This is a genomic window from Micromonospora sp. NPDC047527, from assembly GCF_040643015.1.
Classification (GTDB): domain Bacteria; phylum Actinomycetota; class Actinomycetes; order Mycobacteriales; family Micromonosporaceae; genus Micromonospora.
Window position 1 is genome coordinate 248,177 of record NZ_JBEYTK010000003.1, and the last position, 385,435, is coordinate 633,611.

Annotated in this window: 341 protein-coding genes, 3 pseudogenes and 2 riboswitches (1 of these 346 only partly in view); of the genes and pseudogenes, 182 read left to right on the forward strand and 162 right to left on the reverse strand. The window is 71.7% G+C overall.

Annotated elements, in window-relative coordinates; genetic code table 11:
- The 12 genes in view from ABZ808_RS14195 to ABZ808_RS14250 are tightly spaced (at most 14 nt apart) and all read left to right on the forward strand, a layout consistent with a single transcriptional unit that may run on beyond the window.
- Positions 1-633 carry the 3' portion of an ABC transporter permease gene (locus ABZ808_RS14195; RefSeq protein WP_357005444.1) on the forward strand. It extends 378 nt beyond the left edge of the window, so 633 of the gene's 1,011 nt are visible here — the last part of the coding sequence; its start codon lies beyond the left edge, outside the window; it ends in the stop codon at positions 631-633.
- Entirely contained in the window at positions 633-1,520 is an 888-nt protein-coding gene (locus tag ABZ808_RS14200) for an ABC transporter permease (protein ID WP_357005446.1), read from the forward strand. The genes ABZ808_RS14195 and ABZ808_RS14200 overlap by 1 nt, the downstream gene beginning before the upstream one ends.
- 2 nt (positions 1,521-1,522) lie before the next feature.
- Entirely contained in the window at positions 1,523-3,559 is a 2,037-nt protein-coding gene (locus tag ABZ808_RS14205; RefSeq protein WP_357006770.1) for a dipeptide ABC transporter ATP-binding protein, read from the forward strand.
- Complete coding sequence (locus ABZ808_RS14210; protein WP_357005449.1) at positions 3,556-5,607, forward strand: hydantoinase/oxoprolinase family protein; 2,052 nt, start codon at positions 3,556-3,558, stop codon at positions 5,605-5,607. The genes ABZ808_RS14205 and ABZ808_RS14210 overlap by 4 nt, the downstream gene beginning before the upstream one ends.
- Positions 5,604-7,292, forward strand: coding sequence for a hydantoinase B/oxoprolinase family protein (locus ABZ808_RS14215; RefSeq protein WP_357005452.1), 1,689 nt, complete (start codon positions 5,604-5,606; stop codon positions 7,290-7,292). The genes ABZ808_RS14210 and ABZ808_RS14215 overlap by 4 nt, the downstream gene beginning before the upstream one ends.
- Positions 7,285-8,955 (forward strand): hydantoinase B/oxoprolinase family protein, encoded by a 1,671-nt coding sequence (locus tag ABZ808_RS14220; RefSeq protein ID WP_357005455.1) that lies wholly within the window; start codon positions 7,285-7,287, stop codon positions 8,953-8,955. Before ABZ808_RS14215 ends, ABZ808_RS14220 begins: the two co-directional genes overlap by 8 nt.
- Positions 8,952-10,217 (forward strand): amidohydrolase family protein, encoded by a 1,266-nt coding sequence (locus ABZ808_RS14225; RefSeq protein ID WP_357005457.1) that lies wholly within the window; start codon positions 8,952-8,954, stop codon positions 10,215-10,217. The genes ABZ808_RS14220 and ABZ808_RS14225 overlap by 4 nt, the downstream gene beginning before the upstream one ends.
- On the forward strand, positions 10,214-10,627 hold the full coding sequence (locus ABZ808_RS14230; RefSeq protein WP_357005459.1) for a nuclear transport factor 2 family protein: 414 nt from the start codon (positions 10,214-10,216) through the stop codon (positions 10,625-10,627). The genes ABZ808_RS14225 and ABZ808_RS14230 overlap by 4 nt, the downstream gene beginning before the upstream one ends.
- The gene (locus tag ABZ808_RS14235; RefSeq protein ID WP_357005461.1) at positions 10,624-11,628 is read left to right on the forward strand and encodes an NADPH:quinone oxidoreductase family protein; all 1,005 of its coding nucleotides are present in this window, start codon (positions 10,624-10,626) and stop codon (positions 11,626-11,628) included. Before ABZ808_RS14230 ends, ABZ808_RS14235 begins: the two co-directional genes overlap by 4 nt.
- A complete protein-coding gene (locus ABZ808_RS14240; RefSeq protein WP_357005463.1) occupies positions 11,625-11,954 on the forward strand; it encodes a TIGR04076 family protein in 330 nt (109 codons plus the stop codon). Before ABZ808_RS14235 ends, ABZ808_RS14240 begins: the two co-directional genes overlap by 4 nt.
- The gene (locus ABZ808_RS14245) at positions 11,954-12,952 is read left to right on the forward strand and encodes an LLM class flavin-dependent oxidoreductase (RefSeq protein ID WP_357005465.1); all 999 of its coding nucleotides are present in this window, start codon (positions 11,954-11,956) and stop codon (positions 12,950-12,952) included. Before ABZ808_RS14240 ends, ABZ808_RS14245 begins: the two co-directional genes overlap by 1 nt.
- A gap of 14 nt (positions 12,953-12,966) precedes the next feature.
- The gene (locus ABZ808_RS14250; RefSeq protein ID WP_357005468.1) at positions 12,967-14,061 is read left to right on the forward strand and encodes an alpha/beta hydrolase; all 1,095 of its coding nucleotides are present in this window, start codon (positions 12,967-12,969) and stop codon (positions 14,059-14,061) included.
- Between the two features lie 88 nt (positions 14,062-14,149).
- Here ABZ808_RS14250 and ABZ808_RS14255 read toward each other — a convergent pair whose 3' ends face one another.
- Together ABZ808_RS14255 and ABZ808_RS14260 are read right to left on the reverse strand one after the other, a co-directional pair.
- Complete coding sequence (locus ABZ808_RS14255) at positions 14,150-14,785, reverse strand: XRE family transcriptional regulator (RefSeq protein ID WP_357006773.1); 636 nt, start codon at positions 14,783-14,785, stop codon at positions 14,150-14,152.
- A gap of 234 nt (positions 14,786-15,019) precedes the next feature.
- Positions 15,020-17,053, reverse strand: a complete 2,034-nt coding sequence (locus ABZ808_RS14260) for a nuclear transport factor 2 family protein (RefSeq protein WP_357005471.1) — start codon at positions 17,051-17,053, stop codon at positions 15,020-15,022.
- Positions 17,054-17,579: 526 nt separating this feature from the next.
- On the opposite strand from ABZ808_RS14260, the gene ABZ808_RS14265 reads away from it, so the two are divergent.
- Positions 17,580-17,972 carry a nuclear transport factor 2 family protein gene (locus ABZ808_RS14265; protein ID WP_357005474.1) on the forward strand — a complete coding sequence of 131 codons (393 nt, stop codon included), beginning with the start codon at positions 17,580-17,582 and terminating at the stop codon, positions 17,970-17,972.
- Between the two features lie 103 nt (positions 17,973-18,075).
- Here the strand turns inward: ABZ808_RS14265 and ABZ808_RS14270 are convergent, their stop codons facing one another.
- Positions 18,076-18,405, reverse strand: coding sequence for a TraR/DksA C4-type zinc finger protein (locus ABZ808_RS14270; protein WP_357005477.1), 330 nt, complete (start codon positions 18,403-18,405; stop codon positions 18,076-18,078).
- A gap of 1,137 nt (positions 18,406-19,542) precedes the next feature.
- Here ABZ808_RS14270 and ABZ808_RS14275 point away from each other — a divergent pair.
- Positions 19,543-21,081 (forward strand): non-reducing end alpha-L-arabinofuranosidase family hydrolase, encoded by a 1,539-nt coding sequence (locus tag ABZ808_RS14275; RefSeq protein ID WP_357005480.1) that lies wholly within the window; start codon positions 19,543-19,545, stop codon positions 21,079-21,081.
- 55 nt (positions 21,082-21,136) lie between these two features.
- Here the strand turns inward: ABZ808_RS14275 and ABZ808_RS14280 are convergent, their stop codons facing one another.
- From ABZ808_RS14280 to ABZ808_RS14330, 11 genes are read right to left on the reverse strand one after another with little or no spacing between them, the layout of a single operon-like run.
- Entirely contained in the window at positions 21,137-21,886 is a 750-nt protein-coding gene (locus tag ABZ808_RS14280; RefSeq protein WP_357005483.1) for an enoyl-CoA hydratase, read from the reverse strand.
- Entirely contained in the window at positions 21,883-23,997 is a 2,115-nt protein-coding gene (locus ABZ808_RS14285) for an acyl-CoA dehydrogenase family protein (protein WP_357005486.1), read from the reverse strand. Before ABZ808_RS14285 ends, ABZ808_RS14280 begins: the two co-directional genes overlap by 4 nt.
- Positions 23,994-24,722 (reverse strand): co-chaperone HscB, encoded by a 729-nt coding sequence (locus tag ABZ808_RS14290; RefSeq protein WP_357005490.1) that lies wholly within the window; start codon positions 24,720-24,722, stop codon positions 23,994-23,996. Before ABZ808_RS14290 ends, ABZ808_RS14285 begins: the two co-directional genes overlap by 4 nt.
- Positions 24,719-25,522, reverse strand: coding sequence for a CoA-transferase (locus ABZ808_RS14295; protein WP_357005493.1), 804 nt, complete (start codon positions 25,520-25,522; stop codon positions 24,719-24,721). Before ABZ808_RS14295 ends, ABZ808_RS14290 begins: the two co-directional genes overlap by 4 nt.
- The gene (locus tag ABZ808_RS14300) at positions 25,519-26,334 is read right to left on the reverse strand and encodes an SDR family oxidoreductase (RefSeq protein WP_357005496.1); all 816 of its coding nucleotides are present in this window, start codon (positions 26,332-26,334) and stop codon (positions 25,519-25,521) included. The genes ABZ808_RS14295 and ABZ808_RS14300 overlap by 4 nt, the downstream gene beginning before the upstream one ends.
- On the reverse strand, positions 26,331-27,740 hold the full coding sequence (locus ABZ808_RS14305; RefSeq protein ID WP_357005499.1) for a 3-hydroxyacyl-CoA dehydrogenase NAD-binding domain-containing protein: 1,410 nt from the start codon (positions 27,738-27,740) through the stop codon (positions 26,331-26,333). Before ABZ808_RS14305 ends, ABZ808_RS14300 begins: the two co-directional genes overlap by 4 nt.
- Complete coding sequence (locus ABZ808_RS14310; protein WP_357005502.1) at positions 27,737-28,903, reverse strand: thiolase family protein; 1,167 nt, start codon at positions 28,901-28,903, stop codon at positions 27,737-27,739. Before ABZ808_RS14310 ends, ABZ808_RS14305 begins: the two co-directional genes overlap by 4 nt.
- 12 nt (positions 28,904-28,915) lie before the next feature.
- Positions 28,916-30,238 carry an AMP-binding protein gene (locus tag ABZ808_RS14315; protein WP_357005505.1) on the reverse strand — a complete coding sequence of 441 codons (1,323 nt, stop codon included), beginning with the start codon at positions 30,236-30,238 and terminating at the stop codon, positions 28,916-28,918.
- Positions 30,235-30,876 carry a TetR/AcrR family transcriptional regulator gene (locus ABZ808_RS14320; protein ID WP_357005508.1) on the reverse strand — a complete coding sequence of 214 codons (642 nt, stop codon included), beginning with the start codon at positions 30,874-30,876 and terminating at the stop codon, positions 30,235-30,237. The genes ABZ808_RS14315 and ABZ808_RS14320 overlap by 4 nt, the downstream gene beginning before the upstream one ends.
- A complete protein-coding gene (locus ABZ808_RS14325) occupies positions 30,876-31,706 on the reverse strand; it encodes a cyclase family protein (protein WP_357005511.1) in 831 nt (276 codons plus the stop codon). Before ABZ808_RS14325 ends, ABZ808_RS14320 begins: the two co-directional genes overlap by 1 nt.
- Positions 31,703-32,857 (reverse strand): acyl-CoA dehydrogenase family protein, encoded by a 1,155-nt coding sequence (locus ABZ808_RS14330; RefSeq protein WP_357005513.1) that lies wholly within the window; start codon positions 32,855-32,857, stop codon positions 31,703-31,705. The genes ABZ808_RS14325 and ABZ808_RS14330 overlap by 4 nt, the downstream gene beginning before the upstream one ends.
- Positions 32,858-33,141: 284 nt before the next feature.
- On the opposite strand from ABZ808_RS14330, the gene ABZ808_RS14335 reads away from it, so the two are divergent.
- Positions 33,142-33,909: an enoyl-CoA hydratase-related protein gene (locus ABZ808_RS14335; RefSeq protein WP_357005516.1), complete on the forward strand. Its 768-nt coding sequence runs from the start codon at positions 33,142-33,144 to the stop codon at positions 33,907-33,909.
- 9 nt (positions 33,910-33,918) lie between these two features.
- Positions 33,919-34,548: an enoyl-CoA hydratase-related protein gene (locus ABZ808_RS14340; protein ID WP_357005518.1), complete on the forward strand. Its 630-nt coding sequence runs from the start codon at positions 33,919-33,921 to the stop codon at positions 34,546-34,548.
- Positions 34,549-34,619: 71 nt separating this feature from the next.
- Here ABZ808_RS14340 and ABZ808_RS14345 read toward each other — a convergent pair whose 3' ends face one another.
- From ABZ808_RS14345 to ABZ808_RS14370, 6 genes are read right to left on the reverse strand one after another with little or no spacing between them, the layout of a single operon-like run.
- Complete coding sequence (locus ABZ808_RS14345; RefSeq protein ID WP_357005521.1) at positions 34,620-35,039, reverse strand: heme-binding protein; 420 nt, start codon at positions 35,037-35,039, stop codon at positions 34,620-34,622.
- A gap of 34 nt (positions 35,040-35,073) precedes the next feature.
- Positions 35,074-36,279, reverse strand: coding sequence for a CaiB/BaiF CoA-transferase family protein (locus tag ABZ808_RS14350; RefSeq protein WP_357005523.1), 1,206 nt, complete (start codon positions 36,277-36,279; stop codon positions 35,074-35,076).
- A 45-nt stretch (positions 36,280-36,324) separates the two neighbouring features.
- The gene (locus tag ABZ808_RS14355; protein ID WP_357005526.1) at positions 36,325-37,344 is read right to left on the reverse strand and encodes an ABC transporter permease; all 1,020 of its coding nucleotides are present in this window, start codon (positions 37,342-37,344) and stop codon (positions 36,325-36,327) included.
- A complete protein-coding gene (locus ABZ808_RS14360; protein ID WP_357005528.1) occupies positions 37,341-38,288 on the reverse strand; it encodes an ABC transporter permease in 948 nt (315 codons plus the stop codon). Before ABZ808_RS14360 ends, ABZ808_RS14355 begins: the two co-directional genes overlap by 4 nt.
- Positions 38,289-38,327: 39 nt before the next feature.
- Positions 38,328-39,437 (reverse strand): substrate-binding domain-containing protein, encoded by a 1,110-nt coding sequence (locus tag ABZ808_RS14365; protein WP_357005531.1) that lies wholly within the window; start codon positions 39,435-39,437, stop codon positions 38,328-38,330.
- Positions 39,438-39,473: 36 nt separating this feature from the next.
- On the reverse strand, positions 39,474-40,217 hold the full coding sequence (locus ABZ808_RS14370; RefSeq protein ID WP_357005533.1) for an ATP-binding cassette domain-containing protein: 744 nt from the start codon (positions 40,215-40,217) through the stop codon (positions 39,474-39,476).
- Positions 40,218-40,694: 477 nt separating this feature from the next.
- Here ABZ808_RS14370 and ABZ808_RS14375 point away from each other — a divergent pair, with 477 nt between their 5' ends.
- From ABZ808_RS14375 to ABZ808_RS14430, 12 genes are all read left to right on the forward strand, one after another.
- Entirely contained in the window at positions 40,695-41,804 is a 1,110-nt protein-coding gene (locus ABZ808_RS14375) for an amidohydrolase family protein (protein WP_357005537.1), read from the forward strand.
- A complete protein-coding gene (locus ABZ808_RS14380; RefSeq protein ID WP_357005539.1) occupies positions 41,801-42,184 on the forward strand; it encodes a hypothetical protein in 384 nt (127 codons plus the stop codon). The genes ABZ808_RS14375 and ABZ808_RS14380 overlap by 4 nt, the downstream gene beginning before the upstream one ends.
- 323 nt (positions 42,185-42,507) lie before the next feature.
- Positions 42,508-43,713: a substrate-binding domain-containing protein gene (locus tag ABZ808_RS14385; RefSeq protein ID WP_357005541.1), complete on the forward strand. Its 1,206-nt coding sequence runs from the start codon at positions 42,508-42,510 to the stop codon at positions 43,711-43,713.
- Complete coding sequence (locus ABZ808_RS14390; protein WP_357005543.1) at positions 43,710-44,489, forward strand: ATP-binding cassette domain-containing protein; 780 nt, start codon at positions 43,710-43,712, stop codon at positions 44,487-44,489. The genes ABZ808_RS14385 and ABZ808_RS14390 overlap by 4 nt, the downstream gene beginning before the upstream one ends.
- A complete protein-coding gene (locus ABZ808_RS14395; protein ID WP_357005546.1) occupies positions 44,486-45,589 on the forward strand; it encodes an ABC transporter permease in 1,104 nt (367 codons plus the stop codon). The genes ABZ808_RS14390 and ABZ808_RS14395 overlap by 4 nt, the downstream gene beginning before the upstream one ends.
- The gene (locus tag ABZ808_RS14400; RefSeq protein WP_357005549.1) at positions 45,586-46,626 is read left to right on the forward strand and encodes an amidohydrolase family protein; all 1,041 of its coding nucleotides are present in this window, start codon (positions 45,586-45,588) and stop codon (positions 46,624-46,626) included. The genes ABZ808_RS14395 and ABZ808_RS14400 overlap by 4 nt, the downstream gene beginning before the upstream one ends.
- On the forward strand, positions 46,616-46,936 hold the full coding sequence (locus tag ABZ808_RS14405; RefSeq protein ID WP_357005551.1) for a NifU family protein: 321 nt from the start codon (positions 46,616-46,618) through the stop codon (positions 46,934-46,936). The genes ABZ808_RS14400 and ABZ808_RS14405 overlap by 11 nt, the downstream gene beginning before the upstream one ends.
- 10 nt (positions 46,937-46,946) lie before the next feature.
- Positions 46,947-47,378 carry a heme-binding protein gene (locus tag ABZ808_RS14410; RefSeq protein ID WP_357005553.1) on the forward strand — a complete coding sequence of 144 codons (432 nt, stop codon included), beginning with the start codon at positions 46,947-46,949 and terminating at the stop codon, positions 47,376-47,378.
- Positions 47,375-48,259, forward strand: a complete 885-nt coding sequence (locus ABZ808_RS14415; protein ID WP_357005555.1) for a hydroxymethylglutaryl-CoA lyase — start codon at positions 47,375-47,377, stop codon at positions 48,257-48,259. The genes ABZ808_RS14410 and ABZ808_RS14415 overlap by 4 nt, the downstream gene beginning before the upstream one ends.
- Positions 48,256-49,410, forward strand: coding sequence for a CoA transferase (locus ABZ808_RS14420; protein ID WP_357005557.1), 1,155 nt, complete (start codon positions 48,256-48,258; stop codon positions 49,408-49,410). Before ABZ808_RS14415 ends, ABZ808_RS14420 begins: the two co-directional genes overlap by 4 nt.
- A gap of 28 nt (positions 49,411-49,438) precedes the next feature.
- Positions 49,439-50,188: an SDR family oxidoreductase gene (locus ABZ808_RS14425; RefSeq protein WP_357005560.1), complete on the forward strand. Its 750-nt coding sequence runs from the start codon at positions 49,439-49,441 to the stop codon at positions 50,186-50,188.
- A gap of 29 nt (positions 50,189-50,217) precedes the next feature.
- Positions 50,218-50,853, forward strand: coding sequence for a GntR family transcriptional regulator (locus tag ABZ808_RS14430; RefSeq protein ID WP_357005563.1), 636 nt, complete (start codon positions 50,218-50,220; stop codon positions 50,851-50,853).
- Between the two features lie 77 nt (positions 50,854-50,930).
- Here the strand turns inward: ABZ808_RS14430 and ABZ808_RS14435 are convergent, their stop codons facing one another.
- Positions 50,931-51,644, reverse strand: a complete 714-nt coding sequence (locus tag ABZ808_RS14435; RefSeq protein WP_357005565.1) for a hypothetical protein — start codon at positions 51,642-51,644, stop codon at positions 50,931-50,933.
- Between the two features lie 95 nt (positions 51,645-51,739).
- Entirely contained in the window at positions 51,740-52,615 is an 876-nt protein-coding gene (locus ABZ808_RS14440; RefSeq protein ID WP_357005567.1) for an alpha/beta hydrolase, read from the reverse strand.
- Between the two features lie 155 nt (positions 52,616-52,770).
- Here ABZ808_RS14440 and argG point away from each other — a divergent pair, with 155 nt between their 5' ends.
- From argG to ABZ808_RS14460, 4 genes are all read left to right on the forward strand, one after another.
- A complete protein-coding gene (argG, locus tag ABZ808_RS14445; protein WP_357005570.1) occupies positions 52,771-54,222 on the forward strand; it encodes an argininosuccinate synthase in 1,452 nt (483 codons plus the stop codon).
- 367 nt (positions 54,223-54,589) lie between these two features.
- Positions 54,590-56,155: a polysaccharide lyase family 1 protein gene (locus ABZ808_RS14450; protein WP_357005573.1), complete on the forward strand. Its 1,566-nt coding sequence runs from the start codon at positions 54,590-54,592 to the stop codon at positions 56,153-56,155.
- 178 nt (positions 56,156-56,333) lie between these two features.
- Complete coding sequence (locus ABZ808_RS14455; protein ID WP_357005576.1) at positions 56,334-56,741, forward strand: YciI family protein; 408 nt, start codon at positions 56,334-56,336, stop codon at positions 56,739-56,741.
- 7 nt (positions 56,742-56,748) lie between these two features.
- A complete protein-coding gene (locus ABZ808_RS14460; RefSeq protein ID WP_357005578.1) occupies positions 56,749-57,888 on the forward strand; it encodes a DUF6596 domain-containing protein in 1,140 nt (379 codons plus the stop codon).
- Positions 57,889-57,906: 18 nt separating this feature from the next.
- Here ABZ808_RS14460 and ABZ808_RS14465 read toward each other — a convergent pair whose 3' ends face one another.
- Positions 57,907-58,818, reverse strand: a complete 912-nt coding sequence (locus ABZ808_RS14465; protein WP_357005580.1) for a CDP-diacylglycerol diphosphatase — start codon at positions 58,816-58,818, stop codon at positions 57,907-57,909.
- Between the two features lie 152 nt (positions 58,819-58,970).
- On the opposite strand from ABZ808_RS14465, the gene ABZ808_RS14470 reads away from it, so the two are divergent.
- Positions 58,971-59,951: a DUF2804 domain-containing protein gene (locus ABZ808_RS14470; protein WP_357005582.1), complete on the forward strand. Its 981-nt coding sequence runs from the start codon at positions 58,971-58,973 to the stop codon at positions 59,949-59,951.
- A 50-nt stretch (positions 59,952-60,001) separates the two neighbouring features.
- Here the strand turns inward: ABZ808_RS14470 and ABZ808_RS14475 are convergent, their stop codons facing one another.
- Positions 60,002-60,451, reverse strand: a complete 450-nt coding sequence (locus ABZ808_RS14475) for a hypothetical protein (RefSeq protein ID WP_357005584.1) — start codon at positions 60,449-60,451, stop codon at positions 60,002-60,004.
- 212 nt (positions 60,452-60,663) lie between these two features.
- Between ABZ808_RS14475 and ABZ808_RS14480 the strand changes: the two genes are divergently transcribed.
- Positions 60,664-61,677, forward strand: a complete 1,014-nt coding sequence (locus tag ABZ808_RS14480; RefSeq protein ID WP_357005587.1) for a LacI family DNA-binding transcriptional regulator — start codon at positions 60,664-60,666, stop codon at positions 61,675-61,677.
- A gap of 53 nt (positions 61,678-61,730) precedes the next feature.
- Here the strand turns inward: ABZ808_RS14480 and ABZ808_RS14485 are convergent, their stop codons facing one another.
- From ABZ808_RS14485 to ABZ808_RS14500, 4 genes are all read right to left on the reverse strand, one after another.
- Positions 61,731-63,443, reverse strand: coding sequence for a trehalase family glycosidase (locus tag ABZ808_RS14485; protein WP_357005589.1), 1,713 nt, complete (start codon positions 63,441-63,443; stop codon positions 61,731-61,733).
- A gap of 32 nt (positions 63,444-63,475) precedes the next feature.
- On the reverse strand, positions 63,476-64,300 hold the full coding sequence (locus tag ABZ808_RS14490) for a carbohydrate ABC transporter permease (protein WP_357005591.1): 825 nt from the start codon (positions 64,298-64,300) through the stop codon (positions 63,476-63,478).
- Positions 64,297-65,136, reverse strand: coding sequence for a sugar ABC transporter permease (locus tag ABZ808_RS14495; protein WP_357005593.1), 840 nt, complete (start codon positions 65,134-65,136; stop codon positions 64,297-64,299). The genes ABZ808_RS14490 and ABZ808_RS14495 overlap by 4 nt, the downstream gene beginning before the upstream one ends.
- 150 nt (positions 65,137-65,286) lie before the next feature.
- Positions 65,287-66,525 (reverse strand): extracellular solute-binding protein, encoded by a 1,239-nt coding sequence (locus ABZ808_RS14500; RefSeq protein ID WP_357005595.1) that lies wholly within the window; start codon positions 66,523-66,525, stop codon positions 65,287-65,289.
- A gap of 299 nt (positions 66,526-66,824) precedes the next feature.
- Here ABZ808_RS14500 and ABZ808_RS14505 point away from each other — a divergent pair, with 299 nt between their 5' ends.
- A complete protein-coding gene (locus ABZ808_RS14505; RefSeq protein ID WP_357005597.1) occupies positions 66,825-68,660 on the forward strand; it encodes an RICIN domain-containing protein in 1,836 nt (611 codons plus the stop codon).
- A gap of 89 nt (positions 68,661-68,749) precedes the next feature.
- A complete protein-coding gene (locus ABZ808_RS14510; RefSeq protein WP_357005599.1) occupies positions 68,750-70,300 on the forward strand; it encodes an arabinofuranosidase catalytic domain-containing protein in 1,551 nt (516 codons plus the stop codon).
- Positions 70,301-70,357: 57 nt separating this feature from the next.
- On the opposite strand, the gene ABZ808_RS14515 is transcribed toward ABZ808_RS14510, so the two are convergent.
- A complete protein-coding gene (locus tag ABZ808_RS14515; RefSeq protein WP_357005602.1) occupies positions 70,358-70,966 on the reverse strand; it encodes a TetR family transcriptional regulator in 609 nt (202 codons plus the stop codon).
- 107 nt (positions 70,967-71,073) lie between these two features.
- Between ABZ808_RS14515 and ABZ808_RS14520 the strand changes: the two genes are divergently transcribed.
- The 3 genes from ABZ808_RS14520 to rox all read left to right on the forward strand — a co-directional run bounded on the left by ABZ808_RS14520 (position 71,074) and on the right by rox (position 75,481).
- Positions 71,074-71,541 carry a MarR family winged helix-turn-helix transcriptional regulator gene (locus ABZ808_RS14520; RefSeq protein WP_357005605.1) on the forward strand — a complete coding sequence of 156 codons (468 nt, stop codon included), beginning with the start codon at positions 71,074-71,076 and terminating at the stop codon, positions 71,539-71,541.
- Positions 71,538-73,181 (forward strand): MDR family MFS transporter, encoded by a 1,644-nt coding sequence (locus ABZ808_RS14525; RefSeq protein ID WP_357005608.1) that lies wholly within the window; start codon positions 71,538-71,540, stop codon positions 73,179-73,181. The genes ABZ808_RS14520 and ABZ808_RS14525 overlap by 4 nt, the downstream gene beginning before the upstream one ends.
- Positions 73,182-74,053: 872 nt before the next feature.
- On the forward strand, positions 74,054-75,481 hold the full coding sequence (gene rox, locus ABZ808_RS14530) for a rifampin monooxygenase (protein WP_357005611.1): 1,428 nt from the start codon (positions 74,054-74,056) through the stop codon (positions 75,479-75,481).
- Positions 75,482-75,605: 124 nt separating this feature from the next.
- On the opposite strand, the gene ABZ808_RS14535 is transcribed toward rox, so the two are convergent.
- Entirely contained in the window at positions 75,606-76,175 is a 570-nt protein-coding gene (locus tag ABZ808_RS14535; RefSeq protein WP_357005615.1) for a hypothetical protein, read from the reverse strand.
- A 469-nt stretch (positions 76,176-76,644) separates the two neighbouring features.
- Here ABZ808_RS14535 and ABZ808_RS14540 point away from each other — a divergent pair, with 469 nt between their 5' ends.
- Positions 76,645-77,991 carry an endo-1,4-beta-xylanase gene (locus tag ABZ808_RS14540; protein WP_357005619.1) on the forward strand — a complete coding sequence of 449 codons (1,347 nt, stop codon included), beginning with the start codon at positions 76,645-76,647 and terminating at the stop codon, positions 77,989-77,991.
- A gap of 241 nt (positions 77,992-78,232) precedes the next feature.
- Here the strand turns inward: ABZ808_RS14540 and ABZ808_RS14545 are convergent, their stop codons facing one another.
- Positions 78,233-78,565, reverse strand: a complete 333-nt coding sequence (locus ABZ808_RS14545) for a putative quinol monooxygenase (RefSeq protein WP_357005622.1) — start codon at positions 78,563-78,565, stop codon at positions 78,233-78,235.
- Between the two features lie 197 nt (positions 78,566-78,762).
- On the opposite strand from ABZ808_RS14545, the gene ABZ808_RS14550 reads away from it, so the two are divergent.
- A complete protein-coding gene (locus ABZ808_RS14550) occupies positions 78,763-79,881 on the forward strand; it encodes a hypothetical protein (RefSeq protein ID WP_357005624.1) in 1,119 nt (372 codons plus the stop codon).
- 54 nt (positions 79,882-79,935) lie between these two features.
- On the opposite strand, the gene ABZ808_RS14555 is transcribed toward ABZ808_RS14550, so the two are convergent.
- On the reverse strand, positions 79,936-80,763 hold the full coding sequence (locus ABZ808_RS14555; RefSeq protein ID WP_357005627.1) for a PIG-L family deacetylase: 828 nt from the start codon (positions 80,761-80,763) through the stop codon (positions 79,936-79,938).
- A 106-nt stretch (positions 80,764-80,869) separates the two neighbouring features.
- Positions 80,870-80,965, reverse strand: a pseudogene (locus ABZ808_RS14560) (peptide chain release factor-like protein); the annotation flags it as partial.
- Positions 80,966-81,148: 183 nt separating this feature from the next.
- Between ABZ808_RS14560 and ABZ808_RS14565 the strand changes: the two are divergent.
- Positions 81,149-81,721, forward strand: coding sequence for an adenylate kinase (locus ABZ808_RS14565; protein WP_357005630.1), 573 nt, complete (start codon positions 81,149-81,151; stop codon positions 81,719-81,721).
- Here the strand turns inward: ABZ808_RS14565 and ABZ808_RS14570 are convergent.
- A complete protein-coding gene (locus ABZ808_RS14570; RefSeq protein ID WP_357005633.1) occupies positions 81,671-82,321 on the reverse strand; it encodes a methyltransferase domain-containing protein in 651 nt (216 codons plus the stop codon). The genes ABZ808_RS14565 and ABZ808_RS14570 overlap by 51 nt on opposite strands.
- Positions 82,322-82,502: 181 nt before the next feature.
- On the opposite strand from ABZ808_RS14570, the gene ABZ808_RS14575 reads away from it, so the two are divergent.
- On the forward strand, positions 82,503-83,258 hold the full coding sequence (locus ABZ808_RS14575) for an SDR family oxidoreductase (RefSeq protein WP_357005636.1): 756 nt from the start codon (positions 82,503-82,505) through the stop codon (positions 83,256-83,258).
- Between the two features lie 8 nt (positions 83,259-83,266).
- Here ABZ808_RS14575 and ABZ808_RS14580 read toward each other — a convergent pair whose 3' ends face one another.
- A complete protein-coding gene (locus tag ABZ808_RS14580) occupies positions 83,267-85,474 on the reverse strand; it encodes a hypothetical protein (RefSeq protein WP_357005639.1) in 2,208 nt (735 codons plus the stop codon).
- A 233-nt stretch (positions 85,475-85,707) separates the two neighbouring features.
- Here ABZ808_RS14580 and ABZ808_RS14585 point away from each other — a divergent pair, with 233 nt between their 5' ends.
- From ABZ808_RS14585 to ABZ808_RS14690, 22 genes are all read left to right on the forward strand, one after another.
- On the forward strand, positions 85,708-86,925 hold the full coding sequence (locus ABZ808_RS14585) for an FUSC family protein (protein WP_357005642.1): 1,218 nt from the start codon (positions 85,708-85,710) through the stop codon (positions 86,923-86,925).
- Positions 86,926-86,987: 62 nt separating this feature from the next.
- Complete coding sequence (locus ABZ808_RS14590) at positions 86,988-87,512, forward strand: hypothetical protein (protein ID WP_357005645.1); 525 nt, start codon at positions 86,988-86,990, stop codon at positions 87,510-87,512.
- Between the two features lie 74 nt (positions 87,513-87,586).
- Complete coding sequence (locus ABZ808_RS14595) at positions 87,587-88,429, forward strand: DUF4097 family beta strand repeat-containing protein (RefSeq protein WP_357005648.1); 843 nt, start codon at positions 87,587-87,589, stop codon at positions 88,427-88,429.
- A 33-nt stretch (positions 88,430-88,462) separates the two neighbouring features.
- The gene (locus ABZ808_RS14600) at positions 88,463-89,419 is read left to right on the forward strand and encodes an ATP-binding cassette domain-containing protein (protein WP_357005651.1); all 957 of its coding nucleotides are present in this window, start codon (positions 88,463-88,465) and stop codon (positions 89,417-89,419) included.
- Positions 89,416-90,204: an ABC transporter permease gene (locus tag ABZ808_RS14605; protein WP_357005654.1), complete on the forward strand. Its 789-nt coding sequence runs from the start codon at positions 89,416-89,418 to the stop codon at positions 90,202-90,204. Before ABZ808_RS14600 ends, ABZ808_RS14605 begins: the two co-directional genes overlap by 4 nt.
- A gap of 538 nt (positions 90,205-90,742) precedes the next feature.
- A complete protein-coding gene (gene araB / locus ABZ808_RS14610) occupies positions 90,743-92,449 on the forward strand; it encodes a ribulokinase (RefSeq protein WP_357005657.1) in 1,707 nt (568 codons plus the stop codon).
- Positions 92,446-93,138 (forward strand): L-ribulose-5-phosphate 4-epimerase, encoded by a 693-nt coding sequence (locus ABZ808_RS14615; RefSeq protein WP_357005660.1) that lies wholly within the window; start codon positions 92,446-92,448, stop codon positions 93,136-93,138. Before araB ends, ABZ808_RS14615 begins: the two co-directional genes overlap by 4 nt.
- Positions 93,139-93,274: 136 nt before the next feature.
- Complete coding sequence (locus ABZ808_RS14620) at positions 93,275-94,267, forward strand: ABC transporter substrate-binding protein (RefSeq protein WP_357006775.1); 993 nt, start codon at positions 93,275-93,277, stop codon at positions 94,265-94,267.
- Positions 94,268-94,459: 192 nt separating this feature from the next.
- Positions 94,460-96,001: a sugar ABC transporter ATP-binding protein gene (locus tag ABZ808_RS14625; protein WP_357005663.1), complete on the forward strand. Its 1,542-nt coding sequence runs from the start codon at positions 94,460-94,462 to the stop codon at positions 95,999-96,001.
- Positions 95,998-97,068 carry an ABC transporter permease gene (locus tag ABZ808_RS14630; RefSeq protein ID WP_357005666.1) on the forward strand — a complete coding sequence of 357 codons (1,071 nt, stop codon included), beginning with the start codon at positions 95,998-96,000 and terminating at the stop codon, positions 97,066-97,068. Before ABZ808_RS14625 ends, ABZ808_RS14630 begins: the two co-directional genes overlap by 4 nt.
- Positions 97,065-98,054, forward strand: a complete 990-nt coding sequence (yjfF, locus tag ABZ808_RS14635) for a galactofuranose ABC transporter, permease protein YjfF (protein WP_357005669.1) — start codon at positions 97,065-97,067, stop codon at positions 98,052-98,054. The genes ABZ808_RS14630 and yjfF overlap by 4 nt, the downstream gene beginning before the upstream one ends.
- Positions 98,055-98,080: 26 nt before the next feature.
- Positions 98,081-99,583: an L-arabinose isomerase gene (gene araA, locus ABZ808_RS14640; protein WP_357005673.1), complete on the forward strand. Its 1,503-nt coding sequence runs from the start codon at positions 98,081-98,083 to the stop codon at positions 99,581-99,583.
- 341 nt (positions 99,584-99,924) lie between these two features.
- Positions 99,925-102,051, forward strand: coding sequence for an RICIN domain-containing protein (locus ABZ808_RS14645; RefSeq protein ID WP_357005676.1), 2,127 nt, complete (start codon positions 99,925-99,927; stop codon positions 102,049-102,051).
- Between the two features lie 412 nt (positions 102,052-102,463).
- Complete coding sequence (locus ABZ808_RS14650; protein WP_357005679.1) at positions 102,464-103,453, forward strand: LacI family DNA-binding transcriptional regulator; 990 nt, start codon at positions 102,464-102,466, stop codon at positions 103,451-103,453.
- 260 nt (positions 103,454-103,713) lie between these two features.
- Complete coding sequence (gene chvE / locus ABZ808_RS14655; RefSeq protein ID WP_357005682.1) at positions 103,714-104,859, forward strand: multiple monosaccharide ABC transporter substrate-binding protein; 1,146 nt, start codon at positions 103,714-103,716, stop codon at positions 104,857-104,859.
- Positions 104,860-104,941: 82 nt separating this feature from the next.
- On the forward strand, positions 104,942-106,480 hold the full coding sequence (gene mmsA / locus ABZ808_RS14660; protein ID WP_357005685.1) for a multiple monosaccharide ABC transporter ATP-binding protein: 1,539 nt from the start codon (positions 104,942-104,944) through the stop codon (positions 106,478-106,480).
- The gene (mmsB, locus tag ABZ808_RS14665) at positions 106,477-107,727 is read left to right on the forward strand and encodes a multiple monosaccharide ABC transporter permease (RefSeq protein ID WP_357005690.1); all 1,251 of its coding nucleotides are present in this window, start codon (positions 106,477-106,479) and stop codon (positions 107,725-107,727) included. Before mmsA (ABZ808_RS14660) ends, mmsB (ABZ808_RS14665) begins: the two co-directional genes overlap by 4 nt.
- A gap of 163 nt (positions 107,728-107,890) precedes the next feature.
- Complete coding sequence (locus tag ABZ808_RS14670) at positions 107,891-109,003, forward strand: DUF3103 family protein (protein WP_357005693.1); 1,113 nt, start codon at positions 107,891-107,893, stop codon at positions 109,001-109,003.
- A 234-nt stretch (positions 109,004-109,237) separates the two neighbouring features.
- Complete coding sequence (locus tag ABZ808_RS14675; protein WP_357005696.1) at positions 109,238-110,407, forward strand: peptidoglycan DD-metalloendopeptidase family protein; 1,170 nt, start codon at positions 109,238-109,240, stop codon at positions 110,405-110,407.
- Between the two features lie 64 nt (positions 110,408-110,471).
- On the forward strand, positions 110,472-111,335 hold the full coding sequence (locus ABZ808_RS14680; RefSeq protein ID WP_357005699.1) for an N-acetylmuramoyl-L-alanine amidase: 864 nt from the start codon (positions 110,472-110,474) through the stop codon (positions 111,333-111,335).
- 104 nt (positions 111,336-111,439) lie between these two features.
- Positions 111,440-112,096, forward strand: a complete 657-nt coding sequence (locus tag ABZ808_RS14685; protein WP_357006777.1) for a M23 family metallopeptidase — start codon at positions 111,440-111,442, stop codon at positions 112,094-112,096.
- Positions 112,097-112,191: 95 nt separating this feature from the next.
- Positions 112,192-112,422 carry a DUF2188 domain-containing protein gene (locus tag ABZ808_RS14690; RefSeq protein ID WP_357005703.1) on the forward strand — a complete coding sequence of 77 codons (231 nt, stop codon included), beginning with the start codon at positions 112,192-112,194 and terminating at the stop codon, positions 112,420-112,422.
- Positions 112,423-112,464: 42 nt separating this feature from the next.
- Here the strand turns inward: ABZ808_RS14690 and ABZ808_RS14695 are convergent, their stop codons facing one another.
- Positions 112,465-113,487 (reverse strand): DUF4331 family protein, encoded by a 1,023-nt coding sequence (locus ABZ808_RS14695; RefSeq protein ID WP_357005706.1) that lies wholly within the window; start codon positions 113,485-113,487, stop codon positions 112,465-112,467.
- A 96-nt stretch (positions 113,488-113,583) separates the two neighbouring features.
- Positions 113,584-114,702, reverse strand: a complete 1,119-nt coding sequence (locus tag ABZ808_RS14700) for an ROK family transcriptional regulator (protein WP_357005710.1) — start codon at positions 114,700-114,702, stop codon at positions 113,584-113,586.
- A gap of 91 nt (positions 114,703-114,793) precedes the next feature.
- Between ABZ808_RS14700 and ABZ808_RS14705 the strand changes: the two genes are divergently transcribed.
- On the forward strand, positions 114,794-116,092 hold the full coding sequence (locus ABZ808_RS14705) for a DUF1479 domain-containing protein (protein ID WP_357005714.1): 1,299 nt from the start codon (positions 114,794-114,796) through the stop codon (positions 116,090-116,092).
- Between the two features lie 61 nt (positions 116,093-116,153).
- Here the strand turns inward: ABZ808_RS14705 and ABZ808_RS14710 are convergent, their stop codons facing one another.
- On the reverse strand, positions 116,154-117,413 hold the full coding sequence (locus ABZ808_RS14710; protein WP_357005717.1) for a family 16 glycosylhydrolase: 1,260 nt from the start codon (positions 117,411-117,413) through the stop codon (positions 116,154-116,156).
- Between the two features lie 298 nt (positions 117,414-117,711).
- Here ABZ808_RS14710 and ABZ808_RS14715 point away from each other — a divergent pair, with 298 nt between their 5' ends.
- Complete coding sequence (locus tag ABZ808_RS14715; RefSeq protein ID WP_357005720.1) at positions 117,712-118,110, forward strand: hypothetical protein; 399 nt, start codon at positions 117,712-117,714, stop codon at positions 118,108-118,110.
- Between the two features lie 37 nt (positions 118,111-118,147).
- Here the strand turns inward: ABZ808_RS14715 and ABZ808_RS14720 are convergent, their stop codons facing one another.
- Complete coding sequence (locus ABZ808_RS14720; protein WP_357005723.1) at positions 118,148-119,605, reverse strand: aminotransferase class V-fold PLP-dependent enzyme; 1,458 nt, start codon at positions 119,603-119,605, stop codon at positions 118,148-118,150.
- Entirely contained in the window at positions 119,595-121,298 is a 1,704-nt protein-coding gene (locus tag ABZ808_RS14725) for an ATP-binding cassette domain-containing protein (RefSeq protein ID WP_357005726.1), read from the reverse strand. Before ABZ808_RS14725 ends, ABZ808_RS14720 begins: the two co-directional genes overlap by 11 nt.
- A gap of 595 nt (positions 121,299-121,893) precedes the next feature.
- On the opposite strand from ABZ808_RS14725, the gene mmsA (ABZ808_RS14730) reads away from it, so the two are divergent.
- The 4 genes from mmsA (ABZ808_RS14730) (at position 121,894) to ABZ808_RS14745 (ending at position 127,262) form a co-directional block, all read left to right on the forward strand.
- Complete coding sequence (gene mmsA, locus ABZ808_RS14730; protein ID WP_357005729.1) at positions 121,894-123,441, forward strand: multiple monosaccharide ABC transporter ATP-binding protein; 1,548 nt, start codon at positions 121,894-121,896, stop codon at positions 123,439-123,441.
- The gene (gene mmsB / locus ABZ808_RS14735; protein ID WP_357005733.1) at positions 123,438-124,736 is read left to right on the forward strand and encodes a multiple monosaccharide ABC transporter permease; all 1,299 of its coding nucleotides are present in this window, start codon (positions 123,438-123,440) and stop codon (positions 124,734-124,736) included. The genes mmsA (ABZ808_RS14730) and mmsB (ABZ808_RS14735) overlap by 4 nt, the downstream gene beginning before the upstream one ends.
- A gap of 52 nt (positions 124,737-124,788) precedes the next feature.
- Positions 124,789-125,892, forward strand: coding sequence for a sugar-binding protein (locus ABZ808_RS14740; protein ID WP_357005736.1), 1,104 nt, complete (start codon positions 124,789-124,791; stop codon positions 125,890-125,892).
- A gap of 164 nt (positions 125,893-126,056) precedes the next feature.
- Positions 126,057-127,262, forward strand: coding sequence for an ROK family transcriptional regulator (locus ABZ808_RS14745; protein ID WP_357006779.1), 1,206 nt, complete (start codon positions 126,057-126,059; stop codon positions 127,260-127,262).
- A gap of 44 nt (positions 127,263-127,306) precedes the next feature.
- On the opposite strand, the gene ABZ808_RS14750 is transcribed toward ABZ808_RS14745, so the two are convergent.
- The 11 genes from ABZ808_RS14750 to ABZ808_RS14800 all read right to left on the reverse strand — a co-directional run bounded on the left by ABZ808_RS14750 (position 127,307) and on the right by ABZ808_RS14800 (position 139,740).
- Positions 127,307-127,690, reverse strand: coding sequence for a hypothetical protein (locus ABZ808_RS14750; RefSeq protein WP_357005739.1), 384 nt, complete (start codon positions 127,688-127,690; stop codon positions 127,307-127,309).
- A 166-nt stretch (positions 127,691-127,856) separates the two neighbouring features.
- Positions 127,857-129,467 carry a hypothetical protein gene (locus ABZ808_RS14755; RefSeq protein WP_357005743.1) on the reverse strand — a complete coding sequence of 537 codons (1,611 nt, stop codon included), beginning with the start codon at positions 129,465-129,467 and terminating at the stop codon, positions 127,857-127,859.
- Between the two features lie 183 nt (positions 129,468-129,650).
- On the reverse strand, positions 129,651-130,640 hold the full coding sequence (locus tag ABZ808_RS14760; protein WP_357005746.1) for a transporter: 990 nt from the start codon (positions 130,638-130,640) through the stop codon (positions 129,651-129,653).
- Positions 130,637-131,527, reverse strand: a complete 891-nt coding sequence (locus ABZ808_RS14765; RefSeq protein WP_357005749.1) for an ABC transporter ATP-binding protein — start codon at positions 131,525-131,527, stop codon at positions 130,637-130,639. Before ABZ808_RS14765 ends, ABZ808_RS14760 begins: the two co-directional genes overlap by 4 nt.
- Positions 131,528-131,545: 18 nt before the next feature.
- Positions 131,546-131,953, reverse strand: coding sequence for a GntR family transcriptional regulator (locus tag ABZ808_RS14770; RefSeq protein ID WP_357005752.1), 408 nt, complete (start codon positions 131,951-131,953; stop codon positions 131,546-131,548).
- A gap of 316 nt (positions 131,954-132,269) precedes the next feature.
- Positions 132,270-132,542 carry a hypothetical protein gene (locus ABZ808_RS14775; protein ID WP_357005755.1) on the reverse strand — a complete coding sequence of 91 codons (273 nt, stop codon included), beginning with the start codon at positions 132,540-132,542 and terminating at the stop codon, positions 132,270-132,272.
- 41 nt (positions 132,543-132,583) lie between these two features.
- Positions 132,584-135,346: a DUF5682 family protein gene (locus tag ABZ808_RS14780; protein WP_357005758.1), complete on the reverse strand. Its 2,763-nt coding sequence runs from the start codon at positions 135,344-135,346 to the stop codon at positions 132,584-132,586.
- Positions 135,343-136,455 carry an AAA family ATPase gene (locus ABZ808_RS14785; protein ID WP_145784416.1) on the reverse strand — a complete coding sequence of 371 codons (1,113 nt, stop codon included), beginning with the start codon at positions 136,453-136,455 and terminating at the stop codon, positions 135,343-135,345. The genes ABZ808_RS14780 and ABZ808_RS14785 overlap by 4 nt, the downstream gene beginning before the upstream one ends.
- A gap of 14 nt (positions 136,456-136,469) precedes the next feature.
- Entirely contained in the window at positions 136,470-137,885 is a 1,416-nt protein-coding gene (locus tag ABZ808_RS14790) for a VWA domain-containing protein (RefSeq protein WP_357005762.1), read from the reverse strand.
- A complete protein-coding gene (locus tag ABZ808_RS14795) occupies positions 137,882-139,273 on the reverse strand; it encodes a hypothetical protein (protein WP_357005765.1) in 1,392 nt (463 codons plus the stop codon). The genes ABZ808_RS14790 and ABZ808_RS14795 overlap by 4 nt, the downstream gene beginning before the upstream one ends.
- Positions 139,273-139,740, reverse strand: a complete 468-nt coding sequence (locus tag ABZ808_RS14800; protein WP_357006782.1) for a hypothetical protein — start codon at positions 139,738-139,740, stop codon at positions 139,273-139,275. The genes ABZ808_RS14795 and ABZ808_RS14800 overlap by 1 nt, the downstream gene beginning before the upstream one ends.
- A 326-nt stretch (positions 139,741-140,066) precedes the next feature.
- Between ABZ808_RS14800 and ABZ808_RS14805 the strand changes: the two genes are divergently transcribed.
- From ABZ808_RS14805 to ABZ808_RS14820, 4 genes are all read left to right on the forward strand, one after another.
- Positions 140,067-141,179 (forward strand): hypothetical protein, encoded by a 1,113-nt coding sequence (locus ABZ808_RS14805; protein ID WP_357005768.1) that lies wholly within the window; start codon positions 140,067-140,069, stop codon positions 141,177-141,179.
- A 119-nt stretch (positions 141,180-141,298) separates the two neighbouring features.
- Positions 141,299-142,348, forward strand: coding sequence for a nitronate monooxygenase (locus ABZ808_RS14810; RefSeq protein WP_357005771.1), 1,050 nt, complete (start codon positions 141,299-141,301; stop codon positions 142,346-142,348).
- 66 nt (positions 142,349-142,414) lie between these two features.
- Complete coding sequence (locus ABZ808_RS14815; protein ID WP_357005774.1) at positions 142,415-143,506, forward strand: SRPBCC domain-containing protein; 1,092 nt, start codon at positions 142,415-142,417, stop codon at positions 143,504-143,506.
- A 9-nt stretch (positions 143,507-143,515) separates the two neighbouring features.
- A complete protein-coding gene (locus tag ABZ808_RS14820; protein WP_357005778.1) occupies positions 143,516-144,154 on the forward strand; it encodes a hypothetical protein in 639 nt (212 codons plus the stop codon).
- A 63-nt stretch (positions 144,155-144,217) separates the two neighbouring features.
- On the opposite strand, the gene ABZ808_RS14825 is transcribed toward ABZ808_RS14820, so the two are convergent.
- On the reverse strand, positions 144,218-146,206 hold the full coding sequence (locus ABZ808_RS14825; protein WP_357005781.1) for a glycosyl hydrolase family 28-related protein: 1,989 nt from the start codon (positions 146,204-146,206) through the stop codon (positions 144,218-144,220).
- Between the two features lie 270 nt (positions 146,207-146,476).
- Between ABZ808_RS14825 and ABZ808_RS14830 the strand changes: the two genes are divergently transcribed.
- On the forward strand, positions 146,477-147,574 hold the full coding sequence (locus ABZ808_RS14830; RefSeq protein ID WP_357005785.1) for an NYN domain-containing protein: 1,098 nt from the start codon (positions 146,477-146,479) through the stop codon (positions 147,572-147,574).
- A gap of 175 nt (positions 147,575-147,749) precedes the next feature.
- Positions 147,750-147,971, forward strand: a complete 222-nt coding sequence (locus ABZ808_RS14835; RefSeq protein ID WP_030335934.1) for a hypothetical protein — start codon at positions 147,750-147,752, stop codon at positions 147,969-147,971.
- Positions 147,972-148,075: 104 nt separating this feature from the next.
- Here ABZ808_RS14835 and ABZ808_RS14840 read toward each other — a convergent pair whose 3' ends face one another.
- From ABZ808_RS14840 to ABZ808_RS14850, 3 genes are all read right to left on the reverse strand, one after another.
- Positions 148,076-149,137 (reverse strand): Gfo/Idh/MocA family oxidoreductase, encoded by a 1,062-nt coding sequence (locus ABZ808_RS14840; protein ID WP_357005788.1) that lies wholly within the window; start codon positions 149,135-149,137, stop codon positions 148,076-148,078.
- A 97-nt stretch (positions 149,138-149,234) separates the two neighbouring features.
- Positions 149,235-149,900 carry a response regulator transcription factor gene (locus ABZ808_RS14845; protein ID WP_357005791.1) on the reverse strand — a complete coding sequence of 222 codons (666 nt, stop codon included), beginning with the start codon at positions 149,898-149,900 and terminating at the stop codon, positions 149,235-149,237.
- On the reverse strand, positions 149,888-151,201 hold the full coding sequence (locus tag ABZ808_RS14850) for a histidine kinase (protein ID WP_357005794.1): 1,314 nt from the start codon (positions 151,199-151,201) through the stop codon (positions 149,888-149,890). The genes ABZ808_RS14845 and ABZ808_RS14850 overlap by 13 nt, the downstream gene beginning before the upstream one ends.
- 127 nt (positions 151,202-151,328) lie before the next feature.
- On the opposite strand from ABZ808_RS14850, the gene ABZ808_RS14855 reads away from it, so the two are divergent.
- From ABZ808_RS14855 to ABZ808_RS14865, 3 genes are all read left to right on the forward strand, one after another.
- Entirely contained in the window at positions 151,329-152,105 is a 777-nt protein-coding gene (locus tag ABZ808_RS14855; protein WP_357005797.1) for a TetR/AcrR family transcriptional regulator, read from the forward strand.
- Positions 152,106-152,225: 120 nt separating this feature from the next.
- Positions 152,226-153,425: a low temperature requirement protein A gene (locus ABZ808_RS14860; RefSeq protein ID WP_357005800.1), complete on the forward strand. Its 1,200-nt coding sequence runs from the start codon at positions 152,226-152,228 to the stop codon at positions 153,423-153,425.
- Positions 153,418-155,613, forward strand: coding sequence for a hypothetical protein (locus ABZ808_RS14865; RefSeq protein ID WP_357005804.1), 2,196 nt, complete (start codon positions 153,418-153,420; stop codon positions 155,611-155,613). Before ABZ808_RS14860 ends, ABZ808_RS14865 begins: the two co-directional genes overlap by 8 nt.
- Here the strand turns inward: ABZ808_RS14865 and ABZ808_RS14870 are convergent.
- From ABZ808_RS14870 to ABZ808_RS14880, 3 genes are all read right to left on the reverse strand, one after another.
- Complete coding sequence (locus tag ABZ808_RS14870; RefSeq protein ID WP_357005807.1) at positions 155,608-156,003, reverse strand: hypothetical protein; 396 nt, start codon at positions 156,001-156,003, stop codon at positions 155,608-155,610. The two genes, ABZ808_RS14865 and ABZ808_RS14870, sit on opposite strands and share 6 nt — an antisense overlap.
- Positions 156,000-156,449: a hypothetical protein gene (locus ABZ808_RS14875; protein WP_357005810.1), complete on the reverse strand. Its 450-nt coding sequence runs from the start codon at positions 156,447-156,449 to the stop codon at positions 156,000-156,002. The genes ABZ808_RS14870 and ABZ808_RS14875 overlap by 4 nt, the downstream gene beginning before the upstream one ends.
- Before the next feature lie 353 nt (positions 156,450-156,802).
- Positions 156,803-157,681: an alpha/beta hydrolase gene (locus tag ABZ808_RS14880; RefSeq protein WP_357005814.1), complete on the reverse strand. Its 879-nt coding sequence runs from the start codon at positions 157,679-157,681 to the stop codon at positions 156,803-156,805.
- A gap of 151 nt (positions 157,682-157,832) precedes the next feature.
- On the opposite strand from ABZ808_RS14880, the gene ABZ808_RS14885 reads away from it, so the two are divergent.
- The 3 genes from ABZ808_RS14885 (at position 157,833) to ABZ808_RS14895 (ending at position 164,370) form a co-directional block, all read left to right on the forward strand.
- Positions 157,833-161,219, forward strand: coding sequence for a BTAD domain-containing putative transcriptional regulator (locus tag ABZ808_RS14885; RefSeq protein ID WP_357005817.1), 3,387 nt, complete (start codon positions 157,833-157,835; stop codon positions 161,217-161,219).
- Positions 161,220-161,338: 119 nt separating this feature from the next.
- Positions 161,339-162,916, forward strand: coding sequence for a Na+/H+ antiporter (locus ABZ808_RS14890; protein ID WP_357005820.1), 1,578 nt, complete (start codon positions 161,339-161,341; stop codon positions 162,914-162,916).
- A 155-nt stretch (positions 162,917-163,071) separates the two neighbouring features.
- Positions 163,072-164,370, forward strand: a complete 1,299-nt coding sequence (locus ABZ808_RS14895) for a hypothetical protein (RefSeq protein WP_357005823.1) — start codon at positions 163,072-163,074, stop codon at positions 164,368-164,370.
- Positions 164,371-164,400: 30 nt separating this feature from the next.
- Here ABZ808_RS14895 and ABZ808_RS14900 read toward each other — a convergent pair whose 3' ends face one another.
- The 5 genes from ABZ808_RS14900 to ABZ808_RS14920 form a co-directional block, all read right to left on the reverse strand.
- The gene (locus ABZ808_RS14900; RefSeq protein WP_357006784.1) at positions 164,401-165,138 is read right to left on the reverse strand and encodes an amino acid ABC transporter ATP-binding protein; all 738 of its coding nucleotides are present in this window, start codon (positions 165,136-165,138) and stop codon (positions 164,401-164,403) included.
- Between the two features lie 2 nt (positions 165,139-165,140).
- Positions 165,141-165,917, reverse strand: coding sequence for an amino acid ABC transporter permease (locus tag ABZ808_RS14905; RefSeq protein ID WP_357005826.1), 777 nt, complete (start codon positions 165,915-165,917; stop codon positions 165,141-165,143).
- A 42-nt stretch (positions 165,918-165,959) separates the two neighbouring features.
- Complete coding sequence (locus ABZ808_RS14910) at positions 165,960-166,829, reverse strand: ABC transporter substrate-binding protein (RefSeq protein ID WP_357005829.1); 870 nt, start codon at positions 166,827-166,829, stop codon at positions 165,960-165,962.
- 103 nt (positions 166,830-166,932) lie between these two features.
- Entirely contained in the window at positions 166,933-167,073 is a 141-nt protein-coding gene (locus ABZ808_RS14915) for a hypothetical protein (protein ID WP_357005832.1), read from the reverse strand.
- A 34-nt stretch (positions 167,074-167,107) separates the two neighbouring features.
- Positions 167,108-167,219: riboswitch (SAM riboswitch) on the reverse strand.
- 72 nt (positions 167,220-167,291) lie between these two features.
- Positions 167,292-169,241 (reverse strand): amino acid transporter, encoded by a 1,950-nt coding sequence (locus tag ABZ808_RS14920; RefSeq protein ID WP_357005835.1) that lies wholly within the window; start codon positions 169,239-169,241, stop codon positions 167,292-167,294.
- Positions 169,242-169,470: 229 nt separating this feature from the next.
- Between ABZ808_RS14920 and corA the strand changes: the two genes are divergently transcribed.
- Positions 169,471-170,601 carry a magnesium/cobalt transporter CorA gene (gene corA / locus ABZ808_RS14925; protein ID WP_357005838.1) on the forward strand — a complete coding sequence of 377 codons (1,131 nt, stop codon included), beginning with the start codon at positions 169,471-169,473 and terminating at the stop codon, positions 170,599-170,601.
- A 15-nt stretch (positions 170,602-170,616) separates the two neighbouring features.
- Here the strand turns inward: corA and ABZ808_RS14930 are convergent, their stop codons facing one another.
- The gene (locus ABZ808_RS14930; RefSeq protein WP_357005842.1) at positions 170,617-170,802 is read right to left on the reverse strand and encodes a hypothetical protein; all 186 of its coding nucleotides are present in this window, start codon (positions 170,800-170,802) and stop codon (positions 170,617-170,619) included.
- Positions 170,803-171,102: 300 nt separating this feature from the next.
- Between ABZ808_RS14930 and ABZ808_RS14935 the strand changes: the two genes are divergently transcribed.
- Entirely contained in the window at positions 171,103-171,612 is a 510-nt protein-coding gene (locus ABZ808_RS14935; RefSeq protein WP_357005845.1) for a DUF664 domain-containing protein, read from the forward strand.
- Positions 171,613-171,621: 9 nt separating this feature from the next.
- On the opposite strand, the gene ABZ808_RS14940 is transcribed toward ABZ808_RS14935, so the two are convergent.
- Complete coding sequence (locus tag ABZ808_RS14940; protein WP_357005849.1) at positions 171,622-172,668, reverse strand: NAD(P)-dependent alcohol dehydrogenase; 1,047 nt, start codon at positions 172,666-172,668, stop codon at positions 171,622-171,624.
- A gap of 197 nt (positions 172,669-172,865) precedes the next feature.
- On the opposite strand from ABZ808_RS14940, the gene ABZ808_RS14945 reads away from it, so the two are divergent.
- Both ABZ808_RS14945 and ABZ808_RS14950 read left to right on the forward strand, forming a co-directional pair.
- The gene (locus tag ABZ808_RS14945; RefSeq protein ID WP_357005852.1) at positions 172,866-173,255 is read left to right on the forward strand and encodes an SCP2 sterol-binding domain-containing protein; all 390 of its coding nucleotides are present in this window, start codon (positions 172,866-172,868) and stop codon (positions 173,253-173,255) included.
- Positions 173,252-175,306, forward strand: coding sequence for a glycogen debranching N-terminal domain-containing protein (locus ABZ808_RS14950; RefSeq protein ID WP_357005855.1), 2,055 nt, complete (start codon positions 173,252-173,254; stop codon positions 175,304-175,306). Before ABZ808_RS14945 ends, ABZ808_RS14950 begins: the two co-directional genes overlap by 4 nt.
- A 45-nt stretch (positions 175,307-175,351) precedes the next feature.
- On the opposite strand, the gene ABZ808_RS14955 is transcribed toward ABZ808_RS14950, so the two are convergent.
- Positions 175,352-175,855, reverse strand: a complete 504-nt coding sequence (locus ABZ808_RS14955) for a DinB family protein (protein ID WP_357005858.1) — start codon at positions 175,853-175,855, stop codon at positions 175,352-175,354.
- Between the two features lie 116 nt (positions 175,856-175,971).
- On the opposite strand from ABZ808_RS14955, the pseudogene ABZ808_RS14960 reads away from it, so the two are divergent.
- Positions 175,972-176,894 (forward strand): annotated as a pseudogene (locus tag ABZ808_RS14960) (DUF72 domain-containing protein).
- 48 nt (positions 176,895-176,942) lie between these two features.
- Here ABZ808_RS14960 and ABZ808_RS14965 read toward each other — a convergent pair.
- Positions 176,943-177,314 (reverse strand): hypothetical protein, encoded by a 372-nt coding sequence (locus ABZ808_RS14965; protein WP_357005861.1) that lies wholly within the window; start codon positions 177,312-177,314, stop codon positions 176,943-176,945.
- 214 nt (positions 177,315-177,528) lie between these two features.
- Positions 177,529-178,167 (reverse strand): hypothetical protein, encoded by a 639-nt coding sequence (locus ABZ808_RS14970; RefSeq protein WP_357005864.1) that lies wholly within the window; start codon positions 178,165-178,167, stop codon positions 177,529-177,531.
- A 186-nt stretch (positions 178,168-178,353) separates the two neighbouring features.
- Here ABZ808_RS14970 and ABZ808_RS14975 point away from each other — a divergent pair, with 186 nt between their 5' ends.
- Positions 178,354-178,521: a hypothetical protein gene (locus ABZ808_RS14975; protein WP_357005867.1), complete on the forward strand. Its 168-nt coding sequence runs from the start codon at positions 178,354-178,356 to the stop codon at positions 178,519-178,521.
- A gap of 21 nt (positions 178,522-178,542) precedes the next feature.
- On the opposite strand, the gene ABZ808_RS14980 is transcribed toward ABZ808_RS14975, so the two are convergent.
- Positions 178,543-179,406 (reverse strand): alpha/beta fold hydrolase, encoded by an 864-nt coding sequence (locus ABZ808_RS14980; RefSeq protein WP_357005871.1) that lies wholly within the window; start codon positions 179,404-179,406, stop codon positions 178,543-178,545.
- Between the two features lie 109 nt (positions 179,407-179,515).
- Complete coding sequence (locus ABZ808_RS14985) at positions 179,516-180,775, reverse strand: hypothetical protein (protein ID WP_357005874.1); 1,260 nt, start codon at positions 180,773-180,775, stop codon at positions 179,516-179,518.
- 328 nt (positions 180,776-181,103) lie between these two features.
- Between ABZ808_RS14985 and ABZ808_RS14990 the strand changes: the two genes are divergently transcribed.
- A complete protein-coding gene (locus ABZ808_RS14990; protein WP_357005877.1) occupies positions 181,104-183,161 on the forward strand; it encodes a DNA topoisomerase IV subunit B in 2,058 nt (685 codons plus the stop codon).
- 22 nt (positions 183,162-183,183) lie between these two features.
- Positions 183,184-185,667: a DNA topoisomerase IV subunit A gene (locus ABZ808_RS14995; protein WP_357005880.1), complete on the forward strand. Its 2,484-nt coding sequence runs from the start codon at positions 183,184-183,186 to the stop codon at positions 185,665-185,667.
- Between the two features lie 74 nt (positions 185,668-185,741).
- On the opposite strand, the gene ABZ808_RS15000 is transcribed toward ABZ808_RS14995, so the two are convergent.
- The 7 genes from ABZ808_RS15000 to pseB form a co-directional block, all read right to left on the reverse strand.
- The gene (locus tag ABZ808_RS15000; protein WP_357005883.1) at positions 185,742-186,377 is read right to left on the reverse strand and encodes an alpha-ketoglutarate-dependent dioxygenase AlkB; all 636 of its coding nucleotides are present in this window, start codon (positions 186,375-186,377) and stop codon (positions 185,742-185,744) included.
- A 107-nt stretch (positions 186,378-186,484) separates the two neighbouring features.
- Positions 186,485-187,564: a spore coat protein gene (locus ABZ808_RS15005; RefSeq protein ID WP_357006788.1), complete on the reverse strand. Its 1,080-nt coding sequence runs from the start codon at positions 187,562-187,564 to the stop codon at positions 186,485-186,487.
- Positions 187,561-188,283, reverse strand: coding sequence for a glycosyltransferase family protein (locus ABZ808_RS15010; protein WP_357006790.1), 723 nt, complete (start codon positions 188,281-188,283; stop codon positions 187,561-187,563). The genes ABZ808_RS15005 and ABZ808_RS15010 overlap by 4 nt, the downstream gene beginning before the upstream one ends.
- Positions 188,284-188,444: 161 nt before the next feature.
- On the reverse strand, positions 188,445-190,244 hold the full coding sequence (locus tag ABZ808_RS15015; protein WP_357006792.1) for a class I SAM-dependent methyltransferase: 1,800 nt from the start codon (positions 190,242-190,244) through the stop codon (positions 188,445-188,447).
- A gap of 19 nt (positions 190,245-190,263) precedes the next feature.
- Positions 190,264-191,115, reverse strand: coding sequence for a hypothetical protein (locus ABZ808_RS15020; RefSeq protein WP_357005886.1), 852 nt, complete (start codon positions 191,113-191,115; stop codon positions 190,264-190,266).
- Positions 191,116-191,125: 10 nt separating this feature from the next.
- On the reverse strand, positions 191,126-192,274 hold the full coding sequence (locus tag ABZ808_RS15025) for an aminotransferase class I/II-fold pyridoxal phosphate-dependent enzyme (RefSeq protein WP_357006794.1): 1,149 nt from the start codon (positions 192,272-192,274) through the stop codon (positions 191,126-191,128).
- Between the two features lie 5 nt (positions 192,275-192,279).
- Positions 192,280-193,263: a UDP-N-acetylglucosamine 4,6-dehydratase (inverting) gene (gene pseB / locus ABZ808_RS15030; protein WP_357005889.1), complete on the reverse strand. Its 984-nt coding sequence runs from the start codon at positions 193,261-193,263 to the stop codon at positions 192,280-192,282.
- Positions 193,264-193,628: 365 nt separating this feature from the next.
- On the opposite strand from pseB, the gene ABZ808_RS15035 reads away from it, so the two are divergent.
- Positions 193,629-195,362 carry a hypothetical protein gene (locus ABZ808_RS15035; RefSeq protein ID WP_357005892.1) on the forward strand — a complete coding sequence of 578 codons (1,734 nt, stop codon included), beginning with the start codon at positions 193,629-193,631 and terminating at the stop codon, positions 195,360-195,362.
- 111 nt (positions 195,363-195,473) lie between these two features.
- Here the strand turns inward: ABZ808_RS15035 and ABZ808_RS15040 are convergent, their stop codons facing one another.
- A complete protein-coding gene (locus tag ABZ808_RS15040; protein WP_357005895.1) occupies positions 195,474-196,010 on the reverse strand; it encodes a GNAT family N-acetyltransferase in 537 nt (178 codons plus the stop codon).
- Between the two features lie 73 nt (positions 196,011-196,083).
- On the opposite strand from ABZ808_RS15040, the gene ABZ808_RS15045 reads away from it, so the two are divergent.
- The 4 genes from ABZ808_RS15045 to ABZ808_RS15060 all read left to right on the forward strand — a co-directional run bounded on the left by ABZ808_RS15045 (position 196,084) and on the right by ABZ808_RS15060 (position 199,117).
- A complete protein-coding gene (locus ABZ808_RS15045) occupies positions 196,084-196,335 on the forward strand; it encodes an acyl carrier protein (RefSeq protein ID WP_357005898.1) in 252 nt (83 codons plus the stop codon).
- On the forward strand, positions 196,332-197,678 hold the full coding sequence (locus ABZ808_RS15050; RefSeq protein ID WP_357005901.1) for an AMP-binding protein: 1,347 nt from the start codon (positions 196,332-196,334) through the stop codon (positions 197,676-197,678). Before ABZ808_RS15045 ends, ABZ808_RS15050 begins: the two co-directional genes overlap by 4 nt.
- A complete protein-coding gene (locus ABZ808_RS15055; protein WP_357005904.1) occupies positions 197,671-198,426 on the forward strand; it encodes an SDR family NAD(P)-dependent oxidoreductase in 756 nt (251 codons plus the stop codon). The genes ABZ808_RS15050 and ABZ808_RS15055 overlap by 8 nt, the downstream gene beginning before the upstream one ends.
- Positions 198,427-198,712: 286 nt before the next feature.
- Positions 198,713-199,117: a hypothetical protein gene (locus tag ABZ808_RS15060; protein ID WP_357005906.1), complete on the forward strand. Its 405-nt coding sequence runs from the start codon at positions 198,713-198,715 to the stop codon at positions 199,115-199,117.
- A gap of 67 nt (positions 199,118-199,184) precedes the next feature.
- Here the strand turns inward: ABZ808_RS15060 and pseI are convergent, their stop codons facing one another.
- Together pseI and ABZ808_RS15070 are read right to left on the reverse strand one after the other, a co-directional pair.
- The gene (gene pseI / locus ABZ808_RS15065; protein WP_357005909.1) at positions 199,185-200,237 is read right to left on the reverse strand and encodes a pseudaminic acid synthase; all 1,053 of its coding nucleotides are present in this window, start codon (positions 200,235-200,237) and stop codon (positions 199,185-199,187) included.
- A 424-nt stretch (positions 200,238-200,661) separates the two neighbouring features.
- A pseudogene (locus ABZ808_RS15070) lies at positions 200,662-201,675 on the reverse strand (glycosyltransferase); the annotation flags it as partial.
- 229 nt (positions 201,676-201,904) lie between these two features.
- On the opposite strand from ABZ808_RS15070, the gene ABZ808_RS15075 reads away from it, so the two are divergent.
- From ABZ808_RS15075 to ABZ808_RS15095, 5 genes are all read left to right on the forward strand, one after another.
- Positions 201,905-203,131, forward strand: coding sequence for an acyltransferase (locus ABZ808_RS15075; RefSeq protein WP_357005911.1), 1,227 nt, complete (start codon positions 201,905-201,907; stop codon positions 203,129-203,131).
- Positions 203,132-203,224: 93 nt separating this feature from the next.
- A complete protein-coding gene (locus ABZ808_RS15080) occupies positions 203,225-203,632 on the forward strand; it encodes a hypothetical protein (RefSeq protein ID WP_357005914.1) in 408 nt (135 codons plus the stop codon).
- A 153-nt stretch (positions 203,633-203,785) separates the two neighbouring features.
- Positions 203,786-204,547, forward strand: a complete 762-nt coding sequence (locus tag ABZ808_RS15085) for a hypothetical protein (RefSeq protein WP_357005917.1) — start codon at positions 203,786-203,788, stop codon at positions 204,545-204,547.
- A 286-nt stretch (positions 204,548-204,833) separates the two neighbouring features.
- A riboswitch (cyclic di-AMP (ydaO/yuaA leader) is annotated at positions 204,834-204,975 on the forward strand.
- A gap of 243 nt (positions 204,976-205,218) precedes the next feature.
- A complete protein-coding gene (locus ABZ808_RS15090) occupies positions 205,219-206,055 on the forward strand; it encodes a C39 family peptidase (RefSeq protein WP_357005920.1) in 837 nt (278 codons plus the stop codon).
- A gap of 124 nt (positions 206,056-206,179) precedes the next feature.
- Positions 206,180-206,926 carry an alpha/beta hydrolase gene (locus ABZ808_RS15095; RefSeq protein WP_357005923.1) on the forward strand — a complete coding sequence of 249 codons (747 nt, stop codon included), beginning with the start codon at positions 206,180-206,182 and terminating at the stop codon, positions 206,924-206,926.
- An 8-nt stretch (positions 206,927-206,934) separates the two neighbouring features.
- On the opposite strand, the gene ABZ808_RS15100 is transcribed toward ABZ808_RS15095, so the two are convergent.
- The 4 genes from ABZ808_RS15100 to ABZ808_RS15115 all read right to left on the reverse strand — a co-directional run bounded on the left by ABZ808_RS15100 (position 206,935) and on the right by ABZ808_RS15115 (position 212,034).
- On the reverse strand, positions 206,935-208,620 hold the full coding sequence (locus tag ABZ808_RS15100) for a CDP-glycerol glycerophosphotransferase family protein (protein ID WP_357005926.1): 1,686 nt from the start codon (positions 208,618-208,620) through the stop codon (positions 206,935-206,937).
- Positions 208,621-208,659: 39 nt separating this feature from the next.
- A complete protein-coding gene (locus tag ABZ808_RS15105; RefSeq protein ID WP_357005929.1) occupies positions 208,660-210,180 on the reverse strand; it encodes a bifunctional cytidylyltransferase/SDR family oxidoreductase in 1,521 nt (506 codons plus the stop codon).
- Between the two features lie 146 nt (positions 210,181-210,326).
- Positions 210,327-211,145, reverse strand: coding sequence for an ABC transporter ATP-binding protein (locus ABZ808_RS15110; protein ID WP_357005932.1), 819 nt, complete (start codon positions 211,143-211,145; stop codon positions 210,327-210,329).
- Positions 211,138-212,034 carry an ABC transporter permease gene (locus ABZ808_RS15115; protein WP_357005935.1) on the reverse strand — a complete coding sequence of 299 codons (897 nt, stop codon included), beginning with the start codon at positions 212,032-212,034 and terminating at the stop codon, positions 211,138-211,140. The genes ABZ808_RS15110 and ABZ808_RS15115 overlap by 8 nt, the downstream gene beginning before the upstream one ends.
- 178 nt (positions 212,035-212,212) lie before the next feature.
- On the opposite strand from ABZ808_RS15115, the gene ABZ808_RS15120 reads away from it, so the two are divergent.
- The 3 genes from ABZ808_RS15120 to ABZ808_RS15130 all read left to right on the forward strand — a co-directional run bounded on the left by ABZ808_RS15120 (position 212,213) and on the right by ABZ808_RS15130 (position 217,114).
- Entirely contained in the window at positions 212,213-212,851 is a 639-nt protein-coding gene (locus tag ABZ808_RS15120) for a TetR/AcrR family transcriptional regulator (RefSeq protein WP_357005939.1), read from the forward strand.
- A gap of 125 nt (positions 212,852-212,976) precedes the next feature.
- Entirely contained in the window at positions 212,977-215,076 is a 2,100-nt protein-coding gene (locus ABZ808_RS15125) for a DUF6077 domain-containing protein (RefSeq protein WP_357005941.1), read from the forward strand.
- Positions 215,077-215,350: 274 nt separating this feature from the next.
- The gene (locus ABZ808_RS15130) at positions 215,351-217,114 is read left to right on the forward strand and encodes a CDP-glycerol glycerophosphotransferase family protein (protein WP_357005943.1); all 1,764 of its coding nucleotides are present in this window, start codon (positions 215,351-215,353) and stop codon (positions 217,112-217,114) included.
- Positions 217,115-217,172: 58 nt separating this feature from the next.
- On the opposite strand, the gene ABZ808_RS15135 is transcribed toward ABZ808_RS15130, so the two are convergent.
- On the reverse strand, positions 217,173-217,511 hold the full coding sequence (locus ABZ808_RS15135) for a DUF952 domain-containing protein (protein WP_357005946.1): 339 nt from the start codon (positions 217,509-217,511) through the stop codon (positions 217,173-217,175).
- Between the two features lie 101 nt (positions 217,512-217,612).
- On the opposite strand from ABZ808_RS15135, the gene ABZ808_RS15140 reads away from it, so the two are divergent.
- The 3 genes from ABZ808_RS15140 to ABZ808_RS15150 all read left to right on the forward strand — a co-directional run bounded on the left by ABZ808_RS15140 (position 217,613) and on the right by ABZ808_RS15150 (position 220,113).
- Positions 217,613-217,924, forward strand: a complete 312-nt coding sequence (locus tag ABZ808_RS15140; protein ID WP_357005949.1) for a hypothetical protein — start codon at positions 217,613-217,615, stop codon at positions 217,922-217,924.
- 86 nt (positions 217,925-218,010) lie between these two features.
- Entirely contained in the window at positions 218,011-218,667 is a 657-nt protein-coding gene (locus ABZ808_RS15145) for a response regulator transcription factor (protein ID WP_357005952.1), read from the forward strand.
- A gap of 9 nt (positions 218,668-218,676) precedes the next feature.
- Positions 218,677-220,113 (forward strand): HAMP domain-containing sensor histidine kinase, encoded by a 1,437-nt coding sequence (locus tag ABZ808_RS15150; protein WP_357005955.1) that lies wholly within the window; start codon positions 218,677-218,679, stop codon positions 220,111-220,113.
- 10 nt (positions 220,114-220,123) lie between these two features.
- On the opposite strand, the gene ABZ808_RS15155 is transcribed toward ABZ808_RS15150, so the two are convergent.
- From ABZ808_RS15155 to ABZ808_RS15170, 4 genes are all read right to left on the reverse strand, one after another.
- A complete protein-coding gene (locus ABZ808_RS15155) occupies positions 220,124-221,020 on the reverse strand; it encodes a TAXI family TRAP transporter solute-binding subunit (RefSeq protein WP_357006796.1) in 897 nt (298 codons plus the stop codon).
- A 140-nt stretch (positions 221,021-221,160) separates the two neighbouring features.
- Positions 221,161-221,850: a hypothetical protein gene (locus ABZ808_RS15160; protein ID WP_357005958.1), complete on the reverse strand. Its 690-nt coding sequence runs from the start codon at positions 221,848-221,850 to the stop codon at positions 221,161-221,163.
- 106 nt (positions 221,851-221,956) lie between these two features.
- A complete protein-coding gene (yaaA, locus tag ABZ808_RS15165) occupies positions 221,957-222,754 on the reverse strand; it encodes a peroxide stress protein YaaA (RefSeq protein WP_357005961.1) in 798 nt (265 codons plus the stop codon).
- Between the two features lie 63 nt (positions 222,755-222,817).
- Positions 222,818-224,437, reverse strand: a complete 1,620-nt coding sequence (locus tag ABZ808_RS15170; RefSeq protein WP_357005963.1) for a hypothetical protein — start codon at positions 224,435-224,437, stop codon at positions 222,818-222,820.
- 40 nt (positions 224,438-224,477) lie between these two features.
- On the opposite strand from ABZ808_RS15170, the gene ABZ808_RS15175 reads away from it, so the two are divergent.
- Together ABZ808_RS15175 and ABZ808_RS15180 are read left to right on the forward strand one after the other, a co-directional pair.
- Positions 224,478-225,599 carry a phosphatase domain-containing protein gene (locus tag ABZ808_RS15175; protein WP_357005966.1) on the forward strand — a complete coding sequence of 374 codons (1,122 nt, stop codon included), beginning with the start codon at positions 224,478-224,480 and terminating at the stop codon, positions 225,597-225,599.
- Between the two features lie 65 nt (positions 225,600-225,664).
- Positions 225,665-226,009 carry a hypothetical protein gene (locus ABZ808_RS15180; RefSeq protein ID WP_357005968.1) on the forward strand — a complete coding sequence of 115 codons (345 nt, stop codon included), beginning with the start codon at positions 225,665-225,667 and terminating at the stop codon, positions 226,007-226,009.
- Positions 226,010-226,486: 477 nt separating this feature from the next.
- On the opposite strand, the gene glgB is transcribed toward ABZ808_RS15180, so the two are convergent.
- A complete protein-coding gene (gene glgB / locus ABZ808_RS15185; RefSeq protein WP_357005971.1) occupies positions 226,487-228,589 on the reverse strand; it encodes a 1,4-alpha-glucan branching protein GlgB in 2,103 nt (700 codons plus the stop codon).
- Entirely contained in the window at positions 228,577-230,742 is a 2,166-nt protein-coding gene (locus ABZ808_RS15190) for a maltotransferase domain-containing protein (protein WP_357005974.1), read from the reverse strand. Before ABZ808_RS15190 ends, glgB begins: the two co-directional genes overlap by 13 nt.
- 144 nt (positions 230,743-230,886) lie before the next feature.
- On the opposite strand from ABZ808_RS15190, the gene ABZ808_RS15195 reads away from it, so the two are divergent.
- The 4 genes from ABZ808_RS15195 (at position 230,887) to ABZ808_RS15210 (ending at position 233,277) form a co-directional block, all read left to right on the forward strand.
- Entirely contained in the window at positions 230,887-231,126 is a 240-nt protein-coding gene (locus ABZ808_RS15195) for an AbrB/MazE/SpoVT family DNA-binding domain-containing protein (RefSeq protein WP_357005977.1), read from the forward strand.
- Positions 231,116-231,571 carry a type II toxin-antitoxin system VapC family toxin gene (locus tag ABZ808_RS15200; protein ID WP_357005980.1) on the forward strand — a complete coding sequence of 152 codons (456 nt, stop codon included), beginning with the start codon at positions 231,116-231,118 and terminating at the stop codon, positions 231,569-231,571. The genes ABZ808_RS15195 and ABZ808_RS15200 overlap by 11 nt, the downstream gene beginning before the upstream one ends.
- A gap of 220 nt (positions 231,572-231,791) precedes the next feature.
- Positions 231,792-231,989: a hypothetical protein gene (locus ABZ808_RS15205; protein ID WP_357005983.1), complete on the forward strand. Its 198-nt coding sequence runs from the start codon at positions 231,792-231,794 to the stop codon at positions 231,987-231,989.
- Between the two features lie 31 nt (positions 231,990-232,020).
- Entirely contained in the window at positions 232,021-233,277 is a 1,257-nt protein-coding gene (locus ABZ808_RS15210; RefSeq protein WP_357005986.1) for a helix-turn-helix domain-containing protein, read from the forward strand.
- A gap of 13 nt (positions 233,278-233,290) precedes the next feature.
- Here the strand turns inward: ABZ808_RS15210 and ABZ808_RS15215 are convergent, their stop codons facing one another.
- Complete coding sequence (locus ABZ808_RS15215) at positions 233,291-234,541, reverse strand: DUF222 domain-containing protein (RefSeq protein ID WP_357005989.1); 1,251 nt, start codon at positions 234,539-234,541, stop codon at positions 233,291-233,293.
- Positions 234,542-234,715: 174 nt separating this feature from the next.
- On the opposite strand from ABZ808_RS15215, the gene ABZ808_RS15220 reads away from it, so the two are divergent.
- Positions 234,716-235,594 (forward strand): inositol-3-phosphate synthase, encoded by an 879-nt coding sequence (locus ABZ808_RS15220; RefSeq protein ID WP_357005992.1) that lies wholly within the window; start codon positions 234,716-234,718, stop codon positions 235,592-235,594.
- Positions 235,595-235,643: 49 nt separating this feature from the next.
- On the opposite strand, the gene glgA is transcribed toward ABZ808_RS15220, so the two are convergent.
- Positions 235,644-236,852, reverse strand: coding sequence for a glycogen synthase (gene glgA, locus ABZ808_RS15225; RefSeq protein ID WP_357005995.1), 1,209 nt, complete (start codon positions 236,850-236,852; stop codon positions 235,644-235,646).
- A gap of 72 nt (positions 236,853-236,924) precedes the next feature.
- On the opposite strand from glgA, the gene glgC reads away from it, so the two are divergent.
- Positions 236,925-238,157 carry a glucose-1-phosphate adenylyltransferase gene (gene glgC, locus ABZ808_RS15230; protein WP_357005998.1) on the forward strand — a complete coding sequence of 411 codons (1,233 nt, stop codon included), beginning with the start codon at positions 236,925-236,927 and terminating at the stop codon, positions 238,155-238,157.
- A gap of 31 nt (positions 238,158-238,188) precedes the next feature.
- Entirely contained in the window at positions 238,189-239,832 is a 1,644-nt protein-coding gene (pgm, locus tag ABZ808_RS15235) for a phosphoglucomutase (alpha-D-glucose-1,6-bisphosphate-dependent) (RefSeq protein ID WP_357006000.1), read from the forward strand.
- A 132-nt stretch (positions 239,833-239,964) separates the two neighbouring features.
- Here pgm and ABZ808_RS15240 read toward each other — a convergent pair whose 3' ends face one another.
- The gene (locus ABZ808_RS15240; protein ID WP_357006003.1) at positions 239,965-240,885 is read right to left on the reverse strand and encodes an NAD(+)/NADH kinase; all 921 of its coding nucleotides are present in this window, start codon (positions 240,883-240,885) and stop codon (positions 239,965-239,967) included.
- Positions 240,886-241,083: 198 nt separating this feature from the next.
- Here ABZ808_RS15240 and ABZ808_RS15245 point away from each other — a divergent pair, with 198 nt between their 5' ends.
- Positions 241,084-242,340 (forward strand): acyltransferase family protein, encoded by a 1,257-nt coding sequence (locus ABZ808_RS15245; protein WP_357006006.1) that lies wholly within the window; start codon positions 241,084-241,086, stop codon positions 242,338-242,340.
- 67 nt (positions 242,341-242,407) lie between these two features.
- On the opposite strand, the gene ABZ808_RS15250 is transcribed toward ABZ808_RS15245, so the two are convergent.
- Positions 242,408-245,515, reverse strand: a complete 3,108-nt coding sequence (locus ABZ808_RS15250; protein WP_357006010.1) for a M14 family zinc carboxypeptidase — start codon at positions 245,513-245,515, stop codon at positions 242,408-242,410.
- 240 nt (positions 245,516-245,755) lie between these two features.
- Between ABZ808_RS15250 and ABZ808_RS15255 the strand changes: the two genes are divergently transcribed.
- Positions 245,756-247,066, forward strand: coding sequence for a hypothetical protein (locus ABZ808_RS15255; protein ID WP_357006013.1), 1,311 nt, complete (start codon positions 245,756-245,758; stop codon positions 247,064-247,066).
- 21 nt (positions 247,067-247,087) lie between these two features.
- Here ABZ808_RS15255 and ABZ808_RS15260 read toward each other — a convergent pair whose 3' ends face one another.
- Together ABZ808_RS15260 and ABZ808_RS15265 are read right to left on the reverse strand one after the other, a co-directional pair.
- Positions 247,088-248,311 carry a hypothetical protein gene (locus tag ABZ808_RS15260; RefSeq protein WP_357006015.1) on the reverse strand — a complete coding sequence of 408 codons (1,224 nt, stop codon included), beginning with the start codon at positions 248,309-248,311 and terminating at the stop codon, positions 247,088-247,090.
- Between the two features lie 166 nt (positions 248,312-248,477).
- Entirely contained in the window at positions 248,478-249,749 is a 1,272-nt protein-coding gene (locus ABZ808_RS15265; protein ID WP_357006018.1) for a glycosyltransferase family 4 protein, read from the reverse strand.
- Positions 249,750-249,951: 202 nt separating this feature from the next.
- On the opposite strand from ABZ808_RS15265, the gene ABZ808_RS15270 reads away from it, so the two are divergent.
- The 4 genes from ABZ808_RS15270 to wecB all read left to right on the forward strand — a co-directional run bounded on the left by ABZ808_RS15270 (position 249,952) and on the right by wecB (position 254,892).
- Positions 249,952-251,352, forward strand: a complete 1,401-nt coding sequence (locus tag ABZ808_RS15270; RefSeq protein ID WP_357006021.1) for a hypothetical protein — start codon at positions 249,952-249,954, stop codon at positions 251,350-251,352.
- A gap of 198 nt (positions 251,353-251,550) precedes the next feature.
- Positions 251,551-252,591 carry a polysaccharide biosynthesis protein gene (locus ABZ808_RS15275; protein ID WP_357006024.1) on the forward strand — a complete coding sequence of 347 codons (1,041 nt, stop codon included), beginning with the start codon at positions 251,551-251,553 and terminating at the stop codon, positions 252,589-252,591.
- Positions 252,585-253,712, forward strand: a complete 1,128-nt coding sequence (locus tag ABZ808_RS15280) for an NAD-dependent epimerase/dehydratase family protein (protein ID WP_357006026.1) — start codon at positions 252,585-252,587, stop codon at positions 253,710-253,712. The genes ABZ808_RS15275 and ABZ808_RS15280 overlap by 7 nt, the downstream gene beginning before the upstream one ends.
- Positions 253,713-253,767: 55 nt before the next feature.
- A complete protein-coding gene (wecB, locus tag ABZ808_RS15285; RefSeq protein ID WP_357006029.1) occupies positions 253,768-254,892 on the forward strand; it encodes a UDP-N-acetylglucosamine 2-epimerase (non-hydrolyzing) in 1,125 nt (374 codons plus the stop codon).
- A gap of 214 nt (positions 254,893-255,106) precedes the next feature.
- Here the strand turns inward: wecB and ABZ808_RS15290 are convergent, their stop codons facing one another.
- The 7 genes from ABZ808_RS15290 to ABZ808_RS15320 all read right to left on the reverse strand — a co-directional run bounded on the left by ABZ808_RS15290 (position 255,107) and on the right by ABZ808_RS15320 (position 264,862).
- On the reverse strand, positions 255,107-256,996 hold the full coding sequence (locus ABZ808_RS15290; protein ID WP_357006032.1) for a nucleoside-diphosphate sugar epimerase/dehydratase: 1,890 nt from the start codon (positions 256,994-256,996) through the stop codon (positions 255,107-255,109).
- 131 nt (positions 256,997-257,127) lie between these two features.
- Positions 257,128-258,372 carry a glycosyltransferase family 4 protein gene (locus ABZ808_RS15295; protein WP_357006035.1) on the reverse strand — a complete coding sequence of 415 codons (1,245 nt, stop codon included), beginning with the start codon at positions 258,370-258,372 and terminating at the stop codon, positions 257,128-257,130.
- 110 nt (positions 258,373-258,482) lie between these two features.
- Positions 258,483-259,592 (reverse strand): NAD(P)-dependent oxidoreductase, encoded by a 1,110-nt coding sequence (locus ABZ808_RS15300; RefSeq protein WP_357006037.1) that lies wholly within the window; start codon positions 259,590-259,592, stop codon positions 258,483-258,485.
- The gene (locus ABZ808_RS15305) at positions 259,561-260,598 is read right to left on the reverse strand and encodes a glycosyltransferase family 4 protein (RefSeq protein ID WP_357006040.1); all 1,038 of its coding nucleotides are present in this window, start codon (positions 260,596-260,598) and stop codon (positions 259,561-259,563) included. The genes ABZ808_RS15300 and ABZ808_RS15305 overlap by 32 nt, the downstream gene beginning before the upstream one ends.
- 252 nt (positions 260,599-260,850) lie before the next feature.
- Positions 260,851-261,297: a hypothetical protein gene (locus tag ABZ808_RS15310; RefSeq protein WP_357006042.1), complete on the reverse strand. Its 447-nt coding sequence runs from the start codon at positions 261,295-261,297 to the stop codon at positions 260,851-260,853.
- A 23-nt stretch (positions 261,298-261,320) separates the two neighbouring features.
- Positions 261,321-262,205, reverse strand: coding sequence for an aminoglycoside phosphotransferase family protein (locus ABZ808_RS15315; protein WP_357006799.1), 885 nt, complete (start codon positions 262,203-262,205; stop codon positions 261,321-261,323).
- Between the two features lie 188 nt (positions 262,206-262,393).
- Positions 262,394-264,862: a Tex family protein gene (locus ABZ808_RS15320; protein WP_357006045.1), complete on the reverse strand. Its 2,469-nt coding sequence runs from the start codon at positions 264,860-264,862 to the stop codon at positions 262,394-262,396.
- Positions 264,863-265,072: 210 nt separating this feature from the next.
- Here ABZ808_RS15320 and dgt point away from each other — a divergent pair, with 210 nt between their 5' ends.
- Complete coding sequence (dgt, locus tag ABZ808_RS15325) at positions 265,073-266,584, forward strand: dGTP triphosphohydrolase (protein WP_357006047.1); 1,512 nt, start codon at positions 265,073-265,075, stop codon at positions 266,582-266,584.
- A 2-nt stretch (positions 266,585-266,586) separates the two neighbouring features.
- Here dgt and ABZ808_RS15330 read toward each other — a convergent pair whose 3' ends face one another.
- The 6 genes from ABZ808_RS15330 to ABZ808_RS15355 form a co-directional block, all read right to left on the reverse strand.
- Positions 266,587-267,723 carry an MBL fold metallo-hydrolase gene (locus ABZ808_RS15330; RefSeq protein WP_357006050.1) on the reverse strand — a complete coding sequence of 379 codons (1,137 nt, stop codon included), beginning with the start codon at positions 267,721-267,723 and terminating at the stop codon, positions 266,587-266,589.
- 111 nt (positions 267,724-267,834) lie between these two features.
- The gene (locus ABZ808_RS15335; RefSeq protein WP_357006052.1) at positions 267,835-268,842 is read right to left on the reverse strand and encodes a serine hydrolase; all 1,008 of its coding nucleotides are present in this window, start codon (positions 268,840-268,842) and stop codon (positions 267,835-267,837) included.
- Positions 268,843-268,990: 148 nt separating this feature from the next.
- Positions 268,991-270,175 (reverse strand): zinc-dependent alcohol dehydrogenase, encoded by a 1,185-nt coding sequence (locus ABZ808_RS15340; protein ID WP_357006055.1) that lies wholly within the window; start codon positions 270,173-270,175, stop codon positions 268,991-268,993.
- Between the two features lie 187 nt (positions 270,176-270,362).
- Positions 270,363-271,127, reverse strand: coding sequence for a succinate dehydrogenase/fumarate reductase iron-sulfur subunit (locus tag ABZ808_RS15345; protein WP_357006057.1), 765 nt, complete (start codon positions 271,125-271,127; stop codon positions 270,363-270,365).
- Positions 271,124-273,061, reverse strand: coding sequence for a fumarate reductase/succinate dehydrogenase flavoprotein subunit (locus ABZ808_RS15350; protein ID WP_357006060.1), 1,938 nt, complete (start codon positions 273,059-273,061; stop codon positions 271,124-271,126). The genes ABZ808_RS15345 and ABZ808_RS15350 overlap by 4 nt, the downstream gene beginning before the upstream one ends.
- A gap of 1 nt (position 273,062) precedes the next feature.
- On the reverse strand, positions 273,063-273,746 hold the full coding sequence (locus tag ABZ808_RS15355) for a succinate dehydrogenase cytochrome b subunit (RefSeq protein ID WP_357006063.1): 684 nt from the start codon (positions 273,744-273,746) through the stop codon (positions 273,063-273,065).
- A gap of 83 nt (positions 273,747-273,829) precedes the next feature.
- On the opposite strand from ABZ808_RS15355, the gene ABZ808_RS15360 reads away from it, so the two are divergent.
- On the forward strand, positions 273,830-274,759 hold the full coding sequence (locus tag ABZ808_RS15360) for a LysR family transcriptional regulator (RefSeq protein ID WP_357006065.1): 930 nt from the start codon (positions 273,830-273,832) through the stop codon (positions 274,757-274,759).
- A 6-nt stretch (positions 274,760-274,765) separates the two neighbouring features.
- Here ABZ808_RS15360 and hrpA read toward each other — a convergent pair whose 3' ends face one another.
- Positions 274,766-278,827, reverse strand: coding sequence for an ATP-dependent RNA helicase HrpA (gene hrpA / locus ABZ808_RS15365; RefSeq protein ID WP_357006068.1), 4,062 nt, complete (start codon positions 278,825-278,827; stop codon positions 274,766-274,768).
- Positions 278,828-278,964: 137 nt separating this feature from the next.
- Between hrpA and ABZ808_RS15370 the strand changes: the two genes are divergently transcribed.
- A complete protein-coding gene (locus ABZ808_RS15370) occupies positions 278,965-279,321 on the forward strand; it encodes a cytidine deaminase (RefSeq protein ID WP_357006071.1) in 357 nt (118 codons plus the stop codon).
- A gap of 33 nt (positions 279,322-279,354) precedes the next feature.
- On the opposite strand, the gene ABZ808_RS15375 is transcribed toward ABZ808_RS15370, so the two are convergent.
- A complete protein-coding gene (locus ABZ808_RS15375) occupies positions 279,355-279,714 on the reverse strand; it encodes a YciI family protein (RefSeq protein WP_357006073.1) in 360 nt (119 codons plus the stop codon).
- Between the two features lie 132 nt (positions 279,715-279,846).
- Here ABZ808_RS15375 and ABZ808_RS15380 point away from each other — a divergent pair, with 132 nt between their 5' ends.
- The 5 genes from ABZ808_RS15380 to ABZ808_RS15400 all read left to right on the forward strand — a co-directional run bounded on the left by ABZ808_RS15380 (position 279,847) and on the right by ABZ808_RS15400 (position 286,204).
- Positions 279,847-280,893 (forward strand): iron ABC transporter permease, encoded by a 1,047-nt coding sequence (locus ABZ808_RS15380; protein ID WP_357006076.1) that lies wholly within the window; start codon positions 279,847-279,849, stop codon positions 280,891-280,893.
- Positions 280,890-281,960: an iron ABC transporter permease gene (locus ABZ808_RS15385; RefSeq protein ID WP_357006079.1), complete on the forward strand. Its 1,071-nt coding sequence runs from the start codon at positions 280,890-280,892 to the stop codon at positions 281,958-281,960. The genes ABZ808_RS15380 and ABZ808_RS15385 overlap by 4 nt, the downstream gene beginning before the upstream one ends.
- 20 nt (positions 281,961-281,980) lie before the next feature.
- Entirely contained in the window at positions 281,981-282,898 is a 918-nt protein-coding gene (locus tag ABZ808_RS15390) for an ABC transporter ATP-binding protein (RefSeq protein WP_357006082.1), read from the forward strand.
- On the forward strand, positions 282,898-283,845 hold the full coding sequence (locus tag ABZ808_RS15395) for an iron-siderophore ABC transporter substrate-binding protein (RefSeq protein ID WP_357006084.1): 948 nt from the start codon (positions 282,898-282,900) through the stop codon (positions 283,843-283,845). Before ABZ808_RS15390 ends, ABZ808_RS15395 begins: the two co-directional genes overlap by 1 nt.
- Before the next feature lie 298 nt (positions 283,846-284,143).
- Positions 284,144-286,204 carry an acyltransferase family protein gene (locus tag ABZ808_RS15400; RefSeq protein ID WP_357006087.1) on the forward strand — a complete coding sequence of 687 codons (2,061 nt, stop codon included), beginning with the start codon at positions 284,144-284,146 and terminating at the stop codon, positions 286,202-286,204.
- A 195-nt stretch (positions 286,205-286,399) separates the two neighbouring features.
- Here the strand turns inward: ABZ808_RS15400 and ABZ808_RS15405 are convergent, their stop codons facing one another.
- On the reverse strand, positions 286,400-287,044 hold the full coding sequence (locus ABZ808_RS15405; RefSeq protein ID WP_357006090.1) for a hypothetical protein: 645 nt from the start codon (positions 287,042-287,044) through the stop codon (positions 286,400-286,402).
- Between the two features lie 273 nt (positions 287,045-287,317).
- Between ABZ808_RS15405 and ABZ808_RS15410 the strand changes: the two genes are divergently transcribed.
- Positions 287,318-288,313, forward strand: coding sequence for a LacI family DNA-binding transcriptional regulator (locus ABZ808_RS15410; protein WP_357006093.1), 996 nt, complete (start codon positions 287,318-287,320; stop codon positions 288,311-288,313).
- 15 nt (positions 288,314-288,328) lie between these two features.
- Here the strand turns inward: ABZ808_RS15410 and ABZ808_RS15415 are convergent, their stop codons facing one another.
- Entirely contained in the window at positions 288,329-288,895 is a 567-nt protein-coding gene (locus tag ABZ808_RS15415) for a TetR/AcrR family transcriptional regulator (protein WP_357006095.1), read from the reverse strand.
- Between the two features lie 110 nt (positions 288,896-289,005).
- On the opposite strand from ABZ808_RS15415, the gene ABZ808_RS15420 reads away from it, so the two are divergent.
- Complete coding sequence (locus ABZ808_RS15420) at positions 289,006-289,725, forward strand: MBL fold metallo-hydrolase (protein WP_357006098.1); 720 nt, start codon at positions 289,006-289,008, stop codon at positions 289,723-289,725.
- A gap of 10 nt (positions 289,726-289,735) precedes the next feature.
- Here ABZ808_RS15420 and ABZ808_RS15425 read toward each other — a convergent pair whose 3' ends face one another.
- Both ABZ808_RS15425 and trmB read right to left on the reverse strand, forming a co-directional pair.
- Entirely contained in the window at positions 289,736-292,249 is a 2,514-nt protein-coding gene (locus tag ABZ808_RS15425) for a DUF3516 domain-containing protein (protein WP_357006101.1), read from the reverse strand.
- A gap of 88 nt (positions 292,250-292,337) precedes the next feature.
- On the reverse strand, positions 292,338-292,958 hold the full coding sequence (gene trmB / locus ABZ808_RS15430) for a tRNA (guanosine(46)-N7)-methyltransferase TrmB (protein ID WP_357006802.1): 621 nt from the start codon (positions 292,956-292,958) through the stop codon (positions 292,338-292,340).
- Positions 292,959-293,166: 208 nt separating this feature from the next.
- Here trmB and ABZ808_RS15435 point away from each other — a divergent pair, with 208 nt between their 5' ends.
- Positions 293,167-293,922, forward strand: coding sequence for a hypothetical protein (locus ABZ808_RS15435; protein ID WP_357006805.1), 756 nt, complete (start codon positions 293,167-293,169; stop codon positions 293,920-293,922).
- A gap of 166 nt (positions 293,923-294,088) precedes the next feature.
- Positions 294,089-294,730, forward strand: coding sequence for a class F sortase (locus ABZ808_RS15440; RefSeq protein ID WP_357006808.1), 642 nt, complete (start codon positions 294,089-294,091; stop codon positions 294,728-294,730).
- Positions 294,731-294,871: 141 nt separating this feature from the next.
- Here the strand turns inward: ABZ808_RS15440 and ABZ808_RS15445 are convergent, their stop codons facing one another.
- The 3 genes from ABZ808_RS15445 to ABZ808_RS15455 are packed head-to-tail and all read right to left on the reverse strand — an operon-like array spanning position 294,872 to position 296,979.
- A complete protein-coding gene (locus ABZ808_RS15445; RefSeq protein ID WP_357006103.1) occupies positions 294,872-295,189 on the reverse strand; it encodes an antibiotic biosynthesis monooxygenase in 318 nt (105 codons plus the stop codon).
- Positions 295,190-295,223: 34 nt separating this feature from the next.
- A complete protein-coding gene (locus ABZ808_RS15450; protein ID WP_357006105.1) occupies positions 295,224-296,021 on the reverse strand; it encodes an exodeoxyribonuclease III in 798 nt (265 codons plus the stop codon).
- 37 nt (positions 296,022-296,058) lie between these two features.
- The gene (locus ABZ808_RS15455; RefSeq protein ID WP_357006107.1) at positions 296,059-296,979 is read right to left on the reverse strand and encodes a PAC2 family protein; all 921 of its coding nucleotides are present in this window, start codon (positions 296,977-296,979) and stop codon (positions 296,059-296,061) included.
- A 400-nt stretch (positions 296,980-297,379) separates the two neighbouring features.
- Here ABZ808_RS15455 and ABZ808_RS15460 point away from each other — a divergent pair, with 400 nt between their 5' ends.
- From ABZ808_RS15460 to ABZ808_RS15470, 3 genes are all read left to right on the forward strand, one after another.
- Positions 297,380-298,240 carry a peptidase M23 gene (locus ABZ808_RS15460; protein ID WP_357006110.1) on the forward strand — a complete coding sequence of 287 codons (861 nt, stop codon included), beginning with the start codon at positions 297,380-297,382 and terminating at the stop codon, positions 298,238-298,240.
- 106 nt (positions 298,241-298,346) lie between these two features.
- Positions 298,347-298,493, forward strand: a complete 147-nt coding sequence (locus tag ABZ808_RS15465; RefSeq protein WP_357006113.1) for a hypothetical protein — start codon at positions 298,347-298,349, stop codon at positions 298,491-298,493.
- Positions 298,494-298,539: 46 nt separating this feature from the next.
- Positions 298,540-299,295 carry an EcsC family protein gene (locus tag ABZ808_RS15470; RefSeq protein WP_357006116.1) on the forward strand — a complete coding sequence of 252 codons (756 nt, stop codon included), beginning with the start codon at positions 298,540-298,542 and terminating at the stop codon, positions 299,293-299,295.
- Positions 299,296-299,324: 29 nt separating this feature from the next.
- On the opposite strand, the gene ABZ808_RS15475 is transcribed toward ABZ808_RS15470, so the two are convergent.
- Both ABZ808_RS15475 and ABZ808_RS15480 read right to left on the reverse strand, forming a co-directional pair.
- Positions 299,325-300,176, reverse strand: a complete 852-nt coding sequence (locus tag ABZ808_RS15475) for a GDSL-type esterase/lipase family protein (protein WP_357006119.1) — start codon at positions 300,174-300,176, stop codon at positions 299,325-299,327.
- A 119-nt stretch (positions 300,177-300,295) separates the two neighbouring features.
- Positions 300,296-300,889 carry an antibiotic biosynthesis monooxygenase gene (locus ABZ808_RS15480; protein ID WP_357006122.1) on the reverse strand — a complete coding sequence of 198 codons (594 nt, stop codon included), beginning with the start codon at positions 300,887-300,889 and terminating at the stop codon, positions 300,296-300,298.
- Positions 300,890-301,044: 155 nt separating this feature from the next.
- Between ABZ808_RS15480 and ABZ808_RS15485 the strand changes: the two genes are divergently transcribed.
- From ABZ808_RS15485 to ABZ808_RS15505, 5 genes are read left to right on the forward strand one after another with little or no spacing between them, the layout of a single operon-like run.
- On the forward strand, positions 301,045-301,308 hold the full coding sequence (locus ABZ808_RS15485; RefSeq protein ID WP_357006125.1) for a DUF6343 family protein: 264 nt from the start codon (positions 301,045-301,047) through the stop codon (positions 301,306-301,308).
- A gap of 12 nt (positions 301,309-301,320) precedes the next feature.
- Entirely contained in the window at positions 301,321-302,736 is a 1,416-nt protein-coding gene (locus ABZ808_RS15490; RefSeq protein WP_357006128.1) for an NADP-dependent succinic semialdehyde dehydrogenase, read from the forward strand.
- A gap of 46 nt (positions 302,737-302,782) precedes the next feature.
- The gene (locus ABZ808_RS15495) at positions 302,783-303,748 is read left to right on the forward strand and encodes a TIGR03885 family FMN-dependent LLM class oxidoreductase (RefSeq protein WP_357006130.1); all 966 of its coding nucleotides are present in this window, start codon (positions 302,783-302,785) and stop codon (positions 303,746-303,748) included.
- A gap of 38 nt (positions 303,749-303,786) precedes the next feature.
- Complete coding sequence (locus tag ABZ808_RS15500) at positions 303,787-305,358, forward strand: Na+/H+ antiporter (protein ID WP_357006133.1); 1,572 nt, start codon at positions 303,787-303,789, stop codon at positions 305,356-305,358.
- Positions 305,355-305,612: a UBP-type zinc finger domain-containing protein gene (locus ABZ808_RS15505; protein WP_357006136.1), complete on the forward strand. Its 258-nt coding sequence runs from the start codon at positions 305,355-305,357 to the stop codon at positions 305,610-305,612. The genes ABZ808_RS15500 and ABZ808_RS15505 overlap by 4 nt, the downstream gene beginning before the upstream one ends.
- Before the next feature lie 68 nt (positions 305,613-305,680).
- On the opposite strand, the gene ABZ808_RS15510 is transcribed toward ABZ808_RS15505, so the two are convergent.
- The 5 genes from ABZ808_RS15510 to ABZ808_RS15530 all read right to left on the reverse strand — a co-directional run bounded on the left by ABZ808_RS15510 (position 305,681) and on the right by ABZ808_RS15530 (position 313,079).
- A complete protein-coding gene (locus ABZ808_RS15510; RefSeq protein ID WP_357006139.1) occupies positions 305,681-306,214 on the reverse strand; it encodes a GNAT family N-acetyltransferase in 534 nt (177 codons plus the stop codon).
- Positions 306,211-307,443 carry an MFS transporter gene (locus ABZ808_RS15515; RefSeq protein WP_357006142.1) on the reverse strand — a complete coding sequence of 411 codons (1,233 nt, stop codon included), beginning with the start codon at positions 307,441-307,443 and terminating at the stop codon, positions 306,211-306,213. Before ABZ808_RS15515 ends, ABZ808_RS15510 begins: the two co-directional genes overlap by 4 nt.
- 281 nt (positions 307,444-307,724) lie before the next feature.
- Entirely contained in the window at positions 307,725-308,975 is a 1,251-nt protein-coding gene (locus tag ABZ808_RS15520) for a DUF222 domain-containing protein (protein WP_357006145.1), read from the reverse strand.
- Between the two features lie 276 nt (positions 308,976-309,251).
- Positions 309,252-310,166: a hypothetical protein gene (locus ABZ808_RS15525; protein WP_357006147.1), complete on the reverse strand. Its 915-nt coding sequence runs from the start codon at positions 310,164-310,166 to the stop codon at positions 309,252-309,254.
- Positions 310,167-310,469: 303 nt separating this feature from the next.
- A complete protein-coding gene (locus tag ABZ808_RS15530) occupies positions 310,470-313,079 on the reverse strand; it encodes a glycoside hydrolase family 9 protein (protein WP_357006149.1) in 2,610 nt (869 codons plus the stop codon).
- A gap of 260 nt (positions 313,080-313,339) precedes the next feature.
- Here ABZ808_RS15530 and ABZ808_RS15535 point away from each other — a divergent pair, with 260 nt between their 5' ends.
- Positions 313,340-314,065 carry a protein phosphatase 2C domain-containing protein gene (locus tag ABZ808_RS15535; protein WP_357006151.1) on the forward strand — a complete coding sequence of 242 codons (726 nt, stop codon included), beginning with the start codon at positions 313,340-313,342 and terminating at the stop codon, positions 314,063-314,065.
- 7 nt (positions 314,066-314,072) lie between these two features.
- Here ABZ808_RS15535 and hrpB read toward each other — a convergent pair whose 3' ends face one another.
- Genes hrpB through ABZ808_RS15550 form a run of 3 tightly spaced genes read right to left on the reverse strand, consistent with a single transcriptional unit; the run spans position 314,073 to position 317,705 of the window.
- A complete protein-coding gene (gene hrpB / locus ABZ808_RS15540) occupies positions 314,073-316,610 on the reverse strand; it encodes an ATP-dependent helicase HrpB (RefSeq protein WP_357006153.1) in 2,538 nt (845 codons plus the stop codon).
- A gap of 28 nt (positions 316,611-316,638) precedes the next feature.
- Positions 316,639-316,839: a DUF397 domain-containing protein gene (locus ABZ808_RS15545; RefSeq protein WP_357006155.1), complete on the reverse strand. Its 201-nt coding sequence runs from the start codon at positions 316,837-316,839 to the stop codon at positions 316,639-316,641.
- A 41-nt stretch (positions 316,840-316,880) separates the two neighbouring features.
- Positions 316,881-317,705 (reverse strand): helix-turn-helix transcriptional regulator, encoded by an 825-nt coding sequence (locus ABZ808_RS15550; RefSeq protein ID WP_357006811.1) that lies wholly within the window; start codon positions 317,703-317,705, stop codon positions 316,881-316,883.
- 184 nt (positions 317,706-317,889) lie between these two features.
- Here ABZ808_RS15550 and ABZ808_RS15555 point away from each other — a divergent pair, with 184 nt between their 5' ends.
- From ABZ808_RS15555 to ABZ808_RS15565, 3 genes are all read left to right on the forward strand, one after another.
- Positions 317,890-318,516 (forward strand): GPP34 family phosphoprotein, encoded by a 627-nt coding sequence (locus tag ABZ808_RS15555; protein ID WP_357006157.1) that lies wholly within the window; start codon positions 317,890-317,892, stop codon positions 318,514-318,516.
- Positions 318,517-318,560: 44 nt separating this feature from the next.
- On the forward strand, positions 318,561-320,084 hold the full coding sequence (locus tag ABZ808_RS15560) for an APC family permease (RefSeq protein WP_357006159.1): 1,524 nt from the start codon (positions 318,561-318,563) through the stop codon (positions 320,082-320,084).
- A 114-nt stretch (positions 320,085-320,198) separates the two neighbouring features.
- Positions 320,199-320,789, forward strand: coding sequence for a GNAT family N-acetyltransferase (locus ABZ808_RS15565; RefSeq protein ID WP_357006161.1), 591 nt, complete (start codon positions 320,199-320,201; stop codon positions 320,787-320,789).
- Positions 320,790-320,926: 137 nt separating this feature from the next.
- Here ABZ808_RS15565 and ABZ808_RS15570 read toward each other — a convergent pair whose 3' ends face one another.
- Positions 320,927-321,760 (reverse strand): SigB/SigF/SigG family RNA polymerase sigma factor, encoded by an 834-nt coding sequence (locus ABZ808_RS15570; protein WP_357006164.1) that lies wholly within the window; start codon positions 321,758-321,760, stop codon positions 320,927-320,929.
- 379 nt (positions 321,761-322,139) lie between these two features.
- Here ABZ808_RS15570 and ABZ808_RS15575 point away from each other — a divergent pair, with 379 nt between their 5' ends.
- Positions 322,140-322,892 (forward strand): hypothetical protein, encoded by a 753-nt coding sequence (locus ABZ808_RS15575; protein WP_357006167.1) that lies wholly within the window; start codon positions 322,140-322,142, stop codon positions 322,890-322,892.
- Here the strand turns inward: ABZ808_RS15575 and ABZ808_RS15580 are convergent.
- On the reverse strand, positions 322,841-324,430 hold the full coding sequence (locus tag ABZ808_RS15580; protein WP_357006170.1) for a phospholipase D-like domain-containing protein: 1,590 nt from the start codon (positions 324,428-324,430) through the stop codon (positions 322,841-322,843). The two genes, ABZ808_RS15575 and ABZ808_RS15580, sit on opposite strands and share 52 nt — an antisense overlap.
- Positions 324,431-324,558: 128 nt before the next feature.
- Here ABZ808_RS15580 and ABZ808_RS15585 point away from each other — a divergent pair, with 128 nt between their 5' ends.
- Complete coding sequence (locus ABZ808_RS15585) at positions 324,559-324,687, forward strand: hypothetical protein (protein ID WP_280116081.1); 129 nt, start codon at positions 324,559-324,561, stop codon at positions 324,685-324,687.
- Between the two features lie 54 nt (positions 324,688-324,741).
- On the opposite strand, the gene ABZ808_RS15590 is transcribed toward ABZ808_RS15585, so the two are convergent.
- Together ABZ808_RS15590 and ABZ808_RS15595 are read right to left on the reverse strand one after the other, a co-directional pair.
- Positions 324,742-325,728 carry a pirin family protein gene (locus ABZ808_RS15590; protein ID WP_357006172.1) on the reverse strand — a complete coding sequence of 329 codons (987 nt, stop codon included), beginning with the start codon at positions 325,726-325,728 and terminating at the stop codon, positions 324,742-324,744.
- Entirely contained in the window at positions 325,709-326,221 is a 513-nt protein-coding gene (locus ABZ808_RS15595; protein WP_357006174.1) for a MarR family transcriptional regulator, read from the reverse strand. The genes ABZ808_RS15590 and ABZ808_RS15595 overlap by 20 nt, the downstream gene beginning before the upstream one ends.
- A 158-nt stretch (positions 326,222-326,379) precedes the next feature.
- Between ABZ808_RS15595 and ABZ808_RS15600 the strand changes: the two genes are divergently transcribed.
- Positions 326,380-326,913, forward strand: coding sequence for a GNAT family protein (locus ABZ808_RS15600; RefSeq protein ID WP_357006176.1), 534 nt, complete (start codon positions 326,380-326,382; stop codon positions 326,911-326,913).
- Between the two features lie 10 nt (positions 326,914-326,923).
- On the opposite strand, the gene ABZ808_RS15605 is transcribed toward ABZ808_RS15600, so the two are convergent.
- The gene (locus ABZ808_RS15605) at positions 326,924-327,412 is read right to left on the reverse strand and encodes an FBP domain-containing protein (RefSeq protein WP_357006179.1); all 489 of its coding nucleotides are present in this window, start codon (positions 327,410-327,412) and stop codon (positions 326,924-326,926) included.
- Between the two features lie 60 nt (positions 327,413-327,472).
- Here ABZ808_RS15605 and ABZ808_RS15610 point away from each other — a divergent pair, with 60 nt between their 5' ends.
- Both ABZ808_RS15610 and ABZ808_RS15615 read left to right on the forward strand, forming a co-directional pair.
- Entirely contained in the window at positions 327,473-328,045 is a 573-nt protein-coding gene (locus tag ABZ808_RS15610; RefSeq protein ID WP_357006181.1) for a WHG domain-containing protein, read from the forward strand.
- Between the two features lie 10 nt (positions 328,046-328,055).
- Positions 328,056-328,643, forward strand: coding sequence for a DUF1684 domain-containing protein (locus tag ABZ808_RS15615; protein ID WP_357006182.1), 588 nt, complete (start codon positions 328,056-328,058; stop codon positions 328,641-328,643).
- Positions 328,644-328,691: 48 nt separating this feature from the next.
- Here the strand turns inward: ABZ808_RS15615 and ABZ808_RS15620 are convergent, their stop codons facing one another.
- Entirely contained in the window at positions 328,692-329,282 is a 591-nt protein-coding gene (locus ABZ808_RS15620) for a general stress protein (protein WP_357006184.1), read from the reverse strand.
- A gap of 119 nt (positions 329,283-329,401) precedes the next feature.
- Here ABZ808_RS15620 and ABZ808_RS15625 point away from each other — a divergent pair, with 119 nt between their 5' ends.
- From ABZ808_RS15625 to ABZ808_RS15635, 3 genes are all read left to right on the forward strand, one after another.
- Positions 329,402-331,231: a glycoside hydrolase family 15 protein gene (locus ABZ808_RS15625; protein ID WP_357006186.1), complete on the forward strand. Its 1,830-nt coding sequence runs from the start codon at positions 329,402-329,404 to the stop codon at positions 331,229-331,231.
- Between the two features lie 46 nt (positions 331,232-331,277).
- On the forward strand, positions 331,278-331,781 hold the full coding sequence (locus ABZ808_RS15630; RefSeq protein ID WP_357006188.1) for a metallophosphoesterase: 504 nt from the start codon (positions 331,278-331,280) through the stop codon (positions 331,779-331,781).
- A 71-nt stretch (positions 331,782-331,852) separates the two neighbouring features.
- Entirely contained in the window at positions 331,853-332,791 is a 939-nt protein-coding gene (locus ABZ808_RS15635) for an FAD-dependent oxidoreductase (RefSeq protein ID WP_357006813.1), read from the forward strand.
- 10 nt (positions 332,792-332,801) lie between these two features.
- Here ABZ808_RS15635 and ABZ808_RS15640 read toward each other — a convergent pair whose 3' ends face one another.
- From ABZ808_RS15640 to ABZ808_RS15650, 3 genes are all read right to left on the reverse strand, one after another.
- A complete protein-coding gene (locus ABZ808_RS15640) occupies positions 332,802-334,103 on the reverse strand; it encodes a cation:proton antiporter (RefSeq protein ID WP_357006190.1) in 1,302 nt (433 codons plus the stop codon).
- A 101-nt stretch (positions 334,104-334,204) separates the two neighbouring features.
- Positions 334,205-334,882, reverse strand: a complete 678-nt coding sequence (locus tag ABZ808_RS15645; RefSeq protein ID WP_357006193.1) for an HAD family hydrolase — start codon at positions 334,880-334,882, stop codon at positions 334,205-334,207.
- Positions 334,883-334,946: 64 nt separating this feature from the next.
- A complete protein-coding gene (locus ABZ808_RS15650) occupies positions 334,947-337,085 on the reverse strand; it encodes a SpoIIE family protein phosphatase (RefSeq protein ID WP_357006195.1) in 2,139 nt (712 codons plus the stop codon).
- Between the two features lie 198 nt (positions 337,086-337,283).
- On the opposite strand from ABZ808_RS15650, the gene ABZ808_RS15655 reads away from it, so the two are divergent.
- Positions 337,284-338,147, forward strand: a complete 864-nt coding sequence (locus tag ABZ808_RS15655) for a hypothetical protein (RefSeq protein WP_357006198.1) — start codon at positions 337,284-337,286, stop codon at positions 338,145-338,147.
- Positions 338,148-338,235: 88 nt separating this feature from the next.
- Here the strand turns inward: ABZ808_RS15655 and ABZ808_RS15660 are convergent, their stop codons facing one another.
- Positions 338,236-338,589: a DUF6401 family natural product biosynthesis protein gene (locus tag ABZ808_RS15660; protein WP_357006199.1), complete on the reverse strand. Its 354-nt coding sequence runs from the start codon at positions 338,587-338,589 to the stop codon at positions 338,236-338,238.
- A gap of 157 nt (positions 338,590-338,746) precedes the next feature.
- Between ABZ808_RS15660 and ABZ808_RS15665 the strand changes: the two genes are divergently transcribed.
- Positions 338,747-339,196 (forward strand): hypothetical protein, encoded by a 450-nt coding sequence (locus ABZ808_RS15665; RefSeq protein WP_357006201.1) that lies wholly within the window; start codon positions 338,747-338,749, stop codon positions 339,194-339,196.
- Here ABZ808_RS15665 and ABZ808_RS15670 read toward each other — a convergent pair.
- Positions 339,193-339,405 (reverse strand): hypothetical protein, encoded by a 213-nt coding sequence (locus tag ABZ808_RS15670; protein WP_357006203.1) that lies wholly within the window; start codon positions 339,403-339,405, stop codon positions 339,193-339,195. The two genes, ABZ808_RS15665 and ABZ808_RS15670, sit on opposite strands and share 4 nt — an antisense overlap.
- A 158-nt stretch (positions 339,406-339,563) precedes the next feature.
- Here ABZ808_RS15670 and ABZ808_RS15675 point away from each other — a divergent pair, with 158 nt between their 5' ends.
- Positions 339,564-340,883: an MFS transporter gene (locus ABZ808_RS15675; protein ID WP_357006205.1), complete on the forward strand. Its 1,320-nt coding sequence runs from the start codon at positions 339,564-339,566 to the stop codon at positions 340,881-340,883.
- Here the strand turns inward: ABZ808_RS15675 and ABZ808_RS15680 are convergent.
- The 4 genes from ABZ808_RS15680 to ABZ808_RS15695 form a co-directional block, all read right to left on the reverse strand.
- Positions 340,838-341,095 (reverse strand): hypothetical protein, encoded by a 258-nt coding sequence (locus ABZ808_RS15680; RefSeq protein ID WP_357006207.1) that lies wholly within the window; start codon positions 341,093-341,095, stop codon positions 340,838-340,840. The genes ABZ808_RS15675 and ABZ808_RS15680 overlap by 46 nt on opposite strands.
- A gap of 108 nt (positions 341,096-341,203) precedes the next feature.
- Entirely contained in the window at positions 341,204-341,665 is a 462-nt protein-coding gene (locus ABZ808_RS15685; RefSeq protein ID WP_357006210.1) for an SRPBCC family protein, read from the reverse strand.
- Between the two features lie 54 nt (positions 341,666-341,719).
- On the reverse strand, positions 341,720-342,136 hold the full coding sequence (locus ABZ808_RS15690) for a DUF2795 domain-containing protein (RefSeq protein WP_357006213.1): 417 nt from the start codon (positions 342,134-342,136) through the stop codon (positions 341,720-341,722).
- Positions 342,137-342,238: 102 nt separating this feature from the next.
- Positions 342,239-343,219 (reverse strand): YihY/virulence factor BrkB family protein, encoded by a 981-nt coding sequence (locus ABZ808_RS15695; RefSeq protein ID WP_357006216.1) that lies wholly within the window; start codon positions 343,217-343,219, stop codon positions 342,239-342,241.
- A gap of 178 nt (positions 343,220-343,397) precedes the next feature.
- On the opposite strand from ABZ808_RS15695, the gene ABZ808_RS15700 reads away from it, so the two are divergent.
- The gene (locus ABZ808_RS15700) at positions 343,398-343,799 is read left to right on the forward strand and encodes a ChaB family protein (RefSeq protein ID WP_357006219.1); all 402 of its coding nucleotides are present in this window, start codon (positions 343,398-343,400) and stop codon (positions 343,797-343,799) included.
- Positions 343,800-343,860: 61 nt separating this feature from the next.
- On the opposite strand, the gene ABZ808_RS15705 is transcribed toward ABZ808_RS15700, so the two are convergent.
- Positions 343,861-345,294, reverse strand: a complete 1,434-nt coding sequence (locus ABZ808_RS15705) for an aldehyde dehydrogenase family protein (protein ID WP_357006222.1) — start codon at positions 345,292-345,294, stop codon at positions 343,861-343,863.
- Positions 345,295-345,366: 72 nt separating this feature from the next.
- On the opposite strand from ABZ808_RS15705, the gene ABZ808_RS15710 reads away from it, so the two are divergent.
- A complete protein-coding gene (locus ABZ808_RS15710) occupies positions 345,367-346,974 on the forward strand; it encodes an NAD(P)/FAD-dependent oxidoreductase (RefSeq protein ID WP_357006225.1) in 1,608 nt (535 codons plus the stop codon).
- Positions 346,975-347,011: 37 nt separating this feature from the next.
- Here ABZ808_RS15710 and ABZ808_RS15715 read toward each other — a convergent pair whose 3' ends face one another.
- Both ABZ808_RS15715 and ABZ808_RS15720 read right to left on the reverse strand, forming a co-directional pair.
- On the reverse strand, positions 347,012-347,779 hold the full coding sequence (locus tag ABZ808_RS15715) for a polyprenol monophosphomannose synthase (RefSeq protein ID WP_357006228.1): 768 nt from the start codon (positions 347,777-347,779) through the stop codon (positions 347,012-347,014).
- Positions 347,780-347,920: 141 nt separating this feature from the next.
- Positions 347,921-348,367, reverse strand: coding sequence for an SRPBCC family protein (locus tag ABZ808_RS15720; protein WP_357006231.1), 447 nt, complete (start codon positions 348,365-348,367; stop codon positions 347,921-347,923).
- Between the two features lie 268 nt (positions 348,368-348,635).
- Between ABZ808_RS15720 and ABZ808_RS15725 the strand changes: the two genes are divergently transcribed.
- Genes ABZ808_RS15725 through ABZ808_RS15760 form a run of 8 tightly spaced genes read left to right on the forward strand, consistent with a single transcriptional unit; the run spans position 348,636 to position 357,236 of the window.
- On the forward strand, positions 348,636-350,192 hold the full coding sequence (locus ABZ808_RS15725) for an HAD-IIIA family hydrolase (protein WP_357006234.1): 1,557 nt from the start codon (positions 348,636-348,638) through the stop codon (positions 350,190-350,192).
- Positions 350,189-351,163: a glycosyltransferase gene (locus ABZ808_RS15730; protein ID WP_357006237.1), complete on the forward strand. Its 975-nt coding sequence runs from the start codon at positions 350,189-350,191 to the stop codon at positions 351,161-351,163. Before ABZ808_RS15725 ends, ABZ808_RS15730 begins: the two co-directional genes overlap by 4 nt.
- Positions 351,148-352,365 (forward strand): glycosyltransferase, encoded by a 1,218-nt coding sequence (locus ABZ808_RS15735; protein WP_357006240.1) that lies wholly within the window; start codon positions 351,148-351,150, stop codon positions 352,363-352,365. Before ABZ808_RS15730 ends, ABZ808_RS15735 begins: the two co-directional genes overlap by 16 nt.
- A complete protein-coding gene (locus tag ABZ808_RS15740; protein ID WP_357006815.1) occupies positions 352,362-353,072 on the forward strand; it encodes an SIS domain-containing protein in 711 nt (236 codons plus the stop codon). Before ABZ808_RS15735 ends, ABZ808_RS15740 begins: the two co-directional genes overlap by 4 nt.
- Positions 353,073-353,088: 16 nt before the next feature.
- Positions 353,089-354,621, forward strand: coding sequence for a PfkB family carbohydrate kinase (locus ABZ808_RS15745; protein WP_357006243.1), 1,533 nt, complete (start codon positions 353,089-353,091; stop codon positions 354,619-354,621).
- A complete protein-coding gene (locus ABZ808_RS15750; protein ID WP_357006245.1) occupies positions 354,618-355,319 on the forward strand; it encodes an SDR family oxidoreductase in 702 nt (233 codons plus the stop codon). The genes ABZ808_RS15745 and ABZ808_RS15750 overlap by 4 nt, the downstream gene beginning before the upstream one ends.
- Positions 355,316-356,269, forward strand: a complete 954-nt coding sequence (locus ABZ808_RS15755) for a glycosyltransferase family 9 protein (protein ID WP_357006248.1) — start codon at positions 355,316-355,318, stop codon at positions 356,267-356,269. The genes ABZ808_RS15750 and ABZ808_RS15755 overlap by 4 nt, the downstream gene beginning before the upstream one ends.
- The gene (locus tag ABZ808_RS15760) at positions 356,253-357,236 is read left to right on the forward strand and encodes a DNA topoisomerase IB (RefSeq protein ID WP_357006251.1); all 984 of its coding nucleotides are present in this window, start codon (positions 356,253-356,255) and stop codon (positions 357,234-357,236) included. The genes ABZ808_RS15755 and ABZ808_RS15760 overlap by 17 nt, the downstream gene beginning before the upstream one ends.
- A 67-nt stretch (positions 357,237-357,303) precedes the next feature.
- Here the strand turns inward: ABZ808_RS15760 and ABZ808_RS15765 are convergent, their stop codons facing one another.
- Together ABZ808_RS15765 and ABZ808_RS15770 are read right to left on the reverse strand one after the other, a co-directional pair.
- Positions 357,304-358,338 (reverse strand): helix-turn-helix domain-containing protein, encoded by a 1,035-nt coding sequence (locus ABZ808_RS15765; protein ID WP_357006254.1) that lies wholly within the window; start codon positions 358,336-358,338, stop codon positions 357,304-357,306.
- Positions 358,339-358,347: 9 nt separating this feature from the next.
- A complete protein-coding gene (locus ABZ808_RS15770; protein ID WP_357006257.1) occupies positions 358,348-359,109 on the reverse strand; it encodes a TetR/AcrR family transcriptional regulator in 762 nt (253 codons plus the stop codon).
- An 80-nt stretch (positions 359,110-359,189) separates the two neighbouring features.
- Here ABZ808_RS15770 and ABZ808_RS15775 point away from each other — a divergent pair, with 80 nt between their 5' ends.
- Complete coding sequence (locus ABZ808_RS15775) at positions 359,190-360,779, forward strand: MFS transporter (RefSeq protein WP_357006260.1); 1,590 nt, start codon at positions 359,190-359,192, stop codon at positions 360,777-360,779.
- On the opposite strand, the gene ABZ808_RS15780 is transcribed toward ABZ808_RS15775, so the two are convergent.
- From ABZ808_RS15780 to ABZ808_RS15795, 4 genes are all read right to left on the reverse strand, one after another.
- Positions 360,769-361,272, reverse strand: a complete 504-nt coding sequence (locus ABZ808_RS15780) for a hypothetical protein (RefSeq protein ID WP_357006263.1) — start codon at positions 361,270-361,272, stop codon at positions 360,769-360,771. The two genes, ABZ808_RS15775 and ABZ808_RS15780, sit on opposite strands and share 11 nt — an antisense overlap.
- Positions 361,273-361,326: 54 nt before the next feature.
- On the reverse strand, positions 361,327-362,958 hold the full coding sequence (locus ABZ808_RS15785; RefSeq protein WP_357006265.1) for a RecQ family ATP-dependent DNA helicase: 1,632 nt from the start codon (positions 362,956-362,958) through the stop codon (positions 361,327-361,329).
- 73 nt (positions 362,959-363,031) lie between these two features.
- Complete coding sequence (locus ABZ808_RS15790) at positions 363,032-363,982, reverse strand: TIGR03557 family F420-dependent LLM class oxidoreductase (RefSeq protein WP_357006268.1); 951 nt, start codon at positions 363,980-363,982, stop codon at positions 363,032-363,034.
- A gap of 90 nt (positions 363,983-364,072) precedes the next feature.
- Positions 364,073-364,198, reverse strand: coding sequence for a hypothetical protein (locus ABZ808_RS15795; RefSeq protein ID WP_357006270.1), 126 nt, complete (start codon positions 364,196-364,198; stop codon positions 364,073-364,075).
- A 216-nt stretch (positions 364,199-364,414) separates the two neighbouring features.
- On the opposite strand from ABZ808_RS15795, the gene ABZ808_RS15800 reads away from it, so the two are divergent.
- Positions 364,415-365,908 (forward strand): glycoside hydrolase family 3 N-terminal domain-containing protein, encoded by a 1,494-nt coding sequence (locus ABZ808_RS15800; protein ID WP_357006273.1) that lies wholly within the window; start codon positions 364,415-364,417, stop codon positions 365,906-365,908.
- Positions 365,909-365,956: 48 nt separating this feature from the next.
- Here the strand turns inward: ABZ808_RS15800 and ABZ808_RS15805 are convergent, their stop codons facing one another.
- Both ABZ808_RS15805 and ABZ808_RS15810 read right to left on the reverse strand, forming a co-directional pair.
- Positions 365,957-366,244 carry a GNAT family N-acetyltransferase gene (locus ABZ808_RS15805; RefSeq protein ID WP_357006275.1) on the reverse strand — a complete coding sequence of 96 codons (288 nt, stop codon included), beginning with the start codon at positions 366,242-366,244 and terminating at the stop codon, positions 365,957-365,959.
- A complete protein-coding gene (locus ABZ808_RS15810) occupies positions 366,241-367,470 on the reverse strand; it encodes a cysteine desulfurase-like protein (protein ID WP_357006277.1) in 1,230 nt (409 codons plus the stop codon). Before ABZ808_RS15810 ends, ABZ808_RS15805 begins: the two co-directional genes overlap by 4 nt.
- An 83-nt stretch (positions 367,471-367,553) precedes the next feature.
- Between ABZ808_RS15810 and ABZ808_RS15815 the strand changes: the two genes are divergently transcribed.
- The 7 genes from ABZ808_RS15815 (at position 367,554) to ABZ808_RS15845 (ending at position 372,059) form a co-directional block, all read left to right on the forward strand.
- On the forward strand, positions 367,554-367,919 hold the full coding sequence (locus ABZ808_RS15815; RefSeq protein ID WP_357006279.1) for a hypothetical protein: 366 nt from the start codon (positions 367,554-367,556) through the stop codon (positions 367,917-367,919).
- Between the two features lie 60 nt (positions 367,920-367,979).
- Positions 367,980-368,801 (forward strand): DUF1206 domain-containing protein, encoded by an 822-nt coding sequence (locus tag ABZ808_RS15820; RefSeq protein WP_357006281.1) that lies wholly within the window; start codon positions 367,980-367,982, stop codon positions 368,799-368,801.
- 83 nt (positions 368,802-368,884) lie between these two features.
- A complete protein-coding gene (locus ABZ808_RS15825) occupies positions 368,885-370,078 on the forward strand; it encodes a mechanosensitive ion channel family protein (protein WP_357006283.1) in 1,194 nt (397 codons plus the stop codon).
- A gap of 380 nt (positions 370,079-370,458) precedes the next feature.
- Entirely contained in the window at positions 370,459-370,893 is a 435-nt protein-coding gene (locus ABZ808_RS15830; RefSeq protein WP_357006286.1) for a phage holin family protein, read from the forward strand.
- Entirely contained in the window at positions 370,890-371,264 is a 375-nt protein-coding gene (locus ABZ808_RS15835; protein WP_357006288.1) for a DUF3618 domain-containing protein, read from the forward strand. The genes ABZ808_RS15830 and ABZ808_RS15835 overlap by 4 nt, the downstream gene beginning before the upstream one ends.
- Positions 371,261-371,533, forward strand: coding sequence for a DUF4235 domain-containing protein (locus ABZ808_RS15840; protein WP_357006291.1), 273 nt, complete (start codon positions 371,261-371,263; stop codon positions 371,531-371,533). The genes ABZ808_RS15835 and ABZ808_RS15840 overlap by 4 nt, the downstream gene beginning before the upstream one ends.
- A gap of 322 nt (positions 371,534-371,855) precedes the next feature.
- Positions 371,856-372,059, forward strand: a complete 204-nt coding sequence (locus ABZ808_RS15845) for a cold-shock protein (RefSeq protein WP_011905669.1) — start codon at positions 371,856-371,858, stop codon at positions 372,057-372,059.
- A gap of 174 nt (positions 372,060-372,233) precedes the next feature.
- Here the strand turns inward: ABZ808_RS15845 and ABZ808_RS15850 are convergent, their stop codons facing one another.
- Both ABZ808_RS15850 and ABZ808_RS15855 read right to left on the reverse strand, forming a co-directional pair.
- The gene (locus ABZ808_RS15850) at positions 372,234-372,425 is read right to left on the reverse strand and encodes a hypothetical protein (RefSeq protein WP_357006293.1); all 192 of its coding nucleotides are present in this window, start codon (positions 372,423-372,425) and stop codon (positions 372,234-372,236) included.
- Positions 372,426-372,519: 94 nt separating this feature from the next.
- Positions 372,520-373,503: an aldo/keto reductase gene (locus tag ABZ808_RS15855; protein ID WP_357006296.1), complete on the reverse strand. Its 984-nt coding sequence runs from the start codon at positions 373,501-373,503 to the stop codon at positions 372,520-372,522.
- Between the two features lie 83 nt (positions 373,504-373,586).
- Between ABZ808_RS15855 and ABZ808_RS15860 the strand changes: the two genes are divergently transcribed.
- A complete protein-coding gene (locus ABZ808_RS15860) occupies positions 373,587-374,381 on the forward strand; it encodes a trans-aconitate 2-methyltransferase (RefSeq protein ID WP_357006298.1) in 795 nt (264 codons plus the stop codon).
- A complete protein-coding gene (locus ABZ808_RS15865) occupies positions 374,378-375,400 on the forward strand; it encodes an adenosine deaminase (RefSeq protein ID WP_357006302.1) in 1,023 nt (340 codons plus the stop codon). Before ABZ808_RS15860 ends, ABZ808_RS15865 begins: the two co-directional genes overlap by 4 nt.
- Positions 375,401-375,651: 251 nt before the next feature.
- Here the strand turns inward: ABZ808_RS15865 and ABZ808_RS15870 are convergent, their stop codons facing one another.
- Entirely contained in the window at positions 375,652-377,055 is a 1,404-nt protein-coding gene (locus ABZ808_RS15870; RefSeq protein WP_357006304.1) for a HAMP domain-containing sensor histidine kinase, read from the reverse strand.
- 29 nt (positions 377,056-377,084) lie between these two features.
- Positions 377,085-377,774 carry a response regulator transcription factor gene (locus ABZ808_RS15875; protein ID WP_357006306.1) on the reverse strand — a complete coding sequence of 230 codons (690 nt, stop codon included), beginning with the start codon at positions 377,772-377,774 and terminating at the stop codon, positions 377,085-377,087.
- Positions 377,775-377,847: 73 nt separating this feature from the next.
- On the opposite strand from ABZ808_RS15875, the gene ABZ808_RS15880 reads away from it, so the two are divergent.
- A complete protein-coding gene (locus ABZ808_RS15880) occupies positions 377,848-378,768 on the forward strand; it encodes an ADP-ribosylglycohydrolase family protein (RefSeq protein ID WP_357006309.1) in 921 nt (306 codons plus the stop codon).
- A 142-nt stretch (positions 378,769-378,910) separates the two neighbouring features.
- On the opposite strand, the gene ABZ808_RS15885 is transcribed toward ABZ808_RS15880, so the two are convergent.
- Positions 378,911-379,924 (reverse strand): DUF1775 domain-containing protein, encoded by a 1,014-nt coding sequence (locus ABZ808_RS15885; RefSeq protein WP_357006311.1) that lies wholly within the window; start codon positions 379,922-379,924, stop codon positions 378,911-378,913.
- A 187-nt stretch (positions 379,925-380,111) separates the two neighbouring features.
- Between ABZ808_RS15885 and thrS the strand changes: the two genes are divergently transcribed.
- Complete coding sequence (thrS, locus tag ABZ808_RS15890; protein ID WP_357006314.1) at positions 380,112-382,121, forward strand: threonine--tRNA ligase; 2,010 nt, start codon at positions 380,112-380,114, stop codon at positions 382,119-382,121.
- A 134-nt stretch (positions 382,122-382,255) separates the two neighbouring features.
- Here thrS and ABZ808_RS15895 read toward each other — a convergent pair whose 3' ends face one another.
- Complete coding sequence (locus ABZ808_RS15895; RefSeq protein WP_357006317.1) at positions 382,256-382,996, reverse strand: D-Ala-D-Ala carboxypeptidase family metallohydrolase; 741 nt, start codon at positions 382,994-382,996, stop codon at positions 382,256-382,258.
- Between the two features lie 166 nt (positions 382,997-383,162).
- On the opposite strand from ABZ808_RS15895, the gene ABZ808_RS15900 reads away from it, so the two are divergent.
- On the forward strand, positions 383,163-383,675 hold the full coding sequence (locus tag ABZ808_RS15900) for an HIT domain-containing protein (RefSeq protein ID WP_357006817.1): 513 nt from the start codon (positions 383,163-383,165) through the stop codon (positions 383,673-383,675).
- A gap of 60 nt (positions 383,676-383,735) precedes the next feature.
- Here the strand turns inward: ABZ808_RS15900 and ABZ808_RS15905 are convergent, their stop codons facing one another.
- Positions 383,736-384,218 (reverse strand): hypothetical protein, encoded by a 483-nt coding sequence (locus tag ABZ808_RS15905; protein WP_357006320.1) that lies wholly within the window; start codon positions 384,216-384,218, stop codon positions 383,736-383,738.
- 98 nt (positions 384,219-384,316) lie between these two features.
- Between ABZ808_RS15905 and ABZ808_RS15910 the strand changes: the two genes are divergently transcribed.
- Positions 384,317-385,375, forward strand: a complete 1,059-nt coding sequence (locus ABZ808_RS15910; RefSeq protein ID WP_357006322.1) for an aldo/keto reductase — start codon at positions 384,317-384,319, stop codon at positions 385,373-385,375.
- Positions 385,376-385,435 lie beyond the last annotated feature (60 nt).

Genomic DNA, 385,435 nt, shown 5'->3' on the forward strand with positions numbered 1-385,435 from the left:
AACCGGCTCGGCGACCACAGCGTCCGGGTGTTCGCCCTGGTCGGCAACTCCGTCCCCGAGTTCTGGCTCGGCCTGATGCTGGTGCTGGTCGGCTACAGCATCCTCGGCTGGTTCCCGGCGCCGAACGGGCGCGTCGATCCGGACACGAACCTGACCCCACTCACCGGCGCCGATCTCCTCGACGCCGCGCTCACCGCCAACGGGCCGGCCTTCGCCTCCGCCGCGGCGTACCTCGTGCTGCCGGTGCTGACCCTGGTCGTCGGCGTGGTCGCGCCGCTGCTGCGCAGCGTCCGGGCCTCCGCGTTGGAGGTGCTGCACTCCGAGTCGTACGCCGCGGCGCAGGCACACGGCCTGCGCGGCCGGACCCTGCACTACGGCTACCTGATGCGGGCGACGCTGGTCCGACTGCCGTCGCTGGCCGCGTTGGTCTTCGGCACCGCTATCGGCTCCACCGTGCTCGTTGAGTACGTGTACTCGTGGCAGGGCTTCGGCCAGTGGGCCCTGCGCGGCCTGCTCTACCGGGACTACCCCGTGGTGCAGGCGTCGGTGCTGGTCATCGCGTTGTGCTACGTGCTGGTGTTCCTCATCGCCGACGTGGTCCACGCGATCCTCGACCCGAGAGTGAGGCTCTGATGGCCGAGCTGCGCACCGCCGTCACCGGCGACTCCGCGACGGCACCGGTGGTCATCGCCGGCGGTGACCGGGACAGTCGTTTCGCCCGACGCCTGATCATCGCCGGCGCGACCATCCTCTCGGTGATCGCGGTGGTGGCGCTGCTCGCGCCGCTGCTGAGCCCATGGGGCGAGACCGAGATCGACCCGGCGAACACGCTTGTCGGCCCAGGCGGCAACCACCTCCTGGGCACCGACGGCAACGGCATGGACATCTGGAGCCGGATGCTCTACGCCGCCCGGCTCGACCTGGGCATCGCCCTGGCAGCGGTCGCGCTCGCCGTGGTGGTCGGCACCCTGCTCGGCCTGGTCGCCGGATACTTCGGCGGCTGGCTCGACGACGTGCTGATGCGGGTGGTCGACATCTTCCAGTCGTTCCCCACGTTCATCCTGGCGCTCGCGGTGGCCGCCCTGCTCGGCAACGGCACGATCAACCTCATCATCACGATCGCGGCGGTGAACGCTCCGGCGTACGCCCGGTTGGTCCGCGCCGAGGTGCGGTCGCTGCGTGAACTGCCGTTCGTGGACGCCGCGATCACCTCCGGGGCGTCGTCGGTGGGTGTCCTGTGGCGGCACCTGCTGCCCAACAGCCTCACCCCGGTGCGGGTGATCGCGCCGTTGAACTGTGGCTGGGCGATGCTCACCCTGGCCGGGCTCTCCTTCCTCGGCCTGGGCGTGAGCATCCCCGACGCGGAGTGGGGAGCCATGATCAGCCTGGGTGCCGCAGACGTGGTCGGTGGACGGTGGTGGACCTCGGTCCCGCCCGGCCTCGCCCTGCTCGCCTGCGTCCTCGGGTTCAGCCTGCTCGGCGAAGGCCTGCAGGACCGCGCTAACGCGAAGCGGCGGTGACCATGCTGTCTATCGAGAACCTTTCCGTGCTCATCCGCCGGCCCGGCCGGCAGGTGGCCGCGCTCAGCGACGTGACCTTCGCCGTGCGACCCGGCGAGGTCGTCGGCCTGGTCGGGGAGAGCGGCGGTGGCAAGAGCATGGTGGCTCGCGCCATCGTCGGGTTGCTCCCCGGCGGCTCGCACGCCACCGGCCGGGTGCTCTTCGACGACTCGGACGTGCTGCGCATGGACGACGAGGCGCTGGCCGCCCACCGTGGGCGCGGGGTGGCGATTTGCTTCCAGAACCCGCGCGGGGCGCTCAGCCCCACCCGCACCGTCGGCAAGCAGCTCGTCGACCGGCTCTCGACCCACCAGGAGATGTCCGGCGCCCGGGCCCGGGAGGCGGCGCGTGAGCTGTTCGAGGCGGTCGGCATCCGCAGCCCGCAGCGGCGGCTCGACGCGTACGCCCACGAACTGTCCGGCGGTATGGCCCAGCGAGTGATGATCTCACTGGCCACGGGGTGCGCCCCCGACCTGCTGATCGCCGACGAGCCGACCACCGGCCTCGACGTGACGCTGACCCGGGAGATCCTGCGACAGTTCCGGCACGCCGCCGACACCGACGGCCGGGGGGTGCTGCTGATCTCCCACGACCTCGCCTCCATCGCGGAGGTCTGCGACCGGGTGGTGGTGCTCTACGCCGGAACGGTCGTGGAGAGCGGCCCGGCCGAGCAGGTGCTGCGGGAGCCCGCGCACCCGTACACCCGGGCGCTGCTGCGCTCGGTGCCGGACGTCGGCGGCCGGCCGGTCGTCGCCACCCCCGGCGCCATGCCCCTGCTGACCCAGGCGCCGCACAACTGCCCGTTCGTCACCCGCTGCGCGCACGCCGACGACACCTGCGCGGCGCGGCGGCCGACCACCGAGCCCGTCGCGGCCGGTGCCGGTGACTGGTCGCTGGCCTGCTTCCACCCGCAGACCCGGCCGCTCGACGCCGACGGGTCGTCGACCTCGCCCGCGCCGGCGGGAGCGGGCGCGGACCCGGCCGAGCCGGGCCAGAAGCCCGCCATCCTGGAGATCGACGACGCGCACGTGGTCTATCGCAGCCGCTTCGGCTCCGGCGGCCATCACGCGCTGCGTGGCGTCACGCTGCGGCTCGGGCCGGGCGAGACGCTGGGCGTGGTGGGCGAGAGCGGCTGCGGCAAGAGCACGCTGGCCAGGCTCGTCATGGGTCTGGTCGCGCCCACGTCCGGCACGGTCACCGTCGCCGGGCAGAGCCTGGTCAAGCAACCGGGCCCGCGCCGCCCCCGTGGGCAGGCGCTGCGGCGCGCACGTACCCGTGTCCAGCTCGTGTTCCAGGACCCGATCGGTTCGCTGAGCCCGCGCCGCACCGTCGGCGACTCCATCGCCGAGCCGTTGCGGGCCGCGGGCCTGTCCCCGGCGGAACGCACCGCACGCGTGGCCGCGGTGCTGGACCGGATGGAGCTGGACCGCTCGATTCTCCAGCGGTACCCGCACGAGCTGTCCGGCGGTCAGGCCCAGCGCATCGGCATCGCCCGCGCCCTGGTGGGTGAGCCGGACCTGATCGTCTTCGACGAACCGACCTCGGCCCTGGACGTCACCGTGCAGGCGCAGATCCTCGCGGTGATCGCTGACGTCGCCGCCGACGCGGACCGCGCCTCGGTGTTCATCTCCCACGACCTGGCGACCGTGCGCGGCTTCGCCGACCGCGTCGTGGTGCTCTACCTCGGCCGGGTCGTCGAGGAGGGCCCGGTGGACGTCGTCTTCGACAACCCCCGGCACCCCTACACCCGCGCGCTGCTGGGCAGCGCACCCCGTCTCGGCGGGACGACCGGATCCGACGGCGAGGCCGTTGAACTGGTCAAGGACCTCGAAGAAGCCGACGCCGCTACCGGGTGCCCACTCGCCGCCCGGTGCCCGTTCGTCACCGACCGGTGCCGAGCGGAGCAGCAGGAGCTTCAGTCGTACGGCGAGAGCCGGGCCGCCTGCTGGCGGGTTCCCGAGCTCCCCGCCCTCATCGGAAGGCAGGCTGTCACGCCATGACCCGTCGCCCCATCCGGCTCGCTGTCGACATCGGCGGCACCTTCGTGGATGCCATGGAACTCGACACGCGCACCAACCGGGTCCGCTTCCGTAAGGCGGCGACGACTCCGGCCCGACCCGCGGACGGCGTGCTCGCCGCGATCAACGCGCTCGGTACCGACCTGTCCGAGGTGGAGTTGTTCATCCACGGCACCACCCTCGGGCTCAACGCGGTGCTGGAGCGTCGGGGTGGACGCACCGGCATCATCACCAACGAGGGCTTCCGGGACATCTTCCTGATCGGTCGCGGCAACGTGCCGTCCGACCACATGTACGACTTCCAGTACCAGCGGCCGGAGAGCCTCGTGCAGCGCCGCTTCACCGCTGGCGTGCGGGGCCGGCTCGACTACCGGGGCCGGGTCGTGGAGGAGCTGGACCCGGAGAGCGTCCGGGCTGCCGCCCGCACGCTCGTGGTGGACCAGCAGGTCACCTCGATCGCCATCTGCTTCCTGCACTCGTTCCTCGACCCGAGCCACGAGCGGGAGGCCGCGCGCCTGATCCACGAGGAGTTCCCCGACGTCAGCCTGTCGCTGTCGACGGACATCGTGCGCGAGTACCGCGAGTACGAGCGGACCAGCACCACGGTGCTGGAGGCGTACATCCGGCCGATCTTCGAGCGGTACGTGGACGAGCTGGAGGCCGGGCTGGCCGAACGCGGCTTCGACGGACGCTTCCTGATCATGCGCTCCGGCGGCGGCTCGATGACCAGCGCGGTCGCCAAGACGGCGCCCACCCACACCGTGCTCTCCGGCCCGGCCGGCGGCATCGTCGGCGCGGCCTACATCGCCTCCGAGCTGGGCCGCGACAACGTGCTCACGTTCGACATCGGCGGCACCTCGCTGGACGCCTGCGTGATCGAGCGCGGCAACCCGGTGGCCGCGTACGAGGCGCAGCTGGAGCACTTCCCGCTGCTCATCCCGACGTACGACATCCGCACCATCGGCGCCGGCGGCGGCTCGATCGCCTGGCTGGACCACGGTCTGCTCAAGGTCGGCCCGCAGAGCGCGGGCGCCGACCCGGGACCGGTCTGCTACGGCCGGGGCGGCACGAAGCCGACGGTCACCGACGCCGCGGTGGTGCTCGGCTACATGGACCCGGACCGCTTCCTCGCCGGCACCATGGGGCTGCGTGACGCGGAGGCCCGCGCGGCCATCGCCGAGCAGCTCGCCGAGCCGCTCGGCCTGACCGTGGAGAGCGCGGCGGCCGGCGTGTTCGACGTGCTGCTGGCCCGCACCGTCGGGGCGGTCCGGCAGATCACCGTCGAGCGGGGTCACGACCCGCGGCAGTTCGCGCTGCTCGCGTTCGGTGGCGCCGGGCCGCTGCTGGCCCCGCTGCTGGCGCGGGAGATGGGCATCGGCGAGGTGATCGTGCCGTTCGCGCCGTCCGGTTTCTCCGCATGGGGCATGCTGTCGGCCGACATCGTCAACGACTTCAGCCGTACCGTGATGGCCACCCTGGACGACGCGGACCTGGGCGAGCTGGACGAGCTGTTCAAGGCGGTCGAGGCCGAGGCTGTCGCGTCGCTGGTGGCGCAGGGCGTGCCGGCCGGCGAGGCGGTGCTGGAGCGGCAGTTCGAGCTGCGCTACCTCGGCCAGGAGCACAGCCTGATGGTCACCGTCGGGCGCGAGCTGGACCGCGACGCGATCCGCGCCGCGTTCGACGAGACGCACCGCGGCCGGTACGGCCACACCATGGGCAACCCGTTGCAGATCCTCAACCTGCGGGTGCGCGGCATCGGCCGCACCGACCGGCCCGAGCTGGAGACCCTGCCCCGCGGCGACGGCGACCCGTCGCAGGCGCTGCTGAACCACCGGGACGCCTACGACTTCGGACAGCAAGCGGTCGTGCCGTTCGCGGTGTACGACCGGGCCCGCCTGGAGCCGGGCGACACCTTCGACGGTCCGGCGCTGATCGACGAGGGCACCTCCACCACGGTGGTGCCCAGCGGTCAGCGGGTCACCGTCGACGACCACGGATACCTGCTCGTCACACTGGAGGAAGCCGCATGAGCACGCTGGACGGAGCCCAGGTCGAGGTTGTCCGCAGCTATCTGTTGTCGGCGGCCGAGGAGATGCGGGCCACGCTGATCCGTACCTCCTTCAACCCGGTCATCTACGAGGTGCACGACTTCGGCATGTCGATGTACGACGCCGACCTGCGGCTGGTCGCCGAGGCGACCGGGTTGACGTTCTTCCTCGGCGCCAACGACTTCTCGCTGCGCAAGGGCGTGGAGTACGTCGGCCGGGAGAACCTGCACCGGGGTGACGTGGTGCTGCTCAACTACCCGTACTGGAACGCGGCGCACGCGTACGACGCGACGCTGTTCGCTCCGGTGTTCCGGCCGGACCCGGCCGACGTCGACGCCGACGGCGACCTCGTCGGGTTCCTCTGCGTCCGCGCCCACTGGATGGATCTGGGCGCCAAGGATCCGGGCTACGTGCTCGACTCGACCGACATGCACCAGGAAGGTGTCATCTTCCCCGGCACCAAGGTGGTCTCCCGGGGCAAGCCGGTGCACGAGGTCCACGAGCTGATCCGATTCAACTCGCGGATGCCCGACGCGGTGCTCGGCGACCTGCACGCGCAGATCGCCGCGCTGCGCACCGGTGAGCGCCGGATGCTGGAGATCATCGAGAAGTTCGGCCGGACCACTGTGGACCAGGCGATCGACCGGATCATCGCCGACGGCGAGGCCCGCGCCCGCGCCGCGCTGGCGACCCTGCCGCAGGGCACCTGGACCGCCGAGGACTGGGTGGACGACGACGGCATCAGCGACGAGCCGGTCAAGATGCGCGCCACCGTCACCATCGCCGACGGGAAGTTCATCGTGGACTTCGCCGGCTCGGCCCCCGCCACCCGTGGTCCGATCAACATGCCGTTCGGCGCGACCGAGGCGATCTGCAAGGTCGTCCTGAAGGCGTTGACGTCGCGGGACGAGCCGTCGAACGCCGGCACCGTGGCACCGCTGGAGGTGCGGGCCGAGCCGGGCACCCTGTTCCACGCCGTCTACCCGCAGCCCACGTTCACGCTGTGGACCGGCATCGTCGCGGTGGAGTTGATCCTGAAGGCGCTGGCGCAGGGCATGCCGGACCGGCTGGCGGCCTCCAGTGGTGGTGACGTGCCGGGGTTCATGATGGTCGGCCTGCACCCGGACACCGGCCAGATGTTCGCGGTCAGCAACAACGACCTGGTGGGCTGGGGCGGCACCGCGCAGCACGACGGGATGGACGCCGCCACCCACGTCTCCGGCAGCACCGGACGGGGCACCCCGATCGAGGTGATGGAGGCCAAGACCGGCATGTTCTTCGAGCGCTGGGAGATCCGCGAGGACTCCGGTGGTGCGGGCCGGTTCCGTGGTGGTTGCGGCCTGCGGCGCGACATCCGGTTCGTGACGCCCGGTGAGTTCCTGATGGTGATCAAGAAGACGAAGAGCGCGCCGTGGGCGCTCGACGGCGGCTTGCAGCCGGAACCGAACCAGGTGGTGGTGTTCCCGGGCACCGACCGCGAGCACCGGGTGAGCACCAAGCGCACGGCCGTGGCGGTGGGGGACCGGGTGACGGTGCTTACCGCCGGTGGCGGTGGGCACGGCGACCCGCGCGGCCGCGACCCGGAGTCGGTGCGGCGGGACGTGGCAGAGGGCTACGTCTCCCGGGAGGCGGCCCGGGACGTCTACGGAGTGGACGTCGATGGGTAGGCCGACGGTCGACGGGGCGACCGTCGAGGTCGTCCGCAGTCACCTCGTCTCGGCCGCCGAGGAGATGCGGGCCGCGCTGGTCCGCACCGCGTTCAACCCGGTCATCTACGAGGTGTACGACTTCGGCATCTCCATCTACGACCGGGAGTTGCGGCTGGTCGCGGAGTCGACCGGGCTGTCCCGCTTCCTCGGTGCCAACGACTACTCGGTGCGCAAGGGCGTGGAGTACGTCGGCCGGGAGAACCTGCACCGCGGCGACGTGGTGCTGCTCAACTACCCGTACTGGAACGCGGCGCACACCTACGACGCGACGCTGTTCGCGCCGGTCATCCTGCCCGACAGCGACGAGTTGGTCGGCTTCCTGTGCATCCGCGCGCACTGGATGGACCTGGGCGCCAAGGACCCGGGCTACGTGCTCGACTCCACGGACATGCACCAGGAGGGGATCGTCTTCCCCGGCACGAAGGTGTACGCCCGTGGCGAGCCGGTGCACGAGATCCACGAGTTGATCCGCTTCAACTCGCGCATGCCGGACCTCGTCATCGGCGACCTCAACGCGCAGATCGCCGCGCTGCGTACCGGTGAGCGCCGGATGATCGAGCTGTTCCAGCAGTTCGGCCCGTCCGTGGTGGACGCGGTGATCGAGCGGGTGATCCAGGTGGCCGCCGATGATGCCCGCGCGGCGGTCGACGCGCTGCCGCAGGGTAGTTGGACCGCCGAGGACTGGCTCGACGACGACGGCGTCACCGACGACCCGATCCGGATGCGGGTCACCGTCACCGTCGCCGACGGTGAGTTCACTGTCGACTTCGCCGGCTCGTCCCCCGCCGTGCCCGGGCCGGTGAACCTGCCGCTGGGCGCCACCATCGCCACCTGCCGGGTCGCGTTCAAGGGCGTCACGACACCCGGGGAGCAGACCAACGCCGGGCACTTCGCGCCCCTTCGGGTACGCGCCGAGCCCGGGACGCTGTTCCACGCGCGCTACCCCGCCGCCACGTTCACCCAGTGGACCGGCACGGTCGCCCTGGAGCTGATCCTGAAGGCGCTGGCGCAGGGCATGCCGGACCGGTTGGCGGCCTCCAGCGGCGGTGACGTGCCCGGGTTCATGATGGTCGGCCAGCACCCGGACACCGGCCAGATGTTCGCGGTCAGCAACAACGACCCGGTCGGGTGGGGCGGGACGCCGCAGCACGACGGCATCGGACCGGCGAACCACCTCTGCCAGACCCAGGCGCGCAACACGCCCGTCGAGGTGCTGGAGGCGAAGACGGGGATGTTCTTCGAACGGGTGGAGATCCGGACGGACTCCGGTGGCGCGGGTCGGTTCCGGGGTGGTTGTGGGTTGCGGCGGGACATCCGTTTCGTGACGCCGGGTGAGTTCCTGACGGTGATCAAGAAGACGAAGAGCGCGCCGTGGGCGTTGGCCGGTGGAGTGCGGCCGGAACCGAACCAGGTGGTGGTTTTTCCTGGTACGGACCGCGAGCACCGGGTGAGCACACGGCGTACCGCGGTGGCAGTGGGAGATCGGGTGACGTTGTTGACCGCCGGTGGTGGTGGGCACGGTGACCCGGCTTCCCGGGATCCGGAGGCGGTTCGGCGGGACGTGGCCGAGGGCTACGTCTCCCCGCAGACCGCCCGAGACGTATATGGAGTGATCGCGTGAGTGCCGCCTATTCCCCCGAACCGTCGAGCGTGCTGCTCGGCAACTGCACCGTTCTGGACGCCCGCGTCGTGGACGGCATGGAGCCCATCGCCGACGCGGGTGTGTGGATCCGCGGCGACCGGATCGCCGCCGTCGGCCCGTACCCGGAGGTGGCTGCCGAGGCGCGGGCCGCCGGCCCGGTGACCAACGTGGACCTCGACGGGGCGTACCTGACCCCCGGACTGGCCAACATGCACACGCACTTCTCGCTGTCGCTGCCCGGCTCCGGAGGCGACAACGTCAAGGGCATGGGCCCGTACGACCTCGCCCACTACATGGCCAACGGGGCGCGGCGCACGCTGCACTCCGGCGTGACCACCGTGCGCTGCGTTGCGGAGAAGGACCACGCCGACTTCGCGTTGCGGCGGGCCATCAACGCCGGCCGCACGTCGGGTCCGCGCATCTACACCGCCGGTCGGGCACTGGTCTGCACCGGCGGACACGGCCACGAGAGCAACGACACCCTCGAGTGCGACGGCCCGGTCGGCTTCCGCCGGGGCGCACGCAGCCAGATCAAGGCCGGCGCGGACCTCATCAAGGTGATGATCTCGGGCGGCATCGCCGGTGAGCACGAGCGCATCAGCACGCCCCAGCTCTTCACCGACGAGATGACTGCGGTGATCGAGACCGCCCACGCGTGGGGCCGCAAGGTGACGGCGCACGCCGGTCCGGCCGACGTGATCGGCGCGGCGGTGGAGCTGGGACTGGACTGTGTGGAGCACGGCTACCAGCTCACCCCGGAGGTCGCGGCGCGGATGGCCGAGCGCGGCACCGCGCTCGTGCCGACGCTGCTGGTGACCCGGTGCAAGGAGTTCTTCGACGAGCTCGGCGTGCCGGAGTGGATGCAGTGCCGCTCGCTCGGCGCCGGCCCCCGGCACCTGGAGAGCTTCGACATGGCCGTCGCCGCCGGTGTGGAGGTGCTGCTCGGCAGCGACATGCCCCCGTTCTGGGAGTTCGAGGGAACCACCGCCTCGATCCGGGAGCTGGAGTACATGTCCGAGCGGATCGGGCCCGCGCGGGCGATCCACGCCGGCACCCTCGGGCCCATCCGGTGGCTTGGGGCGGAGTCCGACCTCGGCACGGTCGAGGCCGGCAAGCTGGCCGACCTGATCGCGATGAACGACGACCCGCTGGCCGACACCTCGGCGTTCCGGGACGTGCGGTGGGTGATGAAGGGCGGGCAGATCGCCCGCGACGACCAGAACCAGGAGGACGCGCGATGACGTTCGCGGAGGCAGGCGCGGCGGCGATCGCCGCCGGCATCGATGACATGTACGACGCTTTCCTCGCCGGGGACAAGGTGCGGTTCGACACGCACCTGCACGCCGAGGTGACCACCTGGGAGACCCACCTGCCCGGGCCGCTGCGCACCCGTGCCCAGTTGAACGACTACCGCGAGCAGCGGGACGCCGCGGGCCAACGGCCGCAGCTGGCGGTGCTCGCCGCGCGGGACAAGCGCATCGACGTCTGGGACGACTTCGGCGTCGCCCGGTACATGCTGGTCTCGCAGGTCGGGGCGGACGACGAGCAGGAGCTCACCCGGGTCACCGACGTGCTGCGCCGGATCGACGGCCGCTGGGTGATCGTGCACCACCACGCCGAGCTGGTACGGGATCCGGTGGGCGCGGCATGATCCGCCGGCTGGTCGCCGAGCGGACCGGTGAGCCGGCGGACGTGCTGTCGGTGGCCGAGCTGCCCGACGACCCGCCGCCCGGCCCCGCGCAGGTGCGGCTCGCCGTGCGTACGGTGGGCCTGAACTTCCTCGACGTCCTGCTGTGCCGGGGTGAGTACCCGGTGCGGCCGGACCCGCCGATGACGCCCGGGGTGGAGGCGGCCGGCCGGGTCGTCGCCGCGGGCGTCGGGGCCGAGCACCTGCTGGGCCAGGAGGTCCTGGCCTGCCCGACGTTGCCGCGTGGCGCGCTCGGCACGACCGTGACGGTGGACGCCGCCGTGGTCGTGCCGCGGCCGCCCACCATCGACCCGGTGACCGCGGCGGCGCTGCCCGTCACGTACCAGACCGCGTGGTTCGCGCTGGAGCGGGCCGGCCTCACGGCCGGGCAGACGGTGCTGGTGCACGCCGGCGCCGGCGGTGTCGGCATCGCCGCCATCCAGCTCGCCGTGGCCCGTGGGGCACGGGTGGTCGCCACCGCCGGCGGCCCGGCCAAGACGGCCGTCTGCCGTGCCCACGGCGCCGAGGTCGCCGTCGACTACACGACGGAGGACTTCGTGGCCGCCGTACGGGAGGTCACCGCCGGGCGGGGCGCGGACGTCATCGTGGATCCCGTGGGCGGCGACGTGTTCGCCCGATCCTGGGAGTGCCTCGCGTTCGAGGGCCGTCTCGTCGCGGTGGGAGCGGCCGGCGGCCCACCGCCACCGGTCGACCCGGTCCGGCTGATGGCGGCGAACGCGACCCTGGTCGGCCTCTCCTGGGGCTCCCGGTACCCGTGGCAGCGCGCGTCGGCGGTCGAGGCGGCGTACCAGGAGTTGTTCGACATGTGCGGGTCCGGCGCGGTCCGGCCGCCGGTCAGCCGGATCGTCTCGCTGGACGAGGCGCCGGCGGCGTTGACCGAACTGGCCGAACGACGGACCACCGGCAAGATCATCGTACGGATCGACGAGGGGGAGGGCCCGTGAGCGACAGCGCCGACGGCGACATGGAGATCTACGACCTGAAGGTGACCGTCGACCGGATCGAGGGCCGGTCGGTGTGCGGCATGGACGTGGGCGACTACTTCGAACTGACCAACAGCGCGCACCTGCGGCTGCCCGAGGGACAACACTTCTGCGTGTACGCGCTCGCGTCGGTGCTGCCCTTCCTCGCCGCGAAGCAGCGTGACCTGGCTGCGGGGGACTGGCTGGCCCAGGACTCCCACTTCATCTGCCCCGACCCCGAGGAGCGACTCGTCATGAAGGTGGAACGGACCTGCCGGCGCCGGATGAACTCGGCGGACCTGACCTGATGGCCGTCGAGATCGGACTCGGCCTGCAGAGCGACAAGCCGGCCGGCGCCTACGCCCGGCTGGCCCGCGCCGCCGAGTCACACGGCTTCGACGTGCTGACCGTCTTCGGTGACCTGATGTACCAGCCGCCGATCTTCCCGCTGCTGGAGATGGCGCAGGCGACCAGCCGGGTACGCCTCGGCGCGGCCTGCCTGAACCCGTACTCCATGGCACCGTACGAGATCGCCGGTCAGCTCGCCGCGCTGGACCTGGCCTCGCACGGCCGGGCGTACCTGGGGCTGGCCCGCGGGACCTGGCTGGGCGCGGTCGGGCTGCCGCAGCCGCGACCGTTGACCACGATCGAGGAGGCCGTCGAGGTCGTCTACCGCCTGTTGCGGGGCGACCGGAGCGGCTTCACCGGCCGGGTCTTCTCGCTGGCGCCCGACACCGCCCTGCGCTACGCCGTGCACCGGCCCGATCCGCCGCTGCTGCTCGGCGCGTGGGGTCCGCAGGGCGCGGCGGTCGCCGGCCGGATTGCCGACGAGATCAAGGTGGGCGGCAGCGCCAACCCCGACATGGTGGCGGTGATCCGCGAACGCGTTCGGGTCGGTACGGAGAAGGCCGGGCGCGACGTCTCCGACGTCGGCATCGTGCTGGGCGCCGTGACGGTGGTCGACACCGACGGCGAGGCGGCCCGGGCCAAGGCCCGCACCGAGGTGGCGATGTACCTGGCGGTCGTGGCGGAACTCGACCCGACGGTCGTGCTGCCCGACGACCTGGTGAAGCGGGTCGGCGACCTGGTCGACGCGGGCGAGGACGAGGCGGCGGGCCGGCTCATCCCGGACGACGTGCTCGACCGTTTCGCCTTCTCCGGCACCCCGGAGCAGGTCGCCGCGCAGGCCCAGGCGCTCATCGACGTCGGCGTCCGCCGGGTCGAGTTCGGCACCCCGCACGGCCTGACCGACGAGCGCGGCGTGGACCTGCTCGGTTCCGCCGTCCTGCCGCTGCTCCGCAGGTGAGAAAGGGGTCCGCCGTGGAGGTTGTCGTCGTGGTCGGCCCGGAGCTGGTGGCCGACAACGCGCTGCTGGCGTCGCTCACCGCCGCCACCTGCGCCGAACTCGGTGTCACAGGCCGGTTCGTCACCGCCACCTCGGCCGGTGAGATCCGGTCCCTGCTCGCTGCGGCGGACCCGCCGGCGGTGGTGTTGCCCGGCCCGACGCCCGAGGCACGTGCCCTCATCGGCGCCCGGCCGCAGCACGTGGTCTGGTACGACCCGACGGTCGAACCGCCGGTCCCCGGCGCGGTCCACCTGGCCGGCCGGGGACTGTGGGGCGTGGCGTGGGCCATTCGGCACGCCGTGCACCGCCTGCGCTCACCCGCCACGCGGATCGCCTACGGCCCGCACCCGGACCAGTGGGGTGACCTGCGGCTGCCGTCCTCCCCGCAGGCCGGTGCGGCGCCGGTCGCGGTGCTGCTGCACGGCGGGTTCTGGCGATCCGCCTGGGGTGCGGACCTGATGGACGCCGTCGCCGTCGACCTGGCCCGACGGGGGTACGCGTCCTGGAACCTGGAGTACCGGCGTCCGGACCGGCACGGTTGGGACGCCACCACGGGCGACGTGGCGGCCGGCGTCGCCGCGCTTCGGGACCTCGCCGGCGACCGACCGCTGGACGCGGAGCGGGTCGTGATCCTGGGTCACTCGGCCGGCGGGCAGCTCGCCCTGCGGGTCGCGGCGGACCTGGCGGCGGGGGAGCGCGCTCCCGTCTCCGTCGCACTGGCGGTGTCGCTGGCCGGGGTTCTCGACCTCACCGAGGGCGAGCGGCGCAACCTCGGCGACGGCGCCGTCGCCGAGGCCCTGGGCGGCTCGCCGATCACGGCCCTGCGGCGGTACGCCGAGAGCGACCCGATGCTCCGGCTGCCCGTGGGGGTGCCGGCCCTCCTCGTGCAGGGGACGGACGACAGCCTGGACCTCGTCGACACGAACCGGCGGTACGCCGTGGCGGCCCGCGACGCGGGGGACGACGTCCAGCACCTCGAACAGCCGGGGGACCACTTCGCGGTGATCGACCCGGACGCGGCCATCTGGCAGGCCACGATGAGCGCCGTGGACGGCCGCGTCGCTCGGTGACGCCTGCCCCTACTCGGGTGCTTCACGAAATTGTCCCTGTGTTCACGTGTGTGAACACAGGGACAATTTTCCGCCAGTGGGATTGGCGTCAGAACAGCCGGGGCGTGACGACCGAGACCACGGTCGTCACCGAGTCGGTGTCGTTGTACATCTGGTGCGGTACCGACGACCGCAGGTGCACGCTGTCCCCCGGGCGCAGCCGGTGCTCGACGCCCTCGACCTCGTAGAGCAACTCGCCGGAGATGACGTAGGCGAACTCCTCGCCGCTGTGGCCGTACGCGTTCTCCCGCCGCCCGCCGGGGGCGATGTGCACCATCATCGGCTCGAGCACCAGCTCCGGCCCCCGGTCGGAGAGCATGCGGTAGGTCTGCTGCCCGGAGACGTACTGCGTGGTCGCCGTCTCTGCCCTGGTGAGCGTGAAATGCCGGGGAAGCGTGGAGACGGTGCTGTCGGGGGAGCTGGTGCCGGAATCGAAGAAGTCCGCCACCGAGTGGTCGAGCGCCTTGGCGACGCTGCCGAGCGCGGTCAGGCCGATGGAGGAGATGCCGCGCTCGACCTGGGACAGGAAGCCGATCGACAGCCCGGCGCGCGAGGCGAGGCCGCGCAGGGTGAGCCCACGCTCCTTGCGGTACCGCCGTATGCGAGCGCCAACCACACCGGCCGGGGTGCTCTCCTCCGAAGGGCCACCAGGGCCGGCCTGCTCCGACGGCGGCTGACTGTTCATGGACCGCACGAGGACCTCCTGTCGAGGTGGCGGGAAGTCCGCCCGGATGTTCGATGGTATCGAACATCCCGACGGGCGCGCGAGGGGCGCACCCGAAACGCTCTTGTCAACCGCGCCGGCGGTGACTCCATTCCTGCCGGCGGTGCACCGACAGAAGCGCCCCTCCCGATCGGTTCGATCGGGAGGGGCGCCTCGTCAACGGCTCAGCGTGAGGGCTGCGCCGTCAGGGCCGAATCAGCCCACCTCCAAGCCGTCGACCTGGGGACCGGTCGGCGGCAACTGATAGCCGTGCCGCGTCATGCTCCAGTCCGGCCGCACCTCGCAGGGAGCACAGTCGTACCAGAAGTTGGCGGGCGTGCGACCGGTCACCGGGTTGCGGTAGTGGAACCACATCGGCACGATGTCCGGCCACTGGATGTACCCGGGGCTGCCGCCACGGAAGCCCCTGGACCGCTCGCCGAGCGCGCTGTGCAGGACGTCCGGCGGGAAGATGTTCACGAGGTTGCTCGGCGCCGGATCGGGCAGGCTCGGATCGCGCGGCACCGCGTCACCCCAGCCCCGGGCCCAGTTGGCCGACTGCCAGTAGAACTCGTCGATGTCCAGGCTCCAGATCCGCCAGATCCCGTCCTCAAGAACGAACTGGTCGTTGTACATCGCGCCGTTGATGTACCCGGCGTTGTTGGTCGACGCGTTCACGTGCATCAGCCGGGCCCGGACCGACGTCGAGCGACCGTCGTGCGACACGTCGATCACCGGCTGCGGTCGCCAGTGCAGCACGAGGAAGGACTTCGTCGTCGGCGGCGTGGTGTTGCCGTACGTCGCGACCACCGAGCCGAGGATGCGTTCGCGCGTGCCGTTCCAGCCGGCGAACGGCGACAGCTTGTGGCCCTCCACCGCGTGCACTGCCGCCATCTCCTGCCAACGGCTGTCGTCGATGTAGTAGCTGTACGCCGCCGAGACGTTCTCGGACCCGTCGTACGCGACCGAACGGCTCAGCCTCCGTTGCAGGTCGGCGAGATCGTGCTTGGGACCCTTCGGGCCGCCGGCTGCCTTGCCGGGCTTGGATGCCGGCGTGCGGCCGGCGACGTCGAGGAACTTCGGCGCCTTCACGGATGCGACCGGGCCGGTCCCGCCGTCGCCCCAACCCGTGCCGTAGGGCGCGGTGATCAGGGGCGTCAGGTGCATCTCCTTGAGCTTCCACAGCCCGCCCTGCTTGACGAAGCGGTTCGTGAAGACGGAGAACTGCCAGGAGGCGCCGCTCGCGTCGTTGAGCATGCCGACCTCGATGCCGCGCGTGGTCGCCTTGGTGCCGTTCTTGTCGACGTCGACGATCGTGTCGAAAAGTGGCCGGTCGTTGAGGATGCCCTGCGTCAGGCCCTCCGGGCCCATGCGCTCCATCGCCTGGCGTACGCCGTTGGCGTTGCGGAAGACACCCACACCGTCGATGGTGACCTTCGCGCCGTTGGCGAAGAGGTCGACCACGTCGGTCCACATCCGGCGGTCCACGTAGTAGCCGTACGAGTGCTGGAGATTGCGCACCGAGTCCTCGTCGTTGAGGGCGTCGATGCGGTCGGCCAGTTCCTTCGCGTTGAACCCGGCCTTGGGCGCCGTCCCGGTCGGCGCGGGGATCGGCACGCCGGCGACGTCGGGCGTGAAGTGGTAGGGGACCACCGGCACCGGCTGCCGGTTGATCGTCCGGAATCCGGTCGCGTAGTCGCCCTCGTAGAGCGGGTAGTAGCGCAGCAGCGAGATCTTCCACTCGCCCTTTTCGAGCACGTACTCGTTCTGGTAGATGCCGCCGTCGATGCGGGCCGCGCCGGCCCCGTCGCCCAGGAAGCGGATCCCGGACCACCGGCCCTTCGCGGTGCGACCGTCGGCCGAGAGGTTGACCAGTGGTTGGTCGATCACCGTGGTGTGGAGCGCACCCGGCGTGGCGCCGTTCATCGCCCCGGCCTCGGTGGCGAGCCATCCCTTGATGGCCTGGTGGCCCGTCACGACCTGGTTGCCCCAGTGCAGCGTGCCGTTCCCACTGAACAGCTTCGCCATGTCTGTCCAGCGCCCGAACTGGGCCAGGTGGGCGTAGGAGCGCTGCACGTCCTTGACCTCGCGCAGCGATTCGACCCGCTCGACGTCCCGCGCGAGCGAGTCGAGGCTCACCGGGGCGTTGCTGTTCGCTGATGCCTGCGGTGCCCGCACGGCGACGTTCACGCTGGCCGCCAGCAACAGCCCTGTCGCTGCTGCCGTCAGCCGCCTTGTCAGAGGTTTCATGGTCACATCCCTATCCGTGCTGCCGCGCGGAATCCCACGCGGTCGGGGTGGGGGGACATTTGGCATCGCCAATCCAGGACGGAGGGCGATGCCGTGAAACGTACGCGACATGTTCATGCAACGCAACGGACAAACCGGCTAGTGAACTTTATGCGTGGTGGATCGCCGCCGATCTGGCTGAGCTGGGCTGGTTTTCGTGCGTTTGCCCGAAGTGTGTAGGTAGACAATCGTCAGGTCGCGGGATGCCAGCTCCATCCCGAATTGCTATGCGAACATTCGGTTCGTTTTCCGCACTAGCCGAATGATGATCGCGGAAACTCGGCGGCGGAGAGGCACCTCGCCGGCCGGCAGCGTCGTCCGCGCGGATCGGGACGAGACCGCCGAGATCATGGCCGGATGGCCCGACCCGGATCCTCCGTTGTGGACTGAGGCCGCACGCTCGCGGTGCCGTCCACGAGCTGGGTCGGCCACAGCGCCACCGCTGTTTGGCCGGTGTCGCCGCCCGCCGAATGGCAAGGTTATGTCCATGAACAGGATGGACGTTGCCGAATGGATCGCGAGCTACGAGAGGGTGTGGCGGACGCCGGGTACGGACGCGTTGGTCACGCTCTTCACCGAGGATGCGCGCTACCAGCAGGGCCCGTACTGGACACCCGTCGTCGGCCTACCGGCGATCGCCCGGATGTGGGAAAAGCAGCGCCAAGGCCCCGACGAGGCGTTCCAGATGACCACGGAGATCGTCGCGGTCGACGGCGACACGGCGGTGTCGCGCCAGGAGGTCCGCTACGGCGACCCGGTCGACCAGGAGTACCGCGACCTGTGGGTCATGCGATTCGCCGACGACGGGCGATGCCGGTCGTTCGAGGAGTGGCCTTTCTGGCCGGGACAGCAGCCGGCCAACTCCCCGGACGGGTCGTGACCGAGGCCCTCGCCACGGTCACCTGACGGCATCACCATCGCTCAGCGGCCTCGCGCCGCGGGTGTGTGGCTGCCGTGCTGTGGCACGGCAGCCACTTCGGGCGTCACCCCTTGTGCTTCTCCTGGCACGGCACGCAGAAGCGAGCGTGCGGGAGAATCTCGAGCCGCTCTGGCGGGATGGACCTGTGGCACTTCTCGCAGGCGCCGTAGGTGCCGTCGGAGATCCGGCCCAGCGCGCCGGTGATGTGCTCGATGTTGCGGCGGGTGGCCGACAGCAGCGCGGCGTTGTGGTGGGCCTCGCTGGGGTCGCCGGTGTCCGCGCTGAGTTCGGTCAGTTCTCGCAGCCGCGCCGTCTGCGTGGCGAAGTCGTCGGCCAGGGACGATCGCAGATCAGCCAGCCAACTGCTGTCGACAGGACGATGGTCGATGCTCATGGTCTGCCCTTCGAAATGGTCCGGGTAAAGAAAAAAGGGCCGAAGCTTGGATAGCTTCGCCCTGGCGGTCGTTTTGGATGCAACGATTCCGCGGGAGGGCCTCGGCCGCTTCGCTTCGGGCTGGGCAGCCCCTGTGTGAGCGCGATGTGCGGCGCGCGGACAACCGGCACCCGCATCCACGCCATCCGGCGCGCCGCCGTCGTCACGCGGGCAGCGCCGAGTGCCGTCACCTCAGTGACGGTAGGCGTGCGCAACGTGACCAGCGGCATGCATCCACCATAGGTTGATGTCTGCGCTAAAGCCAGCGTCCCTGGGCGGACGGTCAGCGCAATGGCGCGACCCCGGCGCGCTGGTCGTCGACGGCGGGCGTCACGGTTGCCCTGTTCGGCGGCCAGTGCGAGGTGAGCGCCACCGTCGCCGGGATCTACCCATTCGCCCGACGTCGCCGATTCAGCGACGGCGGCACGGTCGTCCTCGTCCCCTGAGCGCGGCCCGATGGCCGGTCCTCGTGAGATCCGGTCACCCCGGCCCACCGCGGACCAGGGTGACCGGCGCTACCCGAAAGAACGTACGGTCGCGTCGACTCGTCAATTTCCGAGCCGATCTGAATGCCTTCTCAGTGGCTCATTCCCGCCATTCCTCCGGGGTCGCGCGAGGCGTTGAGCGCACAATGACCAAGCGCCCGCGACGGCCGGCAGGTGGACGGCGGGCGTTCCTGAACGGATCCGCCGGGCGGGCAGACCGGGGTGGGTCCGGATGATCAAGTGATGCGCGGGCGTCGATGTTAGCGCCAACCAGAGTCGTCTCCAGGCTGCCCAGCTCTGGCTCGCTCCGGTGAGGTCTGCGGGGGTCGGTGAGGGGCGGTCATCCCAGGGGGCGGCCGTCCGTCGTGGCCTGATGATTCCGGAACGTTACGACTTGACGAACGGCATGTTATCGCTCACAGTCGATGTCCAAGGACGACGATACCTCTGGCTTACCGGGCGAGCCTGCATCGTCGATCTCGATTCAGGCGTGCGCCAGGAACTGCAGACGTCTTGTAACCACTCATGTTCTCGACTCATGCGTCCGGCCACGCGTCGCGGTGCGCCCATCCTCGGGCAGACCGTTCGGCTCTTGGTCATGTGGAGGAGGATCATGTCTGCCTTTGGTAGGGCTCCATCGATCGCGCCACCGGCGCGGCGGCGCAGATGGTTGCCGCGCTTGCTCACCGCCGGCGTGGCGGCGGTTCTGGTCGGTGGTGCCGCGGCGGCGGTGGTGTCGTCACCCGCTGCTGCGGCGACGGTCGACACGAGCGCGTGGTACGTGTTGGTCAACCGCAACAGCGGCAAGGCCCTGGACGTGTACAACCTGGCGACGAATGACGGTGCGCGCATCACGCAGTGGGCGCGGAACAACGGCAACCAGCAGCAGTGGCAGTTCGTGGACTCCGGCGGTGGCTACTACCGGCTGAAGTCGCGGCTGTCCGGCAAGGTGCTGGATGTCTACAACTTCTCGACCGCCAACGGCGGCAGCATCGTGCAGTGGACCGACCTCAACGGGTCCAACCAGCAGTTCCGGCTGGCCGACTCGGACAGCGGCTACGTCCGCTTGATCAACCGCAACAGCAACAGGGTGGTGGAGGTGCAGGGCGCCTCGACCGCCGACGGTGGAAACATCGTGCAGTACGACGACTGGAACGGCGCCAACCAGCAGTGGCAGCTCGTCCGCGTCGATGGCGGGGGCAACCCCACCACGCCGCCGCCGACGACTCCGCCGCCGGGCGGCACCTGTAACCTTCCGTCGACGTACCGATGGTCGTCGACGGGTGTGTTGGCGAACCCGCGGTCGGGGTGGGCGTCGTTGAAGGACTTCACGGTCGCTCCGTACAACGGTCGGCAGTTGGTCTACGCCACCACGCACGATTTCGGGTCGAGTTGGGGTTCGATGAACTTCAGCCTTTTCACGAACTATTCGGAGATGGCGTCGGCGTCGCAGAACGCGATGTCGTCGGCGACGGTGGCGCCGTCGTTGTTCTACTTCGCGCCGCGCAACATCTGGGTGTTGGCGTATCAGTGGGGTCCGACGGCGTTCTCCTACCGGACCTCTACTGACCCGACGAACCCGAATGGTTGGTCGTCGGCGCAGCCGCTGTTCACCGGGAGCATCTCCGGCTCGGGCACGGGGCCGATCGATCAGGCGGTCATCGGTGACGGCACGAACATGTACCTGTTCTTCGCCGGGGACAACGGCAAGATCTATCGGGCGAGCATGCCGATTGGGAACTTCCCGGGCAGCTTCGGCAGCAATTACACGACGATCATGAGCGACTCGACGAACAACCTGTTCGAGGCCGTGCAGGTCTACAAGCTTCAGGGTCAGAGTCGGTATCTGATGATCGTCGAGGCGATCGGGTCGCAGGGCCGCTACTTCCGGTCGTTCACGGCCACCAGCCTGGGTGGGTCCTGGACCCCGCAGGCCGCGACGGAGAGCAACCCGTTCGCGGGTAAGGCCAACAGTGGCGCGACGTGGACCAACGACATCAGCCACGGCGAGTTGCTGCGCACCAACGCCGATCAGACGATGACGGTGGACCCGTGCAACCTGCAACTGCTCTACCAGGGGCGTTCGCCCAACTCGGGCGGCGACTACGGTCTGCTGCCCTACCGCCCCGGCCTGCTCACCCTGCAACGCTGAACGGGCGCGACGAAACGGGCGGGCTCGGTGCCACACCGAGCCCGCCCCCTCGTGGTCAGCGGCGGAACTTCGCGACCGCCTCCTGGATCGCCGGGCCGGTCGCCGAGGACGCCTGTGCCCACGCCTCGAACTCCAGGCTGGCCGCGAAGTCGGACCGGTCGGCGGTGCGTACCGACGTCTTGATGTCGCGGGCCAGCGCCGGGTCGAGCGCGGCCCAGCGCTCCGCGCGCTCGTGCGCGGCCGCGACCGGGTCGTCGGCGAGGGTCGCGGCGAGCCCGATCCGTACCGCCTCGGTGCCGTCCACGGCGCCGCCGTCGAGCAGCATCTGCAGGGCCCGTTCCGGGCCGAGTGCCCTGGTGAGGAACCAGGTGCAGCCGCCGCCGGGGTGCAGGCCGATCTTCGTGAACGACGCGACCAACTTCGCCTTCGGGCCGACGATGCGGGTGTCGCAGGCCATCGCCAGGTTCAGGCCGGCGCCGACCGCCGGCCCCTGCACCGCCGCGATGGTGGGGATCGGCAGCTCTCGGACCCGCAGGAAGCTGTCGTAGATGCGGTGCAGGTCGGCACGGATCTCCTGCACCGACCGGCCCGCCTCGCCGAACATGGCGGGCAGGTCGGCGCCGGAGCAGAACGCCGTCCCCGCACCGGTGATGACCAGCGTGCGAGCATGCCGATCGGCGGCCACCTCGGTCACCGCGTCGCGCAGCGCGTCACGCATCTCGGTGTCGATGGCGTTGCGCCGGTCCGGATCGTTCAGCGTGAGCGTCCAACGTCCGTCCGCGTTGTGCAGGTCAACCTTGCTCACGACGAAACCTCCTGAGTGGTGAGCCAGGACCAGACGCCCGCGCTGCCGAGCGGCACCAGCGCCGCCCCGAGCGTCTCGGCCCACGACTGTTGGGTGCCATTCTCGTCACGCCAGGACCAGAGTCGGCGGGTGGACAGGTGCAGCGGGTGCTCGCGGGTGACGCCCATGGCCCCGTGCAGTTGGTGCGCGCCCCGCGCCACGATCGTGGCGGCCCGGCCGGCGAGAACCCGGGCGGTGGCCACGTTCAGCGGGTCCGGGTCGGCGAGGGCTGCCGTCAGCGCGGTGCGGGCCAGCATGGTGTGTGACGTCATCTGCGCCAGGGTCTGCCCGACGGCCTGGAACGCCAGCAGCGGACGGCCGAACTGCTCCCGGGTCGTCACGTGCTGCCGGGTGTGCTCCACGGCCGCCTCCAGCGCGCCGACGAGCGCCGCCGCCGTCAGCAGCGCCGCCTCCGCGCGGACCGTCCGTGCCGGCGCCGCCCCGGTCAGTCGCATGTCGTCGGTGACCACCACGTCGAACTCGACATCGTCGCGGGGCTCGGCGGCCAGGTTCCGGCCGGGTGTGACGCGGACCCCGGGGTGGTCGGCGGGAACGGCGAACGCGTCGTCCTGCGCGTACACCACCAGGGTTCGTGCCTGGCTGGCCCACGACACTCGGGTCGCGGTTCCGCGCAGCCGGCCGCCGGCCAGGTCGAGCCCGGCGCCGACGACCACGGTGGCGACGCCATCCGGGAGGCCGCGACCGGCCGCGGCGAGCTGCCGTCCGGCCAGCGCGGTCTCGGCCAGGGGCAGGGAGACGGCGTTGCGTCCCAGGCCCTGCGCGAGCGCCGCCAGGTCGGTGAGCGTGCCACCCGAGCCGCCGGCCGCCTCCGGCACGGAGACGCCCGCCCAGCCCAGCTCGCGCACGGTCGACCAGAGCGCGGGCACGCCGTCCGGGTCACCACCGTGCCCGCCCAGCACGTCGTCGGCCAGCTCACGCAGGTCGTCACCGTCACGGCTCGCGGGCCGCGCGACGCTCTTGGCGATGATGGTGCGCAGCACCTCGGTGGTGCCGCCACGAATCGAGAAGCCGGGCGCGGCCAGCAGCCCCTGGGCGAGCAGCCCGGCCGGGCCGTCGCCGTCGGGGTCGGGCTCCGCGTCGAGGACCGTGCGGGCGATCTCGTTGACCTCCCGTTCGAACTCGGTGCCCAGGTCCTTGAGCACCGCGGCGGCGTGCACCGGAGCCTGCCCGGCGTCGAGGTCACCGGCGATGCGCCAGACCAGCCCGCGCAGCCCGGCCAGCCGGGCGAGCGCCTCGCCCAGTGCGACGTCCGCGCCCCGCCGGGTGGCGCAGGCGTCGATCGTGGCGGCCAGCAGCGGGTACGTGCTGAGCACCCGTTCCATCCCGCCGCGCTCGAAGGAGAGCTGCTCGGTGACCTGCTTCCAGCCGTTGCCGACCGTGCCCAGCACGTGGTCGCCGGGCACGTACACGTCGTCGAAGACGACCTCGTTGAAGTGGTGCTCGCCGCGCAGGTCGATGATCGGCCGGACGGTGACACCGGCCGCCGCCATGTCCACGATCAGCTCGCTCAGACCGTCGTGCTTACCGGCGTCGGTGTCGGTGCGGCACAACACGTACGCGTGCGTCGCGCGGTGCGCGTGGCTGGTCCAGATCTTGCCGCCGGTGAGCCGCCAGCCCTCGCCGTCCGGGCGGGCGGTGGTGCGTACCGAGGCGAGGTCGCTGCCGGATTCGGTCTCGCTCATGCCGAGGCAGAACGTCACCTCACCGCCGGCGATCCCCGGCAGGTACCGGCTGCGCAGCGCGGGCGAGCCGTACCGCAGGATGGCCGGGCCGATCTGCCGGTCCGCGATCCAGTGCGCGGCGACCGGGGCGCCGGCCCGCAGCAGCTCCTCGGTGACCACCAGCCGGTCCCGGTTCGAGCGGGCCTGCCCGCCATACTCGCGCGGCCAGGTGATGCCGATCCAGCCCCGGGCCGCCAGATCCCGGCTGAAGTCGGCGTCGTACGACCGCAGCCACGCGTCGCAGACGGCGCTGAACCGGCCGTCGTCGTGCCACGCCCGCACCAGCTCACGCACCTGCCGGCGCAGCTCACCCAGATCGTTGCCAGTCATCGGTTGTCCGTCTCCTTCGCCACTGAGTAGCCGCGCTCGGCGGCCCTGCGCAGCACATCGGTGGCCGCGGCGCGCTCGTCGGCGGTGACGGCCGTGCGGGTCACCGCGCCGTCCGTGGGCACGCCGAGCCCGGCCAGGTGGGCGCGGAACGCCGCGCCGTCCGCGGTGATCTCTTCGAGCCGGGGGTCGGCGCCGAGCCGGACGACGCCCCACCGGGTGTGCAGCCGGACCAGCGCGTCCGGTGCGGGCGCGGCGGTCACGTGCTCGACGGCCCGCACGATCCGGCGCAGGTCCCGCGCGCCGTGCAGCAGCACGAGTTCCCGCGCGACCGCCGCGATGTCGGCGGCCCCGCCGCCGCCCGGCAGTCGCACCGTGGGTCGCTCCCGTGGCCCCACGTAGGACGAGTTGATCCGGCCGCGCAGGTCGACGTTGCTGGCGTCGAGCACCACCCGGTCGAACCGGGGGCCCATCGCCAGCAGCACGTCCGCCGTGCTGCCCAGCCAGCCGAACCCGTTGGCGTACGCCGGGTAGTCGGTGGTGCTGGTCGGCACGTCCGCGCCGGGCAGGTGGACGCTGGCCCCCGCCTCGAAGACCTGGGTGAACGGTTCGCCGTCGAGCGCGTACGCGCACTGCCCGGCGAGCACCGGCCAGTGGAAGCCGGTGAACACCCAGCCGCCGCGTCGGAACTCGCGTGCCGCCCGGGCCAGGAAATCCACCGTCGTCACGGGGTGAACACCTCCTCGGTCAGCCACTGTCCGAAACCCTCCACCGTGGCCGACCGGCGTGAGTACCGCTCGTACGCCTCGACGTCGCGCGGGTAGCGGCCGGCCGCCCCGTCCGGGTGGACCGCGCCGGGTGACTCGACGAGCGCGTCGACGAGCAGGCCGGGGATGCTGATCCCGGCGGCGCGTACCGTCTCGGCGTCGGTGACCTGCTCGGCGACGAGCACGGTCCGCCGGGCCGCCTGGGCGGCGACGAGCACCTCGCCCAGCGGGCCGCGGAGCACCCCGTTGCCGTCCGAGTCGGCCAGGTCCACGTGCACGAACGCGACGTCCGGCCGCTCGGCGCGTACCACCCGGGCCGATCCGAACTCGGACTCCACGGCGGACAGCCGGCCACCGCTCCAGTCCTCGTCGAGGTAGCCGGTGCCCGGCACGTCCGGCACCGGCATGAACGGCACCCGCCAGGCGCCGGCCGTGAGGGCGGCGGTGAGCAGCCCGAGGCTCAGCTCGTGCAGCTCGACGGTGGTGTCACCGGCCTGCGCGGCGCGCCGGAAGTTCCAGGCCGGCGCCGGGCCGACCGGGCTCCAGCAGTGGCCATAGGTGGCCGAGCGCAACACGCCCGCGCCGAGCAACTGGTCCATCAGCAGCCCACCGGAGGCGATCACCGCGTGCACGTCGTGTGCCCGCTGACGGATCATCTCGTGGCCCACGCTGAACAGTTGCGCGCCGAAGTTGCCCAGGTAGACCCGCTGGCCGGGGCGGACGTACTCGGCCACGGCGGCGGCGAGGGTGCGGCCCTTCACCGGTACGCCTCCGGCAGCATGTGCAGGCCGGCGCCGAGGTGCGCGCCGCCGTCGATCTGGATGAGCTGGCCGGTCATCATGGCGGCGGCAGGGCTGGCCAGGAACGCCACCAGTTCGGCCACCTCGTCGGCGCGGGTGGGTCGGCGCAGCGGGGTGCCCCGGTCCACCAGGTTGTCCAGGACGTGCCGCGACCCCTCGTCGTCGAGCGCGGCGGTGAGGACCGTGCCCGGCCCGAGGCAGTTGAGCCGGATCCCGTCGACGGCCCACTCCAGAGCCAGGGTGCGGGTCAGCCCGAGCACCCCGGCGCGGGCCGCGATGGAATGCGCCATGCCCTGCCCGCCGCGCTCCACCCCGGACAGCGACAGGTTGACGACGCTGCCGCCGGCCCGCTTCAGGTACGGGTACGCGGCCCGGGTCAGGTGGAAGACGCTGGTCAGGTTGAGGTCGAGGACCGCCGCCCAGCCGCCCGCCGAGATCTGGGTCGCGGGCGCGAAGAACTGCCCTCCAGCGTTGTTCACCAGCAGGTCGATGCCCCGCCGCCCGCCCACCTCGGCGAGCGTGGCGGCGGCCCGGTCGTGGTCGCGGACGTCGCAGACGGCGTACTCGTAGTGGCCGTCGCCGGTGGCCAGCGCGGCGGTGCCGGCGAGCGTGTCGGCGTGCCGGCCGAGCCCGGTGACGCCGGCCCCCAACTCGACCAGGCGGACGGCGACCGCCCGGCCGATGCCGCTGCCGGCACCGGTGACGACCGCGTGGTGGCCGGCGAGGGCGCCCTCGCGCAGCACTGTCGCGTCGGCGGTTCGGGTCGCGGTCATCGGGTGGCCCTCGCCTCGCCGAGCGCGCGACGGCGCAGCATCTGCGCCGGCCGGTAGCGCGGGTCGCCGAACGCCCCGGTCATCGACAGCAGGGCCTGGTGCACCGCCACCGCGCCGGCCGAACCGAGGGTCTCGAACGGCCCGCGCGGGTGGTTCATCGCCAGCCGTAGCGCGACGTCGACGTCGTCGGCGGTCGCGGTGCCCTCCTCGACGACCGTGACCGCCTCGTTGACCATGCAGTAGGCGAGCCGGTCGACGATCAGGCCGGGCAGCGCCGGCACCCGGACCGAGGGCGCCTGGAGGTGGTCCAGCAACTCGTCGACGAACCCGGGTACGGCGACCCGGGCGGTGGTGTCCTCGACGACCTCCGCGAACGCGGCGCCGTCGGTGCGCTGGTGCAGCCGGACCCAACCGACGCCGTCGGGCAGCACCGGCAGCCAGCCGCCGTCGGAGCTGTCCAGCACCACGTTCCCCCGCTCCGCCAGCCGGCCCAGCTCGGCCACCAGCGCGGGGGTGGGCGCGCCGCAGCTGACCACCCGTACCGTCGATTCGCCGGCCGGTCCCGGCCGCCGCACCACGCGGGAGTTGGCGTCCCGGGGCGACTCGGTGGCGTAGTCGTAGAAGCCGCGCCCGGCGGCCTTGCCGGTCATGCCACCGCGGACCAGGCCACGGACCTGGGGGATGGGCCGGTAACGCGGGTCGCCGAACTCGCGCAGCGCGGTCTCCGAGGACGCCAGGTGGGTGTGCAGGCCAGTGAAGTCGAGCAGTTGCAGCGGCCCCATCGGGTGGCCGAGCCCGCCTCGGGCGGCCGCGTCCACCACGGCCGGCTCGACACCCTGCGCGGCGAGGAGTTGCGCCTCGTAGTACAGCGGCCGGCAGACCCGGTTGACGATGAAGTTCGGCGAGTCCCGGCAGAGCACGGCGGTCTTGCCCAGGGACTCCACCAGGGACATCGATCGCTTGACGGTGGCGTCGCTGGTGGCCGCGCCGACGATCACCTCGACCAGGCGCATCCTGGTGGGCGGGTTGAAGAAGTGCAGCCCGATCAGGCGCTCCGGCGCGCCGAACGCCCGGCCCATCTCGTTGACACTCAGCGACGAGGTGTTGGACGCGACGAGCAGGTCCGGTCCACCGGCGGCGGCGACGCGGGCGAGCAGGTCGCGCTTCGCGTCCATGTTCTCGACGATCGCCTCGATCAGCACGTCGGCGTCCACGAGCGCCGCCTCGACGTCGGAGGCGGCCGTGATGTCGCCGGTGCCGCCGTCGGCGCGGATCCGCTCCAGACCGGTGTGGCCCAACTCGGCGGTGGCGTCCACGACCCGTACGGTGTGGCCGGCCCCGGCGAGGACCTGCGCGATGCCCCGGCCCATCGGGCCGAGGCCGACGACGACGGCGACGGCGATCACCGGGTCACCCGCTCGATCACCGCGGCGATGCCCTGCCCGCCGCCGACGCAGAGGCTCGCCACGCCGTACCGGCCGTCGCGGCGGGCGAGTTCGTGCAGCAGCGAGACGACCAGCCGGGTGCCGCTCTGGCCGGTGGGGTGGCCGAGGGCGATCCCCCCGCCGTTGACGTTCACCCGCTCCTCGTCCAGGCCCAGCGCCCGTACGTTCTGCACGATCTGCGCCGCGAACGCCTCGTTGATCTCGAACAGGTCGACGTCGCCGACGGTCAGCCCGGCGCGCTTGAGGGCCAGCGGGATCGCCGCCGTGGGTCCGATGCCCATCATCGTGGGGTCCACGCCGACTGCCGCGAAGCCGACGATCCGGCCCAGCGGCGTCAGCCCGTGCCGCCGCACCGCGTCGCCGCTGGCCACCACGACCGCGGCGGCGCCGTCGGCCATCTGGCTGGCGTTGCCCGCCGTGACCGTGCCACCGTCGGTGAAGGACGGCGTGAGCCGGGCCAGCCGCTCCGGGGTGCTGTCGGCGCGGACCGTCTCGTCGCGCTCCAACTCCGCGAGCGCCACCACCTCGTCGGCCATCGTGCCGGACTCCCAGGCCCGGACCAGCCGCTGGTGGCTGCGCGCCGACCAGGCGTCCTGGTCGGCGCGGGAGATGCCGAACTCGCGGGCCACCTTCTCGGCGGTCTCGCCCATGTTCATCCCGCAGATCGGGTCGGTGCCGCCGTCGCGCCAACCGTCCTGCAACAGGATGTCGCCGCGCCGTACGCCCTCCCAGCGCAGGTGGTACGGGGCGATGTACGGCATCGTGCTCATGCTCTCCGCGGCCACCGTCAACGCCACGTCGGCCTCGCCGGTCAGCACCGACTGGTGGGCGAGTTGGATCGCCTTGAGCCCGGAGGCGCAGGCCATGTTGATGGTCTGCGCCGGCACGGGCACCGGAACGCCGGCTGCGAGCGAGATCTGCCGGCCCGGGTTGGGGCCGTTGCCCGCCTGGCGGCAGTTGGACACCACCGTCTCGTCCACCGCGTCCGCGGCGACACCGGCCCGCTCCAGCGCGGCGGCGCCGGCCAACCCGCCCAGCCGCACCACCCGCACGTCGCGCAGCGAACCGCCGTACCGGCCGTGCGGCGTACGCACGGCACCGACCAGAAATGCTTCCCTACCCATGGACGGAACCTCTCAGTCGGCGCGGACGACGCGCTTGCTCTTGTGGGTGCTGCGGGGCAGCGTCCCCTCCGGGACGGTCTCCACGACGGCGCGCACGGTCAGCGCGGCGCGGAGGGCGTGCGCCAGCTCCCCGGCGAGGTCCGGGCTGTCGCCGGTCACCTCGACGCGCACCTTGATGCCGGTGAGGTAGCCGGTCACCGGGTCGGTGACGTCGTCGTCCAGCACGATCAGGTATTCGCCAGCGGCGCCGGGGGTGCCGCGAACCACCTGCTCGACGGCGGACGGGAACAGGTTCACCCCGCGCACGACGAGCATGTCGTCCGCGCGGCCGACGACGCCGCCGGGCAGTCGGGCGAGGGTGCGCCCGCACGGGCACGCGGTGCTGTCCCGGACCACGATGTCGCCGGTCGCCCAACGGACCAGCGGGCTCGCCCGCTTGTCCAGGTGGGTGAGCACCAGCAGGCCGGGGGTGCCGTCGGGCACCGGTTCGTGCGTCTGCGGGTCGAGCACCTCTGCGTACGCGAAATCCTCTGCCAGATGGCCGCCGGCCTGCTCCTCGCACTCCCAGGCGATCGGCTGGAACTCCAGGCTGCCGTAGCCGTCGAAGCACTTCGCGCCCCAGCGCTGCTCGATGTACGCGCGGGTGGCCGGCACCCCGGCGCCCGGCTCGCCGCCGACCTGGATCCGTCGGACCGGCGAGTCGCACAGCGGGGTTCCGGCGCGCTCGGCGGTCTCGGCGAGGTGCAGCATGAACGACGGCGTGCCGCCGACGGCTGTCGTCCCGTACCGGAAGATCGTGTCGATCTGGCGCTGGGTGTCGCTGGAGCCGCCAGGCAGCAGCGTCACGCCGATCCGCTGGTAGCCCGCCGTCACGCCGAGCCCGCCGACGAACCACGCGAAGCTGAACAGGCACTGGTACACGTCGGTGTCCCGGACGCCCTGGCTGTACGCCGACCGGGCGTACAGGTCGGCCCAGCGGTCCAGGTCGTACGCGCTCCACAGCACCGGGGTGGGGCTGGACGTGGTGCCGGAGGAGAAGTGCACCCGGCGGCGGTCCGCGACGGGCGCCGCGACGGCGCTGCCCCACGGCGGGTTGGCGGCCAGGTCGGCCACGTAGTCGGCCTTGCCCACCAGCGGCAGACGGCGCAGGTCGGACAGCTCACGCACGTCGCCGGGGTGGAAGCCGAGGCTGTCCCACCTGGCCCGGTAGAAGTCGCTGTTCGCGTACACATAGGACAGTTGTGTCCGTAGCTGGGTGAGCTGGTACGCGGCGAGTCGCTCGCGGGGCCACGTCTCGGCCTCGTGCCAGTAGCGCTCTGAGAACGGCGTGGTCATCGCGGGCTCCTTCGCAGTCCGCCGAGGATGAAGTCGGCGTACTCGTCCGCGACGCGTTGGCGGGTGTTGTAGTCACCGCGTTGCGGGTCGTACCAGAGGCTGATCCAGTTGAGGGCGCCGAGCAGGGGCTTGGTGGCCAGCCGGCTGTCGACGTCGCGGAACACCCCGGCCTGCCGGCCCTCGTCGATGACGTCGGCGAAGAGCTGCTCGTAGCGGTCACGCATGGCGACCACGGTCTCCAGGGCCTGCTGCTGGGCGGGCGCCTCGCCGAGCCGGCGCATCTCGACGGCGCGCATGGCGACCCGCTGGAACGAGTTGCGGGTCATCATCAGCCCGGCGTGGTGGTGCGCCATCCGCCAGAGCCGGGTGGCGGGGTCCAGGCCGGTGTTGCCGGCGATGGGCTGCACCCCGTCGATCAGCTCCTGCATGCCGGTGGTGACGATGTCGAGGAAGACGTCAGCCTTGGCCCGGTAGTAGTGGTAGACGCGACCCTTGGTGGCACCCATCTCGCGGGCGATGTCGTCGATGGTGGTGGCGGTGTAGCCACCACGGGTGAAGGCGGTCGCCGCCGCCTCCAGGATGTCGCGCCGGCCGGGCGCCGGGGGCCGGGTGACCGGCTCGTTGTCGTCGGCGGTCATCAGGTGGGCTCCGACTCGGTGGCCTGCGGTGCGATGGCGAGGGGGCGGATCGGCGAGCCGGTGCCACCCCGGATCGACAGCGGGGTGGCGACGAAGAAGAAGTCCCAGACCCGCTCGACGGCCAGTGGCGCGAGGTTCATCGCCTCCATGATCAGCACGCCGTTGTCGACCAGCAGGTGGCAGTGCACCGCGAGGGCGGGGCTGGGCATGTGCTCGAACGCGATGGTGTCCGCCCCCGCCGCGACCACACCGTGGTCGGTGAGCCAGCGCGCCCCGCTGAGGTCGACGCCCGGTGCGCCGGTGTTGACGCCGAGGTAGGCGGCGTTGTCGGTCCACTTCTCGTCCCAGCCGGTACGCACCAGCACGACATCGCCGGGGCGGGGCCGGGGTCGGCTGGCGAACCAGCTCTCGAACAGGTCCGCCCCGACGGAGTCGGCGGGGGTCAGCGGCCGGTCGAGCGCGACTGTCGCGTCCACCAGGTGCCCCGGGGCCAACAGCGGCGGCAGTTCGTGCACGGACACGTCCCGCACGCCGTCGGCGTAGGACTGGTTGGCGGTGACGTCCACGCCGCCGTAGACCTTGCCGAGCCGGGAGACGTGCGCGAGGCCGTCGACGTGGGTGCCCACGTGCCCACCCGTGGTGATCATCTCGGCCGCCGCCGACACGCCGTCCGGATACATCACCTCGCCGTGCCGCTTGGTGAGGGTGAAGCTGTACGGCGGGTGGTTCGGGTGGTGCGGGATGCCGGTGTACATCTGCTGTGCCAGGTCGAACACCCGCGCGTCGGTGAACGACGGCCAGTCGACGGTCAGTCGCCAGGACGCGCTCACGCCGCCACCGACGCCTTGATCGCCCGGCCCAGCACCAGTCGCTGGATCTCGGAGGTGCCCTCGTAGATCTCCAGGATCCGCTGGTCCCGGTAGAGCCGCTCGGCGGGGCACGGCTTGCAGAAGCCGTCGCCGCCGAACACCTGCACCGCCGTGTCCACCGACCGGTGCGCGACCTCGCTGGCGTACAGCTTGGCCATCGCGCCGAGGGTGCTGACGTCGCCGCCCTCCTGGTGCACCCGGGCGGCCTCGAAGGTGATCATCCGGGCGGCGGTGATGCCGGTGGCCACGTCCGCCAGGGGGAACGAGATGCCCTGGTTGTCGATGATCGGCCGGCCGAAGGTCTCCCGCCGGGTCGCCTCCCGGGACGCGACGTCGAAGCCGGCCAGCGCGACACCGAGGGACTGCGCCGCGACGCTGATCCGCCCGGCGGAGAGGGTCTGCATGGCCAGCCGCATGCCACGGTTGAGGTCGCCCAGCAGATCGTTGTCCGGCACCCAGGTGTCCAGTTTGAGGTTGCTGGTGAGCGTCCCACGGATGCCCATCTTGTCCTCGTACCGGTCGATGGTGACGCCGTCGGCGTCCTTGTCCACCAGGAACGCGGTGATGCCTCGGGTGCCCGCCTGCGGGTCGGTCAGCGCGAAGACCACGTAGTACTGCGACGCGCCGCCGTTGCCGATGTAGATCTTCTCGCCGCGGATGCGCCAGCCCGCGCCCTCCCGCTCGGCCGTGGTGCGGATCCGGGCGGCGTCGCTGCCGGCGCCCTCCTCGGTCAGCGCGAAGCTGATCGCCGCGCCCTTCGCCAGCCCGCCCAGGTAGCGCTCGCGCTGCTCGGCCGTGCCGGCAAGCGTCAGCGGAGTGGCGCCGAGGGCGTACGCGGTGAGGATCGCACCGGTGGACGGGCAGGCCCTGGAGACCTCCTCGATGACCGCGCAGGTGGTCACGAACGAGGCGCCCTGCCCACCGTGCTCCTTGTCGACGAGAAGTCCGGCGAGGCCCTGCTCCACCAGCACCCGCACGCTCTCCCACGGGTAGCGCTGCTCGCGGTCGAGCTCCTCGACGAGCGGCACGAAGTCGCGTGCCGCCACGTCCCGGGCGAGGTCGCGCCAGTGGCGGCCCTCGTCGTCCAGGCGTGGCTCCCAGATCACGGACACGTGGTGCCTCCCAAGTCTGTCGTGCGGCCCCGGCCTGTCTCCGCGCCCCGAAACGCCGCGGTGCTCGACGGCCGCCACCGGTGCGGCGGTCTGCTCGGCTGGTCGTCCCGCTCCATACTGCCGAGTATGTCGAGATGCTAAACGGACTCCAGGCGATCATGTCAAGAGCATCCCAGATGCTCTTCACCCTTGTAGGGGCACGTCACGTGCGCAGATCATCGAATTCTTGACGACATACCGGCGAGTATGTTCTGCTGCTGGCCCAGATGACAGGGAGGTGATCCGTGGAGCCCGTCAGCTACACGGTGAGCGGCGTGGTCGCGGTCGCCACGATCGATCGGCCCGAGGCGCGCAACGCCCTCAGCACCGATGTCCTGCACGGCCTCGCCGCCGCGATGGACAAGGCAGAGGCCGACCCGCAGGTCCGCGCGCTGGTGCTGACCGGCGGCCCGCGACTGTTCGCCTCCGGCGCCGACATCCGCGAACTGCGCCGCACGTCGCCCGCCGACTACCTGCTCTCCGAACGACTGGAGTGCTGGAATCGGTTCGCCCGCTTCGGTAAACCGGCCGTCGCCGCGGTGGCCGGCTACGTCCTGGGCGGCGGATGCGAACTCGCCCTGACGTGTGACCTCATCGTCGCGGCCGACTCGGCCGTGCTCGGCCAGCCCGAGATCAATCTCGGCATCATCCCGGGCGCCGGCGGGACCCAACGCTGGGCCCGGGTTGCCGGCCGGTTCCGCGCCGCCGAGCTGGTCCTCGGCGGTGGCCTCGTGGACGCCTGGACCGCGCAGCGGATGGGCCTGGTCAACCAGGTCGTGCCGGCCGAACGGGTGGTCGAGGCCGGCATCGCGCTGGCCGGCTCGGTGGCCGCCCGCAGTCCGATCGCGACCCGGCTGGGCAAGCAGGCGCTGCGCGCGTCCGAGGAGATCGGCCTGACCGCCGGCCTGGCGCACGAGCGGTCGCTGCTGCTGACCCTGCTGTCCACCGACGACCACATCGAGGGCATCGACGCGTTCCTGGAGAAGCGTCCCGCCCACTTCACCGGCCGATAGGAGAGGCACGTGGTGCAGGTATACGAGGCCGGCGACCCCGGTGCCGGCGAACGACTCGGCCCGGCCGCCCGCGCCACCCTGGCCGACGCCCTCAAGCGGCACGCCCGCACGCCGGGGCAGCCGCTGCTGATCCGCGTCGAGGGCGATGCCTGGTGCCACGAACCCGACGACCTGACCCAGCCGGTGGTACGCGGGCAACTGCACGAACTCGTGCTGCGGGTGCACGCCGCGCCCGGGCCGGTCATCGTCCAGCTGGCCGGCGCCGTACGCGGCCTCGGGCTCGGCCTGGCGCTCGCCGCGGACCTGCGGGTCGCGGCGCCCACGGCGAGCTTCGCCGTCGGTTCGCCCGCCGCGTTCCTGGCCGGCGGCGTCGGGCAACTGCTCGCCGGCGTGGTGGGCACCGGGGTGCTGGCGCAGATGGCCTGGACCGGCGCCACACTGACCGCCGACGAGGCGCTGCACCGGGGCATGGTCGGGTCGGTGACGACCGACCCGCAGGCCGGTGCCGCGCTGGCCGCCCAGGTGGCCACGATCGGCGCCGGTACCGCGTCGGCACTCGCCCGCGCGCTGCGCGGCCGCGACCGGCCGGACCTGACCGCCGCGCTGGACTACGAGTCCTGGTTGGCCGGCGTCGAGTGATCCGGCACGAGGCCGGGGACCGGACGTCCCCGACCTCGTGCCGCAGCGTCCGGCGGCGCCGGACGCTGGGATCACGCCACCGCCTCCAGACCGGCGCGCGCGACCTCCATGTCCTGGCTGTAGTGCCCGCCGCTCACGCCGATGCCACCGATGACCGCGCCGTCCTCGGTGACCGGGAAGCCGCCGCCGAAGACGACCAGCCGGTCGATGCCGGCGGTCGCGCCCGTGGCCAGCGGACCGTCGTCCTTGATGAAGTCGTACCAGCCGTCGGTCGGCATGCCGAAGCCCGCCGCCGTGTACGCCTTGTCCTGCGCGACCTGCACCGACAGGAGCGCGGCGCCGTCCATCCGGGCGAACGCCTTCAGCACGCCGCTCTCGTCCACGACGGCGATGACACACGGAAGCCCGATCTGCTCCGCCTTGGCGATCGCGGCGCCGACGATCCGCTGGGCGGCGTCGACCGTGATCGAGTTCTTCTTGAAGTTGTTCATCAAGGTTCCTTTCTCTGGGAGGGGGTACGGGAAGTCAGACGACTCCGGCGGCACGCAGGCGAGAGATCGCCTCGCCGTCGAATCCGGCGATGTCGCGGAGCACCTCGTCGGTGTGCTGGCCGAGCTCGGGCCCGACGCCGCGCACCCCGCCGGGCGTCGCGGTCAGCTTCGGCACGACGTTCTGCATGGGGAACTCGCCGAAGTCGGGGTGGTCCAGGCGGACGATCGCTTCACGGGCGAGGTAGTGCGGGTCGGACAGCATCTCCTTCGCCGTGAAGATCCGGCCGGCGGGCACTCCGTTGGCGTGCAGCAACTCCAGCAGCTCGTCCGCGGTGAACCCGACGGTCCACGCCGCGATCAGCTCGTCAAGCTCGCGCTGGTGACGGCCGCGCTCGGTGTGGGTGGCGAAGCGCGGGTCGGTTGCCAGCTCTGGCTGGACCATGGCCTCGGCCAGCCGCCGGAACACGGTGTCCTGGTTGGCCGCGATCACCACCATGTCGCCGCCGGACGTGACGTACACGTTGCTGGGCGCGATGTTCGGCAGGATCGACCCGGTGCGTTCGCGGATGTAACCGCCGAGCGCGTACTCCGGCACCAGCGACTCCATCAGCGCGAGCACGGACTCGTAGATGGCGCTGTCGACGATCTGCCCCCGGCCGGTCGCCTCGGCGACCCGCAGCGCGCCCATCGCGCCGACCGCCGCGAAGGTGCCGGCGAGCGAGTCGCCGAGGCTGATGCCTACCCGGCTGGGCAGCGACTCGGGGTCGCCGGTGGTGTAGCGGATGCCGCCCATCGCCTCGCCGATGGACCCGTAGCCGGCCCGCCCGGCGTACGGCCCGGACTGGCCGTACGCCGACACGCGCACGATCACGAGCCGTGGGTTGATCTCCCACAGGACGTCCGGGCCGACACCCCACCGCTCCAGCGTTCCGGGCCGGAAGTTCTCGACGAAGACGTCGGAGTCGGCCACCAACCGGCGTAGCACCTCCTGCCCCTCGGGCACCCGGAGGTTGAGGGTGACCGAGCGCTTGTTGCGCCCGACCACCGGGAACCAGAGCGACTTGCCGTACGGGCGCTCGCGCCCCCACTCACGCATCGGGTCGCCCTTGCCCGGCTCCTCCAGTTTGATCACATCGGCGCCGAGGTCACCGAGGATCTGACCGCAGAACGGGCCAGCCAGCAACACCCCGGCTTCGATCACGCGTAAGCCGGACAGCGGACCGCGGGCATAGTCGTTCATGTCGTCCCTGTTCTCTCGTGGTTCGTCTCGTACGTGTGCGGTGACTCAAGCCGCCATGGCCCGCGGCTGCGCCTCGGGCTCGGGCTCGGGCTCCGGGGAGCGCCGCTCCATACGTTGGCGGATCCAACCGAGCGACACCGCGCCCAGCAGCGTGAGACCGAGCAGGATGTCGCCGAGTGGCAGCGGCATCCCGCGCAGCCGGAAGATGTTCAGCACGATGCTCAGCGAGAGCAGGCTCAGGAAGGCCGTCATCGGGCTTCCGTGCCCGCCACCGGCCAGCCGGAAGCCGGCAATCAGGAGCGCTCCGTAGACGTACAGCTCGGTTCCCTCGCCGAGGGTGATCGCCGAGGCGCCGGTGCGCATCACCTGGATGCAGCCGGCGACCGCCGCGGCCGTGCTGGTCAGCACGAACAGGCCGAGTTGGATCCGGGGTGCCCGGATGCCCGCCCGGGTGGCGACGACCTCGTCGCCGCCGGATGCGCGCAGGTGGTTACCCCAGCGGGACCGGCGCAGCATCGCGCTGCTGGCGAGCGCGAGCCCCAGCACGATCAGGATGGCTACCGGCAGCGGGCCGATGGTCGTCTTGAGCATGGTGCTGAGGTCCGGGGTGTACGCGGCCACCGAGCTGCCGTCGCTGAGCACCTTCGCCAGGCCGCGGGCGGCGACCAGCATGCCCAGCGTGGCGATCAGCGGCCAGACGCCGAAGATCAGCGCGAGGCTGCCGTTGGCCAGACCGGCCAGCAGGCCGACACCGAGGGCGGCCAGAACCCCGATCTGCCAGGATCCCGAGTTGGTGTAGACGGTGGCGTAGACGACCGCGCCGAGGCCCAGCACCGATCCCACACTCAGGTCGGCCACGCCACCGGTCATCGCCAGGCTCGCGGCGAGCAGGATGATCGCCGGGGCGAGCATGTCGCCGAGCATGCTGGAGACGTTGGCGCGGGACAGGAAATCGGGCGCGACGCTCACCGCGGTGACCACGGCGATCACGAACAGCAGCACGCTTGGGGTGGACGGACGCTTCAGCAGGAGAGCCCATCCGGCCTCCGGACGGGTGGTCCTCATCTCGCACTCCTCACGGAATTGACGGCGAGCGCGACGGCGAGCACGAGGCCCTCGATGACGGGCTGCCAACTGGAGGAGACCCCCCAGGTGACGATGGCGGTGGGAAGCGTGCTGAGCAGGAGCAGAGCGGCGAGGACGCCGACGAAGTTGCCCCGACCGCCGGTGAGCGCCATGCCGCCCAGCAACAGGATCGAGATCACCCGGAACTCGGTCCCCGGCGTCAGGGTGGACTGGACGATGTCGCCCTGGGAGGCGAGGACCAGACCGGCGACGCCGGCGATCAGGCCGCAGAACACGAGCGCTCCGGCCTGGATCCGGCCGGGTCGCAACCCGCGGACGAGGGCGGCCTGCTGGTTGCCGCCGACCGCGACGATGTGTCGGCCGAGGCGGGTCCGGTCGACGACGAACCAGGCGACGACGAGCAGCACGATCATGATCCAGAAGACCCGGGGTACGCCGAACACGTCGCCCGAGATGTGCTGGCGAAGGAAGCTGCTGCGCGGAATCGGCACGAACTCGATGAACAGCCGGGTGGTTCCGCTGACCAGGAACATCGTCCCGAGGGTGGCGACGATGGGGTGGATCTTCACCGTCACGATCAGGGTCGCGTTCAGCGCGCCGATCAGCGTGCCGAACACCAGGACCGCCGCCAGCACCACGACGAACGGCATGCCGTCGGTGAGCAGTTGGGCGGCGATCAGCGCCGCCGCGACCGCGGTCACGCCGACGGACAGGTCGAACTCGGCGCCGCTGAGCATGACCACGCTGACGCCGACGACCAGGATGCCGACGAACGCCATGTTGAAGGCGACGGCGATGACGGTCTGGTGGGACAGGAACGCCGACGATTTCAGGGCGGTGGCCAGCACCAGCGCCAGCCACAGGGCCGCCAGGGCGAGTGTGGAGCCGTGCCGGCGGAGCACGGAGAATCCCGTGCTCCGCACGACGGCTGCCTCCGGGGCAGTCACAGACATGTCAGTTGCTCACCCGTCGAGTCCGTACGTCTCGGTACCCGTCGGGCAGTACTGCTCGGCGGCGGACTTCTTCGGGGCGTCGTTCGCGTAGAGGGCGGTGATCCGGTCCTGCAACGGGGGGATGGACGACACGGCGTCCTTCGGGAACGCGCAGACCGGGTTGAACAGGGCCTTCGGGTCCTTCGGGGAGTCGACCACGGGGATCTTCTCGCCGGTGACCATCCGGTCGAGGATCGTGTAGATCTGCTTTGCGTAACCCTCGTACCAGAAGGCCGTCGATCCGCCGAGTCCGGGCGTGTCGACGCCGAACAACATGAGGTCCGCGCCGAGACCGTATCCGTACACGTCACCGGCACGGCTGAGCTGCTCGGCGGCGTTGATGGTGCCGATGATCATGTTGTCGTTGCCGCCGAGCGCGAGGATCTTCTTCGCGTTGGGCTTGGACACCAGGATGTCCCGCGCGACGCCCTGGGCGCCGTCCGGGGTGGTCGGCGAGTTGCGTCGGGTGATGGCGTCACCCAGGTTCGGGCACACCTCGTTGAGGCCCTTGAGGATGCCCTCGGTACGCAGCAGCGCCACGTCGCCCGACTCCTCGTTCTCCAGGAGGGTGACGAGGTCCGGCTTGCAGTCCCACTTCTCCTTCGCGTACGTCCCGCCGGCCCGGCCGGACAGCCGCCCGGACTCGACGTTGTTGATCCCGAAGAAGTGGGCGCCCGGGTGGGCGATGTCGATGGCGATGACCGGGACGCCGGCCTTGTTGAAGATGTCCATGATCTGCGGGCCGACCTTGCCGTCGCCCTGGAACTCGACGACGTGGGTGACACCGCGGGAGACCATGGTCTCCGCGTTCGCGACCGCTGTCGGACCGTCCCGGTCGTTGTTGAGGACGAGAATCTCCCATCCCCGCTTCTCGGCCTCCTTGCGCATGCCGACGTCGATGGCCTTGAGGACGGGGCTGGCCGGCTCCGCGAAGTTGGCGAAGCCGATCCGGACGTCCTTGGCTTCCAGGGCCTTGCCCTCGGTCGGGGTCGACGAGGTCGCCCCCTCGGTCGAACAGGCTGCCGCCGACATGCCCAGCGCGAGTACGAGCGCCGCGCCGGCGAAGGATCTCAATCTCACTCGTTGACCTTTCTCTGATGACGTTGTTCTCGGGTGTCAGGCCTGGGGGAGGGGCGCGGCGGACGCCGCCCCGGTGATCAGGGCGACGATGTCGCCGGATGTCGCGTCGGCGGTGGCGAGCTCGCCCACCGTGCGCCCCTGTCGCATGACCGTGACGCGGTCGGCGACCTTGAAGACGTGTTCGAGATTGTGGGAGATCATCAGCACGGCGATGTCCTGCTGCTTGAGCGCCGTGATGATCTCCAGGACGTGCTCCGACTCGGTGACGCCCAGCGCCGCGGTCGGCTCGTCGAGCATCACGATGTTGCGGCCCCACATGGTGGCGCGCGCGACGGCCAGGGCCTGGCGTTGTCCGCCCGACATCGACGACACGTGCGCGGACAGTGAGGGGAGCCGGGCCCCGATCCGGTCGATGGCCTTCTGTGTCTGCACCGCCATGGCGCGGCGGTCGACCAGACGCAGCAGCCGGGACACGGGGTCACGGCGCAGCGGCTCCCGGCCCAGAAAGACGTTCTCGGCCGCGCTCATTGAGTTGATGAGGGACAGGTCCTGGTAGACGGTCTCGATGCCGGCGTCGAGCGCGTCGGCCGGCCCCGCGAACCGGCGTGGCTCGCCGTCGATCAGGAGCTCGCCGGTGTCCGGCGTGACCACGCCGGCGAGGGTCTTCACCAGTGTGGACTTCCCGGCGCCGTTGTCGCCCATGAGCGCCATGACCTCGCCTCGACGCAGCGTCACCGACGCGTCGCGCAGGGCGCGGACGGCTCCGAAGCTGCGGGCCATGCTCCGCGCCTGCAGAACCGGTGTCGCGGAGGGGGACCGGACATCGTCCCGGCGGCGCTCTGCGCCCCCGGTGGGAGGGGCGGCTGCTGCCTGCTCTGTCATGGCGTGAGAGTCAAGCAATGTATGCAATGCCTGTCAAGGATTTGTGTCGGGCAGATGTCCACCAGATCTCTGACGACGCCCCAGCAGTGCGGCATTCGGCCAGCTAGAGGCCGTTCGAACCGGAATATACCGAGGTAGAGGGCTCCTCCCGGGGTGCCGGCTCCGCTGGCCGGCGGTGCACCAAGTTGTTCTTGACCGACGGGGGGTGCCCCCCTATGTTGTGTACATTCGCAACCCGGGTGGTGGCCCCGGTCACACGGTCCCGGCCGACGGGCACCAGCGCGACAGCGGCCGTGCCCACCCAACGCGCCGCCACCCGCACCCGTTCCCCAGCGGTCGAGGTGAGCTCGGGCTATCGACAAGAACGGAGGCGACATGATCAATGACAGGATCGTCGTGGACGGCGTCGTCCACGGGTACGACTTCCGCCCCGAGAACAGGGCGCCGCACTGCTCGCAGGCCGCGTACGACGGCATGGTGAACGCGCTCTACCGCATCGGCCACACGTCGGTCGAATCGCCGTCGCACAACTACCCCATGACCCGCGACGAGTTCACCGCCGGCTGGACGGCCGAGGAGCTCGCGGACATCGTGTTCGTGGAGAGCGCCGTCGACGTGATGGTCTACCACGGGGTCGAGATCGACGGATTCTTCGACGGCGGCGCCTCGCCCTACGAGCTCGGCCGCGAACTGAAGCGCAGGCACCCGGACCGGGTGCTGCTCTTCGCCCCGGTGGACCCGCTGCGCGGGCCCGCCGAACTCGACCTCATGCAGCAGCGCGCCGAAGAGGACGACATCGACGGGTTCAAGTTCTACCCGACCAACGGCGTGATCGATCCGGAGGTGAACTCCTCCAAGCTGATGCTCCTGGACGACCGTGAGCTGGCGTTTCCTTTCCTGCAGAAGGCGCTCGACCTCGGCGTCCACCACATCGGCGCGCACAAGGCGGTGCCGGCCGGCGCGGGCCCGCGGGTGCTGAACCACGTCGACGACGTGACCTGCGCGGCCATCGCCTTCCCGAGCCTGACGTTCGAGGTGGTGCACAGCGGCTGGGCGTTCCTGGAGGACTGCGCGCTGCAACTGCGGACGCACCCCAACATCTGGGCGACGATCGAGTCGGTGTCGAACATGGTCGTGCGCAAACCGCGCCGGTTCGCCGAGATCGTCGGCATGCTCATGATGCACGGCGGGACCGACCGGATCATGTTCGCGACGGGCGTGCCGTCCGCGCATCCGCAGCCGATCATCGACGCGCTGGTGAACTTCGAGATGCCCCGGGACCTGGTGGACGGCTGGGGGTTCCCGGAGTTCACGCCGGAGCTGCTCGGCAAGTTGCTGGGCGGCAACGCCCTGCGTCTGCACGGCCTCGACGAGGCCGAGGTGCGCTCGAAGGTGGCCGGGGACGAGCTGACCCGGCGCCGCGCGGAGTACGTCGCGCACGAGCCCCGGCCGTGGGCGCTGCACCGTGAGCGGCTGAGCGCATGAGCGTCGGCGACGGTGCCGTGGTCGGCCTGGAGCCGCGCCTGTTCGAGGCCTGCAACAAGGTCTACGACCCGTGCAGCCTCGGGGTCGGCCGGCGGCTGGGGATCGTCGACATGGGCCTGGTCCGGGGCGTCCGGGTGGAGCGGACCCCCGACGGCCGGTTGCGGGCGGCGGTGGATCTGATCACCACCGGGCCGTTCTGCATGTACACGCCGTTCTTCGAGCAGAGCGTGCGGCAGGAGATCGGCAAGCTGGTGCCCGAGGTCGACGAGGTCGAGGTCGAGTGGGGTGACAGCACCGACTGGTCCGAGGCGATGATGACCGACGAGGGCAAGGCGATCCTGCGTATCGGACGGCCCGCTGCGGTGACCGCGACCCGCTGACAGTCCCGGGCCGGCCCTCGGGGCGGGCCGGCCCGCCCCGTCTGGCGGCGGACCGATCCACGGTGCCGGACAGAGGCTAGGAAATACAATCCTTCCTCGCGGAGCCGCGTCGACTTCTGCGCCTCCGGGCGATATTGCCAGCTCGAACAGGGACTATGTTTCGGCAATGTGAACTATTGACTGTAGATGTTGATCGTGTTGGACTGCGATTGCATGCAACCTGAGGCACCGTTTCGCGCTGGACTCGGTCCCTTCACCCCCCCTATGCGCTGACTCATCAGATTCGTTCTTGGACGTCTGCGCCCCACTCAGGGAGTAGCACCGTGACAAACACCCCCAAAGCTTCCCGGTTCCGCACCATCTCCGTCGCGCTCGCCGCAGCGCTGGCGTTCACCACCGCCGCGTGCGGATCGGGTGACGACAGCGCGGCGTCCGGCACCCCCGCCGCCGTCAACGACGAGTACACCCAGATGGCCCGCAAGCTGATCGAGGCCGGCACTGGCGGCATGCTCTATTTCGAGGGCAAGGAAGCCGACATCACCCTCGACAAGATCAAGGTTTACGACGAGTGGTCCGGGCCGACAACGTCGGTCAAGCCGCCGGCGAACGGCAAGTTGAACATCATCGTCTGCAAGATCGGCACCTCCTGCGAGGAGGTCGGCAAGCGGGCCACCGCCATCGCCGAGAAGCTCGGCTGGAGCGCCGAGATCCTGGACGGGCAGGGCTCCCCGGAGGGTTACCAGAAGGCGCTCGCCACCGCGGCGGCCAACAAGCCCACCGCCGTCATCACCGTCGCGATCCCGGAGAACCAGGTCGCCGACGGCCTCGCCGAGCTGCAGAAGGCGAAGATCCCGGTGGTTGGCGTCTCGGCGGTGGCCGAGGGCGGCGCGGTCGGCTACGACGCGCACGTGTCCAGCCGGGAGACCTTCCAGGCGGTGCTCGAGGCGGCCAAGGCCGTCGCCGACTCCAACGGCACCGCGAAGGTCGTCTTCCTCTGGGACGTCGGCTACCCGCACCTGGTCGAGGCGCTGAACGCCAGCAAGCGCGTGCTCGCCGGGTGCACCGGCTGCCAGCTGCTGGAGGTGCGTGAGCGCACCCTGTCGCAGGCCGTGGACCCGATCGAGATGCAGAACATCACGACCTCGCTGATCCAGCGGCACGGCAAGGACCTGCAGTACATCCTCACTCCGTACGGCAACGGCGTGGAGTCCATCATCGCCGCCGTCAAGGCCGCCGGTCGGGACGACATCAAGGTGCTCTCCAAGAACGCCGAGCCCGAGCGGCTGGGCAGCGTTGCCGCGGGTGACCAGCTCGCCGACTTCGGCGCCATCCGCGGCTGGAACGCCTACGCCGCGATCGACCAGGTGGGCCGCCTGGCCGCCGGCCAGCCCGCGCTGCCCGACGCGGAGCAGGGCATCCCGGCGACGGTGTTCGACAAGAGCAACGCCCCCAAGGACGGCGCCGTCGACTGGAACAGCTACGTGAACTACGCCGAGCGCTACGAGAAGATGTGGAGCGAGGCCAAGTGAGCACCGCCTCACCGGTGCTCGAAGCGGTCGGCCTCGGCAAGTCCTACGGTCGGGTGCGGGCCGTCACCGATGTCTCCTTCGACGTACGCCCGGGCGAGATCCTGGGCGTCGTCGGGGACAACGGCGCTGGCAAGTCGACACTGATGAGCATGGTCAGCGGCGCGCTGGCCCCGGACTCCGGTCACCTGCGGGTGGCCGGCCGGGACCTGCTGCCGCACACCATCGGCAACGCCCGCTCCGCCGGCATCGAGATGATCTACCAGGATCTCGGGCTCTCCAACAATCTCAGCATCGTCGAGAACGTCTTCCTGGGCCGGGAGTGGACCGGCGGCGTACGCGGCATTCCGATTCTGCGCAAGAAGGCGATGCGGGTGCGTACCCGGGCGGTGCTCGAAGAGCTCGGCATCGACCTGCACGACATGAACGTGCTCGTGGAGGGCCTCTCCGGCGGGCAGCGGCAGATGGTCGCCATCGCCCGCGCGCTGGTCACCGAGAACGAGCCGCGCGTCATGGTGATGGACGAGCCCACCGCCGCGCTCGGCACCACGGAGTCGGCGGGCGTCAACGCCCTGATCGGCCGGCTTCGCGACCGGGGCTACGCCGTCATCGTGATCAGCCACCGGATCCCCGAGATCCTGTCGATGGCTGATCGGCTGTTGGTGATGAAGGGCGGCCGCAACGTCTACCACGGCACGACCGACGGGCTCGACGTCGAGCGGTGTGTGCAACTGATCGTCGCCGGCGAACTCGCGGCGGCGGGGGAGGTGACCCGATGAGCACATCCACCACCGCGCCCGCCCCGCCTGGCGGGCCCGGGCGGGCGGTCGTCCGGCAGAACGCCGACCGGTCCCGCGCCGGCGCCGGCGAGCGGATCGTCGGCGGGGTCAGCCGGTTCGGGCTCCTCGGCATGCTCGTCGGGGTGATCGCGGTGTTCTCCGTGCTCACCCCGGACACCTACTTCACCACCACCAACTTCCGGCTGATCCTGGTCAACCAGACGGTGACCGTGATCGTGGCGATGGCCGCCACGCTGCCGCTGCTGGCGCACTACCTCGACGCCTCGGTCGGTCCGATGCTGGGCCTGGCGCAGGGCATCAGCATCTGGCTGATCTCGGTGCACGGCGTACCCGTGTGGCTCGCGCTGCTGGCCGTGCTCGCTGTCGGCGTCGCGGTCGGGCTGCTCAACAGCCTGTTGGTGCTGAAGTTCGACATGAGTTCCATCATCGGCACGCTCGCGGTCGGCAGCCTGCTGATGGGCCTGCTCTACATGATCACCAGCGGCCGGGTGCTCTACCAGAACGTGCCGCCGGGATTCACCAGCATCGCCCGCGGCGACCTGGCCGGCATCCCGCTGCCCCTGATCTACCTCGTGGTCCTCGTGCTGGTGCTGGAGTTCATCGTCGTGTGGACGCCCTTCGGGCAGCGTCTGTACGCGATGGACGGCAACCTGCGCGGCGCCGCCCGAGCCGGCATCAATGTACGCAGTTACACCATCCGGGCGTTCGTCGGCGCCGCCGTGCTCTCCTCGCTCGCCGGTGTCCTGCTGGCGTCGCGGGTCGGCTCGGCACAGCCGACAGTCGGCGAGCAGTTCCTGCTGCCCGCGTTCGCCGCGGCCTTCCTCGGCGCCGCCGCGCTGCGTCCGGGCCGGGTCAACATCCTCGGCACCGTGATCGCCGCGTACTTCATCACCTTCACCATCGCCGGTCTGCAACACCTCGGTGCCGCGACCTGGATCGAGCGGGTCTTCAACGGCCTCGCCGTCATCGTCGGCGTCTCGGTCGCCGCGTGGTCCGTCCGCCGCCGCCGTCAACTCGCTGTCCGCCACGTCGAACGACTTGAGAACGACACCGAATCGAAGGGACGCACCACCTCATGAAGAACGACTTTTTCGTCTTCGACAACGCGGTCCACATGTACAAGCTCACCGACGAGAACATCGACTTCAACCACGGTGGCAAGAAGTCGACGAACGCGCTCGTCGAGTACGCCAAGAAGTACTCCGCGCCGGGCTACCCGTACGACGACATCTCCGGCCGGGAACTCTCCGTCGAGGACGCGTACCGGCTCCTGTTCGACGAGTCCGACACCGACCTGGCGATGGCCCAGACGGTGCCCAGCCACGGCGGCTGGAAGCTGGGCTTCTCGCCGGCCGAGAACAACTACAAGCTCAAGGAGGCGTACCCGGAACGGGTGCTGTTCTGCGGCGGCGTCGACCCGATCACCCATGGCCGCTACGGCGCGGTGACCGAGATGATCCGGCAGATCGAGGAGTGGGGCGCCACCAGCTTCAAGTTCTACCAGGCGCACTCCGGCGGGCTGTCCTGGAAGATCGACGACCGGCAGGTCGCCTACCCGCTGTGGGAGACCGCGCTGGAGCACGGTGTGACGAACGTGCAGTTCCACAAGGGGCTGGCGTTCAACACCCAGCACATCGCCGACCTGGCCCCGTTCGACCTGGAGCGCGCGGCACAGGACTTCCCCGAGATGAACTTCATCGTGCACCACCTCGGTGAGCCGTTCATCAACGAGACGATCAACATCGCCGCCCGGTACGAGAACATCCACCTCGCGCTGACCGCCTGGATCAACCAGTACCCGGTGGCGCCGCGGGCCGCCCTGCACGCCATCGGCAAGTGCCTGCTGCACGTCGGTCCGGACCGGCTGCTGTGGGGTTCGGAGGCGTTCGTCTGGCCGAAGGTGCAGGCGTACATCGACCTGTTCGCCGAGATGAGCATGCCCGAGGACCTCCAGGACGGCTACGGCTACCCGGAGATCACCGACGAGGTGAAGGCCAAGATCTTCGGCCTGAACTTCGCCCGGCTGCTCGGCGTCGACGTGGCGGCCAAGAAGAAGGAGTTGTACGGCAAGGGCGGCAAGAAGTCCAAGAAGAAGGACCGCAAGAATGGGCGCTAAGAAGACCACCCGCGCCGCCGACCGTGCCCTGGACGGCAAGGTGCGCCAGCTCGTCGAGGCGCACGGCGGCGGCATCACGGTGGACGTCGACTCCGCCGGCGACGCGCACGTCACCTTCCACGGCCGGTGCGCCGCCTGCCCGTCCGCGCCGGTGACCATGGGTTCGCTGGTACGCCCGACGCTCCTGAAGATCGACGGCGTCCGCTCGGTGTCCCGTAACGGCGCCGTCTCCCGGTTCGCCGAGGCCCGCATCGAGAAGATGTTCGGGCTGTCCGAATCCACCGAACCGCGCGCCGACGGCGCGATCTGAGGAGGTAGTCATGGCGAAGAACCCGTACGTGGTGAAAAAGCAGTCGATCTCCTCCCGCGCCGCGCGGGCGATGGTCGACGCCGCGGTGGCGAAGGCCGGCGAGATGGGCTTCGCGGTCACCGTCGCGGTGTGCGACGAGAGCGGGGTGCTCAAGGCGTACGAGCGGATGGACGGCGCACCCCTGGTCAGCGTCCAACTGGCCCAGGACAAGGCGCACACCGCGGTCGGATTCGGGCTCAGCAGCGACGGTTGGTTCGACTTCATCAAGGATGATGCCCCGCTCGCCATGGGCGCGCCGGCCGCCATCGACCGGTTGGTCACCTTCGGCGGCGGGTACCCGGTGAAGGTCGACGACGTGCTGGTCGGAGGCATCGGCGTCAGCGGCGGCCACTACACCCAGGACATGGAGGTCGCGCAGGCCGGCCTGAAGGCGCTGTCGTGAGCGTCGAGATCGTCGAGGTCGGGCCCCGGGACGGTCTGCAGAACCACCCGGCGACGCTACCGACCGCGCAGAAGGCCGAGCTGGTGCGCCGGGCCGTCGCGGCGGGCAGCCGGCGGGTCGAGGTGACAAGCTTCGTCAACCCCGCCAAGGTGCCCAAGCTCGCCGACGCCGACGAGTTGATGGCGCTGGTCCGCGACGAGCCGGCCCTGGTGCCGATCGGCCTGGTGATGAACGAGCGCGGCCTGAACCGGGCGGTCGCGGCGCGGGTCGCCGAGGTGAACTTCGTGGTCATCGCCAGCGACACCTTCTGCCGGCGCAACCAGGGCATGTCGTCGGCCGAGGCGGTCGCGGAGGTGCTGCGGCTGCTGCCCCGGGCCCGCGACCACGGGCTGCGAACGTCGGTCACGGTGGGGGCCACCTTCGGCTGCCCGTTCGAGGGGGAGGTCCCGCTGGACCGGGTGCTGCGCATCGTCGACGACCTCGAACCGGTGGCGGCGGACGAGGTGGCGCTGGCCGACACCATCGGGGTCGCCGTGCCGTCCGAGGTCGAGCGGGCGTTCACCGCCGTACGGGAGCGCACCGCGGCGAGCCTGCGCGGTCACTTCCACAACACCCGCAACCTGGGGCTCGCCAACGTGCTCGCCGCCGTCGCGGCCGGCGCGCGGGCGATCGACGCCAGCGTCGGTGGCATCGGCGGCTGCCCGTTCGCGCCGGCGGCGACCGGCAACGTGGCCACCGAGGACGTGGTGTACGCCCTGGAGCGCTCCGGACGGAGCACCGGCGTCTCGCTGGACGCGGCGATCGACAACGCCCAGTGGCTCAGCGGGGTGTTCGGGGAAGAGCTGCCGGGGATGCTGAGCCGGGCCGGCGGGTTCCCGTGACCGGGCCGCTGGCCGGGCTGCGGGTGCTGGACCTGACCAGCACCTTCTCCGGCCCGTTCTGCACCCTGACGCTGGCCGACCTCGGCGCTGAGGTGATCAAGGTGGAGCCGCCGGGCGGAGACATCGCCCGCCAGCTCGGCGCCTGCCGCACCCCGGGCATGGCGGCGGTGTTCCTCAACATGAACCGGGGCAAGAAGAGCGTCGTCCTGGACCTCAAGACGCCCGGTGACCGGGCGGCGTTCGACCGGCTGGTGCCGACCGCTGACGTGCTGGTGCACAACATGCGCCCCGGCGCCGCGGTTCGGTTGGCGGTGGCCTACGAGGACATCCGAGCGGTCCATCCGGCGATCGTCTACTGCGCCATCCCCGGCTACCGGAGCACCAGCCGGCACGCCGACCGGCCCGCCTACGACGACGTGATCCAGGGCGCGTCGGGCATCGCCCGGTTGCAGAGCGTCAACCAGGAACAGCCTGGGTACGTCACCACACCGCTCGCTGACAAGATCGCCGGGTTGACGGCGTCCACCGCCATCCTGGCCGCGCTGCGGCACCGGGACGCCACCGGCGAGGGGCAGCGGGTCGAGGTGCCGATGTTCGAGACGATGGTCGCCTTCGGGCTGCTCGAACAACTCGACGGCTGGACGTTCGACCCGCCGACCGGGCCACCGCTGTATCCGCGTACGGCCGCGCCGAACCGCCGCCCGTACGCCACCGCCGACGGCCACCTGTGCGTCCTCATCTACACCGAACGGCAGTGGCGGCGGTTCCTCACCCTGGTCGGGCAGGCGGACCTGCTGGACCACCCCGACTACGACACGGTCGGCAAGCGGATCACCAACGCCGACGGGCTCTACCGGGTCGTGGCCGAGGTGCTGCGCGAGCGTACGACCGCCGAGTGGTTGGTGGAGCTGGCGGCGATCGACGTGCCTTGCGCGCCACTGGCCGGGTACGAGGAGATCCTGCGGGACGAGGAACTGGCCGAGTCCGGCTTCGTGTCGATGGTCGAGCACCCGGTCGCCGGGCGGCTGCGCAGCATCGCCTCGCCGATCAGCATGTCGGCGTCGCCGTTGCCGCCGCCGGATGGGCGGCACGCACCCACGCTCGGCGAGCACAGCGACGAGGTGCTCGTCGACCCCGACGGCCCCCGATGACCGCAGCCAGCAGCAGGAGGAGGGCCAGATGAAGGGCAAGGTCGCCGTCGTCACCGGCGCCGGTTCGGGGATCGGGCTCGCCGTGGCCCGCCGGCTCGCCGCCGAGGGCGCCGAGGTGCTCTCCGCCGACCTGGACGTCTCGGCGTGCGCGGGTCCGGCGGTCGTCGCCGACCTGGGTGACGCGGCCGGCATCGCCGCCGTGGTGCAGGCGGTGACGAGCCGGTACGGCGGGGCCGACGTGCTGGTGAACAACGTGGCGATCGCCCCCTACCGGGACGCCTTCACCGACATCGACGACGCGGCATGGCAGCGCAGCTGGGACGTGAACGTGATGTCCTGCGTGCGCCTGTGCCGCGCGCTCATCCCGCTGATGGCCGACCGGGGCGGCGGCAGCGTCGTGAACGTCGGATCCGAGGCGGCCCGGCACCCGAAGCCGCACATGCTCGACTACGCGGTCAGCAAGGCGGCGCTGCTCAGCCTGGCGAAGGGCCTGGCCCAGGAGTACGGCCCCCGGGGCGTACGGGTGAACACCGTCGCACCCGGGCCGACGCGCACCGCCACCATGAACGCGTACCTGGCGTCGGTCGCCGACCGGCTGGGCATCGACGTCTCCACCGCCGCCGACCACGTGGTGCACGAACTGCGCAAGTTACCGCTCGGCCGGATGAACGAGCCGGAGGACGTCGCCGAGGTCGTGCTCTTCCTCGCCAGCGACCGCTCGCGGCAGGTGACCGGGTCGGAGTACGCAGTGAACGCCGGATCGACCGCGTCGATGTAGGTTCACCATCGGTGAACGGAGGGGGACGCATGGGCCGAGCCACTCAGTCCGCGTATGAGTCGATCAAAAACCGCATTCTCGGGGGGACGTACGAACCGGGCAAGAAGCTCTCCGAGGAGGATCTCGCCGCCGCGGTGGGCGTGAGTCGTACACCTGTGCGAGAGGCGCTGCGCAGGCTGCACGCCGAGGGTCTGGTGGACTGGGAGGCCAACCGGGGCGCGACAGTCCCGGCCTGGCGCAAGCAGGACCTGGAGGAGATCTTCGAGCTGCGGGCGCTGCTGGAGGGGTACGGGGCGGAGTTGGCCGCGGCGCGGATCACAGCGGACGAGATCGCCCGGCTGCGTGAGCTGTGCACCGAGATGGAGGGCTACGCGGCCAGCCAGCGAAGCGACCGGGCGGACCCGATCGCGGTGTGCAACGCGCAGTTCCACGAGATCATTCTGGGCGCTGGTCGGAACCGGCGGTTGAGCGCGCTGCTCGGCGCGGTCGTGCAGACGCCGCTGGTCAACCGGACGTTCCGCCGGTACAACGAGGCCGCGATGGCACGCAGCATGTCGCACCACCGGGAGTTGATCGACGCGCTGGAGGCGGGTGACCGGGCCTGGGCGGGTTCGGTGATGCGGGCGCACATCCTGGCCGCCCGCGCGACGCTCGGCAAGCCCTGACCGACCCCCACGTGACCGGTTCCGGCCGGGCCTCGACGCCGGTGCCGTGATCGGATCGGGCCGTCGAGGTGGCCGCGTCAGACCAGGAGGCGCTCCCGCAGCATCGCGCCGAGGTTGATGCCACCGACCGGGCGAGGGCCGGTCGGGTCGTGCACGGCGAGGGTGTTGTTGCGGCGCATCAGCTCACGGACCGGAGGTGGCAGCCGGGGTGGGTCGTCCACGGCGGTGAGGAGCTGCCCGGCGCTGGAGATCAGTCGATCGGCCAGGGTGGCGGCGTCGGTGTCCACCCGCACCCGGCCGTACTCCCAGCCGGCGGTGGTGAGGTCGAGGACCTCGAACATGCGGGTCAGGATGGGGTGCGGGTCGGTCACCCGGTCGAGCCGGGGCGCCTGACCGCCGACCACCGTGACGGCGGCGGCCACCTGCGCGTACGGGTGGAAGCCGGACGGCAGCGCGAACAGCGGCCAGCGCAGCGCCGGGCCGGCCTCCATCCACAGTGGCCGGTAGTTGCGGCGATTCACCACGAGCCGGCGGCCGGTTCGTCGGTGGATGTCGTGGGCCTGCGCCAGTAGGTCCGTGTGGGCCTCGTCGGCGACCTGACCCACGATCCGGGCCGCCACCACCAGGCCGTCATCGCCGTCGAGCATCCCGGTGATCGCCTCGACCTGCTCGGAGAACCGGACCCGGGTGTGGCCGCCGTACCGCTGCTGAGCGTCGCGCAGCAGCGCCTGCTGCCGCTCCGGATCGAGTTGGACCCGCCCGCCGCCCAGCAACCGCCGGAGCCACCGCATTGCGCCTCATTTCAGCAGAGCCCTTTCGGACCGCCATGGTAGTGCGTCGACTGTCCCTTCTGTCGTGTCGGGGTGGCCAAGCGAGGCCGGGTCGCTCAGCCGCCGTCCAGGACGTCGCGCAGCCGTGCCGCGAACTCCTCGGGCTTGCCCGCGTAGCCGAACTCGCCACCGAGGAAGCCCCCGTGGTGGCTCGGGAACACCACGGCCTCCTGGCCGAGCAACGCCGCGGTGCCCAGGGCCGTACGCGCGGTGTACGTCCCCGTCGACTCCTCGCCGACCGCGATCACGATCCGGGTCGGCGCCGCGGTGAGCGCGCTGGCGTCGGGGCGGTAGTCGGTGATCGCCCACGAGTTCTGTGACAGCAGCGGATCGTCGCGGCTGCCGTCGTCGTCGGTCGGCAGGCCGAACATCGCCGGGTCGGGCGTGGGCTGGGCGAAGTAGGCATCGGTGAACTCGCCCTGCCAGGACGTCATCGCGATGAAGGCGGCCATGCCCGCGCCGTTGCCCCCTGCCTGGTACGCCTCGTAGAAGGCGGCCCGGGCGCGCTCGGCGGCGGTGGCGTCGGGGAGCACGGAGTTGATCGGCGGCTCGTGCGCCACCAGCGTGACGACGTCACCGGGGTGGGTGGCGACCAGTTCGAGTGCGGTCACCGCGCCGCCGCTGCTGGCGAACACGTCGACCGGGCCGGCGTCGAGCGCCTCGATCAGCAGGTGCAGGTCGGCCGCCTGCCGCTGCGGCGTGTGGTCGGAGCGGCCGTCGGTGCGGATGCTGCGGCCCAGCCCGCGCGGGTCGTAGGTGACCACCGTGCGGTCGGTGAAGTGCGGGGCGAGCGCTCCGAAGCCCTCCGCCGTCATCGGCTGGCCGATCATGAGCAGCGCGGGGCGCCCGTCGGCCGGGGGTAGCGGACCGCGGACGTCGTAGACCAGGTCGACGCCGGTTGTCGCGAGGGTGTGCGCCTGCGGCTCTGTCATTCGGTGAGACTACGGCCGGTGGGGTCGGATCGGGGTGCGCGAACCGCACCCGGGACGGTCGGGTCCTGGGCGAGTGACCGTGGCGACCGGCGAAAACTCGTGGCGTCGACCACTTCTCTATGCATGACCATGCGGCATGGTGCATACTCTTCCTCGTGTCCAAGGTTCTCACCTCCCTGCCCATCGGTGAACGTGTCGGCATCGCCTTCTCCGGCGGCCTCGACACCTCGGTGGCCGTCGCGTGGATGCGCGACAAGGGCGCCGTCCCCTGCGCCTACACCGCCGACATCGGCCAGTACGACGAGCCCGACATCGACTCGGTGCCCGGTCGCGCGCTCAGCTACGGCGCCGAGGTGGCCCGGCTGGTCGACTGCCGTGCCGCCCTGGTCGAGGAGGGCCTGGCCGCGTTGACCTGCGGCGCCTTCCACATCCGTTCGGGCGGGCGGGCGTACTTCAACACGACCCCGCTGGGTCGGGCCGTGACCGGGACCCTGCTGGTGCGGGCGATGATCTCCGACGACGTCCAGATCTGGGGCGACGGCTCGACGTTCAAGGGCAACGACATCGAGCGGTTCTACCGGTACGGCCTGCTGGCCAACCCGCAGCTGCGCATCTACAAGCCGTGGCTGGACACCGACTTCGTCACCGAGTTGGGTGGGCGCAAGGAGATGTCGGAGTGGCTGCTGGAGCGCGGCCTGCCATACCGGGACAGCACCGAGAAGGCGTACTCCACCGACGCGAACATCTGGGGCGCCACGCACGAGGCGAAGACCCTTGAGCACCTGAACACCGGCATCGAGACGGTCGACCCGATCATGGGAGTCCGGTTCTGGGACCCGTCGGTGGAGATCCCGACCGAGGATGTCTCGATCGGCTTCGACCAGGGTCGCCCGGTGACGATCAACGGCAAGGAGTTCGGCAGCCCCGTCGACCTGGTGCTGGAGGCCAACGCCATCGGCGGTCGGCACGGCCTGGGCATGTCGGACCAGATCGAGAACCGGATCATCGAGGCCAAGAGCCGCGGCATCTACGAGGCGCCCGGCATGGCGCTGCTGCACGCCGCGTACGAGCGGCTGGTCAACGCCATCCACAACGAGGACACGCTGGCCAACTACCACAGCGAGGGCCGCCGCCTCGGCCGGCTGATGTACGAGGGGCGCTGGCTGGACCCGCAGGCGCTGATGCTGCGCGAGTCGTTGCAGCGCTGGGTCGGCGCGGCGGTCACCGGCGAGGTGACGTTGCGGCTGCGCCGGGGCGAGGACTACTCGATCCTGGACACCACCGGCCCGGCGTTCAGCTACCACCCCGACAAGCTGTCGATGGAGCGTACCGAGGACTCGGCGTTCGGTCCGTCGGACCGGATCGGTCAGCTCACCATGCGCAACCTGGACATCGCCGATTCGCGGGCGAAGCTGGAGCAGTACGCGACGCTCGGCATCGTCGGCGGCGGGACTTCGCAGCGGATGGTCGGCGCCGCACAGGCCGCGTCGACCGGGTTGATCGGCGCGATGCCGGAGGGCGGCGCGGAAGCCATCGCCTCCCGGGGTGTCTCGTCCGCTGACGACGAGGCGCTCGACCGCGCCGCGATGGAGTTCGGCGTCGACTGACCGCCGCCCTCGAATGTCACCCGACGGCCCGCCACGCAGCACGCGTGGCGGGCCGTCGCCGTCGGTGCGGCCGACCGCCTGCGGACACTGCAACAAACCTGCAAGCGCCAGCCCTTGCCTCTAGGGAAACCGCTTTCCTACGATTGCCTCACATCGATGTTTCGTTCGTGGGTCGGGCAGACACACATCGACCATCGCCACTTGCTCTATGCCGTTTCGCGCGACGGCTTCCTCTTTTCTGGGCGATGGCAATCCGACGAGCTGATCGTCGACGATTCCGGACGGTCGGCAGTTCCCCGTGCCGCAAAACGCGGCCGCGACGGCTGCCGCACACGGGCAAAGCCAAACCGATACGAAGTGAGGCGAGATGAGACGACCAGTCGCACTGCGACTTCAGGCAGTGCTGGCCACGGCGGCCGTGGGGATCGCGATCGGGGTGAGCCTGCCGACCCCGCAGGCTTCGGCGGCGGTCGGCAGCGCCACCGGCTACGCCACCCAGAACGGCGGAACCACCGGCGGCGCGGGCGGGCAGACGGTCCGCGCGACCACGGGGACCGCGATCCACGCGGCGCTCTGTGGGCGGGCCAGTAGCAGCACCCCGATCACCATCGAGGTCACCGGGACCATCAACCACGGCAACACCAGCAAGGTGTCGGGTTCGAGCTGCAACACCGCGGCGGGCGTGATCGAGCTCAAGCAGATCAGCAACGTCACCATCATCGGGGTCGGCAGCGCCGTCTTCGACCAGCTCGGCATCCACATCCGCGACTCCAGCAACATCATCATCCAGAACGTGACAGTCCGGAACGTCAAGAAGTCGGGCTCGCCCACCTCCAACGGCGGCGACGCCATCGGCATGGAGAGCACGGTCCGCAACGTCTGGGTCGATCACGTCACCCTGGAGGCGTCCGGCGGGGAGTCGGAGGGGTACGACGGCCTGTTCGACATGAAGGACAACACCCAGTACGTGACCCTGTCCTACAGCATCCTGCGCAACTCCGGTCGCGGCGGCCTGGTCGGGTCGAGCGAGAGCGACCTCTCGAACGGCTTCATCACGTACCACCACAACCTGTACGAGAACATCGACTCCCGTACGCCGCTGCTCCGCGGTGGCACCGCCCACATCTACAACAACCACTACGTGAGCCTGCGCGAGTCCGGCATCAACTCCCGGGCCGGAGCCAAGGCCAAGGTGGACAACAACTACTTCCAGAACTCCAAGGACGTGCTGGGTACGTTCTACACCAACGAGCGCGGCTACTGGCAGGTCAGCGGCAACACCTTCGACAACGTGACCTGGTCCAGCGCCGGCAGCGAGAACTACCCCGCCGGCCCCAACCCGACGTCCAACACCACCGTCAGCATCCCGTACTCGTACAGCCTCGACGGGGCGAGCTGCGTGCCGAACATCGTCCGTCAGACGGTGGGCGCCAACACGGGGCTCAAGGTGTCGAACGGTAGCTGCTCGCCGCAGACCCCGTCGCCCACGACGCCCGCGCCGACCACGCCCGCGCCGACCACGCCGGCTCCCACCACGCCGCCGCCGACCACGCCGCCGCCCTCCGGCGGGACGAACCTCAGCCTCGGCGCCGGTGCCGACGGGTCCAGCAAGGCCAGCGGCACCAGCTACGGCAACGTGCGCGACGGCAGCCTCAGCACCTACTGGTCTCCGGCCGGATCGACCGGCACGATCTCGATCAAGTGGGGTTCCGCCACCCGGGTGTCCCGCGTGGTCATCCGCGAGCCGTCCGGCACCTCGGGCTCCATCGGGTCCTGGCAGCTCATCAACAACGACACCGGCGCCGTCCTGGCCTCCGGCAGCGGGGCGGGTTCGATCACCTTCTCCGCGACCACAATGAGCAAGATCAACTTCAAGATCAACAGCTCCAGCGGTACGCCGCGAGTCGGCGAGTTCGAGACGTACGCCAGCTAGCAGCCGGCGACGGGCGGGGGCGGCAGGGTCCTGCCGTTCCCGCCCGCCCGCGTCACGGCGGGTGTCGCCGCTGCGGGATCCAATTTTCTCGGACGCTGATGTCGAGAACCCGGGACTGGTTCCGTCCCTGGGGTGAGCGCGACCAAAATGGGTCGGATCAGCTTCGAGGAGAGACACGATGGCCAAGTACCTGCTGCTCAAGCACTACCGTGGTGCCCCGGCCGCGGTCAACGACGTCCCCATGGACAAGTGGACCCCGGAGGAGATCTCGGCGCACATGCAGTACATGAACGACTTCGCGACCCGGCTCGAAGGCACCGGCGAGTTCGTCGACGGGCAGGCGCTCGCCCCCGAGGGCACGTTCGTCCGGTACGACGGCGAGGGCCGCCCGCCGGTCACCGACGGCCCGTTCGCCGAGACCAAGGACCTCATCGCCGGCTGGATGGTGATCGACGTCGACAGCTACGAGCGCGCCGTCGAACTGGCCGGGGAACTGTCCGCCGCCCCAGGGGCCGGCGGGAAGCCGATCCACGAGTGGCTCGAGTTGCGTCCGTTCCTGACCGCGTCGCCCACCATCACGGATTGAGCCCGAGGTGAACGAGGTTCTGCTCCGGAGCCTCCTGCCGAGCGTGCTCGCGATCCTCGTCCGCCGCGGAGCTGACTTCGCGGCGGCCGAGGACGCCGTGCAGGACGCGTTGGTGGAGGCGGTTCGCGTCTGGCCGGCCGACCCGCCGCGGGACCCGAAGGGTTGGCTGGTCACCGTGGCCTGGCGCCGGTTCCTCGACGCGACCCGGTCGGACGCCGCCCGCCGTCGGCGTGAGGACCTCGTCGACGAGGAACCGGCGCCCGGCCCCGCGCCGGCGGTCGACGACACGCTCCAGCTCTACTTCCTGTGCGCCCACCCGTCGCTGACGCCGTCGTCGGCGGTCGCGCTCACGCTGCGCGCCGTCGGCGGGCTGACCACCCGCCAGATCGCGCAGGCCTACCTGGTCCCCGAGGCGACCATGGCGCAGCGGATCAGCCGGGCCAAGCGCACCGTCTCGGGGGTGCGGTTCGACCAGCCCGGCGACGTCGCCACCGTGCTGCGCGTGCTCTACCTGGTCTTCAACGAGGGCTACTCGGGCGACGTCGACCTCGCCGCCGAGGCCATCCGGCTCACCCGGCAGCTCGCGGCCGTGATCGACCATCCGGAGGTGGCGGGACTGCTCGCCCTGATGCTGCTGCACCACGCCCGGCGCGGCGCCCGCACCACGCCCGACGGCAGTCTGGTGCCGCTCGCCGAGCAGGACCGCCACCGGTGGGACACCGTCTCGATCGCCGAGGGCGTCGAGATCCTGCAGGCGGCCCTCGCCCGCGACCGGCTCGGCGAGTTCCAGGCCCAGGCCGCCATCGCGGCCCTGCACGCCGACGCGCCCAACGCCGAGGAGACCGACTGGGTGCAGATCGTCGAGTGGTACGACGAGCTCGTGCGGTTGACCGACAGCCCGGTCGTCCGGCTCAACCGCGCGGTGGCCATCGGCCAGGCCGACGGGCCGCGCGCCGGCCTGGCGGCGCTCGCGGCGCTGGACGACACGCTGCCCCGCCACCGGGCGGTGGAGGCCTACCTGCGTGAACGCGACGGCGACCTGGCGACGGCGGCGCGGTTGTACGCCGACGCGGCCCGGGCGGCGCCCAACCTCGCCGAGCGCAACCACCTGACGCGGCAGGCCGCCCGGCTCAACGCCCGCCGTTGACGCCCACGCCGATCCGGGTCAGGCGTAGGCGAGCAGGAAGTCCACCGTGCCCGTGCCGCCGGGTTGGCCTGCCGGGACGCTCAGACCGGGCTCGCTGTTCAGGACGTAGAACCCGCTGTTGCCGACCAGGCGAGGTGTCACGGCCATCATCTGCGCCGCCATTGTCGCTCCGGTCGGTCGCACCACGCTGTCGCGCAGGAGCGTGAAGAGGTTCTGGTTCAGGTTCGCGACGTGCAGCACGCGGTACGAGCGGGGCGCCGGGGCGCCGGTGCTCGTCAGGCCCCAGACCGGAATGATCTGGTTGCGCCACCTCGACGGGTTGTTGGTGATCATGCTGTCGTGGTTGTTCAGTTGCGTCTGGATGCCGGAGTGGATTCCGGCCAGATGGATGTGGAGCTGGTCCTGCTGACGGATCATCGGATCCGCCGAGTTGATCCCCAGTCCGACGTGCGGGTACACCACGTGTCCCGGCTGGCCCGGTTGAGCGTTGACCCACGCGTCCAGCCAGTAGTTCGGTGCGCTGGCGGTGGCGATGAAGGGGCACTCGATCCCGCTGACCCGACAGGTGGGGACGAGGAGGAAGTCGTGGTTCGAGCCTGACCCGCCATTGAGGACGACATAGGTGGAGGTCGTCTGTAGGCACTGGGGAAACGGCGGTCCGGTCTTCGTGCCCGCGCAGACCTGCACCCGGTCCCACAGGTCGTACCTGCCTCCGGTGTCGCTCGGGTAGCCGCACAGGCTCGACGGCGTCGGGCAGGGCGAGGCGCCAGGGCCACCGGGGGAGGGTGCGGGGGGTTCGGCGGGCTGCCCTCCGTCGGCCAGCGCCCCACCTGCTCCCATCAGGCCCAGAAGGCCCGTGGCGCCGGAGGTCCCGGAGAGTCTGACGAACTGACGCCGGTGGATCTTCCCGCTGGTCGCGCTGTCGCCCATCATCACCCTCCGCGGCTCTGATTCGCCCGCACCGGCCCCATACGGACAGGATCAGGTCGAGACTAGGGCGAACCGGGCAAGACCTGCGGCAACGCCCGACCGGGTCGCCTGATCGGGGCGCCCGAGGGGTGGCGACAGTTATCCTCCCCACCGTGACCCACGAACGTGAGCTGACCTCACCTGTCGATCTGTGCCAGCCGGACGGGCGGCTCAACCCGGCGGCGGTCGGCTGGTCCCGGCGTCCCCTGCACACCGCGAACCTGCGCGGCTGGGGCCGGACCAAGCGGTGGGAATACTGGGGCATCGTCACGCCACGACACATCGTCGGGCTGGTCGTCTCGTCGCTCGACTACGCCGGTGTGCACAGCATCTACGTGTTCGATCGGGAGAGCGGCGCCGAGACGAAGGCCGACGTGGTGGTGCCGCTGGCGCGCGGCGCGGTGCTGCCGCCGCGCAGCGGTGCGGGCGAGGCTCGGGCGCGGGGCCGTGGCCTGGACATCCGGATCGCCCAGCGCCCGGACGGCACCGCCATCTCGGCGAACGCCCCGGGAGTACGGCTGGAGGTGCGGGTGCCGTTGCCGGCCGGGCACGAGTCGCTCGCAGTGGTCGTGCCGTGGAGCCCGACGCGGTTCCAGTACACGGTCAAGGACATCGGCCGCCCCGTTCTCGGCACGCTGGAGTTGCACGGCCAGACGTACGAGATCGGTGGGCCGGACGCCTTCGCCGTGCTGGACCACGGTCGCGGCAGGTGGCCGTACTCGATCACGTGGAACTGGGCCGCCGGCGCGGCGCCGGGGCGGGCGATCCAGCTCGGCGGTCGGTGGACCGACGGCACCGGGGTCACCGAGAACGGCCTGTTCGTCGAGGGCCGGTTGCACAAGATCGGCGACGAGGTGCGCTGGACCTACGACCGGTCGGACTGGCTTCGCCCGTGGCGGATCAGCGGCGACCGGGTCGAGGCCGAGTTCCGGCCCTTCCACGAGAAGGTGGCCCGCACCAACCTCGGTGTCGTCGCGAACGAGACGCACCAGTGCTTCGGGCACTTCTCCGGGTGGGCGAAGACCGACGACGGGACGAAGGTGAGCCTCGACGGGCTCGTCGGCTGGGCCGAGGAGGCGCGCAACCGCTGGTAGGCCGGGGACAGCCGGTCGCCGACCCCGGCGCCGCGGCACCTGACCCGCGCTCAGGAGAGCGCAGCCCGCACCAGCTCGACGACCTTCTTCTCCACGGCGGGGCTCCAGGCCTGCAGCGCGTACGCCACGGGCCACATATCGCCGTCGTCGAGGTTGGCCGTGTCCTGGAAGCCCAGGGTCGAGTACCGGTAGTTGAACTTGCCGGCGTCCTGGAAGAAGACAACGATCTTGCCGTCGGCGTTGGTGTACGCGGGCATCCCGTACCAGGTCTTCGGTGACAGCTCGGGGGCGGCGGCGGTGACCGCCACGTGTACGCGTTCGGCCAGCGCGCGATCCTGCGGCTCCATCTGCGCGATCCGGTCCAGGACGGCCTGCAGCCCGTCGGCCTTCTTGGCGCCCTTCCGGCCCTCGGCGCGCATCTCGGCGGCGCGCTCCTTCATCGCGGCGAGCTCCTCCGGGCTGAAGCCGTCGGACACGGTGGTCGAGGTCTTCGCGGACATTCTCGGTCTCCCTTGTTCACGGCTCGGCGTGCGCCGGCCACCTGCGAAAAGGCTAGGGCCGGAGACAGCCGGCGTGCTTCTTGATTCCTGATCGAATGCGCCGGCTGGCGCGTTGTCGCTGATTCCGGGTCGAGATTCGAGACGGTTATGCTCGCGTCGGCGAGGCATGGCGCGTTCCCCGCTTCGGGGCAGGTTTCGATTCGAGGGCGTGTATGAACATCGGGGAGATCGCCCGCCGGGCGGGGGTGTCCCGCAGCACCGTGTCGTACGTGCTGAGCGGGAAGCGGGCAGTGTCCGAGGCCACCCGGCAGCGGATCCAGGCGGTCATTGACGAGCTGGACTACCGGCCGAACGCCAGCGCCCGCGCGCTGAAGGAAGGCCGTACCCGCACCCTCGGGCTGGTGATCCCTCCCGCGAGCCAGCGGTTGACCGACATGCAGTTGGGCTTCGTCGCCAGCGTCGTCGAGGCGGCGGCTCGCCATGACCTCGATGTGCTGCTGTCCCCATCCGGTGGCGACCATGACCGGTCGTTCGAGCGGATCGTCACCGGGCGTCGGGTGGACGGTGTGGTGCTGATGGAGATCCGGTTGGAGGACGACCGGGTGACCCGACTGACGAAGGCCGGTCTGCCGTTCGTCACGATCGGGCGGACCGCCGAGCCGCACGGCATGAGCTGGATCGACATCGACTACGCGGGGCTGATTGGCCGGTGCGTGCACCACCTGGCCGATCTGGGGCACCGACAGGTTGCTCTCGTCAACCGCTCCGCCGAGTTGGTGGCCGCGGGTTACGGCCCCAGCCATCGAGCGCTGGCTGGTTTCCGGGCGGCGGCGGCGGAGCGGGGCCTGACCGGCGTGGAGGTCTGCTGCGGCGACGACACGGTCTCCGGCGAGGCGTGCGTGGAACAGCTGCTCGCGACACATCCGGACGTCACGGCGGTGGCGACCATCAACGAGGCCGCGCTACCCGGGATGCAGCGTGCGCTGACCGGCGCCGGCCTGTCCGTGCCGGGCGACTTCTCCGTCACCGGCGTTGCCGCCCAGCACTGGGCGGAGGATTTCCGCCCACCGTTGACCGCCGCGGATGTGCCGATGGTCGACATGGGCGCCGAGGCGGTCTCGCTGCTGTTGGAGATCATCGCCGAGCCCGGGTCCGTGCCCCGCCACCGGCTGTACAGCCCGCCCATCTCGTTGCGCTCCAGCACCGGTCCAGTCCGGACCCGCTGACCCGGCCGAGGCTGGACCTCGGCGGCAGGCCGGGCTCGCGCGGTCGGTGCGGGCTACCCGCCCGTGGCTCGCCGCTCCTCCTGGGCGGCGGCGAGGATGAGGTAGCTGCTGGCGGTCCAGGTGTATGCGCGGTCCCGGAGCCCGTCGCCGGTCTCGGCGTCGAAGTTCTCCGCGAACCCGGACTTCTCACACAGTGCGAGGAAGCGACGGCTGATGTCGTCGGCGATCCCGGGATGCCCGGCGCGTCGCAGACCGTCCTCGATGAGCACCGTGGAGGGCGCCCAGATCGGGCCACGCCAATAGCCGTCGGCGAGGTAGTGGGCCGAGCCCGTCGGCTCGGTAGCCAGGCCGTGCTTGGTCAGGTGACTGTCGATGCCCCGAGCCAGTGCGGTGGCGACTGGGGCGGGCAGGTCCGCGCCGAGTGCGACGGGCATCAGGTCGAGCAGGCTGCGGCTCGCCCGGCGGTGCCCGGTGGCGGGGCTGCGGGCGGTGAAACGCTCGCCGTCCCACAGGTCCCGGAGCATGGCGCCGTAGATCCGGTCGGCTTCCCGAGACCACCGGTCGGCGGGCTCGCCCAGCTCGGCGGCGAGGTCGGCCACGCAGCGAAGCTGCGAGACCAGGAACGCGGCGAGGTCGGCCGTCTGGAGGACCCGGTCGTCGTCGAAGGTGGTCGCGTTGTCCCAGCCGCTGTCGTTGCCGTGTTGGTAGTGGGGCAGATCGTGGCCGGGGGCTCGGCGCGCGTCGAGCCAGAAACCGGTCCAGCGGGCCATCCGGTCGTAGGTCTGCGCCAGCGCCGCCCGGTCGGGCGGTTGGGGAAGACGTCGGCGCAGGTGCCGTAGTGCCCAGCCGTGAATGGGTGGCTTGACGTAGTTGTGCAGGACCTCGGAGTGAGCGATCGAGTCCGGTAGGGCACCGGCCTCGTCCTGGTGGTCGAAGGGCAGCTGGAACTGGTGCCAGGCCAGCTCCGGCTCGCCGGACGCCAGTGCTATCGCGTTGAAGCAGTGGTCCCAGCTCCACACCTTGTCCATCCAGTGCTTGGACATCAGGACGGCCGGTCGGGTGACGAAGCCCGCTGGGGCGACGGTGGCCGACCACAGCACGTAGGCGGCCAGTTCGGCGGCTGGGGTGTCCGCGGTACGCCAGGGTGCGACCGCGTCGACGAACGCGGCGAACTCGCTGCTCCGGTCGCGGCACAGCTCGTCGAAGGTGCGGGATCCGGTGTACGGCCGGCGGGCGGTGGCGTACTCCTCGATCGCGATTTCCCAGGTCTGGTCATCGGGTAGGTCGAGGAACCGGTCGGCGGTCCCGAGCGCCTGCACGCCCTCGGCCTGCCCAAGAGCACCGGAGAGCACCGTGATCCGATAGCGGCGCCCGGTCTCGTACGAGGTGAACACGTGTGACCCGTCGAGCGGGTCGAGGTAGAGGTAGGTGCCGCTGAACGGGGTGAGGGTGTGCGCCGCCGCGGCTATCCGCAGGCCGAGCCGCCGACCCCGGACTCGCAGGGTGTCCGGCCCGTCGTAGACCGCCTCGATCCGGTCGTCGCCGCTCCGCCAGGTCAGCAGCGCCGGTGCGGCGACGACTGTGGTGCCGGCGACCGCGGGTGCGAGGCGCAGCACCGGGTGCAGCCCGGTCTGGTGCGAGACCAGGTGCAGGTCCTCGGTGTACGTCTGCTCGGCCACCACCGGGGAGATGTTGAACCAGGATCCTCGGTAACTGAACGGAATGTCCTGGATGGGGAACTCCGGACCGGACGGGGCGACGGTCATGGGTGACGGGTGCCTTTCTGTGGTGCAGGTGGTCAGTCCTTGACGGCGCCGGAGGTCACGCCCATCGAGACGTACCGCTGGGCCAGGACCAACAGCACGGCGGCCGGGATGGAGGCGACGACAGCGGTGGCCATGATGGCGTTCCACTGCTGGTTGTTGTTGCCGATGTAGTGGTAGATGCCCAAGGTGATGGGCTGTTGGTCGCCGCCGCCCGCGAGGGTCGAGGCGAAGATGAAGTCCGACCAGGACCACAGGAACGCGAACAGGGACACGGTGACGATCGAGTTGCGGCTGACCGGCAGCACGACCGACCAGAAGGTCCGCAGCCGTCCAGCGCCGTCGACCACGGCGGCCTGGAGCAGCTCGTCGGGAATTCCGGACATGAAGGCCGTGAAGATCAGTACGCCGAACGGCACCGCCAGGGTCGAATCGGCCAGGATCAGGCCCGGCAACGTGTTCAGGACACCGAGATTGAGATAGATGGCGTAGAAGCCCATCGCCATGATGATTCCGGGAATCATCTGCGCGATCAGCAGCACGAAGCTCAGTGCCGGGCCGCCGGGCGGCCGGAGTTTCGCCAGCGCGTACCCGGCGGGGGCGGCCAGCGCCACGGTCAGCGCCACCGTGCCGAGACCGACCAGGAAGCTGGTGCCCAGGTACGGCAGTTGCTGGTCGAGCACCGCCCGGTAGCCGTCGAGCGTGCCACCGGTCGGAACCAGGTGCGGGGGACTGGCCCGCATGTCCTGGTCCCGGGTGAACGACACGTTGATCATCCAGTAGACGGGGAAGAGCATCAGCCCGGTCAGCACCAGGCCGACGGCGGTCTTCCACCAGGCGCGCGGCGTCGAAGGGGTCATCGGAGGTTCTGCCTCCGCTCGATCCGGATGTAGACGAGCCCGGCGATCAGGGCCATCACGATGAGCAGGTTGCCGACGGCCGCTCCCGGGCCGAACTCGGGCAGCAGGTTGCCGAAGCCGAGCCGGTACGCCCAGGTGGCGAGCGTGGCCGAGGAGCCGGTCGGGCCACCCTTCGTCATGATCCAGATGATGTCGAAGACCTTCAGCGTGTAGATCAACCCCAGCAGCAGCGTGATCGCCGAGACGGGGCGCAGCAGCGGGAAGGTGATCGACCAGAATCGCTGCCATCCGGTCGCGCCGTCGAGCGCGGACGCCTCGTACATCTCGACCGGGATCGCCTGCAGGCCGCTGTACAGCACCACCAGGTTGAACGGGATGCCGATCCAGACGTTCGCGATGATCACCGAGGTGAGCGACCAGCCCGGCGAGGTCAGCCAGTTGACCTGGTCGATCCCGACGACGCCGAGCGCCGCGTTGACCAGCCCCGAGTCGCTGTTGAGCAGCCACGACCAGGTCGACGCCGAGACGATCAGCGGCAGCAGCCACGGCACGAGGATCAACGCCCGCAGCGTGCGCGACAGCGGGAAGTGCTGGTGGAAGAAGAGTGCCAGGGCCATGCCGATGGTGAACTGGAAGGCGAGCGACGCGGCGGTGAAGACCAGGGTGTGCGCCAGCGTCGGCCCGAAGGCCGGGTCGGTCAGGACCGTCCGGTAGTTGTCCAGACCGGCGAAGGGCGCACCGCCCTGCACGAACGAGCGAACGGTGTACTCCCGCAGGCTCAGCTCGACATTGCGATAGAGCGGGTAGGCGTAGAAGGCCACCAGGTAGACGGTCACGGGTGCCAGGAAGCACCACGCCGGCCATCGGCTGGGCCGGCGGGCGCGGGACGGGGGAGGCCCGGGTGGGGCGGTCGGCGCCGCCCCACCCTGGTCTCGTACGGCGGTGGAGGTCCTCGTCGTGGAGGGCATGGTGTCGGTTCGGTTCGCTTACCGGGTCGCGGCTGCGGCCTGCGCGGCGGTCAGCGCCTCGCGCGGCGACTTCCCGCCGCTGAGGGCCGCCTGCACCGCGGTCCACAGGGCCTCGGAGATCTTCGGGTACTTCGTGCCGAGGTTGTCACCGGTGCGGCCCTTGGCTGCCCGGACCGCCTCGACCCAGACCTTGAGCTTGGGGTCGGCAGCCGCCTGTCGGTCCTGCACGGCGGCGACGGGTGCGACGTAGGACAGCGTGGTGTCGGTGGTGAGCAGATTGTCAGCACTGGTCAGGCAGGCGACGAGTTTCTGCGACTCGTCGTACCGGCCGGTGTTCTTCTGCACCGGGATGGAGACGAACTCACCGCCGGTGGGTGCCGGCGCCGGGCCGCCCGCGCTTGCCGGGATCGCGATGGTGCCGTACGAGAAGCCGAGTTTCTCCGCGTTGGCCAGCTGCCAGGTGCCGTTCTCGGCGAACGCGTAGTCGCCGGTGGCGAACTCCTGCCAACTCGTGGTCTGGGTGTTGTTGATGACCGAGTTCGGGGCGTGGCCCTGCTTGAGCCAGTCCGTCCAGAGCGTCAGCGCGGACACCGCTTGTGGTGAGTCCAGACTGGTCAGTTGGGCTCCCGACCCCCAGAACCACGGCAGGAACTGGAAGCTGCCCTCCTCGGTGCCGATCGCGGAGAAGGTGATGCCCTTCTTGCCCGCGGCCTTGACCGTGGTCAGCGCCGCGGTCAGTGCTGTCCAGTCCGTGATCGTGGCCGGGTCGACGCCAGCGGCGGTCAGCAGATCCTTGTTGTAGTAGAGCGCGAGGGTGTTCGCGCCGATCGGCACCCCGTACGTCTTGCCTCCGCTCTGCCCAGCGCCGAGCAGGTTCGTCGCCATGGCCGAGACGTCGAGCTTGTTGTCGTCGGTGGTGGTGAGCGCGCCCGCCTCGGCCAGGGTGGAGATGACCGGGTTGTCCACGATCAGCACGTCCGGCGAGTTGCCCTGCTGAGCGGCGAGCAGTGCCTTGTTGGTCAGGTCGGTGGTGTCGTAGCCGGTCCGCTCGACCGTCACTCCCGCGGCGGTGCCGCACTTCTTGAGCAGCGCAACCCATTCGGAGTCGTCGGCGAACTGCGGATACGGGTCCCAGACGAGGTAGGCGCCGCCGTCGCTGGGGCCGTCGGCGGGCGAGGAGCAGGCACTGCCTGCCACTGCGGCGAGCGCTATCACGGCGACGGCGGCCAGGCGCCGCCGACGGCTGAGTCCTGTCATGTGTTGCCTCGCTTCACATCGATCGTCAGGTGGGATGTGCGGGGTGACCGTCGCGGGCCGGACGTAACCCGACCATGAGGCGAATCGATTCGACGAATCGGTTCGCACGAAGATAGGTCCGCCCGCGTGCAGCGGTCAAGAGGTGCTCGACGGCAGTGCGGGTGGCGCTGGGAAACGCAGACTTCATCGCGCTGTCACCTCATTGACATGGATAAGTTTCCGGTCCTACGATCCGTGCGAATCGATTCGCAAGCGCAGCCTCCGGAGAGCGTCCCCCGCGCCCCACCAAGGAGCCGCCCGTGAAAACCCCGTCCCGCGGCAGGTCAGGACGAGCCCGTGCGCTCGTCGCCCGACTCGTGGTCGGCCTGCTCGCCGCCACCGCCGCCGTAACCGTCGCCGCGTCTCCGGCCCAGGCCGCCGACGAGTCGATCAGTGTCAACTTCTCCTCGACCAGCGGCACGCCGACCTACCGCGCGTCCGGCTGGATCTACGGCATGACCGAGAACGCCAGCGGCCCGCCCGACCACTTCTACCGCGACGTCAAGTTCCAGTACATACGCGCCGGCGGCGCGCAGCTCGCGGGGAGTGGCTGGGTCGGCGGAACCTACGACCGACGATGGAACTCCACCCTCGCCCAGGCACGTCGCACCGCCGCCCTCGGCGGGAAGTTCATCCTGCTGCCGCACGACCTGTGGGGCGCCGACGGCGCCGGCATCTCCCGCTTCCCCGGCGACAACGGCAACTGGACCGACTACGACAACTTCCTGACCCGCCTCATCAACGACGTCCGGGCGGCCGGGCTGTCCGTGCAGTGGGACATCTGGAACGAACCCAACATCACCATCTTCTGGAACCGCCCGATCTCCCAGTACCTCGAACTGTGGCGCCGCACCTACCAGCGCATCCGGGCTGAGTTTCCCAACCAGCTCATCGTCGGGCCGAGCTGCGCCTGCGTACCGTCGACCACGCACACCTTCTGGAACCAGTACCTGGACTTCGTCCGCTCGACCAACACCGTGCCGGACATCATCAGCTGGCACTCGCTGCCAGGTGACCCGGTCGCCAACGTCGCCGCCGCCAACGCCACCCTCGACCCGCGCGGCATCGCCCACCCCCGGCCGTACCAGATCAACGAGTACGGCGCGCCCGAGGAGCAGAACCCGGCCGACGGCGCCTGGTACATCGCCCGCCTGGAGCGGGCCCGCGCGGACGGCCTGCGGGCGAACTGGGCCGGCGGCGGCAACCTGCACAACGACCTCGGCAACCTGTTGGTCCGCAACTCGGCCGGCCAGCACCAGCCCAAGGGCGAGTGGTGGGCCTACCGCTACTACGCCTCCCAGACCGGGCAGATCGCCTCGGTGACCGCCAGCCAGTCGTACGACGCGTTCGCCACCACGGCGACCGGCACGGCGAAGGTCCTGATCGGTGGCGGTCGTACCACCGGAAACCTGACCGTCAACCTGCAACGACTGGACACGACCAGCGGCATCGTGCAGAACAACCAGGTCCGTGTCCTCACCCAACGCATCCCGCACAACAACGGCGGCGCCGTGCAGGGGCCGGTCACGGTCTCGAACAGCGTGGTCGGGGTGTCCAACAACAACGCCACCGTGACCCTGCCGTACACCAACCAGACCGACACCTACACCGTCACCCTGCTGCCCCCCTCGGACGGCGGCTTCCAGTCGGTGGCGGTGGCCCAGCACTCCCAGCAGTGCCTGGAGAACCCCGGCCCGGGCACCGCCGAGGGCAACGTCCAGCAGCAGTACTACTGCGAGGGCGGCGACCAGCAGCTCTGGAACTTTCGCCCGGTCGCTGGCGTGGCCAACACGTACACGGTGGTCAACCAGCAGAGCGGCAAGTGCCTCGACGTCAGCGGTGTGTCCACCGCGGACGGCGCGACCGTGCACCAGTGGACCTGCCTGAACGGCCTCAACCAGCAGTTCACCCTCCGCAGGGTGACCTACGGGGGCAACGACTCGCACGACTACCAACTCGTCGCCCGGCACAGCGGCAAGTGTGTCGATGTCAGCACGGTCTCCACAGCGGCCCGGGCGCCGGTTCACCAGTGGACCTGCAATCCGACCGGTCAGGGCAGCCCGTTGAACCAGACGTGGCGGATCTGGGGGCGGTAGGCGATGCCTGACCCGCAGCCCACACCACCACCGCCCGAGGCGGCGCGTCGCCACGCCCGCGCGCTTCGACGACTCCGAGGAGACACTTCGTGAAAACCCCGTCCGGTAGTGGGCCAGGACAGGTCCGTGATCTCATCCACAGGGGTCGGCGCCGACGTCTGACCGCGCTGGCTGGCGCACTGGTCGGCGTCCTCGTCGGGCTCGGCGCGGCCCCCGGCACCCTCCCCGCGACCGCCGTGGCAGCGCCCGTGGCGGCCGCCATCGAGCCGGGGCAGAGCGCCCCGATCGTCGGCACTCCCTCCGGTCGCTGCCTCGACGTCCCCAACTCCAGCACCGCCAACGGCACCCAGACGCAACTCTGGGACTGCCAGGGCGGCGTCAACCAGACCTGGACCTGGACATCGAGCAGACAACTCATGGTGTACGGCAACAAGTGCCTGGACGCCTCCGGCCGGGGCACCGCCAACGGCACAGCGGCGATCATCTGGGACTGCAACGGCCAGGCCAACCAGCAGTGGAACGTCAACACCAACGGCACCATCACCGGCATGCAGTCCGGGCTGTGTCTCGACGCCAGCGGGTACGGCACCACGAACGGCACGAAGATCCACCTGTGGGCGTGCCACGGCGGTGCCAACCAACAGTGGACCTCGCCGACCACCCCACCGCCGACCGGCACCCGCCCGTGCGACATCTACGCCTCCGGCGGCACCCCGTGCGTGGCGGCCCACAGCACGACCCGGGCGCTCTACGCGGCGTACGCCGGCAACCTTTACCAGGTCCGGCGCTCGTCGGACAACACGACCCGCAACATCGGGCTGTCGAGCGCGGGCGGCACCGCCAACGCGGCGACGCAGGATTCGTTCTGCGCCGGCACGACCTGCGTCGTGACGGTCGTGTTCGATCAGTCCGGGCGAGGAAACGACCTCTGGTACCAGGGGTCGAGCGTGGTCCCGGGCTCACCGCAGAGCAGGCCGGCGGTGGCGACGTCGGAGTCCCTGACCGTCGGTGGGGCCAAGGCATATTCGCTCTACATCAACCCCGGGAACAGCTACTGGCGGGACGGGCACCTGACCGGGGTGCCCACCGGGGCCGCTCCCGAGGGCATGTACATGGTGACCAGCGGCACCCACGTCAACAACGGCTGCTGCTTCGACTACGGCAACAGTGAGACGACGAGGAAGGCCGACGCCGCCGGGGCGATGGACGCCATCAACTTCGGCACCCAGTGTTGGTTCGGCGGCTGCTCCGGCAGCGGACCCTGGGTCCAGGCGGACCTCGAATGGGGTCTCTTCCCGGGTGGCAGCAGCTCCTGGAACCCGAACCAGCGTGCCTTCACCAGCAAGTTCGTCACGGCGACGTTGAAGAACAACGGCACCACGCGCTTTGCCATCAAGGGCAGCAACGCCCAGTCCGGCAGTCTCTTCACGCTCTGGGACGGCGCACTCCCGCCGGGATACAGCCCGATGAAGAAGCAGGGCGCGATCATCCTGGGCAGTGGCGGGGACTGCTGCAAACCCGACGGCGGCGCGAACCTGAGCGCCGGCACCTTCTACGAGGGGGCCATGGTCGCGGGCTATCCGTCCGACGCGATCGAGAACGCGGTGCAGGCCAACGTGGTGACGGCTGGCTACCGCTGACCCGGCAGCGCGCCCGACGGCCAGCACCGCACAGCGGTGGTGGCCGGCGTGGCGTGGTCAGTCGCCGTCGGTGCTCCGATGACCGCGGGGAGCGGCCTCGGCGAGCGCGGCCCGGATGGTCTCCAGCAGGTCGTCGTCCGGGTGGTCGATCCAGTGCTGGGTGGCGACGCGCAGGATCGCCAGGAAGGTCGCGGACAACAGGCGGGCGCGTAGTGCCACCGCAGGGCCGGTGAGCCGTGGTACGAGTTCCCCAGCCAGCTCGCGCTCGATCGCCGTGTACGCCGCGACCTGGTGTGCGGCCAGGCCGGGGTGCCCGCGCAGCTGCCGGCGTCGGGTCAGCCAGGAGAGGTCGTCACCGCCGAACGCCTCGGACGTGAAGTGCTCGGCCGCCCGGCTCAACGCCGTCCACGGCGGCTCGTCGACCGGCCGCTCGTGGACCAGTTCCAACAGCCGGCGCAGGCGCACGGTGTCGCCGTGGAAGAGCGCCTCTTCCTTGTTGGAGAAGTAGTTGGAGAACGTCCGCCGGGAGACGTTCGCCGCGTCGGCGATCGCCTCGACGGTCACGCCGTCGAGGCCATGGTCGGCGGCGAGGCGCAGCGCGGCCTCGTGCAGAGCGAGGCGGGTGGCCGCCTTCTTGCGCTCCCGTAGCCCGGTGATCTCGTGCATCGGCCCCAGCGTAGCGGGGTGATGCGCTTCTCAGTGAGCAAACTTGCCTAGTGGGCAAGATCGGTAGATGCTTGCGTGAGGCAACCAACTGGGTGTGAGGGGCAGGCGTGGACAGCACCGCTGGTGAACTCGGCCTCCGGCTGTACGACCTGGTGCGGACTGTCCGGCTGCTGAAGCAGCGCCGGGCGGATGAACGGCAGGCCGTCGCGCCGGGCCTGCTCGGCCTGCTCATGCAGATCGACCAGTCCTCCAGCGGCTGCCAAGCCCGTGAGCTGGCACGTCGTACCCGGCTCGACCCGTCCACCGTCAGTCGCTCGGTCGCGGCGCTCGTCGCGGACGGCCTGGTCGAGCGGCGGCCCGATCCGGCCGACAAGCGGGCGAGCCTCCTGGTGATCACCTCCGCCGGCCGGGCCGCCCTGGCCGAGAGCTTCGGCTGGTACGGCGGGGTGCTCGACCGGGCGCTGGCCGACTGGACTCCCGACGAGGTGAATGCCCTGAGCGGCGCCCTCGACCGGTTCGCCCGCGATATCGAGGTTGCCCTCGGAAACCACGACAACCTGGAGGCCGCGCCATGAGCGCACCCACCACCATGACCAGCGCTGAGCCGATGACCCATCGGCGGACGCTGGAAGCGCTCAGTGGCCTGCTGCTGGTGCTGTTCGTCGCGATGCTGAGCAGCACGGTCGTCTCCACCGCGCTCCCGAAGATCATCGGAGCGTTGAACGGCTCGCAGACCCAGTACACCTGGGTGGTCACCGCCACCCTGCTCACCGCGACCGCGACCACCCCGATCTGGGGCAAGCTGGCCGACCTGTTCAGCAAGAAGCTCCTCATCCAGGTCGCCATCGTGGTCTTCCTGGTGGGCTCGGTCATCGCCGGGTTCTCGCAGACTGCCGGCCAGTTGATCGCCGCCCGCGCGTTCCAGGGCATCGGGGTGGGTGGCCTGCAGGCCCTCGTCCAGGTGGCGATCGCCGCGATGATCCCGCCGCGCGAGCGGGGCCGCTACAACGGTTATCTCGGTGGCGTCATGGCCGTCGCGACGGTCGGCGGCCCGCTGCTCGGCGGCCTCATCGTCGACACGTCATGGCTCGGCTGGCGCTGGTGCTTCTTCGTCGGCGTCCCGGTCGCCGCCATCGCGCTGGTCCTGCTCCAGGCCACCCTCAACCTGCCGACCACGCGGCGCGAGAACGTCAAGATCGATTACCTGGGCGCCGGTCTGATCGCCGCCGGCGTCAGCGTGCTGCTGATCTGGATCTCCTTCGTCGACGGCTCGTTCGCCTGGGTCTCCTGGCAGACCGCGGCCATGGTGGGCGGGGCGATCATCCTGCTCGCCCTGGCGGTCTGGGTCGAGTCGCGGGCCGCCGAGCCGGTCGTACCACTCGACATCGTGCGCCAGCACACCACCGCGCTGGCCATTCTCGGCAGCCTCGCGGTCGGCATGGCCATGTTCGGCGGTGCCGTCTTCCTCGGCCAGTACTTCCAGATCGGCCGTGGCTACAGCCCGACCGAGGCCGGCCTGCTCACCATCCCGATGATGGCCGGGGTGCTCCTGTCCTCGATCGTCGCCGGACGGCTGATCACCACGAGCGGAAAGATCAAGCCGTACATCGTCGCCGGCTCGATCATCCTCGTCGCCGGGTTCGCACTGCTCGGCACGATCGACCACGAGACGTCGCTCGTCGTGGTCGGCGTCGCGATGTTCATCGTCGGCACCGGTGTCGGTATGACCATGCAGAACCTCGTCCTCGCTGTGCAGAACACGGTCTCGCTCAAGGACATCGGCGCGGCGAGTTCCAGCGTTGCGTTCTTCCGGTCGCTCGGCGGCACCATCGGCGTGTCGGTGCTCGGCGCCGTCCTCGCCCGCCGCGTCAGCGACCAGATCACCCACGACCTCACCGCCGCCGGTATCCCCGCCTCCGGCAGCTCCGACGGCAGCAGCAACCTCAACATCACCGCCCTGCCCGACGGGGTGCAGGACATCGTCCGGGCCGCGTACGGCGACGCCACCGGGCACATCTTCCTCATCTCCGCCGCCATCGCGGTCGTCGGCGTCATCGCCGCGCTCCTGCTCCGGCCGGTCACCCTGCGGACCAGCCTGGACCTACCGGACACCGCCACGACGACGGCCGTGGCCGCCGACGCGATCGACGGTGCTCCCGCGTTCGACCAGACCTCAGTGGACGATGCGCCGAAGGAGACGACTCACCGGCGCTGACGCCGGACCCGCATGACCCGGGGCCGCCACCGTCTTCCAACGGTGGTGGCCCCAGTGCTGTCCGACGACCGCCCAACTGGGTGCCCGAAACGGGTCGGCATCGCCTGACGGGGTGCCTGACCGGGTTGGCGGCGTCCGATCGCGTCTAACCGGGTCGTCCACCGCCCAACCACGGTGCCTGGCTGGCCGTCCTGACTGCCGGCTGTCCCACCTGGACCTGGCGGGCTGTGTCTGAGCGGCCATCCTCCCAACATTCGGTCATTGCCTCCCGCCTGTCAGGACAGCAGCAATGATCGACTCGATATCGCCGATACGGGGGTGTCCTGATAGCGGGATACCCCGACATCGCCGATCTCGTGTTGATCTCGGCCCGACGGGGCCCCACTGCCCGCCGGAGCCCCCCGGCGCGGTGCCGCGTCAGTTGCCGCGCGGGCACCGTGCCGCCTTTGGCACCGTGCCGCCTTTGGCGCCGTGCCGCAGCCGGCGCCGCGTCAGCGGTGTCGCTGCTCGGGTCCGGCACCCTTCGGCCATGCCACTGCTTGGGTCCGTCACCCTTCGGTGGTGCCACTGCGTGGGTCCGCCGGCCCGGCGGTGTCAGCGCGTGGGCCTGTCGGCCGCCGACGATGCTGACGCCGTAGCGATGGGAAGGGCGGGAGGCGGCCGGGGGCGCGTGGCCAAATCCGGACGCAGAAGGCAAGAGGCGCACTCCCTGCCACTCTCAACATATACCGCACCGGGGGTCTTGCCGCAAGACCCGGGTCGTGCCGCAGAATCTCCCAGCCGAGGCCAGAGCCTGCGCAAACGAGAGGTCCGCGGGTGCGGATCGCGCTGCACCGCTGGCGTGGCGACATCCGTGGCGAATGGGGGCTTTCATGATTGACGTGATCATTGCCGGCGGGGGACCGACCGGCCTGATGCTGGCGAGCGAGTTGCGGCTGCACGGCGTGCACACGCTCGTGCTGGAGAGGGACACGGAACCGACCAGGTACGTCCGCGCGCTCGGCCTGCACGCGCGCAGCATCGAGGTGTTGGACCAGCGCGGACTGCTGGGGCGGTTCCTCGCGCTCGGCCAGCAGTACCCGGTCGGTGGTTTCTTCGCCGCCATCACCAAGCCGTCGCCGGGCGGGCTGGACACCGCCCACCCGTACGTCCTCGGCATCCCACAGCCCACCACCGGTCGCCTGTTGGCCGAGCACGCGATCGAACTCGGCGTCGAGGTGCGGCGCGGCTGCGAGCTGGTCGGGCTGGACCAGGACGAGCGTGGGGTGACCGTAGAGCTGGCCGACGGCGCGCGGTTGCGCTCGCGCTACCTGGTCGGCTGCGACGGGGGCCGCAGCACGGTACGCAAGCTGCTCGGTGTCGGCTTTCCCGGTGAACCCAGCAGGGTCGAGACACTGCTCGGTGAGATGGAGGTGGGGGTGCCGCCGGAGACGGTTGCCGCCGTGGTGGCCGAAGTCCGCAAGACCCAGCTCCGGTTCGGTGTCGGGCCCTTCGGCGAAGGGGTGTACCGCGTTGTCGTACCGGCTGAGGGGTTGGCTGTGGACCGTTCGGCCCCGCCGACCCTGGATGAGGTGAAGCGGCAGCTGCGGGCGGTCGCCGGCACCGATTTTGGCGTGCACTCGCCGCGCTGGCTGTCCCGCTTCGGCGACGGTACCCGGCTGGCCGAGCGGTACCGGACGGGCCGGGTGCTGCTGGCCGGCGACGCGGCGCACATCCACCCGCCGACCGGCGGGCAGGGCCTGAACCTCGGCATCCAGGACGCGTTCAACCTCGGCTGGAAACTGGCCGCCGAGATCAACGGCTGGGCGCCGGAGGGGCTGCTGGACAGCTACCACGCCGAACGGCACCCGGTCGCCGCCGACGTCCTGGACAACACCCGCGCGCAGATGGAGTTGCTGTCGACCGAGCCGGGTGCTCGGGCGGTGCGTCGACTGCTGTCGGAGCTGATGGACTTCGAGGACGTGAACCGGTACCTGATCGAGAAGGTCACCGCGATCGGGGTCCGCTACGACTTCGGCGCGGGGCATGACCTGCTCGGCCGGCACCTGCGGGATGTACGACTGAAGAGGGGGCGGCTCTACGAGCTGATGCACGGCGGCCGGGGGCTGTTGCTGGACCAGACCGGCCGGCTCTCGGTTGCGGGGTGGGCGGATCGGGTCGACCACGTCGTCGAGGTCAGCGACGAGTTGGACGCGCCCGCCGTGCTGCTGCGGCCGGACGGCCACGTGGCATGGGTGGGTGATGATCAGCAGGAGCTGCTGGACCAGACGCGCCGCTGGTTCGGGGCGGCCGTCGACTGACGCCGCGGCCGCCGCCGAAGGGCCCGCCCGCGCGACCGCCGTCGCGAGGCCCGCACGCGCGACCGCTCTCGATAGCCCGCACGCGCGACCGCCCCGACCAGCCGCGGCACTGCGGGACGTGATGTCAGCGCGCCGCGAGGCCGTATTCGCGGTCGGTGAACAGGTCCACGTCCCGCGGCCCCAGCTTGGCGACCTGTCGGGCGTGCAGGGCGAGCTGCCGGCGTGCCTCGCCAAGGCGGCGGCTGGCGATCGTCATCTCGTCGGACGGCTCGAACGGTTCCGTGCCGCTGCACTGCATGGCGGCGGCCATCACCCCGTTGTACGCGGTCATGAGCCCGTTGGTCAGGGCGATGCCGTCCTGGTCGCCGTGGGTCCAGATCTGCGACCAGGCCGTCTCCACAGTGGTCATGTCCCGGGCCAGCCAGTCGTGCAGCACCATCGGCCCCAGCGGCTTGTGCCCCGCGAACAACTCGTTGCCCGCCTCCGGCAGGCTGGAGCGCCAGTACCTGGTCTGCCGCAGCGCCTCGGCCTTGTGGGCGAGGCGCAGCGCGCCGGACAGGATCAGGATGTAGGCCCGCTGGAGGTCAGCCCGCTCCCGGCGCCGTCGCCTCAGCCGGCTCTGCAGTAGGACCACGAACAGCGATGCGAAGGCGGTGATCGCGGAGCCGAGCAGAGCAGCCAGGGTTGAGTTCACGCCGACATGATGCCTGCCAACCTTTGGCGCCGATTCGGGGGCTCTCCCGATCAGTCGGCAGGGTCGGACGCTCGACGCGTGCTCGGGTCCGCCACGGGCCGTCCCAACGGCGGGAGCGGGGTCGGGCGGTCCGGGTGAAGGCCGTAGCGGGTGAACGGTCGCCGGCCAGCGGCTACCAGCGACTTGACGTACGGCATGTTATCGCTCACAGTCGATGTCGAGGACAGCAGCATCTGTGGCTCACCGGGCGAGCCCGCTGACCGAACCTCGTGATCGGACGTCCCCCCAGGGCATGCGGACGTCGCATCAGGACCCTGTCATCAGCCGCCGGCGACGCGCGGCGGACGCCGCGCGCCCGTCGGGCGCCTCCGGATGACCGGCTCGGACGTCACGGCGGCCCACCCCCGGAACCGACGGCGGAAGCAACCTCGGGCGCCACCACCGCTGCAACCACCGAGAAGGAATCGACATGAGACTCAAGAGAGCCCTGCGGGCGACGGTGACCCTCGCCGGCGCCGGCGTACTCACCGCGGCCATGATGGTGTCCCTGGCCCCGACCGCCAGCGCCGGGACGACCCTGCGCGCGTCGGCGGCCGAGAAGGGCCGTTACTTCGGCGCCGCGGTCGCGACGGGCAAGCTTTCCACCAGCACGTACGTCAACGTCCTCAACCGCGAGTTCAACAGCGTCGTCGCCGAGAACGAGATGAAGTGGGACGCCACCGAGCCCCAGCAGGGGCGGTTCAGTTACACCGGCGGCGATCGTCTGGTCAGCCACGCGCAGGCCAACGGCATGAGCGTGCGCGGCCATGCGCTGCTGTGGCACGCTCAGCAGCCGAGCTGGGCGCAGGGCATGTCCGGCAGCGCACTACGGAACGCCGCGATCAACCACGTCACCCAGGTAGCCACCCACTTCCGGGGCAAGATCTACGCCTGGGACGTGGTGAACGAGGCGTTCGCCGACGGTGGCAGCGGCGGCCGGCGGGACTCGAACCTGCAGCGCACCGGCAACGACTGGATCGAGGCGGCGTTCCGGGCCGCGCGGGCGGCCGACCCGGGCGCGAAGCTCTGCTACAACGACTACAACACCGACGGGATCAACGCGAAGTCGACCGGCATCTACAACATGGTGCGGGACTTCAAGTCCCGTGGTGTGCCGATCGACTGCGTCGGTTTCCAGTCCCACCTGGGCACCACGCTGGCCGGGGACTACCAGGCCAACCTGCAACGCTTCGCCGACCTCGGCGTCGACGTGCAGATCACCGAGCTGGACGTCATGACCGGCGGCAACCAGGCCAACATCTACGGCGCGGTCACCCGCGCCTGCCTGGCCGTCTCGCGCTGCACCGGCATCACCGTGTGGGGAGTGCGGGACTGCGACTCGTGGCGCGGGTCCGACAACGCGCTGCTGTTCGACTGCAACGGCAACAAGAAGTCCGCGTTCGACGCCGTGCTCAACGCCCTCAACAGCGGCACGCCCATCCCGACGACCCCTCCGCCGAACCCGACGACTCCTCCGCCCGGTCAGGTCGGCTGTTCGGCGTCGGTGTCGGTGAACTCGTGGACCGGCGGGTTCGTGGCGACGGTGAAGGTGACGGCTGGCTCGGCCGGCACGCGCGGGTGGAATGTCAATCTGACGCTGCCGAGTGGCGCGAGTGTGACGAACACGTGGTCGGCCACGGCCAGTGGCAGCTCCGGGTCGGTGCGGTTCACGAACGTGAGCTACAACGGTCAGCTCGCTCCCGGTCAGGTGACCGAGTTCGGTTTCCAGGGCAACGGCAGCGCGACGGGCCTGACCCCCATCTGCGCCGCCAGCTGACCACCTGAGCGAACTGCACCAAGGGAGACTGCCGGCACGCTGAACCGGCGCCCGTCGTGGGCGTCGGTTCGGCGTACCCCCGTCGCGGCGGCGGGCGGCACTGAACCACGGTGGCCCGGCCCGGGGACGAACCCGGGCCGGGCCACGCGGCAGCGGCCGCGTGCGGGCCCCGTCGCGTCGGACGGGAACCCGCGTACCCATCGGCTTCGTTAGCGCTAACACCCCCGAGACCTACGGGCGGTCAGCGGCCCTCGGGAACGGCCATCTCCCCGAGCAGCGACCAGTCCTGCTGCGGCACGGTGGTGTTGACGATGCGCGGCGTCTCGGCCAGGTGCGGCGGCAGGTCCTTCTGCGCCGCACGGAAGTGGGCCGACTGCACGTGCGCGCCGCCGGCCTCGTCGTCACGGAACGCCTCGACCAGGACGTACTCGGTCGGGTCGTCGAGGCTGCGGGACCAGTCGAACCACAGGCAGCCGGGCTCGGCGCGGGTCGCCTCGGTGAACGAGGCGGCGATCTGGGGCCACTGGTCGGCGTGCTCCGGCAGCACCCGGAACTTGGCGGTAATGAAGATCATGGCACCAGGCTACGCAGCGCACGGCACGTTGGCAGTGGCTCGGCGCACCCTGACCTGATCACGACCGGGACATTTTTCGATGACGGATCGTGCCGCCCGGTTGATAGGCGGAGCCGCCCACGTTTAGTTGTGCTGGGCGCACATGCGCCCGGAACGGGGGCCGTGCGGTGCAATCTCCAACAGGGAAAGAAGATCCGGTGCGATCCCGGCCGGAGCGGGGGCGACCGGCAGCCGCGGTCGGCGCGGTGATCGTCGTGTTGGTGGCGGCCGGTGTGGTGGCGTGGGGAGTCGCCACGCGGCGGGATGAGCCCGCGTCCACCGCCGGTGCGGTGGTCGAGCAGGTGCTCACCACGTTGCCACTGCAGCTACAACCCCCAGCGACGGCGGTGGACCTGCCGACCGACCGGGGCGTTGGGACGGGGGCACTGATCTATCACCCCAAGACCGACCCGGGGGACCTCGATCCGACCGGCAAGAACTTCGAGCAGCACGACATCTACCTGGTGACCGTGTCGGGTGAGCAGTTCCGCATCGGGCGTACGCCCCCGAACGTCGGACCGCTGAACCTGTCGCTGTCGCCCGACGGGCGCTGGCTGGCCACCAAGCGGGACGGTCGCTGGCGGGTACGGGACCTCTCGGGGACAACCGAGCACGAGGTCATGATCGGGTACGAGCTGAGCGTGTGGTCCACGGACGCCCGGTCGGTGCTCCTGGTCAAGCCGGACGAGGACAGCCGGGACTACGCGGCCATGGCCCTACCGGACGGCGAGGTGCGACCGCTCGGTGTGCGAACCTCCGGCGTCGCCTGGGAGGTGGCCTTCATCGACGGCAGAGAGCTTGCGGTCTACGAATGGCAGATGCTGGGTGGCACGTCCGCGTCGTCGGAGCTGACCATCAAGCTCACGGATGTCGTCACCCTCGTGACCCGAACGCTGACGTTGGGCGGGCAGACGCCGTCGGGCAGGGTGCCGGATGTGCCAGTCTTCGGGTGGCACGCCGGTGGGAGCCCAACGGCCATCTGGGCGCAGGTCAACCTCTCCGATCCACGCTCCACCGGCACCTCGACCGGCCTGCAACAGGCGCTGCTGGGCGTCGACGTGACGACCGGTGCGGCCACCACCAGGATCGAGATGACGACTATCGCTGGGCAGACCGCGGAGTGGTTTCTGGGCGTGGTGGCCGAGGGCGTCGTCCTGCAACGCACGACGACAACCAATACCGAGTTGGTCGTCGTCGACCCGCACAACGGCACCCGACGTGTCGTGACGACGTTTCCGGGGCTCGTGGATCCGCTGGTCCCCGGTGCGCAAGCCTGACCGCGGCCATGACGCCGGCAAAGAGCGCCGACCGGCCGGCAAAGAGCGGCGACGTCAGCGTAGGCCGGCGAAGAGGTCGTCCTCGGGCACCGGCGCGTTCGTGGTGTCCCGCACGCGGACGAACGTCTCGACGCCCATCAGTTCGGTGAACTTCTCCCGGCCCAGTTGCAGGAAGAAGATGTTCTCGGTCTGACTGGCGTGCGCCGCCAACGCGTCGAACTTCTGGTCGCCGTACGCCTTCGTGTCCACCCAGGTGGTGATCTCGTCGTCGGGCAGGCCGAGGGCCGGCTCGGGCGACGACGGGTCCGGGTCGGCCCACTCGATGCCCAGCTCCTTCATGATCCGGCCGAAGTCCTCGAACGCGCTGCGGGGCACCGTGGTCCAGTACACCTTCGCGGGAACGTCGGTCTGCGCGACGGCCGCCATCGTGATGCGGTGGGCCTGGATGTGGTCCGGGTGGCCGTAGAAGCCGTTCTCGTCGTAGGTGACGATGACGTCCGGCCGGTACCGGCGGATCAGCTCGGCCAGCCGGTCCGCCGCCTTCGCCACCGGCGTGGACCAGAACGAGCCGGGCTGGTCGTTGGTCGGCCAGCCCATCATCCCCGAGTCGCCATAGCCGAGGGTCTCCAGATGGGTGACCTTCAACGCCGCGCAGCTCGCCTCCAACTCGGCCTGGCGCATCGCCACGACGGCTGCCGGGTCGTGACCCGGGTCGCCGGGCTTCACCCCGCCGGGCCCGTCACCGCACCGCCCGTCGGTGCAGGTCACGAGGACCGTCGAGATTCCCTCGGCCGCGTAGCGGGCCAGGACGCCGCCGGTGCTCGTCGCCTCGTCGTCGGGGTGGGCGTGCACCGCCATCAGGGTCAGGGATCGCTCAGCCATGCCACCACCCTACGGCGGTCGACGTCGGAGAACGGAACATCGGTCACCGTTCGGTGCGGACCGGGTCGCCCCGCACCAAATCGTCGTGGATGCGCCACAGGCCACGCCGGGCGGCTTCACCCTCTAGGCGGCGCAGCAACCGGGCCAGCGCCCAGGCGCACTCCTGCGGGCCACGCCCGCTGGACAGCAGCAGAGTCCCCAGGGGAGTGGTGCTCAGACAACGACGCTCACTTCTCGCTGAGAACGCAAGGGACGGACGGCAGTACGGCACCGGTCGGCCTCATGCGGCCCGGTGCGTCAGGTGGTGTCCGTCAGTACGTCATGGGGTGCACTCTCGCCGAACCCGTCGTGGGCGGCAACCGACTTTCGCGCGTACGCTGCCGCGATGAGCGCACCACGGCGCATCCTGGTCTACGGGGTGTACGGCGCCGGCAAGACCACACTGTCGCAGCAGTTGGCCGCACGCCTCGGGTTGCCGTGGTATCCGGTGGACGACCAGCTCTGGCTGCCGGGCTGGGTCGAGGTGCCGGTCGCGCAGCAGCGCAGCCGGATCGAGGAGATCTGCCGCCGGGACACGTGGATCATCGACGGGGCGTACCACGGCTGGCGGGACGTACCCCTGGCCCGTGCCGACCTGGTGGTGGGCCTGGACTACCCGCGGTGGTGCTCGTTCTGGCGATTGCTGCGTCGCACCCTGCGCCGGCTCGTGACGCGCGAGGAGATCTGCAACGGCAATCGGGAATCGCTGGGCAGCGTGCTGTCCCGGGACTCGATCCTGCTCTGGCATGTCGGCGCGTTCGGCCGGGCGCGGCGGCGGATGCGGGCCTGGCAGAGCGATCCGACCGCACCACCGGTGCTGCTGTTCCAGAGCCCGGCGGCCCTGGACGCCTGGCTGGCTGGCCTGCCCTCAGCGCCGGCCCGGCTCCGGTCTGATCGCCCGGCCGAGGACGCAAGGTGAGGACGGGCTGGAACTGGTGGCCGGGAACCGGAAGCGGCGCAGCTCCTCGATGACGAATCCGCCGGCCGTGATGGCGGCGGTGGTGTCGCGGCCGGTGTGGCAGCCGCCGCACAGTTTCGGCCACACCGTCGCGTCGACCAGCCGCTGGATCCGGCGCAGACGACCGGGGTCCTCGGCGGCGACGTGTTCGAAGAAGCGCAGCTGACCGCCGGGGCGCAGCACGCGGTGGATCTCGGCGAGCGCGTTGCCCTGATCGGGCACGGTGCACAGCACCAACGCGGCCACGGCCGCGTCGAACTCGCCGTCCCCGGCGGGCAACGCCTCGGCCAGGCCGTCGACGACCGTGACCGGCACCGGCGCGGTCGCCGCCGCCCGCACGGCGGCGGCCCGCAGCCGTCGTTCCGGCTCGACCGCGACCACCTCGGTCACGGCCGGCGGGTAGTGGCCGAACATGCGGCCGTTGCCGGCGCCGACCTCGATCACCCGGCCGGACAGGCCGGCGACCACGTCGCGGCGGAACTCGTCGAGGCCGGCGCGGTCCATGGCCACGCTGAGCCGCTCGTAGACCCGGGCGAACACCGGGTGGGACACCGCGGCCACGTCGACCTCCAGATGCGGATGGGGTTCCTGCTGCCAGTTGTCCGCAGGTTAGCCAGGCGCGACGGGCGGCGGCAATCACGACGCCTGATGTCCCCGCCTCGGGATCCACGGGTACGTAGGCTGGAAACGACCCGTTACGTGCCGTCTTGACCGATAGCGGAAGACAGGAAGTGGTTCGATCATGAAGATCGTCGTCATCGGTGGCAGTGGCCTCATCGGCTCCAAGCTCGTCCGAATTCTCGGTGAGCAGGGCCACGAGGCGGTGGCGGCGTCACCGAAGACCGGGGTGAACACGCTGACCGGCGAGGGGGTGGCCGACGTGCTCGCCGGTGCGGAAGTCGTCGTCGACACCTCGAACTCTCCGTCGTTCGAGGACGCGGCCGTGCTGGAGTTCTTCGAGACGTCCACCCGGACCCTGCTCGCCGCCGCGACAGCCGCCGGAGTGCGGCACTACGTGGCGCTCTCGATCGTGGGCAGCGACCGGCTTCCGAACAGCGGGTACATGCGAGCGAAGGTCGCCCAGGAGCGGCTCATCGCCGGGTCTGGAGTGCCGTACTCGCTGGTGCACGCCACGCAGTTCTTCGAGTTCGTCCAGGGCATCGTCGACGCCGCGACGGACGGCGACACCGTACGCCTGGCGCCGGTGCTGATCCAGCCGATGGCGGCCGACGACGTCGCGGCCGAGGTGGCGGCGGTCGTGGTCGGCGCGCCGACGAGCGGCATCGTCGAGATCGCCGGCCCGGAGCAGTTCCGCCTCGACGAACTGGGTCGGTCCGTGCTCACTGTCCGAAAGGACCCCCGCTCGGTGGTGACCGACCCCGGTGCGCGGTACTTCGGCACCACCTTGGACGAGCGCTCGCTCGTTCCCGCCGATGGCGCCCGCATCGCCGGCACGCGCCTTGACGCTTGGCGCGCCCGGACCTCGAATGCCGCTTGATCCATTCGTCACGGCGGCGGCCCGCCGAGGCGGCGCGCCAACTCCCGCACCGCGTCGGTGAACCCCTCGTCGGATTCGCAGGGCCAGTGTCCCTGAATGGGCGGGGGGACGCTGTCGCCCGGCGGGGTCACCACGTCGATGGGGTCCCGCTGTCGGCGATCAACGGTGGCCGCCGGGTCGCTGTCGTGCTCTGCTGATCGGTGGTCGGGGAAGATCCGACCACCGATCGCGTCGGTGTCGCGCCACAGGTTGACCCACCGCCAGCCGACCCGGCCGCCGATCTCGCGCAGCACCTCGTCGTCGACGTACGCGGGGAACAGCCGCGCGTAGAGCCGCCGCAGCGGTGACCCGTGCGTGAGCAGCGCGACCCGGGCGCCGATCCGTGGTGGCAACTGGAGCACTGTCGCGGCGAGCAGGACCGAGCCGTGGCTGTGCCCGGTGAGCAGCACCCGGTCGCCGCGTTCGACCAGGTAGGTGATTCGTCGGGTCAACTCCGGCACGGCGCGTTCGGCGTAGCAGGGCGGCGCGAACGGGTGGGCGGCTCGGGGCCAGAACGTGCCGAGGTCCCAGATGACGCCGACGTGCCGCCGAAACGGAAGGGTCCGGTACGCGAAGATCCCGCCGAGGAGCAGCGCGAGGATGATCGCCGCGATCGCCCAACTGCCGAACGCGATGGCGAAGGTGATCACGTCGGCGGGCACCCCCGAGGTCTGCTCGACGGCGTCGCCGGGAGTCAGCCCCAGCAGGCCGATGGTGGTGGTGGTCGAGCCGATGCCGGCGAGGCAGGCGAAGACGACGGCCAACAGCATCAGCTTCTCGGTGAACCGAGCCTTGGCTATCGCGTCGCGTACCTGTCGCAGCCGTGGCCGCGCCTCTTCCGGCGGGTCCGGGTAGTCGCGTGCGACGATCGCCGCCGCAGCGCGGTATCGGCCGGGGCGGGAGAACACGACGATGAGACCGGCGGCGACGGCTGTGACCAGCACGGTGCGGAAAAACCCGAAGATCGCCCAGGTGTACGCCGCGGGCGGGCCGGCGGCGATGCCCTCCCCGGTCGGCACGTCGCGGTCCAGGAAGTCCGCCACCCGGTAGACCAGCTCGGCGGAGTACGCCACCGCCGCGCTGGTCGCGGTGGCCATGATGGCCACCGCTCCCAGCCCGAACAGCGGACTGCCGCCGCGCTGACGGTCCCGGTGCCAGAGCAGGACCACGCCCAGAGTGGCCAGCAGTGTCGTCTCGGTGATGCACACCCCGGCCAGCATCGCGTCGTAGCCGGGCAGGTGGTGCCCCTCCTGCCACGAGTCGGGGCTGGTCAGCACGTGGGCCACGACCAGGAGGGTCAGGATGACGCTGGTCGTCCGCAGTGTGCGGGTGATCGTGTCGAGCCGTGGGTTCGTCGGGGCTCGGTCGATCAGCGGGGGAGTGCACAGCAGGACCACACAGGCGGTCAGGACCGTGCCGGTAACGACCATCAGCGCGAGCGTGGCGGCTGAGGCGCCGTTCGTGACGCGGGCGGCGAGCAGGACGAGGCTCACCGTCGCGAACGCCGCCGCGACGTGCACGGAGCGGAGTCGCCCCACCAGCGGTTCGGCGTCCCACTTGCCGACCGCGCTGAGCCGATGCCCGCCCAGCTCCTCGTCGGGTGCCCGGAACGCCTCGAACGACCTTCCGGGCCGGTTGCTGAGCCGCCAGACCAGGGCGATCGCGGCGGCCGGGAGCAGCGCGAGCGCGGCCAGCCGCACCCCGGTCCGCTGCCCGCTCAGCCAGGACAGCCAGCTCCGCCCGGCCAGGCAGCGGGGTGACGTCAGGCATTTCCAGGCGATCAGGTCCAGGGCGACGCCCGCGACGGCCAGCACGTACAGCACGGTGAGCGTCAGTGCCAGCACCCGGCACAGGGACTTGACCACCGCCTCCGACTCCGGGTTCGCGGGGCGCATCCAGATCGCCACGTTGGCCAGCATGAACGGCAGCAGGAACACCAGCCCGAGGGTCCGGGCCACGGTCCCGGTGGGCAGGTCACCCCAGCGGTACGCCTCCAGCGTCACGCCTCGTACGGCGTCGGGTGCCGGCCCTGATGGACGAATCCGGAAGAAGCCCCCGCTGCGGTCACCGGCGACCTGCGCTGTCTGCCGCAGGCCCAGCAACTGGTCGGCGCTCGCGCCGGAGACGCCGTGCACCCGCAGTTCGACGATGTCGCCGGCGGTGTCGGGCGCGCTCAACCGTGCTGATCCATCCGTCATCGCCCCCCGAGGCTCCCGGCAGCCCAGCCAGCGATCCTGCCGGGGACGGCCCCGCCACCGGTGTGGCAGACCCGCGTCTACCCCGCTCGGGCGGACCCAATCGTGTCGACGCCGCCCCGCCGCGCGGATTCCAGCGCGTTCCCGCCGGAGGTCGTCGCGCCCGTCACGCGGCTGCGCAGGGTTGAGCCGGACAGTCCCGGGTAGCCGCCGTCATGGTGGCTGCCGGTCGGCGCGGTAGGGGCGGGGGTGCTGCCGCCCGCGCCGACGACACCGCGCACACCGGCCCGTCGGCGACCGTCGTCCGGCTCCGGAACCGAGCGGTGGCGACGCTGGGCGACCGTCTGCGTCGGGTACACGCCATCGGTGTTCTGGCCCTGCAGGCCGGGCTCGCCGCGGCGCTGGCCTGGCTGCTGGCGCACGAGGTCCTGCACGTCGCCCAGCCGGTGTTCGCGCCGATCTCGGCCGTCTCGACCCTCGCCGCGTCGGTCGGCCAACGCCTGCGCCGCACCGTGGAGCTGATCATCGGTGTCACTGTGGGGGTGTCGGTCGGTGATCTGCTTCTGGCCGTGATCGGCACCGGGTGGTGGCAACTCGCGCTGATCGTCGCGCTGGCGATCCTCGTCGTGTTGTTCCTCACCGCCAGCGCGGCGGTGGTGCTCCAGGCCGGCGCGACGGCGGTGCTCATCGCCACGCTCAGTCCCTCCGTGGGCCATCTGGAGATCCCCCGCTTCGTGGGCGCGCTCGTCGGGGGAGGGGTGGCGCTCCTGGTCACCGCCGTGCTGCTGCCCCTGAACCCGCTACGGGTGCTCAACCGGGCCGCCCGGCCGGCGTTGGACCTGCTCAGCACGCAACTCGACGCCACCGCGGGCGCATTGGCCGAGGGCGACGCCGGGCCTGCCCGGACTGCCCTGACGGAGCTGCGGCAGAACAAGGACGAGCTGCGGGCGTTCATCGAGGCGACCCAGGGCGCCCGGGAGGCCAGCACCCTGTCGCCGGTCCACTGGCGCGAGCGGCACGGGCCGGTGGCCCGGTACGCGCAGGCGGCCGAGCCGATCGACCGGGCGATGCGCAACACCGGAACGCTGATCCGCCGGGCGGTGAGCCTGATCGAGGACGGTGAGCCCGTACCGAAACCGATGCCGGAGGCGGTCGCCGACCTGGCTGAGGCGGTCCGGCTGCTCCAGCGGCAGTTCGCCGTCGGTCACGAACCCCGGCAGGCGCGGGAGCAGGCGCTGCGGGCGGTCGGCCGGGCCGGCCACGCCTATCGGGAGGGGGTCGGTTTCTCCGGTGCCGTGGTGGTGGCGCAGGTCCGGACGACCGTCAGCGATCTGCTGGTGGCCACCGGGCTGACCCAGGACGTCGCGAACCGGCTGGTCAGACGCGCGTTCGGGGAGTTGGGCCGCTCCGCCGACACCAACCCGGATGGATGATCTGGCATCACGGTGAGCCGCAGGTGTTGCATCCTGAGCCAAAGTGGTGCCATGATGGCGTCATGGATTTGAGGCCGTACGTCGAGAACCTGCGCAACGAGTTCGCCGTCGCCGCCGAGGGGGTCGACCCGGACGGCCGGGTGCTGGCCGAGCGGCTCTTCACCCAGTTGGAGGCGGCGACCCACCTCGCGTTGCTTGAGGCGCTGTCCGACGCGGCCGACGAGATCACCCGCGAACTCGCCCCGGGGTCGGTGCACGTCCGACTGCGCGGGCGTGAACCCGACTTCGTGGTGACACCGGCCAACCCGCCGACGGGTGGCGCGGCCGAGCAGACCGAGCCGCCCGCGCTGCCGGCGCCGGTGCTGCCGCCGGACGGCGACGACGGTGGCACCTCGCGGATCAACCTCCGCCTCCCCGACCACCTGAAGACCAGCGTCGAAGAGGCCGCCGGCCGTGCCGGGCTGTCGGTCAACGCCTGGCTGGTGCGGGCGGTCGCCGGTGCCGTCGGGGCAGGCGACGCGGACCGTCGCCCCGCCCGCCGACCGGAGCCGCGCTCCGGTCAGCACTTCACCGGCTGGGCGCGCTGACCCGCCCCGTCCTCTTTCCTTCCCACCCCACTCACCAGCGGCAACGCCCGCTGGCGTCCTTTCGGGAGACCGCCATGCCTGTTTTCGCCACACCAGAACCCATTTCCGTCCGGGTCGAACTGCCCGTCGGGGACGCGTGGATCTCCGCGTCCGACCGCACCGACACGGTGGTGCAGGTGCGGCCCCGCGACCCGTCGAGCAAGGCCGACGTGAGCGTCGCGAATCAGACCACCGTCGAGTACGCCGCCGGTCAGCTGACGATCAGGGTGCCGAAGAGTTGGCGCCGCTACGGCTTCGGCCCCGGCCCGTCGGTCGACGTCCTGATCGAGGTGCCGACCGGTTCGCGGGTGCACGCCGAGGCGTCGTGGGCGGCCCTGCGCTGTGAGGGTCGGCTCGGCGAGTGCCACGTCAAGACCGGCGGCGCGATCCGACTCGACGAGACCGGGCCGCTGGACGTCGACACCAGCCACGGTGAGGTCACCGTGACGCGCGTCGCCGGCCCCGCCCGGGTGAAGGCCTCCTCCGGCAAGGTGCGCCTCGGCGAGGTCGACGGCACCGCCGAGATCAAGAACTCCTCCGGCGACTGCTGGATCGGCCGGAGCGGCGGGGACGTCCGAATCAACACCGCCCACGGCGACATCACCGTCGACGAGTCGACGGCCTCGGTGACGGCGCGCACCGCGTACGGCAACGTTCGGCTGGGCGAGGTCGTCCGAGGGTCGGTGGAGCTACAGACCTCGTTCGGGGCCATCGAGGTCGGCGTCCGGCGCGGGACCGCCGCCTGGCTCGATGTCGGCTCCCGCCACGGTCGGGTCCACAACGCGCTGTCCACCACCGACGGGCCTGCGGAGACCGACGACACCGTCGAGATCCGGGCGAACACGTCCTACGGCGACATCATGATCCGCCGCGCCTGACCGCCGACGACTCCGCCAACGAATCGAGGAGACATGACCCTCCCCACCCGGCACGCGATCGTCGCGACCGGCCTGCGCAAGTCCTACGGCGACAAGGTGGTGCTCGACGGCATCGACCTAAAGATCCCCGAAGGCACCATCTTCGCGTTGCTCGGTCCCAACGGGGCCGGCAAGACCACCACCGTGCAGATCCTGTCCACCCTGATCAGCGCCGACGGGGGTCAGGCCCGCATCGGGGGGCACGACCTGACCCGGGAGCCGGACGCGGTCCGCGCGTTGATCGGCGTCACCGGTCAGTTCTCCGCCGTCGACAACCTGCTGACCGGGCGGGAGAATCTGCGCCTCATGGCCGACCTGTGCCACCTGGACCGGGCAACCGGCCGGCGGCGCATCGCTGACCTGCTCGACCAGTTCGACCTGGTCGAGGCGGCGGACAAGCCGGTGGCGACGTACTCGGGGGGCATGCGCCGACGGCTCGACCTGGCGATGACCCTGGTCGGTGACCCCCGTGTCATCTTCCTCGACGAGCCGACGACCGGCCTCGACCCGCGTAGCCGTCGCGCCATGTGGCAGATCATCCGCGACCTCGTCGCCGGTGGCGTCACCATCCTGCTCACCACGCAGTACCTGGAGGAGGCCGACCAACTCGCCGACCGCGTCGCGTTCCTCGACCACGGCCGGTTGATCGCCGAGGGCACCCCGCACGCGCTCAAACGGCTCATCCCCGGTGGGCACGTCGTGCTGCAGTTCGCCGACCAGGACGGGCTCGACTCGGCGGCCCGTACGTTCGCGGAGGCGACCCGGGACGACGCGGCGCTCACCCTGCACGTTCCGAGCGACGGCGGCGTCGGGTCGTTGCGCTCCCTGCTCGACCAGCTCGACCGTGCGTCGATCAGCGTGGCCGGCCTCGCCGTGCACACCCCCGATCTCGACGACGTCTTCCTCACCCTCACCGGCAGGACCGACCAGGAAGGGGCCATGGCGCGATGAGCACCCTCACCCTCGCCGTCCGCGACTCCAGCACGATGCTGCGGCGCAGCGTGCTCCACATGCGGCGCTACCCGTCGCTGACGCTCATGCTCGTCGGCATCCCCGTCATCCTTCTGCTGCTCTTCGTCTACGTCTTCGGCGGCACCCTCGGCGCCGGCCTCGGGCCCTCGGGTGGCCGCGCCGAGTACGCCAACTACGTCACACCGGGCATCCTGCTCATCACGGTGGCGAGTGCGGCGCAGGGCACCGCCATCTCGGTCGCCATGGACATGACCGAGGGCATCATCGCCCGGTTCCGCACCATGGCGATCTTCCGGCCGTCGGTCCTCACCGCCCACGTCCTGGGCAGCCTGATCCAGACGTTGCTCGGCCTCGCGGCGGTCATCGGTGTGGCGCTGCTCGTCGGGTTCCGGCCCACCGCCACCGCGATCGAGTGGGTCGCCGTGATCGGCGTCCTCGCCATGATCACAATCGCGGTCACCTGGCTGTCGGTCGCCCTCGGCCTGGTCACCAGGAGCGTCGAGACGGCCAGCAACCTGCCGATGCCGCTGGTGCTGCTGCCCTTCCTCGGCAGCGGCTTCGTCCCCACCGACTCGATGCCGACCCCGGTGCGGTGGTTTGCCGACCATCAGCCCTTCACCCCCGTCATGGAGACCCTCCGCGGCCTGTTCTTCGGCACCGGTATCGGCAGCAACGCGATCGAGGCGGTCGCCTGGTGCGTGACAGCCACCGTGCTGTGCTTCTTCTGGGCCCGGGCGCTGTACAACCGCAATCCGAGCGCGTGACCCGACCCGCGCTCGACGCGCGGTGACGGACAGTCCGAGTGCGAGGTGAACGACGGCCCGGCCCCGGTGGGGCCGGGCCGTCGGCGAAACGTCGAATGTTATCGATAACACCGCGTCGTCGTCGGACTCGGTGCGACGGCTGTTCGCTCACCCGCCTGCCCGAGCCTGGGCGGTGGCGCCCATCGACCGGTCCGTGGGATTCGATCACGGTGCTGAGTCGTCCGACGATGTTATCGCTGCCATCGTTGCCGGTCGGTACGCCGTGGTGCGGGCAAGCTCCACTGCGCGGTCGGGTGCGATGGCCGTCATGTCGCCGCTGCCTGCCGAGGAGGCCCGGTAGTTCGGTCGAGCCTCCCGACGACGCCTCCCGCCGGACCCTCTCGGGATGCGGTCGGAATAGTTCGTTTCACCCCGGTCTGACGATCGGCGCGCCCGAGCGGGTGCGCCTCCGCGTTCCGTTACGGAGCTGTTGCGGCCAGATGTCTTGACGAGGTTGGATGTGAGCGTTAACACTATCCCCGTCAAAGCGGAGGTGGACATGAATCGTGTGGACGGAGCTGCCGAAAGCTACGTCGTCGGCGTCGACTACGGCACGCTCTCCGGGCGGGCTCTCGTGGTCCGGGTCGGTGATGGTGCCGAGCTGGGGACCGCAGTCCACGAGTACCGCGACGGGGTGATCAGCGCTGCGCTTCCCGGCGGCCGGTCGCTCCCGCCGGACTGGGCGCTGCAGAACCCGCAGGACTACCGCGACGTGCTGCGCTACGCCGTCCCGGAGGCGGTGTCCGCCGCGGGGGTGGACCCGGCCGCGGTGATCGGCATCGGCATCGACTTCACCGCCTGCACCGTGCTGCCGACCAGCGCCGACGGCACGCCCCTCTGCGAGGACCCCGAGCTGCGCGACAGGCCACACTCCTGGGTCAAGCTGTGGAAGCACCACGCCGCGCAGCCACACGCCGACCGGATCAACGCGCTGGCCCACGAGCGGGCCGAACCATGGATCGGGCGGTACGGCGGCAAGATCTCCGCCGAGTGGCAGTTCGCCAAGGGTCTGCAGATCCTGGAGGAGGACCCCGAGGTCTACCGCCGGGCGGAACGCTTCATCGAGGCCGCCGACTGGATCGTCTGGCAGCTCTGCGGCACCGAGACCCGCAACGTCTGCACGGCCGGCTACAAGGGCATCCTCCAGGACGGCCAGTACCCCGCCGAGAGCTTCCTGACCGCGCTCAACCCCGACTTCGGCGACTTCGTGGCCAAGCTGGACGGTCCGCTGCTGCCCCTCGGCGCCCGGGCCGGCACGCTCACCGCCGACGCGGCCGCGCTGACCGGCCTGCCGGAGGGGATCGCGGTGGCCGCTGGCAACGTCGACGCGCACGTCACCGCGGCGTCGGCGCAGGCCGTGGAGCCCGGTCGGCTCGTCGCGATCATGGGCACCTCGACCTGTCACGTGGTCAACGGCGCGCAGCTCGCCGAGGTGGCCGGGATGTGCGGTGTGGTGGACGGCGGCATCAGCCCCGGCGCATGGGGTTACGAGGCCGGGCAGAGCGGTGTCGGCGACATCTTCGGCTGGTTCGTCGAGCACGCCGCCCCGGCCGGCCTCGCCTCGCACGAGCACCTCACCGAGCTGGCCGCCAGCCAACCGGTCGGCGCGCACGGCCTGATCGCGCTGGACTGGTGGAACGGCAACCGCTCGCTGCTGGTAAACCACGACCTCAGCGGGATGGTCGTCGGGATGACCCTGGCCACCCGGCCGCAGGACATCTACCGGGCGTTGCTGGAGTCCACCGCCTACGGCACCCGCATGATCATCGAGGCGTTCGTCGAGGCCGGGGTGGCGGTGAACGACCTGGTGATCGCCGGCGGTCTCACCTCCAACGAGCTGCTGATGCAGATCTACGCCGACGTGACGAGGCGGCCACTGAACATCATCGCCTCCGCGCAAGGCCCGGCACTCGGGTCGGCGATCCACGCTGCCGTCGCCGCCGGGGCGTACCCGTCGGTGCGCGAGGCATCGCAGGCGATGGGTCGGGTGCACGAGGCCGTCTACCGCCCGGATCCCGACCGGGCCCGCGCCTACGACGCCCTCTACGCCGAGTACCGGGCGCTGCACGACCACTTCGGCCGTGGCGGCAACGACGTCATGCTCCGCCTGCGGGCGATCCGCAACGCGGCGGTGGGCACCGTCGCGGCCCCGGCCGAGACCACCCTCGACAGCACGCCCGAGACCACGCTGGAGGTCGTCGCATGACCGCCGAGGTGACCCGACAGATCCACGAGCTGCGCGAGACGGTCGCCCGTCTGCACTCCGAGCTCACGCGGTACCAGTTGGTTGCCTGGACGGCCGGCAACATCTCCGCCCGCGTCCCGGGGCGCGACCTCATGGTGATCAAGCCGAGCGGGATCGGCTACGACGATCTCACGGCCGACACCATGGTGGTCTGCGACCTCGACGGCGTCCTCGTCGAGGGCGACCTCGCCCCGTCCAGCGACACCGCCGCCCACGCCTACGTCTACCGGGCCATGCCCGAGGTGGGCGGGGTGGTGCACACCCACAGCTCGTACGCCACCGCCTGGGCGGCCCGTGGCGAGGCCATCCCCTGCCACCTCACCGCGCAGGCCGACGAGTTCGGCGGGGAGATTCCGGTGGGTCCGTTCGCGCTGATCGGCGGCGACGACATCGGCAAGGGCATCGTCACCACCCTCGCCGGGCACCGCTCGCCCGCGGTGCTGATGCGCAACCACGGCGTCTTCACGATCGGCCGGGACGCCCGCGCGGCGGTCAAGGCCGCGGTCATGTGTGAGGACGTCGCGCGTACCGCGCACCTGGCCCGCGCGCTCGGTCAGCCCCTCCCGATCGCACAGGCTGACATCGATGCCCTGTATCACCGCTACCAGAACGTCTACGGTCAACAACCAGTCGCACCGGCGGGCTCCTGACCCTCCAGAGTGGAGCCGGAACCCGCCGGTCTGCACCACGACGCACCAGCACGCACCACCCGCGTAGGCCGCCTCGGCACCTCGGCGGTTGACGTGGTCAACCACCACACCCAGCCAAGGAGAACTGATGAGAAAGATGCGAACGCAGTCCGCTCCGTGGCGCGCTGTCGCGGTCCTCGCCAGCGTGCTACTCGTCGGCGGCGTGGCGGCCTGCGGCAACAGCGACACCGGCGGCGGGTCCACGGACGACGGCAAGATCACCATGGGCTTCTCCCAGGTCGGCGCGGAGAGCGGGTGGCGTACCGCGAACACCACCTCGATCAAGGACGCGGCGGCCGCCGCGGGCATCGAGCTGAAGTTCGACGACGCGCAGCAGAAGCAGGAAAACCAGATCAAGGCGATCCGCAACTACATCCAGCAGAAGGTCGACGTGATCGCCTTCTCGCCGGTGGTGGAGTCGGGTTGGGACACCGTCCTCAAGGAGGCCAAGGACGCCGGCATCCCGGTCATCCTGACCGACCGCTCGGTCGACTCGGCCGACAAGACCCTGTACAAGACGTTCCTCGGCTCGGACTTCGTCAAGGAGGGCCGGCTCGCCGGTGAGTGGCTGGTCGAGCAGAAGAAGGCCGCCTCGGGCCCGGTGAACATCGTCGAGTTGCAGGGTACGACCGGCGCCGCCCCGGCCAACGACCGCAAGAAGGGCTTCGCCGAGGCGATCGCCGCCAACCCCAACCTGAAGGTCATCGCGTCGCAGTCCGGGGACTTCACCCGGGCAGGTGGCAAGCAGGTCATGGAGCAGTTCCTCAAGGCCAACCCGAAGATCGACGTGCTGTTCGCGCACAACGACGACATGGGTCTGGGCGCGCTCGAGGCGATCACCGCGGCCGGCAAGGTGCCCGGCAAGGACATCACCATCATCACGGTCGACGCGGTGAAGGACGGCATGCAGGCTCTCGCCGACGGGAAGTTCAACTTCATCGCGGAGTGCAGCCCGCTGCTCGGCCCGCAGCTGATGGACCTGGCCAAGAAGGTCCACGCGGGCGAGGAGGTGCCGCCTCGGATCGAGACCGAGGAGACCACCTTCACGACGGAGCAGGCCAAGGAGGCCCTGCCCAACCGCAAGTACTGATCGACGCCGGGGGGTCGCCGCGCTCGCGTGGCGGCCCCGCCGCGTCGCCCCCAACCCCCAACGGACTGGGCATGGCCCGCGACAACCCCGTGACCCGCCCGCCCGAGCCACCCCGCGAGGGTGGCCCGGGCGGGATCGGCGGGAGCGTGACGGCCCTTCCGCGTCGACAACCCCCAGAAGAGGTCTGATGGGATGACGGATAGCCGTCCGGTCGTGACGATGGCCGGGATCAGCAAGTCCTTCCCCGGGGTGCGCGCACTCCACGACGTCAACTTCCGGCTCTTCCCCGGCGAGGTGCACGCCCTGATGGGCGAGAACGGCGCCGGCAAGTCCACCCTGATCAAGGTGCTGACCGGTGTCTACGACACCGACGCGGGCGCGATCACCCTCGACGGTGAGCCGGTGTCCTTCAGCGGGCCGATGCAGGCGACGGCCGCCGGGGTGAGCACCGTCTACCAGGAGGTCAACCTCTGCACCAACCTCTCGGTGGCGGAGAACATCTTCATCGGACGCGAGCCCCGGCTCCTCGGCGCCGTCCGCTGGGGTGAGGTGCGCCGCCGCGCCCGCGCGCTGCTGACCCGCCTCGACCTCGACCTCGACGTCAGCGCGCCGCTCGGCTCGTACTCCCTCGCGATCCAGCAGATGGTCGCCATCGCCCGCGCCATCGACATCAAGGCCCGGGTGCTGATCCTGGACGAGCCGACGTCCAGCCTCGACGCGGGCGAGGTGGCGCAACTGTTCCGCATCATGCGGCAACTGCGCGACGAGGGCATCGCGATCCTGTTCGTCACCCACTTCCTCGACCAGGTCTACGAGATCGCCGACCGCATCACCGTGCTGCGCAACGGCGGGCTCGTCGGCGAGTACCCGACCACCGAGCTGCCCCAGCTCAGCCTCGTCGAAAAGATGATCGGCAAGGAGCTCGACGTCCTGGAGGGCATCGAGGAGCACTCCCGACGGGACCTGGCCGCCCTGGAGGAGGGCACCCCCATGGTGGCGGTGTCGAACTTCGGCAGGGCGGGCGCGGTCGAGCCGTTCAGCCTCACCATCCACGCCGGCGAGGTGGTGGGCCTGGCCGGCCTGCTGGGCTCCGGGCGTACCGAGGTGGCGCGGTTGCTGTTCGGGGCCGACCGGGCCGACGGTGGCCAGGTCGCGGTCGACGGCACGTCGAGCAGCCTGCGTACCCCCGCACAGGCCATCGACCACGGCGTCGGCTTCTGCTCGGAGAACCGCCGCGCGGAGGGCATCGTCGCCGACCTGTCGGTCCGCGAGAACATCATCCTCGCCATGCAGGCCGCCCGGGGCTGGCTGCGGCCCATCCCGCGCCGTCGCCAGGACGAGCTGGTCGACAAGTACGTCAAGGCTCTCAACATCCGCCCGGCGGACCCGGAGGTGCCGGTCCGCAACCTCTCGGGCGGCAACCAGCAGAAAGTGCTCCTGGCCCGGTGGCTGATCACCGAGCCACGACTGTTGATCCTCGACGAGCCGACCCGGGGCATCGACATCGGCGCGAAGACCGAGATCCAGAAGCTCGTGACGCAGTTGTCCGACGGCGGCATGGCGGTGCTGTTCATCTCCGCCGAGCTGGAGGAGGTGCTGCGCCTCAGCCACAAGGTGGCCGTGATGCGGGACCGGCAGATGGTCGCGCAGCTCGCCAACGACGAGAGCCTCGACGCCGACCGCGTCATGCAGACCATCGCGAGTGGATCCCAGCGGGAGGAGGCAGACCGATGAACGACACCATGGGCCGCTACCGGGCGATGATCGGTCACCGGCTGTTCTGGCCCGCCGCCGTGCTGGTCGTCATGCTCGCCGCGAACACGATCTACCGGCCCGGGTTCCTGTCCATCGAGCTCAAGGACGGGCACCTGTACGGCACGCCGATCGACATCCTGCGACTGAGCGCACCGCTGATCCTCGTCGCGCTGGGCATGACCCTGGTCATCTCGACCGGCGGCATCGACCTGTCGGTCGGCTCGGTCTGCGCGATCAGTGGCGCGATCGCCTGCATGTACATCAGCAAGCAGCCCGACCAGAACAGCCTGACCGTGGTGCTGACCGCCCTCGCGATGGCGATGGGGGTCTCGCTGGTGCTCGGCGCCTGGAACGGGGTGCTGGTGGCGGTGATCGGTATTCAGCCGATCATCGCCACGCTGATCCTGATGGTGGCCGGTCGGGGCCTCGCCCAGCTGGTCACCGAGGGCCAGATCATCACCATCAACTCCGAGCCGTACCGGGCGATCGGCCTGGGGCACGTGCTGACGCTGCCGCTGGCCATCTTCATCGCCCTGGCGGCGGCCCTGCTCGTCGCCGCGTTTACCCGCCGCACCGCGCTCGGCATGATCATCGAGTCGGTGGGCGGCAACGCCGTGGCGAGTCGGCTCGCCGGCATCCGGTCCGGCCGGGTCATCTTCCTCGCGTACGTGCTCAGCGCGGGCTGTGCCGCGATCGCCGGCTTCATGATGACGGCCAACGTCTCCAGCGCCGACGGCAACGCCGCCGGCCTCTGGGTGGAGCTGGACGCCATTCTCGCGGTGGTCATCGGCGGCACATCCCTCGCGGGCGGCCGGTTCTTCCTCAGCGGCACGATCCTCGGCGCGCTGATCATCCAGACCCTGACCACCACGGTGTACGCCATGAACATCTCCCCGCAGACCTCGCTGCTGTTCAAGGCGGTCGTCGTCATCGCCGTCTGCCTCGTCCAGGCGCCGGCCTTCCGAGCCCGGTTCAGCCGCCGCAGAAGAAACGCGCCGCCGCCCAGCCCCATCGCCGACAAGCCGAAGGAGCAGGTGCCGGCATGACCACTGGATCGCTCACCACTGGTCGTCCCCGGTTCCGGCTGCCGAGGCGGCAGATACCGGTCCTGGCGACGCTCGCCCTCCTCCTGGTCATGTACGGCATCGGGGTGTCGCAGTACACGGCGTTCTCCAACGTGCAGGTCATCTTCAACGTCTTCATCGACAACGGCTTCCTGCTCGTCGTCGCGGTGGGGATGACGTTCGTGATCCTCACCGGCGGTATCGACCTGTCGGTCGGGTCGGTCGTCGCCATGACGGCGATGGTGTCGGCCTGGCTGCTCCAGGAGGGCCTGCCGGCTGCGCTGGTGCTCGTCATCGCCCTGCTCATCGGCCCGACGCTCGGCCTGCTGATGGGCTGCGCCATCCACTTCTTCGAGATCCAGCCGTTCATCGTGACGCTCGCCGGGATGTTCTTCGCCCGGGGCATGTGCACGTTCATCTCCGGCTCGTCCATCCCGATCACCGACGGGTTCTGGACCAGGATGTCGCAGGAGCGGATCGGCGACCCACGGGGCAACTTCGTGTCGATCAGCGTGCTGATCGCCTTCGTCGTGGTCGCCGTCGCCGCGTACACGCTGGCCTACACCCGCTTGGGGCGCAACGTGTACGCCATCGGCGGAAACCCGCAGTCGGCGCTGCTGATGGGCCTGCCGGTGGGGCGTACCCGGATCGCGGTCTACACGATCAGCGGCCTGTGCTCCGCGATCGGCGGGATCCTGCTGTCCTTCTACACGCTCTCCGGCGCGCCGCTGATCGCCGTCGGGATGGAGTTGGACGTCATCGCCGCCGTCGTGATCGGGGGCACCGTGCTCACCGGTGGCGCGGGATACGTCTTCGGCACGGTGCTCGGCGTGCTGGTCCTGGGCGTGATCCAGACCCTCATCACCTTCGACGGGAGCCTCAACTCCTGGTGGACCAAGATCGTGATTGGCGGTCTGCTCTTCGCGTTCATCCTCCTACAGCGCCTCATCGGAATCCGTTACAAGTGACCGCCCCTCTCGCGGAAGGCAACCCCATGGCACCACACACCGAACCCGAGATCTGGTTCCTCACCGGCAGCCAAGGCATGTACGGCGAGGAGACGCTCCGGCAGGTGGCCGAGCAGTCCCGCCAGATCGCGGCCGCGCTCGACGACTCGCCGCAGATTCCCGCCCGCGTGGTCTGGAAGCCCGTCCTGACCAACAGCGGCGAGATCCTGCGGGTCTGCCGGGACGCCGCCGCCCAGGGCGCCATCGGGGTCGTCGCGTGGATGCACACGTTCTCTCCGGCGAAGATGTGGATCGCCGGTCTGGACGCGCTGCAGACGCCGCTGCTGCACCTGCACACCCAGGCCAACGTCGTGTTGCCGTGGAACGACATCGACATGGACTTCATGAACCTGAACCAGGCCGCGCACGGCGACCGCGAGTTCGGGTACATCCAGACCCGGCTCGGTGTGGCCCGCAAGACCGTCGCCGGGCACGTCAGCGACCCGCGGGTGGCCGCCCGGGTCGGCGCGTGGGCCCGCGCGGCGCTCGGCTGGTCGGCGATGCGGTCGCTGCGCCTGGCCCGCTTCGGTGACAACATGCGCGACGTCGCGGTGACCGAGGGCGACAAGGTCGAGGCGGAGTTGCGCTTCGGGGTGTCGGTCAACACCTACGGCGTCAACGACCTGGTCCAGGTGGTCGGCGAGGTCACCGACGCGCAGGTGGACGACCTCGTGAAGGAGTACGAGGACACCTACCGTGTCGTTCCGGCGCTGGTCTCCGGGGGTGAGCGGCACGACTCCCTGCGGTACGCCGCCCGCCTGGAACTCGGCATGCGCGCCTTCCTTGACGCAGGCGGTTTCCGGGCCTTCACCACGAACTTCGAGGACCTCGGCGGTCTGCGTCAGCTGCCCGGCATCGCCGTGCAGCGGCTGATGGCCGACGGCTACGGCTTCGGCGGCGAGGGCGACTGGAAGACCTCCGTCCTGGTCCACACCCTCAAGTCGATGTCGGTGGGCGTGGACGGCGGCACGTCGTTCATGGAGGACTACACCTACGACCTCACCCCGGGTGAGGAGCTGGTGCTCGGCGCCCACATGCTGGAGGTCTGCCCGACCATCGCGTCCGGCGTACCCAATGTGGAGATCCACCCGCTGAGCATCGGCGGCCGGGAGGATCCGGTCCGTCTCGTCTTCGACGCCGCGCCCGGCCCGGCCGTGGTGCTGGGGCTTGCCGACATGGGGGAGCGTTTCCGGCTGGTGGCCAACACGATCGACGTCGTGACGCCGCCCCAGCCGCTGCGCCGGCTGCCGGTGGCGCGGGCCGTCTGGCGTCCGCAACCCGACCTGCCCGGCTCGGCCGAGGCGTGGATCACCGCGGGCGCTCCCCACCACACCGTGCTGTCCCAGGCCGTCGGCGTGGAGGAGTTGCACGACCTGGCCGAGATGAGCCGCACCGAACTCGTCGTCATCGACGCGGACACGAAGCCTCGCCGCTTCGCCGACGAGATCCGGTGGAACCAGGCCTACTACCGGTTGGCCCGCGGCTTCTGACCCCTCGCGCCGCGCGCCCCGGACGGGTGGCCCGCCCCTGCCTGCGACTGCCGGCCGGGGACGGGCCACCCGTTTGCGTGGGTGCCCAGCACGACCAGGAGCCGGTTGTGTTACGTCTTGACTAAGAGCGTGTTATCGCTCACAGTCTATAACCAAGATAATCAATGTCTGCGGCTGGCCCGGCCGCGATCGCGTCCACCCCCGCCTCGACGAAATGCTGTCGTGGCGGCGCGGGAGCGATGTTAGCGATCACATTGGTCGGGCCGTGGCCAGTACGGTGCCCCGCCCGGTGCCGCGGATGCCGGTCCAGGCCGCTCGGTTCGCGTCATCGAAGGAGGATCATGGTTGCCATCGGTCGGGTTCCCTGGGCTGCGCCACCAGCGCGGCGGCGTGGGTGGTTGCGGCGGCTCACCGCCGTCGCGGCGGCGGTGCTGGTGGGCGGCGCGCTGACGGCGGTGGCCGCGTCATCCGCGTCGGCGGCGACGGTGGACACCAACGCCTGGTACGTGTTGGTGAACCGCAACAGTGGCAAGGCGCTGGACGTGTACAACCAGGCGACGAACGACGGCGCGCGGATCACCCAGTGGGCGCGCAACGACGGCGCCTGGCAGCAGTGGCAGTTCGTCGACTCCGGCGGCGGCTACTACCGGCTGAAGTCGCGGCACTCGGGCAAGGTGCTCGACGTCTACAACTTCTCCACCGCGAACGGCGCGGCGGTGGTGCAGTGGGCCGACGGCAACGGGGTGAACCAGCAGTTCCGACTGGCGGACTCCGCCGGAGGCTACGTACGGCTGATCAACCGCAACAGCAACAAGGCGGTCGAGGTGCAGAACGCCTCCACCGCCGATGGCGGCAACATCGTGCAGTACGACGACTGGGGCGGCAACAACCAGCAGTGGCAGCTCGTCCAGGTCGGGGGCGGAGGCAACCCCACCACGCCGCCGCCGACGACTCCGCCGCCGACGGGCGGCACGTACACGAACCCGGCCATCTGGCAGGACTTCGCCGACGTCGACATCATCCGGGTGGACAACGCCTACTACCTGTCGGCGTCCACCATGCACTACTCGCCGGGCGCTCCCGTCCTGCGCTCGTACGACCTGGTCAACTGGGAGTTCGCCGGGCACTCGGTGCCACGCCTGGAGTTCGGGTCGAAGTACGACATGAGTGGCGGTAACGCGTACGTCGACGGGATCTGGGCGTCGACGCTGAACTACCGGCCGAGCAACCGCACCTACTACTGGGCCGGGTGCATCGACTTCGCGCAGACCCACATCTACACCGCGTCCGCCGTCGACGGCACCTGGAGCAAGCACACCACCATCCCCAACTGCTACTACGACGCCGGCATGCTGGTCGACGACAACGACACCATGTACGTGGCGTACGGCAACGGCACCATCAGCGTCGCCCAGCTGTCCGCTGACGGGAAATCCCAGGTCCGCGCCCAGCAGGTGTACCAGACACCGTCGAGCATCGGCACGCTCGAGGGTGCCCGCTTCTACAAGCGCAACGGCGCCTACTACATCTGGCTCACCCGCCCGGCCAACGGCCAGTACGTGCTGAAGTCCACCAACGGCCCGTTCGGCCCGTACGAGCAGCGGCAGGTGCTGCTCAACCTGCCAGGCCCGATCTCCGGCGGCGGCGTGCCGCACCAGGGTGGACTGGTGCAGACCCAGAACGGCGACTGGTACTATATGTCGTTCGTCGACGCGTACCCCGGTGGTCGGATGCCGGCCCTGGCGCCGATCACCTGGACCGGCGACGGTTGGCCCGTCCTGCAGACGGTCAACGGCGCCTGGGGCAGTTCGTACCCGAGGCCGAACCTGCCCGCGGCGCCCCGGGCGGTGAAGCCGCTCACCGGCACCGACACGTTCGCCGGCACCACCCTCGGCCCGCAGTGGGAGTGGAACCACAACCCGGACACCAGCAGGTATTCGGTCAACAACGGGCTACGCCTGCAGACCGCCACCGTGACCGGAGACCTGTACGCCGCGCGCAACACGCTGACGCACCGCATCCAGGGCCCCACCTCCACCGCCACCATCGAGCTGGACTACTCCACGATGCGCGACGGTGATCGCACGGGCCTGGCGGTGCTGCGGAACTCGTCGGCCTGGATCGGTGTCCGGCGGGACAACGGCTCCACCCGTCTGGTCATGCAGAACGGCCTCACGATGGACGGCAACTGGAACACCACCAGCACCGGCAGCGAGGTGGCGAGCACCGCCGTCTCCGGTGGCCGGATCTGGTTGCGCGCCAACGCCGACATCAGACCGGGGTCCGGCCGGCAGGCCCGTTTCTCCTACAGCACGGACGGGGTCACCTTCACCTCGTTCGGCAACGCCCTGACCCTCGCCAACAACTGGCAGTTCTTCATGGGCTACCGGTTCGCCATCTTCAACCACGCCACCCAGGCGCTCGGGGGTGCGGTCACGGTGCGCCGGTTCGATCTGACGACTCCGTGACACCTGTCACAGAGTTGTCGGCTTGAGCGGTGGCGCGGACGACGGGTCCGAATCTCGGATGGGGAAGCCCGCGCCACTGTTCACGCCCGTCGCCGCCCTGCTCCGCGCCCGTTCCGGGAGCGTGGAGCAGGGCGGCGTCGCTGTCCCGGTCCGGACCGTTCGGCGGTGTGGGTGTGGGTGGCGGCAGGGCCGGGCCGCCGACCTGCCACCCGTCGTGTCGTTCCCCCGTAGCCGTGCCCTTTCCGGGCCGCTGGCTGGCGTAGACTGTCGGCGATCCAGCGCTGGTCACCTGGGATTCAGCACCGGCGTGGTGACTGAGCGAGGGGGATCGGGCCGGGCCGCTCCAGTCGACGTCGACGGGCTGCGGGCCGGATGAGGCGGGGGGAGTGAAATGGCCGTCCACGGTCCCGCGATGACTGATGTCGCTCGTCTCGCCGGTGTCTCCCACCAGACGGTGTCGCGGGTGCTCAACGGGCACCCCAACGTTCGTGAGCAGACCCGGTTGCGGGTGCGGGCCGCGATCGCCGAGCTGGGCTACCGCCCGAACGGCGCGGCGCGCGCCCTTGTGACCGGCCGATCGCAGGTGATCGGCGTGGTCGCACAGAACACCACCCTCTACGGCCCCGCCTCGCTGCTGGCCGCGCTGGAGCAGACCGCCGCGGAAGAGGGCTTCGCGGTCAGCGTGGGCAGCGTGCGCGACCTCGACCACCGGTCGATCTCGGCCGCGGTGGAGCGGCACCTGGCGCACCGGGTCGCCGGCATCGTCGTCATCGCGCCGGTCGAGTCGGCCGGCGAGGCGTTGGAACGGCTGCCCAAGGACGTCCCGCTGGTCACCGTCGACGGCGATCCGCATCGGCCGATGCCGCTGGTGACGGTCGATCAGGTGGCTGGCGCCCGGGCCGCGACCCAGCACCTCCTCGACGCCGGACACCGCACCGTCTGGCACGTGTCGGGGCCGTCCGACTGGTTCGACGGCGCCGGTCGCATCGAGGGCTGGCGGGAGGCTCTGCTGGCCGCCGGGGTGAGCCCGCCGCCGCTGATGCCGGGGGACTGGTCGGCGGCATCGGGTTACCGGTGCGGGCAGATGCTGGCGCGGATGCCGGAGGTCACCGCCATCTTCACGGCCAACGACCATCTCGCGCTGGGCGTGCTGCGGGCGTTGCACGAGTTCGGCCGGCGGGTGCCGGCCGAGATCAGCGTGGTGGGCTTCGACGACGTGCCGGAGGCCGCGTACTTCATTCCGCCGCTGACCACCGTCCGGCCCGATTTCGACGCGGTGGCGCGGGCGAGTCTGCAGATGCTGTTGACCCAGATCGAGTCGGGCAGCGGCGGGGCGCTGCGGCAGACCATCGCCCCGACCCTGGTCGCCCGCGACAGCGTCGCCCCACCGCCTTCCCGCTGACGATCGGGTCGCGCTGACAGCCGACCACGATCACTGTCGGTAGTGGCCGCCGTCCTGCCATGGAGCGCACGCGTGGACGCCGTCGATCCACTGTGGATGGTGATATCCCAGGCCGCGCGGCTGGGCAGCCTCTCGTTACGAGACCGTGACACCGGTATTTCAGATCAAGTGTTGACGTGCCTTATGTGAGCGCTAACACTACCCCAAAGTGACACGTGCGCCCGCGGCGGTCGGCGGGGAAATCCGGAGAGGAGAGGCCCGTGAGCAGGAAATTCCTGGTTGCTCTGGGTAGCGCGATGCTGGCGCTGAGTTTGACGGCATGCAGTGGTGGGGGTGCCGGCAGCGGCGGAGACACCAGTGACAAGAAGCCCGGTGACCTGACCATCGGCGTTTCGATGCCGACCCAGACCTCCGAGCGGTGGATCGCCGACGGCAATGCCGTGAAGCAGAAGCTGGAGGCCAAGGGCTACAAGGTCGACCTCCAGTACGCGGGCGACGACATCCCCACCCAGTCGCAGCAGGTCGACCAGATGATCACCCAGGGCGCGGACGTCCTGGTCATCGCGGCGATCGACGGAACAGCGCTCAGCGGCCAGCTACAGGCCGCCGCCGACGCGAAGATCCCGGTCATCTCGTACGACCGGCTCATCCGCGGCAGCAAGAACGTCGACTTCTACGTGAGCTTCGACAACTACAAGGTCGGCGTCGCCCAGGCCACCGGGCTGCTCGTCGGTCTCGGCCTGCAGAACCAGGACGGCTCGAAGGGCACGGCGACTGGCCCGTTCAACATCGAACTGTTCGCGGGTTCGCTCGACGACAACAACACCCAGTACTTCTTCGGCGGGGCCATGGACACGCTGAAGCCGTTCATCGACGCCGGTACGCTGAAGGTGAAGTCGCGCCAGACCACCATCGAGCAGGTGGCGATCCTGCGGTGGCAGCAGGAGACCGCGCAGAAGCGGATGGAGGACCTGCTCACCTCCAGCTACAACGACGGCTCGCGGGTCGACGGCGTGCTGTCGCCGTACGACGGCATCTCCCGGGGCATCATCACCGCCCTGCAGAACGCCGGCTACAGCGGTACCGGCGCGAAGAAGCTCCCGGCGGTGACCGGCCAGGACGCGGAGATCGCCTCGATCAAGCTGATCAACGACGGCGTGCAGACCTGCACCGTCTTCAAGGACACCCGTCTGCTGGCCGACCAGGCCGTCAACGCCGCCGAGGCCTTCCTGCAGGACAAGCAGCCGCAGGCCAACGACACCCAGACGTACAACAACGGTGTCAAGGTCGTCCCGGCGTACCTGCTGCCGTTCGTGACGGTCTACAAGGACAACATCAAGACCGCGCTGATCGACTCCGGGTACTGGACGGCGGAAGAGGTCGCCGCCGGTCAGGCCAAGAAGTAAGCCGTCGGTCGGGCTCGGCGGTCACCCCGCCGAGCCCGACGTCGTGGCGGACCACGTCCGGACCTGACAGAGGACAGTGACCATGGACGACACCATCCTCGAGATGCGTCGCATCACGAAGACCTTCCCCGGCGTGACCGCTCTGGAGGACGTCACCCTCGCGGTGCGCCGGGGGGAGATCCACGCCATCTGTGGCGAGAACGGCGCCGGCAAATCCACCCTGATGAAGGTGCTGTCCGGCGTGCACCCATCCGGCTCGTACGACGGCGAGATCCTCTTCGACGGCAAGCCGATGCATTTCCGGGGCATCCGGGACAGCGAGGCCAACGGCATCGTCATCATCCACCAGGAACTCGCCCTGGTGCCGCACCTGTCGATCGCCGAGAACCTCTTCCTCGGCAACGAGCGTCGGGGTCGGAGCGGCCTCATCGACTGGAACCGGGCCAACGCCGAGGCCGCGGAGTTGCTGGCGTCCGTCGGGCTGCACGAGAACCCCGTCACCCCGGTCATCCAGCTCGGTGTGGGCAAGCAGCAGTTGGTGGAGATCGCCAAGGCGCTGTCCAAGAAGGTGCGCCTGCTCATCCTGGACGAGCCGACCGCCGCCCTCAACGACGTCGACTCGGCACACCTGCTCGGGCTGCTCCGGCAGCTCAAGGAGCGGGGGATCACCTGCATCATGATCTCCCACAAGCTCAACGAGATCACCACGATCGCCGACTCGACCACCGTCATCCGTGACGGGCGCGCCGTGGAGACCCTCGACATGGGCGCCGACGACGTGAACCAGCAACGCATCATCCGAGGCATGGTCGGGCGTGACCTGGACAGCTTCTACCCCGACCGCGAGTCGTCGCCCGGCGAGGAGGTGCTGCGGATCGAGGACTGGACCGTGCGGCACCCGACCCAGGAGCGGATGGTCGTCGAGGGCGTGGGCCTGTCCGTACGCGCCGGTGAGGTCGTCGGCATCGCGGGGCTGATGGGCGCCGGCCGGACCGAGCTGGCGATGAGCGTGTTCGGCCGGTCGTACGGCCGCGACATCAGCGGTCGGCTGTTCATGCACGGGCGGGAGGTCAACGCCCGTACCGTCGCCGAGGCCATCGACAACGGCATCGCGTACGTCACCGAGGACCGCAAGCGGTACGGCCTCAACCTCATCGACGACGTCCGCCGCAACGTCTCCGCCGCCGCCCTGTCTCGCCTGGCCCGACTGGGCTGGGTGAACGGCAACGAGGAGATCAAGGTCGCCGAGACGAGCCGGCGGGACATGAACATCAAGGCGCCCAGCGTCATGGCGGTGGTCGGCAAGCTCTCCGGCGGCAACCAGCAGAAGGTCGTGCTGTCGAAGTGGCTCTTCACCGACCCGGACGTGCTGATCCTCGACGAGCCGACGCGCGGGATCGACGTCGGGGCCAAGTTCGAGATCTACACGATCATCAACCGGCTGGTGGCCGACGGCAAGGCGGTGATCATCATCTCCTCCGAACTGCCGGAGCTGCTCGGGATGTGCGACCGCATCTACACCCTCGCCGCCGGCCGGATAACCGGTGACACGCCGGTGGGCGAGGCGACCCAGGAGAGCCTCATGGAGCTGATGACAAAGGACAAGGAGCTCGTCGGATGACCAGCATCAAGACCCCTTCGACGGAGCGCCCGACGCCCCCGGACACCGCGCCCGCCGCCGCCCTGCACACCGGGACGAGCGACCTGCGGGCTCTGCTGTTGAACAACCTGCGGCAGAGCGGGATCTACGTGGCCCTGGTCGTCATCGTCGCGCTCTTCGCGATCCTGACCGACGGGGTGTCGCTCAGCCCCGGGAACATCACCAACATCGTCCTTCAGTACTCGTACATCCTGGTCCTGGCGATCGGGATGGTCATCCTGATCATCGGCGGGCACATCGACCTGTCGGTGGGGTCGGTGGTCGCGCTGACCGGTGCGGTCTCCGCCGTCCTGGTCATCCAGCAGGGCTACCCGTGGTGGGTCGGTATCCTGGCCGCCCTCGCCGTCGGCGTCGCGGTCGGTGCCTGGCACGGCTTCTGGGTCGCGTACGTCGGCATCCCGGCGTTCATCGTGACCCTGGCCGGAATGCTGCTGTTCCGTGGCCTCACCCTGCGGGTGCTCGACAACATCTCGCTGTCGCCGTTCCCGGCCGAGTACCAGCGCGTCGCCGCGGGCTTCCTCAACGGACTTCTCGGCGGTGAGGGCTTCGACGCCTTCACGCTGCTCATCGGCGCCATCGCCGTCGCCGGGTACGCGGTGAGTGGCTTCCGCGCCCGTGTGGCGCGGATCCGCTACCAGCAGCCGGTCGAGTCGTTCCCGCTGTTCGTCGCCCGGGTCGTCGCCGTGGGCGCGGTCATCATGTACTTCGCCTGGCAGTTGGCGCACGCCCGCGGCCTGCCGATCGTGCTGATCATCCTGGCGGTCCTCGTGCTGGTCTACGGCCTGCTCACCCGGCGTACCGTCTTCGGTCGCCAGGTCTACGCGATCGGCGGCAACCTGTCGGCGGCGGCGTTGTCCGGGGTGAAGGTCCGTACGGTCAACTTCTGGATGTTCGTGAACATGGGCTTCCTGGCGGCGGTGGCCGGTGTCATCTACTCGTCGCGGTCCAACGGCGCGCAGCCGGCCGCCGGCAACATGTTCGAGCTGGACGCGATCGCTGCGGCGTTCATCGGGGGTGCGGCGGTCACCGGCGGGGTGGGCACCGTCGTGGGCGCGATGGTCGGCGGCCTGATCATGGCGGTGATGAGCAACGGCATGCAGCTGATGGGCGTCGACCAGTCGACGCAGTCGGTGGTCAAGGGGCTCGTCCTGCTCGTGGCGGTCGCCTTCGACGTCTACAACAAGCGCCGGGCCGGCGCGGCCCGCTGACGCCACGACGGTACGGATGTCCCCTGCGCACCTCCGGGTGGCAGGGGACACGCGTGTCGGCCGGAATGCTTGTCATTGACCAACACCGATGAATGGGTGCGATCATCTGGGCACGCCCGCGTCGCCGGTCACGAGCTGGCGTCGCGACTGGAGAGGAGCCCTCATGCATCCCCGTTCGTTCCGGCTCAGCGCGTTGTCGCTCACGCTGGCGGCAACCACCCTGATCGCCTCGACCCCCGCCCACGCCCGTCCGGTCGACTCGACCTCGGCCGAGGTCGCCTCGTCCGGCAGCGGCCCGGTCTTCTCGGCCACCGACCGGCTCGCCCGCGAGGTGGCTGGCGCGCTCGCCGATCCGGCCACCCGCGCCCGGGCGCTCGCGGCCGTGACCGCCGGACCGGTGGACCCGCTGGCCGCCCGGCTGGGCTCCCGGGTCGACCGCGCCACCCGGGCCGCCAACGAGGCGGTGCTGACGGCGAAGGGACTGTCGGCTTCCACCGGCTCCGTGCTGCATCTCCGACTCGGGCACCCGGACATGGCGGTCGGGTCGACGCGTACCGCGCTTCCCCTCGTGGCGGCGGCCCCGACCGATGACGCGCTGACCAGCGTCACCGCGTACGACCCTGCCGGTAATCGGGTCCTGCTGGATCCGGTTCGGCTGCCCAGCCGCCCGGTGCTCGTGGTCGAGGTCGATGTGACCAGGGCGATGGAGCAGGGCCTGGCGCAGGTGCGGCAGGAGTTGACCGAGCGAGGACTGAGCGGCGTCCGGTCCGCCAGGACGACGCAGGCCGGCTACTGGGCCACCAAGGTCAACGCCATCCGGCTCAGCAACGACCAGGAGACCTGGATCAAGGGCAACGCGGAGATCTTCAACGTGGTGGCGGGGTTCGGGCACGACGGACAGCCGACGGTCAACGTGGTGGAGATGCCCTACCTGGACAACGACGGCACGGTCTACTACCCCAACCAGCTGCTGGTCCATTTCAACACCTACAAGTACAACCTGGCCGACGTGGTGATGTGGGAGGACGACGGCGACACCAACTACCGGGACCTGGCCACGGCCCTGATCACCGCGTTGCTGGCGATCGTGGACTACGGCACCTACACCCCGCTGGTCACCGCGATCATCAACGCGATGCCGGCCAGTTGGTGGACCGACGACCCGGACTACGTCGACTCGTGGTACACGCTCAGCACCGGCAGTTCGGGCCGACTCAACGGCGCGGCCGCCAACGGCTGGATGGACGTCACCCCGTACTGGGTCCAACAGCTCTGAACGGGCGCCGAAACGACGGCCACCTGACGGCGGATGTGCGAAATCCCGGGACGAAGAAAACCTTCGATGAGTACGTTGACTTCGACGGATTGCTACACAACAATCAGCGTCAATATTTACCACTCTCTTTTTTTGTGCGGCAACGCCCTGCTCAGCCTCGCCGGTACCCCCACCCGCCAGCGGCCGCAGGCTCCCCATCGCACCGGCCTCAACCGCATCGAAAGTGAGGTCACGATGAAAGTCGATCGACGGTGGGCCGGCGGCGCAGCCGCAGCCCTGCTCACGGTGACGAGCCTGCTCTGGGCGGCGCCCAGCGTCGCCGCGCCGACCGCCACCGCCCCCGCGCTCACCGACGCGGTGACCGCCAAACTCCTCGGCACCGCCAGGACGGCCGCCGCCGGCGCGCAACCGGACACCCGGATCACCGTCAGCCGCAGCAGCGGCCGGTGGGCGTTCGGCACCGCCGTCGCCGTCGCACCCCGACAGGAGGACGCCCACCCGACCGGGTCGGTCTTCATCGCCCGCGCCGACCGCGCCGGATGGCGGATCGCCTTTGACGGCGAAGCTGCCTTCGCCGAACTGGCCGCCGAGTCACCCCTGGTGAGCGGCGCGGAGAGAAGCGTACTCACCACCACACCGACCCCGATGTACGCGGGCGGGGACTACCGCACCGGAATGGCCCTGCCGTACGGGGTGGGCCAGACGTGGACGCTCACCAGCGGCCCGCACGGCTGGGGCGGCACCGAGTCGCCGTACAGCTCGATCGACCTGGCCGGCGGCGACCAGGTGGTCCGCGCGACCCGGGCCGGCGCGGCGTACACGATGTGTCGGGGATGGATCCGGGTCATCCACGACCGGGGCTACTCGACCGACTACTACCACCTGTGGAACAGCATCTCGGTCAACGGCGCCAGCGTCGGCCAGGGGGCCGTCCTGGGCAACACCGGCACCGATGTCACCTGCGGTGGGGCCGCCTACGGCCGGCACGTCCACTTCGGGCTCCGCCAGAACAGCGCGTACGTGCCGATCGCCGGACACGACATCGGCAAATGGGTGCTGGCCAACGGCTCCGCCGCCTACCAGGGCGGGGCGCGGCACGGATCGGCCTTCGCCGGTGTCGGCGGCGGCCTCTACAACTACGGCGCGCTCGGCTTCAACCAGGGCGTGGTCGACGCGAACGGCGGTGGAGTGCTCACCCGCCGCGCCGGCCCGGGGACCGGCTACGGCTCGCTCGGCTCGGTGGCCGACGGCGCCACGGTCACCATCTCCTGCTCCGCCAACGGCACCTCCCACACCGGGCGGTACGGCACCACGGCGCTCTGGAACCGGTTGAGCGACGGCAGTTGGGTGTCCGACGCCTACCTGTCGACGGGTGTGAACGGTCCGGTCAACGGCTGGTGCTGACGAGTTCGACCGCCGAGGTTGGCGGCCCACCGGCCGCCAACCTCAGACACCGCGAGGAGTGCCCATGCCCGTTCGACCCTCCTACCGACGTCGCCTCCTGCTCGCCCTGACCACCGCCCTGACCGGAGTCGTCGCGGTCGCGGCACCGGCCGGCGCCGACCCCGCGGGGGTCGGCACCCTCAGCACCGACTACGGGCCGGCCGCGTGGGCGCCGGCCAGCACCAGCAACTACACCGTGGCCAGCCGACCGGCCAGCCACTCGGTGACCCGCGTCGTCATCCACACGGCGCAGGGCTCGTACGCCGGCACCATCGGCTGGTTCCAGAACCCGGCGGCGCAGGCCAGCGCGCACTACACCTTCCGGTCCTCCGACGGGGCGGTCACCCAGTCGGTGCGGGAGAAGGACATCGCCTGGCACGCCGGCAACTGGACCTACAACACCCAGTCGATCGGCATCGAGCACGAGGGGTACGTCGACAACGCCGCCTGGCTCACCGACGCGATGTACCGCGCGTCCGCCGCGCTCACCCGCAGCCTCGCCACCAGGTACGGCATCCCGAAGAATCGGGCGCACATCATCGGGCACAACGAGGTACCCGGTGCCACCCACACCGACCCGGGCCCGAACTGGAACTGGACCTACTACCTGCAACTGGTGAACGGGATCACCGGCATCGGCTCCGGCATGGTGAGCACCAGCGCGAGCACCCTCAACGTGCGCTCCGGCCCCGGCGCCAGTTTTCCGGTCGTCGGCTCGGTCGCCGACGGCACCACCGTCGCCGTCTACTGCCAGGCCGTCGGCAGCACCGTGACCGGCCCGTACGGCACGACCTCCGTCTGGAACCGGATCGGCACCAACCGCTACGTCTCCGACGCGTACGTGCTGACCGGGTACGACGGATACATCCCGAACGTGCCGCGCTGCTGACGGCACGGCCCGACGCCAGCTCACCGCCTTCCGGAGCGGTGAGCTGGCGTCGGGCAACCGGGCGAACCGGGACGCCCGGATCCCACGCGTTGCCGGCGTCTGGAATGCTCGGGCCGGTGACGACCGGCCGCCCCAGCAGAGCCCGCTCCCACCGCCGCCCCCGCAGCCGGATCATCGGCCTCCTCGTCGCGCTCGTCGCTCTGGCGGTCGTCGTCGGTGTGGCCCTGGTCGTCGTGCCGCTGCTGCGGCCGGCCGGCCCACGCCCGCTCTTCCAGATGCCTGTCGCCTGCGGCGAGACGTGGCAGCTCAGCACCTATCCCGGCCATGACGACTACGACGTCGACCTGTTCCCGACCGAGGGTGAGACGTGGGGGAGGCCGGTGCTCGCGTCGTACGCCGGCACCGTCACCGTGGCGGGCGTCAACGGGTCGGTGGGCGGACGCAACCCGGAGAACCCAGAGGGCCCGCGCGGTCGCGGCGGCGGTTACTGGGTGAAGATCGACCACGGCGGCAAGTGGGAGACGCAGTACCTGCACCTGCTCGAACCACCGTCGGTCCGGGTCGGTCAGCGGGTCGCCCAGGGCGAGCAGATCGGTCGGCTCGGCAGCACCGGCAACTCCGGTGCCCCGCACCTGCACTACGAGCAGCGTCGCGGCTGGGAGAAGGTCGAGACCCACTTCGACGGCGAGCCGTCGGGCATCACCACCGACGAACGCGAGCAGATCCTCAAGCGGGCGAGCAACAACTGCCCGCCCGCGTGACGCGACCGTCTGCTGAGGACGACCCCTCACGTTTGCCCGGCGCGGCTCGGGGCACTGTGTCCGGCAGACAGTTCAGACGTGGAGAGGAGCCGATCGTGGCCAAGGGTGACGTCGACACGTACCACGAGGACGGGCAGTGGAAGAACCGCCCGGAGGGCAACGAGCGAGCCAGCAGTACGCACGAGGACAAGGCCGACGCGCAGGCACAGGGTCGCGAGATGGCGGCCGACAGTGGCGTCGAGCACGTGATCAAGAAGCAGGACGGCACGATCGGGGAGAAGAACACCTACCCGCGCAGCCGCGACCCGCGGGAGATCCCGGGCTGACCGGGCCCCGCCTCCCGCGACAGACCTCCTCGGCGGGGCCGATCAGGCCGGCACCACGTACGGGAACGTGTCGGCCCGCGCGCCTAAGGTCACGTCCGAGGTGAGGCCGGAGGTCGTGGCGGTGTTCAGCACCAGGGAGAACATCACCTCGGGCGCGTTGTCGGCCATGGCGCGGCCGTTGCGGGCGGCGAAGCCGTAGTTGGCCGTCGTCCCGACCTTGTACGACAGCAGGTCGGGGTAGAGCTGCCGGGCCACGCTCCAGCCGTACGACTGTGGATCCGGCGCGGTGCCGTTCGCCGCCACGACCCCCGCCACCGCCGACGCGATCTCCTCGCCGTCCTCCTGGAGATCCTGACCGGGATGCCGCGCGTTGGCCGGGTCGGAGAAGTCGGTGTCGGTGGGCCAGAAGATCGGCCACATCATCGGGTGGCCGGCGCGGTTGATCTGACGCCACCCGCCCGCGTCGGTGGCCAGCAGCGTGCGGCACCAGACGCCGATCTCGGTGCCGTCGCGCAGCAGCGGCTCGTCCTGGGACACCTCAAGAACGATCGACTCGACGGTGGTGCCGGCGAAGCTGTTCGTGGCCTTGTCGGCCCGCCACGCCGAACGGTCCAGCTTCGCGCGGTTCTTGAACGCGGCGTTGACGGTCGCGAGCTGGCCGAGGTCGATGTAGAACGGGTCGGTGATCCGTCCGGCCCAGACCCGGACGTTGCCTCCGCCGCACACCTCGCCGGTGCGGCCCTGGGCGACGGGAGTGCCCATCGCGCTGTCGTCGCGGGCATCGGACCCGGTCAGCTCGTACACCTGGAGGGTCTGCCTGCTGTCGCCGTCCAGCTCACCGAAGGCGAACCGGTAGGCCAGCTCCTCGGTCTCCGCGCTGTTGAAGTGAATCTTGAACTCGTAGCGCGCCTCGGCGTGGAAGCCGCGTTTGATGTCGGCCTTCGTCACCGAGCTGTTGACGTCCATGACGAAGACCGTGGCGCGGTCGCCGTTGAAGACGTACAGGTCGTCGATGTAGAGCTGGCCGCCCTGGGCGGCGAGGGGGGTGTCGAGGTGGTGCGACATGGACTCACTCCTGGCGACGCCGAATCGGGATAATCCGAACATAACCGCGATTCGTCGCTTACTCCCGGCATCGGCGGAAAGCCGTCCTCGTCGGTGTCAGGTCGTCCGCTGGGCGATGACGGCCGCGCGGAGACGGTCGAGGGCTTCCGCGCGGGCGCCGGTCAGCGACGGTTCGTCCGTGAGCCGCGCCGGGCGTACCTCGACGTGCCGGGGCATCCGGTCGAAGGCCGTGGTGATGGCGTCGAGGATCACCGGATGGGCGCCCCAGGAGCCGCCGATCAGCACCAGTCGGGGATCGGCGAGCGCGACGATGGCGGCCAGCACACCGCTCACGGCGTGCCCCAACGCGGCGCTGCCGGCCGCCGGGAGGCGGTGGACCCGCTCGACGTCGATGGCCGTCGTGCCGGCGTGGCGGAGGTCCAGGTCGGCGAACACGTCGATGAGCCGGGTTGCCTGGCCGTCGGGGCCGGTGGTCAGCAGGTGCGCGATCTCGCCGGCGACGCCGGTGTGGCCCCGGCGGACCGCGCCGTCGCTGACGACCGCGCACCCCAGCCCTTCGCCGAGGAAGACGTAGGCGAAGTCGCGCAGGCCGGCCGGGTCGAGGTCGCGTTCGGCCTGCGCCGCCCAGTTGACGTCGTTGTCGACGATGACCGGGCCGGCGACGTGTGGCGTCAGCTCGGCGACCGGGTCGAGGTCGCCGAGCAGGAACGGCGCGTCGGGTAGCCGGACCAGCCGGCCGGTGCCGCGATGCACCGGGTCGGCGGCGCTGACGACCGCCAGCCGGGTGGTTCCCCCGCCGCCCTCCTGGACCTGTGTCGCGGCGGAGCGCAGTGCGGCGGCCACCCGCTCGGCGCGAGCCGGCCGGCTGATGTCGTGCCGGGTCCGTCCGACGACGTCGCCGTGGGCGTCGACCCGCTCGACCACCACCCCGTCGGGGGCGATGCTGATGGACAGGGCGGTGCCGGCGGTGTCGGCGAGGGCGTAGTACGAGCCGACGCGGCCCATGCCCCGCCCGCCGGGGGTCCGTTCCCCGGTGTCGACGACCAGCCCGGCCTCGGTCAGCCGGCGCACGCTCTCACCGACCGTGGGCTTGGAGAGGCCGCTGCGGGCCGCCAGGTCGGCGCGGGTCAGCCGCCGTTCCCGCATCAGCTCGCGCAGCACGTGCTCGTCGGTCAGCGAGCGGAGCAACTCCAGTGAGGGCTTGACGGTGGTCACGTCACGATTCTAGGCAGGAGTCTTGCCTAGAAGGGGTGGGCGCGCCTAGTGTCTTTTCCAAGAAGGAGCCCTTACTAGAAGGAGTCGCGCCATGAACGCCCAGCCCGACCTGGCCGTCGCCCCGCTCCCGTCCCTGCCGCACTGGGAGTCGACCCCGGACGACCTCCCGTCCGCCATCCGCGAGATCAAGGCGGCGCTACGGGCCCGGATCGAGGCCTCCGGCCGGACGGTCGAGGAGGTGTTCGCGGTCGTCGAGCGGCGCGTCCGGGCGCGGGTCGAGGAGATCGCCGCCGCCCGGGACCGCGGCGAGACGATCTGGCCGGTCATCGAGTACGCGGACATCGCCGCCGGCACCGTGCCGGCGGAGGCGGTGGCGAAGCTCCGTCAGCGAGGTTGCCTCGTCGTACGCGGACACTTCGACCGCCAGCAGGCCCTGGACTGGGACCGCGACATCGTCGACTACGTGGACTCGAACAGGTTCTTCGAGGAATACCGAGGCCCCGGCGACGACTTCTTCGGCAGCGTGGGGTCGAAGCCCGAGATCTACCCGATCTACTGGTCGGCCGCCCAGATGCAGGCTCGGCAGAGCGACCGGATGGCCCGGGTGCAGGCGTTCCTCAACAGTCAGTGGAAGCACGAGTCCGACGGTGTGCGCTGGTTCGACCCCGACCGTGACTCGCTCTACCCGGACCGGATCCGCCGCCGGCCGCCGGGCGCCGAGTCCAACGGGCTGGGCACCCACCTCGACCCCGGCACCCTGGACCTGTGGATGACCGAGGCGTACCAGAGGGCCTTCCGGCACCTCTTCGACGGAACGGTCGAGCGGTACGACCCCTGGGACGCCGCCCACCGCACCGCCGGCCCGCAGTACCCCGGCAGCACCATGTGCTCGGCCTTCCGCACGTTCCAGGGCTGGACCGCCCTGTCCGACATGGACCACGACCAGGGGGTGCTGCACACCGTCCCGATTCCGGAGGCGATGGCCTACCTGATGCTCCGGCCGCTGCTGGCCGACGTGCCCGCGGACGAGATGTGCGGCGTCACGGTCAACCAGGTCTTCCCGGTCAGCGAGCGGTGGCACCCGCTGCTGGTGGAGGCCCTCAGCGGCATTCCCGACGTTCGGGCGGGCGACTCCGTCTGGTGGCACTGCGACATGATCCACAGCGTCGCACCGGTGCGGGACCAGCAGGGGTGGGGCAACGTCATGTACATCCCCGCGGCGCCGTGGTGCCCGCGCAACGAGCGGTACTCGGCGGCCGTCCGCGAGGCCTTCCGGACCGGGTCCAGCCCGACCGACTTCCCGGCCGAGCACTACGAGCGCAGTTGGTCCAACCGATTCCAGGCCGACGACCTGAACTCCACCGGTCGGCGCGGCCTGGGTCTGGACTGACTGTCGGCAGCGGGCCGCCCGACAACGGTGTCGGGCGGCCCGCAGGCCGTCGGTGCCGTGCTCAGATGCGGGACCACTTCTGGTTGGACGCGCCGATGCAGTCCCACAGGTGCAGCTTGCCGCCGTTGTTGGGGTTGGCCTCCCGGACGTCCACGCAGCGGTTGGCGCTGATGTTGACCAGGTCGCCCGCGCCGTTGAGGGTGAAGCGCTGGGCGGGATTGCCGTTGCAGGTGACCAGGTTGACCTCGGTGCCGTTGGCGGTGCCGGCCCAGGCGGGGTCCATGCACTTGCCCATCGCGCGGATGGTCCCGTCCGAGGCGAAGGTCCAGGCCTGCGCGGCGGTGGTGTTGCAGTCCCAGATCTGCAGCTTGGCGCCGTCGACCGGGTTGGCGCTGGGGATGTCGATGCAGCGGCCGCTCTGTGCGCCGCGGATCCGGCTGGTGCCGGGAGTCGGGTTGCCGCCACCGTCGGAGGTGTAGCTGGACACCCGGACGTAGTCGACGAGCATCTGCTGCGGGAACTGCGTGGAGCCGTCCGGGTAGCCGGGCCAGTTACCGCCGACCGCCACGTTGAGGATCATGAAGAACGGGTGGTCGAACACCCAGCGGTTGCCGCCGAGGCGAGCGGGGTCGACCCGGTGGTACTGCACGCCGTCGAGATACCAGGTGATCACGTTCGGCTCCCAGTCCACCCGGTAGGTGTGGAAGCCGTCGGCGAGCGGGCTGCCGACCGTGCGGCTGCCGGTGATGCCGCCGCCACCGGAGTAACCGGGGCCGTGCACGGTGCCGTAGACGGTGTTGGGCTCCCGGCCGATGTTCTCCATGATGTCGATCTCGCCGGCGTCGGGCCACCCGCCGCCGGTGCCGAGCATCCAGAACGCCGGCCAGATGCCCTGGCCGCGCGGAATCTTGATGCGGGCCTCGAACCGGCCGTACGTCTGCGTGAAGGTGGCCGCGCTCAGCAGCCGCGCCGAGGTGTACTCGCAGCGCCCGTAGTGGCACTGGTAGTTGGCCGGGTTGTCCCGGCGGGCGGTGATGACCAGGTTGCCCTGACCATCGTGGACGGCGTTGCTGGTGCTGTTGGTGTAGTACTGCCGCTCGTTGTTGCCCCAGCCGCCGCCGCCGATGTCGAAGCGCCACTTGTTCTGGTCGACGGGCGTGCCGGCCGAGGCGTTGAACTCGTCCTGCCAGGTGATCGGGCCGATGGCGGCCTCGGCTTTGTCGTTGTGCCCGGGTAGGACGAGGGCGGCGGCGGTGGCGATGAGCGCGACCGCCGCGAGGACGAGGGGTCGCAGGCGGGTGGTGGGACGGGCTGTGAACACGGGAGGCTCCTCAGCGGGAGGGGGGTGGCGGAGGCTTCGCGCCGGATCATGCGGAGAGCGCTCTCTTTTTTGAAGAGTGTCGATATGGCGGCTTTCTGTCAAGAGTGTTTCCAATTCGAGGATGTGGTGAACACCGATGGTTACAAGGCGCGAAACGCGCCTTACTCCGATAGAGGGCGAATCGACTCTTCCTATTGCCGTGGGCCGTCCATGGGGGACAGGATGACGAAGGCTCGCTCGAAACCTCCCCGTAACGTGCGAGCTGCTGGTCTCTGTCACAAGGAAGTGGGAGTCAGTCATGAGCGACGCGTCGACGGCGCTGGGTGTGCGCCTCTACCCGGATCTGGTCGAGCGGGGTGGCCTGGCCCCCGCGCTCATCGAGACCGCCACCCGGCACCAACTCGACCTCGGCCGGGTGACCGCCCCCGAGCAGGGCCGCGCCCGGTTCACCTGCGCCGAGGTGCACTCCGACCAGGGCGTTGTCTGCGTCGGGCTCGGCTCCCAGGCCCGATACTTCATGGTCGACCTTCGGGTCGATGGTCAGGTCCAGGCCCGGGGCGACGCCATGGATCTGCTCCAGGTGGCCCAGATGGCCGCGGCCTGGCGCGCCGGGTTGACGCTCGCCGAGCTCACCACCCGGTTCGCGTTCATGGAGGAGATGAAGCACCGCACCGCGCCGGTCGTCCAGGTCGGCTAGCCGGACCAGGCCCCTGCCGTCCGGGCCGCGGCACTTGTCAACAGCGCAGCCGGGGCGGCAGCGGCGATCCGGTCGTGGCGTCCCGGTCCAGGTAGGTCGACTCGGCGAACGCGAGGAAGCGTTGCGCGTCGCTCGCGTTCGACACCAGGCCGAAGGACACGCGCACCGCGCCCCCGGTCGGCAGCCGCAGCGCGTCGAGGTACTGGTCGATCGAGTCGACCCGGGCGAGCAGCCGTCGCCGCAGCGAACCCTGGTTGATCGCGAACGCCTCCTCGCCCGCGCCCGGATTGCAGAAGCAGCCGGTACGCAGCAGGAACCCGGCCGCCGCGGCCTCCCGCGCGACGAGCCGCTCGTCGACCAGGGTGCCGTCCGGGTGACGGAAGTTGAACGTCACGGTGCCGCCCCGGCCCTCGCCCGTCACCGGCCCGTAAACCTGCGCCAGCGGCTGGCCGCTGCGGTGCCGCAGCGTGGTCAACCGGGCCAGCAGCCACTCGGTGAGCAGCCCGACCCGGGTGTGCACGAGGTCCACGCCGATCGAGTCGAGCCAGCGCAGCCCGAACTCCACGTCGGGGATGCTCAGGAAGTTGAGCGTGCCGTCCTCGAACGCCGACTCGTCGTCCATCGGGCGGTGCCAGTCGCCCTGCACGCTTACCGCGCGGATCGTGCCACCGGAGAACCACGGCCGGCGCAGCCGGGCCAGCGCGTCCCGGCGGGCCAGCAGCGCGCCGACACCCGTCGGGTAGCCGAAGAGCTTGTACCAGCTCAGGCAGACGAACTCGGGCCGTACGACGCTCAGGTCCAGCCGGTTCGTCGGCGCGAACGCGGCGGCGTCGAGCAGCACGTCGTAGCCGTGCCGGTGGGCCAGCTCCACCCAGCTCAGTGGATGCTGCACCCCGGAGAAGTTGCTCTGCGCCGGGTAGGCGAAGAGCCCGCGACGGGCGGGTCGGCCCCACCGTCCGGGCCGGCTCTCCCGGCCCGCGGTCAGCACACGGACCAGGTCCGACTCGGCCACCCGCAGGTCCGGGCCGGCCAGCGGCACGTAACGCACCGGCGCGCGGGCCGCCCGGGCGTACTCGCGGATGCCGTTGACCGAGTTGTGGTTGTCCCAGGTCAGCGCGAACGGCGCCGTCCGGCCGAAGTCGTACGCCTCGCCGACCAGCCGGCACGCGCCGCTGGCGTTCGGGGTGAAGACGACCGCGTACTCGGACGGGTCCGCGCGGAAGAAGTCGAGCACCGCGCGACGGGCGGAGTCCACACTCGCGCCGGACGCCTCCGAGGTGGGGTTCTCCGAGTGTGGGTTGCCGTACAGGCCGGCGAGCAGCCGGTCGTGGTGGGCGCGCACCTGCGCCTGCGCGGCGACCCCGGCCCCGGTGTAGTCGAGGTAGACCTGACCCGCCTGGTCGAGGTGCCGGTAGTCGCTGGCGCGCAGGTCGTCGATGCGGGTGGTGTCGGCGTACCCCGGCATGGTCGTCGGTGTGGTGTGCTCAGGACGCACGGCGGGCCTCCCGCCACACCAGGACCACCCAGGTCGCCGCGAGAAAGAGCGCCACGAACCCGCCGAGCACCAGCCAGTTCACCCACACCGGCTGGGCGAAGCTGTCGCCGTACGTCGCGAGCAGGGGCGGGCCGAGCGGTGAACCGCCGTCGCGCCAGAGCCGCTCCACCCCGGCGGTGTGCCCCAGGCCCTCGAACGCCCACCGGTTCGACATCGCGTAGCTGAGCCACTGGCCGCCGACCGCCATGGCCGGCACCGGCAGGATCGCGCCGACGAACAGCACCTGCGGGAAGCAGAGCATCGGCAGCATCAGCGTCGCCTGGGCGGCGTCGGAGGCGGCCGCCGAGCAGAGCAGGCCGAGGGCGAGCGCCGCCGCCGAGGAGAGCAGCAACGTCGCGTACAGGGCGGCGAAGTCGCCGCCGCCGACCGGCGGCAGCCGGTCGATGCCGCGCAGCACCCCGAGCAGGGCCAGGTCCACCAGGGCCAGCAGCGGCAGCAGCACCGCGACCTTCGCCAACAGGTACGGGCCGAGTCGGACCCCGGCCAACCGCTCCCGGCGCAGGATCGGCAGCTCGGTGCAGATCTGGAGCAGGCCGTAGGTCAGCCCGAAGAAGAAACCGCCGAACGCGATCCAGAACAGGATCATCACGGTGACGGTCGGGCTGGGCCGCGCAGGGTCGAACGCGCCGGGGCGGAACAGCAGCGCGAACATGCCGAGCACCATCAGTGGCGAGCCGAGCAGGATGGCCAGGGTCAGCCGGTTACGGGCGACGATCTCCGCGTTGCGCGCCGTGAGGACGGCCCACTGCCGCAGTCGGCCGACCCGCCCGCGCCGCGCCCCGGCACTGCCCTGGTCGGCTGTGCCGGACGGTGGGTGGGGCGTACCGGCGGGCGGGTCGGCAGCGCGGTGCGCGGTGAAGCGGTCGGGCCACACGGCCGGGTCCGTCTCCTCGTCGAGGCGCAGGTGCACCTCCGCGAGGGAGCGCAGGCCGAAGAAGTCCCGGGCGCCGGCGGGCGTGCCGGCGTACGCCAACCGGCCCTGGCGGGTCAGCACGACCACCCGGTCGCAGCGGTCCACGTCGGTGACCTGGTGGGTGGTGAGCACCACCGTGGTCCCCGCGTCGGCGAGGGCGCGCAGCACCCGCAGCAGCTCCACGGCGATCGCCGGATCCAACCCGGAGGTGGGCTCGTCCAGGAAGAACACGCCGGGCCGGGTGAGCAGCTCGACGGCGATGCTGGCGCGTTTGCGCTCACCGCCGCTGAGCCGACCCACCGGCACGTCGGCCCGCTCGTCGAGTCGCAGCGCGGCGAGCACCTCGGCGACCCGGCGGGCCACGTCGGCCGGCGTGGCCTCCGGCGGGAGACGCAGCCGGGCGGCGTGGCGCAGGGTGCGTTCCAGCGGTAGCTCGCGGTGGATGATGTCGTCCTGCGGCACAAAGCCGACCGTGCCGTCGGCCGGGCCGCCGTCGTACGCCACGGAACCCGCCGCCGGTCGTCGCACCCCGGCCAACGTCTCGAGCAGGGTGGTCTTGCCGGCGCCGCTGACGCCGATGATCGCGACCACCTCGCCCGGCGCGACGGTCAGCGAGATGTCGTCCAGGACGCGGCGGCCACCTCGGACGGTCTGTCCCAGACGGGTGGCCACGATGCCGCCGCCGGTACGTGGGGGTGACGCGGTCTGCTCGGTCGTCATGTCGAAGGCTCGATCCGGTCGGTGACGTGGTCCGCCAAGACATCGTGACGCACCGATGCAATGCTGCACCCGAGCTGACCCGGCTCGTGCGGGTCGGGCGTACGGCCACGATCGACGCGTCGAGGGACACCGGGGTACATCGAACCCATCGACGCTGGCCGCGATGAGGCCGTGTGGCGTCGGCCACCAGCCGGGTTTGTCGCATCGACGGTCCTGGTCGTGGAGGCCTTGGCGCGTACCGCCGACCGGCGGGTAGGGTGCGCGAGATTGTCCACCCGCGCATGGCCGCCCCACACGCGGCGGTCCGCCGGTCCTGCCTGGTGAGAGCTTCGAGGGCAGCGGCCGGGGTCGATCGGGGCGAGATCGCCAGGTCGACGGGGGTGCGCGGAGCGGCCCTCAGGTGGGCGAGGGGCTGCGGGGACGGCTGGGACGTGTGAACACTGCGCCACGTCTATATTGCCGGATTGTTACATTTTCAACAGGCTCTCGCCTTGCAGATCGGCCGTCCGCCGCAATACGTTGCCGTCAACAACAAAACCAAGTGAAGGTCCAACCTTCCGGAGGCAACGATGACGTTGGCGAGGTGGTACGAGCGATGAGCGACGTGCCCATCCTCCTTGAGATGCGTGCCATCACCAAGGAGTTCCCCGGAGTCAAGGCCCTCTCCGACGTCAACCTCGTGGTTCGCGCCGGCGAGATCCATGCCATCTGCGGCGAGAACGGCGCGGGCAAGTCCACGCTGATGAAGGTGCTCAGCGGGGTCTACCCGCACGGCACCTATGACGGCAAGATCATCTACCAGGGGTCGGAGAGCAGGTTCTCCGACATCCGGTCGAGTGAGAACGCCGGCATCGTGATCATCCACCAGGAGCTCGCGCTCATTCCGGACATGTCGATCGCCGAGAACATCTTCCTCGGCAACGAACCGCGCAAGCGGGGCGCGATCGACTGGAAGGCCGCGAACCGGATGGCGCTGGACCTGATGGCCCGGGTCGGCCTGCAGGAGAACCCGGACACCCTGATCAAGGACATCGGGGTCGGCAAGCAGCAGCTGGTGGAGATCGCCAAGGCGTTCGCCAAGGACGTCAAGCTGCTCATCCTGGACGAGCCGACGGCCGCGCTGAACGAGGCCGACTCCCGGCACCTGCTGGACCTGCTGCGCGGCTTCCGCTCGCGCGGCATCACCTCGATCATGATCTCGCACAAGCTGAACGAGATCGAGGCGATCGCCGACCAGATCACGATCCTGCGCGACGGCCGGACGGTCGAGACGCTGGACGTCAAGGCCGACGGGGTCGACGAGGACCGGATCGTGCGGGGCATGGTCGGCCGCGAGCTGAGCAGCCGGTTCCCGGACCACACTCCGAAGATCGGTGAGGTCTTCTTCGAGGTCCGCGACTGGAACGTGCGGCACCCGATCTCCGCCGACCGGCAGGTCTGCAAGAACGAGAGCTTCGTGGTGCGCCGCGGCGAGATCGTCGGCTTCGCCGGCCTGATGGGCGCGGGCCGCACCGAGCTGGCGATGAGCGTGTTCGGCCGCTCGTACGGGGTGTACGAGTCGGGCACGATCATCAAGGACGGCAAGGAGATCGTCCTGAAGTCCGTGGCGGACGCGATCGACAACGGTCTCGCGTACGTCAGTGAGGACCGCAAGGCGATCGGCCTCAACCTGCTCGACGACATCAAGTCGTCGACGGTGGCCGCCAAGCTGTCCAAGATCTCCCACCACGGGGTCCTGAACCAGGTGGAGGAGTACCAGGCGGCCGAGGCGTACCGCAAGGAGTTGCGGACGAAGGCGCCGACGGTCGACGAGAGCGTCTCCAAGCTCTCCGGCGGCAACCAGCAGAAGGTGGTGCTGGCGAAGTGGATGTTCACGGATCCGGACCTGCTGATCCTCGACGAGCCGACGCGCGGTATCGACGTGGGTGCCAAGTACGAGATCTACGGCATCATCCAGCGGCTCGCCGACGAGGGGAAGGGCGTCGTCGTCATCTCCTCGGAGCTGCCTGAGCTGATCGGGCTCTGCGACCGCATCTACACCGTGTTCGAAGGCGCCATCACGGGCGAGATCGCCCGGGCCGACGCCACCCCGGAAAACCTCATGAAGCAGATGACCTCGACGAAGAAGATGGCCACACGATGAGCCGATTGAAGGACCTTCAGAAGAACCTGTTCGGAGGAACCACCTCCAACGCTCGCCAGTTCGGCATGATCTTCACCCTGGTGGCGATCGTCGTCCTGTTCCAGATCCTGACCGATGGCCTGACCCTGCGATCGGACAACCTGATCGCGCTGTTCCAGCAGAATTCGTACATTCTGATCCTGGCCATCGGCATGCTCATGGTGATCGTCGCCGGGCACATCGACCTCTCGGTCGGCTCCGTCGCCGCCTTCGCGGGCATCCTGGTGGCCAAGTCGATGGCCGACTGGTCGCTGCCCTGGCCCGTGGCCATCCTCTTCGGCCTCGGAATCGGTGCCCTCATCGGCGCCTGGCAGGGCTTCTGGGTGGCCTACATCGGGGTGCCGGCGTTCATCGTCACCCTGGCGGGCATGCTGCTCTTCCGCGGCGGCAACCAGTTCATCGGTAACGCGAACACCATCCCGGTGCCGGAGGGCTTCCGGGAGATCGGCTCCGGCTTCCTGCCCGAGTTCGGGCCGAACACCGGCTACAACAACGCCACCCTGCTGCTCGGCCTGGCCGCGGCGGTGGCCGTGGTGTGGCGCGAACTCCAGGCGCGCAAGACCCGCCGCGCCATGGACGCCGACCCGGCGCCGATGTGGGTCTCGATCCTGCGGATGGCCGTCATGGTCGGGGTGATCGCCTTCGCGGCGCTGCGCTTCGCCAGCGGTCGTGTCGGCACCAGCTTCCCGATCTCCGGCATCATCCTGGTCGCGCTGGTCCTGGCGTACTCCTTCTACACCCGCAACACGGCCGGCGGCCGGCACATCTACGCGGTGGGCGGCAACTCCCGGGCGGCCGAGCTGTCCGGCGTGAAGCTCAAGCGGGTCAACTTCTTCGTCATGATGAACATGTCCGTCCTGGCCGCGCTGGCCGGCATGATCTTCGTGGCCCGTTCGGCGGCCTCCGGTCCGCAGGACGGCAACGGCTGGGAACTGGACGCGATCGCCGCGGTCTTCATCGGCGGCGCGGCCGTCTCCGGCGGTATCGGCACCATCAGCGGGTCGATCGTTGGTGGTCTCGTCATGGCCGTGCTCAACAACGGCCTGCAACTCATGGGCGTCGGTACCGACCGCGTCCAGATCATCAAGGGGCTGGTCCTGCTGCTGGCCGTCGCGATCGACGTCTACAACAAGAGCCAGGGTCGTTTCTCGATCATCGGAAGTCTGATGCGGCCATTCCGTCGCGAGGACTCCGGACCACCCGCCTCACCGCCGGACGCGGAGCGCGAGCCCGCCAAGGCAGCGGTGTCCGGCTGACGGCCACCGACCTCTCCACCCGTCTCCACCTTTCAGAAAGGCAAGACCTGCCATGCGTAAATTCTTCGGCACGTCGGTGGTTGCCATCAGCGCCGCCGCCATGCTGGCCCTCGCCGGCTGCGGCTCCGGCCGTACCGAGGAGTCCGGCGGCTCCAACGGAGACGCCAAGGGCTTCGCGGCGAACTCGCTGATCGGCGTGGCCCTGCCGGCCAAGACCTCGGAGAACTGGGTCCTCGCCGGTGACCTCTTCAGCAACGGTCTGAAGGAGGCCGGTTTCCAGGCTGACGTGCAGTACGCCGGCGCGTCGACCACGGTCGCCGACCAGCAGGCCCAGATCACCGCCATGACCACCAAGGGCGCCAAGGTCATCGTCATCGGCGCGACCGACGCCGCGCAGCTGTCGACCCAGGTCGCGGCCGCCCACGCCGCCGGCGTGAAGGTCATCGCGTACGACCGGCTCATCACCAACACGCCGGACCTCGACTACTACGTCGCGTTCGACAACTTCAAGGTCGGCCAGCTCCAGGGCCAGGCCCTGCTTGAGGGCATGAAGGCCAAGAAGCCGAACGGCCCGTACAACATCGAGCTGTTCTCCGGCTCGCCGGACGACAACAACGCCGGTGTCTTCTTCAACGGCGCGATGGACGTGCTCAAGCCGGAGATCGACAAGGGCAACGTGGTCGTCGCCTCGAAGCAGACCGACGTGAAGCAGACCGCCATCCAGGGCTGGAAGGCCGAGGGTGCGCAGGCCCGCATGGACCAGCTGCTCACCTCGACCTACGGCAACAAGGAGCTGGACGGCGTCCTCTCCCCGAACGACACCCTGGCCCGCGCGATCCTGACCTCGGTCAAGGGTGCCGGCAAGCCGACCCCGGTCGTCACCGGTCAGGACTCCGAGGTTGAGTCGGTCAAGTCGATCGTCGCTGGCGAGCAGTACATGACGATCAACAAGGACACGCGGAACCTGGTCAAGGAGACCATCAACATGGTCAAGGCTCTCCAGACCGGCGAGAAGCCGCAGGTGAACGACACCAGCTCCTACAACAACGGCAGCAAGGTCGTCGAGACGTTCCTGCTTCCGCCGGTCGCCGTCACCAAGGCCAACGCGGCCGAGGCGTACGCCAACGACCCGAAGCTCGCTCCGCTCACCAAGTAATCACGCACAGCAGGTAACGCCGATGGGTCCCGGATCTCCTGTTCCGGGACCCATCGTCGTTTGATCGTCCCGTGCCACCCGGCACCAACCCGGAAGGAGGTCTGACCGTGGACACGCCCGTACGGTCCAGGCCTTCCGGGGCCGGCAACAACCCCGATTCCCCGCTGCCCTCGATCCCCGGCGTAAGCCAGGAGGAGATCCGGCGGCAGAACCTCGGCGCCGTGCTGCGCTACGTCCACCTGAACGGACCGACGTCGCGCGCCGCGCTGACCAGACGACTCGGCCTCAACCGCAGCACCATCGGCGCGCTCGCGGCCGACCTGACCGCCAGCGGCCTGGTCACCGAGGAGGCACCGACCACCGCCCGCCGCGCCGGCCGTCCCTCACTGGTGGTGAGCCCTCGCTCCGACCGGGTCTACGCCAACGCGCTGAGCATCGAGGCGGAGCGGTTGCGGGCCGCCCGGGTCGGCCTCGGCGGGCGCATCCTCGACCTGCGGGAGGCGCCCCGGCCCGGTGGCATGTCGGCGGTCGACGCCGTCCGCCCCCTGGCTGACCTGGTCCGCGACATGGAACGCGCCGTCGCCCCCGACGCGCTGCTGGTCGGCGGCGCGGTAGCGGTCACCGACACCACCCGCGATCCGGACGGCAGGATCCGGATCGCCAGCGCCAATGAGAGTCTGGGCACCGCCCTTGAGGCCGAGTTCCCCGCCGGCCCGGGTTTCGTGGCCGGCGATTTGGCCGACATCGCCGCCCTGGCCGAGCACGTCCGCGGCGTGGCCGCCGGCGTCGACGACCTCATCTACCTGCACGGCGACGTGGGCATCAGCGCCGGCATCATCGTCGCCGGCCGGCTGCTGATGGGCCACCACGGCCACAGCGGCAAGGTCGGCCACATGGTGGTCAACCCGAACGGTCTGCCCTGCGGCTGTGGCTCGCGCGGCTGTTGGGAGACCGAGATCGGCGAGGCCGCCCTGCTGCGCCACGCCGGCCGGGATCCCGGTGACCGCGCCGCGGTGGCCGAGGTGCTGCGTGCGGCGGCCGACGGCGACCCGAGGGCCCGGGAGGCCGTCGAGCGGGTCGCCGACTGGCTCGGCTTCGGCGTGGGCAACCTGGTCAACGTGGTCAACCCGGACGCCGTGGTGTTCGGTGGCTCGCTGCGCGACATCTTCACCGCCGGCGCGGACATCGTTCGGCGACGGCTGGACACCATGCCGCTGCCGGTCTCCCGCGAGCACCTGCGGCTCCAGCCGGCGGCCCTGGACGAGAACGCGGTCCTGATCGGCGCCGCCGAGTTGGCCTTCGACAAGCTGCTGGCCGACCCGCTCAACGTCGGCGTCGCCGGCCCGGCGGGATCCGCCGACTCGGCGTAGGGACCCGATCGGCGCTGCGGCGTCAGCCCCGCGCACGGCCCGGCCTACGTCGTGGCGTTTGTGTTGTCCTCGGGCTGCCGGTGCGCGGGGCGGGGCAACTCCTGCACCACGCTGGTGCCGCTGCCCGGTCGGGACTCCCAGGACCAGGTCTCGTGCAGCTCCAGGCGGCCGTCGGCCAGCACGGTCACCTCCGAGACGCAGTGCCCCGAGGACGTCTGTCCCTCGGCGTTGAGTTGGACGTAGCGGAAGTCCAGCCGGTCGCCCTCGCGGGTGCCGACGAGGTAGCCGCGAAGGATGGACCCCCCGGCGTACTCGGCCCACACCTCGCCGGCCCGCTCGTGGTACGTGAAGACCGTCTCCGTGCCCACCTCGCCGGCCACCGCATCCGTCACGGCGGCGAAACGCCGACCGTCCAACGAGATCGTCATGCCGCCGAAATTACTCGATCAACACTACCCGTGGTTGGCCGTGGCCTGGCCGATCGCGCTGGTCGCCGTGTTCCTCCGACTCTCGGTCGCCCGCTACCGGCGGCCGGCCGGCTGAGCAGCCGGCGGGTGCGCCCCCGGTGGGCCCGGCCACCGGGGGCGCGGTCGGTCAGCCCTCGGGACGCAACACCCGCGACGCGGCGGCGGCGTTGTCGGCGGCGGCCTGGCTGCGCTGCGCCCCGGTGACACAGACGTCGTCGCCGATGAACGCGTCGCGCCACACGTAGCCGGCGATACAGGTGTGCGGGCCGTACGGGCCGCTGACCCAGCGGCTCGCTGCGGCCGCGTTGTCGGCGAGCACCTGGGTACGCGTCGCCCCCGTCACGCAGACGTAGTCGGACTGGTCGCCGTCGCGCCAGAAGTACCCGTTGACGCAGGTGTTCGGGCCGGACACCAGCCGGGCCGGGTTGCGCCGCGACGCGGCGGCGGCGTTGTCGGCGGCGGCCTGGCTGCGCTGGGTGCCGGTGACGCAGACGTCGTCCCCGGCGTACGCCTCGCGCCACACGTAGCCGGAGACGCAGGTGTGCGGGCCGTACGGGCCGTTCACCCAGCGGCTCGCCGCCGAGGCGTTGTCCGCCCACACCTGGCTACGGGTGGCACCGGTGACGCAGACCCGGTCACCGGAGCGGGCCTCGCGCCACACGTACCCCTGCAGGCAGCGGTTGACCACGTCGGTGGTCACGGTCACCGTGGCGGTGTTGCCGGAGATCCCGTTCACCCCGATCTGCACGCCGTTGGCGTTGAGCGACTGGGCCGGCCCGCCACCCGCGCCGGTGCGCAGCAGGGTGGGGGTGCCGTCGCGGACCTCGTGCAGCAGCACGGTGTCGGCGGGAATGCCGGCGCTCCAACCGGTCTTCCGGCGGAACTCGACGGTGTAGTAGTGGAAGGGGTCAGCCGGGTCGAACGGGACGCGGATCAACTGTTGGCCGGCCGCGGTGGGCACCTCCAGCGGCGCCATGGTGAAGGTGCGCGAGCCGACCCCGTCGGCGGCCATGGTGAAGACCCGGTTCCTGGGCAGCCAGCCCAACTCGTCGCGGTTCGGTCCGTTGAGCCCGACGGCGCTGGTGCCGTAGTTCGCGGTGTTGAACGCGAAGATGTGCATGGCGCTCATCTGGTCCCACGGGTCGTCGTACTCGCCCGGCTGGGACCAGGGCGCGTTCTGGTAGGTGGTGTCGTTGGAGAACGAGTGCCCGAGGCCGTAGCCGTGCAGCATCTCGTGCGCGGCGAAGCCGACGTTCCAGGCGCCCGGGTCGAGCAGCACCCGACCGCCGGACGCACCCGAATCCACCCAGTCGTTGAGCATGACCGCGATCCGGTTGCCGGCCGGCACCGAGTAGCCGGCGGTCGCCGCGGTGTCCACGCAGCGCTGGATCCGGGTCCACCGGGTGACCGACTGGAACTGCGCCAGCGTGTACGGCATGGTGTACCAGCCCCGGACGACCGACCCGGCCAGCGACACCCGCCCGCCGGACTGGTCGGCCAGGTAGTCCGCCACCCCGCCGGTGCCGATCCCGGCGGCGGTGAGGAAGTTGGCGAAGTGCGACGGCGTTTGCGGCTCGGCCGGCTTGTCGCTGAACTTGCACAGCAGCACCGACCAGGCGGTGGCGTTGCGGATCGGACTGGCGGCGGCCGGGGCGGCCGGTAGCGCCACCGCGCCGGCCATGGCGCACGCGAGCGCCACGGCCGACGCGGCGACCCGACTGAGGATTCTGGACTTCACGCGTGCGCTCCGATCCCTGCGGCCCACCGGACGCGGGCTCTATGGTCCACATCGGAGCACTGATCGAGATCGGACAGACGCCTTCAGTCGCGTTGGCGACCGGCTGGAATCCGACTCCGCCGCCCGGCCGACTGACGGGTGCTCGCCGAGGCCCCCGCACCCCGACGAGCAGCCGTCGTCCGGCTACGCGATGCGGCGGATCCAGCGCACAGCGACGTAGAGCAGGAGCAGGGCAAGGGCGACGAAGATGCCCGTCTCGATGCCCTGGAACAGCCAGAACCGGTCCGCCGGCTGGTACAGCTGCCAGTTGTACGCGCCCGGTTCGAGGCCCAGCTCGGCACCGCAGGCCCGACCGTCCGGCCCTTTGCCGCCGGGCGGGCACTGGATCCGGGTGTCCTCCGCGATCATCGTGCCGTCGGGGTTCCGGACGCCCTGGGTGAGGATCCAGTCCCCCCGGCTGATCTCCGGGGTCCCGTCTCCCTCGATCGGGAAGGTCTGGGTGCGGGCGGGCTGGTAGTGCGGTCGGGCCAGGACCGCCACGGCTGCCCGTACGCCGATGAACCCCGCGAGGGTGACGCCCATGGCGGGCAGCATCCGCTTCCACACGGTGCCGGCGAAGATGCCGAGCGCCACGGCGAAGAGGGTGTATCCGATCGGGACGATGCCCTGCAGGTCGAACACGATCATGCCGAGTCGGCCCTCGTGCGCCGCCTGGGTGAGCGGCTCGACCCACCACGACATGCCCAGCCCGTAGCCGATCGCGAGGATCAGCACGGCGGCGCCGACCAGCCCGAACTTCACCAGCGCCCAGCGGGTGCGGCCGACGCCCTGGGTCCAGACGAACCGGTGCGTGCCCTGCTCCACCTCGCGTGCGACGAGCGGGGCGCCCCAGAACAGGCCGACCAGCACCGGCAGGGTGAGGAGCAGCACGGCCACCAGGTTGAGGCTGCCGTACCGGTTGGTGAAGCGCCGGAAGCCCGCATCGCAGGTCTCCCGGGTCGCCTCCGCCACGTTGGTGCCGGCGAGTTGACGTACGCAGTCCGTCAGCCCGAGGTCGGCGAAACTGTGCCGCATCGACAGGCCGATCGGCACCATCAGCGCGGCGAGTGCCGCGAACCCGAGCAGGGTGTAGAAAGCCTGCTTGCGGTGTTGCCGCCAGGTCAACCAGATCATGCCGGCACTCCCCACTCGCTGTGGCTGGTCTGGGTGGCGCCGTCGGCCAGGTGGGCCAGGACGACGTCCTCCAGGCTGACCTCGCGCACCGTCCAGGCGGGATCGGTGATCGGGCCGTCGGCGCGGACCACCAACGTGGACTGGCGGTCGGTGTGGCTGGCCCGGACGATGGCGGCGACGCCCCCGATCGGGCCGCCATCGTGCCGTGGGCCGACCAGTTGGCGGTGCTCGGCCACCAGGTCGTCGACACCGCCGGCGAGCTGCACCTGGGCGGCGTTGAGCACGATCAGGTAGTCGCAGACGCGTTCCAAATCGGCCAGCAGGTGCGAGGAGAGCAGAACGGTGGTCCCGGCGTCTGCCACGCTGCCCATCAGCGACTGGAGGAACTCCCGCCGGGCCAGTGGGTCGAGGCTGGCCACCGGCTCGTCGAGCAACAGCAGCCGAGGCTGCTTGGCCAGCGCCAGGGCGAGGGCCACCTGGGCTCGCTGCCCGCCGGAGAGTTTCCCGACCGGCCGGTCGGGCGGTATCCCGAGCTGCGCCAGCCGGGTACGGGCCAGTGCGGCGTCCCACCGTCGGTTCAGCTTGCCGCCGGCCGTGACCAGTTCGGCGGCGGTGAAGTCCCGGTACAACGGGGTGTCCTGGGCGACGAACCCGATGTCCGCCAGCCCCTCCGTGTCGCCGTACGGCGACCGGCCGAACACCCGCACCGCGCCCGCGTCGGGCTTGAGCAGCCCGACCGCCAGGTGCAGCAGGGTGCTCTTGCCGGCGCCGTTGGGCCCGACCAGCGCGGCGATCCGGCCGGCTGGCAGGTGCAGCGAGCAGTCCCGCAACGCCCACGTGCCGCCGTACCGCTTGCCCAGCCGGTCGGCCTCCAAGACCATGTCCATCTCTGTCCTCTCGTTCCGCTATGCGGGTTCCTTCTGCGGGGCGTCGTCGGCGAGGGTGGCGCGCAGGGTGGTCTCCACCAGGGCGATGACGTCCTCGGCCGTGAGGCCGGCGGCCTGCGCCCGGTCCAGCCAGGCGACCAGGTCGTCGCGTAGCTCGGCCTGGTTGGGCAGGGAGGCGCCGGCCAGGGTGCGCTGGACGAACGTGCCCACTCCGGGTCGGCCGCCGACCAGACCCTCGATCTCCAACTCCCGGTACGCCTTGAGCACCGTGTTCGGGTTGATCGCCAGGGACTGTGCGACGTCCCGCACCTTCGGCAGCTGATCTCCCGGCGACAGCAGGCCGACCCGCAGCGCCTGTTTCACCTGCTGCACGAGCTGCATGTAGGTGTTCACCTTCGACCGGCTGTCCAGCACGAACTCGATCACTCGAGATGATCCTCTCTGTTGTCCTACGACAGTAGGACTAATAGACAGCCTCGGACGATGATGCGCCGCTGTCAAGGGCATCGCGGCGAGTCGCCGCCAATCCGACCTGATCCGGTGTGGCACGTGGCTGCGGCGGCGGCCGGGTCGGCGCGAACAGCCTGGGCTGGCCGGGGTCGCCGGCTGAGCCGGCAGCCTCGGTGCGGACGTCAGAAAAGAAGCGTGATGCCTGTGAGTCACCATTGATGACTCACAGGCATCACGTCGTATGGGGATGGTGTCGGGCCGAGCCCGCGTCGACGGCCAGGGTGGGCCGGGGTCAGGTCCGGCGGCCCTCGTCGCGGGTGGGGATCTCCTGGCGCTGTTCGAGGGCGTCCGCCGGGTTGGCGTCGGCCGGAAGCGTCGTGACCTCCTCAAGCGTGCCCGCCGGCAGGCCGCCCTGCTCGGCGAGATCCGCCTCGGACGCCTCCGGGTCGACATCGCCCGACACCCGGTCCGGTGGCCCGTAGTCGACGGCGTTTTGCCGCTGTTCAAGCGCATCCGCCTCCGGAGGAGGAAACGTCGCGCCCTGTTCATCCCGGTACGTGCTCATCAGAGCCTCCTGTGCCCGGCGGTTGTCGACATGCCGCCGGGCTACTGCCTACCCGCCGCCATCGCAGGCACGCCTGGAGATCGCACCGCGAGACCCCCACGCGCACGGACGTTCAGGAGCGCGGCCACGGCCTCCGTGGTCTCCGGGTGGGCGGCCAGCAGCACGCCCACCCGCCGCTGCGGCGCGGCGACCGTGACCGCACCCGTGGGGGCCGACGGCGCCAGCCACGGCGGCACCCAGGAATCCAGCTCGGGCAGCGCCCCCGGGAAGGTCCGCCCCGCCTCGCGGACCAGCAACGGGACCAGCTCCGGCCCCTGGGCCCGCAGTGTCGTGATCAAAGTGGGCAGCCAGGGCAACAGCACCGGGTCGGGCAGCCGGGCGAAGGCGGTGGACATCGTCTCGACGACGAACGGCGCCAACCCGGGCACCGGCTCCAGCGCGTGCACGAGCCCGGCAAGGTACTGCGGGAACGCGGGCACCACGAGCGGATTGGCCAGCAACTCCGCGCACCGGGCCCGCAGCTCGGCCAGCGGCAGCAGACCGAGTTGGTGTCGACCCGCCCAGAGCAGGGCGACCTTCGCCGGCGCCGTCGGGTGTGACTGCGCGACGGCCAACTCCAACTGGTGCCGGTCGCAGCCCAGTGACAGGGCCAGACCCTCCATGGAGAACAGGAAGCCGAGCATCGCGGCGACCTGCCGGACCTCCGTCTCCTCCGCCGTGACGGCGGTCGGCAGCAGGGTGCAGTAGTGCGCGTACCCGGTGGTCACGAACGCCTCGCACCAGGACGGCAGGATCGGCGCGGTGGCCCGGTAGTGCGCCAACAATCGGCGGATACGACGCAGCACGTCCGGGGCGTCGTCGACGGTGCGCTCGGCGGCGAGCAGGTCCACCGCCCGCGCCCCCAACTCGTCGACCAGTCGCGGGCTGTCGAGCAGTCGGATGGCGTCCTCGACGGCGGCGAGCGCACCGGAGGCGGTGGCGCCGGAGCCGCGTACCGCCCGGCGTAGTCGCTGCTCCAGGACCTGCTCGACGGTCACCCCTTCGTAGCCCAGCTCGATCAACGCACGCTGGTTGCGGCCGAGCGCCAGGTCCCAGCTCTCCTGGATCGAGCGGTGCCCGAGCCGGCGCTCACCCATGATCGGGCGTACCGCGTCCGGTGGCAGCAGGTGCCGAAGGATCCACAGCAGGTCCGAGCAGGGGGCCAGCTCCGGATGGCCGGCCAGATCCAGCAGCGCCCGCTGGATGGGCCGTTTCTCCAGCGCCAGGCCGAGCGGCTGGAGCCGGTCGAGGACGTCGCGGGCCAGGGGCGGAAGAGCGTCGTACCCGACCTGACCGATCCGGTCGCCGCCCAACAGGATCTCGCAGAGCCGCCGCACGTCCCGCCGGCCGGGCACCACGTCCTTCTCGATACAGGTGACCGCCGCGTCGGCGAAGTCGTACGCGGTGGGTCGGGCCCGATTGCGCAGACCGGCCAGCAGGACCGAGGTCTCGAAGACGGCGATCGCGTCGGCGGTGCTGGCCAGGTACCCGTTGCGGCGGGCCAGCCGGACGATGTCGACGCACCAACCGCGCAGCTCCGCCTCGTCGAGGCCGTCCAGGTCGGGGGGTGCGGAGAGGAAACCGGTGAGGACGTCGCTGACCGGGCCGACCACGGGGGAGGGCGCCGTCGTGGCGCGGCCCCGCCGGCCCCGGGCCGCCGCAGCGCGTTGACCCTCCAGCCGGTACGGGGACAGCCGGTGACGGCTCACCGCCTTCGTCCACGTCGCCGCCGCGATGGACACCGAGCCGGGCGCCAGGCCGAACTGCGCCTCGATCGCGGAGTGGCTGGACGGGATCAGCCCGTACCGCCATCGGGTGTCGGTGCGCGGGGTGATGTCGAAATCGGCGGCGACAGAGCCCAACCCGAACTGCTCGACCCGGCTGGCGGCGTGGAACGCGCCGCAGACGTAGAGGCATTCGGAGGGATCGACGCCGGAGGTGGCCAGGTGCTGACGCATCCGCGTCCACATGTACCGCTCGCGGTCCTCGTCCCGGTCCAGTCGGTCCGTGCCGGCCGGACGCAGCCGCCGGAACAGGCTGCCGATCAGCACCATCACCTGTCGGTACGTGTCGTAGTCAGCGTCGGCCAGCGGACGTTCGACGTACTGGTCCCACCACTCCGACCAGTGCCGCACCTTGCCGTGGTGCAGCAGGTACGCCTCCAGCTCCGCGAAGCGGGGCCGCAGGTCACCGATCTCCACCCCGACGGCGTCGCCGTGCAGCCCGGACTCGTCACCCGTGTCGACGGCCGGCCCGGTGCTCGCGGCGGCCGGATCCTCGCGCGGCGACCACTGGAAGACGTGGTCGGTGGAGCGGTCCACCAGCACCAGCTCCACGCCCGGGGTCTCCAGCGCGTACGCGATGGCCTGGTATTCCGCCGACGCCTCGGTGACCGGCGCGACGACGCTGAGCGGGCCCCAGTCGGCGGGGAAGCCGGACAGCTCCGACGCGAACGCCTGCACCGCGACCGGCAGACGGCAGTTGCGCAGCTCCCCGAGCAGTGGCTGGAGATCCTCGCACAGCTCCAGGTAGATCACCCGGGGCTGCTTGGCCCGCAGTCGGCGCACCATGGCCAGCGCGGAGGCCGGTGAGTGATGGCAGACCGGGAAGATCTCCAACCGCTCGCCGAGCGCCCGGTCGACGTCGTCGACGATGCCCGCGAGGATCGCACCGAGCGCGTCGGGGGAACCCGCGAACGCGGAGGCCGCGTCGGTGAGCTGCGCACGCAGCGCGCCGAACGGGCCGACGACGGTGGGTGCGGTCACGACAGGGACGCGATCGCCTGGCGACCGCCGTCGAGGAAGCCCGCCCACCCGTCGTCGTCCTTCCGCGCCCGCGGCTCCACCACGCCGTGCAGGTACTTGTTGAGGATCGCCAGGTCCTCCGGGCTGCGCCGGGCCAGCGAGCCGACCAGCGACCCGGCGATCGTCGCCGCCCGCAGCGTGCGGTCGCCGAAGAACTGGCTGTGCAGGATGGCGTCCTCCAGTACGCCGATCTGCTCGGCGGTGGACAGCGCCGACTCCAACTTCTCGTCGTCGCTGGTCGCGGCGGCGGCACCGGCCCGCAGGTCGGCGAAGCTCTGCAACAGGATGTCGAGCAGCGTGGGTGGCACGTCCAGCTCGATGCGGTGCCGGCGCAGCAGCTCCTCGGTGCGGAAGCGGACGATCTCGGCCTCGCTGCGCTTGTTGGTCACCACCGGGATCCGGACGAAGTTGAACCGCCGCTTGAGCGCCGAGGAGAGGTCGTTGACGCCCCGGTCGCGGCTGTTCGCGGTCGCGATGATCGAGAAGCCGGGCTGGGCGAAGACGATGTTGTCGTGGTCCAGCTCGGGGATGGCGACGTACTTCTCGGACAGGATCGAGATCAACGCGTCCTGCACATCGCTTGTGGAACGGGTCAGCTCCTCGAAGCGACCGACCACGCCCTGCTCCATCGCCGTCATGATCGGCGACGGGATCATCGACTCCCGGGACTGCCCCTTGGCGATCACCATGGACACGTTCCACGAGTATTTGATGTGGTCTTCGGTGGTGCCGGCGGTGCCCTGCACGACCAGCGTCGAGTTGCGGCAGATCGCGGCGGCCAGCAACTCGGCCAACCAGCTCTTGCCGGTGCCAGGGTCACCGATCAGCAGCAGGCCGCGGTCCGACGCGAGGGTGACGATGGCCCGCTCGACGAAACTGCGGTCGCCGAACCACTTCTGCGGGATCTCCCGGGACAGGCCGTCGGCCCGCTCCGAGCCCAGGATGAACAGACGGACCATGCGTGGGCTCAGTCGCCAGGAGAACGGCTTCGGGCCGGTGTCGACCGACTCGAGAAAATCAAGCTCGTCGGCGTACGTGACCTCGGCGGGGGCGCGCAGCATCTCGGACATGAGGGGTGGGTCTCCTAGGTGAGGAAGTTCTTCAGCTCGACGACGAGTTTGCGGATGTGCCCGGAGATGACCGGGGTGCCCAGATCCTTGAAGCGCTGACGGAACCAGGGGTTGACGCTCTGCTGGCCGGAGCTGCTGACCGAGCCGACCGGGATGACCCGTACGCCGGAGCGGTGCACCGCGGCGAGGCCGTCGAAGAGCGGCTGGGACCGGTTGAACTCGTAGAAATCCGAGATCCACACCAGCACGGTGTTCTTCGGCTCGACGATCTTCGGCCGGGCCAGCGCCAGCGCCACCGGCCCGTCGTTGCCGCCACCCAGCTGGGTACGGAGCAGCACCTCGAACGGATCGTGCACCCAGGGCGTGAGGTCCAGTGCCTGGGTGTCGTACGCGATCAGGTGTACGTCGACCTTCGGCAGCCCGGCGAAGATCGACGCGAGGATCGTGCAGTTGACCATCGAGTCGACCATGGAGCCGGACTGGTCGACAACGACGATGAGCCGGGCCGGCGTGGTGCGTCGGGCGGTCTGTCGGTAGTAGAGCCGGTCGACGTAGAGGCGCTCGTCCTCAGGACTCCAGTTGGTCAGGTTCTGCCAGATGGTCCGGTCGAGGTCCAGGTTGCGGAACACCCGCTTGGGCGGCACCGACCGGTCCAGTACGCCCGCGCTGGTCTGCTGCACCTGCGTGCGCAGCACCTCGGCCACCTCGTCGACGAAGCGCCGGATCAACGCCTTCGCGTTGGCCAGCGCCACCCCGGAGAGGTTGGCCTTGTCCCGCAGCAACTGCTCGATCAGTGACATGCTCGGCGTCAACGCCTTGGCCAGCGCCGGGTCGGCCAGCACCTCCCGCAGGTGCATCCGCCGGACCAGGTCACCCTCCAGGCCCGCGAGGGTCGCACCCAGCCCGCTGCCCTGGCGGCGCAGGTCGCCGGGCTCGCCCCCGAGGGCCTGCTCGAACCAGCCGGCGTCCGACTGCCAGCGGGCCAGCTGGGTGGCGCTGACCGGACCGGAGCCGGTGGCGAACACGTTGAGCAGCACCTTCGACACGAGCGCGGCCCGACGGACCTCGGCCTCGCCCGGCCGGTAGGTCGCGTCGCCCCCAGGACCGTCGTCACCGGGGCCGTCGCCCCCAGGACCATCGGCGCCAGGACCGTCGTCACCGGAACCGTCTGCACCGGGCTTCTCGTCGTCGGAGGTGAGCAGCCCGCGCAGCTCCGCCGCGAGGGCCGGGAAGCGCTGCACGATGGTGTCCACCGAGACCGCCGGGTCCAACAGGGCGGCGGGCAGCCCGAGGTCGTCGACCACGGCGACGCTCGCCGACTCCAGGCTGGGCTGTTCGTCGCGGTCGAAGAGGCGCGACAGCAGTCTCCAGTAGAGGACCTGACGGCGGTTGGCGTCGGCGGACCCGCCGGTGGGGATCGGCTCGGTCATCGGCGCAGCAACCGTCCCGCGCGCTCGCGCAGCACGGCCACGGCATCGCCTGCCCGGGCCTCCTCTTTGGCGATCTTCGGATCGGTGACGCCGCACGCCCAGTCGCCGTTGTGCGCCTGCACCACCCGCCGCTTCACCGTGGCGCGCACCGCCAACGGCTGGAGCTGCCACCGGCCGTCGTCCCAGCGCAGCAGACCCAGACAGGCTGACGCGGAGGCGACCAGCTCTGCCGTGAGGGGACCGGCGGCCGGCAACCGGTTGACGGCCAGTGTGACCCGTTCGCCGTCCACCTCGACGGCGAGCGCCCCGTCCTCGTCGCGGAGCGGGGTGCCCTCGACGAGGACGGGCTCGCCGATGGCGGTCGGGTGTCGATCCAGTGGGGCAGTCGCCGCCGCGACAGCCGCGGGCAGCAGCACGCGGGCCGTGGCGAACGGATCCGCCGGCTCGTCGAGTCGGACCCGATCGTCGGCCCAGCCCAGGTCGCCGCCGTGCAGCGGCAGGTCGGTGACGGTCACTGCCCGCTGCTCGGCCAGCGCCGTGAGCAGCACCGGGTGCGCCGACAGCAACCGCCAGACTGCCGGACCCACGATGGTGTCCACCTTCGCGGCGGCGACCGCCGTGCGGACCAGCCGCGGCTGCCCGCCCCCCGCCGGCTCCAGAACGGCGTGCAGTTGCACCTGCACGGCCGTGTCGTGAATGTGCAGGTCAACCCCGAGCGGCAGCAGTCGCCCGGAGACCTGTGGTGCCTCGTCGGTGGGCTGCCTGCCCTCGGTGAGCAGCACGCCCCGGGCCCAGAGATCGGCCCAGCGCCGGGCCGGCACCTGCGCCATGGTGGCGATCGGCACGCAGGCCCGCAGCTCGGCGGCGAGACCGTCGAGCAGCACCGCGAGCCGACGTAGCGCCGGCACGGCCAGGGTGGCCTCGACCACCGAGGCGGCGGACGACAGCAGCTCGTGGTCGACACCCCGCCAGCCGGCGACCGCCACTTCGTGCCACCACGCCCGCGCGCCCGCGACGGCGGGCAGCGCCTCGGCGGGCCGGACGGCCGGAGCCGTCCACGGTGACCGTGCCCGGGACAGCGCCGTGTCGAACTGCCCGAGCAGAGCGTCGTGCGCCGCGCCGAGCAGCGCCGAGCGTGCCCCGGCGAGCGCGCTGAGGTGCTCCGGGGTGACCGACCCGGCGGTGACCGCGCCGACCGCGGCGGCGACCGGGTCGGCCAGCGGCGTGCCGACCAACGCGTCGGCGAACGCGGCCAGTGCTGCCGCGCCCCGCTCGCCGACCCGGCCGAAGCCGTTGGTGAGGGCGTCGTCGAAGCCGGCGATCACGTCGAGCGCGTCGGTCAACCCGTCCGGGACCTCACCTAGCTGGGCGAGGTGGGTGCCGCGCATCAGCGGGTCGCCCCGGTGCCCGGGAACCACTGCAGCTCGGGCAGCGCGACAGTGCTGCCCGGCAGCTCCAGGTACGACAGGTGACGCAGGAAGCGACTGAACACCATCGCCGCCGAGGCCGGCTCGGGCTGGCCGTCGAGTCGGGCCAGCAGGTCCGCGCCGTCGGCCACCCCGTCGCCGATGTCGACCCGCAGGTAGCGGGCGACCCGGTCGGCGCCGTACTGGAGGAGCGCCTCGTCGGTGAGCGCGTGCAGGTGCTTGCACGGTGCGCCGCGCAGGCCGCCGCAGGGTCGGTTGTTGTTGGTGCTGCACTGGTAGGCGTGGGTGCCGGCGGAGACCGACGAGACGTAGACCCGCTCGATGTCCGACCCGCTGGAGACAACGCCCTGCAACCGCCCGTCCGCCAACTCGACGAACGGCACCTTGGCCAGTTTGCGGGGCCGCGCCGGCGGCACCACCGCCAGCACGCTGCGCCGCCGCCAGTCGGCTCCGTCGGCGTCCGTCACGTCACGCCCTCCCATCGACAAACCCAGGGTGATGCGCACGCCCGCCGGGGGGTCGGCGGCGCTGCGATGACACGATCATGGACTACGGCTACGACAAGATCGCGGCCCGTCGTGCCCACCAGGGGAGGTGTCCGTCCCGTGCGGGGCCACTCGCAGATCCACGATGAGGCCGAGCGACAGCACATCGACAAGGGTTCGGGCGCGTACCCCGATGACCATCGCCGGTGGCCGGGATCAGCCAGGATAGGCGGGTGGCCGGGTCACGGCCGCGACGAGGAGGGTGGGCGATGCGGGTACGCGGGCGGTTGAGCTGGGGGCGGCGTGCCCGTGTGGGGGCGGCGCTGGCAGCTCTGCTCACCGGCGTGGTCCCACCGACGGTGATGCTGACACCGGGGGCGGCGGGCGCGGCGGCGGCCGGTGCGACGGTGTGCGAGATACGCGACGACCGGCTCAGCGAGATCTCCGGGATGGTCGCCACCGACGACGGGTACGTGGTGGTCAACGACGGCGCCGACAACGAGGCCCGCCGCCGGATCTTCTTCCTCGACGACCGGTGCGCGGTGCGGCGGGCGGTCAGCTACCCCTCCCGGCCCCGCGACACCGAGGACCTGGCGGTCGGCCGGGACGGCACCGTCTGGGTCGCCGACATCGGTGACAACGACCGCACCCGGGAGACGATCGGGCTGTGGCGGCTCGCCCCGGGCGCCGACCAGCCGGTGCTGTACCGGATGACGTACCCGGACCGGCCGCACGACGCGGAGGCGATGCTGCTCGACGCGGCCGACCGGCCGCTGATCATCACCAAGGGGGGCAGCGGCACCGTCTTCCTGTACGCGCCGACCACCGCGCTGAAAGCGGACGCCGCGACGCCGCTGGCCCTGGTCGGCCAGGTGGCCCTGCCGTCGACCACCACCAGCAACCCGTACTCGTTCGTCGGGCGGAGCGTGATCACCGGCGGGGCGACCGCGCCGGACGGCCGGCGGGTGGCGCTGCGCAGCTACGCCGACGCGTTCGAGTACGACGTGCCGGACGGTGACCTGGTCGCCGCGCTGACCACCGGCACCCCACGGATCGTCGCGCTGCCGGACGAGCCACAGGGTGAGTCGATCACCTACAGCCGGGACGGCCGGTCGTTGCTCACCGTCTCCGAGTCCGCCAGCCAGCCGCCCGGCACCCGCCCGACGATTCTGCGTTACCCCGCCAGCGCCGCGCCGACGCCGCAAGCCGCGGAGTCCACCACCGCCGCCGCCCCGTCAACCTCCACGCCGGGTAGCCCGACAGCGCAGGTGGCAGGCATCGGTGTCGGCCGGGTCTGGCCGCTGGCGGCGGGAGCGGGGACGCTGCTGGCACTCGTCGCCGTGGGCGGAGTGCTCTGGCGGCGACACACCCTCCGACGCTGACAGCCGGGCGCCGGCCCACCGGGGAGCGGCCAAAGCGCAGGTCGGCGAGCCGGCCGGGGCGTACGGGCGACGGACCCGCTCCGACCCGAGTGCCCGGATCGGTGCGGCAGGATGGGTGGATGTCCGTGCTCTCCGCGCTGCGCCACCCAATCATCGCCGCCCCGATGGCCGGCGGCCCGTCCACGCCGGCCCTCGTGTCGGCCGTCTCAGCGGCCGGTGGGCTGGGCTTCCTGGCCGCCGGAATGATCGACACCGGGCGGCTGGTCGCCGACATCGCCGAGGTCCGCGCGCGGACCGAGCGGCCGTTCGGGGTCAACGTCTTCCTGCCCGGCGATGGCGCGGTCGACGAGGCCGCCATCCGGGCGTACGCGCGGCGGCTCGCTCCGCAGGCCGACCAGTTCGGGGTGAGCCTGGGCGAGCCGGCGGGCGGCGACGACGCGTACCCGGAGAAGCTGGCCGCGCTGCTCGCGGACCCGGTCCCGGTGGTGTCCTTCGTGTTCGGGCTGCCCGATCGGGCCGCCGTGGCGGCCCTGCGCGAGCGGGGCACCGAGGTGTGGGCCACCGTCACCCGTCCCGACGCCGCCACGGCCGCCGCCGAGTTGGGCGTGGACGCTGTCGTGCTCCAGGGCACCGAGGCCGGCGGGCATCGCGGCGGCGTACCGGACGACGACGACTACGCGTTGCTGCCGCTGCTCCGGCTGGCCGCCGCCCGCTGCGACCGACCCCTGGTGGCCGCCGGTGGCATCGCCGACGGCCCGGCTCTGGCGGCGGTGTTGGCCGCTGGTGCCGCCGCCGCGCAGCTCGGCACGGTGTTCCTGCGCTGCCCGGAGGCGGGCAGCTCGCCCCTGCACCGCGCGGCGGTGGCCAGCGCCGCGCCGACCGCGTTGACGCGGGCGTACACCGGCAAGCGGGCCCGGGGTGTGGTCAACGCCTTCCTGCGGGCGCATGACGCGGCGGCGCCGACCGGCTACCCGCAGGTGCTGCACCTGACCCGACCGCTGCTCGCCGCGGCCCGACGCGATCAGGACGCCTCGGTGGCCAACCTGTGGGCCGGGCAGGCTCACCCGCTGGCCCGGGACGTGTCGGCGGCGCAGCTGGTCGCCGAGGTCAGCGCCGGTGCGCGGGCCGCGTTGACGGCGGCGGCCGAGCGGTCGACCCGCTGGGGCTGACCAGGCGACCGGCGGTCGGCCCGGGCGGGCGGGACGCACCGGGTGGGCAACCCGTAGAGTCTCGCCGTGATCGAGATCGACGCGCACGTCGACCTGTCCCACCCGCCCGACCGGGTCTGGCTCGCATTGACCGATCGGGAGCTGATCGGCCGCTGGTTCGCCGAGGCCGACATGGTCGAGGGAGTGCCGGACCGGCTGCTGCTGCACACCGCCGGGTTGTCCGGCTTCGATGCCAACGTCGAGGTCGAGGTGACCGAGCGGCGGGTGCCGGAGCTGCTGGAGCTGAGCTGCGACGAGGCCGGCCGGCTCACCGAGCTGACCTGCGTTGTCACGGCCACCCGGCAGGGTTGCCGGCTGACCGTTCGGGAGGTCCCCACGCACGGCTCCTGGTCGGCCGAGCAGCACGAGCCGCGCGAGCAGCAGCTCCGCCAGGCGTTGACCGTGCGCCTGCCGGCCATTCTCGACTGGCTCGCGTTCCAACAGGTCGACCTGCGTCGCGGCGAGGCCGGGATGACGACCGAGCTACCGATGATCGGCGCGTTCGGCCCCGCCCGGGCCCGCCGTCGTCTCCGGGCGGTGGTCGCCGCGCTGGTCGGGGTCGTCCTCGTGGTGGGTCTGGTGGCGTGGATGACGCTTCCGGACGGGCCGAAGCAGACCGCCGCGACGGTCTCGTCGTCGCCGACGACGCCGGAGTCGAGCGCCCCGGCCGCCGCGCCCAGCGCACCGCCGAAGGCGACACCCTCGGCGCGCCCGTCCCGGACGGCCGCGTCGCCCACCGCCAGCCCGAGCCGCACTCCGACGGCGAAGCCCTCGGGTAGGCCCACGGCCGCGCCGCCGTCTCCACCGCCGCTGGTGGCCCGCTACGACACCGACTCCAGCCGGTTGTTCGGCTACACCGGTGAGGTGGTGGTCAACAATCCGGGCAGAGCACCGGCGGATCAGTGGTTCGTGGTGGTGACCCTCGCCGAGGGCAGCAGCGTGGACGACGTGGACGGCGCGGACTGGCGGCAGGACGGGCGGGCGATCACCTTCACCGGGCCGGCCGTGCCGGCGGGCGGTTCGCGGACGATCCGCTTCGACGTCCGGGACGGCCGGCCGAAAGCCAGGGAGCCGGTGGGCTGCACGGTGGACGGCAACCCGTGCGCGGGTCTGACCTAGGCTCTCGACATGGCACTGCTGCACCGGGCGACGCTGCGCCCCACGAAGCTCGACCTGCTGACGACCTGGCTGCCGGGCCGATCCTGGTACGAGGGGCCGGCCGGGGTGGACGTGGTGAGCCCGGGCGCCTACCGCTTCGACGACCCGGCCGGCGCGGTCGGCATCGAGACGATGCTGGTCGGTGCCCCCGGCTGGCCGGTGCACCAGGTGCCGCTGACGTACCGTGACGCGCCCCTCGACGGTGCAGACGTTTGGCTGGTGGGCACCACCGAACACTCGGCGCTCGGCCCGCGCTGGGTGTACGACGGCTGCGGCGACCCGGTCTACGCGGCGGCGCTGGCCCACGCGATCCTGTCCGGCACCGGTCAGGCCGAGCAGTATTTCGAGGTCGACGGCCGACGTGAGGTGCGCGAGCCGACGGTGACGGTCCTCGCCAGCGGCGCGGGGGACACGAGCATGCGCCCGGTCGGCGAGATCCGTCGGGTGGTCGACGGGGACAGCACGGTCATCCTCACCGACTCCGTCGAGCTGGTCGTCGTGCGTCGACCCGCGGAGGACGGGGCCGTCGGCGCGGCCGGCGCCACCCTGAGCGGCAGCTGGGACAGGCAGCCGATGACCGTGCCGCTGGCGTACGCCCGGACGCTCTGACGTCGGGGCGGTCGGAGAAGCCGTGCGGTGGGCGGCCCGACGAGATCGGGCCGCCCACCGCGTTCACCACCGCGACGGAGGCGGCGGCGGCGAGACCGGCGGCCGGTCGTCGCAGGTGATGGTGTTGGGCAGCAGCCACGGGGCGAGCCAACCGCCGTCGTTGCCGCCGAGGTCGGTCAGCGTGAACTCCGATCCGGCCGGGGTGAAGTGGAACGACCCGCAGTTGTTGACGCCGACCGCGCCGACGTTGCGGGCGTCCACGTTGGCGAACGACGCCGACCCCGCCGAGCGGGCGCTGACCACGGAGGTGCCGGTGCCGTCGACGCGGATATCGCGGAACCGCACGTTGGTGATCGAGTAGAGGTCCTTCACGGGCCAGTCGCTCACCAGCATGATCGCGTTGTACGTGTTGTCGAGGTACGCGTCACCGGTCACCTCGATTCTCGCGTCGATGCTCCGGTCCAGGGCGAAGATCCAGATGGCGCCCAGCCCGATGTTCCAGTTCAGCTCGTACGTGCCGGCGCGGGCGGTGGTGTTGCCGGTGATCCGCAGGTGACCGGTGAACGGCTCCGCACCGAAACGGGATCCGGCGTGGATGCCGCTGCCCTCACGGACCGGGTCGGCGACGAGGTTGTGCGACACAGTGGTGTCGGTGCCGCCGTAGATGGCGATGCCGTTGGCGAGCGTCGGTGACTGCACGGTGTTGTGGTCGAACGTGTTCCGCGCGTTCGCCGTCTTCTCCGACCACATCGCCAGGCCGTCGTCGCCGGTGTTGCGGACGAAGTTGTGCGCGACGAGCGAGTCGGTAACGCCGGTGTGGAAGTTGAGCGCGTCGGCGATCTGGTCGACGATGATGTTGTTGGTGACGCGTACGTTGCGCATCGGCCCGTCGAACCACAGGCCCACCTTGGTGTGGTGCAGGTAGAGGCCGTCGATGGTGGAGTCGCTCATCGCGCCACCGATCGCGTTGACCTGGTCGGTGTCGATGCGCTCTCGGACGTCACCCTCGATGGCGAAGCCGGAGAGGTGGACGTTGCGGCTGCCGCCGTCGGAGGCGTCGCGGCCGTAGAAGCCGACGCCGGTGTGCACCGAGCCGTCCGGCGCGGGCGTCGGCAGGGTGACCTCGCGCCCCTTGATGATCGTGTGCCAGTTGCCGGCGCCCTCGATCGTCACGTCGTCCACGATGATGTGCCGGTTGACCTGGTAGGTGCCCGGTGGGATGTACACCTTCAGGTGGGTGCGCCGGGCGAAGGCGATGGCCCGGTCCAGGGCGTCGGCGGAGTCCCGTCGGCCGGTGGGGTCGGCACCGAAGGCCAGCACGTTCGCCGCGAGCAGCCGGATGCGCGGTGGCGCGACCAGTTCGGAGTCGAGCAGGTCGATGACCGTCCAGGCGGCGGCGCTGCCGGGCGGCGCGGTGAGCCGGATCGTGTCACCGGCCCGGTAGGTGCGCCCGAGCAGCAGCCGTTGCTCGTCGTAGAAGTGGGTGGGCCGGAACGGCGTGCTGATGCTCGGGTACGGCGTGGTGGCCGCCGGCACGCACTGGCACTCGGTGATCCACCAGTCCGGGTGCAGCAGCCCGGCCCGGGGGTCGTTGGAGAACGGGTACTGGTTGTAGAGCCACGAGTACTGCGAGGTAAGCGTCATGGTGCTCAGGTGCTTGCCGTTGACCGCCACCCGCAGCGGCGCGGTGATCCCACCGCCCTGCGGTGCGTCCGGGATGCTGTACCGCACGGTGATCCCGTTCGCCGCGCTGGGCAGGACGAACTCGACGTACTGGCCGGGGGTGAGCCGGACCGCGCGGCGGCCGGACGCCTCGGAGGGCAGCGTGTAGGCGGACCGGTCGGGGCCGATGATCTGGCCGTTGGTGCGGGCGTTCTCGGCCTCCTGTTCGACGAAGTCGACGTCGGCGCCGCGCCCGGCGACAAGCGCCGGGTCGAGGGCGGCCCGGGTGACCACCGGCCTCGCGGTGGACGCGGGCGGGCCGGCGACGGCGACTGTGGACCCGCCGGTGACCAGCAGGGTGACGGTGGTCGCGAGGGTGACGGCGGTCATGGCCGGCCGGCCTGGGCGCCCCCGCGCTGGCATCGACATCCGAAACATCGGTGACACTCCTCTGTGGGTGGTGGTGGGAGGCCCGTCCGGCGCTCCCCCCACGCCCGACATTGATCGTCATGATGCCAGCGCCGAACGCCCTGCTGCAAGACAACAAGCGAAGAGCGAAAAGAACCGACTGTCTGACCGAAAGAAGTGGACGGTCGTCGGGTTGGGGTGTCGCGCGTCGCGTGCGCCCCCGGCCGCTCCGGCCCGGCGTAGGCTGGCCGAGTGGAGCAAGAAGACCGAATCGCCCTCTTCCTTGACTATGAGAACCTCGCGTTGGGGGCCCGCGACCATCGTGGCGGCGCCGCCTTCGACTTCCGGCCGATCGCCGACGCGTTGGCCGAGCGGGGGCGGGTGGTGGTGCGGCGGGCGTACGCCGACTGGTCGTTCTTCGACGAGGACCGCCGGATGCTCACCCGGTCCCACGTGGAGCTGATCGAGATCCCGCAGCGCATGGGCGCCTCCCGCAAGAACGCGGCAGACATCAAGATGGCCGTGGACGCGATCGAGCTGGCCTTCGAGCGTGACTACATCTCGACCTTCGTCATCTGTAGCGGCGACAGCGACTTCACCCCGCTGGTGCACAAGCTCCGCGAGCTGAACAAGAAGGTCATCGGCGTCGGCGTCGAGGGGTCGACCTCGGCGCTGCTCCCCCCGGCGTGCGACGAGTTCCTCTACTACGACCGGCTGGAGGGTGTGGACATCCCGCCGACCTCCAGCCGGCGGGGCCGCCCGGCCCGGCAGACCGGCCCGGGCCAGCGACCACCCGAGCCGGAGCAGGAGGAGGAGCGCGAGCAGGAGGCCGAGGGTCGGCCGGCGGGGGAGGAGCCCGGCCGGGACGTGGACGCCCTCGCCGTGCTGGTGGCCCAGACGGTGGCCGGGTTGCAGGGCAGCGCCAGCGGCGAGGTGACCGCCTCCCGGCTCAAGCGGACCCTGCTGCGCAAGGACCCGACCTTCAGTGAGTCCGACTACGGCTTCCGCACCTTCGGTGAGCTGCTGCGCCACCTCGCCGAGCACAACGTGGTCGATCTGGCCGAGGGCCCGGCGAAGGGTGATCCCGAGGTCTCGCTGCCCGAGCACGGCGACCGGGAGGTGGCCTTCGGTCTGCTCCGTGGTGTGGTGGGCGACCTCGGCAGCGCTGGCAACCCGGTGGCGCTGTCCGGCCTGAAGAACCAGCTCCGGCGGGCCCGCCCGGACTTCAGTGAGAAGAAACTCGGGTACCGCAGCTTCCTGCAGTTCTGTAAGGCCGCCGCCACCAGTGGCGCGGTCGACCTGAGGTGGAGCCCGGAGGCGGACGACTACCTGCTCACCGCGCGGGTCTGACCCGTGAAAGGGGGGCATTGCCACCTGAGCTGGCGCTCAGGAGGGGGCGGGCCGCCCGTTGAAGGTTGCTAACCGTTAACACTGGGCCGGATTTGCGCCCGAGTTGCACTCCTTGCCCCGTTCTGGCCATTCCTGCGCCGTACCCCCGGCGCAGAATTTGCTATACGGTCGGCGAATGAAGGTCGAGGAGCATTGGTGGAACGGAGACACGACTCCGCGCGGGCGCCGGGACGTGTACATCCGTACTGATGGGCAGGGTTGGGAGGTCCGCGCCCAGATCGGTGGGGCGTCGGGTCGTGAGCGGGTGCAGCAGTGCCCCAGCCGGGCCTCGGCGGCCATCCTCGCCGACGCCTGGCGCGGCACCCACCCATCCTGGCGTGAGCTGAAGCAGCGCTGATCCGGCACCGGGCCGGGCCGGCAACGCTCCTGGGCTCCAGCCCGGCGCGCTAGCCGGCCGGCCCGGTGTCCATGTCACCCGGGCACCGGTGCCGCTGACAACGGTCAGGCGGTCGGGACGGGGAGCGTCACACCCCCGGTGGCCGACCGGTGTGCCAGCTCGATCAGCTCGACCGTGGCGACCGAATCCCGTGGGTCCACCGGCATCGGCGTGCCGTCGCGCAACGCCACCGCCACCTGCTCGTAGAAGCTCTGGTACGCCCCGGGCTCGGTCGGCACCGGGCGCAGGTCACCGTCGACGCCGAGCATCCCGTACCGCTCCGACGGGACCTCACCCCAGCCCGGCTGGTCCGGTCGACCGCCGGCGTGCAGCGCCGCCTCCTGCACGTCCAGCCCGTACGTCGTGTAGCCGGCCCGGTCGCCCAGCACCCGCAGCCGGGGCCCGAGTTGCGCGGTCACCGCACCCATCCACAGGTGCGAGTGCACGCCGTTGGCGTGGGTCAACGCCACGAAGGCGTCGTCGTCGACAGCCGCACCCGCGCGGCGACGGTCCACCTCCGCGTAGACGCGGTCGACCCGGCCGAACAACTGCACCGCCTGGTCGATGAGGTGGGCACCGAGGTCGAAGAGGGCGCCGCCGGCCTCCTCGGGACCGGCGAGCTCCCGCCAGCCCGGCTTGATCGTCGGACGGAAACGCTCGAACCGGGACTCGAAGCGCAGCACCCGCCCCAGCTCGCCCTGCTCCACCAGGCGCCGGGCGGTCAGGAAGTCACCGTCCCAACGCCGGTTCTGGAACACCGTCAGCGGCACCCCACGGTCGGCCGCCTCGTCGATCAGCGCGCGGCCCTCGGCGGCGGTCGCGGAGAGGGGCTTGTCGACGACGACCGGCAGGCCGGCGGCCAGCGCCGCGCGGGCCATCGGCACGTGCTGCCGGTTCGGCGTCGCCACCACGACCAGGTCCAGGGCCTCGGGGGTACGCCACAGCTCGTCCGCGTCGTCGACCAGGCGAGCATCGGGGTGGTGCTGCCGGGCCTGTTCGCGCCGCTGCTGATCACGGGTCACGATGGCGTCGAGCCGCAACCCGGGCGTCGCGGCGATCAGCGGTGCGTGGAACACCCGCCCCGCCAACCCGTACCCCAGCAGACCGACCCGCAACGCCTCCGACATGCCGTGCTCCCTCCCGGCCCGCGCCCTTGGGTGGCGGCGGCACCGCTGGTCGAATCTACGCCCCGACCAGCCCGGACCGATCCGCGCCCGGTGCTGGTCAGCCGGCCGAATCGGCGCGCAGATAGGTGAGTACGGCGAGCACCCGGCGGTTGGTGTCGTCGCTGGGCGGCAGGTCGAGCTTCAGCAGAATGTTGCCGACGTGCTTGCCGACCGCCGCCTCGGTGACGTGCAGACGGGACGCGATCGACGCGTTGGAGCGGCCCTCGGCCAGCAGCGCCAGCACCTCGCGTTCCCGGGCGGAGAGCGCCCGGAGCGGATCACGCGGGCGGTGCAGCAGTTGCCGCACCACGTCCGGGTCGATGGCGGTGCCGCCGGCGGTGACCCGGCGCAGCGTGTCGACGAACTCGGCGAACTCGGCGACCCGATCCTTGAGCAGGTAGCCCACCCGTTGGCCGTCGCCGCTGTCCAGCAATGCCGCCGCGTACCCCGTCTGCACGTACTGGCTGAGGACCACCACCGGCAGTCGGGGCCGCTCGTGGCGCAGCGTGACGGCCGCGCGTAGGCCGTCGTCGCGCCGGTCGGGCGGCATCCGGATGTCGGTCAACACCAGGTCCGGTTGGTGCGCGCGGGCCGCGTCGAGCAGTTCGGGCGCGGAGCCGACAGCGGCGCAGACCGTGAAGTCGAAGCGGGTCAGGAGCGCCACCAGGCCCTCCCGCAGCAGCACCTCGTCCTCGGCGAGCACCACCCGGGTCACCGGCGCCACGGCAGCTCCACCCGGACCAGGGTAGGCCCACCGGGCGGGCTGGCCAGCAACAGGCGGCCGTCGGCGGCGGCGACGCGATCGGCGAGACCGGTCAGGCCCGTGCCCCGGGAGGGGTCGGCGCCGCCGCGCCCGTCGTCGGACACCTCGACGACGAGGTCGGCGCCGACCCGGCTGAGACGGACCTCCGCGCGGGTCGCCCCGGCGTGCCGGGCCACGTTGCCCAGCGCCTCGGACACCACGAAGAAGGCAGTGGTCTCGACGATCTCCGGCAGCTCCCCGTCCAGGTCGGCGGACACGGTGACCGCGACGGGGGCCGCGTCGGCCAGCTCCCGTACCGCGCCGGCGAGGCCGAGGTCGGCGAGGCTCTGCGGCCGGATGCCGTGCACCAGTTGTCGGAGCATCACCATCAGACCCCGGGCCTGGTCGTGCGCGACAGCGAGCGGCCGGGCGGCGGGGGAGTCCTCGGGTACGTCCAGCCGGGCCAGGCCCAACTGGAGCGTGAGGCTGGTCAGCCGGGGCTGCGCGCCGTCGTGCAGGTCACGCTCGATCCGGCGCCGTTCGGCCTCGTACGCGCCGACCAGCCGGGTGCGGGACCGGGCGACCTCGCGCATCGCCGCCGCGTCGACCGGCCGGGCCAGCGTCCACCGCGCCACCGCGGCCTGGCCGGCGGCGAGCAGTCCGGCCGCGTACCAGAGCACCGGAAGGAGCAGCACGCCCACGACCGCGTACGGGACGGCCTCACCGGCGGTGTCCACCGTGCCCCAGACGACGATGACCTGCGCGGCGTCGCCGGCCTCCGACGTGTTGCTGAACGCCAGCCACGGGCTCGCGATCAACCCGAGGTCGAGCAGCACCAGCAGCAGGAACACCCAGTACGCCACCGGGGCGAGCCCGCCCAGCCAGAACAGGTACGCCACCTCCCGCCAGCCGGCCGCACCACGGTAACGGGCGGCCAGACCCGGCCAGGCGGGCGCCGGCAGCGGTCGGCCGTCCACGAGCCCGAGCCGCCAGCGTTCGACGACGGCGACCGGGAAGCTCACGATCGGTGCCAGCGCCAGCAGGGTGAGGCTGCCGACCGCCAGGAACAACATGAGGAGGACGTCCGGTGGTCGACCGTGCAGCCGCAACGCGTTGACGGCGGCCAGCAGCGGCGCGCCGATGACGATTAGCCCGACGGCGAGCACGCCGGCGATCGGTACGGTGCTGACCAGGTAGGCCAGCGCACGCCAGGGCCAGGCGGAGACCAGCCAGTCGCGGCGGCGCAGCGCCTCGGCCAGGTGACGGGGGTGTTCCGGGGTCATGCCGCAGACGCTATTCGCCGGTGGCCGGGCGTCCCAGCCGTCCAGATCCACTTCCGGGGGTAGGGCCAGCCCTACCCCCGCCGCTGCGGCGTACGGCGTACGGCCGCGTTGCTAGGATGGCCGCACCATGGCGAGTCAGCGTAAGGCGAGCGCGGACCCGGCCCGCAGCCTGGCCATCCTGTGGCGCACCCGGGAGCCGACCAGCCGCAGCGCCGGGCCGGGGCTCACCGTCGACCGGATCGTCCGCGCCGGGATCGAGATCGCCGACGCCGAGGGCCTCGACGCGTTGACCATGCGCCGGGTCGGTGAGGCGCTGGGCGTCGGCACGATGTCGGTCTACACGTACGTGCCGGGCAAGGCCGAACTCGTCGACGTCATGATCGACACGGCGTACGGCGAGATGCCCCGCGCCGCCGTCCCGGGCGACTGGCGGGCTCGGCTGGAACGGATCGCCCGCGACAATCTCGCGCTCTACCAGCGTCACCCGTGGATGCTGCGGGCCGAGACGACCCGGCCGGTGCTCGGGCCGCACATGGTGGCCAAGTACGACCACGAACTCGGCGCGGTCGCCGACATCGGGCTCACCGACGTGGAGATGGACGCGGTGCTCACCCTCGTCCTCGGGCACGTCAAGACCGCCGCGCGTGCCGCGTCGGAGGTGCTCGACCTGGAGCGGGAGACCGGCCTGACCGACGGCCAGTGGTGGCAGTCGCACGCGCCGTGGCTGGAGACGTTCCTGACGGCCGACCGGTTCCCGACCGCCTCCCGGGTCGGCACGGCGGCTGGTCAGCAGCACGGCGCCGCGTACGCCCCGGAGTACGCCTTCGAGTTCGGCCTGCAACGCGTCCTCGACGGCATCGCGGTGGTGGTCGCCGAGCGGGCGTCCGCCGGGCAGGTCGGCTAGCGGCCACCGGCACAGCCCCGGGTCAGCACCGGCTCGTCCGCCGGAATCCACCTCGGCCCCCTCCGCCCAGGTGGTACGACTGTGGCGGCGACGTCGGCTGCGGCCCGGGGAGGACGGCGAATGGCGAGCGGGCTTCCGGGGCGGCTGCTGCAACGGCGGGAGGATCCCCGCCGCACGTCGTTCCTGGAGCTCTTCTTCGATCTGACCGTCATCTTCGCGTTGACCCGGCTGTCCCGGGCGATCCTCGACGACCTCAGCATCCACGGCGGCTTTCGGGTGTTGGTGCTGCTGGCGGCGATCTGGTGGGTGTGGTTCGTGACCGCCTGGTCGGCCGACTGGTTCGACCCGCGTGCCCCGCTGATCGTCGTCCTGCTGCTCTGGGTGATGTTCGGCGGCCTGTTCATGGCCGCCGCCGTGCCCACCGCGTTCGACCAGCACGCCCTCGTGTTCGCTGTCGCCTACGTCGCCATCCACCTGGGCCGGGCGGCGCTGCTGCTGCCGGCCCTGTGGGGACACCCCGCGCAGCTGCGGACCGCGCGGGTGGCGATCTGGTTCGCGGTCTCCGGCGTGCTGTGGATCGTCGGCGCCGTGGTCGCCCGGGCACGGGAGGTGCTCTGGGCGCTCGCCCTGCTGCTGGAGTACGGCCTGGCGCGGCTGGGCTGGCCGACGCCGAAGCTCGGCCGCAGCTCGTGGACTGACCTCCAGGTGAACGGCGACCATCTCTCCGAGCGCTACCAGCAGATCTTCATCATCGCGCTGGGTGAACTCATCCTGATGGCCGGCGTCACCTACAGCGACGCCGGCTTCGATCAACAGCGCACCATGGCGTTCGTCCTGGCGTTCGTGACGGCGGCGGCCCTCGCCCGGCTCTACCTGGTGCCCGCCGGTGGGCGGGTGGGCACCGCCATCCAGGCAGCCGGCCCGCCCGGCAGCAAGCTGGCGCTCCTCGCCGGTTACCTGCACCTCGTCATGATCGCGGGCGTGCTGGCCACCTCCGTCGCCCTGGAGATGACGATCGACAACCCGGGGTTGCGCGATCAGGGGCACCTGGTCGTGGGCGTCGTCGGCCCGGCGCTGTTCCTGACCGGCCGGATCCTGCTCTCGACGCTTGTCGACTCCAACCTGCCCTGGGCCCGGCTGATCGGTGTGCCGGCCATCATCGTGGGCGGGATCGTGAGCATGCGGCTCTCGCAGCTCGCCGCCAGCGGAGTCATCACCGTGCTGCTGCTCCTGATCGTCCTGCTCGACGCGATGCCCGGCATGTGGAGGCAGCAGACCGCCGACGGAAGCGACGCGGTCGACCAGCGGCGCCGTGCGTAGCCGCCCGGGGTCGGCGCGGCGGCGCGACGTCGTGGAGTTGCGGGTGCACGGCGTGTCGGGGGCACGACCGGAGCGGATTCTGGACCGGGCGCGCGTCCGGCAGGTCGCCGGCGATGACCACGGCGGCTTCCACCGCCCCGACACACCGGACGGCACCGACCCGGACGGCGTGACGCTGGAGGCGTACCGGTGGGGTGATCTGCCCTCGGGCACCGTGGCCCGCACGCTGTCCCTGGTCTTCCTGCTGCCGTTCATGCTCAGCAACGTGGCGGTCTGGATGCGGCCGGTCGGCCGGCGTCGTGGGCCGGCGGTCACCGTGCTGTGCCGGCTCCTCGCGCTCAACCTCACCATGCTGTACGTGCTGTCGACCGCCGGTGTCGCACTCGACCTGCTGGCCTGGCGGTGTCTCGGTGCGGCCCGCTGCCGTGGCCCGTTCGACACTCTGGCCGGGCTCGACGACCGGCAGGTCGGGCAGCGGCTGGCGGTGCTGGCTCTGCTGCCGATCGCCGCCGTGGCCTTCCTGCGCCTGCTCGGCACCCGCCGACCCCGCCCGGTCGACGCCCCGCAGGCGACCGTCGAACCGATGGTGGGACGGCTGCGCGTGATCCACATCGCCGTCGCGCTCGTGGTGCTGGACGTGCTGCTGCTCGTGGCCCGGTCGGCGGGCGGGGCGATGACCTGGACGTCCACACTGCTGGTGCTCGCCGTCGCGGTGCTGCTGGTCGACGTCGGTCTGATCGCCGTACCCGGCGGCCGGCTCGGCGGGGTGACTGTCGAGCGCGGTGCCACCCGGGTCGCCCACGCGACGCGGGTGGTGGCGTACGCCCTGAGCGTCGCCACCCTCGTCACCGTCGCCCTGGACCCGCGCGGCTGGCCGTCGTCGGCCGGACTGCCCGGCTATGACCGGATCGTCTCCGGGGCGTTGCTGGGCCAGATGACGTTGCTGGTGGCGTTGAGTGGGGTGGTGCTGTGGCGGCCCTCCGGCAGGAGCGGGCGGTCGGCTCTCTCGCGTGGGCTCGGCGCGGCGGTCGTGGCGGCCTTCGCGGTCGGCCTTGCCGGGGCGTTCTCGGCCAACCTCGTCTACCAGGCCGGGGACCTGCTCGGCGGTTACCGGGGCGACGGTGGGCCGCCACCGGCGTACCGGTGGACGATTCTGGCGTTCTTTCTGCACGTCGTCTCGGCGGCGGTGCTGTGCGGCGCGTTGCTGCTGCTGTCGTGGCGACGCCGCTGGCGCGCGGCGGAGGCGATCACCGCGCGGGACTTCCCGGGCACGCCCGCGGCGGCCGGCGGGCACCTGCGGCGGGTGACGGCGGCCATCGCGCGGGCCCGGATCACCGAGTGGTTGGGGCTGCTCGCCGTCACGTACGCGCTGCTGGCGGTGGTCGGCCTCTGTACGAGCGTGCCGGGGCTGTTCGGGCTCGAACCGGACCGGCTGGCGGAGCAGGTGCTCGGGCTGTCCGACGGGTCCGTCGGCGTCGGCCTCGCCCTGGGCAGCTATCTCGTCGCCGGCGTGGTGATCGCCCTGGTGCTGGGCGGCCTGTTCGCCTACCGGACGACGTGGTTCCGCCGGCACGTCGGGATCCTGTGGGACCTGGGCACGTTCTGGCCCCGGACGGCCCACCCGTTCGCGCCGCCGAGCTACGCCGACCGGGCGGTGCCGGAGCTGGTCGACCGGATCACCCGACTGGCCGAGCGGCACACCGGGGTGCTGCTCTGCGGGCACAGCCACGGCTCGGTGTTGCTGGCTCTGGCGGTGCTGCGGCTTCCGGCGCGGGTGCGTCGACGGGTCGCGCTGCTCACCTACGGCTCCCCGTTGGACCGCCTGTACGCGCGGCTGTTCCCGGCGTATCTCGGCTTGGGAGTGCTGCGCGAGGTGGGGGAGCGGGTCGGGTGGCGGTGGGTCAACCTGTGGCGCGACACCGACCCGGTCGGCGGCTGGATCTTCGTCGCGCACCGGCCCGGCGATCCACCGGCGGACGCCGCCGACCCGGCCGGGCGGGTCGACCGTCGGTTGCGGGACCCACGGGACGTGTCGCCGGCGCCGGGAGAGCGTCATCCGCCGCCGGTGCGGGGGCACCACCCGGGCGAGTCCGACCCCGAGTTCCGGGCGGCGGTGTGCGACCTCGCCGGACGGCTCCGCGACCTGGACCGTCGCCGCGCGGATCGGGAGCCAGGAGACAGCTCATGAGCCTTCGGGTTGCCGGTCGGACTCCGCGACGACGGCCCGGACCTTGCGCAGGGTCGCGTCGGGTGCGCGGATCGCCACCCGCCACCGGTCCAGTGTGCGGGTGAGCACCCGGACCACGAACTGCAACTGGTTGACCTGCTCGCGCAGCAGCCCCAGCTCTGATCGGGCGCTTATCGCCTGACTCTCCAACTCGGTGATCCGGGTCTGCAACGGTTGCACGAGGGTCAGGGCGGCCTCGGTGAGGGTGTCGGCCGCGTCGGCCTTGAACTTGCCGCGCTGCACCAGGACGGTGGCGATGGCGGCCAGGCCGGTGGTTCCGCCGAGGATGCCGAGCAGGCTGAGCAGCACCTGCACCCACTGCGGCGCCTCGGGGGTGGGTGCCGAGATCACGTGACACCTCCGACGACCCGTTGATGGCTCGCGCACTGGTGGCCGTAGGCCAGGCAGCGCAGGTCGACGGCGATCTGGGCGGCCCGCCAGAAAGACCCCGCCGGCACCGCGCTGATCAACGACGCCGCGACGACGCCCTGCTGGCCCGTCACCGCCACGAGCGCCACCGCGTACATGCCGGTGATGGTGCCGAGCACCAGGACGGCCGCGAACTCGATGCCGAGGCCGGTGGAGAGCCGACCGGGCCACAGGATGCCCAGCAGCCCGGTCACGCCGACGACGACCAGGGAGACCTCCCAGCCGAGCTGGAGGGGGCCCGGCATGGACAGTTCGACCGACTGCGGTCGGGCGCCGAGCGCCATCAGAAGGACACCGCAGATGGACGTCGTGACCAGGGCGGCCACCTCGAACGGCTGGTGCTTGGCCCGGTATCGCAGATTTCCCACGGCAACTCCCTGGTCGAGGACCGTGGTCACCCGCCGCCCGCCCGGGGCCGTGCGTGCTGCTGGTCACGCGACCGCGGCGCGCCCCTGTGGAGGCGGTACGTGTGGACGGTCGATGGTCGAGGAGGTGAGCGACTCGCCGCCGTTGGCTGGCCGGTATCTGCCTGTGTATCACCGGCGGGCGGTTTGCGTCCACTTGCGTAACGTCATGTTTCCGCAGGTCAGGGCCAGGTTGGAGCGGGTGCGGAGCGGGTTTGGGCGGCGCACGCGGGTGGAGGGGCCGGTTCGCCGACCCCTCCACGCCACTGACTACTTCTCGTGTCGGATATCTAACTAATCGTTATGGGGCTGCTCGATCACCGCAGCAGCAGGGCGCGTAGCGCCCGGACCACCACGGCCGGTGCCTCCTCGGCCATGAAGTGCCCACAGGTGACCGTCTGGTGCTCCAGGTCCGCCGCCCACGCCCGCCACACCGCGGCCGCGTCGTAGCCGAGGGCCGCACCCCAGTCCTGCTGGAGCACTGTCACCGGCATCCGCAGCCGGTTACCCGCCTCCCGATCGGCGGTGTCGTGGGCGACGTCGACCCCGGCGGATGCCCGGTAGTCGGCCACGATCGAGGTGACCGCCTCCCGGGACGCGCGCAGGTACGCGGCCCGCACGTCGGCCGGCAGCGCGTCGGGATCGCGGGTCCAGACGTCCAGGAAGTGGCCGAAGAACGCGTCCGGGCTGGCGCCGATCATCTCCTCGGGCAGGCCGGGCGGCTGCGCCATCAGATACAGGTGGAACCCGACGGCCGCGGAGACCCCGTGCATCACGTCCCACATGTCCAGCGTGGGCAGGATGTCGAGCAGGGCGAGCTGGCTGATCGCCGCCGGATGGTCGAGACCGGCACGGAACGCGACAAGCGCGCCCCGGTCGTGCCCCACCAGCGCGAAGCGCTCGTGGCCGAGCGCGCCGGCCAGCGCCACGATGTCGGCGGCCATGGTGCGTTTGGCGTACACACTGCCGTCGGTGTCGGCGGGCTTGTCGCTGTCGCCGTACCCCCGCAGGTCGGGGCAGATGACCGTGTGGTCGGCGGCCAGGTCGGCCGCGACGTGGCGCCACATGAGGTGGGTCTGCGGAAAGCCGTGCAGCAGCACGATCGGAGGCCCGGAGCCGCCCACGGCGGCGGTGAGCGTCACGCCGTCGGCGACGGTGACGCGCCGGTAGTCGAAACCGTTGATCCTCAGGTCCACGGGGGAACCTTCCTGGTGAGCGGGGCCGGCGGGGGCGGTGCCCGTCGCCGTCGTACGCTGTCGAGCCTGCGCGGCGGCGATCAGCGGCCGGTCAGCGTCGGATCAGTGCCGGCGGCCGGGCCGTCCGGGACGACCCGCCTAGATTGGTGCCATGACCAGGCAGCCGACCGCACCCCTGGCGGTGACCTTCGGCGTGCTCGGGCCGGTGACCGCCGTGGCGGAGCACGGTCCCATCCCGCTCAAGGGGCCTCGGCAGCGCACGGTGCTGGCCCGGCTGCTGATCGCCCGGGACCGGGTCGTGCCGGTGGAGCGCCTCGTCGACGATCTGTGGGAGGTCCCGCCGGACGGCGCGGTCGGTGCGATCCGGACCTTCGTCGCCGACCTGCGACGGGCGCTGGAGCCCGACCGGCCGCCCCGGCAGCCGCCCCGACTCCTGGTGACCGAGCCCCCCGGGTACGTGCTGCGGGCCGCTGCGGAGGCGGTCGACGCCGGACGGTTCGAGGCTGCGGTCGGCGAGGCGGGACGGCTGCTGACGGCGGGGCTGCCCGCGCCGGCCCTGGACGCGTTGGACGCGGCGCTCGGCCTCTGGCGTGGCCCCGCGTACGCCGACTGCGCGGGCGAGGTCTGGGCGGTCGCGGAGATCAACCGGCTGGACGAGCTGCGGACGCTGGCCGTCGAGCGGAGGGCCGAGGCGCTGCTGGCGCTGGGCCGGCCGGACGAGGCCGCCGCCGACCTGCCCGCCCACCTCGCCAGCCATCCACTGCGGGAGGACGCCTGGCGACTGCTCGCGATGGCCCGGTACCGCGCCGGTCGGCAGGGTGAGGCGCTGGCCGCGCTGCGCCAGGCCCGCGACGTCCTGGTGGCCGAGCTGGGCCTGGATCCGGGGCCTGAGCTGCGGCGGCTGGAGGCCGACATCCTGGCCCAGGCGCCACACCTCACTGTCGCCCCCGCCACGGCGAACCCGGCCGGGCCGCTCCGGGCCGGCGTGTCCGGACCGGTGCCGCAACGGCCCTTCGTGGGGCGGGACGCGGAGCTGGATCGGCTGCGGCACGCCGCCGAGACCGCCGCCCGCGACGGTCGACCCGCGCTCGCCCTGCTCAGCGGTGACCCGGGCGCCGGCAAGACCGCGCTGGCCGAGGCGTTGACCCGGCGGCTCGCCGCCGAGGGCTGGACCACCGCGTGGGGCCGCAGCCCGGAGTACGAGGGCGCACCGGCTGCCTGGCCGTGGACGCAGATCACCGACGCGCTTGCCGGGCCGACCGGGCCGCTTCCAGGCGGTACCGCCCGGACCGCCGGTGCCGATGGCGCGAGCGATCCCGCCGTGGCCCGGTTCCGCCGGCACCGCGCGGTGGCGGCGCTGGTCTCGGCCGCCGCCGACCGGGGACCGGTGCTGCTGGTCCTGGACGACCTGCACCGCGCCGACGGCGACACGCTGGACCTGCTGACCGCCCTGCTCACCGGCCCACAACCGGCGACCGGGCCGGTGCTGATCCTCGGCACCTACCGGGCCACCGAGATCAGCCCGGAACTGACCGCCGCGCTGGCCCGCGCTGCCGGCCTCGAACCGGCGCGGGAGTACCTGGGCGGCCTGGCCGGCGAGGCGACCGGCGCATTGGCCCGTGTCGTCGCCGGGGTCGAACTGGACCCACCCACCGTCCGGCTGATTTACCACCGCAGCGGCGGCAACCCGTTCTTCGTCCGGGAGCTGGCCCAGCTGTACGCGGCCGAGGGCGCCGCCGCGCTCGCGGCGGTGCCGCCCGGGGTGCGCGACGTCATCCGGCACCGCCTCGCACAGCTGCCCGAGCCGACCCGCACCGTGCTGCGGCAGGCGGCCGTGCTCGGCCGGGACCTCGACCCGGAGGTGCTCGACGCGCTGACCGGCGACCCGGCGGCCCTGCTGGACGCCCTGGAACGCGCGCTGCGAGCCGGGTTCCTGACCGAGCAGGAGCCCGACGGACGGCTACGGTTCACCCACATCCTGGTCCGCGACACGCTCTACGCCGACCTGTCCGCGCCGCGCCGCGCGGCCTGGCACGCCGCCGTGGCCGAGGCGTTGCAACAGCGCCAGCCCGTCGACCCGGCCGCGCTCGCCCACCACCTGCTGCACGCCGGCGGACGGGCAGCCGCCCACCGGGCCGCCGGCTACGCCCGTACCGCCGCCGAACTGGCCGAGCGGGACGGCAATCCGCACGAGGCGGCCCGGCTGTGGGCGCAGGTCATCGAGGCGTACGACCGGGCCGGTGGGACCGAGCGGCGCGAGCGGCTGGGCGCGGTGCTCGGCCTGGGGCGCGCCCTGGCGGTGACCGGCCGGCTCGCCGAGGCGCGGCGATATCGGGCCGAGGCGATCGGCGACGCCGAGGCCGTCGGTGACGCGCGCTTGATCGCGGAGGTGCTGGCCGGTTTCGACGTGCCCGCCATCTGGACCCGCAACGACGACGATCTGCTCTCCGAGCGGATCGTCCGCGCCGCCGAACAGGCTCTGGCCGGGCTCGGCCCGACCGGCTCCGCGCAGCGCAGTCGGTTGTTGAGCACGCTCGCGCTGGAGTTGCGCGGCAGTACCGGTGACCGTGGTCGCCGGGCCGCCACCGAGGCCGAGACGATCGCCCGGGCCGCCGGAGACCCCGGGCTGCTGGCCTTCGCGCTCAACGCGCGCTTCATGCACGCCTTCGACCGCGTTGGGCAGGCCGCCCAGCGGGCCCGGATCGGCGCCGAGTTGGTCGACCTGGCCGCCCGGCACCAGTTGGTCACCTTCGAGGTGCTGGGTCACCTCATCCTGGTCCAGGCGTGCTGCGCGCAGGCGGACCGCGCCGGCGCCGACGTGCACGCCCGCGCCGCCGACCGCCTCGCGAAGCGGTACGAGCTGCCGCTGGTCGGCGTCTTCACCGGCTGGTACGCCGCGCTGCGCCTGGCCCTCGACGGCGACCGGGCGGCGGCGGCCGACGCGTACCGGGCGGCGGCCGGTCGGCTGCCGACCGACGGCATGCCGGGTCTGACCCGTGGGCTGCTCCCGCTCGCGCTGCTCGGATTGCGTCTGGCCGAACCGTCGGTCGATTCGCCGGCCAGCACCGACCCACCGGCCGCCGGCTCGCCCGGTGCCGAGCGGCCGGTCCTCGGACTGACCGGTGCGCCGATCCCCGGGCCGGACGACGAGGACTGGGCGAGCCTGGACTGGGGTCCGCACGAGCCCTGGGTGCGACCGCTGCTGCTCGCGGCCGACGGCGACCGGGAAGCCGCCCGAGCGGCCCTGCGGGCACTCCCGGACGGACCGCACGACCTGCTGCGGGAGGCGCGGCTCTGCCTCACCGCCCGCGCGGCGCTCGCGGTGGGCGACCGGGCGACCATGGAGCACGTCGCCAGGGCGCTCCGGCCGGCCGCCGCCGAGCTGGCCGCCGGCAGCGGGGTGCTCACCGTCGGCCCGGTGGCCGGTCACCTCGCCGATCTGGCCGCCGCCCTGGGCCGCGACGAGGAGGCGGCCCACCACCGCCGTACCGCCCGCGCGGTCACCGCGCGTGCCCGCGCCACCGTCGACCCGGCCTGAGCGTCGCCATCACCCGCGTCCGAGGCGACTTACCGGATCTCGCGGAACCGGCCGCCGACGTGCGGTCAGATGGAACCACCGGCGCGTGCCGCCGACCGACACGGATCGAGGGGGTACGCGTGGAGGTGCTTGTCCTGATCGTGGTGCTGGGCGTCACCGTCCTGGTCGGCACCACCCTCGGTGGCCGGTACCGGGTCGCGCCGCCGGTCCTGCTGATCGCGCTCGGGGTCCTGCTCGGGCTGACACCGCCGCTGTCCGAGCTGACCCTGGAACCGGACCTGGTGCTGCTGATCTTCCTGCCGGCGATCCTCTACCGGGAGAGCCTCACCATCAGCCTGCGCGAGATCCGGGCCAACCTGCCGGTGATCGGCCTGCTCGCCGTAGTGCTCGTGCTGCTCACCATGGTCACGGTGTCGATGACCGCGCAGGCGTTCGGGGTGCACCCCGCCCCCGCGTGGGTGCTCGGCGCGGTTCTCGCGCCGACCGACGCCGCCGCGGTCACCGGTCTGGCGAAACGGCTGCCCCGCAAGCTCCTCACCACCCTGCACGCGGAGAGCCTGATCAACGACGGCACCGCCCTGGTGATCTTCGCGGTGGCCGTGGGTCTGCTCACCGGGGGAGCGGAGCCGGGTGTCCTGGGCGTCAGCGAGGAGTTCGTCGGCGCCAGCCTCGGCGGCGTGCTCGCCGGTCTGCTGGTCGGCGGCGCCGTGGTGCTGGTGCGCAAACGGCTCGACGATCCGTTGCGCGAGGGCGCGTTGAGCGTGCTGACGCCGTTCGCCGCGTTCCTGCTCGCCGACGCGGTGCACGCCAGCGGTGTGCTCGCGGTGGTCGTCGCCGGCCTGGTCCTCGCCTACGCCGGCCCACGGGTGATCCGGGCCCGTTCCCGGGTGCTGGCGTACGCGTTCTGGGACCTGTCCACGTTTCTCATCAACGGCGGGTTGTTCGTCCTGCTCGGTACGCAGATCCCCGGGGCCGTCAGGGGCATCACCAGCACGTCGCCGCAGCGAGCCCTGGTGATCGTGGTGGTGGTGACGTCGGTCGTCCTCGGCACCCGGCTGCTCTTCGTCTACCTGACCTCCGAGTCGGCGAAGCTGCTGCGCCGCCGGATGACGGATGACCAGAGCGCCGAGATGTCCGGCTGGCGGGTGGGAACCGTCGCCGGCTGGTCCGGTTTCCGGGGGGCTGTCTCGCTCGCCGCCGCCCTGGCCGTCCCGACGGTGACGGTGGCCGGTCGACCGGTGGTCGAACGCGACCTGATCATCTTCGTCACCGCCCTGGTCATCGTGCTGATCATGCTGGTGCAGGGCACCACCCTGCCGCTGGTGGTGCGCTGGGCGGGGCTGGGCGGTGACCCCGAACGCGCCGAGGAGTTGCGGCAGGCCCGACTGCGGGCCACCGAGGTCGGCCTGGACGCGCTGCCCCGGGTCGCCGCCGAGATCGGCGCCGGGGAGGATGCGGTACGCCGGTTGCGGGCCGAGTACCAACGGCACCTCGAGGACGTCAACGAGGGCGGCGGGGACACCGCCGAGGAACGCCACCTGGAACGCCAACTGCGCCTCGGGATCCTTGCCCACAAGCGGCGGGAGGTCACCCGGCTGCGCGACAGCCGGGAGATCGACGACCTCGTGTTGCTGGAGTTGCAGGCCGCGCTGGACAACGAGGAGATCCGGCTGCTGGGTCGCGGGCCCGACGACTGAACCCCGCCGGCCGCCATCCCGCTCGCGGCCTGCTCTCCTGACGGATTGGTGACAGCGCCCCGCCCAGGTTGGCTGCGGCCCCGCCGTGTGCCCGACGGGTACGGTGGGAGCCGGTTCGGCATCGGTCGATGTCTCGGTTCCGCGAGGGGGTGCGTGTGACCACCGGCGCGACGGAGGCAGACCCACGGGTGGTCACCGAGCGGGAGTTCGTCGACGAGTTGGTCTCGATCAGCCGTGCGCGCACCGCGACCGAGTTTCTCTACCTGATGGCGCAGGGCGCCGGTGTCGTCGGCGTGCAGTGGGAGCAGCCCGGCATCGACCATCTGCGCCGCTACCGGGTGCGCGATGCCTGCCCGCACTGCGTCATCCTCGCCGGAGCGCAGGCGCTGGCGCCGGTGCTGCCACTGGACCTGATGCGTGCCGGGCGCACCCGCCCGCAGTACGAGACGGTGCTGCGTACCGGCCGGTTGCCCCACCTGGCGTTCGCCCGGCCGGCCGGTCCGCCCGGGGCGAGCTGGCTCGGCGACTGCCACGCGGTCGTCGGCGACCCGCACACCGACGCCGACTGCCCGAGACACGTCGTGCCCGCGCCGAACGGCGACCCGTTGGCGCTGCGCCTCGGGTCGCTGCCTCGGGCGGTGCGGGAGCTGTACCCGCACGACGGCGCCGCGACGGCGGATCTCTCGCATCGGCTACGGATCGCCCAGGACTGGCGGGCCGACGCGCAGGCGGTGGCGAGCGGCATCCGCGAGGCGGCGGCGACCTGGGCGTTCCTGCGGAACTCGTGCGTGCTGGGCGTGCCGGTGCCCGGCGCCGACGGGCTCGTTCTCACCCTCGGGTCGGGCCTGGCCCCGGACGACCGGCCCTTGGCCGAGCTGCACGCCGCCGCGGTGCGCGCCCTTCCGGCTGGCGCCCGTCCGCCGGCCTATCAGGAGCGGGCCTGCCTGGTGCCGGATCCGGTGCCGGGGGCGCAGCGGATGCCGACGTACGCCGGCGCGGTGGACCTGAGCGCCGCCGCGCCGGTGCGGACGCTGCGGTTGCCGGCGCCCCGCCGTCCCCTGAGCGCCACCGGCCGCGGGGTGCTGCTGCTCTACGAGGCCCGGCACGCGATGGGCCGGCACGTCGCCACCGCGCCGGAGCGGGACAGCGCGTACTGGGAGTCCGAGGCGGCGTTGCACATCTTCGAGTTCACCCTGCTGGAGCGGGTCGCCGGCCGGCACTACCAGGAGGCGGTGGCGGCCTATGTGCAGGCGCTGCGCCGCGCGGCTGACCTGCTCGCCCGCCCGCACAAGGTGCTCGACCGACGGCGGCGCAAGGCGCTGTCGACGGCGTTCGGCGGGCTGGACGACGAGGAGCTGCACCTGTGGGCGTCGGTCGCCTACCGCAACGCCATCCTCGTGCTGCTCGGCGACCCGCAGGCCTTCGCCGTGCACCTGCGCCGGCAGGCCGCCTGACGCCAGGGTCCGGGCCGTCGCAGGCGCGGCTCAGAGCACCTGGTCGAGGAAGCGGCGCAGCCGAGGATGCTCGGCCCGCTCGAAGATCGCCTCCGGCGGGCCGGCCTCCAGCACCACGCCCCGGTCCATGAAGGCGACGGTGTCGGCGACCTGCCGGGCGAAGCCCATCTCGTGGGTGACCACCACCATGGTCATCCCGGCGGAGGACAGGTCGGCCATCACCCCGAGCACCCCCTTGACCAGCTCCGGGTCGAGCGCCGAGGTGGCCTCGTCGAAGAGCATCACCTCGGGTCGCAGCGCCAGCGCCCGGGCGATCGCCACCCGCTGCTGCTGACCACCGGAGAGTTGCGTCGGCCGGGCGTCGGCCTTGCCGGCCAACCCGACAAGCTCCAACTGGGTGCGGGCGACCGCGACCGCCTCGTCCTCGCCGAGCTTGCGCAGCCGGCGCAGTGCGAGGGTGATGTTGCGCAGCACGCTCATGTGCGGAAAGAGGTTGAACTGTTGGAAGACCATGCCCACCCGCTGCCGCAGCGCGTCCGGGTCGTCGCCGAGCACGCTGCGCCCGTCCAGCAGCACGTCGCCGCGGTCGGGCTCGATGAGCCGGTTGAGGGTACGCAGCAGAGTGGACTTGCCCGACCCGGAGGGCCCGATGACGCAGGCCGTCGCACCGCGCGGCACGGTCAGGTCGACGCCGCGCAGCACCCGGTTGGGTCCGAAGGCGAGGTGGACGTCCCGCGCGTCGAGGCTGACCGAGGTGGTCGTCGCGATGGTCATCGGCGGTCTCCTTCGGTGGTGCCGGCCGGAGCCGGCTCGTCCTCGTCGTCGTCCGGTGGCGCGGTCGCCGGCCGTCCGTGGCGCAGCCGCCGGTCGATCCAGTTGACGATGTGCGTCAGCGGGACGGTCAACGCCAGGTAGAAGAGCCCGGCCAGCAGCAGCGCGGACTGGTTGCCGGTGTTGGCCGCGTAGTCCTGCCCGATCCGGAACAGCTCCCGCTGGCTGGCCACCAGTCCGAGGAAGTAGACCAGGCTGGAGTCCTTGATCAGCGCGATGAGCTGGTTGACCCAGGCCGGCAGCACCCGCCGGATGCCCTGCGGGATGATCACCAGCCGCATCGAGTCGGCCCAGGAGAAGCCGAGCGCCCGCGCGCCCTCCAGTTGGGCGGCCTCCACCGACTGGATGCCCGAGCGGAAGATCTCACCGATGTACGCGGACGCGATGAGCGACAGCGCCAGAATGCCCAGCGGGTAGGGGTTCGGCCCCCAGACCTGCATGCCCAGCGGGGCCAGCCCGACGCCGATCAGCAGGATCGTCGCGGCTGCCGGCAGCCCTCGGAACACGTCGGTGTAGACCCGTGCCGGCCAGCGCAGCCACCGGCTGCGCGAGATGCCGGCGACGGCGAGCAGCAGGCCCAGCACCGAGCCGAGCAGGGCGGCGGAGACCGCCAGGATCAGCGTGTTGGGCAGCCCGACCGTCACCATGTCGGGCAGCGCCTCGCGCATCGCGTCCCAGTCGAAGAAGGTCTCCCACAGGGTGCTCAACGGATCCATCGGTCGCCTCTCCTACCGCCCTGCTCGCTCGTCACCGGTACGTCAGGACGCGGCGGACGCGGACGGGGACGCCGACGGCACGGCCACCGTTCCGCTGCCCGGCTTGAAGTCCTCCGGGACCGGCCGGCCCGGGTAGTACTGCAACTGCAACCGGCTCCACGTGCCGTCCGCGATGACCTCGTCGAGGCCCTTGTTCAGCGCCTCGCGCAGCTTGTCGTTGCCCTTGGCCACGGCGTACGCGGTCGGGGCGTTGCTGAGCTGCTTGGCCGCCACGGTGATCTTGCCCTTGCTCTCGTCGGCCAACTTCTCGCCGATCTCCGCCGGGGCGATCCACGCGTCGGCGGTGCCCGCCTTGAGCTGGTTGATCGCGCCGTTGTAGTCCGGCACCCGCACCGGGTCGAGCTTCTGACCGGTGGCGTAGTCGTCCTGGACGGTGCCCTGCACCACGACGACCCGCTTGCCGGCGAGCTGGTCGAAGCCGGTGATCGACGAGCCGGCCGGAACGTCCAGACCGAAGTAGCTGAAGTCGTAGCCGTTGCCGAAGTCGACGGTCTTCTTCCGCGCCTCGGTGATGGTGATCGACGAGCTGCCGACGTCGAACTTGCGGTTGTTGACCTGGGACAGCAGCGCGGAGAAGTCGGTGCCGACGAACTCGACCTTCAGGCCGATCTTCTCGGCGACCGCCGTGAGCAGGTCGTTGTCGAAGCCGGTGAACTTGCCGTCCTTGAGGTACACGTTCGGCGGGGCGTCGGACAGCGTGCCGGCGCGCAGCACGCCGGCCTGGGCGAGGCCGTACGGGTTGCTGTCGGCGTCGGACGAGTCGTCGGAGCCGCAGGCGGTGAGCGCGGTCGCGGCCAGGATGGCGGCGGCGCCGACGGCGGCGGCACGGGTCAGGGCAGGAAGGAATCGCATCAGTGTCTCCGAGGGGTCGCGTCTGGGCGGGCATGGGCGTGCGCCGCCGACGGTGCGCCCGATGAGGGCGTACCGCTGGTGCGGGTGGTGAAAGAGGGGCGCGTCAGTGCGCGGCGCGGCCGCGACAGGCGGCGCTGCACACTCGCATCATGTCCACGTGCCGCCGCCGGATCAGTGCCGGCGAGGTCTGACCGGCGCGGACGTACGCGCCGACGGCGGGTGGAGCGGTGCTGAGGATGTGCATGAAGGTCTCCCGGGTCTGTGCTGACCTGGGTGCCAGGCCACGCTTGCACCGGCGTGCTGCCGGTGCCTGGTCTTCACCCGGGGCACCCCACCGCGGAGGAGGGTTGCCGGCCAGCGAGCCGGGGCTTCGCGCTGGCACTCATGACCTGCGCCGAGGCTAGCAGCAGAGCCCCGCCGGTCGTCCAGCCGATATGACCATGCTCACCGTCCGCTGCCTGGTCAGCCGGCATGTACGTGCGGCCGGCGCGTCTGGTCGGGTTCCTGGCGGCGCAGGATCTCCCGGGTGACCGAGGCGATCTCGCCCTGCCCGAACGCCAGGTAACGCAGGACGTTGCGGGCCGGGCCACCCTCGGTCCACTCGAAGTAGATGTGGGGGCGTCGCCCGCTGCGGTCGCGGATCTCCAGCAGCAGCGCGGCCAGCGCGTTGGGCACCGAGGAACTGGCCAGGCTGAGCACCGGGAAGCGATCGTGCGCCACACTGCCGCGCACCAGCAGCCCGGTCTCGAAATCCGACGGGTCGGTGACGTGGACCTCGACGAAGATGACGTCGCTGTCGTCCGGGAAGTCGTTGTCCGCCATCGTCTGCGCCAGCTTGTCGCGGTACTCCGCCAGATCACGTCGCGCCGGCTCGTGCGCGATGAGCCGGATCCGACGCCCACTGCGCTCGGCGATGAACGACGACGCGGCCGGGTCCAACTCGACCCGGTCGACCCGCAGTTCGAAGGCCCGCATCAGCCGCGACAGCGCCGACACCAGGATCATCCCGCCGATGAAGCAGGCGGCGATCTTCACGCCGTCGGGACGTTGCACCACGTTCGCCGCCGTGGTGTAGACGAACACCACCGCGATGATCCCGAACGCGACCATGCGCCCGCGCTGCCGGCGCCGCCGCGCGGCGAGGGTCACCGCCGTCGACGCCGAGGTGATCAACACCAGAACACCGGTGGCGTACGCGCCGCCCTGCGCGTCGACGCTGGCCCGGAAGACGATCGTGATCAGGAACGCCACCCCGGTGAACACCAGCACCAACGGCCGGACCGCCCGGGCCCAGGCCGGCGCCATGCCGTAGCGGGGCAGGTAGCGGGGGACCAGGTTGAGCAGACCGGCCATCGCCGAGGCGCCCGCGAACCAGAGGATCCCGATGGTGGACAGGTCGTACACCGTGCCGAACACCTGGCCGAGGTGCTCGTGCGCCAGGTAGGCCAGCGCCCGCCCGTTCGCCGGACCGCCCGGCTGGAACGCCTCGGGCGGGATCAGCACGGTGGTGGTCACGCTACTGGTGATCAGAAAGACGCTCATGGTGGCGGCGGCGGTGGTGAGCAGGCGACGCGCGCCCCGGATCCGACCCAGCGGCCGATCCTCCGAATCCTGGCGGTTCCCCCGGATGTGCGGCATCACCGCCACGCCGGTCTCGAAGCCGGACAGGCCCAGCGCCAGCTTCGGGAACACCAGCAGCGACAGCGCGACGACCATCAGCGGGTCGCCGTGTCCGGTGGTCAGCGTGTGGGTCCAGTCCCCGACCGCGCTCGGATGGGTCACCACCCGCCACAGCGCGTCGACGATCACCACCGCGTTCAACGTCAGGTAGACCGCGACCAGCACGACGGCGATCCCGATGGCCTCGCCGAATCCCTTGAGGAACACCGCGCCGAGCAGCGCCACGAGCAGCAACGTGAGCAGCACCTCGTGACCCTTGAGGCCGCTGGGCCAGAAGGGGTTCTCGTCGAGGTGCGCGGTGGCGTCGGCAGCGGACAGGGTGATGGTGATGATGAAGTCGGTGGCCGCGAAGCCGAGCAGCACCAGCACGAACAGCTTGCCCGGCCAGTAGCTGAGCAGGCGTACCAGCATCGCGATGGAGCCCTCGCCGTGCGGGCTCTCCACCGCCACCCGCCGGTAGACCGGCAGGGCGCCCAGCAACGTCACCAACACCAGCACCAGGGTCGCCACCGGCGACAGCGCCCCGGCGGCCAGCGCCGCGATGCCCGGCTGGTAGCCCAGCGTCGAGAAGTAGTCGACGCCGGTCAGACACATCACCCTCCACCACGGGTGGTGCCGCTGCTGCGGGCGGCGGACGTGCAGGCCCTGCGGCACGGGCCGCTCCGACGCGTCGGTGAGCAGCCAGCGCCGCAGCCGGTCGGTCCGCCGGCCGGCGCGCCTGTCGACCTCCATCGGCGCTACCCCCGTCGTCCCGCCCATGGTCACCGCGAGTATCCGCCGGTAACCCGGCGCCCGTCCGCCGGTGCGCGGAACCCGCCCGTCGTGGCGTCCGGGTGAGCGCCGTGTCGGTGGGTTTCGGGCCGGAGGCAGGGGGGAAGCAGCGCCTCCCGGCGCCACCCCGACTGCCCCGGGTGGGTCGGCACGCCGCCGGACGGGCGGCACCGGGAAAGGGGAGCGGGTCATGGTCGGCGGCCGTCGGTTCCGCCCGGGTGGTGGCTTCGGCCGTCAGCTCGACGAGTACGAGACCCGCGTCGGTGTTCCGCCGGTGGGGGAGCCGGCCGCCGCACCCGCCGGCGGCCTGATGGACAGCGCCGTCTACATCCGGGGCCACCGGTTCGCCTCGCCGAGCGGCCTCGCCGAGACCTACCGCTGCCTTCAGGAGCAGGACGACGCGATGGCCTGGATCGGGTTGTACCGACCCGACATCGACCAGGTCACCTCGCTGGCCCGGGAGTTCCGCCTGCACGACCTGGCGGTGGAGGACGCGATCAACGCCCACCAGCGGCCCAAGCTGGAGCGTTACGGGCACACCCTCTTCGTGGTGCTGCGGGCCGCCCGCTACGACGACCTGCGGGAGGAGGTCGAGTTCTCCGAGCTGCACCTGTTCATCGGGCCGGGCTTCGTGGTGACGGTCCGCCACGGCGAGGCCCCCGACCTGGCCGCCGTACGGCGGCGGATGGAGGCCGACGCGCCGATGCTCGCCCAGGGCCCCGAGGCGGTCCTGTACGCGATCCTCGACCAGGTCGTCGACGGGTACGCGCCGGTGGTGGCCGGTCTGGAGAACGACATCGACGAGATCGAGACGCAGGTCTTCGGCGGCGACCCGAATGCCAGCCGGCGCATCTACGGGCTGAGCCGGGAGGTCATCGAGTTCCAGCGGGCGGCCCGACCGCTGCTCACCATGCTCGACGCCCTCGCCAACGGCGCCGGCAGCTACACCAGCGACGAGGAGCTGCGCCGCTATCTGCGGGACGTCACCGACCACCTCACGCAGGTGGTGGAGCGCGTGGACGGTTTCCGGCACCTGCTACAGAACATCCTCACCGTCAACGCCACCCTCGTCTCGCAGCAGCAGAACGAGGAGATGCGCAGCCTCACGGCGGCCAGCTACGCGCAGAACGAGGAGCTGAAGAAGGTGTCCTCGTGGGCCGCGATCCTGTTCGCGCCCACGCTGATCGGCACCGTGTACGGCATGAACTTCGTCCACATGCCCGAGCTGCACTGGCGCTTCGGCTACCTGTTCGCGCTGTTGCTCATGCTGCTGGTCTGCGGCACCCTCTACCTGATCTTCAAGCGGCGCGGCTGGCTGTGACCGGGCAGCCGAGCGTCACTCGATGCCGCGCAGGATGTGCCGCTCGTCTTCGAGGTCGTCCTCGCCAGCGCCGATGCGGCCGAGCAGCACGGCTGCGGCCCAGATGGTCAGTGGCGTGGCGGCACCGGTCATGCCGCCGCCGGTGCGGTCGTCCCGGGTCTGGCTCCGCTGGTTGCGCGGTGGCCTGCGCTGAGCCTGCATGGGCCCTGCCTCTCCTCGTCGAAGCCGCCCTCGGCGCGCGATGTGCACCCGCGCCACCGGCCGGGCCACCCGAGGGCGGGTCGACACCGGTACGGCATCCACGTCGAACCATCCCACGCCCGGCCGCCTCCGCACCGCATGTTTTCAGTTTCCCGACTGTCGCCTGCCAAACCGGACATCACGCACCAACGTCCCTGGTCGCGCCGCCGACGGCCAAGGGGCATGATCATCGCTGCGGCCGAGGTTTGACGCGTCGGTGTCGGCGGTACCTGATCCGCAACAGACCAGGAGGCGTGACCCGTGGACGTGAGTGACCTGCTGACCGAGACGTACGACCGGCTGCCCGACCTCGTCCGCGCGGCGGTCGACGGGCTCACCCCGGAGCAACTGCGCTGGGCGCCCGGCCCGGGCGCCAACTCGATCGGCTGGCTGGTCTGGCACCTGACCCGGGTGCAGGACCACCACGTCGCGCACCTGCTCGACGTCGAACAGATCTGGGCCAGCGGCGACTGGGCGGGGCGGTTCGGGCTGCCCGCCGACCCGGACGACACCGGCTACGGCCACTCGTCGGCGCAGGTCGCGGGGGTCCGCCCGGAGAGCGCGCAGGCGCTCATCGACTACTACGCGGCCGTCGCGAGGCGTACCGGATCGTTCCTGGCCGGGCTTCGACCGGCGGACCTGGACCGTGTGGTCGACGAGACCTGGGACCCGCCGGTCACCCTTGGCGTGCGGCTGGTCAGCATCGCCGAGGACGACCAGCAGCACGCCGGGCAGGCCAACTACGTCCGGGGCCTGCTCGAAGCCGGCTGACCGCCGGGCTCACGGCACGATCACGGCCCGGCCCTCCAGCGTCCCGTCGCGCATCTGGCGGTACGCGTCGAGGGCGTCGTCGAGCGCGAAGGTGGTGGTCTTCGGCCGGATCAGACCACGGGCACCCAGGTCCAGCACCTCGACCAGCTCGGGGCGGCTGCCCCAGTAGGTGGTGGCGATGCTCACCTCGTACGGCACCGAGAAGAACGACACCGGCAGAGTGCCGCCGCCGATGCCCACGATCGTCAGGTCGCCCACGGTGCGGGCCACCGCCACGCCGAGCGCCAGGGTGGCGTCCGCGCCCACGAAGTCGAGCACCACGTCGGCGCCCCGGCCCCCGGTGGCCGCCCGGATCTCCTCCGCGGCGGTAGGGCCGGAGGCGACGGTCTGGTCGGCGCCGCACTCCGTCGCCAACCGCAGCGCCTCGGCGCGGGTGTCCACGGCGATCACCCGGGCGGCCGTGGTGGCCTTAAGGATCTGCACGCCGACGTGGCCCAGCCCACCGACCCCGATGACGACGGCGGTGCTGCCCGGTGGCAGCTTCGGCCAGGAGCGCCGGATGGCGTGGTACGGGGTGAGACCGGCGTCGGTCAGCGGCGCCGCGTCCACCGGATCCAACCCGTCCGGCAACGGCACGATGTGCCGCGCGTCCGGCACCAGCTCGTACTCGGCCATGCCGCCGTCCAGGCCGAGCCCGCCGCCGCCACCGGGCACCGGCGCGCCGGCCGGGTTCTCGCAGTACGGGTCGACGCCGACGCGGCAGCGGGCGCAGGTGCCGCAGCCCCACGGGCCGTACACGGCGACGGGCTGACCGATCGTCAGCCCGCTCACGCCGTCACCGACGGCGTGCACCCACCCCGCGTTCTCGTGGCCCAGGGTGAACGGCGGGTTCCACGGCACGGTGCCCGGTTCGAACTCGTCCATCAGGTGCAGGTCGGAGTGGCAGGCGCCGGCAGCGCCGATGCGTACCACCACCTCGCCGCGTCCGGGCGTTGGCTCGGGGACCTCCACCAGTTCCGGTTCCGACTTCCACTGCCGTAGTCGCAGCGCACGCATTCGATGCCTCCCGTTGGTTTCGGCCTGCCGATTCCTCCCGATGGCCTGGCCTGCCCACTCCCGGGGCCGACAAACGGGCCGGCTCCGGATGCTCGGCGTGACAGCCGTGCCGCCCAGGCCCCGCGTCACCCGGTCCGGGTGAGTTGGGCTCACCCCGACGTGGGCGATCCTGCGGCTATGCCGGAAGAGGGGACGTGATGGCCACGACCGCGGCGCAGTTCCTGCAACACCTGGACACCCGTCGGCGGCCCGATCTGCCGGAGACCACCGCAGGGACACTGCGGCTGGACATCCGCAGTGACGGCTGCACCGAGCACTGGTACCTGACCATCGCCGACCAGCACGTCCGGGTCACCCGGTCGGCCGACGACGCCGATTTGGTGGTCAGCGCCTCCCGGGAGATCTTCGATCAGCTGGCCAACGGCCAGATGCACCTCGCGGTGGCCCTGCTGCGCAACGAGCTGAAGGTGCGGGGCAACCTGGCGCTGTTGATGATGCTTCGCCGGATCTTTCCCGGCCCGGCCGGCGCACGGCACCCCCGCGAGCTGGGCCAGGCCGCGCTGGCGCGACGGGAGACGCGTTCATGAAGCAGGAGCAGGTGCACGTCATCGCCGGCAACGTGTTCGCCATCAGCGACGCCCAGGGCGATATGGAGGTCGATCCCCGGGAGCCGGTCGGTCTCTTCTCGTTCGACACCCGGTTCCTGTCCGACTGGGTGCTCAGCATCGACGGGGAACGGCTGCACGCCCTCTCCCGCGACGACATCGCGTACTTCGAGACCCGGTTCGTCCTGGTGCCCGGCGTGGCGAGTCACTACATCGACGCCGACGTGTCGGTCATCCGGCACCGCTCGATCCACGACCGCCTGCACGAGCGGATCACCGTGCTCAACCACTCGTCCGAGCCCGCCGAGTTCACCGTGCGGATGGAGGTGCGCAGCGACTTCGCCGACATCGCCGAGGTCGGCAACGTCCGGCAGCGCGACGTCCAGGTCACCGTCGACGACCGAAACCAGCGGCTCGTGCTGCGCTACGAGCGGGAGCGGTTCGCTCGCGAGACCACGGTGAGCAGCAGCGTCCCCGCCGAGATCGACGAGCGGGGACTGACGTTCCGGATCCGCGTCGCGCCCGCGGGGACGTGGGAGACCACCCTGCACGTCGCCATGATCATGCGCGGCGAGGGCGGCCGGGACATGCGCGCCGGCCTGGAGTCCCACCAGCGCGATGTCGGCAGCGGGATGCACGACGACCTGTCGGCCTGGCTGGACCGGGCGCCGCAGCTGGTGGCCGAACGCGGCAGCCTGGAGCGGATGTACCAGGGCAGCCTCGCCGACCTGGCGGCGCTGCGGTACACGCCGCTGGCGTACAGCGAGCGGGTGCCGGTCGGTGGCCTGCCGTGGGCCATGGCGCTCTACGGGCGGGACAGCCTCATCACCTGCCTACAGACCGTCGCGTTCACCCCCGAGTTGGCCCCCGCGACGCTGCGGATGCTGGCGCTGCTCCAGGGCTGCCAGCTCGACGACGAGCACGAGGAGGAGCCGGGAAAGATCCTGGCCCGGCTGCGTTACGGCGAGTCGGCCGCGTTCGGCGAGCTGCCGTACGCCGGGTACTACGGCGCGGTGGACACCACTCCGCTGTTCGTCGTCCTGCTCGACGAGTACGAGCGCTGGTCCGGTGACACCGACCTGGTCCGCGAACTGCGGCACCCGGCCCGGATGGCGCTGGACTGGATCGACGAATACGGCGACATGACCGGCGACGGCTACCTGCGCTACGAGCGCCGAAACGAACGGCAGGGCACGATCAACCAGTCCTGGAAGGACTCCACGGACGCCATCATCGACGCGTACGGGCGCCAGCCGGCGTTCCCCCGGGCCACCTGCGAGGTGCAGGGCTACGCGTACGACGCGAAGCGGCGCGGCGCGCGACTGGCCCGCGAGTGCTGGGGAGATCCCGAGTACGCCGACCGGCTGGAACGGGAGGCGGCGGCGCTCAAGGAGCGGTTCAACCGGGACTTCTGGCTGCCGCACCGGGAGTACTACGCGCTGGCCCTGGACCCGTACGGCGAGCCGGTCGACGCCCTGTCGTCGAACATCGGGCACCTGCTGTGGAGCGGGATCGTCCCGAACGATCGAGCCGAGGCCGTCGCCGAACACCTGGTCGGGCCGCGGCTGTTCAGCGGCTGGGGAGTGCGGACCTTCGCCACCGACCAGCATCCGTACAACCCGATGGGCTCGCACCTGGGGTCGGTGTGGCCGTCGGACAACGCGCTGATCGCCGCCGGGCTGCGGCACTACCGCTTCGACGAGCAGGCGGCCCGGATCGCGGCCGGCATCTTCGACATGGCGCAGACGCTCGGCGGCGCGGTGCCGGAGGTGATCGCCGGCTACGAGCGCAGCCTGACGAAGTATCCGGTCCAGTTGCCCCTGGCGGGCCGTCCCCAGTCGTGGTCGTCGGGCGCGCTGCTGATGCTGCTGGGCACCCTGCTGGGCCTGCGACCCACCGGCGACAACCTGCTGGTGAACCCGGCCCTGCCCGCGGGTTTCGGCCGCATCGAGCTGCTGGGCATTCCCGGCCGGTGGGGTCACCTGGACGCCTACGCCGGAGACCGCACGGCACCCCGCCCACCAAAGGCCTAGCGTCGAACCGCCCGATCAGGAGGATCGCGTCACGACGCGTCGGCCTCAGCCCATCGTCTTGGCGCCGTCGATCGCCTCGCGCAGGATGTCGGCGTGCCCGGCGTGCTGGGACGTCTCGGCGATCACGTGCAGCAGCACGCGGCGAACCGTCCAGGTCGCCCCCGCCTCGAACCACGGCTCCTCGGGGAGCGGGTGGGCCGCGTCCAGGTCGAGGGTGCCGACCAGTTCGTCAGTCTGGTCGGCCACCGCACGGAACCGCTCGACCAACCCGGCGAGGGTCTCGCCCGGCGCCATCCGGAACTGACCGGCCCAGTCGACGGCCACGCGCTGCATCTCCTCGGCGCCGCCCACGGCGAAACGCATCCACCGCTCCTCGACGCCGGCCACATGCTTGACGAGGCCGCCGAGGCACAGCTCGCTGACGGTGCTGCGGGTCGCCGCCTGCTCGTCGGTCAGCCCGTTGACGGTATGCAGCAGGAAACCCCGGTGCTGGCGCAGCGCTTGCAGCAGGTCGGCCCGCTCGCCGGTGAGCTGGGTGGTGCTGGTCATGGTGATGTCCCTCCGTCGATGTGCGGCCGCGGGTCAGCGTATGGCGGTCCACCGACACTTTTCGGACGCGACGCCAGCGGTTGCCGATCCGCCCGCGGGGCGGTCCACTGAATGACATGGGTGTCATTAGGGTGGGTACGTCCTCCTGGGCCGACCAGTCACTGCTGCGCTCGGGGTGGTACCGCGCTCGGCCAACACGCCGGCCCGGCGGCTGGGCTTCTACGCCAGCAGGTTCCCCCTGGTCGAGGTGGACACCTCCTACTACGCGATCCCCGTGCCAGAGGTCACGCAGGGCTGGGTCGACGCCACACCGGACGACTTCACCTTCGACGTGAAGGCGTTCAGCCTCTTCACCGGCCACCCCACTCCGGTGGCAACGCTGCCCCGCGACCTTCGCCCGGCCGCCGGCCCGAGCCGGGTCCGCCGCCGGGACCTGCCGGAGCCGACGTACGACGAGCTGTGGGCCCGGTTCCGCGCGGCGCTGGACCCGATCGCGGGCGCCGGCAAGCTGGGCGTGGTGCTGTTGCATTTTCCGCCGTGGCTGGCGCGCGGCGCCGCCGCGCAACACCGGATCGTCGAGCTGGCGCAGCGGTGCCGGCCGTGGCGGGTCGCGGTGGAGCTGCGGCACGGGTCCTGGTTCGACGGTCCGGCCGCACCCGACACTCTGGACCTGCTGCGCGCGCACGACCTGTCGCTGGTCTGCGTCGACATGCCCCAGGGGCACCCGTCGTCGGTGCCGCCGATCGTCACCACCACGGCGGAGCCGGCGATCGTCCGGTTCCACGGCCACAGCGACGCCTGGCGGGACGGCGACAAGCAGGAGAAGTTCCGCTACGCGTACGCCGAGGAGGAATTGCGGCGGTGGGCCGGGCGGCTGGCCGAGCTGGCCGACCCGGTGGACGAGCTGCACGTGCTCTTCAACAACTGCTGCGCCGGCCAGGCGCAGCGCGACGCGACCCGGATGGCGCAGGTGCTCACCGAGACCCTGATCGGCGACGAGGCCGGGCGGCCGACCGTCCCGGCGGTCTCCGGTAGCTGACGACCGGATCGGCGGGCAGCCAGCGCGTGGGTCGGGCCGGCGGGTGCCTCAGGAGCGTCGGCCCCGGCTGCGCAGGGCGTCCTGGGTTCGGTCGTTGACGTCCGCGTCGTCGGGAAAGGACCGGCCGCTCGGAGCCGGGTCCGGAGGCGCGGTCGGTCCGGCCGCTGTCGTACGCGTCGGTTCCACCGAGCCGAAGCCGTGCCGTCCGGCCGGGTCGTGCCGGCCCGCCGCGGCTCCCGCGCGGCGTTCCCCGCGCCGCCCCGGCGGCACCGCGGTCTCCTCGCTGCCCTCGTCCAGCGGCGAGTCCTCGTCGGTGCCCCAGGGCGCTTCGGCGTCGAAGCCGTCGTCGGCCTTCCACGGCTGGGTCGCCTCCGGCTCCAGCCGGTCGCCCTCGCCACTGCGTCCCTCGTGTGCCGTCATGGCCACCTCGCTCGTCGGTCCGCCGCAACCGGCGGACGATTGCCCGTCCTCGGACCGCTGTGCCTCCCGGCCTGCTGTGCCCGCCGGCCTGCTGTGCCCGCCGGGCCGTGTGCCGTGCGGGTGACGGTGGCGTCGTACCCGGGGTTGGCCCGGGCGTAGGCCGGCCGGAGCCCCGCCGTCGAGGTGTCGGCGGGACGCCGGCCGGGCCGGGCGGTCAGCGCCCGGCCATCGCCATTGGTCGCTTGCCGGCGCCCATCCCCATGTTCATGCCCATCTTGGCCATCGACTTCGGGGCGCTCATCAGCCCACCGGACCGACTGAGAATTCCCCGAAGGACCTGGCCGGGCTTCTGTTGCTCGCCCATGTACGCGGTCACCACCACCAGGGTTCCGGTTATCGCCGGAACGGCCCACTGGAGCAGCTTCATCTGCCGCTGTGAGGAGGCCACGCTGGCCGGTGTCTGGTGATTCGGCTCGGTGGTGCCGTTCACCGGCGGGCTGCCCGCCTTCTCCAGCCGCATGCCGACCAGGCGGCTGTAGCCGGTCACCGCGAGCGCGCCGATCGTCAACGCCGTCTTGAGGGCGCTGGCCCGGGCCACCCCGGACTGGGCGGCCACCCGTGGGCTCTCCGTCACCAGTTCGCCGACCGCACCGGCCAGGTGGGCGCCGATCGCGGCCGCGTTGACCGGAGTCCACTTGGACCATCCCGCCGATGCGACCGGGAGCCGCTGGGTCGAGTCGTTGATTTTCGCCGCTGCGCCGTTGACGCCCAGTGCTCCCATCAGGGAGCCTCCGAACCAGGCCGCCAGGCCCAGATCGTGCATGGAGCGCAGTGCGGTATGCCGTTCGGACATCTGATCCCCTTCCGCCGTGTCGGGCGCTGCGGCTTACCCGCCGCCCGGGTGGCTAACCCCGCCCCGGGCTGGCCGATCCCTGTCCCAGCGGGCACGTCACGGACATCCGGGTCCGGAGGTCCGGGACAGGAGTCGTCGGGGCGGTGGCGGGTAGACCCCGAGCGTCGCCGACGAGAGGGGAACGCGATGTCGCAGCCGGACGAGAGCCGAGAGAAGACCCCCAAAACAGACGCGGTGCTCATGCACCCGGGCAACGACCCACACCGGAACACCGCGGAGGTCGCACCGCGCAAGGATCACGCGGAGATCCAGGTGGAACGCGACGGTGAGCTGATCCCGCTGGAGGATGAGTGAACCGAGGGCGCTCGGTGCGACTCAGCGGGGCGGCAGGTCGCCGGCGAAGTGGGCCACCTGCTGCGCCAGCGGGGTGCTCGCGCGTACCCAGGCGAAGTGGTCCAGCGCCGCGCCAGCCTGCGTCGCCGTGTAGCGCTGCCGGGTCACCGGGGCGGCGGCGAGCTTCGCGCAGAGGTGGTCCACGGTCTCGTGCGGGGTGTACTGGTCGTCGTCCACGCTGATCGCGAGCACCGGCGTCCGCACGGCGCGTACCGCCGCCTCGGTGTCCGTACCGTCGAGGCGGGGGAAACGGCCGGTCCGCGCGGTGTGCGCCCAGTCGCGGATCACGCCGCGTGCCTGCCGGCCACCGAAACCCCACCCCGGCCAGACGCCGAGCAGCGCCGCGGTGGCGGCGATCCCCTGGGTGTACGGCAGCACGCCGAACCCTCGCGGGCCCGGATAGCTGCGCCAGTAGGGGATGCCGACCGCGATCAGCGCCAATCCGTCGACCGCGTCGCCGCCGTCGAGGGCGAGGTGCAGCAGCGCGGCCTGGCCGCCGAGGGAGTGGCCGAGCAGCAGTCGGGTACGCCCGTCCAGGCGAGGCTTCAGCGCGGCCAGGACGGCGCCGACGTCGCCGGCCAGCTCGGTGTAGCCGTACCGGTCGGCGCGGCTCGGCGCGGGGGTGCTCGTCCCGGTGCCGCGCAGGTCGGCGACCACCACGGCCAGCCCGGCGGCGCGCAGCTCGGCGGCGAACGGCCGGTAGTAGCGGGCCCGGACCCCCATCGCGGGCCAGATCACCACGACGGGCGCGCCCTCCGGGCCGTCCGGCTCCGGATAGATCTGCACACCGATCCGGGCGCCGTCGACCTCGATGAACTCCTGCGCGTACTCCGGGTCACCGTTCACCGGTTCAGCCTAGCCGCGCGAGGTTACCGGCTGGTAGCCGCAGGGGTCGGGCGGCCGGACGCGACGGAGGCCCCGCCGGGGTGGCGGGGCCTCCGGTGACGCGGACGCCTCAGGAGACGGAGATGGCGCCGTTGCCGGCCCGGACGCAGCTCACCGCGCGGGCGCTGGTGGCCGCCGCGCCGGCGAGGCACTGGCCGAGCACCTGGTGCCCGGTGGCGTTCGGGTGCCACGACTCCTGGCAGGTCTGGAAGTAGCTGACGCACGTGTTGGCGATCCGCTGAATCGCGATCTTGTCCTTGCCGGAGAGGCTGGTGACGAAGGTGCCGTTCGGGTTGCTGTCCTGCAACCGGATCGGGGTGGCCAGCGCGCCGGTGGGGCTGGTCGTCGTCTCGCAGAGCCGAGCGCCGTCGAAGGCCCGCTGCACGTTGAGGTAGACCAGGTCGTCGGCCGGGAACTCGGCGGCCAGCGTGTCCCGGGTGGTCTTCACGATGGTGCCCAGGCCCTGCGAGAAGCGGTGCCCGGGAGCGAGGCTGGCCCGGTGGATCGGGCAGCCGGCCGCGTACCGCTCGGCCCCGAGGTCGCGGAACTTGTCCCGGGTGTCGTCGCGGCCGTCCTCGGTGTGGAACGTCGAGTTCAGGTCCAACGGCAGCGGGTTGGTGTAGTCCTGGAACACCACCCGGTGCTGCCCGTCCGTATCCACCTGGTCGAGAGTGGTCAGCAGTTGGCGTACGGCGGCGGTCGTCTCCGCGGTGGCGGCGCTGAGCTGCGCGGCGGTGGCCAGGTCGGCGTCGGTGCACGGCTTCTGCTCCACCGGGCCACCCAGGTATGCCCAGAACTCCCACCAGCCGGTCCAGGCGTCGGCGATGAAGCGGTTGGCGCACTTCTCCGCGACGCTGCCGAACGTGAACGAGCTGTTGTTGGACCCGAGGCCGATCAGCACCAGGTCGATGTCCTGGGTCTGCGCGACGGCACGCAGCTGGGCGAGCTGCGCGGCCACCGTACGGCCGTTGGCCCGCGCGCCGGAGGCGTTGGCGATGTCGTGTGGCTGGCCGCCCGAGCAGGCCAGGTTGAACCGGTTCTGGATGCCCGGCAGGTTGGCCTTGTGCAGCGAGGCGTTCGCCGACCGGTGGCAGAAGTACGCGTTGTTGTTGGGAGCCGTCCAGCCCGGGAAGCCCTGGGCGACCCCGTTGGCGTCGACCACCGGGGTGTACGCCCCGGCGCCCTCGCCACTGATGAAGCTGTCGCCGAGGGCCACCGCGGCGGTGGGCAGCGCGGCCACCGCGGGAGTGGGCAGCGCGACGGCCGTCGACAACGCGGCCGTGACGATCGTGAGTGCCGCGGCGAGCGCGGTACGCCGGATTCTGGGCATGGGGCCCCCATCCATCGAAAGATGAAAGATTCTCTGAGGGCGCGATCACATCACCCGCGTGTGACGGGCGTCAATGGCCCGTAACAGAATCGTTCGATGAAAGACACGGCCGCGCGGCTGGACGGCCAGCAGGCCGCCCGGAACGCAACCGCCGACCCGCGTACCGGTGGGGTGTTTCCTGGCTCACGTTCGGGGGCCGCCGCACGGCGGGTCGCGCGGGGCCTACGGATGTTGTCTGGGCCTCGGGCTAGGCTCGCTGCGGCGCGCCACGCCGGCTGATCTCGCCGGTGACCGGCAGCAGACCGCCGAGACCGGGGAGTACGACCAGTTGACCGCAGAGCCTGACACCCTGTACGGGGCCGATGACCTCACCCACCTTGAGGGGCTGGACGCCGTCCGCAAGCGGCCCGGCATGTACATCGGTTCCACCGACAGCCGTGGCGTGGGTCACCTCGTCAACGAGATCCTCGACAACTCGACCGACGAGGGTGTCGCCGGCCACGCCACCAAGGTCGAGGTGACGCTGCACGCCGACGGCTCGGTGCAGGTCGACGACGACGGTCGCGGCATCCCCACCGACGTGCACGCCAAGTCCGGCATCTCCGGCGTCGAGTTGGTGCTCACCCGACTGCACGCGGGCGGCAAGTTCGGCGGCTCCGGCTACAAGACCTCCGGCGGCCTGCACGGCGTCGGCGCCTCGGCGGTCAACGCGCTCTCCCGCCGGTTCGACGTGACCGTCCGCCGCGGCGGCAAGGTCCACGCGATGTCGTTCCGGCACGGCGTCCCCGGGATCTTCGACGGCGACGGCCCGCAGGCGCCCTTCACCGCCGGCCCCGGCCTCCAGGTGACCGGCGCGATGAAGCGCGGCCACCGCACCGGCACCTCCATCCGCTGGTGGCACGACGCCCGCTACTTCGAGACCGGCGCGGCGCTCGACGTCGACGCCGTCCGCACGAAGCTGCGCAACACCGCGTTCCTGGTCCCCGGCGTGAGCTACCTGCTGCGCGACCTGACCGGCGAGACGCCCGTCGAGGAGCGGTTCCACTACCCCAACGGGCTCAGCGACATGGTGGAGTTCCTCGCCCCGGCCGGCGACCGGCCCGTCTCCGGCATCCTGCTCGTCAACGGCGAGGGCGCATACCGGGAGAACGCCGCCGACGCCAACGGCGTCATGCAGTCCAACGTGCAGCGCCGCGCCGAGGTCGAGGTGGCGTTCCGCTGGGGCACCGGCTACGAGCGCATTGTCGAGTGCTTCACCAACACCATCCGCAACGCGCACGGCGGCACCCACCGCAAGGGCTTCGAGCGGGCCCTGGTCCGCTCCCTCGGTGACGCCGTCCGCAACACCCGCGGGCTGCTCAAGGCCAAGGAGGAGCCGCCCACCCTGGACGACGTCCTGGAGGGGATGACCGCGGTGGTGCACGTGCGGATCCCGGAGCCGCAGTTCACCTCGCAGACCAAGGACGAGCTCTCCACCACCGGCATCACCAAGGTGATCCAGTCCCTCGTCGACGCGCACGTCAAGGCGTGGCTGGACGACCGGCGCACCAAGGCCGAGGCGCGCGTCGTCCTGCAGAAGATCGTCGACGCGGCGCGGGTGCGGCTCACCCAGAAGCAACAGAAGGACGCCGCTCGGCGCAAGACCGCCCTGGAGGGCGCGTCGATGCCGCCGAAGCTGGTCGACTGCCGGGCCACCGGCATCGACCGCAGCGAACTGTTCATCGTGGAGGGTGACAGCGCCCTCGGGACGAGCCGGATGGCCCGCTCCTCGGAATACCAGGCGCTGCTGCCGATCCGGGGCAAGATCCTCAATGTGCAGAAGGCCAACCTCCAGCAGGTTCTGGACAATGCCGAGTGCGCGGCCATCGTCCAGGTGCTCGGTGCCGGCTCGGGGCGGACGTTCGACCTGTCCGCGCTGCGCTACGGCCGGGTGCTGATCATGGCCGACGCCGACGTGGACGGCGCCCACATCCGTACGCTGCTGATCACTCTCTTCGCCCGGTACATGCGCCCGCTGATCGAGGCCGGCCGGCTCTACGCCGCGATGCCGCCCCTGCACAAGATCACTACCAAGGGGCGCAACCCGCAGACCGTCTACACCTACACGCAGGCCGAGATGGAGACGACGGTCCGCAAGCTGGAGAAGGCCGGCAAGCAGATCGTCACGCCCATCCCACGCTTCAAGGGCCTCGGTGAGATGGACGCCGACGAGCTGTGGGACACCACGATGAATCCGGCCACCCGCGCCGTACGCCGGATCACCATCGAGGACGTGGACGCCGCCGAACGGATCCTCGAACTGCTGATGGGGGAGAAGGTCGAGCCGCGCCGCAACTGGCTGATCGACTCCGCCGACCGCGTCGACCGTGACGCCATCGACGCCTGACGGCAGAAGGAAGAGCTGAACCATGGCACGCCGTAAGGAAAACAAGGTCGATCTCTCCTCGTTCGACCAGGCTGGCGCGCGGGTCTTCGACAATCCGCTGGTAACCGAGGTTTCCGACTCCTACCTGGAGTACGCGTTCTCGGTCATCCACTCCCGCGCTCTGCCGGACGCGCGCGACGGCCTCAAGCCCGTGCACCGGCGCATCCTGTGGTCGATGTACGAGCAGGGCTACCGCCCGGATCGCGGGCATGTGAAGTCTGCCCGAATTGTCGGGGATACAATGGGAAAGTACCATCCGCATGGCGATACGGCGATCTATGACGCCATGGTCCGCCTCGCGCAGGACTTCTCGCTCAACGTGCCACTCATCGATGGGCATGGAAATTTTGGATCTCCAGACGATGGCCCGGCAGCGAGCAGATACACCGAAGCGCGGATGTCCCGCGAGGCGATGCTGCTCGTCGGTGAGCTGGGCGAGGACACCGTCGACGTCGAGCCCAACTACGACGGGTCGCTGACCCAACCGACCGTGCTGCCGGCCGCATTCCCCAACCTGCTGGTCAACGGCGCGTCCGGGATCGCGGTCGGGATGGCCACCAACATGATCCCGCACAACCTGGCCGAGGTGGTCTCCGCCGCCCGCTGGCTGATCAATCACCCGGACGCCACTCTGGACCGGCTCATGGAGTTCGTCCCCGGCCCCGACCTGCCCACCGGTGGCGTGCTGCTCGGCCTGGACGAGGTGCGCCGGGCGTACGAGACCGGGCGTGGCGTGGTGCGGATGCGCGGCAAGGTGGAGATCGGCCCGATCGAGGGCAGCCGGGGCCGTCAGGCGATCACCGTGGTCGAGTTGCCCTACGGCGTGGGCGCGGAGAAGGTCATCGCCGCGATCACCAACGAGGTCACCAAGACCAAGCGGCTGACCGGGATCGCCGACGTCAAGGACCTCACCGACCGCGAGAGCGGCACCCGACTCGTCGTCGAGTGCAAGGTGGGGGTCAACCCGCAGGCGCTGCTCGCCGACCTCTACCGGTTGACCCCGCTGGAGCAGTCCTTCGGCGTCAACAACCTGGTCCTGGTCGACGGGCAGCCGCGTACCCTCGGGCTCAAGGCGTTGCTGGAGGTCTTCCTGGCCCACCGGTACGAGGTGGTCACCCGGCGCACCTCGTTCCGCCGCCGTAAGCGTCAGGAGCGGCTGCACCTGGTCGACGGTCTGCTGATCGCGCTTCTGGACATCGACCGGGTGGTTCGGCTGATCCGGGGCAGCGACGACGCGCAGGCCGCCAAGGACGGGCTGATGAGCCAGTTCGGTCTCTCCGACATCCAGGCCACCTACATCCTGGACACTCCGCTACGCCGGTTGACGAAGTTCGACCGGATCGAGTTGGAGGCCGAGCAGGAGCGTCTGCGCGCCGAGATCGCCGAGCTGTCCGCGATCCTCGACGACGAGCGGGTGCTCAAGAAGCTGGTCTCCGACGAGCTGGCGGCCGTGGTCAAGCAGTTCGGCACCGACCGGCGTACGACGCTTGTCGACGGTGACCTCAAGGAGGTGCTGGCCGCGTCCGCGCCGGCCGGCCCACTGGAGGTCGCCGACGACCCGTGCCAGGTGATCCTCTCCGCCACCGGGCTGGTCGCCCGGACCGCGGCCGAGTCGGAGGAGAGCGCCGAGGGGCGCCGGCGCAACGGCCGGGTCAAGCACGACACGGTACGCGCGATCGTGCACTCCACCGCCCGTGGCCGGGTGCTGCTGGTGACCAGCGCCGGCCGCGCCTTCAAGATCGATGTGTTGCCGCTGCCGGTGCTGCCCGAGCAGGCCGGCACGGTGTCGTTGCGCGGCGGCATGTCGGCCGCCGAGTTGGTGCCGCTGGAGGCGGGGGAGACCGTGGTCGGCCTGGCCCCGCTCGGTGGATCGGCGGACGGCTCGCCCGGGCTGGCGCTGGGCACCCGGCAGGGCGTGGTGAAGATCTGCTCGCCGGAGTGGCCGGTGCGGTCCGACGAGTTCGACGTGATCGGCCTGCGCGACGGCGACGAGGTGATCGGGGCGGCCTGGCTGACCGACGGCGCCGAAACGCTGGCCTTCGTCACCTCGGAGGCGTCGCTGCTGCGCTTCGCCGCCGGGGTGGTCCGCCCGCAGGGCCTCAAGGGTGGCGGAATGGCCGGCATCAACCTGCCGGCCGGGGCACGGGTGGTCTTCTTCGGGGCGGTACGCACCGACGATCCGGGGCACGGTGAGCCGATGGTCGTCACGTCCACCGGGGCGACGGTCAAGGTGACGCCGTTCAAGGCGTACCCGGCGAAGGGCCGAGCGACAGGCGGCGTGCGGGCGCACCGCTTCCTCAAGGACGAGACGGACGTCGCGGTCGCCTGGGTGGGGCCGCGCCCGGTCGGCGCGACCGGCACCGGTGAGCCGGTCGAGCTGCCCGCCGCCGACCCCCGCCGCGACGGCAGCGGCTTCGCGGTGATGCTCGGCCCAACGGTCATCGGCCACCTGATCGAACGCGACTAACCCCCACCCTCCCGCCCCCTGCCCCCGGCCCGGCGGAGCCGGGCGGGGCGCGGGTGGGGGTGGGGTGGGTGGGGTCAGGCGACGTTGATGGGGCGGAACTGGACGCTCACCCGGGGCCCGACCGGGCGGGCGGTCTTGGGGATGGCGTGTTCCCAGGTGCGTTGGCAGGAGCCGCCCATGACGATGAGGTCGCCGTGGCCCACCGGGAAGCGCAGGCTGTCGCCACCGCCGCGCGGACGGAGCAGCAGCGGTCGGGGTGACCCGAACGAGACGATCGCGACGATGGTGTCGCTGTGCGCGGAGCGGCCGATGGTGTCGCCGTGCCAGGCGACGCTGTCGCGGCCGGAACGGTAGAGGCACATGCCGGCGGTGACGAACGGCTCGCCCAGCTCGGGAGCATAGTGGCGGGTCAGGGCCGCCCGTGCCGCGGTGAGCACAGGGTGCGGCAGTTGCCGGTCGGCGGCGTACCAGCAGAGCAGGCGGGGCACGTCGACCTCGCTGTCGTACATGGTGCGTCGCTCGGCCCGCCAGGGCACCTCGGTGAGCAGGGTGTCGAGGACCGCGTCGGAGCCGCGCACCCAGCCGGGCAGGTGGTCGACCCAGGCGCCCCGGCTGAGCTGGTGCCGGCGGATCTGACCGGCCAGCGGCCCCAGGGCCGGCCCGGCGTCGGCGAGGTCGAGCATCGACGGCTGATAGGCGGCCTGCGTCATGCGGCCACCCTAACAGCACATTCGTACACCCGTGCTATGCCCGCGTCCCCATCCCTCAAGGTCGTGCTCGATCCTGGATGTAGTGCCATCCGCGCGGATCGAGGGGACTATTTCCAGGTTCGAGCGTGACCATGGCGGTCAGCCGCCGGGCGTACGGACTCGAACACCGCGTCCACGACTCGTGCCCGGCCCTGCCCGTCGACGGTGGACCAGGCTCGGGCGGCCAGCGCGGCGCGGCGCGGCGGTGAGCTGAGCAGCCCGTGCAGGGTCCGTGCCGCCGCCGCGCGGGCGGTGCGTCCGGGCAGGCCGGCGGCGGTCAGCTCCGGCAGTTCGCCGAGGCCGGCGGTCAGGCCGTGCTGGACCACCCGGGCGTACGACTCGCGTTGGTTGTCGACCACGCAGACCAGAGCGGCGGGTGCGCCGAGGCAGCACAGCTCCCACGTCGAGGTGCCGGCGGCGCTGACCACCAGGTCCGCCTCGGTGATCAGCGACGGCAGTGAGCCGGTGGGTGGGACGGTACGGACGAGTTGCCCCCGACCGGGGGTGATCTCCTCCAGTTCGGCCTCGATCTCGGGTCGGCCGACGACGACCGTGAGGTCCATTGGGTGGCCGGTGGCCAGCAGCACCCGGGTCAGCACCGGGGCGGCGCCGAGGGCGTCGGTTCCGCCGAAGAAGGCCAGCACCCGGGGCCGGCTGACGGCCGTGGCGGGTCGGGGCGTTGCCGGTCGGGCGGCCACGACTGAGTCGCGCAGCAGGGCGTACCCGCTGCCGGCGAGCAGCCGCCCGGGCAGTGTCGCAAGCTTCGCCCCGAAGTTCTGGTCGAGGTAGAGGTCGGCGTCCTGACCCCGGCTGTCCCCGTCGACGATGGCGAGGGTGAACACCCCGGCGGCGCGTAGCGCACCCGCCCCGGCCGGGTCCAGCTCGTAGGAGTCGAGGACCAGCACGTCCAGGTCGTGCCGCCGGGCCGCCTCGACCAGGTCGGCCGGCGATTCGGGGCCCGGGTGCAGGGGGATACCGCGAGCGGCCAACTCGGCGGTGGCCCAGTCGAGCCGCTCCACCGTGCCGAACACCGCGACGTGGGCGCCGCGGGCCAGGAACTCCTCGGCGAGCGCGAGGCAGCGGACGAGGTGCCCGACACCGCGCCGTGGCCCGGCGTCGCAGCGCAGTCCGACGCGTAGCGTGCTCAGGACTCCTCCAACCGCTTCTGCCGTACGTCGGCGTTGAGCGCCCGTAGCCGGGGCTGCCCGTCCAGCCAGTCGGCGAGCTTGGCCAGCGGCACGCTGACGTCGCCGAAGTGGTCGGTCACCGCGCTCACCAGCGCCCAGTCCTGTTCGGTGTCGAGGGTCAGCCGCAGCGCCGAACGGTCCGGCGTGAGGGTCACCCCGAGCACCCGGAACAGCTCCGGATGGGTGTACGCGTACGAGGTCACGTGCACTCGGTGGTGCCCGGTGGCGAGCCGGTCGAGGGTACGCAGCGTCTCCGCGCGGATGATCTCGACGTCCAGCCCTCGGGGCAGGGTGCGGGCGATCGACGTGCTCGCGTAGTCCAGGCCCGGCACAGCCCGGTACACGGAGGCGACCAGTGTGATGATCTCCGGGTCGAGCAGTGGACAGTCGGCCGTGAACCGCATGACCGTGTCTCCCGGGTACGCCGCCAGGGCACCCACGAACCGGCCCAGCACGTCGTCGACCGGCCCGCGGTGGCACGGGACGTCCAGTCGCCGGCACTCGGCCACCACCGCGTCGTCGACCGGGTCCGTGCTGGTCGCGACCACCAGGTCGGCGAGGACGCCGCTGTCCCGGGCGGCCCGCACCACCCGGCCCAGCACGGATCGCCCGGCGAGCGGGCGGAGCACCTTGCCGGGCAGCCGCGACGAGCCCATCCGGGCCTGCACGATCCCGACGATGCGCGGCCCGCCGACTTGCGGCCCGCCGGCTTGCGCCCCGACGGCGCGAAGCCCGCCGCCCTGCGGCCCGGCGGTCTGTGCCCCGACGGCCACCCCCGTGTCGGCCGTCGGGGCCGTCCCACCCGTCGTCTCGGCACCGACGAGGGCGTGGCTGTCGCCGGTCACCGCTGCTCCTCCTGCCTCGGCGCGAGCGCGGCCCGCGCCCGGCGTTTGGCAGCCCGGGCACCCCGCTTGGCGAGCCGGGCGGGGGTGATGGCCAGCCGGCCGACACGGTAGCTGATGGACCCGCTGAGCAGGCCGATCTTCGCCTCGGCCCGGCGCAGCGCGCGTTCCCGGGAGGTGAGCAGCTCGTCGGTCCATCTGGTCAGCGCCACGAGCCGGCTGATCTCCTCGCGCTGGCGCAGCCACGCCTCGCGCAGCTGTTGGTAGCTGTGCGAGCCGACCGGTGGGTCGGTCGGCTCGACAGCCCGTAGTTCGCTGGCGAGGTTTGCCTGACCGTCGGCGTCCAGGCCGTGCAGCGCGGCCGTGATCGCCGCCTCGGCCCGCACCGCCTCGGCCACGGTCGCCCGGTCGAGTTCGTGCCCGGCGAGCCCGCCGAGGACCACCGTCAGACCCGCCACGTCGAGGGTGGACGGCCACGGGTGGGCGTACCCACCGGTGAGCAGGCCCGCCGCGAAGCGCCACAGGCCGCGGGCCAGCACCACGTCGCCGGGCAGCGTGCCGGTGGCTCGCCAGCTCGGGTCGAGCACCGCGTAGCGCTCGCCGCTGACCACCACGTTGTCGGTGCTGGCCAGCGCCACCGCGCCGGCCAGTCGGCCGTCGCTGTCGGCCTGGTCGGCGAGCCAGCCCGCGTACCCGTGCAGCAGCGTGCGCAGCGTCGTCAGGTCGCGGCGCAGCGCGGCGTCGAGCAGCAGGGTGCGCAGCAGCCGTCCGGACGGCACCGGCCCGGACAACGCCTCGGGGTCCCGGTACGCCGCCTCGCGAGCGGCGAGCGGCGCGGCCGGCGCGGCCGCATCACCCCCGGCGACGAGGCCCCACCGCCAGCCCGACGGGCCGTCCAGCACCTCCAGCACACCGATCCCCTGTCGACCGGGCCGCCCGGTCTGCACCAGCGCCACCGGCAGGTCACCGTCGGCGGGCGTGACCGGGGCGTCCGGGCCGCCCGGTCGGCTGGCGAGCATCAGCCAGCCCGGCGCGAGGTCGGCGGCCCGCCCCGCGTGCAGCGCGTCCACCGCCAGCCGCGCCGGGTCCTGGAGAACCGTCGCGGTGCCGAAGGTCCCGGCGCAGGCGCCGTGCAGCACCGCGTCGAACAGCCCCGAGCCCGCGCCCCGGTCGAGCTGGTCGGCGTCGAGCAGCGCCGTCGCGGTTCCACCATCGGGGTACGCGGCCCAGCAGGCGCTCGGGCGCAGCCCGGCGCCGATGAGCCGCTCGCGCAGCTGGTCCCGGTTGGCCGGACGGGTCTGGTCCAGCACCCCGCCGATGACCCAGGCGGAGTCGTCGCGGCCGGCGTACCAGGGGGTGGCTGCGACCAGCCGGTGCAGCCCGATCGGGTTGTCCAGGCGCAGCAGCAGCGTGCCACCCGGCCGCACCGCCGCGGCCAGCCGCGCCAGCACGCCGTCCCAGCCGAGTCGGGTGCCCTCCACCGACTCCACCGGGTCCAGCCCGGCACCGGCGATGACCACGTCGTACGTCTCGTCGTCGGGTAGCCCGGTCGGGCCACCCACCACCACGCGGGCGGCCCGCTCGGCCAGCGCCACCGCGTCCGGGTGGCTACGCAGCAGGCAGGTCACCTCGGCGTGGGCGAGCCGGTCGAGCAGCGCCGGGTCGTGCGGGCCGGCGAGCAGGACCCGGCCGCCGGGCGGCACGATCCGGGCGGCCAGCGTGGCGAGGGGCCCTCCGTCGGCCAACCGTTCCCTCGGAAGGTCGGACCAGGCCAGCATCTCGCCGCCCGGCAGGGTCATCCGGCCGGCGGGTGCCGTCTCAGTCTTCACGGTCGTCCTCTTCCTCTTGCGGGAGGTTCGCCCAGCCGAGCAGCTCACGCAGCTCCGCGGGGGTGCAGCGGTGATCGGTGCCCAGTTCGGCGCGGGCGATCTCGACCGCGTTGGGCAGGTCGACCGCCGTGCCGTGCAACTCCGGCCACTGCCGCCGGATGCGGGCTGTTCCGCCGAAGGTCGGGTCCTCGTTGGACAGGATCATCGGGTCGCCGTAGACCGCTGGTTCGCAGCCGGCCGCGATGCCGTAGAAGATCGCGCTGGTCAGGCGGTTGGATGCTACCCGGCGGTGCCGGCGCAGCTCGGTCAGCTGCTTGTCGAGGAACTCCGGGTCGGTGTCCTTCCACCAGTGCCCCCGGTAGCCGTGGCAGATCACCCGGAACCCGGCGCGCTCGTAGAGCCGGCGGACGTGGCGCATCCCGTACTCGTGCCAGTAGAGGCAGACGGTGACCGGGCCGGGCTCGGTGTCCCGGATCAGGGCGATCAGCGCCCGGTGGTCACCCTTGACGTGTTGGCCCTCCCAACCGTGGAACGGGTACCAGATGGTGCCCTCGCGCTCCTCGGTCGGCGGGTCCTCGGGCCGCATGCCCAGCAGGTAGACGAACGGGGCGCCGATCACCACCACGTTGCGCCGCCCCACCGACCAGGCGCGGCGGCGGGTCTGCTCGGACCAGAGCAGGCTCGGGGTACGGTCGGCGTACGGGTGGCCGGGGGCCAGGCCGTCGCCGATGTTCCAGCCGTGCTGCACGTACCCGTTGATCCGGGGTGGGTGGCGGTCGCCGAGCCCGGCGTAGCGGGCCAGGACGTGCGCGTGGCCGTAGAAGTGGTTGGCGTGGTGCATCACATTCCCATCAGGCGGCGGAACGCACCGAGCCGACCCGCAGAGACGCGGTCAGCGCGTCGATGACCCGGTCCTGGTCGGCGTCGCTGAGTCCCGGGTAGAGCGGCAGCGACAGCTGTTGGGAGTAGAACGACTCGGCCACCGGGCAGGAGCCCCGACGGTAACCCAGGTCGGCGAAGGCCGGGTGCCAGTGCACGGGGATGTAGTTGACCTGGACGCCGATGCCTGCCGCGCGCATCGCGTCGTAGATCTCGCGGCGGCGTCCATCCAGGACGCGGATCGGGTAGAGGTGCCACGCCGGCTCGGCCCACGGTTGCTGGACCGGCAGCCGCACCCCGTCCAGGTCTGCCAGCGTCTCGTTGTAGCGGGCGACCAGTTCGGCCCGGCGGGCGACGAACTCATCGAGCCGGCGCAGTTGGCTGCGGCCCAGCGCGCAGAGCACGTCGGGCAGGCGGTAGTTCAGCCCGAACTCGGGGACCTCGTAGAACCAGCCGCCCTCGTCGGGCCGGCGCAGGTCGTCGCGCTCGCGCACCATGCCGACGCCGCGGAACCGGCGGGCCCGCTTCAGGATCTGCGGGTCGAGCGCGGCGACCCCGCCGCCCTCGGCGGTGGTGAGGTTCTTCGTCGGGAAGAACGAGAACGTCGTCAGGTCGGCGAGCGACCCGACGGGTCGGCCGTGGTACGTGCCGCCGATCGAGTGCGCCGCGTCGGCGAGCAGCAGCGCGTCGCTGCCCTCGACCGACGTGCGCAGCGCGTCGTAGTCGGCCGGGTGGCCGGCGTAGTCGACCGCCGAGATCACCTTCGTCCGCGAGGTGACCGCGGCGGCCGCCGCCGCCGGGTCGAGGCAGAAGGTCTCCTCCTCCACGTCCGCGAAAACGATCTTCGCGCCGAGGGCGACCGCGCTGCTGGCGGTCGCCACGAACGTCATCGGCGGAACGATCACCTCGTCGCCGGGGCCGACACCGGCCGCCGCGTACGCCACGTGCAGCGCGGCGGTGCCGTTGGAGACGGCGGCGACACCGACCCCGCCGGTCACCTCGGCCAGGTCCGCCTCGAAGGCGTCTACCTGCGGGCCGGTGGTGAGCCAGTCACTGCGCAGCACCGCCGAGACGGCCTCGACGTCCGCGTCGGTGACCGACTGCCGGCCGTACGGGAGCATCGGCATCACGCGGTGAGGCCGAGCATGGTGCGTAGCTGGTCGACGCTGAGCCACTCGTCGTTGGTGTCCGACTGGTAGGCGAAGCCGTCCGGCACCGGCTCGCAGTCGACCGGCGGCTGGTAACCCCAGCCGGCGATGGTCGGCTGGACGATGTAGCGGTCCTTGGCGCGCAGCGTCCGCCGGCTGTCGTCCGGGGCGATCATCTCCTCGTGCAGCTTCTCGCCGGGGCGAATGCCGATCTCGTGCGTGGTGGCCTCCGGCGCGACGGCCTCGACCAGGTCGAGGATCCGCATGCTGGGGATCCGCGGTACGAACAGCTCGCCGCCCTGCATCTGGTCGAACGAGTCCATGACGAACTGGACGGCCTGCTCCAGGGTGATCCAGAACCGGGTCATCCGCTTGTCGGTGATCGGCAGGCTCTTGCCCTCGGCGGCCAGCCGGTGGAACAGCGGGACCACCGAGCCGCGGCTGCCCACCACGTTGCCGTAGCGGACCACCGCGAACCGGGTCGGGTGGTGCGCGGCGTAGTGGTTGGCCGAGACGAACAGCTTGTCGCCGACCAGTTTGGTGGCGCCGTACAGGTTGATCGGGCTGGACGCCTTGTCGGTGGAGAGCGCGATGACCTTCCGGACGCCGGCCTCGATCGCGGCGTCGACCACGTGCTGGGAGCCGGTGATGTTGGTGGCGATGAACTCGGAGGGGTTGTACTCCGCGGTGTCCACCTGCTTGAGCGCGGCGGCGTGCACGACGTGGTCCACACCGTGCATGGCGCGGGTGAGGCGGTGCCGGTCCCGGATGTCGCCGATGAACCAGCGCAGCCTCGGGTCGTCGCCGAGCTGCTGGCGCAGCTCGTACTGCTTGAGCTCGTCGCGGGAGAAGACCACCACCCGGGCGGGGTCAGCCTCGGTGAGAATGTGCTTGAGGAAGGTCCTGCCGAAGGAACCCGTTCCCCCGGTGATCAGAATGGACGATCCATTCAACTCACTCAATTTGGTGCTCCCGTGATCGTGGATGAACGGGCGGCCCTCGGCCGGCCGACCGGGGTGAGACGCTAACCCCGGCGGGTTAACGGGTCGGCGCTCGCGGGTTAACCGCCAGACCGACCGAGGTGAATGGCGGGCAGCGGGCGGGCGAACACTTCCGACCACCCGGAAGGCGGGCTGACCAGCCCGAATCCGGCCGCTACAGTGGCCGCGCGAGCGACCCGGCCGCCCTGTGCGCCGCCGGTTCCCGCGTTCACCCGACATCCGCACCACCTCGGTGCGAGCGGGTCATCCCCGAGCGTCACCGGCCGGGCCGGCGTGCCCACCGGCGGGCGCGGGGGCCGGTCCGGCCGGCACTTCAGGAGGCGTTGATGGCATCCGGCAGCGACGTGATGGAACGGCCGGCGGTCCCGGCCGAGACACCGCCCGCGGCGTCCGCGCGACGGTGGCTGGTGCCGCTCCTGCTGGTCGTCGGCTGGGTGCTCAGCGTCGCCTGGCGGATGTGGCTGTCCCGGCACATCGTGCTGCCCATCGCGCACACCGACGAGGACAGCTACCTGAACACCGCCCGCGCCCTCGCTGGCGGGCCGGGTGGGTTCAGCAGCGAAAACGACCTGCTGCGGCGGGTCGGCTACCCGATGCTGATCTCGCCCGCCTTCCTCGGCGACCGGGACTTCACCGACAGCTACCGGCTGGTCCAGCTGATCAACGCGATGGTCAACTCGGCGCTGTTGCCGCTGGCGTACCTGCTCGGTCGGCGCGTGCTCCGCCTGCCCCGCCCGTACGCCCTGCTCGCGGCGGTGGTGGCGGCGACCCTGCCGGCCACCGCCTTCTACGCCGGCGTCGCGATGATCGACACGGTGATGGCGCCGCTGGTGGTCGCCTGGCTGCTCGCCGTACACCGCTGGATCGACCGCCCCGGCCCGTTCGCCGCGGCCACCGTCGGCCTGCTGGTCGGCGCGTTCCACCTGCTGCACTCGCGCGGCCTGGTGATCGTGGCGGTGCACGCCGGCCTGGTCCTGCTGCTGCTCGTCCGCCGCCGCATCACGCCAGCGGCGGTGCTCGCGGCGCTGCTGCCGGTGCTGGCCATGGCGCTGGTCAACGAGGCCGGCATCCGTTTCCTCGGCGACAAGGTCTATCTGCTGGGCAGCACGCCGGGCGGCGGCACGGTCGCGGCGGTCGCCTCCGGCCAGGGTGTGGTCCGCGTCGGCGCGGCCGTCGCCACCCAGCTCTGGTACCTCGTGGTGATCACGTTCGGGATGGCCGGGGTGGCCTGGGCCGCCGCCGTCCGGGAGTTGTGGCGCCCGCGTCGGGGCGACGCCACCCGCTGGACGATGGGCGTGGCGCTGGTGGTGAGCGTCGGGGTGGCCAGTGGCGCGTCGGTGATCCTGGCCGGCATCACCGGCAAGCCGCTGGACGCGATCTACGGCCGCTACGTCCAGATGCTGGCCCCGTTCTGGCTGCTGGTCGGCCTCGGGGTGCTGCCCACCGCCGGGCGCCGGGTGGTGCTGCGCCGGGCCGCCGTCGCGGTGGCGCTGCTCGTCGCCGGCGGCGCGCTGATCGCCGCCCGGCTCGCCTACGTGGCCAGCCGAGGACACACCCTGCGCTACGGCGGCTTCGGCGCGCCGGACCTGATGGCGCTGACCGACGGCTGGCGGGAGATGCGACCCGTCGTCGGATCGTTGGTCGGCATCGCCGGCTGCCTGCTGCTCGTCGCGGCGGTCCGCGTGCCCCGGCTACGGCTGCCGATGCTGGGCGCCCTCGTCGTGGTCAACCTCGTCACCATGCAGGTGATCGACCAGAGGTTGGTGCGACCGATGGCGGCCAGCACCGCGCCGACCCCACGGGTCGCCGACGTCGGGGTACGCCCCGGCGAGCGGGTCTGGGCCTCCACGGGAGTGCACTACATCCTGCGGTTCAACCTCAGCCACCAGGTGACCTGGACCGACGTGCGGTGGTTCCGCGAGCAGCCGCCGGCCGCGGCGCAGGTGGTGTTCACGCGCTGGGCGCCCGGCCAACCGGACGACTGGGACGGCGCGAAGTACGGCTTCGTCCGGCTCGGCGGCAACGCGCAGCAGCACTGGGCGGCCTGGCGGCGAGCCTGAGGAGCCGTTGTGTGGATCCGGGTGGACATTCCTTTTCATGAACGGGAGATGTCCACCCGGGGCATCGGCGGTTAATGGTGCTCGACAATCGTGGGAAATAGCCGGCGACAATCAGCGTTGACGGCGGTCGGCCCGGGCCAGCGAAATCGGGATGACGGTGATTTCCCGACCGTCGGACGACTCCTGTCGCGGCGTGCCTTCGACGAATCGGAAACGCCGGTTCATCTGCCGTACGACGGTGTTGTGCGCGAGCACCTCCCCGTCGAGTCGATCCAGGTGCAACCCGTCGAAGGCGTACTCCACGGCCTCCCGCATGACCGCCAGCCAGGCGGGCAGCGTCTCGCCCCGCTCGGCCAGCCCGTCGGCGTCCAGGTAGAAGCCCCAGGCGCCGGTGCGGGGGCCGTCCCACCGCAGGTCGAAGAAGGTGACCACGCCGCAGGGCAGATCGTCGCGGACGTACACCAGAACCCGCCGCGACGGGTCGTCGCGCACCGCCGACCACCACCGGGCGTGCTCGTCGGAGGTGATTTCGTGGCTGGTCTTGCTGACCTGACGATTGGTTTCCTGATTACGCCAGGACAACATCAGATGAACGTCGTCCGCCGTCGCTTCGCGCAGCACGTGCCTCTCGCTTTCCCATCTGTTCACATCCGGTCGGAGGCACCTTACCGGGCGCACCGGCAAATCGAATATCCATTCGCTGGGTTGTAGACTCCGGCGCATGAACGAATTGAGTCGCGCGCAGATCCGCGACCTCATGGCTCAGGTGTTGAAGAACCAGGACAAGGAGTTGCCCGCCGACGACGCGGCGCAACTGCGGGAGATCGGTTTCCGCTCGCTGGACTTCTCCGAGCTGGCCCTGCGGGTGGAGGACGAGACGGGGGAGGAGCTCAACTTCGACGCCCCCGGCCTACGGCGCATCGCCACCGTCTCCGACGTCCTCGACTTCCTCGTCGAGCTCCAGCAGCAGTGAGGGTCGCGCCCGCCCACCCGGCCTCCGCGCGCCCGGAACCGGCCGGCGTCGACAACCGGCTCGTCGTCGGTGGCGCCCCGCTGACCTGGCGGACGCTGCCGACGCCGGTCCTGCCCGACCCCGCCGCGGTGCTGGCGCACAGCGCCGGGCACGCGCTCGCCGCCGCCCGGCAGCACGCCACGCACGGCACCGAGCTGCTGCTCAGCACCGCGAGCCGGGTCGGCGCGGCGATGCGCTCGGAGCTGCTGGACGCCGGCTTCACCGTCACCCTCGTCGACGACGACGGCGTGCACCCCAGCGCGCCGCCCCGACCGCGGGCCGCCGAGCCCGGCCGGCTCTGGCTGCTGACCTCCGGCTCGACCGGTCGCCCGAAGCGGGTCGGGCACACCCTCGACACGCTCACCACCGTGCGGGGCGACCAGCCGTCCCGGACCTGGCTGTGCCCGTACGCCCCCGGCACGTACGCCTGGTGGCAGGTGGTGACCCTGTCGCTGACCCAGCCCGGTCAGCACCTGGTCGTGGTCGAACCGGACGAGCTGGACGACTGGCCGGCCGTCGCCGCCGCCCACGGGGTCGACGCCGCGTCCGGCACCCCGACCTTCTGGCGGCGCACGCTCTACCGGGACGCCGACGCGCTCGCCCGGGTGCCGCTGCGGCAGATCACCCTCGGCGGCGAGCCGGTGGACCAAGCGATCCTGGACCGACTGCGGGAGGTCTTCCCCACCGCGCGGATCTCCTGGATCTACGCGTCCTCCGAGGTGGGGGCGTCCATCGTGGTGCACGACGGGCGGGCCGGGTTCCCGGTCGAGTGGCTGGGGCGGGAAACCCCGGGCCGACCCACCCTCACCGTCCACGACGACGAACTGGTCGTCACCTCCCCGCACCACGGGGCCGGACTGGCCGGCCCGATCCGCACCGGCGACCGGGTGCAGGTGATCGACGGCCGGGTGCTGATCACCGGCCGCCTGGACTCCGACGAGATCAACGTCGGCGGCAGCAAGGTCTCCGCCGGTGTGGTCCGTGGCGTGCTGACCGGGCACCCCGCAGTGGCCTGGGCCCGGGTGACCGGCCGCCGGGCTCCGGTGCTCGGCGCGATGGTGGTCGCCGACGTGGTCCTCGCCCACACCGGCGGTTCCTCTGCCTCGGCCGATGGCCCTGCCGGTGGTTCCTCTGCCTCGGCCGGTGGTCCCGCTTCTTTGGCCGACCGCTCCGCCGCTGGCGTGCCGGACGAGGCCGCGCTGGTCCGCTGGTGCGCCGACCGGCTGCCCGAGCACGCGGTGCCCCGCCGGATCCGTGTGCTGACCGAGATTCCCGTCAAGGAGACCCTGAAGAGCGATGTCTGACCTCGCCGACACCCCACTCGTACCGCCCAGCTCCGTGGTCCTCGTCTCCGGCGGCTCACGAGGGCTGGGCCTGGCCATCGTCACCGACCTGCTCGACGCGGGCGTACGGGTGGCCGCGTTCGCCCGTACCGTCACGCCGGAGCTGGAGAAGCTCGCCGCCGAGCACCCCGACCGGGTGCACGTCGGCTCGGTCGACGTCACCGACCTGCGTACCGCCCAGGGCTTCGTCCGCGAGGTGGAGCAGCGACTCGGCCCGATCGACGGCATCGTCAACAACGCGGCCATCGGGCAGGACTCCCTGCACGTGCACACCGCCACCGACGACATCGCCCGGATCATCGAGACCAACCTGACCGCGCCGCTGCAACTGACCCGGCTCGTGGTCCGGCGGATGCTCGGCAAGGGCCTGCGAGGGCGGATCGTCAACATCACCTCGATCTGCGCGCAGCGCGGCTTCCCGGGCCTGGTCGCGTACTCCGCCACCAAGGGCGGCATGGACGCCGCCACCCGGTCGCTCGCCCGGGAACTCGGCGGCCGGATGCTGGTCAACGCGGTCGCCCCCGGCTTCTTCGCCTCGGAGATGTCCGCCGTGCTCGGCCCGACCCAGCTCGACCAGATCGTGCGCCGCACGCCGACCGGTCACCTGACCGAGCCGGCGGAGGTCGTGCCCGTCGTGCGGATGCTGCTCCGCGAGCACACCAACATCAACGGCCAGGTCATCGTGGTGGACGGTGCCGCCTCCATCTGACCCGCGCCGGGATCCGCCGGAAGCGGCCGGGCCGATGTCTCTCGCCGTCCCGGCCGCACTGTCGCGCCCGAGCGGTGCTGGTGGGCCGGCCCTCAGCGGTGCTGGTGGGCTGTCCCGGAGCGGTGCTGGTGGGCTGTCCCGGAGTGGTGCTGGTGGGCTGTCCCCGAGCAGTGCCGGTCGGCTGTCCGGGAGCGGTGCTGGTGGGCTGTCCTCGAGCGGTGCTGGTGGGCAGCTCCTCAGCGGTGCCGGTGGGCTGCGCCCGAGCGGTGCCGGTGGGCCGCGTCCCGTGCCGGGACTGCTGGCCGCCGCCGAACGGCACCTGCGTATCGGCCCCGCGGCCGCGCTGGCCGACGCGGTGACCCGCAGCTATCTCGACGACGGCCGTTGCGTTGGCTGGTACGGCCCGCCAGCGCCCGGGTGGCGGGTGGCGATCGATGCGGAGCGCGCTGAGGCCCCGGTGCCCCCGGCACTTGCCCGCCGGTTCGGTGCCGGGGACTTCTGGGCCCGGTGGACTCGGGCCGAGTGCTGCTGCAAGCTTGCCGACGTGCCGGTGGTTGCCTGGTGGCGCCGCTACGGCCTGGGCACACCGTCCGACGGGGCGGCGATCTGGCGAACCCTGCGGCTGGCCGACCTAGTGGTCACGGTCGGCTTCGCCCCCGACACACCCTCCCCGCGATCTTGCACTTACTGACTCCGAATCGCGGCTTACACGCCTTTCGCCCGGGCAGTAAGTGCAAGATCGCCGAATAGGGCAGCGGTTAGATTAGGTTCCAGCTCAGGGGGGTGCCGCGGGGGACGTTGGTGGTGAAGGTGCGGCCCAGCACCTGCTCGATCTCGACCGGGGCGAGCCCGCCCGCCGGCCGGATCGATCGGACGTTCTCCGCCGTCACCGTCTCGCCGGCCCGGACGTCTTCGACGACATACAGCGAACGGCGGAACCGCAGGCCTTCCCGCTCGGCGGGGGTCGGGCCGATCGCGGTGCCGCCCAGCGCCGCGTACGCCCGGCCGGACTCGGCGACCAGGGCCGTCAGCTCGGCCGGGTTCAGCGAGAAGTCCGAGTCCACGCCGCCGTCGGCCCGGTCCAGGGTCACGTGCTTCTCGATGAAGCAGGCGCCGAGGGCGACCGAGGCGACCGCCACGCCGATGCCGGGCGTGTGGTCGGAGAGCCCGACCGGCACGTCGAAGGCGCCCGCCAGCACCGGCAGCCGGCGCAGGTTGCTGTCGGCGGGCGGCGCCGGGTAGGACGCGGTGCAGGCCAGCAGCACGATGCCCGCCGCGCCGCCGTCCCGGGCGGTCCGTACGGCGGCGTCGATCTCGGCCACCGTCGCCATCCCGGTGGAGATCACCATCGGCTTGCCGGTACTGGCCACCAGCTGGATCAGCGGCAGGTCGACCAACTCCGACGAGGCGATCTTGTAGGCCGGCGCGTCCAGCGACTCCAGCAGCTCCACCGCGGTCGCGTCGAACGGTGACGAGAAGACCGTCAGACCACGTTCGCGGGCGCGCTCGAAGATCGGGGCATGCCACTCGTACGGGGTGTGCGCCCGCTCGTAGAGGCGGTACAGGTTCTCGCCGCCCCACAGCTCGTGACCGCTGGAGATGCGGAATGCCGGCGTGTCGACGTCGATCGTGATCGTGTCCGGGCGGTACGTCTGGAGCTTGAGGGCGTGCGCCCCGCTCTCGGCCACCGCGTCGACGATGGCCAGCGCCCGGCCCAGGTCGCCGTTGTGGTTACCGGACATCTCGGCGACCACGAAGGGTCGCTCCCCGGCACCGACCGCGTGCGGTCCGATCTTGATTGTCGCCGTCATCCCGACCTCTGCTCAGGTACCCGCACCAGGGTGCGGTGGTGCTGTTGTCGTCCGCCCGGCGGGCGGACGACCTGGAAAACCAGGGCACCGGGAGCCGACACGGCTCCCGGCATGGCGTGGGGTGCTGTGCGGACGATCACGGCAGGCGGCACCCGGCCAACGCATCAGCGTGGCCCGCCGATTCAACGCCGGCAGCGTGCTCAGCGACGGACCTGTGCGCGGCGTCAGACCTGTGCTCGGCAATGGACCTGTGCGCGGCGTCGGACCTGTGCTCGGCAATGGACCTGTGCGCGGCGTCGGACCTGTGCCCGGGATCAGACTCGCCTGCGCTGTCGGCCGGTCGACCCGGGTCCTCGTCGGCGGAGGCCGAGGCCGAGCCTCCGCCGCTGTGGTCGGTGCCGCCGGTTGCGCCCGACCGGCGCAGCCGGCCCGCGACCCGGTGCGCCTGGCGCAGCGCCGAGTACGCCAACCAGTCGCCGCGCCCGACCAGCCGGTGCTTGAGCCCGGTCACCCCGGAGGGCATCGGGTAGCCGCCGGTGGGCAGGTAGCGGCGGTAGTGCTCGGCGACCCGGTGGAAGAAGGCCCGCCGCAGGTGTGGGTGCAGCCGGTCGTCGTTGCCGACCACAACGAGGTAGTGGCTGATCATCAGCTGGAACAACTCGGCCCTCAGGCCCTCGTCCGGGTGCCGCCGGCTGACCCAGTCCATCAGTCGCTCGTACTGGGCGAACGCGTCGAAGTGCCGGCCGCTGCGGGTGGAGGTGATCGCGCCCTGCCGACCCTGCCGGTACAGGTAGCAGATGCGGTCCAGCACCGAGATCTTCTCCGCGCCGATCAGCAGCGGGTGGCTGAACGGGATGTCCTCGTACCAGCCGGGAAAGAAGCGCAGCTCCAACTCGTCGAGGAACGCCCGGCGGACCACCTTGTTCCACGCGGTGTGCTGCACCCGCAGCAGGTGCGGCTGGTCGGCGAGCCGGGCGACGCCCGACACCCCGCGCAGCAGGTGGCTGCTCGCGTCGACCTCCCGTCGACCGTCCTCGTGCACCCGCAGGTGGTCGAGCATCAGGACGTCGGGCTGGTGCTCGCGCAGCCGGTCCAGCACCGCCCCGACCGTGCCGGGGGGAAGCCAGTCGTCGCTGTCGACGAACCAGACGTACCGGCCGGTGGCCTCGTCGAGGCCGGCGTTGCGGGCCAGGCCCAGGCCCACGTTGCTGGTCAGGTGCACGATCCGGACGCCGTCGCGCCCGGCGGCGTACGAGCGCAGCATCGCGCCGCAGCCGTCCGGCGAGGCGTCGTCGACGGCGATCAGCTCGACCGCGTCCGACTCGCCCGCCGGGATGTCGGCCCGGATCGATTCGAGGCACTGGTACAGGTACGCCTCGACACCGTAGACCGGCACGACGATGCTCAGCAGCGGTGCGTGCGTCGGCTCATTGACCACGTCGCCACCTTTGACGACGAGAGTGGCCAGTCCCGGAACCTGACGTGGCTGTGGAAGGTGAAATTCCTGAACTCCGGCGAAGCGGAAGGTTAACAACGGCCGCCCGGTTCACCCGGGAGTGACCCGGTAAGGTGCCCCGGTGCGGCCCTTCCGGGCCGTCGCGTCGTTTGACGCGCCCCGGGGAGGAGACATACGTGCTGGTGACCCTGCGGAGCGTCGGGACCCCGGCATGACGAGCACCGCTGACGCCTCGGCTGTTGCGCCCGCACCCGCCGTGGCGCGGCTTCCCTCGCTGACCGGGCTGCGGTGGATCGCCGCGCTGCTGGTGTTCGGCTTCCATGCAGGCACCATGCGGATCATCGCCGAGCCGGACTACAAGGCAGTGGTCGACGGGGTGTTCGCCCTCGGCCTGTCGGGGGTGCAGTTCTTCTTCATCCTCAGTGGCTTCGTGCTGGTCTGGTCGGCCCGCCCGGGCGACTCGCGGCGAACCTTCTGGCGGCGGCGGGTCGCCAAGATCTATCCGAACCACCTGGTGCTGTGGGCGGCGGCGCTGCTGGTCGCCTGGTGGTTCGCCGATCCGGTGCTGCCGGCGGCGGCCCTGGAGAACCTGCTGCTGTTGCAGGCCTGGGACCCCCGGCCGGGCTGGTTCTACAGCATCAACACGGTGAGCTGGTCGCTCTCCTGCGAGTTCTTCTTCTACCTCTGCCTGCCGCTGGCGCTGCCACTGCTGCGCCGGGCCCGTCCGTCGACGCTCTGGGTGCTGATCGTCGCGCTGCCGCTGGTGATCCTCGCGCTCTGGCCGGCGCAGCAGTTGGTGCCGGAGGTCAGTCGGTGGTGGTTCACCCAGATCTTCCCGCCGGTGCGGTCGCTGGAGTTCTGGCTGGGTGCGGTGGCGGCCGAGTTGATGCGCCGGGGGCTGTGGCGTGGTCCCGGCCTGACGACGGCCACCGTCCTCTTCGTGGCGACCTGGGTGGCCGCCTCGCAGTGGATCCGCGCCGAACTGTGGACCACCCTGCTCGCGGTCGCGTACCTGCTGGTGATCACCGCCGCCGCGGACGCGGATGTGCGGTCCCGGCGTTCGCCGTGGCGGTCCCGCCCGCTGGTCTGGCTCGGCGAGGTCTCCTTCGCCTTCTACCTGGTGCATGTGCTGGTGATGACGAGCGTGCTGCGCTGGAGCGGGGACTGGGGGACCGGCTTCCGTGGCTGGCGCGGCCCGGCGGTGGTGCTCGGGTTCCTGGTGGTGAGCCTGGTTCTTGCCGGGTTGCTGCACCGCTTCGTCGAGACGCCGCTGATGCGCCGGCTCGCGCCGCGCCGCGCGGCCCGACCGGCGGCCGTCCCCCGGCAACGGACCGGTGACGCCGAGGCCGCCGGCAGCGAGGCCGCCGGCAGCGAGGCCCGTGGCAGCGGAGGCACCGACAAGCCCGACGAGCGATCGACGTACGCCGACTCGCGCTGACGGGGTCCATCCTGGTCGGACGCGGTCGGCGCGGCGTGGGTCGACACGCCCGGTGCCGATGCGCCCGATCGGGGCCGGCGGTAGCGTGGGACCGTGCTTCCGGTCGCCCTCACCTGTCCCCTGTGGTGGGTGGCGCGTTGGGCGACACGGGTGCTGACCGGCCTCGCCGTCGTCGCCGCCCTCGCGCTGGGCGCGGGCACCTCACCGGGTGCGCCGTCGACGCCGGCCGCCGGCGCGTCGACGGTCGCCGTCGGGTCGGCCGTGTCGTCGTACCGGCCCGCCTCGGTGGTCGGCGTCGGGCACCCGGCCTCCGCCGCCGAGATCACGGCCGACGAGGCCGGCTCGGTGCGCGCGACCGACCCGCAGCCGGCACCGCCCGGCGGCGAGGGTGCCCTGCCCGCCGCCGCGGTCGGGCTGCTGCCGGTGGGCCCGGCCGCCGACCGGTTGCCCCGCGCCGACGACCCGGCCAGCGCGGGTCCTCGCGACCCACCCGGGCGCTGACCCTCGGGACGCCCGTCCCGAGCCCTGCGGGACGCCCGTCCCGCCACCGCACCTGTCGACACACCGCTCCGCACCCCGCCGACCCGTGGCCCGCCCTGGCCCGGACGGTCGTGCGGCTTCCCATCGCAACGCTCTCTTGCCGAGGTGCCGACCATGGAGACCGTCGTCTTCTACCAGTTCCTGACCGAGGTGCCGCAGGCCGTCGCCATCTGGTCGGCCCTGCTCCTGCTGGCGCTGACCGTGCTCGCCGTCCTGGTCGCCCGTCCCGAGCGGGACACCCCGGCGGTCGACCCGGCGCCCACCGCCCGGGAGTTGGCCGCCGCCGAGGCCGCCGACCTGCGCCGGTACGCCGAGGAGGTGGCCGTCGCCGCGGCCGGCGCGGCGCAGACCGCCCGCCGTCGGCGCGCCGACTGGCTGACCGCTCAGGAGCAGGTGGAGCAGGCCTGGATCAGGTACGACGAGGCGGACGCCGCCGCCCGTCGGTTCGCGGGCGCCGGGGCGCTGCCCACCCCGCGTACGCCCCGCACGCCCACCGAGTACGCGGCCCGGGAGCGCTACCTGCACCAGGCGGCGATGGCGGCGCACTGGCGGGGAGACCTGGCCATGCGGCAGCTCAGCGACGTGTTCGGCCACCGGCACGGTTGGGATCCGCGCCGGCACCCGGTGGAGCAGGAGGCGCTGCTCCACCGGGCGATCCGCAACGCGAGGCGGGCCGACTACGAGGTCGCCGCCGCGCGGGAACGGTTGGCGTGGCGCGACGCCGAGTTGGCCGCGTCCTCGGCGCGTGCCCTGGCCGACGAGGCGTACGCGGCGGCGGCTCGGCTGCGGCCGACCCGGGCGATGCCCCGCCGAACCGTGCGGGTGGCGGCCCTTCCGGCTGCTGCGGCGCGCTGGCGTCCGGCCCGGGTGGGCTGAACGCCCCGAATATTCGGTGAGCCCGGTCACACCTTCCGGAAACCGGGCGGCTGACGCGTTCGGCCGGATTGTTCGCGCGGATGTGTCGGCATTGTCGACGACCTGTCCGCTTGTCGACCTGAGGTGCCGCCGTAACCGCTCGTCCTATCGAGTCACGTCAGTGGCAATACGCCCAGAAATTGTCGCGCCGCCTGAGGTTTACGCAGCTGAACCAGGCTTGGCAGGGTTCAGGCCGGCCAGTAGTGTCGTCCCGTCCGGTGCGGTAATCGATCGCAAGTGGCGACGCCGCGCTGACCCGCTCAATCGTGATCAACGAACCGGGGACCCACCAGTAAGTCCGGGGTGAATCCGCGAGCCACGGCCCGCGGTAGGGCGATCTTCCCGCCCGAATCCGTCAGCTAACCCGGTAGGCGGTGTCGGAAGGAGTTCCATCCTCATGCAGCACCCCTGCACCCCTCGGCCATTCCTCCGCCTTCACGGCGTAGCGGTACCCGCGCTTGTCCGTCTCGTGACGGTGAGCTGACCCCCCGGGTCACCGCCTTTCCCGCCCGGCCGCGCCGGGCGTTCCCCTGAGCGGTTCACCATCCGCGGACCACGGTCCGCGCGCTGGCGCCTGCCCGAATATCGGGCTGCCCCGGTGTGCCGCTCTCCCCCCGAACCGTGGAGGAACCGTGAAGCACACCCTGCAGCGTCAGCTGCGTCGTCTCGCCACCGAACGTCCGTACCAGATCGCCGCCGCCTCCGTCGCGGCCCTCGCCATCGCGACCACCACCGGCACCCTGGTTGCCGGCGGCGATGACGCCCCGGCCAGCCAGCACACCGCGACAACGGTCGCCGAGATGCGCAGCGACACCGCCGCCTCCCGCAGCGAGGCCCGCGTCCCGTCCCCCTCGGCCAGCACCGCCCCGAGCACTGCCGCCCCGTCCGCCAGCGCCGCGTCGCCCGCCGCCAAGGCCAGCAGCGACCCGGACGTGACCGCCAAGAAGGCGGCACCGAAGCCACCCGCCACCAAGGTGCTCGACTACGACTACCAGGTGCAGAACACGTACTACAACTGCGGCCCTGCGGCCACCCGCAACGCCCTCAGCGCCGCCGGCATCAACCGCACCCAGAATCAGCTGGGCGCCGAGCTGGGCACCACCGAGATGGGCACCAACTCGGCCCTGGACACCACCCGGGTGCTCAACGCCGAGGTCAAGGGCTCTCCGTACCAGACCCGGATGTTCGCCGGCTCGCCCAGCCCGGCCCAGATGGACCGCCTCCAGGCTGATGTCGTCACCGCGATCACCGACGGTCGCGGCGTGGTGGCCAACGTGGCCGGGGACGCCGTCGACACCAACGGCGGCTGGCACTCCTACGGCGGCGGGCACTACGTCGCGGTGGTGGGCTACAAGGACGACGGCCGTACCGTGCGGATCGCCGACTCGGCCGACGCGGCAAACGCCGAGTACTGGATGACCACGATCGACCTGGCCAACTGGATCGCCACCCGGGGCTACTCCGCCTGACCCAGGTGGAGTCCGAAGACGCCGCGGGCGCCGACCCCCACGAGGGGCCGGCGCCCGCGGCGTCTTCGTCGATGCCGGGGCGACGGCTCTCGTCGCGGGCTGCGAACCGTGGGAGACTGCGGCCGTGGTGGATGAATCGGGTGGTCACGCCGACCGTAGGCCGGTCCTGCTTCTGCTGCACGGCATGGGGGCGACAGGTGACGTCTGGCTGCCCTGGGCGCCACTGTTGGAGCAGCACTGGCCCGGGCGGTGGCTGGCACCCGACCTCGCCGGCCACGGCTGGTCGGCCCCGCTGCCGTCGTACTCCTTCAGCGGTTTCGCCCAGCGGGTCGCCCAGGCTCTGGCGCCCGGTGACCGCATCGTGGTGCTCGGGCACTCGCTGGGTGGGGTGGTCGGCCTGGCGCTGGCCGCCCGCGCGGCCGGGACGCCGGTGGACGCCGTGGTCGGGTTGGGCATCAAGGCCGTCTGGTCACCGGACGAGCTGACCCGCGCCGTCGACCTCGCCGCCCGCCCGGTCAGCTGGTTCGCCAGCCGCGCCGAGGCGGCCCGCCGCTACCTGCGGGTCGCCGGCCTGGCCGGCCTGGTCCCACCGGACGATCCGATGGTGGACGCCGGCCTGCGCCAGGTCGACGGTCGGTGGCGCCTCGCGATGGACACGAGCGCGTTCGCCGTCGGCGAGCCCGATCTCGCCGCGCTGCTGGCGGCGACCGACGTGCCGGTGGTGCTGGCGCGCGGCGAGCACGACCCGATGGTCACCGACGCGCAGCTCAAGGAGTACGGCGTGCCGGTCGCCACGCTGCCCGGGCTCGGGCACAACGCGCACGTGGAGGACCCGGCGGCCGTGCTGGCGCTGCTGGACGCGTATCGCTGAGCGGTGGGTCAGGTCAGGGGAGTGAGCTGCGCCGGCCGTTCGGTCGCCTGGTGCGTCGGCGCCAGCTCCCGGCGGGCGGCGGTCAGGAACGCCTCGGCGTACGCGTCGGCGGGGAAGTCGCCCAGGTAGCGTCGGCGGGTGGCCCAGCGCGCCTCGGCCAGCGGGTCGGTGTCGAGCAGCGAGGTCAGCACCTCGACCGCGTTCGACATGTCCCGCCGCAGCACGTAGCCCGACCCGGCCAGCGGGAAGTTCTCGGTGAACCGGTCGCCCTCGTCGCCCATGTCGGTGACCGCGTACGGCTTGCCGGAGTAGAGGTAATCCGAGATCACCCCTGACACGTCGGAGATCAGGGCGTCGGAGCGGTTGACGCACTCGGTCAGGCTCAGCTCCCGGGCTGCCGCGCCGACCACGTGCTGCCGCCCGGTGCGGCCCCGGTCGGCGACCAGCAGTTCGGTGAGCCGGCCCAGCTGACGGGCCGAGGTCGGGTTCTGCGCGGTGTAGGGGTGGGCCCGCAGGATCACCGTCGCGCCGCGCTCCAGCAGCCGCCGCAGCAGCTCCTCGGCCACCGGCAACGAGCAGTAGTCGGCGTCGGCGTGGTGCCCGGTCCAGGTCGGCGTGTACAGCACCGTGGGGTGGGCCAGCCCGATCGCCGGCTCGGGGCGTACCTCGATCGACTCGACCTGGGGTCGGCCCACCACGACGAACTTCTCCGCCGGGATCTGCACCCCTGCGCGGGCGTACCGGTCGATCGCCGCCGGACCGGCCACGAAGATCCGGTCGAAGATTCCCGACACCGGGTTGGCGCTGGGCGCCTTGTCGCTGTCGCCGTGGTGCAGCTGCACGTGGGTGAGCTGGGTGAACCGGATGCAGTGGCTGTTCTTCGCGCCATGGTTGACGTAGAAGGCCACCCGCAGGCTCGGCACCAGCGCGTCGTCCATGGCCCGCAGGGTGGGGCAGTAGACGACCGGCGCGCTGGTGGCCGCGGCGATCGGCGCGAGGAACTCCGGCTCTCGCACCATGACCATGAACGGGCGGCCGATCCGCTCCAGGTACGGCAGCCACATGGTGACCTGGTACTCGGAGCCGGACGGCGCGGAGAAGTGGAGCAGGAACTCCGGCTGGTGCCGACGCAGCGCGCGGGCGACCGGGCCGCCGCCGCTGCTCGGCCGGAACCGTCGCTGGGCCAGGTCCAGCGCGACGGCACCGGCGCCAGCGCCCACGAGCAGGCTGGCGGCCAGTGCGACGGTGGCGGGCAGGGTGAGCGCGGCGGCCAGGGCCACGGCGGCGAGCAACCCGAGCAGGCCCACACCGAGTTGACCGGCGATCAGCGGGGTCCAGGTCCGTACCGGCAGGTTGGCCGCCCGGATCTCCAGGTTGCCGGCGGCGCGCAGCGGCCCCACCAGCAGCACCAGCCCCAGCAGGACCAGCGCGGTGGCGACCAGCGCCAGGTCGACCCCGTCGTCCAGGCGCCGGGAGTAGCCGACCAGCACGGCGGCGGCGATCAGCGCGGTCTCGGCGACGAGGTCGGCGCCGGGCCGGATCCGCTGTTCGGCGGCGGCCGCGACCAGCGCGGCGATGGCCAGCGCCAGCCCCCATCCGGTGGCACCGGTCAGCGCCACCACGACGAACGCCAGTACGGCCAAGCCGACGCTCAGGCACCGAGCGGCCAGCTTTCGGATCAGGTCACCACGCATGCCGCTCCGTTCGCCGCCGTCCCGCTTCCGGTGCCCGCGTCAGCTCGCGGCGATGGTGCCAGCCGACACCTCGACCCGCCCCGACCCAGGCTGGGCCGGCACGGTGGCCTGCGTCGGCCCGTCGCCGGGCGCCCGGCGTACGTCGATGACCTGGCCGGTCAGGTCGGACACGAGCACGTCGAGCGACGACTGGGCGACGGCCTCCGCGGCGAGCAGGGTGTGCTCCGGCTCCTCGCCGAAGGCCCGCGTCCGCATCGGGGTGGCCGTCCGCTCCGGGTTGATGCAGTTGACGCGGACGCCGACGTCGGCCCACTCGTCGGCGAGCGCCTGGGTCAGGTTGACCAGGGCGGCCTTGGTGGCCGAGTAGAGCGCGTAGCGAGCCCGACCCCGGGTGTACGAGCTGGACGTGTAGAGCAGCAGCTGACCCTTGGTCTGCTGGAGGTAGGGCAGGGCCTGACGGGCGATGGTGACCGGGCCGACGAAGTTGACCTGCAGGAGCCGGTCCATCGTCTCCTCGTCCATCTCGGCCAGGGCGCCCCGCTCCAGGATCCCGGCGGTGACCACCACGTGGTCGATCCGGCCGGTGGCCTCGAAGGCGGTCTTCAGGGCGGCCTCGACGTCCTCGGCGCGCTCCACGTGGGTGCCGGTGGTGGAGCGGCTGAACGGGAAGACCTGGGCGCCGTAGCGCCGGGCCAGCTCGGTCAGCTCGTGGCCGATGCCGTAGCTGCCGCCGAACACCACGATGGTGCGCCCGGTCAGCTCCTCGGTGTAGCTGCGGTGGTCGGTCAGCCGGGGCGCCTGCGCCGCGGCGAGCTGGAAGAGCTTGTCCGCCAGGTGTACGTCGACCGGGTGCGTGACCTTGATGTTCTCGTCCGAGCCGTCGATCACCTTGATCGGGGTGCCCGGCAGGTAGCGCAGGACCACGCCGCAGTCGTCGGTGGCGGCGAAGTCGGGGTCACCTTCGGCGAACCGGTACGCCTCGCGGATGGTGGGGGAGCGGAACGCCTGCGGGGTCTGGCCGCGCCGCAGCCGGGAGCGCACCGGGATGTCGGTGATGCAGTCGTTCTCGTCCACCTGGATGATCGTGTCCGCGGACGGGATGGCCACGTCCACGGCGTCGTAGGTCCAGAGCGCGTTGACGCACTCGCGGACGATCCGGCCGCTGAGCAGCGGGCGTACCGCGTCGTGGAAGAGGATGTTGCAGTCGGCCGGGCCGACCGCGTCCAGGGCGATCCGGGTGGTCGCGTTGCGGGTGTCGCCGCCCTCGATCACCTTGGTGACCTTGCGCAGGCCGGCCTTCTCGACGATCTGCTGGGCGTCCTCGACGTGGCCGGTGGCCATCAGCACGATGATTTCGTCGATCTCCGGTGCGGCCTCGAAGACCGCCAGGGTGTGCTCGATGATCGGCTTGCCGGCGATCTTCAGCAGCTGCTTGGGGATGCCGAGGCCCAGCCGGGTCCCGGTGCCGCCAGCCAGCACCACGGCCACTGTCCGTGAGGGCCGCCACGGCACGGGAGTCTCCGTTGCGGCGTCCGGGCCAGTGGTCTGGTCCTGCGTCATTGCCGGATCCTCACTCTCTCCGAATGCGTTAACGGAAGGTTCCGCCCGAGCGGCGACGGAATGAACCTTAACGCGCGGGCCGCGCCGCCCCAACGTGGGCGACGCGGCCCATGGCACCGTGTCGATGCCGGAGGTTCGCCGGCACCTTACTTGCTGTTCGCGTACGCCTCGTATTCGCGGATGACCTCGTCGGTGGGGCCGTCCATCCGAAGGACGCCCGATTCCAGCCAGATCGTCCGCTCGCAGGTGTCGCGTACCGAGGAGAGCTGGTGACTGACCAGGAACACCGTGCCGGCGCCCTCGCGCAGCTCCCGCACCCGCTGCTCGCTGCGCTTGCGGAAGCCCTTGTCGCCGGTGGCGAGCGCCTCGTCGATGAGCAGCACGTCGTGCTTCTTGGCGGCGGCGATGGAGAACCGCAGCCGGGCCGCCATGCCGGACGAGTACGTCCGCATCGGCAGGCTGGCGAAGTCACCCCGCTCGTTGATCCCGGAGAAGTCGATGATCCCCTCGGCCTGCTTGGCGACCTCGTCGGGATGCATGCCCATGGCCAGGCAGCCCAGGACGACGTTGCGCTCACCCGACAGGTCGTTGAGCAGCGCCGCGTTCACGCCCAGCAGAGACGGCTGCCCCTGCGTGTGGATCGCGCCCCGGTTGACCGGCAGCAGACCGGCGATGGCCCGCAGGATGGTGGACTTGCCGGAGCCGTTACTGCCGATCAGCCCGATCGCCTCGCCCCGGTACGCGGTGAACGAGACACCCTTGACCGCGTGCACCTCCCGGACGTTCGGCGCGTTGGTGCGCTTGACCAGCCGGCGCAGCGCGGCCACCGGCGTGGTGCCACCGCCAGCGCCCTGGTGCACCCGGTAGATGATGTGCGCGTCGTCCACCACCACGGTCGGGATGCGCTCCCGCGCCGGGGTCAGTGTCGCGGTCGCCTCGCTGGAGGCCCCGATGTGCTCAACCACGGCCGTACTCCTGTTCGCCGCGCCAGAAGTAGATGAAGCCACCGATCCCGGCCGCCACCGCCCAACCCGCCGCGACCAGCCAGAGCTGGGTCAGCGACTCGTTGAGCAACGGCGGTTCGTCGAGCAGCGCGTAGCGGGCCAGCTCGATGTAGACCAGCAGCGGGTTGTACTGGACCAGCGTCGCCGCCCAGCCGGGCAGCCGCGCGAAGAGGCTGACGCTGTAGAGCACGCCGGAGCCGTACATCCAGGTACGCATGAGGAACGGCATGACCTGCTTGAGGTCGCTCGCCTTGGAGCCCAGCCGGGCGACGAACAGCACCACGCCGGCGTTGAACACCGCCTGGAGCAGCAGGGCCGGCACCAGCATCAGCCACTTCCAGGTGATCGGCTCGCCGGTGACCAGCACGATCCCGATCAGCACCACCATCGAGGCCAGCAGTTGCTGGAACTGGGTCACCGTGGTGGACAGCGGCAGGCTGGCCCGGGGGAAGTGCAGGGCCCGGATCAGCCCGAGGTTGCCGCTGATCGACTGGGTGCCCGCCAGCACGGCGCTCTGGGTGAAGTTGAAGATGAAGAGCCCGGTGGTCAGGTAGCCGATGAAGTTCGGGATCCGGTCGTTCTGCCCCAGCACCACCCCGAAGATCAGGTAGTAGACGGCAGCGTTGGTCAGCGGGGTGAGCACCTGCCAGAGCTGGCCCAGCTTGGCATTGCTGTACGAGGCGACCAGCTTGGCATTGGCGTACGCGGCGACGAAGTGCCGGTAGGCCCACAGTCGGCGGCTGTACTCGACCAGAGAGGGGCGCTCACCGGCGACCCGCAGTCCGTGTCGAGCGGCCAGCTGCGCCTGGGTCAGGCCCGTGTCGGGGTCGACCAGCGCGGTGGTGGCCATGGAAATGGCGCTCCGATCTTTCGTGCAGACGGGTGGCTCGCGACGATGGAATCCTAGTGGGAAGTGTGCGCGGGGCGCCGCCTCGTCGCTGCGAGGACAGTAGTCCGAAACACGTCGGGACGCAACCGTACCGTCGTTGCGCTACGCTGATGGGCGTGACCTGCGAGAAGAGATCCTGGTGACGACCGAGAAGAGGCGCGCCCCGGCCGGTGCGGCGGTGCTGCGCGGCGAGATCACCACGGCCATCCGGCGCGCGCTGATGCAGGAGCTCGCCGCGGTCGGCTACGGCCGGCTCTCCATCGAGGCGGTGGCCCGTCGGGCCGGCGTCAGCAAGACGGCGATCTACCGGCGGTGGAGCTCCAAGCTCGACCTGGTGGTGGAGATCGTCGCCGCGGCGGCGCACGGCAAGCTGCCGGTGCTGGACACCGGCACCCTGCGCGGCGACCTCGCGCTGCTGTTCCAGGCGGTGGCGCACGCGCTGCGCCACCCCCTCGCGTCGCAGATCATCCCGGACCTGCTGGCCGAGGCCGCCCGCAACCCGGCCATCGACCAGACCCTGCGTCAGGTGCTGCACGCCCGGCAGCAGGAGATCGGCGGTCGCCTGGTCACCCGTGCCGTGCAGCGCGGCGAGCTGCCCGCCGACACCGACCCGGACGCCGCCGTCGACCTCATCGTCGGCCCGCTCTACTGGCGGCTCGCCATCGCCCGGCTGCCGCTCACCGACAGCTACCTGGACAACCTGGTCGAATCCGTGGCGTCCGGGCTCGGTGCGAGCGTTTCCCTGCCGCAGCCGAGAGTGGCGCCTGTCTCTGGCTGACCGGCCCGCGACACCCGCCGCGCGGAGAGCGGCCACCCCGTTCGCCTCGGCTAGGCTGCCCCCTTGACACCCGGCCGTCACCAAGCCGACGCCTCCCCTGATCCGCTCTGACGAGAAGGACGCCCGTGGCCAACGTCGACAGCATCGCCGTCGCGCCCACCGATTCGGACCCGCCGCGGTCCGCGCAGCCACCCGGGCCGGCCGCCGGCCCCGACCAAAGCCCGACAGCCCGGATACGCGCGCTGGTGGCCACCGCCCCGGCGCTGCTCACCGATGGCGCCGTGGTCGCGTTCGCGCTCTTCACCGTGCTCTACCACGCGGCCTTCCTGGTGGACCTGCGTCCGTCGGTGACCTTCCGGATCTGGCTGCTCGCCTGCGTGCTGCTCGCTGTGGCGGCCCTGCTGCGCGCCCGCCGCCGCTCCGCTGCCACCCGCGCGGAGAACGAGCGGGCCGCGCCGGCCGACCCGCGACCCGCTGTCGACCGCCGTCTGCTGATCGGCGTGCTGGCCGCCGCCGTGGTGGCCGCGCTCACCGCAGGTGTGGTCGGAACCGGCGCCAACGTCTCCTGGTGGATTCCGGCCCTGTCCGGCCTGCTCGCGGCCGTCGGAGGGATCCTGCTGCTGCGCCGGGTCTGGCTGGCCGGTCCGACGTCCTCGTCGATCGCGCCGATGCCCACCGCGCCGCAGTCGATGTACGCGCTCGTCGTCTCGGTGCTGGTCGCGATCTCCTCGTTCTTCCTGGCCCGCAACACCCCCGACGACGTCTACTACGTCGGGAAGTCGGTCTGGATCGCCGAGCGGGATCTCATCCCGCTCAACGACTTCCTGTTCTCCGAGAACGTCCTGCCGGCGATGGGATCGCAGCCGCCGATCCCCTCGATCGAGGTGTTCGACGGCGCGCTGGCGCACGTGCTGGGCATTCACGCCGCCTCGGCAACCTGGTACCTGATGCTGCCGATCATGGCGGTGCTCGCGGTGCTGGCGCTGTGGCGGCTGACCCACCGGTGGGCGCCCCGTCGCCCGGTGCTCGCCTTCACCGTGGCCGTCGCGTACCTCTACCTGGTCGTCGGCGGGGACGCCGCGCTGGGCACCTTCCACCTGCCCCGCCTCTACGAGGGCAAGGGCATGTTCGTCTCGGCCGTCATCCCGCTGATGTGGCTCTACCTGACGGAGTGGTTCGACAACCGGTCCCGGCGGAGCCTGGTGCTCATCGTGGCGCTCTCGATCACCGCGATCGGCCTCACCACCACCGCCGCGATCATCCTGCCGATGCTGGTCGGCGCCGCCGGCTTCGCCATGCTGCTGGTCGGGCGGTGGAAGGCCGCCGTGGTGGCGGGCGTGGCGGCCCTCGCGTACCCGATCGGTTCGCTCGTGGTGTCCCGGCTGGTCCTCGGCGGGTTGTCCGCGGACGGCGCGGATGACGCCTTCTTCGACGCGGCCTACACCTACAAGCGGACCCTGATGGTCGGTGTGGTCGGAGTGATCAGCGGTCTGGCGCTCTGGTGCGGCCCGCTGCTGGCCCGTCGACGCACTCCTGCCCTGCTCACCGCCGGCGCGACGCTGACGTTGAGCGTGCTGTTCGTCCCCGGCGTGCTGGAAGCGCTGAGCGCGCTGAGTGGCATCTCGGTGGTGCTCTGGCGGGTGCCGTGGCTGCTCGCCCTGCCCACGCTGATCGGGCTGCTCTGCACGGTGCGGGTGCCGGCGCCCACGCGGGTGCTGCGCCGCGCGGCGGCGGGCGGGCTGGCGGCGCTGCTGGTCGCCTCGTTCGCCATCTTCGCCACCCCGATGTGGTCGGCGACGAGTTGGGTCGAGGTGCACAACCGGCCCACCTGGAAGCTGCCCCAGCAGCGCCAGTCCATCGCCTTCTGGATCAAGGGGCTGGACCGGCCGGCGGGGCTGCTGCTGGCACCGAAGACGATCATGCGAACGTCCCTGGTCGTTACCAGCGAGGTCCGGGTCGTCCTGCCCCGCGACTTCTACCTCGTCGAGTACGACCTCGACTCCCAGTTCGCCAAGGACCGGCTGCTGCTCGCCGGTTTCGCCGACGGCACCGCCACACCGACGTCGACCGAGTTGGCGCCGGCGCTCGACCGGCTCGACGTGGGCACCATCTGCGTCTACAACGGCAACCAGTACGCCCGTGAGTCGGCGCCCCAGCTCGGCTACCAGGAGTTCGCGAAGCGCCGGGCTCCCGGCGCGATGACCTGCTTCGGGCGGGTCGGCTGAGCACATCGCCCGCCGGTCTGGCCGGGCCCCGCCGTGGGCCCGGCCGGCCGAGGTACGAGGCTTTGACCGAAATGATGGTGGATACCCGAGCGACACCTCCTTGTCCCTTCGCGTTAAGGTCGCAGTCACGCGCTGCCGGCCGCCACACGGGAATCCGGACCACAGCCGCCGTGACCCGCCGCACTCCTGGGCGTGGTCGCCCGTGTGCGGTGGGGAGTGTCGTCGACCCACTGCGGGCTTCGGCCCGTCCCGAAAATCGTAGGGAGCGAACTCGTTGTTCGGCACGTTGACAGGACGCCTCGGAGTGGCCGCTTACAGCGCGTTGCTGGTGCTGGCCTACCTGGTCATGCTCATCGCCGGCGTATTCGGCTGGATCGGCCTGTTCGCCGTCGCCGGCCTGGCCGCCATCATCGGCGAGTTCGCCGTCGCCCGCTGGTCACCGCCGTCGCAGCTGCTCCTGGAGAAGGTCGGTCTGCACTGGTCGTACCGGCAGCTGACCCGGGACCTCGCGGCCGTGTTGCTGGTCGCCGCCGAGGTGCGGCTCAGCGGCGGTGAGTTGACCCTGCTGCTGGTGCTGCCGGCGGCGGTGTGGGTCGTGTCGGTCTTCGCCGGGGCGTTCTCCACCATGATCGAGCGCCGCAACCCGCTCTCCGCCATGGTGCGCAACATCGAACTGGGGCCGCTGCGCGCAGCCCCCGAGCCGCCGGCCTGGGCGGCGGCGGTCGCCGGGGACCGGATGCCCCTGCTCAACCTGCTGCTGGTGCCGGCCGCCGTGGCCGCTGCCGTGCAGCACGATCCGACGCCGTTCTTCGTCGCCGGCGCGGTGGCGGTCGTGGCGACCGGTGTGGTGGGTGCCATCGTCGCGCTGACCTGGCTGCGGGGTCGGGGCCAGGGCGTGGGGCAGGGCCCGGTGCTGTCCGCCGTTCAGCGGTGGCTGGACACCTACCGGCCCGAGGTGGCGCTCTACTTCGCCGGCCCCGCCAAGGACGTCTACCAGGCGAACATGTGGCTCGCACCGACCGAGGCGCTCCAGCAGCGCGCGGTGGTGCTGCTGCGCAGCAAGGAGGCGTTCCTGGAGTTGGCCGACACCCGGCTGCCGGTGATCTGCGTACCGGCCGGGGTCGACTTCATGAACCTCGAACTCAGCGGCGTCCGCGCGGCGCTCTACGCCGCCAACGTCGGCGCGAACATCCACATGCTCCGCGAGCCGAGCACGAAGCACATCTTCGTCGGGCACGGTGACAGCGACAAGCAGGCCAGCGTCAACCCCTACAGCAAGGTGTACGACGAGGTCTGGGTCGCCGGTCTGGCCGGCCGGGAGCGTTACGCCCGGGCCGGGGTGGGTGTGCTCGACTCGGACATCGTCGAGATCGGCCGGCCGCAGCTCGCCGGGGTGCACACCTTCGGCGCCGAGTCGGTGGATCGTCCGTTCACCGTGCTCTACGCCCCCACCTGGGAGGGCTGGCTCGACGACGACCCCTACCACACCTCGCTGGTGCTGATGGGTGAGCGGATCGTCAAGGGGCTGCTCGCCACGAACCCCCGGTTGCGCCTGATCTACAAGCCGCACCCGCTCACCGGGTCGCGGTCCAGGGCGGCCAGGGTGGCGCACGAGCGGTTGGTGACGGCCATCCGCGCCGCCGGAGGCAACACGGACGCGTCCTCTCTGGACGGCACCGCGCATCTGGTGGTCACCGGCCGTACGCCGGCGCTGTTCGACTGCTTCAACCAGACCGACCTGCTGATCAGCGATGTGTCCAGTGTGGTCTCCGACTTCGTGCAGAGCCAGCGGCCGTACGTGGTGGCCAACCCGGCCGGCCTCTCGGAGGACGACTTCCGCCGCGAGTACCCGACGGCTCGGGCCGCGTACCTGCTCTCCAAGGACTGCGGTGAGCTGGAGAAGATCGTGACGGTGACCCGGGCTGGCGACGACCCGATGACCGACGCTCGCCGGGAGCTGAAGACCTACCTGCTCGGCCCCGCCGAGGCCAACCCGATGGACCGGTTCCAGGAGGAGATCGCCCGCCTCTGCCGCTGACCCTCGCGTGCGCCGACCCGCGCCCGGCCCGACACCCGTCGGACCGGGCGCGGTCGTGTCAGCCGAGCAGGGCGGCCACCGCGTCGGCCACCGGAGTGTCCGCCGGCAACGCCTGCGCCGCCACCACCGCCGTCACCGGCAGCGGGCCGTACACGTGCGGGAACAGTTGGCCGCCGCGCGACGGCTCCCAGCGCAGCGCGTCGCCCAGCGACTGCTCGTCGACGCTGAGCAGGGTGAGCCCGGTGGCGCCGGTGAAGTGCCGCCGGGCCGTCTCCACCACCTGGTCGACGGCGGAGAGGTGGATGAAACCGTCCTGCCGGTCCACCGCCGAGCCGGTGAAGCTGCCGGCGGCACGGGCATCGTCCCACTCGACGGTCGGCAACAGCTTGTAGATCACCTCCGCAGCCTACGTCGACCGGCACGCGTTTCGGCCGTACCGCCGCCGACGCCGGTCGCGGCCCGGCATGCTCAGGTGGAGCGGCCGTGGAGGGATGGACGATGGCGAGCTACGACGACGACTGGACCGACAGCCAGCGCGCACTGTACGACGAGTGCTACCGGGCCGGCGGCGAGTGGGCCGAGGACCCGGACACCCCGTCCGACGACGTGCAGCATGTGATCAATCTCGCCGAGGCGGACGACGACGCCTTCAACGACGCGGAGATCGACTATCCGCCCCTGGTCGACGCGGTCACCCAGGCCAGCGGGGTCGACGTCACAAGCGTGCCGGCCCGCCACGACGACCCGGGTTTCCGGGGCTTCGCCGACGGCGTCCGGGACGCCGTCGCCGACGACGTCTTCGGTCTGTAGTCCGAGACGACGGGAGGCGGCGCTCCCGCCCGCAACACCCTTCTGCCACCATTCGCAGGACGACGCTGCGACGGACGGGGGCACGGGTGCGAATCCTGCTGGTGGAGGACGACCGCCGGGTGGCCGCCGCGCTCTCGTCCGCTCTCACCCGCCGTGGGTACGAGGTCGAGCACGCGGCCACCGTCGCCGCCGCGCTCTCCGCCGCCCCGTGCGACCTGGTGCTGCTCGACCTGACCCTGCCCGACGGGGACGGCACCGACCTGTGCCGGGAGCTGCGTCGGCGCAGCAGCCACCTCGGCATCATCGCGGTGACCGCGCGGGGCGAGGAACGCGACCGGGTGCTCGGCCTGCGCCTGGGCGCCGACGACTACGTGGTCAAGCCGTTCTCGATGGTGGAGTTGCAGGCGCGGATCGAGGCGGTGCTGCGCCGGGCCGCGAACGCCGCGCCCCAGCGGCACCTGATCGAGGCGGGAACGGTGCGTATCGACGTGGCCGCCCGCATGGTGACCGTCGACGGCCGCACGGTCACGTTGACCCGCAAGGAGTTCGACGTGCTGCTGTCGCTGGCCCGGCAGCCCGGCGTGGCGGTGCCCCGCGACCGGATCCTCCTCGACGCCTGGGGCACCACCTGGGCCGACCGGCACACCGTCGAGGTGCACGTCGGGTCGCTGCGGGGCAAGCTGGGTGACCCGCGCCTGGTGGAGACCGTACGCGGGGTCGGCTACCGGCTGCGCGATGCGTGAGGGGCTGTCGTGCGCCGTCGACTGGTGATCAGCTATCTGCTGTTGATGGTGCTCGTCCTCGTCGCGCTGGAGACCCCACTCGCGATCACCCTGGCCAGCAGCGAGACCGAGCGGGTACGCGCCGACCGGCTCGCCGACGCCACCCGGTTCGCCTCGCTGGCAGGGCCGGCGCTGCGCGGCGGTGTGCCGGGCCCGATCGAGGCCGAGCTGCGCAGCTACGACGAGCTGTACGGGATCGGCGCGGCTGTCGTCGACCGGGAGCGGGGCATCGTGGTCGACTCGACGAGTTGGGAGTCCACCGGTACGGCTGCGGTCCTGGACACCGCGCTGTCCGGACAGCAGACCACCGCCCCCGAGTCGGTCTGGCCCTGGTCGGCCGGCCCGGTGGTGGTGGCGGTGCCGATCAACGACGGCGGCGAGGTGCTCGGCGCGGTGGTGATCGTGTCGTCGGCCGACGACATTCGCCGGGCCGTCGTCGCCTGGTGGTTGCTGCTGGCACTGGCCGGCCTGCTCGTCGTGCTGGCGTGCGTGCTGACGGCGTTCGGGCTGGCCGGTTGGGTGCTGCGCCCGGTCACCGAGCTGGACGCGGTCACCCACGAGATCGCCGAGGGTGACCGGGGTGCCCGGGTGCAGCATCGGCTCGGTCCGCCGGAGCTGCGTCGGCTCGCGGCGAGCTTCAACCACATGGCCGACGTGGTGTCCGACGTGATGGACCGGCAGCGGGCGTTCGTCGCGCACGCCAGCCACCAGTTGCGTAACCCGCTCACCGCGTTGCGACTGCGGGTGGAGGAGCTGGGGCCCAGCCTCACCGACCCGGACGGGCGCGCCGAGCACCGGCTGGCGTTGGAGGAGACCGACCGGCTGGCGCTGGTGCTCGACGCCCTGCTCACCCTGGCTCGGGCCGAACGTGAGGAGAACGAGCGGATCACCGTGGATGCCGCTGCGGTGGCCGCGTCCCGGGTGGCGGCGTGGGCGCCGCTGGCCCGGCACCGGTCTGTCGCGCTGCGGCTCGCCACGAGCGATGCCCCGGCGTACGCGCGGACCGTGCCGACCGCCGTCGACCAGGCGCTGGACGCCCTGATCGACAACGCGGTGAAGTTCAGTGGGGCCGGCGCGACGGTGACGGTGACGGTGGCCCGCCACGACGACGGGGTGGCCCTGGAGGTGCGCGACACCGGCCCGGGGATGACCGAGAGGCAGCTCGGTCAGGCCACCGAGCGGTTCTGGCGGGCGCCGGACGCGCAGAACGTCGACGGCGCCGGGCTCGGCCTGACCATCGTCGCGGTGCTGGTGGACGCGTCCGACGGTCGGCTCACCATGCGCGCCGGACAGCCGCGCGGGCTGGTCGCCGGCCTGTGGTTCCCGGCGCCCCCACCCGATGCGGCGGCGGGCCCGGTGGACGACGAGGACCGGGCCGTCGACCTGCGGCCCACCCTGGCGCGGTAGCGGCCGGGCGTCAGGGTTTCGCGGCCCGGTACCAGGCGGCGGCCCCGGGGTGCAGCGACAACGGTGCGGTGACGATCGCCGACCGGGGGCTCATCCGTCCGGCCGCCGGATGCGCCGCGGCCAGCTCGGCCCGCCGTTCCATCAGCAGCCGGGTCACGTCCCGCACCAGCGAGTCCGGCAGGTCGGGCCGGACGATCAGGTAGTTCGGATTGGCCACCGTGGTCATGGGGCTCACGCCGTACACCGAGCGGGGGATGTCTCGGGAGACGTAGACCTGGCCGTAGCGGGCGCGCAGCGGCTCGGTCCAGTCACCGAGGTCCACGATCCGGGTGGCGCTCTGCAGGGTCAGCTCCTCGATGGCGAGGACCGGCAGGCCGCCGGAGAAGAAGAACGCGTCGATGCGCCCGGAGAGCAGCGCGGCCACCGAGTCGTCCAACCCGAGCCGCGCCCGGTGTACCTCGTCCCTGCCGAGCTGGGCCACGTCCAGCAGCCGGGTGGCGGTGATCTCGGTGCCGGAGCCGGGCGCGCCCACCGAGACCCGCCGGCCGCGCAGATCGTCGATAGTGCGGATTGGCCCGCCGCCGATCGCGACCAGGTGCAGTTGGTCGTCGTACACCCGGGCGACCGCGTCCACCGTCTGGACAGCCGTCGTGCTGGCGGGCAGCACGTCGGCCTGGGTGAAGCCCAGCTCGGCCGCACCGGAGCCGACCAGGCGCACGTTCTCCGCCGAGGCGGCGGTGACCACCACGCTGGCGCGTACCCCGGGCAGTTCCCGGTTGAGGATGGCCGCCAGGGACTGCCCGAACGCGTAGTAGACGGCGGTGGGACTGCCCGTGGCGATCCGGATCACCACCGGCTCGGCCCGGGCGTCCCGGCAGCCGGCGGTGAGGAGGGCCGCGACCAGCATCAGCGCGGCCGCGCTGGCACGGTGCTGACCGAACCGGCCCGACGAGGTACGACTCACGCGGTGCACTGTGCGCTGTCGGAGTGGCGGTGCGCAAGCTCGTCTCGGCCGTGGGCCGTCGCGCCGCGTGGCGCGAACCTCGCTCAGCCAGCCTGGTGGGCCGGTTCCAGCACCGTGCCGCGTGCCGACTCCATCGATGCGCTCCGCAGGATGCGGTCCCGGTCCGGGCCGTCGGCCACGCTCACGAGGAAGCAACCGGTGCCCGGGCGGAGCTCGGCCGGCACGTCCAACACGGTCGCGCCACGGATCAGCACGGCGGCCAACTCCCGGTCGGTGATCCGGACACCGAGGATGTGCCGCCGGACGTGCCGCCCGCCGGCCAGCAGCGCCGACCGCCACGCTGCCGCCGCGAGCCGGGACACCCATCGCCGGCGGGCCGGCGAGGCGCCCGGCAGGGGACCGCCGAGCAGTTCCCGACGACCCTGCCACCAACCGGCGTTCATCATCCGGGTGTACGTCCCCCGGTGCTCCGGGGGCACCCAGAGTCGGTGCAGTTCGTAGCGGCGGCGCAGACCGCCGACCGCCACCTCCTGGGTAACCGGGATGTCGAGTCGGGCGAGCAGTTGCCGCATCCGCTGCGCGGCGTCCTCCCGGTTGAACTCCACCCCCGGCGAGTGCGACCCGAGTGCCACGCTCGGCCGCGTGGGGGTCGGCGCCGCCGTGCAGCGCAGCAGGCAGGCGGCCTCGAACGCGTCGCCCAGGGTCAGCCAGTCCAGCGGGGGTGGGGTCGCTGGAGGGCGGGGCCGGTCGAGCAGGGCGGGATCGCGGGCCAACGGAGGGCTCCCTTGTCGGAGTCTGGGTTCCCCTACCGTCGCCTCTGCGTGGCCGTTGCGGAACGCCTCCCGCCCAGCCTTGAGGAAATCTTGCGGCAGATCGCGCCTACAGGTCGCTGACCACCAGATCTACCCGCCGGATACGACCGGCGGCGGGGGTTTCCTCCTCGACCGTGTACTTCAGTTCGCGCAACACGTCGACCAGTTCCGTGGCGGTTCGCGGCCGGGCCCCGGCGAGCAGCAGGTCACGGACCAACCGCCCCTTGGTGGCCTTGTTGAAGTGGCTCACCACCGAACGGACCGGCACGCCGTCGACGTCGCGCTCGTGCAGCACCCGCACGGTCACCGTCCGCTCGGCCAGCTCCCCGCGCGGCGTCCAGGTGGCCGCGTACGCCCCGGAGCGCAGGTCCAGCACCGGGCCCCTGCCGGCCGCGCCGGCTAGGACCGGCGCCAGCTCCCCACGCCAGTACGCCGACAGCGCCCCGACGTCCGGCAGCCGCGCGCCGATCGGGCAGCGGTACGGCGGGATCCGGTCGGCGAGGCGTACCGCGCCCCACAGTCCGGAGCTGATGAGGATCGAGCGGCGTGCCGCCCGCTGCGCCTCGGACGGCAGCGACGCCAGGTCCAGCGCCTCGTAGAGCACCCCGGTGTAGATCCGCGCGGCCGGGGCGGTGGCCGCCGCCCGCAGTCGGGCGTTGCGGCGCAGTTCGGCGCGCTGGCCCTCGCTGAGCCCGAGGGCGGCCCGCGCCGCCTCCTCGTCCGGGCCGGCGCTGAGTGTCACCAGCGCGTCGAGGACCCGCTCGCGGGCCGGGTTCAGCTCCGGCAGTGAGAGCTTGTCCGGGGTCCACCGTCGTCCGGTGCTGGCGTCGGCCTTGCCCTCCGAGGGTGGCAGCAGGATGAGCATCGGGTCTCCTCGACGGGCGGTACGGCGCCTCACGCGCCGGCCCGGCCAGCGTACGACCCGCCGTTACCGCCAGGGCCGGACCGGGGTGTCGGGGTGGTACACGCGATACCCGCCAACCTCCCGCACCGGGGCGGCGTCGGGCCGGTCGGCGAGCAGCCGGCGCAGCCGCCGGTCCATCGGCGAGTCGACCTCCACCACGTAGCCCGGTCGCTCGGCTCGCCCGACCTGCCGCCAGTACGGCCGGTAGCGGTTCTGCCCGGGGGACAGGTCGCCGTCGAGTACCCCGCAGACCACCGTCTCGTCGGTGTTGAAGACCAGCCGGTTGCAGGTCCAGTAGTCCCCGTACACCTCGTGGGGGCCGTGGGCGCGCAGCGCGGCGGCCAACTCCCGGGCCTGGCGTTCCTCGGTCCGTGGCGCCGCGACGCCGCTTGTCGCGAAGAGCACGGTGATCACCAGCGTGGTCGCGGTGAGCGCGGCCAGCACGGCGGTGGCCAGCGCGCCGGTGAGCCGGCCGAGCGCGCCCACCGTGCCCCGCCAGCAGGCGACCGCCGCCACCCAGAGCGGCCAGAGCACCGCCGGCAGCGACAGTTGCAGCACCGACAGGTAGCGGGCGTTGTCCAGCGGGCTGGTGGCGGCGAGCGGGCTGCGCACGTACGACAGCAGGGTCAACGCCGCGCCGACGACCAGCGCGAGGTGCACCACCGGCCCGACCCGCTCGCCGCGTGGCGTGGCGGCGGCCCGGCGGTACGCGAGCACCGCCAGCACGGCGGCGGCCAGCAGCAGCGCCGGGTAGAGCAGACCGAACCACTGCTGCCAGCGGCCGCACCCGTCCACCGGGCAGAGCCCGTGCGCCAGCGGCACCCCCTCCAGCAGGCCGCCCCGGATTCGATCCGACCACGGCGGCAGCGGGCCGGCCTTGGTGCTGACCTCCTGGAACACCGACAGGGAGTCCTCGCCCGGCCCGGCGCGCAGGTTGTCCCAGATCATCGGTGCCACGCCGACGGCGAAGCCCGCCATCAGCAGCAGGCCGGCCCAGCCGAGAAGTTCCCGCCGCACCGCCCAGACCAGCGCCAGCCCGGCCACCGCCAGGTACGGCAGGATCAGCCAGTCCGACCAGACGGCCAGCCCGACGAGGAGGCCGAACAGCGCGACGGCGAGCCGGCGGTGGCGTACCGTCCCGGCGGCCAGCCCCACGGTGATCAGCAGCATCAGCAGCACGGCCGGCTTCACCTCCGGCCGTCCGCCGACGACGGTGAGTTGGTCGCGCACCACCCGTTCGGGCCCGAGCGCCAGCAGGCCGACGACGAGGACGGCCAACCAGGGCGTGTAGATCCGCCGGGTGAGCCGGTGGATCAGGTAGAGGAAGACCGCGTACAGGGCGACCATCGGCAGCCGCAGCACCGGCCAGCTCGGCCCGGTCACCGCGAGCAACGGCGCGGCCAGGTACGACTCCAGCATGCCCATGTAGTGCTGGCCGTAGAGGAAGACGGGCCGTTCCCGACCCTGCCCGATGTGCAGCGCGGCCAGCCCGAAGGTCGCCTCGTCGCTGTTCGACGCCGGCACGGTGTACAGCGTGAGGACCAGCCGGTACCCGACGCCGATCAGCCCGAACAGCAGCGCCACGAGCGCCGGCCGGTCGAGTCGCGGACGCCACCGCCCACGGTGCTGCTCTGGATGTGTCACGACCACGCCCCCGTCGTCGCTCCGACGGAGTGTTTCACGTTTGGCGGGGCCGTCGAGGTGGATCAGCAGAGCCGGGCCGGCTCGCGTGGCCGCGATTGTCGACGTGTGGCAGGGTTGGCGGGTGCCACCCACTCCCGCCGGCCAGCTGGCCGTGCCGAACCTGCACCGGGCCGCGCGGATCGAGGACGCCGTGCACCAGCTCGTGGAGCGTCGGTTGCGGCGCACCGGCTGGCGGATGAACATCGTCGCGTACGCCGGTTACGGCCGCCCCGGTTGGGTGCGGGTGATGTGCCGGGTGTTGCTGGGCCGCCCCGACACCCGCCAGCGGGGCCGCCTGGACAAGGTCCGCGGCTGGCGCAGCTTTACCACGCTGCCCGCCAAGCACGTCACCGTGCACATCGAGGCCGGTGGGGTGCGGCACGAGACGCAGGCTGACCGCAGCGGCTTCGTCGACACGCTCGTCGAGGCCGACCTGCCACCCGGCTGGGGGACGGTCCGGCTCAGCGTCCCCGACGCCGAGCCGGTCGACGCGCCGGTGCGGATCCTCGACCCGGAGGTCACGTTCGGCATCCTCTCCGACATCGACGACACGGTGATGGTGACCGCGCTGCCCCGGCCGCTGCTCGCCGCGTGGAACACGTTCGTCCTCGACGAGCACGCCCGCAACGCCGTGCCGGGCATGGCGGTGCTCTACGAGCGGCTGGTCACCGCGCACCCCGGCGCCCCGGTCTTCTACCTCTCCACCGGCGCGTGGAACGTCGCGCCGACGCTGACCCGGTTCCTGTCCCGGCACCTCTACCCGGCCGGGCCGCTGCTGCTCACCGACTGGGGGCCGACCGCCGACCGCTGGTTCCGCAGCGGCATGGAACACAAGCGCAGCACCCTGGCCCGGCTGGCCAAGGAGTTCCCGGACGTGCGCTGGCTGCTGGTCGGCGACGACGGGCAGCACGACCAGGAGATCTACCGCGAGTTCGCCGCCGCCCACCCGGAGAACGTCGCCGGGGTGGCGATCCGCCGGCTCTCCCCGACGCAGTCGGTGCTGGCCGGCAGCCTGCCCGCCCCGGCGGGCGCGTCGTCGGCGGGACCGGTGGGGCAGAAGTGGCTCTCCGCGCCGGACGGCGCCGGCCTGTGGCAACTACTGCGCGACGCCGGCCTGGTTTGAGACCGCCGGTTGGATCACCGGGGCTGGGGCGAGCGCGGCCGACGCGACGGCGGTGGGAGGTAGTCATGCTCAGCGACCAGAGAGACGACATCCGTAGGCGCAGGTCGTACCGCTTGCACGTGCTGTCGTGGCGGGCGATGTTCTTGTCGCTCGCCGTCATCGCGTCGACTCAGGTCCTACAGGCTTATCACCTGGTCCGCCATGAAGTATCGGTGGGCGTGGTAGCCCCACTTGCCGTGGTCTTCGTTGTTTCCGCGACGACGGGGATCGTGACGCTGGGGATCCAAGCGGCCTATCTTGCGTCCAACCCGCTTGGCAGAGGCATTCACGAACGCCAGATTCGATTCGCTCGCATGCTCCTGGTGGATCTGGTGACCCTTCGCTGGAGTCTTAAAGCCCCCGAGAAGTGATCGGCGCTTCTCGGGTCTCGTGAGCTAATCGCCTCCGGGGAATGGCGACTCTCGTGCGGTGCGTAGCGAGCCCACCGGAGCGACCGCGTGCGTTCCCTCCTGTCCGTAACAGCGCCAGCTCACGTCGTCTCCCACCTCGGCCGCTGACGATCCCTGCGACTCACCTCGTAGGCGATAGACGCTGGCGACGGTCCGGTGCACGGGGCACTCTGGCCATGCCTTCCAGAGGACACCCATGACGGTGTCCTGAGCGGCTTCGGCGACCACCGCGATGATCATGGCGGCAGTGTCCCCGGGCCGAACCTGGACCGGGTCACCGTGAAACCGGCCATCACGTAAAGCTACGAATACCTCGCCCCTGTCGGTGACCAGGCGTAGTCCTTCGGCATCGCCGAGTTCTGCCTGCACGTCTTTCTCCACGATGGAGAGTGCATGGTCGAGCAGCGGGTGTTCGGCCGGTGTCGGCGGCGGCACGGGTCAGCCCTGGCGCAGCCAGACGGCACCCAGCGGGGGGACCTGGAGGGCCGCGGACGCCACCATTCCGTGCCACGGCACGTCCTCGGCGTGCACCGCGCCCAGGTTGCCCACCCCCGACCCGCCGTAGTGCTGCGCGTCGGTGTTGAGCACCTCGGCCCACGTGCCGCCGGCCGGCAGGCCGATCCGGTAGTCATGCAGGGGCTGGGCGGAGAAGTTGGCCACGCACACCAGCGTCGAGCCGTCCGGGGCGATCCGGATGAACGACACGGTGTTGTTGGCGACGTCGTCGCCGGCGATCCAGCGGAACCCGGCCGGTTCGGTGTCCTGCGCCCAGAGCGCCGGGGTGTCCCGGTAGACCCGGTTGAGGTCGCCGACGAGCCGTTGCACGCCGGCGCGGGCCGGGTCGTGCAGCAGGTACCAGTCGAGGCCGCGTTCCTCGCTCCACTCCCGGTCGTCGGCCAGTTCGGAGCCCATGAACAGCAACTGCTTGCCGGGGTGCGCCCACATGTACGCGAGCAGCGCCCGGACGTTCGCCAGCCGCTGCCAGGTGTCGCCGGGCATCTTGCCGGCCAGTGAGCCCTTGCCGTGCACCACCTCGTCGTGGCTGATCGGCAGCACGTAGTTCTCGCTCCAGGCGTACGCCAGGGAGAACGTGAGCTGGTGGTGGTGGTGCTGACGGTAGATCGGGTCCTTCGAGGTGTAGAGCAGGGTGTCGTGCATCCAGCCCATGTTCCACTTGAACCCGAAGCCCAGCCCGCCCTCGGCGGTGGGCCGGGTGACGCCCGGCCAGGCGGTGGACTCCTCGGCGATCATCACGACACCGGCGTGGTGCTTGTAGACCGTCGCGTTCACTTCCTGCATGAGCGCGAGGGCCTCCAAATTCTCCCGGCCGCCGTACTTGTTGGGCTCCCACTCGCCGTGGTTGCGGGAATAGTCCAGGTAGAGCATCGACGCGACCGCGTCCACCCGCAGCCCGTCGACGTGGAACTGGTCGCACCAGTAGAGCGCGTTGGCGACCAGGAAGTTGCGCACCTCGCGGCGGCCGAAGTCGAAGACGTACGTGCCCCAGTCGGGATGCTCGCCTCGGCGCGGGTCGGGGTGCTCGTAGAGCGGGGTGCCGTCGAAGCGCGCGAGCGCCCACTCGTCCTTGGGGAAGTGCGCGGGCACCCAGTCCAGGATCACCCCGATGCCGGCGGCGTGCAGTTCGTCGACGAGGTGCCGGAACTCGTCCGGGTCGCCGAATCGGGACGTCGGCGCGTAGTAGCCGGTCACCTGGTAGCCCCAGGAACCGCCGAACGGGTGCTCCATCACCGGCAGGAACTCCACGTGCGTGAAGCCCAACTCGGTGACGTACGCGGTGAGCTGCTCGGCCAGCTCGCGGTAGCCCAGGCCGGGCCGCCACGAGCCGAGGTGCACCTCGTAGACGCTCATCGGCTCCTGGTGCGGCTGCCGCTCGGCCCGCCGTGCCAGCCAGTCCGCGTCGTTCCACCGGTACGTCGAGTGGTACACCACCGACGCGGTGGCCGGCGGCACCTCCGCGTACGCGGCGAGGGGGTCGGCCTTGTCGCGCCACTGCCCGTCGGCGCCGAGCACCCGGTACTTGTAGCGGGCGCCGACGCGGGCGTTGGGCACGAACAGCTCCCACACGCCGCTGGAGCCGAGCGAGCGCATCGGCCAGCCGTCGTCCGGTGACCAGCCGGTGAAGTCGCCGACCACCCGTACGCCACGGGCGTTGGGCGCCCAGACGCTGAACGCCACGCCCTCGTCGAAGACCCGGGCGCCGAGCGCGTCCCACAGCCGCTCGTGCCGGCCCTCGCCGATGAGGTGCAGGTCCAGCTCACCGAGCGTCGGCGGGTAGCGGTACGGGTCGTCGTGCGCCGTGCCGTCGACCTCCACCCGGTAGTCGAGCACGTTGCCCTCGACCTGTGCCTCGAAGACGCCGACGTCGTGCACCCGCTTCATCGGGTACCGCTCGTCGCCGACGAGCAGCACCACGTCGCCGGCACCCCGGCGCATCGTGCGGATCGTGGTCGAGGAGTCGGTGGGGTGCGCGCCGAGCAGCGCGTGCGGGTCGTGCGTCGCGCCGGTGATCAGCTGGTCCATCGGGCGTCCTTCGGGGCGGCGTCGGTCGGTGCGGAGCGGGACGAGCGGGCAGCCAACGGTCGGGGCGCCGCCGAGCGGGCGTTCGCCAGGCGGGACGCCACGGTGGCCGGGGTCGCCGGTGCGGTGCCGCCGGAGAGGTCGTCCGGCACATCGGCGACGGTGAGGTCCGCAGGCTCCGCGCCCGTCGGCTGCGGCACGGCCGGCGGGGCCGGGCGGCGCACGGTCAGCACGTGCGCCGGTTGCAGGTACGGGTCGAGCCGGACCGCGTTGCGCTGACCCCAGTCGTAGCTGGTGCCGGTCAGCTCGTCGTGCACCGTGAACCGCTCGTGCCAGTCGAACCCGAGGGCCGGCATGTCCAGCGTGGTGTTGCCCCACTGCACCTCGCGCGAGTCGAACGAGCAGACCACGATGACCGTGTTGCCGGTCGCCGGGTCGTGCTTGGACCAGCACAGCAGCGCCGGGTTGTCGATCTCGTGGAAGCGCAGGTTGCGCAGCTGGTGCAGCGCCGGGTTGTCGTGGCGTACCCGATTGAGGGTGGTCAGGAACGGCGCCAGCGAGCGGCCCTGCGCCTCGGCGGCGGCCCAGTCGCGGGGCCGCAGCTCGTACTTCTCGTTGTCCAGGTACTCCTCGGCGCCCGGCCGGGCCACGTGCTCGAACAGCTCGTAGCCCGCGTACAGCCCCCAGGAGGGGGAGAGCAGCGCGGCCAGCACCGCCCGGATCTTGAACATCGGCGGGCCGCCGTGCTGCAACGACTCGTGCAGGATGTCGGGGGTGTTCGGCCAGAAGTTCGGCCGCATGTAGTCGGCCGACGCGACCAGCTCCTCGCAGTACTCCCGCATCTGCGCGGCCGTCGTGCGCCAGGTGAAATAGGTGTACGACTGCGTGAAGCCGATCTTGCCCAGGCCGTGCATGATCGCGGGCCGGGTGAACGCCTCGGCCAGGAAGAGCACGTCCGGGTCGACCCTCTTCACCTCGGCGATCAGCCAGTGCCAGAAGTCGAACGGCTTGGTGTGCGGGTTGTCCACCCGGAAGATCCGGATGCCCTCGCCCACCCAGTGCAGCACCACCCGCAGCACCTCGGCCCGGATGCCCTCCGGGTCGTTGTCGAAGTTCACCGGGTAGATGTCCTGGTACTTCTTCGGCGGGTTCTCCGCGTACGCGATGCTGCCGTCGGCCCGGGTGGTGAACCACTCCGGGTGCTCGGTGACCCACGGGTGGTCCGGCGCGCACTGCAACGCCAGGTCCATGGCCACCTCCAGGCCCTGCGCCGCCGCCGCCTGGATGAAGGCGCGGAAGTCTGCCGGCGTACCCAGATCGGGGTGGATGGTGTCGTGGCCGCCCTCGGCGGCGCCGATCGCCCACGGCGAGCCCACGTCGTCGGGCCCCGCGGTTAGCGCGTTGTTGCGGCCCTTGCGGTTGACCCGGCCGATCGGGTGGATCGGCGGCAGGTAGAGCACGTCGAAGCCCATCGCGGCCACGCCCGGAAGCCGGTCGGTCGCGGTGGCGAAGGTGCCGGAGCGACCCCCCTGCGCTCCTTCGGAGCGGGGGAAGAACTCGTACCAGGCCGAGTAGAGGGCCCGCTTGCGGTCCACCCAGATCGAGTACGTCTCACCGGCGGTGACCAACTCCCGCACCGGGTGCTCCCAGAGCAGGTCGGCCAGGGCGAGCGCCGGGTCGACCCGCTGCGGTAGCGGCAGGTCGGTGTCCGCGAGGGCGGTGAGCGCGTCGGCGACCCGGGCTTGGTCGGCGGCCGGGACGAGGCCCCGGGCGGCGGCGAGCACCCGTGTGCCCTCGGCCAGGTCGTTGGCCAGGTCCTCCGGCCCCTGCCCGGCGGCGATCTTCTTGGTCACCGCGTTCTGCCAGGTCAGATACGGGTCCTGGAACGCCTCGACGGAGAAGGTCCACTCACCGACGGCGTCCGGCGCGATGGTGGCGTGCCAGCGGTCCTGGCCGGGCTCGCCGGGGCGCATCCGGGTGAACGGCCGGGCGTCACGGTCCGGGCCGCTCCACACCACGTTGCAGCCCAGCGCGTCGTGCCCCTCCCGGTAGGCGCGCGCCGACACCGGAATCGGCTCGTCGACCACCGCCTTGGCCGGGTACCGCCCGCACGAGACGACGGGGGAGACGTCTTCGATCGGGAACCGTCCAGTCACCCCGCCAACCTACTGTGCGAGATCGGCTCGCGCGCGGCCAAGCATCGGACGTTGGCAACCTGACGCGGCCGATAGAAGGCGTCAAGCGTGACGCATGCTCCGACGTGTCGCGTATCATGTGTGATACGTGACAGGGGGTTGGGTATGCGGTTGAATAGCAAGGGTCAGGTCACCATCCCTGCGGCGCTGCGAGCTCAGTACAACCTTCATGAGGGCGACGAGGTCGATGTGGTGGAGGAGGGCGGTGCTCTGCGCATCGTCCGCGTGCACGGTGCGGACACCCGGGGGCAGCGGCTCGTCCGTCACATGCGGGGCCGTGGGAGCGCCAAGGACACCGAGCACATGTCCACCGAGGAGTTGATGGAGATGCTGCGTGGCGAGTGATCGGCTCCGCGCCCTGCCGTCCCGCTCGCCGGACGCGACGACGACGCTTGTCGACACCAATGTGCTGCTGGACATCCTGACCGATGACCCCAAGTGGGCGGAGTGGTCCGGCACTGCTCTCGCCGAGGCTCGCGATGCCGGCAGCCTGGTGATCAACCCGATCGTGTACGCCGAGGTGTCGGTCCGTTTCGACCGCATCGAGGATTTGGACGAGGCGCTGCCTGCCGCGGACTTCCTTCGCGAGGAGCTTCCGTACCCCGCGGGCTTCCTCGCCGGCAAGGCGTACGCGCGATATCGGAGGCTGGACGGCGCGAAGCGGTCGCCGTTGGCCGACTTCTACATCGGCGCGCATGCGGCCGTCTGCCGATACAACCTGCTAACCCGTGACGGGTCGCGATACCGCACGTACTTCCCGACCCTGACGCTGATCACGCCGAACGACTGACCGCCGCTAGGCCGTCGTCCGGCCACCACCATCAAGATCACACGCATTCAGTGAAACCGCTGTATCGGTGCGACCCGGATGCAGCGGTTTCCTGGAAGTCGTGTGGATCTAGGCCGCGCAGCGGAGTGCCTCCATCCGGGGCGGGGTGGTTCCTGTGCTCCGCCCCGCCCTGAACACATGGCCAATCACCACCATTCCCGTGGCCCTTGAGGAGGCGCAGGTGCACGAGCGTCCGCCGGACGGGCCGCTGCCGCCCGCGTACCCGGTGCCGGGTGCCCGGCCTCCATGCCCGGACGGGGATCGGGTGCCCTGTCTACCCCGTACGCCCCGCGCGCCGCTCACCCGCCGGCAGTACGCCTATGGCCTCACGATGGCTGTGGTCGTACTCGTGTTGTTCGTGCTGGGGGTCCTGCGGTGAGCGGGACGGGCCCGCGGTGAACGAGCTGCCGGTGGGTCGCCGAATCGCCCAGTGGCGGGTGCGGCGCAACATGACGCAGCAGCAGTTCGCCGACCGTCTCGGCAAGTCGAAGAGCTGGGTGGACAAGGTGGAGCGCGGGGTACGCCGGCTGGAGCGGGTGTCCAACCTTCGGGAGGTCGCCGACACGCTCCGCATCGACCTGGAGGTCCTGCTGACCGCCCGGCCGGTGCGGCCCGATCCCGTCGCTACCGGGGTGGAGGGGATCCGAACCGCGTTGGCTCGCTACCGCCTGCGGGGCTCGACCCGACCACCGCTCATCGAGGAGCTGCGTGCCCGGCTGGCCCACGCCGAACAGAGCTACCGACATGCCCGGTACCCGACGCTGCTCGCAGTCCTGCCCGACCTGCTCGACGCCGCCCGCGAGGCGCAGGCCGCCCGCCCCGGGTTTACGACCGACGCTCTGCTGGTCTCGGTGTACGGGTTGACCGCCCTGGTGCTGGTGAAGGTCGACCAGGGGGAGTTGGCCTGGCTGGCCGCCGATCGCGGGATCGCCGTCGCCCTCGCCACGAATGACGCACAGCTCGCCGGCGTTGCCACCGTGTCGCTGAGCCAGGCGCTACGGTCCCAAGGTCGGCGGAGGTCGGCCCTGGATGCCGCGCTCGTCGCCGCCGACCGCATCGAGGGGGCCGGGGACGGTGGTGGCACTCCAGCAGTCTCCTCGCTGCGCGGGACGTTGCTCCTCCAGGCCGCCTTCGCCGCCGCGGCTGGGGGAGACGCACGAGGTGCCACCCGGTCGCTCGACCAGGCAGCGAGGATCGCCCGACACGACGGGTTCGACGGCGGCCCTGCTGGCGGCTCCACTGGCCCTGCTGACGGCCCTGCTGGTTCTGCTGGCGGTGACTCCGGTGGCTGGGGCTTCGGTGGCGGTGGTTCCAGCAGCGGCTGGGGTTTCGGCCCTGCGGCGGTCGAGGCAGCACGGGTGGTGGCCGAGGCGGCTCTCGGCGGCGTCGCGGCGGCGACCGTACGGCACGAGCGGCTGGTAGTCACCGACGAGTGGCGGTGGCTGCCGCCCGAGCATCGGGCCGCGTGCCTTCTCGACGTGGCCCGCGCGTACGCCCTCGTCGGCGACATGCTCCGGGCGGGCCGGACCCTGCTCGAAGCGGAACGCACCGCCCACGGCGAGGTACACGACCGGCCCGCGACACGGAAGCTGGTCGCCGTCGCGTGGCGGTCCGCCGACGTCCCGGCCGGCCTGGCCCACCTCGCCGCCACCCTCCGCGTCACCTGACACCCGTCGCCGGCTATCTGCGCCGGTGGTAGTGGTTGCGGCGGGGCAGTTGGTCGGGGTCGAGCCAGGCGGGTGGGATGAACTCGGGATGGCCGTCGCCACCGAGACGCACGGTCCAGTCGCCGTGGTGGATGTGACGGTGATGGTGACCGCAGAGCAGCACCGCGTTGGCCAGGCTGGTGTCACCGCCGTCGGCCCAGTGCTGGATGTGGTGGGCGTCGCACCAGCGTGGCGGGCGGTCGCAGCCGGGGAAGGCGCAGCCTCCGTCACGCAGGACCAGGGCGCGTCGCAGGGGGCCGGTGATGAGGCGGCGTTGCCGGCCGACGTCGAGGACTTGGCCGGTGCTGCCGAGCACGGCGGGCAGGATGGCGGCGTCGCAGGCGAGGCGCCGCACCGCTTCGGGCGTGAGGTGCCCGCCGGTGTCGAGGGTGCCCGTGTCGAGGTGCTGGCGCAGCATGTCGTAGGTGGTGGTGACGACGAGCTGGGTGGGGTCACCGCCGTGGTCGGGCAACTCACCGGTGCGCAGGGCGAGGCGGCACACGTCGGCGAGGGCATCGTGGCGGCGCTGGCCGGGCGTGCGGGTGTCGTCGGGGCCGGCGGGTGCGGTGAGCGGGTCGATGGCAGCGCGCAGCAGGGCGGCGGCTTCGGTGTCGAGGCTGCCGGTGAGGCGCAGCCGCCCGTCGGGCTGCTCGCTCAGGGTCACGTGCCGGTCGCGGGCGGCACGCGACTCCTCGGCCCGGAGTGCCGCCTGGGCGGCAGCGTCGGCGACCTCCGGGGCGACGTGGCCGAGGATCCGCGTGCCGAGCCTGCGCAGCAGGGCGGCGTCGAACTGCGCCGCCCAGTCGACGAGGACGCCGACAGCCTTGTCGGCGGCCGCCGCACCGGCGACGCTCTGCACGGTCTCGACCGTTTCGGCGATGACCCGGACCTGCTCGATGGTGACGGCCCCGCCGGCCAGCGCGTCGCGCACCCCGACCGGGGCGGCGTCGAGCGTCGCGGCGAGCTCGACCAGACGGCGTGCGGCGCCGACCCCGAGGCGCAAGCGGTCGCGCAACCACACCGCCGTCGAGGACGCGCCTTGCGCGGTTGCGGTGCCTCGACCGTCCAGCTCGCGCACGAGCGTCAGCTTGATCGCGGCCACCCGTTGCTCCAGGCGGTGGGCGACGTCCAGGGCGGTGACGAGGTCCTGCTCGTCGGCGGCCCAGGTGGCGCGGTCGAGGCAGGCCGCCACAGCGGACTCTGCCTGCGCCAACGCATCGATCACCAGCAAAGACTAGAACAGGTGTACGACACTTTCCGGCGCTGTGGTTGTGCTGCCGGCGCGCGGGTCACCGAACCAGCGGACCGGCTCAGGTGACGTAGCCTCCCGCCCATGATCGAACGGGCGAGAGTTGCGGTTGTGGGCGTCGGAAACAACACGTCGGCGTTGGTGCAGGGAATGGCTCTCTACCGTCAGACCGGCAGCCTGGTGGGTATCCGGCGGCCGATGATCGACGGGCTCGGGGTGGACGACATCGACGTGGTCGCGGCCTTCGCCACCTCCGAGGAGAAAATCGGTAGGGACCTGACCGAGGCGATCTTCATGCCGCCCAACAATTTTCCTCGGCTCGACTGTGAGCTCCCCCGGGCGGATGTCCCGGTGACCAGGGGTCTTGTCGACGCGACCGAGGTGGGTCGGGTGGCGGCGGCGCTGGCAGGGGCGGAGGTGCTGCTCTATTCGGCCCCGAGCGGACGGCCGGAGACGGCCCGGGCGTACGCCGAAGCCGCGTACGAGGCGGGTGCGGCCTTCGTCAACACCACCTCCGACCCGGTTGCCCGGGATCCGGGGTGGATGGGCAGGTTCGAGGCTGCCGGCCTGCCGCTGATCGGTGATGATCTGGCCAGCCAGTTCGGCACCTCGGTGCTGCACAACGCGTTGCTGCGGCTGCTGGAGGAGCGGGGCCTCGCCCTGGTCAGTTCCTACCAGGTCAATCTTGGCGGCACCGACGACTTCCGCAACCTGGTGGAGAACCCCAGTACCAAGAAGCAGTCCAAGCTCAATGCGTTATCGGCGGACGACAAAGTCGAGCTGGCCCCACTGGGTTACCTGTCGCAGCTGAAATCGCGGAAGGTGGCACACCTCAACATTGAGGCGCAGGGCTGGGGTGAGACAGCGGTGAGCCTGGACGTGAAATTGACGGTGCACGACCCGAGTGGTGCCGCGGGGGTCAACATCGACCTCATTCGGATCGCGGCCAACGCGCTACGGAACGGGCTCGGTGGTCACCCCGCCGACGCGACGTCGCTGCTCAAATCCCCGCCGGGTACGGCGATCTGAGGTCGACCCGCGCGCTGCCGGCTGCCGGCTGCCCGCCGCCCGCCGCCGGTCAGCCGGCGGCACGGACCTCCCGGTAGATGTCGAGGGTGCGGGCGGCGATGGCGTCCCAGGAGAAGTGCTCCACCGCGCGTCGCCGGCCGGCGCGGGCCATCTCGGTGGTCTTCGCCGGGTCGGCCAGCAGAGTGTTGATCGCCGCCGCCAGGTCGGCCACGAAGCGGTCCGGGTCCAGTGGGGTGCCCGACCCGTCGGTGGCCTGCTCGATCGGCACGAGCAGGCCCGTCTCACCGTCGGCCACGACCTCCGGGATGCCGCCGGTGGCGGTCGCCACCACGGCCGTCTCGCAGGCCATCGCCTCCAGGTTGACGATGCCCATGGGCTCGTACACCGAGGGGCAGGCGAAGACCGTCGCGTGGGTGAGCACCTGGATGACCTCGGTCTTGGGCAGCATCTCGGCGACCCAGACCACTCCGGAGCGGTTGGCCCGCAGCTCGGCGACCAACTCCTGCACCTCGGCGGCGATCTCGGCCGTGTCCGGAGCGCCGGCCAGCAGCACCAGCTGAGTGTCGGCGGGCAGTTTCCGGGCGGCTCGCAGCAGGTAGGGCAGCCCCTTCTGCCGGGTGATCCGCCCGACGTAGACCACGCTGGGTCGGGACGGGTCGACGCCGAGCCGGTCGAGCACCTCGGTGCCCTGGTCCGGGGCGTACTGGATGGTGTCGATGCCGTTGTAGACCACCCGGACCCGGTCCGGGTCGACCTGCGGGTAGGCGGTCAGCACGTCGCGCCGCATGCCGGCGCTCACCGCGATGATCGCGTCGGCGGCCTCCATCGCGGTGCGCTCGATCCAGGAGGAGAGCGCGTAACCGCCGCCGAGCTGCTCGGCCTTCCACGGTCGCAGCGGCTCCAGGCTGTGCGCGGTCAGCACGTGCGGCACCCCGTGCAGCAGCTTCGCGGTGTGTCCGGCCAGGTTCGCGTACCAGGTGTGGCTGTGCACCACGTCGGCGCCGGCCGTGCCGGCGGCCATCTCCAGGTCCACGCCCATCGTGCGCAGCGCGGCGTTCGCGCCGGTCAGGCCGGGCGGTTCGGGGTACGCGGTGACGCCCGCCTCGGTGCGCGGCAGACCGAAGCAGCGCACCCGCACGTCGGCGAGGCGGCGCAACTCACGGGCCAGGTACTCGACGTGCACCCCGGCGCCACCGTAGACCTCCGGCGGGTACTCACGGGTGAGCAGGTCGACGCGCAGCGGGGTGGGTTCCGTCATGACCTCGCACCCTAGTGCAGAAGACTCCCCGTACGAGTGGTGAAGTCCGACGCGGGTGGATAGCGTCTGGGCATGGCTGCCAAGGTGCTCGCGATCGTCCTGGCGGGTGGTGAGGGCAAGCGCCTGATGCCACTCACCACGGACCGGGCCAAGCCGGCCGTCCCGTTCGGCGGGATGTACCGCATGGTCGACTTCGTCCTCTCCAACCTGGCCAACGCCGGCTATCTCAAGATCGTCGTGCTGACCCAGTACAAGTCCCACTCCCTCGACCGGCACATCACCAAGACCTGGCGGATGTCGACGCTGCTCGGCAACTACGTCACCCCGGTGCCGGCGCAGCAACGTCGCGGCCCCTGGTGGTTCGCCGGCTCGGCCGACGCCATCTACCAGAGCTTCAACCTCATCAACGACGAGCAGCCCGACTACGTGATCGTCTTCGGCGCCGACCACATCTACCGGATGGACCCCCGGCAGATGGTGGAGGACCACATCGCGTCCGGCGCGGCGGTCACCGTCGCCGGCATCCGCCAGCCGCTGTCGACGGCCGACCAGTTCGGCGTCATCGAGGTCGGCGAGGACGGCCGGCGCATCCGGGCGTTCCGCGAGAAGCCCACCGACGCGGTCGGCCTGCCGGACGCGCCCGACGAGATCTACGCCTCGATGGGCAACTACGTCTTCACCACCCGGGCGCTGTGTGAGGCGGTCGAGCGCGACGCGGAGGACAAGACCAGCAAGCACGACATGGGCGGCAGCATCATCCCGATGCTCGTGGCGCGGGGCGAGGCGAACGTCTACGACTTCCGCGACAACGAGGTGCCGGGCAGCACCGACCGGGACCGCGGCTACTGGCGCGACGTCGGGACGCTCGACTCGTTCTACGACGCGCACATGGATCTGATCAACGTGCACCCCGTCTTCAACATGTACAACTTCGACTGGCCGATCTACACCGAGCAGCCCCCGTGGCCGCCGGCGAAGTTCGTGCACCAGTGGGGGGAGCGGGTCGGCCGGGCGGTCGGTTCGATGGTCTCCCCGGGCGTGGTGATCTCCGGGTCGCTGGTGGAGAACTCGATCGTGTCGCCGAAGGTGCGGGTGCACTCCTGGGCGCACGTCGAGGGTTCGGTGCTGATGGAGGGTGTGGAGATCGGCCGGCACGCGGTCGTCCGGCGGGCCATCCTGGACAAGAACGTGTTCGTCCCAGAGGGCGCCGAGATCGGCGTCGACCTGGAGAAGGACCGGCAGCGCTACACCGTCTCCGACAACGGCATCGTGGTGATCGGCAAGGGCCAGAAGGTCGAGCTGTGACCACCCGTACCTGCTCCAGGAGGTTCCCGCAGTGACCCATCCCCGTGCCGGCCAACCCGCCCAGCCCGCCGACCTGGTCGACGTGCCGCGCCTGGTGACCGCCTACTACGCCGAGCACCCCGATCCCACGGACCCGGCGCAGCAGGTCTCCTTCGGCACCTCCGGTCACCGGGGCTCCAGCCTGCGCAACGCGTTCAACTCCGACCACATCCTCGCGGTCACCCAGGCGCTCTGCGACTACCGGCGGGAGCAGGGCCTCGACGGTCCGCTGTTCCTGGCTCGGGACACCCACGCGCTCTCCGCGCCGGCCGCGGTGGACGCGCTGGAGGTCCTCGCCGCCAACGGGGTCACCGTGCTGGTCGACAGCCGCGACGGTTACACCCCGACGCCAGCGCTGTCGCACGCGATTCTCACCCACAACCGGGGGCGCACCAGCGGCCTCGCCGACGGCATCGTCATCACCCCGTCGCACAACCCGCCGGACGACGGGGGCTTCAAGTACAACCCCACCAACGGCGGGCCCGCCGACACCGACGTCACCCGGTGGATCCAGGACCGCGCCAACGCGATCCTCGCCGCCGGGCTCAAGGAGGTCCGCCGGATCACCTACGCGCGGGCCAGGGTCGCCGACACCACCGGGGAGTACGACTTCCTCGCCAACTACGTCGACGACCTGCCGGCGGTGATCGACGTCGACGCCATCCGTGACGCGGGCATCCGGATCGGGGCGGACCCCCTCGGCGGGGCGAGCGTGGCGTACTGGGGTGAGATCGCCGAGCGGCACCGGCTGGACCTGACCGTGATCAACCCGACGGTCGACCCGACCTGGCGGTTCATGACGCTCGACGGCGACGGCAAGATCCGGATGGACTGCTCCTCGCCGAACGCGATGGCGTCGCTGATCGCCGCCCGCGCCGACTACCAGATCTCCACGGGCAACGACGCCGACGCCGACCGGCACGGCATCGTCACCCCCGACGCCGGCCTGATGAACCCCAACCACTTCCTGGCGGTGGCGATCGACCACCTGTTCCGTACCCGCGCCGACTGGGGTCCGGCCGCCGCGGTGGGCAAGACCCTGGTCTCCTCGTCGATGATCGACCGGGTCGCCGCCGACCTGGGCCGGCCGCTGCTGGAGGTGCCGGTCGGCTTCAAGTGGTTCGTGCCGGGGCTGCTCGACGGCGCGGTCGGCTTCGGCGGTGAGGAGAGCGCCGGCGCGTCGTTCCTGCGCCGTGACGGCTCCACCTGGACCACCGACAAGGACGGCCTGCTGCTCTGCCTGCTCGCCGCCGAGATCCTGGCCACCAGCGGGCGCAGCCCGAGCGAGCACTGGGCGGAGCTGGCCGACCGGTTCGGCGCGCCCGCGTACGCCCGCATCGACGCCCCGGCCACCCGCGAGCAGAAGGCCGTGCTCGCCAAGCTCTCCCCGGACCAGGTCACCGCCACCGAGCTGGCCGGTGAGCCGATCACCGCGACCCTGACCACCGCGCCCGGCAACGGCGCCCCGATCGGCGGCCTCAAGGTCAGCACGACCTCCGGCTGGTTCGCCGCCCGCCCCTCCGGCACCGAGGACGTCTACAAGATCTACGCCGAGTCCTTCCAGGGCCCCGAGCACCTCACGCGCATCCAACAGGAAGCCAAAACCCTGGTGGACCAGGCCCTCACCAACGCCTGAACCCCACCCCACCCCACCCCACCCCTCCACCCGGCCTGGCTCCGCCCGGCCATGTTGATCATGAGGTTAGCGGCGCGACACGCCGACACCGCCGCCGCTAACTTCATGATCGACGCGGTGGGGGTGGTGGGGTCAGCAGCGTGGGGGGATTTCTTGGTCGGGGGATCTGTGGAGTTCTTTGGGGAGCAGCTCGCGGAGCTGCTCGGGTAGGAAGGGCAGATCGAGCAGGGTCATCTTCAACTGGTTGCGTTCCTGGTAGCGCTGCGGGTCGAAGCGGACCACCAGGCCGGCGTTGCGGCGGTAACTGATGTCCACGGCACCCTCGGTCGCCGCGTCGCGGAACACCAGCCCGTCCATCTCCACCACGACAGCCGACGAGTGGGGCTCCAACTCCAGCCGGATCTTCTCGTCCGGGGAGAGCACCACCGACCGGGAGATGCCGGCCATCGGCGCCGACGGGGTGACCACCACGACGTCCGCCGCCGGGGAGATCAGCGGACCACCCGCGGCGTAGCTGTACGCGGTCGAGCCGATCGGCGTGCTGATCACCACGGCGTCGGCGCGGTAGTAGCCGTACTGCTGGCCGTCGACCGCGAGGGTGGCGGTGACGAAACCGGAGCCGGGCTGGCGGACCAGCGCGATGTCGTTGAACGCCACGATGTCGTCGCCGCACACGTCGCAGGCCAGGCAGGCGTGCGACTCGATGGTGAAGTCCTTGGACAGCAACCGGCTCAACGCCTCCGGCAGCGCCGGCGGCTCGACCTCGACGAGAAAACCGAGCCGACCCAGGTGTACGCCGAGCACCGGCTTCGGGTCGAGGACTGCCGAACGCAGCGCTCCCAGCATCGTGCCGTCACCGCCGATGCTGATCAACGCGTCGGCGCGTGCCGCCACCTCGGCCTCCGGCACCGGCTCGATGCTGGCCGGTACGCGGTGCGCGTCCTCCGTGCGCACCATCAACGACTTGTGGTGACGCGTCGCCCACCGTTCGATGATCCCGACCACCTCGGTGACATCCCGGGTGGGGTGCAGTACCAGTCCCAGCCCCGACACCCGTACAGCTCATCACACCGGCGTCGGACGCGTCCGGCGTACCGGGCAGGCCGCCGGCCGACGACGGCCCGGCCCCGGCTCTCGGACGGGATTGCCGCCCTCGTGCCGGCCTGCTAACTTGCCCTTCGCCGATCGCCATTGTGCAACGGCACATTGGGGGCCGGCACGGGGCCAGGGTCCCCTTAACGGGGAGTTCGTGTGAAATCGCCTTCCGGGGTCGCGCCCTCACGCCTGTATGTGCTCGATGGCCTGCGACTGGTCGCAGCCCTGTTCGTCGTAGGTTTCCATCTCACGGTCTTCGGCGACGCCTGGGGTGGTCCGGACGGCGCGTCCCTGCCGACGCTCAGCCTCTACACCCAGTTCGGGTGGCTCGGGGTCTACCTGTTCTTCCTGATCAGCGGTTTCGTGATCTGCATGAGCGCGGAGGGGCGTGGCCTGGGGCAGTTCGCCGCCGCTCGGATCATTCGGCTCTACCCCGCGTACTGGTTCGGGGTGCTCGCCACCACCGCGGTGCTCACCCTCTGGCCGGTGGTCCGCCAGCCGCAGCGCCCCGGCGACGTGCTGACCAACCTCACCATGTTCAACGACCTCATGGGAGTGGACGCGGTCGACTCCGTCTACTGGACCCTCGCCCACGAGCTGCGTTTCTACCTCCTCTTCGGTCTCTTCGTGCTGGTCCGCGGATACACCCCGCGGCGGGTGCTGTTCTTCGCCTCCGGCTGGCTGATCGCCAGCCTCTTCGCGTACCGCTCCATCCCGATGCTCACCGATCTGCTGGTGCCCCGCAGCGCGGCCTGCTTCGTCGGCGGCATGGCCCTGTTCCTGATCTATCGCCACGGTTCCGACATCTACCTCTGGGGGTTGGTGGGCGCGTCCTGGCTCGTCGCGCTCCAGATGATCGGCACGGTCAACCCGTACGCCCCGAACCGGACCATGCTGTCGTCGACCCAGATCAGCATGGTCGAGGCGGCGCTGGTCACGCTCTTCTACCTGGTCCTGGCGGCGGTGGCCACCGGTCGTCTCGCGGTCGGCTGGCGCTGGCTGACCACCGCCGGGGCGCTGACCTACCCGCTCTACCTGCTGCACGAGTACATCGGCTGGGTGATGATCCACTACCTGCACCAGGTGCTCCCGGCCTGGTTGACCGGGCTCATCGTGGTGGTGATCCTCCTGGTCGCCTCGTGGCTCGTGCACCGGTTCGTCGAGAAGCCCGTCTCCGGCTGGCTGCGGCGCCGCTTCGCCGAGGCCCGGAAGTCGGCGTACCTGCGGAACCCGGCGGGCGGTGCGCCGTCCTGGCTGCGTCCGCCCCCGCCGGTGTCGACCGACGGCCCGGCGGCCGAGCCCGTGCCGGCGACGGCAGTCGTTGACGCGGTGCCCGTGCCGGACGCACCGCGGTCGCCGATCGACGGCCCGACCCTCGCGATGGCCACGGTCACTCCCCGGCCCACTGACTGAGCCGGACGAGCGAGGTGCCCCGGACCGCGTCCGGGGCACCTGCCGTTCCTTGCGCTGTCTCCCGCCGTCAGCGGCGGGGTCGGCCGGTCAGATGGGTCAGCGAGCGGGCGACCAGGTCGTTGCGGGCCGCCGGCGACAGCCCTTCCAACCCGAAGCCCAGGTAGACGGTGTCGGCGGTGACCACCACCGAACCCTCCTCGAACGCCTGCTGGCTGCGCGACCAGTCGTTGGCGTTGCCGGCGCTGCCGGCCGGCGGCCCGGCCACCGTCCAGCCGCCCAGGTCAGCCGACTCGAACGACGTCTCGGTGACCGTGGACCCGTCGACGACCACCCGGGCGTCGTCCACGAAGACGCCGAGGCCCTGGGTGGCCCAGTCCGAGGCGTACGAGATCGACACCTCGACCTGCTTGCCGGCGTACGCGGACAGATCGACCACGAACTCCTTCCAACCGCCCGATGAGCCGGTCGCCGCGTTCCAACTGCCCGTGCTGCCGGTGGAGGAGCAGTCCGCGCCCTGGTAGTGCGCGAGGAACGGGTGCACCTGCGCCACCCAACCCGCGGCGCAGCTGTCCCCGGTGGCCGTGCTGGTCTTGCCGTTGGCGTCCGGCAGGGTCGTCCAGTCGTCGCTGCCCACCTCGTGCGCCTCGACGAAGAGGAAGTCCCAGTTTTGCTCGATCTCGTACGAGGTGAAGAAGCGCAACTCGCCACTCGTCGCCCCGGTCAGGTCGACAGTGCGGGAGAGCCGCTTGTACGACTCGTCCGCCTGACCGCCGTACAGGTACCACTCGCCCGTGCGCGGGTCGAACGGCGCGCCGCCCGGCCTGGTCCAGCCCACCGGCGCGGAGCTGGCGAACTGCGGGAACTGGTCCGGCGGCAGGAAACTCGACGTGGTCAGGAACGAGGCGGTGTGCGCCTGGTTCTGCGCCGACCCGGGAGCGTTGAGCTGCCCGGTGAACCCGGTGAACGCCGCGTTTTTGCCGGCGACCGGGTACGGGTCACCCTCCGGTGACGTGCCGCCGTCGGAGACGTAGGTGTGGGCGCCCAGCCAGTACTGCTGGAAGTCGTTCAGCAGTGGCAGGCAGGTCGGGTCCTCGCCGTTGGTGCACTCCGGCGGCGCGCCCGGCTGGTACACGTACGACCCGTTGGCGCCCTGCGCGAACAGCGCGTACTGGCCGCTGACGAGCAGCTTGCCACCCTCGTTGAGGTAGTCCCGCACAGCCAGTTCGGTGTCCAGTGCGGCCTTCGCCGCCGTGCCGGGCACCTGGCCGGGGGAGCGCAGGATCACGTCGTCGCCGGTCTCCCAGACCACCGCCTTGTAGTGCGACAGCACGCCGAGCGGGTGCGGCGCCGTCCGTCCCCGCGCGTCGAAGTCGTACACGTCGCTGCTGCGCCCGGCGGCGGTCAGGGACGCGGCGACCTCGTCGGCGTACTTCGCGGTGGTGCCCGTCTGCGCCGGGCTGAGCCCGGTGACGTCCTCCATCGCGAGGACCAGCACGTCACCGCCGATGTCGGTGTGCACCCGGTAGGTGAAGTGCTCGCTGGTCACCACCCCGGCCCGCTGCTTGACCCCGGTGAACCAGACCTCCACCCGGTCACCCGGTTTCGTCCCGGTGACCGTGCCACGCAGTTCGGCGTAGTAGTCGTCGTGCGTGCCGCCGTACCGTTCGCCACCGCGCCACTCACGGACCGGCGCGGTCTTCGGTCGACCGCCGTTGACGGCGTAGTGCATCCGCACGTTCTTCAACGCCCGACGGGTGATCGAGGCGACCTGTTGGGTGCGCCCGTACGACGTGTCGAACGAGTCCACCACGAAGTCCGGGGTGCTGCGGCCGACGACCGACACCGGGTCGTCCGGGTCCGCCGCGGAGCGCGCCACGGCCAGCGCGAACGGCAGGTTCTTGCCGACCTCACCGGCGATCAGCTTCTCGTCGTCGGGGAAGTTGAAGCCGCTGACGCAGTCCTCCGGGCGCCACTGGTCGTTCGGGTCGATGGCCGAGACGGATTCACACGTCGACATCTCCGGGGTGAAGCCCAGCGTGCCGTACTTGACGGTGGCGTGGCTGTCGGTGTCACCGTTGGTGGTGTACAGCTCGGCGGAGATGTCCGGGTCATAGCCGGGTACGGCCGGGTGCGCGTCGTCACCGGCCATCGCCTCGTAGATCACATCGTCCGGGGTGGGTGTGCTCACCTGCCAGCCGAGGCCGTAGAGCAGCAGCTGGGCCGCCGAGTGGTAGTTGACGAAAAACTCGAAGCCGACCCGGCGGAAGAGATTGTCCAGGGCCTTGGTCTCGGGCTCCGAGTTGGGCCGCGGGCCCCGGTACGTCTCGCTGTTCGGCTCCGGCGACGAGCCCTCGTTGTCGTACCCCCACTTGTAGGCGAAGTTGCGGTTCAGGTCGACACCGTCACCGGAGGTGATCTGTCCGTCGCCGTTGTTGTCGCGCAGGTTCTTCCGCCACAGCCGGTTGCCAGGGGTGAACGTGAAGTCGTAGCCGTCCGGGTTGGCCACCGGCAGGAACCACAACTCGGTGGTGTCCAGCAGTCGGGTGATCTCCCGGTCCTTGCCGTAGCTGTCCAGCACGTGGTGCATCAGCCGGCGGGTCATCTCCGGCGTGATCCACTCCCGGGCGTGCTGGGCGCCGGCGTAGAGGACCGCCGGTCGCCGGCCGTCCGGAACGGTCCGCGCGTTCTTGGTGACCTTCACGGCGAGGATCGGCTGACCCTGCTGGGTGCGGCCGATCGTCTCCACCTTGGTGAGCTTCGGGTGCCGGGCGGCGGTGGCGTTCAGCTCGTCCCGGATGCCACCCGGCTTCCCGTACGGGCGAAACGCCGTCCAGCCGGCCGCGCTCTGCTCCCGCAGCGCCTGCGAGGCGTCCTTGCCGCGGACCTTCTTCACCGTGAGGGGGACGCCCTTGTCGGTCAGTCGCTTCGCCTGCCGACGGGTGAGGACCGTCTCGACGTTGGTACGACCGGCCGAGTCCGCCTTCGCGTCGTGGCCGAGGTCCACCCCCGCCGCGCGTAGTTGGTCGCGCTGTTTCGCGTCGACCGTGCCGACGTACACCTCCAGGCCGTCGCGGGGACCCGGGTCCGACGGTGGCCGTGCGCTCGCCGGTGGGGCCAGTGCCAGTGCGCCGAGCAGGGTGACCACGCCGGCGATCGCCAGTGGTCTCGGTCTCATCGCGCCTCCTTGGGTGAAGGACCTGTAGGCGCGAGCCTTCGGTGTGGGCTGATCAATGTCAATCGGTCGATGGGGGCGCGGTTGCTGGCCGTGTCGGCGTCACCGCCCCACGTGACGGTCGGGCGACTCGACTCGTAACTGGCATTTTGTCGCATCGTTGAACGGGGGTGCTGATGAACGCGGGCTGGCGGACGTCAGCCCTGCTCTCAACGGGGCAGCGGAGCCAGGAGGCGACTTGACGTGTGTGCGCTGATGAAGCACGGGTGGCTGTTCCCGGAACGCCGCCGGCGACTCGAACGGAAGATCGCCCTCTACAGCAAACCCTTGTCCCGTGCGGAAATCGAGCGGATCCAGGTCGAACGCTTCAACAAGATGTGGGCGTACTGTCTGACCCGGGTGCCGTTCTACCGTTCGTGGCGAAAGGACCACGGTCTGCCCAGCGGTATCTTGCGGCCGTCGGACCTTCGCCATTTCCCGATGCTCGACAAGGAGCTGCTGATCAGCCGTTCTGCCGAGGTCTTCGCGGGTGGTTCGACGAAGCAGGCCTACAGCACCGGCGGGAGCACCGGCCAGCCCACCAAGTTTCCTCGAGGGCGGGGCGAGTCGACCGATCGGTGGGCGAACAACTATCTCGGGCGAGCGTGGCGGGGAGTCCAGCCGTTTGAGCCACAGGTCCTGCTGTGGGGGCACTCGCATCTGTTCGGCGAAGGGATAGGTAGCCGGGTCGCTCGGTTGAAGCGTGACGTCGCCGACCGCCTGGTGAACATCACTCGGTTGAACGCCTACGACCTCAGCGATCCTGCGCTTCGAGGGCATTACGAGGCGATCCGGTCCCGGCGACCCGTGTTGCTGGTCGGATACACCTCGGCGATCTTCAAAGTCGCGCGCTACATCGAGCGCAACGCGCTGGACCTGGGCGACATGAGTCAGTTGCGGGCCGTGATCCTGACAGCGGAGACGGCCAGTGACGCGGACATCGCGATGATCGAACGGGTCTTCGGGGCAAGCGCGGTCATCGAGTACGGCGCTGCGGAGACCGGTCTCATGGCGATGTCCCGTGAGCAGGCACGGCCCATCCAGGTCATCTGGGACAGCTTCATCTGTCTCGTCGCCGATGATGGTTCGCTAGCGGTCACGACCCTCGACGACCGTCTGTTCCCACTGGTCAACTACGCCATCGGGGACCGGGTCGAACCAGCTGACGTCGTCGAGGGCAACGCCTTCGAGTTCCGCTCGATCCTCGGCCGGCGGCAGGAAATCGTTCAGGTCGGCTCTGCACGCGGGACGCTCGACCTTTCCCCGATCCTGCCGGTGCACATTCTCAAGACCCTTCCGGGAATCGTCGGCGTTCAGTTCCGCCAGGAACGACCTGATGCCCTGCACATCTACGTACAGGCCGACCATGAGCTTGATCTCGACGCGGTGAGCATGTACTTCGCTCGGGAGCTGCGGAAGGACCACCCTGATCTTCGCGCCGAGTCGATAACGTTCCACCAGGTGGCCGACCAGGGTCGCACTCGCGCCGGCAAGCACGCCCTGTTTGTTTCCTGATCCCGAGCGACACCGCGGCACCTACCTGCCGAGGAGGTCGACCGGCGGCGCCGGGTCACGCTCCTGGGCAGAGGCTGCAGACGCGAGCCGGTGAGATCTGCGCCGCCGGTATCGACGCGACACCACGGCCAGCACGAGGATCCCCGCGACCAGCATTTCCGCGACGGTTGTGGCGGCGGCGGCACCCGTCGGTCCAAGTGTCGCCGCCTGGATGAGCAGCGCGCCGCCCAGGAGTAGGGCGATCGACAGTGCGAGACGGGTGGCGGCGGCGTAGTTCCCGTCGCCGATACGGTTGAGCGTGTAGGCACGGTTCACGGTGGTGAACGGTAGGGCAAGCGCCAACAGCTGCAGCCAGAGCGCCGATTCAGGTATCGGCAGCGAGAGCAGGCTTGTCGTGAGCCACGGCGCCGTGACGATGACCCCGGTGGCGATGACGGTCGCACCGATGACGGCGATCACCTCGCTCTCCCGGCTGATCGCCGCCGTGGGATCGAGATTGTGCCGCCGCCGGGTCCGGATCGCCATGGGCACCCGGAGTCCGCTGAACGTGACCGCGACCAGCGCCTGATAGATGTTGACCAGGGCGCCATAGCAGCCTACGACCTGAGGGCTCGCCACCAATGAGAGGGCGATCGTGCTGGCTCGGCCGGTGAACGCCTCGCCAAGGCTGTAGGCGAACAGCCGACGGCTCAACCGGAATGCGCGTCCAGCGGCCCGCAGCGATAGCCCTCTCCACATCGGAAGTGGAGCGCCGGGGCCGCGACAGGCGAGTATCTCCGTGCTGAGCAGGTAGATGGCGGCGCCAATCAGCAGCGCGGTTGTGAGCGGAATCCCGGCGATCAGCAGCGCCATGGACAGAAGGCGGGTGCTCGCTATCGCAGCCGAGGCCGCGATGAAGCGCATCTGTCGGGCGAGGTCGCTGAAACGCAGGTCGGCGAGGCTGTTGAGGATCATCACGCCGCCGGCGCTGATCAGGGCTGCCGCGCCGTATCCCTGGTCGGTATAGAACGCGGCGATCAGCAGGGTCGCGGTGGCCATGGCCGGCACCGCCACCAGGAGCCGCTGACTGTGCGCCGCGCGGCGTTCCTCGTCATTGCCGGACACATACAGCAAGGACGATCCACCCATGACCAGGTTGGCCACCCAGGTCAGCACGGCCGTCATCACGCTGTAAGCCGCGATTTCGGCGGTTTGACCCTGCCGCGCGCTGTACGCGAGTATCCCGGCGTTCAGCAGGCCGCTCACCAAACTGGACACCGACGCCACGACAGTGTTGGACCGCACCCCTGGCCGGCGGCTTCCGTGGGAGCGGGCCGCCTCGGTGGGCCCGGCCAGCGTCTGCTCCGAAGTCAAGGGTTCCTTCAACCGTGGTCCTTTCGCGGCGACTGGGCACCGCCCGCCGGGGCGCGAGTCAGCGTTCCGCGACTGTCAACCTGATCCGGTCGAGGATGTTCGGCCCGTCGGTCTCGGCCCGCCAGGACCGGTAGGCCTGCCCCGCCGCCCGGCGTGCCGCAAGCCTTTGCTCCCGGCTGCGCTGCGCGAACTGGTCAATCTGGTGAGCCAGAGTCGCCACCGTGGCATCCGTCAGGACGGCTCCACCGCCTGCCCGGAGCACCGGGCTCCAGGGAGTCTCGTCCGAACAGATCACCGGGCATGACGCGGAGAGGCTCTCTGCGATCACGTGGCCGAAGTTCTCCCCCTGGGTCGGAAAGGCGAACATGTCGTATCGCGCGAAGGTGGACCGGACCGCGCGGGGCGCGAGCTCTCCCCGATAGGAGAACGTCACGGACGCCGGCAAGCGCTGGGCGAGCAGTTGGCATTCAGCCCAGTAGGACCTGTCCTCGATCGGGCCGTAGACATCGAACACCACCGGCTGCGTCACCAGTGCGAGAGCCTCGACCACCTTCGCCAGATTCTTGATCGGGCTGATGCGACCGATGAATACGAGACGCGGAGGGTCACCGATCTCGGCGGGTGGGATTGGCTCTGACGGAAGTGACACCTCGTTGCGTCGCGTCTCGATCCGGGCCCATGGAAAGACGTCCCTGATCAGCTGCGCTTCGTGCGGGTTGGTGGCGTGCCACCGAACCTTGAGTCGTCTGAGGATGGGTCGCCACACGCGTAGGAACAAGCGCTTCTTCCGGCTCTTGACCCCGAGTGCGCTCGCCGCTAGCTCACCTCGTGGTGCGAGGAGTATCCGGTCGACCTGGACGATGCGTATTTGCGCGGCGAGAATCGGAAGAATCGACGACATCGCCCAAAGGCTGTTGACGTAAAGAAGGTCGAATTTGCTCGATCGGAGCGTTCTCAGCATCGCGTACCACTGGCGGACTCGGCCCGGATCAAGGTAATAGATGCGGGCGGGGCCCCGGTGCGCCCAGCGACCCGATAGACCCGGATACGGCTCCGTTGAGCCGAGATCGCGGTCTCTCGTCACCATCGTTACTTCGATCGCTGGCGATACGGTGTCGAGCAGTTGGGCAACCGATCGGACAGGACCGCCGGCCCGGAATCCCGGTTCAAAGAAATCGCACGTCAACAGTACGCGGTACGGCGGTGCAGGGTTTGACTCTGTGGCAGGTGCGACGCCACGCGGGTCGCGAACCGTCAAGGATGAATTGTGAATGGTGTTCGCGGCTGCGGGGGTGCTGTCGTCGCGCAGGATGTCGAAGGTGTCAGCCACGTTCGGCTAACGATCAGCGGCGCGGATCGGTGACGGCGTCGCTATCGGCCCGACGTGATGTGGTGGAGTCTGGCTCGAAATTCATGAGACAAGCGGCCGAATTGGATATCCGAATATATGCTCCGCTCTCATGGAGTCAGTGACAGGGGCGCGTGCGATGGCAGGTGGGAATCAAGGCGCGCACCCGCGTCACGCGCGTGGTGTGCCCGACGATCGCCCGCAGACCTCGACCAGCGCAGTCCGGCGCTGCCTCCTCGGGCTGGCCTGGCTCGCGTTGGGCGTGGCGTGCCTGCTTGTCCCAAAGAGCCCCTCGGCCGCGTGGGACAGGGACGGAACCCTCGCGATGAGCCTCCTGGCGACTCTCTTCGGCGCGTGGGTCTTCTGGCGGGACGGCGGTCGGCGGATCACAGCGGTGGGGCTCTACAACCTTGCCTTCGCATTCTTTGTCGGCTTCAGCGGCCTCTACCAGACGGTGAAGGCGTGGACGCTCGATCCCGGCATCCCGCTCTTCACCGCCGTCGCCATCTGCTACTTCGTCCAGGTGGTGACGTGGTTGCTGTTCTGGAGCGGCGGTGTTCCGCATCGGCTGCCGACGAATGCAGGACAGGCAGACGGCAGGACGGCCGGATGGGCGGTGAAGTCGGGCCTGCTCCTGCTGGTGCTCGCCGTGGCGATGGCGACAATCGCTCCGGATTCGATGCCGGTGGCCAACCCGGTCGGCTTTGTGGGTGTCGTGCTCCTCGCCGTGGGGCTGTTGCGGGGGCCGATGGCGCACCACAGGTTCCTCTGGGGCGTGGTTCTCCTCATCGCCTTCGCGGTCTACTTCACCTACCTCTTCACCGGCTTCGGACGGATTGTCGTCGGCACGTTGGCGCTCGCGCTGCTGGTGATGTCGGCCCACAATGACCAGCGGCCGTACACCAAGCTCCTCATCCTCGGAGGGGCAGCCCCGGCACTGCTGTTCCTCGCCGGACTCCGCGCCACCGCCTCACAGGGCTCGCCGTTCACGGTCGACCAGGATGGCTTCGGGTCCGCGATCAGTCCGCTTCGCTCGTTCGCCCAACTCCTGCATCTGGATGAGGTTGGGCTGCTGCCCCGGGCCTGGGGGGAGACATTCGCCAACGCGGCGGTCGGTCTCGTGCCCCGTGCCGTGTGGGAAGGCAAACCGATCGGCTTCGGCGCCGACCTCGTCCCGTTCCTGTCACCTGAACTGGTTGGTACGGGACACTCCGCGGCGGCGCTCGCGCACGGGGAGTGGTTGTACAACTTCGGTCTGCTGGGACTGGGGTTGATGATCCCGGTGATCGGCCTCGCGGTTCGACTCATCGACAGGCTGCTGGCCTGGGCCTCGTCCAGCCCGCTCACCACGCCGTATGCCATTGGCGTCTACGCCGGTGCGATCGTCACCGCGGTCGGTCTGTTCGACCTCCTCTGGGTGGGCAGCTTCACCTACGTGGTGCGTGGCGGTGCTCGGCTGCTGGTACTGGCTGCGGTGATTCTGGTGATCGGCTGGCGGGTCTCGGGGCAGGAGATGCCGAACCACCTGGTCGGCCAACGCCGACCAGCCGCTGCCCGCCGTCCCCAGCCGACGACGCGTGCATGATGACCGCGCTACACGAGCTCGGCGGCTGACCGTCCCGGCACCCGCCGAGATGGCTCGGGATCGTCGCGAACCCGTTGTGCCATTAGTCCCGTTTGTGGGCGTTTCTCCAGTGGGCATTCGCTCGTTGCGGCAGTTGTGGCCGTAGTGCGGCCTCGACCAGCAGGCCTACGCGAACCACCATGAACGAACGGAGCGTCAGTGAGCTACTCGACCACCGGACGCCGGGTGCTGATCACCGGCGGCACGGGTTCCTTTGGACAGACCATGGTGCGCCGACTCCTCGACTGCGGCGTCGGCGAGGTCCGGGTGCTCAGCCGGGATGAGGCCAAACAGGACGCGATGCGTCGGCTGCTCGGCGACGAGCGGGTCCGTTACTACGTCGGGGACGTTCGGGACTACGACTCGGTGCTCAAGGCCAGCCGGGGCATCGACTACATCTTCCACGCGGCCGCTCTCAAGCAGGTGCCGTCGTGCGAGTTCTTCCCGCTGGAGGCGGTCCGCACGAACGTGCTGGGCAGCAGCAACGTCGTCGAGGCCGCCGAGCGCAACGGCGTGAGCTCGGTGGTGGTCCTCAGCACCGACAAGGCCGTCTACCCGGTGAACGCGATGGGCATGAGCAAGGCGATGATGGAGAAGGTCGCCCAGGCGCACGCCCGGAACAACCCGAACAGCGCCACCACCGTCTCCTGTGTGCGCTACGGCAACGTCATGTACTCGCGAGGGTCGGTGATCCCGCTCTTCATCGAGCAGATCAAGGCGGGCCGGGCTCCCACGGTTACCGACCCGACGATGACCCGGTTCCTCATGTCGCTGGCCGACTCCGTCGAGCTGGTCGAGCACGCGTTCCGCACCGCGCGACCGGGCGACATCTTTATTCGTAAGGCTGCGGCCTGCACCGTGGGCGACTTGGCCGAGGCGGTGTGTCAGCTCTTCGACGCACCTGTCAAGCTCGACGTGATCGGCGTACGGCACGGCGAGAAGCACGCCGAGACGTTGGCCAGCCGGGAGGAACTCGCCCACGCCGAGGACTTCGGCGACTTCCTGCGGGTGCCGCTGGACGCCCGCGACCTCAACTACGCGCTCTACGTCTCCGAGGGTGGTCTCGGTGACGGGCCGATGGAGGACTTCAACTCGGCCAACGCGCCGCAGCTCGGCGTACCGGAGATCGTCGAGTTGCTGAAGACGCTGCCCGAGGTGCGCGCGGAGCTGGCGCTGCGGGATCCGGTGCTGGCGTGCTGAAGCTCGCCGTCACCGGCGCCGGGGGATTCATCGGCTGGCACGTACGGGTGCTGCTGCGCGCGATGGGTTGGCCGCAGCCGGTGGTGCTGACCCGCGGCGACCTCACCGATCCGGGGGTGGTCGCGGCGAAGCTGGCCGGGGTCGACCAGGTGCTGCACCTGGCCGGCGTCAACCGGGGTGAACCGGCCGACGTCGCCGCCGGCAACGTCCAACTGGCCGCGCAGCTCGCGGACGGTCTGAAGCACTGTGCGGACCCTCCGACACGGGTGGTCTACGCCAACTCGACGCAAGCCGGTAACGGCACCCCGTACGGCGACGCCAAGGCCACCGCGGCGCGACTGCTGGCCGGCACGGGCGTCGACCTCGACGACGTGTTGTTGCCGAACCTCTATGGCGAGCACGGCCGTCCGTACTACAACTCGGCGGTGGCGACGTTCTGCCGGGTGCTCGCCGAGGGTGGGCGACCCGACGTGCACGCCGACCGGGAGTTGGGGCTGGTGCACGTCACCGACGCCGCTGCCCGACTCATCGGTGCGCCGGCCGGCGGGTCATGGGACCCGGGCATGCCGACGCTGCGGGTCGGGGTCCAGGCCCTCGCCGACCGGCTCACCGCCATGGCCGTGACATACCGGACCGGGGAGATCCCGTCGTTGCCGGATCGGCATGATGTACGCCTGTTCAACACCTACCGGTCGCACTGCTTTCCGGCGCACTACCCGCTCGCGCTGCCCCGCCGGGCGGACGCCCGAGGCGAGCTGGTCGAGACGGTCAAGGCACACGGCGGCGCGGGGCAGACGTTCTGCTCCACCACCCGTCCGGGCATCACCCGGGGCGAGCACTTTCACCTGGCGAAGGTGGAGCGGTTCGTGGTGCTGCGCGGCTCGGCCGAGATCAGCCTGCGCCGGGTCGACGACACCGAGGTGCTGCGGTTCCCGGTGAGCGGTGACGAACCGGTGCTCGTGGACATGCCCACGATGTGGGTGCACAAGCTGGTGAACACCGGTTCGGACGAACTGGTGACGATGTTCTGGACCAACGAGATCTTCGACCCGGATCGGCCGGACACCTGGCCCGAGCCGGTCGAGGCGGCCCGGCCGGTGCCGCTGGCGGCCCGCGCGTGAGGCGCGGCGCCCTTCGGACCCCGCCGGTCCAGATGGCAGCGCAGGGAGGACGGGAATGACCCGGGTCATGACGGTGGTCGGCACCCGACCAGAGATCATCAGGTTGTCGCGGGTGCTCGCCCGGCTCGACGACACCGTGGACCACACGCTGGTGCATACCGGGCAGAACTGGGACAGCACCCTGTCGGACGTCTTCTTCAAGGAGTTACGCCTGCGGGAACCCGACCGGTTCCTCCGCGTCGACACCTCGTCGCTGGGCCGGGTCCTCGGTGGGGTGCTCGTCGGCATGGAGGCGGCCATCGCCGAGGTGCGTCCGGATGCCCTGCTGGTGCTGGGCGACACCAACAGCTGCATCGCCGCGCTGATGGCCCGCCGGATGCGGGTGCCGGTCTACCACATGGAGGCGGGCAACCGCTGCTTCGACCTGAACGTGCCGGAGGAGACCAACCGGCGGCTGGTCGACCACGTGGCCGACTTCAATCTCGTCTACACCGAACACGCCCGGCGAAACCTGCTCGCCGAGGGCCTTCACCCGCGCCGGATCCTGCACACCGGCTCGCCGATGCGGGAGGTGCTTGAGCACTACCGGGCGCCGATCGCCGGCTCGACCATCCTGCGCCAGCTGGAACTCGACCGGGGCCGGTACTTCCTGGTCAGCGCGCACCGGGAGGAGAACGTGGACCGGCCCGAGCGGCTTCAGCGGTTGCTGGACTGCCTGGTGGCGGTCCGTGACCGGTGGGGCTTCCCGGTGCTGGTCTCCACCCACCCGAGGACCCGCAAGCGGCTGGAGGCACTGGCCCCGGACGCGACCGCCCTGGACGGCATCGCCTTCCACGACCCGTTCGGCCTGCTCGACTACGTGCACCTGCAGACGAAGGCGTACTGCACGCTGTCGGACAGCGGGACGATCAGCGAGGAGTCCGCCATCCTCGGGTTCCCCGCGGTGACGCTGCGCGAGTCGATCGAACGTCCCGAGGCGCTCGACGTCGGCGGCATCATCATGACCGGCCTCGACCCGCAGGGCGTGGTCGAGGCGGTCGAGGTGACGGTGGCGCAGGTCGCCGCGCAGGGAGTGCCCTGCCCGGTCGACTACCAGGTGCCCGACACCTCCCGGCGGGTGCTCGACTTCATCCTGTCCACCGTGCGCCGCCACCACGACTGGGCGGGCATCCGCCGCTAGCCAGCCGGCGCACGACAGCCAGCCATGAGGAGCCGGCGACCGCGGTCGCCGGCTCCTTCGCCTGTGCGCTTGGTCCTTCGTGCGCGACTGGCCGCGTCGCTCGCCCCGGCGCCCCGCCGGCGCTCACCGGACCAGGCTGCCTGGACCGCGACGGGACTCGTCGCACGACTCGACGGGGCGACGCCGGCCGGCGTCGCCCCGTCGAGTCGTGCGATCAGTGTGACTGCAGCGGTACGCCGAGCGGGCCGCCCACCACCGGACCGTCCATCGCCGGGCCCGTCGACTGGGCGCAGAGCAGCGCGAGATGCTCGACGATTTTCGCCGCGTCGTCGAACGGGTCGAGCCCGCTGACCTCCATCGGGTCGAGGGGCGGCACGCCCACGTGCGACACCAACGGATGGAACGGCCGGGTGTCCACCTCGCCGGTGCCGAGCAGGTCCTCGTGCAGCTTCTCGCCGGGCCGCAGCCCCGTGTAGACGATGGGCACCGAGCTGGACGCCTGGTCCGCCATCTGGCGGGCGAGGTCGAGGATCCGGACCGGCTCGCCCATGTCGAGCACCAACGCCTCGCCGTCCCGGCCGATCTCGGTGGCCTGGAGCACCAGGTGGACGGCCTCCTGAAGGGTCATCAGGTAGCGGCTCACATCCGGGTGGGTGACGGTCAGCGGGTTCCCGGCCTCGATCTGGCGTTGGAAGGCCGTCACCACGGAGCCGCGGCTGCTCAGCACGTTGCCGAATCGGACGCTGAGGAACGTCCCCGGGAACCGGGACGCGGCGTGCGCGGTCAACCGCTCGGTGATCCGCTTCGAGTAGCCGAGAACACTTATCGGGTCGGCCGCCTTGTCCGTGGAGATGTTCACGAACTTCGCCACATCCTGGCAGGCGTCCAAGACCGAGAGTGTGCCCCAGACGTTGGTCTTGACCGCCTCGCCAGGGTGCCGCTGCAGCAGGGTGAGGTGCTTGAGCGCCGCCGCGTGGAAAATGATCTCTGGACGACGTTCCCGGATGATCCGCCGGATCCCCTCGTCGTCGCGCAGGTCGGCGAGGATCAGTTCGGGGCCGTCCAGCATGGCCCGCCCGGCGAGCGACATCTGCAGGCTGTGCAGGGCGGACTCGTCCCGGTCCAGCATCATCAGCTCGCCCGGGTTGGCCTTCATCACCTGGCGGCAGAGCTCAGAGCCGATGGACCCGCCGGCGCCGGTGACCAGGATCCGTCGTCCGGTCAGGCTGTTGGTGCTCAGCGGCAGGTCACCGACCACCTGGCGTCGGCCGAGCAGGTCATCGATCTGAACGTCCCGGACGTCGGTGACCGTGATCCGGTGGTCCACCAGGTCCCGCACCGGGGGCAGCACCTTGAACACCGCGCCCGCCTCAAGGGTGGCCTCGCGGATCTGGCGGATCAGCGCGGCGTCCGCGTTGGCCACCGAGAAGATGACGGCGCTGGCGCCGGTACGCCGGACCGAGGCGGCGACATCGTGCCGCCCTCCCAGCACGCGTACCCCGCCGATGCGCAGATCGCGCTTGTCCGGGTCGTCGTCCAGCGCGCCGACCGGAAGGTACCGGCCGCGTGGGTCGCTGAGCAGGGCCCGCAGCAGCCCTTGTCCGGCGTCACCCATCCCGAACAGCAGCACCGGCGTCGACGACCGGACATCCGGCCGCATGGCGAGGTCGCGCCGGTGCCGGTACGCGAACCGGGCGCCGAGCATGAACAGCAGGGCGAGCGCGCCGCCGACCAGCGGCGTGCTCGCGGGGACCGGCCGATCTCCGGACGGCAGCAGGCCAAGCAGCACGATGCCGGCGGTGGTGATGGTGGTGCCGGCGACGCCCTGCACCTCCTGCAGGCTGCCCAGCGGGTGTCGGCCGGAGTAGAGCCGGCGTAACGCCGCCACTGCCACGTGCACGACCGCTGCGGCCGATCCGATCGCCGCGGCCCGGCCGAGCTGGCCCGGAGGGAGTTGGAACTCGAACCGGGTCCAGGCGGCCGCGACCAGACCGCCCACCCATGCGGTGGTGTCAACCGCGAGGAATCCGACGGTGCGGCGACGAGCCCTGGCCCACCGCGTCCGCTGGTCCGACCGCTCAGTGTGCTCCGTGTCCTGCGGCATGTACTGGCTCCCTGTTCCGTCATCTGACTTCTTCCGCCGCCAGGCAGCGGGAGGTTTGATGCTCCTTGTCCTTGTTACATGGCAAAGCAGCGCCGATGGCGGGTTTCGGGTTATCTGAGCCGAAGATCCGGTTACGGTTGTGGCCGCCCGGCGACCGCTGCCTCCAGGTGGCCGGCGAGGGCGACGCTGCCGACCCGCTCCGAGAGCCGTTCCAGGTAGAACTGGCGGCCGCCGTGGCCCAGTTCCTCGCGCTTTTCGGAGCCCAGTTCGTACATCCGACGGATCGCGTCGGCCAGCGCCGGAGCGTCGCCGGGCTGCGCCACGAATCCGGCGCCGGACTCGTCGACGAGTCGGGCCGCGTCGCCGGCCAGCGCGGCCACGATGGGACGCCCGCACGCGAGCGTGCTCTGCACCTTGCTGGGCATGATCGAGCGGAGGAAGGGCTGATCGCGCAGGGAGATCAACTGGACGTCGCCAAGCGGCATCAACTCGACCATCCGCTCGATCGGCTGCTGACCGAGGAAGACCACCCGCCCGGGCGCGTGCCGTGCGGCCCGCTCGCGCAGCCGGCGCTCTTCGACGCCGCTGCCGGCGAACACCAGCGTCAGGTCCGGGATGTCGGCGAGATACTCCAGCGCATCGACGGCGACGTCGAGCCCCTGGAGGTTTCCCATGCTCCCCGCGTACATGACGACGAAGCCGTGTAGCCCGAGGCTGGCCGCCAACTGCGGATCAGGTGTCCTCGGCCGGAAGACACGCTCGTCGACCCAGTTGTAGACGACCGAGATCTTGTCCCGGGGGACCCCACGGCTGGCCAGGATGTCGGCCATTCCGGGCGCGATGACGGCCACCGACGACGCCGAGCGGTACGCCGCGTCACAGAACCGGTGCAGTGTTCGGACTATCAGGTCGGTACGCCGGCCGGGGCGGACGTAGTCGCTCTCCGCCAGTGTGTCCGGCCAGAGGTCCTCCATGAGGATCACGTATGGGCGGCCGTGCAGTCGCCGGGCCATGATCGCGGGCAGCGCCACCGTCGCCGGCGACGAGTAGACCAGCCACACGTCCACCTTGCGCAGCAGGTCGAGCCGGACCGCCGCAGAAGCGGCGAAGCTGAGATAGTTGGCGGCTCGCCCGATCGCCGAACGGTCGTGGCTGGGCACCAGCGGCACCCGGTGCACCGAGATCCCGCTCATCATCTCGAACTGGTACGGGCGGATCCGGTAGCCGGGAGTCAGCCGGCCGGACGGATAGTTCGGGAAGCCGGTGAGCACGTGCACCTCGTGCCCGAGCGCGGCGAGCGACCGGCTGATGATCCCCGGCAGGACGGCTGAGCCGCCCTCCGGGTCGTACCACTGGGTGATGATCCCGATCCTCATGACGTCACCACCACGGCCCGAACCAACCACCTGGCCACGATCGACCCGTCCTTGCCCGACACGCGGGTGAGAGCCATGGAGAACCTTCCTGGTGCGGGGGAGCGGATGCGTCAGATGCCTCGGGTCGCGTCCGCCCGGCTGGATCGCTCGGCCGCCGACTCGTCGATGTCGCGCGGCTGCGAGTCGCCTGTTCTCGGGCGCGCGACGGCGTCGGCGCCCGGCGTGGGCGCCAGTGAGGTGCCGGCCGTTCTCAGCCGCTCCCATGCCTCGGGGCGCAGTTGGGGCGCCAACCCCTGCTCGGCGAGCCAGCCGGGCGCCTGACGCTTGCCGAACAGGAGCATGTCCACCCGCCGCGCGTGCGCGTTGGCCCGCAGGCTCGTCTTCCCGTACGCGTTGACGAAGCTCGTCGCGTACCACGCCAGCAGCGGTGGGAGGTGCCGTGGCTCGCGGCCACCGAGAAGGCGGAGCAGCAGCCCGGTCGTCATGCCGTTGGGGGGTTGCAGCACGATGGGTGGCACCGGGCCGCTGACGAGACCGAGGTGGACGATCGACGCGACGACGTCCTCGATGAGGACCTGCGGCGTCGGTGCGTCACCATCCCCGGCGACGCAGCTCATCGGTGACTGTGCGAGCCGAATGAGCGCTCTAGTGTTCGGCCGGTCCACGTCGTGGACCCAGGTCGACCGGTAGATGACGGTGTCGACGCAGTCCTCGCGCCGCAGCATGCGCTCACCGATCGCCTTGGAACGGGAGTACGGGGAGAAGGGCATCGTCCGTGGGGTCTCGTCCAGTGCCATCGGTCCCTGCGCCGCGGCGGAGCTGACGTGGACCAGCCGCTGGGCGTTGACGAGAGCGCTGGCTCGGGCGACCAGGGTGGGCAGGAGGGCGTTTCCGCCGTACAACTCGGCGCTGTCGAGGGCGGACCCGTCCGGCAACCCGGCCGTGTTGATCACGGTCTGCGCGCCGTGGAGGTGTTCGGCGAGTTCGGCGACGACCTCTTCGTCCAGACCCGACGGCACCGCATCGACCCGGAGGGCCTGGGCGAGCGGCCACGACAGGCGCGGCGCACGGACAGGCTGGACCTCGACTCCCTGGCTGCTCAGTGCGGCCACGACCGCTCGGCCGACGAAGCCGCTGCTGCCGAGCACCGCGACCCGCCGGACCGGCTGAGGCCCGGCCCCGCCCAGGTCACCGGCTCGCGGAGTTGACAGTTGTGGCATGGATCGTCCTTCCTTCTGACGTGGGCCGAGACCGCTGAACGGTGAGCCACGCGGGGGCGGCGAGGTACGCGGCGAGGATGGCGACGGCTGCGGCATCGAGTACGGCGCGGGTGACTGGCCCGCTGAAAGACGCGGTCACGAGGCAGCCGGCGACGACCGCGCCGATGCCGGCGGTGACCGCGGTGACCCTCTGATGTGACCACCCGCTGTCGGTCAACCGCTGGTAGGCATGGTTGCGGTGGGGGCGATACCAGGCTTCGCCGTTGCGGATGCGGCGCAGGAGCGTCCAACCGGTGTCGGCGAGGTAGAGGGCGAGTGGCGCCACGGCTGCCTCCGGCGGGAGGCCACGCACGATCGCGTACGCGGCGAGCGCGCCGAACGCGCCGCCGAGGGCGTACGACCCGACATCACCGAGGAAGACTTTGGCGACCCAGGCGTTCCAGGGCAGGAAGGTCAGGGACGCGGCGGCGATCAGGCTGCCGGCCGCGGTCAGCAGCGGAAGGTCCTGCAGCACGCCGAGGCCGGCGTAGACCACTCCGGCGAGGATCGCGTGGACGGCCGAGATGCCGTTGACGCCGTCCATGAAGTTGAAGGCGTTCACGTAGGCGGTCAGCCACGCCGCCAGCGCGAGGACGAGGGCCACCTGGACATACGCCACGTGGCCGCTGGGCACCAACGCCAGGCCCGTGGCCACGCCGGCGAGCGACTGCAGAAGCAGCCGCATCCGGACCGGGACACCCCGGACGTCCTCCAGCAGCCCGATCGCCGCGAACAGCAGCAGCGGGACGGCTATCGATCGCGCGTGCTCGTTCAGGAGCAGTGCGAGCCCGGCCGCCGCGGCGACGCCCACGCCGCCGCCGCGGGGGATCGGGGTGTGGTGTGCGGACCGCTCCGACGGTATGTCGAGGACGGCGGCTGCGGTCAGCAGCCGAAGGATCAGTGGCTGTAGCAGGGTGCCGACGATGAGTGCGAGCAGGATTCCGCCGGCCAGCGGAACGCTCAACATGGCCTGGTTCCGGCCGACGGCCAACGAGGATCATCAAAAACGCGTACGAGTTTCACTAATTGGACCTTCAGGTTGAACTGTCCATGCGGGGATAAATCAATCATAGGAGGTCGCTACTATGGACAAACGACCTTTACCTGTAATCGGTGTGCGGCACGCGGCTGAAACTGGCGTCGAAGTCGGGCAGCCCGGTCGGGGCCCGACCTCCGTGACCTGCCTGGCGGTCCCGGCGGCGGTGTGCGGTTGCCGCTGCTACCGGGTGGAGGTGGTGGAATCTGGCCCGTCGCCGAGGAGTCGGGCGAGCAGCGTGCGCAACGGGATCGATTCACCGTCGCGCCCGCCCGCGCCGACGACCAGCGGCGCTGGGCTGGGCTGCGGGTCGACGCCGAACAGCCGGGCCCGTAGGCCGCCCGGCACGGTCAGCAGGTGGAACCGGCCCGCCACGTCCACCGCCCGGGTCTCGGCCCGGTCGACGTACCAGCCGGTCAACCGGGTCCGGTAGCGTCCGCGACCGTCGTAGCCCCGGGCGAACAGCCGGGTGGTGGGCAGCCCGCGCCGGGTCGCCTCAGCCACGAACCAGGCCACCAGCTCCGCCGCCTGCGTCTGCTCGGCGGCTCGCCGCCGCGCCTCCGCGTCGGCGTGCGCCCGCACCGCGTGCTGCTGCCGCTCCCGCCACTCCCGGCCGTCGCCCTCACCCACGAGCCGACGGTACGCGATCCGACTCAGCGCAGGACCGCCCGCAGGGTGCGCCGGGCGATGTCGGCCATCACCGGGTTGGTCTCGACGTAGTAGTGCAGCGCGTTGATCGCCTGTAACAGGGCCCACCCGCGTCCACGTTCCCACGTCGCGTCGTCCACGCCGAGCACCCGCCGGTACGTCTCCCGCGACCCGGCATCGAGCAGGTTCCACGCCGGCATCAGGTCCACCGCCGGATCGCCCACGCCGACCGTGCCGAGGTCGATGACCGCGACCAGCCGCCCGTCGCGTACCAACAGGTTGCCGGGCATCAGGTCGGCGTGGATCCACACGTCGGCGGCATCGTGCCGGGGGGTGTCCCGGCAACGTGCCCACACCTCGGCGAGCCGGGCGGTGTCCGCGAGGTCGCCGCTGACGGCGAGCGCCGACCGCACGTCGGCGTCCTGGTCGGCCAGCGGCCCGCCCCGGCCGAACCCGGGCCAGCTCTGCCCGCCGGTGTCGACGCGGCGCAGCGCGGCCACCACGGCGGCGAGGTCGCGGGCGAAGGCGTCCGAGCCGCCGACCTGGTCGGCCTGCGCGGTCTCGCCAGCGATCCAGCGGTACGCCGTCCACGGCCCCGGGTACCCCTCGCCCGGTTCGCCCAGGCCGAGCGGCTCGGGCACCGCCACCGGCAGGTGCGCGGCGAGCAGCCGCGCATGCTCCTGCTCCCGCCGCAGTTCGGCGCGCAGTTCGGGGTCGGCGGTCGGTAGCAGCGGAAACCGCAGCACGATCTCCGCACCCAGCCGGAACAGGGCGTTCACCGTGCCGGTCGAGGTGAGCGGACGGACCGGCAGCGCCCGCCACTGTGGAAACTGCTCGGCCACCAGCGCGGCGACCGCGTCCGCGCTCACCTCGACCTGGTCGGCGTGCATCTTCACCGCGAGATCATCACCCCGAACCCCGCCGCCCCGCGATCCGATTTCCCCGGGGAGACGTGGCGGCCGCGAATCTTGGACAGTTTCCGTCAGCACCTGACGGAAACTGTCCGAGATCTCGTGTGGGCGCGACGCTGCCCGGGCACGGGCAGCGTCCCGGAGCCCGAGGAGCGCTCAGGCGCGGGTCAGGCCAGGCCGGCGCGGCGCAGGGCCTCGGCCATCGCGTCGTTGGCCGGCGGCGGCGCGCTCTGCCGCTGCTGGCCGCCGCGTCCCCCCTGACCAGCGCGTCCGCCGGGCTGTCCGCCGCGGCTGCCCTGACCAGCGCGTCCGTCCTGTTGGCCGCCGCGTCCGCCGGTCTGACCGCCGCGTCCGCTCTGCTGTCCGCCGGGACCGCCCTCGGGGCCGCGCTGCGTCGGGCCGCCGCGACCCTCCTGGTTGGTCCGGCCGCCCCGGCCGGCGTCGGCGCCCGGCTCGTCCTCCAGCCGCAGGGTCAGCGAGATCCGCTTGCGGGGTACGTCCACGTCGAGCACCTTGACCCGCACCACGTCACCGGACTTCACCACCTCGCGGGGGTCCTTCACGAAGGTCCGGGACATCGCCGACACGTGCACCAGCCCGTCCTGGTGCACGCCGACGTCCACGAACGCGCCGAACGCGGCCACGTTGGTGACCACGCCCTCCAGCAGCATGCCCGGCGTCAGGTCGCTGATCTTCTCCACCCCCTCGACGAAGGTGGCGGTGCGGAACTCCGGCCGGGGGTCGCGGCCCGGCTTCTCCAGCTCGGCGAGGATGTCGGTGACGGTGGGCAGACCGAACCGGTCGTCGACGAAATCAGTTGCCCGCAGCCCACGCAGGATGCCGCTCTTGCCGATCACCGAGCGCAGGTCCTGCCCGGTGGTGGAGAGGATTCGACGGACCACCGGGTACGCCTCGGGGTGCACGCTGGACGAGTCCAGCGGGTCGTCGCCGTCGGGGATGCGCAGGAAGCCCGCACACTGCTCGAACGCCTTCGGCCCGAGCCGCGCCACCTTCTTCAGCGCGGTCCGCGACCGGAACGGCCCGTTGGCGTCCCGGTGCAGCACGATGTTCTCGGCCAGCCCGGCGCCGATCCCGGAGACCCGGGTCAGCAGCGGCGCGGATGCGGTGTTGACGTCCACGCCGACGGCGTTCACGCAGTCCTCCACGACCGCGTCCAGCGACCGGGACAGCTTCACCTCGGACAGGTCGTGCTGGTACTGGCCGACCCCGATCGACCGTGGGTCGATCTTGACCAGCTCGGCGAGCGGGTCCTGGAGGCGGCGGGCGATGGAGACCGCGCCGCGCAGCGACACGTCCATCCCCGGCAGCTCCTGCGAGGCGTACGCGGACGCGGAGTAGACCGACGCGCCAGCCTCGGAGACCATCACCTTGGTCAGGTTGAGCTGCGGGTATCGCTTGATCAGGTCGTCGGCCAGCTTGTCCGTCTCCCGGGAGGCGGTGCCGTTGCCGATCGCCACCAGCTCCACGCCGTGCGCCCCGGCCAGCCGTGCGAGGGTCTCGACCGACGCGTCCCACTGTCGGCGCGGCTCGTGCGGGTAGATGGTGTCGGTGGCGAGCACCTTGCCGGTGGCGTCCACCACGGCCACCTTGACCCCGGTGCGCAGGCCCGGGTCCAACCCCATCGTGGGCCGGCTGCCGGCCGGCGCGGCGAGCAGCAGGTCCCGCAGGTTGGTGGCGAAGACCCGCACCGCCTCCTCCTCGGCCGCCTGCCACAACCGCATCCGCAGGTCCGCCCCGAGGTGGATGAGGATCCGGGTACGCCAGGCCCAGCGGACCGTGTCGGCCAGCCAGCGGTCGGCCGGGCGGCCCGCGTCGGACACCCCGAACCGGCCGGCGATGGCCGCCTCGTACCGGCTCGGGCCGGTCGGAACGGCGTCCGCTTCGCCGGCCTCCTCCGGGTCCATGGTCAGGTCGAGCACGCCCTCCTTCTCGCCCCGGAACATCGCCAGGATCCGGTGCGAGGGCAGCTTCGGGTACGGCTCGGAGAAGTCGAAGTAATCGGCGAACTTCGCGCCGGCGGTCTCCTGACCATCGCGTACCCGGGAGACCAGACGCCCCCGCGACCACATCTGCTCGCGCAGCGTGCCGATGAGGTCGGCGTCCTCGGCGAAGGTCTCGATCAGGATCGCCCGGGCGCCCTCCAGCGCGGCGGCGACGTCGGCGACGCCCTTCTCCGCGTCGACGAACCCGGCGGCGGTGGCCTTCGGGTCCTGGCTGGGGTCGGCCAGCAGCGTCTCGGCCAGCGGCGCCAACCCGGCCTCGCGGGCGATCTGCGCCCGGGTCCGCCGCTTCGGCTTGTACGGCAGGTAGATGTCCTCGAGCCGGGACTTCGAGTCGGCCGCCATGATCTGCGCTTCGAGGGCCTCGTCCAGCTTGCCCTGGCCGCGGATTGACTCCAGGACGGCGGCCCGCCGCTCGTCCAGCTCCCGCAGGTAGCGCAGCCGCTCCTCCAGGGTGCGCAGCTGGGTGTCGTCGAGCAGGCCGGTGGCCTCCTTGCGGTAGCGGGCGATGAACGGCACGGTGGCGCCGCCGTCGAGCAGCTCCACGGCCGCCCGCACCTGACGCTCGGCCACGCCGAGCTCGTCGGCGATCCGCTGATGAACAGACTGGGTCACGATCTCGATCCGCCTTCGACTCGATCCGCCTTCAAAGAGCGGGTACCGCCTGCATTGTGCCGGGCGCTCCCCGGCGGCGTCGCCGCACCCGGCCGGGATGACCCGCCGCGCCCGGCCGGGGCGATCCGTCCCGCCGGGCCGGGATGACCCGCCGCACCCGGCCGGGTGACCCGGCGGCGGTCCCGCCCGGCCTGCGCTAGCGTGGCGATCATGGAAACACCTGTGGAGCCGCGCACCCGGCGGCTCTTCGGCGGCAGCGCCCGGGCCCTCGGCGACCTCACGGCCAACCCGTTCCGCGCCGACCGGGACCGGATCGTCGGCTCGCCGTTCTTCGCCCGTCTCGGCGGCGTCACCCAGGTGATCAGCCCGGTCGGCTCCGGCCTGCTGGTGCACAACCGGCTCACCCACAGCCTGAAGGTCGCCCAGGTGGCCCGGGCGATCGCCGAGCGGCTGACCGCCGACCACCGGTGGCGTGACCTGCTGGACAAGCTCGGCGGCTGCGACCCGGATGTAGTGGAGGCGGCGGCGCTCGCCCACGACCTCGGCCACCCGCCGTTCGGGCACCTGGGGGAGCGGGTGCTGGACCGGCTGGCCCGCCAGCGCCTCGGCCTCGCCGACGGTTTCGAGGGCAACGCCCAGTCGTACCGGATCGTCACCAGCACCGAGATCCGGGGCGCGGCCACCACCGGGCTGGACCTGACCGCCGCGGTCCGCGCGGCGTTGCTGAAGTACCCGTGGACCCGGCTGGACTACCCCGACCCGCACCCGCGCCTGCTGAACCCGCCGCCGCGCGGTGCCACGCCCCCGCCGGACGACCCGGAGAGCGGCTCGTTGAAGTTCGGCGCGTACCGGACCGAGTTGGACGACCTGCGGCAGGCCCGGGAGCCGTTCGTCGGCCGCATCCCGGACTGGCAGCAGACCGTGGAGGCGTCCGTGATGGACACCGCCGACGACATCGCGTACGCCATCCACGACGTGGAGGACTTCTACCGGGTCGGTGTGCTCCAGCAGGGCGCGGTCTCCGCCGAGCTGATGGCCTGGCAGCGGGAGAGCGGGCACTTCCGGGCGATCACCGACGCGGCGCTGACCACCGCGTCCCGCCGGCCCGGCGCGGCGATCGAGCGACTGCGCCGGCAACTGCACCGCAAGGACGCGTGGATCGCCGACGACGACGCGTTCGCCGCCGCCGTCGAGCACGTACGGGAGGAGTTGGTCGACGGGCTGCTGGCGATGCCGTTCGACGGCTCCATCGAGGCGGAGCAGTACGTCTCGCGGTTCTCGGCCCGCTGGTCCACCCGCTTCGTCGAGGCGATCACGATGACCGACGAGCCATCGATCCGCTCCGGCTACGTGCTGCTCGGCTGCGCGCAGTGGCACGAGGTGCAGGTGCTCAAGTTCGTCCACCACCGGTTCGTGCTGGCCCGCCCGGATCTCGCCCTGCACCAGCGCGGCCAGGCCCGGCTGCTGGGCACCCTGGTCGAGGCGCTGTGGGAGTGGCTGCTCGACCCGGAGGAGGAGTCCCGGCTGCCCCGCCGGCTGCACGACCTGGTCGAGCTGGCCGAGGCGGAGCTGCACCCGCGTACCCCGGACCGGATCGGCCGGGCCCGGGGGCGGGCCATCGTGGACTTCGTGGCGCAGCTCACCGACGGTCAGGCGGTGGCCATGTTGGATGCCCTCTCCGGGCGGTCCGGCGCGCTCTGGACCGACGCCTTCGTGCTCTGAGCTCAGGCGATCGACTGCCACCAGCCGTCGACGGCGGGCGGCTCGTCGACGACCACCCGCTCGCCTGGGCGGGGCACGGCCAGCCGGACGTCGCGGGCCTTCGCCTCCGCCCACAGCCGGTTCACCGGCTCGGACCAGTCGTGCAGGGCCAGGTTGAACGTCGCCCAGTGCACCGGGATGAGCAGCCCGCCGCGCAGGTCCTGGTGGGCGTCGACCGCCTCCTCCGGGAACATGTGGATGCTCGGCCACGCCCGGTCGTACGCGCCGATCTGCATCAGCGTCACGTCGAACGGCCCGTGCTCCGCGCCGATCGCCGCGTACCCGTCGAAGTAGCCGGAGTCGCCGGTGTAGAAGACCTTGCGCCGCTCCCCGGCGATCACCCAGGAACTCCAGAGCGTGCCGTCGCGGCGCAGGCCCCGCCCGGAGAAGTGCTGCGCGGCGGTGGCGGTGATCTCCAGCCCCGCGACCCGGTGCGACTCGGTCCAGTCCAGCTCGATGATCCGCTCGGCGGGTACGCCCCAGCGGTCCAGGTGTGCGCCCACCCCGAGCGGCACCAGGAACGGCGCGGACTGCCCGGCCGTCAGCGCCTGCACGGTCGCCATGTCCAGGTGGTCGTAGTGGTCGTGGGAGATCAGGATGGCGTCCAGCGGGGGCAGTTCGTCCAGGCGTACCGGGGGCTCGTGCAGTCGGCGCGGGCCGACCAACCCGGACGGTGAGCACCGGTCGCTCCAGATGGGGTCGAGCAGCACCCGCCGCCCCTCGATCTCGATCAGCGCCGAGGCGTGGCCGTACCAGACGATGGTGAGCTCGTCGGCGGCCTGCGGCGCGGCCGGGCGCAGCAGCGGCACGGGCGCGGTGGGGCGTCGCTTCTGCTTGCCGAAGATCAGCTCGCGGAGCAGGTTGCGACCGGGGTCGGCGGCCATCATGGGGGTGCTGCCGGCCTGGTTGTGGAAGGTGCCGTCGCGGAACTGCGGCGAGCGGGCCGCCCGTTCGGCGCGGGCGCCGGTGAGTCGCCCGCCGAGTGCCGCCGGCACGTCCCGGGCCACCCAGGCCAGGCCAGCCAGCGCCGCGAGCCCTGCCGTGCCCCGCAGCAGTCGCCCGCGCGACCGATCACCGTTCGTACGATCCGCTGGTGCCATCGCCGTCCCTCCGCCGTGTCCGCACTACACGGTAGTCACCGAGGGCCGCCCGCGCGTCGCCGGTCGCCCGAGCGGGCCGGTCGCCGTGCGGCGACCGGCCCGCCGAAAGGATCAGCCGCCGTTGCTCGGCCGTCGAGCTGCCGCCCGGTGCGTCGCGCCCGTCCCGCTGAGCCGGTCCACCGCGGTCAGGAACCGGGGCCCCATGGCGGCGCGGGCCTGCACCGCCGGGTGGGTGGCCCCGAAGTCGTCCGGGTTGGCCTGCCCGTCGGCGAAGAGCGCGTAGGTGAGCACCGCCGCCCCGGACCGGTCGAAGATCACCCCCGCCTCGTGCCGGGCATCGGCGAACCAGCCCGCCTTGGTGGCGATGCGAGCCCGGTCGTCGGAGGACATGGTGCGTCGGATGCCGTCGGCGAAGGCCACCGGGGAGCGCAGCAGCCCGAGCAGGAAACTCGTCGAGGCGGGGGAGAGCAGGGTGCCGGCGACCAGGGCCCGCAGCAGGTCGTGCGTCTCGCGGGGGGTGCTGGTGCCCAGGAAGAAGCGGTTCGGGTTGGCCACCGGCTCGACCTGGGTGTTCGGGAAGCCCTTGCCGACCAGGATGGCGTTCAGTTCGGCGGCCGGGCAGACCGACCCGCACAGCCGCACCGCCGTGTCGTCGGAGACGGTGAGCAGGTTCGCCAGGACGTGGCCGAGGGTCACGCTGCTGGGGTACGCGCCGTCCAGGCTGAAGATCCCGTCGCCGCCCGGCACGACGATGGCGGCGGTCACCTCGACCCGCTGGTCCAGGGTGAGCAGCCCTCGGTCGATCTTGTCCAGTACCGCCGTGGCCACCGCGATCTTGTTGACGCTGTACGCCTCGATCCGCTGGTCGGCCTGGGCCGCCAGGGCGACCACCGGCGGGCCGTCCGGGCGGGCCACGCTGACGTACGCCTGCCAGTTGCCGCCGGCCTGCGTGCTGAACTTGGTGTAGGTGGTGGCGACGCGGCGGGCGGCCCGCGCGGGGGTGGTCGGAGCGGCCCCGGTGACCTCGGCGCTCGCAGGTGTCGCGGCGCCGAGCACCGTGCCGGCGGTGGCCACGGTTCCGAGCCCGAGCGCTGTCCTGCGGTTCAGCCGGATAGTCAATCTTCTCTCCCGTCGTGGGGCGCCGAAGCGCTTGCCGGCCCCCCACCCTATGCGAGTTGATCGATACATGGTGTACCCGATGCCGCTCAGCCGAGCCGCGCTGGCCGGCGGGCTCGGCTGGCCGCAGTGGCGATCACGACCACCCGGCTCACGGTGCGAGCACCACCTTGACGCAGCCGTCCTCCTTCTTCTGGAACATCTCGTACGCCCGCGGCGCGTCGTCCAGCGGCAACCGGTGGCTCCGCAGGTCCTCCACACCCAGGGGGTCGTCGTCGCCGGCGAGCAGCGGCAGGATCTCGTCGGTCCACCGGCGCACGTGGCACTGCCCCATCCGCAGTTGGACGCCCCGGTCGAACATCTCCATCAGCGGCATCGGGTCCGCCTCGCCGCCGTAGACGCCGGAGACCGAGACGGTGCCGCCGCGACGGACCGCCTTGAGCGCGGCGTGCAGCACCGAGAGGCGGTCCGCGCCCACCCGGTCGGTCATCGTCTGGGCCAGCTTGTCCGGCAGCAGTCCGGCGGCGGTCTGGGCGAGCTTGCCCATCGGCGAACCGTGCGCCTCCATGCCGACCGCGTCGATCACCGCGTCCGGGCCACGGCCGTCGACCAGGTCGATCAGCGCGCCCGGCACGTCGGACAGCTCGCGGACGTCGAGCACCTCGATGCCGTGCCGGCGGGCCAACTCCAGCCGCTCGGGCACCAGGTCCAGCCCGATGACCCGGCCCGCGCCGAGGTGGCGGCCGATCCGGGCGCAGAACTGCCCGACCGGCCCCAGCCCGAACACGGCCAGGGTGCCGCCGGGCGGGGTGTCGGCGTACTTCACCGCCTGCCAGGCGGTGGGCAGGATGTCGGACAGGTAGAGGTAGCGCTCGTCGGCCCCGGTCTGGGGGATGACGATCGGTCCGAAGTGGGCCTGCGGGACGCGCAGGTACTCGGCCTGGCCGCCGGGCACCGAGCCGTAGAGCGAGGTGTACCCGAACAGCGCGGCGCCCTTGCCCTCGCTGGTGACCTGGGTGGTCTCGCACTGGGCGTAGAGCTGACGCTGGCACATCCAGCAACTGCCGCAGGAGATGTTGAACGGGATCACCACGCGGTCGCCGGGCTTGAGCCCGGTCACCGCGGACCCGACCTCCTCGACGATGCCCATCGGTTCGTGACCCAGGATGTCACCGGGCTTCAGGTACGGCCCCAACACCTCGTACAGGTGCAGGTCCGAGCCGCAGATCGCGGTCGACGTGATCTTCACGATCGCGTCGGTCGGCTCCTCGATCCTCGGGTCCGGCACCTCCTCGACCCGTACATCACGCTTGCCCTGCCAGGTCAACGCCTTCATGCCCTCGTCCCCTCTCGCCGCTGTCTCCCGAGACTGCTACCCGGGCGCGGGCACTTGAACCGGGCAGCGCTCCAGGGCCGCTGTCCGTGGATCACGCGGGCGTGGCGTGCAGGCCGCCGGCGGGCCAAACACCGGACCGCCGTACCCCGAGGTGCGGGGTACGGCGGTCCGGGTGATGCGGTGGACCTCAGGAACCGGGGGTGTTGCCGGCGCCCTTCGCGGTGGCGGCGAGGTAGTCGCGGTTGAGGCGGCCGATCGTGTTCAGTGGAATGCCCTTCGGGCAGGCCACCGTGCACTCGCCGGCGTTGGTGCAGCCGCCGAAGCCGGCCTCGTCGTGCGCGTCGACCATGCCGATGACCCGGGTGTAGCGCTCCGGCTGGCCCTGCGGCAGCAGCGAGAGCTGGGTGAGCTTGGCGGCGGTGAAGAGCATGCCGGAGCCGTTCGGGCAGGCCGCCACGCACGCGCCGCAGCCGATGCAGGCCGCCGACTCGAAGGCGGCGTCGGCGTTGGCCTTGGCCACCGGGGTGGAGTGCGCCTCGGGCGCGCTGCCGGTCGGTGCGGTGATGTAGCCGCCGGCGGCGATGATCGTGTCGAAGGCGCCCCGGTTGACGACCAGGTCCTTGATGACCGGGAAGGCGCTGGCCCGCCACGGCTCGATGTCGATCGTCTCGCCGTCCTTGAACTGCCGCATGTGCAGCTGGCAGGCGGTGGTGCCGCGCTGCGGGCCGTGCGCGTCACCGTTGATCATCAGACCGCACATGCCGCAGATGCCCTCGCGGCAGTCGTGGTCGAACGCGACCGGGTCCTCACCGTCGAGGATCAGCCGCTCGTTGAGCACGTCGAGCATCTCCAGGAACGACATGTCCGGGGACACGTCGTCGACCGGGTAGGTCACCATCCGACCCTTGTCCTCAGGGCCCTTCTGGCGCCAGATGCGCAGGGTCAGGTTCACTTGTAGCTCCGCTGCGTGGGGTGGACGTATTCGAACTTCAGGTCTTCCTTGTGCAGCACCGAGGGCTCGCCGGTGGCGGTGAACTCCCAGGCCGCCACGTACGCGAAGCGGTCGTCGTCGCGCTGCGCCTCACCGTCGGGGGTCTGGTGCTCGGCCCGGAAGTGGCCGCCGCAGGACTCCTCGCGGTGCAGGGCGTCGATGCACATCAGCTCGGCCAACTCGAAGAAGTCGGCGACGCGGCCGGCCTTCTCCAGGGACTGGTTGAACTCCTCGCCGGTGCCGGACACCTTGACCCGCTGCCAGAACTGCTCGCGCAGGCCGCGGATCTCGTCGATCGCCTTGCGCAGCCCGGCCTCGCTGCGCTCCATGCCGCAGTGCTCCCACATGATCTGGCCCAGCTCCCGGTGGAACGAGTCCACGGTCCGGTCGCCGTTGATCGCCAGCAGCCGCTGGATCCGGTCCTCGACGTCGGTACGCGCCTCGATCGCCGCCGGGTGACTGGCGTCGACCTTCTCCAGCGGGCCCGAGGCCAGGTAGTTGGCGATCGTGGTGGGCAGCACGAAGTAGCCGTCGGCGAGGCCCTGCATCAACGCGGAGGCGCCGAGTCGGTTCGCGCCGTGGTCGGAGAAGTTCGCCTCGCCGATAACGAACAGGCCCGGGATGCTCGACTGGAGGTCGTAGTCGACCCAGAGGCCGCCCATCGTGTAGTGCACGGCGGGGTAGATCCGCATCGGCACCTCGTACGGGTCCTCGCCGGTGATCCGCTCGTACATCTCGAAGAGGTTGCCGTACTTGGCCTCGATGGCCTTGCGGCCCAGCCGGCCGATGGCGTCGGCGAAGTCCAGGTAGACGCCGAGCTTGGTCGGCCCCACGCCCCGGCCGTCGTCGCAGACGTTCTTCGCGGCGCGGGAGGCGATGTCACGGGGGACCAGGTTGCCGAAGGAGGGGTAGATCCGCTCCAGGTAGTAGTCCCGCTCGTCCTCGGGAATGTCCCGGGGGTTGCGGTCGTCGCCCTTGGTCTTCGGCACCCAGACCCGGCCGTCGTTGCGCAGCGACTCGCTCATCAGGGTCAGCTTCGACTGGTGGTCGCCGGAGACCGGGATGCAGGTCGGGTGGATCTGCGTGTAGCAGGGGTTGGCGAAGTACGCGCCCTTGCGGTGCGCCCGCCAGGTGGCGGTGACGTTGCAGCCCTTGGCGTTGGTGGAGAGGTAGAAGACGTTGCCGTAACCGCCGGAGGCGAGCACGACGGCGTCGGCCATCTCGGTGCTGATCTCGCCGGTGACCATGTCCCGGACGACGATGCCCCGGGCCTTGCCGTCGACGAGGACCAGTTCCAGCATCTCGTGCCGGGCGTTCATCTCCACGGTGCCGAGGCCGATCTGCCGCTCCAGCGCCTGGTACGCGCCGAGCAGCAGTTGCTGGCCCGTCTGACCCCGGGCGTAGAAGGTGCGCTGCACCTGGGCGCCGCCGAAGGAGCGGGTGTCCAGCAGGCCGCCGTACTCGCGGGCGAACGGCACGCCCTGGGCGACGCACTGGTCGATGATGTTGACCGACACCTCGGCCAGCCGGTGCACGTTCGACTCGCGGGAGCGGAAGTCGCCGCCCTTGACGGTGTCGTAGAACAGCCGGTGCACCGAGTCGCCGTCGTTGCGGTAGTTCTTCGCGGCGTTGATGCCGCCCTGCGCCGCGATCGAGTGCGCGCGGCGCGGGCTGTCCTGGTAGCAGTAGGACTTGACGTGGTAGCCCTGCTCGGCCAGCGTGGCGGCGGCCGAGCCGCCGGCCAGGCCGGTGCCGACCACGATCACCGTCATCTTGCGGCGGTTGGCCGGGTTGACCAGCTTGGCCTCGAAGCGCCGGGTCTCCCAGCGCTTCTCGACCGGGCCGGCGGGAGCCTTGGTGTCGGCGATCGGGTCGCCCTCGGTGAAGAGTTCCATGTCAGGACACCAATCCGGTGAGAACGGCGAACGGGACCACCAGGTATCCGGCGCACAGCGCGACGGCGAAGACCAGCGCGGCGTTGCGCGCCCGGCGCTCGCCCCGCGGGGTCTGCTGGCCGAGGCTGCGGAACGCGCTGAACGCGCCGTGGCGCAGGTGGAAGCCGAGCGCGACGATCGCCAGGGTGTAGAAGAGCGTGACGTACCAGCGCTCCGGCGCGAAGTCGGCGACGACGTTGCCGAACGGCTTGCTGGGGTCGCCGACCGGGTTGAGCGTGCCGGTGGTCAGGTCGAGGAGGTGGTAGATCACGAAGAGCAGGATGATCACTCCACCCCAGCGCATCGTGCGGGCCGCGTAGCTGGCCCGGACCTTCTTGCGGTGGGCGTACTTCACCGGGCGGGCGGCGCGGGCTCGCAGCGCCAGCACGGTCGCGGCCCAGATGTGACCGACGACGGCCACCACCAGCACGATGCGCAGGATCCACAGGAACCAGACGCCGGGCAGCAGCGGCTTCCCGATGTCGCGCAGCCAGTGCGCGTAGTGGTCGAACGAGGCTGCCCCCGTGAACACCTTCAGGTTCCCGAGCATGTGCGCGATCAGGAATAGCACCAGCACAATGCCCGTCACCGCCATGACGGCCTTGAGACCGACGTTCGAGCGGATGGGCGACCGAGTTTTCGTCATTACCACGTGACCGACGCTAGGAGCACTTGGATCAGTCGTCCAATGCATCGAACTCGCAGTGTTGATAGCCGTAAGCTATGTAGATGCAGCTCCATCAGCTTCGGTACTTCGTCGCGGTAGCCGAAGTACGACATTTCACCCAGGCGGCCGACATCGTCGGCATCACTCAGCCTTCTCTCAGTAAGCAAATTCACGCTCTGGAAACCGACCTCGGCGCCCCCCTCTTCGAACGGGTAAGGGGAAACATCACACTCACCGCGGCCGGCGAGGTGCTGCTGCCGCTGGCCACCCGGATCCTCGCCGACGTGGACACCGCGACCCGTGAGGTGCAGGAGTTGGTCGGGCTCCGGCGGGGCCGCGTCCGGCTCGGCGCCACCCCGAGCCTCGCCACCTCGCTCGCCCCGCCGGTGCTGCGCCGGTTCCGCGACGCCCACCCCACCGTCGACCTGCGCGTCGAGGAGGGCGGCTCCCAGGACCTGGTCCGCGACCTGCTCCGCGGCGACCTCGACCTGGCCCTGATCATCATGCCGGCCCAGGGCGCCGACCCGGGTCTGCGCGTCGACCCGATCCTGCGGGAGAGCCTGGTGGTGGCCTCGGTGGAGGAGGTGCCGACCGCCTCGACGACCGGCGAACTGCACATCACCGACCTGCGCGACCAGCCGATGGTGATGTTCCGGGAGGGCTACGACCTGCGCGACGCCACCATCCAGGCGTGCCGGGAAGCCGGCTTCGAGCCGACCTTCGCGGTCGACGGCGGCGAGATGGACGCCGTCCTCAGCTTCGTCGAAGCCGGGCTCGGCATCGCGCTGGTGCCCGGCATCGTGCTGGCCCGCCGCCCCGGGGTGCGGATCACCCCCCTCGCCCCACCCGGGGTGCGGCGGACCATCGCGGTGGCCCGCCGCCGGGACGTGGTGCCCACCCACGCCGGCCGGGAACTGCGGCGGATCCTGCTCGACTACATCCAGTCCGCGATCGACCGCGACGACCTGCCGCCGGGCGTGGACCCGCGCTGAGCGCCGTCAGCGGCCCTCGGCGTCGTCCATCGCCCGGTAGATCCGCTGCTCCGAGACGGGGTACGGGGTGCCCAGCGCCTGGGCGAAGACGTTCACCCGCAACTCCTCGATCATCCAGCGGATCTGCCGGACGGCGGTCTCCTGCCGACGCGCCGGCGGCAGCGCGGCGAGCAGATCGTCGTACTCCTTCTGCACCGTGGCGATGCGGTCCTGCTGCTGGCGGTCACGCTGCGGGTTGCCGCCGAGGCGGTCCAGCCGGCGCTCGATGCCGGTGAGGTAACGCAGCAGGTCGGGCAGGCGGGCGTACCCGGTCTCGGTGATGAAACCGGCGTGCACCAGCCCGGCGAGCTGCTTGCGGATGTCGGCCAGCGCCGCCACCACGGCGAGGTTGCGGGTGGCGCCGAGCCGCTGCTCGACGGCGTACGCGGCGGCGAGCACCTTGCGTACCCGGTCCATCACCTCGACCACGGTGTCGACCAGGTCGGCGCGGACCTTCTCGCGTAGCGCCGCGAAGCCCTCGGCGTCCCAGGCCGGCCCGCCGGCGTCGCCGATCAACCGGTCGATGGCCGCGCCCGCCGCGTCCTCGATCAGTTGCTGCACACCGCCGTGCGGGTTGCGGCTCAGCGCCAGCTTCGCCTCGTTGCTCAGTCGGCCCTGCAGGAACCGGGCGGGGGACGGCACGGTGAGCCGCAGCAGCCGCCGGGTGCCGGCCCAGTGCGCCGCCTCCGCCTCGGCGGGGGAGTCGAACACCTTCACCCCGACGGTGGCGCCCTCGTCGACCAGCGCCGGGTACGCGGTCACCGCGTAGCCGGCGCGGACCTGCTCGATGGTGCGCGGCAGCGTGCCGATGCTCCACTCGCGCAGGCCCGTCCGGGCGACCTCCGGCGCGGCGGCCGCCACCACCTGGCGTACCTCCTGACGGAGCTGACGTTGCAGGGCCGGCAGGTCCTTGCCCTCGGCGACGGGCTTCTCGTCGTCGCCCAGCACCCGGAACGTGACCCGCAGGTGTGCCGGGAGCTTGGCCGGCTCCCAGGCGTCCCGGGGCACGGTGACCCCGGTCATCCGCCGCAGCTGCCGGGTGAGCGCGTCCAGCAGCGACTCCTCGCCGGGGGTGATGGCGGCCAGGGCGGCCCGCGCGAAGTCCGGCACCGGGACGAAGTTGCGGCGTACCGGCTTGGGCAGCGACCGGATCAGCGCGATCACCGTCTCCTCGCGCAGCCCCGGAACCTGCCAGTCGAAGCTCTCCGCCGGCACCTGGTTGAGCAGTGGCAGCGGGATGTCCACGGTGACGCCGTCGGTCGGCGTGCCCGGCTCGAACCGGTACGTCAGCGGCAGGCTTACCCCGTCGGCCTGCCACTCGTCCGGGTAGTCGCCCTCGTCCACGCCGGCCCGACCGTCGTTGATCAGCAGGTCCCGGGTGAACGTGAGCAGGTCGGGCTGGTCCCGGCGGGTCTTCTTCCACCAGGAGTCGAAGTGTCGGCCGGAGACCACGTCGGCCGGGATCCGCTGGTCGTAGAAGCCGAAGATGGTCTCGTCGTCGACCAGGATGTCCCGGCGTCGGGCCCGGCTCTCCAGCTCCTCGATCTCGGCGAGCAGCCGCTTGTTGTCGGCCCAGAAGTGGTGGTGGGTCTGCCAGTCGCCCTCGACCAGGGCGTGGCGGATGAACAGCTCCCGGCTCAGCGTCGGGTCGATCCGCCCGAAGTTGACCTTGCGGGAGGTGACCAGCGGAACGCCGTACAGGGTGACCTTCTCGTAGGCCATCACCGCGGCCTGCTTCTTCTCCCAGTGCGGCTCGCTGTAGCTGCGCTTGACCAGGTGCTGCGCGAGCGGTTCGACCCACTCCGGCTCGACCCGGCCGGCGATGCGGCCCCAGAGCCGGGACGTCTCCACCAGCTCGGCGGCCATCACCCAGCGCGGCGGCTTCTTGAACAGCGCCGAGCCGGGAAAGAGCGCGAACTTCGCGCCCCGGGCACCCAGGTACTCGTGCTTCTGCGCGTCCTTCAGGCCGATGTGCGACAGCAGGCCGGGCAGCAGCGACTGGTGCACCTTCGGGGTGTCGATCTCCTCCGGCAGGTCGGCCGCGTGCCGACCTCGGCCGGCGTCCGCGTCGCCCGAGGTGTCCCGCTCCGGCCGCCCACCACGCCGCTCGCCGTCGGACGGGGTACGCAGCACCTGGCGCAGTTGGCCCACGATGTCCTGCCACTCGCGGACCCGCAGGTAGTTCAGGTACTCCGCCTTGCACATCCGGCGGAACGCGCTGGAGGACAGCTCGCGTTGCTGCTCCCGCAGGTAACGCCACAGGTTGAGGTAGGCGACGAAGTCCGACTCCCTGTCGGCGAACCGGGCGTGCGCCTGGTCGGCCTGGGCCTGCTTCTCCGCCGGCCGCTCGCGGGGGTCCTGGATGGAGAGCGCGGCGGCGATCACCAGTACCTCGGTGGCGCAGCCGTTGCGCTCGCCCTCGACCACCATCCGGGCCAGTCGCGGGTCGACCGGCAGCTGCGCCAACCGCCGGCCGAGCGCGGTGAGCCGCTTCGCCGGGTCGGCCTCGGTCGGGTCCAGTGCGCCCAGCTCGTGCAGCAGGTTGACGCCGTCGGCGATGTTGCGCTTGTCCGGTGGGTCGATGAAGGGGAACGCGGCGAGGTCGCCGAGCCCGATCGCGGTCATCTGGAGGATGACCGACGCCAGGTTGGTGCGCAGGATCTCCGGGTCGGTGAACTCCGGCCGCGACAGGAAGTCCTGCTCGTCGTAGAGGCGGATGCAGATGCCGTCGGAGGTCCGCCCGCAGCGCCCCTTGCGCTGGTTGGCCGACGCCTGGGAGACCGGCTCGATCGGCAGGCGCTGCACCTTGAGCCGGCTGGAGTAGCGGGAGATCCGCGCCGTGCCCGGGTCCACCACGTACTTGATGCCGGGCACGGTCAGCGAGGTCTCCGCGACGTTGGTGGCGAGCACCACGCGGCGCGAGGTGTGCGCGGCGAACACCCGGTGCTGCTCGGCGCTGGACAGCCGCGCGTACAGGGGCAGGATCTCGGTGCCGAGCAGCGAACGTTTCGTCTGCACCAGCTTGCCCAGGGCGTCGGCGGTGTCCCGGATCTCCCGCTCCCCGCTGAGGAAGACCAGGATGTCGCCCGGCCCCTCGGCGGCCAGCTCCTCGACGGCGTCCCCGATCGCCTGGATCTGGTCGCGGACGTTCTCCTCGTCGCTGTCGCCGTCCTCCTCGCCCTCGGCCAGCTCGACGAGTGGCCGGTAGCGCACCTCCACCGGGTAGGTGCGCCCGGACACCTCGACCACCGGCGCCGGTACGCCCTCCGGCTCGTCGGCGGTGGGCGGTCCGGCGAAGTGCCGGGCGAACCGGTCGGTCTCGATGGTCGCCGAGGTGATGATCACCTTGAGGTCGGGTCGCCGGGGCAGCAGCTCCCGCAGGTACCCGAGGATGAAGTCGATGTTGAGGCTGCGCTCGTGCGCCTCGTCGATGATCAACGTGTCGTACTGGCGGAGCATCCGGTCGGTCTGCAACTCGGCCAGCAGGATGCCGTCGGTCATCAGCTTGACCAGGCTGCGCTCGCTGACCTGATCGGTGAAGCGCACCTTGTAACCGACCACGTCACCCAGCTCGGTGCCCAGCTCGTCGGCGATCCGGTCGGCCACCGTCCGGGCCGCCAGCCGCCGGGGCTGGGTGTGCCCGATCAGGCCGTGCACCCCGCGCCCCAACTCCAGGCAGATCTTCGGTAGCTGGGTCGTCTTGCCGGAGCCGGTCTCGCCGGCCACGATCACCACCTGGTGGTCGCGGATGGCGGCGGCGATGTCGTCCTTGCGCTCACTGACCGGCAACCCCGCCGGGTACGTGATGACCGGTACCGCCGCTTGGCGGGTGGCGATCCGCTGCTCGGCCCGGACGACGTCGGCGGTGATCTCGGCCAGTGCGGCCTCCCGACGCTGCGGGTCACGCAGCTTGCGGGCACCGTCGAGCCGCCGCTGGAGCCGGCGCTGGTCGCGGAACATCAGGGGAGTGAGGCGGCGGTGCAGCTCGCGGACGGGATCGGTCGCGGCGGCGGCGGCTGGATTCTGCATGTCGTGCCCAAGAATAGGCAGCGCGGCGGCGTACCGCCGCCGGGTTATCGCCCCGGCCGCCGCCCGGTGGCCTGAGGGCTGGTCGGGTGCGCCGCCGTCTAGTGTTGGCGGCCGATGTCGAGCGCCAGGGGGCCGGGATGGAACTGCGGGACACGGACCGGGCGCTGGTGCAGGCCGCCACGGCGGTCGCCAAGCTGCGCTGCCGCAGCCAGCACCACACCGTCGCGTCGGCGGCGCGAACCGGCGACGGTCGGGTCTTCACCGGCGTGAACGTCCACCACGAGACCGGAGGGGCCTGCGCCGAACTGGTCGTCATCGGCACCGCCGCGACCCAGGGCGTGACCGAGTTGGAGACGATCGTCACGGTGGCCGACCGGGGCCGCGAGGTCGTCGCGCCGTGCGACAGGTGCCAGGCCGTCCTGCGGGACCACTTCCCGTCGCTGCGGGTGATCGTCGGCCCGATGGACGCCCTGCGGGTGGCCCCGCTCGGCTGACGCTGCCCGCCTGGCCCCGGCCCGGCGGTGGGTTCAGTCGCCGGACGCCGCCTCCAGCATCGACCGGGGCATCGGCACGCCCTCGAACCGTACGTTGCCCTCCGGCACCATCCAGCTCATCACCCGCACGGCCAGCAGGCCGGCCCGTACCGCCGGATCGTTGTGGAACAGCTCGCGGGCCTCGTCCGGGCCGATCGAGAGCACGACGAAGCCCCGCAACCGCTCGTCGTCGCCGGCCAGGAACGGGCCGGCCGCGAGCACGAGGCCCTGCTCCACGAGACCGGCCTGATGGGCCAGGTGGGCGTCCCGCAACCGGTCGGCCGCGTCGAGCGGCAGCTCGGGGGCGTCCGCCGGCCGGGCCAGGAGTACGACCGTGTGCTGGTCGAATCGCATGAACCCACCCTAGGCGCGACGGCGTGGGCGTCCGCCCGGTCCGCGATTCTCGGATCGACGCACACCAGTTAGGTAACCCTCAGTGCCTCGGCTACGGTTAGGCGACCCTAAGCGTGAACGTGCAGGAGACTCGTGACCACCCTCGCCACCCGGCCGGCCCGGGTCTCCAACCGTGCCGGCACCCGCACCGGCCGTCGGGTGGCCGTCACCGTCGGGGCCGCGCTGGTGCTGCTGCTGGCCGTGCTGGCCAGCTTCGCCCTCGGTAGCCGGCCGCTCGGCGTCGACCAGGTGTGGCATGCCCTCGTCGCGCCGGACAGCGGCGACGCCACCACCATCGTCCGCGAGCTGCGGATGCCGCGCACCGCGCTCGGGCTCGCCGTCGGGCTCGCGCTCGCCATGGCCGGCGTGCTGTTCCAGGCGCTCACCCGCAACCCCCTCGCCGAGCCGCGCATCCTCGGCATCAGCGCCGGCGCGTCGTTCGGCGTGGTGCTCGCCATCTCCGTCTTCGGCGTCGGCACGCTCGCCGGGTACGTCTGGTTCGGCATCGCCGGGGCGCTGATCGCCGGCCTGCTGGTCTTCGCCATCGCCGCCCGGGCCCGCGAGGGCGCCAGCCCGGTCACCCTCGCGCTGGTCGGCGCGGCGCTCGACGCCAGTCTCGCCTCCGGGGTGTACGCGCTGCTGAGCATCGACGCCCGTACCTTCGAAGAGTACCGGTTCTGGGTGGTCGGCGGACTCTCCGGCCGCGACCTGACCGTCACCGCGCAGCTCCTGCCCTTCGTCCTGGTCGGGCTCGTGCTGGCCGCCGTGGTCGCCCGAGGGCTGGACGCGCTGGCCCTCGGCGACGACGTGGCTCGCGGCCTCGGCCACCGCATCGGCCTGGTCCGCCTCGGCGGTGGCCTCGCCGCGGTGCTGCTGACCGGCGCGGCGGTGGCGGCGGCCGGGCCGATCGCCTTCGTCGGGCTCGCCGTGCCGCACCTGGCACGTGCCCTGGTCGGCGCGGACCACCGCTGGACCCTCGCCGTCTCCGCGCTGCTCGGGCCGGCGCTGCTGCTCGGCGCCGACGTCGTCGGCCGGCTCGTCGCCCCACCCGGCGAGATACCCGCCGGGATCGTCACCGCCCTGATCGGCGCCCCGCTGCTGGCCTTCCTGGTCCGCCGCGCTCGGGTGGTGACCGCGTGACCACCACGACCCGCCGCCCAACCACCCCTTCCGACGCCCACCTGCCCGGCCGGTCGCTGCTGCGGATCGGCCCGGTCAGCCTGCAGATCCGCCGCCGCGCCGTGCTGGTCGCCGCCACGCTGACCGTCCTGCTCCTGCTGGCGATGCTGCTCAGCCTCTCCCTGGGCACCCCGTACGTCGCCTCGGCCGACGTCGTGCGCTCCCTCGCAGGCGTCGGCACCCCGTACGACCTCGTTGTCCTTGATCTTCGGTTGCCCCGGGTCATGCTGGCCGCGGTGGCCGGCGCGGCATTCGGCGTGGCCGGCACGCTCATCCAGAGCGTGGCGCGTAACCCCCTCGCGAGCCCGGACGTCATCGGCATCACCCAGGGCGCCGGCCTCGCCGCGACCGTGGCGCTGACCAGCGGGGCGGCCGCGGTGCTGGTGGCACCCAGCGCGCTGGTCGGCGGGCTGGTCGCGGCGGGCCTGCTGTTCGCCCTCGGCGCCCGGCACGGGCTGGCCGCCCAGCGGTTCGTGCTCGCCGGGGTGGCGGTGGCCTTCGCCTTCCGGGCGCTGACCGAGGTGGTCATGCTCACCGCCGACCCGATCGACGGGCTACGCGCGCAGATCTGGCTGATCGGCACCCTGGCCGGCAAGGGCTGGACCGAGGCCACCTGGATCGCCGGCACCCTGCTGGTGCTGCTGCCCGTGCTGGCCTGGGCCGGCTGGGCCCTCAACAGCACCGCCCTGGACGACGACACCGCACGCGGCGTCGGGCTGCGCCCGGTGGCCCGCCGGATCGGCCTGGCCGGGACCGGCGTGCTCGTCGCCGCGATGGTCACCGCCCAGGTCGGCGCCGTCGACTTCGTGGCGCTGGTCGCCCCCCAACTGGCCCGCCGGCTGGTCCGCGCCGAGCGGCCACCGCTGGTCTGCGCCGCCCTGCTCGGCGCGCTGCTGCTGGTGCTCGCCGACCTCGCCGGCCGGCGGCTGTTCGCGCCCACCCAACTGCCGGCCGGTGTGCTGACCGCCGCGATCGGCGGCCCGTACCTGATCTTCCTGCTGCTTCGCGGACGGCGGCGGTCGTCGTGACGCACCTAAGGAGTCGTGTGATGCTCTCCACCCGCGACCTGGTCGTCGGCTACGACGAGCGGACCGTGCTCGACGGGCTCAGCCTCGACCTGCCGACCGACGCGTTCACCGTCATCGTCGGGCCGAACGCGTGCGGCAAGTCCACCCTGTTGCGCACCATGGCCCGGCTGCTCAACCCCCGACGCGGCGCGGTCCTGCTGGACGGCACCGCGATCCGTGACCTGCCGACCCGGGAAGTCGCCCGCCGGCTCGGCGTGCTGCCGCAGAGCCCGCTCGTGCCCGAGGGCGTCACCGTGGCCGACCTGGTCGGGCGGGGTCGGCAGCCGTACCAGCGGTGGTGGCGGCAGTGGTCGACGGAGGACGGCGCCGCGGTCGACGAGGCGATGGCCCTGGCCGACGTGGCGGACCTGGCCGACCGGCCAGTGGACAGCCTCTCCGGCGGCCAGCGGCAGCGGGTCTGGATCGCCATGACCCTCGCCCAGGACACCGATGCCCTGCTGCTGGACGAGCCCACCACCTTCCTCGACCTGGCACACCAGGTGGAGGTGCTGGACCTGCTGCACCGGCTGCGCGTCGAGCGCGGTCGCACCGTCGTCGCCGTGCTGCACGACCTCAACCAGGCCGCCCGCTACGCCGACCACCTGGTCGCGATGCGCGCCGGCGCGGTGGTGGCCGCCGGGCCGCCCCGGGAGATCCTCACCGCGGACCTGGTCCGCGACGTCTTCGGGCTGGCCTGCGTGGTCGTGCCCTGCCCGGTGACCGGAGCGCCCCTGGTGGTGCCCGCCCTCACCGGCGGCACCTCCGCCCCGACTGCCGCTCCGGCCGCGCCCGCCGCTGCCGTTGGCCCCGATCCGTCGGATGCGTCCCTGCCGGACGCCCGACCCGCTGGCGACGCGGTCAACCCGCTCGCCGTCTCGTACCCCTCGAAAGGACTCTGATGCGTCGTCTCGTCGCCGTTCTCGCCGCGGCCGCCGCCCTTGGCGTCGGACTCACCGCCTGCGGTGAGAGCGACCCGGTCGCCAGCTCCACCGCCGGGGAGACCCGGGAGATCACCCACGCCATGGGCACCACCAAGGTCCCGGCGGAACCCAAGCGCGTCATCGTGCTCGACACCGACAAAATCGACACGGCGCTCTCGCTGGGCATCACACCGATCGGTGCTGCCACCGCCGGTGAGGCCAAGAGCTGGCCGACGTACTTCGGCGAGGACAAGCTCGCCGGCATCAAGGAGGTCGGGGTGCTCACCGAGCCCGACCTGGAGGCGATCAACGCGCTGAAGCCGGACCTCATCCTGGGCAGCAAGTTCCGCCAGGAGAAGTTCTACGACGAGCTGGCCGCCATCGCGCCCACCGTGTTCACCGAGAAGGTGGGCATCACCTGGAAGGAGAACTTCCTCCTCGACGGCAAGGCGCTCGGCCGCGAGCAGCAGGCCAAGGACCTCCTCGGCGCGTACGAGAAGCGGGCCAAGGACTTCGGCGCGACCCTCGGCGACCCCACCGCCCGCAAGGTGTCGATCGTGCGGTTCGTTCCCGGCAACATCCGGGTGTACGGCCCCGACTCCTTCTCCGGCATCGTCATCGGCGACACCGGCCTCGGCCGCCCCGAGCGGCAGTTGCTCGCCAACAAGGAGGACAAGCGCTTCGACCTGGTCAGCCCCGAGCGGGTCAACGAGGTCGACGGTGACGTCATCTTCGTGACCGCGTACGGCGAGAAGGCCGCGGCCGAGCAGGCCAAGGTCGGCGGTGGCACCCTCTGGAAGGGCCTGGGCGCGGTCAAGGCCGGCAAGGCGTACCCGGTCTCCGACGAGATCTGGATGACCGGCATCGGCGTCGGCGCGGCCAACAAGATCCTCGACGACCTGGCCAAGCACCTCCCCGCCGCCTGACCCACCCCAAGCCAGGATCCCGCGACACCCACGAGGTAGTGGTCTCCCAGCGCTGGGAGGCCACTACCTCCATGTCGTGCCGGATTTCGGGGCGCCTGGCGCCTCCCGCGTCGCGGCGGCCATCGATCGACCAGGCTGCGCCACGGGCGAAAACGGCCAACCAGACCGATACAGATCGTAACCGCCCACGCCTTCGCCCCGTTGTGTCTGCGACACGAATTCGGCATGGGGTGGGGAACGAATGACACGAACGGCCGTGCGACCGGAAGCCAATCCCCGGGCCGCATTCCGAGGTGATGTGGAAGGGCTACGTGCGCTCGCCGTCGTTCTGGTGCTCGTGGGACACGCCGGCCAGCAACTGGTGCCCGGCGGCTTCGTCGGCGTCGACGTCTTCTTCGTCATCTCCGGATTCCTGATCACCGGCCTGCTGGTGGCCGAGGTGAACCGGACAGGCCGCCTCTCGCTGATCGGTTTCTACGGCCGGCGTGCCAAGCGGCTGCTTCCGGCCGCCGTCGTGGTGCTCATCGGGACTCTGCTGCTCACGTTCGCGTTCCTGCCGCGCACCCGGTGGTCGGCCACCGGCTGGGACGTCGTGTTCAGCGGGCTGTACGCCATGAACTGGCGGCTCGCCGAACAGTCCGTCGACTACCTGGCGGCCAACCGCGCGCCCAGCATCCTGCAGCACTTCTGGTCCCTCGGCGTCGAGGAGCAGTTCTACCTGGTGTGGCCACTCCTGCTGGCCGCTGCGGTGTGGCTCGGCCGGCGGCGGTACGCCCGCACCGGATACCTGCTCTTCGCTCTCACGCTGGTCGCGGTGCCGTCCTTCGCCTGGTCCATCTGGCTGACAGAAGACAATCCCGCCCGTGCGTACTTCGTGACCACCACCCGTATGTGGGAGCTGGCCCTTGGTGGCTTCCTGGCCCTGCTTGCCGGACATCTGCAACGCCTGCCCCGGCTGGCAGCGGCCGCGCTCGCCTGGTGCGGCCTCGTCGCGATTGTGGCGTCCGCCGTACTCCTGACCGAGAGTTCCGCGTTCCCCGGATACCTGGCGTTGGCCCCCACCCTGGGCACGGCCGCGGTCATCGCCGGTGGCCTGGCCGCGGGCGGCATCGGCCCTGCCGTGCTGTTGGCGCTGGGGCCGGTACGCGCAGTGGGCGCGATCTCCTACTCCCTCTACCTTTGGCACTGGCCGCTCCTCGTCGTTGCCGAGGCACGGTTCGGGGAACTCACCACCGTCACCGGCCTGGCCGTTGCGGCGCTCGCCGTGGTGCCGGCTGCGCTCACCTATCGGTTCATCGAGAACCCGATCCGGAACTCGACGACGCTTGCGTGGGAACCTGCGCGGTCCCTGCAACTCGGCGCGCTCTGCACCGGAGTGTCCCTCCTGGCAGGGCTCGCCTTCCAGCTCACCGTTCCACCGACGAGTTCGCCGTTGCCACCCGCCCTGGCGGTGCCGACGGTGGGCGGCACCGGGGTCCCCGTGGCGGCGGCACCCACGGTTCTCGGCGCTGCCGCTCTGGGCGGCTCCCCGGCCAGCAGCGACGCCGGGCGTCCGGTGGACCGCGTGGGCCCGTTCGTGCCGGATCCGCTGGTGGCCAGTAAGGATGGCCCCGACGCGTGGCGTGACGGCTGCCATACGGACCAGCGCAGCAGCGCGGTCAGAGCCTGCCAGTACGGGGACCCGAACGAATCGTTCACCGTGGCTCTCGCCGGGGACTCCCACGCCGCCCAGTGGCTTCCGGCGCTTCAGCGGGTAGCCGAGTCGAAGAAGTGGCGTCTCAAGAGCTACACGAAGTCCTCCTGCCCGTTCATCGACGGCGTCGTCGCCCTGGACAACCGGCCGTACCCCAGTTGCACCGAGTGGAACGAGAAGCTTCGCGCACAACTGACCGGGGCTGAGCGACCGAACGTGCTGGTGGTGAGCAGCTCCTTCTACGTGATGATCCAGAACGGCGAGAGGGTCACCAGTCGAGCGCAGGCCGCCTTCGCGGCCGCGCTCCGGCGCACCTGGGCCACGACGGCGGCAGCCGGGATTCCCGTGATCGTGCTACGCGACACCCCTTACCACGACCGGGACATCGCGGAGTGCGTGTCCGCCAATCCGAGGAACTTGACCCGCTGCGCATCACCGCGCGACAAGGTCCTCGCGGGTGGCGGTGGCCCGGCTCACGAAATGGCCGCCCGGGACAACAAGAAGGTTTACCTGGTGGATCTGAACTCGGCCATCTGCCCGCGTGAGCGGTGCGCGCCGGTTATCGGCGGCGCGCTCGTCTATCGCGACAACAACCACATCACCGCCACATACGCCGCCACCCTCGCGCCACGGTTGGCCACGGCGCTCGACCGCGTCCTCGGCTGAGGCTCACCGCACTCTCCGCGGCCGTCGGAGGGACGGAGGTCGCGGACACCGGCGACATCGCCCAGGTCGAAGTGGGGTCCAGTGCAGTCTGGAGGCGGTCGGGCGGCCTCCACCAACAGGCCGCAGCCCGAGCGACAAGCCGACCGGTCAACGGCGGCAGGCGCTCGGGCAGCGGCGGATGTCAGGTGGTGGGTGTCAGGCGGCGGTGGACCAGATGGCGCGGAAGGCGGCTGCTTCGCCGGCCAGCCAGCGTTCGATGTGCTCGGGCTTGGCGTCGGCGGGCATGCGATGGGCCTGACCGCGTCGGACGTCGACCAGGACCGGCTCGGCGTGCGGGAGGACCGCGTCCATGTGCCGGGCCATCAGGTGCAGGGTTGCGAGCACCGATTCCTCGCTCGGTGGGGTCTCGTCGAAGTGCAGCCGGACCGCTTCGGCGCGGCCGTCGCTGTGGCGTACCCCGAAATGGGGGTTGATCTTGACTGGCAGGTCGCCCAGCATGGCCAGGGCGTCGCGGGTCTGCGCGAGATCGATGGCGGCCGGGTCGCCGAGGGAGTGCAGCCAGGCCGTGGCACCAGGCACCAGGGCCTGGTAGAGCGGGCGCCAGCGTGGCTTGACCACGTCGACCACCCCGGTCAGGTGGGTGCCGCCGGTGTGGAAGGCGATGTCGGCCTTGAGCGCCTTGACGAACTGGCCGTGCGGGTTGAAGCCGGAGCGACTGGCGCGCTGCTTTCGCAGCCCGCCCACGAAGGTCGCCTTGGTGGGGCCGGTGCGGTCGACGTAGCGGGTGAAGCCGAGCAGGGTGGCGTAGGGAGTGAGGGGCGTGGAGGCGGGCGCGGTCACGGGCGTCCTCCCAGGTCAGGAACTCGATTAGTACATATATTCTAATCGACACCTCTGACATCGCCCAGCGAATCTGGGAGCCATAACCGGACTCCGGCACGCGCCGGTCGCCGCTGGTCCGGGCACGTGCACCGGACAACACATCGACGCCTGCGCGGGTAACGTGTCCGTGTCAGTGGACCCGGTACGGCGCAGTGGAGGCTCCAAATGGGCAGCGTTCCACCCCCGCGCACGCACGACGTCGCGTAAGCCTGCGGTGCCAGCCAGGCCACGGTGAGCAATGCGTTCAGTCGACTCGACCAGCTCAGCCGCGAGCTGCGCGAACGGATCCTGGCCGCAGCACGGGAGCTCGGCTCTCCCGACCCTGACCGACATTCGAACACGGTCCGCCGGGGGCGGACCGGCTCTGTCGGGTTGATCATCCACGAGCCACTGCGGCACCTCTTCGAGGACCCGGCGGCGCGACTGACCATGGCCGGGGTGGCCCGCATCTGCGGCGAGCACGGCTCCGCGCTGGTGCTGGTTCCCCGCGCCGAGGCCGGCGTGCCGGACGTCGTGGCCTCCGCGCTGGTGGACGGCTTCATCGCCTTCTGCGACCCGCTGGAACCTGAGCGGCGCGAAACGCTGCGTGCCCGGCGGCTGCCCGTCGTCGGGCTCGACGCCCCCGTGGCACCGGGCGAGCCGTACGTCGGCATCGACCACCGCGCCGCCGCCCGCGCCGCCGCCGCCCACCTCGTCGACCTCGGTCACCGACGGATCGGCGTGATCAGCCTGGCCCCGGCCCGTGGCGCGGAGGCCGCCGTGGTGCCCGCCGGTGTCGACGCGCCCATCGGGTCCGTCGCCAACCGGGCTCGGCTCGACGGCTACCGGGACGCCCTGCGCCCCGTGCTCGCCGACGGCGGCCGGGTCGTCGTCGTCGCTGCTCGGGGGGCCGAGGAGGCCGACGGTGCCGCCGCCACGGGGATGTTGCTGGACCTCGCCGAGCCGCCCACGGCGATCCTTGCGATGAGCGACCGGTTGGCGCTCGGCGTCATCGCCGCCGCCACCTGCCGGGGCATCCGCGTCCCGGGTGGACTCTCCGTCGTCGGGTTCGACGACGTGCCGGCGGCGGCTGCCGCCACCCCGCCCCTGACCACCGTGCGGCAGCCGCACGCCCGCAAGGGCGCCGAGGCCGTCCGGATGCTCCTGCGGCCGGCACTGACCCGGGCGGCCCTGATCCTGCCCACCGAGGTCGTCGTCCGGGCCTCGACGGCGCCGCCCGGGGCGTAGGGCCGACGCCGGCGGTCACCGCCGCAGGGTCGTCAGGGCGGCGGTCAGGCGGGTGATGCCGAACTCGAAGGCCTCGTCGAGGTCACCGCCGAGGTTGAAGGCGCCCGCGAGTTCCATGCTGATGAAGCCGTTGGCCCAGGCGGTGAACGTACGGGCGGCCGCCAGGGCATCTTCGGGCCCGGCGAGGTCGGCGGCGACGCGCAGGGCAGGGGCGCTGGCCAGGGTGAGGGTGTCGAGGCTGGGGCGGGTCTCCTCGGGGCCGTTGGCGAAGATCAGGTGGTAGCCGGCCGGTTGGGCGTGGGCGAACGCGCGGAAGGCGCGGGCCAACTCGCCGAGGTCCCTGCCCGGGTCGCCGCTGCCGGCGACGGCGCTGAGCCGCTCGCCCAGGTCGTGGACCGCGGCCTCGGTGACGAGTCGGATCAGGTCGTCGCGATTGCGGACCCGCTTGTACAGCGAGGGGGCGCGTACGCCGACCCGCTCGGCGACCGCCTGCATGGTCAGGCGCGGGAGCCCTTCCGACTCCAGAATCTGGCGGGCAGCCGTGACGATGTCGGTAAGGGACGTCCGGTCGGGGGTGGGCATGCGATGTTCCTTCCGGGTGGGCGACGACCGTCACCATGATAGCTATGGCGCTTAGGCATGATGGCTATGTATCGTAGCCATCAGAACGTCACGCCACTTCGGGAGGCAGCATGAAGCTCGGCCCGCACCTGCACCGCATCGGCAACGACATCGTCGCCGCCTACCTGATCGAGACCGAGGAGGGTGTGACAGTCGTGGACGCCGGCCTCGCCGGTCACTGGGCCGACCTGGTCGCGGAGCTGTCCGCCATGGGCCGCTCGCTCGCCGACGTCCGGGGCCTGATCCTCACCCACGGCGACACCGACCACATCGGTTTCGCCGAGCGGCTCCGGCGCGATCACGGCGTACCGGTCTACGTGCACGCCGAGGACGCCGCCCGCGCCCGGGGCGAGGTCAAGTCCAAGACGCCCTTCGGGACGTTCAAGGTAGGCGCCGTGGCGCGCTTCTTCTGGTACGCGAGCCGCAAGGGCGGCCTGCGCACGACCTACCTCAGCGAGGTGGTCACCGTGCAGGACGGTCAGGTGCTTGACCTGCCCGGCGCCCCGCGCGTCATCGGAATGCCCGGGCACTCGCCGGGCAGCATCGCCGTGCACGTGCCGATCGCCGACGCCGTGTTCGTCGGCGACGCGCTCACCACCCGACACGTGCTGACCGGCCAGCCGGGCCCGCAGCCGGCGCCGTTCACCGACGACCCGGCGCTGGCGCTCGCCTCGCTCGCCCGCATCGAGGACCTGGGGGCGACGTGGATCCTCCCCGGCCACGGCACCCCGTGGAACGAGGGCGCCGGTGAGGCGGTGCGCCGGATCAAGGCGGCCGCTCAGGCCGGGTGATCGGTGGGCGTCAGAGCTGACCGACGTCGGTGATCCGGACGACCGCCGCGCCGACCTCGTCGGACGCCACCAGGTCGATCTCGGCGCTGATGCCCCAGTCGTGGTCGCCGTCCGGATCGTCGAAGATCTGCCGGACGGTCCACCGCTCCCGGCCCTGCTCGATCATCAGCAGCGCCGGTCCGCGGGCGTCCGGCCCGACACCAATCGAGTCGTACGCCTCGAAGTACGGCGCCAGCGCGTCGGCCCACGCGTCGTAGTCCCAGCCGTCGCCAGCGTCCAGTTCGGCGAGCAGGTCCCAGCGGCGTAGCGCGGCCAGCTCGACGCGGCGGAACAGCGCGTTGCGCACCAGCACCCGGAACGCCCGCGCGTTGCGGGTCACCGCCGGCGGCCGATCGGTCAGGGCGGCGTGCGCCTGGGCCACCTCGGCCACGTCCGACGGGTTGCGCAGCCGCTCCCACTCGTCGATCAGGCTGGAGTCGACCTGGCGGACCAACTCACCGAGCCACTCGATGAGGTCGATCAGCTCCTCGGTCTTGGCGTCCTCGGGCACGGTCTGCCGCAGCGTCTTGTACGCGTCGGCCAGGTAGCGCAGGACGAGCCCCTCCGAGCGGGTGAGCCCGTAGAACTGCACGTACTCGGTGAAGGTCATGGCCCGCTCGTACATGTCGCGGACGACGGCCTTGGGGGAGAGCTGGTGGTCGGCGACCCAGGGGTGGCCCTGCCGGTACATCTCGTACGCGGCCTCCAGCAGCTCCGCGAGCGGCTTGGGGTGGGTCACCTCGTCGAGCAGTTCGAGGCGGGCCTCGTACTCGATGCCCTCGGCCTTCATCGCGGCGACCGCCTCGCCGCGCGCCTTGAACTGCTGCGCGGAGAGGATCTGCCGAGGGTCGTCGAGGATCGACTCGATGACCGAGAGCACGTCGAGGGCGTACGACGGGGACTCGGCGTCGAGCAACTCGATGGTGGCCAGGGCGAGGGGGGAGAGGGGCTGGTTGAGCGCGAAGTCGAGCTGGAGGTCGACGGTGAGGCGGATCCGCCGGCCGGTCTCGTCCGGCTCGGGCAGCTCCTCGACCACCCCACCGGCGCGCAGCGCCCGGTAGATGGCGATGGCCCGACGGATGTGCCGGCGCTGCGCGGCGGGCTCCTCGTGGTTGTCGGTGAGCAGGTGCCGCATCGCGGTGAACGCGTCACCGGGGCGGCCGATGACGTTGAGCAGCATCGAGTGGCTGACCTGGAAACTGGAGGTCAGCGGCTCGGGCTCGGCGTCGACCAGCCGGTCGAAGGTGGGCTGACCCCAGCCGATCGAGCCCTCCGGTGGCTTCTTGCGGACCACCTTGCGGCGCTTCTTCGGGTCGTCGCCGGCCTTCGCGAGGGCCTTCTCGTTGTCGATGACGTGCTCGGGGGCCTGCACCACGACCCGCCCGATGGTGTCGTAGCCGGCCCGGCCGGCCCGCCCGGCGATCTGGTGGAACTCCCGGTTCTTGAGCAGCCGGGTACGGACCCCGTCGTACTTGGACAGGCCGGTGAACAGCACGGTGCGGATCGGCACGTTGATGCCGACGCCGAGGGTGTCGGTGCCGCAGATGACCTTGAGCAGGCCGGCCTGGGCGAGAGTCTCCACGAGCCGGCGGTACTTGGGCAGCATGCCGGCGTGGTGCACGCCGATGCCGTGGCGGACCAGCCGGGACAGCGTCTTGCCGAAGCCGGAGGTGAACCGGAAACCACCGATCGCCTGAGCGATCATGTCCTTCTCGGCGCGGCTGCAGACGTTCACGCTCATCAGCGCCTGGGCGCGTTCCAGCGCGGCGGCCTGGGTGAAGTGCACGACGTACACCGGGGCCTGCTTGGTCTCCAGCAGCTCTTCGAGCGTCTCGTGCATCGGCGTCATCGCGTACGAGAAGATCAGCGGGACCGGCCGCTCGGCCGAGCGCACGACGGCGGTCGCCCGCCCGGTGCGCCGGGTCAGGTCGTCGACGAACCGGGTGGTGTCGCCGAGGGTGGCGGACATCAGGACGAACTGGGCCTGCGGCAGCTCGATGATCGGCACCTGCCAGGCCCAGCCCCGGTCGGGCTCGGCGTAGAAGTGGAACTCGTCCATGATCACCTGGCCGACGTCGGCCTTCGCGCCCTCGCGCAGCGCCAGGTTGGCCAGGATCTCCGCGGTGCAGCAGATGATCGGGGCGTCGGCGTTGACGCTGGCGTCGCCGGTCAGCATGCCGACGTTCTCGGCGCCGAAGACCTCGCACAGCGCGAAGAACTTCTCCGACACCAACGCCTTGATCGGCGCGGTGTAGAAGGTCGTCCGGCTGTCCGCGAGGGCCGCGAAGTGCGCGGCGATCGCCACCAGGCTCTTACCCGAGCCGGTGGGCGTGTTCATGATCAGGTTGGCGCCGGAGACGATCTCGATGACCGCCTCCTCCTGATGGGGGTAGAGGTCGAGGCCGCGCTCCTTCGCCCAGCCGGCGAACGCGTCGAAGAGGGTGTCGGGGTCGGCGCTTGTCGGCAGCGCGGCAGTGAGCGTCATAGCCTGTCCATGGTGCCTGGATCATGCCCCCGGGCGCCAACCCGCCGCCCGCCGGGCCCTCGTCCGGGCACCGACGCGGCGTCGACGGTCACCGGCGCCGGTAGATCAGGTCCGCGACCGCCCGGCCGGCGACGATCGCCCGCCGCTCGAACTTCGTCACCGGGCGGTGCGCCGGACGCGGCGCGAAACCGCCGTAGGCGTCCACCAGCCCCGGGTCCGCGTCCAGGGTCAGCCGCATCGCCTCGGCGTACTCGGCCCAGTCGGTCGCGCAGTGCAGCGTGCCGCCCGGCCTCAGACGGGAGCGCAGCAGCGCCACGTGCGCCGGCTGGATGATCCGCCGCTTGTGGTGGCGGGCCTTGGGCCACGGGTCCGGAAAGTAGATGTGCACGGCGTCCAGGCAACCCTCGGGCAGGCCCCTGACCAGGTCCAACGCGTCGCCCTGGCCGATCCGGACATTGCCGAGCTCACCGCGCTCCACCAGGTCCAGCAGGTTGGCGATTCCCGGCGTGTGCACCTCGACCGCCAGATAATCTCGATCCGGGTCAGCGGCGGCCATCGCGGCGGTGCTGTCCCCCATGCCCGAGCCGATCTCCAGCACCACCGGGGCGCGACGGCCGAAGAGTTCCGCCAGGTCGACGGGCTCGTCCGACACGTCCAGGCCGTACCGGGACCAGAGCCGACCGAGCGCGTCCGTCTGCCGGCCGCTCATCCGACCCCGACGGGGGTGGAAGGTGCGGATGTGGCCCACGGGCGGGACGGCGGCGGGATCATGGTCGGTGGCGGTCACAGCAATCCGAGAGTACGCGACCCCGTCGGCGGATCGGATGTGATGTGCGACCGGGAATGAGAGGATCCATCTGGTACGGCAGGCCGGGCGGTCCGCTGCCCGGCGCGGTCCTACCGCGTCGAGAGGGGGCATCGTGCCAGTGACCCGCGGCGGTGTGACCCTGTCGGTGGTGACCGTGCTCGCCGGCCCTCTGTTGGCCGCAGCCCTCGCGCACGGCGTACCCCGACCCATCGACCCCGTGGCCGCCACCCGCGTGCTGGCCGCGCCCGCCCTCGGCGAGCCTGGCCTGGGCGCGCTCGCTGGGCCGTTCCTTACCGCGCCCGGTCTGACGGCGCCCGGTCTGAAGGCGCCCGGTCTGAAGGCGCCCGGTCTGACCGCGTCGTGGCTCGCCGCTCCCGCGCCGGACGCGTCCCAGCCGAGTGGCCTGCCGGTCGCCGCGCCTCAGCCGCCACCTCCGGTCGACGTCTTCGTCGAGGTGAGCCCCAGCACGGTGCAGCCCGGCTACCTCGTCGGCATCCGGGCCAGTTGCCGGGACAACTCGGTGGGCGCCACCGTCGTCTCCGACGCCTTCGGCGCCATCGGCGTACAACCGCAGCGTGGCGTGCTCACCGCCGCCCCGATGGTGCGCGAGCGCACCCGGCCCGGCAACTACCGGGTCAAGCTGGAGTGCCGCGACGGCGAGACCGCCTCGACCATGCTGCAGGTAGTCAAGAAGGTCCCGGACAAACCCAGCCGGGGGCCGGCGACCGGCTTCGGCGGCACCTCCGGTGGCATGACCGGCAAGCTTCTGCTGCCCGGCGGTGCCGCGCTGACCATCGCCGGGCTGGTCGTCGCGGTGCTGGCCCTGCGTCGGCCGCGTACCGTCCGTGGCACCGCGCGCCGCTGAGCCCGCCATGGAGATCTTCCGCCCCACGCCACCGCCGGCCGGTTCGCGCCCGCCCGCTGGTGCGCGCCCGCCCGCTGGTGGGCGACCGCCTGCGGATCAGGGGCCGTCGGTCGGGTCGCGGCCCTCCGGTGGTCGGCCCTCGGTGGTCGCCCGCGCGCCGACCGCCGTGGCGCCCCGGCGCAGTCGTCCGTCCGGGCGCAGCCCCTGGTCCGTGCCGCTGGCCGTGGTGCTGGTGCTGGCTGGCGTGTTCGCGACCGGGGCGGGGCTGGGTCGCTCGGTCGGCCCGTTCGACTGGGCTCCGGCCGGTGGTGAACCCCCCGCGCGGAGCACGACGGTCGGGATGTCGGCCAGCCGCCCGGTGCGCCTCGCGGTGCCGGCGATCAAGGTGGCCGCGCCGGTGGCACCCGTCGGGCAGGCCCGCGACGGCTCGATCGCCGTACCCCCGTTGGAGCGGCACAACGAGACCGGCTGGTACGACCGTGGCCCGACGCCCGGCGAGCCCGGCCCGGCGGTGATCGTCGGGCACGTGGATACCAAGAGCGGCCCGTCGGTCTTCTACGACCTCGGCAAGCTCAAGCCGGGGGACCTGATCGAGGTGGCCCGGGCGGACCGGTCGGTGGTGGTGTTCAAGGTCGACACCGTCGAGCACTTCCCGAAGGACCAGCTGCCCGCCGAGCGCATCTACGGGCACGACGGGCCCGCCGGGCTTCGACTGATCACCTGCGGCGGTCAGTTCATCGGCGGTCGCACCGGATACGCCGACAACGTGATCGCGTTCGCCACCATGCAGTCCTCCCGCAAGCCCTGACCGCCCACCACGTCGGGCCGTCGATCCGCATGATCGACACCATGTCGGCGATGTCGGGGTATCCCGCCATCCAGACACCCCCACATCGCCGACCTGGAGTGGATCAACGGCCGGGCGGGCTGGTTGCGCCGGGTGGGCTGGTTACGGCTGGCCGACGTGCAGGGCCACCTCGAACTCCAGGAGGCTCGCGCCGCTGGCGACCGGGGGGCGGGGCTTCTCGCCGGGAGCGTTCGCGTGCGCGGCACGGGACGGCCCGGCGGCCCAGGCCTGGTAGGCCTCCTCGCTCTCCCACTTCGTGTAGACGAAGTAGCGGGTCTCGCCGGCCACCGGCCGGAGCAGTTCGAAGCCGAGGAAGCCGGGGGAGTTCTCCACGGTGCCCGCCCGGGCGGCGAACCGCTTCTCCAACTCCTCGCCAGCACCCGGTGGAACGTCGATTGCGTTGATCTTCACGACTGCCATCTGCCCACCCTAGCCACCGCCAGCGGGCAGAGGCTCAGAACGTCTCGACGGCCGGTACGAGGTCGGCGTCGACCACGATCGGGGCGTGGTCGGAGGGACCCTTGCCCTTGCGGGCCTCCCGGTCGACGTACGCGGAGCGGACCGCGCGGGTGAACGGCGCCGAGGCGTACACCAGGTCGATCCGCATGCCCTTGTTCTGGTGGAACATCCCGGCCCGGTAGTCCCAGTAGGTGAACGGGTGTGGCCCCTTCATCGGGGTCGGCACCACATCGCTGAGACCCAGGTCGCGCAGTGCCGCGAGGGCGGCTCGCTCGGCCGGGGTGACGTGCGTGGAGTGGGTGAAGACCGCCGGGTCCCAGACGTCGGCGTCGGTCGGGGCGACGTTGAAGTCCCCGCAGACGGCGAGCGGGAGGCCGTCGGTCAGCTCCGCGTCCAGCGCGTCGCGCAGCGCCGCGAACCAGGCCAGCTTGTACGCGTAGTGCGGGTCGTCCAGCGTGCGGCCGTTGGGGACGTACACCGACCAGACCCGCACCCCGTCGCAGGTGGCGGAGATGGCCCGGGCCTCCGGGTCGGGAAAGCCGGGCTCACCGGCGAACCCGACCCGGACGTCGGTCAGGCCGACCCGGGACAGGATGGCCACCCCGTTCCACCGGCCGTCGCTGTGGCTGGCCACGGTGTAGCCCAGGTCGCCCACCTCGGCCACCGGGAAGGCGCCGTCCGGGCACTTGGTCTCTTGCAGGCAGACCACGTCCGGCCCGGTGCCGGCCAGCCACTCCAGCAGCCGGGGCAGCCGGGCCTTCACCGAGTTCACGTTCCAGGTCGCCAGGCGCATGCCCCCAGCCTGCCGCATCCGCCCCCGCGACGCCCGGTCAGCTGCCCGGGGTGTCGCCGGGACGGGTCTGTTCGGCCAGGAACCGTTCCAGCTCCGCGCCGAGTTCGTCGGCGGTGGGCAGCGGGCCGGCGTCGGCGGCGAGCAGGTTCTTCTCGCCGCGACCCCGGGCGAACGCGTCGTACTGCTCCTCCAGGGCCTGGACCAGGGCCGCGGCGTCCTCGGTCTGGGCGACCTGCCGGTCGATCTCCACCCGGACCACCTCGGCGGCCGAGCGCAGCCCGTCGCCGGGCAGCAGCAGCCCGGTGCTGCGGGACACCGAGGTGAGCAGCACCTCGGCGGCGGCCGGGTACTCCGTCTGCGCCACATAGTGCGGCACGTGCGCGGCGAAGCCGAGTGCGTCGCGGCCCTGCTCGCCGAGGCGGAACTCCAGCAGGTGGCCGACGCTGCCGGGCACCTGGACGCGTTGCAGCCAGGGCTCGTACCCGCCGATCAGCTCCGGCCGGGTGGCGTGCGCGGTCACCCCGGTGGGTCGGGTGTGCGGCACCGCCATCGGGATCGAGTTGAGCCCGACGGTGAGGCGGACGTCCAGCCGGGCGGCGAGCCCGGCGACCGAGGCGGTGAATCGCTCCCACTGCAGGTCCGGTTCGGGGCCGGTGAGCAGCAGGAACGGCGTCTCGTCGTCGTCGTGCAGCAGGTGCAGCTCCAGCTTGGGCGCGTCGAAGCTCTCCCAGTGGTCCTCGACGAAGGTCATCACCGGTCGCCGAGAGCGGTAGTCGAAGAGTTGGTCCACGTCGAAGGTGGCGATCGGCCGGCTCTCCAACGAGGTGAGCAACTGCTCGCGGGCCAGCCGGCTGGCGTTGCCGGCGTCCACGAACCCGGTGAGGGCCTGGATCAGGACCGGTTGCCCAAGGTCGGGCAGATCGTCGGTGAGCTGGTAGAGCTCGTGTGGGTCGAGCACCGGTGCGGACCTCCCTGGAATGTGCCTACGGGATGCCGACGCGACGGACGGCACCCGGTTCGGGCAACGTACCCGCCATCCTGATGCATTCCTGCGTCGGGCGATCCGTTGCCCGCCGGCTGGGCACGATCGGACTAACCACCCCAATACGCCTTTCGGCTGATGGCGGGTTCGGCCCAAAGGCCGAGTTTGTCGATCATGTCGGTCCGGGCGGCCCGATGTCCATGCCTGTCACCGCCCGTGCCGGCCTGCGTGTGGCACCGGCTTCATCCGGTACGCGAGGTACGTTCCCCGGGCGCGTCCACCCGCCCCGCTCGTCCACCCGGACACCCCCAATCTGTGGCGAGGACCACATGATCACCGTGCGTGATCGCGGATGTCGCCTGCCTAGCCTCGGCTGATGCGTGACGACGGCACCCTCGACGACCCGAACGCCCCGAGCAGCCCCACTGCCGAAATGGAGGAGGGCACCTCAACCGAACGGACAACCGCCGCTGGTCGGCTCCGGGCGTACGCCCGCGACCTGACCGGGCGGCGTCGGGCGCAGGTGGCGCTCGCCACCGGCGTGGTCTGCTGCCTCGGCCTGGCCGCCGTCGTGCAGGTCCGCGACGAGACCGCCGGCGCGGCCACCCGGGTGGACCCCACCGCCAGCGCGGAGTTGACGCAGCGCGCCGAGCAGCAGCACGCCTCCCGCAGCCTCGACCGCTCCGCCGCTCCGACGACCCCCGCCGCCACCCCGTCCGCGTCCGCGACCTCCGCCAATCCGGACACCACCGCGCGGGCCCGCAAGACCGCCTCGGCGAAGCCGACCAAGCCTGCGCCGGTCGCCGGGCTGGACAGGGCCCAGATGGACAACGCCGAGGCGATCGTCCGCACCGGCCGCGACATGGGCGTCCCGCGCCGTGGCCTGGTCATCGCGGTGGCCACCGCCATGCAGGAGAGCAACCTCTACAACGTCGCCAGCGGGGTCCTGCCCGAGTCGCAGAACTACCCGCACCAGGGTGTCGGCTGGGACCACGACTCGGTGGGGCTGTTCCAGCAGCGCTCCAGCAGCGGCTGGGGTCCGGTCGGTCGGCTGATGGACCCCGCGTTCGCCACCCGGCAGTTCCTCTCGGCGCTGCAGCAGGTGCCGGGTTGGCAGCAGATGCGGCTCACCGACGCGGCCCAAGCGGTGCAGATCTCCGCGTACCCGGAGCACTACCAGCAGCACGAATGGCGGGCCGTGCGGGTCGTCGACGCCATCGTTCCGGCCGCGGAGTAGCCTACCGACCACTGTGGACGATGGGGCTTGATCCTGTCGCGTCCCGGGTTCATCCGTTGCGGCTACGGGGTACACATGACACAGGGATCGTCGACAGGAGGACGTCATGTCACTGATGCAGCGGATCAGCGCTTTCTTGAGATCGCCGAAGGGGCAGCAGTTGGTGGACCGGGGTCGGCGCGAGCTGGCCAAGCCCGGCAACCAGCAGAAGCTCAAGGGGTTGGCGGCGCGGCTGTCCAACCGCCGCCGCTGACCGTCGAGCCGGTCGTCCTGCCCGCCGTGACCCCTGGGGAGCCTCGGTGACCGACACCCCGCCCGTCGGCGGCCAGCCCGCCACGCCCACCCCCGAACCGTCCGCCGACGTGCCGGCGGTGCCGCCGGCCGCCCCCGAAGGCCCGCCGGCTCGGCTGTGGGACCGGATGCGTGGCGATCCGCAGTACGCCCCGGAGCACCTTGCCCTGGAGGCGGTACGCCGGCTCGGGCCGGAGGCCGCGCAGTGGGCCGCCCGGGCCCGGGCCGAGCACCCCGGGGTCTCGGCCGAGGCCCTGGCCGACCAGGCGGCCCGCAAGTTCGTCAACCTGGCCCGCCTCTCCGGGGCGGTCTCCGGCGTGGCCGGGCTGCCCGGTGCCGTGCTCGACGTGGGCGTGCTGGCCTGGACCCAGGCGCGGATGGTGCTGCACATCGCCGCCGCGTACGACGTCGACCCTCTGCACAGCGACCGTGCCACCGACCTGCTCGTGCTCCAACGGGTGCACAAGGTCGCCGCGAGCGCCCGGCTGGCGCTCGGGGTGGCCGCCGGCCGGGAACGCGCCGACGCGCTCTTCGGTCTCGGCGGCCAGCGCCCGCTCGGCCGGGTCATGCTGCAGCTCGGTGTCCGGCTGGCGCAGATGGCCGGCGTGCGGGCGGCCAAGCGGATGTTCGCCAAGATCGTGCCGGGGGCGGCGATCGTGCTCGGCACCTGGGCCAACTCGTCCGCCACGAAGGACCTCGCGCAGCGGTCCCGGGCGCTGTACCGCCAGCGCGGCACCGCCGTTCCGGAGCCTCGCCGCCGGTGATCCGTGCGCCCTGGCGCGCCTCCGGCCGGTCAGCCGGCCAGGCCGGAGGCGCGCCAGGTCACCTCGGCGAGTCGGTCCTGCCCGGCGGCGTTGGGGTGGAACCAGTCCAGCGGGTTGAGCAGGTCCAGGGTGAACCGGACCTTGTGCACCGCGCCGCCGTCGTGCCGGCAGCGCGAGCCGTACGCCCGGCAGGCCGCCACCAACTGCGCGTTGTACGCGTCGATCCGCTCCCGCACGGCGGCTCGGCGGGCGCGGTCGGCGGGTGCCGTCGACGTGGCGTCGGCCAACAGGGCCGGGCAGACGCCCCGCCGCCAGGCGCGTGTCGCCCGCGCGTCGTCGTGCCCGACCTCCCAGAGCCGGTACAGGTCGGGAATGCTCACCACCAGCACCCGTGCCTTCGGCCGACCGGTCCGCAGTGCCCGCAGGCCCCGGTCGACGTCGGCCCGGAACTGCTTCACCGGGGTCATCGCGTCCACCCCGCTCCGGCAGATGTCGTTGGCGCCGATCAGCACGGTGACGTAGTCGACGCGGTCGCGTACCGCCGCCTGGGCCTGACCTTCGAGGGCGTCGGCACGGGCGCCGGGCCGGGCGTGGTTGTACGTCCGGCCGCGGATCGCGGAATTCTGGTCGAGCAGCCGCCGGTAGTGGCTCTGCACCCGCAGCCCGTCGCCGGTCGACCAGGAGTTGCGCTCGCAGGAGGTGAGCACCAGGCAGGAGGCGAAGCCGGTGCTAATCGAGTCGCCGAGCGCGGCGATGCCGCCGGGCCCGCCGGACTGCGGCGCGCTCTTCGTGGGACGGGGTGTCGCCGAGGTGCCACCCTCACAGGCCAGCGCGACCAGCGCCGCGATGCAGGCCAGCGCGGCGACCCAGCGTCGAGGCATGACAACCCCCGTCTCGCAGCACAGAGCGACAGCGCGGTAACTCTATGCGCAGGACGCAGTGTGGCGGGAAGGTGCTGTCGGGTATGCGGCGAAGTGGCTGCGGCGACACCGCCGGGGTGCTATGAGCGGCGCCAGGGAGCCGGCTGGCCGTGCAGCCACCAGCGCAGCGCCCGGGTGATCAGCGGCAGCACCAGATAGGTCATCAGCGGGGTCAGGCAGAGCGTCATCAACAGCACCCGCGCCGCCAGCGGCACAGCGTCGAGGAAGTGGCTGGTCAGCAGGGTGGCGGTGAGGCTCAGCGGAAAGAACGCCAGCCAGATGGTCACCGCCTGTTTCCACCTCGGCGGCGTCGGCGGCGCGGGCGGCTCGACCGGGTCCACCCAGTGCTCCAGCGGCGGGTCGAACCAACCCTCGATTCCGGTACGCCGCTCGACCCGGGTGTGCTCGACGATGCCCTGCGCCGAACTGAGCCACCAGTGCCGCTGCGGCGACTCCTCCCACCGGCGGAGGGTCTCGGCGTCGGCGAAGCGGTAGAGCATGTGCCACTCCGGCGAGCCCTGGCCGCTCTGCACCCAGCCGGCCCCGAGGAACCCGGGAAACGCCTCCGCCAGCGCGGTGCCGGCCCGCATCCAGGCCACCATCTCGCTGGCCCGGGCCGGGTCGGCGCGCCGTGCGATGGCGACGGTCACCGGCACGGTCTGGGTCATGAGCATGCGTCCATCCTGCGGTCGCCACGGCCGCTTGGGCGAACGGATGTAACCGAGCACACCGGGCGGCCGGGTGTTTGCCCCGGGTGTCGGTCCAGGGCGCTGCTGACCGGGCCGCCCGGGGCCGGTTAACGCTGCCGATCGAGGGTAGATCGTGGGGTATGACGAGATCGCAGCCCCGGCGTGCCCGTGGCACGGTCGGCCATGCCTACAGCGCGTTGAACCTCCGGCTCACCCTGGCCAGCTTCGGGTTGGTGATCATGGTGCTCTTCGCGGTGCTGGCGTTCTGGGCCGGGATCACCTGGCTCGGCGTCTTCTGCGTGATCTTCGCGGTGGTCGCCGTGGTCGACCTGGTCGTGATTCAGCGCCGCCGTGCCGCTCGCCGCCGCGAGGAGCCGGGCGTACGGCACTCGCTGTTCGAGTGACAGGAGGACGAGATGCCCCACATCGCCACCACCAACCCCGCCACCGGACAGGTGCTCAAGACCTATGAGGCGATGTCCACCGAGCAACTCGACGCGGCCATCGAGCGCACCGACCTCGCGTACCACCAGCTGCGCGGAACCACCGTCGACCAGCGCGCCCGCTGGATGAACGCGGCGGCCGACCTGCTGGACGCCGAACGGGACGAGATCGCGCGGATCATGACCACGGAGATGGGCAAGACGTACGTCGCGGCGCAGGCCGAGGTGACCAAGTGCGCCACCGCCGCCCGCTTCTACGCCGACAAGGCGCCGGCGTTCCTTGCCGACGAACCGGCCGACTCCACCGCCGTCAAGGCCACCAGGGCGTTCATCCGCTACCAGCCGATCGGCGTGGTGCTCGCGGTGATGCCGTGGAACTTCCCGCTCTGGCAGGTGATGCGCTTCGCCGCCCCCGCGCTGATGGCCGGCAACACCGGCCTGCTCAAGCACGCCTCGAACGTGCCACAGACCGCGCTGCTGCTGGAGGACGTGTTCCGCCGCGCCGGGTTCCCCGAGGGAGCGTTCACCACCCTGTTGGTCGGCTCGGAGGCCGTCGAGCGGATCCTCGCCGACCCCCGCGTACGCGCCGCCACCCTCACCGGCAGCGAGGCCGCCGGTCGTTCCATCGCCCAGATCGCCGGCCGGGAGCTGAAGAAGACCGTCCTGGAACTCGGCGGCAGCGACCCGTTCGTGGTGATGCCCTCGGCCGACATCGACCGGGCCGCCGAGGTCGCCACCACCGCCCGCTGCCAGAACAACGGGCAGTCCTGCATCGCCGCGAAACGGTTCATCGTGCACACCGACGTCTTCGACGCGTTCGCCGAGAAGTTCGCCGCGAACATGGCCGCGCTGCGCGTCGGCGACCCGATGGACCCGGACACCGACGTGGGGCCACTGGCCAGTGAGCGTGGTCGCGACGAGGTGCACGCCCAGGTCCGCGACGCGGCGGACAACGGCGCCACCGTGCTCTGCGGCGGTGAACCGCCGGCCGGCGACGGATGGTTCTACCCGCCGACGGTGGTCACCGACCTCACCCCGCAGATGCGGATGTGGTCCGAGGAGGTCTTCGGCCCGGTCGCCGGCCTGTACCGGGTGTCCTCGTACGAGGAGGCCATCGAGGTCGCCAACGGCACCAGCTTCGGGCTCGGCTCGAACGCCTGGACCCGGGACGAGGCCGAGCAGGAACGCTTCGCCACCGACCTGGACGCCGGCAACGTCTTCGTCAACGGCATGACCACGTCCTATCCGGAGTTGCCGTTCGGCGGCGTGAAGAACTCCGGCTACGGCCGGGAACTGTCCGCGCTGGGCATGCGGGAGTTCTGCAACACCAAGACGGTCTGGGTGGGCGAGGGCGCGGCCTCGGCCGGCGCGGGCGCGCACGCCGAGTAGCACTTGCAAGCATCAGGGGGTGCGGGCGTGGGTAGGAAGTGCCTCCATGACGTTGTTCGGATTTCACGCCTCCCATGAGCAGATCCATCCCCGCGCCCTGCTGTCGGCGGTGATGCACGCCGAGCGAGCCGGCTTCGACGCCGCCATGTGCTCCGACCACTTCTCACCCTGGAGCGCGCGGCAGGGCGAGTCCGGCTTCGCCTGGTCCTGGTTGGGCTCCGCGCTACAGGCCACCGGCATGTCGTACGGCGTGGTCAACGCACCCGGCCAGCGCTACCACCCGGCGATCATCGCGCAGGCGATCGGCACCCTGGGCGCGATGTACCCGGGCCGGTTCTGGGCCGCGCTGGGCACCGGTGAGGCCGCGAACGAGCACATCACCGGCGACGTGTGGCCGCGCAAGGACATCCGCGCGGCCCGGCTGCGCGAGTGTGTGGACGTGATCCGGGCGCTGCTGGCAGGCGAGGAGGTCAGCCACGACGGCCTGGTCCGGGTGGACCGCGCCCGGCTGTGGACCCGCCCCGAGGAGCCGCCCGCGCTGGTCGGCGCGGCCGTCAGCGTCGCCACCGCCCGCTGGTGCGCCGAGTGGGCCGATGGGCTGATCACCGTGAACGCCCCCGTGGCGCACCTGCGCGAGATGATCGACGCGTACCGGGACGCCGGCGGGCGTGGGCCACTGCACCTCCAGGTGCACGTCTCCTGGGCGCCGGAGCAGGCGCAGGCCGAGGCGATCGCGTACGACCAGTGGCGCAGCAACGTCTTCCCCCCGCCGGTCTGCTGGGATCTGGAGACCCCCGAGCACTTCGACGCGGTCTCGGCCGACGTGCCGGCGCAGCGGGTCGCCGAGGTGGTGAACATCTCCGCGGATCTGGGCCGGCACGTCGGCTGGCTCCAGGAGTACGTGGAGTTGGGCTTCGACCAGATCGCCCTGCACCACGTCGGGCAGGAGCAGCGCGGGTTCATCGACGCCTTCGGCGCCGAGGTGCTGCCGAAGCTGCGCCCGGGCGGCTGATCGAGCACTGATTCCACCCGGCCCTAGGCTCGTACCCCATGGAAGGTCTGTTCCCGGTCGTCGTCTTCCTGGCGATCGCCACCCTGGGCGCCGCGCTGGCCCGCCGGCTCGGTCTGCTCGCGCCGATCGTGCTTGTCGTACTCGGTCTGACGCTCTCCTTCGTGCCGGGCTTCCCGCAGGTGCGGCTCGACCCGGAGTTGGTGCTGATCGGCATCCTGCCGCCGCTGCTCTACGTCGCCGCGCTGGAGACCTCGGTGCCGGCGTTCAAGAACAACATCCGGCCCATCCTGCTGCTCGCCGTCGGTCTGGTGTTGTTCACCGCGTTCGTGGTGGGTTCCGTGCTGCACCTGCTGCTGCCACAGGTGCCGTACGCGATCTGCCTGGCCCTCGGCGCGGTGGTCGCCCCGCCGGACGCGGTGGCCGCCACGGCGGTCGCGCGGCGGGTCGGGCTGCCCCGCCGGGTGGTCACCATCCTGGAGGGGGAGAGCCTGGTCAACGACGCCACCGCGCTGGTGCTGCTGCGGGTCGCCACCATGGCCACCATCGGCTCTGCGGTCGGCGCCGCCGACGTCGCGACCGAGGTGCTGCGGGCCACCGGCGGCGGCATCCTCATCGGCGCGCTCGGCGCGCTGGTCTTCGGCTTCTTCCACCGGCGGATCACCGACCCGCTGCTGGACAACGCGCTGTCGCTGATCATCCCGTTCGCGGTGGTGTTCGCCGCCGAGTCGGTGCACGCCTCCGGTGTGGTCGCCGTGGTGGTCACCGGGCTCGCGCTCGGCCACAAGCTGCCCCAACTGCTCTCGGCGGCCTCCCGGTTGCAGGTCGGCGCGTTCTGGCGGCTGGCCCGGTTCCTGCTGGAGGGGCTGGTCTTCCTGCTGGTCGGCCTCCAACTGCGGGAGGTGCTCAGCGACCTCGACGAGCCGGTCGGCTCGCTCGTCCTGATCACCGTCGCGGTGCTCGCCACGGTCTTCCTGACCCGGTTCGTCTGGCTCTTCCCGGCCACCTACCTGGCCCGGCTGGTGCCCCGGGTCCGCCGCCGCGATCCGGCCCCGTCGCCCAAGGTCCCGATCGTCATCGGCTGGGCCGGGATGCGGGGCGTGGTGACACTGGCCGCCGCGCTGGCACTGCCGCTGACCCTGGCCGACGGCGAGCCGTACCCCCGGGCGCTGTTCATCTGGCTGGCCTTCGCGGTGATCGTTTTCACCCTGGTCGGTCAGGGGGCCACGCTGCCGCTGGTCGCCCGCCGGTTGAAGCTTCCCCAGGACGACCCGGTGCAGGACGCCCTGTCGGCCGCCGGGGTGCAGCAGCAGGCCAGCCGGGCTGCTCGGGACCGCCTCGACGAGTTGGCCGACGACGCGCCACCGGCGGTGGTGGACCGGCTGCGCCGGGCCCTGGACGACCGGACGAACATGGCCTGGGAACGGCTCGGTGGCACCGAGCGGGAAACCCCCTCCGAGGCGTACGGTCGGCTGCGACAAAAGATGATCGACGCCGAGCGGGACGTCTTCCGGGCTGCCCGGGACGCCGGTCGGATCCCTGAGGAGGTGCTGGTGCGGGCCTATCGTGACCTGGACCTGGAAGAGTCGTTGCTGCGGGAGGTCGAGAAATGAGCTGTCAACACCTGACCGAGGCCGGTGCCGCCGAGGCGCGTACCCCCGACGAGTGCGCCGACTGCGTCGCCGCCGGCGAGACCTACTGGGTGCACCTGCGTACCTGCCTGAGCTGCGGACAGGTCGGCTGCTGCGACTCGTCGCCGAACCAGCACGCGAGCAAGCACTTCGCGTCCACCGGTCACCCGGTGATCCGCTCGGCGCAGCCCGGCGAGGCCTGGCGCTGGTGCTTCGTCGACGAGGAGATCGGCTGAGGATCCGGCAACCGCCGGCCTCGGGCGCCGTGCGTCGGCCTCGTGCGTCGGCCTCGTGCGTCGGGCGGTTAGCCGAGCCGCCGGACGAGGAGCTGCCCCGGCCACGGGTCGCGTCCCGGTCGCACGACGGTGAACGTGTCGGTGGCGGTGAAGCCGCAGCCCTCGTAGAAGCGGACCAGCGCCCGATCGTCGCCGCCGTAGCAGTCCACCCGGAGCAGCCCCAGCCCTCGCGACCGGGCCAGGTCGGCGGCGTGCTCCAGCAGCCGCGCCCCGATCCCCAGACCGGCGTGCTCCCGGTCGGTGACCAGCAGCCGCACGTAGAGTTCCGGCTCGGTGGCCGGGGGCACGTCGTCGCTGGCGTCCCCGACCACCAGCGCACCGACCGGGTGCTCGCCGAGCATCGCCAGGTGCAGGCCGCCGCCCGAGGTCCAGGCGTCGGCCTGGGCGATCCGGCGTGGATCCGTCGACGCCGGCTCGGTGCCCCACTGGCCGGTCCGGCCGCGCGCCGCCAGCCAGGCCGTAGCGCCGTCGAGCAGCCGCAGCACGGTCGCGGCGTCGTCGGGGCCGCCGGGGCGGATGGTGATGCTCTGCTGGTCGGTCATGCCGTCATGCTGCTACACCCCGGGCGGGCGGCCAACGCCCACCGGGTGAGCGCCGGCCCGGCCAGGCCGACCGCGGCGAAGAGAGCACCCACCGCCAGCCAGCCGGGCACGCCACCGTCGAGCACCACCAGCGTCAGCACGGCCGGGGCGACGGCACGGGCCAGGCCGGCGAGCATCCCGTCCGCTCCCTGGTAGGCGCCGACCGCGTCCGGCGGAGCGAGATCGTAGGCGAGCCCCGCCCCGGCGGTGCTGTGCCACAGGTCGCCAACCGTGTAGACGACGGTGGCGACCAGCAGGAGCGCGATCGCCACGGTGGTGGGCAGGCTGGCGGCGGCCGCGTACAGCAACATCGCGACCGCCAGCACCAGGCCGGCCCGGCGCATCTGCCGGGCCGCCGGGGCCGCCGTGTCTGCGCCACGGCTCAGCCGTACCGCCAGCAGCACGGTGAGCAGCGTGTTGGTCAGCAGGACCGCCGACACGACGGGCGGGGGCGCCCCGATCAGGGTCACCGCCCACAGTGGCACCACCAGCGTGAGCACCGTCTGGTGGAGACCGAGTATCGCCGCCGCGCCGCTCACCGCGAGGAAACGACCGTCGCGCAGCGGCCGCCTCCGAGAGATCCCGGCGGCCATCGGGGAATGCGCGGCCGGTGCCAAGGCCGGCAGCCGCAACAACAGCGCCGCCGACACCAGATAGGTGGCCGCGTTGCCGGCCACCAGGATCTGGTACGCCAGGTGCGTGTCGGCGGCCAGCGCGAACCCGGCCAGCCCTGCCCCGACCGCGATACCCAGGTTCGCCACCGCCCGCAGCGTGGCGAAGGCGTGCACCCGCCCCTGCGGGCCGGCGACGGCGGCGACCAGCGCGGCGCGGACCGCGAGGTTGCCGGAGGCCAGCAGCGCGTCCAGTGTGGCCACCAGCAGGAAGACCGGAAACGAGCCGACCATCAGGTACGCGCCGGCCACGGCGGCCTGCACCAGTTGCAGGACAGCCCGCAGGGTCCGTGGGTCCCGGCGGTCGGCCAAGCCACCGAGCGGCACGCTCGCCGTCAGTCCGATCAGCCCGGCCACGCTGAGCCCGGTGCCCACCTGGACGGCGGAGAGCCCCACGTCCCGGGTGAGGTAGAGAGCCGCGCCGGTCAGCCACAGTCCCGAGCCGACGGTGTTCGCCAGCGTGGCGAGGGAGAGTGTGCGCAGTCGCCCCGGCGGCGGTAGGGGCGACACGCCCCGCATCAGCGCCCGGTGCGTAGAGCCGAGAAGGCGAGCCGCGCAGCCCCGGTGTGTCGATTGTTTGCGTCCCCGTTGACAGTCATGACGCCGACGCTAGGCAGGCCGGGCGACGTTCGTGGTCCCGAACGACGCGAGGCTGGTCATATCGGCCCCTGCCCCGTCCCGGAGGCGCGCCCCCGTGAAGGGTGCGCTGCCCGCTGCCCGCTGCCCGCTGCGCGTTTCCGGTCCGCAGCCTTGGCTGGTGGGGCTGCGATGTCCGCCGCCGGTGTTCAGGTCCCCGGTGGTCACGTCCGCCGGTGGTACTGGTTGCGGCGGGGGAGTCGGTCGGGGTCGAGCCAGGCCGGCGGCACGAATTCGGGGTGACCGTCGCCGCCCAGTCGAACGGCCCAGTCGCCGTGATGGAGGTGCCGGTGGTGATGGGCGCAGAGCAGCACGGAATTGGCCAGGCTGGTGTTGCCGCCGTCGGCCCAGTGTCGGATGTGGTGGGCGTCGCACCAGCGGGGCGGGCGGTCGCAGCCCGGGAAGGCACAGCCGCCGTCACGCAGGACCAGGGCGCGTCGCAGTGGGCCGGTGATGAGGCGGCGTTGTCGGCCGACGTCGAGGACCTGGCCTGCGCCGCCGAGGACGGCGGGCAGGATCGCGGCGTCGCAGGCGAGCCGGCGTACCGTCTCCGGGGTGAGCCGGAGGCCGGTGTCGAGTGTGCCGGCGTCGAACTGCCGGGCCAACGCGTCGAAGCCGGTGGTGACGACGACCTGGGCGGGCTCGCCGCCGTGCTCGGGCAGCTCGTTGGTCCGCAGGGCGAGTCGGCAGATGTCGGCGAGCGCGTCGTGGCGGCGCTGCCCGGGACTGCGCGGATCGTCCGGCCCCGACGGCGCCGTCAACGGGTCGATCGCGGCGCGTAGCAAACCGGCGGCTTCGGCGTCGAGGCTGCCGGTCAACCGCAGGCGGCCATCTGGCAGCTCGGACAGCGTGACATGACGATCCCGGTCGGCTCGGCGCGCCTCGGCCTCCAGCGCTGACCTCGCGGTGGTCTCGGCGACCTCCGGAGCCACGTGGTCGAGGATCCGGGTGCCCAGCTTGCGCAGCAGGGTCGGCTCGAACTGCCCGGCCCACTCGACCAGCACTCTGACAGCCTTGTCGGCGGCTTCCGCGCCAGCAGCGGCGTGCACCGTGCCAACCGCGTCGCCGATGACCCGGGCCTGCTCCACGCTGATGTCCCCGTCGGCTAGGGCGGCCCGGACCCCGGGTGGCCCAGCATCCAGCGCTGCGGCGAGGTCGATCAACCGGCGAGCGGCGGGGACGGTGAGCCGCAGCCGGTCGCGCAGCCAGACCGCCGTCGACGACGCACCCTGCGCCGTAGCCGTGTCCCGGCCGTCCAGCTCGCGCACCAGAGCGAGCTTCACGGCCGCCAAGCGCTGCTCAAGCCGGTGCGTGGCGTCGAGCGCCGCGACGAGGTCGTGCTCGCCCAGAGCCCACGGCGCCGCGTCGACGCACACGGCGACTGCCGCCTCCGCCTGCGCCAACTCCTCCATCACTGACCCAGATTAGAACATGCGTACGACAACTTTTTGCTTGGCGAGCGGCGGGCTCGGCTGCTCGGCGACGTCTCGTTGACGACGCGTAGGCCAGCCGACGGCAGGTCCACGTCTTTCTCGATTGCCTGGCGAACAGAATCCGGCGCCGCCGTGCTCGCGGGCGCGGACGACGACAGACGTTTCCTGCGGCTGCGTTGCGGTGCTGAAAGCCGGGTTCTTCGCTGGACGCCGGTCCCCCGGATGGAGGTATCGGATGTCGCCGGCCGTCGCCAGAGCTCAGCGGTCCGCGTGCTCGGCGAGGCGTTCGGTGGCGAGGCAGGAGACGAGGCAGCGTTCCTTGGCGTCGCCGGTGAGCTGGGCGGTCCAGTCGGTGAGGCCGCCGTCGCCGACCTCCAGGCTGCCACCCTGGACGGTGATTCGCATGGCGCAGCCACGGTAGTAGCCGCGGCCCCGTTCCCGCTCCGGTTCGTCCACGAGCGGCACCGGGCCACCGTCGAGTGCCGGGCGGACGGTGTCGGCCAGTCGCTCCCGGACGGCCGGGTCGTCGAAGACCGTGACGTGCAACTGGGGTGCGGCCGCGGGTGCCAGTTCGGTGAGGACGGTCTGCCAGTAGGTGAGGTGCCGGATCAGCAGCCGGGCCTGCGTGCTGCCCGAACCGGCGTCCCGAGCGCTGGACACCAGGGCGAACAGCCGGAAGTGCGCCGACGCGTCGGCGCCGAAGTCCTGCGCCCGCAGCACCCGGTGGGCAGCGGCAAGGTGCACCTCGCTACTGCGACGACGGCGCACCGCCGCCTCAATGGCGAGGGCGTTGGTGGGATCGCTCAGCACCTCGCTGGCGCGCATCGTGGTGACGATCCTGTTCTGGCTGACCGGTGTGACCGCCGAGCAGGTGCCCACCGGTACGACCGGCGACAGCTCCACTCCCGAGACGTCGGCCGGCAGCAACTGCCACATTCGTGCCTCGACCTGAGCGAGCACCCCGGGGTCGGCGCGGGCCGGGCGGACGAAGCGGTCCTCGTGCCAGCGACGAACGACATCGGACGGCCGCACCGTGGCCGCGCGGTCGCGGGCCACGGTCAGCAGCAGGGTACGCAGGTCCGTGGCAGGTAGGCCGACCAGCGCGGCTCGCGTCCCCGCTGGCATCGCCGCCCACACTCGGCGCTCGGCGTCGGTCAGTTCGCGCCCGTCCATGGCCCTCACCATGGCTGACGTCCCCGGCTGCGGTCGACCGGGTTTTGGTGCCACCGCTGAACTGCACCGTCGGCACACCGACGTGCTTCACGCGGCCGCTGGCCGCCCCCGGGACCGGGGGGCGAATCGTTTACGTCATCAGCTCCAAAGGACCCGTAGAGGGCCTATCGCTACCGCCGAAGGCCCGAGGGCGCGGCGCGGTTCGACGCGCAGTCGCCCTGGTCGACGTCGGATCAGCGGCGAGGGCTGGTGGCCGCTCGACGAAGAAGCGGCCACCAGCCCTACCGGCCAGAGGGGTCAGGGTCAGGTCAGTGAGCAGGCCGCCCCGTTGACGGTGACCAGGCCCGGGTCGGGGTTGGCCCCGCCCGTGGTGGTCGCGTTGAAGCCGAACGTCACCGTGCCGCCGGGTGCGATCTTGGCGTTGTACGACTCGTTCTTCGCGGTCACCGTCGCGCCGGCCTGGGTGACCTTGGCCATCCATGCCTCACGGACGCGCTGGTCGCCGGTGAACGCGAACCGCACGCTCCAGCCGTTGACGGCCGTGGCGCCGGTGTTGTTGATGGTCAGCTGCGCGGTGAACCCGGTGCCGCCCTGCCAGGTGCCGTAGTTGTCGTAGCGCACCGAGCAGGTGGTCGCCGGCACCGCGCCGGCCTCGCCCTGGTCGGCCAGGAACGAGGAGATCCACGTCAGCGCCGAGTTCCAGTTGATCGCCACCTCGTTGGTGGCGTACGAGTTGATGTCGTCGACGTAGCAGAACATCGGCGCGCAGCCGTCGAGCAACTGTGCCGCGAACGGGTCCTGGAGCGCGGCGTTCGGGCCACCGGCGATGGAGCCAACGGGCGGTCGGGGCATGCTCGGGTCGAGCTGGTGGCCGAAGATCCGGCTGTGCTGGTTCTGCGCGGCGTGCTCGCCCCAGCCGGTGACGTAGGAGATGTTCAACGCGTTGCGGCCGAAGATGTAGTCCATCGCCTGCACGGCGCCGTCGCGGTAGACGGGGTTGCGGGTCAGGTCGAACGCGGTGGCCAGCACCACGGCGTTGTTGATGACGTTGCTGTTGCCGCCCCAGAAGTAGCTGTTGGCGTCACCGGGCATCGGCAGCCCGTACGCCTGCCGGCGCAGCTCGGCGAGGTACGCGTCGGCGGCCGAGGTGACCGAGGCGCGGACCCGGGTCAGGTCGGCGGCGGGCAGCCCGTTGGGCACGGTGGCCAGGTCGAGGCGGCCCAGCGCGGCGACGCTCTGCCAGCCGAAGCCCCGCGGGTCGAACACGTCGCCGGTGTGGTGCGGCGAGGCGGTCAGGTCGGTCAGGTAGGTCTGCGCCCCGGTGGTCAGGTACAGCTCGGCCGCCGCCCAGTAGAACTCGTCGGAGACGTTGCTGTCGTCGTACGCGCCGCCGCCGTTGCCGTCGGTCGGGCTGGCGTACACCGCGGGGTGTGCCTTGGCCGCGCTGTAGGCCGTCTTCGCCGCGGTGGCGCAGCGGGTCGCGAACGCCGCGTCGTAGGGGGCGAAGAGCCGCGCGCACTGGGCGGCGGTGGCGGCGAGGTTGAGGGTGGCCGCGGTCGACGGCGGGTGCAGCTCGCGCGGCTGCGCGTCGTCCTGCGGGGCGAGCGGAAGGCCGGTCCAGTTCCGGTCGTGGATCTTGTGGTGGGCCATGCCGGCGAGCGGCTTGCCGGCCGGGACCTGCATGCGCAGCAGGAACTCCAGCTCCCAGCGGGCCTCGTCGAGGATGTCCGGTGTGCCGTTGCCGCGCTCGGGCACCCGCAGCGTGCTGTCGGCCAGCCCGGCGCCGCCGGCCGCGGTGGCCGCCGTCTTGGTCCGCTCGAAGGTGCTCAGCAGCTGGTAGGTGGCGATGCCGCCGTTGACCACGTACTTGCCGTGGTCGCCGGCGTCGTACCAGCCGCCGCGTACGTCCAGCGAGTAGTCGCAGACGCCCGGCTGGCACGGCACGCTGGTGTCGCCCTGGTTGGGTGCCACGCCGAGGTGGCCGGCGGGGCGGGCGTACTCGTCGCCGATCAGGTCGCCGTCGATGGCGATGCCGCTGCGCTGGGCGTAGAAGAACTGCAACGAGTCGGCGCGCAGCCGGTCGTAGAGGGTGCCGGAGATGTCGAACGGGTGGCTGGTCTCGCCGTCCACGGTGAGGGTCAGCCCGCTGCCGGGGGTGCGGTAGCTGGAGAAGTCGAGGGTCTGCACGTTCTGCCCGGAGGCGGCGTCCACGCCCCGCGCGGTGGTGGTGCCGCTGGCCAGGACGGCGCCGGCGGCCGAGCGCAGCTGCCAGGGCAGCGGCCCGGTGGCCTCGGTGACCACTGTGGCGTTCTTCGGCCCGCCGGGCAGGTAGCCGACCTGGTTGACCCGTACCCGTGGCCCGGTGTCCGGCACGTACGGCTCGGGCGGTTCGCCGCCGCGCAGCGACACGTCATCGAGGCAGATGGTCTGCGCCTCGGCGCTGCCGCCGACCTGGAAGATCAGTTGGGCGCTGGGGTTGTCGTCCGGGACGGTGAAGGTCTGCTCGAAGCGCTGGGCGGTGCCGGTGGCGGCGGCGTCCACGGCGGCGTACGTGGTGTAGGGGGCGGTGCCGAGCTGCAGCACCGCCTTGACGGCGGTGCCGGGGGTGGCGGAGACATCGAAGCCGAGGGTGTATTCGGCGCCGGCGATCAGTGGCACGCCGTCCTGGCCGATGCCGGCGTCCCACGGGTTGGCCAGCCCACCGGGGACGGTGGTGCAGAGCCGGCCGTCGGTCACCGCGAGCGCGTCGGTGCCGTAGGAGAACCACGGGCTCACGCCGGCGCTGAAGTCGCCGTTGTCGATCTGCTCGGGGGCGTCCGGTGGTGGGTCGGCGTGGGCCGCGCCGGCGCCTGCGCCGACGAGGGCCAGGGTGGTCGCCGCGGCCAGCAGGAGGCGGCGTCGGGATGGCGTCACGGGGAGTCCTTCCGGGACGGGAAGTGGGGCGGGTGGTGGTGGGAAACTTGGGAGCGCTCCCAGGTATCGGCTCGATATTTCCAGCGGCCGTACGTCCTGTCAATTGATCTGACTGGATGGGTTGTCGCGTCCGGCGAGGGCGGTCGGTCGGCCCACCCGCCCCGACACGACGACGCGCGGACGTGAGATTCGCCGCGCCACGCGCCGTCGTCCTGATCTCCTAGAGACAACTGCGCCCTTCGCCTGGCAGGCTGCCACCCATGACCCTGAAGCTGCGTTCCGTGGGAACGAGCGACCGTGGGCTGATCCGCAGCGGAAACCAGGACGCCCTGCACGCCGGCACCTGGCTCGTCGCCGTGGCCGACGGCATGGGCGGAATGGCCGCCGGTGACCTGGCCAGCGCGCTCACCATCGACGCGGTCGCTCCGCTGGACGTGGAGACACCCGAGGACGCCTTGGTGGCCGCCCTCCAGGGCGGCATCGCGCTGGCCACCGCCCGGATCCGGCAGGCGGTCGCCGAGGATCCGGAGCGCCAGGGCATGGGCACCACGCTGACCGCGCTGCTCTTCGCCCGCACCGGCACCTGCCTGGCCCTCGCCCATGTTGGCGACTCGCGGGCCTACCTGTTCCGCGAGGGCGTGCTCAAGCAGGTCACCCGCGACGACACCTTCGTCCAGATGCTTGTCGACCAGGGTGTGATCACCGCGGACCAGGCCAGCAGCCACCCGCGCCGGGCGGTCGTCACCCAGGCGTTGCAGGGTGAGAACGTCTCACCGTCGTACGCGACGATGGTGCCCCGGGCCGGCGACCGGTGGCTGCTGTGCAGCGACGGCCTCTCCAACGTCGTCCGCCCGGACACCCTCGCCGAGGTGCTCACCACCTACCCGGACCGGGCCGCCTGCGCCGGCAAGCTGATCGACCTGGCGCTGCACGCGGGCGGGCCGGACAACGTCACAGTGGTGGTGGCGGACGTGGTCGAGGAGTAGCCGGACGTCAGCGCCGCCGCGGCGCGGCACGCCGGGTGGGCGTCGCGGTGCCCGGGTCCTCCGGCCACGGGTGGCGGGGGTAGCGCCCCCGCAGCTCCGCGCGGACCTGCGGGTAGCCGGTGCGCCAGAACGACGCCAGGTCGGCGGTGACGGCCACCGGCCGGCCGGCGGGGGAGAGCAGGTGCAGCAGCACCGGCACCCGGCCGCCCGCGATGCGGGGCGCCGCCGGCCAGCCGAAGGTCTCCTGGAGCTTCACCGCCAGCACCGGCGCCGCCGGGTCGGCGTAGTCCAGCCGGATCCGTGAACCACTGGGCACCTCGATCCGCTCCGGGGCCAGCTCGTCCAGCCGGGCGGCCTGCGCCCACGGCAGCAGCCGGCGCAGCGCCGAGGTCACGTCCACCCGGCCCAGGTCGGCACGTCGCCGGGCGGCGGCCAGTTCGGGGCCGAGCCAGGTCGGCGCGGCGGCGAGCAGCGCCTCGTCGCCGACGTCCGGCCACTCGCCGTCGAGGTGGTGCCGGCAGAACGCCATCCGTTCGCGCAGTGCCCGTGCCGCCGGCGTCCAGGGCAACAGTCCCAGCCCTTCCTGGCGCAGGCCGGTCAGCAGCGCCTCCGCCACCTGCGTCCGGTCCGGGCGGTCCAGCCGCCGCGCCACCAGCTCGATCGCGCCGAGCCGGGTCACCTCCCGGGCCACCACGTCCCCGTCGGTCCAGCCGACCTCCCGGCGCGTGGACAGCAGCGGACCGGCGGCCTCACGGGCGGTGGCCTCGTCCAGCGGGGTGGCCCGGCGGATCCGCGCCGAGGGCGCGCCGGGGGTGCGGTCCGCGACGGCGACCGCCAGCCAGTCGGAACCGGTCAACCCCGACCCGACCGCCAGCTCCGCGGCGGTGCCGCCCGTCATGAGGTACGCCGAGCCGCCCGGCCGCCGCACCCGCGCCAACCGTTCGGGGTACGCGAGACCGACCAGCAGCCCGGCGGCGAGATCGTCGGTGAGCCCGGCCGAGCCGGCGCGTCCCCGCGGTGGAGAGCTGGCGGGCAGCGCGGCGCGCAGCCGGCGTACCTCGGTGCGCCAGCGGGCGGTGGCTCCCGCGTCCACCCCGGTGCGCAGCCGTCGCCAGCCGGCCACCAGGTCGTCGCCCGGGCCGGCCGCGCTCTCCTCGGCGAGCAGGGCCACCACCTCGGCCGCCCGGTCCGCGCCGACTCGCCCGGCGCCGTCGAGCAGCGCCCGGGCCAGCCGTGGGTGCGCGCCAGCGGCGGCGATCGCCCGCCCCCGCGCGGTGATCCGCCCGTCCGCGCCGACGGCGCCCAACGTCTCCAGCGTGTCCCGGGCCACCGCCATGGCGGCGGCTGGCGGCGGGTCGGGCAGGGCGAGTCCGACGCCGTCCGGCTGGCCCCAGGCGGCCAGCTCCAGCGCGAACCCGGTCAGGTCGGCGGTGGCGATCTCCGGCTCCGGCCGGGCGGGCAGCCGCTCGTGGGTGGCCTCGGACCAGCAGCGGTAGACGTACCCGGGCGCCTCCCGGCCGGCCCGCCCGGCGCGCTGGGTGGCGGCGGCCCGGGAGACCGGCACGGTGATCAGCGCGCCCAGCCCGCGCGCCAGGTCGACGCGGGGCACCCGGGAGAGTCCGGCGTCCACCACCACCCGCACGCCCGGCACGGTGAGGCTGGTCTCGGCCAGCGCGGTGGCCAGCACCACGCGCCGCCGGTCGTCGGTCGCGCCGGCTCGGGGCCGCAGGGCCGCGTCCTGCTCGGCGGCGCGCTGACGGCCGTGCAGCGGCAGCAGCGCGACGGTGTCCCGCAGGTCGGCGAGTCGGCCGGTGATCGCGGCGATCTCACCGGCCCCCGGCAGGAAGACCAGGATGTCACCGTCCTGTTCGCGCAGTGCCCGCCGAACGGTGGCCGCCACGTGATCGAGGACGGCGCGGTCCACCGGTCCGGCTCCGGGCGGCGCGATCGGCCGGGACGGCGGCGCCCAGATCCGCCGTACCGGGTGCAGCGCCGACTCGGCCCGCACCACCGGGGCGGCGTCGGCCCCGCCGAGCAGCGCGGCGAACCGGTCGGTGTCGGGCGTGGCGGACATGGCGAGGAGCCACAGGTCCGGCCGGAGGGTGGCCCGCGCCTCCACAGTGAAGGCCAACGCGAGGTCGGCGTCGAGCTGCCGCTCATGGCACTCGTCGAGCAGCACGGCACCGGTGCCGGGCAGCTCCGGATCGTGGTGCAGCCGGCGGACCAGCAGGCCGGTGGTGACCACCTCGATCCGGGTGGCCGGGCCGACCCGGCGCTCGCCGCGTACCGCGTAGCCGACGCGCTCACCGACGCGCTCGCCGAGCAGTTCGGCCATCCGCCGGGCCGCGGCGCGTGCCGCCACCCGGCGGGGTTGCGCGATCACCACCCGGCCGTCGACCCGGTCGGCCACGGCCAGCGGGGCGAGGGTGGTCTTGCCGGTACCCGGCGGGGCCACCAGGACCGCGGCGCCGGCCGCGTCGAGCGCGGCCGTCAGCGCTGGCAGCGCCGGGCGTACCGGCAGGTCCAGGGTTACGTCGGAGAGCACGGCACAGTCTCGCACCGGCTCGTGGGGCTCAGCCCCGGTGGACCTCGCCGAGGCCCCGCAGGAAGAGGCGCCAGGCCGTCGGCCCGAAGGCGAGCACCGGGCCGGAGCGGTCCTTGCTGTCCCGGACGGCGACCTGACCGTCGGCTGTCGCGACCTCCACGCAGTTGCCGTTGCCGCTGCTGCGCGTGCTGGTGCGCCAGTCCGCCCGGGTCAGGTCGAGCGCCGTCATCCGCCGTACCTCTCGTCTGTGTCGGCGTGCCACAGATGCGGTCACGCAAAGTTACGAGAAGCCTCCTCGAGACGGGTCATCGATGCCCCCGGATCGAGTGCCATCCGGCACAGCTCCTCGTGCAGAAGGCTATACCCGAGCACATGATCGGCATCCTCCAGAGCCAGCCCCACCGTGAGGTTATCCAGGTAAACCACGGACGCGTCGGCAGCGTCGGCGAAGTTGAGGATCACGTACGGTGTGCTCATCGCCGGGTGCCCGCCGGCCGCGAACGGAAGTACCTGGACCGTCACGTTGGGTAGCTGTGCGATGCGCGTCAGGTGCGCCAGTTGCTCGGCCATCACGAGAGGGCCGCCGACCGGACGCAACAGCACCGCCTCGTTGAGCACCACCGACAGCTGGGCGGGCTCGTCGCGGCGGAGCACCCCCTGCCGGTGCAGCCGGGCCGCGACCTTGCGCTCCAGCCCGTCCTCGCCCGCCGTGCGGCGGAAGATCGCCCGGGCGTACGCCTCGGTCTGCAACAGCCCGGGCACCGACTCAGCCTCGTACGTGCGCAGCGCCGCCGCCTCGGCCTCCAGCCCGACGTAGAACTCGAACCACTCCGGCAGCACGTCGCTGTAGTTCTGCCACCAGCCGCGCTGCTGCGCCCCCCGGGCGATCTCGATCAGCGCCTCGGCGTCCGCGCCGGTGACCGAGTAGAGCGCGAGCGCCGCCCGGACGTCGCGCGGCTTGATGCCGATCTGCGCGTTCTCGATCCGGGAGAGATTGCTCTTGGACATGTCGAGTTGGCGGGCTGCCACATCGAGGGTCATGCCCGCGCGCTCGCGGAGTTGGCGGAGCTCCCGAGCGATGCGTCGACGGCGCACGGTCGGGCTGGCGGCGGGCCGGAGGGTGCGGGAGACGGTCACCGTCCGAGTCTGACACGACAAGATCCGCAGGTCGCGAGTGCACGGAGTGCAACTTTCAAATCTGGGAGTTGCATTGCAGTAGCTGTGGGTGCATCCTTTCCCGGTCGCGATCACTGTGGACACACACTGTGCGGGAGGGCCGTTGCTCATCGCCGACGAGTTCTTCCTCATCGCTCACAACGACAGTCGTGGCAAGGCCAAACTCCACCCGGCGGCGACCGGCCTCGGCCTGGCCGGCGGGCTGCTCGGTGAGCTGATCCTTTACGGACACATCACCGTCTCGGGCGGGCAGGTCGCCGTCCTGGACCGACGCCCGCCGGCCGACGCGCTGGCGCACACCGTGCTCGACCAGCTGATCGGTGAGTCACAACACCACGCGGTCACCACCTGGCTCAGCTTCCTGGCCCAGAGCGCGACGACCTCGGTGGGCGAGCGGCTGGCCCGGGCCGGCGTGCTGCGCCGCCAGGAGAGCCGCCGGCTGCTGCGTACCTCGGTCAGCTATCTGCCGATCGACCTCAACGCCGTGGCGTGGCCGGCCACCCGGCTGCGGGCCCTGCTGGACCGGCCGGACCCGCCGAGCGTGCCGGACGCGCTGCTGCTCGGCCTGATCGTGGCCGCCGGGTTGACCCGTGAGGTGCTGTGGAGCGCCGGACCGCGCGCCCACCACCGCCTGAACGTCCTCATCCCCGCGCTGCCGCCGCCTCTGAAGGAACTCGTCGGCCACACCGAGGCCGCCGTCGGCGCGGCAGTCCTGCGCGGTGTTCCATGACCCCCCGGTAATCCCCAACCCCTCTCGACAACCGGAGTAGTCGTATGCCCTCGACATCGACAGTCGACAGACCCAGCAACGTCTCCGAAGCCCTCGCCCGTGGCCGTCTCGGCATCCCGTCGGTCATCTTCTTCGTGCTCTCCGCCGCCGCGCCGCTGACCGTGGTGGCCGGTGTCGTCACCACCGGCTACGGCGTCATCGGCGTGACCGGTATCCCGCTGGCCTTCCTGGTGGTCGCCGCGGTGCTCGCCCTCTTCTCGGTGGGCTACGTGGCGATGTCCCGCCGGGTGGAGAACGCCGGCGCGTTCTACGCCTACATCTCTCGTGGCCTCGGCCGCCCGGCCGGCGTGGGGGCGGCCTGGATGGCACTGGTGGCGTACAACGCGCTCCAGGTGGGGCTCTACGGCACCATCGGCATCGCCGCCGAGCCCGTGCTCGACCGGATCTTCGGCGGGCACCCGCACTGGTCGATCGTCGCCCTGGTGGCGTGGGCACTGGTCGGGCTGCTCGGCCTGCTCCGCGTGGACATCAACGGTCTGGTCCTGGCGGCGCTGCTGGTCGCCGAGATCGTCGTGGTCCTGATCTTCGACCTGGGTCAGCTCGGCAACCCGGCCGGCGGCGAGGTCGACTTCGCTGGGTTCTCGCCGGACAACCTCTTCGTGCCCGGGGTCGGCGCGGTGCTGGTGCTGGCGATCCTCGGCTTCGTCGGCTTCGAGTCCGCCGTGGTGTTCAGCGAGGAGAGCAAGGACCCGAAGCGGACGGTGCCGCTGGCCACGTACCTCTCGGTGGGCATCGTCGCCGCGCTGTACGCGCTCTCCTCCTGGACCATGACCGTCGCGGTCGGGTCGGACCGGATCGTCGCCGAGGCTGGCGAGCAGAGCGTCGGGCTGATCTTCAACCTGGCCGCCGCGCAACTGGGGGAGACGGCGGTCACCATCGGCCAGGTGCTCTTCCTGACCTCGGTGCTGGCCGCGATGATCTCTTTCCACAACACCACGGCCCGCTACACGTTCGCGTTGGGCCGGGAGCGGGTGCTGCCGGCGGTGTTCGGGCGAACCTCGCCGCGCAGCGGCGCTCCCCGGGCCGCCTCGCTGGCGCAGAGCGTCCTCGGCCTGCTGGTCATCCTGCTCTACGCCGTCAACGGCTGGGATCCAGTGGTCAAGCTGTTCTTCTGGGTCGGCACCAGCGGTGGCTTCGGCGTGCTGCTGTTGATCGCCACCACCTCGGTGGCGGTGATCGCCTACTTCGCACGCTCCGGCGGCACCGAGACGCTGTGGCGGCGGGCCATCGCACCCGGCGTGGCCACCATCGCGCTCGTCGTGATCATCTGGCTGGCCGTGTCGAACTTCGCCAACCTGCTCGGCGTCGCCCCGGACTCCAGCCTGCGCTGGATGCTGCCCGCCGTGTACCCGGTGGCGGCCGCGTTGGGCATCGGCTGGGCGCTGCTGCTGCGCAGCAACCGTCCGGACACGTACGCGAGGATCGGCCTCGGCGCGGCGAGCGCCGCAGCGGCCGTACGGCCGGCGGAGCAGCCACCGGCGCCGGCCAGTGCGGAGGCGTCCCGGTGAGCGCGAGGAGTGAGCCGGGGTTGCGAGCCCCGCAGTCGCGAACGGAGCCGGTTCGGTGAGCGCGAGGAGTGAGCCGGGGTTGCGAGCCCCGCAGTCGCGAACGAAGGCAGCCCGATGAGTGCGGACATCGACCGGCTCGGGCCCGAGGACACGGCCCTGGTGGCGGGTCGGATCGCCGAGGCGTTCACCGCCCTGCGGGTGACCCGGTGGCTGGTGCCGGACGCGAGCAAGCGGGAGGCCGTGCTGGCCGGGGACTTCGAGATCATCGTCGACCACGCGATGCGGCACGGCCTGGTGTTCGGCACCGCGGACCGGTCCGCAGTCGCGGTCTGGTTGCCGTCGGTCGGTGAGCCGGCCCCGCCACCGCCGAACTACGACGCCCGGCTCGCCGCCGCCTGCGGCGAGTGGACCGACCGCTTCCAGCATCTCGACGAGCTGTTCGCGGCGAACCACCCCCATGATGACCATCACCACCTCGCCTTCCTGGCGGTCGAGCCGGGGCGGCAGGGGCACGGGTTGGGCACCGCCCTGCTGGAGCACCACCACGCCTGGCTGGACGCCAACGACATGCCGGCCTACCTGGAGGCGAGTGATCCCCGCAGCCGGGATCTGTACGCCCGGCACGGCTACCGGGCCGGCGAGCCGTTCCGGGTGCCGGACGGCACGCCGTTCTGGCCGATGTGGCGGGAGCCGGCGGGGCGCTGACGAAACCGGCCGGGCCGCTGTCCGGGGGGCAGTGACCCGGCCGGTACGCCGAGCGTGTGCTGGTGTGTAGGCGCGGTCGAGGGCCGGGTCCGCCGACCCGGCCCTCGACCGTCAACCGTTCAAAGCGTGCGGTGCGATCAGTACGTGCCGTCGAGCTGGCCGCGCAGCTTGGTCAGCGCCCGGGCCAGCAGCCGGGAGACGTGCATCTGCGAGACACCGATCTGGTCGGCGATCTGCGACTGGGTCAGGTTGCCGTAGAACCGCAGCGTGAGGATCTTCTGCTCCCGCTCGTCGAGCGTGGCCAGCGCGGGGCCGAGAGCGACCCGCAGCTCGGCCAGCTCGAACTCGCTGTCCTCGCCGCCGAGCATGTCGCCCAGCTCGGTGGCGCGTTCGCCGTCGCCGGTCGGGGTGGACAGCGACACCGCGTTGTAGGCGCGGGCGCCCTCCAGGCCTTCCAGGACCTCTTCCTCGGTGAGCTTGAGGTGGGCGGCGATGTCGGCCACCGTCGGCGAGCGGCCGAGGGTCTGCAGAAGCGAGCTGTTGGCGTCGGAGATGGCCAGCCGCAGCTCCTGGAGGCGACGCGGCACCCGGATGTCCCACGTGCGGTCGCGGAAGTGTCGCTTCAGCTCGCCGATGATGGTGGGGATGGCGTACCCGGCGAAGTCGACGCCGCGGGACGGGTCGAACTTGTCGATGGCCTTGATCAGCCCGACGGCGGCGGTCTGCGCCAGGTCGTCGGTCGGCTCGCCCCGCCCGCTGTAGCGGTGGGCGAGGTGGTTGGCCAGGGGGAGCCAGGCCTCGATGGCCCGGTCCCGCAGAGCGGCGCGCGACGGGTGGTTGACGGGCAGCGCGGCCATGGCGTTGAGCAGATCGGCGGCGCTGTCGGTGAGCGCCCGCGGGTCGAGCTTGGTGGTGCTCGTCTGCTCGGCAGCGGCGGTGCTCGGCTGCTCGGTGATCGTTGGCGCGGTCATGGGTGGTCCTCCCTGCACCTCGTCCGCGGACAAAAAGGCGTGACGCTTTGGTTTAGCTGTGAATGGGCCGTTCGGGACTCACCTTAGCCTGATCGGCCCTCGGAAATCCAGCCGAAAGGCTGATGTACTTAAGCCGTGTTGAACCATGAAACGGAACAAAGCGGGACGACAGTTGGCAGGGCTGTGAGGTCACGTACCCAATCTTCGGGTGATCCCTCGGCAGCCGGCCGTCCCGTTCCTTCCTGTCCGGCCGGTTCGTCGGACCCGCCGATCGGTCAACACGAAATCCGACATTGGGCCCGGAGTGTCGTCTATCTGTCGTTGTCCCGTCGGCGGGACTGCCCGTAGCTTCGGTGTACACACCCGGTTCGGAGGCACCGTGCTCGATCCAGCCGCTCCCCAGCTCGTCGTGAACAGTCGCACGCTCTACGTCAGCTGGCTGCCGGCGGACCCGGACGCGGTGGCCGCGCTGGTCCCGCCCGGGCTGCGCCCGCGCCCGGATCGGCAGGTGTTCCTCAACCAGTACGTCGTCGACGACGAGACGCAGACCTCCGGCTTCGGCGCCTACTCGCTGACCTACCTCGGTGTCTCGCTGGTCGGCGTCGACGCCCCCGGCGGGATCAGCCCGGGTGGCTGGTGGACCCACTACGTGGCGTCCAGCCGGATGGTCCGCGACTACGCCACCGCCCGCGGCGCCCCGGTGCTCGCCGGCCGGACCCGGATCGAGGCGGACGGCGAGGACCTGTTCTCCGAGACGGAGGTCGACGGGACGCCGCTGGTCCGGGCGCGCTGCCGCGTGGGGGAGACCGGCCACCTGATCAGCAGTGGGCACCACCGCTACTTCACCCGTCGCGACGGTCAACTCCTCAGCTCGGTCTACCCGTACGTGGCGGAGCCGGTCGCGCCGTTCGAGATCGAGTCGGTGGAGTTCCTGCCCGGGCACCCGATGTACGCGCTGCGCCCGGCCAACCCGCTGATCATCGGCTTCGGCTACTACTCGCCGCGCTCATCGTTCGCCTACCCCGGCGGGTTCAGCGTGTACCCGGGCGGGGCCGACCTGCCCGAGCCGGCGCGGCAGGTTCACCAGGTGCCGGCCAGCCTGGCCCGCAGTGGCCGGCCGTCGGGGTCGTAGACCAACCGGTAGACCGGCAACGCCCACGCCCGGGTGAACCACGGCAGACGTTCGGGGCGGTGCGGGCGCAGCCGGCCGGGCGGCCGGTCGCCGACCTGACCGCCGTCGTACCAGCGTTGCAGCGCGTCGGCCGCGGCCGTGACGGCCGCGACGGCCCGCGCCGGGTCGAGCAGGTCGGCGTCGTCCGTGCCGGCCGGGTCGCGGTCCAGGTGCTCGCGCCAGAGTCGCAGCCGAAGGTCCCGGGCGAAGACCCGCGCCCCGTCGCCCTGGCCAGGTGCGTCGGTGGGCTCCCGCTGGTCGCGGGTGTCGTCGAGCACCGCGCAGGACAACTCGCTGTCATGCGTCCAGGACCGGCGGTTGAAGTTGTCGCTGCCCACGCTGGCCCAGACGTCGTCGACCACGCAGACCTTCGCGTGCACGTAGACCGGCGCGCCGGCGTGGTTCTCCACGTCGAACACGTGCACCCGGTCCGGTGCGGCGCGCTCGCACAGCGACAGCGCCTGCTCGCGGCCGACCATGTTCGGTGGCAGCGCCATTCTGCCGTCCACGTCCGGGTGCCGGGGCACCACGGCGACCAGGTGCAGCTCGGGATTGTCCCGCAGGGCATGTGCGAACAGGTCCGCCACCTCGGCCGACCAGAGGTACTGGTCCTCCAGGTAGATGAGTCGGCGGGCGCGGCGTACCGCCTTGGTGTAGCCCCGCGCCACGGTGCGCTCGCCGTCGGGTGCGAAGGAGTAGCGCGGCCGCACGGCCGGGTAGGTGCGCAGCACCTGGATCTGGTGCGGCCCGCACTCGGGCGGGTCGGCGGGCTGCTCGGGCAGCGGGTCCGGGCGCAGGTCCGCGCCGCGCAGCCGGTCCCGCAAATACGCCATCGGGTTCTCCGAGTCCAGTGGCATCGGGTCGGTCCAGCGTTCCCGGAACAGGGTGTCCAGCGCGCCGACCACCGGGCCGCGCACCGCGAGCTGCACGTCGTGCCAGGGTGGGTGGGGGCCGTACCGGGGGGACATCGGCACCGGCTGCGGATCGCCGTGGTGTGCCGTGTCGTCGCGGCGGCTGTGGCACAGGTCGATTCCACCGGCGAACGCGATGTCGCGCTCCGGGGCGTTCAGGTGCCGCAGCACCACCAGCTTCTGGTGGTGCGAACCGCCGCGGCGGACCCGCTGGTCGAGCAGCACCTCACCGCCGGCCGCGGCGATCGTCTCGCTGAGGTCGCGGTTCTCCGCCTCGCTGTAGGCCAGCGCGTCGAGGTGTGAGCGCCAGATCAGCCCCTTGACCACCACGCCGCGCTGGGCGGCCTGGGCGAAGAGTTGGGCCACCGTCGGGCCGTCCGGGCGCAGGAGTTGGTCCGGGTCGCCCCGCCAGTCGGTGAAGAACAGGTGGTCACCGGCGGCCAGCGTCTGCACCTCGTCGACCAGCCTGTCGAAGTACGCCGCACCGTGAATCAGCGGCTCGGCGAGGTTTCCCGTGGTCCATACGGGTAACCCAGAGACCGGGTTGGCGCGTTCCTGCGCGGTGAGGAACCAGTCCCGCAACGGCACGATCCAGCCCTCCCCGAGGTCGACAAGGTCCTCACGGTAGGACCCCGGCCGTGCATACGCACGCCAGGCCGACCTGACCGGTCGGACCGCCGCCATCCGTTCGACGCGACAACCGAGGAGGCCACACCATGCCCCGCGAGACGACGAACCCCGTGACCGAGCACCGCGAGCCGGCGGTGGAGAGCGAACGGGGGGCGCTGGTAGCGGTGTTGGTGATGGTGATTTTGGGCGTCGCTGGGATTTTTGCGGTCTCCTGAGGTGGCGCCGGCACCCTCCGGGGTGCCGGCGCCGATCTCAGAGATCGACCGAGGTCAGGGCCGCGAGCCCTGACCGTCGGTGTGCGGCACCCGCTCGGTGGGGATCACGCCGAGCCGGCCGGCCTGGAAGTCCTCGAACGCCTGGATCAGCTCGTCCCGGGTGTTCATCACGAACGGGCCGTACTGCGCCACCGGCTCCCGGATCGGCTTGCCGCCCATGATGTAGAGGTCCAGCGCGGGGGTGTTGCCGTCCTGCGTGGGGTCGGCGCTGAAGCGCAACGCGTCACCCGGCCCGTGCACGGCGAGCTGACCGGTACGCACCGGCCGACGGTCGGTGCCGACCGTTCCGCGCCCACCGAGCACGTACACCAGGGCGTTGAAGTCGGGCTGCCAGGGCAGGTCGACCTGCGCCCCCGGCTGCACGGTGACGTGCGTGATGGTGATCGGCGTGAAGGTGGAGCCCGGGCCGCGGTGCCCGGCCACCTCACCGGCGATGACCCGGATCAGCGCGCCCCCGTCGGGCGTGGTGAGCAGCGCCGACTCCCGGCCACGGATGTCCTGGTAGCGGGGCGGGTTCATCTTGGCCGCGCGGGGCAGGTTGACCCAGAGTTGGGTGCCGTGGAACAGCCCGCCGCTGACCACCAGGTGCTCCGGCGGCGCCTCGATGTGCAACAGGCCACTGCCGGCTGTCATCCACTGGGTGTCACCGTCGGTGATGGTGCCGCCGCCACCGTGCGAGTCCTGGTGGTCGAAGACCCCGTCGATGATGTAGGTGACCGTCTCGAAGCCGCGGTGCGGGTGCCACGATGTCCCCCTCGGCTCGCCCGGCGCGTAGTCGACCTCACCCATCTGGTCGAGGTGGATGAACGGGTCCAGGTCGCTCGTCGACACCCCGGCGAAGGCCCGGCGGACCGGGAAGCCCTCGCCCTCGAAGCCGCTGGGCGCGGTGGTCACCGTGCGGACCTTGCGGAAGCTGGTGCTCTCGTCGAGCCGGGGCAGGCGGGGCAGGACGAGGACGTTGTCAACGGTGATCGCGGGCATCGGAGGCTCCTTGACTCGTGGCGTGGGTGTTCGGGGTGGTCCGGGCCGCCCGCAGGCGGTGACCGAGCCGGTCGAAGACCCGGGTGAGGCAGGCGACCTCGGCGTCGTCGAGGTCGTCCATCAGATGGGTACGCACCGACGCCAGGTGGTGGGGTGCGGCTTCGGAGAGGGTGAGCAGCCCGGCGGCGGTGAGCACCGCCTCGCTGCCGCGCCGGTCGTCCGGGCAGGCCTGCTTGCTGACCAGCCCGCGGCGTTGCATCGAGGAGATCTGGTAGGTGAGACGGCTGGGGGAGAAGACCAGGCGGCCGGCCAGCTCACCCATCCGGAGCCGTTGCCCCGGCGCCTCGGAGAGCAGGACCAGCACGTGGTAGTCGGCGAAGCTGAGGCCGCTGTCGGCCCGCAGGTCGTCTTCCAGTTGGGTGAACAGGCGCTGGCTCGCCTCGATGTAGGCGCGCCAGGCGGCCGATCGGGTGCTGTCCAGGTTCTCTGTCACGGCTTCGACGATAGCACTCGTTAAAAATTTAACTAGTGCCGTAACCCGTCGTCTGCATCACCCTGAGTCCGCCTTTCCACCTGAGTGGTGCAGCTTTGAAGGAACACTGCGGAAATGGGGCGGCGGAGTCGGCGCGGGGTGTGCCAGACTCCCGCCTCGTGGAACACGTGGAACTCGCCGCCGGCGACCTGCTGCTGCGTCCCTGGCGGGACGCCGACGCCTCGGCGGTGCGCGACGCCCTGCGCGACCCGGCTATCGCGCAGTGGAACCCGCAGGGTGGCGGCCCGGTCGACGACGAGGCCGCCCTGCTCTGGGTCCGGCGCCGGGCCGACTGGTCGGCCGGCGACCACGCCTCGATGGCGGTGACCGCCGCGACCGGTGGCGACCTGCTGGGCTCGGTGTCACTGCACCACATCCACCACGGCGACGCCTCGATCGGCTACTGGACGGTGCCGGCCGCGCGTGGCCGTGGGGTGGCGGTGCGCGCCGTCGGTCGGCTCACCGACTGGGCGTTCGCCGACCTGCGGCTGCACCGGGTGGAGTTGTGCCACGCGGTGGCCAACTCGGCCTCCTGCCGGGTCGCCGACCGGGCCGGCTACCTCGCCGAGGGGACGCTGCGCGAGTCGTACCAGTACGGCGACGGCCGCCGCCACGACGAGCACCTGCACGCCCGCCTGGCGACCGACCGTTAGTCGGAGGGTGTCACTCGGCGACCTTGCGGAGGAACGCGGCGAGGGCGGTCCTGACGCGGTCGATCCGCTCCGGCAGGGGTAGGGGCTCGGGCATGCGGGGCTCGGCGCGCTTCTTTCCGCGCAGATAGAGCGAGCAGGCCAGGTCGGAGCAGATGTACGTGCCCACGGAGTCACCCTGCCGGCCACCCGGACCGGCCTTGCGGGCGGTCATCAACGAGACGCCGTCGCCGACGTGCGTGGTCAGGCAGAGCGAGCACATGCTGTGCCGCCCGCGCCCGGTCTGGTGCGTCGCGGCCCGCAGCACCACTCCGACGAGTTTCCCGTCGGATTCGGTGACCAGGTAGGCCCGCTGCGGCGCCGCCGGGTCCCGCCAGCCGAGGAAGTCGAGGTCGTCCCAGGGGCGCATTTCAAGATCGTTTGGTACGGCCATCCGCTTCGCCTCACCCTGCGTGCAGTTGACGAAGGACTTGCGGATGGCAGATTCGGTAACCTCTAACATAGGTAGTAGCCTAGCGCTCCTAGGCAAACGAATAAGGAGGCTAGTTTTGGAGGCTGCCGCATGGCACGTGCGGGGCTGACCGTCGAGCGCCTGACCCTGGCCGCCGCCGACCTGGCCGACGAGGTGGGCCTGCCCAACGTCACCGTCGCGGCGCTCGCCCGCCACTTCGGCGTCAAGGACGCGAGCCTCTACTTCCACCTCAGGAACGCACAGGACCTGCGCGTCCGGGTGGCGCTGCTGGCGCTCGCGGAGCTGGCCGACCGGGTCGCCGACGCGCTGGCCGGCCGCGCCGGCAAGGACGCGCTGGTGGCCTTCGCCAACGCGTACCGGGACTATGCGAAACAGCACCCCGGGCGGTACGCCGCCATGCAGATCGACCTCGACCCCCAGACGGCCGCCGCGAGCGCGGGTGTCCGGCACGCGGAGATGACCCGGGCGATCCTGCGCGGCTACCGACTCGCCGAGCCGGACCAGACCGACGCGGTGCGGATGATGCACAGCACCTTCCACGGCTTCGTCAGCCTGGAGAGGACCGGCGGGTTCCGCCACACGCCCCGCTCCGCCGACGACTCCTGGGCGCGCACCCTCGACGCCCTCGACGCTGTCCTGAGCAACTGGCCGGCCACCGCCTAGGCTCGCAGGGGTGCAGGATCTCGAGTTGGCCGACTGGCGCGAGCGGGTGGCCCGGCTGTACCTGTCCGACGTCGACCTCGCCGGCTTCCGCGCCGGCCGCGACGACCTCTTCGCCACCCACCCGCAGAGCCCGATCCCGCCGGCCGACCGCGCCGGCTTCACCGGGGTGCGCTACTTCCCGCCCAATCCGGAGGCGGTGGTCGAGGCGCCGCTGCGACCGGCCACCGGCGAGCTGCGGGTGGACACCGGCGGCCCGGACGGCGTGGTCGCGTACCGCCGGGTCGCGGTGGCCGAGACGCCGTGGGGGCCGCTGACCCTGTGGTGGATCGAGGCGTACGGGGGCGGGCTGTTCGTGCCCCTGCGCGACGGCACCTGCGGGCAGGAGACCTACGGCGGCGGCCGGTACCTCACCGACACGGTGAAGGGCACCTTCGGTCGGGGCGTCGAGCTGCTGCCCGGCGACCGGGTTCGGCTGGACGCCAACTATCTCTACAACCCGAGCTGCGCCTACGACGACCGCTGGGCCTGCCCGCTGGCGCCGCCGGAGAACCGCGTCGACGTGCCGCTGCGGGCCGGAGAGCTGGCGTACCACGACTGACCGGCCGCCCCGGCGTGCTGCCGGGACGGCCGGTGCGTGGTCGGTGGCTCAGCGGGCGTTCGCTGGCGCCGGTTGGGGCATCCGCAGCCGGGCCAGCACCTGCCGGGCCTGGTCGGCGAGCTGCGCGTCGACGATCACCGCGTACTGGCCGGCGCGTAGCGAGCTGGCCGAGGTGAAGTCCCGCTGCCCGCCGGTCATCGCGTGCGCGACGGCGCCGAACACGGCACCCCAGATCGCACCGATGACCAGGCCCACCAGGATCACCGCCACCCAGTTGCCGACGGTGAAGATGCCGAACAGCAGGCCGATGAAGAGCCCGAACCAGGCGCCGGTGCCGGCGCCGAGCAGGGCGGCACGGCCGGTGGTCATCCGCCCGAGCACCGTCTCCACCAGTGTGAGGTTGGTGCCGACGATGGCGCTGTGCTCCACCGGGAAGCGGTTGTCGGCCAGATGGTCGACGACCTGCTGCGCGGACGGATAGTCCGGATACGAACCGATCGTCACGGTGGGCGGGCCGCTCTCCGGCCCGTGCCCGTCGCCGGCCGGTGTCGACAGGCGCCCTGCCGGACCGGCCGGGAGCAGGTCGCCGCCCTGTGTGCCGGGCCGCCACGCGGCGGCCGGCCCCGAAGCTGAGGTCATGAGCATCCTCCCTCGTCAGAGCACCGGGTTCCCGTAAGCGTCGAGCGGTAACGCCATCCGCCACGGCGTATGCCGTCGCGGGTAAGGCATGTGCCGTGCCGGCCCGGGTAGGTAGCCAGGTGCAGAGCGGACAGATCAGCGACCACGGTTTCCTCGCCGACGGCCGCAGCGCGGCGCTGGTGGACCGCTCGGGCTCGGTGAACTGGTGGTGCCCGGGCCGTTTCGACGCGCCGTCGGTGTTCGCCCGGCTGCTCGACGAGAAGGCCGGGCACTGGTCGATCCGGCCGGAGGCCGACTTCACCGTCAAGCGCCGCTACCTCGACGACAGCCTCGTGCTGCGGACGGTCTTCCGCACCGACCAGGGGGAGGTGGCGTTGACCGACGCGCTCGCCTTCGAACCCGGCGCACGCGGGCACGACATCGGCATGCACTCGCCGCAGGTGCTGGTCCGCAGCGTGCGCGGGCTCTCCGGCGAGGTGCCGATGCGGGTGCACTACCGACCCTGCTTCGAGTACGGGCGGACCACGGCGTACCTGGTCGAACGCGACGGCGCCCTGGAGGCGGTCGCCGGGGCCGCCCGGCTCAGGCTGCGCGGCAGCGTGCGGCTGAGCTGCGGCGACGGCGACGCCGCCGCGACGTTCACCGCCCGCGCCGGCACGACCCACAACTTCTCCCTCGGGTACGCCCCGACCTACGACGCCCCGCCACCGGAGCTGCCGCGGGCCGACCAGACGATCGCCGACACGGTCGAAGGGTGGCGCTCCTGGGTCCGGCAGCACGGGTACGACGGCCCCTACGCCGAGCAGGTGCGGCGCAGCGCGCTGGTGGTGCAGGGCATGACGTACCGGCCCAGCGGGGCGGTGGTGGCCTCGGCGACCACCTCGCTGCCGGAGAAGGTCGGCGGGGACCGCAACTACGACTACCGCTACGTCTGGGTGCGCGACTTCAGCCTCACCCTGCGGGCGTTGTGGCGGTCGGCGTGCTTCGACGAGGTGCAGCGGCAGTTCGCCTGGTTGAGCCAGGCGATGGGTCGGGTCGACGACGGGCTGGTGCCCATCATGTACGGGGTGCTGGGGGAGCGGGACCTCACCGAGCACCGCCTGGAACAGCTCGACGGCTACCGCGACAGTCCGCCCGTCATGATCGGCAACGACGCGTGGCGGCAGCGGCAGACCGACATCTTCGGCGAGGCGCTGGATGCGGCCTGGCTGATGCGCGACCGGCTGGAGCCGTTCGACCCGGAGATCCACCATCTGCTCCGGTTCTTCGCCGACCAGGCCGTGCGGGACTGGCGGCTACCGGACGCGGGCATGTGGGAGGAGCGCGGGATCGAGCACCACCACGTGTCGTCGAAGGTGCAGTGCTGGGCCGCCCTGGACCGGGCCGTCCGCTTCGGTGACCGGCTCGGCTCGCCGCAGGACGTGGCCCGCTGGGCAGCCGCCCGCGACGAGGTGCGCGCGACCGTGCTGGCGCGGGGGTGGAACGAGCGGCTCGGGGCGTACACCGGGATTTTCGATTCCGACGACCTGGACGCGTCGGTGCTGGTGATGCCGCTGGTGGGGTTCCTGCCGGCCGACGACCCGCGGATGCGCTCGACGGTCCGCGCGGTGGAGCGGCAGTTGTCGCACGACGGCCTGCTGCGCCGCTGGGACGGTGACCCGGCGGGGTTCGTGATCTGCTCGTTCTGGTTGGTGGGGTGCCTGGCGCTCGCCGGTGAGCGGCGTCGGGCGCACGAGCTGTTCTGCGCGTTGGCCGCCCGGGTCAACGACCTGGGTCTGTTCGCCGAGCAGATCGACCCGTTGACCGGGGAGCAGTTGGGCAACTTCCCCCAGGCGTTCTCGCACATCGGGCTGATCAACGCCGCCGGCATCCTCACCGATGTGGAGCGGGACCCGGAGCTGCGCGATCGTGGCATGCCGCCGGCGCACTTCACCCCGGCGCGGTCCTGAGCCACCCCGGCACAGGGGCGTGTCACGAACGCGGGACAATGCCGGGATGCGGCTGGTGCTCACGGCGGACACCCACCTGCCCAAGCGGGCCCGGGACCTGCCCGGGCCGCTCTGGACGGCCATCGAGGCGGCGGACGTGGTGGTGCACGCCGGCGACTGGGTCGACGAGTCGCTGCTCGACGCGATGACCGCGCGGGCACGGCGACTGATCGGGGTGTACGGCAACAACGACGGCCCGGCGCTGCGGGCCCGGCTGCCCGAGGTGGCCCGGGTCGACCTCGACGGCCTGCGGGTCGCCGTGGTGCACGAAACCGGCCCCCGGACCGGTCGCGAGCAGCGGTGCGCGGCCCGCTTCCCCGACGTCGATGTGCTGGTCTTCGGGCACTCACACATCCCCTGGGACACCGTGGCCCCCGGCGGGCTGCGCCTGCTCAACCCCGGCTCACCCACCGACCGCCGGTCCCAGCCGCACGCCACCTACCTCACCGCGGAGATCCGCGCCGCGCGCCTGACCGAGGTCGAGCTGCACCGGCTGCCGGCCCGCCGCTAGTCCTGCCGGTCGGCACCGGTCCATGCCGCCGACCGGGCACCTACGATCAACCGATGAGCGGGGACCGGGGTGTGGTGGTGGTCGGGGCGGGCATCGCCGGGGTGGCCTGCGCGGTGGAGCTGGTCCGGGCCGGCGTGCCGGTGCGGGTCCGTGAGCGGGGGCACGTGTGTGGCGGCCGGATGGCCAGCAAGCGGTTCGCAGGTCGCCCCGCCGACATCGGCGCCGCGTACTTCACCGTCAGCGACCCGGACTTCGCCGCCGTGGTCGACCAGTGGCGCGCCGCCGGCCTGGTCCGGGAGTGGACCGACACCTTCCAGTCGTACGACGCGCACGGCCGCCACGACGCGCCCGGCCCGATGCGCTACGCCGCGCCACGCGGGCTGCGGTCGCTTGTCGAACACCTGGCCGGGCCGGTGCCGGTGACCGTCGACCGGCTGGTGCTCACCGTGGAACCCGGGCCGACCGTGGACGGCGAGCGGTTCGACGCGGCCGCCCTGGCGATGCCGGGGACGCAGGCCGCCCTGCTGCTCGACCCGGCCCTGGCCGAGGCCACCCGGGCCGTGCGGGCGCAGTCCTGGTCACCCACGCTGTCCGCGGTGCTGCGGTTCCCGTCCCGGCGCTGGCCGGCCTTCCACGGCGCGTTCGTCAACGACCATCCGGTGCTCAACCTGGTCTGCGACGACGGCGACCGGCGAGGGGACGACGCGCCGGTGCTTGTCGCGCACACCGTGCCGGAGTTCGCCGCCGGGCACCTGGCCCAACCCACCGGCGCCGGCCCGGCGATCGAACAGGCCGTGCGGGACCTGCTCGGGGTGCCCGAGGAGGCGACCGACGTGCACGTGCACCGCTGGACGTACGCGAAGCCGACCGGCGACGCCACCGGCGACACCTGTCACCTCGACGGGGACGGCATCGGCCTGGCCGGCGACGCGTTCGGCAAGCCCCGGGTGCAGAGCGCCTGGCGTTCCGGCCGCGACCTCGGCCGCGCGCTGGCGGCCCGCCTCACCTGACGGCCAGGGCTCAGGCGTGCCCGGCGGCGACGGGCCGGGCGTCGCCGTCGCGTTCGGACGGGTCCCCGGTCCGCTCGCCCTGCCGGTCCAACAACTGCATGACCGGGGTGGCCGCGACCCCGTGCACCACCACCGAGACGAGCACCACCAGCCCGACCGTTGCCCAGAGCAGCTCCGCCTGCGGAAAGTCCGCCTTCGTGGTGGCGTACGCGAGGTAGTAGAACGAGCCCACCCCGCGAATGCCGAACAGCGAGATCACCCAGTGCTCGGCCGGCCGGCCCGGCGCGCCGCGCAGCGACAGCCAGCCGACGACCGGTCGGACCAGGAAGACCAGCATCAGCCCGACGGCCGCCGCCTGCCAGGTCAGCGGTGCCAGCAGGCCGCCCACGATGGCGCCACCCAGCAGCAGTAACAGCACCAGGGTCAGCAACCGCTCGATCTGCTCGGCGAAGTCGTGCAGCACCGAATGGAACTCGTGGGTCCGCTCGGCGGCCCGGATCGCCCGCGCGGCCACGAACACCGCCAGGAATCCGTACCCGCCTGCCACCTCTACCAGCCCGTACGCCAGGAAGGTGGCGGCCAGCGCCAGGAACCCCTCGGCGTGCCGGGCCAGCCGCAACTGGCTGGGCGCCCGGAAGAACAGCTTGCCGAGCAGCCAACCGATGAGCAGGCCGCCGCCGACACCGACACCGACCTTCCAGAGCACGTCGACGGCGAACCAGTCGGCGAGCCATTCGCGCGGGGCGAGGCTGGTCGAGGCGATGGCGATGGCCGCGTACACGAACGGGAACGCCAACCCGTCGTTGAGGCCGGCCTCGGAGGTCAACGCGAAGCGGACCTCGTCCTCGGAATCCTCCACATCGGTCGGCTCGCCGACCTGCACGTCGGCGGCGAGCACCGGATCGGTCGGGGCCAGCGCGGCGGCCAGCAGCAGCGCCGCCGCCGGCACCAGGCCGGCCCACCACCAACCGAGCAGCGCCACCGCCGCGATGCACAGCGGCATCGCGATGGCCAGCAGTCGCCAGGTCGACGACCAGCGGGCCCAGCTCAACGGACGATCGATCTTCAGGCCGGCGCCCATCAGGGCGACGATCACCCCGATCTCGGTCAGGTGGGTGGCCAGCTCCGGGTGGGCCAGCGGGTCCGGTGTCGGCAGCCCGATCGGCAGCAGGAACACCACCATGCCGAGGACGAGGAACGCTATCGGCATGGACAGTGGGCGGCGCTCCAACACCCGGGGCAGGACGCCCGCCAGCAGAGTTCCCAGGCCCACCAGCGCGAACTCGACGTCGACCACGTCTACCGGGTCCACCGCACCACCCCTTCGCCGCACCCGCGCGGTGCGGGCAGGTGGCCACAGATGCCCCGAACGGCGTGCCGCTATGCGTACGCGCTCACGTCATCCGATGTGACCTATCGGGGCCTGGCGAGCGGTGATTCGGCCAGCCCGGCGAGTAGCGCGGCCGGGTCGTCGTACACCGCCACCGCGCCCGCGCCCGCCAACTCGCCCCGGCTGGTGCCGCCGCAGGTCAGCCCCACGCAGGGGATGTCCAGCTTGCCCGCCGCCGCGACGTCCCAGACCGAGTCGCCGACGAAGACGACCCGCTCGGCGGCGAGCCCGGACTGCTCCAGCGCCGCCACCAGGATGTCCGGTGCCGGCTTGCTCTGCCGCGCGTCCGCCGACGAGGTGACGGTGTCGATCACGTCGTCGGCGTCCAGCGCCCGGCGCAGCGCACCGACCTCGTGCTCGGCGGCGGAGGTCGCGAGCACCACCCGTAGCCCCCGCTCGGCGCAGGCGCGCAGCAGGTCCGCCGCCCGGGGCAGCGGCGTGAGCCGTTCCCAGTACTCGGCGTACAGGGTGTCGTGCGCGTCGCGCAGCTTCGGGTCGTCGTCGCGGTCCCGCTCCGGGCCGAGCAGGTGATCGAGGAGCTTGTCCGCGCCCATCCCGATCGAGCGGTGCACGGTCGCCATCGGCACCGGCTGGTCGGCCTGGCGCAACGCCTCCCACCAACTCACCGTGTGTAGGAAGGTGGTGTCGACGAGGGTGCCGTCGACGTCGAAGAGGACTCCGGTGGGTCGTTCGGTAGCCATGGGGGCACTCCTACCCGTCCGGTTGCCGGCTGATTCGTGTGGACCGTGCGGCGCCCGGCCGACCTCAGCGAGGCTCGGCCGGCGAAACGAGGATCTCGAACCAGACCGTGGAACCGCGCACCGACGGGTCGGTGCCCCAGGCATCACTGAGCTCCTCGATCAGGCCGAGACCACGACCGCGACTGCTCAACGTGTCGGTGCGCGCCCGGGTCACGGTGCCCCGGGTGCCGGAGTCGGCGACCGAGACCAGCAGCCGTTCCGGGCTGAGGTCGATCTCCACCCGGGCGGCCGTGCCCGCGTGCAGCAGCGCGTTGGTGGTCAGCTCGCTGGTGCACAGCACCGCCGCGCCGATCACCGACTCGGCGACCTGCCACTCGGTGAGCTGACCGGTCATCCAGTGCCGGACCCGGCTCGGCGCGGTCGGCTCCGCCGGAACCTCCATCGCCGCCGAGCGGCTCGGCTGGAGCGCGTGCTCGACCGCCAGCACGGCCACGTCGTCCTCGGTGCCGCCGGGCACCGACGCGGTGGCCACCGCGCAGAGGGCACGGGGATCACTGCTGCCGGCCTTGGCCACGGCATCGCCGAGGGCGTCCAACCCGGCGGTGAGGCTCTGCCGGCGACGCTCCACGACGCCGTCGCTGAACAGCAGCAGCGTGTCGCCCGGGGGGAAGGCGACGGTGGTCGTCGCCGGCCGCCCGCCCAACCCCAGCGGAGGGCCGGCCGGCACGTCCACGTACTCGGCGTACGACCGGCCGTCCGGGGTGCACCGACGGATCAGCGGAGCGGGATGACCGGCGCTGGCGAGGGTCAGCTCCCGCCGCTGCGCGTCGATGACGCCGAACACCACGGTGACGAACAGCTCGTGCGTGCGGGCCTCGGCGCCGAGGCTGGTCACCAGCCGGTCCAGCCCGGCCAGCACCGCGTCCGGCGCCGGGTCGGACAGGGCCAGCGCCCGCAACGCCGCCCGCACCTGGCCCATCCGCGCCGCGGCCTGCACGTCGTGCCCGGCGACGTCGCCGAGCACCACTCCGAGCCCGCCGGTGGGCAGGAGGAAGGCGTCGTAGAAGTCCCCGCCGGCCGCGTTGCCGTCCACCCCCGGGTCGTAGCGGGCAGCGATCCGCAGCCGCGGAAGGTCCGGGAGGTTCTCCGGCAGCATGCTGCGTTGCAGCAGTTGGGCGGTGCCGTGCTGGGTCTCGAACCGGCGGGCCCGCTCGGCCGCCTGGCCGATCAACTCCGCCGAGGCGGCCAGCAGCGCCCGCTCGGCGGCCGACCAGGCGTGCGGCACCTGGTAGCCGACCGTCAACCCCCCCTGGACCACCGAGGTGCCCAGCGGCAGCACGGCAAGCGACCGTACCTTCTGGTCGTGACGGTCCGTGGCCGTCTCGCGCAGCGGCTGCCCGTCTCCGGTGAACGACGGCTCGCCGGAGCGGACGGCCTGCGCCACCGGGCCGGACCAGTCCGCCGACGCCCGCCGCCACAGCGGTGGCAACCGCTCGTCTACCTCGTCCAGCAGTTCACCGCGTACCCGGCGGACCATCCGCCAACCACCGCCGCCCTCGTCGACCACGAACGAGACCCGGTCGGCGTCGAACGTGGTGATCGTGTAGCGCAGGGCGACCCGGGCCACGTCGTCGAGGGTGAGGGTGCCGGCGAGCGCCGCCGCGACCTGGCTGAGGCTCTGCAACTGCTCGGCCACGTGGGTAGTCTCGGCGGCGACGGTCAGGACGCCGATGATCCGGCCGGAGCCGTCGCGGACGGCCGAGTGGCCCCTGGTGAAGACCATCTGCTCGGCCACGCCGGAGTGCCCACGGGCCACGAGAGCCGTGGACTCCTTCTCCAGGAACGACACGCCCTCCCGGTAGACGCGCTCGGCCACCTCACCGAACCCGGGCAGCGTCCAGACCTCGGCGTGCACCTCGCCGGCGGGACGGCCCAGAGCGGACGGGTGGCGGAAACCCAGCAACTCGGCGTAGCCGTCGTTGTAGAGCAGGATGTGGTCGTCGCCGTACGCCAGTGCCATCGGCATCGGCGAGGCGAGCATCAGCTCGACCACGGCCCGCAGCGCCGGGTCCCAGCTGTCACGAGGGCCCAGCGCAGTGGCTGCCCAGTCGTGGGCGAGCACGGCAGCGGTCGCGCCGGGCCCGGTGGTTGCGCCCGGGACCGGGGTTGCTGGCGTGGGGACTCGCCCGACCGTTCCTGGCATGTTCGCAGCCTAGTCGCCCGCCGGACAGCTGCATCTGATCATGGCGGCGGGTCGCCACCAGGTCTGGAGCCGTGCCTGTCCGGGCTGGTCAGGACCACTGTCGGTCGACTTGTCGGAAAAATGGCTGCGAGCCGCTCGGACTGCCGCACCGGTGACCGGGTATGCGCCCGTCGCAGTCCATGCGACAGGAGGGACATCATGCTGAAAACCCTCGCGGTTCGGCAGGCCGACATTGGCGATGCCATCGCCGACACGTGGAGGTCGGTGCTGCTCTTCATCCCGAAGGCAGTGGCCTTCATCGTCATCCTCGTGATCGGCTGGCTCATCGCCCGAGCGGTCCTCAAGATCGTGGACACGGTGCTGGAACGGTTGCGGTTCGACGAAGCGGTCGAACGCGGAGGCATCAAACGGGCACTGGAGAGAACGAAGTACGACGCCAGCGACATCCTGGCCAGGCTGGCCTACTACGCGGTCCTGCTGTTCACCCTGCAGTTCGCCTTCGGCGTCTGGGGGCCCAACGCGATCAGTGACCTGATCAGGGGCGTGGTGGCCTGGCTGCCACGGGCGTTCGTCGCGATCATCGTCGTGGTGGTGGCAGCCGCGATCGCCAACGCCGTCCGGGATCTGGTCACCGGGGCGCTGGGCGGTCTCTCGTACGGCAAGGTCCTGGCCGACCTGACGGCGATCTTCATCATCGCGCTCGGCGTGATCGCCGCGCTGAACCAGGTGGGTATCGCCACCACGGTCACCACACCGGTGTTGATCGCGGTGCTCGCCACGGTGGCCGGCATCCTGATCGTCGGTGTCGGTGGCGGTCTGGTGAAACCGATGCAGAACCGCTGGGACGGCTGGCTGCACCGGGCGGCCGAGGAAGCCCGGGCGGTGCAGGAGAACCGGCGGGCCACCGCTGCCGGGCGCGGCGACATGGAGCGGCAGATGGCCGACCGTGGCGGCGAGCGCACCCAGAACATGCCCCGGGTCGACGAGCAGTCGACGATGTCCGGTGGGCGCGGCACGTACCAGTCCGGTGCGGCCGACGAAACCCAGCAGCGCCGCCCGTAGCGGGGCGAACCAGAACGGATCGTCAGGGGAGGGTGTCCGCGTTGTGGCGCGGGCGCCCTCTCGCGCGTGCTGCCGCTGCCCGACGCTCTCAGGCGCCCTGGAGCGAGCGGGCCAGCGCGCAGACCGCGACCAACCGGGTGAGCGGCCATTCCGGCTCGCTCCAGTCCACCGGGCCGGTCGGCGGCACCCATCCGTGCTCGTACGCGACCGTGCGGACGCCCTCGGCGTAACCGGCGAGCGCCGCGGCGGTCAGCGGCCGGCGGTCCCCGTCGAGGCTGTCCCGAACGGCGGCCGCGTGCTGGTCGACCAGGGCGAGCAGCCCGGGTCGCGCGGCCGCGGCGGCCAGCCCGGCGGTGCCCACGGAGACGGTGAGGGCGGCCAGGCTCGACTGCGCCGAGTCGACGGCGGTACGGGAGGCGACCCGGCTGAACGGCACACGCATGGTGACCGAGGCTAACCGATCGGTGAGCGGATCGGCTTCGTCCACTCGGCGGGTGTGGGTGGTGCCACCGGACGACTCGGGGTTGGCCGCGAGGGTTGATCCGGCACAGACGGGGCAGCAGGAGAGGCAGGGCACAGGAGGGCACACGGAGGTACCGATGGGGGAGCAGGTGGACGGGCCGGATGAGCAGCACCGACGGCCGGCGGGGGTGAGCGACGCGACGGTGGCCGCGCTCGGCAAGCTCAGCGAGGCGCTGGAATGCGTGGAACGGGCCCGGGGGCACCTGTACTCGTTGCACCAGTTGATCGGGCACGCCGACCTGATGCTCGACGACGCGGTGGAGCGGTTCCGTGCCGCCGGGCACCCACGGATCGCCGAGCGGATCGACACCGAGCTGCTGGGCCGCAACGTGATCGCCGGCCGGTGGACGTTCCAGATCGTCGAGGACTTCGACGACGGCTACCACGCACTGTTTCGGGAGCTGGACCAGCAGGCCCGCGACGAGCTGGTGGGCGGACGGCGGCACCTGTACGAGGCGGAGATGAAGGAGCACCGCCGTAGCCGGGGCCGGCCGGGGCACGAGGCCCGACCGGCCGGCGAGGGTTAGTCGCCGGCGGTGGCGTCGGCCGGTCGGCGGCGGGCCGCGTCGTCGGCGATGATCACGGTCGCCACCATGATCGCGACGCAGACGCTGAACAGCCACGACTCGTCGGAGACGAGCCAGGCCGACACGGGCGCCTGCAGTGCGGCGAGCAGGAAGCCGAGCCAGGCGAGGCGGCGCTGACGCGTGGAGAGGATTCCGGTGCCTTGATGCATCCCGAAAGTCTGACGCGAACCAACCGCCTTGCCGTCACCCGATCGGCCGATTCTGGATGAGCTGTCCGCTTTCTCGACCGTTCGGACGGCACTTCCTGTCGCGTCCGGTGGCCGCCTGGCCTCGGCACTAAACTGCCGCTGCGGCAGGATGGTGTCTCGTGACCGCGCCCACGCCGCCCCGCGCCTCGCTGCTCCTGCTGGCCTACCTCGGGTTCGTCAGCCTCGGCCTGCCCGACGGGCTGCTCGGGGTCGGCTGGCCGTCGATCCGCACGGAGTTCGGCGTACCGACCGGGGCGGTCGGGCTGTTGCTCACCGCGGGCACCGTCGGCTACCTCACCTCCAGCGTGCTCGCCGGGTTCACGCTGGCCCGCCTCGGCGTGGGCGCGCTGCTCGCCGGCAGCACCCTGCTGGCCAGCCTGGCGCTGACCGGCTACGCCCTGAGCCCCACCATGGCAGTGATCGTGGGTTGCGCGCTGCTGCTCGGGCTGGGCTCCGGGGCGATCGACTCCGGGCTCAACGCGTACGCGGCCGGCGCCTTCGGCCCGCGCCACATGAACTGGCTGCACGCCTTCTTCGGACTGGGCGTGGCGATCGGACCGCTGGTCATGACCGGCGTGCTGAGCGCCGGGCTGAGCTGGCGGTGGGGGTACGGCATCGTGGCCGCCGCCCAACTCGTCCTCGCCACCGCGTTCGCGCTCACCGTGCGGGCCTGGCAGCGCCGCGACCCGATCCCCGCGCCGGGCGGCGAGACGTCGGCCGCCACGCCAAAGGCACCGGTCCCGATCCTGGCCACGCTGCGCCTGCCGGCGGTCTGGTCGGGAACGCTCGCCTTCACGCTCTACGTGGCCATCGAGGTGTCCGCCGGACTGTGGGCGTTCCTGCTGCTGACCGAGGGGCGTGGCCTGAGCGCGGCCGTGGCCGGCGGCTGCGTCTCCGCGTACTGGGGCAGCCTGTTCGTCGGCCGGGTGGTGCAGGGCGTGGTGGCCGAGCGGTTGGGGCCCCGGCTGGTGTTGCGGGCCAGCCTGGCCGGCATGGCCGCGGGCGCGGCGCTGATCGCCGTACCGGGGCCGGCCGCGCTCGCCGTGCTCGGCCTGGTCGTGGTCGGCTTCGCCGCCGCGCCGGTGTTTCCGCTGCTCACCCTCACCACCGCCGAGCGGGTCGGCGCGGCGCACGCCGACCGTGCCATCGGCCTGCAGATCGGCGCCGCCGGGCTGGGCGGAGCGCTCGTCCCGGCCGGGCTCGGCATGCTGATCGGCGCCACGTCGGTGCAGGTCCTCGGCCCGGCGCTGGTGGTGCTCGCGCTGGCGCTTGTCGTGCTCTACGAGCTGGGCGCCCGCCGGCCCGATGCGGGGGCCGGCGGGGAGCACACCGCAGCGGGTACGCCCGGTGCCGGTGCGCCCGCCCAGTCCAGGGCTGGTACGCCCAGCGGGGACTATCCGGTGTCCGGGCCGGTGCGGCCGGTGGTCGACGGACGGTAGGCGCGCTCCGGGTCGGTCGGTACCCGCCCGGCGCCCTCGGCCTGACCGCCACGATCCGCCGCCGCGGGCCCGTGCCCGAACGCGGCCTCCTCACCGGCGTCGTTGCCTGTCACGTCGTCGGCCTGCCCGTCGATGCTGGAGCCCGCCACGGCGCGCTCCAACTCCTCCAGTGGGAGTCGTTCCTCGTCCCGCCACACCCTGTCGTCCGTCATGACATCAGCCGTACCCGGGCGCGATGATCGCAAACGGTCGTGACCGGCCGGAGAGACGGCGATGGCCGCCGGGAACCCCGGCGGCCATCGCGCGAACGCAGCTCACGATCACGGCTGCGGTCGGTCCACCGTCCCGCGCCAGGCGCCGGTCTCCTGACCGCGCCGCTCGATGTACGTCTTGAACCGCTCCAGGTCGCCCTTGGCCCGCCGGTCGACGATGCCGAGCTTGTCGCCGGCCTGCTCGACCACCCCGTGCGGCTCGAACTCGAGCTGCAGGGTGACCCGGGTCTTGTCCTCGTCGAGCCGGTGGAAGGTCACCACACCGGCCTGCTGCGTGCCACCGGTGGAACGCCACGCGACCCGCTCGTCGGGGAGCTGCTCGGTGATCTCGGCGTCGAACTCGCGCTTCACACCGGCGATGTCCACCGTCCAGTGGGTCATCGTGTCGGAGAGCTGCCGAACCTCCCGCACACCCTCCATGAAGTGGGGGAACTCCTCGAACTGCGTCCACTGGTCGTAGGCGGTGCGGACGGGTACGGAAACCTCGACGTGCTCGGTAACGCCACTCATCTCAGGAACCTCCTTCGGTCGCCGGTTGTCGTCAGGATCGGGGGGCGATCCCTCTCACCAGCGGGTTGTCTCGTTCTTGTGCCCGAGCGCGGCCCAGACCTCGGAGACCGTCTGGTACTCGGTGCCGTCGGGCAGCCGCTCCAGCGCCGCCACGATGTCGTCCGGCGCATCGTTCTCGCGGGCGCTGGCGATGAGCACCAGCCGGTCGCCCGGCAGCGCGCTCATCGAGATGAACCGGCCGAGCCGGCTGCGCTGCTCGACGTCGGCGGAACTCATCCCCTGCGGGGTGCCGGTGCGCAGGTCGCCGGCCGGGGCCGTGGTGGTCTCCGGCTGGTCCTCGCCAGCCGGTTCCGGCACCCGGGACTCGTCGACCCGAGAGCCACCGGTCCCCGGCCCCTGAACGAGGCCGCTGACCTCCTGGCTCATCTGCTCGTCGATCCTCGGTCCGTGCTTGCTGTTGCCACGCTCCATGCCTTCTGCGCTACCCGGCACCCCGCCGGGTAAACCGGCACGGAGCCACGAACCGTCCCCCGGGCCGGACGCGAACCGGACATTCGGTCGGACCTGCGGCGGTCAGGAGTCGGCCGGGCTGCGCGGCGGCAGCACCGGCTCCTCCGGGTCGGGGTCGCCGGCCTGCAACCGCCGGCCCCGCTGCACCTCGGCGTTGATCTGCACGCCCAGCATCAGGGCCGAGTTGGACAGGTAGAGCCACACCAGGAACGCGATGGCCGCGCCGAGGCTGCCGTAGGTCGTGTCGTACGAGCCGAAGTTGGCCACATAGAGGCCGAAGCCGAAGGACACCGCCGCCCAGGAGAGCAGGGCGACCGCCCCGCCGGGGGTGAGCCAGCGGAACCGGGGCTGGCGCACGTTCGGGGCGATCCAGAACAGCAGGGACAGCAACGCCATCATGATCATGGCGAGCACGGGCCACTTCGCCACGCTCCACACCGTGCGGGCCAGGCCACCGGCGTTGATCAGGTCGCCGACCGCGTCGGTGACCGGGCCGCTGACGATCAGCCCGAGCGCGACCACCGCGAGCAGCACCAGCGTGATCGCGGCCAGGCCGATCTGCAACGGCCGCAGCCTCCAGACCGGCCGGCCCTCGGTCACCCCGTAGATCGCGTTCGAGGCGCGGGTGAACGCGCCGATGAAACCCGACGCCGACCAGAGCGCGCCCAGCAGACCGAAGCTCAACAGCACCTTGGCGTTGCTCTGCTCGACCACCACGGCCCGGATCACCCCGACCACGCCGTCGTCGGCCACCACCGACCCGGCGCCGATCTGCTCGGCCAGGTCGACCACCGTGTCGACGGTCTGCTGGCCGCTGGACACCAGGCCGACCAGGGCCACCACCACGATGGCGGACGGAAAGAGCGCCAGCACGCCGTAGTAGGTCAGCGCGGCGGCCCAGTCCGAGCAGTTGTCGGTGACGAAGTTGCGCACGCTGCGGACCAGCACCCCCCGCCAGGTCCGCCAGCTCAGCTGCCGAATCCGCCGGGGCACCCGGCCGCCGGGTCCGCCGTCGATCGCCGTACCGGGCTCCGTGGTCGTCATGCCCGCTCCCTGTGCCCCCGGCCGCCGGATGACCGATCATCCGGTCGAGCCTGGCCCGGCCGGTACCCGCGGCGGGAAATCGACAAACCCGCCCGCGCCGTACCGACGCCGTCTACGGTTTGCCGCCCCGCCAGCGGGGAACGGTCACGGTGACCCTGTCCACACGGAGGAGGACGAGATGCCCGGGCGCGAGGACATGCCCAGCACGCTGCGACGCTCCCCGGATAAGGCGCAGCGCACCTGGGAGAAGACGCACGACTCGGCGGTGGAGACCTACGGCGAGGGGGAGCGGTCGCACCGCACCGCCTTCGCCGCGGTGAAGCACGAGTTCGAGAAGGTGGGCGACCACTGGGAGCCCAAGGGCCGCAAGGGCCCGAGTGACCAGCAGGCCGCCGGCGGCGGACCGGAGCGGCGGGCACCCACGGCGGGTGGGGTGGACGCCAACGCCACCAAGGACCACCTGCTGTCAGTGGCGCGCAAGCTGGACGTTGCCGGCCGCTCCAGCATGACCAAGCCGGAACTGGTCAAGGCGATCGAGAAGGCCAACGACCGGGCCACCCGCAGGGCCCGCGGCGACTGACCACCGGCAGACAGACACCGACGCGGTACGGGCGGACGCGGCGCGTCCGCCCGTACCCCGTTCACCAGTGCCCGCCGCCCGGCGCCTCGATGTGCACCGCCTTCGTGGCGGTGAACTCGTCCAGCAGTTCCGGGCCGTACCCGAAGCCCTGCCCACTGGCCCGGCGCGGATGCGCGGCGCCACCCGGTGCGCCCCCGAACACCGCGTTGACCTTGACAGTGCCCACCGGCAGCTCCCGCCAGGCGCGCTGTGCGTGACTCATCGAGGGGGTCAACACCGTGGCGGCCAGCCCGTACGGGGAGTCCGCGGCGCAGCGCAACGCCTCGTCGAACGAGTCGACGACCACCACCGGGGCGACCGGGCCGAAGGTCTCCTCCCGCACCAGCGGCATGTCGTGCCGGCAGTCGGTGACCACCGTGGCCGGATAGAACGCCCCCGGCCCGTCCGGCACCGCACCGCCGACGAGGACCCGTGCGCCGTCGGCCACCGCCGCCGTCACCTGACCGTGCACGTGGTCGCGGTGCCGTCTGTCGACCAACGGGCCCAGCTCGGTGCCCGGGTCCCGGCCCGGCCCTACCCGCAGCGCGTCAGCGTGCCCCACGAGCGCTGCCACGAAATCCTCGGCAACCTGCCGGTGCACGTAGATCCGCTCCACAGCCACGCAGATCTGCCCGGCGTTGGCGAACGCGCCGAGCGCGGCCTGACCGGCCGCCCACAGCGGGTCGACGTCCGCGTCGACGATCAACGGGTCGCTGCCACCGTTCTCCAGCAGCACCTTCGCACCGGTGCGGGCCGCGGCGGCGGCGATCGAGCGCCCGGTGGCGGTGGAACCGACGTGCGCGACCACGTCGACGTCCTGGGCGGCCAGGGCCGCACCGACCTCCGGGCCGCCGGTGAGCAGCGACAGCACACCCGCGGGCAGCGCCTCGTCCAGGGCGCGGGCCAGCAGCCAGCCGGTCGCGGGCGTCCGTTCACTGGGTTTGTAGAGCACCACGTTGCCGGTGACCAGGGCCGCGCCGAGCAGCCCGCAGGACACCGCCACCGGGTCGTTCCAGGGGGTTATCGCGGCCACCACACCCCGTGGCTGCGGGGTCATGAAGTCCACCGCGTCCGCGCCGCCGTTCAGTGTCCGCCCGCCGCGCAGCGGTGCCAGCTCCGCGTACTGTCGCAGGGTGCCGATGCCCGCCTCGACCCCGCCCCGGGCGTCCGCGAGGGGCTTGCCCATCTCCGCGGTCACCGCCGCCGCTAACTCGTCGATGACCGCCGCCACCGCGTCCGCCGCCCGGTGCAACGCCGCCGCCCGCGCGGCCGGCGCGGTCGCCGCCCACTCGGCGGCCGTCTCCCGCGCCGCCTGCGCCGCCTTACCGACCTCGTCGGCCGTCGCCACCGGCACCGAGGTGACCGGCGAGCCGTCCGCCGGATCGTGGACGACCAGCTCGCCGCCCGCACCGCCCGCGCCCCACACCCCGCCCACCAACTGCGCAACCGTGTACATGCGGCGCTGCATGCCCCGGCCCCGGCCCGGCAAACGCGTTTCGCCCGGTTGCGCGCCGGGTAGGCGGATCCGATGACAACCACCGGCGCGCAGAACGCGGACGCCGTCGTCGTCGGGGCCGGGCACAACGGCCTCGTCGCGGCCAACCTGCTCGCCGACGCCGGCTGGGACGTGGTGGTGCTGGAGGCGACCTCGGTCCCCGGCGGCGCGGTCCAGTCCGCCGAGGTGACCGCGCCCGGCTACCTCAGCGACCTCTACAGCTCGTTCTACCCCCTCGGGTACGCCTCGCCCGTCCTGCGCGGGCTCGACCTGGGCCGGCACGGGCTGCGCTGGCGGCACGCCCCGGACGTGTTGGCGCACCTGCTGCCCGACGGCCGGGCCGCGGTGATCAATCGGGATCCGGACGTCACGGCCGCCTCGCTGGAGCAGTTCGCCCCCGGCGACGGCAAGCGCTGGCTCAACGCGTACTCCGACTGGCTCGACGTGGCCGAGCCGATGCTGACCTCCATCACCACGCCGTTCCCGCCGGTGCGCGGCGGGCTCGGCCTGCTGCGCCAGCTGCGGATCGCGGGCGCCCTGCGGCTGGCCCGGCGCCTGGTGGTGCCGGTCCGCAAGCTCGGCGACGAACTCTTCGACGGCCCCGGCGGGCCGGCGCTGCTCGCCGGCTGCGCCCTGCACACCGACCTGTCCCCCGAGGAGGCCGGGTCCGGCGTGTACGGCTGGCTGCTGGCCATGCTCGGGCAGCAGGTCGGCTGGCCGGTGCCCGAGGGCGGCGCGCGGCAGATCACCAACGCGCTGGTGGCCCGGCTACAGGAGCGCGGCGGACGCATCCTCTACGGCGCCCGCGTCGACCGGGTGCTCACCGCCCGGGGCCGGGCCATGGGGGTACGCACCGACGGCGGCACGCTGTGGCGGGCCCGCCGGGCGGTCCTCGCCGACGTGCCGGCGCCGGCGCTCTACCTCGACCTCGTCGGTGCGGCGATGCTGCCGTCGCGGCTGGTGGAGGACCTGGCGCACTTCCGGTGGGACGGCTCGACGCTGAAGGTGGACTGGGCGCTCTCCGCTCCGGTGCCGTGGACCAACCGGCAGATCGCCGGCGCCGGCACCGTGCACCTCGGCGCGGACCTCGACGGGTTGACCTCCTACGCCGGTGAGCTGGCCCGTGGCGAGCTGCCCCGGGACCCGTTCCTGCTGGTCGGGCAGATGTCCGTGGCCGATCCCAGCCACTCCCCGCCGGGCACCGAGTCGCTCTGGGCGTACACCCACCTGCCGTTCCGCCGGGACTGGCGGGCCGAGGACATCGCCGGGCACGTGCAGCGGATGGAGGACGTCCTGGAGGCGGCGGCCCCGGGCTTCCGGCAGCTCGTCGTCGGCCGGCACGTGGCCGGCCCCGCAGACCTGGAGAGGGGCAACCCGAGCCTGGTCGGCGGGGCGCTCGGCGGCGGCACCGCGGCCGCGTACCAGCAGCTGTTCCTGCGCCCGATCCCCGGTCTGGGCCGGGCGGACACGCCGGTGGACCGGCTCTTCCTGGCCAGCGCCTCGGCGCACCCGGGCGGCGGGGTGCACGGCGCGCCGGGCGCGAACGCCGCCCGCGCGGCGCTGGCGCGCGACCGTGCCCTCACCGGGCGGGCGTACGCCGCAGCCATCGCCACCGCCCACCGCGCCGTCTACCCCGACTGACCCGGCCGGCCCGCCGCGCGGGCCGGCCGGGCGTCGGTCAGCCGGTGATGTTGCGGTGCTTGCTGCGCAGCTTGAACGGCATCAGCGCGCTCTCGACCTTGGTCGCGGTGGTCATCTTCGACTCGCCGTCGCGCCGCTCCTCGAAGCGGATCGGCACCTCCAGGATGGTGTGCCCGAGCTTGGTGGCCAGGTAGTGCATCTCCACCTGGAAGCTGTAGCCGTTGGACTGCACCCGCTCCAGGCCGATGTCCCGCAGCGCGTCGGCCCGCCAGATCTTGAAGCCGGCGGTCAGGTCCCGGATGCGTACCCGCAGCAGGGTGTGCACGTAGAGGTTCGCCCAGCCGCTGAGGGCCCGACGGTAGAGCGGCCAGTTCTCGTCCAGCTCGCCGCCGGGCACATAGCGGGAACCGATCACCACGCTGGCCTGGGTGGAGAGCAGCGCGCCCAGCATCCCCGGCAGCGCCGCCGGCGGGTGCGACAGATCCGCGTCCATCTGCGCCACGAACTCGGCGCCGCCCTCGATCGCCCGGGTCATCCCGGCGACGTACGCCCGACCCAGGCCCTCCTTGCCGGCCCGGTGCATCACCTCGATGCGCTCCGGGTGCTCGATGGCCAGCTTGTCGGCCACGTCGCCGGTGCCGTCGGGGGAGTTGTCGTCGGCGACGAGGATGCGCAGGCCCGGCAGCGGCAGTGCGAGCAGCCGCTCGACCAGCGCCGGGAGGTTGCCCGCCTCGTTGTAGGTGGGCACCACGACAGTCAGGTGTGCGTCTCGCCACGGCGACGGCAACTGGACGGGCTCGATCATGTCGGACATCCTCGGTTTGCGGACACGGCTACCTCAGAGGGTAGCCAGTTGCCCGATCCGGATTGAAAAGGCTCCCCGTCCGGAGGCCGCTGGGCTGGCCGCAGGGCGTGGCGCGCACGCCCGGCGCCACGACGGTCCGCGTCACCGCGGCCCCTTCTGCCGCGTGGCGATGTCGGAGAGCCGGTTGAGTGTCTCCCGGTTGCGCAGGTGCAGCACCAGGTCGTTGACCTTGGTGCGGACCCAGCGCAGCGGCCCGGCGGCGAAATCCTCCCCGATACGCACGCGGGTGGAGCCTCCGTCGACCGGTTCCAGGGTGAACGCCACGATCGCCTCGCCGGCCGGCCAGAGCCCGGCCCGCAGCACCAGCCGGTGCGGTGGCTCGCAGACCAGCACCGTCGAGGCGTCCTGCAACGAGAGCGGCCACGGCCCGGCCCGGTGGTGCAGTCGACTGCCCACCCGGGGCCAGGCGTCGTCCACGTCGCGGACGTGCGCCGTCCCGACCACCCAGTCGCTGTACGTCCACCCGTCGGCCAGCACGTCGAACACCTGCTGCGGGGAAGCCTCGATCACTTTCTCCACTATCGCCACTGTGCTCCCATACCCGCGCCTTTGCGAGGGCTAACAGAGGCGTCGGGTTAGCTTCTCTTCGGCTGTGGGTAAGGCCGACGCGGGGCACCGCTGGCGGCGCTGGCCCACGGCGCCGACGACGTTTACTCCTCGGGGCGCAGGGAACCCGCCGGCTGTGCGACAGGACCAGGAGGATCCGTATCAGCGCAGGTCAGCCCGGGTTTATGCCGGTGCTGGTCGGGTCGTTTCCGGGTCTGTCGGGTCTCTGCGAGGTGCCCTGTACGACGCGGTGCTGCTGGACCGCGACGGCACCCTGATCGAGGACGTGCCGTACAACGGCGACCCGGAGAAGGTGCGGCCGGTCCCGGGCGCGCGGGCGGCGCTGGACGAGTTGCGGGCCGCCGGGCTGCGGCTGGGCGTGGTGACCAACCAGTCGGGCCTGGCGAGGGGCTTCTTCAGCGAGGAGCAGATGCGGGCCGTGCACGCCCGCGTCGAGGAACTGCTGGGCCGCTTCGACGCGTGGTTGGTCTGCCCGCACGACGACGCCGACGGGTGTGACTGCCGCAAACCGGCACCCGGGCTGGTGCACGCCGCCGCCCGGGAGTTGGGCACGAGTGCGACGCGGTGCGTGGTGGTGGGCGACATCGGTCGCGACGTGGCGGCCGCGCTGGCGGCGGGCGCCGCCGGTGTGCTGGTGCCCACCCCGGTGACCCGACCGGAGGAGGTCGCCGCCGCCGGGTGGGTGGCCAGCGACCTGCCATCGGCGGTACGGGAGATCCTGCGCCGCCAGCAGGCGGTGCGGCCCGCGCAGGTCACCGAGCCGGTGGGGACGGCTCTGGTGGTGCGGTCGGACTCGGCCGGGGACGTGCTGGTCACCGGGCCGGCGATCCGCGCCGTCGCGGCCGGCGCCCAGCGGGTGGTGCTGCTGTGCGGGCCACGCGGGCGGGCCGCCGCCGAGCTGCTGCCCTGCGTCGACGAGATCATCGAGCATCCGCTGCCGTGGGTCGACCCGACGCCGGCACCGGTCGACCCGGCCGCCATGCGAACCCTGACCGACCGCCTCGCCGCCGTCGGCGCGGACCAGGCGGTGGTGTTCACCTCGTTCCACCAGTCCGCCCTGCCGCTGGCGCTGCTGCTGCGGATGGCCGGGATCTCCCGGATCGCCGCGATCAGCGACGACTACCCGGGGTCCCTCGTGGACATCCGCCACCGGGTCCCGGTGGGCGTTCCCGAATCCGAACGGGCGCTCTCCCTCGCCGCCGCCGCCGGGCACCGGTTGCCCGACGGCGACGAACCGTTGCTCCGGCTCCGGCCCGACGCCGTGCCACCCCGCCCGGTCGACGCCGGTGAACCCGGCTACGTGGTGCTGCACCCCGGGTCGGCCGCGTCGAGCCGGGCCTGCCCGACCGCGCTGGCGGCGCGGATCGCCGGGGCGCTGACCGCCGCCGGGCACCGGGTGCTGGTCACCGGCGGACCCGACGAGCGCACGGTCACCGCGACGGTGGCGGCGGCCGGCGGCACCGACCTGGGTGGCCGAACCGACCTGGCCGGGCTGGCCGCGATCGTGGCCGACGCCGCCGCGGTGGTGGTCGGCAACACCGGCCCCGCGCACCTGGCGGCGGCGGCCGGAGTGCCGGTGGTGAGCCTCTTCGCGCCGACCGTCCCCTTCGGGCAGTGGGGGCCCTACCGGGTGCCCACCGTCCGGCTCGGCGACGCCGGTGCGCCGTGCCGCGACACCCGGGCGGCCACCTGCCCGGTCCCGGGGCATCCGTGCCTGAGCGGCGTCGACCCGGCCGAGGTGGTCGACGCGGTTCGGACGCTGGTCAGCGGTGGTGGTGACCGATGAACATCCTGCTCTGGCACGTGCACGGCTCCTGGACCACGTCGTTCGTGCACGGCAAACACCGCTACCTGGTCCCCACCACACCCGACCGCGGCCCGTACGGCCTCGGCCGGGCCCGCACCTATCCCTGGCCGGACAGCGCCGTCGAGGTGGCCCCCGACGACCTGCCGGGCAGCGACGTCGACCTGGTCATCCTGCAACGTCCCGAAGAGGTCGACCTGGCCGAACAGTGGCTGGGTCGCCGGCCCGGCCGCGACGTCCCCGCCATCTACGTGGAGCACAACACCCCCAAGGGCGACGTGCCCAACACCCGCCACCCGATGGCCGACCGGAGCGACCTGCTCGTCGCCCACGTCACCGGGTTCAACCAGATCTTCTGGGACACCGGCACCACCCGCACCACTGTGGTCGACCACGGCATCGTCGCCCCCGCCGTCTCGTACACCGGCGAACTGGACCGGCTCGCCGTGGTAATCAACGAGCCGGTGCGGCGGGGACGGGTCACCGGCACCGACCTGCTGCCCCGCTTCGCCGAGATCGCGCCGCTGGACGTGTTCGGCATGGGCGTCGCCGGTCTCGCCGACCACCTCGGGCTGCCCGCCGACCGGCTCACCAGCCACGACGACGTACCCCAGGACCGGATGCACGCCGAGCTGGCCCGGCGGCGCGCGTACCTGCACCTGTGCCGCTGGACCTCGCTCGGGCTCAGCCTCATCGAGGCGATGGCGATCGGCATGCCGGTCGTCGCGCTCGCCACCACCGAGGCGGTGACCGCGGTGCCCCCGGAGGCGGGGGCCCTCGCCACCCGGATGGACACCCTGCTCGACGCCGCCAGCCGGTTCATCGCCGAACCGGCCGCCGCACGTCAGGCGGGCGCGGCGGCGCGGACCGCCGCGCGCGACAGGTACGGCCTCGACCGTTTCCTCGCTGACTGGGACCGGCTGCTGGAGGAGGAAGTATGCGGATCGCGATGATCTCGGAGCACGCCAGCCCGCTCGCCATCCTCGGAGGCGAGGACGCCGGCGGCCAGAACACCCACGTCGCGGAACTGTCCGCCGCGCTCGCCGCCGCCGGGCACGAGGTGCGGGTCTACACCCGCCGTGACGCCCCCGACCTGCCGGTGACCGTCCGCACCCCGGACGGGTACGACGTGGTGCACGTGCCGGCCGGCCCGGCCGAGCCGGTCGCCAAGGACGCGCTGCTGCCCCACATGCGGGAGTTCAGCCGGTGGCTGGTCGAGCGGTGGCGGGGTGGGGACTGGGTGCCCGAGGTGATCCACGCGCACTTCTGGATGAGCGGCCTGGCGGCGCTGACGGCCGGCCGGCAGACCGGGGTGCCGGTGGTGCAGACGTACCACGCGCTGGGCACCGTCAAGCGCCGCTACCAGGGCGTGCAGGACACCAGCCCGGCCCGGCGCATCTCCTACGAGCGGGAGTTGGGCCGTTCGGTGGACCGGGTCGTCGCGCAGTGCCGCGACGAGGTCGGCGAGCTGGTGCGGATGGGGGTCCCCCGGTCCCGGATGACCGTCGTCCCCTCCGGGGTCAACCTCGCCTCGTTCACCCCGCTCGGGCCGGTCGCCGACCGCGAGCCGGGTCGGGCGCGGATCCTGACGGTGGGCCGGCTCGTCGAACGCAAGGGCTTCCAGACGGTGGTCCGCGCGATGGCGCTGGTCCCCGACGCCGAGTGCGTGGTGGTCGGCGGGCCGCCCGAAGGGCTGCTGGAGACCGACCCGTACGCCCGGCGGCTGCGGGCGCTGGCCGAGTCGTGCGGGGTCGCCGACCGGGTGCACCTGGTCGGCGCGGTGCCCCGGGAGGAGATGGGCCGCTGGTACCGCTCGGCGGACCTGCTGGTCGCCGCCCCCTGGTACGAGCCGTTCGGGTTGACCCCGCTGGAGGCGATGGCCTGCGGCGTGCCGGTCGTCGGCACCGCCGTGGGCGGCATCCGCGACACAGTGGTCGACGGGACGACCGGCGACCTCGTGCCGGCGCGCGACCCGCACGCCCTGGCCACCGCGATCCAGCGTCTGCTCGATGATCGGATCCGGCGTTTCCGGTACGCCACGGCGGCAGGCGAGCGGGCCCGGTCGCGGTACTCGTGGGCGGCCACCGCCGAACGCCTGGCCGGGATCTACGGCGAGGTCGCCACGGTGCGCCGGCCGACGCGGGTGGTGGCCTGATGCCGGCGGGCAGCCTGCTCGACACCCACCTGAACAACCTCGCGGCGGCGCTGCCGCCCTACCGGCGGTGTGAGCCGCAGCTGGCGCGCTGGGGCGCGGACCTGGCATACCGGCTGGCCGGCGGCGGCCGGTTGCTGGTCGCCGGCAACGGTGGCAGCGCGGCCGAGGCCCAGCACCTCACCGCCGAACTGGTCGGCAGGCTGCACGACGACCGTCCGCCGCTGTCGGCCATCGCCCTGCACGCCGAGACCAGTGCGCTGACCGCCATCGCCAACGACTACGGCTACGACGAGGTCTACGCGCGCCAGGTGCGCGCCCATGGCCGCCCCGGCGACGTCCTGCTGCTGCTCAGCACGAGCGGCGCCAGCCCCAACCTGCTCGCCGCCGCGCACGCCGCCCGCGAGGCCGGCCTCACCACCTGGGCGCTCACCGGGCCCGCCCCCAACCCCCTCGCCGACGCCTGCGACGAGGTGCTCGCCGTGTCGTCGGTCGACACCCAGGTCGTCCAGGAGTTGCACCTCGTCACCAGCCACCTGCTGTGCGAGTACCTCGAACAGGAACTGCCCGCCGCGCTGGCCGCTGCCGTACCCGCCCGACCGGCGCCGACCGAGCCCGCGCCGGCCGGTCGGCTTCCGTCCGGCAGGCCGGTACGCACCGGCGTCGAGGTGGTGCTCGACGGCGGTGCGGAGCAACAGGTCGACGCGTGAGGATGAGGAGGAAAGCGTGAGGGGACCCGTGGTGGTCGTCGGCGACACCCTGCTCGACCGGGACGTGGAAGGGATGGTGAACCGCCTCTGCCCGGACTCCCCGGTGCCGGTGCTCGACGAGACCTCGGCGGTCGACCGGCCCGGCGGCGCGGGCCTGGCGGCGGTGTTCGCCGCCGCCCAGGGTGCCGACGTGGTGCTGGTGACCGCGCTCGCCGACGACGCCGGGGGCGCGCGGCTCAGTGCGCTGCTCGCCGCCGCCGGAGTGCGGGTGTACCCGCTGGCCCTGTGCGGGGCGACGCCGGAGAAGATCCGGTTGCGGGCCCGGGGTCGGGTGCTGCTGCGGCACGACCGGGGCGGTGCGTCCGGTGAGCCGGGCCAGCCCTCCGACGAGGTGCTGCGGGTGATCGGTGCGGCGTCGGCGGTGCTGGTCAGCGACTACGGCCGGGGGGTGGCCCGGCAGCCCGCGCTGCGCGCCGCGCTGGCCGCCACCCGCGCGCCGGTGGTGTGGGATCCGCACCCGCGCGGCCCGGCCGCCGTGCCCGGCGTCCACCTGGCCACCCCGAACGAGTCGGAGGTACGCGAGCTGGTGCCCGCGCTGCCCGGGGCGTCCCGCCTGGCCACCGCCTCCCGGGGCGCACAGGGGCTGCGGCGGCGCTGGCGGGCCGGCGCGGTCGCGGTGACCCTGGGCGGGGACGGCGCGTTGCTCTGCCACGCCGGGTCGACACCGCTGGTGGTGCCGACCCCGGGCAGCGCCGAGGGGGACACCTGCGGGGCCGGTGACCGGTTCGCCGCCGCCGCCAGTCTGGCCCTGGCCGAGGGCGCGCTGGTCTCCGAGGCGGTGCAGGCGGCGGTCGCCGAGGCGTCCGCGTACGTTGCCGGTGGGGGAGTGGCCGCGGCCCTGCCGCCGCCGGTGGGCGCGAGGGGTGAGCCGGTGTCGCGGACCCGGCGGTCGGCACCGAGCCTGTCCGGCGTCGTGGGGTCGGGCGCTGACCGGGTGGGCGTCGCGGCGGTCGCGGGGCTGCTCGCCGAGGTACGGGCCGCCGGCGGCACGGTGGTGGCCACCGGAGGCTGCTTCGATCTGCTGCACGCCGGGCATGTGGCCACTCTGCAGGCCGCCCGGCAGTTGGGTGACTGCCTGATCGTGTGCGTGAACTCCGATGCGAGTGTCGCCGGGCTCAAGGGCTCGGACCGGCCGGTGATGGCCGAGGGTGACCGTGCGCGGTTGCTGGCCGCGCTGGGTTGCGTGGACGCGGTCATGGTCTTCGACGAGCCGACGCCGGACGCGGTGCTGTCGTGGCTGCGGCCGGACGTCTGGGTCAAGGGTGGGGACTACGCGACAGGCGGTGGGGACGCCACCACGCTGCCCGAGGCGGAGGTCCTGCGCCGCTGGGGTGGGAACACGGTGGTGGTGCCCTATCTGGACGGTCGGTCCACCACCGACATGATCGCCCGCTCCGGCGGGCGGGGCGCCGGCGTCGACCCCGCCTTCGGCCGAGCGGAGCATCCGGTCGTCGCGCCGGTGTCGATGACGCGGGAGGGGACCCGATGACCGCCATGAGCCCCGGTGCCGGGCCCACCGTCCTGGTCACCGGCGGCTCCAGCGGGCTCGGCGCGGCGGTGGTCGCCGCGGTGGCCGCGTCGGGTGGCCGGCCGCTGGTGCTGGACCGGCAGCCGCCGGTCGACGGGGTGTCCTGGACGGAGTGCGACCTGGCCGACACCCGGGCCGCCGAGGTGGCCACCCAGCACCTCGCCGAGCAGGCCGGTGGCCTCGACGCCGTGGTCACCGCCGCCGGCATGGACGTGCCGGGTCGCCTCGCCGACGTGCCGGGGGAGACCTGGGACCGGATCGTCGCCGTCGACCTGCTGGCCACCGCCGCGGTGATCCGGGCCGCGCTGCCGTTCCTGCTGACCTCGCGGGGACGCATCGTCACTGTCGCGTCCACCCTGGGCGTCAAGGCGGTCAGCGACGCCACCGCGTACTGCGCGGCGAAGTTCGGCGTGGTCGGCTTCACCCGTGCCCTCGCCGCCGAGCTGGCCGGCCAGGTCGGGGTCACCCTGCTCATTCCCGGGGGAATGCGGACCGCGTTCTTCGACGAGCGCGACCCGCAGTACAAACCGGGACCGGACGCCAACCTCAACGATCCGGTGGACACGGCCGCGGCGGTCATGTTCGCGCTCAACCAGCCGCCCGGCTGCGCGGTCCGCGAGCTGGTGGTCTGCGCCGAGCAGGAGACGTCGTACCCGTGATCCTCGTGCTGCGCGCCCTCGGCGTCGGCGACCTGGTCACCGCCGCGCCCGCGCTGCGGGCGCTGCGCGCCGCGTACCCGGGTCGGGAACTGGCGCTCGCCGCGCCCACCGCGCTGGCGCCGCTGGTCGACCTGGTGGGCGGCGTCGACCGGCTGGTGGACACCTCCGGGCTGGACGGGCCGGTCTGGCCCGGTCCGGCCCCGCTGGTCGCGGTCAACCTGCACGGTCGCGGCCCACAGTCACACCGGCTGCTCGCCGCCGCCCGTCCCGCACGGCTGCTGGCCTTCGCCAACACCGACGCCGGGTTCGGCGACGGCCCGCGCTGGGTCGACGAGGAGCACGAGGTGGACCGGTGGTGCCGGCTGCTGTCCTGGTACGGGATCCCGGCCGACCGCACCGACCTCGCGCTGCGGCGACCCGCGCCGAGCGGTCTGCCCGTCGGGGCCACCGTGCTGCATCCCGGCAGCAACGTCCCCGCCAAGCGCTGGCCCGCCGAGCGGTTCGCCGCGCTGGCGCGGGCGCTCACCGACCGGGGGCACCGGGTGCTGCTCACCGGCTCGGCCGACGAGCGGGCGCTGACCGCCCGGGTGGCCGACGCGGCCGGTCTGCCACCCGACTCGGTGCTGGCCGGTCGGACGGACCTCGGCGCGCTGGCCGCGCTGGTCGCCGACGCCCGGCTGGTGGTCAGCGGGGACACCGGCGTGGCTCACCTGGCCACCGGCTACGGCACGGCGTCGGTGGTGCTCTTCGGGCCGGTGCCGCCGGCCCGGTGGGGCCCGCCGCCGGATCGGCCCCGGCACCGGGTGCTCTGGGCCGGCGACGAGCATAAGCCCAGGTGGGACGGGGTAGGAAGCCATCCGGCGTTGGCGGCGGTGCACCTCGACGAGGTGTTGGCCGCCGTGGACGAGGTGGAACGGGTGGTGCGGGTCTCCGGTGCGGTTGCGGCGTAGCGATCCGGGTCGGCCGGGGTACGGCCGTCGACGGCGTGGCAAGGGGTGGCTCTTCGTCGATCCGGCCGGCGCCCCGGTCAAGGATCCCGACGTCCTGGCCCGGCTGCGTGAGTTGGTCATCCCGCCGGCCTGGCAGGACGTCTGGATCTCGCCGTACCCGAACGGGCACATCCAGGCGATCGGCGTTGACGTGGCCGGCCGCAAGCAGTACCTCTACCACCCGCTGTGGCGGGAGAAGCAGGACGAGGCGAAGTTCGACCACATGCTGGAGGTGGCCCGCCGGCTGCCGGTGCTGCGCGAGCGGGTGGGGCGCGACCTGGACGGCCGAGGGCTGGGTCGGGACCGGGTGCTGGCCACGGTGGCCCGGCTGCTGGACATGGGGATGTTCCGGGTCGGCAGCGACCAGTACGCGGCCGGCGACGAGCCGACGTTCGGGGTGTCCACCCTGCGGCCCGAGCACGCCCGGTCCCGCAAGGGCTGTGTGGTCTTCGAGTTTCCCGCGAAGGGCGGCATCGAGCAGGTGCGCCGGATCGAGGATCCGGAGCTGTGCCAGGTGCTGACCAACCTGCGCCGTCGCCGGCGTACGGCGGACCGGCTGTTCGGCTACTGGGACGGTCGGGAGTGGCGCGACGTGCGCAGTGACGAGGTCAACGTCTATCTGCGCGACGCCAGCGGTGGGGAGATGACAGCCAAGGACTTCCGCACCTGGCATGCCACCGTGCTGGCCGCCACCGAGTTGGCCACCGTCGGCCCGGCGCGTTCGATGACCGCCCGGCGCAAGGCCGTCGTGGCGGTGATGCGCGAGGTGGCCGAACTGCTGGGCAACACGCCCACGGTGGCGCGTACCTCCTACGTGGACCCCCGCGTGGTCGACCTCTACCACGACGGGGTGGTGGCGTCGTTGGATCCGCGGGCGCCGCGCGAGGAGGCCGAACGCGTCGTGTTGGAGTTGCTGGAGAAGGCCTGAGGCGACACCCGGGCGGCCGCCCGCCGCCGCCTGGCGGCGGGCGCCTCGCCACAGCCCCCGATGGTTGTCAGTTTGCCCGGGGCGCGTTGCGCATGGGTGCCGGTTGATTGACGATCCGCGCCGGATCGGAGTGGCTCTCGCGGTACGCCTGCGGGCTCAGCCCGTGGGCGGCCCGGAACACCCGACTGAAGTGGGCTTTGTCGGAGAAGCCCCAACGGGCGGCGATGGCCTGCACCGGCTGGGTACGCAGCACCGGGTCGGTGAGGTCACGCCGGCACCGCGCCAGCCGCAGGTCCCGGATGTACGACGCCACGGTGGACTCCTCACCCTCGAACAGCCGGTGCAGTGTGCGCAGCGCGATGTGGTGGGCGTCCGCGACGACCTGCGGGGTGAGTGCCGGGTTGCCGAGGTGGCGGTGGACGTACGCCTGCACCTGGGTGACCAGCGCGCGTCGGCGTACCTCGGTGGGCACCGCGTCCTCGGCGACCAGGTGCCGCCCGAGCATGGTGGTGGCCAGGTCCAGTCCCACCGCGCCGAGCCGGTTGGCGTCGGCGGCGTGGTACTGCTCGGGGTGCCCGTTGATCCGGAGCAGGAACTGCGCCAGCAGCGCCCCGACTCCCTCGCTGCCGGGCATCCGGCCGCCGTAGAGCGCGGCCAGCCGCTGCGGCGGCAACGGCAGCGCGGCGTGCGGAATCAGCGTGATGATCGAGGTGGCCTGGTCGCGTTCCGGTTCGGTGGCGTGGTGACAGACGTCGTGCGGGCGGGAGGCGTCGTAGAAGGTGAACTCGCCGGTCTGGATCTCGCTGTGCCGACCGTCCTGGCTGGAGGTGCCGACGCCGCCGGTGGTGAGGGCGAGGACGTACAACTCCGGGTCGGAGCGCTGGATCAGCTTGCGGGTGCGGGTGGCGTCCAGCGACGGGTACCGGTATTCCACCAGCTGGATCGGGCCGAGGTGGAGGAAGTCGGCGCGGGCGGCGAAGTCGGCGCTGTGCGCGGACTGGATCCGCAGGGGCGCCGACGTGCGCGCGACCAGGTCCAGCCACATCCCGAACCGCTCACCCGGCGGCAGGACGGTGGTGTCGACGGTGTCCCGGTGCAGCATCCGGCCTCCTCAGGCGGCTCGGCGGTGGATCAGGGCCTCGATGCCGTCGAGGATGCGGTCGAGGCCGAAGGTGAACTCGTCGTCCGGGTCGTCGTCCTGGGTCAGCACGCCGGCGGTCAGCACCCGGTGCAGCGCCGGGAAGCGGGCCGGGTCGATGAGGCGGGCCACCATCCGACCGTACGCCGGCATCACCTCGCCCGGCGCGATGCCGGCGGCCCGGCTGCCCTCGGCGATCTGCGACGTGAGGGTGGCCTCGTTGCGGACGTACCCGGTGATCAGCAGGAGCGCCGACATCTTCTCGCCCTCGGCGAGAGCGGTGGCGTCGAGGCAGCGCAGCCCGTCCTCCAGCCAGCCGAGCTGCTGTGGCGTGATCGGCGGGCCGGTGATCGGCACGTGCAGCAGCCAGGACCGGTGCCGCAGCACCTCGTGCTCGGCCCAGGCCCAGCGGGTCAGGCCGGCGCGCCAGTCGTGCTCCGGCGGGGGCGGGCCGGGTGACGGGCCGTACCCGGTGTCCACCATGAGCATCAGCAGCTCGTCCTTCGCGCTGACGTACCGGTAGAGGGCCATGGTGGCGGCGCCCAGCTCCTTGGCCACCCTGCTCATCGAGACGGCGGCGAGCCCGTCGGCGTCGGCGACCCGTACGGCGGCGTCCACGATGGTGGGCACGCTCAGCCCCGGTCGGGGGCCTTTCGGTGGCCGCTCCCGCAGCCCCCAGGCGCTCTCGATGGCCGGCGGGATCACTGGCCCGCTGTCGTCTGTCTTCGCCGCCACATGTCCTCCTTGCTCCGCCATCCTAGTTCTGCGTATGGTCTACGCATAACAGCGTACGCCATACGCAGAAAGGGTTGATCATGACGACGACCATCACGCCGGCACCGCGGGCCGGCCGGCGGGAGTGGATCGGGTTCACGGTGCTGATGCTGCCGCTGCTCCTGGTCTCGATGGACGTGTCGGTGCTCTACTTCGCCGTCCCGTTCATCAGCGAGGAGCTGCGCCCCACGGCCACCCAGCAGCTCTGGATCTTCGACATCTACGGCTTCGTGCTGGCCGGGCTGCTGATCACCATGGGTGCCCTCGGCGACCGGATCGGCCGTCGCCGGCTCCTGCTGATCGGCGCCGTCGCGTTCGGGGCGGCGTCCCTGCTGGCCGCGTACGCCGACAGCGCCGAGACGCTGATCGCCGCCCGCGCCGTACTCGGCGTGGGTGGGGCCACCCTGATGCCGTCCACGCTCGCCCTGGTGCGCAACATGTTCCACGACGCCAGGCAGCGCGGCACCGCGATCGGGATCTGGACCGCCACGCTCACCGGCGGCGTCGCGATCGGTCCGGTGCTCAGCGGCGTCCTGCTGGAGCACTTCTGGTGGGGCTCCATCTTCCTGATCAACATCCCGGCGATGCTGCTGCTGCTCCTGCTCGCCCCGGTCCTGGTGCCCGAGTTCCGCAACCGGTTGGCCGGGCGGTTCGACCTGCTCAGCGCGGTGCTGTCACTCGCCGCGCTGCTACCGGTGATCTACGGGATCAAGGAGATGGCCCGCGACGGCGTCAACGCGGCGCGGGTGCTGGCCATCGTCGCCGGTCTGCTGGTCGGTGCGCTCTTCCTGCACCGGCAGCGGACCCGGGCGTACCCGATGATCGACCTGGCGCTGTTTCGCCGCCGCGGCTTCGCCGGGTCGCTCGCGGTCAACCTGCTGGCGATGTTCGCCCTGGTCGGCTTCGCCATCTTCACCACCCAGCACCTCCAGTTGGTGCTCGGCCTGAGCCCGCTGCGGGCGGCACTGTGGAGCCTGGTGCCGTCGCTCGCGGTGGGTGCGATCGCGCCGGCCGCCGCCGCGCTCGCCCAGCGCGTCGAGCGGGCGTACCTGATCGGGGCCGGCTTCGGGAGCGCCGCGCTCGGCTTCGTGGTGCTGACCCGGGTCACCCCTGAGACGCCGCTCTGGCTGCTGCTCGTCGGCGCCAGCGTCTACGCGGGTGGCCTGGTGATGGTGATGTCACTCGTCACCGAGTTGGTGCTCGGCGCGGCGCCGCCCGAGCAGGCCGGGGTGGCGTCGGCGCTGACCGAGTCCAGCAGCGAGCTGGGCGGCGCGTTGGGGATGGCGATCCTCGGCAGCGTCGGCGCGGCCGTGTACCGCCGCGAGATCCTCGACGGCCTGCCGGCCGGGTTGCCCGTGGAGGCCGGCGATGCGGCAGGAGAGACCCTGGGCGGAGCGCTCGCGGTGGCGCGGGAGCTGCCGGCGGATCTGGCCGACGCGGTGCTGCACGCCGCCCGGGTCGCGTTCACCGACGGGCTGCACCTCGCCGCGATCGCCGCCACGGTGGCGATGCTGGCGGGCGCGGTCACCGCGCTGGTCGCGCTCCGTGGCGTCCGGCCGGTCGACCCCGCGGCGGTGGCCGCCGAGCCGACCGGTCCGACTGATACCTCGTTGTCGCCGCTCAGTCGTTGAGCACCTGCGCGAGCCGGTCGCGGAAGCGCCGCTCCGAGTCGCTGACCGTCTCGCCGCCGAGGCCGAGCAGCCCACCGCTGGACGCGGCGCCGACCACCTGCTCGGCGATCTGCACCAGCCAGTGCCGGTACGCGCCGGCCGCACCCTCGTCGACCCGCGCCGCCAGCAGCGCGGACGCCTCACCGGCCCGCACCAACACGTCGTCGATCATCGCGCGCGGGTCGGCGGGCGCGATGGTCGGCAACTCCTCGCCGGTCTCCGGGTCGCCGACCCGGGTCACGATCTCGCCGGCCACGGCGGCGACCAGCGGGCTGGCCGACTCCCGGCCGGCGGCGATCGTCTCCAACCCGGCCGCGTTCTCCGCCATGGTCCGGCGGGTGCCGTCGGACTCGGCGGCGCTCGCCGCGGTCAGCACCGACTGCGGCAGGCCGACCAGCAGCCCCCACTCCCCGTCGGAGAAACCGAAACCGGTGTACGCCGGCTGCTCGATCACGGCAACGCCCCTTCCACCCTGCTCTGCTCTGGTCAATCGGTTGGCCGGGTCAGGCTAGTCCAGCGTCAGCAGACCCTGCTCGGACACCACGCGCACCGACAGCGTCTTGTACCCGACCTCGTCGAAGAGAACCGTCATCTTGTCGTCCTCGTAGGAGAGCACCATGCCGCGCCCCCACTCCGGGTGGCGCACCTGGCTGTGCACCGGGAACGGCCCGACCGCGCCCTGGTCGGCCGCGCTGGTGCCGTTGTGGCAGTTGTCGCAGTGCGCGCAGACCTTGGTCATCTGCTCGCCGAAGTAGGCCAGCAGGGTCTGCCCCCGGCAGGCGGTGGTCTCGGCGAAGGCCCGCATCATGTCGGTGCGGGACCGGGTGACCGTCTGCTGCCGCTCCGCCTCGGCCAGCGCCGCTGCGGCGGCGTCGGCCGGGGTGGGGGCGTAGCGGGGTGCGCCGATGCGCTGGCGGGCGCGTGGCTCGGCCGCGCCGACCTGCTCCAACAGGGAGAGGTACTGGCCCAGCTTGCGCGGCCCGAGTCCGGTGACCTCGCGCAGCTCGGTCTTGGTGGCCGGCTTGCGGCGTAGCAGCGCGGCCAGGTCCCGCAGCTCGTTCTCGTCCGGCAGACCGCCGCTGAAGAAGCGTTGCAGGCCCACGTCCTCGGCCTGCCAGAGCAGCAGCACCCGGGCCGGCTGCCCGTCGCGCCCGGCGCGGCCGATCTCCTGGAAGTAGCTGTCCGGCGAGTCGGGCAGCGCCATGTGCACCACCCAGGCGATGTTCGGCTTGTCGATGCCCATGCCGAACGCCGAGGTGGCCACCATGATCGGCACCTGGTCGGCGAGGAACGCCTCGTGCAGCTCGTTGCGCGCTCCGGCCGACATTCCACCGTGGTAGAACTGCGCCGGGAAGCCCGCGTCGGTCAACCGGGAGGCCAGCTCCTCGGCCGACCGGCGGGTCGGCACATAGATGATCCCCGGCCGCTCGTCGTCCCGCAGCAGCGCGACCAGCCGCCGCCACCGGTAGTCCTCGGTGGGGCAGTGCGCCACCTCCAGGAACAGGTTCGGCCGGTCCAACCCGGACACCACAACCTCCGGCTCGCGCAGCCGCAGTCGGGCGATGATGTCGTCGCGTACGGGTGGGGAGGCGGTGGCGGTCAACGCGACCACCGGCGGCCGGCCGATGCCCTCGATGAGGTGTCCGAGCGCCAGGTAGTCGGGGCGGAAGTCGTGCCCCCAGGCCGAGATGCAGTGCGCCTCGTCGATCGCCACCAGCGCGGGCTTGAGCGCGGCGACCTCGGCCATCCGGTCCGGGTTGCTGAGCTGCTCCGGGGTGATGAACAGGAACTCCGCGCGGCCCGTACGGATCTCGGCGATCGCCTCGGCCTGCTGGCTGGGCGACTCGTTCGAGCTGATCCGTACCGCCCGCAGCTCGGGGCGCTGGCGTTCGTTGAGGGCCGCGATCTGGTCCTGTTGCAGGGCCAGCAGCGGAGAGATCACGACGGTCGGCCCGGGGATCAGGCTGGCCGGGATCTGGTAGATGGCCGACTTGCCGGCGCCGGTGGGCAACACCACCAGGGCGTCGCGTCGCTTCATGACCGCGCGCATGGCGGCCAGTTGGTTGGGCCGCAGCGCCTTCCAGCCGAAGAGGCTCCGGGCCGCGCGGCGCAACGTCATCGAATGCGTGGACAGTTTCATCGAGGGCCGGAGGTACCCGAGCCCATGACCGCCGAAACACGTTCGGACGATCATGGGCTCGTTGGTGCGGGGCTCAGCGCAGGCGGGGCAGGACCTCGCGCTGGTACAGGTCGAAAAGGCCCTGGTGGTGCGGGCCGGTGTTGGCCACGTACACCTCGTCGAAGCCGGCCTTGGCGTACTGGTCGATCATCTCCAGGTGCGCGTCGGCGCTGTCGCCGCAGACGAACGCGTCCTTCACCATCTCCGGCGTGACCAGTTGGGCGGCCTGCTCGAAGTGCCGCGGCGAGGGCAGCACCTGGGACAGCTCACCGGGCACCCCCGCGTTGGGCCAGCGCTCGTACGCGATCCGCAGGCCCTCCTCCTCGCTGGCCGCGTACGCCGCCTTGAAGCCGGCCTGGCACGGCTTGTCGCCGCCGCCGTTCTCGCGGAAGCGCCGGACCATCTCGCCGTCGGGCATGGTGCTCACGTAGCCGTCGCCGATCCGGGCGGCCAGGTCGATGGCCTTCGGGCCGAACCCGGAGACGTAGATCGGCGGGGGAGTGTCGGGCAGCGTGTAGATGCGGGCGTGCTCGACGGTGTAGTGCGTGCCGTGGTGGTTGACGAAGCCGCCGCCCCACAGCTCGCGCATCACCTCGACGGCCTCCTCCAGCATCTCCAGCCGGACGTCGGCCTGCGGCCAGGCGTCGCCGAAGATGTGCTCGTTGAGCGCCTCGCCGGTGCCGACGCCGAGCACGAACCGCCCGCCGTGCAGCACCGCGCTGGTCGCCGCCGCCTGGGCGATCACGGCCGGGTGGATCCGCACGGTCGGGCACGTCACCGCCGTGGTCACCGGCAGCGAACACACCTGGCTGAGCGCGCCGATCATCGACCAGACGAACGGGCTCTGGCCCTGCGCGTCCACCCACGGGTGGTAGTGGTCGGAGATCCACAGCGCCTCGAACCCGGCCCGTTCGGCGCCGCGTGCCTGCTCCACCAGTTCTGCTGGCGTGAACTCCTCACTGGACAGGAAATAACCGATCTTCATTGCTTCCCCTTCGGCACGCGGACCTGCTGATGGGGACAGCCGTACCCCGGTCGCCGTCGGCCACACCCGGCTCCGGCGTGCGGGCCGCGTTCAGCGCCGGCCGAACATCGCCCGGATCGCGGCGAGCAGCAGCAGGGCGCCGACCACCAGGCCGAGCAGGCGTACGCCGGGGATGTCGGCCGGGCTCGTCGCGTCGGCCAGCAGGGCGGGTTCCATCCCCGCACTCTCCCGGGGAGCGCGCTGTCAGGCAACTGTAAGGTTTATTGACTATTTCATCGCTCGGTGTGACCATGGCAGCACCGCCTGCCGGTGGCGGTGCGCCGAGGGCGCGCGAGAGATGGGGTACGGGAGCCGCATGAGCGAGCGCAACCAGCGGGTCGACGCAACCGCGCCGGCACCGGCGACCGACGCGGAGCGCCAGGAGGAGGCGGCGTGACCGCGCCGACCGGGCACCTTCCGGAGCTGGCCGCTGCCGTCCTGCAACCCGGCTTCGTCGGCACCACCCCGCCACCGTGGGTATGCCGCTGGCTCGGCGAGGGCCTCGGCTCGGTGGTGCTGTTCGCCCGCAACGTCGTCGACCCCGCCCAGGTGGCGGCGCTGACCGCGACGCTGCGCGCCGAGCGGCCGGACGTCATCGTGGCGATCGACGAGGAGGCCGGCGACGTCACCCGGATCGAGTCGGTCCACGGCAGCTCCAGGCCGGGCAACTTCGCCCTCGGCGCGGTCGACGACCCGGCGCTGACCGAGGCCGTCGCCCGGGACCTCGGCGTCGAGCTGGCCGAGGCGGGGGTCACCCTCAACTACGCCCCGGACGCCGACGTCAACTCCAACCCGGAGAACCCGGTGATCGGCGTCCGCTCGTTCGGTGCCGACCCGGCGCTTGTCGCGCGGCACACCGCCGCCTGGGTTCGCGGCCTCCAGGCCGGTGGTGTGGCCGCCTGCGCCAAGCACTTCCCCGGGCACGGCGACACCCGCGTCGACTCGCACCACGACCTGCCCCGGATCACCGCCGACCGGGACCGGCTCGACGCCTGCGAGCTGGCCCCGTTCCGGGCCGCCGTGGCCGCCGGGGTGCAGGCGGTGATGACCGGCCACCTGCTGGTGCCCGCCCTCGACCCGCACCTGCCGGCCACGCTGAGCCAGCGCATCCTGGGCGGGCTGCTCCGCGACGAGCTGGGCTTCTCCGGCGTGGTGGTGACCGACGCGGTGGAGATGCGCGCGGTCGCCGACCGGTACGGCTTCGCCGGCGCGGCGGTCCGCGCGCTCGCCGCCGGGGCCGACGCGATCTGCATCGGCGGCGAACGGGCCGACGAGCAGTCGGCCCGCGAGCTGCGCGACGCCATCGTGGCCGCGGTCATCGCGGGCGAACTGCCCGAGGAACGCCTCGCCGAAGCCGCCAAGCGGGTCGGGCAGCTCGCGGCCTGGACCGTCGCCGCACGCGGCGCGAACACCGGCGCGGCGCGGGGCGTCACCGATGTCGGGCTGGTCGCCGCCCGCCGAGCCGTACGCGTCAGCACCGCCCCGGCCGGCAGGGCCACGCTGCCGCTGACCCGCGCGGCGTACGTGGTCGAGTTCGAGCCGCCGCGCAACATCGCCATCGGGGCGGAGACGCCGTGGGGCATCGGCGAGCCGCTGGGCGGCCTGCTGCCCGGCACGACGACGGTCCGCTACGCCGAGCCCGACGTGCCGGCGGATCCGGGCGCCGAGGCCGGCGACCGCCCGCTGGTGCTGGTGGTCCGCGACCTGCACCGGCACGACTGGATGCGCGCCGCCGTGCGACGAGCGCTGGCCGCCCGACCGGACGCGATAGTGGTCGAGCTGGGCGTGCCCGAGCTGGTCACCGGAGCGGTGCACCTGGCCACCCACAGCGGGACGCGGGCCAGCGGACAGGCCGCCGCCGAGGTGCTGACCGGCCGGCTGCACTGACCCGCTCGGCTCGGCGCCGGTCAGCCCCCACGGCCGGTCAGCCGCGCGTCACAGCTGCTCGGCGACCAGGTCCGCGTACTCGGGGTGCTGGTCGATGAACGCGGCCACGAACGGGCACTGCGGGACCACCCGGCCGCCACGGGCACGGACCTGGTCCAGGGTGCCCCGGATCAGCGCGCCACCGACGCCCTTGCCCTGGAAGCTCCGGTCCACCTCGGTGTGCGTGAAAACCAGCACCTCCCCGCGGGGCACGTACGCGGTGAAACCGGCCAGCGCGTCGTCGACCAGGATTTCGAAGCGGTTCTTGGCGGGGTTGTCCTCGACGAGGGTGCTCACCTGGCCATTCTCTCTCCGCCGTCGGCCACCGTGTCCAGTTCGGTGAGCAACCGGTCCACCTCGTCCGCCGTGTTGTAGTGGTAGATGCTGGCCCGCACCGCGCCGCCGCTGTCGCGCAGCCCCATCGCCTGGAAGTACTCGTAGGCGTAGTAGTCGCCGGACGAGAGGCAGAACCCGGCGGCGCCCAGCGCCTCCTGGGTGGCCTCCGGCGACATTCCGGCGACCCGGAAGGAGACCGTCGGGCAGCGCCGCGCCGGGGTGCCGTAGACGGTGATCGCGGGCCGCTCGGCGAGCCCGGTGAGCAGCCGGTCCAGCAGCGCCTCCTCGTGCGCCTGCGCGGCGGCCAGCCCGGCCCGCAGCCGCGCCCGCCGGTCCCCGACCGCGTCCGGGTCGAGCCCGGCCAGGTGATCCACCGCGGCGGTCACGCCAGCCAGCAGCGGGAAGCTCGGGGTGCCGTACTCGAAGCGGTCCGGCGCCGCGTCGGAGGACGGGATCAACTTCGCCGGACGCAGCGCCGCCCAGCGGCCCGGGTCGGCCGCCACCATCGCCGCCAGGTGTGGCCCGGACCACTTGTACGCGCTGGTGACCAGCACGTCGGCGCCGAGCGACGCCAGGTCCGTCGGCCCGTGCGGCACGGCGTGCACGCCGTCGACGTAGACCAGCGCACCGACCGCGTGCGCCGTCTTGGCGATCGCCGGCACGTCCGGCACGGTGCCGATGGCGTTGCTGCCGGCGGTCACCGCCACCAGGCGGGTCCGCTCACCGACCAGGTCGGCGTACTGCCCGGCGGGCAACTCGCCCGTGTGCCGGTCGAACTCGGCCCAGCGCACCGTCGCGCCGGCCGCCTCGGCGGCCTGCACCCACGGGCGCACGTTCGAGTCGTGGTCGAGCCGGGAGACCACCACCTCGTCGCCCGGGCGCCAGCCCGCCCCGAGCGTACGGGCCAGGGTGTACGTCAACGCGGTCGCGCTCGGGCCGAGCACCACCCCGGCCGGGTCGGCGCCGAGCAGGTCGGCCACCGCCGAGCGGGCGGCGGCCACCATGTCCAGGGAGCGGCGGCCCGGGACGGAGGCGGCGCTGCGGTTGCCGACGGCCGCGCGCATGGCGTCGGTGACCGCGTCGATCACACCGGCCGCGGTCTGGGTGCCCCCGGCACCGTCGAAGTGGACGAAACCCTCGGTCAGGGCGGGGTAGGCGGCCCGTGTGCGGGCGATGTCGAACGGCATGTCCCGGACCCTAGCCGGTGCCCTAACGCCGAGGTGATCGGCGTTGGGCGGAGGGTTCGCCGACGTCTCGTACTCTTGGCGAGGTGACGAATCGATCCGCCACCATTTCGCTGCCCCCCGTCCGCCGCGCCGCCGGTCTGTTCGCCGGCCTGGCGCTCGGCCTCGCCGTGCTCGCAGGCTGCAGCTCCCAGGGCGCCTCCACCGACTGCGGGCTGGACGCCTGCACAGTCACCTTCGATCGGGGTGTCGACGCCAGGACCACCATCCTGGGCGTCGAGGCCAAGCTCGTCGGTGCGGAGGGGGACCAGGTGACCGTCGAGGTCGCCGGCGAGCAGCTCACCCTCACCACCGGCCAGCAGGCCACCGAGGCCGGAGGCTTCGCGGTCACCCTCGACAGCGTCACCGACCAACAGGTCAAGATCCGCGTCTCGCGTAACCCGGGCAACTGACCTGGGGCGGGCGGCGGTGGTCGACGTTTGAGAATCTTCGCAATCGGAGATTGTGGCGCCATGTCACTTACTCGTAACGCCGAAGCCACCGCCTCCCGCACGGCGGACAGCAGGTGGCTGGAACTCCTCGCCCGTGCCGGTTTCATCGGCTACGGCATCGTCCACCTGCTCTTCGCCTGGCTGGCGTTGCAGATCGCGTTCGGCTCGCCGTCCGAGGACGGCGACCAGTCCGGTGCACTGCGGACGCTCTCCCAGCAGCCGCTGGGCAAGTTCCTCGTCATCGCCATCGCTGTCGGTCTGCTCGCCATGGCGATCTGGCAGGCACTGGAGGCGGCGGTCGGGCACCGCGCCGAGCGGGGCAAGGAACGGGTCATGGAACGGGTCGCCTCGGCCGGGCGGACCATCGTCTACCTCTACTTCGCCTGGACCGCGTTCAAGGTCTTCTCCGACGCCGACTCGAACAGCGCCGACAAGCAGGAGGCGCTGACCGGCCAGCTGATGACCTCCACCGGTGGTCGCTGGCTCGTCGGTCTGGCCGGGCTGGGTCTCGCCGCGCTCGGTGTCGGCCTGGTGATCTACGGCATCCGCAAGAAGTTCGAGAGGCACCTGAAGACCGGCGAGATGAGCCCGAAGACCCGCCAGTTGGCCCGTCGCCTCGGCATCGCCGGATACACGGCCAAGGGCGTCGCGTTCGGGATCTCCGGCCTGCTGATCATCACGGCGGCGGTCAACTACGACCCGGAGAAGGCACGCGGTCTGGACGCCGCGCTGCACACGCTGCGCGAGCAGTCCTACGGCACGTTCCTGCTGGCCCTCGTCGCCCTGGGTATCGCCGCCTTCGGCGTCTACTGCTTCCTCCAGTCCCGGTACCGCAAGGTCTGAGCTGGTCGATTCCGAGGACGTCGGGCACTGTTGGGCTTTTGCCCGAAGTGCCCGACGCCTGGTCGAAGGGAAGCACCGAAATCGTGCAGAGTTATGTCGAAACGGCCGTCGCCGCGCTCGTCGCGGCGGCGGTCGCCCTCTTTCTGGCCGTGGTCACCCACCGGCTCATCCGGCGGTTCGGCCGCCGGTCGCTGCTGCTCACCGAGCTGACCGACCACGCGCACCGTCCGTTCCAGGTCGCGGCGACGGTCTTCGCGGTGCAGCTCGGCGTCCGATTCAGCACCGGGTACGCGGTCGGCACCCCCTGGCGCAAGATCCTGCTGCACCTGCTGGTGCTCTGCGTGATCGCCAGCGCGGCCTGGCTGGTGGCGTCGCTGCTGGTGGTCGTGGAGGACACCGCGCTGGCCCGGTTCCGGGTCGACGTGCCGGACAACCGCCACGCCCGACGGGTGCGTACCCAGGTGGTGATGCTGCGGCGGCTGACCATCGCGGTGATCGTCATCCTGACCGTCGGCGTCATGCTGATGACGTTCCCCAGCGTGCGTGGCATCGGGGCCGGCGTGCTGACCTCCGCCGGTGTGGTCGGTGTGGTCGCCGCGCTGGCCGCGCAGAGCCTGCTCGGCAACGTCTTCGCCGGGCTGCAACTCGCCTTCAGCGATGCGGTGCGCCTCGACGACGTCGTGGTCGTGGAGGGGGAGTGGGGCCGGGTCGAGGAGCTGACCCTCAGCTACGTGGTGGTCCAGATCTGGGACGACCGGCGGTTGATCCTGCCCACCTCGTACTTCACCAGCAAGCCCTTCCAGAACTGGACCCGGACCGAGGCGGCGGTGCTCGGCACCGCCGAGTTCGACGTCGACTGGGCGGTGCCCGTGCAGGTCATGCGGGAGGAACTGCGGCGCCTGGTCGAGGGCACCGAGCTGTGGGACGGTCGGGTCTGCGTCCTGCAGGTCACCGACGCCACCGGCGGGATGGTGAAACTGCGGGCGTTGGTCAGCGCCGCCGACGCGGGCAGCCTGTGGGACCTGCGCTGCCTGGTCCGCGAGCACCTGGTGGCCTGGATCCGCGACAACCGCCCCACCGCGATGCCCCGGATACGCACCGAGTTGGGCGACGCCAGCAGCAACCTGCCCTGGCAGTGGGTGCAGCCGCGCCGCCCGGCCCGCCGCGCGACCGACACCGAGGCGCCCGACGACGCCCGGGTCTTCGGCGGCAGCGACGACGGCGACGCCCGCAGCGAAGCCTTCGTGGGCCCCGAAGAACAACCCACCCCCCGCTGACCCACCCACCCCCGGCCCACACCCCCCGGCCCACCCCCACCCCCCGGTTGATCATGAAGTTAGCGGCGGCCCTGCCGGCGTGTCGCGTCACTAACTTCATGATCAACGGTGTGAGAGCGGTGCGAGAACGGTGCGAGAACGGTGCGAGAACGGTGTTGGGGGCGGGTGGGAACTTGGTGGGCGGGGATGGGAGTGGGTGGGAGGTTTGGTTGGGCTTGGGGTGGGGATCTGCTGCCGGGTGTCTTTTGCGCGGTCGGGGTGACCGCGGATTGGCGGCGCGGCGAGCCGGACAACCAGAACGGTGACCGGGTCAGAGCGCTCTAGGATTGACGAGCGACGACTCCGGGCATACAGCGCGGTGATGAGGAAAGGAGGACAGCATGGCTGACGTGGCGAATGCCCGCACATCCCGGAACGGGAGCGAGCCCTCCACCGCCGAGTTGGTGCAGCGGGCCGCCGAGCAGGTTTCCCGCTTGGTGCGGGACGAACTGACGCTGGCCCGGGCGGAGTTGACCCAGAAGGGCAAGCACGCCGGCATCGGGATCGGCCTGTTCGGCGGCGGCGGCGCACTGGCGTTCTACGGCCTGGGCGCGTTGGTCGTCACGGCGATTCTGCTGCTCGACCTGGTGCTGCCCGCCTGGGCCGCCGCGCTGATCGTGGCGGTGGCGCTCTTCCTGGTGGCCGGCATCCTCGCCCTGCTGGGCAAGAAGCAGGTCAGCCGTGCGGTCCCACCGGTGCCGGCGGCCACGGTCCGCAGTCTGCGGGCTGATGTGGACACCGTCGCCGCCGCGGTGAAGGACAGGGGACGGGCATGACGGGTAACGGGACGGGTGACACGGAGGCGCTCCGTGAGGAGATCCGCCGCACCCGGGTCGAGCTGGGCGAGACGATGGAGGCGTTGGCCGCCAGGGCGGACGTCAAGGCCCGACTGAAGGAGTCCGCCGAGCAGGCGCGGGAACGCATGCGCGAGCAGGCGGCGCAGACCGTGGCCCGGGTTCGGGGGCAGGCCGCGCGTGGTGCGGGGATGGCACGCGCCCAGGCGTACGACAAGGGTGGGCTGGTGCGCGCACAGGCGCAGCAGAAGGGCGAGCTGGTGCGACGCAACCCGCTGCCGTGGGCGGCGATCGCCGCCGGCGCGGTGGCGACCGTGGTCGTGCTGATGATCGTGCGTGGGAGGCGTAGGTGAGCAGGAGCATCGGCAGGGCCGCGTATCGGCCGGTCGGCGTGCTGTTGGGGATCGCCGCGGGTGCGGTGGCCGGCTCGATCTTCCGGCAGGTCTGGAAGATCACCGCAGGCGACGGTGAGGCGCCCAACGCGACCGACGAGGACCGTCGCTGGGGCGAGGTCCTGGCCGCCGCGGCGTTGCAGGGGGCCATCTTCGCGGTCGTCCGGGCCGCCGTGGACCGGGGCGGGGCGGTGGGCGTCCGCCGCATGACCGGCCGATGGCCGGACTGACAGCCGCCACACCCGGCGCAGTGTCCGCCCGTTGACCGGCAACGACTCCAGGGCCCCCTTTCCGCAACGGCGGGAAGGGGGCCTTTCGCATGCCCTTGCGGACCGCCCAGCGATGTGAGGCATCCGTCAGGTCACATGTCGGAGAAATTCGTCGGACAGGTCGTGCAGACTTTTTGCGTACGTGATTTGCTTTCCACGCTGTTGCGAGATGGCGTGGGTTGAGAGAAGTCTCCTTCGTGGGGGCCGCCTCAGACGCCGCTGCTCGAAAACGGCCAATCGGCCGCACGGCGTGCACGGCCGCCAGTTTTAGAAGGAGATACACATGGCGCAGGGAACCGTGAAGTGGTTCAACGCTGACAAGGGCTTCGGCTTCATCACCGTCGACGGCGGGGGTGCTGACGTGTTCGTCCACTTCTCGGCCATCCAGACCAGCGGCTACCGCACGCTGGAGGAGAACCAGCGGGTGGAGTTCGAGATCGCCCAGGGTCAGAAGGGCCCGCAGGCGGAGCAGGTCCGTCCGCTCTGACCAAGGTGGCCGGCCCCCACCGGCAACCGGGACGATCCGAGCAGGGTCGTTGTGTAGCCCCGCATCCCGCCCGGGATGCGGGGCTTTTCACGTCCAGCGGCGACCGGTCAACCCCCCGGGCCAGCCGATGGCCGGTCATTTCGCGACACTGTGGACGGCGGCGAGCCCGACCGGTCAGCGACGCCGGGAGCGCAGGCCCAGCCAGAGCGTCACCAGCCCCACCAGGGCCACGATCGGCCCGAGCACGGCCCAGAGCGGCTCGTCGGTCATCACACTGCCGCTGACGTACCCGAGGCCCTGCACCGTCCACACCGCACCGACGACCAGCGCGAGCAGGCCGAGGGTGAGCATCAGCCAGCCCCTCATCACGCCTCCTTCGGGCCGGATCGGGCCGAGCCCGACCCCGCTGACCCAGCATGGCCGCTCACCTGACCCGACGCGAGCATCCCGGGTGCGCGGTTCACCACCGGTCGTGCACCTGCGGGCGGATCAGCTCGTCGTAGACCTCGCGTACCCCGGCCAGTTGCGCGGCCGTGAGGGGCGGCAGGTCGGCAGCGGCCGCGTTGCGCCGGGCCTGCTCGGCGTCGCGGGCGCCGGGGATGACGACGGTGACGCCGGCCTGGTCCAGAACCCAGCGCAGCGCGAACTGCGCCATCGTGCGGTCGGCGTCGACAAGCGGCGCGAGCCGGCGCACGGCGGCCAGGCCCTGCGTGTAGTCGACACCGGAGAACGTCTCGCCGACGTCGAACGCCGCGCCGTGCCGGTTGAAGTTGCGGTGGTCGTCGGCCGGGAACTCGGTGTGCTCGTCGTACCGGCCGGAGAGCAGGCCACTGGCCAGCGGCACCCGGGCGATGATGCCGACCCCGGCCCGCGCGGCCGCCGGCAGCACCTGCTCCAGGGGCTTGTGCCGGACCGCGTTGAGGATGATCTGGACACTCGCCACGCCGGGCCGGGCGATGGCGGTGAGCGCCTGGTCGCAGGTCTCCACGCTGACGCCGTACCCGGCGATGGCCTTCTCGGCGACGAGGGTGTCCAGGGCGTCGAAGACCGCGTCGTCGGCGAAGACGGCGGTGGGCGGGCAGTGCAGCTGGACCAGGTCCAGGGTGTCCACCCCGAGGTTGGCCCGGGACCGGTCGGTCCACTGCCGGAAGTTGGCCAGGGTGTACGCCTCGGGCCGCTGCTCGACCCGCCGGCCCATCTTGGTGGCCACGGTCAGGCCGGCGTCGGGGCGGGAGCGCAGGAAGCGACCGATGAGCTGCTCGCTGCGGCCGTCGCCGTACACGTCGGCGGTGTCCAGGAAGGTGACCCCGTCGTCGACGGCGGCCGTCAGCACCGCCATGGCGTCGGCCTCGCTGACGGTGCCCCAGTCCGCGCCGAGCTGCCAGGCGCCGAGGCCGACCACTCCGACGGTCCGGCCGAGCCGGGTGAAGTTGCGCTGTTCCATGCCCTGAGCCTAGTGATCGGGTTGCCGGCCTGCCACGCGAGTCATATCGTAAACAAGACGGACGTACGGTTTGGGAGGCGACGATGTGGGATCCGACGACGTACCTGCGCTACGGCGACGAGCGCTCCCGACCGTTCCACGACCTGGTGGCCCGGATCCCGGCCGCCCGGCCCCGCACGGTGGTCGACCTCGGCTGCGGCCCAGGCCAGCTCACCGCCACCCTCGCCGAACGCTGGCCCGCCGCCCGGGTCCTCGGCCTCGACTCCTCGCCCGAGATGATCGACCGGGCCAACGCCCTGCCGACCCCGGCCGAGTTCGCCGTCGCCGACCTGCGCGACTGGCGGCCGACCGGTGACGAGGACGTGGTCCTCACCAACGCGGCGCTGCAGTGGGTGCCCGGCCATCAGGAGCTGCTGCGGCGCTGGACAGCCGACCTGCCCGCCGGCGCCTGGCTCGCCATGCAGGTCCCCGGCAACTTCGACGCACCCTCCCACCGGGCGCTGCGCGAGGTCGCCGACCGCCCCGACTGGCGCGCCGAGCTGACCCCGCTGCTGCGCGCCGACCCCGTCGACGACCCGGCCGACTACGCGCAACTGCTGACCGCCGCCGGCTGCGCGGTGGACGCCTGGGAAACTACCTACGTGCACCTGCTGCCGGCCTCTCCCGCCGCCGACCACCCGGTGCTGGCCTGGATGGAGGGCACCGCGCTGCGCCCGGTCCGGGCCGCGCTGGACGCCGCCGGCTGGTCGGCCTTCCGGGCCGAGCTGGGGGTACGGCTCGCCGCCGCGTACCCGGTGCGGCAGGGTCAGGTGTACTTCCCGTTCCGTCGTGTCTTCGTCGTCGCCCACACCGGCGACCGTGCCCAGGAGAATCCGTGACCGACCTGTCCACCTTCATCGCCGGCCTGCCCAAGGTGGAGCTGCACGTGCACCACGTCGGCTCCGCCTCGCCCCGGATCGTCGCCGAGTTGGCCGCCCGGCACGAGGGACGCTCACCGGTGCCGGCCGACCCGGACGCCCTCGCCGAATACTTCGAGTTCCGCGACTTCGCGCACTTCATCGAGGTCTACCTGAGCGTGGTCGACCTCATCCGGGACCCGGAGGACGTCTGGATCCTCACCCACGAGGTGGCCCGGGAGCTGGCTCGCCAGCAGGTCCGGTACGCGGAGCTGACCATCACCCCCTACTCGCACGTACGCCGGGGCATCCCCGCGCCGGCGTTCTGCGAGGCGATCGAGGACGCCCGCAAGCGCGCTGCCGCCGACTTCGGCCTCGACCTGCGCTGGTGCTTCGACATTCCCGGTGAGGCGGGACTGCCCGCCGCCGAGGAGACGCTGCGCATCGCGCTCGACCAACGCCCGGACGGGCTGATCAGCTTCGGTCTGGGCGGCCCGGAGATCGGCGTACCCCGGCCGCAGTTCCGACCCTACTTCGACCAGGCCCGCGCGGCCGGGCTCCGCTCGGTGCCGCACGCGGGCGAGACCACCGGCCCGCAGACGGTCTGGGACGCGCTGCGCGAGCTGGGCGCCGAACGGATCGGGCACGGCATTTCCGCCGCACAGGACCCGGAACTGCTCACGTACCTGGCCGAGCGGCAGATCGGGATGGAGATCTGCCCGACGTCCAACGTACGGACCCGTGCCGTGGCGACCCTCGACGAGCACCCGCTGCCCCGACTGGTCGAGGCCGGGCTGCTGGTCACCATCAACTCCGACGACCCGCCGATGTTCGGCACCACCCTCAACGACGAGTACGCGGTGGCGGGCCGACTGCTCGGGGCGGGGCCGCGGGAGCTGGCCGGGCTGGCCCGCAACGCGGTGACCGCGTCGTTCCTCGACCCCGCCGGCAAGCAGCGGATCATCGCCGAGATCGACGCCCACCTCGCCACCGCCGGCTGAGCCGGGATCGGGGTGGGGGAGCAGGGCGCGCGGCGGGAGTGTGGGTGTGGGGGGACCTGGGCTCCCGCCGCGCGCACGGCTCCACCGGCCGGTTGATGCGCGGTGCGCTGGCCGGTGGAACTGGTGGGTTCGTGCCTTGATCCTGGCAGCCCGCGACCGCTTCATCGCGGTCGTTAACCGCGATCTAAGGAAGACTTGCGCCGGCCCACAGCCCGCGCCCCTGGCGGCCGCCCGTCGGGCGGCTCAGCCGCTCAGTTGTCGGTGGGGCGCTGGCGGGGCCAGCGCCGACCGCTGGTCTTCTGGTCCCGGGCGTCGCGCGCCATCCGACCCACCAGGCCGAACCGGTTGACCTGCCGGGGCGTCGCCTCCGGGTCGGCGAGCAGCATCACCACGCTGGCACCGCCCAGCCGCGCCCGGTCGATGCTCACCGACCCGTTCGCCTGCAACGACACCCGCTTGGCGATGTCCAGGCCGAGCCCGGTCGAGCCCTGGTCGCTGGTGCCCCGGCGCAGCGCCCGATCCGGGTTGGCGATGCCGGGGCCGGCGTCGTCGACACGGATCGCCACGTACCCGTCGCGGCGGGACACGGCCACCTCGAACGCCGTCCCCTGCGGGGTGTAGCGGAAGACGTTGCCGATCACCGCGTCCAGCGCGGCGGCCAGCTCGGCGCGCGGCACCGGAGCCGGGATGCGCAGCTGCGCGCCGATCACCCGGTGCGGCCGGTTCTGGTCGCCGGCCAGCGCGGCCCAGAAGACCATCCGGTCCCGGACCACCTCGCTGACGTCACACATCGCCGGCCCGGCCTCGTGTGCCACCGCCTTGCGGGTGGTCTTGATCAGCACGTCGATCTCACCCTCGAGGGTGACGATCGCCTGCCGGATCCGCCGGATGCCCCGGAGCCGGTCCAGCTCCGCCTGGCTGAACGAACCCACGCTGGTGTCGTCGGACTCCAACGCCTCCGCGTCCAGCCGCAGCACGGTCAACGGGGTACGCAGCCGGTGCGACAGGTCCGCCACCAGCTCCCGCTCGTCGGTGCGGGCCGCGTCCAGCCGGTCGGCCATCCGGTTGAACGCGTACCCGGCCTCGGCCAGCTCGCGGGGACCGGTCGGCTCGACGCGTACCCCCAGGTCGCCGTCACCGATCGACAGGGCCGCCTTCACCAAGCCCCGGGTCGAGTCCACCGCGCGGGCGGCGACCCGGTCGACCACCAGCACCGCCGCGCCCACCATCGCCGCGCCGACCGCGAACAACAGCAGCCACGTGCCGCCGGCACCCTCACCCAGCCTCGAATCCGGTACGAAAACCTCGACGACCGCCGTCTGGTCGCCCAGGACCACCGGGTCGAGCCGGACCACCCCGCCCTCGACGTCGACGACCAGCGAGCGTCGGTCGGCGCGGGCCTGGGCCAGGTCACTGCCACTGGCGCGGCCGGCGGACTCGTCGAGCCCCAGCCCGTGCACCACCGGCGGGTCGGACGTGCCCGCACCGCTGGCGACCACGGCCCGCTCGACCACCGCCGGCTCGGTGCTCACCGCGAGCGCCCCGGTCACCAGGGCGCTACGACGAGCCGCGTCGGCGATCGCCTCGTCCCGGGTCTGCTCGCGCAGACTCAGCCCGAGTGGAATCAGGAAGGCGAGCGCGACGAGGCTGCACATGCCGGCCGTGAGCAGGGCCAGCGCCGTCCTCAGTCCGGTGCCACCAGCCGGAACCCGACCCCCCGCACGGTGCGCAGGTAGCGCGGCTTCGCCGCGGACTCGCCCATCTTTCGGCGGAGCCAGTACAGGTGAACGTCGATGGTCTGATCCTCGCCGACCGATGGCTGCCGCCATACCTCCTCCAAGAGCTCCCGGCGGGACACTACCCGCCCGGGTCGTGCGGCGAGATACGCCAGCAGGTCGAATTCCTTGCGGGTCAGCGCCAGCGGCTCCCCGTCGAGGACGGCGCTGCGCTCACCGACGTCCACCCGCAGCCCGCCGACGGTGTGCACGGCGGGCTGCACCGTCCGACTGGCCCGCCCGGCCCGACGCAGCACCGTGGTGATCCGAGCGTCCAGATGCGCGCCCGTGAACGGCTTGACCATGTAGTCGTCGGCCCCGGCGCGCAGCAGCTTGACCACCGACTGCTCGTCGTCCCGGGCCGTGGCGATGATGATCGGGACGTCGGTGATGCCGCGCAGCATCCGCAGCGCGTCCGAGCCGTCCAGGTCGGGCAGACCGAGATCCAACACCACCAGGTCGGGTGTCTCCGCGGCGACCCGGCGCAACGCGTCCAGGGCGGTGCCCACGGCGTGCACCGCGTGCCCCCGGTCCGCGAGGGAGCGCAGCATCGCGCCGCGTACGACGTGATCGTCTTCGACCAGGAGCACGGAGGCCACGACAAGACCGTACTTGGCCTGGCAAGTTGATCGCGTTGCGACGTACCTGGGAACCGGGCAAGCTGGTACGACGATGTCCTTCACCCTCTTTGCCGACGCCCGCATGGCGCTCGCCCGGGACAGCCTCGCCGGCCTCTCCACCGGCGACGCGCTCGGCGCGCAGTTCTTCCTGTCGGGGCCGGCGCCGGAGCACCTCACCGAGGCGACCCTGCCCCCGGCGCCCTGGGAGTGGACCGACGACACCGAGATGGCCTGCTCGGTGGTCGCCGAGCTTGCCGCGTCCGGCGACATCGACCGGGACCGGCTGGCGCTGGCGTTCGCCGAGCGTTGCGGCGCCCAGCGGGGCTACGGCGCCGGCGCGATGCTGATCCTGCGGTTGATCCGCACCGGCACCCCGTGGCCGGTGGCCGCCGCGTTCGCCTTCGACGGGCAGGGATCCTGCGGCAACGGCGCGGCGATGCGGGTCGGCCCGCTGGGCGCGTACTTCGCCGACTCCACCGCCCGTGCCGCCGCACAGGCTCGAGCCTCGGCCGAGGTGACCCACGCGCATCCCGAGGGGATCGCTGGCGCGGTCGCCGTGGCGGTCGCCGCCGCGCTCGCCGCCCGGGCCCGCCTCGACGGACATCGGCCGGCCCCGGACCGGCTGCTCGCCGGGATCGCCGCCGCGATCGAGCCGGGGACCGAGGTGCACCGCGGCGTGCACCGGGCGATCGGGCTGCTCGGCCGGCCGCTGCCCCGGGTGGTGGCGGCGCTCGGCAACGGCTCCCGGGTAACCGCCCAGGACACCGTCGGGTTCACCCTCTGGGTTGCCGCCACGCACCTCGACGACTATCCGGCGGCGATCCAGACGTGCGTGCGGGCCGGCGGGGACGTAGACACCACGGCCGCCATCGCCGGCGCGGTGGTGGCCGCGTACACCGGTGTCGGCACGCCCGGCGGAGTGCCCGAGCCGTGGTTGGCCGCGCGCGAGCCGCTACCGGCCTGGGCGCCCTGACGACGACGCCCGAGCTGTGACTGGCCGTCCGCGCCCGCCCCACCTGGGCGCCCTGACGATGATCAACTCAGTATCGGCGATATGGCGGTGTCCCGGGCGAGGGATGCCGCCATGTCGGCGAGCTGGAGTTGATGATGGTCGCTCAGCCGGTGCGCACCGGGTCGCCGACGGACGCAGGCTCCGCCTCGGCTGATGCCGAGGCGTCAGACGCCGCCGGTGCCGGTGTCGCCTTCGTGGAAACGGCCGGCGTCGGGTCGGCCTCCGTCCGGTCGGCCGGCGTCCGGTCGGCCTCCGTCCGGTCGGCCGGCGTCGCAGCCTCGTCCGCACTACCGGTCACCTCGGCGAGCGCGGCGTCCTCGGCCGGGTCGCGCCGGCGCAACCGGCTGACCAGCCAGCCGATCGCCGCGCCGCCGCCCAGCCCCGCCAACAGGCCGGCCGCCAACATGGCGTCGGCGCTGCCGGACTCCTCGCCGCCAGCGCCCGCCCCGGCCACCGCCGACCCGTCGGCACCAGCACCACCGTCACGACCAGCACCACCGTTCGCGCCAGCGTCGGGGCCGGTCGCCGCGCCGGCTGCCGGGGCGCCGTGGCCGCCGTGCCCGACCGGTCCGGCGGCACCGGCGGCTGCCGGCAGCAGGGTGAGCACCGGGGCGCGGTGCGCGCCGTCGGTGTCCGCCCAGCGAACCACCGTGCCGTCGGCGTACGTCTGGACGACCTCGAAGGCGAGCCGCTCGGCCTGCGGCAGCGGGCCCATGGACAACGCCAGCCGGGCCGGGCCGGGCGCGCTCTCGCCGACGCGGACCCAGGTCACCGCGGTGGTCACGGTCGTCACCCCGGGGGCGTGCATTCCGGCGACCGGCTTGTCGAGGGTACGGGAGCTGATCTTGGGTGCCCAGCCGTCGACCGACATCGGGTAGACCTCGGCCACCGGCGCGTCGGCCGGCAACCGGACCTCGATCTGGCGGGTCGTGGTGCCGGCCCGCTCCTCGGGCACGCTGAACTCCAGCCGTACCGCGTCGCCCTGCCGGGCCTCGGTCGGGGTGGTCGTCACGTCCGCGGCGTGCGCCGTGCCGGGCCATCCGAGCAGCAGACCGGCGGCGGTCAGCGCGGTCACCGCCGCGATCCGCCGCCGGTCACCGCCGTGCGTGCTCGCCATCTCGTGCCCCCATCCGTGTCGACGCGGCCGGCACCGGTTCCGGCCACACCTGGTAGTTCGGCTCCGAGGCGCGAAAGGTTCAACGGCGGCCGTTAGGAAGGTGCCCTTCCCTGGCGGGGGTGGGTGGACCGATAGCATCGGCAGGAGCCGAGGACGGCCCCGTTTCGTACCACCTGAAGGAGTCACCGTGTCCGCACCCCGTACCCCCGCCGTGGCCGACCCTGTCGTCGTCGCCGCCGGGACGACGGCGGCCGACGCGGTGGCCGCGGCCGGACTGCCCGCGAACGGCCCCAAGGCGATCGTCGTGGTCCGCGACCCGGAGGGTCAGCTGCGTGACCTGGACTGGGCGCCGGCCGAGGAGACCGTCGTCGAGCCGGTCAGCCTGGATTCGCCCGACGGGCTCAACGTGCTGCGTCACTCCACCGCCCACGTGCTCGCGCAGGCCGTGCAGGACATCTTCCCCGAGGCCAAGCTGGGCATCGGGCCGCCGATCGAGAACGGCTTCTACTACGACTTCGACGTCGACAAGCCGTTCCAGCCCGACGATCTCGGCAAGCTCGAGAAGCGCATGCAGGAGATCATCAAGTCCGGGCAGCGGTTCCGCCGGCGTCGCTTCGGCAGCCTCGACGAGGCTCGCGCCGAGCTGGCCGACGAGCCGTTCAAGCTGGAGCTGATCGAGGTCAAGGGCGAGGGCCTGGACACCGACGAGGTGATGGAGGTCGGCGGCGGCGAGCTGACGATCTACGACAACGTCGATGCCAAGGAGGACAAGGTCTGCTGGTCGGACCTGTGCCGGGGCCCACACCTGCCCACCACTCGGCTGATCGGCGCGTTCAAGCTGATGCGCTCGGCCGCCGCGTACTGGCGCGGGTCGGAGAAGAACCCCCAACTGCAGCGGGTGTACGGCACCGCGTGGCCGACCCGCGACGAGCTCAAGGCGTACCTGAAGCTGTTGGAGGAGGCCGCCCGGCGCGACCACCGCAAGCTCGGCGCGGACCTGGACCTGTTCAGCTTCCCCGACGAGATCGGCTCCGGCCTCGCGGTCTTCCACCCCAAGGGCGGGATCATCCGTCGGGAGATGGAGAACTACTCCCGCCAACGGCACGAGCAGGCGGGGTACGAGTTCGTGAACTCCCCGCACATCTCCAAGGCGCAGCTGTTTCAGACCTCCGGTCACCTGCCGTACTACGCGGACACCATGTTCCCGCCCATGCAGCTCGAAGGCGCGGACTACTACCTCAAGGCGATGAACTGCCCGATGCACAATCTGATCTTCAGGTCGCGCGGGCGGTCGTACCGGGAGCTGCCGCTGCGGATGTTCGAGTTCGGCACGGTCTACCGGTACGAGAAGTCCGGCGTGGTGCACGGTCTGACCCGGGTTCGTGGCCTCACCCAGGACGACTCGCACATCTACTGCACCCGCGAGCAGATGGCCGGTGAGCTGTCCACGCTGCTCAGCTTCGTGCTCGACCTGCTGCGCGACTACGGGCTGGACGACTTCTACCTGGAGCTGTCGACCCGGGACGACTCGCCCAAGTTCATCGGCGCCGACGAGGACTGGGCGGAGGCGACCGAGGCGCTGCGGACCGCCGCCGCGACCTCCGGCCTGGACCTGGTGCCCGACCCGGGCGGCGCGGCGTTCTACGGGCCGAAGATCTCGGTGCAGGCGCGCGACGCGATCGGCCGCACCTGGCAGATGTCCACCATCCAGGTCGACTTCAACCAGCCGGAGCGGTTTAGCTTGGAATACCAGGCCGCCGACGGCAGCCGGCAGCGACCCGTCATGATCCACCGGGCGCTGTTCGGCTCAATCGAGCGGTTCTTCGGGGTGCTCACCGAGCACTACGCGGGGGCGTTCCCGGCGTGGCTTGCCCCGGTGCAGGTGGTGGGCATCCCGATCCGCGAGGACCACACCGACTACCTGCACGGCTTCGTCGCGGCCCTGCGCGCGGAGGGCATCCGAGCGCAGGTGGACGCTGGTGACGACCGGATGCAGAAGAAGATCCGCACCGCTCAGCAGCAGAAGATCCCGTTCATGGTGATCGCCGGCGACGACGACGTGGCCGCCGGGACGGTGTCGTTCCGCTACCGCGACGGCTCCCAGCGCAACGGGGTGCCGATCGCCGAGGCGGTGACCCACGTGCTCGACGTGGTGTCCTCCCGGACGAACATCGGCCCGTCCGCCGCCGCGGAGTAACGCGCCGCGGTCGCTCCGGCCGCGTTCATGATCGTGCTCGATCCAGGATGTAGTGGCCTCCCCGTGCTGGGAGGCCACTACATCCATGTTCGAGCACGATCATGGCCGGCGCGGCGGCGCGGCCGGGGTGGCTGTCAGACGCCGCAGTTCGGCGCTGACCAGCCTCCGACGGCCGCCACGTGGGTGTGGTCGTTGTGGGCCGGGTAGCCGGGGCCGAGGATCTGCCCGAAGCCGTGGTAGCGGGCCTGCTGGGCCAGCCGGCAGAACGACGGGGAGCCGACCAGGTCCACTCCGTCGCCGTACATGTGCCGGCTGTTCGATGCCCCGCCGACCGCGTTGTTGCAGGCGGCGCTGCGGAAGCCGCTGCTGATCACGATGTTCACGTCCCCGAGGGCGTGTCGTAGGGCCTGGAGCTTCCACATCGAGACGAGCGCGTTGAACCGCGCGGTGCTCGCCGCGACCGCGCCGCCAGCCCAGGTGCTGTTGCAGTTGTTCAGCTCGGCGTAGCTGAAGTTGGCCGGCGTGCAGTCGTCGTCCTGGAGGGCGTAGAGCCGGTTGAAGGTCTGCGCGCCGGCCACCCCGTCGGCGGACAGCCCGTACGCCTGCTGGAAGCGGATCACCGCGGAGCGGGTGGCCGGGCCGTACGCGCCGTCGATAGTGAGCACTGCGGCGTAGCCGGGGTAGCCCGCGACCCGGATCTGGAGCTGCCGGACGTCCTCGCCGGACATCCCCTGGGACAGGGCGCGACCCCAGGTGTAGCAGCCGTCCGCCTGCGCCGCGCTGGCGGTGAGGGTGACGCCGGTCATGGTAGTAGCGGCGGTCAGCGCGAGTGCCGCGAGGATTCTGCCGAGCCGTCGGATCATGTAGCTCTCCATCAGTAAATGGAAGTACGTGGATGCATGGAATTTTCAGGTTCGGGCATCGATCCGTCAAGAACTTGCAGCAAGGAGTTTTCCCGGGCGGAGGGTGTCGCGGCCCGTCGGCGCGGCTCCGTAGGATCGGCTCGTGACAGGGGCGGAGCGGCACACGGACAGCGGTGGCATGGCGGACGGCCTGGATCGGCTCTGGACGCCACACCGGATGACCTACATCTCCGGCGAGGACCGCCCCGCCGAGGGTTACGAGAAGCCGACCGGCTGCCCGTTCTGCCTGGCCCCGGGGCTCCCACCGGAGGAGAGCCTGGTGGTGGCCCGCGGCGAGCACGTCTTCGTGGTGCTCAACCTCTACCCGTACAACCCGGGGCACCTGCTGGTCTGCCCGTACCGGCACGTCGCCGACTACACCGACCTGGACGTGCCGGAGACCACCGAGCTGGCGTCGTACACCCAGACGGCGATGCGGGTGATCCGCAAGGTGAGCAACGCGCACGGCTTCAACCTGGGGATGAACCAGGGCGGGGTGGCCGGCGCCGGCATCGCCGCGCACCTGCACCAGCACGTCGTCCCGCGCTGGGGCGGCGACGCGAACTTCATGCCGGTGATCGGCCGCACCAAGGTGCTGCCGCAACTACTCGGCGACACCCGCGACCTGCTCGCCCGCGCCTGGCCGTCCTGACCGTCGCTGGTCCGCTGGCCGTCCTACCGCCGCTGGTGCGCGACGTCCGCGCCGGTCTGGCTAGTCGGCGCGCAGCAGCGGGGTCAACTCCGGCCAGCTCTCCACCCGGTGTACGCGGGGCAGCAGCGCCGCGTGCGCGGCGACCTCCGCCGGGCGGGGTCGGAACAGGAAGCGGTACGGCACCGAGTCGAGGTAGCCGAGCACCTCCAGCCTGTCGTCCACGAAGTGGGTCAGCCCGAGCCGCAGGGCGATCGGCGCCTTGGCCGGCCGGGTCCGGCAGAAGTGCACCCGGTCGGCGGGGATCCCGGTGCGCGCCGGAAAGTCGTGGTGGGCCAGCCAACCGCGGGTCCGCCGTTCGGTGGCCTCGCCGCACTTGGACACCAGGTGCACCTCGTCGAACGCCGGCCCGAGCGCCGCGAGCGCGTCGAACGCCCCGTCGACCACCGGGGTACGCAGGTAGTGCGCGCCGAAGAAGGACGTGTCGGCGTCCTCGTCCGACGGCTGGATGATCACGCCGCCGATATCCACACCCAGCCTCCGCATGCGGCCGATCATGCCGCACCGAACCGGTGGACGCGCACCCACGATTCGCACGCGGGATCTGCTACGCCCCGACCCCGCCGAGGTGGCACGATCGGCCGATGGCAGTCACGACGCGGATGTTGGGGCGCAGCGGCATCGAGGTCAGCGCCCTCGGCATGGGGTGCTGGGCGATCGGCGGTCCCTGGGCGGAGGGGACACAGCCGCTGGGCTGGGGCGCCGTCGACGATGACGAGTCGGTGCGGGCGGTACGCCGGGCCCTCGACCTGGGCGTGACCCTCTTCGACACCGCCGACACGTACGGGGCCGGGCACAGCGAACGGGTGCTCGGCCGGGCGCTCGCGGGCCGCCGCGACGAAGCCGTGATCGCCACCAAGTGGGGCTACACCTTCGACGAGGCGACCCGCCAGGCGACCGGGGACGACGCGTCACCGGCGTACCTGCGGCGAGCCGTGACCGCCTCGCTACGCCGGCTGCGTACCGACCGGATCGACCTCTACCAACTGCACCTGGCCGACCTGCCGATGCCCCGGGCGGAGGCGCTGATCGGCACCTGCGAGGGCCTGATCACCGAGGGCCTGATCCGCGCGTACGGGTGGAGCACCGACCGCCCCGACCGGGCCACCGCGTTCGGGCACGCCGCCCCCGGCGCCACCGCCGTGCAGCACAACCTGTCGGTGCTGCGCGACACCCCCGAACTGCTCGCCGTCTGCGACAAGTACGACCTGGCCAGCATCAACCAGGGGCCGCTGGGGATGGGCCTGCTCACCGGCAAGTACACGGCCGCCTCCACGCTGCCCCGCGACGACGTACGCGGGCTGGCCCCCGGCTGGCTGGAGTGGTTCCGCGGTGGCCGCCCAGCACCGGAGTGGCTGCGCCGGGTCGGCGCGGTCCGCGCCGCGCTCACCGCCGACGGGCGCACCCTCGCGCAGGGCGCGCTGGGCTGGATCTGGGCGCGCAGCGGACGCACCATCCCGATCCCCGGCTGTCGTACGGTCAGCCAGGTCGAGGAGAACGCCGCAGCACTGCACCGAGGTCCCCTGCCGGCAGACCAGTTCGTCGAGGTGGAACGTCAGCTCGCCGCCCTGCGTACCGCCGCCCTCCGCGACGCCGACCGCCCCCACTGGCCCCGCCCCACCCACCCCACAACCCACCCGTAACTCCCGACCCCACCCCCCCGCCGAGCCACCCCCACCGCCCCCGCGCGCGGTCTTCGCCCC

Bases quoted from the DNA above. Each gene is read 5' to 3' on its own strand.
- ABZ808_RS15775 (WP_357006260.1), top strand. From the start codon at position 359,190: ATGACGACGACCATCACGCCGGCACCGCGGGCCGGCCGGCGGGAGTGG.
- ABZ808_RS15020 (WP_357005886.1), bottom strand. From the start codon at position 191,115: ATGCACCACGCCAACCACTTCTACGGCCACGCGCACGTCCTGGCCCGC.
- ABZ808_RS14905 (WP_357005826.1), bottom strand. From the start codon at position 165,917: ATGGATCCGTTGAGCACCCTGTGGGAGACCTTCTTCGACTGGGACGCG.
- ABZ808_RS15785 (WP_357006265.1), bottom strand. From the start codon at position 362,958: ATGAAACTGTCCACGCATTCGATGACGTTGCGCCGCGCGGCCCGGAGC.
- ABZ808_RS14680 (WP_357005699.1), top strand. From the start codon at position 110,472: ATGCCCGTTCGACCCTCCTACCGACGTCGCCTCCTGCTCGCCCTGACC.
- ABZ808_RS15000 (WP_357005883.1), bottom strand. From the start codon at position 186,377: ATGACGCAGGCCGCCTATCAGCCGTCGATGCTCGACCTCGCCGACGCC.
- ABZ808_RS15370 (WP_357006071.1), top strand. From the start codon at position 278,965: ATGGAACTGCGGGACACGGACCGGGCGCTGGTGCAGGCCGCCACGGCG.
- ABZ808_RS15035 (WP_357005892.1), top strand. From the start codon at position 193,629: ATGGCATCCGGCAGCGACGTGATGGAACGGCCGGCGGTCCCGGCCGAG.
- ABZ808_RS14515 (WP_357005602.1), bottom strand. From the start codon at position 70,966: ATGCACGAGATCACCGGGCTACGGGAGCGCAAGAAGGCGGCCACCCGC.
- ABZ808_RS15115 (WP_357005935.1), bottom strand. From the start codon at position 212,034: ATGGCCACCACCGCGCTGGTCGACCCCGACACGGGCCTGACCCAGGCG.
- ABZ808_RS14475 (WP_357005584.1), bottom strand. From the start codon at position 60,451: ATGTCCGCGAAGACCTCGACCACCGTGTCCGACGGCTTCAGCCCGGAG.
- ABZ808_RS15525 (WP_357006147.1), bottom strand. From the start codon at position 310,166: ATGGACGGGCGCGAACTGACCGACGCCGAGCGCCGAGTGTGGGCGGCG.
- ABZ808_RS14985 (WP_357005874.1), bottom strand. From the start codon at position 180,775: ATGCCCAGAATCCGGCGTACCGCGCTCGCCGCGGCACTCACGATCGTC.
- ABZ808_RS14350 (WP_357005523.1), bottom strand. From the start codon at position 36,279: ATGAACGACTATGCCCGCGGTCCGCTGTCCGGCTTACGCGTGATCGAA.
- ABZ808_RS14685 (WP_357006777.1), top strand. From the start codon at position 111,440: ATGCTCGGGCCGGTGACGACCGGCCGCCCCAGCAGAGCCCGCTCCCAC.
- ABZ808_RS15300 (WP_357006037.1), bottom strand. From the start codon at position 259,592: ATGCCACAACTGTCAACTCCGCGAGCCGGTGACCTGGGCGGGGCCGGG.
- ABZ808_RS14440 (WP_357005567.1), bottom strand. From the start codon at position 52,615: ATGACAGAGCCGCAGGCGCACACCCTCGCGACAACCGGCGTCGACCTG.
- ABZ808_RS15475 (WP_357006119.1), bottom strand. From the start codon at position 300,176: ATGCCTCGACGCTGGGTCGCCGCGCTGGCCTGCATCGCGGCGCTGGTC.
- ABZ808_RS14695 (WP_357005706.1), bottom strand. From the start codon at position 113,487: ATGTCGCACCACCTCGACACCCCCCTCGCCGCCCAGGGCGGCCAGCTC.
- ABZ808_RS15480 (WP_357006122.1), bottom strand. From the start codon at position 300,889: ATGCTCATGACCCAGACCGTGCCGGTGACCGTCGCCATCGCACGGCGC.
- ABZ808_RS14235 (WP_357005461.1), top strand. From the start codon at position 10,624: ATGATCCGCCGGCTGGTCGCCGAGCGGACCGGTGAGCCGGCGGACGTG.
- ABZ808_RS14855 (WP_357005797.1), top strand. From the start codon at position 151,329: ATGGCGAGTCAGCGTAAGGCGAGCGCGGACCCGGCCCGCAGCCTGGCC.
- ABZ808_RS14805 (WP_357005768.1), top strand. From the start codon at position 140,067: ATGCGGGTACGCGGGCGGTTGAGCTGGGGGCGGCGTGCCCGTGTGGGG.
- ABZ808_RS15485 (WP_357006125.1), top strand. From the start codon at position 301,045: ATGACGAGATCGCAGCCCCGGCGTGCCCGTGGCACGGTCGGCCATGCC.
- ABZ808_RS14555 (WP_357005627.1), bottom strand. From the start codon at position 80,763: ATGGCTGAGCGATCCCTGACCCTGATGGCGGTGCACGCCCACCCCGAC.
- ABZ808_RS14585 (WP_357005642.1), top strand. From the start codon at position 85,708: ATGGTGGCTGCCGGTCGGCGCGGTAGGGGCGGGGGTGCTGCCGCCCGC.
- ABZ808_RS14725 (WP_357005726.1), bottom strand. From the start codon at position 121,298: ATGACGACCGAGCAGACCGCGTCACCCCCACGTACCGGCGGCGGCATC.
- ABZ808_RS15650 (WP_357006195.1), bottom strand. From the start codon at position 337,085: ATGCCAGGAACGGTCGGGCGAGTCCCCACGCCAGCAACCCCGGTCCCG.
- ABZ808_RS15105 (WP_357005929.1), bottom strand. From the start codon at position 210,180: ATGACGCAGGACCAGACCACTGGCCCGGACGCCGCAACGGAGACTCCC.
- ABZ808_RS14410 (WP_357005553.1), top strand. From the start codon at position 46,947: ATGGCGAAGAACCCGTACGTGGTGAAAAAGCAGTCGATCTCCTCCCGC.
- glgC (WP_357005998.1), top strand. From the start codon at position 236,925: ATGGCTGCCAAGGTGCTCGCGATCGTCCTGGCGGGTGGTGAGGGCAAG.
- ABZ808_RS15790 (WP_357006268.1), bottom strand. From the start codon at position 363,982: ATGAAGATCGGTTATTTCCTGTCCAGTGAGGAGTTCACGCCAGCAGAA.
- ABZ808_RS14215 (WP_357005452.1), top strand. From the start codon at position 5,604: ATGAGCACGCTGGACGGAGCCCAGGTCGAGGTTGTCCGCAGCTATCTG.
- ABZ808_RS15350 (WP_357006060.1), bottom strand. From the start codon at position 273,061: ATGGAACTCTTCACCGAGGGCGACCCGATCGCCGACACCAAGGCTCCC.
- ABZ808_RS14220 (WP_357005455.1), top strand. From the start codon at position 7,285: ATGGGTAGGCCGACGGTCGACGGGGCGACCGTCGAGGTCGTCCGCAGT.
- ABZ808_RS15820 (WP_357006281.1), top strand. From the start codon at position 367,980: ATGTCACTTACTCGTAACGCCGAAGCCACCGCCTCCCGCACGGCGGAC.
- ABZ808_RS15025 (WP_357006794.1), bottom strand. From the start codon at position 192,274: ATGCTCCCGTACGGCCGGCAGTCGGTCACCGACGCGGACGTCGAGGCC.
- ABZ808_RS14620 (WP_357006775.1), top strand. From the start codon at position 93,275: ATGCGAACGCAGTCCGCTCCGTGGCGCGCTGTCGCGGTCCTCGCCAGC.
- ABZ808_RS15330 (WP_357006050.1), bottom strand. From the start codon at position 267,723: ATGGCACCAGCGGATCGTACGAACGGTGATCGGTCGCGCGGGCGACTG.
- ABZ808_RS15585 (WP_280116081.1), top strand. From the start codon at position 324,559: ATGCCCCGCGAGACGACGAACCCCGTGACCGAGCACCGCGAGCCGGCG.
- glgA (WP_357005995.1), bottom strand. From the start codon at position 236,852: ATGACGGAACCCACCCCGCTGCGCGTCGACCTGCTCACCCGTGAGTAC.
- ABZ808_RS14245 (WP_357005465.1), top strand. From the start codon at position 11,954: ATGGCCGTCGAGATCGGACTCGGCCTGCAGAGCGACAAGCCGGCCGGC.
- ABZ808_RS15535 (WP_357006151.1), top strand. From the start codon at position 313,340: ATGACCCTGAAGCTGCGTTCCGTGGGAACGAGCGACCGTGGGCTGATC.
- ABZ808_RS14320 (WP_357005508.1), bottom strand. From the start codon at position 30,876: ATGACCGCCGACGACAACGAGCCGGTCACCCGGCCCCCGGCGCCCGGC.
- ABZ808_RS15450 (WP_357006105.1), bottom strand. From the start codon at position 296,021: ATGCGCCTGGCGACCTGGAACGTGAACTCGGTGAAGGCCCGGCTGCCC.
- ABZ808_RS14840 (WP_357005788.1), bottom strand. From the start codon at position 149,137: ATGTCGGAGGCGTTGCGGGTCGGTCTGCTGGGGTACGGGTTGGCGGGG.
- ABZ808_RS14405 (WP_357005551.1), top strand. From the start codon at position 46,616: ATGGGCGCTAAGAAGACCACCCGCGCCGCCGACCGTGCCCTGGACGGC.
- ABZ808_RS15565 (WP_357006161.1), top strand. From the start codon at position 320,199: ATGAGTGCGGACATCGACCGGCTCGGGCCCGAGGACACGGCCCTGGTG.
- ABZ808_RS14915 (WP_357005832.1), bottom strand. From the start codon at position 167,073: ATGCACATCCTCAGCACCGCTCCACCCGCCGTCGGCGCGTACGTCCGC.
- ABZ808_RS14995 (WP_357005880.1), top strand. From the start codon at position 183,184: ATGGCACGCCGTAAGGAAAACAAGGTCGATCTCTCCTCGTTCGACCAG.
- ABZ808_RS14605 (WP_357005654.1), top strand. From the start codon at position 89,416: ATGAGCACCCTCACCCTCGCCGTCCGCGACTCCAGCACGATGCTGCGG.
- ABZ808_RS15305 (WP_357006040.1), bottom strand. From the start codon at position 260,598: ATGTTGAGCGTTCCGCTGGCCGGCGGAATCCTGCTCGCACTCATCGTC.
- ABZ808_RS14615 (WP_357005660.1), top strand. From the start codon at position 92,446: ATGACCGCCGAGGTGACCCGACAGATCCACGAGCTGCGCGAGACGGTC.
- ABZ808_RS14285 (WP_357005486.1), bottom strand. From the start codon at position 23,997: ATGACTGGCAACGATCTGGGTGAGCTGCGCCGGCAGGTGCGTGAGCTG.
- ABZ808_RS15860 (WP_357006298.1), top strand. From the start codon at position 373,587: ATGTGGGATCCGACGACGTACCTGCGCTACGGCGACGAGCGCTCCCGA.
- ABZ808_RS15910 (WP_357006322.1), top strand. From the start codon at position 384,317: ATGGCAGTCACGACGCGGATGTTGGGGCGCAGCGGCATCGAGGTCAGC.
- ABZ808_RS14380 (WP_357005539.1), top strand. From the start codon at position 41,801: ATGAGCGTCGGCGACGGTGCCGTGGTCGGCCTGGAGCCGCGCCTGTTC.
- ABZ808_RS15690 (WP_357006213.1), bottom strand. From the start codon at position 342,136: ATGGAGCGTGGCAACAGCAAGCACGGACCGAGGATCGACGAGCAGATG.
- ABZ808_RS15465 (WP_357006113.1), top strand. From the start codon at position 298,347: ATGTCACTGATGCAGCGGATCAGCGCTTTCTTGAGATCGCCGAAGGGG.
- ABZ808_RS15250 (WP_357006010.1), bottom strand. From the start codon at position 245,515: ATGAGACCGAGACCACTGGCGATCGCCGGCGTGGTCACCCTGCTCGGC.
- mmsB (WP_357005733.1), top strand. From the start codon at position 123,438: ATGAGCCGATTGAAGGACCTTCAGAAGAACCTGTTCGGAGGAACCACC.
- ABZ808_RS14675 (WP_357005696.1), top strand. From the start codon at position 109,238: ATGAAAGTCGATCGACGGTGGGCCGGCGGCGCAGCCGCAGCCCTGCTC.
- ABZ808_RS15220 (WP_357005992.1), top strand. From the start codon at position 234,716: ATGGCTCTCTACCGTCAGACCGGCAGCCTGGTGGGTATCCGGCGGCCG.
- ABZ808_RS15290 (WP_357006032.1), bottom strand. From the start codon at position 256,996: ATGCCGCAGGACACGGAGCACACTGAGCGGTCGGACCAGCGGACGCGG.
- ABZ808_RS15905 (WP_357006320.1), bottom strand. From the start codon at position 384,218: ATGCGGAGGCTGGGTGTGGATATCGGCGGCGTGATCATCCAGCCGTCG.
- ABZ808_RS14370 (WP_357005533.1), bottom strand. From the start codon at position 40,217: ATGGCCCGCAGCTTCGGAGCCGTCCGCGCCCTGCGCGACGCGTCGGTG.
- ABZ808_RS15870 (WP_357006304.1), bottom strand. From the start codon at position 377,055: ATGTGCAGCCTCGTCGCGCTCGCCTTCCTGATTCCACTCGGGCTGAGT.
- ABZ808_RS15830 (WP_357006286.1), top strand. From the start codon at position 370,459: ATGGCTGACGTGGCGAATGCCCGCACATCCCGGAACGGGAGCGAGCCC.
- ABZ808_RS14850 (WP_357005794.1), bottom strand. From the start codon at position 151,201: ATGACCCCGGAACACCCCCGTCACCTGGCCGAGGCGCTGCGCCGCCGC.
- ABZ808_RS14205 (WP_357006770.1), top strand. From the start codon at position 1,523: ATGCTGTCTATCGAGAACCTTTCCGTGCTCATCCGCCGGCCCGGCCGG.
- ABZ808_RS14435 (WP_357005565.1), bottom strand. From the start codon at position 51,644: ATGCGGTGGCTCCGGCGGTTGCTGGGCGGCGGGCGGGTCCAACTCGAT.
- ABZ808_RS15505 (WP_357006136.1), top strand. From the start codon at position 305,355: ATGAGCTGTCAACACCTGACCGAGGCCGGTGCCGCCGAGGCGCGTACC.
- ABZ808_RS14795 (WP_357005765.1), bottom strand. From the start codon at position 139,273: ATGCGCGGCACCCACCTCGCCCAGCTAGGTGAGGTCCCGGACGGGTTG.
- ABZ808_RS15420 (WP_357006098.1), top strand. From the start codon at position 289,006: ATGAAGCTCGGCCCGCACCTGCACCGCATCGGCAACGACATCGTCGCC.
- wecB (WP_357006029.1), top strand. From the start codon at position 253,768: ATGACCCGGGTCATGACGGTGGTCGGCACCCGACCAGAGATCATCAGG.
- ABZ808_RS15085 (WP_357005917.1), top strand. From the start codon at position 203,786: ATGGAGACCGTCGTCTTCTACCAGTTCCTGACCGAGGTGCCGCAGGCC.
- ABZ808_RS15445 (WP_357006103.1), bottom strand. From the start codon at position 295,189: ATGGCAGTCGTGAAGATCAACGCAATCGACGTTCCACCGGGTGCTGGC.
- yjfF (WP_357005669.1), top strand. From the start codon at position 97,065: ATGACCACTGGATCGCTCACCACTGGTCGTCCCCGGTTCCGGCTGCCG.
- ABZ808_RS15665 (WP_357006201.1), top strand. From the start codon at position 338,747: ATGGGGGAGCAGGTGGACGGGCCGGATGAGCAGCACCGACGGCCGGCG.
- ABZ808_RS15100 (WP_357005926.1), bottom strand. From the start codon at position 208,620: ATGCGTGGTGACCTGATCCGAAAGCTGGCCGCTCGGTGCCTGAGCGTC.
- ABZ808_RS15570 (WP_357006164.1), bottom strand. From the start codon at position 321,760: ATGACCGCGCCAACGATCACCGAGCAGCCGAGCACCGCCGCTGCCGAG.
- ABZ808_RS15355 (WP_357006063.1), bottom strand. From the start codon at position 273,746: ATGACGAAAACTCGGTCGCCCATCCGCTCGAACGTCGGTCTCAAGGCC.
- ABZ808_RS14430 (WP_357005563.1), top strand. From the start codon at position 50,218: ATGGGCCGAGCCACTCAGTCCGCGTATGAGTCGATCAAAAACCGCATT.
- ABZ808_RS15845 (WP_011905669.1), top strand. From the start codon at position 371,856: ATGGCGCAGGGAACCGTGAAGTGGTTCAACGCTGACAAGGGCTTCGGC.
- ABZ808_RS14275 (WP_357005480.1), top strand. From the start codon at position 19,543: ATGTCTGCCTTTGGTAGGGCTCCATCGATCGCGCCACCGGCGCGGCGG.
- ABZ808_RS15055 (WP_357005904.1), top strand. From the start codon at position 197,671: ATGTCTGACCTCGCCGACACCCCACTCGTACCGCCCAGCTCCGTGGTC.
- ABZ808_RS15180 (WP_357005968.1), top strand. From the start codon at position 225,665: ATGCTCAGCGACCAGAGAGACGACATCCGTAGGCGCAGGTCGTACCGC.
- mmsA (WP_357005729.1), top strand. From the start codon at position 121,894: ATGAGCGACGTGCCCATCCTCCTTGAGATGCGTGCCATCACCAAGGAG.
- ABZ808_RS15795 (WP_357006270.1), bottom strand. From the start codon at position 364,198: ATGGAACCCGCCCTGCTGGCCGACGCGACGAGCCCGGCCGACATCCCC.
- ABZ808_RS15660 (WP_357006199.1), bottom strand. From the start codon at position 338,589: ATGCGTGTGCCGTTCAGCCGGGTCGCCTCCCGTACCGCCGTCGACTCG.
- ABZ808_RS14315 (WP_357005505.1), bottom strand. From the start codon at position 30,238: ATGACCACGCCGTTCTCAGAGCGCTACTGGCACGAGGCCGAGACGTGG.
- ABZ808_RS15850 (WP_357006293.1), bottom strand. From the start codon at position 372,425: ATGAGGGGCTGGCTGATGCTCACCCTCGGCCTGCTCGCGCTGGTCGTC.
- ABZ808_RS14465 (WP_357005580.1), bottom strand. From the start codon at position 58,818: ATGGGCGACAGCGCGACCAGCGGGAAGATCCACCGGCGTCAGTTCGTC.
- ABZ808_RS15545 (WP_357006155.1), bottom strand. From the start codon at position 316,839: ATGACGGCGCTCGACCTGACCCGGGCGGACTGGCGCACCAGCACGCGC.
- ABZ808_RS15695 (WP_357006216.1), bottom strand. From the start codon at position 343,219: ATGACGACCACGGAGCCCGGTACGGCGATCGACGGCGGACCCGGCGGC.
- ABZ808_RS14625 (WP_357005663.1), top strand. From the start codon at position 94,460: ATGACGGATAGCCGTCCGGTCGTGACGATGGCCGGGATCAGCAAGTCC.
- ABZ808_RS15810 (WP_357006277.1), bottom strand. From the start codon at position 367,470: ATGCCGTTCGACATCGCCCGCACACGGGCCGCCTACCCCGCCCTGACC.
- ABZ808_RS15295 (WP_357006035.1), bottom strand. From the start codon at position 258,372: ATGAGGATCGGGATCATCACCCAGTGGTACGACCCGGAGGGCGGCTCA.
- ABZ808_RS14575 (WP_357005636.1), top strand. From the start codon at position 82,503: ATGAAGATCGTCGTCATCGGTGGCAGTGGCCTCATCGGCTCCAAGCTC.
- ABZ808_RS15630 (WP_357006188.1), top strand. From the start codon at position 331,278: ATGCGGCTGGTGCTCACGGCGGACACCCACCTGCCCAAGCGGGCCCGG.
- ABZ808_RS14540 (WP_357005619.1), top strand. From the start codon at position 76,645: ATGAGACTCAAGAGAGCCCTGCGGGCGACGGTGACCCTCGCCGGCGCC.
- ABZ808_RS15710 (WP_357006225.1), top strand. From the start codon at position 345,367: ATGACAACCACCGGCGCGCAGAACGCGGACGCCGTCGTCGTCGGGGCC.
- corA (WP_357005838.1), top strand. From the start codon at position 169,471: ATGGTCGGCGGCCGTCGGTTCCGCCCGGGTGGTGGCTTCGGCCGTCAG.
- rox (WP_357005611.1), top strand. From the start codon at position 74,054: ATGATTGACGTGATCATTGCCGGCGGGGGACCGACCGGCCTGATGCTG.
- ABZ808_RS14750 (WP_357005739.1), bottom strand. From the start codon at position 127,690: ATGACGATCTCGTTGGACGGTCGGCGTTTCGCCGCCGTGACGGATGCG.
- ABZ808_RS14715 (WP_357005720.1), top strand. From the start codon at position 117,712: ATGAGCGACGCGTCGACGGCGCTGGGTGTGCGCCTCTACCCGGATCTG.
- ABZ808_RS14525 (WP_357005608.1), top strand. From the start codon at position 71,538: ATGAGCGCACCCACCACCATGACCAGCGCTGAGCCGATGACCCATCGG.
- ABZ808_RS14565 (WP_357005630.1), top strand. From the start codon at position 81,149: ATGAGCGCACCACGGCGCATCCTGGTCTACGGGGTGTACGGCGCCGGC.
- ABZ808_RS14825 (WP_357005781.1), bottom strand. From the start codon at position 146,206: ATGACCGCCGTCACCCTCGCGACCACCGTCACCCTGCTGGTCACCGGC.
- ABZ808_RS15645 (WP_357006193.1), bottom strand. From the start codon at position 334,882: ATGGCTACCGAACGACCCACCGGAGTCCTCTTCGACGTCGACGGCACC.
- ABZ808_RS15495 (WP_357006130.1), top strand. From the start codon at position 302,783: ATGACGTTGTTCGGATTTCACGCCTCCCATGAGCAGATCCATCCCCGC.
- ABZ808_RS15700 (WP_357006219.1), top strand. From the start codon at position 343,398: ATGCCCGGGCGCGAGGACATGCCCAGCACGCTGCGACGCTCCCCGGAT.
- ABZ808_RS14835 (WP_030335934.1), top strand. From the start codon at position 147,750: ATGAAGGTCGAGGAGCATTGGTGGAACGGAGACACGACTCCGCGCGGG.
- ABZ808_RS15340 (WP_357006055.1), bottom strand. From the start codon at position 270,175: ATGAAGGCGTTGACCTGGCAGGGCAAGCGTGATGTACGGGTCGAGGAG.
- ABZ808_RS14480 (WP_357005587.1), top strand. From the start codon at position 60,664: ATGAACATCGGGGAGATCGCCCGCCGGGCGGGGGTGTCCCGCAGCACC.
- ABZ808_RS14450 (WP_357005573.1), top strand. From the start codon at position 54,590: ATGAGACGACCAGTCGCACTGCGACTTCAGGCAGTGCTGGCCACGGCG.
- ABZ808_RS15685 (WP_357006210.1), bottom strand. From the start codon at position 341,665: ATGAGTGGCGTTACCGAGCACGTCGAGGTTTCCGTACCCGTCCGCACC.
- ABZ808_RS15390 (WP_357006082.1), top strand. From the start codon at position 281,981: ATGCTCTCCACCCGCGACCTGGTCGTCGGCTACGACGAGCGGACCGTG.
- ABZ808_RS15605 (WP_357006179.1), bottom strand. From the start codon at position 327,412: ATGTTAGAGGTTACCGAATCTGCCATCCGCAAGTCCTTCGTCAACTGC.
- ABZ808_RS15515 (WP_357006142.1), bottom strand. From the start codon at position 307,443: ATGCGGGGCGTGTCGCCCCTACCGCCGCCGGGGCGACTGCGCACACTC.
- hrpA (WP_357006068.1), bottom strand. From the start codon at position 278,827: ATGCAGAATCCAGCCGCCGCCGCCGCGACCGATCCCGTCCGCGAGCTG.
- ABZ808_RS15375 (WP_357006073.1), bottom strand. From the start codon at position 279,714: ATGCGATTCGACCAGCACACGGTCGTACTCCTGGCCCGGCCGGCGGAC.
- ABZ808_RS14775 (WP_357005755.1), bottom strand. From the start codon at position 132,542: ATGAGCACGTACCGGGATGAACAGGGCGCGACGTTTCCTCCTCCGGAG.
- ABZ808_RS14345 (WP_357005521.1), bottom strand. From the start codon at position 35,039: ATGAACAACTTCAAGAAGAACTCGATCACGGTCGACGCCGCCCAGCGG.
- ABZ808_RS15315 (WP_357006799.1), bottom strand. From the start codon at position 262,205: ATGCACGCCGACCAGGTCGAGGTGAGCGCGGACGCGGTCGCCGCGCTG.
- ABZ808_RS14260 (WP_357005471.1), bottom strand. From the start codon at position 17,053: ATGAAACCTCTGACAAGGCGGCTGACGGCAGCAGCGACAGGGCTGTTG.
- ABZ808_RS14965 (WP_357005861.1), bottom strand. From the start codon at position 177,314: ATGACGGCACACGAGGGACGCAGTGGCGAGGGCGACCGGCTGGAGCCG.
- ABZ808_RS14255 (WP_357006773.1), bottom strand. From the start codon at position 14,785: ATGAACAGTCAGCCGCCGTCGGAGCAGGCCGGCCCTGGTGGCCCTTCG.
- ABZ808_RS15610 (WP_357006181.1), top strand. From the start codon at position 327,473: ATGGCACGTGCGGGGCTGACCGTCGAGCGCCTGACCCTGGCCGCCGCC.
- ABZ808_RS15045 (WP_357005898.1), top strand. From the start codon at position 196,084: ATGAACGAATTGAGTCGCGCGCAGATCCGCGACCTCATGGCTCAGGTG.
- ABZ808_RS14595 (WP_357005648.1), top strand. From the start codon at position 87,587: ATGCCTGTTTTCGCCACACCAGAACCCATTTCCGTCCGGGTCGAACTG.
- ABZ808_RS14230 (WP_357005459.1), top strand. From the start codon at position 10,214: ATGACGTTCGCGGAGGCAGGCGCGGCGGCGATCGCCGCCGGCATCGAT.
- ABZ808_RS14270 (WP_357005477.1), bottom strand. From the start codon at position 18,405: ATGAGCATCGACCATCGTCCTGTCGACAGCAGTTGGCTGGCTGATCTG.
- ABZ808_RS14810 (WP_357005771.1), top strand. From the start codon at position 141,299: ATGTCCGTGCTCTCCGCGCTGCGCCACCCAATCATCGCCGCCCCGATG.
- trmB (WP_357006802.1), bottom strand. From the start codon at position 292,958: ATGAGCGGCCGGCAGACGGACGCGCTCGGTCGGCTCTGGTCCCGGTAC.
- ABZ808_RS14760 (WP_357005746.1), bottom strand. From the start codon at position 130,640: ATGATCTGGTTGACCTGGCGGCAACACCGCAAGCAGGCTTTCTACACC.
- ABZ808_RS14545 (WP_357005622.1), bottom strand. From the start codon at position 78,565: ATGATCTTCATTACCGCCAAGTTCCGGGTGCTGCCGGAGCACGCCGAC.
- ABZ808_RS15855 (WP_357006296.1), bottom strand. From the start codon at position 373,503: ATGGAACAGCGCAACTTCACCCGGCTCGGCCGGACCGTCGGAGTGGTC.
- ABZ808_RS15765 (WP_357006254.1), bottom strand. From the start codon at position 358,338: ATGCTGCACCGGGACACCGTCGACACCACCGTCCTGCCGCCGGGTGAG.
- ABZ808_RS14400 (WP_357005549.1), top strand. From the start codon at position 45,586: ATGAAGAACGACTTTTTCGTCTTCGACAACGCGGTCCACATGTACAAG.
- ABZ808_RS14395 (WP_357005546.1), top strand. From the start codon at position 44,486: ATGAGCACATCCACCACCGCGCCCGCCCCGCCTGGCGGGCCCGGGCGG.
- ABZ808_RS14910 (WP_357005829.1), bottom strand. From the start codon at position 166,829: ATGCGATTCCTTCCTGCCCTGACCCGTGCCGCCGCCGTCGGCGCCGCC.
- ABZ808_RS14975 (WP_357005867.1), top strand. From the start codon at position 178,354: ATGTCGCAGCCGGACGAGAGCCGAGAGAAGACCCCCAAAACAGACGCG.
- mmsB (WP_357005690.1), top strand. From the start codon at position 106,477: ATGACCAGCATCAAGACCCCTTCGACGGAGCGCCCGACGCCCCCGGAC.
- ABZ808_RS15155 (WP_357006796.1), bottom strand. From the start codon at position 221,020: ATGCTGGTCGCGGCCCTCCTCACCGCCGGCTGCCGGGACGCCCGGGCC.
- ABZ808_RS14455 (WP_357005576.1), top strand. From the start codon at position 56,334: ATGGCCAAGTACCTGCTGCTCAAGCACTACCGTGGTGCCCCGGCCGCG.
- araA (WP_357005673.1), top strand. From the start codon at position 98,081: ATGGCACCACACACCGAACCCGAGATCTGGTTCCTCACCGGCAGCCAA.
- ABZ808_RS15395 (WP_357006084.1), top strand. From the start codon at position 282,898: ATGCGTCGTCTCGTCGCCGTTCTCGCCGCGGCCGCCGCCCTTGGCGTC.
- ABZ808_RS15425 (WP_357006101.1), bottom strand. From the start codon at position 292,249: ATGACGCTCACTGCCGCGCTGCCGACAAGCGCCGACCCCGACACCCTC.
- ABZ808_RS15655 (WP_357006198.1), top strand. From the start codon at position 337,284: ATGCTGAAAACCCTCGCGGTTCGGCAGGCCGACATTGGCGATGCCATC.
- ABZ808_RS15015 (WP_357006792.1), bottom strand. From the start codon at position 190,244: ATGACCCTGCCGGGCGGCGAGATGCTGGCCTGGTCCGACCTTCCGAGG.
- ABZ808_RS14740 (WP_357005736.1), top strand. From the start codon at position 124,789: ATGCGTAAATTCTTCGGCACGTCGGTGGTTGCCATCAGCGCCGCCGCC.
- ABZ808_RS15075 (WP_357005911.1), top strand. From the start codon at position 201,905: ATGACGAGCACCGCTGACGCCTCGGCTGTTGCGCCCGCACCCGCCGTG.
- ABZ808_RS15195 (WP_357005977.1), top strand. From the start codon at position 230,887: ATGCGGTTGAATAGCAAGGGTCAGGTCACCATCCCTGCGGCGCTGCGA.
- ABZ808_RS15730 (WP_357006237.1), top strand. From the start codon at position 350,189: ATGAACATCCTGCTCTGGCACGTGCACGGCTCCTGGACCACGTCGTTC.
- ABZ808_RS14425 (WP_357005560.1), top strand. From the start codon at position 49,439: ATGAAGGGCAAGGTCGCCGTCGTCACCGGCGCCGGTTCGGGGATCGGG.
- ABZ808_RS14670 (WP_357005693.1), top strand. From the start codon at position 107,891: ATGCATCCCCGTTCGTTCCGGCTCAGCGCGTTGTCGCTCACGCTGGCG.
- ABZ808_RS14785 (WP_145784416.1), bottom strand. From the start codon at position 136,455: ATGTCCGAGATGCTGCGCGCCCCCGCCGAGGTCACGTACGCCGACGAG.
- ABZ808_RS14630 (WP_357005666.1), top strand. From the start codon at position 95,998: ATGAACGACACCATGGGCCGCTACCGGGCGATGATCGGTCACCGGCTG.
- ABZ808_RS15490 (WP_357006128.1), top strand. From the start codon at position 301,321: ATGCCCCACATCGCCACCACCAACCCCGCCACCGGACAGGTGCTCAAG.
- ABZ808_RS14600 (WP_357005651.1), top strand. From the start codon at position 88,463: ATGACCCTCCCCACCCGGCACGCGATCGTCGCGACCGGCCTGCGCAAG.
- ABZ808_RS14490 (WP_357005591.1), bottom strand. From the start codon at position 64,300: ATGACCCCTTCGACGCCGCGCGCCTGGTGGAAGACCGCCGTCGGCCTG.
- ABZ808_RS15510 (WP_357006139.1), bottom strand. From the start codon at position 306,214: ATGACCGACCAGCAGAGCATCACCATCCGCCCCGGCGGCCCCGACGAC.
- ABZ808_RS15835 (WP_357006288.1), top strand. From the start codon at position 370,890: ATGACGGGTAACGGGACGGGTGACACGGAGGCGCTCCGTGAGGAGATC.
- ABZ808_RS14860 (WP_357005800.1), top strand. From the start codon at position 152,226: ATGGCGAGCGGGCTTCCGGGGCGGCTGCTGCAACGGCGGGAGGATCCC.
- ABZ808_RS14375 (WP_357005537.1), top strand. From the start codon at position 40,695: ATGATCAATGACAGGATCGTCGTGGACGGCGTCGTCCACGGGTACGAC.
- ABZ808_RS14300 (WP_357005496.1), bottom strand. From the start codon at position 26,334: ATGACCGCGACCCGAACCGCCGACGCGACAGTGCTGCGCGAGGGCGCC.
- ABZ808_RS15460 (WP_357006110.1), top strand. From the start codon at position 297,380: ATGCGTGACGACGGCACCCTCGACGACCCGAACGCCCCGAGCAGCCCC.
- ABZ808_RS14310 (WP_357005502.1), bottom strand. From the start codon at position 28,903: ATGGGTAGGGAAGCATTTCTGGTCGGTGCCGTGCGTACGCCGCACGGC.
- dgt (WP_357006047.1), top strand. From the start codon at position 265,073: ATGGAAACACCTGTGGAGCCGCGCACCCGGCGGCTCTTCGGCGGCAGC.
- ABZ808_RS14940 (WP_357005849.1), bottom strand. From the start codon at position 172,668: ATGCGTGCGCTGCGACTACGGCAGTGGAAGTCGGAACCGGAACTGGTG.
- ABZ808_RS14355 (WP_357005526.1), bottom strand. From the start codon at position 37,344: ATGAGGACCACCCGTCCGGAGGCCGGATGGGCTCTCCTGCTGAAGCGT.
- ABZ808_RS14485 (WP_357005589.1), bottom strand. From the start codon at position 63,443: ATGACCGTCGCCCCGTCCGGTCCGGAGTTCCCCATCCAGGACATTCCG.
- ABZ808_RS15140 (WP_357005949.1), top strand. From the start codon at position 217,613: ATGGCGAGCTACGACGACGACTGGACCGACAGCCAGCGCGCACTGTAC.
- ABZ808_RS14945 (WP_357005852.1), top strand. From the start codon at position 172,866: ATGGCCACGACCGCGGCGCAGTTCCTGCAACACCTGGACACCCGTCGG.
- ABZ808_RS14645 (WP_357005676.1), top strand. From the start codon at position 99,925: ATGGTTGCCATCGGTCGGGTTCCCTGGGCTGCGCCACCAGCGCGGCGG.
- ABZ808_RS15895 (WP_357006317.1), bottom strand. From the start codon at position 382,996: ATGGAGAGCTACATGATCCGACGGCTCGGCAGAATCCTCGCGGCACTC.
- ABZ808_RS14765 (WP_357005749.1), bottom strand. From the start codon at position 131,527: ATGGACATGGTCTTGGAGGCCGACCGGCTGGGCAAGCGGTACGGCGGC.
- ABZ808_RS15590 (WP_357006172.1), bottom strand. From the start codon at position 325,728: ATGCCCGCGATCACCGTTGACAACGTCCTCGTCCTGCCCCGCCTGCCC.
- ABZ808_RS14920 (WP_357005835.1), bottom strand. From the start codon at position 169,241: ATGGAGGTCGACAGGCGCGCCGGCCGGCGGACCGACCGGCTGCGGCGC.
- ABZ808_RS14265 (WP_357005474.1), top strand. From the start codon at position 17,580: ATGAACAGGATGGACGTTGCCGAATGGATCGCGAGCTACGAGAGGGTG.
- ABZ808_RS14970 (WP_357005864.1), bottom strand. From the start codon at position 178,167: ATGTCCGAACGGCATACCGCACTGCGCTCCATGCACGATCTGGGCCTG.
- ABZ808_RS14885 (WP_357005817.1), top strand. From the start codon at position 157,833: ATGACCAGGCAGCCGACCGCACCCCTGGCGGTGACCTTCGGCGTGCTC.
- ABZ808_RS15670 (WP_357006203.1), bottom strand. From the start codon at position 339,405: ATGCATCAAGGCACCGGAATCCTCTCCACGCGTCAGCGCCGCCTCGCC.
- ABZ808_RS15500 (WP_357006133.1), top strand. From the start codon at position 303,787: ATGGAAGGTCTGTTCCCGGTCGTCGTCTTCCTGGCGATCGCCACCCTG.
- ABZ808_RS14950 (WP_357005855.1), top strand. From the start codon at position 173,252: ATGAAGCAGGAGCAGGTGCACGTCATCGCCGGCAACGTGTTCGCCATC.
- mmsA (WP_357005685.1), top strand. From the start codon at position 104,942: ATGGACGACACCATCCTCGAGATGCGTCGCATCACGAAGACCTTCCCC.
- ABZ808_RS15560 (WP_357006159.1), top strand. From the start codon at position 318,561: ATGCCCTCGACATCGACAGTCGACAGACCCAGCAACGTCTCCGAAGCC.
- ABZ808_RS15885 (WP_357006311.1), bottom strand. From the start codon at position 379,924: ATGGCGAGCACGCACGGCGGTGACCGGCGGCGGATCGCGGCGGTGACC.
- yaaA (WP_357005961.1), bottom strand. From the start codon at position 222,754: ATGCTCATCCTGCTGCCACCCTCGGAGGGCAAGGCCGACGCCAGCACC.
- ABZ808_RS15715 (WP_357006228.1), bottom strand. From the start codon at position 347,779: ATGATCGAGCCCGTCCAGTTGCCGTCGCCGTGGCGAGACGCACACCTG.
- ABZ808_RS14820 (WP_357005778.1), top strand. From the start codon at position 143,516: ATGGCACTGCTGCACCGGGCGACGCTGCGCCCCACGAAGCTCGACCTG.
- ABZ808_RS15750 (WP_357006245.1), top strand. From the start codon at position 354,618: ATGACCGCCATGAGCCCCGGTGCCGGGCCCACCGTCCTGGTCACCGGC.
- araB (WP_357005657.1), top strand. From the start codon at position 90,743: ATGAATCGTGTGGACGGAGCTGCCGAAAGCTACGTCGTCGGCGTCGAC.
- pseI (WP_357005909.1), bottom strand. From the start codon at position 200,237: ATGACGGCGACAATCAAGATCGGACCGCACGCGGTCGGTGCCGGGGAG.
- ABZ808_RS15900 (WP_357006817.1), top strand. From the start codon at position 383,163: ATGGCGGACGGCCTGGATCGGCTCTGGACGCCACACCGGATGACCTAC.
- ABZ808_RS14650 (WP_357005679.1), top strand. From the start codon at position 102,464: ATGACTGATGTCGCTCGTCTCGCCGGTGTCTCCCACCAGACGGTGTCG.
- ABZ808_RS14590 (WP_357005645.1), top strand. From the start codon at position 86,988: ATGGATTTGAGGCCGTACGTCGAGAACCTGCGCAACGAGTTCGCCGTC.
- ABZ808_RS14790 (WP_357005762.1), bottom strand. From the start codon at position 137,885: ATGACCGAGCCGATCCCCACCGGCGGGTCCGCCGACGCCAACCGCCGT.
- ABZ808_RS15415 (WP_357006095.1), bottom strand. From the start codon at position 288,895: ATGCCCACCCCCGACCGGACGTCCCTTACCGACATCGTCACGGCTGCC.
- ABZ808_RS15680 (WP_357006207.1), bottom strand. From the start codon at position 341,095: ATGACGGACGACAGGGTGTGGCGGGACGAGGAACGACTCCCACTGGAG.
- ABZ808_RS14930 (WP_357005842.1), bottom strand. From the start codon at position 170,802: ATGCAGGCTCAGCGCAGGCCACCGCGCAACCAGCGGAGCCAGACCCGG.
- ABZ808_RS14200 (WP_357005446.1), top strand. From the start codon at position 633: ATGGCCGAGCTGCGCACCGCCGTCACCGGCGACTCCGCGACGGCACCG.
- ABZ808_RS14705 (WP_357005714.1), top strand. From the start codon at position 114,794: ATGAACGCCCAGCCCGACCTGGCCGTCGCCCCGCTCCCGTCCCTGCCG.
- ABZ808_RS15735 (WP_357006240.1), top strand. From the start codon at position 351,148: ATGCGGATCGCGATGATCTCGGAGCACGCCAGCCCGCTCGCCATCCTC.
- ABZ808_RS14210 (WP_357005449.1), top strand. From the start codon at position 3,556: ATGACCCGTCGCCCCATCCGGCTCGCTGTCGACATCGGCGGCACCTTC.
- ABZ808_RS15620 (WP_357006184.1), bottom strand. From the start codon at position 329,282: ATGACCTCAGCTTCGGGGCCGGCCGCCGCGTGGCGGCCCGGCACACAG.
- ABZ808_RS15880 (WP_357006309.1), top strand. From the start codon at position 377,848: ATGTCCTTCACCCTCTTTGCCGACGCCCGCATGGCGCTCGCCCGGGAC.
- ABZ808_RS14500 (WP_357005595.1), bottom strand. From the start codon at position 66,525: ATGACAGGACTCAGCCGTCGGCGGCGCCTGGCCGCCGTCGCCGTGATA.
- ABZ808_RS14955 (WP_357005858.1), bottom strand. From the start codon at position 175,855: ATGACCAGCACCACCCAGCTCACCGGCGAGCGGGCCGACCTGCTGCAA.
- glgB (WP_357005971.1), bottom strand. From the start codon at position 228,589: ATGGACCAGCTGATCACCGGCGCGACGCACGACCCGCACGCGCTGCTC.
- ABZ808_RS15360 (WP_357006065.1), top strand. From the start codon at position 273,830: ATGCAGCTCCATCAGCTTCGGTACTTCGTCGCGGTAGCCGAAGTACGA.
- ABZ808_RS15705 (WP_357006222.1), bottom strand. From the start codon at position 345,294: ATGTACACGGTTGCGCAGTTGGTGGGCGGGGTGTGGGGCGCGGGCGGT.